The sequence below is a fragment of the Methanogenium sp. S4BF genome, assembly GCF_029633965.1.
Classification (GTDB): domain Archaea; phylum Halobacteriota; class Methanomicrobia; order Methanomicrobiales; family Methanomicrobiaceae; genus Methanogenium.
In genome coordinates this window covers 1,325,478-1,785,764 of the sequence record NZ_CP091277.1, presented here as the reverse complement: position 1 = coordinate 1,785,764, position 460,287 = coordinate 1,325,478, and the positions used below count along the sequence as shown (strand labels likewise).

At 54.9% G+C, this 460,287-nt stretch carries 440 protein-coding genes, 10 tRNA genes and 1 pseudogene (2 of these 451 running past the window's edge); 263 read left to right on the top strand and 188 right to left on the bottom strand.

The window, feature by feature from the left end; translation table 11 throughout:
* The 3 genes from L1S32_RS08615 to thsA form a co-directional block, all read right to left on the bottom strand.
* Window positions 1-837, bottom strand: partial view of a complex I subunit 1 family protein gene (locus L1S32_RS08615; protein WP_278154617.1) — the 5' portion only. 15 nt of this gene lie to the left of the window's left edge; 837 of the gene's 852 nt are visible here — the first part of the coding sequence; its start codon is at window positions 835-837; the stop codon falls past the left edge of the window.
* On the bottom strand, window positions 834-2,738 hold the full coding sequence (locus L1S32_RS08610) for a proton-conducting transporter membrane subunit (protein ID WP_278154616.1): 1,905 nt from the start codon (window positions 2,736-2,738) through the stop codon (window positions 834-836). Before L1S32_RS08610 ends, L1S32_RS08615 begins: the two co-directional genes overlap by 4 nt.
* A 290-nt stretch (window positions 2,739-3,028) precedes the next feature.
* Window positions 3,029-4,618, bottom strand: coding sequence for a thermosome subunit alpha (gene thsA / locus L1S32_RS08605; RefSeq protein ID WP_278154615.1), 1,590 nt, complete (start codon window positions 4,616-4,618; stop codon window positions 3,029-3,031).
* Between the two features lie 301 nt (window positions 4,619-4,919).
* Between thsA and L1S32_RS08600 the strand changes: the two genes are divergently transcribed.
* Together L1S32_RS08600 and L1S32_RS08595 are read left to right on the top strand one after the other, a co-directional pair.
* Window positions 4,920-5,801 (top strand): hypothetical protein, encoded by an 882-nt coding sequence (locus L1S32_RS08600; RefSeq protein ID WP_278154614.1) that lies wholly within the window; start codon window positions 4,920-4,922, stop codon window positions 5,799-5,801.
* A 333-nt stretch (window positions 5,802-6,134) separates the two neighbouring features.
* On the top strand, window positions 6,135-7,376 hold the full coding sequence (locus L1S32_RS08595) for a hypothetical protein (RefSeq protein WP_278154613.1): 1,242 nt from the start codon (window positions 6,135-6,137) through the stop codon (window positions 7,374-7,376).
* Window positions 7,377-7,391: 15 nt separating this feature from the next.
* On the opposite strand, the gene L1S32_RS08590 is transcribed toward L1S32_RS08595, so the two are convergent.
* From L1S32_RS08590 to L1S32_RS08580, 3 genes are read right to left on the bottom strand one after another with little or no spacing between them, the layout of a single operon-like run.
* On the bottom strand, window positions 7,392-8,012 hold the full coding sequence (locus L1S32_RS08590; RefSeq protein ID WP_278154612.1) for an orotate phosphoribosyltransferase-like protein: 621 nt from the start codon (window positions 8,010-8,012) through the stop codon (window positions 7,392-7,394).
* Between the two features lie 27 nt (window positions 8,013-8,039).
* Window positions 8,040-8,525 (bottom strand): nucleotide-binding protein, encoded by a 486-nt coding sequence (locus L1S32_RS08585; RefSeq protein ID WP_278154611.1) that lies wholly within the window; start codon window positions 8,523-8,525, stop codon window positions 8,040-8,042.
* Window positions 8,525-9,370 (bottom strand): ribose-phosphate diphosphokinase, encoded by an 846-nt coding sequence (locus tag L1S32_RS08580; protein WP_278154610.1) that lies wholly within the window; start codon window positions 9,368-9,370, stop codon window positions 8,525-8,527. Before L1S32_RS08580 ends, L1S32_RS08585 begins: the two co-directional genes overlap by 1 nt.
* Window positions 9,371-9,455: 85 nt before the next feature.
* Here L1S32_RS08580 and lonB point away from each other — a divergent pair, with 85 nt between their 5' ends.
* The 4 genes from lonB (at window position 9,456) to L1S32_RS08560 (ending at window position 14,469) form a co-directional block, all read left to right on the top strand.
* Window positions 9,456-11,492, top strand: coding sequence for an ATP-dependent protease LonB (lonB, locus tag L1S32_RS08575; protein WP_278154609.1), 2,037 nt, complete (start codon window positions 9,456-9,458; stop codon window positions 11,490-11,492).
* Window positions 11,493-11,583: 91 nt separating this feature from the next.
* On the top strand, window positions 11,584-12,918 hold the full coding sequence (locus L1S32_RS08570; RefSeq protein WP_278154608.1) for a TldD/PmbA family protein: 1,335 nt from the start codon (window positions 11,584-11,586) through the stop codon (window positions 12,916-12,918).
* Entirely contained in the window at window positions 12,911-14,212 is a 1,302-nt protein-coding gene (locus L1S32_RS08565) for a TldD/PmbA family protein (RefSeq protein ID WP_278154607.1), read from the top strand. Before L1S32_RS08570 ends, L1S32_RS08565 begins: the two co-directional genes overlap by 8 nt.
* 2 nt (window positions 14,213-14,214) lie before the next feature.
* Entirely contained in the window at window positions 14,215-14,469 is a 255-nt protein-coding gene (locus L1S32_RS08560) for a pro-sigmaK processing inhibitor BofA family protein (RefSeq protein WP_278154606.1), read from the top strand.
* A gap of 69 nt (window positions 14,470-14,538) precedes the next feature.
* Here the strand turns inward: L1S32_RS08560 and L1S32_RS08555 are convergent, their stop codons facing one another.
* Window positions 14,539-15,231, bottom strand: coding sequence for a KaiC domain-containing protein (locus L1S32_RS08555; protein WP_278154605.1), 693 nt, complete (start codon window positions 15,229-15,231; stop codon window positions 14,539-14,541).
* A gap of 4 nt (window positions 15,232-15,235) precedes the next feature.
* Window positions 15,236-16,072: an RAD55 family ATPase gene (locus L1S32_RS08550; RefSeq protein WP_278154604.1), complete on the bottom strand. Its 837-nt coding sequence runs from the start codon at window positions 16,070-16,072 to the stop codon at window positions 15,236-15,238.
* A gap of 152 nt (window positions 16,073-16,224) precedes the next feature.
* Here L1S32_RS08550 and L1S32_RS08545 point away from each other — a divergent pair, with 152 nt between their 5' ends.
* The 15 genes from L1S32_RS08545 (at window position 16,225) to L1S32_RS08475 (ending at window position 30,513) form a co-directional block, all read left to right on the top strand.
* The gene (locus tag L1S32_RS08545; RefSeq protein WP_278154603.1) at window positions 16,225-18,147 is read left to right on the top strand and encodes an ATPase, T2SS/T4P/T4SS family; all 1,923 of its coding nucleotides are present in this window, start codon (window positions 16,225-16,227) and stop codon (window positions 18,145-18,147) included.
* Complete coding sequence (locus L1S32_RS08540; RefSeq protein ID WP_278154602.1) at window positions 18,144-20,081, top strand: type II secretion system F family protein; 1,938 nt, start codon at window positions 18,144-18,146, stop codon at window positions 20,079-20,081. The genes L1S32_RS08545 and L1S32_RS08540 overlap by 4 nt, the downstream gene beginning before the upstream one ends.
* A gap of 11 nt (window positions 20,082-20,092) precedes the next feature.
* On the top strand, window positions 20,093-20,680 hold the full coding sequence (locus tag L1S32_RS08535; RefSeq protein ID WP_278154601.1) for a hypothetical protein: 588 nt from the start codon (window positions 20,093-20,095) through the stop codon (window positions 20,678-20,680).
* Between the two features lie 68 nt (window positions 20,681-20,748).
* On the top strand, window positions 20,749-20,901 hold the full coding sequence (locus tag L1S32_RS08530; RefSeq protein ID WP_278154600.1) for a hypothetical protein: 153 nt from the start codon (window positions 20,749-20,751) through the stop codon (window positions 20,899-20,901).
* Window positions 20,898-21,371: a hypothetical protein gene (locus L1S32_RS08525; RefSeq protein WP_278154599.1), complete on the top strand. Its 474-nt coding sequence runs from the start codon at window positions 20,898-20,900 to the stop codon at window positions 21,369-21,371. Before L1S32_RS08530 ends, L1S32_RS08525 begins: the two co-directional genes overlap by 4 nt.
* A 122-nt stretch (window positions 21,372-21,493) precedes the next feature.
* Window positions 21,494-21,985, top strand: a complete 492-nt coding sequence (locus tag L1S32_RS08520; protein ID WP_278154598.1) for a hypothetical protein — start codon at window positions 21,494-21,496, stop codon at window positions 21,983-21,985.
* A 237-nt stretch (window positions 21,986-22,222) separates the two neighbouring features.
* Window positions 22,223-22,546: an ATPase gene (locus L1S32_RS08515; protein ID WP_278154597.1), complete on the top strand. Its 324-nt coding sequence runs from the start codon at window positions 22,223-22,225 to the stop codon at window positions 22,544-22,546.
* On the top strand, window positions 22,539-24,515 hold the full coding sequence (locus tag L1S32_RS08510) for a V-type ATP synthase subunit I (RefSeq protein WP_278154596.1): 1,977 nt from the start codon (window positions 22,539-22,541) through the stop codon (window positions 24,513-24,515). Before L1S32_RS08515 ends, L1S32_RS08510 begins: the two co-directional genes overlap by 8 nt.
* Window positions 24,516-24,518: 3 nt before the next feature.
* Complete coding sequence (locus tag L1S32_RS08505; RefSeq protein WP_278154595.1) at window positions 24,519-24,776, top strand: ATPase; 258 nt, start codon at window positions 24,519-24,521, stop codon at window positions 24,774-24,776.
* Window positions 24,777-24,786: 10 nt separating this feature from the next.
* Window positions 24,787-25,365 carry a V-type ATP synthase subunit E family protein gene (locus L1S32_RS08500; protein WP_278154594.1) on the top strand — a complete coding sequence of 193 codons (579 nt, stop codon included), beginning with the start codon at window positions 24,787-24,789 and terminating at the stop codon, window positions 25,363-25,365.
* Window positions 25,366-25,382: 17 nt separating this feature from the next.
* Window positions 25,383-26,441, top strand: a complete 1,059-nt coding sequence (locus L1S32_RS08495) for a V-type ATP synthase subunit C (RefSeq protein WP_278154593.1) — start codon at window positions 25,383-25,385, stop codon at window positions 26,439-26,441.
* Window positions 26,442-26,447: 6 nt separating this feature from the next.
* The gene (locus L1S32_RS08490) at window positions 26,448-26,750 is read left to right on the top strand and encodes a V-type ATP synthase subunit F (protein WP_278154592.1); all 303 of its coding nucleotides are present in this window, start codon (window positions 26,448-26,450) and stop codon (window positions 26,748-26,750) included.
* Window positions 26,741-28,498 carry an ATP synthase subunit A gene (locus L1S32_RS08485; protein ID WP_278154591.1) on the top strand — a complete coding sequence of 586 codons (1,758 nt, stop codon included), beginning with the start codon at window positions 26,741-26,743 and terminating at the stop codon, window positions 28,496-28,498. The genes L1S32_RS08490 and L1S32_RS08485 overlap by 10 nt, the downstream gene beginning before the upstream one ends.
* Window positions 28,495-29,877: a V-type ATP synthase subunit B gene (locus L1S32_RS08480; RefSeq protein ID WP_278154590.1), complete on the top strand. Its 1,383-nt coding sequence runs from the start codon at window positions 28,495-28,497 to the stop codon at window positions 29,875-29,877. The genes L1S32_RS08485 and L1S32_RS08480 overlap by 4 nt, the downstream gene beginning before the upstream one ends.
* 6 nt (window positions 29,878-29,883) lie before the next feature.
* A complete protein-coding gene (locus L1S32_RS08475; protein WP_278154589.1) occupies window positions 29,884-30,513 on the top strand; it encodes a V-type ATP synthase subunit D in 630 nt (209 codons plus the stop codon).
* Between the two features lie 129 nt (window positions 30,514-30,642).
* On the opposite strand, the gene L1S32_RS08470 is transcribed toward L1S32_RS08475, so the two are convergent.
* On the bottom strand, window positions 30,643-31,917 hold the full coding sequence (locus L1S32_RS08470; RefSeq protein WP_278157075.1) for a serine/threonine-protein kinase: 1,275 nt from the start codon (window positions 31,915-31,917) through the stop codon (window positions 30,643-30,645).
* 97 nt (window positions 31,918-32,014) lie between these two features.
* Between L1S32_RS08470 and L1S32_RS08465 the strand changes: the two genes are divergently transcribed.
* Complete coding sequence (locus tag L1S32_RS08465) at window positions 32,015-32,200, top strand: hypothetical protein (RefSeq protein ID WP_278154588.1); 186 nt, start codon at window positions 32,015-32,017, stop codon at window positions 32,198-32,200.
* A 66-nt stretch (window positions 32,201-32,266) separates the two neighbouring features.
* Here L1S32_RS08465 and L1S32_RS08460 read toward each other — a convergent pair whose 3' ends face one another.
* From L1S32_RS08460 to L1S32_RS08445, 4 genes are all read right to left on the bottom strand, one after another.
* Window positions 32,267-32,935 carry a metal-dependent hydrolase gene (locus L1S32_RS08460; protein WP_278154587.1) on the bottom strand — a complete coding sequence of 223 codons (669 nt, stop codon included), beginning with the start codon at window positions 32,933-32,935 and terminating at the stop codon, window positions 32,267-32,269.
* Between the two features lie 181 nt (window positions 32,936-33,116).
* Window positions 33,117-35,666 (bottom strand): TIR domain-containing protein, encoded by a 2,550-nt coding sequence (locus L1S32_RS08455; protein ID WP_278154586.1) that lies wholly within the window; start codon window positions 35,664-35,666, stop codon window positions 33,117-33,119.
* A 185-nt stretch (window positions 35,667-35,851) separates the two neighbouring features.
* Window positions 35,852-37,624 carry a TerB N-terminal domain-containing protein gene (locus tag L1S32_RS08450; protein ID WP_278154585.1) on the bottom strand — a complete coding sequence of 591 codons (1,773 nt, stop codon included), beginning with the start codon at window positions 37,622-37,624 and terminating at the stop codon, window positions 35,852-35,854.
* 93 nt (window positions 37,625-37,717) lie between these two features.
* Window positions 37,718-37,879, bottom strand: coding sequence for a hypothetical protein (locus tag L1S32_RS08445; protein ID WP_278154584.1), 162 nt, complete (start codon window positions 37,877-37,879; stop codon window positions 37,718-37,720).
* A 330-nt stretch (window positions 37,880-38,209) separates the two neighbouring features.
* Here L1S32_RS08445 and L1S32_RS08440 point away from each other — a divergent pair, with 330 nt between their 5' ends.
* Entirely contained in the window at window positions 38,210-41,305 is a 3,096-nt protein-coding gene (locus L1S32_RS08440; protein ID WP_278154583.1) for a hypothetical protein, read from the top strand.
* A gap of 117 nt (window positions 41,306-41,422) precedes the next feature.
* On the opposite strand, the gene L1S32_RS08435 is transcribed toward L1S32_RS08440, so the two are convergent.
* The 4 genes from L1S32_RS08435 to L1S32_RS08420 all read right to left on the bottom strand — a co-directional run bounded on the left by L1S32_RS08435 (window position 41,423) and on the right by L1S32_RS08420 (window position 43,423).
* Complete coding sequence (locus tag L1S32_RS08435) at window positions 41,423-41,914, bottom strand: DUF6790 family protein (protein ID WP_278154582.1); 492 nt, start codon at window positions 41,912-41,914, stop codon at window positions 41,423-41,425.
* Between the two features lie 293 nt (window positions 41,915-42,207).
* On the bottom strand, window positions 42,208-42,435 hold the full coding sequence (locus L1S32_RS08430) for a hypothetical protein (protein ID WP_278154581.1): 228 nt from the start codon (window positions 42,433-42,435) through the stop codon (window positions 42,208-42,210).
* Window positions 42,436-42,616: 181 nt separating this feature from the next.
* Window positions 42,617-42,811 (bottom strand): hypothetical protein, encoded by a 195-nt coding sequence (locus L1S32_RS08425; RefSeq protein WP_278154580.1) that lies wholly within the window; start codon window positions 42,809-42,811, stop codon window positions 42,617-42,619.
* A gap of 195 nt (window positions 42,812-43,006) precedes the next feature.
* A complete protein-coding gene (locus tag L1S32_RS08420) occupies window positions 43,007-43,423 on the bottom strand; it encodes a PaaI family thioesterase (protein ID WP_278154579.1) in 417 nt (138 codons plus the stop codon).
* Between the two features lie 120 nt (window positions 43,424-43,543).
* Between L1S32_RS08420 and L1S32_RS08415 the strand changes: the two genes are divergently transcribed.
* From L1S32_RS08415 to L1S32_RS08400, 4 genes are all read left to right on the top strand, one after another.
* The gene (locus tag L1S32_RS08415) at window positions 43,544-44,323 is read left to right on the top strand and encodes a hypothetical protein (protein WP_278154578.1); all 780 of its coding nucleotides are present in this window, start codon (window positions 43,544-43,546) and stop codon (window positions 44,321-44,323) included.
* Between the two features lie 132 nt (window positions 44,324-44,455).
* Window positions 44,456-44,878 carry a hypothetical protein gene (locus L1S32_RS08410; RefSeq protein WP_278154577.1) on the top strand — a complete coding sequence of 141 codons (423 nt, stop codon included), beginning with the start codon at window positions 44,456-44,458 and terminating at the stop codon, window positions 44,876-44,878.
* The gene (locus L1S32_RS08405; protein ID WP_278154576.1) at window positions 44,879-45,085 is read left to right on the top strand and encodes a helix-turn-helix transcriptional regulator; all 207 of its coding nucleotides are present in this window, start codon (window positions 44,879-44,881) and stop codon (window positions 45,083-45,085) included.
* Between the two features lie 54 nt (window positions 45,086-45,139).
* The gene (locus L1S32_RS08400) at window positions 45,140-45,919 is read left to right on the top strand and encodes a hypothetical protein (RefSeq protein ID WP_278154575.1); all 780 of its coding nucleotides are present in this window, start codon (window positions 45,140-45,142) and stop codon (window positions 45,917-45,919) included.
* A gap of 740 nt (window positions 45,920-46,659) precedes the next feature.
* Here the strand turns inward: L1S32_RS08400 and L1S32_RS08395 are convergent.
* On the bottom strand, window positions 46,660-47,628 hold the full coding sequence (locus L1S32_RS08395) for an alpha/beta hydrolase (RefSeq protein WP_278154574.1): 969 nt from the start codon (window positions 47,626-47,628) through the stop codon (window positions 46,660-46,662).
* A 349-nt stretch (window positions 47,629-47,977) separates the two neighbouring features.
* Here L1S32_RS08395 and L1S32_RS08390 point away from each other — a divergent pair, with 349 nt between their 5' ends.
* Entirely contained in the window at window positions 47,978-48,619 is a 642-nt protein-coding gene (locus L1S32_RS08390; RefSeq protein ID WP_278154573.1) for a DUF2115 domain-containing protein, read from the top strand.
* Window positions 48,620-48,776: 157 nt separating this feature from the next.
* Here the strand turns inward: L1S32_RS08390 and L1S32_RS08385 are convergent, their stop codons facing one another.
* Entirely contained in the window at window positions 48,777-49,367 is a 591-nt protein-coding gene (locus tag L1S32_RS08385) for a hypothetical protein (protein WP_278154572.1), read from the bottom strand.
* Window positions 49,368-49,635: 268 nt separating this feature from the next.
* Window positions 49,636-50,589 (bottom strand): alpha/beta hydrolase, encoded by a 954-nt coding sequence (locus L1S32_RS08380; RefSeq protein ID WP_278154571.1) that lies wholly within the window; start codon window positions 50,587-50,589, stop codon window positions 49,636-49,638.
* A 328-nt stretch (window positions 50,590-50,917) separates the two neighbouring features.
* Here L1S32_RS08380 and L1S32_RS08375 point away from each other — a divergent pair, with 328 nt between their 5' ends.
* Window positions 50,918-51,631, top strand: coding sequence for a DNA alkylation repair protein (locus L1S32_RS08375; protein WP_278154570.1), 714 nt, complete (start codon window positions 50,918-50,920; stop codon window positions 51,629-51,631).
* Window positions 51,632-51,717: 86 nt separating this feature from the next.
* Here L1S32_RS08375 and L1S32_RS08370 read toward each other — a convergent pair whose 3' ends face one another.
* Window positions 51,718-52,326: a type 1 glutamine amidotransferase family protein gene (locus L1S32_RS08370; RefSeq protein WP_278154569.1), complete on the bottom strand. Its 609-nt coding sequence runs from the start codon at window positions 52,324-52,326 to the stop codon at window positions 51,718-51,720.
* Between the two features lie 319 nt (window positions 52,327-52,645).
* On the opposite strand from L1S32_RS08370, the gene L1S32_RS08365 reads away from it, so the two are divergent.
* The 3 genes from L1S32_RS08365 (at window position 52,646) to L1S32_RS08355 (ending at window position 54,861) form a co-directional block, all read left to right on the top strand.
* Window positions 52,646-53,464 carry a nitroreductase family protein gene (locus L1S32_RS08365; protein ID WP_278154568.1) on the top strand — a complete coding sequence of 273 codons (819 nt, stop codon included), beginning with the start codon at window positions 52,646-52,648 and terminating at the stop codon, window positions 53,462-53,464.
* Between the two features lie 191 nt (window positions 53,465-53,655).
* Window positions 53,656-54,156: a flavodoxin gene (locus L1S32_RS08360; RefSeq protein ID WP_278154567.1), complete on the top strand. Its 501-nt coding sequence runs from the start codon at window positions 53,656-53,658 to the stop codon at window positions 54,154-54,156.
* 126 nt (window positions 54,157-54,282) lie between these two features.
* Window positions 54,283-54,861 (top strand): GNAT family protein, encoded by a 579-nt coding sequence (locus L1S32_RS08355; protein WP_278154566.1) that lies wholly within the window; start codon window positions 54,283-54,285, stop codon window positions 54,859-54,861.
* Here the strand turns inward: L1S32_RS08355 and L1S32_RS08350 are convergent.
* On the bottom strand, window positions 54,858-55,448 hold the full coding sequence (locus tag L1S32_RS08350) for an acetate uptake transporter (protein ID WP_278154565.1): 591 nt from the start codon (window positions 55,446-55,448) through the stop codon (window positions 54,858-54,860). The two genes, L1S32_RS08355 and L1S32_RS08350, sit on opposite strands and share 4 nt — an antisense overlap.
* A 314-nt stretch (window positions 55,449-55,762) precedes the next feature.
* Between L1S32_RS08350 and L1S32_RS08345 the strand changes: the two genes are divergently transcribed.
* Window positions 55,763-56,275, top strand: coding sequence for a hypothetical protein (locus L1S32_RS08345; protein WP_278154564.1), 513 nt, complete (start codon window positions 55,763-55,765; stop codon window positions 56,273-56,275).
* A gap of 90 nt (window positions 56,276-56,365) precedes the next feature.
* On the opposite strand, the gene L1S32_RS08340 is transcribed toward L1S32_RS08345, so the two are convergent.
* The 3 genes from L1S32_RS08340 to L1S32_RS08330 form a co-directional block, all read right to left on the bottom strand.
* Window positions 56,366-57,031 (bottom strand): carbonic anhydrase, encoded by a 666-nt coding sequence (locus tag L1S32_RS08340; protein ID WP_278154563.1) that lies wholly within the window; start codon window positions 57,029-57,031, stop codon window positions 56,366-56,368.
* Window positions 57,028-57,186, bottom strand: a complete 159-nt coding sequence (locus L1S32_RS08335; protein WP_278154562.1) for a hypothetical protein — start codon at window positions 57,184-57,186, stop codon at window positions 57,028-57,030. Before L1S32_RS08335 ends, L1S32_RS08340 begins: the two co-directional genes overlap by 4 nt.
* 171 nt (window positions 57,187-57,357) lie before the next feature.
* Entirely contained in the window at window positions 57,358-58,257 is a 900-nt protein-coding gene (locus tag L1S32_RS08330; RefSeq protein ID WP_278154561.1) for a hypothetical protein, read from the bottom strand.
* 277 nt (window positions 58,258-58,534) lie between these two features.
* Between L1S32_RS08330 and L1S32_RS08325 the strand changes: the two genes are divergently transcribed.
* Window positions 58,535-59,233 (top strand): tetratricopeptide repeat protein, encoded by a 699-nt coding sequence (locus L1S32_RS08325; protein ID WP_278154560.1) that lies wholly within the window; start codon window positions 58,535-58,537, stop codon window positions 59,231-59,233.
* A gap of 307 nt (window positions 59,234-59,540) precedes the next feature.
* Here the strand turns inward: L1S32_RS08325 and L1S32_RS08320 are convergent, their stop codons facing one another.
* From L1S32_RS08320 to L1S32_RS08305, 4 genes are all read right to left on the bottom strand, one after another.
* Entirely contained in the window at window positions 59,541-63,146 is a 3,606-nt protein-coding gene (locus L1S32_RS08320; protein ID WP_278154559.1) for a PEGA domain-containing protein, read from the bottom strand.
* Window positions 63,147-63,398: 252 nt separating this feature from the next.
* Complete coding sequence (locus L1S32_RS08315; RefSeq protein WP_278154558.1) at window positions 63,399-64,763, bottom strand: PFL family protein; 1,365 nt, start codon at window positions 64,761-64,763, stop codon at window positions 63,399-63,401.
* 13 nt (window positions 64,764-64,776) lie between these two features.
* Window positions 64,777-65,049, bottom strand: coding sequence for an ACT domain-containing protein (locus L1S32_RS08310; RefSeq protein ID WP_278154557.1), 273 nt, complete (start codon window positions 65,047-65,049; stop codon window positions 64,777-64,779).
* 94 nt (window positions 65,050-65,143) lie between these two features.
* On the bottom strand, window positions 65,144-65,812 hold the full coding sequence (locus tag L1S32_RS08305) for an MBL fold metallo-hydrolase (protein ID WP_278154556.1): 669 nt from the start codon (window positions 65,810-65,812) through the stop codon (window positions 65,144-65,146).
* Between L1S32_RS08305 and L1S32_RS08300 the strand changes: the two genes are divergently transcribed.
* The 3 genes from L1S32_RS08300 (at window position 65,806) to L1S32_RS08290 (ending at window position 67,474) form a co-directional block, all read left to right on the top strand.
* Window positions 65,806-65,976, top strand: coding sequence for a hypothetical protein (locus L1S32_RS08300; RefSeq protein ID WP_278154555.1), 171 nt, complete (start codon window positions 65,806-65,808; stop codon window positions 65,974-65,976). The two genes, L1S32_RS08305 and L1S32_RS08300, sit on opposite strands and share 7 nt — an antisense overlap.
* Before the next feature lie 124 nt (window positions 65,977-66,100).
* Window positions 66,101-66,859, top strand: a complete 759-nt coding sequence (gene msrA, locus L1S32_RS08295; protein WP_278154554.1) for a peptide-methionine (S)-S-oxide reductase MsrA — start codon at window positions 66,101-66,103, stop codon at window positions 66,857-66,859.
* A gap of 96 nt (window positions 66,860-66,955) precedes the next feature.
* Window positions 66,956-67,474, top strand: coding sequence for a heme-binding protein (locus tag L1S32_RS08290; protein ID WP_278154553.1), 519 nt, complete (start codon window positions 66,956-66,958; stop codon window positions 67,472-67,474).
* A 131-nt stretch (window positions 67,475-67,605) separates the two neighbouring features.
* Here L1S32_RS08290 and L1S32_RS08285 read toward each other — a convergent pair whose 3' ends face one another.
* Together L1S32_RS08285 and L1S32_RS08280 are read right to left on the bottom strand one after the other, a co-directional pair.
* A complete protein-coding gene (locus tag L1S32_RS08285; RefSeq protein ID WP_278154552.1) occupies window positions 67,606-68,082 on the bottom strand; it encodes a pyridoxamine 5'-phosphate oxidase family protein in 477 nt (158 codons plus the stop codon).
* A gap of 77 nt (window positions 68,083-68,159) precedes the next feature.
* Window positions 68,160-68,327: a DUF1059 domain-containing protein gene (locus L1S32_RS08280; protein WP_278154551.1), complete on the bottom strand. Its 168-nt coding sequence runs from the start codon at window positions 68,325-68,327 to the stop codon at window positions 68,160-68,162.
* Between the two features lie 569 nt (window positions 68,328-68,896).
* On the opposite strand from L1S32_RS08280, the gene L1S32_RS08275 reads away from it, so the two are divergent.
* A complete protein-coding gene (locus tag L1S32_RS08275) occupies window positions 68,897-69,871 on the top strand; it encodes a tetratricopeptide repeat protein (protein WP_278154550.1) in 975 nt (324 codons plus the stop codon).
* A 336-nt stretch (window positions 69,872-70,207) separates the two neighbouring features.
* Here the strand turns inward: L1S32_RS08275 and L1S32_RS08270 are convergent, their stop codons facing one another.
* The 4 genes from L1S32_RS08270 to L1S32_RS08255 all read right to left on the bottom strand — a co-directional run bounded on the left by L1S32_RS08270 (window position 70,208) and on the right by L1S32_RS08255 (window position 74,573).
* Entirely contained in the window at window positions 70,208-71,416 is a 1,209-nt protein-coding gene (locus L1S32_RS08270) for a hypothetical protein (RefSeq protein ID WP_278154549.1), read from the bottom strand.
* Window positions 71,417-71,504: 88 nt separating this feature from the next.
* Window positions 71,505-72,248, bottom strand: a complete 744-nt coding sequence (locus L1S32_RS08265; RefSeq protein WP_278154548.1) for a flavodoxin family protein — start codon at window positions 72,246-72,248, stop codon at window positions 71,505-71,507.
* Between the two features lie 119 nt (window positions 72,249-72,367).
* Complete coding sequence (locus L1S32_RS08260; RefSeq protein WP_278154547.1) at window positions 72,368-73,639, bottom strand: acyl-CoA thioester hydrolase/BAAT C-terminal domain-containing protein; 1,272 nt, start codon at window positions 73,637-73,639, stop codon at window positions 72,368-72,370.
* 100 nt (window positions 73,640-73,739) lie between these two features.
* Window positions 73,740-74,573: a GyrI-like domain-containing protein gene (locus tag L1S32_RS08255; protein ID WP_278154546.1), complete on the bottom strand. Its 834-nt coding sequence runs from the start codon at window positions 74,571-74,573 to the stop codon at window positions 73,740-73,742.
* Between the two features lie 38 nt (window positions 74,574-74,611).
* On the opposite strand from L1S32_RS08255, the gene L1S32_RS08250 reads away from it, so the two are divergent.
* Window positions 74,612-74,788, top strand: a complete 177-nt coding sequence (locus L1S32_RS08250; RefSeq protein ID WP_278154545.1) for a hypothetical protein — start codon at window positions 74,612-74,614, stop codon at window positions 74,786-74,788.
* 14 nt (window positions 74,789-74,802) lie between these two features.
* Here the strand turns inward: L1S32_RS08250 and L1S32_RS08245 are convergent, their stop codons facing one another.
* The 5 genes from L1S32_RS08245 to L1S32_RS08225 all read right to left on the bottom strand — a co-directional run bounded on the left by L1S32_RS08245 (window position 74,803) and on the right by L1S32_RS08225 (window position 78,884).
* Window positions 74,803-75,483, bottom strand: coding sequence for a hypothetical protein (locus L1S32_RS08245; protein WP_278154544.1), 681 nt, complete (start codon window positions 75,481-75,483; stop codon window positions 74,803-74,805).
* Window positions 75,484-75,623: 140 nt separating this feature from the next.
* The gene (locus L1S32_RS08240) at window positions 75,624-76,175 is read right to left on the bottom strand and encodes a hypothetical protein (RefSeq protein ID WP_278154543.1); all 552 of its coding nucleotides are present in this window, start codon (window positions 76,173-76,175) and stop codon (window positions 75,624-75,626) included.
* Window positions 76,176-76,273: 98 nt separating this feature from the next.
* The gene (locus L1S32_RS08235; protein ID WP_278154542.1) at window positions 76,274-76,843 is read right to left on the bottom strand and encodes a hypothetical protein; all 570 of its coding nucleotides are present in this window, start codon (window positions 76,841-76,843) and stop codon (window positions 76,274-76,276) included.
* Between the two features lie 49 nt (window positions 76,844-76,892).
* Entirely contained in the window at window positions 76,893-78,128 is a 1,236-nt protein-coding gene (locus L1S32_RS08230; protein WP_278154541.1) for a 4Fe-4S binding protein, read from the bottom strand.
* A 213-nt stretch (window positions 78,129-78,341) separates the two neighbouring features.
* Window positions 78,342-78,884, bottom strand: coding sequence for a YqhA family protein (locus tag L1S32_RS08225; protein ID WP_278154540.1), 543 nt, complete (start codon window positions 78,882-78,884; stop codon window positions 78,342-78,344).
* Between the two features lie 22 nt (window positions 78,885-78,906).
* On the opposite strand from L1S32_RS08225, the gene L1S32_RS08220 reads away from it, so the two are divergent.
* The 8 genes from L1S32_RS08220 (at window position 78,907) to L1S32_RS08185 (ending at window position 84,711) form a co-directional block, all read left to right on the top strand.
* Entirely contained in the window at window positions 78,907-79,191 is a 285-nt protein-coding gene (locus tag L1S32_RS08220; RefSeq protein WP_278154539.1) for a hypothetical protein, read from the top strand.
* A 128-nt stretch (window positions 79,192-79,319) separates the two neighbouring features.
* Window positions 79,320-79,517, top strand: coding sequence for a CxxC-x17-CxxC domain-containing protein (locus tag L1S32_RS08215; RefSeq protein WP_278154538.1), 198 nt, complete (start codon window positions 79,320-79,322; stop codon window positions 79,515-79,517).
* Window positions 79,518-79,723: 206 nt separating this feature from the next.
* The gene (locus L1S32_RS08210; protein ID WP_278154537.1) at window positions 79,724-80,527 is read left to right on the top strand and encodes a 4Fe-4S binding protein; all 804 of its coding nucleotides are present in this window, start codon (window positions 79,724-79,726) and stop codon (window positions 80,525-80,527) included.
* Between the two features lie 118 nt (window positions 80,528-80,645).
* Window positions 80,646-81,857, top strand: a complete 1,212-nt coding sequence (locus L1S32_RS08205; RefSeq protein ID WP_278154536.1) for a phosphoglycerate kinase — start codon at window positions 80,646-80,648, stop codon at window positions 81,855-81,857.
* Window positions 81,858-81,915: 58 nt separating this feature from the next.
* Window positions 81,916-82,476, top strand: coding sequence for a redoxin domain-containing protein (locus tag L1S32_RS08200; protein WP_278154535.1), 561 nt, complete (start codon window positions 81,916-81,918; stop codon window positions 82,474-82,476).
* Complete coding sequence (locus tag L1S32_RS08195) at window positions 82,446-83,150, top strand: cytochrome c biogenesis protein CcdA (RefSeq protein WP_278154534.1); 705 nt, start codon at window positions 82,446-82,448, stop codon at window positions 83,148-83,150. Before L1S32_RS08200 ends, L1S32_RS08195 begins: the two co-directional genes overlap by 31 nt.
* 110 nt (window positions 83,151-83,260) lie before the next feature.
* Window positions 83,261-84,370, top strand: a complete 1,110-nt coding sequence (locus L1S32_RS08190; RefSeq protein WP_278154533.1) for an adenosylcobinamide amidohydrolase — start codon at window positions 83,261-83,263, stop codon at window positions 84,368-84,370.
* A gap of 119 nt (window positions 84,371-84,489) precedes the next feature.
* Complete coding sequence (locus L1S32_RS08185) at window positions 84,490-84,711, top strand: hypothetical protein (RefSeq protein WP_278154532.1); 222 nt, start codon at window positions 84,490-84,492, stop codon at window positions 84,709-84,711.
* A gap of 458 nt (window positions 84,712-85,169) precedes the next feature.
* Here the strand turns inward: L1S32_RS08185 and L1S32_RS08180 are convergent, their stop codons facing one another.
* From L1S32_RS08180 to L1S32_RS08170, 3 genes are all read right to left on the bottom strand, one after another.
* Window positions 85,170-85,817: a DUF4013 domain-containing protein gene (locus L1S32_RS08180; RefSeq protein ID WP_278154531.1), complete on the bottom strand. Its 648-nt coding sequence runs from the start codon at window positions 85,815-85,817 to the stop codon at window positions 85,170-85,172.
* 366 nt (window positions 85,818-86,183) lie between these two features.
* Complete coding sequence (locus L1S32_RS08175; RefSeq protein ID WP_278154530.1) at window positions 86,184-86,831, bottom strand: DUF4013 domain-containing protein; 648 nt, start codon at window positions 86,829-86,831, stop codon at window positions 86,184-86,186.
* A 202-nt stretch (window positions 86,832-87,033) separates the two neighbouring features.
* Window positions 87,034-90,228, bottom strand: a complete 3,195-nt coding sequence (locus L1S32_RS08170) for a tetratricopeptide repeat protein (protein WP_278154529.1) — start codon at window positions 90,226-90,228, stop codon at window positions 87,034-87,036.
* 713 nt (window positions 90,229-90,941) lie between these two features.
* Between L1S32_RS08170 and L1S32_RS08165 the strand changes: the two genes are divergently transcribed.
* From L1S32_RS08165 to L1S32_RS08150, 4 genes are all read left to right on the top strand, one after another.
* A complete protein-coding gene (locus L1S32_RS08165; RefSeq protein ID WP_278154528.1) occupies window positions 90,942-91,202 on the top strand; it encodes a hypothetical protein in 261 nt (86 codons plus the stop codon).
* Between the two features lie 219 nt (window positions 91,203-91,421).
* On the top strand, window positions 91,422-92,927 hold the full coding sequence (locus L1S32_RS08160; RefSeq protein WP_278157074.1) for a DUF2193 domain-containing protein: 1,506 nt from the start codon (window positions 91,422-91,424) through the stop codon (window positions 92,925-92,927).
* A gap of 62 nt (window positions 92,928-92,989) precedes the next feature.
* Window positions 92,990-93,202: a DUF2180 family protein gene (locus L1S32_RS08155; protein ID WP_278154527.1), complete on the top strand. Its 213-nt coding sequence runs from the start codon at window positions 92,990-92,992 to the stop codon at window positions 93,200-93,202.
* 1 nt (window position 93,203) lies between these two features.
* Window positions 93,204-93,944: an MIP/aquaporin family protein gene (locus L1S32_RS08150; protein ID WP_278154526.1), complete on the top strand. Its 741-nt coding sequence runs from the start codon at window positions 93,204-93,206 to the stop codon at window positions 93,942-93,944.
* Between the two features lie 24 nt (window positions 93,945-93,968).
* On the opposite strand, the gene L1S32_RS08145 is transcribed toward L1S32_RS08150, so the two are convergent.
* The 3 genes from L1S32_RS08145 to L1S32_RS08135 all read right to left on the bottom strand — a co-directional run bounded on the left by L1S32_RS08145 (window position 93,969) and on the right by L1S32_RS08135 (window position 97,129).
* Window positions 93,969-95,306 (bottom strand): NAD(P)/FAD-dependent oxidoreductase, encoded by a 1,338-nt coding sequence (locus tag L1S32_RS08145; RefSeq protein ID WP_278154525.1) that lies wholly within the window; start codon window positions 95,304-95,306, stop codon window positions 93,969-93,971.
* Window positions 95,307-95,330: 24 nt separating this feature from the next.
* Window positions 95,331-96,278, bottom strand: coding sequence for a hypothetical protein (locus L1S32_RS08140; protein ID WP_278154524.1), 948 nt, complete (start codon window positions 96,276-96,278; stop codon window positions 95,331-95,333).
* A gap of 71 nt (window positions 96,279-96,349) precedes the next feature.
* Window positions 96,350-97,129 carry a helix-turn-helix domain-containing protein gene (locus L1S32_RS08135; protein WP_278154523.1) on the bottom strand — a complete coding sequence of 260 codons (780 nt, stop codon included), beginning with the start codon at window positions 97,127-97,129 and terminating at the stop codon, window positions 96,350-96,352.
* Between the two features lie 64 nt (window positions 97,130-97,193).
* Here L1S32_RS08135 and L1S32_RS08130 point away from each other — a divergent pair, with 64 nt between their 5' ends.
* Entirely contained in the window at window positions 97,194-98,489 is a 1,296-nt protein-coding gene (locus tag L1S32_RS08130) for an S-layer protein (protein ID WP_278154522.1), read from the top strand.
* Window positions 98,489-99,184, top strand: a complete 696-nt coding sequence (locus tag L1S32_RS08125) for a glucose-6-phosphate isomerase family protein (RefSeq protein ID WP_278154521.1) — start codon at window positions 98,489-98,491, stop codon at window positions 99,182-99,184. The genes L1S32_RS08130 and L1S32_RS08125 overlap by 1 nt, the downstream gene beginning before the upstream one ends.
* A gap of 4 nt (window positions 99,185-99,188) precedes the next feature.
* Here the strand turns inward: L1S32_RS08125 and L1S32_RS08120 are convergent, their stop codons facing one another.
* From L1S32_RS08120 to L1S32_RS08110, 3 genes are read right to left on the bottom strand one after another with little or no spacing between them, the layout of a single operon-like run.
* Window positions 99,189-99,941, bottom strand: a complete 753-nt coding sequence (locus L1S32_RS08120; protein WP_278154520.1) for an NAD+ synthase — start codon at window positions 99,939-99,941, stop codon at window positions 99,189-99,191.
* Window position 99,942: 1 nt separating this feature from the next.
* Complete coding sequence (locus L1S32_RS08115; RefSeq protein ID WP_278154519.1) at window positions 99,943-101,670, bottom strand: NAD-binding protein; 1,728 nt, start codon at window positions 101,668-101,670, stop codon at window positions 99,943-99,945.
* The gene (locus L1S32_RS08110) at window positions 101,667-102,602 is read right to left on the bottom strand and encodes an ATP-binding protein (RefSeq protein ID WP_278154518.1); all 936 of its coding nucleotides are present in this window, start codon (window positions 102,600-102,602) and stop codon (window positions 101,667-101,669) included. Before L1S32_RS08110 ends, L1S32_RS08115 begins: the two co-directional genes overlap by 4 nt.
* A 20-nt stretch (window positions 102,603-102,622) precedes the next feature.
* Here L1S32_RS08110 and L1S32_RS08105 point away from each other — a divergent pair, with 20 nt between their 5' ends.
* The 3 genes from L1S32_RS08105 to thiL are packed head-to-tail and all read left to right on the top strand — an operon-like array spanning window position 102,623 to window position 106,270.
* Window positions 102,623-103,480 carry an RIO1 family regulatory kinase/ATPase gene (locus L1S32_RS08105; RefSeq protein ID WP_278154517.1) on the top strand — a complete coding sequence of 286 codons (858 nt, stop codon included), beginning with the start codon at window positions 102,623-102,625 and terminating at the stop codon, window positions 103,478-103,480.
* Window positions 103,477-105,414, top strand: a complete 1,938-nt coding sequence (locus L1S32_RS08100) for a DUF460 domain-containing protein (protein WP_278154516.1) — start codon at window positions 103,477-103,479, stop codon at window positions 105,412-105,414. The genes L1S32_RS08105 and L1S32_RS08100 overlap by 4 nt, the downstream gene beginning before the upstream one ends.
* Entirely contained in the window at window positions 105,407-106,270 is an 864-nt protein-coding gene (gene thiL / locus L1S32_RS08095) for a thiamine-phosphate kinase (RefSeq protein WP_278154515.1), read from the top strand. Before L1S32_RS08100 ends, thiL begins: the two co-directional genes overlap by 8 nt.
* A gap of 15 nt (window positions 106,271-106,285) precedes the next feature.
* Here the strand turns inward: thiL and L1S32_RS08090 are convergent, their stop codons facing one another.
* Entirely contained in the window at window positions 106,286-107,785 is a 1,500-nt protein-coding gene (locus tag L1S32_RS08090) for a PAS domain S-box protein (RefSeq protein WP_278154514.1), read from the bottom strand.
* Between the two features lie 914 nt (window positions 107,786-108,699).
* On the opposite strand from L1S32_RS08090, the gene L1S32_RS08085 reads away from it, so the two are divergent.
* From L1S32_RS08085 to L1S32_RS08065, 5 genes are all read left to right on the top strand, one after another.
* Window positions 108,700-109,176: a hypothetical protein gene (locus tag L1S32_RS08085; protein WP_278154513.1), complete on the top strand. Its 477-nt coding sequence runs from the start codon at window positions 108,700-108,702 to the stop codon at window positions 109,174-109,176.
* Between the two features lie 78 nt (window positions 109,177-109,254).
* The gene (locus tag L1S32_RS08080; RefSeq protein ID WP_278154512.1) at window positions 109,255-110,628 is read left to right on the top strand and encodes a hypothetical protein; all 1,374 of its coding nucleotides are present in this window, start codon (window positions 109,255-109,257) and stop codon (window positions 110,626-110,628) included.
* 3 nt (window positions 110,629-110,631) lie between these two features.
* Complete coding sequence (locus L1S32_RS08075) at window positions 110,632-111,138, top strand: fibronectin type III domain-containing protein (protein WP_278154511.1); 507 nt, start codon at window positions 110,632-110,634, stop codon at window positions 111,136-111,138.
* A 43-nt stretch (window positions 111,139-111,181) separates the two neighbouring features.
* Window positions 111,182-112,570: a hypothetical protein gene (locus tag L1S32_RS08070; protein WP_278154510.1), complete on the top strand. Its 1,389-nt coding sequence runs from the start codon at window positions 111,182-111,184 to the stop codon at window positions 112,568-112,570.
* Window positions 112,571-112,840: 270 nt separating this feature from the next.
* Window positions 112,841-114,310, top strand: a complete 1,470-nt coding sequence (locus tag L1S32_RS08065; protein ID WP_278154509.1) for a DHA2 family efflux MFS transporter permease subunit — start codon at window positions 112,841-112,843, stop codon at window positions 114,308-114,310.
* A 118-nt stretch (window positions 114,311-114,428) separates the two neighbouring features.
* Here L1S32_RS08065 and L1S32_RS08060 read toward each other — a convergent pair.
* The 5 genes from L1S32_RS08060 to L1S32_RS08040 all read right to left on the bottom strand — a co-directional run bounded on the left by L1S32_RS08060 (window position 114,429) and on the right by L1S32_RS08040 (window position 116,927).
* A tRNA-Ala gene (locus tag L1S32_RS08060) sits at window positions 114,429-114,500 on the bottom strand.
* 46 nt (window positions 114,501-114,546) lie between these two features.
* On the bottom strand, window positions 114,547-115,557 hold the full coding sequence (locus L1S32_RS08055) for a transcription initiation factor IIB (protein ID WP_278154508.1): 1,011 nt from the start codon (window positions 115,555-115,557) through the stop codon (window positions 114,547-114,549).
* Window positions 115,558-115,569: 12 nt separating this feature from the next.
* Window positions 115,570-115,794, bottom strand: a complete 225-nt coding sequence (locus tag L1S32_RS08050) for an RNA-binding protein (RefSeq protein WP_278154507.1) — start codon at window positions 115,792-115,794, stop codon at window positions 115,570-115,572.
* Window positions 115,795-116,009: 215 nt separating this feature from the next.
* Window positions 116,010-116,648 (bottom strand): histidinol phosphate phosphatase domain-containing protein, encoded by a 639-nt coding sequence (locus L1S32_RS08045; protein ID WP_278154506.1) that lies wholly within the window; start codon window positions 116,646-116,648, stop codon window positions 116,010-116,012.
* 15 nt (window positions 116,649-116,663) lie between these two features.
* A complete protein-coding gene (locus L1S32_RS08040) occupies window positions 116,664-116,927 on the bottom strand; it encodes a signal recognition particle subunit SRP19/SEC65 family protein (RefSeq protein ID WP_278154505.1) in 264 nt (87 codons plus the stop codon).
* Window positions 116,928-116,981: 54 nt separating this feature from the next.
* On the opposite strand from L1S32_RS08040, the gene hypB reads away from it, so the two are divergent.
* The 4 genes from hypB (at window position 116,982) to L1S32_RS08020 (ending at window position 119,069) form a co-directional block, all read left to right on the top strand.
* On the top strand, window positions 116,982-117,629 hold the full coding sequence (hypB, locus tag L1S32_RS08035; RefSeq protein WP_278154504.1) for a hydrogenase nickel incorporation protein HypB: 648 nt from the start codon (window positions 116,982-116,984) through the stop codon (window positions 117,627-117,629).
* Window positions 117,630-117,724: 95 nt separating this feature from the next.
* Window positions 117,725-118,099: a 30S ribosomal protein S8e gene (locus tag L1S32_RS08030; RefSeq protein ID WP_278154503.1), complete on the top strand. Its 375-nt coding sequence runs from the start codon at window positions 117,725-117,727 to the stop codon at window positions 118,097-118,099.
* A gap of 211 nt (window positions 118,100-118,310) precedes the next feature.
* Window positions 118,311-118,598: a hypothetical protein gene (locus L1S32_RS08025; protein WP_278154502.1), complete on the top strand. Its 288-nt coding sequence runs from the start codon at window positions 118,311-118,313 to the stop codon at window positions 118,596-118,598.
* Entirely contained in the window at window positions 118,599-119,069 is a 471-nt protein-coding gene (locus L1S32_RS08020; RefSeq protein WP_278154501.1) for a DUF2240 family protein, read from the top strand.
* Window positions 119,070-119,110: 41 nt separating this feature from the next.
* On the opposite strand, the gene L1S32_RS08015 is transcribed toward L1S32_RS08020, so the two are convergent.
* A complete protein-coding gene (locus L1S32_RS08015; protein WP_278154500.1) occupies window positions 119,111-119,512 on the bottom strand; it encodes a 30S ribosomal protein S6e in 402 nt (133 codons plus the stop codon).
* A 90-nt stretch (window positions 119,513-119,602) separates the two neighbouring features.
* Window positions 119,603-121,405: a translation initiation factor IF-2 gene (infB, locus tag L1S32_RS08010; protein ID WP_278154499.1), complete on the bottom strand. Its 1,803-nt coding sequence runs from the start codon at window positions 121,403-121,405 to the stop codon at window positions 119,603-119,605.
* A gap of 402 nt (window positions 121,406-121,807) precedes the next feature.
* Here infB and L1S32_RS08005 point away from each other — a divergent pair.
* The 3 genes from L1S32_RS08005 to L1S32_RS07995 all read left to right on the top strand — a co-directional run bounded on the left by L1S32_RS08005 (window position 121,808) and on the right by L1S32_RS07995 (window position 124,886).
* Window positions 121,808-121,879 (top strand) — tRNA-His (locus L1S32_RS08005).
* A gap of 119 nt (window positions 121,880-121,998) precedes the next feature.
* Entirely contained in the window at window positions 121,999-122,517 is a 519-nt protein-coding gene (locus tag L1S32_RS08000) for a DUF6141 family protein (protein ID WP_278154498.1), read from the top strand.
* Between the two features lie 185 nt (window positions 122,518-122,702).
* A complete protein-coding gene (locus L1S32_RS07995) occupies window positions 122,703-124,886 on the top strand; it encodes a PAS domain S-box protein (protein WP_278154497.1) in 2,184 nt (727 codons plus the stop codon).
* Window positions 124,887-124,915: 29 nt separating this feature from the next.
* Here the strand turns inward: L1S32_RS07995 and L1S32_RS07990 are convergent, their stop codons facing one another.
* On the bottom strand, window positions 124,916-126,310 hold the full coding sequence (locus L1S32_RS07990) for a PAS domain S-box protein (RefSeq protein WP_278154496.1): 1,395 nt from the start codon (window positions 126,308-126,310) through the stop codon (window positions 124,916-124,918).
* Window positions 126,311-126,516: 206 nt separating this feature from the next.
* On the opposite strand from L1S32_RS07990, the gene acs reads away from it, so the two are divergent.
* Entirely contained in the window at window positions 126,517-128,406 is a 1,890-nt protein-coding gene (acs, locus tag L1S32_RS07985; RefSeq protein ID WP_278154495.1) for an acetate--CoA ligase, read from the top strand.
* 197 nt (window positions 128,407-128,603) lie between these two features.
* Here acs and L1S32_RS07980 read toward each other — a convergent pair whose 3' ends face one another.
* The 8 genes from L1S32_RS07980 to L1S32_RS07945 all read right to left on the bottom strand — a co-directional run bounded on the left by L1S32_RS07980 (window position 128,604) and on the right by L1S32_RS07945 (window position 137,533).
* A complete protein-coding gene (locus L1S32_RS07980) occupies window positions 128,604-128,843 on the bottom strand; it encodes a hypothetical protein (RefSeq protein WP_278154494.1) in 240 nt (79 codons plus the stop codon).
* Between the two features lie 119 nt (window positions 128,844-128,962).
* Window positions 128,963-129,388, bottom strand: a complete 426-nt coding sequence (locus tag L1S32_RS07975; protein WP_278154493.1) for a DUF4377 domain-containing protein — start codon at window positions 129,386-129,388, stop codon at window positions 128,963-128,965.
* A gap of 117 nt (window positions 129,389-129,505) precedes the next feature.
* Window positions 129,506-130,348, bottom strand: a complete 843-nt coding sequence (locus L1S32_RS07970) for a PhzF family phenazine biosynthesis protein (RefSeq protein WP_278154492.1) — start codon at window positions 130,346-130,348, stop codon at window positions 129,506-129,508.
* A gap of 135 nt (window positions 130,349-130,483) precedes the next feature.
* Window positions 130,484-131,785: a methyl-coenzyme M reductase glutamine C-methyltransferase gene (locus L1S32_RS07965; protein WP_278154491.1), complete on the bottom strand. Its 1,302-nt coding sequence runs from the start codon at window positions 131,783-131,785 to the stop codon at window positions 130,484-130,486.
* A gap of 68 nt (window positions 131,786-131,853) precedes the next feature.
* Window positions 131,854-133,104 carry a PEGA domain-containing protein gene (locus L1S32_RS07960; protein WP_278154490.1) on the bottom strand — a complete coding sequence of 417 codons (1,251 nt, stop codon included), beginning with the start codon at window positions 133,102-133,104 and terminating at the stop codon, window positions 131,854-131,856.
* A 201-nt stretch (window positions 133,105-133,305) separates the two neighbouring features.
* Window positions 133,306-134,610: a PEGA domain-containing protein gene (locus L1S32_RS07955; RefSeq protein ID WP_278154489.1), complete on the bottom strand. Its 1,305-nt coding sequence runs from the start codon at window positions 134,608-134,610 to the stop codon at window positions 133,306-133,308.
* Window positions 134,611-134,665: 55 nt separating this feature from the next.
* Entirely contained in the window at window positions 134,666-135,742 is a 1,077-nt protein-coding gene (locus tag L1S32_RS07950; protein WP_278154488.1) for an ABC transporter permease, read from the bottom strand.
* Between the two features lie 3 nt (window positions 135,743-135,745).
* A complete protein-coding gene (locus L1S32_RS07945) occupies window positions 135,746-137,533 on the bottom strand; it encodes a PrsW family intramembrane metalloprotease (RefSeq protein WP_278154487.1) in 1,788 nt (595 codons plus the stop codon).
* A gap of 185 nt (window positions 137,534-137,718) precedes the next feature.
* Between L1S32_RS07945 and L1S32_RS07940 the strand changes: the two genes are divergently transcribed.
* Window positions 137,719-138,609 (top strand): ABC transporter ATP-binding protein, encoded by an 891-nt coding sequence (locus L1S32_RS07940; RefSeq protein ID WP_278157073.1) that lies wholly within the window; start codon window positions 137,719-137,721, stop codon window positions 138,607-138,609.
* A gap of 122 nt (window positions 138,610-138,731) precedes the next feature.
* Here L1S32_RS07940 and L1S32_RS07935 read toward each other — a convergent pair.
* Window positions 138,732-138,805, bottom strand: a tRNA-Lys gene (locus L1S32_RS07935).
* A 133-nt stretch (window positions 138,806-138,938) separates the two neighbouring features.
* On the opposite strand from L1S32_RS07935, the gene L1S32_RS07930 reads away from it, so the two are divergent.
* From L1S32_RS07930 to L1S32_RS07920, 3 genes are read left to right on the top strand one after another with little or no spacing between them, the layout of a single operon-like run.
* Entirely contained in the window at window positions 138,939-140,366 is a 1,428-nt protein-coding gene (locus L1S32_RS07930; protein ID WP_347403344.1) for a DHH family phosphoesterase, read from the top strand.
* On the top strand, window positions 140,356-140,976 hold the full coding sequence (locus L1S32_RS07925) for a 6-hydroxymethylpterin diphosphokinase MptE-like protein (protein WP_278154485.1): 621 nt from the start codon (window positions 140,356-140,358) through the stop codon (window positions 140,974-140,976). The genes L1S32_RS07930 and L1S32_RS07925 overlap by 11 nt, the downstream gene beginning before the upstream one ends.
* Window positions 140,966-142,621 (top strand): radical SAM protein, encoded by a 1,656-nt coding sequence (locus L1S32_RS07920; protein ID WP_278154484.1) that lies wholly within the window; start codon window positions 140,966-140,968, stop codon window positions 142,619-142,621. The genes L1S32_RS07925 and L1S32_RS07920 overlap by 11 nt, the downstream gene beginning before the upstream one ends.
* 2 nt (window positions 142,622-142,623) lie before the next feature.
* Here L1S32_RS07920 and L1S32_RS07915 read toward each other — a convergent pair whose 3' ends face one another.
* The gene (locus tag L1S32_RS07915) at window positions 142,624-143,802 is read right to left on the bottom strand and encodes a CBS domain-containing protein (protein ID WP_278154483.1); all 1,179 of its coding nucleotides are present in this window, start codon (window positions 143,800-143,802) and stop codon (window positions 142,624-142,626) included.
* Between the two features lie 52 nt (window positions 143,803-143,854).
* Here L1S32_RS07915 and L1S32_RS07910 point away from each other — a divergent pair, with 52 nt between their 5' ends.
* Together L1S32_RS07910 and L1S32_RS07905 are read left to right on the top strand one after the other, a co-directional pair.
* Complete coding sequence (locus tag L1S32_RS07910; protein ID WP_278154482.1) at window positions 143,855-144,118, top strand: PRC-barrel domain-containing protein; 264 nt, start codon at window positions 143,855-143,857, stop codon at window positions 144,116-144,118.
* A gap of 76 nt (window positions 144,119-144,194) precedes the next feature.
* Window positions 144,195-144,920 carry a tRNA(His) guanylyltransferase Thg1 family protein gene (locus L1S32_RS07905; protein ID WP_278154481.1) on the top strand — a complete coding sequence of 242 codons (726 nt, stop codon included), beginning with the start codon at window positions 144,195-144,197 and terminating at the stop codon, window positions 144,918-144,920.
* A gap of 107 nt (window positions 144,921-145,027) precedes the next feature.
* Here the strand turns inward: L1S32_RS07905 and ileS are convergent, their stop codons facing one another.
* Complete coding sequence (gene ileS, locus L1S32_RS07900; RefSeq protein ID WP_278154480.1) at window positions 145,028-148,198, bottom strand: isoleucine--tRNA ligase; 3,171 nt, start codon at window positions 148,196-148,198, stop codon at window positions 145,028-145,030.
* A gap of 100 nt (window positions 148,199-148,298) precedes the next feature.
* On the opposite strand from ileS, the gene L1S32_RS07895 reads away from it, so the two are divergent.
* From L1S32_RS07895 to L1S32_RS07835, 13 genes are all read left to right on the top strand, one after another.
* On the top strand, window positions 148,299-148,784 hold the full coding sequence (locus L1S32_RS07895; protein ID WP_278154479.1) for a TIGR00725 family protein: 486 nt from the start codon (window positions 148,299-148,301) through the stop codon (window positions 148,782-148,784).
* Window positions 148,781-150,112 (top strand): D-aminoacyl-tRNA deacylase, encoded by a 1,332-nt coding sequence (locus L1S32_RS07890; RefSeq protein WP_278154478.1) that lies wholly within the window; start codon window positions 148,781-148,783, stop codon window positions 150,110-150,112. Before L1S32_RS07895 ends, L1S32_RS07890 begins: the two co-directional genes overlap by 4 nt.
* Window positions 150,109-151,215: a cell division protein FtsZ gene (gene ftsZ / locus L1S32_RS07885; RefSeq protein WP_278154477.1), complete on the top strand. Its 1,107-nt coding sequence runs from the start codon at window positions 150,109-150,111 to the stop codon at window positions 151,213-151,215. Before L1S32_RS07890 ends, ftsZ begins: the two co-directional genes overlap by 4 nt.
* 6 nt (window positions 151,216-151,221) lie before the next feature.
* Window positions 151,222-151,404, top strand: a complete 183-nt coding sequence (locus tag L1S32_RS07880; protein ID WP_278154476.1) for a protein translocase SEC61 complex subunit gamma — start codon at window positions 151,222-151,224, stop codon at window positions 151,402-151,404.
* 5 nt (window positions 151,405-151,409) lie between these two features.
* On the top strand, window positions 151,410-151,883 hold the full coding sequence (locus L1S32_RS07875) for a transcription elongation factor Spt5 (protein WP_278154475.1): 474 nt from the start codon (window positions 151,410-151,412) through the stop codon (window positions 151,881-151,883).
* A gap of 116 nt (window positions 151,884-151,999) precedes the next feature.
* Window positions 152,000-152,476 carry a 50S ribosomal protein L11 gene (locus L1S32_RS07870; protein WP_278154474.1) on the top strand — a complete coding sequence of 159 codons (477 nt, stop codon included), beginning with the start codon at window positions 152,000-152,002 and terminating at the stop codon, window positions 152,474-152,476.
* 57 nt (window positions 152,477-152,533) lie between these two features.
* Window positions 152,534-153,178, top strand: coding sequence for a 50S ribosomal protein L1 (locus tag L1S32_RS07865; RefSeq protein ID WP_278154473.1), 645 nt, complete (start codon window positions 152,534-152,536; stop codon window positions 153,176-153,178).
* Window positions 153,178-154,026 carry a 50S ribosomal protein L10 gene (locus L1S32_RS07860; protein WP_278154472.1) on the top strand — a complete coding sequence of 283 codons (849 nt, stop codon included), beginning with the start codon at window positions 153,178-153,180 and terminating at the stop codon, window positions 154,024-154,026. The genes L1S32_RS07865 and L1S32_RS07860 overlap by 1 nt, the downstream gene beginning before the upstream one ends.
* Window positions 154,027-154,050: 24 nt before the next feature.
* On the top strand, window positions 154,051-154,353 hold the full coding sequence (gene rpl12p / locus L1S32_RS07855; RefSeq protein WP_278154471.1) for a 50S ribosomal protein P1: 303 nt from the start codon (window positions 154,051-154,053) through the stop codon (window positions 154,351-154,353).
* 123 nt (window positions 154,354-154,476) lie between these two features.
* Window positions 154,477-155,316 carry a DUF6159 family protein gene (locus L1S32_RS07850; RefSeq protein WP_278154470.1) on the top strand — a complete coding sequence of 280 codons (840 nt, stop codon included), beginning with the start codon at window positions 154,477-154,479 and terminating at the stop codon, window positions 155,314-155,316.
* A complete protein-coding gene (locus tag L1S32_RS07845) occupies window positions 155,313-155,684 on the top strand; it encodes a cupin domain-containing protein (RefSeq protein ID WP_278154469.1) in 372 nt (123 codons plus the stop codon). The genes L1S32_RS07850 and L1S32_RS07845 overlap by 4 nt, the downstream gene beginning before the upstream one ends.
* A gap of 59 nt (window positions 155,685-155,743) precedes the next feature.
* Window positions 155,744-156,982, top strand: coding sequence for a cytochrome c biogenesis protein CcdA (locus L1S32_RS07840; RefSeq protein WP_278154468.1), 1,239 nt, complete (start codon window positions 155,744-155,746; stop codon window positions 156,980-156,982).
* 251 nt (window positions 156,983-157,233) lie between these two features.
* Complete coding sequence (locus tag L1S32_RS07835; protein ID WP_278154467.1) at window positions 157,234-157,617, top strand: response regulator; 384 nt, start codon at window positions 157,234-157,236, stop codon at window positions 157,615-157,617.
* A 29-nt stretch (window positions 157,618-157,646) separates the two neighbouring features.
* Here the strand turns inward: L1S32_RS07835 and hypF are convergent, their stop codons facing one another.
* Window positions 157,647-159,863: a carbamoyltransferase HypF gene (gene hypF, locus L1S32_RS07830; RefSeq protein WP_278154466.1), complete on the bottom strand. Its 2,217-nt coding sequence runs from the start codon at window positions 159,861-159,863 to the stop codon at window positions 157,647-157,649.
* A gap of 59 nt (window positions 159,864-159,922) precedes the next feature.
* Between hypF and L1S32_RS07825 the strand changes: the two genes are divergently transcribed.
* From L1S32_RS07825 to L1S32_RS07770, 12 genes are all read left to right on the top strand, one after another.
* Complete coding sequence (locus tag L1S32_RS07825) at window positions 159,923-160,435, top strand: ArsR family transcriptional regulator (RefSeq protein ID WP_278154465.1); 513 nt, start codon at window positions 159,923-159,925, stop codon at window positions 160,433-160,435.
* A complete protein-coding gene (locus tag L1S32_RS07820; RefSeq protein WP_278154464.1) occupies window positions 160,419-161,228 on the top strand; it encodes a MarR family transcriptional regulator in 810 nt (269 codons plus the stop codon). The genes L1S32_RS07825 and L1S32_RS07820 overlap by 17 nt, the downstream gene beginning before the upstream one ends.
* Window positions 161,225-163,240: a DEAD/DEAH box helicase gene (locus tag L1S32_RS07815; RefSeq protein WP_278154463.1), complete on the top strand. Its 2,016-nt coding sequence runs from the start codon at window positions 161,225-161,227 to the stop codon at window positions 163,238-163,240. The genes L1S32_RS07820 and L1S32_RS07815 overlap by 4 nt, the downstream gene beginning before the upstream one ends.
* Before the next feature lie 154 nt (window positions 163,241-163,394).
* A complete protein-coding gene (locus L1S32_RS07810; RefSeq protein ID WP_278154462.1) occupies window positions 163,395-163,838 on the top strand; it encodes a nucleoside deaminase in 444 nt (147 codons plus the stop codon).
* A 209-nt stretch (window positions 163,839-164,047) separates the two neighbouring features.
* Complete coding sequence (locus L1S32_RS07805) at window positions 164,048-164,212, top strand: rubredoxin (RefSeq protein ID WP_278154461.1); 165 nt, start codon at window positions 164,048-164,050, stop codon at window positions 164,210-164,212.
* A gap of 3 nt (window positions 164,213-164,215) precedes the next feature.
* Window positions 164,216-165,400 (top strand): FprA family A-type flavoprotein, encoded by a 1,185-nt coding sequence (locus tag L1S32_RS07800; RefSeq protein WP_278154460.1) that lies wholly within the window; start codon window positions 164,216-164,218, stop codon window positions 165,398-165,400.
* Window positions 165,401-165,416: 16 nt separating this feature from the next.
* Window positions 165,417-165,818, top strand: a complete 402-nt coding sequence (locus L1S32_RS07795) for a desulfoferrodoxin family protein (RefSeq protein ID WP_278154459.1) — start codon at window positions 165,417-165,419, stop codon at window positions 165,816-165,818.
* A 124-nt stretch (window positions 165,819-165,942) separates the two neighbouring features.
* Window positions 165,943-167,412 (top strand): TrkH family potassium uptake protein, encoded by a 1,470-nt coding sequence (locus tag L1S32_RS07790; RefSeq protein WP_278154458.1) that lies wholly within the window; start codon window positions 165,943-165,945, stop codon window positions 167,410-167,412.
* Between the two features lie 83 nt (window positions 167,413-167,495).
* On the top strand, window positions 167,496-168,005 hold the full coding sequence (locus tag L1S32_RS07785; RefSeq protein WP_278154457.1) for a YqhA family protein: 510 nt from the start codon (window positions 167,496-167,498) through the stop codon (window positions 168,003-168,005).
* A gap of 51 nt (window positions 168,006-168,056) precedes the next feature.
* Complete coding sequence (gene cfbC / locus L1S32_RS07780; RefSeq protein ID WP_278154456.1) at window positions 168,057-168,875, top strand: Ni-sirohydrochlorin a,c-diamide reductive cyclase ATP-dependent reductase subunit; 819 nt, start codon at window positions 168,057-168,059, stop codon at window positions 168,873-168,875.
* Window positions 168,835-169,887 (top strand): nitrogenase component 1, encoded by a 1,053-nt coding sequence (locus tag L1S32_RS07775; RefSeq protein WP_278154455.1) that lies wholly within the window; start codon window positions 168,835-168,837, stop codon window positions 169,885-169,887. Before cfbC ends, L1S32_RS07775 begins: the two co-directional genes overlap by 41 nt.
* Window positions 169,880-170,998: a nitrogenase component 1 gene (locus L1S32_RS07770; protein ID WP_278154454.1), complete on the top strand. Its 1,119-nt coding sequence runs from the start codon at window positions 169,880-169,882 to the stop codon at window positions 170,996-170,998. The genes L1S32_RS07775 and L1S32_RS07770 overlap by 8 nt, the downstream gene beginning before the upstream one ends.
* Before the next feature lie 9 nt (window positions 170,999-171,007).
* On the opposite strand, the gene L1S32_RS07765 is transcribed toward L1S32_RS07770, so the two are convergent.
* On the bottom strand, window positions 171,008-171,862 hold the full coding sequence (locus tag L1S32_RS07765; RefSeq protein ID WP_278154453.1) for an ion transporter: 855 nt from the start codon (window positions 171,860-171,862) through the stop codon (window positions 171,008-171,010).
* Between the two features lie 151 nt (window positions 171,863-172,013).
* On the opposite strand from L1S32_RS07765, the gene L1S32_RS07760 reads away from it, so the two are divergent.
* From L1S32_RS07760 to L1S32_RS07745, 4 genes are all read left to right on the top strand, one after another.
* Window positions 172,014-172,562 carry a phosphatidate cytidylyltransferase gene (locus L1S32_RS07760; protein WP_278154452.1) on the top strand — a complete coding sequence of 183 codons (549 nt, stop codon included), beginning with the start codon at window positions 172,014-172,016 and terminating at the stop codon, window positions 172,560-172,562.
* Between the two features lie 72 nt (window positions 172,563-172,634).
* The gene (locus tag L1S32_RS07755; RefSeq protein WP_278154451.1) at window positions 172,635-173,978 is read left to right on the top strand and encodes a hypothetical protein; all 1,344 of its coding nucleotides are present in this window, start codon (window positions 172,635-172,637) and stop codon (window positions 173,976-173,978) included.
* Between the two features lie 206 nt (window positions 173,979-174,184).
* Entirely contained in the window at window positions 174,185-175,558 is a 1,374-nt protein-coding gene (locus tag L1S32_RS07750; protein WP_278154450.1) for an MATE family efflux transporter, read from the top strand.
* A 6-nt stretch (window positions 175,559-175,564) separates the two neighbouring features.
* Window positions 175,565-176,773 carry an HD domain-containing protein gene (locus L1S32_RS07745; RefSeq protein ID WP_278154449.1) on the top strand — a complete coding sequence of 403 codons (1,209 nt, stop codon included), beginning with the start codon at window positions 175,565-175,567 and terminating at the stop codon, window positions 176,771-176,773.
* Between the two features lie 20 nt (window positions 176,774-176,793).
* Here the strand turns inward: L1S32_RS07745 and rsgA are convergent, their stop codons facing one another.
* From rsgA to L1S32_RS07695, 10 genes are all read right to left on the bottom strand, one after another.
* Entirely contained in the window at window positions 176,794-177,915 is a 1,122-nt protein-coding gene (gene rsgA / locus L1S32_RS07740; RefSeq protein ID WP_278154448.1) for a ribosome small subunit-dependent GTPase A, read from the bottom strand.
* A 463-nt stretch (window positions 177,916-178,378) separates the two neighbouring features.
* The gene (locus L1S32_RS07735; RefSeq protein ID WP_278154447.1) at window positions 178,379-178,975 is read right to left on the bottom strand and encodes a CDP-alcohol phosphatidyltransferase family protein; all 597 of its coding nucleotides are present in this window, start codon (window positions 178,973-178,975) and stop codon (window positions 178,379-178,381) included.
* A complete protein-coding gene (locus L1S32_RS07730; protein WP_278154446.1) occupies window positions 178,972-179,484 on the bottom strand; it encodes an adenylate kinase family protein in 513 nt (170 codons plus the stop codon). Before L1S32_RS07730 ends, L1S32_RS07735 begins: the two co-directional genes overlap by 4 nt.
* Window positions 179,481-180,545 carry an aminotransferase class I/II-fold pyridoxal phosphate-dependent enzyme gene (locus tag L1S32_RS07725; protein ID WP_278154445.1) on the bottom strand — a complete coding sequence of 355 codons (1,065 nt, stop codon included), beginning with the start codon at window positions 180,543-180,545 and terminating at the stop codon, window positions 179,481-179,483. Before L1S32_RS07725 ends, L1S32_RS07730 begins: the two co-directional genes overlap by 4 nt.
* A complete protein-coding gene (locus tag L1S32_RS07720) occupies window positions 180,526-181,659 on the bottom strand; it encodes an acetylornithine/succinylornithine family transaminase (RefSeq protein WP_278154444.1) in 1,134 nt (377 codons plus the stop codon). The genes L1S32_RS07725 and L1S32_RS07720 overlap by 20 nt, the downstream gene beginning before the upstream one ends.
* Before the next feature lie 35 nt (window positions 181,660-181,694).
* Window positions 181,695-182,612 (bottom strand): glutamine-hydrolyzing GMP synthase, encoded by a 918-nt coding sequence (gene guaA / locus L1S32_RS07715; protein WP_278154443.1) that lies wholly within the window; start codon window positions 182,610-182,612, stop codon window positions 181,695-181,697.
* Between the two features lie 6 nt (window positions 182,613-182,618).
* Window positions 182,619-184,205: a CTP synthase gene (locus L1S32_RS07710; protein WP_278154442.1), complete on the bottom strand. Its 1,587-nt coding sequence runs from the start codon at window positions 184,203-184,205 to the stop codon at window positions 182,619-182,621.
* Window positions 184,206-184,425: 220 nt separating this feature from the next.
* A complete protein-coding gene (locus L1S32_RS07705; RefSeq protein ID WP_278154441.1) occupies window positions 184,426-185,535 on the bottom strand; it encodes an SPFH domain-containing protein in 1,110 nt (369 codons plus the stop codon).
* 5 nt (window positions 185,536-185,540) lie between these two features.
* Window positions 185,541-185,987 (bottom strand): NfeD family protein, encoded by a 447-nt coding sequence (locus L1S32_RS07700; RefSeq protein WP_278154440.1) that lies wholly within the window; start codon window positions 185,985-185,987, stop codon window positions 185,541-185,543.
* Between the two features lie 193 nt (window positions 185,988-186,180).
* A complete protein-coding gene (locus L1S32_RS07695; protein WP_278154439.1) occupies window positions 186,181-186,597 on the bottom strand; it encodes a PaaI family thioesterase in 417 nt (138 codons plus the stop codon).
* 96 nt (window positions 186,598-186,693) lie between these two features.
* Between L1S32_RS07695 and L1S32_RS07690 the strand changes: the two genes are divergently transcribed.
* From L1S32_RS07690 to L1S32_RS07680, 3 genes are read left to right on the top strand one after another with little or no spacing between them, the layout of a single operon-like run.
* On the top strand, window positions 186,694-187,218 hold the full coding sequence (locus L1S32_RS07690; RefSeq protein ID WP_278154438.1) for a DJ-1/PfpI family protein: 525 nt from the start codon (window positions 186,694-186,696) through the stop codon (window positions 187,216-187,218).
* On the top strand, window positions 187,215-187,922 hold the full coding sequence (locus tag L1S32_RS07685; protein WP_278154437.1) for a glycosyltransferase: 708 nt from the start codon (window positions 187,215-187,217) through the stop codon (window positions 187,920-187,922). Before L1S32_RS07690 ends, L1S32_RS07685 begins: the two co-directional genes overlap by 4 nt.
* 40 nt (window positions 187,923-187,962) lie before the next feature.
* Complete coding sequence (locus L1S32_RS07680; protein ID WP_278154436.1) at window positions 187,963-189,006, top strand: HD domain-containing protein; 1,044 nt, start codon at window positions 187,963-187,965, stop codon at window positions 189,004-189,006.
* A gap of 116 nt (window positions 189,007-189,122) precedes the next feature.
* Here L1S32_RS07680 and L1S32_RS07675 read toward each other — a convergent pair whose 3' ends face one another.
* Entirely contained in the window at window positions 189,123-191,405 is a 2,283-nt protein-coding gene (locus L1S32_RS07675; protein ID WP_278154435.1) for a hydrophobe/amphiphile efflux-3 (HAE3) family transporter, read from the bottom strand.
* A gap of 227 nt (window positions 191,406-191,632) precedes the next feature.
* Here L1S32_RS07675 and L1S32_RS07670 point away from each other — a divergent pair, with 227 nt between their 5' ends.
* From L1S32_RS07670 to L1S32_RS07615, 12 genes are all read left to right on the top strand, one after another.
* Complete coding sequence (locus L1S32_RS07670; protein ID WP_278154434.1) at window positions 191,633-192,931, top strand: LPXTG cell wall anchor domain-containing protein; 1,299 nt, start codon at window positions 191,633-191,635, stop codon at window positions 192,929-192,931.
* Complete coding sequence (locus L1S32_RS07665; RefSeq protein ID WP_278154433.1) at window positions 192,928-194,277, top strand: S-layer protein; 1,350 nt, start codon at window positions 192,928-192,930, stop codon at window positions 194,275-194,277. The genes L1S32_RS07670 and L1S32_RS07665 overlap by 4 nt, the downstream gene beginning before the upstream one ends.
* Window positions 194,278-194,588: 311 nt before the next feature.
* The gene (locus tag L1S32_RS07660) at window positions 194,589-195,293 is read left to right on the top strand and encodes a PHP domain-containing protein (protein ID WP_278154432.1); all 705 of its coding nucleotides are present in this window, start codon (window positions 194,589-194,591) and stop codon (window positions 195,291-195,293) included.
* Window positions 195,294-195,363: 70 nt separating this feature from the next.
* Window positions 195,364-195,591: an antitoxin VapB family protein gene (locus tag L1S32_RS07655; RefSeq protein ID WP_278154431.1), complete on the top strand. Its 228-nt coding sequence runs from the start codon at window positions 195,364-195,366 to the stop codon at window positions 195,589-195,591.
* An 84-nt stretch (window positions 195,592-195,675) separates the two neighbouring features.
* The gene (locus tag L1S32_RS07650; RefSeq protein ID WP_278154430.1) at window positions 195,676-195,885 is read left to right on the top strand and encodes a hypothetical protein; all 210 of its coding nucleotides are present in this window, start codon (window positions 195,676-195,678) and stop codon (window positions 195,883-195,885) included.
* Window positions 195,886-196,245: 360 nt separating this feature from the next.
* Window positions 196,246-197,100, top strand: coding sequence for a hypothetical protein (locus L1S32_RS07645; RefSeq protein WP_278154429.1), 855 nt, complete (start codon window positions 196,246-196,248; stop codon window positions 197,098-197,100).
* A gap of 213 nt (window positions 197,101-197,313) precedes the next feature.
* Entirely contained in the window at window positions 197,314-197,877 is a 564-nt protein-coding gene (locus L1S32_RS07640; protein WP_278154428.1) for a hypothetical protein, read from the top strand.
* 72 nt (window positions 197,878-197,949) lie between these two features.
* A complete protein-coding gene (locus tag L1S32_RS07635) occupies window positions 197,950-198,393 on the top strand; it encodes a DUF6508 domain-containing protein (RefSeq protein ID WP_278154427.1) in 444 nt (147 codons plus the stop codon).
* A 298-nt stretch (window positions 198,394-198,691) separates the two neighbouring features.
* The gene (locus L1S32_RS07630; RefSeq protein ID WP_278154426.1) at window positions 198,692-199,255 is read left to right on the top strand and encodes a hypothetical protein; all 564 of its coding nucleotides are present in this window, start codon (window positions 198,692-198,694) and stop codon (window positions 199,253-199,255) included.
* 141 nt (window positions 199,256-199,396) lie between these two features.
* Window positions 199,397-199,777, top strand: a complete 381-nt coding sequence (locus tag L1S32_RS07625; RefSeq protein WP_278154425.1) for a cupin domain-containing protein — start codon at window positions 199,397-199,399, stop codon at window positions 199,775-199,777.
* A gap of 324 nt (window positions 199,778-200,101) precedes the next feature.
* Window positions 200,102-201,379, top strand: coding sequence for a serine--tRNA ligase (gene serS, locus L1S32_RS07620; RefSeq protein ID WP_278154424.1), 1,278 nt, complete (start codon window positions 200,102-200,104; stop codon window positions 201,377-201,379).
* A gap of 246 nt (window positions 201,380-201,625) precedes the next feature.
* The gene (locus L1S32_RS07615; RefSeq protein WP_278154423.1) at window positions 201,626-202,471 is read left to right on the top strand and encodes a class I SAM-dependent methyltransferase; all 846 of its coding nucleotides are present in this window, start codon (window positions 201,626-201,628) and stop codon (window positions 202,469-202,471) included.
* Window positions 202,472-202,645: 174 nt separating this feature from the next.
* Here the strand turns inward: L1S32_RS07615 and L1S32_RS07610 are convergent, their stop codons facing one another.
* Both L1S32_RS07610 and L1S32_RS07605 read right to left on the bottom strand, forming a co-directional pair.
* Complete coding sequence (locus L1S32_RS07610; protein ID WP_278154422.1) at window positions 202,646-204,010, bottom strand: hypothetical protein; 1,365 nt, start codon at window positions 204,008-204,010, stop codon at window positions 202,646-202,648.
* Between the two features lie 34 nt (window positions 204,011-204,044).
* Window positions 204,045-204,773, bottom strand: coding sequence for an ABC transporter ATP-binding protein (locus L1S32_RS07605; protein ID WP_278154421.1), 729 nt, complete (start codon window positions 204,771-204,773; stop codon window positions 204,045-204,047).
* A gap of 264 nt (window positions 204,774-205,037) precedes the next feature.
* Between L1S32_RS07605 and L1S32_RS07600 the strand changes: the two genes are divergently transcribed.
* From L1S32_RS07600 to trpA, 7 genes are read left to right on the top strand one after another with little or no spacing between them, the layout of a single operon-like run.
* Window positions 205,038-206,510, top strand: a complete 1,473-nt coding sequence (locus L1S32_RS07600; protein WP_278154420.1) for a chorismate-binding protein — start codon at window positions 205,038-205,040, stop codon at window positions 206,508-206,510.
* Window positions 206,507-207,082 (top strand): aminodeoxychorismate/anthranilate synthase component II, encoded by a 576-nt coding sequence (locus tag L1S32_RS07595; RefSeq protein ID WP_278154419.1) that lies wholly within the window; start codon window positions 206,507-206,509, stop codon window positions 207,080-207,082. Before L1S32_RS07600 ends, L1S32_RS07595 begins: the two co-directional genes overlap by 4 nt.
* Complete coding sequence (trpD, locus tag L1S32_RS07590) at window positions 207,073-208,095, top strand: anthranilate phosphoribosyltransferase (protein WP_278154418.1); 1,023 nt, start codon at window positions 207,073-207,075, stop codon at window positions 208,093-208,095. The genes L1S32_RS07595 and trpD overlap by 10 nt, the downstream gene beginning before the upstream one ends.
* Window positions 208,092-208,838 (top strand): indole-3-glycerol-phosphate synthase, encoded by a 747-nt coding sequence (locus L1S32_RS07585; protein ID WP_278154417.1) that lies wholly within the window; start codon window positions 208,092-208,094, stop codon window positions 208,836-208,838. The genes trpD and L1S32_RS07585 overlap by 4 nt, the downstream gene beginning before the upstream one ends.
* A complete protein-coding gene (locus L1S32_RS07580; protein WP_278154416.1) occupies window positions 208,829-209,398 on the top strand; it encodes a phosphoribosylanthranilate isomerase in 570 nt (189 codons plus the stop codon). Before L1S32_RS07585 ends, L1S32_RS07580 begins: the two co-directional genes overlap by 10 nt.
* Complete coding sequence (gene trpB, locus L1S32_RS07575; protein WP_278154415.1) at window positions 209,395-210,561, top strand: tryptophan synthase subunit beta; 1,167 nt, start codon at window positions 209,395-209,397, stop codon at window positions 210,559-210,561. Before L1S32_RS07580 ends, trpB begins: the two co-directional genes overlap by 4 nt.
* On the top strand, window positions 210,548-211,348 hold the full coding sequence (gene trpA / locus L1S32_RS07570; protein WP_278154414.1) for a tryptophan synthase subunit alpha: 801 nt from the start codon (window positions 210,548-210,550) through the stop codon (window positions 211,346-211,348). The genes trpB and trpA overlap by 14 nt, the downstream gene beginning before the upstream one ends.
* A gap of 124 nt (window positions 211,349-211,472) precedes the next feature.
* Here trpA and L1S32_RS07565 read toward each other — a convergent pair whose 3' ends face one another.
* The gene (locus L1S32_RS07565; RefSeq protein ID WP_278154413.1) at window positions 211,473-212,894 is read right to left on the bottom strand and encodes a hypothetical protein; all 1,422 of its coding nucleotides are present in this window, start codon (window positions 212,892-212,894) and stop codon (window positions 211,473-211,475) included.
* A gap of 123 nt (window positions 212,895-213,017) precedes the next feature.
* On the opposite strand from L1S32_RS07565, the gene L1S32_RS07560 reads away from it, so the two are divergent.
* Window positions 213,018-213,422 (top strand): hypothetical protein, encoded by a 405-nt coding sequence (locus L1S32_RS07560; protein WP_278154412.1) that lies wholly within the window; start codon window positions 213,018-213,020, stop codon window positions 213,420-213,422.
* Here the strand turns inward: L1S32_RS07560 and L1S32_RS07555 are convergent.
* A complete protein-coding gene (locus L1S32_RS07555; RefSeq protein ID WP_278154411.1) occupies window positions 213,417-214,991 on the bottom strand; it encodes a hypothetical protein in 1,575 nt (524 codons plus the stop codon). The genes L1S32_RS07560 and L1S32_RS07555 overlap by 6 nt on opposite strands.
* Window positions 214,992-215,213: 222 nt before the next feature.
* On the opposite strand from L1S32_RS07555, the gene L1S32_RS07550 reads away from it, so the two are divergent.
* Window positions 215,214-216,575, top strand: a complete 1,362-nt coding sequence (locus tag L1S32_RS07550; protein WP_278154410.1) for a condensation protein — start codon at window positions 215,214-215,216, stop codon at window positions 216,573-216,575.
* Between the two features lie 191 nt (window positions 216,576-216,766).
* Here the strand turns inward: L1S32_RS07550 and L1S32_RS07545 are convergent, their stop codons facing one another.
* The 8 genes from L1S32_RS07545 to L1S32_RS07510 all read right to left on the bottom strand — a co-directional run bounded on the left by L1S32_RS07545 (window position 216,767) and on the right by L1S32_RS07510 (window position 221,823).
* Window positions 216,767-217,012 carry a histidinol dehydrogenase gene (locus L1S32_RS07545; protein WP_347403343.1) on the bottom strand — a complete coding sequence of 82 codons (246 nt, stop codon included), beginning with the start codon at window positions 217,010-217,012 and terminating at the stop codon, window positions 216,767-216,769.
* Between the two features lie 44 nt (window positions 217,013-217,056).
* The gene (locus tag L1S32_RS07540; RefSeq protein ID WP_278154409.1) at window positions 217,057-217,290 is read right to left on the bottom strand and encodes a type II toxin-antitoxin system HicA family toxin; all 234 of its coding nucleotides are present in this window, start codon (window positions 217,288-217,290) and stop codon (window positions 217,057-217,059) included.
* On the bottom strand, window positions 217,287-217,502 hold the full coding sequence (locus L1S32_RS07535; protein ID WP_278154408.1) for a type II toxin-antitoxin system HicB family antitoxin: 216 nt from the start codon (window positions 217,500-217,502) through the stop codon (window positions 217,287-217,289). The genes L1S32_RS07540 and L1S32_RS07535 overlap by 4 nt, the downstream gene beginning before the upstream one ends.
* A 163-nt stretch (window positions 217,503-217,665) precedes the next feature.
* Window positions 217,666-218,913 carry a histidinol dehydrogenase gene (hisD, locus tag L1S32_RS07530; protein WP_278154407.1) on the bottom strand — a complete coding sequence of 416 codons (1,248 nt, stop codon included), beginning with the start codon at window positions 218,911-218,913 and terminating at the stop codon, window positions 217,666-217,668.
* Between the two features lie 725 nt (window positions 218,914-219,638).
* The gene (locus L1S32_RS07525; protein ID WP_278154406.1) at window positions 219,639-220,823 is read right to left on the bottom strand and encodes a putative sulfate/molybdate transporter; all 1,185 of its coding nucleotides are present in this window, start codon (window positions 220,821-220,823) and stop codon (window positions 219,639-219,641) included.
* Window positions 220,824-220,928: 105 nt separating this feature from the next.
* A complete protein-coding gene (locus L1S32_RS07520; RefSeq protein WP_278154405.1) occupies window positions 220,929-221,291 on the bottom strand; it encodes a hypothetical protein in 363 nt (120 codons plus the stop codon).
* Between the two features lie 44 nt (window positions 221,292-221,335).
* Window positions 221,336-221,551: a hypothetical protein gene (locus L1S32_RS07515; protein ID WP_278154404.1), complete on the bottom strand. Its 216-nt coding sequence runs from the start codon at window positions 221,549-221,551 to the stop codon at window positions 221,336-221,338.
* Window positions 221,552-221,604: 53 nt separating this feature from the next.
* On the bottom strand, window positions 221,605-221,823 hold the full coding sequence (locus tag L1S32_RS07510) for a hypothetical protein (RefSeq protein WP_278154403.1): 219 nt from the start codon (window positions 221,821-221,823) through the stop codon (window positions 221,605-221,607).
* A 196-nt stretch (window positions 221,824-222,019) separates the two neighbouring features.
* On the opposite strand from L1S32_RS07510, the gene L1S32_RS07505 reads away from it, so the two are divergent.
* From L1S32_RS07505 to L1S32_RS07495, 3 genes are all read left to right on the top strand, one after another.
* Window positions 222,020-222,829: a uridylate kinase gene (locus L1S32_RS07505; protein ID WP_278154402.1), complete on the top strand. Its 810-nt coding sequence runs from the start codon at window positions 222,020-222,022 to the stop codon at window positions 222,827-222,829.
* Between the two features lie 191 nt (window positions 222,830-223,020).
* Entirely contained in the window at window positions 223,021-223,797 is a 777-nt protein-coding gene (locus L1S32_RS07500) for an MBL fold metallo-hydrolase (RefSeq protein ID WP_278157071.1), read from the top strand.
* 7 nt (window positions 223,798-223,804) lie between these two features.
* Window positions 223,805-225,445 (top strand): ATP-dependent DNA ligase, encoded by a 1,641-nt coding sequence (locus tag L1S32_RS07495; RefSeq protein ID WP_278157070.1) that lies wholly within the window; start codon window positions 223,805-223,807, stop codon window positions 225,443-225,445.
* On the opposite strand, the gene L1S32_RS07490 is transcribed toward L1S32_RS07495, so the two are convergent.
* The 8 genes from L1S32_RS07490 to serA all read right to left on the bottom strand — a co-directional run bounded on the left by L1S32_RS07490 (window position 225,438) and on the right by serA (window position 232,425).
* Window positions 225,438-226,199, bottom strand: coding sequence for a hypothetical protein (locus L1S32_RS07490; RefSeq protein WP_278154401.1), 762 nt, complete (start codon window positions 226,197-226,199; stop codon window positions 225,438-225,440). The genes L1S32_RS07495 and L1S32_RS07490 overlap by 8 nt on opposite strands.
* Window positions 226,200-226,244: 45 nt before the next feature.
* Window positions 226,245-227,408 carry a hypothetical protein gene (locus tag L1S32_RS07485; protein WP_278154400.1) on the bottom strand — a complete coding sequence of 388 codons (1,164 nt, stop codon included), beginning with the start codon at window positions 227,406-227,408 and terminating at the stop codon, window positions 226,245-226,247.
* Window positions 227,405-228,433, bottom strand: coding sequence for a DUF2117 domain-containing protein (locus L1S32_RS07480; RefSeq protein WP_278154399.1), 1,029 nt, complete (start codon window positions 228,431-228,433; stop codon window positions 227,405-227,407). The genes L1S32_RS07485 and L1S32_RS07480 overlap by 4 nt, the downstream gene beginning before the upstream one ends.
* 54 nt (window positions 228,434-228,487) lie before the next feature.
* Window positions 228,488-228,682 (bottom strand): hypothetical protein, encoded by a 195-nt coding sequence (locus tag L1S32_RS07475; RefSeq protein ID WP_278154398.1) that lies wholly within the window; start codon window positions 228,680-228,682, stop codon window positions 228,488-228,490.
* 55 nt (window positions 228,683-228,737) lie between these two features.
* Entirely contained in the window at window positions 228,738-229,421 is a 684-nt protein-coding gene (locus L1S32_RS07470) for a hypothetical protein (protein ID WP_278154397.1), read from the bottom strand.
* A 21-nt stretch (window positions 229,422-229,442) separates the two neighbouring features.
* A complete protein-coding gene (locus L1S32_RS07465) occupies window positions 229,443-230,600 on the bottom strand; it encodes a glycosyltransferase family protein (protein ID WP_278154396.1) in 1,158 nt (385 codons plus the stop codon).
* 59 nt (window positions 230,601-230,659) lie between these two features.
* Window positions 230,660-230,733: transfer RNA gene (locus L1S32_RS07460), tRNA-Val, on the bottom strand.
* Window positions 230,734-230,835: 102 nt separating this feature from the next.
* Window positions 230,836-232,425, bottom strand: a complete 1,590-nt coding sequence (serA, locus tag L1S32_RS07455) for a phosphoglycerate dehydrogenase (protein ID WP_278154395.1) — start codon at window positions 232,423-232,425, stop codon at window positions 230,836-230,838.
* Window positions 232,426-232,669: 244 nt separating this feature from the next.
* On the opposite strand from serA, the gene ppsA reads away from it, so the two are divergent.
* The 8 genes and pseudogenes from ppsA (at window position 232,670) to L1S32_RS07415 (ending at window position 242,126) form a co-directional block, all read left to right on the top strand.
* Window positions 232,670-234,937 carry a phosphoenolpyruvate synthase gene (gene ppsA, locus L1S32_RS07450; protein ID WP_278154394.1) on the top strand — a complete coding sequence of 756 codons (2,268 nt, stop codon included), beginning with the start codon at window positions 232,670-232,672 and terminating at the stop codon, window positions 234,935-234,937.
* Window positions 234,938-236,035, top strand: coding sequence for a tyrosine decarboxylase MfnA (mfnA, locus tag L1S32_RS07445; RefSeq protein ID WP_278154393.1), 1,098 nt, complete (start codon window positions 234,938-234,940; stop codon window positions 236,033-236,035).
* Window positions 236,028-236,578: pseudogene (gene hpt, locus L1S32_RS07440) on the top strand (hypoxanthine/guanine phosphoribosyltransferase). Before mfnA ends, hpt begins: the two are co-directional and overlap by 8 nt.
* Window positions 236,556-237,503, top strand: coding sequence for a diphthamide biosynthesis enzyme Dph2 (gene dph2, locus L1S32_RS07435; RefSeq protein WP_278154392.1), 948 nt, complete (start codon window positions 236,556-236,558; stop codon window positions 237,501-237,503). Before hpt ends, dph2 begins: the two are co-directional and overlap by 23 nt.
* Before the next feature lie 2 nt (window positions 237,504-237,505).
* Entirely contained in the window at window positions 237,506-238,126 is a 621-nt protein-coding gene (locus L1S32_RS07430; RefSeq protein WP_278154391.1) for an METTL5 family protein, read from the top strand.
* A complete protein-coding gene (locus L1S32_RS07425; protein WP_278154390.1) occupies window positions 238,123-239,325 on the top strand; it encodes an MFS transporter in 1,203 nt (400 codons plus the stop codon). The genes L1S32_RS07430 and L1S32_RS07425 overlap by 4 nt, the downstream gene beginning before the upstream one ends.
* Before the next feature lie 28 nt (window positions 239,326-239,353).
* Window positions 239,354-240,997, top strand: a complete 1,644-nt coding sequence (locus L1S32_RS07420) for an AarF/UbiB family protein (protein ID WP_278154389.1) — start codon at window positions 239,354-239,356, stop codon at window positions 240,995-240,997.
* A gap of 22 nt (window positions 240,998-241,019) precedes the next feature.
* Entirely contained in the window at window positions 241,020-242,126 is a 1,107-nt protein-coding gene (locus tag L1S32_RS07415; protein ID WP_278154388.1) for a PAS domain-containing protein, read from the top strand.
* Between the two features lie 241 nt (window positions 242,127-242,367).
* On the opposite strand, the gene L1S32_RS07410 is transcribed toward L1S32_RS07415, so the two are convergent.
* Genes L1S32_RS07410 through L1S32_RS07400 form a run of 3 tightly spaced genes read right to left on the bottom strand, consistent with a single transcriptional unit; the run spans window position 242,368 to window position 245,214 of the window.
* On the bottom strand, window positions 242,368-243,483 hold the full coding sequence (locus tag L1S32_RS07410; protein WP_278154387.1) for an isocitrate/isopropylmalate family dehydrogenase: 1,116 nt from the start codon (window positions 243,481-243,483) through the stop codon (window positions 242,368-242,370).
* Window positions 243,471-243,959: a 3-isopropylmalate dehydratase gene (locus tag L1S32_RS07405; protein WP_278154386.1), complete on the bottom strand. Its 489-nt coding sequence runs from the start codon at window positions 243,957-243,959 to the stop codon at window positions 243,471-243,473. The genes L1S32_RS07410 and L1S32_RS07405 overlap by 13 nt, the downstream gene beginning before the upstream one ends.
* A 1-nt stretch (window position 243,960) precedes the next feature.
* Entirely contained in the window at window positions 243,961-245,214 is a 1,254-nt protein-coding gene (locus L1S32_RS07400; protein ID WP_278154385.1) for a 3-isopropylmalate dehydratase large subunit, read from the bottom strand.
* A 307-nt stretch (window positions 245,215-245,521) separates the two neighbouring features.
* Between L1S32_RS07400 and L1S32_RS07395 the strand changes: the two genes are divergently transcribed.
* From L1S32_RS07395 to L1S32_RS07380, 4 genes are all read left to right on the top strand, one after another.
* Window positions 245,522-245,938, top strand: a complete 417-nt coding sequence (locus L1S32_RS07395) for a hypothetical protein (protein WP_278154384.1) — start codon at window positions 245,522-245,524, stop codon at window positions 245,936-245,938.
* Between the two features lie 138 nt (window positions 245,939-246,076).
* Window positions 246,077-246,149, top strand: a tRNA-Gln gene (locus L1S32_RS07390).
* 205 nt (window positions 246,150-246,354) lie between these two features.
* Window positions 246,355-247,191 (top strand): ion transporter, encoded by an 837-nt coding sequence (locus L1S32_RS07385; protein ID WP_278154383.1) that lies wholly within the window; start codon window positions 246,355-246,357, stop codon window positions 247,189-247,191.
* 125 nt (window positions 247,192-247,316) lie between these two features.
* Window positions 247,317-248,168, top strand: a complete 852-nt coding sequence (locus L1S32_RS07380; protein WP_278154382.1) for a 4Fe-4S binding protein — start codon at window positions 247,317-247,319, stop codon at window positions 248,166-248,168.
* 76 nt (window positions 248,169-248,244) lie between these two features.
* On the opposite strand, the gene L1S32_RS07375 is transcribed toward L1S32_RS07380, so the two are convergent.
* Entirely contained in the window at window positions 248,245-249,897 is a 1,653-nt protein-coding gene (locus tag L1S32_RS07375) for a sodium-dependent transporter (protein ID WP_278154381.1), read from the bottom strand.
* A 45-nt stretch (window positions 249,898-249,942) separates the two neighbouring features.
* Between L1S32_RS07375 and L1S32_RS07370 the strand changes: the two genes are divergently transcribed.
* Complete coding sequence (locus L1S32_RS07370; protein WP_278154380.1) at window positions 249,943-250,425, top strand: CBS domain-containing protein; 483 nt, start codon at window positions 249,943-249,945, stop codon at window positions 250,423-250,425.
* Between the two features lie 506 nt (window positions 250,426-250,931).
* On the opposite strand, the gene L1S32_RS07365 is transcribed toward L1S32_RS07370, so the two are convergent.
* The 4 genes from L1S32_RS07365 to L1S32_RS07350 form a co-directional block, all read right to left on the bottom strand.
* A complete protein-coding gene (locus tag L1S32_RS07365; RefSeq protein WP_278154379.1) occupies window positions 250,932-252,101 on the bottom strand; it encodes a cation:proton antiporter in 1,170 nt (389 codons plus the stop codon).
* A 172-nt stretch (window positions 252,102-252,273) separates the two neighbouring features.
* On the bottom strand, window positions 252,274-253,089 hold the full coding sequence (locus L1S32_RS07360; RefSeq protein WP_278154378.1) for a ZIP family metal transporter: 816 nt from the start codon (window positions 253,087-253,089) through the stop codon (window positions 252,274-252,276).
* Between the two features lie 154 nt (window positions 253,090-253,243).
* A complete protein-coding gene (dps, locus tag L1S32_RS07355) occupies window positions 253,244-253,795 on the bottom strand; it encodes a DNA protection during starvation protein (protein WP_278154377.1) in 552 nt (183 codons plus the stop codon).
* Between the two features lie 257 nt (window positions 253,796-254,052).
* The gene (locus L1S32_RS07350; protein ID WP_278154376.1) at window positions 254,053-256,278 is read right to left on the bottom strand and encodes a PAS domain S-box protein; all 2,226 of its coding nucleotides are present in this window, start codon (window positions 256,276-256,278) and stop codon (window positions 254,053-254,055) included.
* Window positions 256,279-256,462: 184 nt separating this feature from the next.
* On the opposite strand from L1S32_RS07350, the gene L1S32_RS07345 reads away from it, so the two are divergent.
* The gene (locus L1S32_RS07345; protein WP_278154375.1) at window positions 256,463-257,176 is read left to right on the top strand and encodes a DUF2202 domain-containing protein; all 714 of its coding nucleotides are present in this window, start codon (window positions 256,463-256,465) and stop codon (window positions 257,174-257,176) included.
* A 220-nt stretch (window positions 257,177-257,396) separates the two neighbouring features.
* Entirely contained in the window at window positions 257,397-257,636 is a 240-nt protein-coding gene (locus L1S32_RS07340) for a DUF5654 family protein (protein ID WP_278154374.1), read from the top strand.
* A gap of 204 nt (window positions 257,637-257,840) precedes the next feature.
* Here L1S32_RS07340 and L1S32_RS07335 read toward each other — a convergent pair whose 3' ends face one another.
* Window positions 257,841-258,053 (bottom strand): YwbE family protein, encoded by a 213-nt coding sequence (locus L1S32_RS07335; RefSeq protein WP_278154373.1) that lies wholly within the window; start codon window positions 258,051-258,053, stop codon window positions 257,841-257,843.
* Window positions 258,054-258,648: 595 nt separating this feature from the next.
* Between L1S32_RS07335 and L1S32_RS07330 the strand changes: the two genes are divergently transcribed.
* Both L1S32_RS07330 and L1S32_RS07325 read left to right on the top strand, forming a co-directional pair.
* Window positions 258,649-259,275 carry a response regulator gene (locus L1S32_RS07330; RefSeq protein WP_278154372.1) on the top strand — a complete coding sequence of 209 codons (627 nt, stop codon included), beginning with the start codon at window positions 258,649-258,651 and terminating at the stop codon, window positions 259,273-259,275.
* 52 nt (window positions 259,276-259,327) lie between these two features.
* The gene (locus tag L1S32_RS07325) at window positions 259,328-260,236 is read left to right on the top strand and encodes a DNA glycosylase (protein WP_278154371.1); all 909 of its coding nucleotides are present in this window, start codon (window positions 259,328-259,330) and stop codon (window positions 260,234-260,236) included.
* Between the two features lie 48 nt (window positions 260,237-260,284).
* On the opposite strand, the gene L1S32_RS07320 is transcribed toward L1S32_RS07325, so the two are convergent.
* Window positions 260,285-261,511 (bottom strand): adenosylhomocysteinase, encoded by a 1,227-nt coding sequence (locus L1S32_RS07320; RefSeq protein WP_278154370.1) that lies wholly within the window; start codon window positions 261,509-261,511, stop codon window positions 260,285-260,287.
* A gap of 230 nt (window positions 261,512-261,741) precedes the next feature.
* Between L1S32_RS07320 and hisF the strand changes: the two genes are divergently transcribed.
* Complete coding sequence (gene hisF, locus L1S32_RS07315; RefSeq protein ID WP_278154369.1) at window positions 261,742-262,548, top strand: imidazole glycerol phosphate synthase subunit HisF; 807 nt, start codon at window positions 261,742-261,744, stop codon at window positions 262,546-262,548.
* Here hisF and pheT read toward each other — a convergent pair.
* The 14 genes from pheT to fhcD all read right to left on the bottom strand — a co-directional run bounded on the left by pheT (window position 262,517) and on the right by fhcD (window position 278,464).
* Window positions 262,517-264,145, bottom strand: coding sequence for a phenylalanine--tRNA ligase subunit beta (pheT, locus tag L1S32_RS07310; RefSeq protein ID WP_278154368.1), 1,629 nt, complete (start codon window positions 264,143-264,145; stop codon window positions 262,517-262,519). The genes hisF and pheT overlap by 32 nt on opposite strands.
* Window positions 264,145-265,581, bottom strand: a complete 1,437-nt coding sequence (locus L1S32_RS07305) for a phenylalanine--tRNA ligase subunit alpha (protein WP_278154367.1) — start codon at window positions 265,579-265,581, stop codon at window positions 264,145-264,147. The genes pheT and L1S32_RS07305 overlap by 1 nt, the downstream gene beginning before the upstream one ends.
* A complete protein-coding gene (locus L1S32_RS07300; protein ID WP_278154366.1) occupies window positions 265,581-266,837 on the bottom strand; it encodes a tryptophan--tRNA ligase in 1,257 nt (418 codons plus the stop codon). Before L1S32_RS07300 ends, L1S32_RS07305 begins: the two co-directional genes overlap by 1 nt.
* Window positions 266,838-266,850: 13 nt before the next feature.
* On the bottom strand, window positions 266,851-267,846 hold the full coding sequence (gene endA, locus L1S32_RS07295) for a tRNA-intron lyase (RefSeq protein ID WP_278154365.1): 996 nt from the start codon (window positions 267,844-267,846) through the stop codon (window positions 266,851-266,853).
* A 105-nt stretch (window positions 267,847-267,951) separates the two neighbouring features.
* Window positions 267,952-268,797, bottom strand: a complete 846-nt coding sequence (locus L1S32_RS07290; protein ID WP_278154364.1) for a deoxyribonuclease IV — start codon at window positions 268,795-268,797, stop codon at window positions 267,952-267,954.
* 121 nt (window positions 268,798-268,918) lie between these two features.
* Complete coding sequence (locus L1S32_RS07285; protein WP_278154363.1) at window positions 268,919-269,890, bottom strand: isocitrate/isopropylmalate family dehydrogenase; 972 nt, start codon at window positions 269,888-269,890, stop codon at window positions 268,919-268,921.
* Window positions 269,887-270,732 carry a hypothetical protein gene (locus L1S32_RS07280; protein ID WP_278154362.1) on the bottom strand — a complete coding sequence of 282 codons (846 nt, stop codon included), beginning with the start codon at window positions 270,730-270,732 and terminating at the stop codon, window positions 269,887-269,889. The genes L1S32_RS07285 and L1S32_RS07280 overlap by 4 nt, the downstream gene beginning before the upstream one ends.
* Window positions 270,729-271,199 (bottom strand): 3-isopropylmalate dehydratase, encoded by a 471-nt coding sequence (locus tag L1S32_RS07275; RefSeq protein ID WP_278154361.1) that lies wholly within the window; start codon window positions 271,197-271,199, stop codon window positions 270,729-270,731. Before L1S32_RS07275 ends, L1S32_RS07280 begins: the two co-directional genes overlap by 4 nt.
* On the bottom strand, window positions 271,196-272,410 hold the full coding sequence (locus L1S32_RS07270; protein ID WP_278154360.1) for an aconitase/3-isopropylmalate dehydratase large subunit family protein: 1,215 nt from the start codon (window positions 272,408-272,410) through the stop codon (window positions 271,196-271,198). Before L1S32_RS07270 ends, L1S32_RS07275 begins: the two co-directional genes overlap by 4 nt.
* Window positions 272,407-273,537: a homocitrate synthase family protein gene (locus L1S32_RS07265; protein ID WP_278154359.1), complete on the bottom strand. Its 1,131-nt coding sequence runs from the start codon at window positions 273,535-273,537 to the stop codon at window positions 272,407-272,409. The genes L1S32_RS07270 and L1S32_RS07265 overlap by 4 nt, the downstream gene beginning before the upstream one ends.
* Window positions 273,518-275,677: a radical SAM protein gene (locus tag L1S32_RS12015; RefSeq protein ID WP_347403342.1), complete on the bottom strand. Its 2,160-nt coding sequence runs from the start codon at window positions 275,675-275,677 to the stop codon at window positions 273,518-273,520. The genes L1S32_RS07265 and L1S32_RS12015 overlap by 20 nt, the downstream gene beginning before the upstream one ends.
* Window positions 275,659-276,549, bottom strand: coding sequence for a methanogenesis marker protein 11 (gene mmp11, locus L1S32_RS07250; protein WP_278154358.1), 891 nt, complete (start codon window positions 276,547-276,549; stop codon window positions 275,659-275,661). Before mmp11 ends, L1S32_RS12015 begins: the two co-directional genes overlap by 19 nt.
* Window positions 276,533-277,489, bottom strand: coding sequence for a tRNA(Ile2) 2-agmatinylcytidine synthetase (locus L1S32_RS07245; protein ID WP_278154357.1), 957 nt, complete (start codon window positions 277,487-277,489; stop codon window positions 276,533-276,535). Before L1S32_RS07245 ends, mmp11 begins: the two co-directional genes overlap by 17 nt.
* A 93-nt stretch (window positions 277,490-277,582) precedes the next feature.
* The gene (fhcD, locus tag L1S32_RS07240; protein ID WP_278157065.1) at window positions 277,583-278,464 is read right to left on the bottom strand and encodes a formylmethanofuran--tetrahydromethanopterin N-formyltransferase; all 882 of its coding nucleotides are present in this window, start codon (window positions 278,462-278,464) and stop codon (window positions 277,583-277,585) included.
* A gap of 260 nt (window positions 278,465-278,724) precedes the next feature.
* Here fhcD and L1S32_RS07235 point away from each other — a divergent pair, with 260 nt between their 5' ends.
* Entirely contained in the window at window positions 278,725-279,120 is a 396-nt protein-coding gene (locus L1S32_RS07235) for a hypothetical protein (RefSeq protein ID WP_278154356.1), read from the top strand.
* Between the two features lie 22 nt (window positions 279,121-279,142).
* On the opposite strand, the gene L1S32_RS07230 is transcribed toward L1S32_RS07235, so the two are convergent.
* The 3 genes from L1S32_RS07230 to L1S32_RS07220 are packed head-to-tail and all read right to left on the bottom strand — an operon-like array spanning window position 279,143 to window position 282,389.
* Complete coding sequence (locus tag L1S32_RS07230; protein WP_278154355.1) at window positions 279,143-281,005, bottom strand: molybdopterin biosynthesis protein; 1,863 nt, start codon at window positions 281,003-281,005, stop codon at window positions 279,143-279,145.
* Between the two features lie 2 nt (window positions 281,006-281,007).
* A complete protein-coding gene (gene glp, locus L1S32_RS07225; protein WP_278154354.1) occupies window positions 281,008-282,210 on the bottom strand; it encodes a gephyrin-like molybdotransferase Glp in 1,203 nt (400 codons plus the stop codon).
* Window positions 282,207-282,389 (bottom strand): hypothetical protein, encoded by a 183-nt coding sequence (locus tag L1S32_RS07220; protein ID WP_278154353.1) that lies wholly within the window; start codon window positions 282,387-282,389, stop codon window positions 282,207-282,209. Before L1S32_RS07220 ends, glp begins: the two co-directional genes overlap by 4 nt.
* A 415-nt stretch (window positions 282,390-282,804) precedes the next feature.
* Between L1S32_RS07220 and L1S32_RS07215 the strand changes: the two genes are divergently transcribed.
* The 11 genes from L1S32_RS07215 (at window position 282,805) to L1S32_RS07165 (ending at window position 294,436) form a co-directional block, all read left to right on the top strand.
* Window positions 282,805-283,080, top strand: a complete 276-nt coding sequence (locus L1S32_RS07215) for a 4Fe-4S binding protein (RefSeq protein ID WP_278154352.1) — start codon at window positions 282,805-282,807, stop codon at window positions 283,078-283,080.
* A 9-nt stretch (window positions 283,081-283,089) separates the two neighbouring features.
* Window positions 283,090-284,253 carry a 4Fe-4S binding protein gene (locus L1S32_RS07210; RefSeq protein ID WP_278154351.1) on the top strand — a complete coding sequence of 388 codons (1,164 nt, stop codon included), beginning with the start codon at window positions 283,090-283,092 and terminating at the stop codon, window positions 284,251-284,253.
* 10 nt (window positions 284,254-284,263) lie between these two features.
* Window positions 284,264-284,848, top strand: a complete 585-nt coding sequence (gene hdrC / locus L1S32_RS07205) for a CoB--CoM heterodisulfide reductase subunit C (protein WP_278154350.1) — start codon at window positions 284,264-284,266, stop codon at window positions 284,846-284,848.
* Complete coding sequence (gene hdrB / locus L1S32_RS07200) at window positions 284,848-285,750, top strand: CoB--CoM heterodisulfide reductase subunit B (protein WP_278154349.1); 903 nt, start codon at window positions 284,848-284,850, stop codon at window positions 285,748-285,750. Before hdrC ends, hdrB begins: the two co-directional genes overlap by 1 nt.
* 12 nt (window positions 285,751-285,762) lie before the next feature.
* Window positions 285,763-287,787: a CoB--CoM heterodisulfide reductase iron-sulfur subunit A family protein gene (locus L1S32_RS07195; RefSeq protein ID WP_278154348.1), complete on the top strand. Its 2,025-nt coding sequence runs from the start codon at window positions 285,763-285,765 to the stop codon at window positions 287,785-287,787.
* Entirely contained in the window at window positions 287,787-288,212 is a 426-nt protein-coding gene (locus L1S32_RS07190) for a hydrogenase iron-sulfur subunit (protein WP_278154347.1), read from the top strand. Before L1S32_RS07195 ends, L1S32_RS07190 begins: the two co-directional genes overlap by 1 nt.
* Before the next feature lie 19 nt (window positions 288,213-288,231).
* Window positions 288,232-288,624, top strand: a complete 393-nt coding sequence (locus L1S32_RS07185; RefSeq protein ID WP_278154346.1) for a molybdopterin dinucleotide binding domain-containing protein — start codon at window positions 288,232-288,234, stop codon at window positions 288,622-288,624.
* A gap of 13 nt (window positions 288,625-288,637) precedes the next feature.
* Window positions 288,638-289,954 carry a formylmethanofuran dehydrogenase subunit B gene (locus tag L1S32_RS07180; RefSeq protein WP_278154345.1) on the top strand — a complete coding sequence of 439 codons (1,317 nt, stop codon included), beginning with the start codon at window positions 288,638-288,640 and terminating at the stop codon, window positions 289,952-289,954.
* A gap of 2 nt (window positions 289,955-289,956) precedes the next feature.
* Window positions 289,957-291,678 (top strand): formylmethanofuran dehydrogenase subunit A, encoded by a 1,722-nt coding sequence (locus L1S32_RS07175; protein WP_278154344.1) that lies wholly within the window; start codon window positions 289,957-289,959, stop codon window positions 291,676-291,678.
* A 12-nt stretch (window positions 291,679-291,690) separates the two neighbouring features.
* Window positions 291,691-292,491: a formylmethanofuran dehydrogenase subunit C gene (locus L1S32_RS07170; protein WP_278154343.1), complete on the top strand. Its 801-nt coding sequence runs from the start codon at window positions 291,691-291,693 to the stop codon at window positions 292,489-292,491.
* A 145-nt stretch (window positions 292,492-292,636) separates the two neighbouring features.
* Window positions 292,637-294,436, top strand: a complete 1,800-nt coding sequence (locus L1S32_RS07165) for a chloride channel protein (protein ID WP_278154342.1) — start codon at window positions 292,637-292,639, stop codon at window positions 294,434-294,436.
* A gap of 184 nt (window positions 294,437-294,620) precedes the next feature.
* On the opposite strand, the gene L1S32_RS07160 is transcribed toward L1S32_RS07165, so the two are convergent.
* The gene (locus L1S32_RS07160; protein ID WP_278154341.1) at window positions 294,621-295,859 is read right to left on the bottom strand and encodes a Coenzyme F420 hydrogenase/dehydrogenase, beta subunit C-terminal domain; all 1,239 of its coding nucleotides are present in this window, start codon (window positions 295,857-295,859) and stop codon (window positions 294,621-294,623) included.
* Window positions 295,860-295,861: 2 nt separating this feature from the next.
* A complete protein-coding gene (locus L1S32_RS07155) occupies window positions 295,862-297,442 on the bottom strand; it encodes a molybdopterin-dependent oxidoreductase (RefSeq protein ID WP_278154340.1) in 1,581 nt (526 codons plus the stop codon).
* 191 nt (window positions 297,443-297,633) lie between these two features.
* Between L1S32_RS07155 and L1S32_RS07150 the strand changes: the two genes are divergently transcribed.
* The 14 genes from L1S32_RS07150 to mtrH all read left to right on the top strand — a co-directional run bounded on the left by L1S32_RS07150 (window position 297,634) and on the right by mtrH (window position 309,692).
* Window positions 297,634-298,527 carry a 4Fe-4S binding protein gene (locus L1S32_RS07150; protein ID WP_278154339.1) on the top strand — a complete coding sequence of 298 codons (894 nt, stop codon included), beginning with the start codon at window positions 297,634-297,636 and terminating at the stop codon, window positions 298,525-298,527.
* Window positions 298,528-298,954: 427 nt separating this feature from the next.
* Entirely contained in the window at window positions 298,955-300,256 is a 1,302-nt protein-coding gene (gene mcrB, locus L1S32_RS07145; RefSeq protein ID WP_278154338.1) for a coenzyme-B sulfoethylthiotransferase subunit beta, read from the top strand.
* A 17-nt stretch (window positions 300,257-300,273) separates the two neighbouring features.
* The gene (gene mcrD / locus L1S32_RS07140; RefSeq protein ID WP_278154337.1) at window positions 300,274-300,750 is read left to right on the top strand and encodes a methyl-coenzyme M reductase operon protein D; all 477 of its coding nucleotides are present in this window, start codon (window positions 300,274-300,276) and stop codon (window positions 300,748-300,750) included.
* A 7-nt stretch (window positions 300,751-300,757) separates the two neighbouring features.
* On the top strand, window positions 300,758-301,384 hold the full coding sequence (gene mcrC / locus L1S32_RS07135) for a methyl-coenzyme M reductase I operon protein C (protein WP_278154336.1): 627 nt from the start codon (window positions 300,758-300,760) through the stop codon (window positions 301,382-301,384).
* A gap of 12 nt (window positions 301,385-301,396) precedes the next feature.
* Window positions 301,397-302,161 (top strand): coenzyme-B sulfoethylthiotransferase subunit gamma, encoded by a 765-nt coding sequence (gene mcrG, locus L1S32_RS07130; RefSeq protein WP_278154335.1) that lies wholly within the window; start codon window positions 301,397-301,399, stop codon window positions 302,159-302,161.
* A gap of 5 nt (window positions 302,162-302,166) precedes the next feature.
* Window positions 302,167-303,873 carry a coenzyme-B sulfoethylthiotransferase subunit alpha gene (gene mcrA, locus L1S32_RS07125; RefSeq protein ID WP_278154334.1) on the top strand — a complete coding sequence of 569 codons (1,707 nt, stop codon included), beginning with the start codon at window positions 302,167-302,169 and terminating at the stop codon, window positions 303,871-303,873.
* 200 nt (window positions 303,874-304,073) lie between these two features.
* Window positions 304,074-304,979, top strand: a complete 906-nt coding sequence (gene mtrE, locus L1S32_RS07120) for a tetrahydromethanopterin S-methyltransferase subunit E (RefSeq protein WP_278154333.1) — start codon at window positions 304,074-304,076, stop codon at window positions 304,977-304,979.
* A complete protein-coding gene (gene mtrD, locus L1S32_RS07115) occupies window positions 304,976-305,806 on the top strand; it encodes a tetrahydromethanopterin S-methyltransferase subunit D (protein ID WP_278154332.1) in 831 nt (276 codons plus the stop codon). The genes mtrE and mtrD overlap by 4 nt, the downstream gene beginning before the upstream one ends.
* Window positions 305,807-305,817: 11 nt before the next feature.
* Entirely contained in the window at window positions 305,818-306,681 is an 864-nt protein-coding gene (mtrC, locus tag L1S32_RS07110) for a tetrahydromethanopterin S-methyltransferase subunit C (RefSeq protein ID WP_278154331.1), read from the top strand.
* Complete coding sequence (gene mtrB / locus L1S32_RS07105; RefSeq protein WP_278154330.1) at window positions 306,681-306,965, top strand: tetrahydromethanopterin S-methyltransferase subunit B; 285 nt, start codon at window positions 306,681-306,683, stop codon at window positions 306,963-306,965. The genes mtrC and mtrB overlap by 1 nt, the downstream gene beginning before the upstream one ends.
* Before the next feature lie 11 nt (window positions 306,966-306,976).
* On the top strand, window positions 306,977-307,702 hold the full coding sequence (mtrA, locus tag L1S32_RS07100) for a tetrahydromethanopterin S-methyltransferase subunit A (RefSeq protein WP_278154329.1): 726 nt from the start codon (window positions 306,977-306,979) through the stop codon (window positions 307,700-307,702).
* A gap of 5 nt (window positions 307,703-307,707) precedes the next feature.
* The gene (locus L1S32_RS07095; protein WP_278154328.1) at window positions 307,708-307,914 is read left to right on the top strand and encodes a tetrahydromethanopterin S-methyltransferase subunit F; all 207 of its coding nucleotides are present in this window, start codon (window positions 307,708-307,710) and stop codon (window positions 307,912-307,914) included.
* A gap of 1 nt (window position 307,915) precedes the next feature.
* The gene (gene mtrA / locus L1S32_RS07090; RefSeq protein WP_278154327.1) at window positions 307,916-308,656 is read left to right on the top strand and encodes a tetrahydromethanopterin S-methyltransferase subunit A; all 741 of its coding nucleotides are present in this window, start codon (window positions 307,916-307,918) and stop codon (window positions 308,654-308,656) included.
* Between the two features lie 13 nt (window positions 308,657-308,669).
* The gene (gene mtrH, locus L1S32_RS07085; RefSeq protein ID WP_278154326.1) at window positions 308,670-309,692 is read left to right on the top strand and encodes a tetrahydromethanopterin S-methyltransferase subunit H; all 1,023 of its coding nucleotides are present in this window, start codon (window positions 308,670-308,672) and stop codon (window positions 309,690-309,692) included.
* Between the two features lie 237 nt (window positions 309,693-309,929).
* On the opposite strand, the gene nadC is transcribed toward mtrH, so the two are convergent.
* The 3 genes from nadC to nadX are packed head-to-tail and all read right to left on the bottom strand — an operon-like array spanning window position 309,930 to window position 312,460.
* The gene (gene nadC, locus L1S32_RS07080; protein ID WP_278154325.1) at window positions 309,930-310,784 is read right to left on the bottom strand and encodes a carboxylating nicotinate-nucleotide diphosphorylase; all 855 of its coding nucleotides are present in this window, start codon (window positions 310,782-310,784) and stop codon (window positions 309,930-309,932) included.
* Between the two features lie 7 nt (window positions 310,785-310,791).
* Entirely contained in the window at window positions 310,792-311,697 is a 906-nt protein-coding gene (gene nadA / locus L1S32_RS07075; protein ID WP_278154324.1) for a quinolinate synthase NadA, read from the bottom strand.
* Between the two features lie 4 nt (window positions 311,698-311,701).
* On the bottom strand, window positions 311,702-312,460 hold the full coding sequence (gene nadX, locus L1S32_RS07070; RefSeq protein WP_278154323.1) for an aspartate dehydrogenase: 759 nt from the start codon (window positions 312,458-312,460) through the stop codon (window positions 311,702-311,704).
* Window positions 312,461-312,781: 321 nt separating this feature from the next.
* Here nadX and L1S32_RS07065 point away from each other — a divergent pair, with 321 nt between their 5' ends.
* From L1S32_RS07065 to L1S32_RS06995, 15 genes are all read left to right on the top strand, one after another.
* Window positions 312,782-313,585, top strand: a complete 804-nt coding sequence (locus L1S32_RS07065; protein WP_278154322.1) for a 2-amino-3,7-dideoxy-D-threo-hept-6-ulosonate synthase — start codon at window positions 312,782-312,784, stop codon at window positions 313,583-313,585.
* Complete coding sequence (locus L1S32_RS07060) at window positions 313,582-314,367, top strand: 2-amino-3,7-dideoxy-D-threo-hept-6-ulosonate synthase (RefSeq protein ID WP_278154321.1); 786 nt, start codon at window positions 313,582-313,584, stop codon at window positions 314,365-314,367. Before L1S32_RS07065 ends, L1S32_RS07060 begins: the two co-directional genes overlap by 4 nt.
* Window positions 314,364-315,350 (top strand): 3-dehydroquinate synthase II, encoded by a 987-nt coding sequence (locus L1S32_RS07055; protein ID WP_278154320.1) that lies wholly within the window; start codon window positions 314,364-314,366, stop codon window positions 315,348-315,350. The genes L1S32_RS07060 and L1S32_RS07055 overlap by 4 nt, the downstream gene beginning before the upstream one ends.
* The gene (locus L1S32_RS07050) at window positions 315,340-316,179 is read left to right on the top strand and encodes a prephenate dehydrogenase/arogenate dehydrogenase family protein (protein WP_278154319.1); all 840 of its coding nucleotides are present in this window, start codon (window positions 315,340-315,342) and stop codon (window positions 316,177-316,179) included. The genes L1S32_RS07055 and L1S32_RS07050 overlap by 11 nt, the downstream gene beginning before the upstream one ends.
* On the top strand, window positions 316,176-316,970 hold the full coding sequence (locus L1S32_RS07045; RefSeq protein ID WP_278154318.1) for a prephenate dehydratase domain-containing protein: 795 nt from the start codon (window positions 316,176-316,178) through the stop codon (window positions 316,968-316,970). The genes L1S32_RS07050 and L1S32_RS07045 overlap by 4 nt, the downstream gene beginning before the upstream one ends.
* Entirely contained in the window at window positions 316,967-318,232 is a 1,266-nt protein-coding gene (gene aroA, locus L1S32_RS07040; protein WP_278154317.1) for a 3-phosphoshikimate 1-carboxyvinyltransferase, read from the top strand. Before L1S32_RS07045 ends, aroA begins: the two co-directional genes overlap by 4 nt.
* Window positions 318,229-319,611: a shikimate dehydrogenase gene (aroE, locus tag L1S32_RS07035; protein ID WP_278154316.1), complete on the top strand. Its 1,383-nt coding sequence runs from the start codon at window positions 318,229-318,231 to the stop codon at window positions 319,609-319,611. Before aroA ends, aroE begins: the two co-directional genes overlap by 4 nt.
* On the top strand, window positions 319,608-320,609 hold the full coding sequence (locus L1S32_RS07030) for a chorismate synthase (protein ID WP_278154315.1): 1,002 nt from the start codon (window positions 319,608-319,610) through the stop codon (window positions 320,607-320,609). Before aroE ends, L1S32_RS07030 begins: the two co-directional genes overlap by 4 nt.
* The gene (locus L1S32_RS07025) at window positions 320,581-321,120 is read left to right on the top strand and encodes an N-acetyltransferase (RefSeq protein ID WP_278154314.1); all 540 of its coding nucleotides are present in this window, start codon (window positions 320,581-320,583) and stop codon (window positions 321,118-321,120) included. Before L1S32_RS07030 ends, L1S32_RS07025 begins: the two co-directional genes overlap by 29 nt.
* A 29-nt stretch (window positions 321,121-321,149) precedes the next feature.
* Window positions 321,150-322,361 carry a tRNA (N(6)-L-threonylcarbamoyladenosine(37)-C(2))-methylthiotransferase gene (locus L1S32_RS07020; protein WP_278154313.1) on the top strand — a complete coding sequence of 404 codons (1,212 nt, stop codon included), beginning with the start codon at window positions 321,150-321,152 and terminating at the stop codon, window positions 322,359-322,361.
* Between the two features lie 96 nt (window positions 322,362-322,457).
* Window positions 322,458-323,018, top strand: coding sequence for a hypothetical protein (locus tag L1S32_RS07015; RefSeq protein ID WP_278154312.1), 561 nt, complete (start codon window positions 322,458-322,460; stop codon window positions 323,016-323,018).
* A 446-nt stretch (window positions 323,019-323,464) separates the two neighbouring features.
* Window positions 323,465-324,325, top strand: coding sequence for an FHA domain-containing protein (locus L1S32_RS07010; RefSeq protein ID WP_278154311.1), 861 nt, complete (start codon window positions 323,465-323,467; stop codon window positions 324,323-324,325).
* Window positions 324,322-325,848 carry a serine/threonine-protein kinase gene (locus tag L1S32_RS07005; protein ID WP_278154310.1) on the top strand — a complete coding sequence of 509 codons (1,527 nt, stop codon included), beginning with the start codon at window positions 324,322-324,324 and terminating at the stop codon, window positions 325,846-325,848. Before L1S32_RS07010 ends, L1S32_RS07005 begins: the two co-directional genes overlap by 4 nt.
* Before the next feature lie 199 nt (window positions 325,849-326,047).
* Window positions 326,048-326,509 carry a hypothetical protein gene (locus L1S32_RS07000; protein WP_278154309.1) on the top strand — a complete coding sequence of 154 codons (462 nt, stop codon included), beginning with the start codon at window positions 326,048-326,050 and terminating at the stop codon, window positions 326,507-326,509.
* 492 nt (window positions 326,510-327,001) lie between these two features.
* Window positions 327,002-327,469 carry a hypothetical protein gene (locus L1S32_RS06995; RefSeq protein ID WP_278154308.1) on the top strand — a complete coding sequence of 156 codons (468 nt, stop codon included), beginning with the start codon at window positions 327,002-327,004 and terminating at the stop codon, window positions 327,467-327,469.
* A gap of 175 nt (window positions 327,470-327,644) precedes the next feature.
* Here L1S32_RS06995 and L1S32_RS06990 read toward each other — a convergent pair whose 3' ends face one another.
* Together L1S32_RS06990 and L1S32_RS06985 are read right to left on the bottom strand one after the other, a co-directional pair.
* Entirely contained in the window at window positions 327,645-328,115 is a 471-nt protein-coding gene (locus L1S32_RS06990) for a hypothetical protein (RefSeq protein WP_278154307.1), read from the bottom strand.
* Window positions 328,116-328,195: 80 nt separating this feature from the next.
* Window positions 328,196-328,268: transfer RNA gene (locus L1S32_RS06985), tRNA-Ile, on the bottom strand.
* A gap of 149 nt (window positions 328,269-328,417) precedes the next feature.
* Here L1S32_RS06985 and iorA point away from each other — a divergent pair.
* The 3 genes from iorA (at window position 328,418) to L1S32_RS06970 (ending at window position 332,580) form a co-directional block, all read left to right on the top strand.
* A complete protein-coding gene (gene iorA / locus L1S32_RS06980; protein WP_278154306.1) occupies window positions 328,418-330,187 on the top strand; it encodes an indolepyruvate ferredoxin oxidoreductase subunit alpha in 1,770 nt (589 codons plus the stop codon).
* Window positions 330,184-330,765 (top strand): indolepyruvate ferredoxin oxidoreductase subunit beta, encoded by a 582-nt coding sequence (iorB, locus tag L1S32_RS06975; protein ID WP_278154305.1) that lies wholly within the window; start codon window positions 330,184-330,186, stop codon window positions 330,763-330,765. The genes iorA and iorB overlap by 4 nt, the downstream gene beginning before the upstream one ends.
* A 306-nt stretch (window positions 330,766-331,071) precedes the next feature.
* Window positions 331,072-332,580 carry an META domain-containing protein gene (locus tag L1S32_RS06970; RefSeq protein ID WP_278154304.1) on the top strand — a complete coding sequence of 503 codons (1,509 nt, stop codon included), beginning with the start codon at window positions 331,072-331,074 and terminating at the stop codon, window positions 332,578-332,580.
* Between the two features lie 85 nt (window positions 332,581-332,665).
* On the opposite strand, the gene L1S32_RS06965 is transcribed toward L1S32_RS06970, so the two are convergent.
* The 3 genes from L1S32_RS06965 to L1S32_RS06955 are packed head-to-tail and all read right to left on the bottom strand — an operon-like array spanning window position 332,666 to window position 335,150.
* Complete coding sequence (locus tag L1S32_RS06965; RefSeq protein WP_278154303.1) at window positions 332,666-333,487, bottom strand: metal ABC transporter permease; 822 nt, start codon at window positions 333,485-333,487, stop codon at window positions 332,666-332,668.
* Window positions 333,484-334,266 (bottom strand): ABC transporter ATP-binding protein, encoded by a 783-nt coding sequence (locus L1S32_RS06960; RefSeq protein ID WP_278154302.1) that lies wholly within the window; start codon window positions 334,264-334,266, stop codon window positions 333,484-333,486. Before L1S32_RS06960 ends, L1S32_RS06965 begins: the two co-directional genes overlap by 4 nt.
* A 2-nt stretch (window positions 334,267-334,268) precedes the next feature.
* On the bottom strand, window positions 334,269-335,150 hold the full coding sequence (locus L1S32_RS06955) for a zinc ABC transporter substrate-binding protein (protein ID WP_278154301.1): 882 nt from the start codon (window positions 335,148-335,150) through the stop codon (window positions 334,269-334,271).
* A 482-nt stretch (window positions 335,151-335,632) separates the two neighbouring features.
* Between L1S32_RS06955 and L1S32_RS06950 the strand changes: the two genes are divergently transcribed.
* Entirely contained in the window at window positions 335,633-336,856 is a 1,224-nt protein-coding gene (locus L1S32_RS06950; RefSeq protein WP_278154300.1) for an MFS transporter, read from the top strand.
* Between the two features lie 121 nt (window positions 336,857-336,977).
* On the opposite strand, the gene L1S32_RS06945 is transcribed toward L1S32_RS06950, so the two are convergent.
* The gene (locus L1S32_RS06945) at window positions 336,978-337,673 is read right to left on the bottom strand and encodes an NAD(P)/FAD-dependent oxidoreductase (protein WP_278154299.1); all 696 of its coding nucleotides are present in this window, start codon (window positions 337,671-337,673) and stop codon (window positions 336,978-336,980) included.
* Window positions 337,674-337,809: 136 nt separating this feature from the next.
* Complete coding sequence (locus L1S32_RS06940) at window positions 337,810-339,009, bottom strand: Xaa-Pro peptidase family protein (RefSeq protein WP_278154298.1); 1,200 nt, start codon at window positions 339,007-339,009, stop codon at window positions 337,810-337,812.
* 116 nt (window positions 339,010-339,125) lie between these two features.
* Between L1S32_RS06940 and L1S32_RS06935 the strand changes: the two genes are divergently transcribed.
* Both L1S32_RS06935 and L1S32_RS06930 read left to right on the top strand, forming a co-directional pair.
* The gene (locus L1S32_RS06935; protein ID WP_278154297.1) at window positions 339,126-339,287 is read left to right on the top strand and encodes a rubredoxin; all 162 of its coding nucleotides are present in this window, start codon (window positions 339,126-339,128) and stop codon (window positions 339,285-339,287) included.
* A 457-nt stretch (window positions 339,288-339,744) separates the two neighbouring features.
* Window positions 339,745-341,472, top strand: coding sequence for a PAS domain S-box protein (locus L1S32_RS06930; protein ID WP_278154296.1), 1,728 nt, complete (start codon window positions 339,745-339,747; stop codon window positions 341,470-341,472).
* 240 nt (window positions 341,473-341,712) lie between these two features.
* On the opposite strand, the gene L1S32_RS06925 is transcribed toward L1S32_RS06930, so the two are convergent.
* Together L1S32_RS06925 and L1S32_RS12010 are read right to left on the bottom strand one after the other, a co-directional pair.
* Window positions 341,713-341,798, bottom strand: a tRNA-Ser gene (locus L1S32_RS06925).
* 290 nt (window positions 341,799-342,088) lie between these two features.
* Window positions 342,089-343,945: an RNA-guided pseudouridylation complex pseudouridine synthase subunit Cbf5 gene (locus L1S32_RS12010; RefSeq protein ID WP_347403341.1), complete on the bottom strand. Its 1,857-nt coding sequence runs from the start codon at window positions 343,943-343,945 to the stop codon at window positions 342,089-342,091.
* 83 nt (window positions 343,946-344,028) lie between these two features.
* Here L1S32_RS12010 and L1S32_RS06910 point away from each other — a divergent pair, with 83 nt between their 5' ends.
* A complete protein-coding gene (locus L1S32_RS06910) occupies window positions 344,029-345,237 on the top strand; it encodes a tripartite tricarboxylate transporter permease (protein WP_278154295.1) in 1,209 nt (402 codons plus the stop codon).
* Between the two features lie 70 nt (window positions 345,238-345,307).
* Here L1S32_RS06910 and L1S32_RS06905 read toward each other — a convergent pair whose 3' ends face one another.
* Entirely contained in the window at window positions 345,308-346,237 is a 930-nt protein-coding gene (locus tag L1S32_RS06905; protein WP_278154294.1) for a calcium/sodium antiporter, read from the bottom strand.
* A gap of 109 nt (window positions 346,238-346,346) precedes the next feature.
* Between L1S32_RS06905 and L1S32_RS06900 the strand changes: the two genes are divergently transcribed.
* Genes L1S32_RS06900 through L1S32_RS06890 form a run of 3 tightly spaced genes read left to right on the top strand, consistent with a single transcriptional unit; the run spans window position 346,347 to window position 348,540 of the window.
* Window positions 346,347-347,207 (top strand): NOP5/NOP56 family protein, encoded by an 861-nt coding sequence (locus tag L1S32_RS06900; protein ID WP_278154293.1) that lies wholly within the window; start codon window positions 346,347-346,349, stop codon window positions 347,205-347,207.
* Entirely contained in the window at window positions 347,204-347,809 is a 606-nt protein-coding gene (locus L1S32_RS06895; RefSeq protein ID WP_278154292.1) for a fibrillarin-like rRNA/tRNA 2'-O-methyltransferase, read from the top strand. The genes L1S32_RS06900 and L1S32_RS06895 overlap by 4 nt, the downstream gene beginning before the upstream one ends.
* 20 nt (window positions 347,810-347,829) lie before the next feature.
* Window positions 347,830-348,540: a DUF1614 domain-containing protein gene (locus L1S32_RS06890; RefSeq protein ID WP_278154291.1), complete on the top strand. Its 711-nt coding sequence runs from the start codon at window positions 347,830-347,832 to the stop codon at window positions 348,538-348,540.
* A gap of 384 nt (window positions 348,541-348,924) precedes the next feature.
* On the opposite strand, the gene L1S32_RS06885 is transcribed toward L1S32_RS06890, so the two are convergent.
* A tRNA-Gln gene (locus L1S32_RS06885) sits at window positions 348,925-348,997 on the bottom strand.
* A 434-nt stretch (window positions 348,998-349,431) separates the two neighbouring features.
* Here L1S32_RS06885 and L1S32_RS06880 point away from each other — a divergent pair.
* The 7 genes from L1S32_RS06880 (at window position 349,432) to L1S32_RS06850 (ending at window position 370,083) form a co-directional block, all read left to right on the top strand.
* Window positions 349,432-351,957, top strand: a complete 2,526-nt coding sequence (locus L1S32_RS06880) for an MEMAR_RS02690 family S-layer glycoprotein (RefSeq protein WP_278154290.1) — start codon at window positions 349,432-349,434, stop codon at window positions 351,955-351,957.
* Between the two features lie 174 nt (window positions 351,958-352,131).
* Window positions 352,132-353,670, top strand: a complete 1,539-nt coding sequence (locus L1S32_RS06875; RefSeq protein ID WP_278154289.1) for an AMP phosphorylase — start codon at window positions 352,132-352,134, stop codon at window positions 353,668-353,670.
* 26 nt (window positions 353,671-353,696) lie between these two features.
* Window positions 353,697-355,085 (top strand): hypothetical protein, encoded by a 1,389-nt coding sequence (locus L1S32_RS06870; protein ID WP_278154288.1) that lies wholly within the window; start codon window positions 353,697-353,699, stop codon window positions 355,083-355,085.
* Between the two features lie 143 nt (window positions 355,086-355,228).
* The gene (locus tag L1S32_RS06865) at window positions 355,229-358,345 is read left to right on the top strand and encodes a VWA domain-containing protein (protein WP_278154287.1); all 3,117 of its coding nucleotides are present in this window, start codon (window positions 355,229-355,231) and stop codon (window positions 358,343-358,345) included.
* A 583-nt stretch (window positions 358,346-358,928) separates the two neighbouring features.
* Window positions 358,929-362,297 carry a hypothetical protein gene (locus tag L1S32_RS06860; protein WP_278154286.1) on the top strand — a complete coding sequence of 1,123 codons (3,369 nt, stop codon included), beginning with the start codon at window positions 358,929-358,931 and terminating at the stop codon, window positions 362,295-362,297.
* Between the two features lie 637 nt (window positions 362,298-362,934).
* Window positions 362,935-366,039 carry a VWA domain-containing protein gene (locus tag L1S32_RS06855; RefSeq protein WP_278154285.1) on the top strand — a complete coding sequence of 1,035 codons (3,105 nt, stop codon included), beginning with the start codon at window positions 362,935-362,937 and terminating at the stop codon, window positions 366,037-366,039.
* Between the two features lie 1,065 nt (window positions 366,040-367,104).
* A complete protein-coding gene (locus L1S32_RS06850) occupies window positions 367,105-370,083 on the top strand; it encodes a VWA domain-containing protein (RefSeq protein ID WP_278154284.1) in 2,979 nt (992 codons plus the stop codon).
* 32 nt (window positions 370,084-370,115) lie between these two features.
* Here L1S32_RS06850 and L1S32_RS06845 read toward each other — a convergent pair.
* A tRNA-Arg gene (locus tag L1S32_RS06845) sits at window positions 370,116-370,187 on the bottom strand.
* A 123-nt stretch (window positions 370,188-370,310) separates the two neighbouring features.
* Between L1S32_RS06845 and L1S32_RS06840 the strand changes: the two genes are divergently transcribed.
* Window positions 370,311-370,736: a dCTP deaminase gene (locus tag L1S32_RS06840; RefSeq protein ID WP_278157063.1), complete on the top strand. Its 426-nt coding sequence runs from the start codon at window positions 370,311-370,313 to the stop codon at window positions 370,734-370,736.
* A 1-nt stretch (window position 370,737) separates the two neighbouring features.
* On the opposite strand, the gene L1S32_RS06835 is transcribed toward L1S32_RS06840, so the two are convergent.
* Window positions 370,738-373,026 carry a tubulin/FtsZ family protein gene (locus L1S32_RS06835; RefSeq protein WP_278154283.1) on the bottom strand — a complete coding sequence of 763 codons (2,289 nt, stop codon included), beginning with the start codon at window positions 373,024-373,026 and terminating at the stop codon, window positions 370,738-370,740.
* Between the two features lie 279 nt (window positions 373,027-373,305).
* Between L1S32_RS06835 and L1S32_RS06830 the strand changes: the two genes are divergently transcribed.
* On the top strand, window positions 373,306-374,307 hold the full coding sequence (locus tag L1S32_RS06830) for a 5,10-methylenetetrahydromethanopterin reductase (RefSeq protein ID WP_278154282.1): 1,002 nt from the start codon (window positions 373,306-373,308) through the stop codon (window positions 374,305-374,307).
* Window positions 374,308-374,454: 147 nt separating this feature from the next.
* Complete coding sequence (locus L1S32_RS06825; RefSeq protein ID WP_278154281.1) at window positions 374,455-375,390, top strand: galactose-1-phosphate uridylyltransferase; 936 nt, start codon at window positions 374,455-374,457, stop codon at window positions 375,388-375,390.
* Window positions 375,391-375,711: 321 nt separating this feature from the next.
* On the opposite strand, the gene L1S32_RS06820 is transcribed toward L1S32_RS06825, so the two are convergent.
* Window positions 375,712-376,551, bottom strand: coding sequence for a F420-dependent methylenetetrahydromethanopterin dehydrogenase (locus tag L1S32_RS06820; protein WP_278154280.1), 840 nt, complete (start codon window positions 376,549-376,551; stop codon window positions 375,712-375,714).
* A 138-nt stretch (window positions 376,552-376,689) separates the two neighbouring features.
* Between L1S32_RS06820 and L1S32_RS06815 the strand changes: the two genes are divergently transcribed.
* The 29 genes from L1S32_RS06815 (at window position 376,690) to L1S32_RS06675 (ending at window position 392,884) form a co-directional block, all read left to right on the top strand.
* Complete coding sequence (locus tag L1S32_RS06815) at window positions 376,690-377,094, top strand: Tfx family DNA-binding protein (RefSeq protein ID WP_278154279.1); 405 nt, start codon at window positions 376,690-376,692, stop codon at window positions 377,092-377,094.
* A gap of 568 nt (window positions 377,095-377,662) precedes the next feature.
* Window positions 377,663-378,619, top strand: a complete 957-nt coding sequence (locus tag L1S32_RS06810; protein WP_278154278.1) for a 50S ribosomal protein L3 — start codon at window positions 377,663-377,665, stop codon at window positions 378,617-378,619.
* Window positions 378,620-378,624: 5 nt separating this feature from the next.
* Window positions 378,625-379,371, top strand: coding sequence for a 50S ribosomal protein L4 (gene rpl4p / locus L1S32_RS06805; RefSeq protein ID WP_278154277.1), 747 nt, complete (start codon window positions 378,625-378,627; stop codon window positions 379,369-379,371).
* Window position 379,372: 1 nt separating this feature from the next.
* Entirely contained in the window at window positions 379,373-379,621 is a 249-nt protein-coding gene (locus L1S32_RS06800) for a 50S ribosomal protein L23 (RefSeq protein WP_278154276.1), read from the top strand.
* Window positions 379,622-379,631: 10 nt separating this feature from the next.
* Window positions 379,632-380,345, top strand: coding sequence for a 50S ribosomal protein L2 (locus tag L1S32_RS06795; RefSeq protein ID WP_278154275.1), 714 nt, complete (start codon window positions 379,632-379,634; stop codon window positions 380,343-380,345).
* Between the two features lie 16 nt (window positions 380,346-380,361).
* A complete protein-coding gene (locus L1S32_RS06790) occupies window positions 380,362-380,775 on the top strand; it encodes a 30S ribosomal protein S19 (protein ID WP_278154274.1) in 414 nt (137 codons plus the stop codon).
* A gap of 5 nt (window positions 380,776-380,780) precedes the next feature.
* Window positions 380,781-381,236, top strand: a complete 456-nt coding sequence (locus L1S32_RS06785; RefSeq protein ID WP_278154273.1) for a 50S ribosomal protein L22 — start codon at window positions 380,781-380,783, stop codon at window positions 381,234-381,236.
* A 4-nt stretch (window positions 381,237-381,240) separates the two neighbouring features.
* The gene (locus tag L1S32_RS06780; RefSeq protein WP_278154272.1) at window positions 381,241-381,957 is read left to right on the top strand and encodes a 30S ribosomal protein S3; all 717 of its coding nucleotides are present in this window, start codon (window positions 381,241-381,243) and stop codon (window positions 381,955-381,957) included.
* A 2-nt stretch (window positions 381,958-381,959) separates the two neighbouring features.
* Complete coding sequence (rpmC, locus tag L1S32_RS06775) at window positions 381,960-382,163, top strand: 50S ribosomal protein L29 (RefSeq protein WP_062396591.1); 204 nt, start codon at window positions 381,960-381,962, stop codon at window positions 382,161-382,163.
* Between the two features lie 31 nt (window positions 382,164-382,194).
* Window positions 382,195-382,470, top strand: a complete 276-nt coding sequence (locus L1S32_RS06770; protein WP_278154271.1) for a ribonuclease P protein component 1 — start codon at window positions 382,195-382,197, stop codon at window positions 382,468-382,470.
* Between the two features lie 8 nt (window positions 382,471-382,478).
* Window positions 382,479-382,805, top strand: a complete 327-nt coding sequence (locus L1S32_RS06765; protein ID WP_278154270.1) for a 30S ribosomal protein S17 — start codon at window positions 382,479-382,481, stop codon at window positions 382,803-382,805.
* Complete coding sequence (locus tag L1S32_RS06760) at window positions 382,802-383,200, top strand: 50S ribosomal protein L14 (RefSeq protein ID WP_278154269.1); 399 nt, start codon at window positions 382,802-382,804, stop codon at window positions 383,198-383,200. Before L1S32_RS06765 ends, L1S32_RS06760 begins: the two co-directional genes overlap by 4 nt.
* 12 nt (window positions 383,201-383,212) lie before the next feature.
* A complete protein-coding gene (gene rplX / locus L1S32_RS06755; protein ID WP_278154268.1) occupies window positions 383,213-383,578 on the top strand; it encodes a 50S ribosomal protein L24 in 366 nt (121 codons plus the stop codon).
* Complete coding sequence (locus L1S32_RS06750; protein ID WP_278154267.1) at window positions 383,578-384,306, top strand: 30S ribosomal protein S4e; 729 nt, start codon at window positions 383,578-383,580, stop codon at window positions 384,304-384,306. Before rplX ends, L1S32_RS06750 begins: the two co-directional genes overlap by 1 nt.
* Entirely contained in the window at window positions 384,303-384,809 is a 507-nt protein-coding gene (locus L1S32_RS06745; protein WP_278154266.1) for a 50S ribosomal protein L5, read from the top strand. Before L1S32_RS06750 ends, L1S32_RS06745 begins: the two co-directional genes overlap by 4 nt.
* Window positions 384,809-384,982, top strand: a complete 174-nt coding sequence (locus tag L1S32_RS06740; protein WP_278154265.1) for a 30S ribosomal protein S14 — start codon at window positions 384,809-384,811, stop codon at window positions 384,980-384,982. Before L1S32_RS06745 ends, L1S32_RS06740 begins: the two co-directional genes overlap by 1 nt.
* A 13-nt stretch (window positions 384,983-384,995) precedes the next feature.
* On the top strand, window positions 384,996-385,388 hold the full coding sequence (locus tag L1S32_RS06735; protein ID WP_278154264.1) for a 30S ribosomal protein S8: 393 nt from the start codon (window positions 384,996-384,998) through the stop codon (window positions 385,386-385,388).
* An 11-nt stretch (window positions 385,389-385,399) separates the two neighbouring features.
* On the top strand, window positions 385,400-385,924 hold the full coding sequence (locus tag L1S32_RS06730; protein WP_278154263.1) for a 50S ribosomal protein L6: 525 nt from the start codon (window positions 385,400-385,402) through the stop codon (window positions 385,922-385,924).
* A gap of 5 nt (window positions 385,925-385,929) precedes the next feature.
* A complete protein-coding gene (locus L1S32_RS06725; protein ID WP_278154262.1) occupies window positions 385,930-386,376 on the top strand; it encodes a 50S ribosomal protein L32e in 447 nt (148 codons plus the stop codon).
* Window positions 386,369-386,821, top strand: coding sequence for a 50S ribosomal protein L19e (locus L1S32_RS06720; protein ID WP_278154261.1), 453 nt, complete (start codon window positions 386,369-386,371; stop codon window positions 386,819-386,821). Before L1S32_RS06725 ends, L1S32_RS06720 begins: the two co-directional genes overlap by 8 nt.
* On the top strand, window positions 386,821-387,348 hold the full coding sequence (locus L1S32_RS06715; protein WP_278154260.1) for a 50S ribosomal protein L18: 528 nt from the start codon (window positions 386,821-386,823) through the stop codon (window positions 387,346-387,348). The genes L1S32_RS06720 and L1S32_RS06715 overlap by 1 nt, the downstream gene beginning before the upstream one ends.
* Before the next feature lies 1 nt (window position 387,349).
* Window positions 387,350-387,967 carry a 30S ribosomal protein S5 gene (locus L1S32_RS06710; protein WP_278154259.1) on the top strand — a complete coding sequence of 206 codons (618 nt, stop codon included), beginning with the start codon at window positions 387,350-387,352 and terminating at the stop codon, window positions 387,965-387,967.
* Complete coding sequence (locus L1S32_RS06705; protein WP_278154258.1) at window positions 387,967-388,428, top strand: 50S ribosomal protein L30; 462 nt, start codon at window positions 387,967-387,969, stop codon at window positions 388,426-388,428. The genes L1S32_RS06710 and L1S32_RS06705 overlap by 1 nt, the downstream gene beginning before the upstream one ends.
* Window positions 388,429-388,433: 5 nt before the next feature.
* Window positions 388,434-388,859, top strand: a complete 426-nt coding sequence (locus L1S32_RS06700; RefSeq protein ID WP_278154257.1) for an uL15m family ribosomal protein — start codon at window positions 388,434-388,436, stop codon at window positions 388,857-388,859.
* 27 nt (window positions 388,860-388,886) lie between these two features.
* Complete coding sequence (secY, locus tag L1S32_RS06695; RefSeq protein ID WP_278154256.1) at window positions 388,887-390,320, top strand: preprotein translocase subunit SecY; 1,434 nt, start codon at window positions 388,887-388,889, stop codon at window positions 390,318-390,320.
* A gap of 8 nt (window positions 390,321-390,328) precedes the next feature.
* Complete coding sequence (locus L1S32_RS06690; RefSeq protein ID WP_278154255.1) at window positions 390,329-390,898, top strand: adenylate kinase; 570 nt, start codon at window positions 390,329-390,331, stop codon at window positions 390,896-390,898.
* Window positions 390,899-390,948: 50 nt separating this feature from the next.
* Entirely contained in the window at window positions 390,949-391,572 is a 624-nt protein-coding gene (locus L1S32_RS06685) for an EMC3/TMCO1 family protein (RefSeq protein ID WP_278154254.1), read from the top strand.
* Entirely contained in the window at window positions 391,572-392,099 is a 528-nt protein-coding gene (cmk, locus tag L1S32_RS06680) for a (d)CMP kinase (protein ID WP_278154253.1), read from the top strand. The genes L1S32_RS06685 and cmk overlap by 1 nt, the downstream gene beginning before the upstream one ends.
* A gap of 113 nt (window positions 392,100-392,212) precedes the next feature.
* Entirely contained in the window at window positions 392,213-392,884 is a 672-nt protein-coding gene (locus L1S32_RS06675; protein WP_278154252.1) for a DUF6198 family protein, read from the top strand.
* A gap of 309 nt (window positions 392,885-393,193) precedes the next feature.
* Here the strand turns inward: L1S32_RS06675 and L1S32_RS06670 are convergent, their stop codons facing one another.
* The gene (locus L1S32_RS06670; RefSeq protein WP_278154251.1) at window positions 393,194-393,961 is read right to left on the bottom strand and encodes a tetratricopeptide repeat protein; all 768 of its coding nucleotides are present in this window, start codon (window positions 393,959-393,961) and stop codon (window positions 393,194-393,196) included.
* Between the two features lie 486 nt (window positions 393,962-394,447).
* On the opposite strand from L1S32_RS06670, the gene L1S32_RS06665 reads away from it, so the two are divergent.
* Window positions 394,448-396,355 carry a PEGA domain-containing protein gene (locus tag L1S32_RS06665; RefSeq protein ID WP_278154250.1) on the top strand — a complete coding sequence of 636 codons (1,908 nt, stop codon included), beginning with the start codon at window positions 394,448-394,450 and terminating at the stop codon, window positions 396,353-396,355.
* A 193-nt stretch (window positions 396,356-396,548) separates the two neighbouring features.
* Here L1S32_RS06665 and L1S32_RS06660 read toward each other — a convergent pair whose 3' ends face one another.
* The 7 genes from L1S32_RS06660 to L1S32_RS06625 form a co-directional block, all read right to left on the bottom strand.
* On the bottom strand, window positions 396,549-396,956 hold the full coding sequence (locus tag L1S32_RS06660; protein WP_278154249.1) for a hypothetical protein: 408 nt from the start codon (window positions 396,954-396,956) through the stop codon (window positions 396,549-396,551).
* A gap of 154 nt (window positions 396,957-397,110) precedes the next feature.
* Window positions 397,111-397,896 (bottom strand): energy-coupling factor transporter transmembrane component T, encoded by a 786-nt coding sequence (locus tag L1S32_RS06655; protein ID WP_278154248.1) that lies wholly within the window; start codon window positions 397,894-397,896, stop codon window positions 397,111-397,113.
* Window positions 397,896-399,905 (bottom strand): energy-coupling factor transporter ATPase, encoded by a 2,010-nt coding sequence (locus L1S32_RS06650; RefSeq protein WP_347403340.1) that lies wholly within the window; start codon window positions 399,903-399,905, stop codon window positions 397,896-397,898. The genes L1S32_RS06655 and L1S32_RS06650 overlap by 1 nt, the downstream gene beginning before the upstream one ends.
* Before the next feature lie 278 nt (window positions 399,906-400,183).
* The gene (locus tag L1S32_RS06640; protein ID WP_278154247.1) at window positions 400,184-400,633 is read right to left on the bottom strand and encodes a universal stress protein; all 450 of its coding nucleotides are present in this window, start codon (window positions 400,631-400,633) and stop codon (window positions 400,184-400,186) included.
* A gap of 12 nt (window positions 400,634-400,645) precedes the next feature.
* The gene (locus L1S32_RS06635) at window positions 400,646-401,974 is read right to left on the bottom strand and encodes an ArsB/NhaD family transporter (protein WP_278154246.1); all 1,329 of its coding nucleotides are present in this window, start codon (window positions 401,972-401,974) and stop codon (window positions 400,646-400,648) included.
* Between the two features lie 11 nt (window positions 401,975-401,985).
* A complete protein-coding gene (locus L1S32_RS06630; protein WP_278154245.1) occupies window positions 401,986-402,531 on the bottom strand; it encodes a universal stress protein in 546 nt (181 codons plus the stop codon).
* A gap of 109 nt (window positions 402,532-402,640) precedes the next feature.
* Complete coding sequence (locus L1S32_RS06625; RefSeq protein ID WP_278154244.1) at window positions 402,641-403,183, bottom strand: archaemetzincin family Zn-dependent metalloprotease; 543 nt, start codon at window positions 403,181-403,183, stop codon at window positions 402,641-402,643.
* A 17-nt stretch (window positions 403,184-403,200) separates the two neighbouring features.
* Here L1S32_RS06625 and L1S32_RS06620 point away from each other — a divergent pair, with 17 nt between their 5' ends.
* A complete protein-coding gene (locus tag L1S32_RS06620) occupies window positions 403,201-403,602 on the top strand; it encodes a UPF0146 family protein (protein ID WP_278154243.1) in 402 nt (133 codons plus the stop codon).
* Here the strand turns inward: L1S32_RS06620 and L1S32_RS06615 are convergent.
* Together L1S32_RS06615 and L1S32_RS06610 are read right to left on the bottom strand one after the other, a co-directional pair.
* On the bottom strand, window positions 403,599-405,035 hold the full coding sequence (locus L1S32_RS06615) for a replication factor C large subunit (protein WP_278154242.1): 1,437 nt from the start codon (window positions 405,033-405,035) through the stop codon (window positions 403,599-403,601). The genes L1S32_RS06620 and L1S32_RS06615 overlap by 4 nt on opposite strands.
* A 47-nt stretch (window positions 405,036-405,082) precedes the next feature.
* The gene (locus L1S32_RS06610) at window positions 405,083-405,208 is read right to left on the bottom strand and encodes a hypothetical protein (protein WP_278154241.1); all 126 of its coding nucleotides are present in this window, start codon (window positions 405,206-405,208) and stop codon (window positions 405,083-405,085) included.
* Between the two features lie 24 nt (window positions 405,209-405,232).
* On the opposite strand from L1S32_RS06610, the gene L1S32_RS06605 reads away from it, so the two are divergent.
* From L1S32_RS06605 to L1S32_RS06595, 3 genes are all read left to right on the top strand, one after another.
* Window positions 405,233-406,249: a methanogenesis marker 2 protein gene (locus L1S32_RS06605; RefSeq protein WP_278154240.1), complete on the top strand. Its 1,017-nt coding sequence runs from the start codon at window positions 405,233-405,235 to the stop codon at window positions 406,247-406,249.
* Window positions 406,250-406,262: 13 nt separating this feature from the next.
* A complete protein-coding gene (mtxX, locus tag L1S32_RS06600; protein WP_278154239.1) occupies window positions 406,263-407,006 on the top strand; it encodes a methanogenesis marker protein Mmp4/MtxX in 744 nt (247 codons plus the stop codon).
* Window positions 407,007-407,201: 195 nt separating this feature from the next.
* A complete protein-coding gene (locus L1S32_RS06595; RefSeq protein WP_278154238.1) occupies window positions 407,202-407,417 on the top strand; it encodes a histone family protein in 216 nt (71 codons plus the stop codon).
* A 130-nt stretch (window positions 407,418-407,547) separates the two neighbouring features.
* On the opposite strand, the gene hisB is transcribed toward L1S32_RS06595, so the two are convergent.
* The 6 genes from hisB to L1S32_RS06565 all read right to left on the bottom strand — a co-directional run bounded on the left by hisB (window position 407,548) and on the right by L1S32_RS06565 (window position 415,422).
* Window positions 407,548-408,129: an imidazoleglycerol-phosphate dehydratase HisB gene (gene hisB, locus L1S32_RS06590; protein WP_278154237.1), complete on the bottom strand. Its 582-nt coding sequence runs from the start codon at window positions 408,127-408,129 to the stop codon at window positions 407,548-407,550.
* Window positions 408,126-408,839, bottom strand: a complete 714-nt coding sequence (gene hisA, locus L1S32_RS06585; protein WP_278154236.1) for a 1-(5-phosphoribosyl)-5-[(5-phosphoribosylamino)methylideneamino]imidazole-4-carboxamide isomerase — start codon at window positions 408,837-408,839, stop codon at window positions 408,126-408,128. The genes hisB and hisA overlap by 4 nt, the downstream gene beginning before the upstream one ends.
* A gap of 7 nt (window positions 408,840-408,846) precedes the next feature.
* A complete protein-coding gene (gene hisG / locus L1S32_RS06580; protein WP_278154235.1) occupies window positions 408,847-409,725 on the bottom strand; it encodes an ATP phosphoribosyltransferase in 879 nt (292 codons plus the stop codon).
* A 25-nt stretch (window positions 409,726-409,750) separates the two neighbouring features.
* On the bottom strand, window positions 409,751-410,959 hold the full coding sequence (locus L1S32_RS06575; RefSeq protein ID WP_278154234.1) for a methionine adenosyltransferase: 1,209 nt from the start codon (window positions 410,957-410,959) through the stop codon (window positions 409,751-409,753).
* Window positions 410,960-412,228: 1,269 nt separating this feature from the next.
* Window positions 412,229-413,422 carry a radical SAM protein gene (locus L1S32_RS06570; protein WP_278154233.1) on the bottom strand — a complete coding sequence of 398 codons (1,194 nt, stop codon included), beginning with the start codon at window positions 413,420-413,422 and terminating at the stop codon, window positions 412,229-412,231.
* Complete coding sequence (locus L1S32_RS06565) at window positions 413,419-415,422, bottom strand: radical SAM protein (RefSeq protein WP_278154232.1); 2,004 nt, start codon at window positions 415,420-415,422, stop codon at window positions 413,419-413,421. The genes L1S32_RS06570 and L1S32_RS06565 overlap by 4 nt, the downstream gene beginning before the upstream one ends.
* Window positions 415,423-415,789: 367 nt before the next feature.
* On the opposite strand from L1S32_RS06565, the gene L1S32_RS06560 reads away from it, so the two are divergent.
* Window positions 415,790-417,025, top strand: a complete 1,236-nt coding sequence (locus tag L1S32_RS06560; RefSeq protein ID WP_278154231.1) for a nucleotidyltransferase family protein — start codon at window positions 415,790-415,792, stop codon at window positions 417,023-417,025.
* 230 nt (window positions 417,026-417,255) lie between these two features.
* Here the strand turns inward: L1S32_RS06560 and L1S32_RS06555 are convergent, their stop codons facing one another.
* The 6 genes from L1S32_RS06555 to L1S32_RS06530 form a co-directional block, all read right to left on the bottom strand.
* On the bottom strand, window positions 417,256-418,419 hold the full coding sequence (locus tag L1S32_RS06555) for a radical SAM protein (protein WP_278154230.1): 1,164 nt from the start codon (window positions 418,417-418,419) through the stop codon (window positions 417,256-417,258).
* Window positions 418,420-419,439 carry a GNAT family N-acetyltransferase gene (locus L1S32_RS06550; protein WP_278154229.1) on the bottom strand — a complete coding sequence of 340 codons (1,020 nt, stop codon included), beginning with the start codon at window positions 419,437-419,439 and terminating at the stop codon, window positions 418,420-418,422.
* Window positions 419,429-419,731 (bottom strand): PqqD family protein, encoded by a 303-nt coding sequence (locus tag L1S32_RS06545; RefSeq protein ID WP_278154228.1) that lies wholly within the window; start codon window positions 419,729-419,731, stop codon window positions 419,429-419,431. The genes L1S32_RS06550 and L1S32_RS06545 overlap by 11 nt, the downstream gene beginning before the upstream one ends.
* 158 nt (window positions 419,732-419,889) lie before the next feature.
* Window positions 419,890-421,695, bottom strand: a complete 1,806-nt coding sequence (locus L1S32_RS06540) for an ABC transporter ATP-binding protein (protein ID WP_278154227.1) — start codon at window positions 421,693-421,695, stop codon at window positions 419,890-419,892.
* A gap of 49 nt (window positions 421,696-421,744) precedes the next feature.
* The gene (locus tag L1S32_RS06535) at window positions 421,745-422,107 is read right to left on the bottom strand and encodes a tetratricopeptide repeat protein (RefSeq protein WP_278154226.1); all 363 of its coding nucleotides are present in this window, start codon (window positions 422,105-422,107) and stop codon (window positions 421,745-421,747) included.
* Window positions 422,108-422,551: 444 nt separating this feature from the next.
* The gene (locus L1S32_RS06530) at window positions 422,552-422,704 is read right to left on the bottom strand and encodes a hypothetical protein (RefSeq protein WP_278154225.1); all 153 of its coding nucleotides are present in this window, start codon (window positions 422,702-422,704) and stop codon (window positions 422,552-422,554) included.
* Between the two features lie 1,775 nt (window positions 422,705-424,479).
* On the opposite strand from L1S32_RS06530, the gene L1S32_RS06525 reads away from it, so the two are divergent.
* A complete protein-coding gene (locus tag L1S32_RS06525; protein ID WP_278154224.1) occupies window positions 424,480-424,710 on the top strand; it encodes a hypothetical protein in 231 nt (76 codons plus the stop codon).
* Window positions 424,711-424,806: 96 nt separating this feature from the next.
* On the opposite strand, the gene L1S32_RS06520 is transcribed toward L1S32_RS06525, so the two are convergent.
* The 13 genes from L1S32_RS06520 to L1S32_RS06460 form a co-directional block, all read right to left on the bottom strand.
* Window positions 424,807-425,601: a diadenylate cyclase gene (locus L1S32_RS06520; protein ID WP_278154223.1), complete on the bottom strand. Its 795-nt coding sequence runs from the start codon at window positions 425,599-425,601 to the stop codon at window positions 424,807-424,809.
* Complete coding sequence (sucD, locus tag L1S32_RS06515) at window positions 425,598-426,464, bottom strand: succinate--CoA ligase subunit alpha (RefSeq protein WP_278154222.1); 867 nt, start codon at window positions 426,462-426,464, stop codon at window positions 425,598-425,600. Before sucD ends, L1S32_RS06520 begins: the two co-directional genes overlap by 4 nt.
* Window positions 426,461-427,549, bottom strand: a complete 1,089-nt coding sequence (locus L1S32_RS06510) for an ATP-grasp domain-containing protein (protein ID WP_278154221.1) — start codon at window positions 427,547-427,549, stop codon at window positions 426,461-426,463. Before L1S32_RS06510 ends, sucD begins: the two co-directional genes overlap by 4 nt.
* 17 nt (window positions 427,550-427,566) lie before the next feature.
* Complete coding sequence (locus tag L1S32_RS06505; protein WP_278154220.1) at window positions 427,567-428,094, bottom strand: 2-oxoacid:ferredoxin oxidoreductase subunit gamma; 528 nt, start codon at window positions 428,092-428,094, stop codon at window positions 427,567-427,569.
* Window positions 428,091-428,888 carry a thiamine pyrophosphate-dependent enzyme gene (locus tag L1S32_RS06500; protein ID WP_278154219.1) on the bottom strand — a complete coding sequence of 266 codons (798 nt, stop codon included), beginning with the start codon at window positions 428,886-428,888 and terminating at the stop codon, window positions 428,091-428,093. Before L1S32_RS06500 ends, L1S32_RS06505 begins: the two co-directional genes overlap by 4 nt.
* Window positions 428,885-429,988, bottom strand: coding sequence for a 2-oxoacid:acceptor oxidoreductase subunit alpha (locus L1S32_RS06495; RefSeq protein WP_278154218.1), 1,104 nt, complete (start codon window positions 429,986-429,988; stop codon window positions 428,885-428,887). The genes L1S32_RS06500 and L1S32_RS06495 overlap by 4 nt, the downstream gene beginning before the upstream one ends.
* Window positions 429,985-430,257, bottom strand: a complete 273-nt coding sequence (locus tag L1S32_RS06490; RefSeq protein WP_278154217.1) for a ferredoxin family protein — start codon at window positions 430,255-430,257, stop codon at window positions 429,985-429,987. Before L1S32_RS06490 ends, L1S32_RS06495 begins: the two co-directional genes overlap by 4 nt.
* An 83-nt stretch (window positions 430,258-430,340) precedes the next feature.
* On the bottom strand, window positions 430,341-430,877 hold the full coding sequence (locus tag L1S32_RS06485; protein ID WP_278154216.1) for a FumA C-terminus/TtdB family hydratase beta subunit: 537 nt from the start codon (window positions 430,875-430,877) through the stop codon (window positions 430,341-430,343).
* On the bottom strand, window positions 430,874-431,716 hold the full coding sequence (locus tag L1S32_RS06480; protein WP_278154215.1) for a fumarate hydratase: 843 nt from the start codon (window positions 431,714-431,716) through the stop codon (window positions 430,874-430,876). Before L1S32_RS06480 ends, L1S32_RS06485 begins: the two co-directional genes overlap by 4 nt.
* A gap of 79 nt (window positions 431,717-431,795) precedes the next feature.
* Window positions 431,796-432,302: a 50S ribosomal protein L16 gene (locus L1S32_RS06475; RefSeq protein WP_278154214.1), complete on the bottom strand. Its 507-nt coding sequence runs from the start codon at window positions 432,300-432,302 to the stop codon at window positions 431,796-431,798.
* Between the two features lie 61 nt (window positions 432,303-432,363).
* Entirely contained in the window at window positions 432,364-433,125 is a 762-nt protein-coding gene (locus tag L1S32_RS06470) for an ABC transporter ATP-binding protein (RefSeq protein ID WP_278154213.1), read from the bottom strand.
* A gap of 8 nt (window positions 433,126-433,133) precedes the next feature.
* Window positions 433,134-433,931 carry an ABC transporter permease gene (locus L1S32_RS06465; protein WP_278154212.1) on the bottom strand — a complete coding sequence of 266 codons (798 nt, stop codon included), beginning with the start codon at window positions 433,929-433,931 and terminating at the stop codon, window positions 433,134-433,136.
* 78 nt (window positions 433,932-434,009) lie between these two features.
* Window positions 434,010-435,008, bottom strand: coding sequence for an ABC transporter substrate-binding protein (locus L1S32_RS06460; RefSeq protein ID WP_278154211.1), 999 nt, complete (start codon window positions 435,006-435,008; stop codon window positions 434,010-434,012).
* Window positions 435,009-435,226: 218 nt separating this feature from the next.
* On the opposite strand from L1S32_RS06460, the gene argH reads away from it, so the two are divergent.
* From argH to L1S32_RS06405, 11 genes are all read left to right on the top strand, one after another.
* The gene (gene argH, locus L1S32_RS06455; protein WP_278154210.1) at window positions 435,227-436,711 is read left to right on the top strand and encodes an argininosuccinate lyase; all 1,485 of its coding nucleotides are present in this window, start codon (window positions 435,227-435,229) and stop codon (window positions 436,709-436,711) included.
* Window positions 436,711-437,943, top strand: a complete 1,233-nt coding sequence (gene gatD / locus L1S32_RS06450; RefSeq protein ID WP_278157059.1) for a Glu-tRNA(Gln) amidotransferase subunit GatD — start codon at window positions 436,711-436,713, stop codon at window positions 437,941-437,943. The genes argH and gatD overlap by 1 nt, the downstream gene beginning before the upstream one ends.
* Window positions 437,933-439,768: a Glu-tRNA(Gln) amidotransferase subunit GatE gene (gene gatE / locus L1S32_RS06445; protein ID WP_278154209.1), complete on the top strand. Its 1,836-nt coding sequence runs from the start codon at window positions 437,933-437,935 to the stop codon at window positions 439,766-439,768. Before gatD ends, gatE begins: the two co-directional genes overlap by 11 nt.
* A gap of 63 nt (window positions 439,769-439,831) precedes the next feature.
* Window positions 439,832-440,134, top strand: coding sequence for a DUF5350 domain-containing protein (locus L1S32_RS06440; protein ID WP_278154208.1), 303 nt, complete (start codon window positions 439,832-439,834; stop codon window positions 440,132-440,134).
* 70 nt (window positions 440,135-440,204) lie between these two features.
* On the top strand, window positions 440,205-440,561 hold the full coding sequence (locus L1S32_RS06435; protein WP_278154207.1) for a hypothetical protein: 357 nt from the start codon (window positions 440,205-440,207) through the stop codon (window positions 440,559-440,561).
* The gene (locus L1S32_RS06430) at window positions 440,548-441,075 is read left to right on the top strand and encodes a nitroreductase family protein (RefSeq protein WP_278154206.1); all 528 of its coding nucleotides are present in this window, start codon (window positions 440,548-440,550) and stop codon (window positions 441,073-441,075) included. Before L1S32_RS06435 ends, L1S32_RS06430 begins: the two co-directional genes overlap by 14 nt.
* 11 nt (window positions 441,076-441,086) lie before the next feature.
* Window positions 441,087-441,428: a DUF555 domain-containing protein gene (locus tag L1S32_RS06425; RefSeq protein ID WP_278154205.1), complete on the top strand. Its 342-nt coding sequence runs from the start codon at window positions 441,087-441,089 to the stop codon at window positions 441,426-441,428.
* Complete coding sequence (locus L1S32_RS06420) at window positions 441,425-442,318, top strand: carbohydrate kinase family protein (protein ID WP_278154204.1); 894 nt, start codon at window positions 441,425-441,427, stop codon at window positions 442,316-442,318. The genes L1S32_RS06425 and L1S32_RS06420 overlap by 4 nt, the downstream gene beginning before the upstream one ends.
* 57 nt (window positions 442,319-442,375) lie before the next feature.
* Window positions 442,376-444,130 carry a DUF2070 family protein gene (locus L1S32_RS06415; RefSeq protein WP_278154203.1) on the top strand — a complete coding sequence of 585 codons (1,755 nt, stop codon included), beginning with the start codon at window positions 442,376-442,378 and terminating at the stop codon, window positions 444,128-444,130.
* 263 nt (window positions 444,131-444,393) lie between these two features.
* Window positions 444,394-445,215: a HAMP domain-containing protein gene (locus L1S32_RS06410; protein ID WP_278154202.1), complete on the top strand. Its 822-nt coding sequence runs from the start codon at window positions 444,394-444,396 to the stop codon at window positions 445,213-445,215.
* 8 nt (window positions 445,216-445,223) lie between these two features.
* Window positions 445,224-445,454, top strand: a complete 231-nt coding sequence (locus L1S32_RS06405) for a hypothetical protein (RefSeq protein WP_278154201.1) — start codon at window positions 445,224-445,226, stop codon at window positions 445,452-445,454.
* Window positions 445,455-445,570: 116 nt separating this feature from the next.
* Here L1S32_RS06405 and L1S32_RS06400 read toward each other — a convergent pair whose 3' ends face one another.
* Window positions 445,571-446,317: a hypothetical protein gene (locus tag L1S32_RS06400; RefSeq protein WP_278154200.1), complete on the bottom strand. Its 747-nt coding sequence runs from the start codon at window positions 446,315-446,317 to the stop codon at window positions 445,571-445,573.
* A gap of 425 nt (window positions 446,318-446,742) precedes the next feature.
* On the opposite strand from L1S32_RS06400, the gene L1S32_RS06395 reads away from it, so the two are divergent.
* The 4 genes from L1S32_RS06395 (at window position 446,743) to L1S32_RS06380 (ending at window position 453,812) form a co-directional block, all read left to right on the top strand.
* On the top strand, window positions 446,743-447,261 hold the full coding sequence (locus L1S32_RS06395; protein WP_278154199.1) for an Hsp20/alpha crystallin family protein: 519 nt from the start codon (window positions 446,743-446,745) through the stop codon (window positions 447,259-447,261).
* 325 nt (window positions 447,262-447,586) lie between these two features.
* On the top strand, window positions 447,587-451,477 hold the full coding sequence (locus L1S32_RS06390) for a PAS domain S-box protein (protein WP_278154198.1): 3,891 nt from the start codon (window positions 447,587-447,589) through the stop codon (window positions 451,475-451,477).
* Complete coding sequence (locus L1S32_RS06385) at window positions 451,474-453,219, top strand: transporter substrate-binding domain-containing protein (protein ID WP_278154197.1); 1,746 nt, start codon at window positions 451,474-451,476, stop codon at window positions 453,217-453,219. Before L1S32_RS06390 ends, L1S32_RS06385 begins: the two co-directional genes overlap by 4 nt.
* Window positions 453,220-453,727: 508 nt before the next feature.
* A tRNA-Leu gene (locus tag L1S32_RS06380) sits at window positions 453,728-453,812 on the top strand.
* 149 nt (window positions 453,813-453,961) lie between these two features.
* Here the strand turns inward: L1S32_RS06380 and L1S32_RS06375 are convergent.
* The 3 genes from L1S32_RS06375 to L1S32_RS06365 form a co-directional block, all read right to left on the bottom strand.
* Complete coding sequence (locus tag L1S32_RS06375) at window positions 453,962-454,171, bottom strand: NYN domain-containing protein (RefSeq protein ID WP_278154196.1); 210 nt, start codon at window positions 454,169-454,171, stop codon at window positions 453,962-453,964.
* Between the two features lie 522 nt (window positions 454,172-454,693).
* The gene (locus L1S32_RS06370) at window positions 454,694-455,089 is read right to left on the bottom strand and encodes a nucleotidyltransferase domain-containing protein (RefSeq protein ID WP_278154195.1); all 396 of its coding nucleotides are present in this window, start codon (window positions 455,087-455,089) and stop codon (window positions 454,694-454,696) included.
* A 578-nt stretch (window positions 455,090-455,667) separates the two neighbouring features.
* Complete coding sequence (locus L1S32_RS06365; protein WP_278154194.1) at window positions 455,668-455,811, bottom strand: hypothetical protein; 144 nt, start codon at window positions 455,809-455,811, stop codon at window positions 455,668-455,670.
* Between the two features lie 503 nt (window positions 455,812-456,314).
* Between L1S32_RS06365 and L1S32_RS06360 the strand changes: the two genes are divergently transcribed.
* Window positions 456,315-457,229 (top strand): DNA adenine methylase, encoded by a 915-nt coding sequence (locus tag L1S32_RS06360; RefSeq protein ID WP_278154193.1) that lies wholly within the window; start codon window positions 456,315-456,317, stop codon window positions 457,227-457,229.
* Between the two features lie 9 nt (window positions 457,230-457,238).
* Window positions 457,239-458,543 carry a hypothetical protein gene (locus L1S32_RS06355; protein WP_278154192.1) on the top strand — a complete coding sequence of 435 codons (1,305 nt, stop codon included), beginning with the start codon at window positions 457,239-457,241 and terminating at the stop codon, window positions 458,541-458,543.
* Between the two features lie 93 nt (window positions 458,544-458,636).
* Here L1S32_RS06355 and L1S32_RS06350 read toward each other — a convergent pair whose 3' ends face one another.
* A protein-coding gene (locus tag L1S32_RS06350; protein WP_278154191.1) for a CARDB domain-containing protein crosses the window boundary here: on the bottom strand, window positions 458,637-460,287 show its 3' portion. It continues 2,027 nt past the right edge of the window; 1,651 of the gene's 3,678 nt are visible here — the last part of the coding sequence; its start codon lies beyond the right edge, outside the window; its stop codon occupies window positions 458,637-458,639.

Below are 460,287 nucleotides of genomic sequence, written 5' to 3'. Positions count from 1 at the left end.
AACCCCCAGGTTGATTGCACCGGCAACGAGTGCCACGAGCCATGCACTCCTGAGCATCACCTGCCACCGGACACGTGTGGTGGTATTGTCTACGAGTATCTCAAGGAAATACACAATGATGACGGCAAGAACACCGACCCAGGGCATGGAGGCAAAGAAGAGCCAGATGATGCCGAGGAAGAATACCGTCTCGTAGAGGTGCGCAATCTCGACCATACCGAGGGTGGGGCCGGCAAACTCTGTGGTAACCCCCTTCACCAGCTCCTGGTGGGCATGGTGGCTGGTTGCGAGGTCAAAGGGTGACTTGCGCAGCTTGATGGTGAGCACATAGACGATGCCCACAAAGATGAGCGGGATGGTCATGACGATGGGCTCAGGCCAGAGCGCGATGTCTTTGACGGCAAATGAGCCGGTGGCCATGTAGAATCCGGTTGCCGTAAGAATCAGCATTGGCTCGACTGCCATCAGCTGTAAGAGCTCACGTTCCGCTCCGACATGGCTGTATGGGGAGACTGCTGCATAGGCCCCCAGGATCAGGAAGGCATGGGCGAGTGTCAGTGCGAAGATGACCAGCAGGATGTCTCCGCCGGAGAAGAAGAGTGCTCCGGTGAATATGACGAACACCAGGTACGAGAAGATGTAGAAGTTCACCTCGTTTCTGACAACTGCCTTCTCCTTTTCGAAGAGCTTGAAGACGTCATAGAGCGGCTGAAGCACCGGCGGACCGACACGCCCCTGCATCCGTGCGGTCACCTTCCGGTCGATACCGCCGATGAGTGCACCGATGAAGGGTGCAAAGATGACAAAGCCGATGGCAAAGATTATTTCAGTGATCATATCGCCGCCCCCATGAGAAGCGTAACCGCAATCATGGCAATGAATGCGATGCACAGGCCGTTGCCGATATGTGAAAGGCGTTTTTCACCGAAGTAGTCCGCGAGATAGTAGTTGCCGAGCGCCACCGGGCGCTGCACACCGATGCTGCCCTTGAAATGCATGTCAGGGGTGGAGGGCCTGCCGCCTACATAATGCGACAGCACCTTGCGGTCTTTCCGGAAGTGGAACAGGGAAAGGGGCATTATGAGCACCATGAAGATCATCATCAGCATGATGGTGACGTTTGCCTGCCCGAGGGTTGCGGCCATCCCGTAGATGGCGAAGACGTAGGGCACCACCAGCTCTGAGGAGAGCAGGGGGAAGCCGATACAGACTGCGACCATCAGCACTGTGAGGGGCACGAGAGCACTGAATTCATAGGTGGATATCTTTACTTCCAGAGGTTCGGGTTTCCATGCGACCGCCACCAGTTTTCCCAGCCATTTGGTCCAGAAGAAGACCGTCACCGCACTGCCGAATGCCAGGAGGAGGATGAGGATGAAACCAAACTGTGCGTCGAGAAATGCCAGAAGGGCCGCCCACTTCGAGATGAGCATCCCGAAGGGGGCAAGGAACATGCCGGCGATACCGATGACCATCATCAACGCAATCCTCGGCATGCGGCTGATAAGTCCGCTCATGTCCTCGATGTCCCTGCTCCCGATCTTGTGCTCCACCGTTCCCACCGAGAGGAAGAGGAGCGACTTTGCGACTGCATGGAATACAATCAGAAGGATTGCCGCCCAGACTGCCGCATAGGTGCCGATACCGGCACAGGCCACGACAAGGCCAAGGTTTGCAATCGTTGAATAGGCAAGGACCTTCTTTGCATTGGACTGTGATATCGCGATGCCCGATGCCAGGAGGAACGTCACGCCGCCCACAAGGGAGATGATATAGCCGACCATGCTTGCGTCATAGACGGGGGCAAACCGGACGATGACATAGACACCGGCCTTTACCATCGTACTGGAGTGCAGGAGTGCCGATACCGGGGTGGGTGCAATCATTGCACCGACCAGCCATGAGGAGAACGGCATCTGTGCCGCCTTGGTGAGGCCGGCAAACCCGATGAGGGCCGCAGGTATCATGGCGACAGCAGGGCCTGCTGCGAGCAGGCTGTCCATCATAATCAGGCTCCCTGAGGGATCGGTCAGCCCGACCCAGACGAAGGTGAATGCAAATCCAAGACCGCCCACAAGGTTCAGGAGCAGTGCCCAGAATGCATTCTTCCTCGCCTGCTCATCCCAGCTGTATCCAATCAGAAGGAAGGAACAGAGGGTGGTCACTTCCCAGAAGAAGAAGAGCCAGAAGAGGTTGTTGGAGAATACGACACCGAACATTGCCGCCAGAAAGACAAAGAGCAGGGCAAAGAACCAGCGCCGTTTGTCCGGCATCTCCGCATGATGGGCGTGGTAGTCACGCATGTAGCCGACTGAATAGATACAGATCAGGCTGCCGATGATGCCTATGATCATCGCCATGATGACGGAGAACGGGTCAATGAACAGATTGTTCAGTGCTTCCGTCCCGTGCATAAGGGACTCGGCATAGAGCACCACTCCCAGCTGGACCACGACCAGCCCGGCAATGAGATACTGCCGGTATTTTGCGGCAAGATACAGGAGACCGGCGGATATAATGACTTCGAGTCCGGTCATGATCTGGGAGATCATGCCGCCGTCGATGTCAAAATACACCGTCCCGGCCCCTGCAAACAGTACAAAGAGATACAGGCTGGCTGCGATGATAATCGCAGATACCAGTACCACTATTGTATCCCTGAGGCGGCTGTTCGGCAGAACACCGAATAGTAATGCCGCCAGTGCAGGGAAAAGAATCAGGAATACCAAGAGTTCCACGCTATTACACCTATGGGTGAAGATTGAGAATTAATCATTATTTATCATTATCATTGTTCCAAACAGGCCGTATTTGCCTCAAATTCATCTGATTACAGTTAAAATGCTGTTTGTGCGTCGGAAACGCTCTTCTTTTCCTTTCCTGGCGGAAGGGTGCTGAGCGGTTTGGTATATTTACTCTCCGATCAGGTGCGCGGGAAAATATATAGATTATATATCGCGGCGTCCGGGAAAACGGTGCACGTACGGAAGAAAAAATAAAAAAAACGGGTACGATGGGTTAGGGGATCTTACATTCCCATCTGGGATGCACTCTTTGAGATCATCATGTCATCGACACGGATGATGAGTGCAGCGGTCTCGGTCGCTGACATAATTGCCTGCCGCTTGACACGGGCGGGCTCGATGACGCCTTCTGCATACATATCGATGATCTCGCCGGTGAAGACATTCAGGCCGGCGTGGTTTTCGCCGTTTGCGTGTGCCGCCTTGAGGGCGACCATCTTGTCAATCTGGTCAAAGCCTGAGTTCTCCGCGAGGGTGTAGGGGATAACCTCAAACATCCGGGCGAATGCTTCGATTGCCAGCTGGGTTCTGCCTTCCTGGGTTGCCGCAAACTCACTGATCTTCATCATCAGTTCGGTATCGATGGCGGCACCGCCGACGAGGTACTCCCCGTCTTCAAGTGCATCCATCACGACACGGGCTGCGTCGTAGACGCCGCGTTCGAGCTCGTCGATGAAGACCTGTGAGGTGCCTTTTAAGAGGATGCTCACGGTGTGAGGGTGCTTGCAGTCGGTGATCTTGGTGATGGTGATGTCCTTCATCTCTTCGATGAGGCCTGCCTCGCCAAGGGTCTCCTCTGTGAGATCCTCAGGCTTGCTCACGATGGTTGCGCCGACTGCACGGGAGAGTTTCTTCATGTCGGATTCAGGGACGTCCTGAATGGCGATGATATTCTCCTTTGCGAGGTAGTACTGGACGGCGTCTGCGATGCCCTTCTGGCAGAAGACGGTGTTTGCGCCGGAGGCTACAATCTCTTCTGCGATAGCACGGAGTGTCTCGTTCTCCTGCACGCTGAATGCCTCCATCTGTTCTGCGGAGGTGATCTTGATCTTGGACTTCACCTGGGTCTTTGTCACCTCAAGTGGCTGGGAGAGCATGGCAATCTTTGCATTCTCGAGCCGCTTTGGCATGGAGTGCTGGACACGGGTCTTGTCGAGGAGGAATCCCCTGAGCAGTTCCGCGTCTTCCATGTGGTCTCCGACCATCGTCTTGATCTGGACGTCATCCTCATCGACGGTGTACTTTCCGTCTTCATCCTTCCGGGCGACTGCAAGCACGGCATCGACGACAATGCCGGTGATCTTGTCTTTGACACCTTCAATGGACTTTCCGGTAACAGCGGTTGCTGCGACCTTGATGAGCATTTCACGGTCCTCTCCGTCGGCTTTGATGACCTGTTCATTGATGACCTCCATCGCCTTCTGCATACCAAGACGGTATCCGTTTGCGATGACTGTCGGGTGAACTTTCCGGTTGAGGAGGGCTTCCGCCTGCTCCATCAGACTGCCGATGAAGATCGTTGCGGTGGTGGTGCCGTCTCCGACTTCATTGTCCTGGGTCTCAGCAACCTCGACGACGAGTTTTGCCGTCGGGTGTTCCACTGACATCTCGTGGAGAATGGTCGCACCGTCGTTGGTGATGACCACATCTCCGGATGAGGAGACCATCATTTTGTCCATTCCCCGTGGGCCGAGGGTGGTGCGCACGGCTTCAGCGATTGCTTTGGCCGCCATAATATTGGATCTCTGGGCTTCGTTGCCGCCAATGCGGTCTACATTGTCCCGTAATATAATAATTGGCTGTCCCGCTAACATAATGCAGATACTCCTTAAAGCGTCATAAAATTGGATTTGAACTTCTATATATGCATTGTGTTTGAGCTCAGGGCAGATGCATCTTTGGGGGATCAGGATGAAGTATGGTGACGATATGCGACTGTTTTTTTCCAAAAATATACGGGTGCTGTTTGTGCCGTGCTAAATGACGACCGGCTGTGCTCCCGTGTGCAGACACGATTCCGAGAGTAATGCTCTTCGGCAATGTCAATATGTATTCATTTATTCAATCACAAAATCAGCCGATTATAATTAATATGTGTGCGTAAATGATCTGTCTATGTCACCATTTGTTGTGGAGGTGAATGATGCCCATGGCCGGCAGGGTGTGCTTGATGTGGGTGGCGCCAGTGTCAGGACTCCTGCCTATATACCGCCGGATGGGTTTTGTCGTGGGGTGACGAATGTTCCGGATGCCGGTGTCTGTGATCTCTGGTTCGGGCGGATGGATGGCGAGCGTCTCCGCCTGCACCCGGATGAGAGAGAGAGAATGGAGAATGCTGTCTGTGAGCGGATGAACCGGCTTCCCTCTCCCGTCAGACTGCTGCATTTCAACTTCTTCACCGATGTTGTGGGGCTGCGTCAGGAGAGCTTAACCGCTCTGCTCCTCCTCCAGCACCGGGCGGGTGCCGGTGTGGTTGAGATTCCCCGGGTATACTGTACTACAGGGATGTATGAACAGGCTGTTCTGGATGCACTGGCGTGGCAGCGGCATACCGGCTGTGGAGCCCCGCTGATGGGTATTGCCCGAACTGCTGATGATCTCATGATGCTGGAGCGGTATCTGCCGCATCTGGGTGGCATTGGCCTTGACTGCCGCCGTCTGGACAAACCACTTCTCTATCTGGTTCGCAGGAAGCTGAAGCACCAGGATGTCCGGGTGCATGCATTCTCGTTTCCCTGTTCATACTCTGGGATGCATGGTCGGGAGATGCCGGGGATGGTCATCCACTGGTTTGGAGTGGATACTGTCAGCAGCCTTACCCTGAGCGAGCATGTCAGGCAGCATTTCTCCACCACGCTTTCCGGCATCGGGGGTGGGAAAGGTCATGAAATTGTGAATGAGATCCGTCCCTGTCTATCTGGTGCTTCCTGCGCCTCCTCCGTGAGAGGACCGGAACGGCGCTCTGGTGAGCGGCGCCAGCGCTCAGCAGTAGTATGACCGGCCGTTCTGCCGGAAGCTTCTGCAGTACAATGGTGGTGATAGATCCCTGCACTGCCCTTTTGCTGCAGAGATGGGTGATGCGGTGTCTTTCGCCGCAGTCGCGAAGGTTGCCCCCCATATCTGACCGGACGGTGTCTCCTTGTACCTGATATTTGCCGATCCGTGGGGTGGATTGGATCGGTTTTTTCCTGTGCAGTCTTGTTTTCAAATTGAATGTCCTGATTTGTACATAATATTTATCTGTATCGCATTTTGTGGATAAAATGCGTGTTTTTGGTCAATTAATTATATATATGTTCGTTTCCATGTCATCACATGTTGTTGAATTAGATGTCATCATTTGTTGTTGAAGTGGATGACTTCAATGGCCGGCAGGGGGTGCTGGACATTGGGGGGGGCCATGTAATGACGCCGGCCTATGTGGCGTCAGATATTGGATGTCATGCGATGGGGGATGCACCGGTTGATCCCCGGTGCCGCACCAGTGTGGGTGAATATGATCTCTGGGTGCATCGATCAGATATTGAGCGAATGCGCCGGCACCCGGAGAAAAAAGAGGCGATGGAGGATGCCGTCTGTGAGCGGATGCGCCGGATAGAGTCCCCTGCCAAACTGCTGCATTACACCTTCTTTACCGACGTTGCGGGGCTCCCGAAAGAATCATTTGTCGACCTGCTTCGTCTCCAGTACCGGGCGGGTGCGAACGTAATTGAGATTCCGCGTCCATTCTGCGATACGCATGCCTATGAACGGGCGGTGCAGGCAGCACTGGAGTGGCAGCAGAATACGTGGAGTGAAACACCGCTGATGGGTATTGCCCGTACAGCATCTGATCTCGCGATGCTGGAGCGCTATCTCCCGCAGCTGGGAGGCATAGGCATCGACTGCCGCCGTCTGGACAAACCCCTGCTCTATCAGGTGCGTAAGAGGCTGAAGAAGCGGGACATCTGGGTGCATGCATTCTCTGCCCCTCTCCAGTATCATGAGGTGAAGAACCAGGGTACGCTGGGGATGCTTATCAACTGGTTTGGGGTGGATACCGTCAATACCATTGCCCTGAGTGATCATGTCCGGCAGTATTTCGCTGACCTTCTCTCCCGGATGGAAGGGGAGGAGAGGGCTAATCTGGTGAAGACTATCCGCTACTTTGCACCCTGTGACTACAGCACCTACACCTTTGAAAAAATGGAGGAGTACTATGGGGAGGGGCGTCCGCTCTCTGATTTCTGTGACTGCCCTGTCTGCCGGAATCTGACGGTTGGAGGTCCTGTGGATAACCTGCCGGAGTTCTACCGGATGAACCACATGCACCGTGCATTTGCATACTACACGGAGGCGGAGAAGTATCAGCGTGCCCTCATTAACAATGAGACCGGCCTGTTTATTGCGGGGAAACCGTATGCTGCAGAAATAATCCGTCGTGCTGTTGGATTCCACTCTCCGGAGGTGATCCTGCAGAAATCTCCGGGGGGAGGTATATCGGGTGGAGGGTCACCCCTGTCAGGGCGGCCCGCACCAGCGGAATCTGAAATTCCACAAAAGAAAGGGATGACGAATATACCTGTGCCCTGAATGCGGGTCAGGTTTTTAGTCTATCCGGGAGACCTGGAAGAGGCTGAATACCGGGACGCCGTCAATTTCCCGGATATTTCTTTTATTGAAGAGGACGCAGACTGCTTCCGGGACTGCCCCGTGGTTTCTGAGGTGGCTGATGATGTCCTTCATCGTGTTGCCGGAGGTGATGACGTCGTCAATGATCAGGCAGTGCCTGCCCTGCACCTGTGCGAAGTTTCCTGAGATGGATCCGACCGGATTCTCGCCCTGTGCATGCTTCTTCGGGTGGTACATGGTGAACTGCGCCCCCTCCTCGGCCGCAATGATCGTTGCAAGGGGAATGCCCGAGTGGGCGACTCCCACAACCAGCTCCGGTGCCGGGATATCGGTGAGGCTGCAGTCCCGTGCGTCCGCCTCGCCGTAGTAATACCGCTTGAGAAGGAGCAGTGCCGCGTCACGCAGCATATCCGCATTTCCGCCGACGACGGTCCAGTTGATGTGGATATCCTTCGGTGCCTCGGTATCCTTCTGCTGGGTCAGAAGCCAGGTTACGGTCTCCATCGAGAGGGAGAGTTCATCAGCGATCTGGCTGGGGCTGTGGCCCTCGGAATGCAGCAGTTTTGCCTTTCCTATAAGTTCATCGAGAGAAGACATCGTGATTACCTATTCGGTGAGAAGAGGCTAATACTTTTTTCCGGACTGCGCCCTCCGGATCTCGGCTCCGCAGACCTCGCATTCGCCGGGACCGGACCAGAACCGTCCGCAGCCGGTGCATCGGTATTTCCACTTCCGTTTCGCGGCCCGACGCTGGAGGATGGGAATGACGGGGATTTCCAGCCTCTGTGCGGTGTTCTGCACTGCAAAGTCGTCGGTCATGACGGCCGCCCCGAGTTCTGCTGCAAGGGCGAGGATGCCTGCATCGGTTTCTGAGAGAACGCTCAGATCACCGCTTCGCCGGGCGGCCTCAGATACCTTTGCCAGTGCGGCAGGGCCGGGTGCATGAACACGGAGACCCTGCTCTTCCAGAAGGGCGAGGCGCATCCGTGCTGACTGTGTCTTTATCTCGGTGAGGACAGCGGGGGTGGTGTAGAATTCACCTTCCACCGGCAGATCTGCAAAAAAGACGGATGCGTCAAGCACCACCCGTTTTTTGGTAATCTCTTCCATTATTTCCGCACTGCTGCAGCAATCATTTCTGCCGCGGAGTAGGCGGATGCCGCCGACTCGATGGTGTCGGAGGCTGCAACCGATGCAAGGCCTGCTGAGGCGAGGCGGGCAAACCCTCCGGAGGCAAAGACGCCGTGGACACAGGCGGCATGCACCGACCGGGCGCCTCCCTCTTTCAGCATCCCTGCTGCGGTCGCAAGGGTTCCGCCGGTGGAGATGATGTCGTCTGTTATGACAATGTCACGGCCGCCGGCATCCACCGTCGACGGCGCAATCCTGACCTCTTCCCCTGAGAGGCGGGTCTTTGAGAGATGATCGGTCTCCCATCCGCCGATTTTCGCAATATCTGCGGCAAACCGGGCGGCCCCCTTATCCGGTGCAAGGATGAGGGGTTCGTCACATCCGAGCCCCCGGATCCACGCTGCCATCTCCGGTGCCAGGGTGATGTCGGCCGCAGGCACCCGGAAGTGCGAGAGGACGGTTGACTCATGGATGTTCACCGTGATGACCCGCGAGACGCCTGCGGAGAGTGCCCGGGCGACCGCACGGCCGCTCACCGGCTCCCCGTCATTGAACCGTTTATCCTGCCGGGCATATCCCATGTAGGGCAAAACAAGGGTGATGTCACTTGCGTCGCATGCGTCGATCATGAGCAACAGCTGGACAAGGGATTCGTTGTCAGCGGTGCTTGATACCAGCAGGGTTTCTCCGTCCAGACTGCCTGTTTTCAGGTACAGTTCTCCATCCGGAAATGCTTTAAACTGCGAATAAACAAATGGTAAATCGAGCGCCTTTGCAACCTTTGAGCCCAGAACCTGGGATTTTTCTGTACATACTACCTTCATCCGGATTACCTGTATTAGAAAGTACTTAAAGTATCAGAATAGATTACTAAAGCACTACCGGTCTAAAGTGAGGTCCGGAAACTATATGACTGATTCACATATTTCAAAAGATACGATACCAGAGGACTCCGGCATTGCACCGGACACCGTCCCGTCCCCCGCTTCACCGGCACCGGAGGTCTTTGATTCCGGGGCAGAAGAGGCGGGCAGCGCAGGGTCAGAGGCACCTGCGTCCCCGGAAGGGGTTTCTGTTCCGCTCACGGAAGTGGCAAACTCCGGGGAGATCCCGGTACCGGACAGCCTGATTGATCAGGTTATTGGTCAGGAGCATGCCGTTGAGGTGATGCGCAAGGCAGCCATACAGCGCAGGCATGTCCTGATGATCGGAACGCCCGGAACCGGCAAATCGATGCTTGCCAAGGCAATGGCAGAGCTGCTCCCGAAAGAGGAGATGCAGGACATTCTCATCTACCCGAACTCAGAGGACCCGAATGAGCCGGTGGTCCGTACGGTTCCGTCCGGCAGAGGCAAGGAGATTGTGGGCGCCCACAAGCAGGAGGCCCGCAAACGCACGCAGACGAGAAGCACCCTCATCATGCTCCTCATCTTCGGCATCATGGGCTATGCCCTCATCTCCGGGCAGCTCCTGTTCGGCATCATCGCCGCCGCCTTCATCTTCATGGCGATGCAGTACTCACGGCCCAAAGAGGAGGCAATGGTCCCCAAACTCCTCGTCTCCACCAAGCCCGACTCCACGGCACCCTTCATCGACGGCACCGGCTCGCACGCCGGCGCCCTCTTAGGTGATGTCCGCCATGACCCGTTCCAGTCCGGCGGGCTGGAGACGCCTGCCCACGACCGTGTCGAGGCAGGTGCCATTCACAAGGCGCACAAGGGTGTGCTCTTCATCGATGAGATCAACACCCTCACCCCCCACTCCCAGCAGAGCCTCTTAACCGCCCTGCAGGAGGGGGAGTTCCCCATCACCGGCCAGAGCGAGCGCTCAAGCGGCGCCATGGTCCGCACCGAGGCGGTTCCGTGCCGGTTTGTGATGGTCGCGGCAGGCAACATGGACGGTGTGCAGGGGATGCACCCGGCACTCCGGTCCCGTATCCGCGGCTACGGATATGAGGTCTACATGCAGGAGACGATGCCCGACACCCCGGAGAACCGTGAGAAGTTCATCCGGTTCATTGCACAGGAAGTCAAAAACGATGGGAAGATCCCGCACTTTGACCAGGGTGCGATTGACGAGCTCCTGCTTGAGGGGCGCCGCCGGTCCAACCGGAAGGGGCACCTCACCCTCAAACTGCGTGACATGGGCGGTCTCATCCGTGTCGCAGGTGACCTTGCCCGGCAGGAAGGGGCAGAGATTGCCACCGCGAAGCATGTGCTGGACGCAAAGAGCATGGCCCGCTCCATCGAGGATCAGGTCTCGGATGAATACATCCGGCGGTCCCGTGAGTATGACCTTACCGTGGTCGAAGGCTCCCTCGTGGGCCGGGTGAACGGCCTTGCGGTGATGGGCAGTGACTCCGGGTCGGTGCTCCCGATCGTCGCCGAAGTGACCCCGACACAGGGTGCCACCGGACAGGTGATTGCCACCGGTCTTTTGAAGGAGATTGCACAGGAATCCATCAAGAACGTCAGTGCCATCATCAAGAACTTCACGGGAAAGGACATCCGGAACATGGATGTCCACGTCCAGTTCCTCGGCACCTACAGTGGCGTGGAGGGCGACTCTGCCTCGGTTACCGTGGCAACGGCTGTCATCAGCGCCATCGAAAACATCCCGGTCCGCCAGGATGTCGCCATGACCGGGTCCCTCTCGGTCCGCGGCCAGGTGCTGCCAATAGGCGGGGTGACCTACAAGATTGAGGCGGCGGCAAAGGCCGGCATCCGCACGGTCATCATTCCGCAGTCAAACCTCGATGACGTGGTCATAGAGGAGCAGTATGCAAAGATGGTGAAAATCATCCCGGTCACGACCATCGAGGAGGTCCTCGAACATGCCCTTGTGTTCGAGCGCAAAGAGGACTTCATGACAAAGATCAAAGAGATATCGGCCCGCCGGCTGCATGTCTTCTCTGAGACACGGGACGCAAAACCTGTCGGGGCATAATCCCCGCAGGTGGTTTCCGCCTTTTTTCCCGGTTTTTTCTCCCAAATCTTTTTTTGAATGCACAGAGTACATGCTCCAGCAGGTTTAGCGTATGGCAACAGAAGAACCACGATATTACGATCTCCGCCATCTGGTCGGGACATCCACCCATATCGATATTGAAAACGGGACCATTGAGGCCGCAGGACAGTCGTTTGCCGATACAGCGATTGTCCGTGCACTCGGTGCCGCCGGCTGGGGGATGGTCATCATCGACAACTTCTCCGAGGTCGGGGACAGCGGCCTGAAACGGGCGGTGGCAGATGCCCTCGCCCTCTCGCAGGCGACCGGGGAGCGGGTGGAGCTTGCTGATGTACAGACCGGTGTGCTGCCGGTTCCCGCCATCAAAGAGGACCCGCGTGAGGTGTCGCTGGAAGAGAAGACCGAACTGCTGGCATCCATTGAATCCGCCACCCGTCTGCCGGGCATCGTGAACACCCGTGCCCGCTATATCGAGTCTGAAGGGACGGTGCGGTTCATGGACTCCTCCGGCAATGAATACCACTATGAGTCGCTCCGTTCCGGCTACTCCATCCTTGCGGTGGCCGGAAGGGGCGGTGAGATGCAGATGGCACGGGAGAGCGAGCATGCGATCACCGGGCTGAATATGCGCCACAAAGAACAGAAGGGCAGGGAAGCGGCAGAACGTGCCCTCCTGCTTCTGGACGCTGCACCGGCACGGGGCGGCACGATGCATGCGATCCTTGATCCGGAACTCGCCGGTGTCTTTGCCCATGAGGCCATCGGCCATGCCAGTGAGGGTGATCTCGTCAAGGAAGGCGTCTCCGTCCTCAAAGGCATGACCGGGCAGCAGATCGCAAGTCCGGTGGTAACAGTCGTCGATGACCCCACCCTGCCCGAATTCGGGTTTATGCCGGTGGATGCAGAAGGATGTGCCGTGAAGCGGACCGAGATCATCCGGGACGGGGTGCTGAAAAATTACCTGCACAGCCGCGAGACGCTCGCTGCCGTGGGCAGCGGTGAGGCCGGGCATGCCCGTGCCGAGGGGAGTTCATCCCCCATCGTCCGGATGTCAAATACCTTCATTGAGAACGGGGATGCTACGATGGACGAACTGCTGGAAGGCTGCAAAACAGGCATTCTCCTGAAAGGCTCCCGCGGCGGGCAGGTGGACCCGGGCCGGGGCGTCTTCCAGTTCAATGCCGAATACGGATACCTGATCGAAGACGGTGAACAGCGGGGCATGGTGCGGGATGTTTCCCTCTCGGGAGACATTCTCTCGACGATGCACAATATCGCCCTCTGCGGGACGGACCGGAAGATGACGCCGGGGTACTGCGGCAAGGGCGGGCAGAGTGTGCCGGTCACCGACGGGTCGCCCCATCTTTTGCTGAAGAGGGCTGTGGTAGGTGGTCGCCATGCATAATGTGACCGACTATGCCGATCTGGTGGAGGCCGTGCTTGCGAAGGCCGCACGTGAGGCAGATGAGGCCGAGGTCTATCTCAGCGTTTCAGACCATGTCTCCCTCGAACTCCGCCGCAGTCAGGTGGGCGAGGCGGAGAAGGCGGTCGGCTGGGCACTGGGCATCCGGACGATCACCGACGGGCATATCGGCGCCTCGATGACGATGTCCCCTGCCCGCTGGGAGGACTGTCTTGCAGCAGCCCTCGCGTCCGGGCGCATCGCCGACCCGCAGGCATGGGGCGGCCTCCCGGAACCGGTGCAGTTCTCCCGCGAGACAGACGTCTTTGATTCGTCCCTGGTGCCGGACGCGGACACGGCCACCGACCTGATCACCGCTCTGTGCGGTGCAGCGGAGGGTGGCGAGGCGGAGATCGCCGGCGGCGGCGTCTCCCTCGGGAGGGGCTCGGCCCTGATTGCAAATACCCATGGTATCTTCTATACTCGTGAAGCGACTTCCGCCTCTGCCTCGCTTGAGGTCATAAACGGGACCTCGACCGGGTATGAGTTTGACCATGTCACCCACCTCGGGGACCTGAACACTGAGCGTGTGGCAGAAGAAGCCGTATTCCTGGCAGACTACTGGGCCGGCGCCGGTGATGTCGATTCCTGTACGGCTGACATCATCCTCACCCCGACGGCCCTCTCACAGCTTATTGGCGGCATCCTCATGCCTGCACTCTCGGGCAGAAATGTCCATGCCGGACGTTCCTATCTGGCGGACAAAAAGGGTGAGCCCTGCATGGACCCCTCCTTTGTGCTGTATGACGACCCGTATGTCGGGAACGGGGCGACCCGCTGGGATGCAGACGGGGTGGCCACCCGCAGGCTTGATTTCATCGGGGACGGCACGGTGCAGTCCTTCGCCTACGACCTCCGGACGGCATACCGCTACGGGCAGACGTCCACCGGCAGTGCGGTCAGGAGCGGTGCGGGCGGAGCCCCGGAAATTGGTGTCCACTGCCTGAAACTCGATGCACGCCGCGACGATGTCCGGCAGGAGAAGGCGATATCTGCCCACGGCCTGATCGGGGCCCACACGGCAAACACCATCACCGGGGACTTCTCGGTTGAACTCTCCAATGCCGCCTGGGTGGAGGACGGAGAGTATGGCGCACCCATCCGATCTGCGATGCTCTCCGGCAACCTCTTTGCGATGCTTGCCGATATCGCCGGTGCCGGGGAAGAGAAGCGGGAGATCGGGAGGATGACCCTGCCTGAAGTAAGGTTCAAGAACCTTCATGTCATTGGTAAATAGCAATGATCGAAACCATCCTCACGCTGGGCATTGCCATTGTGATAGCAGTGGCACTCTGGTATTTCCTGAAGAATGTCACCAAACTGATCATCAATTCAGTGGTGGGTATCGTTCTTCTGCTGGTATTCAATTTCTTCAATATCTTCGGGATGGGGGATATCCCCATCACCGTCGCATCCATTCTGATATGTGCACTGGGCGGGATACCGGGATTTGTCGTCCTGCTGCTGCTCAATGCCGTGGGCATTACGGTATAAGGTGGACCGGAGGGGGGTGCCGGGCCAGTGCCTGCATACCCCTCCCCCAAAAAAAAAGAAATTCCTTTTTTAAAAGACGCTTGCTTCGTTGTAGACGTTTACACGATCCTGCAGAATTTCATAGGGTTTGATTTCGCGGGAGTGGTTGCTCCGCCGCATCTTGACCACTTCAATTGAGGTGTGCACCTCGGTAAGATCCTTCGGGCGGATATAGCGGAGGACGACCACGGTGTCGGTGAGATATTCAATAAGGCCGTATTTGCTTGCGTAGGTGTCCGTGGTGCTGGTCTCACTGGTGAGAAGGAAATTGGCATCCAGATCACGGAGCATTTCGGTGAAATTAAACATCTCTCTGCGCCGCTCGGATGGATCGTCGAAGAGCCCTTCAAAGAGTGATATGGGGTCGATGACGATCCGGGTGGCGCCGATCTTTGTGATCAGTTCAGGCAGGTCCTTTTTGATGGAGTTGATGGAGAGATTGAAATCGTTCGGGTCAAGTTTTATCACAAAGAGCGATTCATCACGGTATTTGTCAATCCGAAACCGCCGGTCTGCCATCACATCGTAGATACGGTCCTCACGCTCCTCCAGACTAAAGTAGATGACCTTCTCCCCCTGCCGCAGCCCCTCATAGATGAACTGGAGGGCAAACGTTGTCTTCCCGGTCCCGTATGTGCCGATTAACGCACAGATGCTGTTTTTAATCAGCCCCCCGCCAAACATCTCGTCCAGGCCGGTAATGCCAAACTGTATCCGTTCCATTCTCCTATACCACCATCCTGATATTGCTGACTTCAAACCCTCCGTCTCCGGTGATTCTGACGGCAAACTTCACGAAGTCCTGCTCTTCAAGGGCAGGCATTACTATGCGGAACTTCTCTATAAACATGACCCGCTGACGACGTCTGCCGCCGGTCTCCTCCCACTCAAAGGATATCGATGCGTCACAGCAGTCTTTGATCTCCGCCATCCGTCGCGGTTCAAATATGGCGTCTGAGATGAGCAGATAATATGTCGTCTTCCAGTGCTTTGAGACCCGCTGGAGTCCCCGCAGGAAACTGATGAACTGATGCCATTCTGTCTCATTAAAGGCCTGCGTCGCGATGTCGGTAAGGGAATCGAAGACAATCAGGCTGCCTGCGGCAATCGTTCCCAGCTGCTTGGTGAGTTCACTGATAAGGCTCTCAGGGTCATAGCGCCGGGTCCGCAGGGTCTCTACAATGTCGGTCTTGCTGTACCACTCCCGCGGGACGACCGAGGCGTCAAAGTAGATCTTGGAGAGGTCGATGAACCGGACGGTCCCGTCAAAGGTCTCGCTGTCGGCCCGGAAGGAGAGTTCAATCTCGCGGCGGATGGAGGACGCCAGTTTGGTGAAGGTGAAGTAGACTATTTCCTCCGGGAAGCAAAGATTTTCAGATCCGGTCTGCTGACCTCCTTTTTTTGCCCGGGCATGGGAGAGGACTGAACTGTAGGCAAACTCCACATTGCCGCCGCCGGCCCCTCCGGAAAGAAGGATCACCGAACCGAGTGGAACACCCCCGTTGAGGACCGGGTCGAAGGAAGGTATGCCTGTTGGCATGTGCTTCATGCGAGAATCCTGCATACATCAGCTCTATCGCGAGACGCTTTAATATTATTCTTTAAATGCCCGTTATGTTCGCGCTGGGACATTTTTATAACACGGCAGGTCAATTGTCTTGATAGGAGCACCTGTCCTTTATTTCCGGCGTGACTGGCCGGGGGGATGAATACGATATGGCTGAAGAGGATACGATACTGGCAGAAGCTGCAGATGGGGAACAAAATCCCGTGGCGCCGGAGGCTCCGGAAGAGGGGCGTTCCCGGCAGCCGGAGGAGGGTGATGGTGCCGGTGAGGGCCGGGGACCGCCTGAGACAGCGGAGGAAAAGGAGCTGCCCGTAATCCCGGACCTTTCGGAGACGGTGAATCCATCTGAATCCGCATTTCCTGAGGGTCCTGAAATCCCTGAGGATGAGGGCACGTCTGAGACGGGGGTGGCAGGTGCACTGGCGGCAGCCACGCCAGATGCGGATGCGAAACCGTCCGCCGCTGCGGCGGCAGAACCACAGAAGAGAAAGAAGCGGACCGGACTTCTCGCCGGTCTGCTGCACCGGGGGGAGAAGACGGCTGCCCCCTATGATATGGCGACGCACGGGTCACTCGTGACAGCGGAGGTTATGGAGGGCCATACCCTCGTGGAGCGCTACTGGATTACGCCCGGCTGTTCTGAGGTGATGATCCTCAAAAACAACGTGACCCATCAGCATGAATATCATCTCTATGAACCGGAACTGACTGAATTTGAGTATGAAGTCGTAGAACGCCTGCACGCCGATCTGCGTGATGTGCTGATTCTCACCGATGATGAGGTGATGCAGGACCGTGAAGTGGTGCTCCGTTCAAAGACCATCGGTCTGCTGGACGACTATGGTGTCACCCTCACCCTGCCGTCCTATTACCGGGTCATGTACTACATGAACCGCAACTTCCTCGGCTGGGCCCGCCTCGAACCGCTGATGATTGACCCGAACCTTGAGGATATCTCCTGTGACGGCATCGGGATCCCGGTATTCCTCTACCACCGGACCTACCGGAATGTCCGGACGAATGTCACCTTCGATGAAGACTCCCTCAACTCGCTTGCCATCCGCCTCTCCCAGCGGTCGGGAAAGCACGTCTCGATCTCAAATCCGGTCTTAGATGCCACGCTCCCGGACGGGTCACGCCTGCAGCTCACCTACGGCAGTGAGGTAACGACCCGCGGAACGTCGTTTACCATACGTAAATTCCGTGAACAGCCCTTCTCCCCGATTGAACTGATGATGCGGGGCACGTTCCCGGCAGCCGCTCTTGCCTACTTCTGGATCGGCATCGAGAATAACAAAAACCTCCTCTTTGTGGGCGGGACGGCATCCGGAAAGACGACCTCCCTGAATGCGGTCTCCCTCTTTCTCCCGCAGCTCTCAAAGGTCGTCTCCATCGAAGATACCCGTGAGATTACGCTCTACCACGAGAACTGGATTGCATCGGTCACCCGGGATGCGATTACCGACTCATCATCGTCCAAGATCGATATGTTTGACCTGCTGAAGGCGGCGATGCGCCAGCGGCCGGAGTATATCATCGTGGGAGAGGTCCGTGGCAATGAGGCGCAGACGCTCTTCCAGGCGATGAATACCGGGCATACCACCTTCTCGACGATGCATGCGAATGATGTGGACTCCGCCATTCACCGGCTGGAAAATCAGCCCCTGAATGTACCGCGGAATATGGTGCAGGCGCTTGATATCGTGAGTATCCAGGCCCTTACCTACATCGGGCGGGAGCGGGTCCGGAGGGCAACCGAGATCGTCGAAATTGCCGGCATCGACCCGGGCACCGGCAACCTCCGGGTAAACACGGTCTTTTCGTATGACCCGGTGAAGGATGAATTCACCTTCAGCGGCCGTTCGGTGGTCTATGGAGCTATTATGGAACAGCGGGGCTGGACGTATGACGCCCTCATGCGAGAGGTAAACCGCCGCATTGCGGTCCTGAATGCCATGAAAGACCAGCAGTTGACGGACTATATTGTCGTTTCACGCATCCTCAGGGCCTATGATATTGATGCTGACGCGGTGATGGCCTCGATAGATGACCTGACACAGGCTCTGATATGATAATAGACAGGTATGCAAAATGGGCCATCGGGCGGCGCCCGGCAAAGTATCGGTCTGTCCGCCAGGACCTCCTCTCCGCACGGAGCGGGCTGACAATAGAGCAGTATCTCACGTACTGCGTGCTTATTTCCCTCACCTTTGGGGCCGTTCTCGGCATCATCGGCTATCTGATTGCGATGATGCTCTTCTTCCCTGAAGTCCACACCAGTATCGTCAATGTATTCGGGACGACGATACCTGATGTCACCCTCATCCAGCCCACCCTGCCGGAGATGGTGCAGCGCAGCCTCGTGGCCGTGCTCTTTTTCCTCGCGGCCGCGTGTATCATCTACCAGCTTCTGCTCCGCTACCCGGGGATGATGAAGGAGAACCGGGCTGTCCGGATTAATCTGACGCTGCACAATGCGGTCAGCTATATGTATGCGATGCGCCGGGGCGGGGCGGAAATCTTCCCGATATTCAAATCCCTCTCTGAGAATGCTGATATCTATGGGGAAGTGGCGTATGAGTGCCGGCAGGTGGTGCGGGACACCGAGTACTTCGGGGTTGATGTGGTCACCGCAATCCGTACGCTCTCTCTTACGACCCCCTCGGATAAACTGAAGGACTTTCTCGAGGACTTTATCTCTATTATCGAGTCCGGCGGAAATGTGGGGCATTTCCTCGGGTCCCGTGTACGCGTGTACCAGGATGATGCCCGGTTCCAGCAGAAGCAGTTTCTCTCTACGCTTCAGCTCGTGGCAGAGTCCTATGTGACCCTCTTTGTGGCGGGTCCGCTCTTTCTCATCATCATCATGGTGGTGGTAGGGCTGATGGGGCAGACCTCTGTCGTCCAGATGGCTGCGGTTATTTACGGGCTGATTCCCATCGGGTCTCTGATCTTCATCATCTTTGTGGATATGATCTCCCTGCACGTCGATGAAGTGCGGCGGGTGACCCGGCGGGTCGAACTCCGTGAATTCCGGGACGTGCGTGTGGTACAGCAGGAGGGCGAGGAGGGTCTCTTCTCCATCCTCTACCGCAATGACCGGTGGAGGACATTCCGGGAATTTGTCCGCCATCCCCTCGCCTGGTTTATGGTCGATTTGAACCGGACATTTATTGTCACGGTTCCCCTGATGCTCTGCTATCTCACCCTCGTGTACCTGGTGGTGCCGCAGTATCAGGACTTTGAACTCTACCTGAATGTGGTCGACGATCACCTGATCATCGCCCTTCTTATTGTGCTGGTGCCCTATGCCGTTCTCTATGAACTATGGAGGCGAAAGGTCCGCGGCATTGAAGAGAGCATTCCGGAATTTCTTTCCCGTCTCTCCGGCATCAACCGGGTGGGGCTGACACCGGCACGGGCCATTGCGGTGCTGGAAAAGACCAATCTGGGACTGATATCCTATGAAATCCACCGGATTAAACGGGATCTTGACTGGGGTGGCCTTTTCTCCGATGCCCTCGTCCGGTTTGAACACCGGGTGCAGACGGCGGCTATCGCCCGGAATGTGACACTCATTACCAAGGCAAGTGAGATGACGGGGGATATTGCAGAGATTCTCTCGATTGCCGCAAACGACGCGAGGATGTCTGAGACGCTGAAGCGGGAGCGCCTTGCTGACATGATCATCTACATCATCGTCATCTACCTCGCCTTTGGAGTTTTTCTCTTCGTTGTCGTCGTCCTTGACTGGAATTTCCTCTCCATTCTGCGGGACATGGGGACAGGCGGGAGTCTGGAGAATGTCCCCGCATCCATGATGTCTATCGCTCAGGGTGACACCCTGATTGTCATCTCACGTCTGCTCTTCCACGCCTGTCTGATCAGTGCCTTCTTCTCCGGTCTGATTGCAGGGCAGATGGGTGAGGGTTCGGTGAAGGCAGGGGTGAAGCATACGGTGATCATGCTCATCATCTCACTCGTCATATTTAATCTGGCGTTCTGACAGGCAAAACAATGAAACGGTGCAGAGGGACGGATGAAGACGGGATGATGGGCATTGAGGCGGCCATCATCCTGATAACGGCCATTGTGGCTGCATCAGTCCTTGCCATGGCCTTCCTGAACCTCGGGTATTTCTCGGCGGAAAAGACACGGTCGGTGGCAGAGGAGGGTCTTGGGCAGGTGGGAACGACGGTTGTCACGGTGGGTGACATTCACGGTGTGGAGCGGGGAGAGAGTCTGGGTGCGTTCCGGGTGACTTTTGCCATCCCTGCAGGGAGCGGGTTAATTGACTTCTCAGGGGTGCAGGTATCGGTGGCGACACCGGACACTATCCGGGTGATTCCGGCCGCAGACCCGCTTGCAGCCGCCTCACCTGCTGCAGGCACCTGGGCCATTATTCGCCGGATGCCTGCGGCGGCGGAGACCGATCTCATTCTGGAGGACAACGAACGGTTCACGGTGGAGGTTTCCCTGCCGGTGGGCGGGGAAGTGCCGGTGAAAGGGGAGTTTGTGCTCACGGTCACCCTCCCTGACGGTGGCGTCTGGCGGTTTGCCGGTGTCGCCCCGTCCAAGACCGATCCGCTGATGATCCTTCACTGAACGCTGTAAACGGGCGGAATCATCAGACTTATATCTGCTGATGCCGTAAGAGAATCTGGTGATACCAGATGTGTTCAACAGGCGGTCCCATGGACGTAGAATTCAATGAGGGACTCAAAGGAAAAAAATATCGCTGCAATGACTGCGGGGCAGTATTTGAGGCGGTCGGCCGCCACCCGGTCTGCCCGTCCTGCCAGTCAGAGAATGTGACGGAAGTATGAACGTTCCCCTCTCCTGCGGGTATCTTCTCATCCGGGGAGGTGCCTCTTTTTTTCTGATCGCACGGTCTCCGGATACCTTTGCCCTGCCTCTCGAGACAACTGACGGAGAGGTGTTCCAGGGTGTGCACCGCGGGGATCTGATTGTGGTGTCGGCACCGGAGGGGGGCGATCCCGAACAGGCCCGGATGCTCTGTGAACTGGTGCGTACCTACCGGCAGCCGCTGGTGGTGCTCCCGAAAGGGCATCCGGGTTCGGCACGTCTGCGGATGGTGCTCTCGGTCGCTTCCCGTATCATGCCGCGTACCGATATTGTCCGGGGCACCCATCCGGAACAGGATGTGATATGCTCGTCAGGGGAACTCGCCGGTCTGGGGATGGCGGCTGAAGGGAAGTATGTCCGCCTCTCGGGGTTCGATCCGGCCTGCATGGAGTTCTTTCTCTACCCGCCGGGGCCAATGCCTGCACCGTGAGCAGAAGAGAGGGCTCTGACGGGCTTTTTTTATGCGGGAATCCGGCGGGCCGGGGTGTGTTGCACTGAAGCTAACGATTAAACCACTCCGGCATCAACGCAGTTGACAGAAGAGGTGAACTGATGAATGTGAGCATTGCGGCTGTCTGTGCTGCCGCTGTCCTGTGTGTCTGCTGCCTGATATGCGGCTGTACGGATTCCGGGGAGGGGACCGAGATCACGCTGGTGGTTATGACCGCTGAACCGACGCCTGCCCCTGATATCGCAGATGTGGATGAGGGGTGGAATATCTGGCGGGAAGGCAGTGTGTCTATCGGAAGGCTGGGGGAGTTTCAGTCGTATAAACCGAACAAAAACGGGGAGTATTTCCGGAACCTGCGTGTTGAGGTGAAGGCAACGGGCCCCCTTACCCTGCTCTTTCTGATGCCTGATGAGCTGGTGAACTTCAAAAACAAGATGATGACGAACGCCGGGGATTATTATCCGGTTGCCCGGTATGATGATGTGACGTCCGGGACGTACACCCGGGTGGGTGACGATGATCTCACCATTGCCCTGTTAAATGAGGAAAACCGGCCGGTGACTGCCACGGTGAATATCTGGTATCATGACTGACATTCGGGGGTGTTCCCGCCTGAATGTGGCAGAGACAGGAAGTGCCTCTCTTTCCGGTACCAGGCACCTGTCAAAAAAATCCGGAGAAAATTTCCTGATTCTCTTTTTGTTTTCCGAAAAGACATCGCCTTACTGACTAACCGGAAACGCCGTCCGGCCCTGTTCTGCGCCGAAAATAACAACCATTAATACATTTCCTTTTCATGAGTTATTGTATTGCCGTGAGAGGAGGGATGGATGAAGACTGAGGTCTTACAGAGCATCAAAAAGACAGAAGAAGAAAGCAAATCCATGATTCGGGCTGCTCGCGAGCAGAAGGTCAAAATGCTGGCTGATGCGCGCACAGAGGCAGAGAATCTGATTGCCAAAGAGACTGAAGGTGCTGAAGAGTACAAAGCCAAGCGGATTTCTGATGCGCAGGCCGAAGCAAAGAAAAAGAGCGCTGTTATCATCGCAGACGGTGAGAAGCAGGCAGCTTCGGTGCGGGCAGATTCGAAAAAGAACCTTGAAGAAGCGGTTGACCAGCTCGTGAACCATTTCAAGGTGAAGCTCAATGTTTGAACCACAGACCATGAGCAAGCTGCTTATTGCAGCATCAAAGGACCAGCTTGAAGCCGTCGTACGTGAGTTGTACCGCCACAATCTCTTCCATATCGAAGATTTTGTAGAATCAGATGCACAGGGACTTGAGGGATGTAAGATAGGCATGCCTCTGCCCGGAGCGAGTGAATCTTCATCAGATCTCGTCCGTATCCGGTCAATCGAGAACACCTATGGTGTCTCAGCAAAGACCGTGGATGCAGACGGGAAGAAGGTGCCGACAGCCCAGGTCAGGCAGCGCATTGAGCGTGAGCTGCAGACCATTGAAGAGGAAGCGTCCGCACTCTCTGAGGAGAAGGTTATGCTCGAAACCAAAATTCGTGACTACGAGACACGGATTGCAGAACTGAAACCCTTTACCGTGTTTCCGGCAAATCTTGCCGACCTGAAGGGTTTTGAGAATTTTGTAGTCTTTGCAGGGCTTGCTCCTGCATCCGTGAGCCTCGGCGTTCCGAATGAGATGTTCTCCGCTGCATATGATAAGAGCAATCTGCTGATTGCCGTCGTTCCCCGTGACGCGGCAGAAGAGGCCGAAAAGGAACTCTTCGACGCAGGGTTCCAGCCGATTCCGGTTCCGGATGAGGATGGGACTGCAGGGGAGCGGACCGTATGGTATACTCATGAGATTACCCGCCTTGAAAAGGAACTTGAGGCGGCTTTCGGGCGTATAACCGCTCAGAAAGAGAAAAACGCAGCGTTTCTGGTGGCATGCGACGAGCTGCTCACGGCAGAAGTGGAGCGTGCGGAAGCACCGCTTCGGTTCGCCACCACAGAAGAGACGTTTGTAGCAGAAGGGTGGGTCCCTGCCGACATGGTAGCGGCGCTCACGTCAGATCTGCAGTCGGCAACCGGCGGCAAAATCTTCATCTCAGAGGTCGGATTTGACCCTGTTGAGGATGCAGTCCCGGTCGAGTATCATAACCCTGATTTCTCGAAGCCGACCGAAATGCTGATGGACATCTATTCGCGTCCGCAGTACAAAGAATTTGATCCGACCATTATGGTCTCTATCGTCTTCCCGATATTCTTTGGTTTCATCCTTGGTGATGTCGGATACGGTATTATTCTCCTGGCTCTCGGGTATTATCTCAGGAAATTCCTGAAGGATGATGCCGGAAAGAAGCTTCTTGATGTGTTTAGAAACGCAAGTATTTCGAGTATCATCTTTGGTCTGATATACAGTGAGTTCCTTGGGTTTGCCCTTCCGTGGTCGCCTATCGGAATTAATCGTCACCTGAATATCGGCAGTCATGCAAGCGGCCATGGGCCCGATGCAGTTTTGATGCTCGTTCTTACCGCCTGGATCGGTATTCTTCACATCACGTTAGGCAGAATGCTCCATATGTACAATGCAGCAAATATGATTCACCCCGGCAAACACCGGAGTAAAGTTATCTTCGGCCAGCTTGGCTGGATTCTTGTCATGTGGGGAATACTTCTGATGCTGTGGTCTCTGTTTGAGATGCCGCTGATGCCGGTGCTCGCCGGATACCCTGCAGTCTTTGCAGGAATCAACGGGTTTGGTATCGCCGGCGCTGTTCTTCTCGTTGTGGGAATTATCGGTATCGGACAGGATTCAGTGCTTGAACTTATGGAACTTCCGACGGTTATCAGCCACGTGCTGTCCTACACCCGTCTTGCAGCAGTTGGTCTGTCGTCTGTTGCGATTGCAATGGTTACAAACTACATCGCAATCGAGCTTATCATCGACCCGCAGCTGGCAAATCCGAGTGTCGTCGGAGTCATTATCATCTTGATTGGAATTGTGATATTCCTTATTGGCCACATTCTCAATACCGCACTGGGTATTATGGGTGGCGGTTTACACTCAATTCGTTTACACTATGTTGAATTCTTCACCAAGTTCTACAAGGGTGGAGGAAAAAAATACGAACCATTTGGCAAATTACGCAAATTTACGGAGGATTAAAATATGGCAGTAGAAACTATGACAGTAGAAGTAGTTGAAGCAGCAGCTGCAACAGCAGTCGGATTCAAAGCAATTGGTGCAGGTCTCGCAGTTGGTCTCGCCGGTATGGGTACCGGTCTCGCACAGCTCGGTATTGGTGGCGCAGCAGTCGGTGCAACCGCAGAGAACAAAGAGATGTTCGGTCTTGCACTGCTCTTCACGGTTATCCCGGAGACAGTCGTTATCTTTGGACTTGTTATCGCACTCCTGCTCTTATTCTGAGGACTGACGAATGGCATTGGATGCTGTAGTCGGTGAGATCAGGGACAAGGGCATCAGGGAGTCTGAGGCGATAAAGAGCGAAGCCAAGAAAGAGGTTGACGCAATTCTTGCAGAGGCGCAGGAGAAGGTCATCGCAATCAAGATGGCAGCAGAGGAGGAGGCAAACCGCCAGGAGGGCTATATCATCGCCCAGGAGGTTGCCGCCGCCAATCTGACCGTCAAGCGTGGCATTCTCAATGCACAGAAGGATGTTCTCGATGAGGTTTACAACCGCGTTGTCGCAGATATTGCGGCACTGCCGGACGAATTCCACAAAAAGGCCATCCGTGAACTCTGCAAGACAGCGGCAAAAGAGCTTGGTGAAGGTGTCTTCTACTGCAACGAACGGGACGTCCGTGCAGTCGAGGATGCGCTTTCGAGCCTGAAGACCCTGTCCGGATTCTCACTGGCAGGAACAAAAGACATCACCGGCGGTATCATCGCAGAGAGTGCTGACGGAGCGCTGCAGCTTGATTACAGCTACTCCACCTACGTCTCTGAGGTATGGGAATCCGGTTTAAAGGATGCATCTGATATCCTGTTCGGGTAGGTTTGGGGGATATATACATGAGTTCAGTTAGCACAACTGGCCCTGCTCCCTACATCTACTCGAGCACCCGCATGCGTGTTCGGAAGTCCAAACTGATCGGTCACGACGAATATATGCGGATGCTCAATATGAGCCTGCCCGAAATTACCCGGGCTATCGAGGAGACGGAGTATAAGGCAGAGATCGATGAGCTTGCCTCATCGTTCTCGGGTCTTGACCTCATTGAGGTCGCTCTCTCCTGGAATCTCGCAAAAGAGTTCCAGAATGTCCTCGGTATCATGCCCGGTGTGGTCAGGAAATTCACGGCAAGCTACCAGCAGCACTGGGATATCTATAATGTCCTCACGATTCTTCGCGGCAAGACCCAGAAGGTCCGTGCCGGGAAGATTAAAGAGGTCCTTATCCCGGCAGGCAGCCTTGACCGTGTCTTCCTTGACCGCCTCCTCGCAGAAGATTCTCCCGAGCGTATCGTGGAGGGGCTCTCTTCATGGTCCCTCTATCCGGTGCTCGAGCGGGAATTTCCTGCTGCAATGGAGAAGGGCACATTCGGCGATCTTGAAAATGAGCTCTTCAAGGCATACTACCGCTATGTGTTCAAGCAGACCGCAAGCGGTGTCCGGGGCGGCAAGCCGTTCCGCGACTACCTGAGGCTTGAGATCGACCTCATGAACATCAGGACCGTGATCCGCCTCTACAAGGGCGGTGTCCGGGAGGATGTCCGTAATCTGATGGTCGAAGGCGGCAGTTTCTCTCTGGATGAACTGGTGCGCCTGGCCTCATCAGAGAGCATAGAGGAGATTCTTGAAGGGATCAAGAAGCGGTATCCTGCAGGCCCCATCGGTGAGCTGATGGATGCGGCTGACAAGAGCATGCCGCTGCATGAGATGGAGAATGCACTCACGAGGGTGATGCTCGACCAGATGGACCGCATATCCAAGAGATATCCGTTCTCCATCTGCCCGACACTTGTCTACCTGAAGCGCAAGCGGTACGAGGTGGCAAACCTCCGGGCGATTGCCCGTGGCAAGGAATCCGGGCTTCCCGGAGAGAAGATTGCCGAGTTCCTGGTGGTGTGATTAGCAATGGAGATAGCAGTAGTCGGAAACAGCGACTTTATTCTCGGGTTCAGGCTTGCGGGTGTCGAAAAGACCGTGGCCGCCGAGGATGACGCTTCACTCACGGATGCCGTGACCAGGCTGATGGCGGATGAGACGGTGGCAATACTGGTCATTCGCGGCAGCGACATGGGCCGTCTCCCCGAGCGTCTGCAGGCAGAGCTTGGCGAGTCTGTCCGGCCGACCGTCGTTTCAATCGGCGGAGAGGTTGGCGGGTTATCAATGCGTGAGAAAATTAAGAGAGCAGTGGGTGTTGATTTGTGGAAGTGAAAGGAAATTCGAAAGGAATACTTAAGCGCATCTCCGGTCCGGTTGTTACCGCAGTCGGTCTTGAGGCACACATGTATGATGTGGTGCAGGTCGGAGATGAGGAGCTTATGGGCGAGGTCATCAGGATTGAGGGAGATAAAACCATCATCCAGGTCTACGAGAACACCTCTGGTATCAGACCAGGTGAACCCGTTGCCAACACCGGCCTCTCTCTTGCTGTTGAGCTCGGACCGGGCCTCCTGACAAGTATTTATGATGGTATCCAGCGGCCGCTGGAGGTTCTTGTTGACAAGATGGGCAACTTCATTGAGCGTGGTGTCAGTGCACCTGGTCTCTCACATGAGAAGCTCTGGGACTTTGTCCCGACCGTCAAGAAGGGCGACTCCGTCGGCCCCGGCGCTGTCATCGGTGAAGTGCAGGAGACGAACATTCTCACGAAGATCATGGTGCCCCCCAATTTCAAGGGCGGCGTGGTCACTGAGATTAAGTCCGGTGAATACACCATTGACGAAGTGGTCTGTACCCTCGACAATGGCGAAGCGATTAAGATGATGCAGGTCTGGCCTGTGCGTGTCCCGCGTCCGGTGACGGAAAAGAAGAACCCGGACATTCCGCTGGTCACCGGTCAGCGTATCCTCGACGGTCTCTTCCCCATTGCAAAGGGCGGTACCGCTGCCATTCCGGGTCCGTTTGGATCAGGAAAGACAGTTACCCAGCAGGCACTTGCAAAGTGGTCTGATGCACAGATTGTCGTCTACATCGGCTGCGGTGAGCGTGGCAATGAGATGACGGAAGTCCTGACCGAGTTCCCTGAACTCGAGGACCCGAAGTCCGGAAAGCCCCTGATGGAGCGGACCGTGCTTATCGCAAACACCTCCAACATGCCGGTCGCTGCCCGTGAGGCCAGTGTTTACACCGGTATCACAATAGCAGAGTACTTCCGTGACATGGGCTTCGATGTCTCCCTGATGGCAGACTCGACCTCCCGCTGGGCAGAAGCAATGCGTGAGATTTCCTCACGTCTTGAAGAGATGCCTGGTGAAGAGGGATATCCGGCATACCTTGCCGCCCGTCTCTCCGAGTTCTATGAGCGTGCCGGCCGTGTCGAGACCCTGAACCATGATTCAGGCTCAGTTACGGTTATCGGTGCGGTTTCACCGCCCGGCGGTGACTTCTCAGAACCGGTCACACAGAACACCCTGCGTATTGTGAAGTGTTTCTGGGCACTGGACGCAAAGCTGTCCCAGCGCCGTCACTTCCCTGCCATTAACTGGCTGAACTCATACTCACTCTACCTGGACACCCTGTCCGGATGGTATGACGTGAATGTGTCACCGGAATGGAACGGTCTGCGTGTCTGGGCGATGGAAGTCCTCCAGAAGGAAGCAGAACTGCAGGAGATTGTGCAGCTCGTCGGTTCAGACGCACTGCCTGATGAAGAGCAGGTCACCATTGAAGTAGCCCGTATGCTTCGTGAGATCTTCCTTCAGCAGAATGCGTTCGACCCTGTTGACACCTACTGTTCGACAGAGAAGCAGTACGACATCATGAAGTCCATTAAGATCTACGCAGATCTTGCATACGGCGCCCAGAGAATTGGCGTGCCGCCCGCAAAGGTCATCACGATCGCTGCGAAGAACGACCTTCCGCAGGTGAAGTTCATGAAGGAGTACAAGGACGAGATTGCCCGCATCAACAAGGCAATGGAAACCGAAGTCGGCAAACTCAAGGAGGCATACCAGAGATGAAAGAATACCGCACGATCAACAAGATCGCAGGCCCGCTCGTCTTTGTCGAAAAGACCGAGCCGGTCGGGTACGAAGAGCTCGTGAACATCGTCCTGTCAGATGGTACGGTGAAGCGTGGTCAGGTGCTCGATACGTCTGACGATTTCGTGGTTGTTCAGGTCTTCGAGTCAACTGCCGGTATCGGCAGGGACTCTGGTGTCCGCTTCACCGGCGAGACCATCAAGATGCCTGTGGGCCGTGATATGCTCGGACGTATCCTGTCCGGTGCAGGCAAGCCAAAGGACGGCGGCCCGGAGATTATTCCGGAGAAGCGCCTCGACATCGGCGGTGCGGCAATTAACCCGTACGCACGCCAGTCACCGGCGGATTTCATCCAGACCGGTATCTCAACGATTGACGCGACAAACACGCTTGTGCGTGGCCAGAAACTCCCGATCTTCTCGGGATCCGGTCTGCCCCACAACGAGATTGCGCTCCAGATCGCCCGTCAGGCACGTGTGCCCGGCTCCACTGAGGAGTTTGCGGTGGTCTTCGCTGCAATGGGTATCACCAAGGAAGAAGAGAACCAGTTCATGGCCGACTTCGAGCGCACCGGTGCTCTCGAACACGCTGTGGTGTTCCTGAACCTTGCAGATGACCCGGCAGTCGAGCGTATCATCACCCCGCGTCTGGCACTGACAACCGCAGAGTACCTGGCATTCGAGCTGGGCTACCATGTGCTTGTTATCCTCACCGATATGACCAATTATTGTGAGGCTCTCCGTCAGATCGGAGCGGCCCGTGAGGAAGTGCCCGGCCGTCGTGGATATCCGGGATACATGTACACTGACCTTGCATCGCTCTACGAGCGTGCCGGTCTGATCAAAGGCGAGAAGGGATCCGTGACCCAGCTGTCCATCCTGACGATGCCCGGTGACGATATCACACACCCGATTCCTGACCTGTCCGGTTACATTACCGAAGGCCAGATTGTGGTTAACCGTGAACTGCACCGCAAGGGTATCTACCCGCCCATCAACGTTCTTCCGTCCCTTTCACGACTGATGAACGCCGGTATCGGCGAGGGCAAGACCCGTGACGACCACAAGAAGGTCTCTGACCAGATGTATGCAGGCTATGCGGAAGGAAACGATCTGCGTGGACTTGTCGCAATTGTCGGTAAGGACGCACTTTCCGAGCGTGACCAGCGGCTTTTGGAGTTCGCTGATCTCTTTGAGGGCAAGTTTGTCCGCCAGGGACACGACGAGAACCGGACGATTGAGGACTCCCTCGACCTCGGCTGGGAACTTCTCGCGACACTCCCCGAAGAGCTTCTGGTCCGTATCGACCGTGGTCTGATACAGAAATACCACCCGAAGTACCGCAAGCAGGGGGCATAATCTCCCATGGCGCTGAAAGATGTGAAGCCAACCCGTTCCGAGCTTATCAACCTGAAGAAGAAGGTCAAGCTCTCGGAGCGTGGCTACAACATTCTTAAAATGAAGCGCGACGGGCTGATCCTTGAGTTCTTCAAGGTTTTGGAGGAGGCGAAGGGCAGCCGGGACGCAGTCGGCGAAAAGTACGACCATGCCCGGCAGATGATCGCCCTTGCAAACACCGTGGAGGGGGCAATCGGGGTCAAAGCGGCGGCAATGTCTGTCCGCGAGAAACCCCAGCTCACCTTAAAGCAGAAGAACATCATGGGCGTTGTCGTCCCTGAGATCGAAGCGACCAAGGTCAAAAAGAACCTTGCCGAGCGCGGCTATGGCGTGCTCGGCACCTCTGCGGTCATTGATGAGACCGCGAGCGCCTTTGAGGAACTGGTCGATGAGATCATCCGGGCCGCTGAGATCGAGACGACGATGAAGCGTCTCTTAAACGAGATCGAGAGCACGAAACGCCGTGTCAACGCACTTGAGTTCAAGGTTATCCCGGAGCTCAAGGAGGCCTCAGCATTCATTAAAATGCGGCTTGACGAAATGGAACGGGACGAACTCGTTCGCCTTAAGAAGATTAAGGCGAAGAGTAAGGCCTGATTTTCTTTTTTTTATTGTATTACTTTCACCCTGCGACGAAACTGAAGGTTGCATTTTATCAATCATGGGATATGGTCAAAAATTTGGAATTGGTAATGACTGTATAATAATTATTGTTCAATAAATTCATTATGAGTAAATATCTCTAATTATTTTCGGGATTTTACTCATGTCAAAATAGCCTTTAATCCAGTTAGCTAAGTGTCGATTTGATTCTAAGACTTCCTTAATAAGAAGTATTTCTGATATATCGGTAGTTTGCTGGACTATTTGTGCAAAAACTTTTCCCACATAAAATCGGTTATTTTCGTAGGCTAATGAAGGCAATCTTCTCAAAATAATTTGCCTAATGTCAAAAGACTGTGTCATGTGATATATCTTATTATAAAAATTAGCAACGGTGTCGCAATACTCAAAATTCTGGGAACCACTAACCGCCTTGTCATATATCTTTAAAATCCCAAGAAAAGCCTCCTTGTGGTTATTTATTATAAGGGTTAATTTCTGGTTTGGTATATTGGGAAAGGTTTGGAAAAGTAACTTCATATTACCTTGATTTTCTGTAATAAGAGTAATTAGTCTTTCAATATTTTCTCTGCTATTATCATTATTTGCAATTAGATCTTCAATATCCTCTATTGCTAAAAGTTCGACTTTCTGGAATTCTTTAGTATTGCTTGTTACAAGCTCAACATCAGAAATTATTTCTTCAACGCTTTGGTATCTATCTTTTGGATTACTGTTACAAGCTTTTTGGATAATGTATCTAAATTTTGGGGGAATTTTGTCATAATTAATATCCGGATATGGTATTTCACCTGTCAGAATTTCGTATAACAATTTTCCTAGGGAATAAATGTCCGATAAATGGTTTACAGATTGGGGATTTTGATATTGTTCTGGTGACATGTATTCATATGTACCTATAAGATCGCCTTTTACCGTAATATTCTGTGATTCTGTTGTTATATTGCGACCTAATCCAAAATCACATATCGCGAATTGATACTTGTCTCTCAAATGATCGTAAATATAAAGAATGTTTTCCGGTTTTAAATCGCGATGGATTATTCCCATGTTGTGAGCATATTTCAGACCCTCAGCAATTTGAAAAAAAATCCAAATATTGCTTTCAGATGACCCATATCTTTCCAAAAATGCTTTCAAGTTGCATTCTGCAAGGGGCATTACAAATTGAAATGGATCATTATCCACTGAGTGATCAATAATTTTGACTATATTGTCATGTTTGAGACTTGATTGGATAGCTACTTCTCTTTTAAATCTATGAACTGAGTCATCATCAATTATTGAAAGTTGTTTTATCGCAAAAGGCAGGCCATCAGCTAATCTTTTTGCTTCGTAAACATAGGCATAAGCCCCTTCGCCAATTTTTTTTTCAATTCGATATTTTTGCGTGTATTGATCTCTTTCGTTTGAAATGAAATAATTTACGAGTAATATTTTTTATTGTTCTATTAAACTCTAATAACACGATTGAATGAACTATACATTCTGCCGTGTTGGGATAATAATGGCAACAAAAATTGAATTTGGCCTCTTCTTGGAAGGAGATGATGCCCGTGCATTCCATGAATATATGGAGAATCCAAGTGATACTGAAGCTGGTCGTGAACTCATCAGGGAAGCATTGTGTTTGTCGAAAAGTGAGGCTGATTCCCTATGAAATGAGTATGAGTTTTATCCCGTCTGTTTCAGGCGTTCTGATGTTCTGAAATGGCAGATATGGGGGCTATTTGGTGATTTTCTTCACTCTGCAGATACCAAAAAATCCAAGCCAGGAAAGTATTATTGCAATGAGTGCCAAGACGGTCATGCTCGGGAGAGCAACATCATAGAACAACTGGACAGTCACCAATCCCACAAACAGCACTGCCAAATATGAGGCAAACTGGTCAGGTCTCTTTTCTTTTCGGTTGAATGTTGAAATCTCTCCCTTGAATGCTGTATGATATTTCGGATACATCGGAATCACACCGGAGCGTGTACAGCAGTCTTCCATCAGATGCAGAATGCCGCCGATAAATAAGCCGATGCCAATGAACCAGAAATTAAACTGAATATTAAGAATAAAAAATGCGATTCCCGTTATCGCGGTGAGGATTAGTGAAAATACGGCTACTCCAGCAACGGTATGCAATATGCCCCGGTGCCTTTTGTTTTCGTGAAATATCCGTAAGAGAAGGGGATAGATGAAAATTTCATTGATCTTGTCAAAGGCAAATAAAACCGAGTCTCCGTGTTTTGCGGTCCGATCGGATGCATCGGAATCCGGCAGAAGCGAGCCAAGGAAGACCCCCACGAGAAACAGGACAGAGGCTGTTGGATTCAGTAACAGGAACGGTGCCACAAGGACGAGACCTGTTGAGAGACTGATCTGGATGTGTTGTTGGCCTCTCATTTTTCCCCCTTTATTCTTCAATTATGCATTATCCACGATATATATAACTCCTAAAAAATTCATGTTTTCATTCAGAAAATATTCAGCATAAGCAAGTATTTATTCAGGATTATAAGGAATTGTAAAATTTTCATTCAGAGGATGTCTAAATGGTAGATTTTGGATGGGTATAATCAAATATTCAGTTCAGTTTGGATTGAGGAATTTCTAATATATTTTCTATTCGCTGTTTGTCTCGATAAGTCACCACATTTAATGAGCAATAATTTACTACCATCATTTTTGCAGATCTCTTTGCAATGTCAGAAAAATCATGCTTATTTATTCTTCGATTGAGGGGGTCAATCTGCAGGTTTTTTTCATAATTCATTAATATGCCATGCTTAACTAGGACGGTTGCTGGACTTTCAACCTGATCACAAACGTAATTGGATATTTCAATTAATTTTTCAGAACCCAATGAATGGACTATCTTGTTTATAATACCATGAACCATGAAGAAGTTGTAATTCCAGAATATTCTTTCTGCAAATTTCTTTCTGTTTTCTTCGTTTAATCTTTGATTGGGATCTTTCCCCTCATCTAGATGACTCAATCTTTTAGATATGTGCTCGACTATTTCTTCTCGTACAATTTCACTTTTTATCATGTCAATGAAAAATGATAATATACGTAAATGAACATTCATTCCATCCAAAAAAATGTTCTGAAGCTTGACTTTTTCTAATGAACCGGCACGGTTTCGAATAATACATCCCATGACTTCAACAGTTTTTATTGCCTTTCTGAAATCGTTAACGAACATATCTTCTTCACTAATATGCTCTTCCCTTGAATTGGTATCGCGAGATTGTTCTATCTCGTCTTCCATTTTTAATATACGATTTCTTTCCATTTCAGGTGTTACATTGGCATGTGGCAATGCTGCTTTTACGATGTTGTGCATTTCTCCATCAAAAAAATTCATTTCATCTTTTGTCAACGTTGCTGGTTTGAATTTGTCAAATAGAGATGATGAAATCTTTTCGATTTCTTCAAAAATGCGGATATTTTTTGAATGATGAATCAAAAAAACTGTGATATATGCATTTTCATCTGTCTGAAGATTATCTATTATTTTTTCAATCTTTTCCATTCCATCGGGTGTGTCTATATGTTCAGAGAGAGATTTGGCAACAAAATAATAATAAAAACAGGGATATTTAAATGAATAATTATTCAAACTATCTCTTGAAACGATGTCGTTTAAATTGGTAAGAAGGATATCGGGGTCAATTGGAAGGTGATATTTTTCTGAATATTCATTCATAAAAGTGGAAAAGTCATGATGATTCAATTCATTTAGTTTTGCATTATACAAATAAGAAGCGATTTCTCCTAAAAAGTTTGAGTAAATGTCAATCTCATCATTCTTCACACCTTTTTTTCTTAAGTAATAGAATATAAATGCCTGATAGCAATATCCCTGAGAAGTGATATCCTGATCGAGTGATATGGAAAATGTTTCATATGTAACCAAAGTAGATAATATGAAAAAAGGATATGATGGAACCAACCCCTTACCAATATTTCTTCCCAAAGTAATGTTTATCAATTCAACTTTTCTATCAATATCCTTATAGTCTGTTTCATTATATTTATCGCTTAAAGATAGCCATTTTTTAACTAATTCGACTCTTATTGAGGGCTTAAGTTCTTTCATTTTAAATGTTATGAATGATGAAGTGGACGTTTCGTCCTTTAAATTCAAACGAAAAATATCGTCAACAATAATTATGCAATAAGAATGATTGAGCAGAAATTTTATGTGATCTTCTCTACCTTTGGCATGATGGAAATCATCGACAATAGGGATAATTCGTTCAAAATCTATCAGCGTGTCGTCAAAATTGTTATATTGTTCATGAAGTGATTTTTTAATAATATTTTTTATCTTGCCTGGATGAACGGTCTCTGTATTTGATACATATACTGGTATGAAATTTGATCTTCGCAAATCGCAAAACATCCTCTTGCAAAGAGTTGTTTTACCAGATTGATCTTCTCCAGCAATGATGATTTTCCCTTCTGTAAAGAGATTGTCTAATAATTCAGCAGAATTTATCGTGGTTGTATTTTTTTTAGAACTATCAAATTTTTCCAACTCGGTATCTATATAGATGTCTTTTATCGACACACTCTCTTTTTTTGAGTGTGCTTTTGTTAACATTTCAGCATCAAACAAGAAGGATTTAAATTGCTCACTAATTGATAATTGTATTATTTTTTGTTCAATTTCAATTAATTTTTTCAAACCCTCATAAACTTCTTGCCATGCTTCATTTTTATCATTATATGTAGAAACTGGTTTTCCATCGGTGGGCAGAGCCAGTAACATTGAGATATCAGAATCATCCTTCCATCCACATGGAGACAAAATAATCGGAATTACCTTAACACCCTTCTTTTTACTTAATTCCAATGCTTTCTTTTTTTCAGCCATACACGCAGGTGAATCGAGAAAATATGCCGATATAAATAGACAAATAATATTTGCACACTCTAAATTGCACTCAATTTTCTCGTTAAAATCATCTCCGGGTATAATTTCGCGGTCATACCATTCTTCGATTAGACCTTTATTTTTTAAAGGAGCAAGATGCCTTTTAAACGCTTCAATATTTTGATTATCGTCTAAATTATCCTGATGTGAATAGCTAATAAAGACCCTTAATTTCATGTTTTGATCCAAATTATCCCCTCTTCAATTCTTTCATTCTATAATTAGCTATCTTATAGAAGTGGATGCATTGATTTATTCAATTGAAATATAAGTGAATTTCGAAACGTCATTGTTTGGTTTGTTAAAGCGTATATTTCTGTAAGAATTAGTGATTGAAGGATCTCTGGGTAGCAATATTAAAAATTGAATTTATTTCAAAGGATTATTTCTGGTTCTAATTTATCCCACGCATCCTGAACCCGCAATGGTAATTTTCTGGCATTTTCCACTCCTATATTGTGTTCGAAAAATATCTGTTTGATTTCTTCTTTTGAGAGGTTTAGGTCCTTATTGATTGTTTTGATATAATTGATAATGCCGGGAGCAATAAATGCAGATCCAGAATCTTTTGGATTAAATGGCGGGTATCTTTTCAATAATTCGGGATCGTGTTTTCCTATTGGAGAGTTGTTTGGGCCGTTCAAATCAAAATATAGCAATTCAAGGTAAAGAGTCAGAGCATTTTGCATGTCCCCTGATGCTTTTAATATATCAGCTTTATACAGGATTGTATTCCGGAATAATCCCATATTGAGGTTATTGTAATATTCTTCCCCACTATCCTCAACCATCAATAAGGCGACCTCTTTCTCAGAAGGCTCAATATTCAATTTCTTTTTTAGGTCCTTTTCTATGTGGAGATATTTTCTGTTCTTTGTGAAATTGGAACCCAATATTCTCTCAATCGTTTTATGCGTCCGAACCTCACGCACTTTCTCTTCAAACTCATCGATTTGATCCATTCTTAATAGTATCTTCTTTTTCTCAACCGGGTCGGTTCTTACAGTGATTTCTTCCTCGCAATGTGGACATTTACTTTTGCTCTTGGGCATTTTGTCTAATAATTTGTGACAATATGGACATTCCGGTTTGGGGCCGTCATCCACAATTTCATCAGATTTGGATTTAGGAGCTGTCCCTTTCTTCCTCATTTCTGCAAGGTATTGTTTCACATCGTTATGTGCTGTGGTTAAAATGGATTTTATTGAGGAAGAGAATTCAGGACTTTGCATCAGGTCAGGGAGGACAGGTGAACGCACATCTCTGTCCAATGAAATATTTGCAAATGACATGATGGGATTTGAAGGGAATTGCATATTTAATTCGTAAATTGGATAGGAATTTTTTCCAAATTTGTCCATAAGAATTGATTCAAGTGATTTTTTGAAGAGATCGGGGTATTCTTTGATATATCTCTTATTTGTGAAACCGACAGTTGAGCTAATAGAAATGATCTCGTCAATTGTCAAATCCATCTGCATCAGATACTTACCAAGTAGAACAAGACTGCTACAGTAACTTGTATCGTTGATATCTTCCAACACTCTGGATAGAGTTTCTTTATCCTTGTGTAAAATAGCAGATATTATGAGCGCATTTGCGGAATAGGAATGGAATGAGTTATTTTTGTGGTATTGACGCAGATTCAGGATTGTGTCTGTCGCGTCTGCATATTTTCCTGATATCAGATGACGTTCCAATCCATAGTAAAAAACGAAGACGTATCCGATATCAACAGGTTTTGTGATATCTTTGAGCCAATTTAAGTAAACAAATCTCTGTTGAGGATTGAGTCCTTCATAGGATGGGTAATACCCAAGTTCTTCGACCTTCTTAGGATTTGTTCTCAAATCAACGGGTAATTTGGTGGAAATCAAACTGGGTTCCGGAACCTCATAAAATGAAAATGTAATCCTGAACAATTCATTTTCGTAAAAAGTGCTCTGCTTACTCTTTTGATTGTAATTTTTTAATTTTCCATCGGCAAACCAGAGGAGTTGCTGGATATTTTCTGGTATTCGTATGTTTTCAACAATGGGAACAAGACCTTGAGAAGTTCCTAATATTTGATTCTCTTCTGTTTTGGAAATAGTCTGAACAGTTTTCTCCTTCACCTGATCCTTTTTTAGAAAATCGAAAAGTCCCATAATTGATCCCTGATTTTGGATGAGGGTACAATACTATAATATTATTTTTATTCGTTATTAATTCAAAATAATTGGTGTATGAGAGTTAGAATCTCAATCCTCCTCTTCTTCCTTATCCCCTTGGTATCGTTCATTGTTGGGGTTCAATTGGTCTGAACGATTATCCCTTGCAGCATCGTATGCAGGGTTGTTCGGATTCATTGAATCGGAACGGTCATCATTTGGGCTGCGTCCGCCGCCTCTGCCTTTTCCCATTGATTTTCACCTCCCGTGTGTTTGTGACCGAATATATCGGGAGGGTATATCAAGGTTCACCTGAAGAATTCGCGGAGTTAATAACTCTTACTCACTCTTTTATCGAAAGAATTGGAACTTCCCATCCCCGGTTAAGTCAGACTTATATTACCCGAAGTAATACGTTCATATGCCAGCCGCCACCGGGGAACCGGCTGACAGAAGGGCGTGCAAGCAAACATGCACGCAGGTTACAATACCATCACAGACTTCTCCCTGATGCCCCGCTGCTATCACACTCACACTGCGAATAGTGGACACTCTCTGTCTCGAACAGAGGAGATGAAAACCATGAACGAAACTGAAAACGAAATTAATTCAAAAAAATCAGAACCGGAATCCGGGCCGGAACCCGAAACCGGCAGCCCCACCACACGACCCTGCGCCACCATTGTGTCTGATGGAACTGAAACCGAAACCGGAACCGCCGCCGGGCCCGACCCGGCCACTTCCAACCTGCACACTTCCATCCCCCACACCCTCTCCCTCCTCTTCCCCGAAGGCTCCGTCGTCGAACTCCGTGCCCTGGGGGACGGCGGGGTGAAGAGCGGCTACTTCACGGACTTCGCCGCCCTTGCCGACCGTGCACGGGTGCTCGATGCATTCACTGATGTGACCGGGGTGTATGTCACCCTGAACGCGGTGGACCCGGCCCTCCTCTCCCGGCGGGCGAACCGGGTGAAGCACCGGCTCTCCCGGAGTGATGCGACGACTGCTGATGCGGACATCTGCCGCCGCCGGTGGCTCCCTGTCGACCTCGACCCGGTCCGTCCCTCGGGCGTCTCTGCGACGGATGCGGAACATGCGGCGGCCCTCAGGCGTGCGGAAGAGATTGCCGCCTGGCTCACGAAACACGGGTTCCCGGACCCCGTGCGGGCCGACTCCGGGAACGGGGCTCACCTCCTGTATGCCATCGATCTTCCGAACGACGATGACGCCACCCGGCTTGTCAAAGGCTGTCTCGGTGTCCTCGACGGGTTCTTCTCGGACGATGCCGTCCGCTGCGACACGGCGAACTTCAACGCCGGGAGAATATGGAAGCTCTATGGCACCACCGCCTGCAAAGGGGACAGCACGCCGGAGCGGCCTCACCGGCAGGCCCGCATTTTGTCTGTTCCGAAGCACCTTGAGGTTGTACCGGAGGGCGACCTTCGCCGCCTTGCTGGCCTCCTGCCCACGGCACCCCCCGCTGAGGACCGGGGCCGCAGGCGTGGCTCGTTTGACCTCCGGTGGTGGCTTGAATACCACGGCATTCCCGTCGCCGCCGAAAAACCGTGGCACGGGGGCACGCTCTTCTCGCTCGCCCAGTGCCCGTTCTCGTCGGCACACACCGACGGGGCGTTTGCCATCCAGTTTCCGAACGGTGCGGTCTTCGCCGGGTGCCATCACGACTTTTGCGGCGGCGGGACGCAGCGGTGGCCGGAACTCCGGGCGATGTATGAGGGAGAAAGAGAAACGGAGAGAGCGGGCGGGAAGCAGACCACCGGACGGCCGCAGGCAAAGACAGAGGTCGCCGCCGGGGAGGGCGGTATGCCGGCTGGCCCCTCCCCCGCACTGCCGGGAGCCACCCCGCCGGTCTCAACTCTCGCGGAGACGCCGGAAGAGGGACAGGCACACCGGAAACGGGCCCTCGAAATCCTCACGACAGGCGATCCCCTTGCCTTCCTCCTCGACGTCTTCCACCGCGAACACGTCGGCGACCGGACGGTGGCCGAATGCCTCATCATGTCCGTTGCCTCCCAGTCCGTCGAGAACACCTCCGGCCTGCACGTCGCCATCTCCGGGAACTCCGGCAAGGGAAAGACCCACGCCTGCAACACGATGGTCCGGCTGCTCCCGGAGGAATACCGCCTGACAGGCACGGTATCTGACAAGGCACTCTTCTATTACGATGACCTCCGGGCGGGGACCGTCCTCCTCTTCGATGATGTCACCCTCTCAGACGACATGCAGGAACTCCTGAAGTCTGCGACGGCCAACTTCCGGCAGCCCATCGTTCACCGGACCCTCTCCCGTGAACGCAGCCTGAAGGTCTGCACCATCCCTGAACGCTGTGTCTGGTGGCTCGCCAAGGTGGAGGCAATAGGCGACGACCAGGTGATGAACCGGATGCTCACCGTCTGGATTGATGATTCAGCCACACAGGACCTCGCGGTTCTTGAACACCTGAAGGAGTCTGAAACAGGCGTGTCCCCCTCTTTTGATGACGACCGTGACATCCCGGTCTGCCGGGCAATCTGGGAGGTCCTCAAGGGTGCGGTGCGCCGGGTAAAAATCCCCTATGCAAAACGGATCTGTTTCTCTGCGACACACAACCGGCGCAACCCGGCGATGCTCTTTGACCTCATCAAGTGCCACACCCTGATGCACTTCCTCCAGCGGGAGACGGACGGGGACGGGACACTCATCGCGACGGAAGAGGACTTTCGCTATGCCGAGCAGCTCTATGGCTTAATCAATGGGAGCGTCGGCGGACAGGAGACGAAGCTGACCAAAAACGAAGCGGCCGCACTTTCCTCTATCGCAGCGATGGATCTGGAGGTCTTCACAATCCGGACACTTCAGGACGCCCTTGGCTTCTCATATAAACAGGCATACCGCCTGCTCCATGGATACACCAACACAAAGGCAACCTATGCCGGTATCCTTGACAAGTGCCCCGCAATAAGCCTCATTTCCGCGTCGGTGGCTGAAGACCTCTATGGAATTGATATCCGTCGGCACAAACATTTCTTCTCCTTTGACCCTGTCATGTATCAGACGTGGGCGGCCCGGTCAGATGTCTGGCTAAAACCCGATGATGGGGATGACAGTGCAGATGACAACAGGCATACGGGAGGCGGCAGTGACCCGAAGAGTTCCACTCTTCCACCCGTGTTCCACCCAAATCCGCCAAAAAGTGGAACGCTAAATAATGCGCATATTGACAATTGTTTCGATAAAGAGGAGATGAATAGAGATATATGTACAGATAGTACAGGAGTCTTCCACTCATTTCCGGTATCATTCGACAGTCCGGTCTGCCGTATGGAGGGGGATGGGGGTATCTCTGATCCGGGAGAATGTGGTACTCAAACTGTTTCTACGCCTGTTCGTCCACGAAATTCAGGTTCATCACAGGATACGTCTCAAAACGAGTGGAAGACAAAGTGGAATACCGGGGAAACGTGTGGAAGACAGGGACCAAAAACCGTGGGCAGCACCCTCCCCCTCCCCGGCATCCTTGACTACCGGGACTTCCGCCGTTCGTCTGTCTCTCTCGGGCGATGCACCATCTGCGGCGAAGGACCTGCAGTCTACCAGTCAAAAGCACAGCGGGCGAGTATCTGTGAAACGTGCTATGCACGGGTTGTCCGGGAGTGGAACAGGGGAGAGGGGGTGCAATAAGAAATGATTTTTTCACCGGTTTATGTCAGGTCTGCTTGACATACAGCGAAATATCCCGGAGAGTGTAAAGTGCACTTGACATAGATGGGATCATCGCTTGTATCGGGAGGTTTGAGGTCACAGAATTCCCCGGTCTTCGGGTGGCTGGCCTCCATCCTCTCCTGCCTTTCTTTTCTTATGAAGCATGACAAGAAGCCCCGCGAGCACCAGCGGATAAAACAGATCGATATGCATCATCGCTCCCGCGTTGTTCGGGGCGAAGGTGCCGTTTGCGACCATCTCGTAGACGTGCCCGAGGCCCGCACCGATGAGAAAGATGCCGGTGCCGATGATGGTCGCGGTCCAGTAGCCCTCGCTTCGGAACTTCAGGCAGAGAAGGCCGACGATGCCCATCGCAACGTCCCACATGCCCACCTCGCGCTGGAACGGGCTCCCCGGGGGCCAGCCGATGGATTCTGCTACCTGGACCGGCCGGGCGGTGTCTCTGCAACCGATGGTGAACACGCGGCTGCCCTCCGGCGGGAAGTGGAAATGAAATGGCTCAATACTGGTGGAAAATGAAGTGGAAAGCAGGTGGAAAAGGGTGGGAATGGGGAACGAAACGGGCATTGAGACACCTACCCGTAAATTGTATCGTGGTGGTCAAAATCCAGAAGTCGGACAGCCTTTTCAGATTCAATTATCTCATAGATCAGAACAAATGATTTGTTTATATGAACTCTCCGCAATCCCTTCAGATCATGACGGAGTGGCTTGAAACGGTACGGATTGATCTGAATCTCGCGCACTTTCTTTGAAATAATGGTGAACGTATTCCGATCCGTCTTTCCGAGCCTGGTAAGTTTCGCTTCAAGTGTTTCTGATATAAACAGGCTATACAAGCAACTCCTCCCAAAAAGGTATCAAACGCTTTCTTCAAAGTGTTTTTCGAAATCAGAAACGGGTGTGAACCGCTCTTTTCGGATTTTTGCCAGCTTATCAAGATATTCTTCTCTTACAGCAAATTCTTCTTCCAGCTGGAACGTCATAAAATTCTCAATCTGTTTGCTCATGTTGAGGCCGAGACGCTTGCATTCTGCGGAATACTTCTCATAGACATCATCTGATATGCTGAAGCTTTTGACACCCATGGTATTTCTCCTGATTATGTAATCTTAAACAATCTTATTTAATTTTATGTAAGGTGTGGTATCATCAAAGTGAAGTCTGGTCTGTTTGGTTCATAGCTCTTCTTATCCTGATTTCTATCTGGAATTTCCGGCAGCTCGTTGATGGCATCTATTGACTTTTATTTGACAAAGATCCGGAAACTCACAATCGAGTCTCCGACAGAGGTAAGAAGTCATCTTCCTGCAGAGAAATGGCTACATCTTCCACAAGCAGGCGTTTCTTGCGTAGTTCGATCATCTCAGTAAGAAGATCATTGTATGTCTGGCCCGCTCCCCTCATCTCAGCAAGTTCCTTCCAGACCTCTTCGGTGACGGGTATTCGTTTTGACAGACGCATGGTAATGTTGTAACCATTGCAATTGTTAATATTATGCGAACGCTCTTGCCGATTTTCCTGTGCTGAATATTTCAAATCACTCCGTTTCATGTCAATTCCGGATGACGTGATGGTTATTCATGTCATTGAGGCTGGGCACAGGGGAGTGTGTACAGGAAGTTTTAGCATCTGAATTCCTGTATGTTCGTTCACCTCTCATCTCTCCCGTCTCGGTGTCTTCCGGTAGACCATCCCCTGGAAGATGGCTATTTTTCTGTCTTTGTCGTCCGTGATGACCACCGTGTAGGAGGCGAGCTTCGGGTTCGCGGTAAATTCCTCCGCCTCCGCCGTGAGGGTGCCGTCCCGTGCGGCAGTGAGATAGGAGATGGAGGCGTTGATGGCCGCCGCCGGTATCCCGTGGGAGTTTGAGGCAAGTGCGAATGCGATGTCTGCGAGGGTAAACAGTGCCCCGCCGTGCACCGTCCCGTGGCTGTTTCGGTGGTGATCGGTGACCTTCATTGAAACAGTGGCCCGGCCGGGTGAGGCCGCTACGAGTTCCATTCCGTTCTCCCGTGCGAAGGAATCGGCGGCGAAGAACTCCTTCGCGTTTTCGAGATCATCGGATGCTGACATATGGAGAGGTTATACCTGTGCATGAAATAGGTTTTCTGGTTGTGCTTTCAAAGAGATGTCTTCGCCCGTGCCCCGCTTCCAGAATAAAAATACAAATAGGTTTTTAGCAAACAGTTCCGGATGAGAAAAAATTTCAGCATCATCTCCGCTGCCCTCCTCGTTCTTCTTGTGGCGGCAGCAGTGATTTCGGCAGGGTGTACCGGGAATACCGATACAACCGGCCCCGAAACCGTTACCCCGACCCCGGAGGCCACCGCCGACGTGACACCTGCACCAACCGACGCAGCACCTTCCCGGACACCGGCAGAGAATGCCCTGCCCCTCTCCGGGAACGGCGATGTGAATACCACCGTGGCGCTTGCAAAGGGTGTCCATCTCCTGACGTTCACACAGGATACCCCTGAAAAGAGCACCGTCTCTCTCATGACCGAAACGGACGCCATCATGATCCCGAATGCCTACAATGCAACCGTTGCCGAACAGTCCATGAAGGACGGCGTATACTACTGGACCCAGGCATTTATGGTTCAGGAAGATGCAACCGCTGACGTTCAGGTCACGACCACCGGAAACTGGACCCTTGACTTCTCCTTCCCGCAGCAGATAAACGGCATCGTGCCGCAGACATTTACCGGAGCCGCGAACAAGGCAACGCCTTTCTTCCAGATCAATGAGGGAGAGTACAATTTCTCGATCAAAGCAGAGAATAACGACGTTATCGCCGTCCACCTGATGGATTTCTACGGAAATGACGTTCTGAAGAAGGACAGCCAGATGCCGCTTGCTTTCCACCGGGGCGCATATGATGGTGTGGTTACGGTGCAGATAAACGAGAGCAGCAATTATCTCTTCAATATCATGTGCGACGGAAACTGGACGGTTTCTGTTGCAGAAGCCTGATAAATCCTGATCCTATCATCTTTTTTTGCAGAATCGTGCTGTTCCTGTCATTGCCGGTCAGAATCGTATTCCCGTTTCTGTCCCCCTATGTGAAGCAAACTTCATATGAAATAAACTTCATATCAGAATACGATGAATACGAAATCTCTCCCTCTCATGTGGGGTATGATGATTCTTGGAATTGCCCTGATGGTTTTTTCCCAAACCGGCATAACAGACAGCAATCAGATTAATGGCATCTGTATTGGGTTTGGTGCGGCTCTGGCCGTTCTGGGAATCGGGAATCTTGCCGGAAAATATGTTGCCCGTGCTGTTGAAACACCTGATATTCAGAAGGCCTCCCTCCGGGAAGAGAATGATGAGCGAAATATTCGTGTTCGGGAAAGAGCAGGGTGGAATACCGCCCGTATCACAAACTATGTCCTGTGTTTCCTCGCACTTGCTTCAGCACTGATGAATCTGGAACTCTATATCACTCTCTCATTCGTATTCCTGATCATCATGGAGTTTTCACTGACGGCAGGTTCCCTGGTATATTACGAGAAGAGGATGTGAATGGATAATCGCATCCGGGAGCTGAGGAATGAGCGGGGACTGACCCAGCAGCAGCTTGCAGAGCTCGTGAATGTGTCCTCCCGCACCATCATTTCCCTTGAAAAAGGGCAGTACAACCCCTCGGTCCTCCTTGCCTATAAAATGGCATTCATATTTGAGTGTGCCATTGAGCAGGTCTTTGTATTCGGTGAAGAAGATACGCCCTGATTTTCTCCCTTTCCCATTCCTTTATACCTGAATCAGCTGAAAAAGAATCTATACATGACCCGTCCGGACATTGATGCATTTTTCCACCGTGAGGGGATAGAGGTTTTCGCCGAGGTTGCTCTTGCAGATATTCCCGCTCCCGACCGGGATTATATCCGTGAATTTTTCCCCGGAGCAGGCTCGGTTATTGTTTTTGCACAGGAAATTCCTGCTCCCGTCTACCGGATGCCGCCGAAGGAAAAGACCCGGGAGATGCTGAAGATTGCCGAGGCACTTGACCGGACTGCAGTCAGCCTGTCCCGCCTGTTAACGGAAGCAGGCATCCCTGCAAAGCCGGTTCCGCTCTATCTGCCCGTAACGATCACCGACGGAGCGGTCCGGGGACTCATCCGGTTAAAGCAGACTGCCGCCGCCGCAGGTCTGGGGGAGATCGGCAAAAGCGCCCTTCTCATCACCCCGCACTACGGCCCGCGGGTTTTTTTAAGCGGGGTGGTGACTGGCAGGGGAATTCCTGAAAACGGACCGAAGTATTGCTCCGTCCCGGCCGGAGCATCAGAGCCGGAATCACCCGCATCTCCCGTTCCCCCGCTCTGCACCGGCTGCGGGCTCTGCATCAAAAACTGCCCCGGAGACGCATTCGGGCCGGACGGGAGAGTGGATGCGTTCCGGTGCCTGACCATCCGCCCGTGGGTGCCTCCCGTGCTTGTGCCGGTTGTGAAGTGGCTGTTGGGACGGCCGATTATCCTCAGATGTGCGGCTCCCCTCGCCCCGTGCATCGCACGGTTTGCGACGATGCCGTGCAGTGAGTGTGTGACGGGATGCCCGCGGTTCTGACCTATTCTAAAAGGGATTCATTCCGATTCGTATACTCAGGGGTATGTGTGCCTGGATGGGTGATCGCGGGCCGGGTAAAGAAAGAACCCGCTTTCGCATACAAACTGTTCACTTGATTATTCGGGTATTTGTGCTGTGTATTGCCTGTGAAAATCCGGTGAAAATCAAGTGGAAACTGGATAAAAATAGTCAAAACTGATGAAGACCGGGCATGGCGATGCGGTTATTCGATGGAATCATGATCCATATCTGCAGGAGAAGGGAAACAGCACATCCGGTGGTCAAATTCTGAAGCCAACCATGGATTCCACTGGAGATGACCGGAAAACGGGATCAAGGAACCGACGGCAAATACGGGACGAAATTCCTGTTATGCACCACATATTTGCTAAAGTCATGTATTGGTAAAAATGTACCTGTTTCCCGTGACAAAAATAGTGCTATGCGGATTATTTGAGTAAAAATACTATTCAAATCTCCGGAAAAACAGGATTCCACTCGAAATAATAGCCTTTGCGGCTGACTTCCGGTGTCACATGGGATAGAGGGGCATGACCAGCATGACGGGTGGTATGTGGGTGGAACATGACCGGTACGGAAGTGAATGGCCGTGGTGCTGGTGCACATGCGTCGTTCCTGGCCCTGACGCCAGTTTCGACGTTGGGATTTTTCCCGGTCCCGCTCGCTGAATTCTGTGCGTCCCAAAATCCGCAGCAGTATGGTCCGTTCTTTCCGGATTTTCAATACTCCGTGCAATGCCTCTGCAAAAACCGGACAATCTCTTCCTGCACGTTGTGTGCACGGGGCGAGATCCACGCACCGAAATGCGACCCGCCGGGCACCCAGATATGCTCTGCACCGGGGATCGTGTCCCGTGCATGGACCGCCTGATAGAAGAGCAGGTTGTCGTGCGTCCCGTGGACGATCAAAGACGGGCATTGGATCGTTTCGATGGGCATGGGGGAGAGACGGGTGAACTGGTCGATATCGTTTTGAACACCGTCTTTGCGCTTCGCATAGTCAGACATCGAACGGATAATCCGCAAAAGCATCGCCATCTGGGCAGGGTCCTGCATCGCTGTTTCGACCTGCTCATCGATCTCTTCGGACGTCAGGACGGAGTTCGATTTTATCAGTTCATGCATCGTCTGCTTCGGGAAGTGCTTCGAGAAGAAGCTGAAGAGCGACTGGCCCGGGGCGCTGAGATACAGCGCTTCGGAGACGGCGTTGAAGTCGGCCGGCATCCGGCATGGCAGGACGATGGAGTCGATGGCGACCAGTGCCGATATCCGGTCCGGGTGCCGGATGGCAAACTCGTACCCCGGCGGGCCCCCGCCTGACATCGTCACGACCGCCACCTTCCCGATATCCAGCGTATCCAAAAGAGCGGCGAGGGCGTCCGCCATCTCCGGGTATGTCTTTCCGGTCGAAAGGGGAGTGCCGAGATAGCCGGGACGGCTCGGTGCAAGCAGGGTAAACCCGGCATCAGCAATCCAGTCGTAGCCGAAGAGCCCCTGATCATACCCGCCGGGCATCCCGTGAAGGCCCAGCACGGCCGGCCCCTCCCCGAGACTGGCATACTCCACGATGCCCTTTGCGGTTTCAGCGGTCTTTCTCATCGCGGCCAGTTCATCCTCGCGGGCGAACTCTTCCTTCAGCCAGTGGGTATAGTCTGCTCCAAAGGTATTTTCGGCGGGCTCCTGCGGCATAAAAAGACCATTGCAACCGGAATGGATAACGATTCCCATTTTTACGTGGGGAGTGACTGGTTGTACCGTATGACTGAAAAAGCTGCATTTGATCGTCAATCCGGAAACAGGCTCCATATGTGGCGTCAGCAGATCCGTTCCGGGAACGGTTATGCACCGGTAACAATTGATAAATACACTGCCTGCTGATTCACCTTGACGAATAACCGGCAGTGAAGCACCCGATGGCACACGAATGAAACCCACGTGCAGCCGGTCAGGCCGGAGACGCAAGCAGCTACGGAAAAGACCTGAAGCGGCAGGAATACCAGAACAATGAGACCATCAGACCCGGACCGGAGAATATGAGATGAGTATGGGAGAAGAGAACGTGAAAGACGACTGCAGCAGGCTTGCATCGCAGCAGACCCGCGGGGATCTCGGGAAGGAGATTGCCGCAATCGTGCTGCGCTACTCCCCGCGTGATCTGAAACAGATGCAATGGAATTTCTCAGGGAAAATCAGGAATATTGACCCTTTCTATCGGAAAAAGCTTGAGAAGCTCATCACCGGCCACCTGCATGCCACATGGGAGAATATCAGGCTCATGAACCAGCAGGGGTCATTTGCAGCAATGAAGGGGGGTCTGCCTGAAAATAACGGAGAATACTGGACGATGGTGGCGGCGCACTGTTCCGGCGGTGATGACGATAAGGATCGGCTCAGGTTCCTGAAATTCCTTCTGGCCGGCTTCTGTATGTTCGTCCAGAACATCCCTCCTCACCCCGTCGGCATGCCGTTTCCGGGCGGTGACACCGTGCAGTTCATCGACGGGGTCTATTACTGCCCGGTCCGGACAAAGGCGAATGATGTCGATGCAGCGCTCTGCCCGTTCTGCCCGGCCCGGCAGACACCGGATGTCGGCTACCTGAAGCCGCCGGTGAAAGGCAGCACGCACCGGAAACAGGAGTTCATACGGAACACGTATGAATTTCACCACTTCAATGGCTGATATTCATGGTCCATGCCGTTTTCCCGGGAAATAATCGCGATTTCCCTTTTTCCAGTTACTATACGCAATTTCGCTCCCGAAGATACTTCCTGCAGATGACGGAACGCAAACGGGCAGACTGAGGCTATAATCCTGAAAAAAATAGGGAAAACAGATATCACCGGCGTTTCGTCAGTGACAAAACCACTGCACCCATAATCAGGCTGAAAACCACGATTACCGGTGTTGCAAAGAGGGGGAATTCCGGAACGGATGTGGGAGGTGTCGTTGGAGTTTCCGTGGGTGTTTCCGTTGGTGTCGGGGTTGGTTCAACTCCGTCTTCCACATAGCAGAACTCAATGTGACTGATGGCGGGGAATTTGCCATTGCACGAATTGAGCGGCGGGTTGAGAATGGTGTCTGCTGTTACCGGGCTGCCGTATGAGGGGCCCGAGTAGTTATAGACATACGAATCCATGCCCTTTACAATGACCGCATTGATGAGAATCCCCGTTGCTGTGAAGTTAAAATGGGTCTCATTCACCATCTCAATCGTAATGGAGCCGATGCCGCCGACGGAGTGAGTACCCGGCCAGGGGAAGTCCGGTGGCGCCTCTATCTTAAAGGAACTCCCATCGAATCCCAGATCACAGCATTTGATGTTCCAGTCATACAATTCCGGCTCAACGAATTCACTGGCACACCCCGGCATAACGAGAAGGGCTGAGAGAATACAGATTATGAATGCAATAAGCATTTTTTTCATCATGAGATTCAAATGCATCACCTTTTTATGCCCCTTTTCCGTCTCATCTGTATATATGCCTGTGTCGGGCGCAAGTGCTGTGCATTGAGTGATTTTGCGCTCTCTTCCCTGAAATATTACGAATCAGCATAATCTGACATTTTTTTGGATGATTCGGGTAGAATCGGGGTATGGGCCGGCTATATGTGTCCTGAACGCCAAAAATGTCGACCGATATCGCTGTTATGGCAATCCGTTCGTAAAAAAAATGGCGGGATAAAAAAGAAAAAATTCACTTCGGCATATGGCGCTTCAGAAAGTCCAGTGCGTATCCCTGCGCCTCTTTTGACTTCTGGTTGATCCAGAAGCAGAGATGTGAGCCCTCTTCAATCCAGATCCGCTCCGCATTTGGAATGTGCTCATACGCATACACCCCGTCATAGAACTTCACATCGGCATCATGGGTGCCGTGAATGACCAGTGTCGGGCAGGTGATCTTCTCGACCGGCAGGTGGGTGAGCGTGCGGGTGATCACCATGTCGTTTTCCGTTCCCGCTTTCCGCGGCTTATACGGGTACATCGTATTCATAAAGGCGGTGACGAACATGTGTGCATATGGGTCGTTCAGGACAAAGTCAAGATGCTCCTGCATCTGCCGCTTCGTGTAGTATGCTTCGCTCTTGAAGATCTCCTTGATGAATGCATCCGGTTTTGCCTGCGTCAGCTTCTGGAGCAGTGCCTGGCCGGTGTCTGACAAAAAGAACATCTGCGTGAGTGCGCCGGCCTTCTCCGGCATATCGTAATACCCGCTCACGGAGTCTGCGGTGATAAGCGCCCAGATGCGGTCCGGGTGGCGGATGGCAAACGTGTAGGCAAAGGGGCCGCCTGCTGAGATGGAAAAGACCGCCACCTTCTCAATGCCCAGTTCGTCAAGGACAGCGGCGAAGAGATCTGCCTGTTCGTCAAGAGACTCCCCGCTCCCGAGTGGCGTTCCGAGATATCCGGGACGGGACAGTGAGAGCAGCCGGAAGTCATTCCCCGCAAAATCAATAGCCGCACGGCACTGGTCGATGCCGCCAAGACCGCCGTGGCTGCCCATCACGACCGGCCCGTCACTGTCGGTGATGTCGATCTCAACGTCCCCGTATTTTGTTGTGATGATCCTGGGAGAGATAAACACACCCTCCATGATCTCTTTTGCGCTATCCTCCGCACCCTCTGTCACGCCTGGTTCAATCCGTTTCATCGTCGTTTCGCCTCTTTACCTGTTCAATATCTGCCTTTTTGGAATCCTGCATTAATATTGGTATTCTTTTTTTCCGGCAGTGATATTTCATCCGGAACGGTTGTCTTTGATTCGGGGATTTGTTCTCATACATGGTGACTGCTTTGAAATCCTGGGTGTTTCGCAGGTATTCTGGAAACGGATGTGGCGATTTCCGCGCTGGATTCAATACAGGCGGAAAGGGGATGGGGCCGCATCCGTCCGGAAGCAGCACCGCCACAAATCCCTGACCCGCCTTTTCCCTCCGCACCCCAAATGCATTTAACTCTCGTCCTGCAAACCTCTCATCATGGACCCCCTCATTGTCCGGATACGGGCCGAACTTGAACAAAACGCCGACCCTGAACTGCAGCAGCGTTCACAGCGGTTCTTTAAAGAAGGCGTCCGGTGCTACGGCATGAAGACCAAAACCGCAAAAGCGATTGCCAAAAAATACCGGAAAGAGGTAATAAACCTGCCAAAACCGGAGATATATGCTCTCTGTGAAGTGCTGTTCAAATCCGGCTACATCGAGGAGTCCGCTATCGCCTCAGACTGGACCTATGCCCTGTCAGGCAGGTATGACCGTGACGATATCGCCATCTTCCGGCGCTGGATTGACACCTCCATCACCAACTGGGCAGCCTGTGATACCTTCTGCAACCACACGGTGGGGGATTTCATGGAGCAGTACCCGGAGTGCATCGCAGCACTAAAAGAGTGGACGCAGTCAGAGAACCGCTGGCTGCGGCGGGCTGCGGCAGTATCATTAATCGTCCCTGCCAAACACGGAACGTTTCCCGAAGAGGCAATGGCGATAGCCAGCCTCCTTTTGACCGACACCGATGATATGGTGCAGAAAGGCTACGGGTGGCTCTTAAAAGAGGCGAGCAGACAGCATACGGAGGAGATCTTTGCCTTTGTCATGGAGCATAAGAGGAGTATGCCCCGGACCGCACTCCGGTACGCGATTGAACTGATGCCAAAGGAACTGAAGGCAGAGGCGATGAAGAAGGACTGGTAGGTTTTATCTGTTCCGTATGCCCATGGGAAGGGCCCTCTTTCCCTCTCAAATTTCCCTCCTCACTCCTCCCCGGCTGCCTTCTCCTTTTAAAACTGATCCACATTCAGGTATCCGCTCTTCACCGCACCATACCATACCTCCAGAAACTCCGGCGGGAATACATCCAGCGTTTGTATGATATGGTAGGCGAAATCGACAAAACCGAGTGGGTTTGCCGTGATGATGCCACCATCGCTTACACTCGGTGCATGTTCATAGAGGTGTTCACCGCGGTAAGCCGGGGCGTGTTGTTTCAGCCACTCCTGCCCGCAGCTGGTGTGCCGGACCGTATCGAGAAATCCATGGTTTGCAAGAAAGAGTGTGGCGCCGCATATCGCTGCCACCGGGATATTCGTATCAACACAGGCCCGGATGAGCGGGACCAGCTGAGTGGGATCATCATGCTCGTACTGTGACGAACCGGGAAGAATGACCATCGCCGCTTTGGTGAGGTCGACGGAACGGACATCAGTATCTGGAAGGATGGTGACGCCGCCGGACGTGGTGACCGGCTCTCCTGTTAGCCCGAATGTGATTATACGGTAACTGATTGTCTTCGGGATGTCGGTATTGAGATTCGATATCATCGCTATAGCAAGGGATGCCTCCCAGTCAGCGAGGCCCGGGCATACATAGAGGTATACATTTTTATCCATTTTATCACCGGTTTGCCTGAGAACGTATGGCAGTCCTGATTGAAAAAGAATGGAGAAGTGCAAAGCCGCCAGCCGGGACGGTTCGCCTCGGCAGAGTGGTGCATCAGAGTACTCTGTCGGACTCCCCGTACGTCCGCACTGCCATCATTTCTCCTCTGACAAGCTCTGTCATTCCGGTGTATCTCCGGCAGTGCTCTCTCCCCCTCTCACCGACGGCTTATGATGCGACCCCCCCGACCTACGGGGAAGCTATAAAAGATTTATCAGCACAGAGGGAAACAGAGTGGAACCATACAGGTACTAAAAGGACGGTGAAAAAATGGCAACCATACTCGTGGATGAAGATCTCTGCACCCGGTGCGGCCTCTGCACTGTCGTCTGCCCGATGTCAATTGTCGACCCGGCAGATGAGAATACCCTTCCGGTGGTCCGGGATGAAAAAGCCGATATGTGTATCGGCTGCGGACATTGCGAAGTCATCTGCCCGACGCAGGCCCTCCTCCTGAATATCCTGCCGGACGGGAAGGAGGAGTGTCCGGCCGGTGCCGGAGAACTCGATGCCCGGGACCTCGGATATTATATGAAGAAACGCCGGTCCGTGCGCCATTTCACGGAGGAGCCGGTCTCAAAGGAGGACATCCTTCAGGTGCTCGATATCGTCCGGTACGCTCCCTCGGGGAGCAACGGGCAGCCGGTGGAGTGGACGGTGCTGCACAATCCCGAAGATGTCAGAACGGTTGCCGCGCTGACCATCGAATGGCTGAAGACCCTGATCAATATCGCCCATCCCCTGAATGTGTATGCACCGGTCCTGATCCGTGCCTGGGAGAACGGCCATGACGTCATCTGCCGCGACGCCCCCCACCTGCTGGTTGCCCATGTCCCGGAGAATACCCCGATTGCATCCGTAGACGGCATCATCGCCGTCACCCATTTCGATATCGCCGCCCCGGCGTTTGGCATCGGCACCTGCTGGGCGGGATTCATTGAAATGGCCGCCCTCTCCTGTGAACCGCTTAAAAAGGAGCTTGGGATCCCTGCGGGGCGGACGTGTGCCTTTGCGATGCTGTTCGGCCACCCGAAGTACACGACCTATGGCCTCCCGCGCAGGAACCCGGTCAAGGTGACGTGGCGGTAGGGCGGACCTCCCCCGGAGGATTTAATTCTCCCCGCAACAGATACCTCCGTTACCGAACGGCACCGTGCCGGAGCACTTCCGCTATACCGATACAGGAATCCTTCCTGAGGATATCGGCATATGCAGAAGAAGCCGGTGCATACCTCATTGGGAGGGGAGTCCGTGAGGGTACCGGGGGAGAGAAAGAAACCATGACACTAACAACCATTTTCTATTCCTATTCCGGGGTGACCCGGGGTGTAGCGAAGAAAATCCAGGAGAAATGCGGGGGTGACCTTGTCGAGGTGAAGGCGGTGAAGCCATACTCCACCATCACCGCGTATTCGCTGGGGTGCTACCGGGCAGCGAGGGGAGAGGCGGATGCCATCACACCGGCTGCAATCGATGTCTCTGCGTCCGATCTCATCGTTATCGGCACGCCGGTCTGGGCATTCAGGGCCGCTCCGGCAGTCAACGGGGCCGTTGCAGCCCTCTCCGGGTGCCAGGGAAAAACCGCCGTCCTCTTTGCGACCTGTGGTGCACAGGCAAAAGATACCCTTCCGCACCTGGCTGAAGCGCTCAAAGCAAAGGGCGTTGAGGTCGGAGGAGTGTTTGTGTTCGACAAAAAAGATGTGCAGGATGCAGAAAAGATCAATGCCCTCATAGATGCCGTGAAATCTGCCGGCGGTGCTGAAATAAAAATACCCGTCTGACAGAAAAGACGGTATCACTGACAGGCTTGGTTCAGGCACTTTTTCCCTCCTGACATACACGCACACATACAGGACCGGGATTATGAGGCCTGCCTACCTGGCGGTGGGCACATACAGGATAAATCCATGACAGAGCAGAATGAACCGGTGGCAGGGGAACGGATTACTACCGGGTGTCCGACCGTATTCCTCCGCTCATGGGACAGGAAAGACGCCGCCGGACTTGTGCAGCATGCAGACAACCCCCGTATCGCAGCCACTCTGCGGGATGGGTTTCCCTCCCCCTATACCCTGAATGACGCGAACCGGTTCATCGCGATGGCATCCCGGCCTGCATCAGGCCTCCTCTTAGCAATTGATCTGGATGGCGCTGCCGTCGGGGGCATCGGCATCACCCCGCTGAAGGATGTCTACAAAAAGACTGCTGAAATCGGCTACTGGCTGGCAGAACCCTTCTGGGGAAAGGGCATCGCTACCGGTGCGGTCACCGCCATGGTTCCGGTGGCGTTTGAGTACTTCGACATTATCCGGCTCCAGGCAGGGGTGTTTTCATCCAACGCAGCCTCAATGCGGGTGCTGGAGAAATGCGGGTTTGTCCGGGAAGCGGTGCACCAAAACGCCATCACGAAGAATGGCATCGTCATGGACGAAGTGGTCTACGTCCGCTTCCGGGAGAAAAAGGGATTGGTAAAAGGGATTGGTTAAACCGGGAGTACCCGGCTGCCATAGATCTCGTTGATGACTGCCCCGACGCCCATATAGAGCGCAAGAACACCGGCAGCGATACCGGTCACACCGGCAAGGGTATGGATCAGGTGGATGCCGGTCAGGTTTGCGGCCACCAGCAGCACCACCAGCAGGAGGACTGCTGCGAAGGTGACCTGCAGGATACGGTGCATCTTCAGGGTGCAGATAAAAAGCCCGAGGATTAAAAGACCCCAGACGGACAGGAATGCCGCGAGATCCTGGGCGGTTGGTGCTGCTGCAAGACCTGTCGCCGGCAGAATCATGATTGCCGCAAAGGATATCCAGAATAATCCAAAGCTCCCGAACGTGACCATCCCGAAGGTGTTGTTCTTCTTCCATTCCATAATGCCGACGATGAGCTGGGCAAGCCCGCCATAGAGGAGCGCCATCGCAACGATGGGACTCGTCAGCCCGGTTATTCCGGCATTGTGGAGACTGAGCAGAATCGTGGTCGTCCCGAATGCACAGAGGCCGAGTGGTGCAGGATTTGCCGTGTTGTCCATCAGGAAGAGATTGTTTCTGTTCTTTTCTTCGATTTGGTCCATAAAATATTCACGTGCTCCAAAAAACTGGTGCACCAGATCTCCTGATTGGTGATGGATGGTGGGGGCCGGTGCACCTGTGTACTAAGGTTGTGGTGCATAATATAAATTGATTGCACCAAGTTGGATCATTCTGGTGAATCCTGTGCCCTGACTCTGGAGATCCTGGTGCATGTGCGCACGGCGTCCGTCTGCCCCTCATCGTTCTGACCACCGGACCTGAAAAGATCCGGCCAGATTCTGTCTGACTGCCTGCCGGGAAATCACCCACAGGTATATGGGAGGCGGTGCACCAGCATTATTCGGGACGAGCGGGTATGGATGTTGTTGATGGCTTTCTTTTTCTGGTGATACTCTTGGAGATTATCGCCTGCCTTATGGGCGTCGTGCTGCTCTCTTTTGTCTATGCCGTCCTCAGCCGGACGAAAAACCGTATGATCCGCTTCGGACTCCCCGCTCTTGTCATGGCAGCGGGCTTTGTCCTTTTTATGCCGGGTGATGCCCCGATGCTTCTTGTCGGGGCACTGATATCCGTGGTGCCCATGGCCGTGCTCATCCCTCCCTTCGTTTTTTCCGGTTGGTTCGGTGAGGGCGTGCGGTTCACCCGCATTCTCATCTGCGGTATTCTGGTATCGGTTATCGGGGCTTTCCTCCCGTTTTTCCTTGTCTGGTCCGGCCTTTCGATGGTTCCGGCGATATACTGGCACACCCCTCTTTCCAATGGTCTTGTCTATCTATGCGTAATCGCACTGGATGTCGGTCTTGCAGCGATGGTATATCGTGGCCTGAAATGGGGAGGGATCAGATACCCCGGCCGGATATCTGAGTGACCGTATCATCCGGCAGATGATATTCCGGAAGGGAAGATGCCCCTCGTCTGATTTCTCATTGTTCAGGGATGGGGCTGGATACCCGCCGGTTCAGACCACCCGGGACAGGGTGCCTGTTGTAAGGTCATAGTACAGACCGTGCACCTCGATTCTTCCCTCATCGACGGCCTGCCGGACGGACGGGTAGGTCATCAGGTGCTCAATCTGGAGCCTGACATTTTCCAGCTCTATCTGGTGCGTGCGTTCCTTTAATTCCTCAGGAGACTCTGCTTTGGGAATCCGGGCATCGACCCGTGCCTTTGCCTCGCGGGCATCATTGAGCCAGAGCGGGATGTAGGGGTCCTGCAGATCCTTGTCCAGTGCCTTTACGGCACCGCAGTCGGAATGGCCGACAACAACGATCTCCTGCACTTTCAGGTGGCTGATGGAATATTCAACAACCGCCGAGAGGCTCCAGTCATGGGTGGGCACAATATTGCCGACATTCCGGGTGACAAACAGCTCACCGGGCGGGGCGCTGGTAATGCGCTCCGGGGCCGCCCGCGAATCAGAACACCCGATCCAGAGGACGCCGGGACTCTGTGCCACGGCCAGTTCCCGGTATCGCTCAGGATTGTCCCTGAACTCATTGTCCCTGAATGCCTGGTTCCCTTCGAGGAGCTGTTCAATGAGTGGGGTTTTGGCCCCGGTGCCGGTGGCAGAACCGGATTTGGTATCTTCAGTGGCCTGACCACCGGTTTCGGACGGATTCGTCACCGGCTTTTCCCCCCTGTGCTGCGTATGAAAGGCCGGGAATCTGAACGGAGTGGTGTTACCCCGTCTGCTGTTTCACCGTCGCCGACACCCCTGTCGGCCGGTCCCCCAAAACGCGTCTCCGGAATGTTTCTGACGCCAAAGACATTCGATCGCATACCCCCTAGGGGATACTGAAGACAGATATATATTCCGATCACCGGGAACAGTATGAAAACCGTTTGTCATCCGGTTCGGTGCCGGGGATACAAAAAGGGAACTGTCAGGTCCGATTGAAAGCCCCGGTGCTTCTGCATGGGGAAGATGGGTCTCCCTGCACCGCATGGCACTTATATAAACCGGAACGGACTGAAGGTCATTTTTTGATCCGTCATAATTTCGACTCTCTCCGGATGCAGCGAGACCACATTTACCGTGCGATTCTTTCCGGATGCAACCGGCCGTGTTTCTGAAGACTCCCGCACACCCTTTCTGCCATGGGATATCCCTTTCGATCGATCTCCGGTTTCAACGGAATGTGCAGAGGAAAAGAGGCTTTTTTTGAGATGAAATCCAACGCCCTTGAAGGCAAACGTCTGGGGCTCTTTTCCGGAATAGTGTATTGATCCATCCTTCACTGCTGAAAAATCGCCTGTTCCGGAAACACCGGCACTCTCCAGGAAAAAACGGATGTCATTATCGGTCGCAGCCTCCTGCCTGTTCAGAAAAGAGATGGAAAACCTGCGGGCTTTCAGGGTTTCATAAATAACAAAGCATTTGTCCGATTTCCTGCATAAACGGCTGATACTCTGATTATCCGTCACAACCCCGCCATGCAGGTAATCCAGCACTTCTGTTTTATAGATACTGTCAGACGTGACGTTGGTATAGGATATCCTGATTGAATCAAACCCGGAATACGTGGCGGCAATGCTGATGTTCAGCATCCCGGACAGCACCTTTGCGATCAGGTCATGGGTGGTAAAACCGATAGACGCCTTATCCCTGTCCTGATAGGAATCGGTAATGTCCCATTTTTGTTCATCTGTTCTGATATGGGGGAATGCCGCCTTTGGATTTTTTACGAATGATGTTACCGGCCCCAGTATCTCGGGGGGGCCGTTTTTATCTGTTGCTTTTGTCACGACCAGCGGGACATAGTCCCGGTCAGGAAGGATGAAACAGTATCCTTCATGCGCAAGCGTTCCAATCATGGCCGATCCTTTTATGCCAACAGGACTGTCTGACATTTTTTCCCCCCGTTATATGATTGAAATCAGGTCTTTCCAAGTATAATAATCCTCACTCCATCCGGAAAAGAAAAAATCCTGATGTGAACGTTCCATCCGGCACCCTTAGCTATCCCGTTCATACGCAGAATTTTTTCATTCACTTTCGGAGCGGGCCTCATCTGCGGTACGGAGCCTTGTCCGTCCGGTGATGTCAACCAAAGTGTTCACCGATTCGAAAAGAAAAGGGTATGAATTGCAGGAAATGAAATAATGATACCGAAAGGGAGGGAGCAACATGGAAAAATCCGAAACCCAATGCGCAGATGAATATTTTGCCGAAGGAAATGCGCTCACAGATCAGGAAAAATACGAGGAAGCGGTTGCGGCATATGATCAGGCGATAGCATGCAGTCCGGATTATGCCGCTGCATGGCATCAGAAAGGCTGTGCCCTTGCTGAACTGGAGCGATACGGTGAGGCGGCCCTGGCATACAGCCGCTCACTCGAATGTGACCCGGATGACGTCTCGTCGTGGGATTCCCTCGGCATTGCACTGATGAATCTGGAACAGTTTGAAGAGGCAGTTGATGCCTTCGATCTGGCTCTTGCCCTTGATTCTACGCTCGCTTCCGTCTGGTATCATAAAGGGTGCGCCCTTGATGAACTCGAAGATTACGAAGAGGCAGTCAGGGCCTATTGCCAGGCACTTGAATGCGATCCGGACGACACCTCTTCCTGGGTGAGCCTTGGCATCACCCTGAATTTCCTGGAACGGTTTGAAGAGGCGATTGATGCGGCTGATCTCTCTCTTGCCCTGGATCCGGATGACGCATATGCCTGGAACACCAAAGGGGACGCACTGATGGGTCTGAAGAACTATAAGGAGGCACTTCATGCCTACAACCGGGCGCTTGCGATAGACCCCGAACATTCCCATGCATGGTTCAGCAAGGGAGTGGCACTGAGCAGGCTGCGTCCGTGCGACAGCTGCTGAATTTTACATCACCCGTGCCTGCAAAAGAGACCGTTCTTTCATTTTTTATCCCCCCTGCAGGGATACGGCATGATGCTTACGGAGCAGTTCCCGGGTGTGAACCGGATCTAATACGGTGTATCACCGCCTGTATATCCGGGTCTCCCCGGGTCAGAAGATCAGCCAAAAAAAAGGATCCATGATGATCCAAAGTGGATTCGTTTTCATACCCGTTGCTATCATCAGCCATCTGCTCTTTTCAGATTCCGAAAGGGAGAGGGTGCCGTTTCAGAAAAATGGTGAGATAGGGATATGCTCCGTTGCCGGATTATTCCCGTCGTTTTTTCATGAGGCAGATCAGACCGGCTGCAAGGACGGCACACCCGTACGGCACCGGGCTCTGTGTCGGAGTCGGGCCGGCTGCGGCGGATGTGGGCGTCGCGGGTTTTGCAGTACCGGGTGCCTGCTCTGCAATGGCGGGTGCGGGTGCTGGTGCCAGGGTGGCCGCGGCACCGGTGCCATGCACCGCAGCGATTGCAAAGGTCGAGAACCCGGGCGTTGCCGCCGTGAAGAAACAGGATTGGGCGTCCTCACCGGTCAGGCGGACTGCGAGTTCCTCCCACACACCATCGTGAAGGCGGTAGAGGGTGACATCACCGGGACCAAAGTCATTCTCTGCGAGCCATGTCTTTGAGACCGTGAAGTTCAGGGTCTCATCTGCGATCCTGTCATCGGTGGTGTGGTAGAGGAGTATCTCGTCATACTCATAGATCTCCCCCGGCGGGGCGTCGGTGCCGGAGGGCAGGGTGGTTCTTCCCACGGTGATGAGGATGTCTGAGATCGGTTCCCCGGCGGTAATGTTTACTTCGCAAAACGCGGAGTTCTGCACCGCAAAGGAGACGGTGTCACCGGCAGAAAGACTGTTTGCCGCCCCTGCCGAGAGACCGGAGTTCCCGCCGCCCGAACCGTGATGGATTGGGGTGGGAATCCGTTCGGGAGTAAAGGAAACCGATGTCGTTGCGCCTGCGGTGATGGTCACGGTTCTGTTTTCAGGAGTGAGATAGCCATCGAGGGCGACGGTGACGTTATACTCCCCGGTGGGAAGTGGGTCTGCGAGGGTCGCGTTGGTCAGGGTATGGGTATCCGTGCCGTCGAGGAAGATATGCGCCCCTGCGGGGACGGATGTAACCTCGAGGAACCCGGTCTCGCGGACAAGGTCAAAGTTGACGGTAGTGGTGTCGCCTGTCGTAATGGTGACCACCTCTTCCGCGGGCGTGATGTACCCGTCCAGGGTGACGGTCACATTGTAATCTCCGGTGGGGAGTGGGTCTGCGAGGGTTGCATTGGTGCGAGTATTGGTATCCGTGCCGTCGAGAATAATCGCTGCCCCGTCCGGGACGGACGTGACTTCGAGGTACCCGGTCTCCCGCACGAGGTCGAAGTCGAGGGTGGTGGTGGTCCCGGCGGTGACGGTCACCGTCCTGTTGGCGGGGGTCACATACCCCCTGAGTGCGACTGTCATCTGGTGATCGCCGACCGGGAGATAGAGGGACGCATCCGTCGTGCGGGTGGTGTTCACCCCGTCCACATAGACAAAGGCGTCCTGCGGCGTCGAAGTGATTGCCACCGTGCCGCCATAGACGAGCGGGAAGAAATCGGTGCCATATTGGACGGATAGAGACTGGAAGGATAGAGACTGATCGCAGATGCCGTCGAAGTCGGCATCGGCCCCCCACTCGGAGATGTTCTGTGCGGGGTCGCGCAGCCAGACATTGCCGCCAAGGTACGGCCCGCCGATGATGTTTGTCGATTCTATGAGGTTCGGTTTGCTCAGGATCATTCCCTCTGAACTCACGGTGAGCAGGTTCTTATCGTTCTCAAAGAGGCAGTTCGTCACGGTGCTAAAAAAGGATGTATCGAAAAACGCCCCCCCTCCACCTGGTGCCGTATTGTTCGTGAATGTGGAGTTCTTCACGGTGACATCCGGGGACATATAGAACCATGCCCCCCCGCCAGATTCTTCTGCCGTATTGTTCGTGAATGTCGTGTTTGTCACGGTGGCAGAAAAAGAACGAATGAAATACGCCCCTCCGCCATAATGTGCCGTATTGTCCGCACATGTCGTGTTGGTGATGAGGGCGGCGTCGACGTAGCGGCACCCGATTGCGCCCCCGGAACTGTACGACCCGGTCGCAGGCGTATTGCCTGTCACTGCATTCCCGGAAAAGACACAGTCCGTCACGGTGAACCCCTGGAGATGGTTGTCCCACGACGGCCCCGCGACACATACCCCTGCGCCGTCCTCATTTTCCAGACGGTTATTTGAAATATCGAGGCCCCGGAGGGTGACGTTGTCCGCCGTGACCGTGACCGCGGGAGCAGTGTGCGAGGTATTGGTGATGAGCGGTCTTGCGGGTGACCCTTCCCAGCGGGTGATGAGGACATCCGGTGTGTCGATGGTGATGCCGCCCTCATACGTGTGCCCGTCCATGCCCCAGATACGGATGGTGTCCCCCTCGCCGATCTCCGGGATGAGGGACATATTGGAATAATTGCCATACCCCGCAACCGGCGAGACATTCCATGTCATGGGATGGACAATGGCGGTGAGGTGTATGTCGAGTGAGACTGTTGATTCCGCAACGACGGTAACCGTTGCATCACGGGGGATGTAGCCGTCCTTTTGGAGGGTGATGCAATGCTCCCCCACCCGGAGATAGAACGGGTCTTCTGCCGTCCGGGTGCTGTTCACGCCGTCCACATACACGAAGGCGTCCTGCGGTGTCGCGGAGAACGCTACGGTGCCGCCGCCGGAGATGAGCGGGAAGGAATCGGTGGCAAGATCTGGGGGAATTGTCAGGGACTGGTCACAGATGCCGTTGAAGTCGGCATCAGCACCCCACTCGGAGATGTTCTGTGCGGGGTCACGCAGCCAGACATTGCCGCCCCGGTACGGCCCGCCGATGATATTGGCCGATTCAATGAGGTTCGGTTCGCTCAGGGTCATTCCAACTGAACCGATGGTATGGAGGTTATTATCGTTCTCAAAGAGGCAGTTCGTCACGGTGCTAAAAAAGGATGTTGTGAAAAACGCCCCCCCTCCATCTGGTGCCGTATTGTTCGTGAATGTGGAGTTCTTCACGGTGACTTCCGTGGACATACAGAACCATGCCCCCCCGCCAAAATGGGCCGTATTGTTCGTGAATGTGGTGTTCGTCACGGTGGCATAATCGGAGCGATCGAAATATGCCCCCCCGCCAGATTCTTCTGCCGTATTGTTCGTGAATGTCGTGTTTGTCACGGTGTCAGAAAAAGAACGAATGAAATACGCCCCTCCGCCATAATGTGCCGTATTGTCCGCACATGTCGTGTTGGTGATGAGGGCGGCGTCGACGTAGCGGCACCCGATTGCGCCCCCGGAACTGTACGACCCGGTCGCAGGCGTATTGCCTGTCACTGCATTCCCGGAAAAGACACAGTCCGTCACTGTGAACCCCTGGAGATGGTTGTCCCACGACGTCCCCGCGACACATACCCCTGCGCCGTCCTCATTTTCCAGACGGTTATTTGAAATATCGAGGCCCCGGAGGGTGACGTTGTCCGCCGTGACCGTGACCGCGGGAGCAGTGTGCGAGGTATTGGTGATGAGCGGTCTTGCGGGTGACCCTTCCCAGCGGGTGATGAGGACATCCGGTGTGTCGATCGTAATGCCGCCTTCAAAGGTCTGTCCGTCCACGCCCCAGATGCGGATGGTGTCCCCGTCACTCAGGGCAGGGATGTCCAGAAGACTGGTGACGTTGGCATACTCCCCTCCCGCAACGGGGGAGACGTTCCAGGTGGTCGCGCCTGCACCGGCGGGGATGAGGAGGAACCCCGCAATCAGGCAGAATACGATGCACGGTGCTGTACATTCGTGTATATAATGGTTAATCATATTCGTCTCATCTCACAAGCAGATATTTTAAGGAAATCTCCTTCTTTTTCAAATAATATTTATTCAAAGATAATGATTTGTCCGAACGGGGAGATTCCCGGTTTATTGAATGAAATAACCATTTCAGCGACAGAACAGGGCCTGAATGTATTCAGATATGTATGCAGGACGGGGTTTTGTCGATAGACGGCACCCCGTACAGACAGGCTGAATGGACTATAAAAAAGGAATGAGTAACGGAGCTTCTTCGTATCAGTTCTTAAAACTGTGAATCGGTGCAGGAATCCTGCCGCCGCGGTTCACAAACGCCTCACAGCTGAAGGTATTGACCCGCTGGATGGGCGCATGCCCTAAAAGCCCGCCGAATTCCACGGTATCTCCGACATCTTTTCCGATAACAGGAATCAAACGGACGGCGGTTGTCTTCTGGTTAATCATGCCGATTGCCGCCTCATCGGCGATGATGCCGGAGATGGTGGCAGCAGATGTGGTTCCGGGGATGGCGATCATATCAAGGCCGACCGAGCAGACACAGGTCATCGCCTCCAGTTTTTCAATCGTGAGGGCGCCGCGGTTCACCGCATCGATCATCCCCTGATCCTCGCTGACGGGGATAAAGGCGCCACTGAGTCCGCCAACAAACGAACTTGCCATCACTCCTCCCTTCTTTACCTGATCATTTAACAGGGCAAGAGCGGCGGTGGTGCCCGGAGCGCCCACCGATGCAAGGCCCATCTCCTCTAAAATCTCCGCCACACTGTCCCCCACGGAAGGTGTCGGCGCAAGCGAGAGATCGACGATGCCAAACGGCACACCCAGCCGTTCAGAGGCTTCCTGCGCCACCAGCTGTCCGGCACGCGTGACCTTGAATGCCGTCTTTTTCACCGTCTCGCAGAGCACTTCAAAGTTCTCGCCCCGGACTCCCTCGAGGGCACGCTTCACCACACCCGGTCCGCTGACACCCACATGTATCACCATATCTGCTTCGGTTACGCCATGAAAGGCTCCGGCCATGAACGGGTTGTCGTCCGGGGCGTTGCAGAAGACGACCAGTTTTGCACAGCCCATTGAGCTGTTCTCTTTGGTGGACTCTGCCGTCTCCTTCACAATCTCCCCCATCAGTTTTACGGCGTCCATGTTGATGCCGGTCCGGGTGGAGCCGATATTGACCGAACTGCAGACCCGTTCGGTAGACGAGAGCGCCAGAGGAATGGAGCGGATGAGATGTTCATCCGCAGGGGTCATGCCCTTGGAGACGAGTGCGGAATAGCCTCCCAGAAAATTGACCCGCGTCGTTTCGGCCGCTCTTTCCAGCGTCTGTGCGATGGTGACAAAATCCTCAGGAGACGAGCAGGCCCGTCCTCCCACAAGTGCAATCGGGGTGACAGAGATGCGTTTGTTTACAATAGGAATGCCATATTCGCGTTCAATGTCCCTGCCGACGGCGACGAGATCCTTTGCTGCACAGGTGATCTTATCGTAGATATTCCGGTTTACGGTATCCAGATCCGAATCACAGCAGTCCAGGAGGCTGATGCCCATCGTAATCGTACGGACATCCAGCTTCTCCTGCTCGATCATCGCGTTCGTTTCATGGACCTCAAAGATATTGATCATATTGAAAATTCCCTCAGATCCGGTGCATCCGGGTAAAAATATCTTCATGCTGGCATCGGATCTTCAGACCGATCTCATCACCAATAGCCTCTAAATCCGTTACCATCTCACCAAACGGTTTGGAGGAGCTGCTGGTGTCAACGATCATCATCATGTTGAAGTAGCCCTGTATGATGGTCTGTGAAATGTCTTCGACATTGACGTCGTTTTCTGCGAGGTACGTGCATACCTTTGCGATAATGCCGACGGTGTCTTTTCCTACGACAGTGATGATGGTTTTCTTCATGGTCTGTCTCATCCCTGCCGTAGTATTGGGATGTTATGGGGATTAATACCGTCACAAACAGGCATCCGGATCGATGACGGGTCCGGTTGCCTCCTCACCTGATCGTGTCAATCTCCTCGCCCGAAAACGGCCCTCCGTGGCCTGTATAGATCTTCTGCGGCTGTTGTTCCCGGATGATCCCGATGCTTCGGTTTACTTCATCGGAGTCATCCGCCCAGAATGGCAGGCCGGGTTTTTCGGACGGGATGGACGGGAAGATCAGATCCCCGACAATCGCCTCATTGTCTCCAAGGATCACCGAGACCGAACCGGGGGTATGCCCCGGCGTTGGGATCACCGTGCCGTCAACCCCGTATGTGCGGAGATCGAGTGAATCGGTGATGAGAATGTCCGGCTCAAGCGGCGGGTAGTGTGCCTTTTTCTTTGCATTGAAGAAGAGTCCCAGGATTCTGCCCGTGATGCACCTCGCCCGCAGCCTTCCCTGGTTGCCGCTCCTGAGTTTTTCAGCATCATCCCGGTGAATGGCCACCTTCGCCCCGGTCATCGTCCGGAGGGAGGATGCTGAACCGGCATGGTCGGCATGCCCGTGGGTGAGCAGGATCAGCCGGATATCACCCGGTGCAATCCCCAGTTGCTTCGCCGCCTCAAGGATGGCATCCTCGCTTCCCGCGTCTCCCGTATCGACGAGAATGGTCCCCTCCTGCCTGACAAGGTAGGCATTTGCTATCCCGAGTCTGATCGGGTGCACCTCGATTGGTGTCATCGTTTATCTCCTGTGGTGTGAACGGTCGGCATGCACCAAAAATAGAGTGGTGCACCGGACCGGCGAACCGCTTCGCAATCGCCATCAGCCTGCCGGGAAAAAGTGGTTCGGCGATATTTGCCCGGCAACGAAGACCGCTGTTCCCGGACGATGCGATCATTTAATACGGGGTGTTCCCATTACAGACCATCGGAAGGAATCGAAGGGATCTGCTGCCCCCCCGGCATCCATACCCTGGTGCGTGTGCATATCCGTCACTTCCGGGATGACGAGAGAGGTTGAACAGGTATGGAGGAGAGAAGCCTGAAGAAGGCAACATTTGCCGGCGGCTGCTTCTGGTGCATGCAGCTGCCGTTTGAAGAGGTTGAGGGGGTCGTCTCGGCGGTGGCCGGGTATGCCGGCGGAACGAAGAAAAATCCGACATACGAGGAGGTCTCTTCCGGCACAACGGGGCATCTCGAAGCAGTGCAGGTCACCTATGATCCCGCACTGGTCTCGTACGAAAGACTGCTGGATGTGTTCTGGACGCAGATTGATCCAACCGATGATGCCGGTCAGTTCGCAGACAAGGGTTCCCAGTACCGGACCGCCGTTTTCTTCCACGATGAAGAGCAGAAACGGGCGGCAGAAGCCTCGAAGAAGGCTCTGGACGATTCCGGGAAGTTTGCGAAACCCGTTGCGACCGAAATTCTGGCATACTCTGCGTTTTACCCTGCCGAAGAATACCACCAGAATTATGCACAGAAAAATCCCCGGGAATACGGATTGTATAAGACCTATTCCGGCCGTGAGTCGTTTATTGAGAGAACGTGGCACACGAAAAATGTCATTGTCTACTCAACACCGCGGTGCATGACCTGTCATGCGGTAAAAGCGTTTCTCAGGGAGAAGAATGTGGCATTTGAGGACATTGATATCACCGCCAACAGCGAGGCGAGAGATATGCTCATCCAAAAGGCCGGGTTCATCGGGGCCCCTGTTGTCCAAATCGGCGACGAGTTTATCTTCGGGTTTGACCGGAAACAGATAGAGCGCCTGCTGCAGTAAGGTCAGCAGAGTCGTCAGCAAAGGAGACGGGATTTCTCCGGCGAACCACTCCTGAGGACGAAGGGGGAGTTGCCCCTATGGAGATGAAAAAGGACCATGACTGATACCATTCCCTATGAAATAACCGGTGAGGCGGGAGAAATTGAGTTCCGTAAGTATCCCGCCGTGGTGCTGGCGACAGTTGACAGTTCGGGTGATAACGCCGGTTTCAATCTGCTCTTTGCCTATATCACGGGTAAAAATACCGCCCGCAACAGCATATCAATGACTTCCCCGGTGATCACGTCCCAACAGATTGCGATGACGGCACCGGTCGTTTCCGATGCGGCATCGATGTCATTTGTCATGCCCCCGGGAAAAACCCGGGACGAGATCCCGGACCCGCTGGACAGCCGGGTACAGATTTCAACGCTGCCCGCCCGGGAGGTTGCCGTCATCCGTTTCCGGGGATATGCCCGAAAGGATGAGGTGGCGGCAGCAGAGGTCCGGCTGCGGGACGAACTCAGATCAGCCGGGATTGAACCGGTCGGAGCGCCATTTCTGATGCGGTATAATCCTCCCTGGACACCCGGTTTCCTGCGAAGAAACGAGGTGGGGCTGGAGATCAAACGGTGAAACAGAGGCGACCGGATGGAAAATCGTCCCCGAATTCATGGTGAATCGGTTCATAACCTGAACACCCCCTGATGGGTTCTCCTGAAAGATACGGGTACGAAATTGATTGAAAATATGGGATGAAGGGATATTCAGCCGTTTTTCAGGGCCACTATATCTTTGACCGCAACCAGTTTCCAGACCGCGGCACGCTCTCCGTTGATGATGATTTCCGGGGGGTCATCCGGACTGTATCCCAGTGCAGAGAGGACGCGTGGCGAGAGATTGTGCCGTTTCATCATCGCAACGAACTGTTCCCGCACGTCCTTTTTTTTGGCCGGTTCTGTGACTTCTTCGAGTTTCCCCTGCAGGCTTATAAAAGTAAACGAGGAGAGATCCGGCATGTACTCTTCAATCTCGACCGATACCTGCGGGTTTGCGGCAAAATATTGCATTTTTCTGCCGTATTTCGTGGAAAGGAAGTACAGGTACTCTTTGTCAAAGACGTACATGAAGGGTGCAATATACGGGTTCCCGGTGCCTGCAAAGGCAATCCGGGAGATGAACTGCCGTTCTATCAGGGCATCATACTCATCTTTGGTCATCCGGGGTATCTTCAGTGGGTCCATATGCCTATCCTCAAAATGTCCTATTGGCCGTAATGGGCATAAGGATAACGGGAAAAAGGGAGCTCCTTTTAAGGGAGTTACTTTTCTGCTTTGTGGATTTTCATCCACAGCTCCTTGTCCACCGGGTCGATTTGATGAACCTCGCGGGCATGTCGGGCGATTTTCTCGTCCAGTTCCTGCACATTGGCTGCGGTGGCCTCGAAATCGCAGTCCATGCCGATATCTTTGCATTTAAACGAAACCATGGTTTATCACCGCCGGACCTTGTGGTTTTCCGAATAGTTATAGATTTGCTTGGCAATTGACCAAATGACTCTTTTTTTCGTGGCATCAGATCTCACCATATTTTTCCGGAATGAGTGACCCCCCCACAAAATGGAGCGACCACGGGGGAGTGCCTGATCTATTCCGGCATTGAACGGTACCCGGAAGAAAAACGGCTTCAAAAGGGCAGGAAGGTGAGGTGAACCAGCACATAAAATACGGTGATCCGATGCAAAAACGGGAGTATGAGGACGCGGTTGCGGCATACAGCCGGTCACCTGCAGGTAATCCGGGTGACACCTGAGAATAGCGATATTTCAGCTTTTCCATCATCTGAATTCAATTTTGCCTGATCGGTGGCATTATCCGGATATTAATTCTCAAATCCGGATCTTTCAGCGAATCACAAAAACCGCACAAAGTTCTATCATGTCATCTGAAGAAAAGGAGTATCTGTAACGATTCCGCACGATGTACATATGCGTGTGGAAAAAGCGCATCCAAACCAGTGCTGTGTGTCAGCAGGAGCGGGGATAAGAATGGGGAAGAGGTGACGGGATTGAGACCATTTTTTAGTAGCAGGGCAGATGGCTGGGTTAAGGAAGGAAATGTGCTCAGATCCCAGGAGCGGTACGATGAGGCGATTGCAGTGTATGACCGGGCAATTGATTTTGACCGGTGTTTTGCGTCTGCCTGGTACAACAAAGGGTGTGCCCTGAATGCACTGCAGCGATACGAAGAGGCACGTGCATGTTTTGGACAGGCGGCACAGCTGGATCCATATGATGCCTCTGCCCGCTACAACAAGGGAATTGCACTCTACCAGCTGAAACGATATGAAGAGGCCGCAAAAGCCTTTGAGGAGGCTACCGATATCGATCCGTACAAGGCCTCTGCATGGTACAACAAAGGACTTGCTCTCTATGCAGAGACCCGGTATGAGGATGCCATAACGGCATTCGAAGAGGCCATTGTGTATGGAACGGGGGATGATGTATCATTGGCCTGGTACAGGAAAGGGTGTGCTCTCGAGTGCCTGCATCGGTATGAGGAGGCGCTTGCATCCTATGAACAGGCCCTTGCACGTTCTCCCTCGTGTGCCGATGCCCTGTATAACAAGGGAATGGTTCTCTCCTTCCTGCACCGCTATGAAGAGGAGATTGAGACACTGGATGCCTATACCCGGGCTTTTGATGAAGATCCCCTGAAGATGGCATCTGCATGGCACAACATCGGCTGTGCCCTGAACTCCCTCAAGCGATATGATGAGGCACTGGTGGTGTTTGAGCGGGCACTTGCGCTGGATTCGGAGTACACCACTGCCTGGTATCATAAAGGCAATGCACTCTTTTTGCTGCGCCGCTATGAAGAGGCGCTTGCTGCCTTTGACCGTGCAACTGTCCTTGACCCGGGGTTTGCCTCCGCCTGGTGCAATAAAGGGACTGCCCTCTTTCAGCTGCACCGGTATGAAGAGGCGATAAAAGCCCAACAGATCTGGCAATCGTTAAAACAGGCGTCTTCGTGATACGGTAAGAAGGGTGGTTCCGATGGACCCTGACGAAGACACGCCTGTCCGTGCCGTAATGCGGCATGTTCACGCATGCGGAGTGCTCATGCACCAGATCAGCACCGGTGGTCTGTGATGGTGTTTCCCAAAGGTTCTGAAAGCGGTAAAAAAGTGGAATTGTGCCGATATTGTCTTCAGAATAAGGGGGTCGTTCACTTCTCATTTTGTATGTTTTTGTCTCACTGCTTTTGCGTACCTGCATCGGATCAAACGGTATGTCACCACACCGAATGATACCGGATTATCCATCCTGCAGGGTACCGGATGGATTGTCTGATTTCGAGACAATCCCGCTTAAATGGTTATCTTCCTGCCCCATACAAGCGCCCCCGCACCTGCTGCAATCGCACACGCCGGGCCGATAAGAAGTCCTGCCCACACAACGAGCGCCACAATTCCCACGACAGCCATCAGCACCCCGTCCGTCTTTATTCCCCAGCCGGTGCTGTGCAGACCGGCCCGGAGAGCAACCGCTCCGAGGAGGACGGCGGCCGTAATATAGACTGCGGGAAGGATGGCCGCTGCGGTCATCCCGGCCTTTGAGAGTGCGATGAGCGTCTGTACAAGAAGCATCACCCCGGTCCCCAGAAAGAGGAGTCCCGCGGTTACCGTGAGCCACCCGAATGGCCCGTCGATGGGCATCCCTTCCCTGTTGTTCTGCCGGCCCCGGCGGAAAATCAGTCCGAACCCCGCCCCCATGACCACCGCCAGCGGCCCGAGGATGAGCATCCACGACTGCCCCTCCCACCGGTGGATCCCCAGAACCGAGAACGGGACGAGCAGCCACTCGGACAGGGTGAACTCCTCCCGGTAACCGACGGCAAGCCCGAAGTTGCCGCCCGATGCGGAGGTCTCCGGGGCATAGATTGCCACGTACCAGACACCCGGTTCGGCCACGTCATGGGAGTACCCCGCTGCCGGATAGAGGGCCGAGGGGGTGAACGGTTCAAACTCCGCTCCGGCGGGAACCGTCCCTTCGATGACTACCGCACCATAGGCTGCCGTTTCCCCGCCGGCATCGTCCATCGGCTCCCCGGTGAGGGGGTTCATATGGTCTTCATCATGGTGCCCGCCGTCGGGGTGCGGCATCTCCACAAACGGGGGAAGTGCCCCGGCGGAGGGGAGTCCCGGGCCCGTCACGACAATCCCCGGCACGAACGATGCCGCCCCCTCCGGCGTAAAGAGGCTCAGGCGCAGCTCGTCGCCCGCTTCCATATCCATCCGGTAATACCGGACGTCCCCGCCGCCGGAGAGTGCTCCGTAGACCACCCATGACTTCGTCGGGTCGGCGACGGGAAAGGCGTCATCGATGTGGGCATTGCCGCCGGAGGTGAGGGGGACATGGGCGGCGGCAGGGGTGATGAGCAGGAGGCTGAGGACGAGCATCCCCGCAAAAAAAAGCGTTACAACGCCACAGGGAGAGGTGCCTGCTGCATTGTTGTTTCTCCGGCAGCCAAACCGTCTGATACTCACGGTATCATTCGTGTTCGTGTTCCCCCTCATATACTGTGTTCCCCTCACCCGCAACGGTGCCCGATTTGCCGGAACCGGTCACACGGGGTCCGGCACTACGAAGAACAGATACCGTGGATCAGGCCCCCCTGACAAGCCGGGCCCCCATTTCATAGGCGGCCTCACAGTCCTGCGGGAAGACCTCTGCACGCCGCTTTGCCTTCGCGTCCGGGTCAAATATACTGCTCTCATAGAGGGCATAATCGCTGAACTGATAGGTGTCGCAGCAGAGCAGCGACTCCCCATCGCCGAACACCGCCCGCAGAAGGTATTCATTCAGATCGACCCTGCTCTGCAGGCCTATGTCGGCCAGCTGTTCCCTGTTCATGTTCATCGTGTAGATAAATCCTCCCCTGACATCCCTGGGAAAGATGTTTGGCCCGTCGCTGTACGTGATGTAGGGGAAGAAGAGCCGCTCCATCAGATTGCGCATCAGTCCGCTCTCTGCACCCAGATAGATCGGCGTCCCGAGGATGACTGCATCCGCCTCCTCCACCTCTGCAAGCAGGGGCGTCAGGTCGTCTTCGATGGCGCACCTCCCGTAACTGTTTCCCCCCAGCCGTTTGCAGGCATAACAGCTTGTGCATCCGGAGAAGTCCAGATCGATAAGATGGATGAGCCGCGCTTCGGCCCCTGCCGATGCCGCCCCCTCACATGCATGTTCAAGCAGCGTTGCCGTATTCCACCCTTTCCGCGGGCTTCCGTTAAAGGCCATCACCAGCATTGTCTCTTTTCTCCCCCCGTCCACCACGGGATTTGGTTGCTGATTGTCCGGTGTGGTATTGAGCCTTTCTGTGGCACCGGAGGAATCAGGAAGATGCACCCCGTACAGGGAGCCCCTCGCCGGTGCTCCGGGTCTGCCTTTCAGAAGTCAGACAGATGACGGAAACGGTATGGACCGGGCTGGTGTCCGTGGACGGGACGGTTTAAAAAAGGAAGGGATCAGAGGGTTTCTGTAAAGAATGCCACCATCTTCTGCCAGGCATCCTCCAGCGCACGGGAGGATTCGGAAGACGAACCGCCGAAAATCAGGGTGTCCATGATCTCCGGTGCAGGCAGTCCGGGAAGGGTGGTGAGGTGGCCTGCCCCGCGGTATTTCAGGTGGGTCACCGGCACGCCCGCAGCCTTCAGGGATGCCTCCACGGCATCTGCCATCCGGTCTGAGGGCCAGACCGCATCCTCGGTTCCGGAGACCAAAAAGACGGGACCATGAATATTTTCGACCGGAATCCGGGTTTTCTCCCTCTTCTCCGGGTGTTTTTGCATGCCCTGTTCATAGACCTCACGGAAGGCAATCGGGCGCCCGCTCATGAGCTTCAGCAGCTTCATCCCTGAGAAATGCATCGGCATGAAGGGAAGCGGCACCTTATCTGCGGTCCAGGAACTCTTTGGCGCCCCTGCCTTCGGGCTCTGCCAGACAACAGAGGACGGCGAGTATGCGGCCACCGCCCGCACCCGTTCGGTGCGGGACGCAAGAAGCAGCGCCAGTTCTCCGCCCTTGGAGTAGCCGTAGATGCCCATCCGTCTGGCATCCACGGCAGGGTATGCCTCAAGAAAGGCAACGGCACGGTCAAAAAACTCGAGCGGCACCTGGCAGAGCTCTTCGGTGAGTGGTTTTCTCCCGAAGTAGGCCACCGAGAATGTGGCGATGCCGTGGGATGCCAGCAGTGCCGGGCGGGGCTCGGTGAACCAGCCGTCCGAACCACCGAGACAGATGACCACCGGAAACGGCCCGTCCCCTGTCGGGCAGAAGAGGGTGCCCTGCAGGGGGCCGTCCCGGACCTCTTCCCTGACGGTCGTCGCATCGTTAAAGACATGGAGCCTCAGGCTGCCCCGTGCGGAATCACCGTTGGCTGCCCGGGCCCGGATCTCAATCAGCAGTGGATCGGTCGTTGTCTTTGCAAAGAGCGGTACCGGTTCGTCCGGCTCATCGACCGGGCGCATGGAGTCAAAAATCTCCCATGGGTCTATTTCGTCAAAACTCTCACCGTCAGATTCTGCAGAGGCAATCTCCAGACATCCCTGCGGGTTCAGGGTATATGGAACGACTCCCTGCCAGTGTCTGCCGTCGTCATCCATCGTCTCCGTGGTAACGGTCACTTTGGCGTGGGGTTTAAATCCCCGCAGCCGGATGTCTGCTTTTCTGTCAATCATCACGTTCCGGGAGGCGATCTCAATCCGTGGCCCCGGTGTCTCATGCGTTTCCTGATCCATCACTGTTCCTCTCTTTCGGGAGTCCCTGATCTGTCCTTGCAGGATAACGTAATAAAGGGATGGGGTGAACGGGATGCAAAAAAGATGTTTTTATCCTGTTTCAGCCCACCGGATACTGGATCTCGGTGAGGAGTTCCTCTTCCGGCGTTTCCGACGGATCATTCAGGTAGAGTTCACGGGGAGATCCGGTGCAGGTAAATTTGTTCTCCTCCAGATAGGCATACATCCGTGTGTGGGCCAGTCCGAGATTGCGGTAGGGCCCTTTGCAGATGACCGAGATCACCGTCACGGCGGGCAGGGTCTTTACCTCGACATCAGGGTCTGCAATGGTCAGTTTACCGGCGACCGGCAGTATCACTTCCACCAGACCGCCGGTCTCGTCACAGTCCTCCCCGACATAAACCGATCCGATGGGGCCCACGGCGCGGACCGAGTTCCTGGCGTTCTCGGGTGATGCCATCTCACGACAGATTCTGCCGATGAGTTCGGTGAGCAGTGCTTCATACGGCCCTTCTCCACGGATGGTCATCGCACGGATGGGAGGGATATCTTTTTTCGTCCAGTTGTTCAGTTCCATTTTAAACAGCTCCTCAAACGGGTCGTCTGCTGCGAGGACCCGCTCGACCATGGACAGCCGCTGCATCTCCACCCGTGTTTCCCGGAGGCGGTTTTTAAGAAGCGTCTGGACAACCGGACTGTTCCGGTCCTCTTCGGAGAGAATCCGGGCTGTCTCGTCCAGCGTGAACCCGAGGCTGCAGAGGCTTCCAATCCAGATGCCGCGTTCAATCTGACCGGGTGAATAATACCGGTATCCGCTGCAGATGTCCCGCTCCACCGGAACCAGGAGTCCCTTCTTTTCATAACAGTACAGTGCCTTCTTCGAGAGGCGTGTCACGTCCGAGAACGCTCCGATGGGGATCTTCTCTGCGGTCATGGTCACTCATATGATATTGTCGCTGCTGAAATATGGTCTTGCAGTCTGCCCCGGGGGAGGGTCTGATCAGCCGGTTGTCCTGCGGCAAGCATCAGTCCTCCGCAGGCGGTGACGGCAGGAATGATGTGGCACTGCTGCTGCGGGTAAAACGGAGTGCATTACCGGCCCTTTGGGAACAAACGCTTCGCTGTGAAATCCTGACCCTGCCGGACTGAGGAAAAAAAGAGGATTATTCCTTCCGGGAAAGGACAATTGCACCGAGTGCTGCCAGTCCGAAGACTCCTGCCAGGGGGAAGGGGCTCTGTGTGGGCTCGGTCACGGGTGCGGTCACCGGGATCATATCCAGCGTAGCGTCGAGCTCGACGATCTGGCCTTCTGCGGGATAATCCGTGATCCTGCCGTCATAGGTGGTGTACCCGGCCTTTTCTACCTTGTAGGTGGTGTACGGGGTGCCGGTGGTGTATACCTCAACGGTCAGAGTGCCGTCATTCCCGGTCAGACCTTTATAGTCGTTGTCGAGGTAGACGGATGCGCCCGCGACACCATTGGTAACAACCTTGTAGTAGCCCTTGTCGCCGCCGATCATCTGCTGTTCGAGGGTCGCGGAGAGCTGGATGATCTCGCCTGCCGACGGGTACTGGGTTATTTTGCCGGAGTAGGTCTCATATCCCTGCTTCTCCACGCTGTAGGTGGTGTACGGGGTGCCTGTTACATAGACATCGACAAGGAGTGAGCCGTCCGTGCCACCTGTCTCGCCCTTATAGTCATTATCGAAGTAAACAGATGCTCCGCTTATTCCTGCATTCACGTTATAATACCCGATATCGCCGCCGACGGTTCCTGTCATGGCAGAAGCCATGGAAACAAGAAATGCGGCTGAAAGGAGAACGGTAATTGTTTTCCGAATCATAGCGAAATTTTTCGCCTGCATAGTTTATTAGTCTTAGTGGTCCGGTGCGGTGTAACGGGGTCTGCTCCTGTGCCGCGGTTCCCGGGACTCCCCCGTCTCTGTTGCTGGTTTGTCCGGAAAAAACAGGGGCACCCCCCCTCTCATTCTCCTGCTTTATTGCCACGCTTCTCCTCCCGCCCCTGCCGAACCAGACAGGCGAAAATGAAGAACTCTGCCCCGAGAACGATATGAATGCCGCCCATGATACCAAAGGAGAAGAGGTACAGGATGGCAGGCGGGAACATGGGTGACCCCGCGCCCAGAAATGCGGTGATGTTCAGGGCCTGAATGAGTCCTCCGGTGGCTGCAGCACAGAAGAGTGCCGCAATCACCGTCATGATGCCTGCATAGGGTGTGTATTCCGGTCGTTCTGCGAGGATGAAGATCGGTGAAAGGATGATGAGCGGCCCGGCAACGGTGAGAAAAATTCCGCCAAAAATGGTTGCAGGCCCCATCCCGGTCACATTTCCCATCGCAGCAAAGATTACTGCTCCCGCGAAGGCGCATCCGAGAGCAGCACCTGCCTTCACCCATCCCCTGGCAGGCATCAGTGAGAGGGCTGCATAGAGGATGCCGCCGAGTACAGCTGTTGTCAGGCCCTGCATGAAGACCAGAAAGACCAGAATAAACGCAGGCGATGAGGCAGAGATCATTACAGGGTGGTCAGTGTGCCATCACTTCAGTCTTTTGGCATGTGCGCCCGCTCCTTTGAAATCCGCATTGCCTGCTCAGCCGGTGGAAGGGATTTCCCTTACCTCTCCGGCGCACGCCGGTCACAGTTCTCCTGCATCAGCGTGCGGACTTCACATGCACCAATAAAGAAGACCACAGCGATGGATGCGTCGACAATTCCGGTAAGAAGTGCATGAATAATCGCAAAATCAGTTCTGCCTGTCAGTAAAGACAGGGCGGTATATAATCCCAGTCCACCCAGCAGTGCGGTGATGCCGCCGGTAAAGAACAGGGCAGGAAATACCGTCTCCTTTCTCAGGCATGGGATATATCTGCTGAACCCGGATATGACGAGTGCACCTCCTGCAAAGAAGAGCGGATGAATCAGAAATCCGGTTGCTGTGGTGAGAAGGGGTATCGGAACAAACGGTGTGGGGGGCATCTGAAGATTGTACCAGACTGAGGCCGCACACCCGCAGAGAAATATCCCCGGCCCTGCCACCCGCCGGTCAACAGGGAGACAACCCGCGGCAAACACGGTGAGTGTCCCTGCGATGCCGAAGACGAGGCCGAATACCAGAAAGAGGAGAATATAGGAGGGGTCCACACGACAGATGTCTCGCCCTCCCGGTGCATAGTCCTTTCTCAAGGGGTGTGTGTGCCCGGTGTCTGTCTTTCATCCTGCCGGACGGGGGCGTTTATTCCTTTACATCCCGGGAGACGGGATCGGTGAAGGTGAGTGCCCCTTCAACGGGGCAGACATCAATACAGCGCCCGCAGAGATAGCATTCCGGCTTTCTTTCCCACGGCCCCGCCTCACCGGTCGGGCAGACCTTTTCACATTTTCTGCAGTTGATGCAAGCCTCGGTCCGGGTGACGCAGGTCTTTCCTGCCGCTGTGCAGGCCGAAAAGACCGCACCGAAGGGACAGAGGAATCGGCAGAGCGGACGGTAGACAACCACCGAAACGGCAAGGACTGCCGCAAAGACGAGGGCACCTGTTGTCAGGGCGAAGGAAAAGAATGCCTCCACCCCCGTGTATGCCGGAATATTCACAGAATACCGAATGCCAATGATGGCTCCGGCAAGCACCACCAGCCGTACTCCCTGCGGAACCGCACGGTTCTGTATCAGATATTTCCTCCCGGGCACGCGGGATGCGAGCTCCTGAATGGTCCCTACCGGGCAGATATGGGCGCAAAAGGTTCTTCCGGTGACAAAGGTCAGCATCACGAGGATGATGATGGCCGCCATGCCCGGTGCGATAACCCTGATGTCCCCCAGCGCTGCCGCAAGGCCGTAGAAATATACCGGCATGAGGGGGGCTGCGAAGACAAATCCGAATGCGGTCGTCACCGCGAGCAGGAGGAAAGCTGTCTTTTTGCTCATCAGGCCGCGTGACCAGACAACTGTGGCAAGGACGGTCCCTGCGAGCATATAGACGACAGCTCCCGAGGACCCGAGGGAGACGTCACCGGTCAGAAGGTACACAGCGATGCCGGATATGCCGAGGGATATAAGGGATGAAAGTGCGATGGTGCCTGCATTCAGTTCCCTTGAAATCCCTGCCCTCCCGGAGTGCATGAACCAGAGAATTCCGGCATTGAAGACCAGAAAGAGCATTGCCCAGAGAAGAACGGTGCTTCCCATGAGGATGTCTGCACCGCCTGCAAGGGCCTGGTCCGGTGAGACCGATGATGCGGTATCGATGGCTGTGCCGGTGGATGCAGAACCGTCCGGCGGCGTGGTGCCCCCGTCCGTCAGCGTAAAGTCGCAGAGCCTGTTGCCATCCGCATCCGTGAAGAGCATGCATCTGCCGGGGTAGGGACAGTTGCCGATGCCTTTCGGGCAGACGGCTGCGCAGACGGGGGCGGTTATCACGGCAGTTCCTGCAACTCCTGCCGGGAGGATTCTTCGGATTAGGGGGATATTCATCTCAGGCACCGGGTCGTATAAGGTCTGATCAGCATGGGAAACGGACGATTAAAAAAGAGTAGGATACCTCTGGTTGCACACAGATCAGATGTCGTTCCCATCATGCCCGTTTCTCTCTTTCTCTCTTGCGGGCAGGTGTCTGATTTCCGGATGCTGATGTGCTGAAACTTTCCATAGCATGAAAAAATCGGAACTGATTTTTGGAAAAATGAGTTAATGGCGTCCCAAAAAGTAGACGCCCACACAGATGACACAGATGGATATTGCCATGGCAAGCATGTCATAGGCGGTGGAAAATTCCATCGAGAGAATCCGCTGGAAGAAACTCACGATGAGGACCATGATGATGACCTTCACGATCTTGTTTTTGAGGTCATCGAGGTTTTTCACCTCAAGGATATTGCCGAACTCCCCTTCCTCATGGGCGATATCAATTTTGGAGATGAAGAGTTCATAGATGCCGAAGGTGAAGATCAACAGGACGAGGGCTATCAGGTAGAAGTCGATGGCGCCGATGATCGCTATGAGGATCTCTTCGTGGCCGACATGGGCGTTCGATTTGAAGATGAAATCGACGAGCGTCGAATAGATCTCAAGCGAGCCTGCCACAAAGAGTACGATGGCCGATAGCGCGCCGAAGAGGACACCCAGCAGTACAATATACCGGATGCTCCAGAGGCCTTTTTCAAATTTCTCTTCAATCGGGTTTATTTCCTTCCCGTTGGTCTGTTTTCGGGGACGATTTGTGTTATCCATTTCTTAAGCCTCGTTTCCGGAGGTGGCGGGGATTGCGGGCCTGCCCTCTGCCGTGCGGGTGCTGCAGACAGTTACCCTGCCCTGCTGTCGCATTGTACTTGGTCTGTTGGGTAAAAAATCCTCCCGGCCCGCAGTCATCCCTCCGGCCGCTGCCGGGGATGGCCTGCTGTTTTGGCAGTTCTGTTCTGTGCCGGGATGGACAGATTGTGCCACTGTGGCGCAGGTATGCGGCACCATCCGCCGCGCAGGTATCTGGTTGATTCCGGAAGAAAATTGTGTCTGCATGAACCCTGCGGTTATGGGGTGATTGTATCGTTTCAAACGATATCCTGTCATGTAATCTGAATATTGCCATACTTCTGCCGTTGCGCAAAAAATGGGTGTGATGCGAATATCTATTATCTCATACGACCTCTATTTATCTGAGTTTATCTCATGAACGACAGAAACAATTACCGGGGCGGAAGCCGTGGTCACGATGGCGGACAGCGCTCCTTTGGCGGGCCCCGCGAAATGCATAAGGCAACCTGCGCAGACTGCGGAAAGGAATGTGACGTTCCATTCAAGCCTACAGAGGGAAGACCTGTGTACTGCAACGATTGCTTCCCAAAGCACAGAAAACCCAGATACTAATACCTTATTAGTATCCTACTTTTACTATTTCGTTTCTTCCGGCAGGTTGTCCTGTCTGTTGTTTTCCCATTTGTTCCCTGAATGGTCAGTTTCGCTTTGATCTGTTTCGGCCGCATGACTCCTGCTGCCGCTCCTCCTGCATCTGCAGGTAAAAAAAGGGAGTCCTTTTCCCCTTGCACGCAAGAGAAGGAGACTGACTGGTTTTTATGACTGATGACCTGAAGCAGATGATACAGACAAAATGCCGCGGGATGGATATTCCTCTGTTGGGCATGGCCCATGTCTCCCGGTGGGAGGACCTGTCCCTCAATCCCGATATGCCGGAGGCATTCTATCCCCGTTCCGTATGGCCCGAAGCACAGTCCGTGCTGGTGATCGGTCTCCCGGTGCATCTTCCCGCCCTCGAGACGTCGCCCTCCATCTGGTACCGCGAGGAATATCGCACCATCAACAGTCTCCTTGACCAGTATACTTACCGGCTGGCGGAGTATCTCAATTCAGCAGGGTATCCGTCCGTCTCTGTCCCCCGGGACGGGTATGGGCATGTGAGTGTGCTGGTGGACACCCCGGTGGCCTTCTTTTCCCACCGGCATGCGGCATACCTTGCGGGGCTCGGCACCTTCGGCGTCAATAATATGCTCCTTACCCCGCAGTATGGGCCACGTGTCCGGTTTGGGTCGGTCCTTACGGCAGCTTCCCTTGCGTCCGACCCGGTGATGGAGGGCATGCTCTGCACCCGGTGCATGCAGTGTGTTGAACAGTGTCCTGTGCAGGCGCTCAGTGAAGAGGATTACCCGGACGGCCTGACGGATAAAGCCACCTGCGCCGGATACAGCCAGAGCCTTGCCAAACACTACCGCTCTCCCTGCGGCGTCTGTGTCAAGGTCTGCCCGGTGGGTGAGGACCGCGTGCTCTACTGCCGGGAGGATACCGGAATATACCGTGACCGTAGTGGTGCCGAAGCCTGCCACCGTGCCTGGGAGCATGTCCGCCGGTATGGGGTGAAGTGACCGTGCCTGCCCCTGCACCGTTTTCCCGAAGAAACCAATATTGCAAATCCGGTGCAAATGATAATCCATAGAGAGAAAACCGTCTGTTCTCTTTCGTGCCCCCCAGGTGTAATATAATATGAAATTCGCAACGCTCACTGAAACGGAAACTGCCGGTGAAACCGTACTCCTGCGTGTCGATTTTAACTCCCCGATAGATCCTGCCTCCAGTATCATCCTTGACGATAAACGGTTCCGGGAACATGCACCGACGGTGCAGGCGCTGGGTGATGCAAAGTGTGTGGTCATCACCCATCAGTCCCGTCCGCAGAAGAAGGATTTCACCACGCTGGAGGCTCATGCCGCCCGGCTGGAGCGCCTCATCGGCCGTCCGGTCACCTACATTGATGATATATTCGGGCGATGCGCCCGTGATGCGGTGGCGGAGATGGAGAACGGCGACGTCCTGATGCTCGAGAATGTCCGGTTCAATGCCGAAGAGAACCTGAAGATGTCAGGTGAAGATGCCCTCGGGACGCATCTGGTGCGCAATCTCGCCGCCATGGGGGATCTCTACGTGAACGATGCATTCGGCACCGCACACCGGTCGCAGCCGACCATCGTCGGCCTCCCGCGTGCGATGCCTGCGGTGGCGGGGCTTCTCATGGAAAAAGAGATTGCCACCCTCTCGCGGGTCCTTTCCGGGGCACCGGGGCCCGTCACTTTTGTCCTCGGCGGCACCAAGGTGGATGACTCCCTCGATGTGGCGGCAAATGTCCTCTCCGGCGGCATCGCAGACCGGGTCATCGCAGTCGGCGTGGTGGCAAATGTCTTCTTCAAGGCACAGGGCATAAGTATCGGATCGCCATCCGAAGATCTCATCCGCAAGCTCGGCTACCTCCCGGAGGTCGAGAAGGCACGTGATATTCTTGCCGGATACGGGGATAAGGTTGTTCTGCCGGAGACGGTCGCGGTCCGTACCGGTGACTCCCGCGATGAGTGTCCGGTCACGGCCATCCCTGACCTGCCGGTCCTTGACTGCGGCCTTGAATCCATCGGCCCCATAACGGATCTCATCCGTGAATCCGGCACGGTGGTCTTAAACGGGCCTGCCGGCGTCTTTGAAGACCCGCTCTTTGCGACCGGCACCAATGAAATCCTGCGGGCCGCTGCAGCCGCAGAATTCTCCGTGGTAGGCGGTGGACACACCGCGGCGGTCATCGAATCGATGGGCATTGACCAGATGTTCTCCCATATCTCCACCGGCGGCGGCGCCTGCATTGAATTTTTAACCGGGAAGACCCTCCCGGCAGTAGAGGCCCTTGCGGTGTCAAAAACCCGTTTCTGGTAAGAGACATTCGCCCTTTTTTCCCGGAGGTATTATATTCTCTTTCATGTCATGGTGACATATGGAGAAGAAAACTATTCTCGTTCTGCTCCTCATCGCTCTCGTCGGCATTGTGATTGTGGCGGCTTTGCTGTTTCCCGGCGATCCCGGGGCTGCGAGGCCGTATGACATCTCATCTGCGGGATGGCTCACGGTTCCGCTCACGGATGCCCTCACCGGGGAGACGGTCACGCTACAGGGCCTGCGGGACGGGGGGCAGACGGTCATCGTGCAGACATTCACCCTTTCCTGTCCCATCTGCACCGCCCAGCTTGGCGAACTTACCCGCCTGCAGGCTGACTATCCGCAGGATGTCGTTGTCGTCGGCCTCTCCCTGGATGCGTCGGTGTCGGCAGGGGCCCTGGAGGCTCATGCGGAGGATAACGGGCTTACGGTGATCATGGCTGCGTCCCCGGCTTCTCTTACTACAGGCCTTGTCGAAGGGTGGGGGAGGGATATGCTTGTACCCGCATATGCCCCGGTTGTTCTCTTCTGTCCGACGGGAAACACTGCTTATAAACTGAGAAACGGGCTGAAATCATCAGAAGAGGTGTGGCAGTCGGTATCCGACTCCTGTGCATGAGCGTTCCATTCCTCCTCTCATGGGCTCTCTCGTTTCTGGCAGGAGTGCTCACTCCCCTGGGTGCCGTCTGTGTCCTCCCGCTCTATCCCGGGTATCTGGCCTTTCTTGCCGGGCAGTGCGCTGCAGGGTCACGGGCCCGGCCCCTGTACCTCGGGCTTTGCGTCACCGGGGGAGTGCTTGCAGCAAGCCTGCTCTTTGGCTTTGTCGTCATTACCCTCTTTGGCCTCTCCGCCGATGAGGTGACGACCGTTCTCTCACCCCTGCTCTTCGGGTTCCTCGCTCTTTTGGGTGTGCTGATGATCGCAGGCATCGACCTTTCCCGGTTCCTGCCGCATGTCACCGCCCCCGGTGCCGCATCGCCCTATGCCGCCGCCGTTCTCTTCGGCCTCTTCTTCGGCCTCATCGCCCTCCCCTGCAACCCGGCGGGCATCGTCGTCCTCTTTTCCCTATCGTCAACGGCCCTCGCATTTCTGGACAATTTTATCAATTTCCTCTTCTTCGGGGTCGGGATGGCGCTGCCCCTTCTGCTGCTTTCCCTCCTCTCGGAGGAGCGCACCCGCCGAGTCACCGGGTTTCTCATCCGCCGGGCGGTCCCCATCCGCATCGGGTCCGGCCTCTTTCTGATCGCGGTTGCACTTTACTATCTCTTTGCTGTGTTCCATATTGGTGGGTAACGAATGCCGGATGAGGGTATTTTCCGGCAGGTAGGGCAAATCATCCGAATTTATCTGTTCTGCGTTCTGAATACTAACTATTCGTAAAATTTCGGTGGGTCATGACGGAAGTGAGTACTGGTGATGGAAACGTCGTTCTCTGTAAGACCGAAGGGGGGGAGACGGTGTACCGTGACGAAACAAGTATCGTGGCCGTACTCCCGCCGGGCCGGGCGGTGCTCTCCACCTCATGGCTGAACGGCGGCTACCGGGAAGGCATCCGGATGGTCTTCAACCACCATCTGTCGGAGGATGCCTGCCGGTCGGATGCACTCGAAGGGGGGAGCGTTGAGGGATACCTCCGCCTCACCGCCGCCCGCCTCGGCTTTGACCCTGATCTGTCGACGGGAATGCTCACAAAGGCGGATATGTGCAATGCCGCCACTGTCACGCATACCTTCCGTGACCTCACGGTGACCGCGGTCGTAACGGGCGGCATCGAGGCGAACGGTGGCCGGGCCGGCGACCCGGCCTCGTTTTACGAAGAGAACGGTGAATTTGGTGATGCTGGGGGGACAATCAACACCCTCCTTATCATCGGTGCTTCGCTTCCGCCGGAGACCATGGCCCGTACGGTGATGATGGCCGCGGAAGCGAAGGCGTCTGTGCTCCAGGAGCTGATGGCCCCGTCCTGCTACTCAGCAGGCATTGCCACCGGGTCCGGGACGGATATGATCACAATCGTAAGCAACCCTGCCCATCCACTCTATCTTACCAACGCGGGCAAGCACGCAAAACTGGGAGAACTCATCGGGCGGTGCGTCCGGGAGGCGACGCGGGACGCACTCGCCCGGCAGACCGGCCTCGGGCCTGCGAGTCAGCACAACATGCTGGTCCGGCTCGCACGCTTCGGCATCGGGGAAGAGGATTTTTGGGAGGCTGCCGCTGCCCTTCCCGGTGTGCAGGACCGGGTCTCCTTTCTGGCTGCCCTCCGGGTACGTGCCACGGATCCGGTGCTGGTGGCGGCCACTGCCGCTGTCCTCCACATTGCAGATGAGGTGGCATGGGGTCTTGTGCCTGACGAAGCCGGGAGGCAGGCTGTCTGTTCGATGATGACGGGAATCCCTGCTGCTATCGGGATAAAACGGCCTGTCCGTCCCGATGGTTTTTGCACCGGCAACGGGATGATACCTGAAGAATGGGTCCGTTTTGTGGTCTGGTGGATCGAATACGGGCCATAACAAACGAATTGTCCTTCAATATAAAATCTGCTCAGGAAATGCAAATATGGGCGAAAATTATTTATGCTGTTCGGCATATTATTCCTCACGCCATATAACCCGGGGGGGTATGAAGAGGTATGGGGCTCAGGATAATGATGGTGACAGGTTTTATACTTGTCCTGATGGTTGGATTTTGTATTGGAGGGGCGGTGACGGGTGAGGCTGAACTGCAGACAAAAACTCCGTTTACGGTGACGATGTACGAGTGTTTTTCTTCATTCATTGATCTGTTCACGGGAACAGACGGGAATGCCGCAGGAGGGTCTGCACCTGAGGGAGCAACCGAAAACTCTGAATAGGTTCAGGCTATCGATTTAACAGGGATTGCACTGCCTTTGGAGCAGATCATGCTGCCATTTAGATCGTCACATCCTTTCTATTCCATCAGGACGCAAGAGAACACAATGCCGTTGGCTGTTTCCCTGGAGGAGCCGGGGTTCTGTCGGCAAAGATATTCTCTTAATGTCTTTTTTCATCCTCTTTTCCCATTGTTTCGTGTAAGGGACGGCTGATCCCTGAATGTGTTGTGCCCCTGCTCTTTGAGGTATCGGGGTGTCTGCGGTTGAGCAGGCAGTCATATCGTTTGAGAAGAATACCCTGGACGCTGGACGGTCGTTTTCCATGGGGTTCCTGCTTTTTGTATCGGACAGCATTGTGGCATTCATATGCAGGAATATGCAGGAGAAGGCACTGCCTTCTCTTCCGTTTCCTGAATTAAAAAAATGAAAAGAGGGTGGTTTTGAGTATTTCAGGCTGTTTATGCACTGTCGTACAGGTTGCAGATGAACCGTGACGAGAAGATGGCAAGGAACGGAGCCAGAATGAACATCAGGAGCCATCCGATGATCGGGATGAGTGTCAGGACGAAGTAAACGACTCCAACCACAATACTCAGCACGATGAGTGCGATGATGTAGTTGACCCAGCCAATAGCTGCTATTTTGTCTTTAATTTCCCCGAAAGCAAATGCCTCCCCGAACTTCTCCATCCGTGCAAACCGGACAAGGCCGATGGTGGCAAACAGTCCGCAGAGGATGGCGATGATGAACGTGATCAGGAGGCCGAGGCCCATGCCTGCGATTGCCGCACCTGCCACAGCGGGGTCGGATGCCATTGCAACGCCGACGGACCCGCCGATGAGAATCACGGCAACAATGATCGCCGGAATCATCCATATGATCGAGATGATCACATACAACAGCCCGTCGATGAAGAGCTGCACGTAGTCTTCCAGCTCAGGTGCCGGTTTCGTTCCCCGGAGCACCCGGATGGTGTAGCCATACAGGATAAAGTTCACAATGGGGATGATGCTGATGATCATAAGCAGGATCCACCGAACCCATTTTCCGAACAGGGCTTCCTTTGTATACTCAAAGGATTCGCCAAGATTTTCTCCAATTGCCATAGTATTCACCTTGTTTCAGGGGTAAATAGCACTATCTCTTAAAAATATTTAATCTTATTCCGGAATGGAGATAATTTTTGTAAAAAGAGAAGAATAACCTGTCATTTGCTACGATAATGACTGATTGTTTCGTCATACCGGCTGCATTATTTCTCTGCAACTCCGGTATGCCATCCGGATGTCCGGCAGAGCGTGTCCACCCTGCATTCAGGGAAGTAATTTCCCGTAGTGGGCGGTCGTGAACGAAATGGCTCCCGGTTTCAGGGTATGAATAAATGGTCTGACTAATTTCTGTGAGCTGAATGCACTATCCCGGTAGTGCTGCAAAAAATGAAAAGGAGGGGTTTTATGTGTATTTCAGGCTGTTTATGCACTGTCATACAGGTTGCAGATGAACCGTGACGAGAAGATGGCAAGGAACGGGATCATAATGAACATGAGCAGCCATCCGATGATCGGGATGAGCGCAAGAACAAAGTAGATGACTCCAACCACGATACCCATCACGATGAGTGCGATGATATAGTTGACCCAGCCGATTTCACCGATCTTATCTTTGATTGCGCCGAACGCAAATGCCTCGCCGAACTTCTCCATCCGTGCAAACCGGACAATGCCGATGGTGGCAAACAGTCCGCAGAGGATGGCGACGATCATCGTGATCAGGAGGCCGAGGCCCATGCCTGCGATCGCCGCACCTGCCACAGCCGGGTCGGATGCCATTGCAACGCCGATGGATCCGCCGATGAGAATCACGGCAACAATGATTGCAGGAATCATCCATATGACTGAGATGATAAAATACAACAGTCCGTCGATGAAGAGCTGCACATAATCCTCAAGTTCGGGTGCCGGTTTTGTACCCCGGAGCACCCGGATGGTGTAACCATACAGAATAAAGTCTACTATCGGAATGATGCTGATGATGATAAGCAGAATCCACCGGACCCATTTTCCTACCAGTGCTTCCTTTGCATACTCAAAGGATTCGCCAAGATTATCTCCAATTCCCATAATTATCACCTTTTTCAGGGTGACTAGCACTATCTTTTAAAAATATATAATCCTATTGCAGAATTATGGTTGTTCTTCGTTAATTTGATAAATGAATGGTCATTTACTAGCGAAAATAACAATCGGCCCCGCATTATGATGAAATGGGTGTGATGCACGTCCAATCCCTTTTCGGCCGGAATGGTTGCGGGTAAAAAAAACGTCAGAATGTCTCTTCATCACCAGAAGAGAGCATATTCAGAGCCGCTGCGGCCTCTTTGAAGCGTCCGACAGCCATGTATGCGGCACCCAGGCGGGAGCGTGCGGCATCGTCTGAGGGGTTTGCCTTGACGGCCTCCTCAAAACAGGGAATGGCCTGTTCATACCGGCCGGTCTCTGCAAGGGCACGCCCTTTCCCGTACCATGCGGCAGCCGTCCCGCCCCCGAGGGCGGTGAGCTGGTCGAACGCCTTTCCTGCATCCTGGTATTTTCCTGCAGAGGTAAGCACGGCGCCGAGCACAGCCCAGTAGGTGCCGTTCTTCCGGTCCGCCTCAATCGCCGACTGGATGGCGGTGACTGCCTCGTCCATTCTCCCCATGCGTTCGTAGAGTGTGCCTGCGAAGAAGCGGGCATAGGCCATGTCCGGATTTGCGTCCCTGAACGCCTCTGCTGCCGCGAGTGCGCCTTTCAGGTCACCTGCGGCGAGGGCTGCCTCGCTGAGCAGATACTTCGGTTCTGCCCGGTCCGGTTCTGCCGCCGCCGCCTCCGAGAAGACCCGGGCCGCCCCGGCATAGTCCCCCGCATGCATCATCGTGCTCCCAAGCCGCATCTGCATCAGGGTACTCCTGCCGCCGGATGAGAACGCGGTCCGGTAGGCTTTGGCCGCCTCTTCGTACCGGCCGAGCCGCTCCAGGGCAGATGCCCGGTATTCCCATGCCTGACAGTTTTCGGGGTCAATGGCGGTGATTTTTTCGGTGACATCAGCGACCGCCGCATACTCGCCGGTGAAGAGCAGACAGGCGGCAAGGGAGAGCCAGCTGTCGGTATCATGCGGGTTGACGGCGAGCACCTCCCGGTATTCGGCTGCGGCGTCTGTGAACCGTCCTGCCTTCTCATAGGCACGGGCCCGGAGGCTGCGGGCGGTATTGTCAGCGGGGACGATCCGGAGATAGGCAGAGAACGCGTCCGCCGCTTCCGCTGCCCGTCCGGTCGCAAGAAGGGCTGCGGCCCGCTCGCGGAGTGCCGGTGCGTGGTCCGGCTTCAGGCTGAGGGTCCGGTCAAAGGATGCCAGCGCCTCACCGGTGTTTCCGAGGGCGAGCCCGATTCGCCCGGCTTCGTAATGCACCGCCGGATCGGAGGGCCGGGTCTTTGCGGCAGATATGAGACATTTTCGTGCGTCTTCCATGTCTCCTTTGCGCAGATATGTCTGCCCGAGGGCGATCCAGGCATCGGTATTCTCCTGATTGCGTTCAAGGGACCGCTGGAAGAAGAATATCGCCTCATCATACTTTCCGAGGGAGGCAAGGGACTCGCCGAGACGCAGCGATGCTCCCGCCCGGCCGGGTTCCGCCTCAACCACCTGAATATAGACTCCGGCTGCATCCTCGAGGTCCCCTGCCTTCTCTAAGAGGGCCGCCTTCTGGGCAAGCAGGCTGATATCTGCAGGTGCAATCGCACGGGCCTCTTCGATGACCTCCAGCGCCTCCCGGTATCTGCCTAAGTATTCCAGGGCAGAAGCCATCTGGCGCTTTACAACAAGATCCGTCCCTGCCTTTGCATCAACCGGTTCCAGTGCATCAAGGGCTGCTTCATACCGGCCCATCTCGAGAAGGGAGCTGCCCTTCAGGGCGAGAATGCCCGGATCGCCGGGGTGCTCTTCCAGGATGCGGTCAAACACGGCAAGGGCCTTTGCATGATCCCCGGACGTCTGATAGATGATTCCCAGTTTTCTGCGTGCATTCCGGTCTGTTATCCCGGCTTGGATCGCCGCGGCATAGTGTGCGGCAGCCTGTGCTGTGTTGCCGGTGTGCAGGCATGCATCGCCCAGCAGGATGACTGAGTTCCAGTCACCCGCTTCGGCAGCCGTTACATGGGTGAGGGCCTCAGTTGCCCGTGCATAGTCCCCGATATGCATGAGTGCTTCGCCTTTCCGGCGCCAGGCGCTGAGGTCGTTTCTGTCTGCGTCGATAAGACGCGAGTACAGGGTGATGGCTTCACGTTCCCGGCCGAGGTGCATGAGAGCATCTGCCTGCATCGCAGCAAGGGCATTCATCCGGACATCGATGTCCATGGACCGGACGCCTTTGTTTCGCTTGTCACTCGAGAAGAGGCTGAGTTCAGCCTCCGTGCTGATCCATGAGACCGCCCCGTCGTTATCCTCTTCGGTGACTTTCCTGAGGCTGGTATATGCCTCGTCATACTGGCCGAGGCCGGAGAGGCAGATGCCGCGGTGGTACCAGGCGAGACTGTTTGTCTGGTCCACACGGAGCATTGCATCAAAACAGTCGGCTGCCCGGCGGTAGTCGCCGGTGTGCTCCAAAGAGGCGCCCATCAGGTACCACGCCTGCATATCCTCCGGATTTTTCTTCACCACAATCTCGAGTGACTGTGCACATTCACGGAAGTCTCCCTTCCAGAAGAGGGAGGCTGCCCGGTAATATCCGGGCACCGGATTCTCCGGCATGGCCATTGCGGCCTTACGGTAGGCATCTGCCGCTTCGCCAAACCGTCCAAGGGATTCACAGAGTCCGGCAAACCGCATTGCAACAGCCACCGCATTCCCGTCTGTCTCCAGGACCCGTGCATAGACTTCGGCCGCCTCTTTTCGCCTCCCTGCCCGTTCCAGGGCATCACCGGTGAGCGTGAGCAGTTCGGTGTTGTCGGGGCAAAACTTCAGCACCTGGGTGAGGTAGGTGAGTGCGTCTCCCGTATTGCCGGCCCGCAGGTGGAGCCGTGCCGCCCGTTCGCGAAGTCTGCGGTCATCCGGGTCAATCCTGAGTGCCGCCTCGGCGGCCGCTGCTGCATCGGAGTAGCGGGCAAGGCGTTCAAGGCAGTCGGTCTTTCTGAGCCATCCGTTCAGGGCATCCGGCCGGTGTGCGGTGACGACGTCGTAGCATTTCACGGCCTCTGCATAACTGCCGGTCCGCATCAGAGCTTCACCGAATGACTCCCACCCGGCGATGTCCTCCGGATTTTTCTCCACACTGGCCCGGAATTCCCGGGCGGCCTGCATCGGTTCCCCAAGATAAAAGAATGCCTCTCCCCGCAGATAATGGATGGCGGGGTCGTCAGCGATATCAAGGGCCTTTCCCAGATCCCGGGCAGCCTCTTCATATCTGCCCTGGGTGAAGTGATTTTTCCCTTTTTCAATCCAGGGATTCTGGTCTCCCTGTCCGAATAAATTATCAAAAAGCGCCATGAACAGAAATCACCCGCTGTGGTTGAGTACACTATCCTGCTGTGAAGCAAAATGTGTTTCTCTTCAGGGAAATCAGAATCCGGGGAGGGCACTCCCATGCGGGATGAAAAGGGGTCCGGTGATGTACGGGGATGAGAATTACGCGGATAACAGCCAAAATCGCTTATTCATACAAATCGGCAGGGCAAAGGCTCCTCTGCACGGATTTTCTCAGAAAGAGGTATGGGTCTGAAGGAAGGTCAGTAATGCTGTCAATAGAGCAGTGAATAATCACTGCCTGTCCTATTTGGTGGCAGAGAAACATGCCCGGGTTCCCTTCAGACTTTGCCTGTCCCCCGGGTATATTCTCCTCTGTTTCATTTGGGGGGGTGTTGTTGAAGAGGTGAACAACGTTCTATACAGCCGTCCGCCATGTTGGGGGGGGTTTGGCGTCCGGCCGGAAATTACTGAATGTTGTCCTTATATGTGTTTGGATGGATCATCGACACCGATGGGACAATAATCATACCTCTTCCCTGCGTCATCTGGACATGACTCTGCCATCCTCTTTGTTGCTCTTCAAAGTAGTTTAACATTTCGTTGGTACGCTAGGCAATTCTGATATGCATTAGCGTCTTGCGGTAGTTATTTGATATTGAAATTGAGATTATTCTCTGTTATGCTGCTTTTAGAGGTAAATATCGCTTTTAGATCCGCTTTTCGGGGGTATGTGTATGGCAACCGGTGAGAATACGGGTATGGACCTTGAAGCGATCCTGCTTCTGACCGGAGAGATGGATCATATGAAGGAGCTTCTCCATCATTATGCACGCGATAAATCCGGAATAAGTCCTCAGGAAATGCTTGAATGCGTGATTCATCCCCTCCTTGATGAACTGGAGGATTATCTTAAATCCGAGGTGTCTGCTCCACAGGATGCAGAGTATCTGAAGGCTGTGGTGCACCGATGGATAGATGCCCGGTTGAATGGCTGAATATATATTTTGCTGTAAAAACCGCACATTTCTGCATGAATCGACGAATTGTGCCTGAAAACTGCCAAATTGCCTGATTTAAATCTATTCTTTATGTCACTCGGGAATATGGGGTTTATTTAATATATATTCTGCCCTGCGCGCGCCGTGTTCTGGCATAGGTTTATATTTGAGGTTGAGTCATAGGGAGTCGTGTGGTCGAACGACCTTGAGAAGGTGATGGAAGTGAAAAACATATATGAAAAGATGGTTGACGAGGCCATGGGCGCCCAGTGGGCCGACGTCAATGTTCTGAAAGAGAAGAGAGGAAAGGAATTCCATGTGACGGACGGAAAGGCGTACGTCGATGCAGTGAACAAGATGACGGTGGGCGAAGGTCAGTCGAAGGCCGTTATTGACCTGCACGTGAAGTCGGTGAATGCCCACTACGATACCCTGACGGGACTCACAAACTACGTAAAGCCTGAGGATGACCCCTTTGTCGAGCACTACCAGACACCGGTGATGCTTGAAATCCTCTGTGATCATGACGAAAAATTCCGCAAGAGTGTGGAGACGTTCATTGCAAAGATTGGCGATATGAATGCGATGATCGGCCTTGAATCCGCCCGCAGATATGCCGGATTCTACGGGCCGACCTGTGTGGTTGACTTTGCGATGATTCCCGGTTCCACCAGCAATGTAGTGAACCAGATCCTCAAAAAGACCGACATCCCTGCAGATCACAAAAAGACGCTCCTTGCAGCCAAATCCTGGGGTATGAACACCTCATATGGGGTGGGGGAGGTCTTTGCACAGTCTGTTGAAGGCGGTGACACCCTTGCTGCGGCCGTTGATAAGGAGATTGCCATGCTAAAGGGTATTTACGAAAACCCGGTCGAGGCACAGGCCAAACTGATGGACAGCCTTGGCATGGACTCGTTTGATCCACGGAAGTACATGGCGGAATACCGCAAAAAGATGGAGCCCGTCGTAAAAGCAGCGGTTGACGATGGCGTGCACTATGCCAATATCGTAACAATTCCTGCCTACTGTGTGGGTGACATCGCTCACCATATCGCACAGTCCACGTTCAACATGTGCAAGGATGACATGGTGATGGGCATCATCGAAGGCGTGACCCAGGTGGTGGACTCTTCCCTGCGTGCCGCGATTCCAAAGTTCAAGAACCCCGGTCAGGTGCTCGCTCTTGCCACCGGCAGTGGTGCCGCCGCAGCGGAGTGCCTGCTTGAAATGGACGGGTTCAACGGGCCGTCTGTCGTTGAATTCCTGACCCGCCGGTTCCACAACTATGTCCAGCTCTACCCGACACGCGGTGCTGCAGCCGAACTGCACAACTGCGACTTCATGGACATGGTCCACCGTGGCTGGGGTATCATTGACCGGGCACGCAAGATGAAGGCAGGGACCGGGGCTGACCTGAAACCGAATGTGAGCGGCCTCCCCATTGACCTCGGGCCGCTCATGGCCCATGATGTGATCAACAATCCGCAGCGGTATGTCTATCCGGCCTGTGCCATCACGGTCCGGTTTGCTGCAATGATGAGCCTTGCTGATTACCCGTGCCTGCTCACATCCGAACCGGTCACCGCGACGATGATGACCAATGTCATCGCCCTCGACAAGGCGACGCCGGCAGCACCGGTCCGTGCATGCAAGAACTGCGCCTCGGCCTCACTCGTCGACTTCAGGCACCAGTACTGTGAGTACCGTGAGGCGGTGTGAGGGGGCTCCCCCTCACGCCCGCTGTCCGGGAAGACGTCTGACCGGACGGGGTGGTATGTGAAATGAAGTGCTATGTATGCGCAAAAGAGGGCAGGGATACCGATGCTGTAGCCGTATGTATCGTCTGCGGGATGGGGCTCTGCATGGATCATGCAATCCGTGAGGAGAATGATGTCTGGGAAGGCGGGTATCCGTTCCCGGCAAAAAAGATAAAACAGCGTCTCCCGCGTATCCTCTGCCCCGAGTGTTCTCTTGCATTGAAAGGAGATGGGTGAAATGGCCTCCCTCATGAAACGTTCAGTGGCTGAACTGGTCGGTACCATGCTGCTGGTCTACTTCGGCTGTGGGGCAGCAGTGATCACCCTGACGACTGCCGCACGGGAGTCGGGTCCGCTCCAGTCTCTGACAATCGGTTCACTGGGGGGGCTCGGGGACTGGCTGGCTATTGGTCTTGCCTTCGGTATTGTGATAGCTGCTGTTATCTATGGTCTTGGCCGGGTATCGGGCGCTCACATTAATCCGGCGGTGACGATTGCCCTCTTTGCCTCCAGAAGGTTCCCTGTCACTGATACGGTGTCATATATCGTTGCGCAGCTGGTGGGTGGGCTTCTGGGGAGTATCTTCTTCTACCTCTCGGTAGGGATGGATGCTGTCACCATTGGCGGGCTTGGAGCGACCGCACCCGCACCGGGTATTACGTTCGGGATGGCGGTTCTTGCAGAAGTCATCGGCACCTTTGTCCTGATGATGGTCATCATGGGGGTGGCGGTCGATGAAAAAGCACCCCCGGGATTTGCCGGTCTGATCATCGGCCTTACGGTCGCAGGTATCATCACCACCATTGGTGGGGTGACCGGTTCTTCCCTGAACCCTGCCCGCAGTTTCGGTCCTGCGATGGGTGATCTTCTCCTGGGCGGACCTGATGTGATGGGAGCATTCCCCATCTATATTGTCGGCCCCATCATCGGAGCACTTGTTGCTGTATTCTTCTACGACTGGATCGTAAAAGAGGACTAATAATTCTTTTTTTTTTTTGGAAAATTATCTGTCTTCCCGCTGTTCTGCACAATATCGCATCAGCCATGCCACTCCTTCCGTCGAGGGGTGCACTTCGGTAAACATGTCCATCTCATCCACACTGAACTCCCTGTTTATCAGGTATGCCAGGTAGCCTGCGGCAGACGATGACTGTGGTGCCGCTTCATAAAATCCGGTCATCCTCCCGGTTGTGGTGTCTGTCATCAGAAGGGACCGGCCGGTATTGCGCTCGGGGACAAGCCAGAATGATCCCGGTCCTGCCGGAGAGGGGATTATGATGCCCTTTTCATCCGCATCCGGGTGAAGAGCGATGGAATGTTCATGGCGCAGCCTGATTGACTGCGGAATACAGGCGGGTGCGGGCTTCAGGGGCAGCCCGAGAATGGCGTCTGCTGCAGTGCGGCCTTCCCGCCGTGCCACGGGGGTGAGATACGGGGGGCCTGTTACATCGCCCGCCGCATACACGCCGGGAACACTCGTCTCCATCCGTTCGTTCACCCGGATTTCTCCGTTCGGTCCGAGCGCGATGCCGGAAATCCCGTCTGTCCGGGGAATAAGCCCTGCTGCAATCAGCACGGTGTCGCAGGGAATTAGCTCTTCGCTCCCTCCGGTCCTGACCCGGACACCGGTGGCGGCACCTGCGCCGGTGCCTTCAATGGCAATAGTCTCCGTCTCCTCGTGGATCCGGACCCCTTCAAGGTCCTTTTTGGCACCTTTCACCAGCGGGCCGGGAAATCCCCGGAGAAGGGTGCTTCGTGCCACGATCTCCACTTCTGCCCCTGCGGCATGGAAGATGTATGCATACTCGACCGCGATAACGCCGCTGCCGATGATGACCATCCGCCGGGGGGAACGCCTGAGGCGGGAGAGGGAATGGGCGGTATACACCTCTGAAAGGCCGGTTCCCGGAATGGCAGGGATGCGGGGAACCGATCCGGTGGCAATCAGGACTGCCTCCGCTGCATACTCTTTGCCGCCTGCATAGACCCGTTTTCCCTCCACGCGGGCGTCTTCACAGACGACGGTGACGCCTGCCTCCCTGGTTTCGGTGTCAAGAACGCCTGCTATTGTCTCCTGAATGCCTGCCATCTTCTCCTGCAGGCAGGCATAGTCAATCCGGGGTGCGGTGTCGGTGATCCCGAACCGGTGCAGTGTCCGTGTCTCCTCACAGGCGCGGGCCGCATCATTCTGGGCACAGATGACCATGCAGCCCTCGTGGAGGCACTGGCCGCCCAGCCCCTCCGGCCGTTTGTCAAAGAGGATGACCTCTTTTCCGTGTGCGGCAAGGCGCATCGCTGCAATCCGTCCCGCAGGCCCTCCGCCGATGACTGCCACTCCCATGCTTTCCCCTCCTCTCTTCTCTGTTCAGAGAACCTCTACTCCGTCGTCCATGGGCATCTCAAGGAGATCCCCGGTGAACGCGTTCACCTCAGCGATCCGGTTGCCGCGAATCTGCCAGACCGGCACATACACGATCTCAGAAGAGATATTGATATTCTGCGGGTCAGGGGAGAAATCCCGGTCTTCATAGAAGATAGTGTCTCCCTCGGTCTGGCTGATGCGTACGGTCTGGGAGAGCTCTTCGACGAGGGCTGTGAGCACCCGTTCTCTGATGTCGTTTTTGGTCAGTTTGGGCGGCAGGATGTCCGCATCGCCGGGCACTGCCTTTGTCTCGGTGATCTCTGCGGTGAAGTCTCCTTTCAGGCCGTTCACCGCACTCACAACACCGTTCTCCTCACGCTCAAAACTGATGATATGGCTCTTGTAGATCTTCTCCCCGTGACTCTCCGCCCGGTATGACCAGTAGGGGATGAACCGCAGGGTAGCGGTGCCCTTCACTCCGCAGATGGCCTGTGCCCGTGAGGCAGTGATCGCCACCGGCAGGTGCGGTATTTCGGGGCCGGGTTCAGGTTCGGGTTCCGCATATGTCTGCACCGCTCCACGGGGTGCGGTGGAGCCGGCAGATGGAGAGAGGGGCAGGCTTGCGGTCTCCCCCCGGATATAAGAGCCCGCGGCACGGGCAATGGTTTCGGTGAGCTCCTTCTCCCCCCAGACGGTGCAGGACTGCACCTGCACCGGCAGTGCGAACGAGATCAGGAGTTTTGTACAGAGCACCGGGCCTGATTCAAGGGTGACCCGATATTTCAGGCGGTCAAACTCCTGTATTTCAGTAGCATCTTCAGAACAGAGGATCACAACACACTCGTCACCGCGGAACGCAGAGAGGTCTATTGCCCCATCGCCGTCATCCACCTCGTAGGATGCAGCTTTGAATATCCATCGAACAACGTCTTGGGCTCTTCGGGGAATCATTAAAGGAGATTGTTGGATGTTGGATACAACAAACTTTCCGGTTTCATACCGGACTCAATAGCTTTTCGTTCTCAGGGGGTGGATACATGCCCTTTGACAAAACTCCAGTACCCGGCAAAGAGACTGAAAAACGCCGGTGACTCTGAATAGAGTGCGCTGAGGACATTGGCATCATCATGCACAAATGCCATCACCCGCCGGTGGTCGACGATGATGATGCAGGGCGGCTTCTTCTCCCCCGGAAAACTCTCGGGATGCGGGACCATTCCTATTACCAGTTCCCGTGCATTCGGGGGGATGTCATGCCTTTCCCGGCCGCCTGCGGTGGCAATCTCCACTGTTACCTCCGGGCCAAGAGCGCTGATCGCCTCCTGGATGGGCGCCGTCAGGATGGTGTTGCCGCTTAATATGGCCACTTCTGATTCTGCAGACCGTATCAGGTCAACCGCCCGGCTGCCGATATTCTCTGCGCCGTGGATGCTCCAGATCATCTCCTGCCGTTCTGCATGGTTCATGCTGACACGCTCATCATAGATGGCAGAAAGCTCCTTTTTGACTTCAGCAGAGTCCTGTGTGATGTGCGCGATAAGGCCGTCTATGGCTTCATCCGGGGGGGTGGCTGCAAAGCGTTTCGGGGAGGTGGTTGAGATATTGACCAGCTGTTTTTTGCTGAGTTTGTCAAGAACGGGATAGACGGATGCCCGCGGCACTCCGGAAATCTCGTGTATTTCGGTTGCTGTCGCGCCGTCGACCTGAAGGAGTGCGATATAGACGAGGCTCTCATATTTTGTCAGGCCGAGGGATTTCAGGTGTTCCTGTATCATTGAGGTGCTGGGGGCAGTCTTAGCCATTGGCATAGGAATATATAATGAGAATGCAGATAAATGTTGTTACAAATACAACAACAGTGATATTATGAATTTTTCACGTACTGCAATCATAGGAATTGTCCTCATTGTGTGCCTCTGCGCACCGGTGATGGCAGCAGAGAAAGTGATCTCCGGACCACCGGATCTGCGTGTCAGTATCGAGGGCAGCAATGAATACTATCCTGATACCATGGTAACGATCCCGGTGAAGGTGGAGAACATCGGGACCATTGACTTCTCCTCACAGAATCCGGCAAATGTGGCCCGTGAAGACCGGCCGAACACCGCAAAGAACGTGGTTGTCACCCTCGGCGAGGGGAATGCCCCGGTCTCCGTCAAGACTGATGCACAGCTGGTGGGCGACATTAAAGGCGGTGCACGCGTGCAGGCGCCATTTGAGGTCAGAATCAACGATGGTGCGCCAGCAGGAACCTACGTTTTGCCGGTCACCCTGGAATACACATACCTCTATCAGGCAAATGAGTTCAGCAATGACGCACTGAAGTATGAATACCGGACTAAAACAGATACCCTCTCCCTTGAAGTCGTCATCAAACCGGATGTGCAGGCCACCGTACTCTCGGCAGATGTCGTTGAACTCAATGCCGGCACGGAAGGCTATCTGACCGTTTCCGTAAAAAACAGCGGACAGGACACGGGACAGCAGGCGACACTCGTTCTCTCACCGGTCTCCGGAAGCCCGGTCACCCCGACCGACGGCAGTTTCTTTATCGGTGAGTTCGCCCCCGGCGAAACAGTAACAGCGCACTTCAAGGTAGCCGCATCAAAGGATGCCTCCGGCTCATCCTATCCGATGAATCTCGCTGTCACCTATGAGAACAGTGAAGGCGACAAAGTCACCTCAAAGCTGGTGACCATCGGTGTCCCGGTCGGAGAGGAGATAACTTTCGAGGTAGTCTCTGAGGCATTTACGATGTATCCGGCAGAGAAGGGCACGATTGAAGTGGTTTACAAAAACACCGGCGGTGCCACTGCCTATGATGCCACCTCCCGTATCAGTGCCGTTGACCCGTTCACGAGCAATGACGACACTGCATACCTCGGGGACCTGGCACCCGGTGAAACGGCAACAGCCTATTATCAGGTCAGCGTCTCTGATGATGCCACCATCAAGACCTATGGACTGGACACTGAGGTCCGGTACAAGGACTCCCTGAAAAACAGTGTCATCTCAGACCCGATGAAGGCTGAAGTGACCATCCAGAGCAGAAGCGGCCTTGGAACCATCTTCACGAACCCCATTTTCATCACGGTGCTGCTCTTCGTAATCCTTGGTGCCGGGTACTATCTATATCAACAGCGGAAACAGAAACAACAATAATGGAACTGTACCGGGACATCGATCTGCCCGAACCGCAGATACGAACAATAGGCCAGATGCGTCCGGTCCTTGCCGAGGCAGGGTGCAGTGCATCCGGCCCCCTCTATTTTATGTACCGGAACCTTGCCCGCACGGCAGAGGACCGGGACTGGCTGACCGCCAACAGGATACGGTTTGATTATACGGTCATTCCCCCGATGAGCGTATGCGGGGAATTTGCTAAGACCAAGGGCCATTATCACCCGGCAGCACCGGACGGCACCGGCTATCCCGAACTCTATCAGGTGCTCTCCGGCAGGGCTGAATACCTGCTTCAGACACGGGATGCAGCAGATGTGATTGTCGTACGGGCAGGGCCCGGCGATGCCGTCCTCGTTCCGCCGGGATACGGGCATGTCACCATCAATCCGGCAGATACTGAACTCTGCATGGTAAATCTGGTATCCGAAGAGTTTTCAAGTGAATATGCAGCGTATGAAGAACACCGGGGGGCGGCATACTACCACTGCACTGACGGGTGGATAAAGAATCCACGATATCCTGGTGCGGGTCCCCTTACCATACGGGATGCCCCGGAATTCCCTGAGGCGGGCATCGTCCACGGCAGGGAGATATACGATCTTATCGGCGGGGACGCCCTTGGCTACCTGAACGATCCCGGGAACTACGCGGCATTGTTTCGTACGTTAAAATAGATGATTATGAGATATCCATCAGGTTTGGCGGGCCCATGCGTTTGTGCATGGATGCCTGCACTTTCCCGAGGATAAGCTCTTCCTGTGCATTTGACGCCGTCCAGTTGTTCGCCTCAAGAGAGGCGAGTGCACGGTCAATCTCTGCATAGGTAAACCCGATATCCGCCTCATCACTCTGGCCCGGCCAGAGTCCTGCGGAGGGGGCTTTCTCGATGATGGGTGCCGGCACGCCGACCTCTTCGGCGAGTGCAAAGACCCTCGTCTTGTAGCAGTGCAGAATCGGCTGGATGTCGGCCGCATTGTCGCCGTATTTGGTGCAGTAGCCAAGCATGTATTCAGACCGGTTGGAGGTCCCGCAGACGAGATGATGCAGACGGTTTGCATGGTAATAGAGTGTCGTCATGCGGATGCGGGCCATCAGGTTGCCGTTCAGATACGGGGTCTTCTCAAACTCTTCCATGCCGGCAAAGGCATTGAGCATCGGTTCAATGGATATCGTTTTGAAGGGGATGTCAAACGCGGCGCAGAGGTCGGCACCGTCTTTCAGGTCGGCTTCAGGGGTGACCGGGGACGGAAGGGCGATGCCCACCACCCGTTCTCCGCCCACCGCCCGTGCACAGAGTGCTGCGGCGAGGGCCGAGTCCACTCCGCCGCTGATGCCCACGACAAATCCTTTGGCCCCGGAGGACCAGAGCGTGTGGCGTATCATCTGTTCAATTCGTTCGCATTCACAGCCTGTTTCACATGTTTGTTTCATTTCAGTTATCTCCTGGTGATGTTGCGCGGATGAATGCCTGCAGCTGGTCCCGGGTGCCGATAACGATCACTTCGTCACCTTCCATTAAAATCCGGTTTTTCTCCGGGTGTATCACATATTTATGGCGCCCGCGAAACCCGATGACCTGCACGCCCGTCCGTGCCTCAATACCCTCTACCGTAATGGGGAGTTTATTCATAATATGCTTGGCTGCAATCTTCTGCCCCTGGATGCCCGGCAGGTCAAGAATGAGGTGGATGAGGTCGGCAAGGACGATGTTTGCTGCGAGAATCGCCCCGTGGGTCGGGAGATCGACGACATAGTCAGCACCCGCCCGGTAGAGCTTCTCCACCGATTCCGGCTCGGTGGCAACCGAGAGCACCCGCATCTTCTGGTTGAGCGTCCGTGCCATCAGGGTGCTGAAGATGTTCACGTCGTCATCCGAGGTTGCGATAATGCATACCGAGGCATGGGTGATGCCCGCTGCAATGAGGTCAGCCTCTGACTCCCCGCTGCCGTGGATCCCGGGCACCTCGTCTGCCACCGGATCGATGACCGTGGCATGGATGCCGATCTCCTCCAGTTCCGTATACACGGTCCTCCCGATCCGGCCGAATCCGACAATAACCGCATAGGCATCGGTCGTCCCGGGGGTGAGGCTCTCATCGAGCGTGGCATGGACATCCGCCTCCGCCCCGTGGACAAAGAGGATCATCGACTTGTCGATGATCGCCATTTCATCCGGGTACATGATGAAGTCGTGTCCCTTCCAGTATGAGACGATCTCAATCGGGTGTTCGTCATTCCGGTTAATATCACCCACCGTGTGCCCCACGAAGCGGAATCCTTCGAGGACGGGAAGCATGAATATCTTCCGTTTTTCCCCGCCGTTTTCGGGTCCCTCCGTGGACTGGAGGGTGCAGTACGGGTTTTCATCATAGATGGTCTCGAAGAAGGGGCCGGGGACGGCATAGCGGGCAAGGCTCTTTCCGGCAACGCTTTTCGGGGAGAGGATATATTCAGACCCGGCGTAGCGGAGAAAGCGGTCCTTGGAGATGTCTTCTACAATGGTGATGATCTTCGCATCGGTCATACGTGTAATCCCGAGGATGATCTTTGCCGCAGTGTGCTCTTCTTCATTGATGATGACGTAGTCCGCCTTTGAGATCCAGGCATTCTTCCAGGTCTCCTCGTCATTGTATTTGCCCCATATGACCTGCGGTGCATCCCCTTTCATCCCGAGTGCCTTCTTTGCACGTTCTTCACTCTCCTCAACGAGGATGATGTCATTTTCAGCAATCGGGAGCATTTGAAGCAGTGATCGCGTGACCTCATTGAAGCCCGCCACAACGGTGTGGCCGTCCGGACGGATTGAAGTCCGGCGGGGAGGCCCTGTGCGGAAGGCCCGTTCGAGATACGGGGAGAGCAGGGCGGGGATGATGAAGAGGACCGTGGTCACCCCGGCGATGATGATGATGATGACGAGCACATGGGTGATGTCACTCTCCATCGGGAACGTGAGGCCATAGCCCACGGTCGAGATGGTCATGACCACAAAGTAGAGTGATTCTATCGGGGTGAGGGTATACCCTTCCAGTATGGGGATTAAAAGGTAGATGAGGAGGGCATAGATGATGATCTGGGCCGCAAGAGCAGTGACATAGAGGCGCAGACGCTTGGGCGGCGCCACACCCTGGATGATCCGTTTCAGACTCTTATGGGGTTTCATCGCCCTTCGCCCCGTCTCACCTCATCGAGGACTGCACAGGTCCGGCAGTTTCCGAATGCCGGTTCGCCGCATCTTGGGCAGATCTCCGGCGGTGCGGCAGGGCCGGCGCCCAGTCCCTGCAGGTCTTCTCCCAGGCCCCGTACCGCGTATTTGGTGGCCGGGTGCAGCCAGTTATACTCGTTTAAGAGCCTGCGCACATCCCCGCGGAGGGCATTGTGGGCATACGGGCACCCGTGGTCTGCAAGAGGCCCGACATGCAGATGGGCGTAGAGTGCGACCTCACGCTCAGGGATGGCGGCAAAGGGGCGTATCCGCGGTATCATCCCCGGATTCTCCCGCTGCGGCATGGTCAGGCGTTCGGTGTCTCCCCGGAGGACGTTCATCATCACGGACTGTGCCTCGTCGTCGAGATTAAATCCGAATGCAATTTTCGTGCACCCGGCCTCACGTGCAATGCGGTTCATCACCCGGCGGCGCAGCACCCCGCAGAATGAGCAGGAGCGCCGGTCGTCCCCCTGGCCTTCCACAATGCCGTCCAGGGTGATGCCATACTCCTCAGCAAAGGAAGCGGTATGCCAGGGCACCCCGTAGCGTTCGACAATTGCTTTCATCTCAGAGAGGTCACGATAGCCGGCGATGCCCTCATCGATTGTGATCGCATGGATGGTGATGTCCGGGCGATGGCCAAACGTTTTGATGAGAAAATGCAGGAGAGATGTGGAATCCTTCCCGCCCGAAAGGGCAACGCCTATCGTATCGCCGTGCTCCACCCACCGGTGTTTGCGTATCTCGCGTTTCACCCGGGACTCGACGCTCTCGGTGAAGTGCTCGCGGCAGAGGTGCATTCCTGAGTACCGCTGGTATATGATCGCCTCCCGGCGGCATTTTGAACAGTTCATGGGGGTGTCAATCAAAGATATATCATCTCTCATGTTAAATCCATACTACAATAATGTCCATCTGTGCTGACGATGTGCGTGGCCTTCACCGCTTCGAAATCAAGATCCTGCTCGCCCTGGAACGACTGATGAAACACTACCGCTGGGTCCCGGAGGATGTTCTCCGCCACCAGACGAAGCTCTCCGAGTCTGAACTGGCCTACCGCCTCGGACACCTGATGGAGCGCAACATGGTGAAGAGCAGTTCTGTGCCTTACAAAGGATACCAGATGGTCTTCACCGGATTTGACGCCCTCGCCCTGCAGGGTGCGGTGCGCAAAGGGTCGGTCACCTCCCTCGGGTGCCTCCTCGGCGTCGGGAAGGAGGCGACAGTCTATGAGGCGATGGGGATGGGGGTTGTTGCCCTGAAGTTTCACCGGGTCGGCCAGCAGTCGTTCCAGACCGTGCGCCGGTCGCGGACCTATATGCCGCAGTACAAGCATTTCCCGTGGATATTTGCCTCAACCTTCTCGGCCCGTCAGGAGTATGACGCCCTCACTGCCCTGCACGCAGAGGTTTCGGTGCCGGTGCCGGTAGACATCAACCGCAATCTCATTGTGATGACGTTTATCCACGGGGTGCCCATCGCACAGGCGACTCTGGAGAATCCGGATGATGTCTTTGCGGTCATTGTGGAGAATGTGGCCAAAGCCTATCAGCTCGGCTATATTCACGGCGATCTCTCGGAATTTAATGTCATGGTGGACGGGAAGGATGTCTGGCTGATTGACTGGCCGCAGTGGATCGATCCCGCACACCCGACAGCAGCAGAGATCCTGCTGCGCGACATCACCAATATCTGTACCTTCTTCTCCCGGAAGTACCGGGTCGATGCGCCGGTGGAAGAGACACTTGCGCAGGTGGTCGGGTGAAGGTCTTTGGGATCGATATTATCCATGGATCAGTACGTTCGCGGGGCGAGAGACCGCGTTTTGCCCTTGTAATCCGCGAGGACAGTCAGGAACAGGACACTGCCGAGGTTTCGGTATTCCGTCTGCTCCGCCGTATCGCGCGTGAAAAACCCGACATCCTCGCCGTCGACTCGGTGCAGGAGATTGCCCGTGATCAGCGGGCTCTTTTTTCGTTTCTGCAGTCCCTGCCCCCGCAGACTATGCTGGTGCAGTCCACCGGCGGGGAGAAGCAGCAGTCCCTCCCGCGGGTGGCCGCCCGGTACAATATGAAGTTCAACCGGTTGGATCCGTTTGCAGAGGCCCGCGCATCCGCGGTGGTCGCCGAACTCGGCGGCGGTGCGGAGGTGGTGGCCTTTGAGAATACGACTGATGTGTTCGTCTCGCGGGGCCGGTCGCTCGGGAAAGGGGGATGGAGCCAGAACCGCTACGCACGCAAGGTGCACGGGGCGGTGCGGCAGACGTCCCGCGATGTGGAGGCGACACTGCGGGAGCACGGCCTCTCGTATACGACAGAGGAGGTGAAGGCGTTCGGCGGCCTCGGCCGGGTGCATTTTACGGTCGCCTCCCCGCGGGAGGATGTGCCGGTCACCACTGTCCGGTCGGCAGATGTGCAGGTGAAGGTGGCGGGACGCCGGCTCGACCGTATCCGCTACCGGACGCGGGGCGGCGGACAGCGGTATCTCTTTGTGGGCATCGATCCGGGGACGACAGTGGGCATCGCCGCGGTCACGCTGGACGGCGAACCGGTGCTTGTCAGGAGCTCCCGGACGATGGCGATGCCGGATGTGATTGAAGCGCTCTACACCGCGGGGCGGCCGCTGGTGGTGGCCACCGATGTGCACCCGATGCCCGCCTCGGTCGAGCGCATCCGCCGGGCCTTCTCGGCGGTCGGCTATACGCCGAAGGCTGACCGGACGGTAGAGGAGAAGAAAACACTCTGCGGTGATATCCCCTACGGGAACGATCATGAGCGCGACTCCCTCTCGGCGGCGATGGACGCCTTCCGCGCCTACCAGCCGAAGTTCAGGAACGTCGCAAAACGGGTGCCGCCCGGCCATGACATGGATGACGTCCGGGCTGGTGTTGTCCGGGGCCTCTCTCTCGAGCAGATCCTGGGAAAGGGCGTGCCTGCCCCTGCACCGGAGGGGGAAGGGGAAGAAGAGGCTGTTCCTGCCCCCGGCCCGCGGGACGACCGCCTGCTCCAGCTCGACGGGATGGTGAAGTCCCTGCGGGGGCATGTCGCTGACCTGCAGGCGGAAGGGGAGGCAAAGGACCAAGAGATCGCCCGCCTGAACGCGCTTCTGGACCGGGAACGGACGACGGAGAGTCAGGCCCTGCGCAGGGATACCGAGGTTGCAAAGCTCGATACGATCATCGCAAACCAGAAGAAGAAGCTCCGGCGGGAGGAGCGACGGACAAAACAGCTGAGAAAGCAGGTGGACCGCCTCCGCCGCCTGTCGAGCAGCCAGGCGGGAGATGATCGCCTGCTTGTGAAGGCGGCCGAGTCCCTCTCCCGCGATGCAATCCGTCGGGTGGAAAGCGATTTCGGGATTGCAGAAGGCGACATCATCGCGGTGAAGACGACGGCCGGGTGGGGGACGACGGTGCTTGACACCCTTGCAGAACTCCGGATCCGGGCGCTTATCGGCGGCGGTGACGGCCGCCTCAAAGACGCCTGCCTCGAACGGGGGATTGTGCTCCTCGGCTCCAAAGAGACGGCCCTTGAGATCCGCGGCCCGGTCGGGAGTGCGGATGCCGCCCGTGTTGCGGCGGCAGAGGAGGCGTGGCAAAAAGAGATCGCCGCCTATGAGCAGGGGAAGAAGTCAGAGATGATTGAATCAATTTTCCGGGAGTACCGGACACAACGGGAGCGTGAGGTGAAGCGGGATGGATGACAGGGCACTGGTGAAGGCGATTCGTGCGATCATCGGGACTGCAGCGACGGATGACGACTGTGCGGTCATCGACGATGGCGGGAACTATCTGGTGATGTCGACTGATATGCTCCATGAGACGACCGATTTCCCGAAAGGAATGACGGATTATGAATGCGGCTGGATGGCAGCGGCCGTCACCCTCTCCGATGTGGCGTCGATGGGGGCGGCCCCCGTTGCCCTGCTTCTGGCAGCAGGGGTGAACCGTGCGGACCGCGTTGAGGCGATTATCCGCGGCGCAGACGATTGCTGCCGTGCCTATGGCTGCCGTTTAATGGGTGGCGATCTCGACGCCCATACGGAGTGCACGCTGGTCTCGACCGGCCTCGGGCGGGTTCCGTGTGACTGTCTGGTACGGCGGCGGGGTGCCCGGCCCGGCGATATTGTGGCGGTCACCGGGACTCCCGGGCAGGCGCAGGCGGGGCTGGACGGGTATCCGGCCCACTGGCAGGCACTGGTGACTCCCCGGCCGGGTGTATTCGAGGGGCAGGCCCTCGGGCGTGCCGGGGCGACTGCCATGATGGATGTCTCTGACGGGCTCTCGATATCCCTGCACGACCTTGCCGAGGCGTCCGGGGTGCGGCTGGATATAGTGGAGGCTGCCATCCCCCGGCCGGAGGGGGTGCCTGACGGGGATGCGGCCCGCTATGCCCTTTTTGGCGGCGGCGACTTCGGCCTCTTGTTCACCTGTCCTGAGGACGTGTTCCCGGTTGAAGGTGTGGATGGGACCTGTATTGGGCGGGTTTCTGAGGGAGAAGGGGTGTTTCTGGACGGGAAACCGCTTGAGAAGGCGGGGTATTCGCATTACTGGGAATAGATGGAAAAATGGGTTTTACGGTCTGGCACTGTCCATTGTTTGTGTTTGGATGGATGACACCTCTGATTGTCCCAGGAGTTTTCGAAGCTCGATGTCCTGTTCCTGAAACACCCTGACCGCCTTTTCAAGGCTTGTGATATCATAGAGGAGGTTGACGGCGCCGAATATTGTACCCTCATTGTCTCTGAGGGGGAAGAAGCGGATCTCGTACTCATTCTCTTCTCCGAATCGTTCAACGACGCGGAAGTCCTCCCCCTCCAGCGCCCGTGCCCAGAGTGTTTGGGCCTTCTCCAGATCATCCGGCAGGTGCGAGAGTATCTCTTCAATCCTCATGCCGGCTTCCGGGGGTCTTCCAAAGACCCGTTCAAACTCATTTTTATAGGCGGAGTTTGAAGTGATGAAGGCGAAGTTGGTGTCGATAGCGGCGACCATGCGGTCGCTTCCCTCGATGATGCCGTTCAGGAGGGTGTTTGTGAACTTCAGGGCAGCCTCCTTCTTTTTTTTGTCGGTCACATCGTTGATTAAAAGCAGCCAGCGCCGGTCATTATCGCCGGGGGTGTGCATGGGGGTGGATGTTATTTCTGCGTATACCATTGTCCCGTCTCTGCGAAACAGTTTGATCTCCCCTTCGTGGTCGCCGTTTTCTGTCAGGCGTGCCTGCGCCTCCCGGAGCATGCGGGTGCCTGCATCGTCCGTGAAGGTAAAGGCAGAGCGGCCCTGCATCTCACCGATGGCATAGCCAAGCATGGTGGCCATGGTCGGGTTGACGAAGGTGATGATGCCGTCGTTTGGGTCGAGGGCGAGAATCCCCTCACGGGCATGGTCGACGAGGGCATGGTAGCGCCGTTCACTCTTTTTAAGGGCTTTTAATGCCTCACCGTGTCCCTCGATCTCACGGTTCAGGTCGTCTGTGGTGGTGGCAAGCCTGATTCCGTCTGCATGAATCCGCTCCTCAAGCTGTGCCTGATATGCCTTCAGATCGGTGATGTCCTCCAGCATGATGCCTGCACCCTTCACTCCTCCCTCAAATGCAGTGGGAATGATCTTTGCCCGAAACCATTGCGGCCCTTCGTTGCCCGGCACAGCGTATTCGGTCATCATCTCCCTGCCGCCAATCGCCTGGAGGATGTAGTCTGCAAGGTCGGGGAACGGGAGGAGTGAGATGCCGAGGTGTGAGATGTCAGTGCCGATGACCTCCTGCCGCCGGAGCTGTTCGGTTTCAAGGAGATTGTCACTCACATAGGCCACCTCACGCCTGTTGTTGACGACGATGATGAAGTCAGACGAGAGATTCAGCATCGAAGTGACGGGAATCCGGTTAATGAGAAAGAAGACCTTTGCGTTGCCGATCTGTTTCATCCCTGTCCTGCCGGAGAGGGAGAGGACATCGAGATATTTTGCCACGCGGTTTCGGCCGATGCCGCTTTCTGCAGCGATTGAGGTGATCGTCATTCCATGCGGCTGTTCAGCAAGGAGCTGGCTTATCTCTCCGAGTTCGTCAGAATAGTCAAGCATGGAAGGCGTTCACCACAATAAAACCTGTTGTAATCAGTAAGATAAAATTAACCTCATATATGCGGCTCGTCCCTCCCTTCGTCGGGTGCCGGACGCTGATGGTTATGCTGTTTTTTCGCTGATGATGAGGGCGGTGCAGCAGTCGTATCAGGGAGGTGTGGGTCCCGTAAGGTAGTTTCTGCCAGAATTCTGAAGATTTTTTTTGTTTTTTTCCGTGGATTATTCTGGATTTGTTTTGTTACCTGATGCCATTTATCGCTTTAATTTCGCGCGCGCGTTCAATGTGGGTGGTTTTATGCTCACGGGAAGGCGCGGCACTGCATGCATGTGCGCCTTGATTTTGGTTTATATCTGGGCTATTTTCAAAAAAAAGTGCTATTCATCTTATTTCGGTGTTCGTAAAATGAGACCGGGACTTTGGATGAGGTATTATTTTCCTGGACGGAGTGGGGATTACCCCGATGGTGATGGATGTGAGATGCCGCAGGGGAATTGTGAAAGGGTGTATAAGAGTGCCGCACTCTCTTCTTCCTCATCCACCCGAATAAATCGCCTTTTCCCCATTCAAACATTCATATCATTTGTCTTCAGCCTCTGGTTGGGTGATGTATCGCCACTGTGTCCGTCATTGCGGAAACGATCTCAGGAATGTGGATTCTGGGAATGCATGCACTACTGCACGGAAATGTCTGTGCGCTCGCGAATGCGGTATCGGGGCCATATTTGGCCTTGCAATATGTTAATATTCTTTCAAAAATAGTGTTCAGTGTGTAAGGCTTCCGAAGAGGTGCTGCCTTCTCCCCAGGTTGATGGCGGCAGCACCCCGTGCTTCGAAAGCGGCAAGGGGGGAGTTCTTGCATGTCGAAATGGTGGGACCACAATTCCGGTCCCTGAGTTAAAGGAGAATTGAAAACATGAAAAAGTTTGTTATAGCAGCAGTGCTGCTTGTTGCTCTGGCGATGGTGCCGGGGGTTATGGCTGGAGACACAGTTCAAATTGATGCAGAGGTTCAGTCTTCTCTCTCAATTAGTGTTACTGAAGGCGCCGATATTGACTGGACATTTGCGAATGTTGGTACTCAGTCTACCAGTGTACCGAAAATTGAAGTAAGTTCAAATATTGACTGGGATTGCACGGCAACTGGCACTAATGATGGAAAAATGCTGAGTACGACATTAACGACCCCGGCTACCTTAATACAGGGGATTTATATTGGTGATAGCTCTTCCGTAAAAACACCGCTCGGAACAAGTTATTCTGTTGTATCTGGTGCGGCTCCAACAGGCCAGTACAGTAAAAATGTCTATTTTGAACAAACCACTGAGTACGGTGATAAACCTGATAAATACGGTATCACTATAACCTTTGCAGTTTCCGCAGACGTGGATTAGAGTTTCCATAAATGGGTTAATCATATTCACCCATTTATAGATTTATTTTAACGATGAGATTATAATGAGGTTTAAATTATGGAATCTGATACCGATAAAAAAAGAAATTTACGACTTATTTTTTGCTTATTGCTCCTTCTTGTCCTTTGTATAAATTCTGCTTCTGCTGGCCTTAAAGTTACAAATGTTAAATTCATTGCAGAGATGTCACCTGGTGATGCGGCCACTCATACCATGACACTGAGTCTAATTGATACCGAATCACCTGTGGATATTTCCATCGAAGTTCATGGGTTATCCAATATTATATCCGGTGAAACTGTGCGAATTGTTCCATCTGAAGACAACAGTCCATACTCCGCTCGTGAATACATTTCTCTGGATAAGGTATCAATACATTTGAATCCCGGTGAAACTCAAACTGTTCGAGCAAATATTGATTTGCCACGTGATGTTGGGACAGGAGGTAGATATGCAATGATTCATATTTACACACTACCTTCAGGTTCAGGATCTGTAGGATTCTCTACAGCTGTGGACATTCCTGTTTTGATAACAATTTCGGGTGAAGAGATTATTAAAACGGGAAAAATTTCTGAAATAACGATTGGAGATGTGACAGATAGTCAACCTCTAAAAATTTCAACGATGTTTGAAAACACTGGAAATTATTACTATGGCCATTTGATTAACCGTATTGAAATTTTCAACCAAAATGATGAATTATTCGAGGAAATTACTACTGATCCAACAGATACCATGCTTCTTCCCATGAGTATTCAGAAATTTGAACAACAATATGTTGGTCCGATCGACTTGGGCGTATATACAGTAAATTCAAAAATATTGTTTGAAGATGGTGCACTGATCGATGAAATGAGCACCTCATTTGAAGTCAGTGAAGAATATGTGCCGCCCTTTGCTAGATGTTCAGTCATCGTGAGCCCAGGGAGTCCAACAGAACTTGCCTCCTCCGATGGTAGATGTAGCATTAGCTTCCCTCAGGGAGCAGTATTCGGAGATACAGAAGTGTCGCTGAAAGCGGTCGAAAAGAGCGATCTTCCGAGTACTAACCCAGATGTGAAACTCGGCACGACCTGCTTCTGTGTGAACGGGCTCTCCGGTCTACTGAGTAAAGATGCAACATTGATTGTCAGATATTCTGAGGATGACCTCGCAGTGGCGGGAGGAAAACCTTCGCTTCTTAAACTTGGTTTCTTTAATGAGGCTGAGCATCAGTGGGAAGTCATGCCGACCAAGGTGAATGAAAATGAGATGACTCTCACAACAAGTACCAATCATTTTAGTATGTGGGCAGTTCTCGCGTCAAGTAGTGATGGAAATACAGGATCCACAACCGGCAGCCAGGAATCAACCCCGCTGTCTCCCATCCTGAGCCTTGCAGCCCTCCTTGTGGTCGCGGTCGGCCTGAAGATGCGGCGGGAGCGCTGAGAGATGAGGGGCAAAATCCTTCTCTTTCTTTTTGTGTGTATTGGCGTCGTGCTTGCCAGTACCGGAGGAGCCACAGGAGCCGCCCCATCTGATTCTGCGTCTGTTGTTATTACGGGGCACGTCCCGCTCTGGATCTATGATGTGCATGTCGTCGATGTAACCTGCGACGCGGTGGAGATTGTGTGGAAGACCAACGGGAAGTCTATCTCGCGGGTTGGGTATGATACTGAGTCCCGTCCCGTGTTTGAGGACTATTCCTTCCAGGCATCTGGTGACATATTCCAGCTGGTGTATGAGCATACGGTATTGATTGAAGACCTCACCCCGGACGAGACATACTATTTCCGTGTCCTGTCCGTGATGGATCGGGATGAAGCAGCTGTCTCGGACGAATACCAGTTTACTACCCCTGAGAAAGAAGATTCTGATAACAACTGCTGGCGCTGGAGATGGCGCCACTGTCGGGGATGGGCCTGGGACTGGGGCTGGGAAGGAGATTGTTCCAAATGAAAATTCCTGAAAATGTGGGGATCATTTTCCGGGAGGTGGGCAGATGCAGGCACTGAACGTTGTCATGCTTTCCCTGTTCTGCCTTGCGGCGGTGTGCTGCACTGCGGGGGCTGCTCTGAGCGTGAACATGACAAATGTCACGGTCGGTGCCGGTGAAGAAGAAGTGATTGTTGTGGCCCTTGATGCAGCGCCAGCGGGAATCAGCATCTACAATCTTACTCTCTCACTGGAGAATGGGTCTGTAGCTGAGTTTACCGGGGTTGAATTTCCTGAATGGGTCATATCTTCTGAGAACACTACCTTTCCCGCATCGCTGGTTGATCTGAAGGGAGTGGACGAATCCCAATCGTCTGAAGCAGTTCCCGTACCTGTGCTTCTTGCAACTCTGCGTGTGCGGGGCATTGGTGCGGGAGAATCTCCTGTGGCAATATCCGTTCATCAGTTCTATGATGGCAACGGCACGATGATGGATGTTGAGTGCATGGCCGGTGTGATTTCTGTCAACGAGAGTGTCGCCGTTCCACCAACGGACAACCCTCCTGCAGATGATCCTGTGGAAGATGGTGTGGATGTTCCGGGAGTACGTATACTCAATGTCACCGTGGAAACCGGCGCAGAAGAGGTTGTTAATGTAACCTCTGATGCAGTGACTCAGGGACTCTCTGTGTGCAATCTTACTCTCTCGATTGAAAATGCGTCCGTGGCAGAATGGGTTGGTGTAGAATTCCCCTCGTGGGTGACCCCCTTCGAAAATATTACCTTCCCCAATTCTTCGGTGAATCTGCAGGTGACGGGTGATTCTCAGATGGTGAATGAGAGCGTGGACACGACCCTGCTGGCATCAATGCATGTAAGGGGTATTACTCCGGGTGTGTCTCCCATAATAGTCACCATTCACCAAATGGATGATGAAAATGGCACTGTAATGGACATTGAGGGTATCTCTGGTTTTGTCTATGTTAACAGGAGCGTTGATGTTCCTGTCGTGGAAAACGAAACCGTGGAGCCATCTTCAGATGATGGGGGTGGAAGCGAAGAGTATTGGTACGTCTGCAATATCGTGGGTGATATTTCCTTTGGCACCTTGGAAGAGGGTCCCAATGAGGAATCCGTCACCTTTGATATTGAGACCAATGATCCGGATGTGACGGCGGTTGAGATTACGGTGTGTGATACGAATGAACTTCTGCCTGGCTTCCTTGCTTCAGACGGCTATACGCTTTCTCTTCCGCTTCAGGTGAAGGGTGGGGACGCCTTTGAGTATCAAAACCTGAATTGTTCGGAAGTCGTACTCACATTTCCCATCTGGGAAGACGATTCCGGTGGTCTCACCATTGAGCCGCTCATCCTGAACCAGCCGGTTCCCGATATTCATTCCTGCCTGGCCGGGGATTACCACGTCTCTCTCTCATTTGATTCGGTCTTTATCTGATGGAAACAGTGGACAGACAGGTGCATTGCCATTTCATGCACCTGCCACTCCTATTCTTCCGGCAGATTCTAATTTTTTAAGGGTATGAGAGGGTACTGCAGCGACCTTTGCTGATCAGGGTTTGGTTCTGACATATGGGCATCACCATTAGAAGTTGACTGTGATCGCTCATTTTTCCTTACTGCGCCTGAAAAATTTCCGGTCAATCCCAAAAGCAACCCTCAAATATCCTCCTGTTTAACCGTTTGATACTTACATCAGGAGCCCTCCATGGAAACACCCCCGGCACTAACAAACCAGAAACTCCTGCTTTTTGCGATATCCGTCGCCGCATTCATGAGCGCACTGGACAGTTCCATCGTCAATATTGCCCTGCCGACCATCTCGACATCCTTTGATGTTTCAACGGGACTCGTCTCCTGGGTTTCGACGATGTACCTGCTCGTTCTTACGAGCTGCCTGATGATCTTCGGGAAGCTCTCGGACCGAATCGGCTTTCGCCGGATCTTTCTTGCCGGGTTTCTTGTCTTTGCCGCCGGGTCGCTCTTCTGTGCCCTCTCTCCGTCATTTCTCATGCTGGTCGGCTCCCGTGCCATCCAGGCGGTGGGCGGGGCGATGCTCGGCGCCATCAGCACCGCGATGGTGACGGTCTTTCTGCCGCCTGAGTCACGGGCAAAGGCGATCGGGTTTGTGGTGACGATGGCCTCCCTCGGTGTCGCCGCAGGACCCTTTCTGGGCGGGATTCTCACCGGGATGCTCTCGTGGCACTGGATCTTTTTAATCAACGTCCCGGTGGGCATTCTCGCCTGTATCCTCGGTGCGGCCGTCATCCCCTCTCTGCCCGCCCGTGAAAAGACCGCGTCGTTCGACCGCCGGGGTGCCCTGTACCTCTTCATCACGCTTGCCGCCCTCATCTATGCCCTGAACATGGGCATCTCCCTCGGGTTCACCTCGGCCCCGATTCTCACGGCGGGTGTCATCTGTGCCGCAGGCGCTGTTCTCTTTGTCCGTCAGGAACGCTCAGCGCCTGATCCCCTGCTCGACCTGCAGCTCTACCGGCACCGGGATTTCCTCTTTGCAAACATCGGGGCGCTTTTGATGATGTTTGCCTATTGCGGGTCAAACTTCCTGCTGCCCTTCTTCCTCGAGTATGTGCAGGGAATGCCGACATCGGTCGCCGGCCTCTACCTGACCGTCCCCTCGGTGACCCTGATGGCTGCCGGGTATGCATCCGGTGCCCTGTATGGTCGTTTTGGGCCGCGTAAACTCTGCATCGGGGCGGCAGGCATCTACCTTCTCTCGTTTCTCCTGCTCTCCACGTTTGCGGTGGAGACATCGGCTGTTGTCATTATAACTGCCCTTGCCCTGCTGGGATTCGGCCTTGGCCTCTATTACTCACCGAACACCAGTGAAATCATGTGCCTCGCCCCACGGGAAAAGCAGGGCATGGTCTCCAGTCTTGCCACCGCAGAGCGCAATGCAGGGGCTACGGTGGGCATCGTGGTCTTTGAACTGGCCTTCATCCAGTCGCTCATCACCCTCAGCAGCCGGGAAGGGCTGACCGAAGGAGCGCTGGCCAGCCAGCCGCAGCTTGCGGGCTCTATCATGGCGTCTGCCTTTGACCTTGCATTCTTTGTGGGTGCGATTGTGGCGGTGGCGGTGCTCATCCTTGCCGTTTTCACCCCGGAACCGCCAAACGCGGCAGAATGTGCCGGTGAAGAGGCCGGAATGATGGTGTAAGAAAAAAGAACGGAAAAATCAGATATTCATTTTTAGCAGCTGTTCGTAATCCCTGTCTTCACCGGATGTTCCCGATTTTACAAAAAGTCCCTCTCCGGAGAGGTGGCGGGCAAAAGCATGGACCTGGCGGGATTTGAACCCGCGGCCTCTACGTTGCGAACGTAGCGATCTACCCCTGATCTACAGGCCCGTTGGAATATACTCCAAAATAGTATTGGTGGGGGGGATTATCAATCTTACAGGATGATCTCGATATCGAGCTTCTCTGCAAGTTCCTTGTAGCGGTTCCGGATAGTCACCTCAGTGACGCCCGCCACCTCTGCCACCTCACGCTGGGTCCGTCGTTCGCCGCCCAGGATGGAGGAGATGTAAATGGCTGCTGCGGCGACACCGGTCGGGCCCCGTCCGCTGGTCAGTTCACGCTCGCCTGCCTGCCGGAGAATTTCAACCGCACGCGACTGGACCTCTCCTTTCAGGTTCAGGCCGGAGCAGAACCGCGGGACATAGTCAATCGGTGAGGTGGGAAGCAGTTTTAACCCGAGTTCACGGGAGATGAACCGGTAGGTCCTGCCGATCTCCTTACGGGAGACACGGGACACTTCTGCAATCTCATCAAGGGTACGCGGGACATTGCACTGGCGGCATGCTGCGTAGAGTGCAGCTGCTGCCACTCCTTCAATGGACCGGCCACGGATGAGGTTCTTGTCGACTGCATCACGGTAGACGACTGCTGCGGTCTCACGGACGTTTCGCGGCAGACCAAGTGCTGAAGCCATCCGGTCCAGCTCTGAGAGTGCAAATGCAAGGTTTCTCTCGGTTGCGTTTGAGACACGGATACGGCGCTGCCACTTCCGCAGGCGGTAGAGCTGGGCACGATTCTTTGATGAGATCGCACGGCCGTATGAGTCACGGTTCCGCCAGTCAATCATCGTGGAGAGACCTTTGTCGTGAATGGTAAAGGTCATCGGTGCACCGACACGTGACCGCTTCATCCGCTGGTCATGATCGAAAGCACGCCATTCGGGGCCGCGGTCAATGACTTCGTCATCGAGAACCAGACCACAGTTCTGGCATACCAGTTCGGCACGTTCGTTGTCCTGGACAAGCTGGCGGCTGCCGCACTCCGGACAGACAGTCTTTGTTGTCTCTTCTGTCCGTGATGCAACTGCCTCCTGTGCTTCTGTGGTTCTTTTTCTGAGTGTCTCCCGCTGGGACTGGAGTTGTTTTAGTTTTTCAATTTCCTGCATAATTCATCATCCTTATTCGGTATACAGCTGGTCACCCACACTGCATTTGCACTGGCCTTTGCAGACAACAAGGGCATACGGTGTTTTGATATTGCCAAACACTTCTACCAGTTTTCCGACAGGTTTGCTTTGCCGGTCAACAACCTCACTGTGGAGGCGTGGCAGCTGTCCTGCGTCAATAGCGACGACAGCACAGTTTTTGCCTGAAATATTTCTGATTTGACCAACAACCTTCATGTAATAAAACCTTCCAAAAATCTGGAGCCCTGTGGGTTCGTAACTATTATATGTTGAATTTAAAGGTATTTAAATATTGACATAATTCTTATATATTGTATGCATTTTTGTGGTGGTAATGCATGCCCTATCGCATGCAAATGCCCGGTATATGCCTCTTGTGGTCGATGCGGGTACTCCTGCCCCCGGGCAGGAATTCCGTATGCGCGGCATCTCTAAAGGAAGGGAAGGTTCTTCCCGGAGAGAATTGCAACGCTCTCGACTTCGGTGAGGCCCGCGCCCCGTGCAACCTGCATCCGCTCCGCCATCCTCATCAGGTCAGAGGGTGCGTGGGTATCTGAATTAACTGCAAGCAGGCATTGCTCTTCCCGTGCCACACAGACCACGTGACCGTTGGTCCGGTTATGTCCGCCCCTTGCCGTGATCTCCAGTGCTACCTGATTTTCACGGGCTAAGCGGGCATCTGCGGGTGATATGAGGCCGGGATGGGCCAGTACATCAACATCTGCACAGGCACAGGCTGCGGCATTGGTTCCCGGCGCAACGGGCTCCATGGTTGTCTCTCCGTGTACGATGATGATGTCTGCTCCTTTATCGCGTGCTTCACGCGCAAGGACGGATATTTCCCCCGGGGGCACATGGGTTATTTCTACGCCGACAAGGAGGCGGATCCCGTATGTCCGGGCCGTCTCGCGCATCGGGTCGAGGGCGTGCACAAGCGAGGTGATGTTTGAGCGGTCGGCATGATCAGTGATGCCGATCGTCTGGTATCCCAGCACTGCCGCCCGGCGGATAAGCTCGGCCGGAAGCAGTTCCCCGTCAGAGAAGATCGTATGGGTGTGGAGATCATACATGGTGCTCTTTCCCGTTCAGAACTTCGTTGCGATTTTTTTCATCAGCTCTTCCTTGCTTCCCTTCCATTCGACGATGACCCTGCCATCCTTTTTTTGCCAGTGTGCAGGGTGGGCGGTTCCCTCGTCAATCCGTGCCGAGAGGCCGGCCCTCTTTGCGGCCTTGTGGATTGCCCTGATCTGGGGGGCTTCCCGTGCCATCTCCCGGGGTACGCGGCGGCCCTGTCTGCGGGTGAGGGCACTATCGAAGTAACACGGGTAGAGTGTCCGCTCAGGATTCATATATTTAATATGTCTTTGTGAAGGTATAAACGATACTTTGTCATACATTTACGTATGCACCACATCGACGTCAGTATCGAAAAGGACATCTTTGACGCAAACAACCGCCTTGCTGCAAAGAATCATGACATACTTGCTGCAGCAGGCATTCGTGCGTTTGACCTTCTCGGTGCCATCGGGTCCGGGAAGACCTCTCTTGTGGAACAGCTGGTGCCTCTGCTGAAAAAACGGGGGCTGAATGTAGGGGCCATCGCAGGCGATGTCTATGGGGATGACGACTTCCAGCGGATCGTTGCAACCGGCGCGCCGGCAGTGAATGCAAATACCGGCAAGGAATGCCATCTGGATGCCCACCTTGTGCACCATGCCATTGACCATCTCCCGCTGGATGAGATTGACATACTCTTTATTGAAAATGTAGGGAACATGGTCTGCCCGACTGACTTTGCCCTTGGTGCAGAGAAGCGCATTGTAGTGGTCTCCACCACTGAGGGTGACGATGTCGCAAACAAGCACCCGATGATGTTCCGTGAGAGTTCCATGGCTGTCATCAACAAGGTGGATCTGGCAGAATATGTTGGATGTAACGTGGACAGGCTGGAGTCTGATATTCACCGGTACAACCCTGAGATGCCGGTATTCCGGACTAATATGAAGACGGGTGACGGGATGGAAGCCCTTCTCGATGAGATACTCCGCTGATCAGTGGAATTAAATAGATACAGGGGCAATATTTATAGACTTCAGGGAAGGGCCTACTCCCTTCTGAATACATTTCATACAATTCAGGTGTTTAAATGCAGTGGCATGGCAGATCAGTTCGGAAAGAAACCGGTGGCAGAATCCGGTACGCACGGAGTAAGAGGAGAAGCGAGATCGGCAGCGCACCTGCTGATTCGCATATTGGCGAGGACCGCAGGAAAATTGTCCGCACACTGGGAGCAAACCAGAAGATCCGGGTGCTGCGTGCACAGTACGCAAATGTGGCCAACCCAAAGAACGGTGAAACCCGCCGTGTGGCGATTGAGACTGTTGACAAGAATGCTGCTAATCCAAACTACGTGCGGCGAAACCTTCTCACGAAGGGTGCCATTATCAAAACCGAAATCGGTGAGGCACGTATCGTAAGCAGACCTGGTCAGGACGGCGTTATCAACGCTGTGCTCATCTAATAATCCTTTTTTCCCTATCGTTTGTCAGCATCTAAGCGTATGCATTTATTATGCATATCATCTAAAGACTGGTGTAATGCGCAGAATATACCATCGTTTCCCGATGAGAAACGATCTGGTTTTTACAATACAGCGCCCGTTCATTGACGTGGTGTCCACAGTATGTGCCCTGCATGGGACGCATGAGACTGGGCGGACTCCCGGGGGGGAGATGGTACGGATTGATTTTAGTGCAGCGGTGGCAGAGAAGAAGATCACTTTTGTACCGGTGGACCGCATTCCTGAACTGCTTTATACGATAACGGAGGCGGTTGATTTTCAGATAGAACTCAAAGAGACGACACTCATGTCGGACAGGCGTATTCCCCGTTCCAAGAATGTCTTTCTTCTTCGTCTCGAGGAGGTGGGGATGGCCTGTGAGTGTATGGTGGTGAAGACCAGTACGATGACCGGTCTGGATGCACTGGACCTGAAGAATCTGCTTGAGGGTGCGGTATAGGTGGCTCTGCGGACGGCTGTCGCGGCGCCATTCCGGCATATGCACCGGGATCGGCTGCGCCGCCCTGAATTTATTTACTTCCTCGCCATCGACCGGCGCTGGATGAGTCGAGACCAGGCGGGGTCACTTATCGCCATTGCCCTTCGTGAAGGCCTTCTGCGTGAGGAGGGAGGGGTGCTGGTCCCTTCCTTTAACCCTGCAGAGGTGGAGATTCCGCTGGGATTCCGGCCTTCAGAAGATATCTTTCAGCAGAGTGAGAATTATTGTGAGACTCTGATGGTCCGCATCGCTGAGACGCGGGGGATCTCGCAGCAGAATGTGGCAGCAGAGATGCATGCCCTCATCAGCGACGGGTTTGACGGACGTCTCCTCCCGGAGGCGGGTGTGGTAATCCTTGCCCGGAAATACGGGGTGCCATTTGAGGACCTCGTTGAAAAACTGCGTGATTCACTCAGCGGTCCGGGCTGCTGAGTTAAAAATCAGCAAAAAAGTATTTTTTTAATTGTTCAGATTTACTCTGCCTGCTCTTCAGCAGCGGGTGCAAAGTAGTCCTTCAGGCTCTTTTCGCCGTACTCAACAACCTTTGCATTGATCTGGACAAAGTCTCCGTTGATCTCTGCGCCACGGATGCTCATTCTTCTGCGCTGACCTGGGTAGGTTGGGTGGAAGCCGACACCGTTTGCGAGGAGGAGTCTTCTCCGGGTAAGTCCGGGGAGGTCACGGCGTGCAGGGATGCCGGTCTTGTCGGTTGCCCCGGTGATTGCGATCTGGTATCCTGCAAATCCGAGTGCATCGCCCGGGATGATGTCGCCAACGCTCTTGCCAATGAGTGCACCTGCCATGCCGGCGGTTGCCTCAACCTTGTATGAAATGCCCTCCTGTGGATCTGAGAGAACTACTTTGAAGTCTGCCATATTGTAATGCTCCTTTCTGAAAGTGTCTATTATGTTTGTTTAGAAGTTATTAAAAATTGTGGGGTGTGGCCGCCTGCTGCTCCCGGCGTGTTACTTGCCCCAGAAAGGCCGTTCCTTTCGTCGGATTCGCGTATACTCCTCAAGAATGTCGATCATGCCGCCGGTGAGGTGGGTGGTCATCTCGCCCTCGAGGACCTTGACATGGTGTTCGGGTATCTCGACATAGAGGTCATCCCCCACGTCAATCTGGCGGCCGACCGTCGGACCTTCAATGGAGATTGCCACTTCCGCACCCTGGTTTGCCTCGCTGATATTCTCCTGCCCCATCTTCATCTGTTTAATCCGTCCGATTCTCTTCCCTGACGGGAGGACAAGGTTGACACCTGCCTGCAGTTTTCCGGCCACGACACGCACTCCCACCACTGCAGGATTGGACTGCCGGAAGACACAGTCGGGGAGGAGGGTGATCTTTGCCGGGAGGATGAGTTTCTCAAAACTCTCCTTATGCATGAGGCGTCGTGTCTCCTTTTCCCAGTCCATGTAGTCGTCGATGAGGTGGTAGATGACGTCTGACTCAAAGAGGTGCACATGGCCCATGGCGTGCTCGGCGAGAGTGTCAATGGCATCCGGGAGGATGGTGGTATTGAAGGCGAGGATTACGGAGTACAGGGGGTCTCTGATGGTCGAGACCTCCACGATGTCGTGCCGGGATACCGGGCCGACCTCTGCATGCATGATGGGGATCTCGTTCTCCTCCAGCTCCTTGGAGAGTGCCTCCAGGGCGCCGATGGTGTCTGCCTTGATGAATACTCCCTCCTCAGAGAGGGTCACCTGTATGTCCTCCATCTCGTGGGTGACGGCATCGATGATTTCATCACGGTTGCCCTGCACCACGCGGAGCGGTGAACCGGCGATGGCTCCCTCCAGTTTCGGAGCGGATACCTTGATACCGGATGCGGCGGTCACCTGCTTTACCCGCTCAAAGCGGTCTTCTGTGAGAATCTCCTGCATGGGGCGGGGTTTTAACAGGGACCGGATCTTGGTCTCGATAACGCCCCGTTCTCCGCCTACGACGATCTCGTCGCCTACGTTCAGCTGCCCGTCAATGAGGATGACATCAAGGGTGGTCCCGAGGCCGCGCTCCTCTTTCACCTCCAGAACCGTACCGTATCCGGGCCCCGTGGTGGAGAGGGTGAGGTTTTCCGTCAGGTACCGCTGTGCGAGGCCGACCATCACCATCAGGAGGTCGGGGAGGCCTTCGCCGGTGATGCCTGAGACCGGAACAATTGCGATATTGCGGGCAAAGTCCCTCACGCGGTCAAAGCGGTCGCAGTTGAACCCCATCTCCGATAGTTCACCGACCAGTTCGTAGGTCTTTGTCTCTATCATCCCCTGGACCCGTTCGTTCTGGGCCGCATAGGTCTTCATGAACGGTGCATTCTCCTGCACCCGCCAGCCGTGGATCCGGTCGATCTTTGTGGCGGCGATCACAAAGGGGGTCCGGTAGTTCCTGAGGATCTGGAGCGCCTCTTTGGTCTGCGGCTGGAACCCGTCGTTGATGTCCACTACGAGGATGGCCATGTCTGCCAGTGCCCCGCCCCGGGAGCGCAGCGTGGTGAAGGCGTGGTGGCCCGGCGTGTCGATAAACAGTAGTCCGGGTACGTCAAACTCCACTGCATCGCTGGTGCCGCTCATCTTGCGGATTGCATCCAGCGGCACAATCGTTGCCCCGATATGCTGGGTGATGGCTCCTGCCTCACGGTCCACCACTGAGGAGCCCCTGATGCGGTCCAGCAGTGATGTCTTTCCATGGTCCACATGCCCCAGTACACAAACCACTGGTGTACGAATGGATGATGGGGCCTCTGATCCTGTCTTCTTCTTTTTTGCCATGCCTTGCGCCCTCTGTCTCTGGTATTGGTATTTTAAAAAAAATTGTCAATTCTTCCGCCGCTCTCCTGAGTATGCACCGGTTTGCAGCGTTTTCATATAAATAGTTCACCTGACGTATTAATGGTGTCCGTGCCGTTGTCTGTCTGGTGGGTGATGTTTCTTTCATTTTGTGTTGCAGCGCTCGGCTGTTCTCAGGGGGCGTGCTGATCTGTGTCTGTTCGGGGTCAGCGATGGCGCTGGTCCTGCAGGAGGTGCGTCTGTCTTTCCGGTCTGGTGTCGGGTGTCCGGTGACTCCCGGTTCTTCTGGTGGTCTGTGGTTTTCTCCCTCGCTTTGGCAGAACAGATAAGATAGATTAATTACCGCTGCTGTCAAAATAAGAAAGGCATCTTAGTGAGGCATTTGCCGGGGTAGGGTAGTGGTTATCCTCAGGGATTGTGGCTCCCTGGACTCGGGTTCAAGTCTCGGCCCCGGCCTCTTTGTTTTTTTTCGTTCGTTTCTGGCGTATTCTACCGGTTAAACGCCGTCTCTGGTCTTTATTCATTTTTTCGGCGGGTCTATATGGGATGGGGTGGCATCCTGTATTTGTCGGGCGATGAAGGTAGATGATATGCGTGAGGGCGATATTTTTTCAGAAGTGCAGTGGTTTCGGACCGCCATGCTCGTGATGGTGGTCTGGGCTGCCGCGCTGCTCGTCTGGTACGGGTTTTACCTCCAGATTGTTGCAGGCATCCCTTTCGGGGGCAATCCCGGCCCGGACTGGCTGATGTGGGTGCTCCTTGCGGCCTTTGGCATCGGTATGCCGGTATTCTTTCTTCTCCTCCGGCTTGAGGTGAGGGTCGGGGGTGGCCGCCTCTCTTACCGCGTGTACCCGGTGCATCTGCAGTTCCGGGATGTTAACTGCCTCGGGATTGCAGCTGCTGAATCTGTGTCATACCGGCCGCTGCGGGATTATGGCGGCTGGGGCATCCGGTGGGGAAAGAGAGGGGCTGCGTATATGGTCTCCGGGAACCGTGGGGTCTGTGTCTCTCTTTCAGACGGCACGTCTTTTCTCATCGGGTCACAGCGGGCGGATGAGCTTGCTGCTGCGCTTTCCTGCTGTATTTCCGGATAAATATCCCTCCCTGGAGGGGGCGTCTCTTTTGGTGCAGGGCCGTTTTGGCGAAAGGCGGGTGTCCTCCATCCTCCGTGGGGTGATCGTGCTGCCCTTTCCGTTCCCGGCTGCGGTATGTGCCGAAATGCGAAAGGGTAAAAGTCGGAGATTGCAAATTTTAGGTGTTACATGGTTTTCCATTCCGGATGATGTACATGCGTATCCTCTATATTGACGATGATGAACAGTTCCTCCATGCGGCTGAACGATGCCTCTCTGACTCAGGGGGATTTTCTGTCGATTTCACATTGTCGTCTGCTGATGCGCTCCTGAAACTGCATGATGCCGGATATGATGCCATCATCTCGGAACTTGCACCTCCTGCCAAAGACGGAATGGATGTTTTAAGGGCCATCCGTCTGGCAGGTGACTGCACTCCCTTCATTGTTCTCACTGCTGCCGGCGGAGAGGCGACTGTCATTGAGGCCCTGAATGCGGGAGCGGATCAGTACTTCAGGAAAGGGGATGATCCTGAGGCGCAGATGGGGGCACTTGCGGGGGCTGTCCGCAGGCTGGTGGCGAAGAAAATGGCCTGCTGTCCTCCGGTGCCGCTCCAGTCTGAGCTGCGGATGGTTCTGGACTCATCGGATGATCCGACGGTCTTCACCGGGCTGGATCGTGTCATTGTCTGGGCGAACCGGTCTTTTTACATTGCTCACGGCGTGGATGAACATCATGCTGTCGGCAGGCACTGCTATGAGGTGCTCTGGGGAAGGGATGCGCCCTGCACCCGGTGCCGAATCCCGAAGGTCATCGCATCCGGCAGGGCTGTGTCTGCTGAAGTCACTCATCCGGACGGGGGGTCATATCTGGTCACGACCTCTCCTGTTACTGACGACCGGGGTGGGATATGCGGGTTTGTTGAGAGGGGTACGGATATCTCTGTGGTAAAGGCATCACAGGAGGCCGTCCGGCAGGAGAGGGAGAAATACAATCTGCTGTTTCAGTCGGCCAATGATATGATCTATCTGCATACCCTGGTGATGCCGGGGGGGATTCCCGGGCAGATTCTGGAGGCCAATGATGCTGCGTCCCGGAGGATGGGCTATTCGCGGGAAGAACTCCTGGGGATGATGGTTTCTGATCTCAATGATCCGGATATGGATGTGCATCTTGGTTCTCTCCTCTCTGAAATTGGCGGGAAGGGCCGTTTTATCTTTGAATGGCGGCACGTAACGAAGGAAGGGGAGATTCTGCCCGTTGAGGTGTCGGTGAATGTCTTTCAGATGAATGGGGTGCCTGTCGCCCTCTCAATTGTCCGGGATATCACAGAGCGTAAAGGGGCGGAGCGGGCTCTCCGGGTGCGTGAACAGGAATATCGGGATCTTGTTGAAAATATCAATGAGGTTATTTTCCGGCTGGATCTGAATGGTAATTTTACCTATGTCAGCCCGGCAATTAACAGGCTGGTCGGGGGGGCGGGCTATTGCCCCTCTGAGTTGATCGGCAGAAATTTCATAGAATTCATCCATCCTGAAGACCGGCACCGGCTGGAGGGGCATTTCCATGAGCGCCTCTCCGGGATTACAAAAAAGTCGACGTTCCGGCTGTTGACAGATGCCGGGTCTGTCCGGTGGGTGCTGGAATCCAGCAGGCCCCTCCGGGAAAACGGTGTGGTGGTGGGTATCCAGGGGGTGTTCCTTGATATCACTGATCTCAAAATGATGGATGCTGCCCTGAAGAAGGCAAACAAGAAACTGAATATTCTCTCCAGCATTACGCGCCATGACATTCTGAATCAGATTACTTCAATGAATCTGTATCTGGAGCTGATTGAGGGTGATGCTGCTGATTCTGAAAAACTGCGGGAATTTTTTGAAGCGGCGGAGGGGATTATGGCCAATCTGGAGCGGATCATCACCTTTACCCGTGATTATGAGGATCTCGGGGTGAATGAACCTGAATGGCAGGACATCGGTGCTGTCATCAGCCGTGAAGCAGAATCGTTTGCCGGTGTGATCACGGTCAATAATGGGGTGCGGGATCTTGCCGTCTATGCCGACCGCATGCTGGGGAAGGTCTTTGCCAATCTTATCGGAAATTCCGTGATGCACGGGGGCACGGTGCATGGGGTCACGGTCTCATTTGAGGGGCGCGGGAATGGGGGGTGCATTATCGTTGCCGATGATGGCGTGGGCGTCCCCGGGGATATGAAGGAGAGAATATTCTTAAAGGGTGTGGGGAAAAATACCGGATTCGGGCTTTTCCTGTCGCGGGAAATTCTTGATCTGACAGGGATGCTGATACGGGAATGTGGTGTGCCGGGCAGTGGGGCCTGCTTTGAGATACTGGTTCCGGAAGGTAAATTCAGGTCTCTCTCCACTGAGTGAAGGGGATTATCCGGCCGCTCCTGTCATGCTTATTTTGGGTCTCTCTCGATTTCCCGTGCAATTGAGCAGAAGTACATCTCATTGTCTGCCTTCACAAAGGTCCGGGAGAGGTCGACATCAAAGATGGTCCCGTCACGCCTGCGGTGAACGGATATTGTCCGCTCTTTTCTGCCGGGTTCCGGTTCGCTCCACATCCTGTCCCATGCCTCGCGGGTGAGGGATGGGTTGACGTCAAAGACGGTGCAGTCTGCGAGTTCTTCTCTCCGGTAGCCTAAAAGCTCCTCTGCGGTCCGGTTTGTCTGGCAGATGCTGCCGTCACGGCTGAAGAGGAGGATGGAGTCTGAGGCCTGATCAAAGGCCTGGCGGGTAAAAAGCAGTTCACGTTCCAGATCTTCTTTCTCCGCAAGGACGGCCATAAGTGCCTGGTTTGCCTGCTGCATCTCTGCGGTCCTCTTCTGGATATTTTCTTCGAGGTTCTGGTGATACTGCAGGATCTGCTCCTCGCAGTGCTTGAGTGCCGTGATATCATGTCCTGTGGCATGATAGCCGGTGATTGGGCCGCCAATTCCGCCGAGTGCCCGGATGGTCCATGTTTCCCAGCCGGGAGATCCGTCCCGGCGGATGGCGCGGATTTCTGCTGTCACCGGGCTGCCTCCGGGCAGAAGGGTGCCGATGAGGGAGTCGAGGTGGCGGCGTTCATCTGCCCTGAATGCCGGCAGAAACCTGATGCCTGCGATACGTTCGGCTGTGCGTCCTGCATGACGGCAGAATGCGGCGTTTGCGAAGTCAATGGTCATTGAAGGGGAGATGTGGACGATCCATTCGGTGAGGTCTTCGCTGAGTGCGGTGTAGCGTTCTTTCCAGGTATTCTGCTCTTCTGCGGTGGCGCTTTCGGTGATGTCGGTGAATGTGGCGGCACAGCCTGCGGCACCGCTCGCAAATACGATGGGGATGAGGTGGATTTCCAGGTCGGTCTGCTGCCGGTTTCGGGTGATGGTGGTGCGGTATTCTCCCGGCATGCCTGCTACTGCATCCCGGCATTTGGTAAGGAAGGATTCATCCCGGAAGAGAGGGGATGGGATATCAATATTGGGTGTGAATTCGGCCCCTTCCGGGATGTGGAAGAGGCTCATGGCTTCCTGCGTGGCCCCGGTCACCTCCAGGCGGGACGTCAGACAGAGGCGTGTGGGTGGGGTGGTGAGGGGGAGGGCACCCGCCGGCATCCGCCGTGCAGGAAAATATGCCTTTGCCGGTCCCATCCGTTTCCGGTCGATCTCTCCGGTAGCGACCAGCATGTCCAGGTACTTCGCCGTGGTGTTGCGGTGCATACCGAGGGTGGCGGAGATCTCGGTGATTGTCATCCCTGTGGGTGATTTCTCAAGCAACTCCCGGATCTGCTCTTTTTCTTTCCATTCGGTTGTCATTTCTCTCCCTCTCCCTGCTCTTGTGTCGATTCCTTATGCAGTGCATAACTGTTGTGCCTAAAGAATATTTATATGTGTGTGTGCCAATATTGGAGTGGCAATGCATTGCATTGGCAGGCGGGCCTCTTCTTTTTGGTATCTATACCGTGTGGGAAGGGGTCGGCGCGCAAAGAAATATACATGATTAATCATGTAGGTGGGACGCAATGTCAGGTTCATTTGATGTGAAACTCGAAGATACGGTGTACCTTCCTGACCCGTCGGTCCGTGAAGAGTCGTTGATCGGCGACTATGACACCGAGTATCAGCGCTTCCTCCGTGACCCGGACGGGTTCTGGGAGGGAGTCGCAGACGAACTCGAATGGTTCAGGAGATGGGACCACGTAAAGAAGTGGAACCCCCCGTACGCGGAGTGGTTCACAAACGCACAGCTCAATATTACCCACAACTGCCTTGACCGGCATGCGACCGGCGAGCGGCGCAACAAGGTGGCGCTCATCTGGCGTGGGGAGAAGGGGGAGGAGCGCGTGCTCACCTACCGGCAGCTCTACCGTCAGGTTATGCGGTTTGGCAGTGCCCTGACAAAGATGGGCATCACAAAGGGGGACACCGTCTGCCTCTATATGCCGCTTGTACCTGAGCACATCATCGCCCTCCTTGCCTGTGCACGAATCGGCGCTGTCCACAACATCGTCTATGGCGGGTTCGGGGCCTCGGCACTGAACGCCCGTATCCGTGACTCCGGGGCAAAACTTGTGATCACTTCAGACGTCGGATACCGCCGCGGCAAGCGCGTCGCACTGAAGGCCATCGTCGATGAAGCAGTTGTCAATGCGCCTACTGTGGAGAAAATCATCGTCCTCCGCCGGTCTGATCCCGGCCCGGAACTCTTCAGTGAGATGGAGGTGGACTTCTACGAGGTGCTCGAAAGCGGTGATGCCACCTGTGAGGCGGCCGTGATGGATGCAGAAGATCCGCTTTTTATCCTCTATACCAGCGGGACGACCGGTCAGCCAAAGGGCATTGTCCACACCTGCGGGGGGTACATGGTCGGTGTCTACTACACGACAAAATACGTCTTTGACATGAAGGAGAACGACGTCCACTGGTGCACGGCAGACCCCGGGTGGATCACCGGCCACAGCTACATCGTCTACGGGCCGCTCTCCGTGGGTGCGACGGTACTCATCACCGAGACGGTCCCGGACTATCCCGACCCCGGCATCTTCTGGCGCATCGTCGAGGACTTCGGGGTGACCATCTTCTACACCGCCCCGACGGCCATACGGATGTTCATGCGGGTCGGCGAGGAGTGGCCGAACAGATATAATCTCGATTCCCTGCGGCTCATCGGTTCGGTGGGCGAACCCCTCAACCCTGAGGCGTTTGAGTGGTACTACCGGGTCATCGGGAAGGGGCGCTGTCCACTCCTTGACACCTGGTGGCAGACGGAAACCGGGATGCATATGATCACGACCACGGTCGGCGAACCGATGAAACCGGGATTTGCCGGCAGAGCCATCCCCGGGGTGGTCGTGGATGTGGTTGATGCAAAGGGCAACCCGGTCGAGCCGGGCACCGGTGGCCTCCTGGTGATCAAAGAACCGTGGCCGGCACAGATGCGGGCCGTCAACAATGACGACGCCCGCTACCGGGCCTACTGGGAGACGATAAACGGCTTCTACACGGCAGGCGACCTTGCGGTCAGGGACGAAGACGGATACATCATGGTCCTCGGGAGGTCGGATGATATCATCATCGTCTCCGGCCATAATCTGGGCACGGCGGAGGTGGAGAGTGCGCTTGTTTCCCATGAGGCGGTGGCGGAGGCCGCTGTAATAGGCATCCCTGACCCGGTGAAAGGTCAGACGGTGAAGGCGTTTGTCATCCTCGTGGACGGGCACACACCGACAGAGAAGCTGAAGTCAGATCTCATCTACCATGTGCGGATGAGCATCGGCCCGATTGCGATGCCGTCTGCCATCGACTTCGTGGATTCACTCCCGAAGACCCGCAGCGGCAAGATCATGCGCCGGGTATTAAAGGCACAGGAACTCGGGATTGACCCGGGAGATATCTCGACACTGGAGGAGTAACCCCTCCTTCCTTTCTATAGGTGTATATGATCGGGATGGCAAACAGCCGGGCGGAGCGTATCACCCGGTGGTCCAGGTCACCGGCATGGATGCGGCACGGGGCAGAGTGAGGGGGGCTCCTTTTTCTGTCATACCGGGATTTCATCACCGGATACGGCAGAGGCTATGAACAAGCCGGAGAGACGCCGCGGCGAACCTTAATCGGACACTGCCCTTGTACGGTTATCCGTCGGTTCACAGACGATCGTCGGAGACGGCACGGGGATTTGGGTCGGCCGGACGGTCGGTTCAAAGGTGGGGGGCTGATATCCTCCTTCGTCTGTTCCGGAGGGAAAGGAGGTGCACCCGGAGATGCTGCAGAAGAGGATCAGGCAGATGGCGATGGCTGCAGTGAGGCTGAGGCGCAGAAAGAAAGACGGGGGCCCTGATGTCGCCATGGAGTATGATCGGGTTTAGGGCGGTGGAGCATTTATGGGTGTTGGTGGGTGGTGCCAAAAGATATTGCTATGGGAAATGGGGTGGATAATCCACATATTCCGGACTTTTTCCTTTTCCCTTATGCCACCGGCTTTTTCTCCACCACTTCAACAAGCTCGTAGCGCAAGGTTGATGCATCGGCTGGTGGGTTTTCGCTCCCTGTGATCTTCACACGCAGGGTCCACAGATATCCCTCCTCGTATGCGAACCCCTCTATCTGATCATAGAAAAGTCCCCAGCCTCCGTCTGCTGCAGGCGGCATCTCGCGGATGAGCATGCACTGGCGGGACCCGATGCCTGTGCGTTCCTCCAGGGTCGGTGCTACCTGAATGGTGATGGTGGTTTCCTCTCCTGCAGGATTCTCTCCGGTCGTATTCTGGTAACTCTGGTATGGATTTTCGGTTACCGTGTCCAGCATCATGGTACCGCCTATGACGAGCATTACTCCGACCATTCCGCCAATGATATATGGCCAGCCGCGTTTCTGCCAGAATTTACACCTCATATTTCTTCCCTCCCTCGTCTCTGCAGTGGCCGGTGGTCACCGGGTAATCCGCCGGCTGCAATGAGTAGATATCATCATTTCACAGTATATCAGCTTCCCGTTGGTGGCATACCGGATTCATGCGATAGTCCCTTTCATCACGGTTACTGCCTCTCCGGTGAGGAGCACCTGCCTTCCGGTGCCATCTTCATTGTCTTCTGTGACCTCAACCACCAGGTCACCGCCCCGGCGGGATGCCTGAAAGGCATGGAACCGGTTTCGGCCGGTGAGCCGCTGCCAGTACGGGCCGAGCACACAGTGGGCGGACCCTGTCACCGGGTCCTCGGGGATGCCGATCTTCGGTGCAAAGAACCGGGAGATGATGTCGTAGCGTCCGCCGTCGGCAGCACCGGTGAGGATGATGCCCCGTGGCGGCATGGCGGCAATCGCAGCCATATCCGGCACGGCGGCCTCCACCATCATTGCACCGCCGGTTCGCACCAGCCAGTCGAGGGGTGAGACGCAGAAGTCCTCCACCGGGACGCCGAGGGCTTTCTCCAGATCGTCCGGGACGGGTGCTGGTGATGCCGGGAGTGCCGGAAACACCAGGGTGACCGTGCCTGCAGGACTGCCTCTGCCTTCTCCTGATGATCCCGGCTCTGCAGTGGCTGTGAGCAGTCTGCCGTGGGAGTAAAACCGGATCTCTGCGCCCGCCTCCTCCTCCCTTTCCTGCACCAGCACGTGGGCAGCGGCACAGGTGGCATGTCCGCAGAGGGTGACTTCCACCAGTGGCGTGAACCACCGGATATCCCACCCCTCTTTCTGCCGGGAAAGAAACGCCGTCTCTGAGAGGTTCATCTCCCGGGCGACATCCTGCATCCACGCTTCTGTCACCGGATGGTCCGGGATGCAGACTCCCGCCGGGTTTCCGGCAAAGGGCCGGGAGGTATATGCATCCACGATGAAATATCTACCTGCCATATGGGCGTAGTATGGCATGATCGGGTAAATATGTGCCGCGGGAAAGGGAGTGCCTGCACCTGACCCGGATGCCCGGGAGATTTCATGCCGTGAAATAAAAAAAGACAGGGGGATTCCTTTTAGGACTGTGTTCTTTCAGGCATACTGACGGAGCAGATCCGTTACCTTTCTGACCATCTCCCCATCCTTTCTGACCTCTGCGAGGTAGGCGTTGAAGATCTGGTCTGTCACCACATGCAGGCCCGGTTTAAACAGATCGGCATGCATCCTGAGGTCAAACGACCGTGCCTCGGCCTCGGTAAGGTGCAGGGATTTGTATTCCCCTGTATGCGGGGCAAAGGCAGGATTCTCTGTATCAGGCGTCCGCAGGGACAGATCTGCAAGCGGTGTGCCGGGAATCGGTTCCGCAATCGAGATGAAGACATCATCAAGGGCATATTCTGCGATAAAGTCCTTGGTCTCCTCATATTCAGCAGCCGTCTCGGTGGGGTATCCGACAATAAAACTCCCTGCGACATGCAGGCCGTGGGCACGGCAGGCATCAATGGCCTCACCCGCCTGCGCAGCTGTTGCCCCCTTGCCCATCAGGCGCAGCACCCGGTCGCTGCCTGACTCCAGACCGAAGAAGACCCAGCCGATGGTATAGTCACGGATGGCGTCCAGGACGGTGTCAGAGATGCAGTCCACCCGGATATCGGGGGACGAGACGTTCTTTGGTCCCATGATCTCAGCCATCCCCCGGAGCAGGTCCGCAAAGGCCTCGTCATTGAGGTTCCCGTCGGTGTAGCCGTAGAGCGAACCGGTTCCGCCGGAGACCGAGAGCCGCCGTGCACCGGCATCCTTAAACGCCTGCACTTCTGCGAGAATCTCGTCTAAGGGGCGGGAACGCATCTCACGCCCGAAGAATCGCGGCACCTGGCAGAAGGTGCAGGCACCGATACAGCCCCGGTGCGTCTCGATATATGCCGATGCACCCCGGACATCCTGCATGCCGATCTCTTTCGGGATGAACGGCAGCGGACGGGAAACGGGGCAGGGCGGTGCCGGGCCGGAGAAGACTGCCCCATCCGGGCCCGTGTATGCGATCCCCGGTACATCGGGGGAAATCCCGTCCCGGAGCAGTGCAAGCGCCCCTGCCTCTCCCTCACCGCAGATGACAGCGTCGGGGCCCAGTTCACCGAGCACCATCCTCGGCACCGCCGAGACGGGTCCGCCGACATATACCCGGCCACCGGCATGCCGGTACGCGGAAATAAATGATTTGAGTGCATCGTCCATCAGGTTCTGCGTGGAATACAGGCTCAAAAACACTGTTTCTCCTGGAGGAGCCTCCAGTGTACGCGTGAGTGTCACTTCATGGCCTGCATCACGGACGATGCCTGCAATGACCATTGCACCATACGTGTACATTCCCGGGGAGATGACGAAGACCTTCATTACACTACTCTTGTTCTCTGAATGATATTAACGATACAGATTTTCGTACCGGGTAAAAAAAGATGGGATTATTCCTGTCTGCGTGCGGCAAGAATGACCGCACAGGCGCCCAGTGCACCTATAACCGCAGCCATGGGTGCCGGGCTCTGGGTGGCAGTGGGTGTCGGGGCAAGGCTTGCTGAGACATAGGATGTCGCGCCGCTGTTCACCTGTGCCACTTCAGACCAGGTGGAGTACCCGGAGAGCTGGAGGGTGACGGTGTAGCTGCCGGGGATAAGGTCACTGAGGGTCACCGGGGTGATGCCCTTGTTGACATTGTTCAGGTAGACCGTGGCACCGGTCGGTGATGAAGTGATGTCGATTGCTCCATTGCCTGATGAACCACCCGCAAGATTTGCGCTCACGGTTGTGGTCTGTCCGGAGTTGACGGTCACTGTTGAGACTGAGTCGTCATACCCTGAGAGGGTGACTTTCACGACGTGGCTGCCTGCTGCAATACTGTTTGCCATGAGGGCCTGACCAGGATTGGTGGTGCCATAATAAACGCCGTCAATGTAGACCGAGGCATATGACGGGTTTGACGTCACAGAGATCGATCCGGTGGTGGTCTGTGGGTCTGCGGCGAGGGTTGCCGTTACGTAACTCACCTGGTTTGAATGGATCTGGACTGTGTTTGTCCATTCCTGGTATCCAGGCATGGTTATTTCAAGGGTGTGTGCACCCTGGGAGAGACCGCCGATGGTCCGGGGTGTAGTGCCCTTGTATGAGCCGTCCAGGTAGATGTTTGCATTGGACGGACTGCTGGAGACCGAAAGTGTGCCATAGGTCGCTTGTGCCTGCAGGGAAGCATAGGTGCTCGTTGTCTGGCCGGCAATGATCTTGACTGTGTCCCGGTAGTCATTATACCCGGAATAGGTGAGTTTCAAATCATTGTTTCCTGCAGGGAGGTTTGAAACCGTATGCGGAGTTGTTCCATAGTAGACATTGTTCACATAGACCGCTGCACCGGACGGTGAAGAGCTGACCTGCAGGTTGCCGGTGGTGGGTGTCACCGGGTTTACGGTCAGGTAGACGGACTGGTGCTCTCCGGCAGAGGGTGTTGCAGGCAGGGACTGGGATGCAGACGTGAACCCGGACTTTGATGCGGTCACGGTGCTATATGGTGTTGCGGTGGAATACACCGCGACACTCAGAAGTCCGCCTGTTGTTGTTCCCTTGTATTCTCCGTCAAAGTAGATGGAACAGCCATCCACATTGGTATAGATGTCATACCATCCCTGGTCACCGCCAATGCCGGGACCCAGGGGGAGCTCAGCCATTGCAGCAGGGGCTGCAGCGGCGATTATGAACATGCTTATTATAAGCAAGTAGAATTTTCGTACCATGATGATCAATGGAACGGTTATTTTGTTGGATATAAATAATCTGCTGTTTTCAGCGGGGGTGAAAACGGAAATCCTGTCATTTATATCATAAAAATGCAGGTTTCAGGGAAATTAATCCCCTGAATGCAATTTACTTTATTGTTTTCTCCGGTTCTTCTGTTTCCCGAGGAAGGCCCCACCCAGAACCATCAGAACGCCAATGAGCAGGAGGGGGGACGGGGGTGACTGTGTGGGTGTCGGAGAGAGGCTTGCCGAAACATATGTGGTTGAACCCGGTTTCACCTCGCTCACCGATGTCCACTCCGTGTAACCGGAAAGCCGTATGGTCACGGTATAGGAACCCGGTGCCATGGTGTCTGAGGTGACAGGGGTGATGCCTGCCTTCACATTATTGACATATACCTCTGCACCGGTGGGGGATGAGGTGACGGAGAGTGACCCGTACCCGCCCTCTGCAGGGGAGAGCTCTGCACGTACGGTGGTTGTCTGACCGGAGTTGACGGTCACTGTCGATACGGAGTCATCGTAGCCGGAGAGGCGGACCATGACGGTATGGCTGCCTGCCATGACTTCACTGATCACAAACGGTATGCCGGGTGACGTCTGTCCTTCGTAGGTTCCGTCCAGATAGACAGCAGCATAGGCAGGGTTCGATGTGACTGAGAGGGCGCCTGTTGTCGGTGACTGCACGGGCACCAGTGTCGGGGATATGGAGGAGACCTGGCCCGCATATACCCGCACCGACCCGGTCCAGTCCTGGTATCCGGGCATGGTGAGTTCGACAAAGTAAGACCCTGCGGTGAGGCCGCCGATGGTCTGGGTGGTTGTGCCGCGGAAATTCCCGTTCAGATAGATGTTGGCCTTGGATGGTGAGCTGGAAACAGAGAGGGTGCCGTATGACGTGGACGGGACGAGGGACGCACTCACCCGGGTCGTCTGGCCACCGTAGACCCAGACCTGCTGGGTGTAGCTGTTATATCCGCTGCGCTCCAGCCGGAGTGTATACTGGTTGCCTGTGAGGCTGACCTGCTGCGGCGTGAGTCCGCGGTAGACATTATCCACATAGACCGATGCACCGGTAGGAGATGAGCTGACTGAGAGAGTGCCGTAGGACGGTGCGATGGACGTCAGGGTGAGGCTGACGGAGTAGATGCCGCCCGCTGAGGCCGTCGGCAGATTCGCATAGGCATTGCTGTATCCTGCACGGGTGGCTATCGCCTGAGTGTATGGTGCAGGTGTGTTGACCGTCACCTGAAGATACCCTGACGATGTCCTGCCCATGTATATGCCGTTAAAGTAGATCTCAGCCACATCCACATTGGTATAGATATCATAGTGGGCAGTGCCTGCAATCGGCTGCACCGGTGTCTGTGCCCCTGCCGGGATGACCGCACCTGCAGCAAGCATGCAGGCGATGAGAAGAAGGGTGAACCATTTCATCTGTATCAGACACCCCCTATTCAGAATATGGTATTTATATCTATGGCAGTGCTGTTCACTGCAGGGCGGTCTTCTCCACCAGATGCGTATACCGGTTGAGTGCAGCCATGCCAAGTGCAAGGGTGCCGGCCATCACTGCAAGGACCAGCCAGTGTTCACTTCCGGCAGCTCCGATGGAGAGAAGGACAATGAGGTTTGCCGGATTTGCCGGAAGGGAGAGGACGCCTATCAGCACTACCACGAGGGCTGTTGAAAAGATGAACTGGGCACTCGTCCGTTCCCGGTAGTGGAGGGCCACAAAGGCGGAGAGCAGGATCATGAGGAGCGATGCCACACTCACGTGCAGAAGAATTGGAACAATGCCTGCCACAGAGATGCCGTTTACCACCATCAGGGCAATCCAGACGGCTGCCTGCACCGGCACAATCACAAAACAGGCAGATACTTTGCCCCATATCATCTCGCTGAAGGTGACCGGTGTGGAGATGAGGGTCTCGATGGTGTCATGCTGGAACTCCTCAGTGATCATATCGATGATCAAAGCGGCGGAGATGATGGCAGGCATAAAGATGAGAAGCGGGATGAGGAGCCCGTACACAAACTCATAGAAGTTGGTGCCCGGCACCTCCGGCGGCAGATCCACCACGATGGGAACAGATGAGATACGGTCTCCCCGTATCGCACGCAGGCTCTCTTCGTATGTGACAAAGACATCTCTGAGCTTGCTGTTCACTACAGATGACTGGATATCGTTTTTGATGGTATACAGTGTTATTTTGACCGGCTCATCCGCGTCCGGAGGCGTATCCGGCACCCAGACTACCCCGCTGAGCTTTCGCTCCTCAAGTGCGGTGACCGCAGTTCCAAGATCCATCTCGTAGACAACAAAGTCGCCACTCTCCCGCAGCAGCTCCTCCAGCGGCGAGGGAGACCCGGTATAGGCTATGGGATACTTCTGCCGTGAGTAATCAGAGAGGGCGTCCGGGTCATACATCGCCGCGAGGCCGACGATAAGAAACGATGAGAACATCGCGATAAACAGCTGCAGGAGAATGGCGAGAATAATCGTTTTCTCGGCATTGATTGCCCCCAACTCCTTTTTCGTGATGATGTATACATGCCTGAAGTCCATGTGTCAGAAACCTCCCATGATAAAGAAGAGATTATACGCCCCGTGGACGAGCGATGCGACGACAAGGGCAAGGGGATAGGACCTCTTCCCGAAGATTTTGATCAGGGATATGGTAATGAATGCGCCGGTGAAATGCAGGGAAAGGGGCAGCCAGAGCACCTGCAGGCTGGTGAAGAGGGCAGCGCCGAAGACAGACTCGGAGATCTGGGCGAGGGTGGCAAAGAGGAGAAGTTTTTCGCCAAGGAAGAAACCGGCCATCACCGCAAGTGAGGCGAGGATGACATTTTTCCATGTGAGAAATGCGGGCCGCTCCACGGCAATTGCATAGATGCCGACTGACTTCGCCCACTCTTCAATGAACGCCGCCGCAAAGATCAGGACCAGAAGGGAGAGGGGCATCGGGAGGTTGAAGAGCAGGACAAGGAGCATCAGCTGTGCCATCAGAACAAAGGGGATGGAAAAGAGGGTTATTCCGAAGAGTGAGGCAAACGGGTGCTTCTCTGAGATTGCACTCCCGATATACTCCCGCACCTTGGCCCGCAGCGGGTGAAGGGTGAAGAGGCGCTCTTCGTTGAAGTTGACGATGCATATGGCGAAGAGAATCCCTGCTGTCACCCAGAAGAGGAAGGTGGAGTAGAAGTAATCGGCGAGGGTGAAGGGAGTGCCTTCAATGGCATAGATGATCAGGGTCAGGGGGGAGATGAGGGATATGACATGGATATTTGCAAAGATGCTCGGGAAGAAGAGGTAGGATGTCGCGATGGTCGAGAAGAAGATGGAGATAAAGGAGAGTTCCTTAAAGCTCCGTGCGGCCATCCCGATAAGAAGAGCTGCAGCAAGGAAGAAGAGAATGACCGGGAAGACCGCCGCTAGGACGACTGACGTCTCCCCGGTGGTGAGGGAGAGGACTGCGGTTACCGCGATCATCACGACCAGATAGGGCAGCATCTTTCCGATGATGATGGCTGAGGGCCGGAGGGGGCTTGAGAGGAGTATCTCCCCCCTGCGCTCGATGCGTTCGTTCATCACCGACATCATGTAAAACTGGGACGTGAAGTAGAGGGGGAAGATGAAGACAAAGACCAGCACGATGGCATCAAAAGGAAGAGGGGGGGTGAGCTGGGACGGGGTCTTGAAATCACCCAGTGCCCCCTCGCCTGCGACCACGTCTGTATAGCGGGCAACCGTGCGATCTTCGCCTTCTGATCCGACCAGCTCGGCCCTGAGCTCTTCCCTGGTATACCCGATATCCGCAGACGGTTCGGGAACGGTTCGCACCGGCCGGTCAGGGACCGGGTTTCTGAAGGGGTTGGGGGCGCCTGAGACGCCGGTGCCCGCCTCGGTGGCCGTGAAATCCAGTTCACTCCGGACATACTGCAGGTCTATCCAGAGAGGGTATGCGGCAAAGAGGTCATCTTCGCGGTTATATTGCACCGTCCGATAGCGGGTATAGTCTGTCTGGAAGGCCTTCAGTGCCGCACCCCCCCGGTCGGTATCCGCCGCCCGGACGTCCGGCGGGGCGATTGTCAGGTCGGTCCCCCCTGTCGTTCCCAGGTATACGGTGAACCGGGGGTCGCCAAGGATGATGGCGCCGGTATCTGATGAGTCCACCCCTGCTGTATACATCCGGTCCTGCAGGTGAATCCCGCTCTCCTGCGTATAGCCGGTCACCACGATGAGCAGGATGAAGAGCGCCACCGCTACCGGGAGGACCTCACGCGGCATGGTGGTTGCAGACCGGCGTACCTCCCATCTGCTGATGGTCAGTACCTGGCGCAGTGCTGAGAGCATTCCTATCCTGAGATGGCAGTCTATCCTATTTTAAGTACTGGCACCTGTCATGGGCACAAATGCCGTCTGATTCCCGATTGATGGTTCTGGGGGCGGTCTTACGGGAAAGCGTGGCCCATGGCAGGATACCCTGACCCGGGGGATTAAATCATATGACTGACAAGCACTACCTTAACGGTGAGCTTATGATTGAGGCACGGAAACTGGTAAAGGATTACGGCACCTTCCGGGCACTGGATGAGGTGAGTTTCTCCTTTGAGGACCCCGGCATCTTCGGGATCATCGGTCACAATGGTGCAGGAAAGACCACGCTTCTGAAATGCATGGCAGGGCTCATTCAGCCGACGGCAGGCGAGCTCATCATCGAAGGCATCGATGTCAGGCGCGAACCCGCTCGTGTGAAGGAGATGCTGGGGTACCTCCCGGAGGAGTCCCGCCTGTACGAGACGATGACCGTGGAGAGTTATCTCAGATTCTTCGGGGAAATATATGGTATTCCCGCAGATGAGTGCCGCATCCGGAGTGAGAAACTGCTCGCCTCACTCAAACTTGATCCGCAGGGGAAACGCATCGGTGAACTCTCCAAAGGGATGAGGCGCAAGGTAGCAATCGCCCGTTCCCTGCTGCATGAACCGTCCCTCCTTATTTATGATGAGCCGACGTCCGGCCTGGACCCGATGACCTCGCGCTACATCATCGGCTATCTCGCACACCTGCGTGACACATGGCAGAAGACCATCCTCCTCTCCGCGCATAACCTCTATCAGGTGGAGGAGATCTGTGATCGGGTGCTCATTCTGCGGCAGGGGAAGGTCGCCGCTTTCGGAACGATGGAGGAGCTCAGAGGGCAGTTTGGGTCCCTTTCTTATCATATCCGGTTTGTTACGGATGATACCGGCGCACTTCCTGCTTCGATCAGTTTTGAAGAGGAAAGCGGGGAGTATGTAGCTGTTGTCGAGAGCATGGATGCTCTCAATGCAGTGACTGCGGCAGTCGCTGCCGCCGGGGGTGCTGTACGGGGCATCGAGTCGCGCTACCCCAGTCTTGAGGAGATGCTTCTCATGATCGGCAAGTGAAAGTGCGTGCCGTCCCTTTTGCTGTGCGGTTATGCAACGCAGAATAAAATCAAAAGCAACTCAGAATGAACAAATATTGAAAATCTTCAATGGTCGGTTGAAATCTCAAAAAAAACAGTTAGCGGGCCTGAAGGGATTTGAACCCCTGGCCGCCGGATTAAGAGTCCGGCGCTCTTCCTGACTAAGCTACAGGCCCCTGTAAAGTGAACAACTAATGTTGTCATTGAATCGTAATATACTTTTCGGATGCCCTTAATATTCTCAGAAATACAGAAACTTGTGGTATCATGCCGGAGAATATTCCTAACGGATCTCAGTTGGCGTCATCGGTGGATTACCTCATACTCGGGTGTGGCAGTATTGGGTACAATGTGCTGTACGAACTTCTCAAGGAGACTGATGATATCATCATCATCGACCAGGACGAGAAGAAGGTGCAGGACCTCCGTGACCAGAAATATGAGGCGTTCTGCAGGGATATCAGCGATAAGGATATGCTGAAAGACATTCCGGTTCCGAAAGTAGCATTTGTTCTCTCCAGTGAACAGCGGGCAAATCTCTCCGCGGTGCGGACGATAAAAGAGTCAAATCCTGCTGCCTACGTCATTGCACGTGCAGTGGATGCCGGCGGAAAGGATATCTACCACGCGGTTGGCGCTGATGTGGTGCTTCACCCGCAGGAGGTTTTTGCCAAAAAAGCCGTGCACCATGCACGCAAACTGCAGTCCTCCCGTCAGGCGCACAAACTCTTTGAACTGCTCTCCTCATGGCGGGGGACGCTGGGCATCGTGACGCACACAAACCCGGACCCTGACACCATCTCCAGCGCCATGGCGCTCTGTGCTCTCGGAAAGGCTGCGTCCAAAGGGAATCTCACCTGTCAGATTCTCTACGACGGGAAGGTTGGCCATCAGGAGAACCGCGCCTTTGTGAATCTGCTGGATATCCAGATGGACCGTATCACCCCGGAAGCGCGTGCAGAATGCAATTATCTTGCGATTGTTGATTCTCCGGGTCCGGGAGTCAACAATGCACTTGCAAAAGATGACCGGGTCAATATTGTCATCGACCATCATCCGAACCATGATGGCAAAAACGGGTATGATTTCCTCGACCGTCGTCCGGATATGGGGGCGACAGCAAGCCTGATGACCCAGTATCTGCAGGAACTGGACATTCCGGTGGATAAAAACATTGCAACTGCTCTTTTTTACGGTATAATGGCCGATACACGCGGCTTCAGACGCAATACCTCTCCTCTTGACCTCACTCTTTCTGCCTTCCTTCTGCCTCTTACGGATAATGAGCTCCTCGGGAAGATCACCTCCCAGACGGTATCTCAGGAGACGCTTGAGGTGATGGGTGCGGCCATCCGGAACCGGAAAATCGTCTCCGGGTATCTCTTTTCCAGTGTCGGCTATGTGCGCAACCGTGATGCCATTCCGCAGGCAGCGGACATGCTCATTCAGCTGGAAGGGGTCAACACTGCGGTGGTCTACGGCATCACCGATCAGCTGATCTCGTTTTCTGCCCGCAACAAGGATTTGCGCCTCAATATCGGTCAGGCGATGGAGGAGGCCTTTGGTGAGATCGGCGAGGCAGGCGGCCATTCTGCCATGGGTGCCGCAAACATTCCGCTGGACGTCTTTTCGATGGCGCGCAACAAGGATGACCTGCTGGATCTCATCATCGATCCCATTCTTCACCGGTTCATGGAGATCGTCGGTGTTGAGGAAGAGGAATCCAATGAGGTTTGAGGACTGGGAACCTCACTACACCGCTATCTGCGAGACATTTGGCTTTGATCGTGCCGGGGATGAGGAAGCAGCACGCCTGCTTGCCACCCTGTCAAATGCAGATGACTCCGTGCTGCTTGCACAGCGCATCGGAGGGGCGGCCGTCACGATATGCGGCAACGCCCCCTCGCTCCCGAATGAAATCGATGCCATTGAGGGCACGGTCCTCGCGGCCGATGCGGCAGCAGATGTGCTCTTTAATGCAGGCATTCTGCCGGATGCAGTTTTTACCGATCTTGACGGGGCTGAAGACTCCTTTTTTGATATGAACCGGCAGGGATGTGTGATGGTGGTCCACGGCCATGGGGATAATATGGCGCTTCTCCGTCACTGGGTGCCGCGTTTTGAGGGGCCGCTTGTTCTTACCTGCCAGACCCGGCCCTTCGGGCATCTCCATAACTGGGGGGGGTTCACTGACGGTGACCGTGCCGCCTTTGCGGCAGATGCCCTTGGCGCCGCTGTGGTGCGGTTTGTTGGATTTGACCTTGACGACCGGTCAGTGCCGCCGATGAAGCAGGGAAAACTTCTCTGGGCACGGGATCTGCTTGCGCTTATCGGTTATGAACTCTGATGCACCCGAAGCCTGGGTTGTTGATGGCTATGTCGATGAACCGGCCTGTCTGGGGGTTTCCCCCTACATCTCCCCGAATATCCGGGCGGTGGCAGGTGTCTGCACGGAGGCGGGCTACCGTGTCCGCTATCTGACCATTGATCAGCTGAGGGCGGATTCGTCCCTCTTCGGCCCGCTGGACCGGTCGGCCCTTGTGGTGATGGTGGCAGGTGTCACGGTGCCGGGGACCTATTTTGCCGGCACTCCTGCCACCCTGACCGAGATCCGGCAGGTGGCCGCCACGCTCCGCGGCCCCATGACGGTCCTTGGGGGGCCGGTCACCTTTGGCTACAGCCCGGGTGGAGGCGAGGCCGCAGTCCGGCAGGCTATCTCCGGGTTTGACCACCGGCTCGAGGGTGATGTTCCGGCCGCACTCGCCAGCCTGCTTGCGGGAGGCCGCCCGGAAGGCACCCTCTCATACCCTGAATTTTCACGCCGGCTCATTGCCGGGAGCGGCATCATCACCGAACATCCCCGGTTTCCGTGGCTCATCTGTGAGATTGAGACGGCCCGCGGCTGTGCCCGTGCGGTGACCGGCGGCTGTTCGTTCTGCACTGAACCGTTCTACGGCCTGCCGCAGTACCGTTCGGCAGCAGACGTTCATGCTGAGATTGCCGCCCTTGCCGGCCACGGGGCGGTGCACTTCCGCCTCGGCCGCCAGCCTGACATTCTTGCCTACGGGACGAAGGGAAACGGAGAGTATCCTGCCCCTGATGCAGGGGCGCTTGAAGAGCTCTTCGCCGGTATCCGTGAGGCGGCGCCCCATCTCAAAACCCTGCACATCGACAATGTCAACCCCGGCACCATTGCCCGCAACCCGGACGCGGCCCGTGAGGCGCTTGCTGTCATCGTCCGCTATCATACCGCAGGTGACGTTGCCGCCTTTGGCATGGAGACCGCGGATCCGGCGGTGGTCGCTGCAAATAATCTCAAGGCCGATGCCGCGATGGTGATGGATGCGGTCCGCATCGTAAACGAAGTGGGCGGTGTCCGGGACCGGGGTGTCCCGCATCTCCTGCCGGGCCTGAACTTTGTCTGCGGCCTTGCCGGTGAAACCGATGAGACGTATGACAAAAACGAGGCATTCCTGAACGGTCTGCTTGCATCCGGCCTTCTGGTGCGCCGGGTCAATATCCGCCAGCTGATGCCCTTTGAAGGCACGAAGGCATGGGATGAGAATACCCTGGGCGAGCATGACGCCCGGTTCCGCGCCTTCCGTGAGCATGTGCGGGAGACGTTTGATGTCCCGATGCTGCAAAAGGTCTTTCCGGCGGGCACGCTGCTGCGCGATATCTATGTGGAGGAGTGCGGCAGGGTCTCATTCGGACGGCAGATGGGATCATATCCCATTCTGACAGGCATGCCCCTTGAGATCACAGAAGGGACAGTGCTTGATGCCGTCATCTGTGATCACGGGCGGCGATCGGTGACGGCCCTCCCGGTTCCGGTCAGGGTCAATACCCTTCCGGCAGCGGCCCTCCGGTATATTCCGGGCATCGGGAAGAAACGGGCGGTCTCCATCATCGCAAAACGGCCCTTCGCGTCTCTTGACGCATTCCGGGAGATTGCAGGCGAGACTGCGCTGGACCCGTATCTGATCCTCTGAGCCTATGGTCTGGGCGCACTGTGGACGGTTTTGGTGCCGCCCACCTCCCGGATCTCCATCAGCTTGAGAATATCTGTTCTGGTGACAATGCCTGTCACCTCCCCGTTCTCAACGACCGGTATGCGGCCGATGGTGTTGGGTGCAAGGATTTTAAGGGCATCGTAGAGGTCGCGGTCCGGTGTTATGGTAATTACCTCACGTGTCATGATATCACGCACCTGAAGGGCATCCCTGTCGATCCCAGAGGCACTCTGGATGTCATGCAGGGTGACCATCCCTGCAAGGCTCCCGCGATCCATCACGGGAAACCCGAGGTGGCGGGTCGAGTACATCAGGTCCATTGCCTCGGTGACCGGCATCTCCGGGGTCACGGTGGTCACCGGTGCTGACATCGCATCGCGGACCGTTACCCCTGCAAGCAGCTGGGTGTAGCGGATCATGGTCACCTCCTGCCCTGCGCCAAGATAGATGAAGACGGCGATCAGGATGAGGATGACATTGAAGGAGATCAGACCCACAATGCCGAAGATAATGGCAACCACTCTCCCGATTTCGGCTGCGATGCGTGTCGCCTTCTCAATCGGAAGCCAGATTGCAAGGAGGGCGCGGAGCACCCGCCCGCCGTCCATGGGGAATGCGGGCAGGAGGTTGAAGGCGAAGAGGATGATGTTAAGCAGGCCGAGGTAGCCGAAGATGTAGAAGAAGAGTCCTGCGACTGCGGGGTCAGAGATGGAGATGAGGCTTGCGTAGGCGATTCCCTCAGAGACGAGTCCGATAAAAAGGCTCATCAGGGGGCCCGCAATGGCCATCGGCAGTTCATCGCGTGGTCGGGGTGAGACCTCGTCTTCTATTTCCGAAGCGCCCCCGAGGATGAAGAGCGTGATGGAGCCGACTTTCATACCTTTATGCAACGCAACCACCGAATGGGCCATTTCGTGCAGAAATACCCCCACAAAGAGGAGGAATGAGACCAGCACGCCCAGGATATACGGCATGAACCCCTCGGTGATGAGGGATGCGTCGATCGGTCCGGGGAGGCCGAATACCTGTTCAACGAGACTTACCGTCAGTTCTATCTGGGTCCCGATGATGATGGCAAAGATCGGAATGATCAAAAAGAAGGTATAGTGAATCTTAATCGGAATGCCTGCTAATTTTCCGATCTCAAAGGAACCGTCCATAGGAATGGATTATATTTTTAATATTTAATGATTATACCTTCCAATGATTACGATGAAGAGCGCAATAACCGAGTTGTTCGGGATGAAGGTCTATACCGAAAACGCTGTCTATGTGGGTGACGTGGACGACGTTATCATCAATGTTGATACAAAAAAGTTGGAGTCACTTGCGTTGGGGAACGTGAACCGGGAAGTGCTTGAACTCACCAATTTCAAGGGGGTAAAGATTCCATACCGCATTATCCGGGCTGTTGGTGACATCGTCATTATCCGTCACCTTGCAGGGATGTCCCGGTCAGAGATCATAGAGGACTGATGCTTCCGGGCGGGCGGGTCTGGTCCCTGATGGCCCTGCGACTCCTTCGGTCCCGACATCCCCGGAGATGATCAGTATGCAGGAACGGGAAATATTCAGAAATCTCTCCATTTTTCCGCCCTTCATCGTTCGGCTTGACGGGCGGGCATTTCACCGGTTTACCCGGGATATGGGGTTTGAAAAACCCTATGACCGGAGGTTTTCGGATGCCATGGCGGCGGTGTCAGAGCAGCTGCTCTCCTCATCCGGCCTTGAACCGTCGTTTGCCTACACATTCTCAGACGAAATATCTCTCTTCTTTCCCCTTGCCCCCTTCAACGGGCGGGTGGAGAAGATAGACTCGGTCTGTGCCTCATATGCGGCAAGCGCCCTTACCCTTGCCCTTCACCTGACGGAGCCGGTGGCGTTTGACTCGCGCGTCATTGCAGCAGATGTCCCGGCAGCCGTTGCCTACATGGTCATGCGCCAGCGGGAAGCCTGGCGCAACCACATCAACGGCTACTGCCAGCAGGCACTCATCACGGAGGGAATGACGGCGACACAGGCGGCGCGTGCCCTCCGGGGGATGAAGGGGCCTGCAATGCATGAGATGATGTTTGAGCGGGGCATCAATCTGGCAAAGACTCCTGCCTGGGAGCGGCGCGGCATCGCCTGTTACCTGACGGAAGTGACAAAAGAGGGGTATAATCCGATCACCGACGAGAAGGTCACTGCGACGCGCCGGGTGGTCGTACCGGATGACGACCTCCCGCTCTTCAGTGAACCGGACGGTGAGGTCTGGCTGCGTTCCCATCTCGGCTGAGATGAGAACGGAAATCCATTTTTTAGTGATTTATTCGTAATTTATTGGTAATTATGATGGGAATCACGGGGTGATTACCCATCTGCGCCGGACCTGAAACCTTTGTTTCACGCCTGTGCTTTTTGGATGTGGATGGTCATCGAAACTCCCTCAACATCCCAGTCTGTGGTCAGGCCCTCGCCGTTCGTCTCCTCCGCTGCGGGGGTGATGGTAAGCGAGGTGGCCCTGACTTCTCCGGCGATCTCTTCTTCGTGGGTGCCTGCAAGAAGGGCCTGCACACGCATATCGGTGATGGCCACGTCTGCAATGATGAAGTCTTCCACCTTCAGGTCAAGCTGGCGCCGCATATCCTGAATTCTCCGCACCACTTCACGGGCAAATCCTTCCCCTTCCAGCGCCGGTGTGAGAGTGACGTCCACGCAGACGGTGGCTCCTGCCATCTCTGCTGCAAAGATGTTCTCCGGCATCTTCTCTGAGAAGGCGATGTGCTTCTCCGTGATCGTGAACCCGTCCACGGTCACTTCGCCGTCTCGTTCGATGGCCGCCTTCATGGCTGCAGCATCGGCCGCTTCGATTGCCGCCTTCACCTTCGGCCCGTCTTTGCCGAAGTCAGGCCCGATGCCCCGCATCACCGGTTCTGCAGACCAGCCCATCCGGTCCCATGCACCGCGGACAACGGTGACGGCCCTGCTGTTGGCGCGCTGGCAGGCAAGGTCATTCATCTGCGTGATGGCGGTTTCCACAGCATCACTGTCCGTGATCACATACGTATCGCTGATCGGCCAGCGGAGTTTGCGGCTGCCGTCCTGACGGGCGGTGGCCACAGCCTCGTCAAAGGAGCGGATAACATCCATCTCAGCTTCGAGGGTTGCATCGATGAGTGACTCATCGCCTGCAAACCACGGCAGCATGTGAATGCTCACCGGGTCAGCGCCAGTCCGGAGGTTCGTATAGATATTCTCGGTGATATGCGGTGCAAACGGTGCCAGGGCCGAACAGATCCGCCGCATGACGTAGTACATCGTCTCGTATGCCTCACGCTTTTCGCGTGCATCCTCTTCCAGCCACATCCGCGGCCGGACCAGCTGCACATACCAGCGGGAGACGTCTTCCAGGATGCAGGTGAGGCAGGCGCGGGTAGCCTTGTGGAGCATGCCGTTCTCCACGTCCACGCCGACCTGGGCGGCAAGGCTGTTGACGCGTGAGATGATCCAGCGGTCCTCTTCCGGCATCTCCGCGAGGTGTGCCCGGATATATTCTCCGTCCCATGTGCCGTCTGCGGCGGTCTCCGGTGCAAATGCATCGAGGATCATATACGGCAGCGGGAAGCGGTAGACATTCCAGAGGATATTGATCGTACGGTTGGTGGTCCTGACTCCTTCCCAGTTGAACTTCAGGTCGTCCCACGGGGCGCTTGCAGAGAGCACATAGAGCCGGAGCACGTCCACGCCGACCTTTGCCACCACTTCCTCGGGCGCGACCACATTGCCGAAGGATTTGCTCATCTTGCGGCCTTCTGCGTCCAGCGCAAAACCGTGCATGAGGACCTTCTCGTAGGGTGCCTGGTCAAAGGCGATGACCGAGGCGCCCAGCTGGGAGTAGAACCAGCCGCGTGTCTGGTCCTGCCCTTCGGTGATGAACGCCGCCGGCCAGAGGCGCTCGAACTCTTCTGTCTTCCGGGGGAACCCGAGGGTGGCCCATGAGGCCATCGCCGAGTCGAACCAGACATCAAAGATATCTTCGACCCGCCGCATCGTTTTGCCGCAGGTGCAGGGGATGGTTATCTCGTCCACATACGGGCGGTGGGGGTCGGTCAGGTTCGTCCCTGCGGCTTCATTGAGTTCTGCAACCGTCCCGAATACCTTCCGGGCATCGCAGGCATCACACTGCCAGACAGGAATCGGGATGCCCCAGTAGCGCTGGCGTGAGATGCACCAGTCGCGGGCGTCCGCGACAAAGTCATGGAACCGCGCTGAGCCTGCCCAGTCCGGCTGCCATTTCACCCGGGCAATCTCGGAGAGCATCTTGTCTTTTATTTTCGGAACCGCAAGGAACCACTGCTCGGTTGAGATCATGATGATGGGGGTCTTGCACCGCCAGCAGTGTCCGTAGCGGTGGACAATCTTCCTCTTTGCAAGGAGATGGTCCCCGAGGGCGTCCATCACGTCCTGGTCGGCATCCTTCACAAATTTACCGGCAAAGATACCGGCATCAGCGGTGTAGATGCCCGCGTTGTCGACCGGGCAGAGGGAGGCAAGCCCTTCCTTCTGGCCAACGATGGAGTCGTCCCACCCGTGGCCCGGCGCCATGTGCACAAGGCCGGTGTTCTCCATCGTGACAAAGTCGGCATAGACAACCCGGTGCTCGACGTCCTTCTGGACGGGCACCTGCTCCTCCAGGGGTGAGCGGTAGTGCATGCCGATAAGTGCATCACCGGTGACCGTCTCAAGGACGGTGAAGTCCTGATACCGGCCTTTCCGGAGCACATCATCCACCAGCGGTTCGCCGATCCAGAGGACCTCTTCGCTTCCGTCTTTGACTGCACGGACACGGGCATAGGTAAAGTCGTCGCGGACGGCGACAGCCACGTTGGCAGGCAGGGTCCACGGGGTGGTGGTCCAGATGACGAGGTATTCGTTCTCACGGTCCTTTACCGGGAACTTCACAAAGATGGACGGGTCCTCCTCGTCCCAGTATTCCACTTCAGAGTCGGCAATGGCGGTCTCACAGCGGGGACAGAGGTTGACGACCCGGTATCCGCGTTCAAGAAGGCCCTTCTCCTCCGCACGCTTCAGGGTCCACCATGCCGCCTCCACATAGTCGGGGGTGATCGTCTGGTAGGGGTTCGTGAAGTCCATCCAGACACCCAGGCTGCGGAACTGATCCGACATTATTTCCTTGTGGGTGATGGCAAAGTCCTTACATTTCTCGATGAAGAGGTCGATGCCATATGTCTCGATGTCCTTTTTGGAAGAGAAGCCGAGTTCGTGTTCCACTCTCACCTCGATGGGGAGGCCGTGCATGTCATAGCCTGCCCGGTCGATGACATCGTAGCCCTGCATGCGGCGGAACCGCAGTATCGAATCCTTGAGTATTTTATTCCATGCAGTGCCGAGATGGATGTGGCCGGTGGTGTAAGGGGGGCCGTCCACAAAAAACCAGGGGGGACTGCCCGCGTGCTGTGCCTTGACCTGTGCGTAAATATTGTCTGTATCCCAGAAGGAGCGGACTGCGGCCTCCACCTCCTCTGCGTTAAAACTGCTCGTGACCTCTCTCACAATAATTCCTCTGATTATATGTCCAGAGATTTTGTATCTGCAGAAAGATAGGTATTTGTGTGGGAGTACATGTGTACGAAACATTCAGGTGATGTGAGAGATGGATAAGATGCACCCCCTTCAGATTGCGGTCATCGGTGCTGCATCCTGCGATGCGAAGGAAGAATGTGTGGCAGAAGATGCAGGCAGGCTGATCGCCACAGCGGGCGCTGTCCTTATCTGCGGAGGCCGCGGCGGTGTGATGGAGGCTGCGTGCCGGGGCGCCGCGGGTGCCGGGGGTGTAGCAGTGGGTATTCTTCCGGGGGATGCTGCTGAGGCAAATCCGTTTTGTACGGTCACCATCCCCACCGGTCTGGGAATCGCCCGGAATGCCGTGGTGGTGTCAGCCGCGGGAGCTGTCATTGCGGTGGGCGGTGGATACGGCACGCTCTCGGAGATTGCAATGGCGCTGAAACTGAACCGGGCGGTCTATGGCATTCATAGCTGGGAGATTGCCGGTGTGGTGCCCTGCATGAGTGCAGCGGAGGCGGTTTCCCGGGCTCTCGGTGCGGAAAGGAACGGTGCAGACAGCGGAGGGTGCCGATGAAAATAGCCCTTATCCACTCAGCACTGGATCCGGCGGGGTGCAATATCGCAGCGCATCTCGCCCCCCGTGTCGGTGCAGAAGGGCGTGACGGTGAGGAGTGCCGCTGGGCGGGGCACACCCTCCGGTTTATGACCGCGCCGGGCCGTCTCATCTATGAAGAGCACCTGGACGAGCGGGCGAAAGCAGATCTCATCATCTTTCTCTCCCGCCACACCTCGCAAAACCCTGTCCCGGCCCTGACTGTCCATGTCACCGGCAATTACGGTGATGCGGCGCTTGGGGGAGAGGGCCGGACGCTCTCCCGCGCCGCCCCTGCATGGATGCATGCGGCATTATGTGCCCTTGCCCCCCGTGCCCCTGAGGGATTTCGTGTCTCCTATGAGGTGACGCACCACGGTCCGACCGGACTTCTTACCCCGTCGTTTTTTATTGAAATCGGGAGCACTGAGGCCGAGTGGACTGACCCTGCCTGCGGAGCTGCGGTTGCAGATGCCCTTGTCCATGTCCTCACGGAGGGGCCGGGTTCTGTCATCCCTCTCATCGGATTCGGGGGCAACCACTATGCAGCGCGTGAAACGGATATTGCGCTGGCGGGCCGGGCGGCATGGGGTCATATTGCGCATACGCGGGAGGTGGCGGGCATGGACGCCGCGATGGTCAGGCAGATGGCGGTGCAGACCGGTGCTGATGCGGCCTATATCGATCGAAAAGCCCTCTCGGGAGATGTTGTGGCGCAAATATCCGGCATAATTCGTGAATGCGGCATTCCACGTGTATCCGAGAGTGAACTGAGGATGATGGGGTCCCTCTCTCTCCCGCTCTATCTACGGATGCGGGAGATGGCGCATGCAGAAGCGCCGGGTGTATCGCTCAGGCTGATGGACCTTTCCGGGGAGGGTGAGCCTGTAATCGTCCGTATTCCCGACCAGCTATTCCAGGAAACACTGAAGCAGGATGAACAGGAATTCCGGCGTGCTGTAGAAAAAATGCCTGTCGCCGTGGCGGTATCGTCAGGGGGCGCACTCCTGCCGTTTTTCCTCACCTTTGGGGAGTACGAATTACAAATACTGCATCTTTTAATATCATCCTGCGTCAAAATCTTAACCAGCGATGGATCTGCCCACGCCGGTGATGATGTAATTATCATTCGAAAGGTGAGTTTCAACCCGGAAAAAGCATGCACTCTGGGGGTTCCGAAAGGACCGCTTTTCGGCAGGCTGGCGGCAGGACAGGAGATCGAGATTGCCGGCACAATAATTACGCCGGAGATGGTCTCTCTCGTGACCGAACGGGTGATCCACGTCCCGGGATTGGAGAACTACCTATGAGATCAATCGTAGAAGAGGCAATTAAACGGACAAATGAGGAGTCCGGATATATCGTTGACGCGTCCAACGAACGTGACCTGGAGCTTGAGGAGATCCTCAAAGAGCTTCAGACACGGATCGCGGTCATCGGGTGTGGCGGCGGCGGTTCGAACACGATGACACGGATGACCGAAGAGGGTATCCACGGTGCAAATCTTATTGCGCTGAATACTGATGCCCAGCACCTGATCCGAACAAAGGCTGACACGAGAATCCTCATTGGCCGTAAGCGCACCCGTGGTCTTGGTGCCGGTTCTGTCCCGCAGGTCGGAGAAGAGGCCGCCCTCGAGACTATTGAGGAGATCAACAAGTCTTTGGGTGACTGCGATATGGTCTTCATCACCGCAGGGCTTGGCGGCGGCACCGGCACCGGCTCTGCACCCGTGATTGCAAAAACTGCCCGGGAGACGGGTGCACTGACGATTGCTGTCGTGACGCTTCCCTTCACCGCAGAAGGGGCCATCCGGATGGAAAACGCTGAAGCGGGCCTTGAACGTCTCCGTGACGTTGCTGACACGGTTATTGTTGTGCCGAATGACCGCCTCCTTGAGGTCGTCCCGCGCCTCCCTCTGCACGCAGCCTTTAAGGTCTCTGACGAAGTCTTAATGCGTGCAGTAAAAGGCATCACCGAACTGATCACACAGCCCGGTCTGGTGAACCTCGACTTTGCCGATGTCCGAACCGTTATGGAACGCGGCGGTGTGGCGATGATTGGCATGGGCGAGAGTGACAGTGAAGACAAGGCTGCAGACTCCGTCAAAAAGGCCCTGCGTTCACCTCTGCTCGATGTTGACATCTCAGGTGCATCCGCTGCCCTCGTGAATGTGGTCGGCGGCCCTGATATGACGATGGCAGAGGCAGAAGGCGTGGTCCAGGAAGTCTACGAGCGCATCGATCCGGAGGCCCGGATTATATGGGGTGCGCAGATTGATCCCAATATGCAGGGCCGGATGCGCACGATGCTTGTCGTAACAGGCGTGAACTCCCCCCAGATATATGGACGCAATGAGATGTTCTCGTCAAAGAGATCCACTACGGAATTTGATATTGATTTCCTCAGGTGACAATGAATGGCTGATTTAAAAACAGTAAACGAAGAAATATTCAAGAAATACTGGCGTGTCCTGAAACTTGCCCGGACACCCACCCGTGACGAATTTAATAAAATCGCAATCGTTGCCGCAATGGGTATCCTGATCATCGGTATGATCGGGTTTATTGTATACGAACTGATGGCATTTGCTACCCTGTGATGACAATGAGCAGTGAGTTCGGAAACAAGATTTACGCGCTCAAGACGACGGCCAACAAAGAGCGGAAAGTAGTGGATGACATCGTCAAGGTCCTTGAGGAGCATGATGAGTTTGTCATCACCGCAATTATGGCCCCGGATGAGGTGCGTGGCTATGTCTTCATTGAAACACCGGATGAGTATGCCCGGATGGAGCAGCTGGTCCGCCTCATTCCTAATGCGCGTGCCGTGGTAAAGGGTGAGACCGAGTTCAGTGAAGTTGAGCATTTCCTTGAGCCGAAGCCCGCAGTAAGCGGTATTGAAGAGGGCACAATCGTCGAGCTTATTGCAGGTCCTTTCAAAGGCGAAAAAGCCGTTGTAAGGCGTGTAGACTCAGGAAAAGAGGAAGTTACTCTTGAACTGTATGAATCGATGGTGCCCATTCCTATTACTGTACGCGGGGATAATGTCCGCGTCATCGAGAAGGCACCTGAAGATTAGGTCCTTCTCATTTTTTCCCGGTTTGCCCGTAGTTTTAAGTGGTTGTATGCAGACCTGTACTGACCCACGCTGAGTGTTACCTGTCTACAGGTGCATCGAGGCCTGGTGATATTACAATGGGAGAAGTAGTCGAGGTATTGGTACCCGGCGGAAAGGCAACAGCAGGCCCTCCATTAGGACCTGCTCTGGGACCTCTCGGAATCAATGTGAAGGCGGTTGTTGATGAGATCAACGCCAAGACGTCTGAGTTTAACGGTATGCAGGTTCCTGTAACCGTTGCTGTCGACGACAAGAAGAACTTCACGGTTACCGTAGGTATCCCTCCAACCACTGCCCTCATCATGAAAGAGGTCGGTCTGGCAAAGGGTTCCGGTGAACCCAATCTCCAGAAGGTAGGAGACCTTCCGCTCGAGGCTGCTGTCCGCATTGCCCGTATGAAGGCTGATGACATGATCTCATACGACCTGAAAAACCGCGTGAAAGAGGTTATCGGGACGTGCGTGAGTGTCGGTGTCACGGTCGAGGGAATGGATCCAAAGGAGATATTCCCAAAGATCAATGCAGGCGAATACGACAGCATTCTCACGGAATAGACTATGAAAACCTATAGAAGATCCGGATTCCGGGTCGTTGAACTATGGAGAAAATGAATGGTTGATAGGGTCCAGATTCTGGATGCCGTGAAAGCGGCAATGGAGGCCGCGCCTGAACGTAAGTTCCAGGAGAGCATTGAAATTTCAGTGAATCTCCGGAATATCGACATGGCGCAGCCAAAAAACCGTATTGATGAGACGATGATTCTGCCAAATGGCACAGGTCAGCCCCAAAAGATCTGTGTGCTTGGAAAAGGAGATATCACCACTCAGGCGAAAGCTGCAGGTGTAGACCTCATCATCGGACCTGAAGAGATCGAGCGTCTGGGAGGGGAACCCCGTGAAGCCCGCATATTTGCGGACGAGTACAGGTTCTTCCTTGCAGAAACCGCTGTCATGCCACTTGTTGGCCGCTGGCTCGGTACGCGCCTCGGTCCCCGCGGTAAGATGCCCACCCCTGTTCCGCCAACGATGGATGTCGGCCCTATGGTCGAACGTCTGCGCAAATCTGTTAAGTTCCGTTCAAAGGACAAGACCACCTTCCACGTGAAGGTTGGCAGTGCTGATATGGACGCAGATGCGCTTGCAGAGAACATCGATGCGGTACTGCGCAGGGTTGAGGGATCGCTGGAAAGCGGTGCAATGAACATCCGGTCAGTGTATGTAAAGACATCCATGGGTCCGGCAGTGAGGATTATATAATGGCATTATATACGACGCACCTGCCACAGTGGAAACAGGATGAGGTTGATCAGATTATTTCGCTTGCCGGGGAATACTCCCTTACTGGTCTTGTAGACCTGCATGGGATCCCCGCAAAGCAGATGCAGGAGATGCGCCGTGACCTTCAGGGCAAGGCTGTCCTGCGTATGTCACGAAATACTCTTATCGAGCACGCCTTTACAGAAATGGGTGCGCCGATTGACGGCATCAACTCATACATTGACGGGCACAGTGCACTGATATACACGAACGACAATCCCTTCCAGCTCTACAGGAAGCTCCAGCAGACGATGACCAAGATGGTGGCCCGCCCCGGCGACGTTGCCCCTGAGGACATTGTTGTCGAGAAAGGCCCCACTGGCTTTAAGCCGGGCCCCATCGTCGGAACATTCCAGCAGGCAGGTCTTCCTGCCGCTATTGAAGGTGGAAAGGTTGTCATCCGCGAGAGGAAGGTCTTCGTCAAAGCAGGCGATGTAATCAATGCAAAGCAGGCTGATGTCCTGTCCAAGCTTGATATCCGCCCGATTGACGTCGGTCTGAGCCTTCAGGTAGCCTTCTACGATGGCGCATTCTATGAGCCGTCCACGCTGGCAATCGATGAGACTGAATATTACAACAATGTGGTTCTGGCAGCCCAGCAGGCATTCAATCTTGCTGTATTCGCAGCCTATCCGACTGCACAGACGATTGAGCCAATCATTGCAAAGGCTGCAGCCGAGGCCCGCAGTCTTGGTGTTGAGGCCGCAATATACACGAAAGACATTGTTGAACTGATTATCGGACGTGCATCACTTCAGGCAAAAGCCCTGAAAGGGATGACTGAATAATAACATATTTGAGGTAAATAAGAAATGGAATACATCTACGCAGCACTTGTTCTGCACAACGCAGGAAAAGACGTAACTGAGGAAGCAGTCAGCGCAGTTCTGGCAGCAGCAGGTATCGAAGTTGAGGACTCCCGTGTAAAGGCACTCATCGCAGCACTTGAGGGTGTCGACATTGAGGAGGCTGTCGCAAAGGCAGCAGCAGCACCAGTGGCAGTTGCAGCAGCACCTGCAGCAGCTGAGGCAGCACCTGTAGAGGAAGAAGTTGAGGAAGAGGAAGAAGAGGACGAAGAGGGCGGCATGGCCGGTCTCGGCGCTCTCTTCGGCTAAACCTTTTTTCTTTCTTTTCGGTATCATCCGTTTCAACTCTGTTTCTTCCCGTAAGGTTCTGTTCTTTGGCATAGCTCTGTACAAATCGTGATCCATTTATTCATTCACATCTGATGGATACTTATGTCACGTTTCAGCCGTGGGTTTCAGTTGTTCAAAGAGACCTTTGGCATTCTCAAAAAAGACCGGGAGCTGCTGCTCTTTCCGGTGCTCTCCGGGGTGGTCGCCCTGGTGGTGGTTGCGACGTTTGTCCTGCCGCTCTTTTTCTCAGGAGTTCTCTCCGGTGTGGGCACATCAGGCAGTTCGCCCCTCGCATATGTCCTGCTGTTTGCATTCTACCTCGTGAGCTACTTCATTGTTATTTACTTCAATACGGCCCTTGTCAGCTGTGCCCTGATCCGCCTGGATGGCAGGGATCCGACGTTCATGGATGGTATCCATGCAGCCTCCGGACGTATCGGGAAGATTCTTTCGTGGACGCTTATCGCTGCTACGGTAGGTCTTATTCTGCGGCTGATCCGCGGTGACGGGGACAACCTCCTTGCATCACTTGCCTCAGCTCTTCTGGGTGCGGCCTGGTCGCTTGCCACATTCTTTGTGATTCCGGTGATTGTGGTGGATGATCTGGGTGGTTTTGCGGCGATTGAACGGTCGTGGAAGCTCTTTAAATCGACCTGGGGGGAGACGGTTATCGGCTCGGTCTCTCTGGGGCTGGTTTTTATCCCTGCCGTCCTCCTGCTGCTCGTCGGGGTGCTCGCCATGGTGGTGGGTTCGTTTGAAGCGGGTCTCGTGATTATTGCAGTGGCTCTGCTCCTCTGGGTCGTCTCGGCGGTTCTCTATGGGGCACTCCAGGGCATCTTTGTCGCTATCATGTACCTGTATGCGACCACGGGCGAGGTGCCGGATGCAATTGATCGCTCCCTTGTTGAAGGTGCCTTTGTCCCGAAGGGGTCTCTCCGGTGATCATCAGGGATCTGGCGGCATGCCCTGTCTTTGATGCCCGGGATGGCACTCATCTCTGTGAGCTTTTGCATCCCTCTCATTTTTCCGGTGCGGTGGGCTGCCGGTTCAGTCTCGCCCATGCATCTCTTGAACCTGGGGAGACTTCCTATCCGCATCGTCTCACAGGATCTCATGAGGTGTATTACATTCTGGGGGGCACTGGCACGATGCATATCGGGGATGAGGCTGAGGAGGTCCGTGCGGGGCAGGTGGTCTATATTCCGGCTGGGGCGGTCCAGTATATTGCAAATACCGGTGACGGGCGCCTCACGTTTCTGGCAATCGTTGATCCGATGTGGACTGAATCGGATGATGAGCGGGTGGCCTGAATCGGCCTCATGCGGGCTCCATCGTCATGCTTATCTCCTGTATGGCACAACCGCATACTATGGAACAGGGCAGGTATTTTTCCGGGCGGGGTGGATATCCCATGCTGTTTCTCCCTGTTCTTCTGTTCTGTCTTCTCTCTGCAGTTCTTCTTCCGGGTGCCTGCAGTGCTCTTCCCGTGGGCGTCAATGCCTCTTCCGGGCCTCTCGGTCCTGATGGTGTCGGTTCTGACCCTTTCGGTGCAGAAAATCTGACTGCCGCGTTCTTTTACAGTGAGCACTGTATCGCCTGCACAAAGGCGCTCCCGATCATCGATGTTCTTGCAGCGGAGTATCCGTCGGTCACGTTTGTGCGGTATGCAGTCACGAACAGCACGGAGAATGAATCGCTGTTCTTCTCATATGGTGAGATATATGGCAATCCCTATCCGCGGTATCCGACTGTTTTTCTGAGTGATGGTTCGTACTTTGAGGGGTATGGTGCCATCTCGGAAGGGCTGCCTCTTCACCTTGTGTCGCTGAAGGGTGCGCCTGTTGAGCCTGCGGTGGATGCAGATGTGGTTCCCGCAGATTTGGTAGGTCCGGTCCCGATTCCTACGGTAAATGTCTCTGTGTCGTCTGCTCCCCACCCCCTCCCTCCGCTGGGCCTGGTCGTTGCGGCAGGTCTCATCGACGGCATCAATCCCTGTGCGATGGCGGTTCTCATCTTTCTCATTCTCACTCTGGCGGGTGCGGGGGGGAGGGTGCGGATGCTCCGTTTTGGGGCTGCCTATGTGGGGGGGATTTATCTGACCTACTTCATCTCCGGGTTCGGCCTTCTCACTGCGGTCCGTGTGGCCGGGCTTTCGTGGTATTTCTCCTGTGTCGCAGGGGTTATTGCCATTCTCCTCGGGGTGGTGATGGTGGTGGATTCGTTCCGGCAGGAGGGGGGGGTGCATTTACGGATTTCCGGCTCCGGTATTGATTTCGTCCGTCGGATGGCAGCGCGTGGGGGTGTCATATCTGCGCTCCTTGTCGGAATTGTGGTTGCGCTTATTGAACTGCCCTGCACCGGGGGTGTGTATCTCGCAATCCTCGCCATGCTCTCCGGTTCGGAGATGTGGGCGGCAGCAGGGCTTTTAGCGCTGTATAATCTGATGTTTGTTTTGCCGCTCCTTGTGATTATTGCCGCTGCCGCCGCAGGATTTCCACCGGAAAAGATGGCTGAAATACGGGTGGAATACCGGCAGCTTCTCCGGCGGGCTGGCGGCTGCGTGTTGATCCTTCTTGGTGCAGCGGTTGTTCTCTGGCTTTTTGCTTAGTTTGCAGGGTGTCTGTATCATCTTACGTTTGTTTTTTGGCTGATTTCCGGTGATTTTCTGTTGGGTGGGTCGGGTTTTGTCTGTCAGGTCAGGTCCGTCCGGGCGGCCAATTAAGGAAACATTTATCTGTTTGATATGCATATTTTGTGAACGAATTTGATATGCAATATGGCATGTCGAATCACCAGTGAGGTGCGGTATACCGATTCACGGAAAAAGGGCCGGCCATTACAGTGGGGGGAGACAGGAGCATGACAGAAAAACCCGGGAAGATTCTCATCATGGATGATGAGGATAATATCCGTACAATTACCTGTATTCTTCTTGAAAAGATGGGATACAACCCGATGGCAACTCCGGACGGCGAAACTGCTGTCGAGGAATATCGCAGGGCATTCTATGCAGGTAGTCCGTATGATGCAGTGATTATGGATATTACCGTCCCTGACGGGATGGGTGCAACGGAAGCTATCAAGAAACTGAAAGCAATTGATCCGGATGTCTGTGCCATCGTCACCAGTGGATTTGTCTCAGAGATGAATTACGATGATTTATATGAACAGGGATTTTCGGGCGTGCTGAAAAAACCGTATCGCTCGGCCAATCTCCGAGAGGTCCTCGAATCTGTACTTTAATCCTAAATTATCTCCCGGGCTCCGTTCCCTCATTTTTTGTTCTGTTTCAGGGCAGTGCCTGCCCAGACACATTGCCCGTATGAGATGCATCCGTCTCCGAGAGGGTAGTCTGTATTGAGGATGTACTCATGTCTGGATGAGATAATGGTTTTGCGGATGGCTGATTCTATCGCCTGATTGTATGCCACTCCGCCGCTCAGGGCAATCTTTTTATACCCTTTCTCTTCAGCTGCCGTGACTGCGATCTCTGCGATACCGGTTGCAAGTGTCAGCTGGAAGGATGCGGCGATATCTGCGGTCTGCTCTGTATGCATGCGGTAAAATGCCTCCCTGAGGAGGGCAGAGGTGGAGAGGATGGTCCGTCCGTTTTCACTGGTGAATTCGCGGTCCCAGAGGGTGGCAGTGCCCGGGACTGCGGTGGTTTCCAGCACCTGTGCCGGTTCTCCGTCAAAGGTGCGTTCCCGGCAGACGCCAAGGAGTGCTGCTGCGGCATCGAGGACACGGCCGGTGCTGGAGGTGGTGGTGACATTGAACCGCCGCTCTACCTGTTTCTCCAGTACGCCAAGGGTGGTCGCATCCCATCCCCGGGCTGTGAGCAGCGCCGCGGTCTCCTCTTCGGGGATGATGCCGTAGAGCATCCGCTCAGGGTACCGGGTGGCGAGGTCACCTCCCGGCATCATCACGGGTTCCAGGTGGCCGACACGGGTCAGGTCAGGGACTGCTCCGGCAAAGATCTCCCCTCCCCAGACGGTCCCGTCCTCGCCATAGCCGACCCCGTCGATTGCGATGCCGATGCACGGGTCGGTGGTGGCCGCAGCGATATGCGCCTTATGGTGCTGGACCGGCATGAGGGTGGCGCCTGTCTCCTCTGCGAGTTCACGGGCATAACGGGTGGAGAGGAACTGCGGGTGCAGGTCATGGGCGATGACATCGAACCCGGCGCCCAGGAAGTGTGCCGTCCGTTCCACCGTCTCCTTCAGATATGCAAGTGTCGCCGGATTGCGCACGTTGCCCACGTGGGGTGAGGTGATGCAGTAGCCGTCCCGGTAGATGGAGATGTTTGCATTGAGTTCCGGGCCGGTGCCGAGGATGCAGGCATTTCCCAGGTCCCTCCTCAGCCGTTTCGGGGCAAGCCCGCGGGAGAGGCGGAGTATTTTACCGTCACGCACCACGGAGTCATCGCACCGGTTCTGGATGACGCGGTTGTGGGTGAGGATGCAGTCCACGTGCCCGGTGAGTCTTTTGCATGCCTCACGGGTATCGGTGATCATCGGGTATCCCGGTGAGTTGGCGCTTGTCATCACGAGCATCGGGTGCGTGAGAGAGGCGAAGAGCAGGTGGTGGAGGGCGGTATAGGGGAGCATGCAGCCGATGGTGTGCAGTTTGGATATCTCTCTGAGGGCCTCCGGGTCCTTTTTTGTCAGAACGACGATGGGATGGGCGGGGCCGCTGAGGCACTTCCATTCTGCCGCTGACACGGTGGCTATTCGAGCGATCTCCTCTGCGGTGGCCATCACGGCGAGGGGCTGTTCAGGCCGGCCGAGGGTGCCTTTCAGGCGTCCTGCCGCCTCCGCAGTGCATGCGATATGGAATCCGCCCAGGCCGCGGATGGCGACGACGGCACCCTCATCCAGGAGTGCTGCTGCGGTCTGCAGGGGGTCGCCAGGCACAGCAGTGCCGTCCGTCCTCAGAAGGGAGAGTTCTGGCCCGCAGGCAGCGCAGGCAATCGTCTGTGCATGGTGGCGGCGGGATGCGGGGTCGGTATATTCTCCTTCGCATGCCCCGCACATGGGAAATATGTCCATTTGTGTCCGTTCCCGGTCGTAGGGCAGGCTGCAGATGATGCTGTAGCGGGGGCCGCAGTTCACACAGGAGGTGGCCCAGTAGCCTTCATACCTGCCGCCGGGGGTGAAGATATCCCGGATGCACTCGTCACAGGTAGCAACATCTGCCGGGATGAAGCCGGAAAGGGTGCCTGCTGCACTTTCGAGGATCACAAATCCTTCCGGTGCCGGATCATCCGAATCGGTTACGGTTACGCTGTCAATACGTGAGAGGGGGGTGCCGCGGGAGAGGCGGCGCACAAATTCGTCAAAATTGGTTCCTTCAGCGAGCACCAGCACCTCACTGCCAAGGTTGCGGACGGTGCCATGCATTCCGAGCTCCTGTGCGGTTTTATAGACAAAGGGGCGAAATCCGACTCCCTGGACAATGCCTTTTATTGATATCTGCCCTTTGACCTGCATATTTGGTGTCTGGAGAATCTTTATTGTTTTATACGTTTAATATTACATGGGTTTTTACTTTGACAGGGCATAATCGGATCGTAAATGATCCCCTCGAAATCGTTCCGCTCATTGTTACTTTTAACAACTCAAAATTCAAAAAAGCCTATGACCTCCTCTCAAAACAATGGATGACTGAAGAAGAAATTTGTGCTGAAATCGGCACGGAATGCGTGGCAGAATGCCTCGGACTTCTGAAGAAAGGCAACCTGATTGAGGAGCAGTGGCGGATGCCGCAACCGGGGGAGCGGCCCTCTAAAGAATATAAAACAACATACAGCAGATTCAGGGCAGGGTTCCAGTGTTCCATGGAGGACCTTGGTGATCTCCTTTACATTTCAACATCGACAGACGAAGAGCTCCGTGCCATGGTTGATAATCTTGAGCAGGACGTCCGTGGCGGAGTGACATCGTACAATGACCTCGCGCGCAAATACAAGGTGAGCCCGGTCTACATCAAGGGGCTTGCCAAACGGATGCCGAATCTTGATGTGAAGGGCCAGGGGCTGGTGCTGCTTGACGAGTCACAGTGATGACCCGTATCACACTGTGCTCAAGAGCAAACGTGAAGCAACACGCTTTCAGATCCTAGTGGAGATTGCCGCTCACCAGCCGTCTGTCAGACAGCAGGAGATTGCCGCAAAGATGGGCGTTACTCCGCAGGCCGTCAGCGAATACATTCGTGAGATGGTGGATGACGGATTTGTGAACTCAAACGGCAGAGGCCGGTACAATGTCACAAAGAAGGGTGTGGAGTGGGTAACAAACACTGCTGAAACACTTGAAACATATCTGAAATACGTGACAACCGATGTCATCCAGGAGGTTTCTGTATGGACTGCCATCGCAAAAGAGCCGCTTGCAAAGGGGGACATGGTAGGTGTCTTCATGCAGGGCGGTCTGTTGTATGCATCCAAAACCGGGCAGGCTGCCATGGGTGAGGTGACGTGCGGCGCAAAACCCGGAGAAGATGTCGGGGTGGCAAAGCTCTCCGGAATAATCGCACTCGAAGAGGGGACCATCCGTGTCTGCAAGGTGCCCCGTATTCAGCGGGGCGGGTCACGCAGTGTGTCTCCGGATCGCATCCTCGATGCATTGGAAGGTATGGACTATATCGGTGCGGTGGGCCTTGAAGCGAAGGTGCTCCTGAAGAGCGTCGGTGTCAGTGAGGATGCCTTCTTCGGTGCCCGGGAAGGGGTTGTGGAGGCCTCGTTCCATGGGATCAACTGTGCGATGGTCATCGTTGACGAGGAGTTCACCGGGTTTCTGAAACGGCTTGAGAGCGCTGGTCTCTCGTATGAGATCTGCGATTTGAGCATCTCATGAGCATTATTGTTAATCCACGGCGGGGACCATACCGCCTCTATTTTTATGACGGCCGGCGGGTTACGGGCAGCGGTGACCTGGAGCTGTCAAAGACCGGCAAGGGGTGCCGTCCGAAAGAGTTTCGGTACCGTGAGGCGGGCAGGAGTCACCCGCGGCATGTGCCGACAAAGGATCTGTTACGGGAATTCCGGCGGGAGAGGGTCTACCTCACCGGGGAGGATGAGCCGTTCCGGTCCATGTGCAGTGACCTGCAGGTCCCGGTGACGGTGATCCGGGTCTGCCGGACCTGTCTTCTTGTCGATCGGATCACTCCCCTGAAGCAGAAGAATGCGGTGAAGTACGGGCGTGAGGAGATCTGCATGCACTGCGCCAAAAATGAACTTCGCCGTGAGGCAGGCTATATGGGGGGAATGGGCATGAAGTCCATCGGTCATCTGGAGAATATGCTGGAGATGTACCAGGACCTCGACCGTGTCCTCGGGATGCTGCAGCCGGAGGCCTCCAAACCCGCACAGACGCTCTTTGACCGGCTTGAACCCCATGCAATACGGGAAACACAGCCCATTACGGCTCTTCCGCTTCCGAAAAAATTTATACAGGCATCCGGGGTGAAAAACCTGATGCCGGTCCAGCAGCTCTGTGTTGATGCAGGGCTTTTAAAGGGCAGGGATCAGCTGGTGGTGGCTGCCACTGCAAGCGGCAAGACCTTCATCGGTGAGATGGCCGGAGTGAAAAACCACAGTGAAGGCCGGGGGGGAATGCTCTTTCTGGTCCCCCTCGTTGCTCTTGCAAACCAGAAATATCGCCGTTTTACGGAACGGTATGGTGATTTCCTGAATGTTTCCCTTTTAACCGGTGTTTCCCGTATTCACATCCCGGAGACCAGGGTGAATGCCCGCCGGAGCATGAAGTCTGATATCATCGTCGGAACTTATGAGGGGGTGGACCACCACCTGCGGATGGGCCGCCGCCTTGCAAAGGTGGGAACGGTCGTCATCGATGAGGTGCAGATGCTGGAGGACGCGGACCGGGGGCACCGGCTCGATGGTCTGATTGCCCGCCTGCGCCATGTGGCCCCGCATGCCCAGTTCCTCTTTTTAAGTGCGACCATCGGATCCCCTTCCCTTCTGGCGAAGAAACTGCAGAGTGAACTGGTACGCTACGATGAACGCCCGGTGGGCCTTGAACGCCATCTCATCTTCACCGAACGCAAGGAGAAGATTGATCTCATCAAAAAGCTGGTGTTCGAGGAGTTCCGCAAGACCTCGTCCAAGGGATTCCGGGGTCAGACGATTGTCTTCACGAATTCACGGGCCCGGTGCCATACGGTGGCAGATGCCATCGGTAAAAAGGCGATGCCCTATCATGCCGGGCTTTCCGCAAAGGAGCGCCGTGATGTGGAGAGGATGTTTGAGAAGGGGGAAATAGCTGCGGTTGTCACGACCGCGGCTCTTGCGGCAGGCGTGGACTTCCCCGCATCCCAGGTCATCTTTGACGCCCTTGCGATGGGCATCTCGTGGCTGAAGGTGCAGGAGTTCTCCCAGATGATGGGCCGTGCGGGCCGGCCGGATTTCCACGACCTGGGCAAAGTGGTCATCCTCGCCGAACCGGGCGGGGTCTATTCACGTGAGTCCGGCGGCGGCACGGAAGAGGAGGTGGCGATACGCCTCCTCAAAGGGGAGATGGAGGAGGTCGCCCCGGTCTATGATATTGAAGGTTCATCCGAGGAGTATGTCGCCAATGCGGTGGTCTGCGGCGGGGACCGGGGATGCCTCATTGAGATATGCAGCACGATGGTCGGGGAGCTGGAGGATGTGTGGCCCCTCCTGAAACAGGAGGGTTACATCCGTGAACGGAACGGAAAGATTGTCCTCTCCCCTCTGGGGCAGGTGATGGCCGAGCATTTCATCGGTATTGAGCGTCTGTCACGGATCCTGAAGATGGTCCGAAAGACCGCAGACCCCCTTGCGATTGTCGCTGAACTCGACTGTGTCGAGGACCAGGATGCGTGAGGCGGGTGTATGTCCCGTCCTGATGCGGTTTGCATCATCTCTTTTTTTGGCTGCCTGCCTGTGCAGCGGAAGTCCGTCCGTCCAAAGCATCCCGCAGGAAGCGTAGTCTTTATCCGCCTGTGCCCTCTACACTGACGTAATTGGAGTGTTTTCCATGAACGATGATCTCACATTTATGCAGGCGGCGATTGACGAAGCAAAACAGGGTCAGAGCGAGGGCGGGATTCCCATCGGGGCAGTGCTGGTGCGGGACGGGGTTATCATCTCGCGGGGGCATAACCGGAGAATTCAGGACGATGACCCCCTGATGCATGCAGAGATTGACTGCCTCAGGAATGCCGGACGAATCGGGCGGTATGGTGATACGGTACTCTACTCCACCCTCATGCCCTGCTATCTCTGTGCCGGGGCGGTCGTCCAGTTCGGCATTCCGAAGGTGGTGGTGGGGGAGTCTGTGAACTTTGCCGGTGCAGAGGATTTGTTACGGGAGAAAGGGGTAGAGGTGGTGAACCTCGGTCTGCCCGGGGTGACGAAGATGATGGCGGAGTATATTGAAACCCATGCTGATATCTGGAATGAGGATATCGGGACGTTGTGACAGAAAAGCGATTGTGCTCCTGACAATTCCTTCGTTTTTGGTCCGCAAATGTTATTTTTAGTGTGCATGAGAGGGGTGAACAACAGGCCTGATGATGGATGACTGTTGGGATAATAATCCATTTAAAGAATGGTGCTGTACATTTCAGCAGAAGGTTCCGGCCAGACCCGCCGTTTGCAATGGCGCATTCCGGAACAGGAGATATATAAATGGACACAGAAACCCGGATGAAATGTTTGATCTGCGGACATATCTACGACCCGAAGAAAGGGGAGCAGGACATACCTGTCGGAACAGCATTCGTTGCTCTCCCTGACGACTGGTGCTGCCCGGTATGCGGCGCAGCGAAGAAACAGTTCACTGAGGTGAAGTGAGCGATGGTCGTGCGTGAAATTCTTCCCGGCATCGAGGCAGTGGGTGTGATTGACTGGCACCGGGTGGCATTCGATGACTTGATGGACCTCCCGGACGGGACGACATACAACGCCTATGTCGTCCGGGGGAGCGAGAAGACAGCCCTCATCGACACCGTGGAAGCAGAGTTTGATGAGGAGTATGTCACAAATCTCATCCGGGCGAAGGTCGATGCCGTGGACTACATCGTGGCAAATCATGCAGAACAGGACCACTCCGGTTCACTCCCCCTACTGCTTGAACTCTTTCCCATGGCAAAAGTCGTCACGACGGAGAAGGGAAAAGAGCTGCTCTGTTCGATGGTGTTAATCGATGAGGAACGCATTCTGGTCGTAGAAGACAGAGACTCAATCTCTCTTGGGGACAAGACCCTTGTCTTCTACCCGATGCCCTGGGTGCACTGGCCGGAGACGATGGTGACCTGGGTGCCGGAAGACCGCATCCTCTTCTCCTGTGACCTCTTTGGCGCCCACCTTGCCGCATCACCACTCTTCTCGGATAACTCATGCCGGCTGCATGAGGCTGCAATGCGCTACTATGCCATTATCATGCAGCCCTTCCGGTCAAAGATCCGTGAATATATCGATGCTGTGGAGTCACTCTCCCCGGCCATCATCGCACCAAGCCACGGGCCGGTGCACAACAATCCTTCCTGGATTCTCTCCCTGTACCGCGACTGGTCATCAGAGGAAGGAAAGAATCTCGTCGTCATCCCCTTCGTATCCATGCACGCCAGCACACGGTGGATGGTGGAACGGCTGGTGGATGCACTGATGCAGCGGGGCATTGAGGTGCGCCCCTATGACCTTGGCACCGCCTCACCGGGCACCATTGCAATGGACCTCATCGACGCCACGACCATTGTCATCGGCTCACCGACGGTCCATTTCGGGCCACACCCCAAGGCGGCACATATTGCGTTCCTCGCCAATATTCTCAAACCGAAGGCACGGTATCTGGGAGTCATCGGTTCATTTGGCTGGGGAGGAAAGACGGTGCAGTCTCTGGGTGACATGATGCCGAAACTCACCGCTGAGATGCTTGAACCGGTATATATCAAAGGAAAACCCGGTGAGCAGGAGCTCGTCGCGGTGATAAATCTTGCAGACGAAATCTATAAACACCATCAGGATAATCACCTCGTCTGAAAAGAGGTGAATTTTGATGGAGAAAAACCCTGTTTTTTTTAAGTGCCCCGGATGCAGCGGCACGGTCATGATAATGGATCCCGGCATGTGCAAGGCACCATCGGCAGATGCACTCTCGGTTAGCTGTTCGGGAAATGAGATGACAATGCTCTCTGAACAGACGGCAGACTTTGCCAAAGAGAAGCATGTGCCCATGGTTGAGAAGGTGGAAGGAGGTATCAAAGTCACGGTCGGTTCAACACCCCACCCGATGGCAGAAGAGCATTACATCATGTGGATTGGTGTACAGGCCGGTGATGATTTCATGGTCCATTACCTGAAACCCGGTGATGCACCGGAAGCCTTCTTCCCATGCCCGGATACGGATGTGAAGGCGTTTGAGTGCTGCAATGTCCATAACCTCTGGGTCAACCGCTGAATCTGACCTCATTCACCCAATTTTATCCCGTATTTTGGCCTGTATTCTGCGATAACGGCAGTATTGTGCTCTCCGTCCCGTAACAAAAGGATAATACCTGCCCTCCTGCAATGTGTACATGCGTATGGACCGCCTTCATCAGTACCTGACGCTGACAACGGATATCGGCACTATTCTCCGGTATATCAGCGCCGGTACCTGTATTCCGCTTGCAGTTGCCCTCATATTCAGGGAGTTTGATATGCTCCTCCCGATGGCATCCGTACCGGTGGTCCTTTTCTGTATCGGGACGGTTCTTATCCGTCTTCCGGCAACGGAGCGGGAGCCCCGTCTCTCCATGTCGCTCTTCTCCGTGGCCGCCATCTGGCTGATCTGTGCTCTTGTGGGGGCGCTTCCCTTTGTCTTTGGTGCAGGAATGCCCTACATTGACGGATTTTTTGAGGCAATGTCCGGGTGGACGGATACCGGGATGACGATGGCCCGTGATGTGGATGCCCTGCCCGAGACCCTTATTTTCTGGCGAACCCTGATGGAATGGTTCGGGGGCATCGGGATTGTGGCATTCACCGTTGCCCTCCTGAACCGCTCGTCCGTCTCCCGTCTCCGCCTCTACAGTTCCGAACGCATGGAGGGGCGCAGTGATGCCTTCATGCCGAGTGTGGTGGAGCAGGGAGCACAGATGTGGCTGATATATCTCTTCCTTACCCTTGCAGGGGTGCTCCTCATTCTCTGCTCCGGTGTGCCGCTCTGGGATGCCGTGAATATTGCGATGACCGCCATATCGACCGGAGGATTTTCCATCCACAGCGGGGGCATCCCATCCTATGACAACCGGCTCCTTGAACTGCTGATTATTCCGGTGATGATTGCGGGAGCGCTCCCCTTCAAGATATATTATCTGATGTACCGCAAACGGGAATTCCGCCTGTTTCATGATGAACAGGCAATCCTGCTCTTTTTGCTGATTCTTCTGGGATTTGTCATCATTACGGGCGATCTGATCGTTTTTAATGGTCTGGAACAATGGTCTGCCGTCATCAACGGTCTGTTTATGGCATCTGCGGCGGTCACATCCACCGGATTCCAGACCGTGGATCTGGTGGTATGGGAACCGGTATCTGTGCTCTTTCTCACCATGCTGGTCTTCATCGGCGGGTCGTCCGGCAGTACAGCGGGAGGAGTGAAACTTTCCCGCGTCATGATCGGGCTCAAAGGCATCAAGTATTGGTTCCGGCGGTCGTTTGTCAGTCCGAAGGCCATGATTCCCCTGCGATACAACGGCAAAACCTTTCAGCGGGCAGACGCAGAGTTTCTTGTTTCACGCAACATGCTCACCTTTATTCTCTTCCTGATTCCGATTCTCTTCGCCCTTGTCATCATCATGCACTTTGAACAGCCCGATATCGATACGACCCTTGTCATCTTCGATGTGGTCTCTGCAACCTGCAACAACGGCATCTCCACAGGCTTTGTAACACCTGACCTGACGGTCTGGTCAAAACTGGTGCTCATCATCCAGATGTGGCTGGGACGGCTGGAGGTGATGGCGGTGATGGTCTTCTTCATCGGCCTTATCCGTGGGTTTGACTGGTGATGTGAGGACCGGATGGACAATCATTAATACGGACGGGAGCAGACAGATGCCTCGTCCTGATAAAGCAAAGGGGGGTGGGGCGAATGGTCTGGCAGTATTTTACACGGGTCCGCTATCTGGTATTGATTGCGGCGGTCGCCTCCCTTTTCGGCTCGGCGCTGATGTTTTTTATCGGCGTCGGAAAAACAATATCAGCATTCTATTACTATTTCTTTGAGCGTCCGTTTTTTACCGGGGAAGCGCTCCCGGAATATCTTACGCCGGGTGATCTGGCAACGGTCTCGCTGGCACAGGCCATCGATGTCTTTCTCTTTGCGCTGGTAATGATGATCTTTGCCTATGGCATCCTGTATCTCTTTCTCGTTGAGGATGACAAAAAAGAACAGGCCGCCTTTCCCGGATGGCTGAGGATAACAAGTATCTTTCAGCTGAAGATGATCCTGGGTGAAGTCATTGTTTTTATCCTCTTTGTGCATTTCCTCGAGACAGCGACAAAGACGGGGTATGCCAACCTGACCCCTGAAAGTCTCATTCTGCCGGGAGCCATTCTTCTGCTCTCGCTCAGCCTGATGCTGCTCCGGCAGAATGAATGATCCGCTTTTCTTGCGGAGGAGTAAATATCATGCGCAACAAAACTTTAGTCAATGAAACAGATCGCCCTCTACGGGAAGGGTGGTATCGGCAAATCCACCACTTCGGCAAATCTCTCGGCAGCCCTCTCGGACTGCGGGCTGGATGTCATGCAGATCGGGTGTGACCCGAAACATGACAGCACCCGGATGCTGATGTGGGGGGAATGGATTCCGACCGTCCTTGATCTTGTCCGTGAACACGGTGATGCCAATATTGCGGTCTCTGATGCGGTGTTCACCGGGTATGGGGGTATCCGGTGTGTTGAGGCAGGCGGACCGGAACCGGGCATCGGGTGTGCGGGCCGCGGGATCATCGCCACATTTCAGCTGCTCCAGCGGCTGGAGGCCCTTTACGGTGATGTCATCGTCTATGATGTCCTTGGTGATGTGGTCTGCGGCGGGTTTGCGATGCCGATGCGTGACGGATATGCACAGGAGATATACCTCGTCACCTCCGGTGAGTTCATGTCGCTTTATGCGGCCAATAACATCTGCAAGGCGATAGCACGCCTTTCCCGGCGCACACGCAGTGTCTGCTCTCTGGCAGGTGTCATCTGCAACGCGAAGAATATTCCCGGCGAGGAGGCACTGGTGCGTGAATTTGCCGAACGGGTCAATTCACGGATGGTCGCCTATATTCCCCGTGCCAATATTGTCCAGATTGCTGAAGTGAACCAGCGTACGGTGATTGAGTATGCGCCGGAGTCAGAACAGGCAGAGGTGTACCGGCAGCTGGCCCGAACGATTATGGAAAATACCACGTTTACCATCCCCACCCCCCTCGAGATGCATGAACTCGAAGAACTTGCACGGTCGCACCTCACGGTTTGAGGGATGTACGGTCATGGGCGTCCTCTCGGTCAGTGCCTTTCTGACAGATGCAGTGACCCTGATCCACGGCCCGGACGGGTGCACCCATATCAATACCTCCCTCCTGCACACCACCCTTGCCGAACATGATATCTTCCGCATCCCGGAAATAGTCTCAACCGGTCTTGGCGAGGATGAGATCATATTCGGCGGCGAGGATGCGCTCCACGATGCCCTGACGGCTGTATGCGGTGAGGACCCGGCCGCGGTGGTCGTTGCAAGCACCTGTGTCTCCGAGACCATCGGGGATGATGTGGCAGGCATCTGCAGCCAGCCGTGGGACTGCCCGGTCATCTATGTGCCCAGCTCCGGCTTTCTTGGCGGCACCTTCACGGATGGGTATACCAGTACGCTTACTGCCCTCTCTTCTTTTATTCCGTCTCCCTCACCCGCGGGCCGGAACCGGGGCACGGTAAATATCATCGGTGAGAAAAACCTCGAGTTTGAGGCCGAGGATAATTTCCAGGAGGTCTCCCGTATCCTCGGCATGCTGGGACTTGAGGTGAACATCCGCTATGTGCGTGACATCACGGTGGCGGATATCGAAAGGTTCGGGGATGCGGGGCTGACTCTCTTCCGGGAGGACACCAGCGGCATTCTCGGGCGCCATTTTAATGCCTGCACCGGCATCCCCTCTCTTCCGGAGTTTCCGGTCGGTCTCACGGCAACCCTGCAGTTCATCCGTGATGCGGCCCGTCTCACCGGCCGTGACAGCACTGAAGCCGTCCATGCCGAAGAGGAGCGGCAGGCCGCACTCGCGGATGAATTTTCAGACCTCGCAGGTGAGTATGTGACCTTTGATTCATTCGGGTTCCAGTCGGCAGAGATGGATATGTTTGCCGAGGTGGCAGAGGCCGTGGGCATCAGGGTCGCTGAGGAGGGAACGGTCATTCCCATTCCCTTCTGTATGCCGGTAGGAACACTCGGCCTGCGGCGGATGCTCCGGCAGTGGCGGAGGTTTATCGATGGCTAAGCCATGCATCAATCCGATCTGGCCCTGTGCGATGATCGGCGCCGCTGCCGCAATGGCCGGACTGGACGGAGCCGGTGTTATCATCCACGGGGCGTCGGCGTGCTACTTCTACGCAGACTCGGTCATTCCCGACCCGGTGAACTGCACCTATCTGGTGGAGGACGAAATTATCTTCGGCACCGGTGACCGTCTGCAGGAGGTAACAGAAGGTCTTCTGCCCTTCAGCGAGAGGATTGTGGTCATCAACTCCTGTGTTCCTGCAACCATCGGTGAGGACCTCAGGACATACTGCGCCGGTTGTGACCCCATCATCATCGATGCCCCCGGCTACTGTGGTGACATGATGGATGGCTACCGGCTGGCGCTGGCAGCCCTCCCGGCAGAGACCGACCCGACACGGGGCGGGGTGAACATCGACGGACTGCTCTCGCCGGATCCCTTTGCCGTGGGCAACCGTATGGAGGCAGAGCGTCTGCTCGCCCGTGCGGGCATCCCGGTTGCGGCCCGGTACTGCAGCGATACTCTGGCCTCAGCCCTCAGGCCGGCAGAGATGACGGTGACAGCCCTCCCGGATGTGGCCTCCGGCATCGGGCGGCCGGCAGGGTCACTTCTCGGTCTGGATGCCATTGAGACGACCTTTTCTGTCCTCCAGGATGCGATGCCGGATGCGGACTGTGCTCCGGTCATGGACTGCTGTGAGGAGACGGAAGAACTGGTGGTGAAGGCATGTGACCGTTATCTCCGTGCGAACGATCCGCCGCGGGTCGCCCTCTTCGGCATCGCAGGCTACCTTGACATGGCAGCAGACCTGCTCACCACCTGTCTCGACGCGGAGATCTGCAGTGCAGGAGCCCGCAATCAACCACAGGAGGATTCGGTATGCACCTGGGCCCCGGACCTGGGAACCGTGAAGCGGATGATAGCAGCAGGTGAACCGGATCTGATCATCGGGTCCCGGTACGAAGCGACCCTTGCACCGGATGTACCCTTTGTGCAGATGACGATTCCCATTCGCAAACATTCCATGCTCTGCCACCGCCCGCTCATCGGGACAGAGGGTGTCCTCTGGCTTATTGAGTCTGTGGTGAATGCAGGGAAAAAAGGGTGCTGAAACACCGTTTCAGTCTTTTTTGTCTTCCGGGCGGATTTCACGTCCGCAGTGGGGGCATATTTCAAATTCCGGTGTAACTATACAGTAATTTTCCGCTTTTTTTCTCTTCTTTTTCTCCTCATCTTCTTTGATGACCTCGGAGAATCCTGATGCGAGAATACCGGCGGGAAGGGCAAAGAGGCCGATGCCCACCAGGGAGATGACAAAGCCCAGTACTTTTCCCTCGGGTGTTATTGGCACCATATCGCCGTATCCGATGGTTGCGATGGTGACGATTCCCCACCACATCGCTTCAGGAATGCTGGAGAAGACCTCCGGCTGGGCCGTATATTCAATCTGGTACATCAGGGAGGCGGCGATGATGAGGACAACCATGATGATGAAGACCGTGCCCAGCAGGGCTTCACTGTTCCGCTTCAGTACGCGGATCATGATCTGGAAAGAGCGCGAATATCTGCCCAGTTTAAAGAAGCGAAATACCCTGAGTGTCCGCAGGAATGTGACATTGACACCAGGTATCAGGAGGGTGAGATAATACGGGAGGATGGAGATCAGGTCAATGAGGACGAGCGGCGTAAGGGCATAGCGGATTCGCCCGGCAAGGGGTTTTTTGTAGCGTTCATCAGCGGTGCATGACCACATCCTGAGGATATATTCAATGGAGAATACGACTGCGGTGACGATCTCAACGATGACAAACAGCCAGAAATAGTGGTCCAGCATACCGGGAACGCTTGCGAGAACCAGTTCCGCCACGCTGAGCATGATGAGGCAGATGATGACCATGTCAAACAATAAACTGGTCCGGTCACCCTCTTTGGCCGAGGATACAATCTCAAATACGCGCTTTTTAATCCGACCCATCCTTCTGTCTTCCTGTGTTAGTATTTTTTATCCGGTTTATTCAGGGTTTTGGTCTGGTCATTTCCCCTGCTCTTCTCCGGTATTCCTGTTCTGTCACTGTTCGCGGGGTGATTCCGGCGCATTTATCCACGGGTATCACAAATAACGGGTAATGAATGAAGACTGCCGTCAGCTGGTGCATCTGGGGTTTGGTGTCGTTATCGCTCTTGCGATTGCCTTCCTTGGCAGGGAGTATGCCATCATGGTGCTTGCCCTTGGGCTCTTTGGCGGGTTTGTGCTCATTGACCTTGTTGACCGTGGATATCGTGTCCCGATTGCATCAGCGATGGTGGAGAATCTTGAACGCACCGGAAGGATGCCCGGTTATGGAGCGGTATGTTTTGTGCTCTCAGCGTTGTTCTGTTTGATCTTCTTCCCGGTAGACTATGTGGTGGCAGGAGTGCTCACCCTTGCCGTCCTTGATTCGGTCAGCACGATTGCGGGGCTGCATTTCGGGCGGCATCGTATCTTCAACGGGAAATCGTGGGAAGGCACGGCAGGCGGTATCGTTGCAGCGTTCATTCCTCTTGTATTTCTTCTCTCTCCGCTCACTGCGGCAGCAGCGGCAGTTGTGGCAGGCATCGCAGAACTGGTCTCACCTATTGAAGATAACCTGGTGATACCTCCGGTGATCTGCCTCCTCTGTCTTCTCCTTGCCTGAGGCAGTTCATCCTTTTTTATCAGGGTCGATACAAAGGCATATCATCCTGTAGCCCGGATTCGGTGAGTGAATATGAAAAGCTCCCGGGTCCGCCATGCCGGAATGCACCCGGCTTCGGCGTTTGATGTCGCAAATATCCATTTTTCAGCGATCTGTGATCCGACGCTCCACCTTGTGATGCAGGCGGATGGCGCCTTTGATTTGTCTGCCATGGAGAAAGCGGTGGAGGCGGCCGGCACGATGGCACCCATCCTTTCGTCGCACTACGGTGAGGCAGATGACCGGGGCTACTGGCAGTGCAGCATGGGTGAAAAACCCGCCTTCTCAGTGCACGACATCTCCCCGGGGATTGATCCGAATCACCTCCCGCTTGTCTCAATCGATCCGTTTGCCGGTCCCCAGATGGATGTGCGCCTCTGCCGGAGCGCTGAAGCAGGGGAAGGGCGCGGGGATGTTCTCATCATCTCCGCACACCACGGGGCGATGGATGCAAACGGTCTCTTTCAGGCAGCGGCCCTGTGTGCGGATGCCTACCGGCGGGTATGTGCAGGAAAACCTCCTGTCTTTCAGGGGCCGTCCTGGGAGCCCCGCGGCACGGATGCCATCAGTGCGCAGTTCACGGCAGAAGAACTTGATGCTGTTTATGAACGTGAATCTGCGTTTGTGGACAACTGGTCATTTCCCTGCCGTGATGGTCCGTGCGGCCCGCTTGTCTGGGATTCATGTATGACCGGAGCAGACGAGGTCACCGCCCTCCGGGTTGCCGGGAAGGCTGCCGGGGTGACCCTCAATGACCGGATTATGGCGGCCTGGTTCTGTGCGCTTGTGCAGGTCTGCGGGGACAGGTATGCAGCAGCGCCCCGCCTGGACATTTTCGGTGCCATGGACCTGCGCCGGTATCTCCCTGCTCCGCCATCCCGCAGCATCAGCAACCTCTCGGTCGCCTATGGCCTTTCCCTTTCCCCCTCCTGCTGTCAGGGGATGCGTACGGCCCTGCCTGCGGTATCCCGGGCAATGCGGGAGATGAAGGACGGGAACTTCGGCCTGGGGTCAATGGTGTTGTATGAGCGTCTCTATGCGGGTGGTGTTGGTGCGGTGAAGGCCTTTATGGCCGGTCTCGGAAAGGAATGTCGCCTCACCGGGGAGAAGAATCCCTTCCTGAGCAATGTGGGCGCCATCCCTTCACCGGCGGCAGCATTTCAGCATGGAGAGAATGGCACCCCCCTGCAGGTCACGAAGGCGTACCTCACCTCCCGGGAGGTATACCCGCCAGGTATCGGTGGCTATGTCTCCACCTACCGCGGGGAGATGACAGTCTCCATTCCTTCCTGCGCTGATGCCCATGACCCGCAGAAGATCCGTGCCCTTGCTGAAGCGATGCGGGTGTATCTCATAGAAGAGATCTCCCTCCGGTAACTTTTTTACATCATTTTTTCGCAGGACTCATCCTCTCCGGGGCAGGGTTATCATTTCCGCGGTTTAAGTAAAAGGCAGATGAATGGTATTCAGGGAGTTCGGACCTGTCTTTGGCCCGTGGTTTGTATCTGGTATGACATCAGGTGTATCCGCAATGGTTGTGATCTGTCCCTCTGCGTGCCGGAGGAGAATACATGAGGGGTCAGATGAAAGCAGGTGTCGAAACCCTTCTCGGCGACCCGAAACCGGCCATACGCAGCCTTGCCTGGCCCGTCATGGTCGGCATGGTCCTCCAGACGATCTATAACCTGACCGATGCATTCTGGGTGGCAGGCATCAGTGCCGACGCACTTGCGGCGGTCGGGTTCTTCTTCCCGTTCTTCTTTGCCGTATTCGGCTTTGCAAACGGCATGGGGGTCGGTGCGGGCGCTGCGGTATCCCGCCATATCGGCATGCGTGACCGGGAAGGCACAAACAGTGTCGCCACCCACACAGCTGTTCTGGTGGTCGTGTTCTCTGTCATTATTACCATCACGGGACTCATCGTAACAGATTACTTCGGCCTGATACTCGGGGACACGCCGGTCACCGTGATGGCCGCGGGGTATGCGGACATTATCTTCCTTGGCACATTTTTCATTCTCTTTCTTGCCATCGGCAGTGCAGTGCTCCGCGGTGAGGGGGATGCAAAACGGACGATGTATGTGATGCTTGTGAGCTCTCTTGTGAATATCATCCTTGACCCGGTCTTCATATACGGGCTGGGGATGGGGGTGGAGGGAGCAGCGTGGGCGACGGTTATTGCGTTCATCACTGCCTGCATTCCGATATTCTGGTGGATCTTTGTGAAACGGGATACACATGTCCAGATATCCTTTGCCGGTTTCTCCTTTTCCCGGCCGATCACCCGGGAGATCCTGAAGGTTGGCATTCCTGCATCTGTGCAGCATATTTCAATGGCTGCGACGACCTTCGCTCTCAACCTCATCATTCTCATGGTGGCAACAACAGATGGTATCGCCATCTATACCACCGGCTGGCGGGTGATCACCATCGGTGTCACCCCGCTTCTCGGCATCTCAACGGCGGTTGTATCGGTATGCGGGGCGGCCTACGGGGCAGGCATCATCCGGAAGGCGGAGGAGGGGCATCTTTATGCCATCCGTCTGGGGCTCGGCATCAGTCTTGCGGCAACAGCCGCCGTCTATCTCTTTGCCCCATATATTGCCCATGCCTTCACCTATAGTGATGATGCCGCCCACCTCTATCCCGGCCTCGTCATCTTTTTGCAGACGGTCTGCTTCTTCTTCCCTGCCATCGGCTTCGGCATGTTCTCTGCGTCTCTTCTCCAGGGATTCGGGCGGGGCATGGACGCTCTTACCGTGACGTTGATACGCACCATCTTCCTGACCATCGTCTCCTGTTATCTTCTTGCAGTCACCCTCGGGTGGGGTCTTGCGGGGGTCTGGTGGGGCCTTGTCATCGGGAACACCATCGGTGCGGGCGTTGGATTTGCCTGGGCACGTTTCTCTACACAGAAGCTGATCCGTGAGAGGGACCGGTCGGAAGAATCGGTTTAATGTGGTGTGGCAGGCAATCCTCATACCATGGAGATAGCGGGTGCACAGCTCGATGCGATTACCCGGAGGCTAAAGGAGAAGGCAGCGCTTCTCTCTTCCCATGCCTGCCGTGACGATGCGGCCATACGGAGGGACGGGGGGCTGCCGGAGGACCGGGTCATCCGGCCTCCCTTTTTCCGCGACATCGACCGGATTATTCACTCGCGGGCCTTTTCACGGTATATCGACAAGACACAGGTCTTTTACCTGCTGGACAACGAGCATATCACCCACCGTGCGATCCATATCCAGCTGGTGGCGAAGATCGGGAGGACCATCGGACGTGCCCTCTTCTTAAACGAGGACTTAATTGAGGCCATCGCCCTTGGGCATGACATCGGCCACCCGCCCTATGGGCACTTCGGGGAACAGTGTCTCTCTGAAATTTGTGAAACACAGAATATCGGCCGTTTCTGTCATAACGTGCAGAGTATACAGTTTCTTGATACAATTGAGGATACGAATCTCACCCTGCAGGTGTTGGACGGGATTCTCTGTCATGACGGGGAGGTGCATAATACCCGTCTTGCACCTGAACCGATCACGACTCCGGAAGGGCTTTCCCAAAAACGGGAGCTGATGCAGCAGAAGAAGGATCAGGTTCCCGGCACGCTTGAGGGGTGCGTGGTGCGCATCGCAGACACCATTGCCTATCTCGGGCGTGACCTGCAGGACGCAATCGAGATTGGCTGCCTCGCCCCCTCCCTCCCCGGTCTCCCGGAGGAGTGCCGGACACTGTTCTCCCTCGCGGGAGATTACCGCCGGTTCAACGCGTCCATCATCGACACGGTCTGCCGGGACGTGATTGCCTGCAGTTTTGACTGTGGGGAGGTCGGGTTTTCACCGGAAATATCAGCCTGCGTGAAGATGCTGAAACAGTACAACTATGCAAATATCTATGAAAATGCCGTCCTGCACGCCCAGGACCCGCTCATCAAAAATCTCTACGGGGTGCTCTTTGAACGGTTTCTCGGAGATGTCGAAGAAGAGCAGACAGACTCGCTTATCTACCAGGACCTCATCCGTGCGGAGTGGGTTTCATCCGCCTACCTGGATACGGCAACACCACCAGAACTCGTACGTGACTATCTGGCGGGGATGACGGACAAATACTTTGAGTCGGTTGCGCAGGAGCTTCTGATTCCGAAACGGCATTTTCGGAACCATGGACCGTGAGGAATGAAGGACAGATTTTTTTATCTGCCCTTCTCTTTATTTAGCTGCTTCGCGGCTTTTCCAATCCATTTATATTTCTTCTTTTCAAGCCGTTTAAGTCCGATGTCATCTTTTTCCGCCTGAAAATCGGCCTCCTTCACGAGTCGCTGGTAGGAGAGGAGACGTTCTTCAGGGATGAGCCCCGCATTTACTGCCTCCTGCACGGCACAGCCGGGCTCCCCGTCATGGCGGCAGTCACGGTACCGGCAGTCTGTGGCAAATTCAGCGATATCTGCGAAGGTCTCGGCCAGTCCTGCGGCGGCATTTCCCAGCTGGATTTCCCGGACCCCGGGGTTGTCGATGACCATCGCCCCGCAAGGGAGACTGAAGAGCTGACGGACCGTGGTAGTGTGCCGCCCCCGCTCATCATAGTCCCGCACGTCAAAGGTCTCCTGCACTGTGTCATCGAGGAGTGCGTTGATGAGGGTGGACTTTCCGACCCCGGACGAGCCGACGAGGGCGACGGTTGTTCCTGCCGAAAGGAACGGGCCAAGTGCTGCAAGCCCGCTCCCCTCACGGGCGCTGGTCAGCACAACGGGGGTATCCCCGGCGATGGCGGCAGTCTCTTCAACGAGTGCATCTGCATCCTCTGCCACGTCCGATTTGTTGATGACGATGACCGGCCGGGCACCGGACGCATGCACAACCGCAAGGTAGCGTTCCAGCCGCCGGAGATTGAAGTCCCGCCCTGCCGCGGTGACGATGAAGACCGTGTCGAGGTTTGCTGCAATCACCTGACAGGACCCGCCGTCACCCGGTGCACCCCGGGACAGTGTACTTCGCCGGGGAAGAATGTCGACAATCATCCTGGATCCGGTTTCGGGCTGGTCGAGGAGCACCACGAAGTCGCCGACTGCGGGGACTTTCCCGAGACGCCGGAGCGCACCGGATGTTCCCACCCGGACGGTTTCATCCGGAAGGAGTACATCGAAAACTGTCTTGTGCCGTGATGCGACCCTTCCGGGAATGTAGGGGCCTGTATAGCGGGAGAATGCATTTTCCTGTTTTTCGTCCCACCCGAGTTCATGGAGAGCTGTGGTAGTATCTGTCTGTTCTGGTTGGTTTGAAGATTCTTCCGGGATGGTCATGATTATCCTCTTCAATGTGATATTTGACGCCTGATGAATAAAAATTTGGCCGGAATATATGGTTTTTTGCTACCGCGGCTAACCGTCCCATCGCATGAACCGCCTCTCTCTCTCCGTGGGGAGAGGAGGAGCAGGCGTATGCCGGGCGGGAGAGAGGGGTATGTTGTTTTCTGAGTCTGTTCAAAACCTTTCTATCCCGGAATCCTGATGTGATGCCATCTTTCCCTTCATCAAAGTCAGGGATTTGGTCGCTCTTCGTTATTTTAGGCAGATAATTCCCTGCCCTGAATTGAAAAGGAAGGAAGGAAGGAAGGAAGGAAGGGGGAGCCCTCCTCCCTGCCTGGGCCAACTCCCATTTGCGATAGTAAAAAGAGGTCCGGGCAGGCATCCCTCCTGCTCCGGGTATGGCATATAATACGGCAAAAGATGGTGAAAATCAGAGTCAGGAAAAAATGTGATGAGCCGGAAAAAAAGATATTCAGAGCTGTTTCCAGGTCTCATGGAACCGCTGCAGGGCGGTGATATGTCCGAGGACACCGAATATTATGAGCATTCCGTCCATCACCGTGATGCCTGCATACACCGCGCCCGGAATGAATCCGGCGATGATCCCGAAGACGATGAGGAGGAGCAGGCGGTCGGCCCGGCCGAGGATGCCGCCGTAGACCCGGCCCACGCCCACCGCCTGTGCCTGTGTCCCCAGATATGAGGACATGAGGACACCTGTGAGGGCAAAGACGCCGATAAAAGGGGAGGCGAGGGGCCCTGCGAATATGCCGGTGATGATGAAGATGTCTGCATACCGGTCGATGACATGGTCGAGGAAGTCCCCCTTCATCCCGGCGCTGCCGGTGACACGGGCAATCGCCCCGTCCACCCCGTCAAAGAAGGCATTGAGGAGTACACAGATGACGCCTAAAAGGGCCGCCTCGTAATAGAATGCAGCACCTGCGGCAACCGCCGCCAGAAAGGAGATCACTGAACAGGCATTCGGCGTAAACCCGACCTTTGCCATACCTTTGGCTACCGGTTCAACGATCCACTGGACACGGGGGCGGTAATTGTCAACGGTCATACATCTCTTCCTAAAAATTCTGACCAGTCAGGTATAGTGAGGGTATGTGGCGCATCACCACGGATAAATGCCTCGATCTCATCTGCTGTCTCCTGCGCACTCTGAGTTGTGGTGTCAATCACCGTGATATGCTCCTCCGGGTGCACTTCGAGTGCTTCGATGAGAATCGCATCCAGTGCCTCTGCCTCCGCATTCTCCTGCACTTTCTCCTCGGCATATCCGCGTGCTCTCAGCCGTGCGGCGAGGATATCGGGGCGGCAGCGCAGCACAACCACCCGGTCTGCGGGCAGAAGATGGGTGAGGTGGCCTTCGATGATGCCCTCCACCGGGACAAAGGCGTCCACCCATGCATCCTCGTCGATGATGTCGGTGTCGCGTTCAGCGTCATGCTCGAGGAGGTAGGGTTCCATCGACTGCTTCTGCGACACAACCTGCATGCCGCGGGCATTGAGGATGGAGGCGATGGTTGTTTTTCCGGTACCGGGTGTCCCGGTAAGCGCGGTCATCATGGCTGGTATATCTCACCGATGGCAGTGATGAATGCTTCGTTCTCCCACGGTTCACCGATGGAGACACGGATGTAGTGGTCCGGAAGTCCGGGGAAACTGGCACAGGACCGGACAATGACCCCCTTTTGTGCGAGCTCTGTCACCACATCCTCGGCTGTGCGGGGCGCCACGTCCACCATCACAAAGTTCGCCCCGCCGGGTACGACCGGGAACGGGCATTCATCGATGAACCGCTGGCGCCATTCCTGGACGACCGATACGATTGTTTTCACATGCACGGTGTCTCTTAAGGCCGCTGCGCCGGCTGCCTGCGAGACCATGTTGAGGGTGAAGGGGGTTGCCGCCCGGTTGTAGAAGGGTTCGTACCATGCCGGCACAAAGGCGTATCCGACCCGCAGTCCGGCAAGCGAATAGGCCTTGGACATCGTCCTTCCGATGATGAGGTTGTCGAATTTCTTCATCAGGGGACGGTAGTCGGTTCCGTCAAACTCGATATAGGCACAGTCAAGGAAGAGAATCCCTTCATAGTTCTCACAGATCTGTGCGACGGTCTCCGTCGTCTCCGTTGTCCCGGTCGGATTATTCGGGGTGCAGAGGAAGGCAAGTTTTGTCCCTGCCGCATCCCTGCAGAACGACGCCGGGTCAACGGAGAAGTCCTCCTTCCGGGGTACAGATACGGTGGCGCCTCCCTGCGCCCGCACAGCAAGCCCGTAGTAGGAGTAGGTGGGTGTTGCCACCGCCACCGGGTCCCCGTCTGTGATAAAGGTGCGGATGACGGTGTCAATGATGCCGTCCATGCCGACGCTTGCTACAAACCGGTAGTCGCCGTGCCGCTTTTTCAGTGCGGCGATGAACTCACGGTTTGTCTCGTCCGGGTAGCGGTTTGCGTTGGGCAAGACGTCTGTTGCCGCCTTGACTGCCTTCGGTGACGGTGGAAACGGGTTTTCATTGCTCGCCAGACGTGCCGGGCGGGTGTGCCCCGCTTCACGGGCGATATCCGCTGCCCGTGTCGCAAAGACATACCCTTCTTCCAGAAATACTTCACGAATCAAGTGCTTCATTGATAACCCTGACCGCCTGGTCAATATCCTCGTCGGTGATAACGAGCGGCGGGATGAGGCGGAGGTTTCCGCTGGTGCAGTTGACGAGCACCCCGTGTTTCTCACAATACTCCTTCACCTGTGCACAGCGGTCACCGAGGGTGATGCCGATCATCAGGCCCCGCTGACGGGGGTTGCAGGCAGCGAGCCCGTCACGGAAGCGTTTCCCTCTGCGTTCGATGTCATCGATGATTTCCTCAAGGACATCAAGGGTGGCGTGTGCTGCTGCACAGGCAAGCGGGCCGCCGTTGAAGGTGCCGCCATGTTCGCCGGGGAGAAACTCCAGCCCCTCCCGTGCGACGATGCCGCCCATGGGGAACCCGGAGGCGATGCCCTTAGCCATCGTGATGATGTCAGGCTCGATGTCCGCATGCTGGAAGCCGAACCATTTCCCGGTCCGCCCGAATCCGGTCTGCACCTCGTCAATTATCAGGAGTGCGTCGTTTTCGGTACAGATGCTGCGTACTTCCTCCAGGAATCCGTCAGGTGCGGGGATGACACCTGCTTCACCCTGTACCGGTTCGGTGATGACAGCCGCTATTGTCCCGTCCATTACCGCCTTCAGGCCCTCGATGTCGCCGTATTCGATGAATTCGCATTCATACGGGAGAGGGCAGAAGGGGAGACGGTAGGCCTCCTTGTAGGTCAGGGAGAGTGCACCGCACGTCCGGCCGTGGAACCCGGATTTAAACGCGATGAACCGCTTCTTTCCGGTGCGGACACGGGCGAGTTTTATGGCCGCCTCAACAGCTTCTGTTCCGGAATTGGAGAAGAAGACACGTCCGCCTTTGATGCCCGCCTTCTCTGCAATCCGTTTGGCAAGTTCTGCCTGTCCGGGGACATAGAAGAGGTTTGAGATATGGATGAGCTCCTGTGCCTGGCGGCAGATGGCCTCTGATACTCTCGGGTGGCAGTGGCCGGTGGAACAGACAGCGATGCCTGCCACACAGTCGATGTATTCATTTCCCTCATCGTCCCATACCCGTGCCCCTTTGCCGCGTGTGATCAACAGATCACGGCTGAAGTTGCGCATCAGGTATGTCTCACACATATCACGGTATTCATTCTGTACCATTATTCTCGCTTCCTCTCTTCTGTCTTGCTTTCTTATCACTCGTATTCGATGGTTGCCGGGGGTTTGGGGGTGATGTCGTAGACCACCCGGGAGACGCCCGGAATTTCTGCGGTTATCCGCGATGCGATGCGGTGCAGGTTCTCCCACGGCACTTCAACCGGTTCTGCGGTCATTGCATCACGGGAATAGACTGCACGGACGGCAACAATCCACCCATGGAGGCGGATGTCCCCTTTCACCCCGGTACCGAGGCCGATGACTGCCGCAAGGCACTGCCACGGGCTGAACTGTTCGACCAGCTCCTCTTCTGCGATGGCGTTTGCCTCACGGACGATGGCAATCTTCTCCTCGGTCACCTCACCAACACAGCGGACGGCAAGGCCCGGCCCCGGGAAGGGCATCCGGTGCTGGATCTCGGTGGGCATTGCAAGTGCGCCTGCGACTTCCCTGACTTCATCTTTGTAGAGGTCAACGAGCGGTTCGATGACACCCTTGAAGTCGATGTCAACGGGCAGACCGCCGACATTGTGGTGGCTTTTAATACCGCCTTCGCTCTCGATGATATCGGGATAAATGGTGCCCTGCAGCAGGTAGGCGGCCTTTGTCTCGCGTGCCTCACGCTCAAAGACGCGGATGAACTTCTCGCCGATGATTTTACGCTTCTCTTCGGGGTCGGTGACACCTTTCAGGGCCGAGATGAACTCTTCTGACGCATCAACCATCTTCAGGTTAATGTCACTGAAGAGCTCGCGAATCCGGTCGCTCTCTCCTTTCCGCATCAGGCCTGTATCCACATAGATGGGAATGAGGCGGTCTCCGATTGCCCGCTTTGCAAGTTCTGCACAGACCGAGCTGTCTACACCGCCCGAGAGGGCCATGACCACATAGTCATCGCCGGCCTTCTGGCGGATGTCCGCGATTGCTTCTTCAATAAATTTTTCTGTTTTTACCATGATTGCCTACTCCATTTTCTGTAATTTCTGTTCGCGACATGCCTGGACAAAGCCGACATAGGGGGGTGACGGGTGGGTCGGGGTTGATTTGAATTCCGGGTGGAACTGGGTTGCGAGGAAGAATGTATCCTGATTCAGTTCGCAGGTCTCCATCCGCTGTCCGCAGGTGCCGGAGAAGACGAGTCCTGCCTCTTCTAACTGTCCGATATATTCAGGGTTTACCTCATAGCGGTGCCGGTGGCGTTCGGTGATGGTGTCAGTGCCATAGAGAGCATGCACCCGGGTACCTCTGCGGATATCTGCCGTGCAGTTTCCGAGACGCATCGTACCGCCCAAATCCTCCACATCTTCCTGTTCAGGAAGAATAGCGATGACGTGGGAGCCGGGCCCCATCTCTTCACTTGTTGCATCGGGAATGCCTGCAACATTGCGGGCATACTCGATAACTGCGAGCTGGAACCCGAGGCAGAGGCCGAGATAGGGTTTTTTGTGGGTTCGGGCGTATTCGATGGCCCTTATTTTCCCTTCAATGCCCCGGTTGCCAAATCCACCGGGTACGAGCACTCCGTCCACATCCGCGAGTTCATCGCTGGAGAATGTTTCTGCATCCAGCCACCGGATGTCCACTTCAGTTGCAAGAGCGAACCCGGCATGTTTCAGGGATTCCTTGATGGAGATATAGACATCCTCGATGCCGTATTTGCTCACGATGGCAATGGTCACACGGGCTGTGCTCTCCCGGTTGATGAGCGTGTACCAGCTGTTTTCCGGTTCCCGGGCCTTCAGGTGAAGCTGTTCGGCGATCACTTCTGCGAGTCCCTCCTTCTCCATCTCCATCGGCACCAGATAGATGTCGGGGGCGGTAATCGCGCTGATAACCGCCTTTGCTGACACATCCGTGAACGCGGAGATCTTTCTCTTTGTGGCAGCGCTCATGATGCAGTCGCTTCTGCCGACGATGACGTCCGGCTGCAGGCCCAGTTCCCGCAGGGCCTTCACCGAGTGCTGGGTCGGTTTGGTCTTGTGGTCACCCATATTGTCTGCGGGAACCAGAGTGACATGCACGAGGGCCATATCCTCTTTCGGGAGTTCGGCGCGCATCTCACGGACTGCCTCCAGGAATGGCATACTCTCGATATCACCGACCGTGCCGCCGACCTCAACCAGACAGATCTCCGGGGCTTCACCGGGGGAAACCTCTATTTTGGCTGCTTCTGCGATGAAATCCCTGATCTGGGCGGTAATATGCGGGATTATCTGGACCGTTGCGCCCAGATAGTCCCCACGACGCTCCTTCTCGATGACTTCCCGGTAGACCTTTCCCGTGGTGATGTTATGGGCGGATGTGAGTTCAATATCCAGAAACCGCTCATAATTGCCGAGGTCAAGGTCAACTTCTCCGCCGTCCGAGAGGACATATACCTCACCGTGCTGGCCCGGGTTCATCGTACCTGCGTCAATATTCAGGTACGGGTCAATTTTTACCGCGGTTACCGCATATCCACGGTTTTTTAGCAGACGGCCAATGGATGCGGTGGTGATGCCTTTTCCGAGGCCACTCATCACACCGCCTGTTACAACAATATATTTCACCTGATATCCCCTTCCCGACCGGAGTGTATAGAGCCGACTGGTACTCCTTGCCTATATTATAGCATGTACCCTCACTTTATCATTGAGGTTACCCCGTGGCGGCAGGGCATGCACAATGGTCTTTTGGCAGGGTCCGGAGGTCCAAATCTGCCGGTGCGGCGCGGGTGGATATGTCTGCCTGACGGGAGTGTGTCCTCCGGAAAATGGATGGAGAAATGGGTTATTCTTTGCCGGTGTCCGGAGTTTCCGGCGGTTTCAGGGATGATTCAAGATTCACCGGTGTGGTCGGGTCTTCCAGCGTCTGAATCTTCTTTTCGATCTCCTTCACATACTCTGCTGCGTCACTGATGTTCTCTTCTGCCGGAGACTTCCCGAGGATGGATTCGTCCAGCATAACATCCTTCCAGTCCTCGTCGATGAGCACCTCTGCCTCTTCGCCGAGGAACTTTGCACTCTGTTTGATGAGGCCTGAGAGTTCGAACGGGAAGATGATCTTCGTTGCCTGACCGTCGGACATCTGTTTGAGGGCATCCAGGGAGAGCACCGTGATTGCCTTCCGGTCCAGCGCCCGGGACCCGAGGGAGAGGATGCGCAAACCCTGCGCCTCACCCTGCGCCTGCAGTATCCGGGATTTCCGGTCACCTTCCGCCCGGAGAATCCTGCTCTGGCGGTCGCCTTCTGCTTCGAGGATCATCGACTGGCGTTTCCCTTCCGCGGTGAGAATGGCTGATCGCTTCTCACCGTCTGCGCGGAGGATTGCGGCACGGCGTTCACGCTCTGCCGCCGTCTGTTCGGTCATCGCCTGCTTGACCGCTCCGACCGGGTCGACCTCTTTTATTTCGACGCGCTCGACCTTTACGCCCCACTGGTCGGTCTCGCGGTCGAGAATGTCACGCAGGCGGGTGTTTATCAGGTCCCGGTTATAGAGAATCTCATCGAGTTCCATGTCGCCGATGATGCCACGCAGGCTGGTCTGGGCGAGGGCCACGGTGGCCATCCGGAAGTTGGATACCTCAAATGCAGACTTCTCCGGGTCAATCACCCGGACGTAGACGATGGCGTCCACGTTTGTGGGTGAGTTGTCCTTGGTGATGACCTCCTGACGCGGGACGTCCATCACCTGTGTTCTCAGGTCAATCTTGATGATGTCGGTGATAAAGGGGATCACCCACCGGAATCCCGGGTTCAGCGGGCCCCTGTACTGGCCCAGCCGTATTTCAAGCGCCTGCTGGTACGGCTGCACAATCACGACACCTTTTGCAAAGATGAGGATGATTGCGAGCACGAGAATGATGGTGAATATGGTGTCACCCAGTTCCAATAATGCCATGTCTGTTATATCTCCTCAACCACGACGTGTACCCCCACGGATTTCACGACGCGTACTTTTTTTCCGACAGCGATACTGCCGCCTGCGGACCGTGCACTCCAGTCCACATTGTCGATGACGACCTTTCCTTTGATGGTATCCTCCACCACGGCTGTTGTCACAATCCCGGTCTTTCCGGCAAGAGAGTCCTTGCTGATCGTGGACGGGGCCTTGTCCGGGGTTATCCGTGCATACAACCATACACTGCCGCCTGCGGCAATGAGGGCGGTTGCGATGCCTATCAGAATGATCCAGGTTGAACTGAAGATCTCCGGGAAGAGCAATGAGACGGCACCGATGATGATGAGCGTGGTGCCGGGGACTGCAAGGAAGAACCCCGGGTTGAAGGCCTCTATTAAGAGCAGTATGACTCCGATTGAGATCAGAATCCATCCAAGAGCGAATACTTCCATTATTACACTGCTAATTACAGGTTCGGATTGGATAAAGATTATTGAGAGATCGGTTTTTTGCAGGGGTGGTTCAGGGATGCGGCGGGAGTTTCCCTTGCAGGGACCGGTTCGGCTGTATATGCCCGGCAGACGGTGCTGAAAAGAATGAAAATGAGAAGACGGGAAAAACAGGAACTATCGTATTGGCGGATGACTACTGCTGTGCGATCACTGCAAAGGATGCAGAGGACTCAGCAAGGACCTCGCCTGTTTCTCCCGGCCGCCTGACCACGCCTTTGGTGAAGGCGACTTTTCTGCCTTTCCGGATAACGGTGCCCTCCGCAACAATGGTCCCGTCCTGCACTCCCCGGTAGAATGACGTGGACTCACTGATGGTCGCGGTGATCTCGCTTCCTTTCAGGACGGTGAAGAGGGCGAGAGCCATCGCCTCGTCTGCAAGGGCGGTATAGACGCCGCCCTGCAGCCATCCGTCGCCGTTCATCATGTCGGGCCGGACGTCCATCGTGAGGACTGCCTGTCCCTCACCGTAGGAAACGATATCAATCCCCATCATCCGGAAGAAGGGGTTTGCGTCCCGGCCTTTCAGGGAGATCTCTTCGAGGTAGCTCATTATTGGTATGTTTGCTGTCTTTCCCTTTATGAATTGGGCTTTATCTTCCGCATCGTCTGCGCAGGCTTAATGAACCTGTGGTACTGACCTAAGAGTATGAAACTGCTCATGGTCATCGCACACGAAAAGTTCAGGGATGAGGAATATCTTGTCCCTGCGCAGGCCTTTACCGAAGCAGGCATTGCCTTTGATGTAGCCACCGACAAGCCGGGATCCTGCATGGGTATGCTGGGAGAAACGGTTGAGGTGTCGCAGTCCATCAAAGAAAGCGATCCCGCTCTCTATGATGGTATTGTTATAGTCGGCGGCGCCGGCTCTGCCGAATACCTCTGGCCGAACACTGAACTGCGTGCCCTTGTCCGGACGATGTATGACGACGGAAAAGTGGTGGCGGCGATCTGCCTTGCACCGGTTGTCCTCGCCTATGCCGGCATTCTTGAGGGGCGGCAGGCGACCGTCTTTAAGACCCGGCTCTCTGAGAAGGCATTTGCCGAGAAGGGTGTGACCTTCACTGACATTCCGGTCGTGGTGGATGACCTGATCATTACCGCGAACGGCCCGCTTGCTGCGGCTGCATTTGCAGAAGAGGTCATTGAAGCCCTCTCCTCCTGCCCGGAATGACGGTCAGGGAAGAGGACTGCACCATTGTCATTCCGGCCTACAATGAAGCGGGCAGGATTGGGGGATTACTGGGTGGGCTTGCAGCATACCGGGGGCCGGTCATCGTCGTCAGCGACGGCGATGACGATACCGCAGGTATTGTTCGAGCCTTTGCACTGGCTCATCCGTCCTGCCGGCTGGAGTGCCGTGAATATCCTGAGCGTCTGGGCAAAGGCGGGGGAGTTGCGGCCGGTCTGATGCGTGCAGAAACACCGTATGCCGGGTTTATGGATGCCGACGGGTCGACCACCGTCATCGAGATGCGGCGGCTCTTCTCCGTGCTTGCGGATGTGGACGGGGCTATCGGTTCACGCTGGATCGAGGGCGCCTGTGTGCCGGTGCGCCAGAGCATGGGACGGCAGGTGCAGAGCCGGCTGTTCAATCTCTTTGTCCGGCTCATCTTTGCCCTGCCGTATCATGACACCCAGTGCGGGGCAAAGGTATTCCGGACACCGGCAGTGCAGGCAGTCCTGCCGTCTGTCCGGTCACAGGGGTTTGAGTTTGACGTTGAACTCCTGTGGCAGATGAAACGGCAGGGGTATATGGTCCGGGAAGTGCCCATCCGCTGGGAGGACCAGCCGGATTCACGGGTCGGCAGTACGACCGGTATTGCCATGCTGAAAGGGCTTGTGCAGATCCGGTTTGGCCGCCGGTCAAACGAATAGTATCGATACGGGAATCAGATACGACAGGGATTCAGAGATTATGGAGAAGAAGAAGAACACCATTCAGTCGGTCGGAGACCGGGATCTGATTGATGACCTCTTTGTCATCAGCAATGCTGAGATCCGGGAAGGCAAACGCGGGCAGTATATCACCTGCACACTCAGTGACGCGACCGGCACGATGGCATGCAAGATATGGGGCGTGAACGGGCTAAACGGGCAGGTGGCAGAGGCCTACCATGCCATCCGTGAGGGGATGGCTCACCGGATCGCCGGGCAGGCCTCTGTCTACAACGGCGAACTGCAGATGAGTGTGAACGAAGGCGTTGACCATCTGATCGGTGGTCCTGCAGATCATGCCCCGCTTGATGCCAATGACTTTGTCTTCTCGCCCGCTGACTGCACGAAGAACCGTGCCGGGCTTCTCCGGATGGCAGCAGGCATCACCCGTCCGGGGCTGCGTGAGCTGGTTGAGCGGGTCTTTGCCTCCCATGACGCCTTCTTTTTCGTTCCCGCTGCTCGCGCGAAGCACCATGCCTATCGCGGCGGGCTTGCCGAACACACGCTGGAGGTGGTCCGGTACACAGAGGCCTTCCTGACCGGTGCGGAAGGCATCTCTGCAGACCGGGATGTCGCAGTGGCAGGGGCGCTTCTCCATGATGTGGGAAAGGCCGTCTGTTTTGCAGAGCAGGGCTTCTCGTACTCCCAGCTTCCGATATACTCTCTCCTCGGGCATATCAGCCCGGGCATCTCCATCATTGAACAGGCGGCGGCTGAGACTGACGTGGACGGGCAGGACCTTAGCCACCTGCTTCATATTGTCCAGACCCACCACGGGCCCTACGGAGACCCGAAACCCCATACGGTTGAGGCATGGGCCGTCCACCAGGCCGACAATACGAGCGCCATTCTTCATGAAGTGGCCTCGGATGTGGAGGACACAGGGCCGGGAGAAAGCCGGTTTGGGGCACGGTCAAAGGCGCCGGTGTACCGGTATCCTGCGCCGGCGGGTACAGCTGAGTGCCAGCTTCCGGCATCCGAAGCAAAACCCACCGGGAGATCGGACCTCTCGCAGTGGTATTAACTCTCCTCCTGCCGGTGCGGGGGTTGTTCCATGGCTGTTCCGGGCAGATCTGCCATTTTGTCTGCATGGCACGCCTGCAGGAGATGGTCCCATAAAAAAGAGTGTCTTTCCGGGGATTACCGGGTGCCTGATGAGGTGCCCGTCATGCTGTCTGTCTTCTTGTTTCTGAGCCGCTTTTCCACCGCCACCATCAGGGTGAGGACGGCTGGCATAATGACGATTGCTCCTATCAGTGAGAATAAGACGGCAATCACGGTGGAAAGGCCGAAACTGGAGACGATGGGGAAGACCGAGAGCATGAGTGCGGAGAATCCGCCTGCCGTTACGAGGCCGGAGACGGTCACAGCGGATCCTATTTTCTGCACCGATGTCCGGATGGCTTCAGCGGGGTCCGCGGCAAGCTCCTTCTCCTCAGAGAACCGCTCCATCACAAGAATCGTATACTCTGCTGCAACCCCGATGGTCATTGAGCCGAGGCAGGCACTGATTGGGTTGTAGTGGAGGCCTATCAGGATCATGGCGACGGCGTTCCAGCCGACGATGCAGATGATGGGAACGACCGGCGTGATGGCATGGATTCTCCGGTATGCAAGAATTAAAAAGAGGAATATCAGGACAAACCCGAGATTTGTCATTGCCTCCTTGCTGGATGCGATCATATCCATCAGGTTGGTGTAGAGGTCAAAGTCACCGGTCGCATAGACTTCAAGGTGCGGCGGGGGTTCAGACCAGATGACATCTGCTTCGACCTGCTTTTTTAATTCGTTCTGTTCATCGATGGTGAGAATGAGGGTGGTAAATGAGATGACCGCTTCGTTGTCGCCCTCCAGGTACGGGTCTTTTTTGGATGCAGGAATTTCCGCAAGGACGGCATTCAGGGTGCCCTGGTCATCGGGTATTACCCCGTTGTTCTGCTTTCTGACGAGGGACGCAATACTGTCCGCTTTGGTGATCTCGTCATGTTCAGAGACAGCCCGTGTGCTGAATGCATCAATCCACTGTATTGCTTCAATGCTTTTGAGGTCATCCCCCCGGATATAAAGGGGGAAGGGTGTGACAGAACCCCGTACATCCTGCACCTTGTCGAGGGCAATCTGGGCCGGCAGGTCAGGCGGCGCCATCGACTTGGTGTCGGTGTCGATGGGAATGCCCGGGTCGAGCGAGATGCCCGCGAAGGCAATCACCACGGCAATGATGAGTACAGGAACCGCGGATGCAGATACCCGTCCGACCAGTCCTTCCAGCAGATGATTGTAGCGGTTCATGGCCCGCATCATCAGTGTCGGCTTCCCGTCTTTCGGGATATATCCGAGGAGTGCAGCAAAAGCGGGAAATCCGAGGAGTGCTGTGAAGTAACAGCAGGCGACCCCGATGATGGAGACGACGGCAAACGTCTTTATCATCGGCACCGGGGAGATGAACATGGCGAGAAATCCCATTGTGGTTGCAAGCATGGCAAGCAGCACGGCCGGCCCGGTATTCTTCAGGGTGTCCCGGGTGGCTGCCTCCATTGAGGCCCCTTCCCGCCGCTCTTCATCAAACCGTGCGTGAAACTGGACCGCATAATCAATACCCAGCCCGAGCAGAATGGGAAACGATGCGATAGCGCCGTTATTTATTTTCACTCCCAGAAGGCTCAACAGAGCGAAGGTGTATACAAGGCCGAATGCGAGGATAATGAGCGGGAGGAACCAGTGGCGCATGTTGGAGAAGAGGATGAAGAGCACGATTGCCATCAGGATGAGCGCACCCACGATGAGGACCACTCCTGACATGACCATGTCATCCTGCAGTTCAGCATTATAGGGGGTGGCGCCGGTTACATCGATAACGGTGCCGGGCGGGAGGTCTGCTTCATCTGTCAGTGTCTCCAGACTGGGGAGGATGGTCTGTGAGACGTCGGTTGATATGCCCTGTTTGATGGTGACATACAAGAGTCCCGTCTGGCTGTCGGGGATGAAGGTGTCTTTGATGTCTGCGGGCAGGAGTGAGAGTATTTCTGTTGTTATTTCCGGATTCTGCGGCATCATGCCACCATTCACTTCTGCCAGAACATCGCCGAGCGAATTTGTTTCGGTGACATATTCGAGGCGTCTGATCTCTTCTTCGAGTATCCGGAGGTCCTGCAGGAGGGTATAGTCTGCAGGGTCGGCCGTCTGGATGAGGAGGATATAGGTATCAGAGACAAACTGTTCGTTGTACTGGTCGTAGAGTATCCCCTCAGGGGTTGATTTGTCCAGGTACTGGTCTGACGATGATTCAAACTGGATGCCGGTTGCAGCAAAGAGTCCGGCAAAAAGGAGGATGGCCATGGCCGCAAGCACAGATCTGTGATGCCGGTATACGGTCCCTGCAAGACTGCTGTAGAGTGAAGGAATGCTGATTGTGATGGTGCGCACCGTCCCGTGGTTCCGGCAGATGCCTCCCGATATTGGATGGCATGATGATGTCTGTCGGCGTATTTAATCCCGAATAATAGTATGATTCTGATTTGCCCTTAAAATAATCCTCTGAATCTGACTATCCGTATGTAAAGACGTTTAAAGAGTACGTATAATATTGTTAGTACCGGGACTGCGGGTTTGTCCGAACAAAATGCGCTGTTCAGGTCAACGCTGGTGTATCTATGAAATCACGCTATCTCTTTGTGACTGCCGGTCTTCTCCTCCTGGTACTGGCAGTGTCACCGGGTCTTGCAGGGGAGAAATTTTTCACTGATGGCCCGGTCATCTCGGTCTCCGTATCCGGGAGCAATCAGTTCAGTCCGGACGAGGATGCAGAACTTCCCCTCCTTGTAGAAAACCGTGGGCTGATTGACATGAAACTGGTTCAGCTCCGGTATCTGACCCCGGATTATCTGCCGAATACGGCGCGGTCGGTGAAGGTGACCCTCCTGCCGGGAAACGCCCCCGTTACCGTGAAGTCCGATACGCAGGTGCTGGGCATCCTTCCGTCAGGGATCGTGGAAAAAGCATCCTTTGATATCCACATCCCGGCAGATGCCGCCGCCGGCACCTATGCCATGACAGCCCGGGTGGCGTATGAGTATATGCAGTCGTATGACCAGTCGGGGCAGGATGCCATCACATACCATTTTGCGACGGTCACCGAGGACCTTCCGGTGACCGTCGTCGTGACGCCATCTGTCATCCTTGCGATAACCGATGTGCAGTCCACTGACCTCAATGCCGGCGGCGAGGGGTATGTCACAATGGCGGTCACAAACACGGGCACCGATGATGCCGCCCATTTCGCCCTGTATATCGAGCCGGGCGGAAACGGGCCGCTTACTCCGGTCGAGGCCAACATCTATGTCGGTGAGTTCGCCGCCGGAGAGACGATCACCCCCCGCGTGAAGGTGTCGGTTTCACAGGATGCGGATGAGACGCAGCAGTATCCGCTGACCGTCTTTGGTCTGTATAAGGATTATGAAGGGATGGATGCGATGACGAGCCCGGTTCTTATCGGGGTGAATTTCCTGGGCAAAATCACGTTTGCTGCGGTGAGTGACCCTGCGGCGGCAAAGGCAGGGGAAGACAGCCTGATTCATGTGACCTACCGGAATACGGGTGCCGCGACTGCATACCAGGCACAGGGCAGAATCAGTGTCGTCGATCCCTTCTCCGGCACCGATTCCAATGTCTACCTCGGTGACCTGAAACCGGGTGAATCGGCAGAGGCGGTCTACCGTGTTCAGGTGGACAAGGCAGCGACCATCAAGAAATATTCGCTTGATTCTGAAATCCGCTACAACGACGCACTGAACAACAATTATGTCTCTGATACGGTGAAGGTCATCGTTGATGTTCAGCCAGCGGACAATACCACGATGTATCTCATGGCAGTCCTTGGTGTGCTGATTGTCGCATTCGGCGGGTTCTTTTTATACCGCCGGAAACAGCAGGGCGGAAGGCAGGAACCGTGAGGCGCACTCGTCTCCTGCCACCGTGCCGGGCGGGCGGGGCAACCAAAGGAATCCGGCGGCTTGTCCTGTGCGGTATCCTTGCCGGGCTGTTTCTCTGTGTCCTCACCGGTCCGGTGTGCGGTGCCGGAGAGGCGTTTGTCCGGAGCGAACCTTCGCTCTATGCAACGCTTTCAGGAACCGATGAGTTCGTTCCGGGGACCGATATCCGGCTGGACTTTGTCGTTGAAAACCAGGGTGTGGATACGGAAGTCCTCCGGGAGCTGGAATACACGGTCTTCACCCTCAACCCGACCACCGCACTGGGCACGGTCGCAGGTCTTGAAGTTGCGGGTGCGCCTCTCTCGGTACAGTCAGAGCCCTATCTCATCGGTGACATCCCGGCGGGGGAGAGCCGGTCTTTTACGGCCTATGCCCATGTGGATGAGAATGCTCCGGCAGGCACCTGTGTGCTCTCTGTCAGTGCTGATTATCATTATGCGGCAGCCCAGCATCTGCTCCCGTCCGGGGAGTGGCAGTATACCTATGAGGAGAAGACCGTCCGGCTGGAGGTCCCGGTGAGGATCAAAGGAGAAGTGAAGCCGGAGATTCTCTCGCTTCAGGCAGAAAATCTCTGTCCCGGACAGACGGGGACCATCACGGTCTCCCTGAAGAATGCGGGGTATGCGAAGGGCACCGTCGCTGCTGCTGAACTAACGAGCCTTTCCGGCGTCTTCCGGCTGGTGGACGGGGGTGTATTCATCGGTGAATTCGCACCGGGTGCGGTGACGGACGTGACCTTTACGGCATATGTGAGTGATGATGCCAGTGCAGGCCTCTACCCGGAAGAGGTGATGATTGTCTACACCGATGAGCATGGTGAGCCGCAACGGTCGGTCTCTGAGAGAACAGGCGTTCCCGTGGGTGCAGGGGCATCCTTTGCCATCGTCTCCGGGCCTGTTGAAATTGAGCCCGGTGAGACGAAGGCTATCCGGGTGATGTTCAGGAATACCGGTGATGCAACGGCATATGACGCACGGGCACGGATTGTGCCGGGCTCACCCCTGAGCGCCTCGGTTGATACGGCGCTCCTCGGTGACATGGCGCCCAATGAGACGAAGAGCGCCGACTTCACGGTCAAACTTGCATCCGGCTCGCTTGAAGTACCATACGGCCTGAATGCCGAGATCAAATACCGGGATGCACGCGACACCCTGATTCTCTCTGATCAGATTGTGCAGCAGGTGAACGGGGCGGCCGGCAATCCGGTGAAAGATCTACTGCTGAATCCGGTTTCTCTTGCCGTGATTGTGGGTATTGTGCTGCTTGCGGGTTATTATCTGGTGACCGGCAGGCGGAAGAGCCGGTAAAACCCGCTGTGGATTTCGGGTGTGGTGCGGCAAAGGGGGGTTCACCTCTCTCTGCCCGTTATGAAGCTGCAGAGGGCAGTTCTCACCTGTCTCCGTTCAAAAGAATGGTGTTCTCTTTTTTTTTGGATCTGCGAAAATGATGGGTGACATCGGTTAGTACGGTTGGGCCAGACATCCTCGTGGATATGTGTCTGGGCATAAGGCAGGTTTGATGGTGTGCCTCGTGCCGGCGAAAAGAATATGGATTTCATATTCTGAATATACTCTATGTCGACAAACCCTTTCTTAACAAGAAATAGTATATTCATGTAATGACTCCTCCGGAACACATCCGCCTGGATATGCACGTGCATTCATACTACTCGTCTGATGCCTCGAATAGTCCAAAGACAATTGCGGACGGCTGGAAAAAATATGGGATTCTTCCGATTGTCTGCGATCATAACAGCATCCTGGGTGCAGAGGAGACCTACCGCCTCATCAGGGAGCAGTCACCTGATGTGCCGGTCATCCTTGCTGAGGAAATTCTGACAAGCGAGGGAGAGATCATCGGCCTCTTTCTGAACGAGGAAGTCCCGGCCTATCTCACGGCAGCAGAGACCCTTGACATAATCCGGGATCAGGGGGCAATCTCGATTGTGCCCCATCCCTTCTGCACCTACCGGTCCACTGCCATCCGGCGTGATACGCTGATGGAGCTTGTCGGCCGCATCGATATTATTGAAGGATACAATGCACGCAATGTGACGCTGGAGGCAAATGTGCTCGCTCAGCGTCTCGCGGATGAATGGATGAAGCCTGTCTCGGTGGGTTCTGATGCCCATACACCGTTTGAGCTCTTCTCTTCCTATGTCGGGATTGAGCCGTTTGAAACGCCAGGTGAGCTCATCCTGAATCTATTGACAGCTGAAGTCAGGTACCGGAAGGTGCACTCTTCACTGCACGGGATATCCAGACTCATTAAGGCGGAGAGGCTGGCAGGTGGCTGGAATCCGGTTCCCGGCAGGGCTCAATAAAGAATGCCTTTCTCGGCGGGGATGCGATATTTTTCCTTTTTTAGGCCTCCAAAAAATGTTATCTTTGTCTATGTGCATATACACAATCACGGGGGCGAGAATCGTTGATATATCAGATGAAGCGTATGAACGGTTGTTCTGTCTGAAGGGCATACCAGACATGAGTATCCCGGAAGTGACGCTGAAATATACCTCTCCCCAAAAGGAGCTCTCAGAGATTCTCCGGGGGTCTGGCTTCAATGAGGAACGTGCGGATATGGCAGAGAAGCCATCCGGTGAAATTCGGCTGGGGGCATGAGCCATTACTACACAGAATAAATCCCAAAAGGCCGTCCGTGACCGCATCCCTGAGATTATTCGCTCTCAGGGAAGGCCATGTGAGGTGCTGCAATACACTGACCGGACGTTTCTCCGGCATCTGGAATACAGGCTCATCGAGGAGCTGGAGGAATATCTCGAATCAAAAGACCCCGAGGAGCTTGCCGACCTCCTTGAGGTCTGTTACCGGGTGGCTGAACTCAAGGGGCGTTTCAGCAGAGGAGCTGGAGCAGATCCGGCAGACAAAGGCTCTCGAGCGGGGCGGGTTTTTTGAATATTCGGTGCTGGTGTTTGTCGGGGATAGGAGGTGAAAGCCGTGGATGAGCACGGGGCAGCAGTGGCATCTGCACAGGCGAAACCTGAACGGAAGATGCTTCCTGTGTACCTGTGGACAGGGCGATCATTTTTGTGGGGATGAATGATGAATTCTTTCTTTCCCCCTTGTTTGTCTGGTCTGAATGGGCCTCCGATTCTCGCCATAAATAAACCATTCTTCCAGATGAATTTTGGATGTAATTATGCCCCATTTGATAAGCAGGCAGTGAATAGAATGCATGCATTCACAGCATTTTGGTTATTCTATACTGATGACGTTTCATTTTTCTCTATCCGAACCAATTAATCATTTGAATCTATGAAATCTAACAATAGTGATAAACAGAAGATAACCGGTTTCTTTGGATTTTTTGATATTTTAGGATTTAAAGAGATTATCGCAAAGAATGGTCTTGAATATTTATGCGACATTATTGGTCCTATCCTTGACACTCTGGATAATGAGGCAGTAACAATGGGTGGGGTTGATCCCTCACAGGATTTATGTATCCATCCTACCAGCACCTTTGTTTTTTCTGACACCATTATTCTCTATGAAAAAGTACCTCAATTACCAAATGGGCATATCCATAATTTCGGACCAACACTAATTGAAAAAGCAGCAATATTAACTCGATTAGCATTTGAAAAAGGAGTGCCGTTACGTGGTGCCATTAGTTTTGGTGAATATATTGTAACTGATCGGTATTTTTTTGGAAAACCAATTCTCGAAGCCTATATGGCTGAGAAAAAATGTAGCTGGAGTGGAGTTATTTTCTGTGACTCTGTAGTAGAAAAGATGCAACAACAGCCACCAACACAAATTGTAAACTGGCGTGGGATTGAAAATATTCGCGTTCGAAGCCATCCATTCAATCAGGAACTTATTGTATCGGATCACAGGATTCCTGATGGCAGAAATCGGCGAAATCCCGCACTAAGGTGGGATGATATATTAAGATTCAGACAAATTGTGCCCGGCCTTGAACATCTGAACAGCACAACAGATGTAGCCATCATTCAAAAAAGGGTTGTGGATGCCTTTTCTCAGCACAACAAGAGCATTGATGAGAAAAATATTGAAATTAAGATTAAGAACACTACTGATTTTCTTATTCATTGTGGAGGTATCCCGATTAAAGAATTGCGATTACAGTACACTCCTCCTTCATAAGAAAGTTACAAATTTTCGTGACTCCTCCATTGTCCTGAACGGAAGATGCTTCCTGTGAACCTGTGGACAGGGTGATCATTTTTGTGGGGATGAATGACCACATCCTCTCCCGGCAAAATAGGTATATTTTTCCTCTTTTAACCGAATCATGCCTTTCCTGTGGGCCATGTCATATGGTCAGTATTTATCCGATACCGTAATCCACATTTGTGAATGGATGATACCGGGGTGTCGGAGGTTATCGGGGGTATCCTTACGGTGTTTATTGTGGTGGCGCTTGTTGGCATTATCTTTGGCAATCTGATGCACCTTGGAGATGTCAGTTCCATGGATGGCTATCGTACCCGGTATGCAGTTGTTGATGGTGAAGCGGTCCCTGCACTCTCGGCACCTGGCACGTGGGATGCCGATTCAATCAAGATTCATTTTGTTTCCTGCAATACGCTGTATTTTGACTATGAGGAAGGGACTCATAGCGGCATTGAGGGCACCCGATTTGTTCTCATTGATCCGGATGGGGGGTCACATGAACTCATTTCATCAGTGACAATGACAGGGAAGACGGTATCTCAGGGTGCAGAATTGTACTGTTTTACCCTTTCTTCCGACATCAGTGGGCCGTACTACATCACAAATTCATATGCAAGAATCGCAGATGAGAGCATCCTCGGTGGGGCGTTGTCATACCCGAAATCTCTTGCGTCGGGGACCTGGCGGGTGCAGATCATTGATGATAGTCTTGGGGTTCTCATTGCCGACGAAGTGGTGACGATCTGAATTTGTTAATCTGCAGCAGTCGGGGTGAAGGCTTTCTGGTACGGACAGGATAGTATTGGTGAGATACATCTGATGACACAAACCATTGGCCCGACACTCAGACAGCGCCTCCACGGCCTTGCCGCATTCCTCCCGCTCTTTGAGCATCCCGACTTCAGCTTTGGGCATTGGAATGAATCAAAAGAGGCGTCTCCCGGCGTTATGACGATGCCGGATTTCTGTTTCTCCGGTAATGCCGAAGCGTTTATCCGGGCAGCTTATGACCTTGGCTGGGTCCGGACAGACTTCAACTGGCTCGACTGGGCACATACACCGGAAGCCGAAACGCTGCGTGACGACCCCGCATGCATGGGCCGTGCCACCCCGGACCAGCTGTCCCGGCTTCTTACGGTGGTCATCCGGCAGGAGCGGTTCTGTGAAGGGGCGATTGAATCTGCCTTTACATCCGGTCTTTTGACTGCAATCTGCCGGCGGGCCGCCCATCTCGAATCTGAAACGGATGATGGGGGAGTATGACGAGTGACTCATCCCTTTTTTTTGCCTGTAAGACCGGACGGCTGGATGGGCTGATGAGTGTGAGGTGAGGGAGCACCGGGGATGGGCCGGTCACACCGGGGTGCTCACATGGGTCATGGAAGATATCCCTGCCTGTGTGCCGGTGAATCTGCATCTGTTCTGCATCTGTTCTGAATCTGATCTCACCATGATCGTTCCGCTGGCTTTATTACTTAATTATCGTCCTATATTTCAATTCTTGCCTGAAATCCATAATCAATTAAAAATGTATATCCTGTGATGTACCAACAGAAATATAATGGATGATTCCGGAATTTCACAGAATATCGGAAATATTCTCATGATATTTCTCCTCGTGGCGTTTGCCGCTGTGATCTTTACCTATGTGATGCATGTTGAGGAAGACAGTTCAATTGGGGACTATACTCCCCAGTACGCCATCATGGATGCCACCGTTGTTCCGGCACTTTCGGCGCCTGCCACGTGGAATGCGGATGCGATAAAGATCCGGTTCACGTTCGGAAACGAGCTTGACCTCCGGTATGAGGAAGGGGTGTATGCGGGGACAGAAGGTATCAAATTCATGCTTATTGATCCAAACGGCGGTTCGCATGAGGCCATGCAGTCTGTCACCATGAAAGGGCAGAAGATCAATCCCGGGGCTGAATTCTGGTATTTCACCGTTTCACCCGGTATAAACGGTCAGTATTATATCACAAACGCCTACTCCCGCATCGGAGATGACAGCACCTGGGGAGCCAATTGGTCCTATCCGCAGCCCTTCGGAGATGGGACGTGGCGGGTTTTGATAAAGGATGATAATCTGGGTGTGATTATTGCGGACAAAGAGGCGGAGATGTAAAGAGGAGCACCATGCGGTGCAAACAGCAGAATATGCACTCGTGCATTTCCGTTTTTTGCGTGTATGCTCTCAGGCGTGTAGTTACACCCTCCCGGGATGGGCGTACCTTTTATTCCATGACTGCTGTCAATAGTTCCGTGTATGATCCTCAGACACGCAGATGATGTCCCGGCAGAAGAGATCAAAAAGCCGGGTTTTTCAAACATAATGGCCCGGTTTCTGTTGACCGCTGCCGATGACAGCCCGCAGTCCGCTCTCTGGCTTCTGGAATTTGGCCCGGGCGGGTCCACAAACTGGCACCGGCATCAGGAAGAGCAGATATTATACCTGCTGGAAGGGGAAGGGGTCGTTGTCGGTGATGACAAAACGGAGACGCCGGTCCGTGCAGGCGATGTCATCTATACCCTTCCCTGTGAAAATCACCTGTTCATGAATACGGGGAAGGGCACGCTGAAGATGCTCGGCGTTGTGCCCATCCTCTCGGGAATGACCGGGAAAAAAACCACGGCGTGCGATGAATAGATGAAAGGTACTTCTGCCGTGTTCGTCACCGCGGCACACACCTCCTCACGTGGCATGGGTTTTCGGGATGCCCTGTTCCGGCATCACAGAAGGGTTTCCCCGGAACAATGGCGCCTATTAAATGGCACCGCCCCCCCGGCTGTTGCCGGACTTTGGCAACTCCCGGTATTATTGTGAGCTATTATCAACGGTCTTTACCGGACACTGCCCTTACTGGCGCCCCCTCCTGTCGGAATACGATGGATAACTCCATCGCAGGATGGGTGTCAGAAACGAATGCTCGTAACAATAATCCCCTATGATGGGCATACATGACAAGAAGTTATGCTCGAATTAAAATTTATACGAAACAACCCGGACGTCGTCAGGGCGGATCTCACCAAGAGGGGCGATGCCGAAAAGCTTGCCTGGATCGACGATCTGCTGGAGAAGGATATCCGGTCGCGTGAGATGCAGATCGAGATCAATGTCATGCGAAACCGGCGCAATATCATCAGCCGGGAAATAAAGGAAGCAAAGAAGGCAAAACAGGATGTGACAGCGCTCCTTGAAGAGGCAAAATCCCTTCCTGCAAAGATTAAGGAAGATGAGGCGGCACTTGAGGAGATAAACCAGAAACTGCGCTTCTACCAGATGCGGATTCCCAACATCCTTCATGAGAGTGTTCCCGTGGGATGCGACGACTCGGAAAACGTCGAGGCGAAAACCTGGGGTGAACCTCTTGTTCCTTCTTTTGAGATGAAAAACCACGGTGAACTTGCGGTCGAAAAGGGCCTTGCAGAGTTTGAGCGGGCAGCCAAAATATCCGGCTCCGGCTTTTACATGCTGAAAGGCAATCTGGCGCTCATGGACCTGGCCCTCCAGCGCTTTGCCCTTGATCTCCTTTGCGAACGTGGCTATACCCCGGTCATCCCGCCCTATATGATGAACCGGGCCGCATATGAGGGTGTCACCGATCTCGCGGATTTTGAGAATGTGATGTATGCGATTGACGGCGAGGACGAGTTCCTGATTGCCACCAGCGAGCACCCGATGGCCGCGATGTACATGAACGAGATCTTCGAGGAGAAAGATCTCCCGCTCAAGTTTGCCGGGGTAAGCCCCTGCTTCCGGCGTGAAATCGGATCCCACGGGCTTGACACGCGGGGTCTCTTCCGGGTTCATCAGTTCAACAAGGTCGAGCAGTTCATCTACTGCAAACCCGAGGATTCATGGGGTCTGCTTGACGAACTCCTGAAAAACGCAGAGGATATCTTCCAGATGCTCGGCCTTCCGTACCGGGTGGTTGACATCTGCACCGGGGATATCGGAACCGTAGCTGCAAAGAAGTACGACATCGAGGTCTGGATGCCCCGCGAGAATACCTACCGCGAGCTTGTGTCCTGCTCCAACTGTACGGCATACCAGTCGGTGCGGCTCAATATCCGGGCACGGGACGCCCATGACTTCGAGACCAAAAACTTCGTCCATACCCTCAACAGCACCGCAGTTGCAACCACCCGCACCATCCGGGCGATTATGGAAAATTACCAGGAAGAGGACGGCACGGTTGTCATTCCTGAAGTGCTGCGCCCCTATATGAACGGCGCAGAAACCCTGTAATACTTTTTTTTGTGGCGCCGGTTCCCGAATATTTTTCAATAGTAACTTTCGCTCTGAGTTTCACCCTGGTCTCTCCTTTATTGCGATAGGAAGAGAAAATGCTGGGAATTACTGAGATTTCCCTCTGTTGAATCAATTTTTAATCCTTAATGAGAATACCAGTATGAATGACCTGTTTGCAGGAGTAAATCCGGAAATAAATATGAACGATAATTTGGACGTAATTGTGACAATCGGGGATTAAAAATGAATGTGGAAAACCTTCGCTCAATAACAAAAAGACCAATACTATACGAAAAAGGAAATGCCGTGATGTGGGATGATGAACACATCTCAAAATTCCTTCTTAAGACTCATTTAAGTCAGGAATCGGATCTTGCAAGCAGAAAGAGGCCTGCAATCACGAAAACTGTTAGCTGGATTTTAGAGCAGTTGGGAAAAGAGAATGCCGACATTCTGGATCTTGGATGCGGGCCAGGGTTATACTGTGAGATTTTCGCAGAAAAAGGGCACAGAGTTACCGGTGTTGATCTCTCAAAACGCTCGATTGAATATGCAAAAGAGAAAACTGCTGAGAATAATTCACATATTACATACATTTGCCAGAATTACCTTGATATCAGCTTTAAGGAGAAATTTGATCTTGTTGTAATGATCTTTTGTGACTTTGATGTGCTCCTTCCTGATGAAAGATCCCGGCTTCTTGAAAATGTGTATGCTGCATTAAAACCCGGAGGGGTTTTTATTTTTGATACCATGAACGCAAAGACTCCTGAGATAATGAACATCCATGCAAAGACCTGGGAAGTTACTGATTCCGGTTTCTGGAAAAACAGGCCGTACATGGCATTATCCGAATCATTTCATTATGAGTCGGAGAATGTGATTCTCAGCCAGACAGTTGTCTGTTCCGAACCGGATGAATATCAGGTCTATCGTTTCTGGACTCATTATTACACCTATTCTGATTTACTGCCCATATTGGAGGATAAGGGTTTTTCAGGCATAATCTGCCATGAAAACCTGTTGTCCCCTGAAGAATTCCAAAGCGGGGATGCAGTGACATTCTATACGGCATCCAAGGGTACGTGAGAACTTTTGGGGAGAGGTAATTCAATCTCTTTTTCCTCTTTTCTGTTCGATGCAACAGCATTGATTTTTACTGGCAGGTTTTTAGAATATCATTTCGGAGAATCCCTGTTCCCAGGCATGGTATTCTTCAGGAGTGTGTTCCCCGGACAGAACGAAAAATGCTGAAATGGTGGGTTAGAACCCTGTAAAGTCTGTATTGTCCCATTTCTGAAACCCGCTGTGCATGAGGTGCCATGCGGGAATCAGGAGAAGGATGCCTGCAAACGCAAAGAGCGGACTGATGAATGCAAGGGTAATGAGTACCAGTATCGGCGGGCCGATCAGAAGCAGGTAGGTCAGAAAGATCCTGACATTATAAATCAGGGTGGAAGGAGAGAGTCCACAGAACCGGACCATGACCGAGAGTGCAAAAAATGAGGTGGTAAGGGATAAAAGCAGCGCATGCGGGATGAATGCAGCAGTCCCGGAAGAAAGTGCAACGCAGATCAGAAATATGACGGGAAGTGCCTGCAGGACGGTAAATGACTCAATCTTTGCCTTTATCACCGACGATATCTGAAGGGGCAGGAACATGTACGACGCAATCGCATCAAATTCGGTCAGCCATGTATACATCGTCGAGGATATGACGCCTGTTACCACCGCAAAAATGAATAGCAGCTTTTCCTGCGGAAGAAATCCCCCCATGACCGAAAGAATAAGCCAGATCAGGCCCAGCGGCAGAAGAAATGAGAACAGGGTCTGGCCGATTCCGATACCGCTCCGGTAGAGATCGATGAAATCCTTTGCAACCAGATCATGTGCAGGCAGTCCGGCAAGATTTCGCGAGAGCGGGGTGTGCCGGTTTTTGTAGTGCTTCTCCGCACTCTGGTAATCGGAGGTGAAAAAGATCATCGAGAGGGCAAACAGCGTGAGAATTACTCCCACGGATACTGCAAGGGTTTCAGCCGAGAATGAATAAAAGACTGTGAGCGGTGGGAAAAGTGCAGTCACCCCTCCGTTAAACCCGAATACGAACAGAGCCGCCGATGCCGCCGTGATTGCAATGACAACTGCAAACGCTGCCTTGCTTCGGGAATATCCCGCCGATAGCAGAAACACTGCACACAGGCCGGTGAGAAACGAGAGGGTGAGTGTCAAAAGGGCGAGAAGCGGATAATGCAGACTCATCCCGAGAAGCGGTGCTGCCAGGATAAATCCTAAACAAAATGGCATCACCCAGAGGATGAAGTAATAGACGATGTCTTTGACAACGAAATTCAGAAACAATCGTTTTTCTGAGACCGGAAGGCTGCGTGCAGAATAAGCAATCAGGCTTGCCTGCCCGAACCGCCGGTTCATGATCTCTTTTCCCATCAGGCCGAATGAGCCGACCATGATCCCCAGAAGGGCAAAGTTTGCGTGCATCGCGATTACCAGTATGGACAGGTCCATCATGGTACCAATCAGGGGGATCAGGAATGCCCCCATAAAGGCGATTCCAAAGATGAGCACCGGAAAGAGGGCAAAATTCAGGCTGCCAAACAGCGTTGAATGCATCCTCCATTCTTCTTTGAACATGGTGGTAAAAAGTTCAAACATCCATGTGCCCTCGTTCGACAAGATCCATGAAAAAATCATCCAGATGAATGTGTTTGTCTGTAAGTTCCCTCACTGTTCCTGCATGCAGCAGGTTCCCTTTATGGAGAATGGCAAAGTCTGAACAGATATCTTCTGCAATTTCAAGGATATGGGTGGATAAAAAGATGGTTTTGCCGGAACGGACGTAATCTGTTAAAAAATGCTTCACCTTTCGCTGCATGACAGGATCGAGGTTAATCAGGGGTTCGTCAATCAGCGCAAGTTCAGGAGTATGAAGAAATGCCTGGGCAAACATCAGCTTCTGGCGTGTTCCCCGTGAGAGATCCTTGCACAGGACGTCTCGTTTGTCTCCGAAATCAAGGTAATCAAACCACCATTGTGATTTTTCTTCAATGTCCTCGATATTTCGTATCTTTCCGACAAAGGCCAGATATTCTTCTGAGGTGAGAAAACTGGGGGGCGTCTCCTGTTCCGGGATGATGCCGACCGCCTGTCTGACTGCAACAGGTGCGGTGGAAGGGTCGATGCCAAGCACCCTTGCTGTTCCGGAAGATGGCTTCATCTGCCCGGTGAGCATCTTAATCATCGTTGTCTTTCCCGAACCGTTCTGCCCCAGAAGCCCGAAGAGGCTGCCTTTTTCGACAGAGAGGCTGACCGAATCAACGGCCCTCAGGTCTCCAAAACATTTTGTTATGATATCGGTTGTGATGGCAGACGGCATGAAAAACTCCGATAATGGTAGTTTTCTGATTAAATGCAATATATATGTAGTGATAACCGCATTTGGGAAATGTTAAAATTGTATGCCGCATAATGCCGCATAATGCCGCATTTCGGGTGGTATTCTGGCAGAAGCATTGGTGGTGCTCTCTGCAAAACGTGCTCATTCCTTCTGAAGTGATGTATATGGTCTTCGCAGTGTTGTCTCCTGTACTGCATATTTATACAATGGTGTGCAAATATGTGCATAGGTGATGCCGGTGGAATGGAAACCGCAATAACACTGAACATATCATTGGAAAAATTTGAAACGATTGCAGAATACTGCACAAAGCCCGCGATAATCCCCCTCTGTACAATCCTGCCGGAAGGTTTCATTCCTGCGGGTGAATATGCATTTATTCTTGAATCCCTCGACAGGCAGAGGCGGGATGCACGGCACTCGGTGATGGGCATCGATCCCGTGCTGACCATATCCGTCGGAGAGGATGTCGGTCTGGCTGGCGACGAGCAGTATGTCGCCTCTGCACGGCGGGTGGCGGCCGGCAGAACACCGGTGGATATCGTCCGTTCCATTGTTGATGCCTTTACGGTATACGCAGAGAACACGCCGGAATTTACCGGGTGCTTTGCCGGATACTTTGCCTATGACCTCGTCTACTCACTGTACAGCCGGATTACTCCGTCTCATCCGGCAGATGCCGTGACGCCGCTGGCTGAGTTTATGCTCACCCGTGAAAGCATTGTCACCGACCATACTGAAAATATCAGCTACCTTTTCAGTTACCCGCTGATCACGGAAGATTCAGTTCCTGCAGAGGAATACCGGAATGCGGAACGGCGAATCAGGGAGCTGGTCCAGAAACCTGCAGGGCAGAAGAATAACACCGGGACGCCCGCTGAGATACGTCCCGCCCCGAACCTTACACAGGAGGCATTTGAAGAGCAGGTGGCGCAGGCACGGGAGTATGTCCATGCAGGTGAGATTCTCCAGGCCGTCATCTCGCGGAGGCTGACCTGTGACTTTACGGCGCCACCCATCGCCCTGTATTCAGCCCTCAGGGAAGTAAACCCGAGCAATTACATGTATTTCCTCGACTTCGGGAAGCGGCAGATTATCGGCTCCAGCCCGGAGATGCTGGTGCGGGTGGAGGGACGCACCGTCACAACCGTCCCCATCGCCGGCACCCGTCCACGGGGACGAAACGGTGAAGAGGACATTGAATTGGCGCAGGATCTCCTCGCTGACCGAAAGGAATGTGCGGAACATCTGATGCTTGTCGATCTGGCCAGAAATGATCTGGGCAGGGTCTGCACCTATGGCTCGGTTGCCCCGGAAACCTTCATGGCAGTCGAGAAGTTCTCCCATGTCCAGCATATTGTCTCACGGGTGAGCGGCGAACTCAGGGGGGACTGTGACCGGTTTGATGCCTTTATTTCCTGTTTTCCGGCAGGGACCGTCTCCGGTGCCCCGAAGATACGTGCCATGCAGATTATCGATGAGCTGGAGAACGAAAAACGAGGCATCTACGCAGGGGCGGCAGGCTACCTCGGGCTGAACGGGGACCTGAATCTTGCGATTGCCATCCGGACGGTTATCATTGAGGACGGGAAGGCCTCGGTCCAGTCGGGGGCCGGGATTGTTGCAGACTCAGTGCCGGAAACGGAATTTGCCGAGACCACCATAAAAGCCGGAGCCATGCTTGCGGCCATCAAAATGGCGGAGGAGCGATCATGAAGGTGCTTGTTATTGACTGCTACGACAGTTTCACCTACAACCTCTGCCAGATGATCGGCCGTCTCGGTGCAGAGCCGGTGGTCGTACAGAATGATGTATCGGCTGATACGCTTCGTCTCCGGGATGTCGAGCGGGTCATCCTCTCCCCCGGTCCCGGGCGTCCCGAGGAATCCGGGCTCTGTCTCCATGCGCTCACGACCTTCTCACGGGACATTCCGACACTTGGTGTCTGCCTTGGGCATCAGGCCATCTGCCAGAGTTTTGGGGGGGAAATCGTACGGGCACAGAATCTGATGCACGGGATGACATCTCTCATATCACATGACCGGGCCGGAATCTTCTCCGGGATTGAGAACCCGTTTACCGCGACCCGGTATCACTCGCTCATCGTGGACAAAGCGACCCTTCCCGATGAACTGGCAGTGACCGCGGTCAGCTGCGATGACGGCTATGTCATGGGAGTCCGCCACCGCGATTATCCGATAGAAGGCATCCAGTTTCACCCGGAGAGCATCCTCACAGAACATGGTCTCCATATGATGGAGAACTTCCTGGGGAGTGGATGCCGGTGATGCAGCTTGCAATTGCAAAGGCGACGGCTCATACCAATCTTACCACAGATGAGGCGGCCTCTGCCATGGATCTGATGATGACCGGTGATGCCACGGATGCGCAGATCGGGGCATTGTTGACCGCACTGAGCATGAAGGGAGAGACCACAGCTGAGATTGCCGCCTGTGCGGGCGTGCTCAGGGAGCATGCCGCATCCATCCGGCCGCAGGTGAAAGGCACGCTCGTTGACACCTGTGGGACCGGCGGGGACATGCGGGGCACGTTTAATATCAGCACGGCAGCCGCGTTTGTGGCCGCCGGTGCCGGTGTCCCGGTCGTCAAACACGGCAACAGGAGTGTGAGCAGCCGGTGCGGTTCGGCGGACCTGCTGGAGCGGGTCGGTGTCTGCCTTACCATACCGCCTGAGCGGACATGCCGCATCATCGAAGAGATTGGCATCGGATTTCTGTATGCACCCCTCCACCATCCGGCCATGAAAACGGTTGCCGGACCGAGAAGAGAGATCGGGACACGCAGCATCTTCAACATCCTTGGACCGCTCGCAAACCCGGCCGGGGCCCAGGCCCAGCTCGTTGGGGTCTATCGCCCCGAACTCACCGGAACGGTTGCCGAAGTACTGAATACCCTGGGCACAGAGCGGGCGATGGTCGTCCATGGCGACGGGCTGGATGAGATCACAACGACCGGGGTCACACGGATCTCTGAACTGAAGAACGGGACCACAGAATGCTATGAGATCCGGTGCCGTGACTTCGGCATTCCTGAGGCCAGCCCGGCTGCACTCAGGGGAGGCGATGCAGAGCGGAATGCAGAAATGCTCATGGATGTGCTCAGAGGCAGCGAGGGGCCGGCACGCGATATCGTGCTCATGAATGCCGGGGCTGCCATCTGCATCGGCGGAGAGGCGCATTCGCTGGAAGCAGGTATCCGCCGTGCGGAAGATGCGATTGACTCAGGGCGGGCCCTGGGAAAACTTGAGTCCCTGATTGGCATGACCGGAGAGGCGCAATGATACTGGATGACATTATCCGGGCGACTCAGCTTCGCATCAGGGAGCCCGAAGCGGCCACGGAGATGGACTGTCCGCTGAGCCTGAAGGAGGCCATTACCTCTGTGCAGGACAGGCGTGCGGTGATCGCAGAGATCAAGTTCTCCTCCCCTTCAGAGGGTATGATCCGGGAACGAACGGACCCGGGAGAAATCGCAGAAGCATACCGGAAGGGGGGCTGTGCAGCCCTTTCGGTCCTCACCGAACCCGCATTCTTTGGCGGTCGGCCGGAAGATATTGCAGCGGTAAAGAGCGCTGTCTCCCTCCCGGTGCTGAGAAAGGATTTCATCATCGATATCCGCCAGATTCAGGAAACCCGGGCCCTCGGAGCCGATGCCGTGCTTTTGATCGCCGGTCTTCTGAAAGGGCGCCTCGGTGAGTTTGTCTGTGCCGCGTATGCAGCGGGCCTCGAACCCCTTGTTGAGGTGCACACACCGGCTGAAGCAGCAATGGCGCTTGCATCCGGTGCGGAAATAATCGGAATAAACAATCGTGACCTCCGGACACTGGAGGTCATTCCGGGGACAACGGCTGCACTGGCAGGGCCCCTGCGGAATGCCGGCAGAATTGTTGTCTCGATGAGCGGGATTCGCGGGCCGGAGGATATCCGGCGGCTTGCCCCCCATGCTGACGCCTTCCTGACCGGGACGGCACTCATGTCAGCAAAAGACCCGAAGATGATGCTGGAGGAATTAGTATGCGCATAAAGATATGTGGGGTGACCTCGACTGAGGATGCCCGTCTGGCAGAAGATGCCGGAGCAGATGCGGTGGGCATCGTTGTTTTCAGCGACTCTCCGCGTTCAGTAGCCGTGGAGTGTGCAGGAGAGATTCTTGACGCGCTCGGCCCGTTTACCACCGGGGTCTGTGTGACCGCGACAGAGAATGCCGAGGAGATTGATGAGATACTTTCCCTCAGTCCTGCGGCGGTGCAGGTGGGAGCAGATGTCTCCCTCCCCCGCACCCGTGCAAGAGTTCTGCGCATGGTTGCTCCCGGTGAGAAGACGTCCCATCCCTGCGATGCACTCGTAATCGATGCAAGCAGGGGAAAAGGACGGCCGTTTGAGCGGGAGTTCGCCCGGCAGGTGCTGGAGAGCTCCTCTCTTCCGGTTGTCCTTGCCGGAGGCCTCTCCCCGGAGAATGTCGGGGCGGCCGCCGCCCTCGGCCCCTATGCCCTTGATGTGGCATCAGGCGTCGAGAGCCGGCCCGGGATAAAGGATCCCCGTCTGGTGCGTGCGTTTGTCAGTGCGTGCAGGAGGCATGCATGAGCAAAGGGCGGTTTGGCCCGTACGGCGGGCAGTTTGTGCCGGAAACCCTGATGGCTGCCGTAACGGCGCTTGAGGAGGGGTATGGCTCCGTCTGCTCGACGAGCGAGTTCAGGGATGAGCTTGCATTCTACCTGAAGGAGTATGCCGGGAGGGAGACTCCCCTGACCTTCTGCAGGAATGTCTCAGCAGATATGGGATGCAAAGTCTATCTCAAACGCGAAGACCTCCTTCACAGCGGGGCGCATAAACTCAACAATACCCTCGGACAGGCCCTTCTTGCCCGTCATATGGGCAAAAAACGGCTGATTGCCGAGACCGGAGCGGGCCAGCACGGTGTCGCGACAGCCATTGCGGGTGCCGTGCTTGACCTCCCGGTGGAGGTGTATATGGGAGAGACGGACTGCAGACGCCAGCAGCTCAATGTATTCCGGATGGAACTCTTAGGGGCGAAGGTCATTCCGGTTACGGGGGGGACGGCGACCCTGAAGGATGCGGTCAATGAGGCGATGCGGGAATGGGCGGCCAGCAGTGAGGATTCGGCCTATATCCTCGGGTCGGTCGTCGGCCCGCACCCGTACCCGGAGATGGTCCGGGATTTCCAGACGGTTATCGGAAAAGAGGCCCGTGCACAGGTGCTTGAACGGGAGGGCTGCCTCCCCGATGAGATTATCGCCTGCGTGGGCGGCGGATCCAATGCCATCGGCATGTTCCATCCCTTCCTGAAGGACAATGTGGCACTCACCGGTGTGGAAGCCGGTGGCAGAGGGAATGAACCCGGCGAACACGGCGCATCGCTTGAAGCGGGGCGGCCGGGGATTTTGCACGGCGCCCTCTCCTACCTGCTTCAGGATGATGACGGGCAGGTCATTGACACATACTCGGTTGCGGCGGGCCTTGACTACCCGGCAGTCGGGCCGGAGCACAGCATGCTCAAAGATACCGGCCGGGTGCGGTATGAGAGCGTTCGTGACGATGCTGTTCTGCGGGCTTTCCGCTACCTCTCACGCAGGGAGGGTATCGTGCCGGCCCTTGAGTCGTCGCATGCGGTGGCCTATCTCATGAGAGAGCAGGGCCGGTTCGAAAAAGACGATATTGTCATCGTCAACCTCTCGGGGAGGGGTGACAAGGATATCTCACGGGAGGTAGTGCATGAACAGATTTGAAGAAACCTTTAAACAGCCGGCGTTCATCGCCTTTGCGGTGGCAGGCGATCCTGACGTGGAAACCTCGCATGCGGTGGCAAAGACCCTCATCCGGGCCGGGGCAGACATCCTTGAGCTGGGTATCCCGTTCTCTGATCCGGTGGGTGACGGTCCGGTTATCCAGCGGGCCGATGAACGGGCGCTTGCTGCCGGTGCAACGACCGATGCGGCCTTTGCACTGGTGCGGGACGTCCGGAAGGAATCGGATGTGCCTGTTGTCCTGCTGGTCTACTGCAACACGGTCTGTTCCCGTGGGCCCGCACGCTTCTATCGGGAAGCAAAAGAGGCCGGCGTAGACGGGATTTTGATCGTTGATATGCCGGTGGAAGAGGCGGATCTGGTGATGGAGCATGCAAAAGAGACCGGGATTGCACCGATATTTACCGTGACGCCGACCACTCCCTCTGAGCGGGTGAAACGGATTGCAGATATGGCCGGCGGCTTTCTGTATCTGGTCTCCCTCTCGGGGGTGACCGGGAAACGGACCACGCTCTCGGATACCGCCCTTCCCCTGATACAGGGGGTCCGGGAAGAGACCACGATGCCGCTTGCCCTCGGCTTTGGTATCGCGACAGAAACGCACGCCCGGCAGGCAGTGGCGGCCGGGGTGGACGGGGTAATTGTCGGCAGCGCCATTGTGGAAATAATCGAGAGGCACGCCGGTGATGCTGAGGGGATGCAAGAGGCACTCTCGGACTACATCGCCCGCATGAAGGCAGCGGTGGTGGATGCCGGCCGTGTCCGGTAGCCCTCCTCCTCGCCCTCTCCCCGCTGTTTTTTTTTTGCCCCCTTACCGGACACCGGATACCCGCCGGGAATCAGGACCGTTCCTGCCCGGCATGGGGGCAATTATTCTCTGCAGGTACGGTTTTTCACGTGGTCTGCTCCCTCGGCAGAACCGGAGTTCTGTTGTCCGGATAGCAGGATATCATGGTGGTTCTGCCCGTCTCCCGGTCATGTACAAACACATCGGCATATCCGTTCTCATCGCCCTCCACCAGACTGGATGCCTCAGATACAAAGACCACATGGCGGCCGTCACGGGAGAGGTCAGGGGCATTTGAGTTCCCGTTCCCGGGTGACCCGTCAGAAGCGACCGATATAAGTGTTGTCTGTCCGGTCTTGGTGTCACAGACGAAGACATCCTCCATCCGGTTCGTGTCTCCCGCAGCCAGGGTTTCGGCAGCAGATTCAAATGCTGCATACCGCCCATCCCCGGAGAGCGGAGGTGAACGTGACCACCCCAGCTCAAAGGTGCCGGGTGTTGCATCCCTCACACGGGTGGTCTCGTTTGTGAGGCAGTCGTGCACAAAGACATCATCCACGCCGTTGGTGTCGCCCTCCGCCAGATTGGAGGCCCATGACCGGAATGAGACAAATCTGCCGTCTGTTGAAATATCCGGGCTGACAGAGGAGCCGTTTCCCTCCGTGCCGTCTGAAGAGACAGAAACACGGACGGTGACACCTGTCAGGCGGTTGTACGTGAAGATATCGGTCTCGCCATTGGTGTCGCCCTGCACCAGGTCAGATGCCGTGGACGCGAGGACAACCACACGTCCGTCGCCGGAGATGGAGGACGGGCCGGAAAGTCCGTCTCCTCCGGTGATGCAGGTGGTCTCTCCTGTCTGCCGGTCGTGAACGAAGACATCCGCGACGGCATTCGTATCATTCTCCACCAGATTGGTTGCCCATGAGGAGAAGGTGACATAGCGGCCGTCGTCTGAGATGACGGGGTGTTCCGACCGGGCATTTCCCTGGGTGCCGTCGGAGGCCACCGAGACACAGGCGGTTTCCCCGGTCTGTGCGTCGAAGACAAAGATCCCGTAGAGGCCGGTTTTTCCTGAGACGTAATCTGATTGTGAGATGCGGGATGCTGTTTCAAAGGCACAGTATCTGCCATCACCGGAGAGCGAGGGATAGGTGAATATGGCGTATTTCTCCGGGAGTGCCGCAGCCTCTTTGACGCTGATGAGTTGGCCTGTCTCCTGACTGCGTATTCGGATGTCTGCCGGATACTGCATGAACGGCCGCTCCGGGTCGTCGGCACCGGTGACAAAGGCGACCATACTTCCGTCGCCGGAGATGGACGGGTACTGCGACCAGCCGGAAAACTGTGTCCCGTTCACGGCATCTTTTGGCATCTGTGCCCCGCGGTCTTCTGTGATGCATCCGGCGCAGAATATCAATGAAAGAATAAGGCAGAATGCTGCGACGCCCTTCATCCGGTTGCGGATCAGTGCTCCCGCTTTCACAAAGATGGCGGACGTATCGCATCCCCGGATCCTGTGGCCCATAGACAGGGATTTTCCTGTCCGGTATGGTAAAGGTTGGGATGCATCGGAGAGACGGGTACTCCCGGCAAACCTTCATGGCGGAGAAGATGAAATCCCTCTCCCATGAGAGAGCGGTATGACCAGATGAGTCCTGAAAGAAAAAACGTTCTTCTGGTCCTCTACCTTCTCGGCTTTGCGATTCTCACCGCTGCACTGTATGTGTACCCGGTTCTCGCTGTCATTATGCTCTTCGGGTATCCCTCAGGAGCCATGCTGTTCGGGTATCTGACCGGTGATGCAATCCGGGCATTCCTTGCAGGCACTTTCTCATACGTGTTTTTGCTTCTCCTGATTCTTTTCTCTCCGGGCTTTGCAACGTATCCCATGGATATGGCATATCTGCTCAGGTTTTCAGGGTATCATCTGATCCTGCCTCTCTGTCTCGGGCTGATCGGATGGATGGCTTCAAAAAAGGAGAGCCTTCCGCGGATTCTGGCTCTGCCTCTTGCTGCCCTGTGGATTCTGCTGTTTCTCTCCGGGATCTCATGAGGGGGAGGAGACGGCGATGAGATATCCGCCGTCTGCTGTTCCGATGCCCCGGAGAGAGTAGGGATTCGCCTGTATGTCGTATTCCTCTGTCCAGATTACCTGTCCCCCCGTATCATATGCGGTGCCGGTGATGGTGGTCTCCCCGGTGTCAGGGGAGAGGTATCCTCCGGATGGTGACGGGATCACATCTCCGCCGGTATCCGGGACTTCCTGCAATCCGGTTACGGCTCCATCGTCACTCAGGCTGATGAGGTGACTGGTGTATGCCTGCACAACGTTGCCCCAGAGATCTTTTGGGAATGTGGTGGTACGATAGAGGATAGTATGTCCGTTTTCGTTCTGCCAGGTGCCCAAAACGGTGTCGGTGTTCCCGTTGCCGAAGGATTTTTCCCACTGAATGGTACCGTCTGCATCGAGGCGGACAGCAACCGGATAAACCGTATATTGATTATCGGCCTTGATGTGCTTCCCTTCCGTGCAGACCAGAACGCCGCCATTATCAGCCTCCGTAAGGACGGCGAAGGATGGTCCGCTCCCTATTGTGTCGGGGGATACATCCCAGAGGATGGTCCCGTTTGCATCCAGACAGGCGGTCCGGTTTGTCCACGCGGCAACGAAGGTGCCGTCATCACGGGCCAGAAGGGAGACAGGTCCCTGTCCCTGGCTTCCGGTTGAAAGTGGTCTCGTCCAGAGGACTTCTCCCGTGGTCGTGATGTGCATGATCTCCGGCGTTTCTGTTGCAAGGAGAAATCCGCCGTCCGGTGTGGGGACGATGGATGTGACCGGGCTAAATCCGGATTGGATAGCAGACAAACGGGTGTGGTTGCCATCCCCGTCCAGCCGGATCAGATGAATGGTGTTGTATTCCTGGCTGTATTCTGTTGCCGTCAGGAGATATCCGTCCGGAAATTCGGCGAGGGCATCTGGCCCGTCATAGGTGCTGATGTCCACCGTCTCCTCCCACTCCGGACTGCCGTCAGGGGAGAGTTTCAGTAACCGCAGGTCGGTCGATTGCCCCGGTGAACCGCCGGTATAGGGGGCCGGGGAGATGATGGCCGTATATACGCCTGCAGCGGCAAGAAGCGGCGGAAGGACGATCACTGCGATAATTGCAACTGCTACCGGAACCAGGGATGCAGTTTTTCCCTCCTCCTCCCTCCTGATAGCTGAGGCAACACATCCGCCGGAGGCGGAGACAAGCATTCCGCAGGCAAGGATTACGAACAGTTGCGGCATTGTTGAGAGAAGCGACGAGAGAATGTATACAGGCTTTCCGATGAACGGCAGGACGCGGGCCACGCCTGCTGCGATGATGCCGGTCAGGGCGGCATGCAGGATGATCGGTTGCCGGGCATCCGTATGAAGCACGAAGGGAATCATGCATCCGGCAAAGAAGAGCACCAGCAGAAGAGATGCATACATATGGATGATTCCCATCCCGAGGAGGGTCTGGTTATATGAGGAAAGGTGCATCCATCCTTCCGGGAAGAGATGGATGAGCCCGGTGATGACGATTCCGGCACCGATACCGATTGCGGCGTCCCTGAGGACGGGGCTTCTGTCAGTCATATTTCACCTGCAGAGTGCCGTTTCATACTGAGAGTACAGCGCAGTTCACGAAATAGTTACTCGTACGACGGATATTTTCGCATCATTCATCTTCGTTCACCGGGTCCGGTGCCCGAATCGGAACCGGTATCGATTTCGCTATCCGATTCCGGCTATCCCCTGATATAACGTGAAACCGCAGGTGAAAGCACATATCCCTTCAGGAGAAAAATATCCTCTGATATGACGCTTCCCCCCGGCCGTCCGGCACCCGCCTTTGACCTCTTCAATGTCTATTTTGAGCGCATCTATGACCCGACGATGCACCTTGTCTTTGCGTTTGACGGGCACCTCGACGAAACGGTTCTGCAGACAGCCACCATGCGCCTGCTTGAAGCGAACCCGTATCTCCGGTCACGGTTTGCGGAAGAAAACGGGATGCCCCGCTGGGAGGAGATTTCCGAAGGGGAGTGGGGGCGGGCCTTTGAATGTCCGCCGCCCGGAAACGGTGATGTCACTCCGATGCCTCCGGAGTGTCCTCCGGCACCTCTTGACGTCCGGAACGGGCCGCAGCTGCGGGTAAGCCTGTCACGTGAGATGGGGGGCGATCGGGTCACGGTCACCTGCCATCACGGCTTCTCTGACGCAGGCGGCCTCCGGGATCTGGCACGCCAGCTTTTCCGGGTATATGGCGAGCTCGAACAGGACCCGGACTTCCGGCCCGCCCCCGCCGGGTGGTATGACCGGACTACTGGTCCGGTTCTTGCCCGGTTCACCGCAGAGGAGATGCAGGCGGCCCGCGATAGCGAGGAGCCCTTTGTGGATCGGTGGCGGTTCCCCGCCGAACGAACGGGGAGGGGGACGCCCAGGATTTCGTCCCGGACCCTTTCACCTGAGCGTCTCGGGCGGGCCAAGGCATTCGGGAAACGGCACGGCGCGACAATAAACGACATCATGATCGGTGCCTTCTTCCTCGCATTCCAAAAAGTCCGGAACAACCCCGCTGACCCTGACCAGCCCCGGTCCCTTCTGACCTCAGCGGATCTTCGCCGCCCGCTTGCTCTGTCAGGTGCTGCAGGCTGTCCGGCCGCTGCATACGCCGCCGATGAAACCGGAGCCAGTCTGCCCATGAACCTCTCGGTCGCCTATGAGGTCACCGTCACCGCCGGAGAAGACGCACGGCTGGAGGATGCCATCTGTCAGGTGACGGCGGTGACGAAGAAACGGAAGGCGGAGGGCCTTGCAATGGGGCTTGGGTGCATCCTCTTCTACGAGGAGATCTGTGCGGGCGGGATGCCTGCGGTCCGGCAGTTTTTTGATGCGATGATGCAGGGATATGAAACGACCGGGCAGAAGAACCCGGTATTCTCAAATATTGGAATATTCAGGGAGGAGGACTTCCTCCCGCCTGAAGGAATCAACGGGCACCCCCTCCGTCTCCGGGATGTCTGCCTCCTCCCCTGTGTCTGCTGGCCATACGGATTTCTCATGGCCCTCTCCACCTTCCGTGATGCGATGACGATTGTCACGGCCTATGAAGAGGGGCCGTATTCACGGGAGACGGTTGAGGAGTTTCTGGCGTTGGTGGAGTGGTATTTGCCGTAAGACGACTGAATCGAATGGATTATTCCTGGCAGAATTACAGGAACTGAAGATTGGGATGGTCTGAATATTCGTGATAGAGTGGTATACTCCCTGGAAACGGCGCAAAACAAAGAATGTATATCGCTATTCGCTTTTCATACAGAGTCGGAGGATACCGGATGCTCTCCTGAGCAAAAATGAGTATCAGGATCTTATTTTCGCCAAACCCTGACCGACTCAGCATGTGCATGCAGTCCTTCCGCGTCGGCGAGCGTCTCGACAATATCGCCGATCGCTTCCAGCCCTTCCCGGTCAATCATCTGGATGGTCGACGTCTTGCAGAAGGGGTCCACAATGATCCCTGAGTACATCCGGGCATATCCTGCTGTGGTGAAGGGGCCGGCGAAGATGGAGCCTGCATTCTCGATTTTTGAAAGAATGGCAAAGCTGTCCGCCACCTGTCATATCCGGGATGGACGATTGAGCTCTCTTTAAGTTCCCGTTACTTCTTTCCTTTGAGCAGTTCGTTGAACGCTTCTACTGTAAGGCCCGCGTCTTTGATGAGTTCACGTTCAGTCCCTTTTGATATTGGATTGTGATCCGGGATGACAAGGATTTCATCGCCACGGCTCATGATGATATGACTGCCACGTTTGCGTTCAACCTGAAATCCGATTTTTGAAAAAACCCGAACCATATCTTTTCCGGATATCGGAAGAAGGCGCTTTGTATTCATACTGCGAGATCAACGAGGATTGAACCCGGCTGTGATGTTACCTGACGGGAGGCGAGATCATGGGCGACTTCAAGATACAGTTCTATAGCTTCCTGCATATTTTCCAGCGCTTCTTCCCGTGTCCTGCCCTGAGAATGGCATCCCTTGAGGGCCGGACAGTGGGCGGAGTACCCACCGTCTTCTTCCTTTTCAAGAACGATATCAAGTTTCATATATATTCGGTCCCTGTATTGGTAGTCTGGTATTGGTTGTGTATGTATTAGCTTTTTGTGAGGATGCCTTTGTATGGATTATTGGCAGTCGTTATGGGGGTTGGGTAATCCCGTTTTCATATTCTGAGATCACTCAACAGATTCCAAAAATAGGTTGATATTCTTATTTCCGCCGAACCCTGACCGATTCAGCATGGGCATGCAATCCTTCCGCATCGGCAAGCGTCTCGACAATATCGCCAATCGCTTCCAGCCCTTCCCGGTCAATCATCTGAATGGTCGACGTCTTGCAGAAGTGGTCCACGTTAAGTCCTGAGTACATCCGGGCATACCCGGCTGTCGGGAGGACATGGTTGGTGCCGGAGGCATAGTCCCCGCAGGCAACCGCAGTGAAGGGGCCTGCGAAGATGGAGCCTGCATTCTCGATTTTTGAAAGGACGGCAAAGGTGTCTGCCACCTGGATGGAGAGGTGCTCGGGCGCAATCCCGTTCATCATGCTGATGGCCTCGTCCAGTGTCTCTGCGATGATGTAGCCGGAGTTCGCCAGTGCCTTTTCGATAATCTCTTTTCGTGGGCTCTGTTCAAACATCCGGGCCACTTCCGCTGATGCCGCCTCGGCAATGGCGGGGTCGGTCGTGACAAGGATGCAGGCGGCCTTCGGGTCATGCTCGGCCTGTGCCATGATGTCTGCTGCGATATACTCAGGTATCGCGGTGCTGTCTGCGATGATGCCAATCTCCGAGGGGCCTGCGGGGAAGTCAATCTCCGCATGGTCGCGGAGCATCATCTTTGCCGCTGTCACAAAGATGTTCCCCGGACCGACGATCTTCTGCACCGGTGCGACTGTCTCCGTCCCGAGGGCCATTGCAGCGATGGCCTGCGCCCCGCCGAGACGGTAGATCTCAGACACGCCAGCAATATCGAGGGCGACAAGCGTCAGGGGGTGGATGGGGGGTGGTGTGCAGCAGCAGATCTCTTTAACGCCTGCCACGCGTGCGGGAACTGCAGTCATCAGGGCGGTGGACGGGTATGCGGCCCTCCCGCCGGGCACGTAGGCGCCGATACGGGAGAGCGGCGTCGTCTTTACCCCGAGGGTGATGCCGGGCTCTGTCTCCTGCAGCCACATGCCGGTGCGTTTCTGCAGCTCATGGAACTGGGTGATTCGCGCCTCTGCCTCGATAAGGCGCTCAGCAATTTCGGGGGAAATATCATCGTATGCCGCCTCTATCTCCTCTTCTGTGACACGGAAGTCCTCTATCTCGATTCCGTCAAACCGGGCCGTCAGGTCACGCAGGGCGGCGTCCTTCCCCTCCCGCACCTGGCGTATGATTGCCTCAACCGGCTCCCGTACATCATCAAGGTCAGACCGGCGTGACTGCACCCACGCCTCGACCTGCAGCGGTTTCAACATATGGAGATGCGTTCGTTTCAAAATGGCATAATGGTACGTCTGGCAGGCGTTCCTTTCTGATATACATCCGGCGGGAAGGGAAGGGCATGGTAAATAAATATTGTTGACATTTGAGCAAATGTAAAGAGTTATATTCAGAAAAACCCGATGCTCTGTGAGGATATCTGAACCGGATGCCGAATACCCTGCGGAAGGGACTTCGTGTGGCAGGTACGACGGCATAGCACCATACCTCATGATCTTTCGTACCTCCTGCAGACACCCGACAAATGTGACCTTCAAAGGAATTCTCGCCCAAAGCTCATTTCCGAGCATTCCCTCACTCTGCCTGGCCGTTTGTCTGGTCGTCCTCCTCCCTTCCGCCCTGCACGAACCTGTGATCCCCTGCACCCTTCAATCACTGTGGAATCATCAACCCCTCCCAAACGGGAGCAGAACCAATCTCATGGACCCGGGCTCACACCCAGTGGCCGTATCACATAGCCCGACCCTCGTACGCCTGCCCCTCACCGGAAGGAATACAAGGATCATATACCGCTCCAGTAACACCATGCTTCCCACAACCCTGTGAGCGGCCCTGACGGTTCGTGCACTCAGGCAGAATCTTCCTCTCAGTCTGAACCGGCACACGCATCCGGCACACTGTCCTTGGATGGGGGCCTTTCGTCGCACCGGGTGCATATGACATACTGCACCCACCCGGCGGAACGCTTTAGCCCTCTGTTTTATTCTTCGGATTGTTCTTGTGGAGTATTCGTCTCTCCGGCACCTGCTTTGCGCCCTTTGCGTTTCCGGTACCCGATTCGTCCCCATGCAAGAACCATGCCGACAATGAATGCAATCGTGATGGTGCCTGCGAGGGAGAGCACTGCCATGACGCCGGTCACCACGGGAGAGTCGGTTTTGGTCGCATGAATCCCCAGCTCGATTGCCACAAACAGCAGGAGGGCACCGAATATGCCGGTGGGAATGATGGAGAGCACGCCTGCTGAGGCGAAGAAAATGGCAAAGGCGAGCAGGATGATGCCTGCGATGATATTTGCCCCGCCGGTGCGTGCGCCGAAGCGGTACTGTCCCGCCATGCCACCTGCGCCGTGGCACATGGGAAATCCGCCGAAGGGAACCGAGACCAGGTTCATCACCCCGATGGTTGCAGAGAGGCGGTCCGGTTTTATTTCGTGGCGGAAGAGGTCAATGGTCAGAAGAGACGTGGCCAGAATGGCATTGGTGATGGTGAGCGGCACCTGCGGGAGGACAAGGTCGGTGAATGCCGGGACAAACACCCCCGGTGAGGGCAGAAAGAGGGTTGGAAGGGCAGGAAGGGCAAACTCCGGCATCCCGGAGATGAGTATCCCTGCTCCCACACCTCCGAAGACCACGATAAGGGCGGAGATATCCGGCAGCCGGGTATACTTCGCACCGACCCAGAAGAGTCCGATGACAAGGGTTGCCACGGCAAACGGAATGATGTCCCCCGTCGCAAATCCAAAGGCTGAACGGAGGAGCAGGAGTGCAAGGCCCGCCTGAACGCCCCGGATGACATTCTGCGGGATGTAGCGCTTCAGCGTCTCCATCCATCGCATCAGACCTGCCAGAAGAAAGAAGATCCCGACGATGATGCCGGATGCAGCAATGATATCCTGCGTCAGTGAACCGGCTATTACCACTGCCCCGATGGCCTTCATGGGCTCGATGGGTACCGGCAGGCGGTAGTAATACCCGGAAATGATGAACCAGACCGCGAAAAAAAAGAGAATATGGCTGATGTGCATGTCTGACACGAGGGCCACCCCGAAGACAATCGGCAGAATCGTTCCGAAATCACCCACCGATCCGGCAGCCTCCCGCAGGGTAAATGCGGGTTTCGGCAGGTCCTCTTTGTTATATGGATGTTCTGTCAGCAGGTCCATGTCATCTCTCCGGTTTATTCCGGTCAAATCAGGATAGTATCATTATTTCTGACGATAGGTATTGCTATTCCTCTCTCTTTCCGGTGTCCGGGAGTACTATTGAATTTATGGCGCAGATGCCGCAGAAGAATGCAGCGCTGCAAGTGCGGCAATGGTCCCCTCCCCTAAAAGAGCGGCTGCCTCATCGGGCATTGAACCCCGGATGACGTCCAGAAAGAGCATGGTGCCCGCACCTGTTGTGGATATCCCGACCCGTTCTTCCCGTCTGACCAGATGCTTCTCCTCCATCATGCTGAACACAGGGAGGACATAGTAATGGGGCACATCAAGATACCGGGCAAGGCGGCGGGTGGTGGGAAACCGTATTCTCGCTTCTCCTGCGGAATATTCAACTGAAATGCGCTGGTCTTCCCGGATAAGGATCTCAGCTGCTGCATGAAAGAGCGCAGGAATGTCAAGTGATGCCATAGAAGTATGCGGTATTGGGCAGGAAAGGAAAAAAAGGCTGGTGGTTAGGTTTTGCCTTTTCCTGATTCGGTCGCGGACGGTTCGAGCATCACGATCTCTGCACCGACATCGGCGGCAATCGTCTCCAGCTCCTTTTTCCGGAAATGGCCTGCTTCCATTTTCAGTTTCTCCTCACCCTTTCCGGTGACAGCAACAACCTTGAACATTGGCTGATGCGCCCCCTCTCCGACTTTCTGTCGCGGACGTACGTATATTTTCATGCTGTTCCCCTCTTTTCCGCTTTGCGGACAACCCAAAATCGGTGGTATAGTATTTAGTCCTTCTTACCGCCGGCACCAGTGCCGCCGGCCGGCTTCAGGTAGACCAGTGTAGCACCGGTATCCTCTGCAATCTGCTCAAGCTCGGATTTGCGGAGGTGCTTTGACTGGAATTTGATCTGCTCCGTTCTATCGCCGGTGGTGGCGACGACCTTGAACTGCGGCTGGTGGACGCCTTCGCCGACTTTTGTGCGTGGTCTTACATAGATCTTCATTTTGCTCACATCCTCCAGCTGCTATGCAGGTGCTATATCAGCTGATATATGCATACATGCCCGTTGGATGTATATATCTGTTTGTACTACGGCAACGGGGTTGGGGTGTTTTCGGGTGTGCCGGACATGACCTGCCAGGGTAACCGAAAACAGGAAACCTTTACTGGTATAAAATATATCTCTGGTCAGTGATTTGATGAAAACACGCCGGGAGATTAAAAACAAATTCCAGGGGGAGACCCTGGTACGCAGATCTCTGGAGTATGGAGAGCATCAGGACCGGACCGTACGCATTGCACCCAATCTGAACGTGGTTAAAATCGGCGGGCACGGGACGGTGGACTTTGGGTCTACGGTGCTTTTGCCCCTCCTTGATGAAATCCGTCTCTTAAAAGAACAGTATGAGATGCTTGTCGTGGTGGGCGGCGGTGTCCGTGTCCGTCATGTGATGGACGTGGGTATCGACCTCGGTATGCCGACCGGAATTCTCGCAGAACTCTCCGGTGACGTGAGTTCACAGAATGCAAAGATGGTTGCGGCCCTGCTCTCAGAAGACGGGGGCATCCGCATCCCGGCGGATGACATCATGGACATTCCCATGCTGGTACGGATGGGCCTTCTGCCGGTGATGGCAGGCACACCGCCATACAGCTACTTCGAAGAACCCTCGCCCGGATCCTACATCCCGCAGCACCGGACTGATACCGGTGCCTTCCTCGCAGCAGAGGTCATCGGGGCAAAGACCTGCACCCTGCTGAAGAATGTGGACGGTCTCTTCACGGAAAATCCGTTTGTCAATCCTGAGGCAGACCTCATCAAAGAGATCACAGCAGGAGAACTGCTCAGCCTTGATATGGACGATCTCGTGCTGGAGCGCAAGGTCGTTGAGCTCCTGATGCATGCAAAAAATATCCGGGAAATCCGTATCATAAACGGCCATGAGCGCGGCACCCTCGAGCGTGCCCTTAAAGGTGAAAACCCCGGCACGCTGATCACGGCGGATTAGGTCCCCGTTTCTCTTTTTCTCTCTCCGGGCCGTTTCAGGCGTCTGCCAGCGGATGGCGGGAACTTTTCAGCCCGCGTGCGCTTCATCCGGTGCTGGTCAACAGGATGCCCAAAAACAGACAACCGGATATGTGTGGCGGGATGTGTGCAGAGAGGTGACTTTTACCATCTGCGGAGGACAACATATTGGCAATGAAGGTAACCGTCCTTGCGAGCGGCAGCAAAGGGAACAGCATCTATATCGAAGGGAACGGGGGTGCCCTTCTGGTGGATGCGGGCATCAGCAGCCGGCGTATCCGCTCATCTGTTGCGGCCTGCGGGGGCGATATATCCCGGGTGGAAGGACTTTGCATCACCCACGAGCACTCTGACCATATCCGGGGCATTGATGTCTTTACCCGCCAGTGCCCGATGCCCGTCTTCGGCACCGGGGGGACGCTCGCCGGGGTGAAAGAGACCCTGAAATCTTCAGGAGCGGCTGCCCTGCACCGGGTTATGCCGGGAGAGGCGTTTGATACGGGTACGTTCTCGGTGACGCCGTTCTCCACATCCCACGATGCGGCGGACCCGACCGGATTCTGCATATCAGACGGCGAGGTGACGGTAGGTGTCTGCACCGATACCGGGATGGTTACCACCGCGATGATGGGATTTCTCGCCCGGTGTGACGGCCTCGTTCTTGAAAGCAATCACTGCCCGGTGATGCTGGAGAACGGGCCCTACCCCGTCTTTCTGAAACGGCGTATTGCAGACAAAAACCGGGGGCACCTCTCGAACCGGGCGGCGTCCAATGTGCTGAGTGAACTCTGTTCTGACCTCTCTGTCGCAGTCCTTGCCCATCTGTCCGAAGAGAACAATACGCAGGAAAAGGCGCTTGCGACCGCCAGGGAGACACTCGCGCTCTTCTCTCATGATGTGGAACTGGAAGTCGGCTTGCAGCACGTGGTGACCCGGACGATTGAGGTGTGAGATGCAGATGGATTTTCTTGCATTTTCCCGTATATGTGAGTCGCTGGAGAATACCAACGGCAGGCTGGATATGACTGCCATCGTCCGGGACGCCCTTTCGTCACTCGATGAAGCGGATCTCCCGCTTTTCATCCGCTACCTGATGGGGCGGACCTTCCCTGACTGGAGCCAGGAGAAGATCGGCATCGGCCCGAACAGTGTCTATGACGCGGTGGCCTATGTGGCAGGCAGGGACCGCCGGGCGGTCGTCAGCACCGTCAACCGCAGCGGGGACCCCGGCAGGGCGGTTGAGTCACTGCTCGCGAAAAAAGAGCAGATGTCGTTTTTCTCCGAGTCCCTGACACTCGGTGACATCGGGCATGACTTCACGCTCCTTGCCGCAACCGGGGGGAGCAAATCCCAGAAAGAGAAGGACCGGGTACTGCGACGGCTCTTTGGCAACGCCTCACCTCTTGAAGGCCGGTATCTGGCCCGTCTGCTTTTAGGGGAGCTCAGGATAGGCATCGGCGAAGGGACAATGCGGGATGCCATTGCAGGGGCCTTTTCGGTCAGCCCTGCCGCCGTGGAGCATGCCTATCAGGCGGCAAATGATCTGGGCGAGGTGGCCCTCATCGCACACCGGGGCGAGGATGCCCTGTATGCAGTTCATATCGAGCCGTTCAGGCCGGTAAAGATGATGCTTGCCAAACAGGGCACGGTGACCGAGATGCTCAGCGAGGCAGGCGTGCTTGCGGCAGAATACAAATACGACGGAACCCGGTTTCAGTTTCATAAGGCAGGGGGCATCTGCCGGATGTACTCCCGGAAGCTCGAGGAGGTGACCCATGCCATCCCCGATGTCGTGGAGATGCTCGATGCAGCCACACCGCATGACATCATCCTTGACGGCGAGGTCATCGCTGTCCGTGACGGCCGCCCCCTGCCCTTCCAGTATGTGCTCCGCCGGTTCCGGCGCAAGCATGACGTCGCTTCTCATATTGAGGAAATTACTCTCAGACCAAATGTCTTTGACATTCTCTGGATCGACGGTGAGACGCTCATTGACCTTCCCTTTGCACAGCGCAGGGAGCGTCTGGATGCGGCTGTTTCGGACGCATATGTGGCACCCCAGCTGGTAAGCGGGGATGAAGAAGAGATTGACCTCCTCTACCGCACTGCCCTTGACGACGGGCATGAGGGCATCATGATCAAGAACCCCCGCTCGCCCTATACGCCGGGTGTCCGCGGCAAACTCTGGGTGAAAATCAAGCCGGCGGTGGACACCATTGATCTGGTGATCACCGCTGCGGAGTGGGGGGAGGGGAAACGGGCGCATATCTTCGGGTCGTTCCTGCTCTCCTGTCTGGGTGATGACGGTTCGTTTATCCCGCTCTCCAAGGTGGCGACCGGTTTTTCGGATGAGGCGCTGCAGGAGATGTATGCCGCCCTCTCCGGGAATATCCTCTCAGAAGAAGGGAAGATGGTCCATGTTGAACCGGAGATTGTCGTGGAAGTGGGGTATGCAGAGATTCAGCGGAGTCCGAATTATACCGGCGGGTTTGCCCTCCGGTTCCCCCGGTTTATCCGTCTGCGGGAAGATAAAAGCCCGGAGGAGATTGAAACCCTCCGGATGATTGAAGAACGGTTTGCGGCACAGTCGGCTAGGTGAGGGTGATAAGGCGGTATTCCTGCCGCTCCCGGTCACCTTCGACATATGCATAGTAGTCATCTTCCCTGCCGCGGAGTTTGCCGAAGTCCACCTCTCCGGTGTAATCAGTATACTTGATCATCATCAGGGTGCCATCTTTCGTCTCCAGGCGGATTTTACCGTCTGAGAGGGGCTCTCCGGTGTCCCATTCTGAGACCTGGTATACAAGTTTGGTGTACTCCACTTTACCCGTGCTCACATCCGGGTCTACTTCAGAAGAGGCCTGGATATGATATTTCTCATCAGTTTTGGCTATTTTGACTGAATCCCGGACAAAGACCAGGATATAGAAGCCGACCAGATAGAGCAGAAGGCCTGCTGCACCGACGATGATGATGCCAAAGACCATTTCAGGGAAGTAATACTGGAATGTCTGGACAACATAGGTGAATGCATTTGTCGCCGCATATGGTTCGATGAGCACAATAAAATCAATGATCAGGAGAAATGTCCCGACAATAAGGTAGAGGATGGCAAGAATCATGGCCAGATTTTTGGTGACCGGGTTCACGTTTGTCCGGCGTGAGTGTTTCTTACCGATGATGTAGAATATGGCGATGAATACTGTTACCATGACAAGCGTTGCAATCATGATCTGCAGATACTGATTTGTACTGAGGCCTTCGTAGACATGCTGTGTATCTGCGGCCTGTACGGGAATCGCAAGTGCTGCCAACAGTCCGGAACATAGGGGTGCAGCCAGCCGTAAATTCATATGAATTATGCTTCTGGTTAGAGGTATTTAACCATCGTGGTTTCTTCAGAAGGAATCAAAAAGGGTTTTCTGAGCAGGTATCTCCCGGAGGAGGGTGCTGTGACGTACCCAGTCATCGGCTCCCAGGAGGGCGGTGGCATACCCCTGTGCCCCGGTGAGGTCTTCAAAGGAGACGGGCGGCTGTGCCATCGCCTGTCGTGCTGCCTCCCGGATGACCCAGGTCCCAAGGGGAGCCCAGTATGAATTGGCGATGCTCCGGATAACGATGGCCCGCGCTGATCTGCCGGTGGTGCGGAGATAGTCAAGGACGGCGAGGCGAGCGGAGTAGTAGGCCCCTGCAATGGGGGAGTACCCGGATTTTTGTTTCCTGCTCTCTTTGTCCGTCATAATGGCCCCGCCGGCACCTCCCCACATGCTGCCGGCCTGCCAGTGCTCGATCATCTCAAAGCGGAAATCACCGGGGGTGAGGATACAGACGATGGTGTTCCCGTGCAGGGTGGAAGCAAAGACGAGTACCTCATCCAGTGCGGTGTTGCGGGAGATGGCCGCCCTGCCCGCCTTTCCCAGCATGTCATCAACTGCGGTGATGCTCCACCGGGTCGGCACCACCTTCCGCTGCCGGCCAAGAAGGCCCGCACTCAGCAGCTGGGATACCTGATGGACACCCACTCCGTCCCGGTAGAGGTCCCAGACTGCATCGGCCGCCTTCAGGTCGGTGTCGCCCACTGCTTTTTCGACCGGGCGGGGTGTTTTGGCATTGTCCAGGACATCGATTCTTCTCATGTCGCCTGAGAGGCCGACCGGGGTAATCGTCCCGTCAAACCGGAGGTCAAATGCCACCGGCCGGGTGAAGGCGACCTCCACATCAAGAGGCACTGCTGAAAGGGCAATTTCCTGCATTGCATCCGCCCCGCGGGAGGCGGCAGCGGTGTTCCCCCGGATGGTCCGTGACCGGACGCCGACGATATCATCAATGGTGTATGCCTTCTCGACCCAGACCTCCGGGTTGTCGCTCTCACCGATGAGGAGCGGGCCGCCTGCCATCTTCGGGTAGCCGTGTGTCCCGACAAAGACCGACGGTGCCCCGCCCATATAGGAGTCGGAGGGCTTCACCCGGACGGAGGCATGAAACCGCTCCATCACGGGGCAGCGGGGCAGGCCGCACATCCCTTTGCCCTTGCACTGTGAGCAGAGCTGGCCGGGCTTCACCGGGCATCCCTCACGATGCGGATGTCGGTGCGGGTGCGGAGGGTGGCAGCTACCCACTGATCCCAGTGGCAGGGTGCGGCAGGGACTGTCTCTGCAATCTCCAGCCCTTTTTCATCATCCCTGCCCTCGGTCACCTCTACAATCACCGAGCCAGCACAGCAGGAGTGGTCAATCACGGTGTCTGCATCGCCGTCGGTCACCCCGAAGATGGGGATGCCCAGATGGGCACAGATATGCCCGCAGACAGCGGTGGTGTCATCACCGATGGAGACCACGCCGCAGGTGGTGATGTCCACCATGCTATAGATGTCGCAGGCGGCATGGTCGATGACGGCGATGCGTCCGGAGGGGGTGCGCCGGTCTGCCACCTGTGCGGTCTGTGAGCGGACCGGTCCTGACTTGCACCATGCCCGTGACAGGTCTACCGGCCCTCCCCTGAGCAGTTTCTCTGTGCCGTGGGGTTTGAGGGTGATGCCGGATACTGCCCGTACCCCTCCGTTCTCCGGTGCAATGATGGCTGTCTCTGCCGTGGCATGGCCAACGACGATGCCGTTTACAAAGACGGGCTCACCAGGGATGCACCCGCGAATTTCCCGGACGCAGGTGTCTGGTGCCCGTGTGTCTGCAGTCAGGAGTACTGTGGCATATCCGAGGCGGCGTGCTGCCTCTCCGGTGCGGCGGGGGTCTGCCCCGTTCCACCCGTAGATTGTCCGGCTGCTGCATTCAATATGGTATACCGGCCGGTCGCACCGTGATGCGACAATCCGTCCGAACTCCTCGCCGGAAGCGGGTGTTTTGCCCCGGTTTAAGAGCCACGCCTCTGTTCCTGAAGGGAGGTGTCGGAACACAAGCGACGGCGGGCGGGTATTGAACCGGCAGGGAAACCCGGACTCCTCTGCTGCGGTCCGGGCCATCACGCCTGCCACGACAATCTCCTTTGGAAGAAGTGCAGCGCTTACCGTATCAATGTCGCCTGCATCAAAGACCTCCGGCCCGTGGGCAACGATGGTGCATCCGTCAGGCATTGTGTTCTCTCCTTGTAGCATGTGCCGCTGTTACCGGTATTGCAGTCATGGGGGTCAGAGAAAGGGCTCCCGTGTCTTCATTCCGATATCAAACCGTGAATGGCACTCGGGGCAGATGTATATAATATCGTAGCCGGTGCCGTCAGCCGATCTCAGAAGCGCGGTATGGAAGGCATCGGTGTATCCGCAGACGGGGCAGATGCAGAATGCGTCCCCTGCCTCAACCCGCTGAATGTCTGTGCGGTTCATACACCAGCGTTGGTTGACGCAGAAAAAAATGGTTATGGTGCCGGCTGTTTTTTTTTCAGATGAGAGAATATTTGCCGATGGCGACAGTGAGCGTGCCGTCTGCTGTCTGCCACCCGCCACCATGAATGCCCCCTGCAAGGGTGAGGGTGTCTCTGAGATGGTTTCCGGAGAGGACGGGGTATCTCCAGGTGTTGGCGCCGTCCAGATGCACCGTGATACCCATTCCCTCCCCCTCGGGCATCTCATAGACGGCGTAGATGGGTGCGGTATAATATGTCACCCCGTCCTCCTCTCTCCTGTTTTCTTTCGGGCGCAGCAGACAGGTCTCTCCGGCAGGGTCTGCGGTATTAATGAGGCAGGAGGCGGATGTCACCGTCCCGAAGGTGATTGGGCCGCCGGCAAAGGAGAGGGATGGTGCGGTGATTTTCAGGAATACGGCATCTCCTGCCCCCACCTCCTCCACGGTCCAGTCGGCCGGGATTCGCTCTGCATGGCCGCTCACCATGGCATCTCCGACGGGCGAGTCCCCGCCTGCGGACGGCAGGGGGATCATGAGGGTCACATTCTCTGCGGTTCCCGTTCCGGTGAGGGTCACATCATACCGGTAAACACTCGTGATCTGAATACCTGCGAGGGCAAATCCGTCCGGATAATTCATCCCTGCCGCGAGAATCAGGCCATTGACGCCGATACAGAACACAAGAGTGATTGCAATGAGTGTCTTCCATCCCTTATCCATGATCTATTCCGTCTGTCTGTTTCACTGCGTATACCGTAAGGTTTCCTGAATCTCTTTCCAGAGATGCATCCTTCCGTTCTCCCGGGTGTAGTGTGCGGAGAGGTCAGGCACCGCAAGCCGGCGCGCCTCTTCAATGGCCGCCTCCAGCCGGTCTGTGTCTGCCTCGTCCCCCCGGATCATCACCCCTGCCCCCATCTCGGTGATCGCACGGGCATTGTTGCCCTGTTCGGGGTGGTGCGGGTCAATCACCATCACCACCGGTTTTTGGAAAAAGAGTGCCTCGTGCAGGGTGGTGAGCCCGCCGTGGAGGATGGCGACTTCGGCACAGCAGAGATGGGCCAGAAGGTCCGGCACATATCCGTGGGTTCGGAAGTTCTCTGTCGCATCCGGCAGACCCGGCACCTGGGCAAAGACCTCGAAAGCGAGGTCGCTGCGCCGTCCGGCAATCTCTGCCAGGTGCCGGTAGAGGGGTATCTTGAACGGTTCGCCGCCGAATGATGCAAAGATGGTCTTCTCTGCACAAGGGTACTGCTCCCGGGAGATGTCGATTAAGGGGCCGATGAACCGGTACTGGCTCTCACGTTCGGGTGGTATCTCGATATTATATCTGCTCACCGTCGCCGGCGGGGCGAAGTCGGGGATGATGACCTGGTCCGGCAGGGTGAGGTACCAGGATATCAGGCGGCCCAGAGCTGCCCACCCGTTCTCTCCGCCGCCCGCGAGGGTGGAGAAGCTGTTCTGGTTGGTGATAAAGAGCACCGGCACATCATCACGCCGGGCCGCCTCAACCGGTGCATACATCGTATCTGCGATGACGATGTCGGGCTGTATCTGTGCTATCAGGTCACGCGCCTGCCGGTATGACCGGGCGAGATCGCGGGGCACCCCTTTTGAGTTCCAGAGGGTCTTTCTGATGCAGAAAAGCCCCATGTTTCCTGCGAGGGTCACTTCCCGCGGGGTGGTGTGCAGGCGCGGCCATCCCGCTTTGGTCAGGAAGATGTGTGACTGTCCGTAGGCGGCGAGATGGCAGACTGCGCCCTGTGCCTCACAGTATTGCGCCGCCTTCAGGCAGCGTGAGGTGTGACCCAGCCCCTCGCCGCAGATGAAAAAGAGGATGACCGGGTAGCCGGATTTGCCGGCCGGGATTTGCAGATCATAAGGATGGGATATCTCTGCCATGCGCAACGCTTCGCTCCTGTATAAACAATGGACAAAGAAACACAAAAAGAAGAATGGTATGGGCCCGCTGAGATTCGAACTCAGGACCTCCGCCATGTCAAGGCGACGTCATAACCAGCTAGACCACGAGCCCCTGTGCCTACATACCTTAGCTGTGGGATTATAAAAATTATTTGTTTTGTTTCCGGTATTTGCGGGTATCCGGGGGCCGGATGCCGGAATTCTAAGCCATTCCTTATATCTGTGCGTAGCGCGCGGTGGAGACGCCGTCGATTTTGACGATCTCGTCCATCGCTTCCTGCGGGACTGCCGCATCCACGTTCAGGACCATAATGGCTTCCTGTCCGGGTTGGTTGCGGCCGACCTGCATGCCTGCGATATTGACATCATGCCGGCCGATGATGGTTGCAAACTGGCCGATGACACCGGGGACGTCACGGTGGCGTGAAATGACCACGTCGCCGCCGGGTGTCATGTCGGTCATGTACTCGCCGATGGCAACGATGCGAATCTTGTCTGCCGAAGAGACATTGCCGGAGACAGACTCTTCCATCGTATCGGTCTTCACCGTGATGGTCATGATGTTGGTGAATCCCTTTGACTCGGTGGTGATGCTCTCGCTCACACGGATGCCGCGTTCCGTTGCGGCAAACTCTGCATTCACGATGTTGACCGGCTCCTGCAGAATCGGGTCAAGCATGCCCTTGAGTGCAAGGCGGGTGATGTATTTGGTATTCCGGCCGAAATCTGCCGCCTTGCCGCCGTACTCGATTTCAATGGACTCTATTCTGCCGTCTGTCAGCTGAATCAGGAGTTTTCCCATCTTCTGTGCCAGCCGTGCATACGGCTCGATTCTCTCCTGCTGGTCAGCAGGCACCATCGGCGCGTTCACCACGAAGCGTCCTGAGCCGCCTTCAAGCACCTCAATGCACTGTTTTGCGACAGAAACCGCCACGTTCTGCTGTGCCTCGACTGTGGAAGCGCCGAGGTGCGGGGTGGTGATGACCTGCGGGAGCGTGATGATGCGCTGGCCCTCGGGTGGTTCGTTCTCGTAGACATCGAGCGCTGCGCCTGCAACCTTTCCCGCTTCGATGGCATCTGCGAGTGCTTCTTCATCAATGATGCCGCCACGGGCACAGTTGATGATGCGCACGCCGGTCTTCATCTGCGCGATCGTATCTGCGTTGATGAGGTGGCGCGTCTCTTTGACGAGCGGTGTGTGGACGGTGATGAAATCTGCCTGAGGGAAGAGTTCTTCCAGGGTGCAGACCTCAACACCGAGCTTTTTTGCCCGCTCACGGTTGATGTACGGGTCGTAGGCGAGACAGCGCATCTCAAGAGCATTTGCCCGTGTTGCCAGTTCCTGCCCGATTCTTCCGAATCCGACAATGCCAAGCACCTTGTTGTTGAGCTCGACACCCATGAACTGTGAGCGTTTCCACTCTCCTGCCTTGACCGATGCGGTCGCCTGCGGAATGTTGCGCGAGAGTGACATCATCATGGCAAGGGTGTGCTCACAGGCGGCAAGGGTATTGCCGGAAGGTGCGTTTGCGACGATGATGCCCTTCTCCGTTGCTGCATCAAGGTCAATATTGTCGACACCTGCACCGGCCCGTCCGATGAACTTCAGCCGGTGTGCTGCTGCAATCACGCTTGCGGTGACCTGCGTCCCGCTGCGCACGAGCAGTCCGTCATACGCCCCGATGATCTCAATCAGCTCTTCTTCGGTGAGGCCCGTCTTCACATCGACATTGCAATATTCACGAAGGATGTCGACGCCTTCGTCCGCCAGCGGGTCACTGACCAGTACTGTAAAATCTGTCACTATTGTTCCCTGGTACTTGTTATTCTCTGCTGATATTCATGGTTTGCCCGCATCCTCCCGGTGACCTGAGTGATAGGGTCTGTGATCTGCGTTACCCGGGGAAAACACGCAGTACTATTGTGCACATGCGGACCTTGTCAGGGACTCTAGTCGTTAACTTGAATATCTCTCCGGGGGGACACATATTCAATCATCGTGGTGGTTCTCCACAGTGGTAGAAAAAAGATTCAGGTGACCCATGAGCATGACAAAAGTCCCCAATATTCTGTGGCTTGCTGAAATTCAGAAAGAGGATATCCCTTCCGTCGGTGGAAAGGGCGCATCTCTTGGAGAAATGACCTCAGTTGGCCTGCCGGTCCCAAACGCATTTGTGGTGACCGCACAGGCATTCCGCCGCTATATCGAGAATGCAGAGATTGACAAAGAGATATTCTCACGCCTTTCAGGTCTTGACGTCGAGAACTCGGACCTCCTGGAAAAGACGGCAACAGAGGTAAAAGGCATCGTCATGAAGACACCGGTGCCGGACGAAATCAGGGAGGATATCATCCGTTCATACGTGCAGATGGGTGATGATGTCGTCGTTGCTGTCCGTTCCAGTGCAACCGCAGAGGATCTGCCTGACGCGAGCTTTGCCGGCCAGCAGGATACCTACCTGAACATTAAGGGTGTCGATGCACTCATTGAAGCGGTTCAGATGTGCTGGGCATCCCTCTATGGTGCACGCGCGATTTACTACCGTGCCAAACAGGGATTTGACGATTCCATCGTTGACATCGCTGTCGTTGTGCAGGAACTGGTTCGTTCAGAGAAGGCCGGTGTGCTCTTCTCGTCCCATCCGGTCACCGGTGAACCGACATCTATCATCGAAGGTTCATGGGGTCTGGGAGAAGCGGTCGTTTCAGGATCTGTCTCGCCTGACAACTATGTCTTTGACCAGCGGTCCGGGCGGGTTGTCGACCGCTATATTGCGACCAAGAAGATTGAAATCCTGCCGGACGGCGAGCACGGGACAAAGGAAGTGCCTGTCTCCCCGGAGCGGCAGAACGCCCCCGTCCTCTCGGATGCCGAGATCGCCGCTCTTGCAAAGTTCGGCAAGGTCTCTGAACTGCACTATGGTGTCCCGCAGGATGTGGAGTGGAGCATTGTCGGCGGCACCATCTATATTCTCCAGTCCCGGCCTATCACCACGATCGCCGGAAATGCCGGTGTTGCCAAGGGGATCGAAACCAGCAGTGGAAATATTATCCTCGAGGGGCAGGGTGCATCACCCGGGGTTGCAACAGGGCGTGTTGTCATTGTCAGTAGCGTAAAAGACCTGGGGCGGATCAATGACGGTGACATCATGGTCGCAAAGATGACCAATCCCGACATGGTGCCGGGCATGCGCAAGGTAAGTGCCATCATCACCGATGAAGGCGGCATGACCTGCCACGCGGCGATTGTCTCCCGTGAACTGGGCACCCCTGCTGTCGTCGGAACAAAGGAAGCCACCCGTGTCCTCAAAGAAGGGGACATTGTGACGGTGGACGGCGAGAAAGGGCTCGTGTATGAGGGCGCTGTCAAAACTGCAGAGGAGGCCGCCCCGGCCGTTGCCATGCCAGCATATGCTGCAGCGCCCATCATCACCGCGACCTCCATCAAGGTGAACGTCTCCCTTGCAGAGGCTGCCGCACGGGCTGCGGCTACCGGAGCAGATGGTGTGGGCCTGCTGAGAATTGAGCACATGATTCTCGGCCTCGGCAAAACACCCGGATGGTATATCCGCAACAATAAGGAAGAGGAGTTCATCACCGAGCTCTACGATGGCATCAAGGTCGTGCTGGACGCATTCCCCGGAAAGCCGGTCTGGGTCCGCACTCTGGATGCCCCGACAGACGAGTTCAGGAACATGCAGGGCGGAGAGGATGAGCCCGAAGAGCACAACCCGATGCTTGGATGGCGTGGCATCCGCCGTGACCTGCAGCAGACCGAACAGTTCCGCCTGCAGGTTGAGGTGTTCAAGCGCCTCTGGGCACAGGGCTACAGCAACATGGGCCTGATGTTCCCGCTTGTGGGTCACCCGGATGAGTTTATCCGTGCAAAGCAGATGCTTGCGGACTGGGGCGTGGATGTGAATAACACCACCCTCGGTATTATGATTGAGATTCCGTCCAGTGCACTGATGATTGACGAATTCATTGCTGCGGGCATCAACTTTGCCTCATTCGGCACCAATGATCTCATCCAGTACACGCTCGCAATCGACCGCAACAACCAGAATGTGGCGGACATGTACTTCCCGAAGCACCCCGCTGTCCTGAAACTCATTGAGTATGCCATCGGCAGGTGCCGTGAGGGCGGTGTCGAGTGCTCCATCTGTGGGCAGGCAGGATCTGACCCCGAGATGGTTGAATGGCTCATTAAAACCGGCATCACCAGTGTCTCTGCAAATATTGATGCAGTGCCGAAGATCCGCGAAACGGCTGCACGGACCGAGCAGCGGATGATCCTTGATATGGCGAGACGATAGATGCGCAGCAACGGTCTGGCAGAAGACGAACTCTTCTCTTTTCTTTTATCGGTCAAAGAGGATGACCGGGGGTACCGGCGTGTGCTCAGTTCGATGTGTACACTGCCCCACCCGGTGGCTGTGCGGGCCATGAACCTGTTTATCGAGTCGAATCTCGGTGACCCCGGGCTTTTTGAAGGGACGGCATCCCTTGAGGCGCTCCTTGTTGAACGGGTGGGCTCCCTCATGCATCTCCCGGAGGCCTGCGGGTATGCAACCTCGGGCGGCACAGAATCAAACCTGCAGGCACTCAGGATGGCACGCAGGAATGCAGATGTGCGCTCCCCCAATGTCGTTGTGCCGGAGTCTGCACACTTCTCATTTGAGAAGGCATGTGAAATTCTCTCCCTTGAGATGCGGGTTGCGCCATCGGACGGCAGGTACCGGATGGATGCAGATGCAGCGGCCGACCTTATGGACAAAAATACCATTGCTCTTGTCGGGGTGGCCGGGACCACGGAGTACGGTGTGGTCGATCCGATTGCAGCTCTGTCGGACATCGCGTTCGACCGGGATACCGCGTTTCATGTCGATGCCGCATTTGGCGGGCTGGTCCTGCCGTTTCTGCGGGATGCCCCTCTCTTTGACTTCCGGCTGGAGGGCGTCACCAGCATCTCGGTTGACCCCCATAAGATGGGGATGTCGACGATTCCGGTCGGCTGCCTTCTGACACGGGACCCCTCGATGCTCTGCTCACTGAACGTAGACACGCCGTACCTGACGGTAAAACAGGAGTTTACGCTTGCAGGCACCCGGTCCGGCGGGGCGGTGGCCGGTGCCCTCGCGGTCATTGAACATCTGGGGCATGACGGGTTTACCGCCGTTGTGGCGGAGTGCATGGCAAATCATCACCGTCTCATCGACGGGATGGCGGCGCTGGGGTATCCGGTCCTCGCCGAACCCGAGGTGAATGTCGCCTCGTTCGACTGCCCTGCGGCCCCGGCGGGATGGCAGGTGTCACGCACCCGTCATGGGCATATGAGAATCGTCTGTATGCCGCACATCACCACCACAATAATCGAAGAATTTCTGAAGGATTTTGGCGATATGCATGTTTAACAAACTGGTAACTTCCCTTGAATCATGTCCGATGGTACAGCGCGGCGACTACCACTACTTCATCCATCCGGTGAGCGACGGAGTCCCCCTTGTTGAACCGGCCCTCCTGCGGGAAATTGCCGTTGAGATGGTGCGGGTGCTGGACCTGACCGGGGTGAAAAAATCGTGGTGGCAGAGGCGATGGGCATCCACATCGGTGTGGCGCTCTCGCTTTTTACCGATCTCCCGCTCTGCATCGTCCGGAAACGGAATTATGATCTGCCGGGCGAGGTGGCCCTGCACCAGTCCACCGGCTACTCCAAAGGCGAACTCTATCTCAATGGCATTGAGGCAGGTGACCGGGTGGTCATCGTTGATGATGTCCTCTCCACCGGCGGAACGATGAAGGCCCTTCTCCAGGGTCTCGCGACGGCCGGTGCTGAGGTGCAGGACGTTCTTGTGGTCATTAAACGCGGCGAATGCGATGTTGGCCGGGCATATAAGGCACTCGTGGAAATCGAGGTTGATGAGTCAGGCGTGCATGTCAAAGATACTTACTTCTGAAACGTGGGAGAAGCTCCGTGCATCCGGTGCCCGGACGGTTGCCCTCCAGTTTCCGGAAGGACTGAAACGGCGGGCCCCGGAGACGGCCGCCGCCCTGAAGGAGGCGGGGTATACCGTCATTATCAGCGGAGACCCGTGCTATGGTGCCTGTGATCTCGCAACCGATGCGCTGGCCCTTGCTGATGTGCTCATTCATTTCGGCCATGCACCGGTGGATGACCGCCCCGGTGTCATCTATGAGCAGGTGACGTTTGACTTCGACCCGGAGATTGCAGAGAGAGCGATTTCCCTGTTGGATCAGGGCCGGCCGGTGGGGCTGGTCACCACCGTCCAGCATGCACATCTCACCGATGCAGTCGCAGCCGTCCTTGAAGCCCGCGGGTTTGCTGTGGTGGTGGGTGACGGCAATGCACGCACGCCCTGCCGCGGGCAGGTGCTCGGGTGCTCCTATGCATCAGCCCGCTCAGCAGGCACCAGCCAGTATCTCTATGTGGGAACGGGTGTCTTCCATGCGATTGGCGTCGGGCTTGCGACCGGGGCACGGGTGGTGGCCCTTGACCCGTATACCGGCAGGGCTGAAGAGGCGGATGCCTCCCGCCTCATGCGCCGCCGGTTTGTCCAGATTGAGAAGGCACGGCAGGCGAAGACGGTGGGCATCATACTCAGCACCAAGAGCGGCCAGCGAAGAGAGGACCTTGCCCGTCATCTGGCGTCTCTCTCGCCCGCAGCAGACATCATCTGCATGCGGGAGGTATCGCCCGATTCCCTCCTGAACCTCGGGTATGACTGTTATGTCAACACCGCCTGCCCGCGCCTTGCCTATGACGATCAGGTGCGGTTTCCGGTGCCGGTCCTCTCACCGCCGGAGTACGAGATCGTGCGGGGCATCCGTGACTGGGACGACTATATCATCGACGAGATCTGATCATGCGTATCCGTCACCTTGAGATGATGCTGGAGGACTGCGCCGGTTTTTCCAACCCGGACGCGAAGAGCGAACAATATGCCACACCTGCCGTGGTGGCCGCCCGTTTTTTGCATGAAGCCGACCATATGGGTGACATCAGGGGCATGCGGGTGATCGATCTCGGATGCGGGACCGGCATTCTTGCCTGCGGTGCGGCACTGCTTGGTGCCGGGGAGGTCATCGGGATCGACTGGGATGAGGCGGCCCTTGCGGTTGCACGGGAGAATGCGGCAGCGCTCGGTGTCACCGTCACCTTTATCGAAGCAGACATCTCCGTACCCGGTGCGAATATCCCACCTGCCGATACGGTCATCATGAACCCCCCGTTCGGTGCACAGCGGGCTCATGCGGACCGCCCGTTCATTGATGCCGGGCTTGCATCCGCAGATGTGGTGTGGGGCATCTTCAACAGCGGGTCCCGTCCGTTTCTGGAATCCTATGTCCGCCGCCGGGCGGTCATTGACACGGTGATTGAGGCAACATTTCCCATCCGCCGGACCTTTGCCCACCACACCCGAGACATAGTGTCAATTCCGGTTGATTTTATACGTCTGGTGCGTAATGGAGAGGAATACGTATGACGAATCTCCGGCCTATTCTGGGCCTCTCTGCAGCCCATGTGGTAACAGATATCTATTCTCCTGTGCTCTCTGCCATCCTGCCGCTTCTGATCCTTGAATATGGCTATTCCTATTTTCTCGCCGGACTGATCGTCACGATATGGAACCTGACCTCGTCCTTTACCCAGCCGGTCTTTGGCTGGATGAGTGACCGCCGGGGCTTCGGTGTACCGGTAAAGTACACCATTCTCATCTGTGCGTTTTTTATCTCCTGTATCGGGCTTATATCCAATTACTGGCTGACGCTCCTTTTCGCCGCCTGTGCGGCACTTGGGCATGCCCTCTTTCACCCGAGCGCCCTCTCACTGGTGTCCCGCCTTGCCTCCGGGCCGAAACGCGGTCGCCTGACCTCATTTTTCGTCGTGGGAGGCAACATCGGGTTTGCCATCGGGCCCTTAATTGCCGGAGTGCTCGTTACGCTGTGGGGGCTTCCCGGCCTTGTTTTGATGATCATTCCCGGTATCTGCATGGCAGTCATTCTGCATGTCATCATCCCGAAGGGAAGCTATGACCGGCAGGCAGGTTCTGCTTCTGCACCGACTCCTTCGTCTTCCTCCGCCGCTGCCCCGGTAAAGAGTGGTTTTGGGCAATACCATGGCATCTCGCTTCTCATTACCGGTTCAGCCCTGCGTGCGTGGGGTATCTTTGGATCCGTTGCTTTTCTCCCGGCATACCTCAGCATGATACGGGGGTTTGACCTTGCGACGGCGAACATCATCGTATCCGTGATGCTCATTGCCGGTGTGGCGGGACAGGTGATCATCGGTACCCTCTCTGACACCTATGGGAGAAAGGAGCTGGTACTGCTTTTTACCCTGCTTGCGATTCCGTTTTTCATCGCTGCCTTCACCCTGTCAGGCACGGTCTCTCTCGTCTGCCTGATTCTGTTCGGCTTCTGTCTCTGGTCCACCTTCTCCACCACGGTCGCCATGTCCCATGAGATGATGCCGGGCAATCCCGGCCTTGTCTCCGGCCTGATGCTGGGCCTTGCAGTGGGTGCGGGTGGTATGGGTGTTGCGGTGAGCGGATATATCGCTGATATGGCCGGGCTTGCAACTGCGATGCTTCTGATAACCGTCCCGGTGGCAGCCTCCCTTGTCTTCTTTGCGTTTGTTCCGTATCCGTGGAAGCGCACCTGGCGAAACCGGGACGTTGTTTAATTACATATCACCACCTATTTTCCGCTGGATGGTCACCAAGCTGCGACGCTACAGCCAGATCGCTGACGTGCTCATTACCTATGGTTTTGGGATTGCCCTGGAGCAGATGCACCCGGGCATTACCCCCCGGCGGTTTTTCCGGAAAAAAGCCCCGGTCATGCATCTCTCTGAGTATGAGCGTATCCGTCTGGCACTCGAAGAGCTTGGACCGACCTTTATTAAATTCGGCCAGATTGTAAGCACCCGCCGTGAAATGCTTCCGGAAGGGCTGATTGCAGAACTCCGGAAACTGACCGATGAGGTCCCTTCCCTGCCGTTTGCAGACGTCCGCCCCACGATTGAGATCTGTTGCGGTCCGATTGACGAAGTGTTTGAGTATCTGGAGGAAACGCCCATCGCAGCAGCTTCACTCTCACAGGTTCACCGGGGGATGCTCAGAGACGGCACCCTTGTGGCAGTCAAGGTCCGGCGCCCGGATATTGAAGCACTCATCGAAGTGGACCTCTCGATTCTGCAGTCGTTTGCAGAACGAATAGAGGTTCGGTATCCGGAGATGAAGATATACAATCCGACGGGGATGGTGACGGAATTTTCCGTCCAGATTCGGCGTGAACTGGATTTCTCCAATGACGGAAGGAATGCAGACCGCATGCGCCCGATTGTCTCAGAGGTGCCCCATGTCCGTGTCCCGGATATTTACTGGCAGTATTCCGGCAAAAAAGTCCTTGTGATGGAGTATATCTCCGGTGTCCGGGTCGATGACGTTGAGGCAATCCGTTGTATCGGCGCAAATCCCCATAATGTGGCAAACCGGGGCACACGATGCTACATCAAACAGATCCTGAAATACGGGTTCTTCCATGCTGACCCGCACGGAGGTAACCTGCTCGTAGATATGGAGGGTGATCTGGTTTTTCTTGACTTTGGCTCAGTGGCTGTGATACGGCCGGAACGAAAAGATGCGCTCGTCACCCTTCTTCTGGGCATACTTGAGGATGATGTGGATGAGATTGTGGACTCGTTCCTCCAGCTGGGAGTAAAAATCGATGACAAATCCATGGATCCGTTTAAGGACGATCTCTATGGTATATTGTCAGAATATTCCGGGCAGAGCATCGAGGATTTTGATCTCTCCGGCCTTATGAATCAGATCCCCGGTCTCCTCAACCGCTACCGCCTGCAGGTGCCGATGAATCTGATGCTGGTCATCAAGGCGATAGCGATGGTGCTGGATACCGGGAAGCATCTGGACCCGGATTTTCATTTTTCAACAGAGGTGGGGCCATATATCAAAGAGATGGAGATTGAGCGGATATTTTCACGCAATACTCTTCGGTACGTGGCAAAAGAGACCCTCGATATTGTGGATGATATCTTCTCTGTACCGAAATCACTCAACCGGGCGCTTACCAAGGCAACAGACGGCAGCATCAAAATCGATGTGGCAGCTGCCGATCTTATGCATATGGCCCGGTCGATTGACCGTGCCTCGAACAAGATGCTGGTAGGATTTATTGTCGGAGCAATTGTCATCGGTTCGTCGCTGATGCTCTACATCTCTCCGGAAGAGACTTCTGTGGCATATAATCTTGGAATCTTCGGTTATCTCTCCGCATTTGTCATTGGCGTGTATTCCATCTACCGGATCTGGAAGATCCCCGGCTTTGAGTGAACCTTAAGATATATCAGGATAAATGGAGACTTATCGGCATTCCACAACTGAAGAGGGAGGGAGTGCATTCAGTCCCGGGGGGGAAAAGATGCTGATTCAGAAATCTGAACGAAAAAAGAGCGTGAATGCGCTGGATGAGTGGCTCCCGCCGAACACATCTGTGCAGGGCCTGTGGGAACAGACTCAGGCTGTCATCGCAGAGCCTGCTTTAATTTTTAAAGCTGATGGTACTCTATTCTGGGCAAATCCTGCCTCACTTTCATTTTTTGGGGTGGATGCAGGGGAGCTGCTGGGCCGGCACTGCTATGAGATGGTGCGCAGGTTCGGGCTGCGCTTCTCTGACTGTCCATATGAACGGATACTCAAAAGCAGACGCCGGGAATCCGGGATGATGGAGTATAACGGCACCTGGCATACCAATCGTCTGGACCCGGTGGTGGGAGCGGATGGTGATCTTCAGGGCTTTGTCTCCCGGATTCTGGATGCCGGAGACAGTGCCCGTCTTCAGGAGGCGACAGAACAGTTAAACCACCTGATGACTGCCACGGATAATGCCGTAGTGATGACCGGGCCGGATCACCGGATTCTCCGATGGAATGCCGGGGTTGAACGTGTCTTTGGCTACCGGGCAGATGATCTGGAGGGAACGGTGATTCACGACCTTATCTCTCCCACATCCCGGAAGATGTTTGCGATGTATGCGGACCGTGTCATACACGGTGGAGGTATGCAGCAGTTCCTGATGGAGAGCCTTACAAAGAGCGGGGAGGTGGTGAGTGTGGCAGTCTCCATGGCGCCCCTTCATGACCCGGGTGGCGCTGTTTCAGGCATGGTAACTCTCTCCCGTGATGTCACCGGGGAGCATGCTGTTGACATGCGCCTTGTCCGGCACATGGCTGATACTGCGGTGAAGATTACCGGGCCGCTCTCTCACATGCGCTCAAATCTGGAGGACACGGTCACTGCCCTGCAGGATGGTCTTCTCACCACAGAGGAGCTGGTGATGATTATGACGGTCCTGATGAAATCAATAGGCCATATCGAAGAGAATCTCGGAGAGATGAACAGGATTGCGATTGACGGCATAGACGGAGTTCCGGATGCAATGCGGAAATATCTCTCCCGGTGAAAGCACCGGGATTTCTGTTGAATACTTGGATACATGGCCCGGACTCCCGGTGACAGACGGGGTCACGGGCTGTTTCCCCTAAGGTGCGTCAACGTTCACCGGGCCGGGCAATACCCGGGACAGATAAAAAATGAACGTCCGGGAGCACGGGTGCAGGGCCGGTACGTGGCTGCCATTTCCCGGCACCTGCATCCGGGGTGTGAAGATGTGATGGGTGTCTTTGCACCCTGATGGTGTCCTTTTATCCGTTTCGGACGGCGTCTGCAATCCAGGCACCTGCTTCACGTGTGCCAAGTGAGCCGCCGAGGTCGACGGTGGTCTGGTTTGCAGCAATGCTCTTTTCAATGGCTGCAAGAACGCCCGCTGCCGCCTCCGGTTCACCGAGGTCATCGAGGAGCAGGGAACCTGCCCAGATGGTCGCAATAGGGTTTGCCCGGTTCATCCCCTTGTATTTCGGTGCCGACCCGTGGATGGGCTCAAAGAGTGAGGTGCCCTGCGGGTTGATGTTGCCGCCGGGGGCAAGGCCCAGGCCGCCCTGGATCATCGCGCCAAGGTCGGTGATGATGTCGCCGAACATGTTGGGGGCAACGACCACGTCAAACCATTCAGGGTTTTTCACAAACCACATGGTGATGGCGTCAACGAAGGTGAACTCGGTCGCCACCTCCGGATAGCGGGCGGCAGTCTCTGAAAAGACATCGCGCCAGAGGCCGTAGACCTCTGTCAGCACATTTGCCTTGTCGACACTGGATACCTTCTGTTTTCGGTTCATTGCCGCATCAAAGGCATACTCCATGACCCGTGATGAGCCTTCGCGTGAGATGACGCCTATCTGGTAGGCGATCTCCTCGCTGTCAGACTCGACATCGAGGCCGAATTTGATGGAGTAGATGTCACGAACAACCTCAAGGTCGCGGTGCTCTTTTCCTTTGAATCGTGAACCAATGCCGACATAGAAGTCCTCGGTATTCTCACGGACGACGAGGAAGTTGATGTCATCCGGGCCTTTCCCCGCAAGGGGGGTCTGGGTGCCCGCGAGCATGCGCACCGGGCGGAGGTTCACATACTGGTCGAAATGGAACCTGAGGCCGAGGAGGATGCCCTTCTCCAGAATGCCTGGTTTAACCCGGTCGTCGCCGATGGACCCGAAATAGATGGATTTGAATTTTCCAAGCTCCTTCAGGTCGTCTTCGGTGAGCAGGTCGCCGGTTGCAAGGTAGCGGTCTGCCCCGATATCAAAGTCTTTCCAGTCGATGTCAAATCCGTAGCGTTCTCCTGCAGCATCGAGGACTCCCTTTCCGGCGTCCACGATCTCAGGGCCGATGCCGTCTCCGCCGATGGCGGCTACTTTGTACATAATTCCAGCTCCGTGATGGTTTTTGCATATTCGACAAGTCCGCCTGCATCGATGATCTTTCGCATAAACGCAGGCACGGGCTCGACAGCGAGGGTCCGCCCTCCCGCCGTAAGGTATCCCTCATCGGGGTGGAGGGTTATTTCTTCATCCTCGGTGATGGTCTCTGCCTCGGGGCATATGACCGGCAACACGCCGGTCGCAATGCAGTTGCGGTAGAAGATTCGTGCAAAGGAGACGGCGACGACCACCTGCACGCCGGCACCACGTATTGCGATGGGGGCGTGTTCGCGTGAGGAGCCGCACCCGAAGTTTCTGCCGGCAACGATGATGTCCCCCTCTGCTGCCTCCCGGGCGAATGCGTCCCGAGTGCCTTCGAAGGCATGGGCCGCGAGCTCCTTCGGGTCATAGAGGGTGAGGTACCGGCCCGGGATGATGGCGTCCGTGTCGATGTCATCGCCGAATTTCCAGGTGTGCATGTTATGCCACCTCCCGCGGGTCGGTGATTGCCCCTTTGACGGCACTCGCCGCGGCAGTGGCGGGTGAACAGAGGTAGACCTCTGCCTCAGTGCTCCCCTGCCTGCCGCGGAAGTTGCGGTTTGAGGTGGAAAGGGAGACTTCACCCGGTGCAAGGAGGCCGAACGCCCCGCCCATGCACGGGCCGCAGCAGGGTGCCATCACAAGGCCGCCTGCCTCAACAAAGATTGAGATGAGGCCTGACCGGAGTGCCTTCATGTATTCGGTCTTTGAGGCCGGCACAATGATGACGCGGACACCGGGGGCAAATTTCCGACCCCCGAGGACGTCTGCTGCCTCGGCGAGGTCTTCAAAGCGGCCGTTGGTGCATGACCCGATGAAGACCTGGTCAATTGGCGTGCCCTCGTACTTTGTTACATCCCTCACATTGTCCACATTGTGGGGGGCGGCAATCTGCGGAACGAGGTCTGCTGCATCATACTCACGCTCCAGCACATACGCCGCGTCCTCATCTGCGGCCAGGTCAAACCAGCTTCCGTCTGTGCGCCCGCCGCAGTAAGTGCGGGTCACCTCGTCCGGTGCAACGATGCCTGCCTTGCCGCCCATCTCAATGGCCATATTGCAGCAGGTCATCCGGCCGGGGACTGACATCCGGGATATGGTGTCGCCTGCGAACTCGACTGCCCGGTAGGTGGCGCCGTCCACCGTGAGGTCGCCGATCATCGAGAGAATGAGGTCTTTCGGGCCGACGCGGTGCTGGAAGGTGCCGTTTGTGGTGAGCTTCAGGCTCTCCGGGACGCGGAAGTGGAGGGCGCCGTACTTCATCGCAAAGCCCATGTCGGTTGACCCGATGCCGGTTGCAAAGGCGCCGATGGCCCCGTAGGTGCAGGTGTGGGAGTCTCCGCCGACGACGATGTCTCCCGGACGCACCCGGCCCTTCTCGACTGCCACCTGGTGGCAGACGCCCTCGTGAATGTCGTAGTTTACAATTCCCTGTTCGGCAGCAAAATCCCGCATGAACTTCTGGTTTTCTGCTGCAGGAATGGAGTCGGCCGGGACCTGGTGGTCAAAGAGCATAATAATCTTTGAAGGGTCAAAGACCGTTGTTCCGTCCATTTCGCGGAACTTCGTGATTGCAAGCGGGCCTGTGATGTCATGGATCATGGCCGCGTCTATAGGGGCCATCATAACGTCACCTGCTGAGATCTCTTTCCCGCATCTGCGGGAGAAGATCTTCTCTGTGATTGTTGCTGCCATTGGCTAATCGTTACTACGTCTGGTATTTGAAAGTAATCAACCCTCGGTGGCAAATCAGTCTTATTTAAATATCTGGTGCATGCCTGGCATATTCTGGTGCATGTTCCGCCGGGGTGCACGGATAACCCTGTGGACTCACGGTGTCGGAAATCTCGAGCGGCATCTGCCGGGAAACACCGTCTGATTGATGTGAGGGTAGATCCAATATCTGGATGTGACCGAATGATGCACACCACTGCGGATATGCCGGGGCAGTACGGGTGACTGACATTTGGCAGCACTGTTCATGACGGGGGGTCGTTTGAATATGGTACAGGAAAGAACGCATCAAAAGGCGGCGGGAAAGCATGCCGTCTGTCTGGGTATGCTGGTATGCATGGTGGTATGTGGTGTAATGGCCGCGGGGTGCTCCTCGCTTCCCACCAACGGCACCATACCATCGCTTGAAGAGGTCATCGTGATTACGGCGGGTTCCGGAAATGTCGGGGCAAATTTTGCGTCCTATCCGGTCACGGTTGAGAATGTCGCATTTTTTACCGTGAAGGATGTGCGCCTGCAGGCAGAGCTGCTGGATGTGGCAGGCGGGAAGGAGACCGTCATTGCCACACAGGAGATTGATGCCGGTTCGTTTGCCCCCGGAGAGGTCCGGACGGTGAATGTGGAGTTTAAACTCATCAAGCTCACCGGGAAGGATGTGGAGCTCAGGGTGACGCGGGTGGAGTGAGCGTCGATGAACGGGGCCTGTCCGGTCCCTTTTGGCCCCTCCATTCCCATCTGATTCCATCCGTTTCCGGGAAACACTAAAATTGTTGCAGATGAAATACGTTCAGGCACAGAATGCAGCGCTGCTGTGTCCGTATGTACCCCCGTGGTGTAGTGGTCAATCATACCAGCCTTTGGAGCTGGTTACGGCGGTTCGAATCCGCCCGGGGGTATCCGTTCTTGTTTGAATTATTTTTACGTTGCCGATACCGCTCCTTTTCAGACGTGGGAATTCGACAACAGGTGCAGATCGGCATCACATCTCACACCACGGTTTTCCTCCTGTTATTCTGTGCCGGGCCGGGAGGACTTATTCTCTCTCCCTCTCATACCATCATTAATGTATAATGACCCGAATCTCTCCTGGTGTGAATTTAAATGATACATATCAGGCGCAGAGATGAGCTGGACTTTGGCTATGAATTGTTCATCGCCGCGGTTTCGATACTTTCGGTTTTCAATATGGTCATCTCCTATATCCCGGGAGTTGTTCTGGATGCAATCAATGTTATCTTCATCATTAACACTGTGCTTACCCTGCTCTTCATCTATGACTTCTGTTTCAGATTCGCCACAGCCCCGTCCCGGCCACACTACTTCTTCCGCAATTATGGCTGGGCTGACCTGCTGGCTGTCATACCGATGTTCCGCATCTTCCGGCTGTTCCGGATCTACAAGGCGTACCGTGTCGTCCACAAATACGGAGCCAGGTATATCGTAACGTATCTTTCGAGGAACCGGGCCCAATCGGCATTCTATATCCTGGTTTTAATGGTTATCCTGATCATCGAATCAGGGGCGTTTTTGGTCCTGCAGGCGGAGCATGCGTCACCGGATGCGAATATCATCACCGCCAGTGATGCGATATGGTGGGCATATGTTTCCATCACCACGGTCGGCTACGGGGATCGGTTTCCCGTGACGCCGGCCGGCCGGATGGTGGGAATCCTTGTGCTGACCACAGGAGTGGCAGTCTTTGCGACGTTTGCCGGCTTAATATCAAGCAAACTGCTGGCACCCCCGGAAAAAGAGGATGAATCACCGGAACAACCCACGGTGGGTGAAGATCAGGCTGCCCGGTATCTTGTGGAAATGAAGCAGCTGATCACGGAACGGGAGATGCTCGAAAGGGAGATCACCAGCCGTGTTGCTAAGCTGGAACAGCTGCTGGAAAAGGGTCAGTATCAGTCTGGAGATGATGGTGAGGATGACTGAAGGTTCCGGTCGCTTCTATCGGGAAATGGTGCCTCTCCAACCGACACATCTGTTCTCACAAACCAGACACGGGTATTTAACCGATGCCATCCATCTGATTGCTATCCGTTGCGGGGAGTGAATATATGAAACGAAAAATAATCAGCATCGATGAAGACAAATGCACGGGGTGCGGCGAGTGCATCCCGGACTGTCCGGAAGGGGCTCTTTTGCTCATCGACGGAAAGGCACGGCTGGTAAGCGATCTCTTCTGTGACGGCCTCGGGGCCTGCATCGGCACCTGCCCGGAGGGGGCTATCTCTGTTGTCGAGCGGGAAGCAGAGGCATACGATGAGCAGGCCGTGATGGCGACCATTGTGAGGCAGGGGGAGGGTGTTATTCGGGCTCATCTGGAACATCTTGCCGGCCACGGACAGACGGAGCTGTATCATCAGGCAATCGCATACCTCAAAGAGCACACTATTTCTATCCCCGATCATAATGCGGCGGAATGCGCTCCGAAACCCGGACCGGGCGGCACACATTCGTTTGCCGGGTGTCCGGGGACAGCAGCACAGAGCATTGCACGGGATATGCCTGGCGGGAACCGTGCCCCTTCCGGTGATGCGCCGTCCGAGCTGCGGCAGTGGCCGGTGCAACTCACCCTCCTGAATCCGGGGGCACCGTATTTTGACAACGCCGACCTGCTGATCTCTGCGGACTGTGTCCCCTTTGCCTACGCCGGGTTTCATGCAGAGCTCCTGCGGGACCGGATTGTGATCATCTTCTGCCCGAAACTGGATGCTGATATTGACAGATACATCACAAAACTGGCGGAGATCTTCACTCTTCACACGATCAAATCCATAACCATTGCCCGTATGGAGGTGCCGTGCTGTGGCGGTGTGCGGTATGTCGTTGACCGTGCACTGGAAAAGTCGCGAACGACGATTCCGGTAACCGAGAAGACGATTACCATACAGGGGAAAGTGGTGTAGCTTTTTTTCCATCTGATTTCGACTCATCGTCTGTGAGCTGGTCCTACGGCGGAATTCAGGATGGTGAGACAGACTTTCATCTTCCCTTCCCATGCCTCCGGGGGAGTCTGCACCCCCACACCCGGCAGATAAGAAGGATATTAGCGAGGAGGAGGATGAGAATGACGGCAATGCCTGCCGCCTGAGCGGGCGTGCCGATGAACTCTGCTCCCGGAATGATGCGTGTCCCGGAGAAATCCACGCCCGAAAGCAGACGGAAGCCGGTGGTGATGACGAGGACTGCGGGGATGACGTATTGGCAGAGGAAAATGACAGCTACGGTCAGGCGTCCGCCTGCATTGATCTCCGATTCGAGGACGCTTCTCTTCAGGAACCAGGTGAATACCACCGACATCAGGAGGGCCGCAATGGGAATGCCGAGGGTGCCGACGGTTTCGTCGAGATAATCGAGCACCCGGACGCCGGTGAAGGTGAGGTTCGCTGCACTATAGCTGAGTGCCGAAGGGAGGCCGAGTGCGAGGATGCCGGCAGTGAGGAGGATGGTGGTCCGCCTTCGTGTCCATCCCAGCGCCTCCCGGAGGGCTGCAACGTTTACCTCCAGCATGGAGACGGCCGAGGTGACCGCCGCAAAGAAGAGCACAATGAAGAAGGCGACGGCAAAGAGCTGTCCGCCTGGCATCAGCGCAAATGCCTTCGGGAGCGTGGAGAAGGCGAGTTCTGACCCGATGGCAGGGGTAAATCCGAACGAATAGACGATGGGAAAGATGACGGTGCCTGCAAGGAGTGCAACCATGAGGTCGGCTACGGTGACGATGAGAGCGGACGGGGGAATCCGCACACCCGCAGGCGCGTATGCTCCATAGGTGAGGAGGATTCCCTGCCCGACGGAGAGGGAGAAGAATGCCTGACCGAAGGCTGCACTCCATATCAGCGGATTGGTGAGTACGGAGAAGTCCGGGGTGAGGAAATAGTGCATCCCGTCCGCAAATCCGGGGAGTGTCGTCCCGATGATGGCCATCACGAGAAGGATGATGATGCAGAACGGGACCATCACGAATGATATCTTCTCAATCCCCTTTCTGACACCGATGGATACCACAATACCTGTCACGAGGGTCGCGATGATGAAGAAGACTACGGGCTCGTAACTGGTGGTGAACCGGGCAAAGGTTGTTACCGTTCCTGTTGCGGAGAAGAGGGCATACGCCAGTGTCCAGCCGGTGATCACGAGGTAGTAGCTGAGGATGATGAAGAGGATGGCGCAGAGCAGCCAGCCAATCACGGAAAATCGCGGCCGCACGCTTCTGAAGGCGGAAACCACGGTCTGCCGGAAATGGCGGCCCATCGAGATCTCGAGGATCATCAGCGGCATGGCAAAGAGAAAGACCGCGATGAGATAGGGAATAAGATAGGCACCTCCGCCGTTCTGTCCGACCACGGCGGAAAACCGCCAGATATTGCCGATGCCGACCGCTGTGCCTATCGCTGCCAGCAGAAATCCGATTTTTGACGACCATTGCTCCACAGAGTCACCCCCTGAATGGAGGATGATGCCGTTTCGGGATATAGCTATGCCCGTCGTTTGGGGTATGGGATGGTATGGGATGTCAACACGGGGCAGCGCCACTCCCTGTTCCGGCCTCAGAATCTGTGATTGTTTCTTCACGCCACTTCTTCTGCATCCAATCCTGACCGGGATCTGTTCTCCCGGAGGTTTCTCCGGATACACCGCCGCTATTTATATCTCCTGCGGTGCAGATCACTCCCTATCCACATGACCGGGAAAGAAGAGATACGTGGGACGGACAAACCAGACCCTGAAAATACCCCGATAACAGAGATCATGGAGGTGAATTTTGCCCAGGTGCATCCGGAGACGCCGGTTGCCGATATCTACCGCTCATTTACTCAAAAGGGGTGTTTTGACATCATCGTGTGCGATGAGGAATGCCGGTTTCTGGGCATCATCACCCGCATGGACCTTCTCTCCGCAATAACACCGGGTATGGGTATCCGGAGCCGGCGGAAACTGGGATGTCTGGAGTGTCTCCACAAGAGTGCGGCCCTGCATGCCAGTGAACTGATGACCCGCAGTCATGTGACGGTGCCGGACACCGCCACCATCGCAGAGACGCTTCAGGCGATGGAGAAGAACCGCCATCCTGATGTGATTGTGGTGGATACGGACGGCATTGCCCTTGGTCTGGTGGAGATGTGTGATATTATTGCGTTTCTCGTCCGGGAAGGGGAGATCTGATCGAGAACCTCCGCAGGATGGTCCCAGCAATCCACCCGTAATATCCGGATAGAAAACGTGGTTCGTATGAAAATTCGTCTGGATGTATATCAGAACGGGTGCTCCGTCCTCACCCCCCTCATCTCGTGTATTTCCCGTGTTTTCACCCTCTCGGATCCCATTTGTTATGGAAATTGGGGCGTAAACCGGGCATATTTGCCGCTTGTTTTTACTGGTGGAGAAATTCGGCTGTAATGCCTTTTATTTGTTGAAAATACCGTTTAATGCAGACTATTGAACGCACATGTTTGTCTGATATTTTTTGGGGTATACGGGTATGTCTCAGGTTGAGATCGGCCCGCTCCGGGCATCTGTGAGGGTGTGGTTTTTCTGGCTAATCCGGGTTTATATTACGATTAAGATGGTATTTATGGCTTATTTTGGGCATGTGATCTCATTATCTCTTTTATCCGGCTTCAAGGATCTCAGATGATCTTTCCCGGGCCGTTTTGTTATTGATTATCCTTTCAGGATGTGTCCTTTTCCGCAATTTTTGCCCATACAAATCCCTGTTTCATCAGAAGAGGGGTGATGATGATGGTTGCTATCACCATCACGGTCACCGCCGAAAAAAGGGCACTGTTGATAATTCCTCCCACGAGTGCCACCTTGGCGACCACGAGGGCGATCTCTCCTCGTGGCGTCATCCCGAGTCCGACAAGGAGTGCCTCTGCTTTGGTGAGGAAGTGGAAGGAGCCGATGAATCCTCCGATGATCTTTCCGCCGATGGCCACTACAATGATGGGGATGATATAGGGGGAGAGGAAGGTCTCCCACGTGAAACTGAAAAGAAGACCGACGGATGCAAAGAAGAGCGTCACAAAAAATCCGAACCCGAAGTCCATCAGGCTGTCGAAGAGCATCCGGTCTTTTCGGATCTGGTCCCCGAGGATGAGGCCCGCGATGAATGCACCGATGGAATAGTGAAGTCCTGCTGTCTGGGAGAGGTAACCGCTGCCAAGGGCGAGGATGATGGCAACCGAATAGACCATCTCATGGGTTTCGGTCTTTCGTGCCAGACTGAAGAGCCAGGGCAGTGCCCGGGGCGCGATAATGACGAAGAGCACCAGAAACCCGATGGCGATGAGCATTCCGGCTGAAAGGGAGCCTCCTGCAAGGGTGGTGCCCTGCATCGCCACCGCAGAGAGGATGCCTAACAGGAAGATGCCGATGATGTCGTCAAGGACGGCGGCGCTGACGATGGCGGTCCCGAGGACGGTGTTTAACTGCTTGTAATCGACGAGAATGCGGACCGATACCCCGATGGAGGTGATGGAGAGGGCAATTGCAAGGAAGAGCGTCTCCGCCTGTGAGAAGTTCAGCAGGTATCCCAGCAGTATTCCGCCTGCAAAGGGGACGATGACGCCCGCAACCGCGGTGGTGACCGCGACATTTCGCCGTTCCAGAAATGATTTCAGGTTCATCTCCGCACCGCTGACAAAGAGCAGTGCGATGATGCCGATATCGGCAAAGACTTCGATCGTCTCGTTTGTGGTCACCCATCCCAGAAGGGAAGGGCCAAGGAGAACGCCTGCTGCAATCTCCCCGATGAGTGCCGGGTAGCCCGCCCGCTCCAGCAGCTCGCCAAAGAGCTTTGCACAGATAAGGAGGAGGAGGAGCTGCAGGATGACGTCCATTCAATGGACTATCCGTTGTATGGGATAAAAAAGTGAGCGGGTATGAGAGTATAAGAAATGACGCGGATGCCGTATGGGTGTTCCCCTCTACGGAGAATCGTCAGTTTACCGGCTCAGGGCTCAATAGGTGGTATCACCTGAATGGTAAACGATAGCTGATTTGTTATCTCCCTCACCCCAGCCCCACATCCAGCATCATCATCACCACAAAGCCGAGCATTGCCCCGAAGGTCGCTGCATCGGCATTCCCATTATGCTGGGACTCGGGGATGACCTCTTCGACGACCACAAAGATCATCGCCCCGGCGGCGAAGGCAAGGGCATAGGGGAGGACGGGACGGGCGATGATGACTGCCGCCGCTCCGATGACGGCTGCAACCGGTTCGACCAGGCCCGAGAGCTGCCCGTACCAGAAACTTCTCAGTGTTGAAAACCCCTCCCGCCTGAGCGGCATCGAGATGGCCATCCCCTCCGGGAAGTTCTGGATGCCGATGCCGACGGCAAGAGCGACGGCCGCAGCCAGCGCCTCTGCCGGATACCCGGCGGCAAGGGCGCCGAATGCCACACCAACGGCAAGGCCCTCGGGGATGTTGTGCATCGTTATCGCAAGGACAAGGAGTGTGCTCCGGGGCCATGATGTGGAAATCCCTTCTGCATCTTCCATGGGAAATCCGATATGGAGGTGGGGGAGGATCCGGTCAATGGAAGCAAGGGCCACGCCCCCCAGGATGAAGCCGATCGCAGCGGGAAGCCATTCGGGAATACCCAGCTCCGAGGACAGTTCTATTGCCGGCAGAAGCAGGGACCAGAAACTGGCGGCGATCATCACTCCGGCGGCAAACCCCAGCATCACATCGAGAAACTTCTGGTTCACTTCCCGTGTCAGAAATACCGTCGCCGCCCCGAGTGCTGTCATCCCCCAGGTGAAGATTCCTGCGGCAAGCGCCTGTGCCACGGGACTGAGTGTCAGGAACATCTCCCACATCATGGCTCACCCTGTCTGATATTGTGCTGCGTTTTGAAGATACCAATGGCCACAAACGGGATGTCCGGATGAAAAACGGGACGTGCGTAAATCCGGATTGCCTCAGGTTTTTGGGCGTGGTTCATAAAAATGGGATGATGGGGCCTGCTCTTTTTTCTCACCGCAGGAACTTTGAAACAAACGGTGATGTCTCCCCCCGCCTGAGGAAATGCCCGGACGGCCCCTCACCGAGGAACTCTGAGAACCATGACTCGTGTTCAATCTCTTCATGCAGAATAGAGAGTGCAAGGTCATAGGTCCGGTGATCCTTTCCTGCGGTCAGGTTGCAGATGTGGGTATACTGCCGCACCGCACACTGCTCTGCCTGCAGGAGCACTTTCAGGATTGCCATCACATCGGCCGGGTCCGCCGGAAGAGGCGCCGGCGGGCAGCCGGAGATGTTGTGGAACGCTACCATGTCATCCGGAAGTTTTCCTCCCAGTTCGTAAATCCGGGGAACCAGTGCCTCGAAATGGTTCCGGTCCTCGATACGTGCGGTTTCAGCAATCTCTTTGAGATTCTCCCCGTCAAGACCAACAAGGTTGACCCGGAGAATCGTATAGTAATAGAAGGTTGTCAGCTCTGCTGCCGCATTTTTCACCAGCAGATCAACAAGGTGATCGACATCGACACCGGCATCTTCAACCATTTTTCGTGTAACTGTTGCCATTACTGTTTCACCCCCATGAAACGATGGTTACTATCTCTCAGGACTGAAAAAGGTATGGGAGGCCTCGCAGTGCGTCCCGGATGATAGATCCGGGTCAACTGTTCTGTAAGGCATCATCCGGGATTACCGTTTGTGGTGCAGAAGAAATGAGACAGGAATGACAGGAGCAGACAGCCCGTTGGCTCTTCCCGGGTGTGAACTGATAGGTGATGTCCGGTGTTCAGCCATTTCGTATTTGTTTTGTCCTTCCCGGCTCTTCAGACAGTATTTTCCATGAAATGACGCCATCCACCGGCCGGCACGGTCAGTTCAAAACAGGCCCCCTCCCCCGGCACTCCCGTTTCCCGGATGGAGATCCCCGTCAGGTCGAGAATATCCCGGACCAGGAAGAGGCCGTGGCCATGCCTCCGGTTGTATTTCGGCTGCAATATTGCCTCCTTCTTCTCTTTGGGCACACCCGATCCGTCATCTGCGATGGCAATACAGAGTTCCCCTGCCGGTGTCTCACGGGTACCGACAGATATCTTCGTCATGCCTTTGGCATGCACAAGGGCATTTCTGAAAATATTTGAGACGGCAAGTGTCAGCAGTTGGTCGGCATATATTTCGAGAGGGGAGACATCAACTTCAACACGAATTTCCTTTGGGACGTTCATCTGCTGGCAGCCCTCATCAATGACCTGTCTGACCACCTGCCACTCCGGCGGTAAGTTCCCGAGTTCCTGATATTCCTGAGTGAATTCGACCTCGCGTTCAATGCGGGTAATAGCCTCCTCCACATAGGTGAGGCAGGGTGTCACGCTTGCGGGGTAATCCGCCTCATTGAGTTCAAGGTAGCCTTTTGCGGTTAACACATCGTTCAGGATGTCATGCCGGGTAATCCTTGATAACAGGCTGAGTTTGTGGTTGGCAAGCCTGAGAGCATCATCTGCCCGCCGGCGTATCGTGACATCCTCGACAATGCCCAGAACTCCGGTCACGTCGCCGTCATTAAATAGGGGTGCAATCCGGTAGCTCAGACAGGGATCGTTTCTCCATTTGCTTACATACTTCCGCTCGCCCTCAAAAGGCCGTTTTTCCATGATCGCCGTCTGGATATCATTGCTGATCCCCGCTTCCCGGAGAAGTGGGTGACTGAGCAGATTGATTTGCTCTGTTGCCTCTCTGGATGGTGATCCAAGGATCCCGATGATCTGCTGATTGATATAGGTGATATTACCGGCGGTATCGGCCTGGATGAGACCGATGGGGATATTTTCGACCAGGGTGCGGTATCGTGCCTCATTCTCCCGGAGTGCTCCTTCTGCCTGCTTTCGTGGTGTGATATCCCTGACGACCACGATGATGGTGACTCCATTCTCCCGGAGGTTCAGCGATGCTTCAAACCATCTTGTTTCATCACCGATTGCAAGTGAATATTCATAGGTCTGTGGCTCCCCGGTTGTTCGCAGGATTGTTGTTGCAGCGCTGTGCTTCTCGTAAATGTATTGCGGCAGCACATCCCTGCAGTGTCTGCCGATGAAATCCTGCGGGAGTACGTAAAGTTTCCCCTTATTGTAATGAATGCCGACAAACCGGTCATCCGCGTCAATGATAAGGATTGGGCTGCTCAGGGAATCGAGAAGGGTCCGGTAGTTCTCCTCCTGCTCCCTGAGAGCCTCTTCCATCTGTTTTCGTTCGGTGATGTCAATAACAGAAATCAGCCCTGCCGTCCTGCCCTGGTATTCTGTCGTACTCCCCATGAGATGAACCCAGACTTCCTCTCCCGTTTTTCTCAGGATCCTGAAATCATAGGCCTTTTCGGCATCCCCTCCCTCTGCTCTCAGTCGTCCCCGTCGCTTCACCATCTCCCGGAACTCCGGCGCAACAAATCCCCAGAACTCCATGGCACATATTTCAACAGCCGAATAGCCGCACATCTCCTCAGCCGCCGGGTTTGCATAAATCCACCGGTCGTCCTGGTACAGGAGGATGGCTACTGAGGTGGAATCTGCGAGATCTCTGAATTTTGCCTCGCTCTCCTCGAGGCGACGGTTCTGTTCCTCAAGTTTTTTAACGGCCTTCTTCATCTCTGCATAGGCTGTCCGGGCTTTCTCCTCGGCCCTTCTCTTCTCCACTGCATGAATGATTTTGGACTTCAGCTCGGCAAACTGGGACTTTGGGTCCCCTCCCTTCTGGAGATAAAAGTCAGCCCCCAGATTGAGCGCCTCAATGACAACCTCTTCGCGCCCTCTGCCGGTGAGGATAATAAATGGTATGGGAATCCCCCGTTCCCGGATTTGGGAGAGCAGTGAAAGGCCGTCCATCCCCGGCATCTGGTAATCAGAGACAATGGCGTCAAAAGAGTCCGCTTCCAGTAATTCGAGAGCTCTTTCTCCTGATTGTGCTGTTTCTATGGAGAAAAGTGCTTCCCGCTCCAGAAAGAGCATTGCGATATCGAGCAGGGCCGGCTCGTCATCCACCAGGAGGATCCGGATGGGCATATATGGGAATGGGAGTGAACAGATAATAGAACTGCCGTTTTTACCTTTCCTTTTGTGATCCCTTTATTCAATACGGGCAAAATCCGGTGAATTTATCCTCTGTTCGAATCTTTTTTGTGAAGAGCTCCATTTTGCTCTGCCTCCCCCAAAGGATTATTGGCCTTCTCATACACAACGCATATCTATGAAGATTACGGCAATCTGCGGTGCAACTGCTGCCATCTGTATCCTGGCACTGGTACTGGGGGCAGGGTGTACAACTGACCGGCAGCAGGAGATTGCGCAGCCGGGTGGAACGGCCGGTGAGAATTCCTATACAACGGTTCTGGATGCGGGAGCACTTGATGCACGGCTGGAACAATATCCGGTGTCTGCTCTCTCTGCAGCAGAGGCGTTGGATATCCTCTACATGCAGGAAGAGGAGAAACTCGCCCGTGATGTCTACCGTGTATTCTCTGATGCATGGGGTATGCAGATCTTCAACAACATCGGGGATGCTGAACAGACGCATCTGGACAGTGTAACCGTTCTTATCGACCGGTACGGACTCGATGGTGCGTCAGCAACTGCCGCACCCGGTGTGTTTGATCATGCCGAACTGCAGGCACTCTATGATGATCTGACAGAAACCGGCCAGCGGTCCCCCGAAGATGCCATTCGTGCCGCCGCTCTTGTTGAAGAGACAGATATTGTGGATCTCCGGGATGCGATGAGCCGGACGGACAAAGAGGATGTCCGCTATGTCTATGACAACCTGAAGCGGGGCTCGGAAAATCACCTCCGTGCCTTTGTGAGAATTCTCGAACAGCAGGGGGGATCTTATGCACCCGTGATTCTGACACCTGCTGAATATACCGAGATTATTACTACTGCTGTTCGTCCGGGTGGGTTTACCTGATTCTTGGGCAACAGGCCGGTGCGGGGCGTCACGCTGTCTGCCATTCACCCCCCCCATCCGTATTCAGGGAGGGCCGAACGAATTACCCGGCCGGCGGAATGATCCGCCCCGCATGAAATCACCCGGCACAGAATGCATGATTCCTGCCATTCTGCTCTTTTCCGTCACTCTGCCATACATGACACTATAATTATATATTATATCGTGCAATTGTCCCCCGATGGCATTAAAGGGGGAAGTCATTGAAAAAATTGCGGCACTATTGACCGTTGCCTTTGGTCTGGTTGCTGCTCTTGCATGGAACGGAGCAATTCAGGCAATCTTTAAAGCAGTATTTGGGGAGGCGGAAAACATTCCTGCAATGCTCGTATACGCGGTCATTGTAACCATCATCGCAGTGGTTGTGACAATCTGGATTGGGAGGCTGTCCGAAAAGGCCAAAGGTGAAGAAACCGCCTGAACCGCAGGTTTCACCAGTATTCTTTTCCCCCCTCTCTTTCTCTCATTTTTCTCGCATCTGTCCCGGAATGAATGAAGGGATAATCTGCGGCGGTCTTTCGTTTGTTGAATCTGTTCAGAAAAAAAATAGTTTTTCGGGTGCAAAGGATGGAGTATGCAGATGGCTGACGAAGGGGCGGATGCACTGACGGGCCGGTTCTGCGAATCACTCGGCGCCGCCAAACTCCTGCACCCGGCCGACCTGCCCGTCACTGAGGCGCACCTTGATGCCGTGCGGGTGTGACGATGAGTTTGTGAGAATATCCTTTACAATCCCGTCTGTCAGTTTTCCGGTCCTTTGGTCTTTTTTCAGGACAATCCTGACTGTATCTCCCGGGGCGATATTCCGCCTCTGCCTGCCGTCACGTTTTTTCTCCATCTTCGATGTCTCTCCGTGTAAGATATGGTACAATCCGTGCTTATTATTTGCAGTATAAAGGGAAAAGAGTTCAGGCAGATGCAGGTGCTGCATGTGTGCCCTCTTCTCAGGGAAGGGCTCTGGGGGATAGTGCGGCCTGTCTGGCGGGTTCGTTCACGCTGCGATGGGCTTTTTAGATGAATTTAAATAGTGCTGTCGTATTTTGATATATAAATTGTATCTTGGTCAATTGCATTGCTGGGCAAAGGTTTAATATCAATGTGGGTCTAGTATGTGTGTTGACTTCACTGCCTGTCCGGGGGGGATGGCAGGGAAGTCAGTTTATCTGTTCTGATTTTGTGCATCCGGTTTCTTTGCGCAGACAATGTCCTATTCCGGTTTTTCCCGCTCCGGTTGCCTCGTATGAATCCGGAACGGGGGGTGGATTGGTGCCACATTGTGATAGTCCGGACGGGTTCAATCCTGATTCCTTTCTGAAATGCCGTCCGTTCAACAAAATATTGGATAATACTGATTATTTGGCTGTTTCGTCCGGGTTAATTATGGTATTCCGGCAGATCAAAGTATTAATACTATCCCTTCCTTAGGACTGGTGATGAAATATGAGAGCTATCAGAGTTCTCTGACCGATGCGAAGATACTGATTGTAGAGGATGAAGTCATCATCGCAATGGCTCTCGAAGATTCAGTCCATGACTTCGGGTATCTGGTTGCCGGCCGGGCAACAACGGGACCGCGGGCAATCGAACTTGCCATGGAGACGCAGCCGGATCTGGCACTTGTTGATATCCGCCTGAATGGTGATATGGATGGTGTTGAAGCAGCAGAGACGATATCAGGACGGCTAAAGATTCCGGTGATATTTCTTACTGCCTACTCGGATGAGGAGACGCTCTCACGGGCGATAAAAACAAATCCGTATGGCTACCTGATAAAACCCATCCGCCCGCGGGAACTCTATACCACCATTGAGACGTCTATCTACAAGCATCGGGCAGTTGTGGCAGAGGAGGCCCGTGTTGCCTGTCTCTCTGCTGTCACCTCAAAACTGGAGAATCCGGTGGAGCAGGTCAAAGCCAGTCTCGAAGGTCTTGTGGGGAGCATACAGAAAGGTGAGATGGACCTGGACGATGTGGACATCATCCTGCAGGCACAGGTGGATGAACTTAATCGGGTCAGAACAGATCTTCGTGAACTCAATGATACCATATTCCGTGCCTGACACATCCCTTGTGCCATGCCGGTACCCTATCTATTTTGATGCACCACAGGGAATGGTACATATACAGGTCATGAAAAAAGGAAATGACATGGCAGTGCCTCCGGCCGGATTGTATGAGCCGGTATACCCGCTGAATCTGGACGCCACACTCTCCTGCGGTCAGCTCTTCCGGTGGAAGAAGGTGGGGGATACCTGGCAGGGGGTGGCGGACGGCAGGGTCATCACCATCCGGCAGGAGGGAAACCTCCTCTGGTACACCGGCTGTTCTGAGGCATTTCTTATTTCGTATCTTCACCTCGACAGTGACCATGATGCTATTGTATCCGGATTCTGCTGTGACTCCCATATCACGGCGGCAGTCTGCCGGACCGGCGGCCTGCGCATTGTCCGGCAGGACCCATGGGAATGTCTCATATCATATCTCTGTGCCCAGAACGCGAACATCCCGTTTATCACCCGGATGATCGAAAACCTCTGCCGGGCCGCGGGGGAACCGATTCCGGCGGCAGACGGGACCGTGTGGTATGCCTTTCCCACACCCGCAGCCCTCTCTGCCCTCACTCTGGAAGAGAAACGGGGGTGCACGCTGGGATACCGGGCCCCCTATATCCACAAAACCGCAGCAGCCATCGCGGCTGACCCCGGATGGGCGGACCGCATCCGGGAGATGCCCTTTGAAGAGGCGCGGCGGGCGTTAATGGCCTATCCCGGCATCGGCCCGAAGGTGGCAGACTGTGTGCTGCTCTTCGGGTTCCAGAAATACGAATCCTTCCCGGTGGATGTCTGGATGCGCATGATCATGCACCGCCTCTATGGCATTGGCAACCCGGATCTTTCTCTTACACCGGCAGAATACGAGCGTATCCGCCGGTTTGCACAGGAGCATTTCGGGCCGTATGCCGGGTATGCACAGGAATTTCTCTTTGCCGTCCGCGAAACCTATGCAGACGGGAAATTCTGAAGGCAAAATCTCTGAAAATGCCGGGGGTGCCTTAAAAAAAAAGAGTATTTACGTGCCTGCTGTCCAGGAATGCAGGTATGTCTTCTGTTCTTCTGAGAGTTCATCGATGGTGACGCCGAGGGATGCCAGTTTGAGATGTGCGACCGTTGCATCAATCTCGTAGGGCACTTCATAGACACCGCCCTTCAGGCTGCCCCCGTTTTTATACATGTACTCCGTGCAGAGCGCCTGAAGGGCAAAAGAGAGATCCATCACTTCCACAGGGTGCCCCATGCCCTTTGTGGTGGCGAGGTTAACCAGCCGCCCTTCTGCAAGCACACTGATGCGCTTTCCGTTCACCAGATAGGTGTCGATGCTGTCCCGTCTCTCTTTTCCTTCTGCATGCTCTTCCAGCCATGGGATCTCAATCTCCACGTTGAAGTGGCCGGCGTTTGCGAGAATCGCACCGTCCTGCATCAGCGGGAAGTGTTCGCCTGTGATGATGGAGGTGTTGCCGGTCGTGGTCACAAAGATCTCACCGGTGGCCGCGGCCTCTTTCATCGTCATCACGTGGTAGCCGTCCATGTGTGCTTCAAGGGCACGGCGGGGGTCCACTTCGGTGACAATGACCTTGGCACCGAGGCCGTGTGCCATCCGTGCGAGGCCCCGTCCACAATAGCCGTATCCTGCCACCACAAACCACTTGCCGCCGATGAGGGTGTTCGTGGTGATCATGATGGAGGAGAGGGCGCTCTCCCCGGTGCCGTGGATATTGTCAAAGGACCGTTTCATCGGGGTGTCATTCACCGCGATAACCGGAAATTCCAGGGCCCCTGCATCTGCCATCGCCCGCAGGCGCTGGATGCCGGTGGTCGTCTCCTCGCACCCGCCGATGATGGTATCGAGCAGATCACGGCGGAGTGTGTGAATCCGGTGGATAAGGTCCATGCCGTCATCAATGGTGATATTCGGGGATGCGTCGAGGACCCTGTCCATTGCCGCATAATACTCGTCCACGCCGCATCCGCGGGTTGCGTAGCAGTGCACGCCCGGCACCCTGCCGAGTGCCAGTGCAACATCGTCCTGGGTAGAGAGCGGGTTGCACCCGGTGATATGCACCTCGGCCCCGCCGGCGGCCATTGTCTCGACAAGGACGGCGGTCTTTGCCTCCACGTGGAGGGCCATCCCGACAGTTGCCCCTGCAAGCGGCTGTTCCTTCTCGAACCGTTTGCGGATCTCCGCGAGGACCGGCATATACTGCCGTGCCCATCCCATCTTCAGTTCTCCTGAGTCCATGGTCATATTCACTAGTCCTGTCAATATCGTAGGTTATGGCGGTTTAAGGGACTTTTTATTATACGTATGCCGGAGGGGGGGCGTGCCTGATGATCTATCGTCAGCGGGTGGAGGTGTGGCCGGTCAGCCGCACACCGCAGGGAACTTTCTCCCGCTCCCGTCTGCAGGTGTCTGTGTCGGCCGCCTGATACACAATTATCATATGCCCCCCGTACCCACGTTGTACTACGATGGCACTCACCAAACGTATCATTCCCTGTCTGGATTTAAAGGACGGCAGGGTTGTGAAAGGGGTAAATTTTCTTGGTCTGCGGGATGCCGGTGACCCGGTGGAGCTTGCCGCCCGGTATAATGAGCAGGGTGCCGATGAGGTGGTCTTTCTGGACATCACCGCATCAAAGGAAGCCCGCGGCATCATCATCGATGTAATCGAGCGTGCGGCAGATCAGCTCTTTTTGCCGCTCACGGTCGGCGGCGGCATCCGGTCGATTGCAGACATCCGGGAGATTCTCCGGGCAGGCGCGGACAAGGTCAGTATCAATACCAGTGCGGTGCAGCATCCTGAACTGATCTCAGAAGGGGCAGTGATGTTCGGGTCACAGTGCATTGTTGTCGCAATGGATGTGCGCAGGAACCCTGAGATGCGTGAGGGTGCAACACCTATCACCATGCCGGACGGGGCAGTTGTCTGGTATGAAGTGGTCATCTACGGCGGCAGCCACCCGACAGGCATCGACGCGGTGGAATGGGCACAGGAAGTCGAGCGCCGTGGTGCGGGTGAGATTCTTCTGACATCCATGGAAACAGACGGGGTAAAACAGGGATTCGATGTGGCGGTGACGGCGGCCATATCCGATGCCGTCGGCATTCCGGTGATTGCGAGCGGCGGCGTCGGGACCCTTGAACACTTCTATGACGGGTTTGCGGTAGGCCATGCCGACGCCTGCCTTGCCGCCAGTGTCTTCCACTTCGGTGAGATGACTGTAAAAGAGGTAAAAGAATACCTCAGAGACAGGGACGTCCCTGTACGCATCTGAGATCAAATTCCATTGCGCAGACGGGTGCGTCCAGTTCAAAGGCCCGGATGGCATCCGGGGTTAATTCCCCGAATACCCCTGCTTTTTTGCCGTTCACCATGATATCAGCCCGGCGTCCGGGGATGAATGCCGGATCGTCTGACTCATCGACCTCATAAGCGATATGCATCTCCCGCATCAGGGCGTCTGCACATGCATAAATCTCTGAGAAGTCTGCTTCCGTGTGGATACTCACTGCGGCCACCTTCTGGAAGGTCTCCTTTTCCTCCACACAGTCGCCGATGGCAAAGAGGCGCTGCGGCAGTTCACGGTGGTGGTTAATCTGGAGGGTCTCAACGAGCATCGGAAGAATATCGGTGCGCATGATGGTCTGCTCCTCTGAGATCGGGCGCTGCAGCCTCAGCACCCCGGGATTTACGTCACGCTGCATCGCGGTGTAGAGCACCCGTTCGTTTGTGAGCGTGAAGGGCATCATCTCCAAAAATCCGAGACCTGCAAGAATCTCACGCACCCCGTCCAGGAGCACCATCACCGGATGGGGTTTTCCTGTGGTGAATGACTCCGGCAGGGCGGCGTCGAAGTTCTCGAAGCCGTAGGAGATTGCCACATCCTCAAAGATGTCCCAGTCGTGCATGATGTCGGCCCGGTAGCAGGGCACGGTGACCCGCACCTCCTCTTCTCCCTCGGGCTCAGCCCCAAACCGCATGGTCCGGAGATGGGCGGCCATCTCCTCTGCAGTGAGGCTGATGCCTAAGAGACGGCAGCACTCGTCGACACTGACGGTGCGGACCGAGGGGGTGAGGGAGGGCATCGGTGCGCCGTCCACTTCAACGCTCTCGATAGTGGCACCGGCATCCGCAAGAGCGGTGCAGATATTGTTGACCGCGGTCATCACGGCCTTCATATCGGTACCCGTGCAGTCCAGCAGGATATTCTTCGTTGCCGTGGTCACCTTTGTGCGTTCGCCGTTGATGATGGGCGGGAAGGAGAGGACATTGTCCTCTGCGTCCGTGATGAGGGGGAACCGCTCATAGTCACGGACGAGGTGGGCATAGTCCACACCCTTCGGGTGGCGGTCGAGGATCTCCTCCATCGTCATCTCTTCATCGAAGTCGAGGGGCACAAAGGCGCGGTCACGCGGCGCTGCCTGGTAGTAAAACGGCGGGGTGACGGTGTCCAGATCGTGCACACCGATTGCCACCTTGCCGCGGCCCCTGCCGACTGCCCAGTGCAGGGCTTCCTGCAGGCCCATGAGGCTCTCGATGGCCTCCTCAGTCAGTGAGACATTGCGGATGACCGCTGAGCCCAGGAAGGGCCGGATCTCTGCCAGACCGGGGTCAACCCGGAAAGTGATGCCGGAGGGGGTCACCGGATATTCATTGATGCCCTCTTTGAGCCCCAGAAATCCCTGCATTGCCCGGGCGACACCTTCGGTGGAGAAGAGGTCCGGCCGATCCGGGAAGAACTCCACGTCGATATGGTCCTCTTCGATACGCTCAATGTCGGCGCCGATCATCGGCACCCGGTTGATGATGGTCTCACGGTCGGTGCCGGTCAGTGTCTCCAGGTACTCATACGGCAGTCTGATGATTGGCATTAGTCTCTCCCTCCCTGCATCATGGGTGTGTCCCGTATCCAGTCCACATCACTGCGGTAGAGCTGGCGCAGGTCACGCAGCCCCATCTTCAGCATGGCCACACGGGAAACGCCGAGTCCCCATGCAAGCACCGGGTATTTGACGCCCCATGGGTCGGTGACCTCCTCGCGGAAGATGCCTGCGCCGCCGAGTTCGACCCAGCCGAGGCCGTCCACATAAACCTCGGGTTCAACCGAGGGTTCGGTGTACGGGAAGTAGGCCGGACGGAAACGGACGTTCTCGAATCCCATCCTCCCGTAGAACTCCTTTAAAAATCCCATGAGGTGGCGGAAGGAAACTCCGTCGTCCATCACAATCCCCTCCAGCTGCTCGAACTCCGGGGTATGGGTGGGGTCGATCGCTTCACGCCGGTAGACTCTCCCGATGCAGAAGGCCTTCACCGGGTCAGCGGGATGGTCCTTCAGGTACTGGATGGAGAGGCCGGTGGTGTGCGTCCGCAGCACATTGGTCTGCGCCTTGGCAGGGTCCCAGGTGCCGCCCCATCCGGCAGACGAGGTGGCGCCGCCGAATTCATGCACGTCGCGGACCGCTTCCCAGTTCTTTGGGAGCGGTGTGGTGCCGTCCAGAAAGAAGGTGTCCTGCATCTCGCGTGCCGGGTGGTCCTGTGGCTGGAAGAGGGCGTCAAAGTTCCAGAACGAACTCTGCACCACACCACCGTACATCTCGGTGAATCCCATCTCAAGGAGCACACTGCGCATCTCATTGATGAGACGCTGGTACGGGTGAATCTTGCCGGGGATGATGCGTCTGGGCAGTTTGTCCACGCTGTAGCGCCGGAGGTTCAGGCTCTTCCAGTCCCCGGAGAGGATCTGTTCGCGCGTCAGGGTGCCTGTCTCCTCTCTCAGGTCAAGACCTGCCTCGACAAGGGCTTTTCCGGTTTCGGTGATGGAAACCATGTAGGAGATGGTCTCGGTCTCTTCTGCAAGGCCGCGTTTGACGAGCTCAAGGACGCCTTCCCTGCTTGCGGCAGGGTCACGGAGCGCCGCTTCATCTGTGCCTTCCGGTGCCTCGCCGGTCTTTATGACCTGTCCCTTCTCGATGGTGACCCATCCCTTCTTCTTCATCCAGCCGATGGCAATGCGGGCGAGCGGGTGTGCCTGCATGTCCTTCATGCTGATCTCATGCCGGAATGAGGCGTAGACCTGCCGTTCGGGCAGGCCAAGGGCGGCATACTGCTGTCCTTCCGTGGTGAGGGAGTAGCTGACCGTGATGGTCCGGTCAAGGGTGGCAATGCCCTTTTCTGCACAGAGGTGGGCAAACTGGACCACCGCTTCTGCGGTTGTGTTCAGTTCGCCGGCAATTACCTCTGGTGTGGCCTCTTTTACTGTGTTTAAAACCACCATCAGGCGTTTTTCATTATATGTCAGTTCCGCCATTATCTTTCATCCACCTTGTGTTCTGCTTCATCCATCCGTTCATTGAAGTCTGAAAGGAATTCCCTGACCCGTTCGTAGGTCGCCTTCTTGCAGGTGCCGCACATCAGTTCGCCCGCCCTGCACGCCCGGCAGATCTCGGTGAGTTCATCGTCATCCTCCACCATGTGGAAGAGGTTGAGGAGATAGACCGAGCACTTCTCCGGTTCACCGCCGAGCCGCTTCTGTTCTTCAAGGGTCATCCGGCCGCCGGTGAGGGCGCCCATCACCTTCTTTTTGACTGCCTTCTCCGTGTCGCAGAAGCCGATAAAGCTCTCCGGGACACTCGATGACATCTTGCCGCCCTGCAGGCCCTGCATGAAGTAGTGGTACGTGGAAGACGGGGTGAAAAACCCGTATCCCCCGAATTCAATCTCGATGGCCCGTACTGCCGCATCCACGTCAGCGAGGCTGCAGCCTTTGATGTCCACATGCCCCTCGTATTTTTTTGAGCCGGGGAATGCGGCATGCACAGCGGCGAGTGCTCCTTCGGGTGCGTTTTTGGAACGGACACTCACATACCCCTCCCGCATCTCGACCGTGAAGAAGCGCAGTTTGTAGGCGACGTCACGGGTGAGGCGGATGTGGGGGTCCTGATCAATGCCCACCGGGACGATGGTGGGTGCGGGTCCGGCGGCAACCTGGGGGAAGAGGATGTCTGCGACCTGCGTTGCGACACTCATTGCATGCGCAAGGGCGGTCTCCTGTCCGAACCCGTATATTGCCTGCATATCGGAGAAGTTCATCTTTATGGCCGCTTCAAAGGCGAGGTCCTTGAGACGGTTATTGGTGCTCTGGTAGTAGGTCTCTCCCTCATACCCCAGTGCATAGAGGCAGGTGAGGTATTCCCTGCCGTATTCATTGCATTTGTCCCATGAGATACTGCGCACGGCATGCGCTTCACGGTCAGCGACTGCCACATATCCGTTTCCTCCCTGCTGCACGTGCCAGACCACCTCCTTCATCACCATCAGGTGCCCGAGGTGGGGATGCCCGGACGGCATAAACCCGGTCAGCACATGAAAGGGGGTGCCATTGTTCATGGCATCCACGATGGGGCGGTAGTCACGGTGCCCGATTACAATGCCCCGGCGCAGAAATGCAGGGGGATTTTTTATTTCCGGGAGCACAGGCTCAATCGGTTCGATTCCAAACTCCGTGAAGAGTTTATCCGTGTCGATGGACTGGTTTGCAGACCATGGGTTGATCTCCGACTGCATAGAAACAGATCACTCACAATTTAATTCGTGCAAATTCAATGAATTCAATACCATTTTGTTCGGTACATGCAAAAAGCATCTTCTTCCGCACGCTGTGTGCAAGCCGCACCGAACGAGAGATCACGCTCATCGGGAGGGACGCATCAGCAGGAAGGGCGTGGACCAGGAGTTCTGAGTGCTTCTTCTCTCCGGAGTAGACACGGAAGTGATGGCCGAATTTATAGGCGGTACGGGGGGTGTGGCCGCGGGTGCGCAGGTATGCATAGACCTGGGACTTCTCTTTCCATTCCGCGTCCTCTACCGGTATGTCCTTTCGGATGGCAGCCCCGTTCTCTTCTCCTGAGATGGTGAGACACCCCTCGTCAAGCAGGTACAGGGTCTCCATCGGGGAGAGCATCAGGCGGGTATTGTCAAGTTTTGTCCCAAACCACGACTGGTCGGGGAATGCGGCGGTGTCCTGGGTGATGACGGAATTTCCTGCACGAATGGCATTTATCGGGGAAATCTCCGGTGCCGGGCCTGCTTCTTTCAGGGGTTCGGTCTTCACATCATAGTAGGTGAGTTCATCCTCGTCATCGACTGCGGCAAGCACAAACTGTTTGCGCATATGCGACGCTGAGGCCACCTCATCTGCGAGTTCACGGAAAGTAATGAGATCGCGCTCGGAGAGCACACGGATGAGATAATTTGTTCTCCCGGTTCCTGGTCTCTCTCCCCGCCGGAAGACCCGGAAGTCATGGGGGCCGGGCAGAATAACATACCCGCGCTCCCGCATGTCCCGGTAGACCAGAAACCGCCGCATAAATCCGGACAGGGATGAAAATTCCGTTATCAGTGACTCAAATGTCTCACCGGTGACGATGATCTTCGTCTTCAGCACCAGGTAGAGGGCCTCTTCCGGAGATAGAATGAGCCCGTCGTCTGTCTTCCGGCCATATCCGCTCTGGTCATACAGCATATGTCCGTCTATTCCGAGCACCACCGAGGTGCCGTCCCGTATCGCCTTCACTGCCACTAAAATTGGGGATGATATCTTAAATAGTTGGGCAGGGAGGCACACCCTGAGACCGGTGTCCGGCACATATGAGCGCCGGCCATCCTCCCCTCTCTCGTGCTATTCTCCCGCTATTTTCCGGACGCAGGCAATATTGCCGTAGTCGTCCCTGCGGTCGTCTACCGGTGTCTCACAGATGAACGGGAGGTCATGCAGCGCCGGATGAGTGACCACCGACCGGATGCCTTCCACACCGATTCTGCCGAGGCCGATATGCTCGTGGCGATCACGCCTTCCGTCAAGTTCGGATATGGTGTCATTGAGATGGATGACCTTCAGGCGGGAGAGGCCGATAACGGCATCCAAATGCTTCACGACGGCGTCTGTGGCTTCTGCGGTCCTGAGATCACAGCCTGCCGCAAATGCGTGGCAGGTGTCAAAACAGACGCCGACAGGTCCCTGTCGCCCGACTCCCTCCATGAGGGCGGCGATCTCTTCAAAGGTGGTGCCGATGCTGTTCTTTGTCCCGGCCGTATTCTCAAGGAGAATCATCACCTCTCCTTCAGAGGCATCCGCTCCCCTGCCGATCGCGGTGATGGCCCGTTCCCGTGCCGCAGCAGCGTCACTGCCGAGGCTGCTGCCCAGATGGGTGACCAGATAGGGGATGCCCAGCATCCGGCAGCGCTCCACTTCTCCTTCTATCGCTGCCACCGTCTTCTCCCGCACATCTGCCCGGGGAGTGGCGGGGTTGGGGAGGTAGGGCATGTGGGCGACAACAGGGGCGATGCCGCTCTCTGCTACGGCCAGCCGGAAGGCCGCGGCGTCCTCTTCTGTAAGTGGTTTTGTCTTCCAGCCGCGGGGGTTGGAGGTAAATATCTGGAAGGTGGTGCAGGTGCGCTCCTTTGCTCGGGACACGGCCTGTGCAAGCGACCCGGCGATGGAGACGTGACATCCGATCGTGATCATGGCTGTACGGAATGGATCTGTATCCGGCGGGCAAAAAGAGGTGGCATACCGGCCGGAAGAGATCCGCCGGAGGAAGGAGGCGCCGGAAGGATATTATGGTCAACAATGGTGCACTGGCGGACTATTCCATCAGCCGGGTAAGGGCGGCGATGATCGCGGCACCTGACTCTGCGGTGGTGGCCGTTCCGCCGCTATCCCGCGTCGTGATGCCGGCTTCAGCGGTCAGCCTGATGGCCTCTTCTATATGGGCTGCCCCGGCTGTATCTCCCCGATGGGATAGCAGCATCGCTGCTGACCGGACAGCGGCGACCGGGTTTGCGATGCCCTGTCCGGCAATATCAGGGGCACTCCCGTGGACGGGCTCAAAGAGTGCATGCCGGTCTCCGATATTTGCGCTGGGGAGCATCCCCAGTCCTCCCACCAGATATGCGGCCGCATCAGAGAGGATGTCACCGAAGATGTTCGTGGTGACGATGACATCATAGCGGTCCGGGTGTATGAGGACATCGAGGGTCAGGGCGTCGATGAAGGCGGTGGTGTACGGGACGCCCTCTTCCTCTGCTGTCCGGATGCATATGTCCCGGAAGAAGGCGTCTGATTTGATGACATTTGCCTTGTTCCCGATGGTCAACCGGTTCTTCCGCTCCCGTGCAATCCTGCAGGCGGCCCGGGCAATCCGTTCGCTCCCCTTCCGGGTGATGATCCGCAGGGTGCAGGCGCGGTCTTCCTCCTGCCATTCGACGCCGGAATAGAGTCCTTCAGTGTTCTCCCGCACGACCATGATGTCCACCCCGTTTCCCTGTACCGGGCGGAGGTTGGCATAGAGGTCCAGCTCTTTTCGTATCTGCAGGACGACACTGCGGTAATCGGACGCAGGCGGGGTGGTCACCGCTCCGAAGAGGATGGCGTCTGCATCACGCAGGAGGGCGATGTCATCTGCGGTGCATGCCTCTCCGGTCTTCATCCACTTTCCATAGCCAATCTCCACAGGATAGTATTCATACTCCGGGTGGAGCAGTGCAAGGACGTCCTGTGCCACCGGGATGACCTCCTGCCCGATGCCGTCGCCCTCGGCGACTGCAATCGCGGTCATTGATTCTGTGCCTCCGTTGTCGTATTCTCCATCTCCGTTCTTCTCTTTTCCCACCCCTCACAGACAGCAAAGACCGCCTCTGCGATGGTGCGGGGGGACGCCCCCCAGTGAACAATCGAACCGTAGCAGCCGTCATGGACACCGATGCCGGTCCGTTCCATCCGGCAGCACCGGGCGATGTAGGGCTCCTGTGCCACCCGGTTGGCCGGGCAGATGTCGGTGACTCTGAACGCCGCCTTCTCTCCATAGCATTCGGCAAGCACCTGCCTGCCGGTCAGGCATCCTGCCACCGTTTCATCGCCCCGCAGCCGGTCATTGTCAATCGTGCGTGAGAATCCTGCCGCCCGGCAGGGATAGACCTCTGATGCGGTATCCCTGATGTCTGCGATATGGTAGCAGAACTGCACGCCGCATTCCTCGAAGAGACCGGTTTCTTCAAGATCGCGGATGGTATGAGCCAGATTCGGGCGGGGGGGCTCTGCGTCATAGACATGAATGGTGATGAGGTGTTCGTCTGACGGTTCACAGATAATCGTCATGTGTTCATCGAGCCCGATGAAGACCGTGCAGAATTTCCCCGTCCCGCGTGCCCGGCGGATGAGATCCGGGCGGTTATGGAGGTTGACTTTTTCAGGGTACATGCAGACATCCGCCTCTCCGGCGAGCAGGTGCGATGATTTAATGTCCCTGAGTATGCTGGTGCCCTCTTCTGTCTCCACTTCCAGCACTTCGTACCCGGTCTTTGTCTGCCGTACGAGGTATTGTGAGAGGAAATAGACCTTATCTCCGGCGGGCCTCCCCTCGGCGTATCCGACAATTTTGCATGCTTCCGGGAAGATCATCGGTTTCTCCAGTATGGAACGAGTCCGCCTGCAGCAAGAATCTCCTGCATCCTGCCGGAAAGGGGGCGGATCGGGTGACGCACGCCGTTCGCTTCAACCCATCCCTCCTCCAGTGAGATGGTGACGGTGCTGCCTTCGCCGCAGACGAGGCTGTCGCACTCGATGACCGGGAGGCCCACGTTAATTGCATTCCTAAAGAAGATCCGGGCAAACGAGGGGGCGATGACTGCGATGGCACCAGCCTCCCGTATGGCGACCGGCGCCTGTTCGCGTGATGATCCGCACCCCATATTATTGCCTGCCACGATGACTGCGCCCTTTAGCCGGGGGGCAAGCGTCGGGTCGAGGTCTTCGAAGACATGCTCCGCCCAGACCGAGGTGTCTTTCGTCCGGAGGTACCGGCCGGCGATCACAAGGTCGGTGTCGATGTCTGCTCCGATACAGACAGCATGGCCGGAGAGCGTCATATGGCGCCCTCCGGTGAGGTGATTTCACCTTTCAGCGCACTCGCCGCCGCCGTTGCCACCGACCCGAGATAATATTCTGCCCCGATGCCCATCCGGTTTTTGAAGTTGCGGTTGGCAGTCGAGAGGGCGGTTTCCCCTTCCCCGAGAACACCCATATGCATCCCGAGGCAGGGGCCGCAGCCCGGCGGGCCGACTATGCATCCGGCAGCGATGATCTCTGCGAGGATGCCGGTCTCTGCTGCCTGCTGCATGATGGCACGGGATGCCGGGACGACGATCGTGCGGCACGCCACCTGCTGTCCGCGGACGATGCGGGCAAAGCGCTCCAGATCCTCATACCGGCCGTTCGTGCAGGTGCCGACAAAGACCTGATCGAGAGGGGTACCTGCATAATCTGTCACCGGTGCCACGGTATCCACCCGGTGCGGCACTGAGAGGACGGGTTCTGCGTCGGCAAGGTCGACGGAGAGTTCACGGCAGTAGGTGCCCTCTTCCGGCTCCTGCCGTTCCACGCTGTGGCCGTACCGGGCGAGGTATTCCTGTGTTGTTTTGTCCGCATAGAAGAGGCCTGCCTTTGCACCGCACTCCACTGCCATGTTGGAGAGCGTGAGCCGGCCTGCCATCGAAAGGGCATCGGCACCGTCGCCGGTGTATTCCAGCGCACGGTAGGTGCCGCCGTCCATGCCAATTGTGCCGGTGACCGTCAGGACGATGTCTTTTGGCTCGCACCATGCGGGCAGGCAGCCGGTGAGGTTGACAGATATCGTCTCCGGGACGCGGAACCAGGTGCTCCCCTCTGCCCAGATGGCTGCCATATCGGTTGCCCCCACGCCGGTGGAGAAGGCCCCGAAGGCACCCGTCGTGCAGGAGTGGGAGTCGGCCCCCACGACTACTTCACCGGGCAGCACCCGTCCTTCGCTCATCAGCTGGTGGCAGATGCCGCCGCCGACGTCGGTGAGGGCAAACCCTTTTTCCGCGGCAAATTCCCTGAGCTCATTCTGGAGGGTGGCCGTCTGTGAGGTGTTTGCGGGGGCGATGTGATCGTAGATGATGGAGACAGTCTCCGGGCGTGCCGGTTTCGGGTTCCCCATCTGGCGGTATGCCTCCATTGCAAGCACGCCGGTACCGTCGTGGGCAAACGCCCGGTCCACAGCCCGGTCCACATAGGTGCCGGCAGGGCCGCCAAGGATGCGTTCGGAGAGTGTGCTCATGCATCCCCCTGATCCTGTGCCTCACGCAGCAGTGCCATGAGGACATCGTCGGTGATTCTGCATTTCCCTTCAGAGATATCCTTTACCTGGCAGAGCACCCAGTGCACCTGTTCCTGAGAGAGGGCGCATCCCTTTGAGGCGATCACATGTTCGATAGCCTTTTTTCCGGTGTGTTTGCCGAGGATATACTGCCGCTGCCTGCCCACCGTCTCCGGACGGAGATATTCATATGTCTCCGGATCTTCGAGCATCGCTGCGATATGGATGCCGCTTTCGTGGGAGAAGGCATTCTTCCCCACCACCGGTTTCGTGTCCATCATCGTAATGCCGCTGTAGCGTTCCACCATCGAAGAGAGTTCGGGGATACGGGTGAGATCATAGCGCTCCACGCCTCCTTTCAGCCGGAGGAGGGCGAGCACCTCTTCGAGCCGGGCGTTGCCGGTCCGCTCTCCGATGCCGTTAACCGTAGTATGCAGCTGAAATGCGCCGTATTCTGCTGCTGTGATCGTATTTGCGGTGGCACAGCCGAGGTCGTTGTGGCAGTGGACCGCGAGCTTGTTCGATATTTTACTGCCGGTATGCTCCATAAACCGCATCATTTCAACCGGTGTCAGGCACCCGAGTGTATCGGCAAATCCTGAATACTCTGCACCACGCTCCGCTCCTGCCGCATACATCTTCCGCAGAAAGGCAGGGTCCGTGCGGGAGCCGTCCTCTGCTGCGAAACGGACGGCGATCCCATGGTCATGGGCATAATCGACCATTCCGAGGGCCCGCTCCAGCATCTCATCGGCTGAACAGCGGTATTTTATCCGCATATGCAGTTCGGATGTCGCAATAAAGATGCTCACCAGCTCCACCCCGCATTCGATGGCCGCATCGATATCGCCGGGGAGGGCACGTGCCAGACAGCAGATCCGGGCGTCCAGCCCCATTCTGCAGATCTCCTTTACGCACCGGTGCTCATTCTCTGATACCACCGGAAAACCGGCTTCAATTACCTCTACTCCGGTTTCATCCAGCAGTGAGGCGATTGCCATCTTCTCTTCACAGGTAAATGACACGCCGGGTGTCTGTTCACCATCACGGAGTGTCACATCACAGATCTCAACATTCCACGGTTTCATGTTCCTCTCCCCCGGGGCACCGGCCCCGGATAATCACGCATTTCAGCTTCTCTTCCCGCACCAGTGCGGCACGGACGGCCTCACGGTCAGCGGCATTCACAATCACCGGTGCCGCCCAGCTGATATAGGGCAGGATTTCCGGCGCTGCCTGTTTCCCGGTCATACCCAGAACGCCGTTTTCCACGATCACAACAAGAACGTCCAACTCTTTCTCCCGGATGTCTGCAAGGGCGCTCAGCCCGGAGTGCATCAGTGCATAGTCCCCCATCAGTGCCACGCCGGTACTCGTTGCCGCCACCGCAGGTGCTGAACCCAGCCCGTATCCGGCAGAGCCCACCTCCCATGGCGGGTTTTTGGCAAGGAGGCCGCAGCCGATGTCGAGCACCGGATGCAGTCCTTCATCCCGCATTACCTGCAGGAGGGGGATGTACGGGCAGTTTCTGCAGAAGGTGCGGGCAAACCCGCGTGACTGCATCGTCTCGGGGGCTCCTGCCGGAGGGGCAACTGTTGAACAGGACGGCACCGGTCCCTGGTGCGGGGGATAGACGAGGGCAGGGACGGGACGCTCCTGTGCCCACCGCACCATCTCGCTGTGCCGTATCTCTGCTGCCTCAGCCCGCCCCCGCATGGTGAGTGACGAATCTGCAATGGTTCCCTTGTGGTCGGCCCGTGCCGGCGGGGTGCCGGCCGCCGCTGCTGCAAGAACGGCCGGTGTCACCCGCACCAGTGCGATGCGGGAGAATTGTTCAGAGGCCTGAAATGCCGCCTCTGCCACCACGGCAAGGTCATCTGCCGCCGGGGCGAATGTCGGGGCTTCCGCCACCCTTCCGATACAGCGGGAGTCCTGTGCATTCTGTGACCCGGAAACCTCCGTGTCATCCCCCACGACGATGACAAGCCCCGCAGAGAGGCCCTGCACGGCGGCGTTCATCAGGGGGTCCATGCAGGCGTTCAGGCCGACATTCTTCAGAATTACGCAGGCCCGGCGGCCGGAGATGGCGTCCCCGAGTGCATACTCGAGGGCGACTTTCTCGTTTACCGTGCATACCGCTCCGCAGGCCTCCGCCAGGGTGGTCACGGGGTATCCCGGCACCGTGTAGAAACGGTCTGCTGCCGCCCGGAGGGCAGCGGCGAGGCATGCCTCCCCGTTTGCGTCGTGCCGCGGGGTGTGGTTCACAAGATCCTTCCCAGGCACGAGATCACATCCGCCGCACAGGGTGCACATCGTCTTCGCCTGTGTGGGGTCAAGGCCGGCTTTTTTCAGTTCTTCTGCGGCAAATTCCGCAATCTTGAGAATGCGCTCCGCAGATGGGCGGAGAAGTCCCGGGAGGTTCGGGGAGGGATTCAGGGGGCGGATGACAGGAATCACCCCGATGTCTGTGAGGCGGCAGATGCATGCCATCATCTCTGCATCGGTCTCTCCCAGCCCGAGGATCACATTGGAGAAGACCCGGTTTCTGCCGAATACGGAAACGGATTCTTCCAGTACTGACCAGGTGCCTTCATAGTCCAGTCCGGGGCACATCTCCCGGAAGAGGGCCGGTGTTGCCGCCTCAATATTGAACTTCACTTCACAGGCCCCGGCGTCTTTGAGTCGTCGGGGGGTGCCGGGCAGGGGATAGATGGAGACGCCCACCGGAATGCCGAACCCTGCCACCGCATGCACCATGGCAACGGCCCGTTCCTCGTCATCCTCAACGGAGCCGATGACTCCGCTCGTGAGGGATATTGCATCAATTTCATCTGCCGCTGCTGCAATCATGGCGGTGACCTCCTCTGCCGTCTTGATCCGTCCCGCGAGAGCGGGCACCGCACAGTAGCGGCAGGAGAAGATGCACCCCTCTGAGAGGGTGATGTATGCCTGCCGGGGGCAGTGGTATACGGGCTCCTCGATGTATCCGGCAACGTCAATTCCCGGTCCGGTAAGGCGGGCGGCGCCGTCTGCATCCGCGGTCAGGGTAAGGGGTGAATGTTCACTGATAGTGAGCCGGATACGGCCATGAGCAGTTGTAAAAAAGACGGAACCACTGCCGCCTGCCCCCGGGCCTGCGGTAGACTGTTCCGGACAGAACCGGTAGGCCCCGGTGGGCCGCACGGTTCCGTATGCGAGAATCCGGGCTTTCAGGGCTCCCCAGTGCATATGGACAGCGCCTCTTTGTACCGGGTTGCAAACGGGATGGCCGCTGCAGCACCGATGATGCCCCGCCCGTCAAGGCGGATTTCGATATGCTCACGAATCGCATTCAGGTCATCCCGGGTGACCTCTCCGCGTTTCACCTTCCACCCATATTCAGTGAGGGGTGCAGGGGAGAAGCCGCGGAATACAGCCATGCCCGTCTCATCCGAGAGGGTATATTTCCGGAGCATCTCCTCAAATGCAGTCACCAGCTGTTCGGGTTCGGTGGTGGCGAACTCACATGCCACACCAACGCAGTTTTTGGTCCGGTAGGGCACCGGAAAGAGCTGGACAATGGTATGGGAGATATAGCGTGTCTCCGGTGTCTGCACCGCCTCAGCGATGTTATGGGCAAGCGTCCAGGTGGCCCCCTCCTCAGGGGTATCGGTGTCATCCACGCCGATGATGACGCGCTCACGCCGGGGAAGCCAGATTTGGGCACCCGCTTCACGCCCGCCGCCGCAGGGGTCGCTTGTTGAGCGGATGACGCCTGCCGCCGCTGCCCGGCAGACCGTGGCCCCCACACCGCCGCCGCCCACGCCGCGGTAGGTGATGCCTATCTCATTTTCCGTGACATCCACCCCGGCAATGCCGGCCGGGAAGTAGGAGCCTTCCAGAGCGAGGTTTGTCTCTCCTGCAGAGAGCAGGAAGCGCTGGGTGTTGCCGACCATGCGGACCGACTGCACAAGAGGGCTCTTCCGGTAATTGTGGCCTGCCCACATCGCCCCGCCGACGCATGCAAACTCTTCGATCAGTTCAACGGTGGTGCCGTCACTATCCGCGACTGCGCAGATCTCCGGATACCGGATGGAATAGGGGTCAGAGATGTTCGCCATAGAGTCCGGCCGCTTCAATGCCTTTGTTTGCCCAGAGCACTGCGCCGAGTGCCCCGATTCGCCCCTTTCCTGCACAGGTGTCGATATAGGTGATCCCAAGCCGTGCCGCCTCTGCCTCGCATTCCTCCTGATTTAAGACCTCGGTCTTTACTTTCGTCTGGTAGGGTGACTCCTCCGGAAGGCCGATGCCGCGGTAGACTGCGATACCGGTGTCATTACTGACGGCGTGCATCTGGATGAAGTCCCGCACATAGGCAAGCAGCTCCTGTGTTTTATCCGGACGCACCGCAAAGTTCAGGGCCGAACCGACACAGTTGGTCGTTTTGTTCGGGACCTTTGGGTTCAGCTGGATGAGGCGCATATTCAGGTATTGTACGCCTTCTATCGGGCATGCCTCGGCGCACTGGCTTGCAAGCACCCATGTCGCCCCTTCCTCTTTGGTATCCGTATCATCGATGCCGATGGTGACCTTCTCATATCGGGGGGTGACAATGCGGGACCGGTTGATTCGGGCACCCCCTATCTTCAGGTCATCTGCGGAATCATATTCCGTCCGAATAACCCCGGGTGCCTGCGGGAGGCATGCCGCCACACCAACACCGGCGCCGGCGATGCCTGCCCAGGACGTGACAACCTCGTCCCCGCGTATCTCCACACCCTCGAGTGCCTGACCGCCCAGTTCCTGGTCAGCCGGGCCGAAACGGGCAGGATAATGGCCAATTTTTGCCTGCATGGTCATTGATGTGCCTTCAACCGTGATGCCGGTGACAGCACCGCCGGCACGTTTCCGGTTCATTACATCCCATTCAATGGAGCCGCGGCACCGGCATTCTTCAAGGATCTCTGCCCGTCCTGCCTCTTCATCCACCATCACCAGCAGGCGCTGGGAAAAAAGGCGCCCGAACCGTTTCTGTATCTCGTCAGGTGTGAATACTTCCATAACTATTTGTCACCGAAATTTTCGTTAACAGAATTATCGGCAACAAAGGTATTTAAGGAATGCGTAGTAGAACGGAGAATAAAAAAAGGGGTTTTAGAGAATTTCAGAGAGCGGGAACTTGTATGGGCCAAGGGTGCCGCCAAAGTTTCCGGAAGTGATGCGTTTGATGCCGGGCACGGTGACTGCTGCCTCAATGCCTGCCTTGGTGGCTGCTTTGATGGCTGCCTCATCGACACCGTCGATCACAATTTCATAGATGCAGGTGACGCCCTCGGGAACCTTGGTGTCAGGCACCTGATCGCGGATGCTTGGACAGTACTTCTCATTGGTGGTAGCCACCATGAACTTGTAGGCATTTGAGCCGACCTTTGAACCTGATGCGACAACCGGGAATGAGGTGATTGAGCCTGCACAGGTCTTGATGGCGTCAACTGCCTTCTCTGCGGCCTCGAGTGCGGCTTCAACGGACTCTCCCATGATAAAGAAGTTGCCGCCTGCAATGCCCTTCACGATACCGAACTCTTCCTCGCCGATGTATTCGCCGTTCATGATGGGGATTGCCCAGCACTGGCGTCCGCCGACTTCCACCTTGTGCTCAAATTTGTCGCCGAAGAAGTGGAGTTTGACATCGATGCGTTCCTCTGCCTCAGGCATGCCGTCAAAGACTGCTGCGGTGGGTGAGGTAAGGACACACTCTGCAAGGCGCTCAACAACCTGCTCTTTCAGCTTCTTCTTGCCGCCGGCAAAGAGCATGATAGCAACGCCGGGGCGTCCGTCCGGTGTCTCTTCCGGAGTGAGAATGCGCTCGATACCTGCTTCGCAGGGGCATCCGATTGCTGATGTTGCAAAGCCGGTTGCTTCTGTTGCTGCATTCACTGCCCATTTTTCGTTGATTGCTGTGATAATGACACGGCACGCCCAGTTGGGGAATGCCTCTGCATACTCATCTTCGATAAAAACGCCGTTTAATTCCATCATTAAACCTCTCGATACGAATGAAATATTTGGTGCACCTTCTTACTATAATCTTTCTTTTTCGTAGTTATTTTTGCCCGGAACAGGGGCTGCCGTGGAAGTGCAGACAGGATGGCAGATACTGCTTATTTCGTCATATTTTGGATAAATTCAATAAAATATGTGAATATGGCCTTTATTTCGGCAAAATTTCTGTCCAACAAATGAGATAGGTTTAAATTTAGTAAGATGAAATCTCATATTATAGAGGAGATTGGAACATGGGCGATTCCAAAGATGTAATGAATTCATATGTTACCCGTGACCTGAGGAAGATGTTCTCACCGGGTGAGGGATGGAATATTGACCGGGAACCTGAGTGCGGCGGAGCATCATTTGCATATGTCGTCTCACGGAAACGGTTCGGAAAAAGTGCATATTATCCGGTGGATGTCTGCATGGAAGCAGCTGTTTCTGCAGAGAAGGCAGGAATGATCCAGCAGCAGTGTGATAAAGCACGTGCAGCAGGAGTTGCGCTTGAACCAATGCTGCTCTTTGTACCGACTGGTGCAGATGTTACTGCAGTGCCTGCTGATATTATGATCAAATACCTGAAAGTGCTCAAGGTTGAGGATGGACAGGTTATCTGGTGGAAGAAGGTTCTTCCCGCAGAATAATTTTTTTGCAGAATTAAAATGTTCAGGGAATTCTTCTGATTATCCCTGTTTCTTCTGTTCGGTAACCGCCCAGGCGGTGCAGTGTATCTTTGAAACTATCTGAGGACACCTGATCGAAGAGCATACGCACTTCGGGCATGGCCTCCAGAGTCGCTGTCCGTGTCACCAGTTCATAGCGTTCTGTCCCGATGGGAGTGAACGCAAGGCCAAGGGCCTTTGCCGCACTGTATACGCCGATGCCTGCTTCCGCCTCCCCTGACCGGACGGCAAGGGCTACGGCAAGATGGGTGGTTGCCTCCCGTCCGTATCCTGTGATCTCTGTCGGGTCCACCCCTCTCTGTCTGAGGAGATGGTCAAAGAGAATGCGGGTCCCCGAACCCTTCTGGCGGTTGATGATCCGTTTGCCGATGAGTTCATCGAATGTGACCGGTTCGGGTGCGATGATGCCCTGCTCCCGTTCTGCCCCGCAGATGAGGGTGAGCGGTGTTTCCGGCATATACTTTTCAAGGTACCGGATATTGTAGGTGCCGTCCTCTGCAAGAAGGTGCATCGGCGCCACATGGCAGGTGTCCTGTTTCAGCGAAAGAACGCCTCCCATACTGCCGGCATGGGTGGGATGGAGGGTTACCGCATGTTCCCGGAGCATATCAGCAAGGTAGTCAATGCACGGGTCATGGCTGCCGGTGATGAGGAGGGATTCAGCAGCAGCAGACTGCGGAACCATCAGGGTCGCCTGCACCTCCTCGCCGTTCATCACTCCTTCTTTCCGTGCGGGAATTTTCATGTAGGCATTCGCACGGACTGCACTCATCTGTACGCCGGCCCCCCGTGACTGGGGAACAGCCACCCACCGGCCGCCGACTCTGCCCACGGAGAGCAGAACAAATTCGTCCGTGCCCCCTGCCGAATCAAGCCGGGTGGAGAGGACGGCAGGGACAGTCTCAGGCGACGGCGGCTGCAGGCCGTATGCACCCATCATCGGGCTGATGAATTCACGGATGATGGTGTATGCGGCAAGCGGGTATCCGGGTGTGCCGATGACGGGTTTGCCGTCAATGGCACCGATGATCACGGGGCGGGCCGGTTTGATGGCAACACCATGGATGAACACCCTGCCAAGATCTTCGATAATGGATGCCGTGTAATCGCGGGTGCCTTTGGAGGATCCGGCGGAGATGATCAGCATATCATTCTCCCGGATGCCGCGGATGACCGCCTCACGGATCTGTTCCGGCTCATCCGGCACGATGCCGTAATGGGTGGGCGTGGCGCCGAGGTCACGCAGGCATGCTGCCGCCATCTGCATATTGCTCTCGACAACCTGGCCTGCTTCCGGGCGGGTGCCGGGAGGCACCAGTTCACTGCCGGTGGCAATGAGTCCGACACGGACGGTCCGGACCGGGACTGTTGTCACGCCGTAGGCTGCCAGTGCGCCAATCTCATGAGGGCGGATACGGTGCGATGAGGGGACAATCATCTCAGATTCGCCGATATCTTCTCCCACCGGCCGTATATGCTGCCACGGGGCCGCGGCCCTGCGGATGATATACTGTCCTGTGTCCTCCTCCTCCACGTCCTCGATCATGATGACGGCGTCATACTCTGAGGGAACGACATTGCCGGTATTCACCCGCCGGAAGTGCTGCAGGGTCACCGGACGCTGTTCAGCGGCACCGATGGTGTCTTCGCTCCGGACGGCAATCCCGTCCATCGCGGAGAGGTGTACCGGGGGAACCGACTGCCGGGTAAATACCGGTGCCGCCGTCACCCGGCCCGCTGCCTCAGAGAGGGGGGTCTCTTCCACGATGGGAATGTACGGGAATGATGAGAGTGTTGTTTTGAGGGCCTCCTCCAGGGAAACCAGTTCGAGATATCGTCGTACCATGGTCACCACAGGATCACCTCAACCTCTGCTCCCTTCTCATATCCTTCCCTGCCGTCAGGGACGCGGAGCAGTCCGCTGCTTTCGATAAGCGTATTGGTGAGGCCGGATTTCCCGAAGAGCGGGTATGCGTCCCTCCCCTCCAGCCTGACACGCACATAGTCCTCCCGTCCCCGTACTGACGGTACCGGGGCGGCACAGCGGGCCGGCACGGTTATGCGTGCGACTTCGCCTTCCGTCATCGCGGCGATGAGTACATCGCCAAGCGCTACGAGGACCACATAGGCAGACGCCGGGTGGCCGGGAAGGCCCAGTACAGGGATGCCATCAATGGTGCCGATGATGGTCGGCTTGCCCGGCGCAAGTGCGATGCCGTGAACATGGACTGTGCCGAGGTCTGCTAGAATGGCAGCACACATGTCGCGTTCCCCTTTGGAGCTGCCGCCCGAGATGCATACCAGGTCGCATTCGCTGACTGCCAGCCTGATGGCCGCCTCGAGAGGTTCGCGTTCATCGGGTATGATGCCATAGATGCGTGGGATGGCACCCCGTTCCCGTGCGTATCCGTCGCAAAGATAGGTGTTTACATCCCTGATCTCTCCGGGTCCGGGTGTCCGGTCAGGGCTGATGAGTTCATTCCCGGTGCTGATGATCCCGAGTACCGGCCGCCTGCGGACCGGCACCGTGGTGATGCCCAGCGAACCCAGAACACCGAGGTCGCGGGGTGACAGGCGTCTGCCTGCCGGAAATACCAGATCCGATCTCCGGAAATCGTCCCCCCGGAGGGTGAGGTTCTCTCCCTGTGCGACCGCACGGTAGATGAGGACATCGTTTCCGGACTCTTCAGCGTATTCAATCATCACAGCGGCATCGGCACCATCCGGTATGACCGCACCTGTTGGTACATACCTGCATTCACCGGGTCCGACTGTGCCCGCATCTCCGTCTCCCATTCCGACACGGCCGGTGATGGTAAGCATAGCAGGCAGTGCCTCACCTGCACCGATGGTATCTGCCGCACGGACGGCATACCCGTCCACCACTGTGCGGGTGAAACCGGGAATATCTTCTGCTGCGGTGACGGGCCGGGAGAGGACTCTCCCGAATGCCTCGGTGAGGGGGATCTTTTCTTCCTCCATCTGCGGAGCAATTCCCTGCAGAATCCTCTCTGCTTCGGCGACCGGTATCAGTTCAAGAAAAATGCTCATTTGAAACAGCCCAGCTGGCAGCCCCTGATTTTGATCCGGGGATCCCGGCTGTTGCAGTAGCGGGCAATCTCTGTCTTTGATACGCCGTATTTCTCAGAGATCTCAAATGCCTGTGGACAGGTGATTTCATTCTCAATTCCGAACTCTTCGAATATTTTTGTCAGTTCATCTGTTGTCATGCTAACATATGGTGGTCTTTGATTGAAATTAGGTTTACTGTACGGAAATGTCAGCGTGCGGATATTATTATTTTTTTAACAGGAAGGAAAATCTCTGAATCCTTCATTTCTGTCCGCAGAATGATGAATAAATGGGGAACCGGCATTCAAAAATGTGGTTTTCCGGGTGGGGGGCGAACTGTCTTTTTTTTGCCGTTTGTGATAAAATTTCTCGGGATTTTTCTGGTGAGTATTGGTGGAGGGCTGGTCTTATAATTAATGTATTTCTGTTTATAATGGGTCTTTGTAAATGTATACTAGCAGAATCGGTGGGTTCTGCTCTGTTTTTTTGAAAACGCTGCACTTCAATACATTTATCTATTCTTTTCAACAACTTTTCCTGTAATCGATTTGATCGATACTGGTGCGTGAAACCATGGCATTTGCATTGCATATTAACATGGAGCGGTGTACCGGTTGTAACGCATGCGTTGTTGCATGCCCCGTCGATGCGCTGGAGCTATTTACGATAGATCCGGTCACTGATGAAAAGATCTACCAGGTGAAGAATGGCAAGGCCATTGTTCTCGATGTAGATCATGAACTCTGCGCCGGGTGTGGCGTATGTGTTGAGGCATGCCCGTTTAATGTGATACGGCTGGCAGGACCGTGGGGTTCGAAATCCAAATCCCTGGCAGAAGGTATGGAGTGAGGTTTAAACATGGATACATTCTTCCCGAAATTCTCCAAAAAGAGAAGTGGCGTTAACGTCATTATGGAGCAGAAGCTCCTCAAAAACGTTAACAACCTGATTCTGAACGGACAGACATGTACCGGATGCGGAATCTGTGCAGAAGCCTGCCCAGAGGAAGCAATCAGTCTTGGACTGGTAGGTGCCGTCCGTCGTGGTGTAGTTGACTATGCAGAGCCCATTAACATTGATGAAAAGAAGTGCTCATATTGTGGCGTCTGCGTTGTGATGTGCCCGTTCAATTCCCTGACACTCAAAATTGACGGCGAGGAAGCTCTTCCGATTGTTGAGCGTGAAGGGTTCCCTGAATATGATATGGCCACAACGATTGACCAGGACAAGTGCGTCCGCTGTACCATCTGTGAGGACGTCTGTCCCCGCGATGCAATCAGCCGTGAAGTCCCTGCATTTGAGGGAACTGTTGAAGGGGCACTTGAGAGGCAGACTGTGCTCGCAGCAAAGACCACTTTCACCGTCGATGACGAGAAGTGTACCCGCTGTGGCATCTGTTCAGAACTCTGTCCGGCAATTGATGTGAAGCGCAAACCATTCTCAGCAGAGTTCGGAGCAGTCGTGGGCGATGTTGTCTGGGACGAGAAGCTCTGTGACGGCTGTCAGGTTTGTGTCGAAGCATGCCCTGAAGAGGCAATTACCGTTGAGAGGGCAGTTGAATCAGCAAAGCTCACAGGCAAGGTCGAAATCCTTGAAGAGAACTGCTGCACCTGCCGCTGGTGTGACATCAACTGTCCAACCGAGGCAATCACGGTAGAGAAGATCTTTGAGGGTGACATTGAATTTAATGCAGACAAGTGCCCTGCCGGGTGCTCCACCTGTGTTGAGGTCTGTCCCGCAAATGCAATCTACCTCCCCACCCCGAAGGCTGCAAAAGACCTGAGAGGCGAGAACGAGCCTGTTATTGCTGTCAATAAGGACTTCTGTATTCTCTGTGGCGCCTGCGTAAACGCATGCCCCGGTGAGGATATCATCACACTGAGGCGTACCGGCATCCGTGTGAAGGGCAAGGAGACTGATCTCTTCCTGAAGATAAAGGACAAGCTCTGCACTCCGCGCACCTCAATGGTAAAAGAGGCTGCAAAGGACGAGGTTGAACTCAAGATGATGGAAACCGCGTGAGGATAAGCAAATGGCAAGAGTAAAAGATTACGGCAATGCCGAACTGGAAGAGAAACTCAGAGATACGTATTTCTATACTACTGATTCCAACCCTCAGTTTCTCGAAGATGTGAAGAAAATCAGCCGTACGGCTGCCAATATGTGCTATCAGTGCGGAACATGCACAGGTTCATGTCCGTCAGCACCCCGCAGTTCGTATCGGATTCGTCTCTTCATGCGCAAGGGAGTTCTCGGGCTCGAGCAGGAAGCGCTCAATGACCCTGACCTCTGGCTCTGTACCACCTGTTATTCATGTACAGACCGCTGCCCGCGTGACCTTGCACCGACAGATGTGATCATGGCGATGAGAAACCTTGCGTTCAAATATGATATTGTGCCACGCAACTTCCTCAAGACCGTGCAGCTCATCTACACAACCGGACATGGAGTGCCGAACAACGATGTCAACCGTGCAGCCCGTGTAAAGCTTGGTCTGCCTGCAGATCCACCAACGACACACAGCTACCCTGAGTTTATGCCGGCTATTCAGAAGATCATAGACCACTATAAGATGAAAGAAAATGCAGATCGGATTCTCGCTGAGGAGGGTCAATAATGTCTGGAGATATGCATCAGTACGCATTCTTCCTGGGTTGTATTGCGCCGAACCGGTACCCCGGATGTGAGGCTGCAGCAATAAAGACCAGTGAGAAAGTTGGTATTGAACTTCTTCCACTGAAAGGTGCAAGCTGCTGTCCTGCACCAGGTGCGTTCGGAGCAATTGACCTGAACGTCTGGTATGCACTTGCAGCACGCAACCTCGTGCTTGCAGAAGAGATGAAGATGGACATTGCACTCATCTGTAACGGATGTTACAAGTCCATCTGGGAAGTCAACCACATCCTGAAGCACAACGATGAACTCCGTGACCAGGTAAACGATGTGCTCGCTGAAGTCGACATGCAGTTCAAGGGCTCCATTGATGTCTGGCACCTTGCCGAACTCTACTATGACCCGAAGATCTGTGGTGTTGACAAACTTGCAGCATCCGTTACACGCCCCCTTACCGGGACCAAGATTGGTGTCCACTACGGATGCCACCTGATGAAGCCCGCGAAAGAGCGCCATTTCGGTGACACCGAAAATGCAATGTGGATCGATGAGCTTGTCGAGGCACTCGGTGCAGAGGCAGTCCAGTACCGCAACAAGATGCAGTGCTGTGGTGCCGGCGGCGGTGTCCGTGGATATGATATCGTACACTCACTGGATATCACCAATGAGAAACTGATCAACCTGGAAGAAGTCGGTGCCGATGCACTCACAGAAGTGTGTCCGTTCTGCCAGCTTCAGTATGACAGGGGTCAGATTGAGATTCAGGAGAAATTCGGCAAGACCTATAATCTGCCTGTTCTTCACTTCAATGAACTCCTCGGCCTTGCACAGGGCATGACTCCACAGGAGCTTGCACTTGACCTGCACGGTATTGACTGTAAACCATTCCTGGAGAAGATTCTTTGAGAGGTGAAATGAATGACTGAAACTAAAGAAGAATCAAGAATTGGTGTTTTTATCTGTCACTGCGGTACAAACATCGCAGGTTCCCTCTCCATTCAGGAGGTTATGGATTACGCAAAGACACTCGATGGTGTTGTTGTCGCAGATGAATACCAGTATATGTGTTCAACTCCGGGACAATCAAAGATCATCGACGCTATCAAAGAACACAACCTGAACGGCATTGTCGTTGCAGCATGTTCTCCGCGTCTCCACGAGCCAACGTTCCGTACAGCAACACAGGAAGGCGGACTGAACAAGTTCCGGTTTGAGATGGCAAACATCCGTGACCAGAACTCCTGGGTGCACATGCACGACTGGGAAGGCGCAACCGAGAAGGCAAAGGACCAGGTCCTCATTGCGGTCGCAAAGGCCCGGATGCTTGAAGACCTCCAGCCGAAGAGTGTGCCTGTAGAGCACTCCGCACTCGTCCTTGGTGGCGGTGTCGGTGGTATGCAGGCTGCACTCGATCTTGCAAGCGCAGGCATCAAGACCTATCTCATTGAGAAGGCTCCGACTGTCGGTGGACGTATGTCCCAGCTCGACAAGACCTTCCCGACACTTGACTGCTCACAGTGTATTCTGACCCCGAAGATGGTGGATGTCGGCCGACACCCCAACATTGAGCTCAGAACCTACACCGAAGTTGAGAATGTCGAAGGCTACATCGGCAACTTCACCATCACCCTCCGGAAGAAGGCACGTGGCGTCCTCGATCCCACCGAAGCACTGGAACGCGGCATCATCGGCGGCGGCTGTAATGGCTGTGGTGACTGTGCTGAAGTCTGTCCTGTCATCAAACCAAACCCATTCGAGTTTGGCATGGCACCACGGAAGGCAATCTACATCTATCACCCGCAGGTTATGCCCCTGCAGTACACCGTCGACTTCGACGCATGTGTGAAGTGTGGTCTCTGTGTTGAGGCATGTGGTGAAGAGAAGCGTGCAATTGACCTTGACATGGTGGACACCTTTGAGAAGGTCAGAGTCGGTACCTGTATCCTCGCTATCGGATACGACTTCATCCCGATTGAACAGAAGACAGAGTGGGGATACAAGCGGTTTGACAATGTCATCACCGGTCTTGAGTTCGAGCGCCTGATCTGTGCATCCGGACCTACCGGCGGAAAGCTGATTCGTCCGTCTGACGGGCAGATCCCGAAGAAGGTCGGATTCGTTCTCTGTGCAGGCTCCCGTGACAACACCGGCGGTGTTGCAAAGGCTTACTGCTCCCGCTTCTGCTGTATGTACTCCCTGAAGCACGCTCACCAGATCATGGAAAAGATCCCCGGTGCAGTGCCCTACCTCTTCTACATGGATATCCGTTCCTTTGGAAAGATGTACGAGGAGTTCTACTATCGTATCCAGAACGAGGGTGCAAAGTTCATCCGCGGCCGTGTGGCAAACATTCTGGAAGACCCGACCACAAAGAACCTCATTGTCCACACCGAAGACACCCTTCTCGGAAGGCCTGTTGCAATGGAGATGGACATGGTCGTCCTTGCAGCGGCAATCCAGCCGAAGCCTGAAGCTGAGCGCATCCGCCAGATGTTCGGTGTCTCCAAGTCACAGGACGGCTGGCTGCTTGAGGCACACCCGAAACTCAACCCGTGTGGCACCACCACAGCAGGTATCTACCTCGCTGGTGTCTGTCAGGGACCAAAGGATATTCCTGACACCGTCGCACAGGCAGAGGGTGCAGCATCCGCAGCATCGATTCCAATCCACACCGGAGAAGTGCAGCTCGAGCCGTACTTCGCACAGTGTATGGATGAAATCTGTGCAGGCTGTGGAATGTGTGTCCCGCAGTGCCCGTATGGTGCCCTTGCTCTTATTGACAAGGAAGGCCGTACCGTGATGGAAGTTACCGAGGCAAAGTGTAAAGGCTGTGGTACCTGCGGAGGATTCTGTCCTGGCGGTGCAATCAAGATGCAGCACTTCACATCACCACAGATCTGTGCTCAAATAGATGCATTCCTTCTCAAGGGAGGGGAGTACTAATGACAGATGAGAACTGGAAACCAAAAATTATTGCAATCATCTGTAACTGGTGTTCGTACGCAGGTGCAGACCTTGCCGGTGGTGCCCGTATTCAGTATCCGCCCGATATCCGTGCCATCCGTGTGATGTGTACCGGCCGTGTTGATCCGCTCTTCATCATGAAGGCGTTCCAGGATGGTGCAGATGGAATGCTGATCTCAGGGTGCCACTTTGGTGACTGCCACTACCTTGAGGGCAACTACAAGTGTGCAAAGCGCATGTTCCTCGTAAAGAACCTCCTGAAAAACATCGGTCTTGATGACAACCGTCTGAGAATGACCTTCGTCTCCGCATCCGAGGGTGCAAAGTGGGGTATGGTCATGGAAGATGTTGTCAAAACGGTCACAGAACTTGGCCCAAGCCCGATCAAGAAGTACGAGAGATAACTGAATCGGAGATGAAGGTGTGGCAGCTATTCAGATAAACCTGATTTCAGGTAGGACGATCCAGCAGGGCGTCTCGATGGAAAACGGCAAGGAGAAACTTGCCTATCGGGATGCCTGCGGGATCCTCGAGCTCGATGACGCTGAATTTAAGCGTCTCGGGTGCTTTAAGAACACGAATGTTCGTGTTTCCAGTGAATTTGGGACTGTTGTGGTCAAGGCAATTGGCGCAACCCAGGGCCCGCACCCCGGGCTTGGGTGGATCCCTATGGGACCGTGGGCCAATGCAATTGTTGACCCCAACACCTACTCTACCGGGATGCCAACATTCAAGGGAACTCCGGTGACCGTTGAGGTCGCTGAGGATGAGAAGGTCCTTGATGCCATTGCTCTGATTACAGAGGAGTGCTTATAAGGGTGTGTGAAAGATGGCGAAAATAGTAACAGATGTCGTCTGCCCGTTCTGCGGGACGCTCTGCGATGACCTTGAGGTCGCCCTCTCCGATGACGGAGAGGAGATCCTTGAGGTGTACAATGCCTGTGCCATTGGAGCAACGAAGTTTCTCCACTCCCAGGCAAAAGATCGCTTGACCCGCCCCCAGATGAAGCAGGAAGACGGCTCCTGGAAAGAAATAACGTATGATGAGGCAGCCGATTATACTGCAAAACTGCTCGTCGATGCCAAAAAGCCGTTAATGTACGGCTGGTCCTCGACAAGCTGTACTGCACAGGGCACCGGATCAGAGATCGGTGAGGAAGTCGGCGCATGCATGGACAACACTGCAACAGTCTGTCACGGTTCAACCCTGATTGCTGTGCAGGATGTCGGTGTACCCTCAGCAACCCTTGGTGAAATTGCAAACCGTGCAGACCGTGTGGTCTTCTGGGGATGCAACCCGGCACATGCTCACCCGCGTCACATGTCGCGGTACTCGATATTCCCCCGTGGTTTCTTCACCGGCAAGGGATCAAAGTCAAGGAAGATGGTCGTAGTCGACCCGCGCAAGACTGACACAGCGAAGATGGCAGATGTCCATCTCCAGCTTGAACAGGGCCGCGATTATGAACTCCTGAGCGCAATCCGGGTTGCCATCCGTGGCGAAGCACTTCCGGATGTTGTTGCAGGCATTCCCAAAGAGCAGATCTACGAAGTTGCGGAAACGCTCAAGTCAGGTCGGTTTACGGTTATCTTCTTCGGTATGGGTGTGACCCATTCACTCGGAAAGAACCATAATATCGATATTGCAATCATGGTCACCCGTGACCTGAATGACTACACGAAAGCAGCCATCGTAGCGATGCGGGGCCACTACAATGTGACCGGCTCCGGACAGGTCTGGGGATGGCAGTTCGGGTTCCCGTTCTGTCTTGACCTGACCCGCGGATTCGCCCGGTATAACCCAGGCGATTCGTCATCCAATGATCTGCTTATCCGTGACGAGGTTGACGCAGTGTTTGTACTTGGGTCTGACCCCGGTGCACACTTCCCGGTTGGTTCCGTGAAGAAGATTGCACAGCTTCCGTCCGTCTGTATCGACCCGCATATCACCCCGACATCTGCTGTCTCAAAGGTGCATGTCCCGGTGGCATTTGTGGGCGTTGAAGTCGGCGGATGTGCGTACCGTATGGACAATGTCCCTATTGAGACCAGAAAGGTCGTTGAACCCCCTGAGGGAATGCTCACCGATGAAGAGTTCCTTCAGATGGTTCTGACCCGTGTACGGGCACTGAAGGGGGCAGCATAATCATGACAGATTACCTGATCAAAAATGGTTTTGTCTTCGACCCCGTTCAGGGGATCAACGGAGACAAAGTGGATGTCGCAATCAAAGACGGCAAGATCGTCGATGCAGGCGATGTCACAAACCCGACCGTCATCGATGCAACCGGCATGACCGTGATGGCAGCAGCTGTTGACATACACGCTCACGTCGCAGGTCCAAAGGTGAATGTCGGCCGGAACTTCCGTCCGGAAGATAAGCTCTTCAATGGAAAGGCAGGCAGTGGTATCAAGCGTATGGAGGGAGGATTCTCCGTTCCTACCGTTCTCAGAACCGCATACCTGTATGCACGCATGGGATTCGGCTTCTCTATGGAGGCAGCAATGCCGCCTCTGTATGCACGCCATACCCATGAGGAGATTCGCGACACCCCGATCATCGACCAGGGAGCACTCCCGGTCTTTGGCAACAACTGGTTTGTCCTTGAATATCTCAAGGAGAACGAGATTGAGAACACTGCAGCATACATTGCATGGCTTCTCAACCAGACCAAGGGATTCGGCGTGAAGTGTGTGAACCCCGGCGGTACAGAGTCCTGGGGATGGGGAATGAACTGTGAGACCGTCGATGACGTGGTCCCGTACTTTGACGTGACCCCCCGGCAGATTGTCTCCGGCCTCATCGCAGCAAACGAGTACCTCGGGCTTCCGCACTGTATGCACGTGCACGGGAACAGTCTTGGTGAACCCGGCAACTACGAGATCACCCTTGACACCCTGAAGATCGCAGAGGGCTACAAGCCGCAGAATGAGTTCGGCCGTGACGTTGTGCTCCACAACACCCACCTGCAGTTCCACTGCTACGGCGGTGAAAGCTATGCGTCCAAGTCCTTTGAGTCCAAGTCAAAGGAAGTTATCGACTACATCAACTCAGTTGACAACATCAGCTACGACCTTGGTGTCGTAACCCTTGACGAGACCACCACGATGACGGCAGACGGTCCGTTCGAGCACCACCTCTCCCACATGAACAACCTCAAGTGGGCAAACACGGATGTGGAGCTTGAGACCGGATCCGGTATTGTTCCGTTCATCTACAACCCGAAGACATTCATCGCCGGCGCCCAGTGGGCAGTCGGTCTTGAGTGTGGTCTCTTCATCAAAGACCCGATGCGGGCATACATCACCACCGATGCACCCAATGCAGGGCCGCTCTCACGCTACCCCCGTGTCTACAAGTGGCTCATGAGTGCACAGGCACGTGAGGACATGCTCAACAACACGCTCAAATACGGTGACTCTATCCGTGAGCGCTGTTACATCGGTGAAATCGACCGTGAAATCTCGCTCTACGAACTTGCCATGATGACCCGTGCAGGACCGGCAAAGACCCTTGGTCTTTCCCACATGTTCGGTTCACTCAAGGTCGGTCTTGAGGGTGATGTCGCAGTCTATCCGTACAACCCTGAGACTGACACTGATGACCCTGAGAAGATTGAGTACGCATTCGGTAATGCAGCTTATCTCATTAAGGGCGGCAGAATGATCGTGAAGGAAGGCGAGATCGTTGACATGGGCAACAAGCGCACCTTCTGGGTCAATGCCAAAGTCAATGACAACCCGATGGTTGAGCGTGACATCTCAGAGAAGTTCCGCCGGTATTACACCGTGACGCAGAACAACTACACGGTTGAGGGACACCACTTTGTGCCGAATCCGTATGTCATCGAGGTCGATGCAACAAAGTGAGGTGACGGAGATATGGCAAAAGTAATTCTTACCCCAACCCAGACCCCCACACTCTTCCTTGAGGCAGAGAACATCACACCCGATGTCTTTGCAGGGAAGACTGCAGCGGAGATTGCAGCACTGCACGGATTTGTCGGCAAAACGACTGTCACCCTTGGTGACTACTTCAAGGTTGAAGGTGCAGGCGGGCAGACAGCAGCCGACACCACCATTGTTATCAATGGTGATGTCAGCCGTGTGAAGTACATCGGTATGAAGATGACCGCAGGTGAGATTGTCGTCAATGGCAGTGCAGACATGTATGTCGGCGGCTGGATGATCGGCGGCAAAATCACCGTTAACGGTAACATCGATGCATTTGCAGGGCTTGGCATGACCGGCGGCGAAATTATCGTCAACGGCAATGCAGGCAATTATCTCGGTGCAGCATACCGCGGCGACTGGCGTGGTATGCAGGGCGGAGTAATTCGCGTCAGCGGCAATGCCGGCAGTGATGTCGGTACATTCATGCGTGGCGGCACGATCATCGTCGGCGGCAACATCGACGTGCACGTCGGTACACACATGGAAGGCGGCACCATCATCGTCAAAGGCAACGCAAAGAGTCGCGTTGGCGGACAGATGGTGAAAGGAACGATTTACGTCTATGGTGACATTGACGTAATGATGCCAGGGTTCCAGTATCGCAATGATGTTGACCTTGAAGTCGATGGCCAGAGCGGCAAGTTTGCCCTGTATGAGGGAGACATGGGCGAACGTCACCCCAAGCAGAAGGGTGAGGTCATCTACGGTCAGCTTTATATGAAATACTAAATCCTTTTTTTTCGCGTATCCCTGTTCCACAGTTTCCCCGGATGCTGCACCGGAAAAACTGCATGTTTTATTGCGTATTCTCTCCATTTTTCCTGTACGAATTACCAGAATTTCGGATCCCGGCTCTTCTGGGCTGGTGAGGCAGGTGTGTGGACGAGGGATTTTTGTGTGGAAACTCTTCAGGTCAGAATATAACCGTGTTATTGCGATTGCTGTTGGTATTGGTGTAATCTCCGGTTTCAGCGCCCTTTTCTTCTTTGAGGCAATGCAGTTTGCCGCATCACTTCTTCTGGGGATGGTAGGCGGCATCACCCTTCCTGCCGCAGGCGCCACGGTTGGTGAGATCGGCGCATGGCAGCATCCTTCATCCCTGCTGATGCTCCTGCCGGTCATCTGTCTGGGTGCCTTTCTCTCTGCCATCATCGTATACCGGTTTGCGCCTGAGTGTGAAGGGGCCGGCACCGATGCCGCCATCGCTGCCTATCATGGGGATGGGAGAATCCGCTGGCGGGTGCCGCTGGTGAAGGCTGTCAGTTCCGTCCTTGTGATTGGTTCCGGCGGGAGTGCAGGGAGACTGGGGCCGATGGCACAGATATCTGCAGGATTTGGCTCGATTTTTGCAGATATCTTCCACCTTGATGAACGGGAACGCAGAATTGTGCTCGCAACCGGTATTGGTGCGGGGATTGCTACCATTTTCAAGGCTCCGCTGGGCGGTGCCATTCTCTGTGCAGAGATCATGTACCGCGGCGATTTTGAATCAGATGTCATTGTCCCCTCATTTCTCGCCTCTGTGGTCGGGTATGCAATATTCGGGTATTTTGAAGGGTATGACCCGGTCTTCAGTCTGGCATCCACGGCATGGACATATGCCCAGATTCCGCTCTTTCTTATTCTGGGAGTGGTGGCGGGTCTTTTTGGCCTGCTCTATATCTGGTCATACAAATCAGGAAGGAAGATGTTTTCCTCATTTTTTGCAGCACATGGTGCTCCCATTTACCTGAAACCGGTATGTGGTGCATTCGGGGTCGGCCTCTTTGCGATTCTCGTCTCACAGATCTCTCCCGATGCGATGCTGGTCGGGCTTGCAAGCCTCGGGACCGGCTATGGGGTGATGCAGGTGGCAATGTACGGGCTGCTTCCCTTCTCTGTGCTGCTCTTTATCCCGTTTGCAAAGATATTCACGACCTCCCTCACGGTGGGCTCCGGCGGCTCCGGCGGTCTCTTCGGGCCTGCGCTTGTCATCGGTGCCGGTGCAGGCGGCGCCCTCGGCACCGGGCTTCACATGCTCGTTCCGCAGCTGGTCCCGCTGGCATCAGTCCCCGCGTTTGTCGTTGTCGGGATGATCGCGCTCTTTGGGGGGATCTCAAATGCGCCGGTTTCCGTTCTGATTATGATCGTCGAGATGACCGGGAATTTCTCTCTCCTCGTGCCTGCCATGGGCGCTGTTGCGATCTCCTTTCTCATGACCTCCGGTGAGACCATTTTTGATGCGCAGGTGAAAAACCGTGCATACTCTCCTGCCCACAGGAGGGAATACCGGGTGGATATTCTGGAGGATATTCCGGTGAGTGATGCGATGGTGCCGCGGGATGAGGTGATAACCGTTGCACCTGACTGCACCATCTCCTCCCTGTATGATAAATTCCGCTCGACCCACCACACCGGCTTTCCGGTAGTGGAGAATGGGCGGCTCTGCGGTGTGATCACGATCACCGATGTCCGTGCCGCGGACGGTAATGCGGAAACGATGTATGTGAAAGACTTCATGACGACTGACCTGGTGACCGTGACCGGGCATACATCGCTGGAGCAGGCAGTGACGACCATGGCAGAGTCACACATCCGGCATATTCCGGTTGTCTATGAGGCAAAACATGATTCTCTTGCGGGGTTTCTGACTTCGGCTGATGTGATGCGCTTATATATGCAGCATCTGAAATAATCACCGTCCCCATTGCGGAGGATGAAAGCTTTATGGCTGTTTCGCGTGTCAAAAAAGGGATATTTTTGGATTTTTGAGAGTTTCCGCGGTGTTTTTCGGGAGATGTGGTGTTGTAGTTGAGGGGACGGGTTTCAGGGAGGGCTGGTACCTCTGCCTTATTGAGGTGGTCTCTGCATCCGGGTTATTACGCAAAGATATTGAAGATCTGATCGTCTCCGGTATCAGACAGGCGCTTTCGTTCTGCCGGTTCTTCAACAAGGGAGAGGATGGGCAGGTCCATATTGACACCGGGCACAAATCCGAACATCTTCTCCATCTCCACCTGCAGTGCATGCATGAAGAGTGAATTCGGGATGTCCATGGCACAGAGCTCTTCGCACTGCCCGCAGTTGATGCAGGAATCAGAGATGTGGCTGAACCGGATGAGGTGGAACATGAAGGGCGGGTTCACTTCACCGGGTGTGACCAGGTGCGGCTTTTTCGTGGAGCATTCCACACAGTAGCAGATCGGGCAGTTGTCGATGCACTGATAGCATTTAATGCAGCGTGATGTCTTATTGATGATAGATTTCAGGCGCTCCTCACTGTCACCGAGTTTTCCAAACTGTTCTGCACGGCATTTATCACCGAGTCTGAGCATGGCACTCTCCACCTTTCCGCGGATGGCAAGGCCCTGCGGGACAGGTGCACATGTGGCAAGCGCACCGCTCTTCGCGGCGGCATCGAGCAGGGCTGCGCCCTTCTCACTTCCCACCTCGACAAAGGTGGCTTTTCCTGCCCGCTCTCCGAGGACTCCCCAGTTTCCGCATGCAAGGTCGCATTGGCGGGGTATCTTTGTCTTGCAGCGCTGGCAGTTTGGCCGGCGCCCGTATCCCTCTTCTTCCAGATCATCGATTTTGATGCCCTTGTGTTCGTGATCTTCGGTGACAATGATGAACTGTCCCTTATCGATCTCTTCTTTGATGACCGTGTCAGGATCGGTCTCAAACTTCTCAGCGATCATCTTCCGTGCCTCTACCGGGCTCACGGAACCGCCGCAGTTGAGGCCGATCATGTAGATGTTATCGAGGTTTATCTGGTTGCGTTTGGCCAGTTCATACATCGCCTTTGCATCACAGCCCTTCAGGGTCACGGCAATCTTTGTGTCTTTTGCACCGCCGCAGTACTTTTTGATGAGTTTGGGGAGCAGCAGGGTGCCGCAGTGAAGCGATCCGGCCGTCTCATCGACCTCTGCCGGGTCAGTGATGAGTGCAGGAACTGCGTCATAGAGGTCGACACCCTTCTTTACGGCAAGCACGGCGTCAACCATCCCGCTCTCCAGTGCATATTTCAGCAGTGCTGACACCGCACCTCCGCACTCTCCTCTCTCTGCCATGCCGGCATCCGATGCCCATGCGTATACAAAATCTCCTTTTGCTGACATATTCAGTCCACCTCCTCAATACGGACTGCACAGTTTTTCCGTCCGCCGGTTACCGCACAGGCACAGATATCCCCCATGCGCATGGCAGGAATGACTGCGGTCCCTGCGGTGATGCCTTCCATGACTTTTACGGCCGCTGTCATCTCTCCGGTATCAGAGGTGATGGTGACATTCCTGCCGTCCGTTACCGCATATTTCTCTGCATCTTCGGAGCTGATTCCAATCCGGATGCCCGGAGATTCCCGCACCAGTGTCGGGCAGTTCTTTGAGAATGTACCTGCCGTGCCAAACCCATGCCAGATATCCGGGACCATCGAGAGCACAAGCGGAAACTCATCACTGGTTTTCACCGGCAGCGGCGGGAGCCCGACAGCGACAGAAGCCTTTCGGGGGGGAATGAGGCATCCGTCTTTTTCAAGTGCTTCATAGGTAAGACCATCATATCCCCTGATATTCGCGGTGAGGTCTGCAAAGATTGCCTCCGGTGTTTCATATCCGAGAGGTGTTCCGAGGGCCGCTGCGACGTCAGCCACAATTTTCCAGTGCGGCTTCGTGCCTCCGGCGGGCTCCTGTGCCTGATGAAGGCGCTGGACACGGCGTTCTGCATTGGTGGCCGTACCTTCGGTTTCTGCGAAGACTGCTGCCGGTAAAACGACATCTGCGTTCTGTGCGGTCACGGTGAGGAAGGCATCCTGAACGACGACAAAGTCTGCTGAAACGGGCCCCATCTCTTCTCCCATAATATAGCAGCATTTGATCTTTTCATCCGCGAGGACTGCTTTAACGGGTGTGGATGCGCCCATGTCAAGTGCACCACGGCCGTTGCTCTGTGCCGGGAATGCAAAGAATACGGCTTTTTTTTCTTCGGCAATGTTCAGTGCTGCTGCGGCGGCTGATGCCTCTGCGTCCCCTGCACTGACGCCGAAGAGGACGTATGCGTTCTCTCCTTCGATGCATTCGGCAGCTTTTGCAATCGCTTCAGACTCATTGCCCGGAACAGCCCGGATAAATATGTCAGCCAGTCTGGCGGTGGGGCTGAGGTAGGTGTCCACAACCGTTACCTTTGCCCCCCGGTCCTTTGCATTTGCAACCCTGCGTGCAGCAAGGGGGTGAGAAAGGGCGAGGTTTCCGACCACAACGACAGAGTCTGCATTGGCAATGTCAGAGATACTGCCTGCAGCGGCATCGATGCCCACCGCAGCGGGTGATGTGAAATTATCGGTTCCCAGGATTTCTGCAAGGCGTTTTAGCGCATAAATGTCCTCATTTGTAGCATGCGCCGATGCAATCACGGCAATCTCGGGGCCTGCATATTCTTTGCATTGTGTGGTGACACGGGCAAGTGCTTCTTCCCAGCTGCATTCTGTCAGTACACCATCCTTACGAATAAGAGGTGTGTAAATGCGTTCTGAACCGGTGGTCATCTCGTATGCATAATGCCCTTTCGGGCATGTCTTCCCGTCATTGACAGGAGAGCGGTGATAAGGGGCTCCAGCCACCACTGCCCCGTCCTGGACTGCCAGATTGAATGAACATCCTGTCGAGCAGAACGGACATAGTGTAGAAACATATCTGAATGACATAACTTTCAATTAATTTATTCAAAATGTCAACTATTTTAATTCTGTCCTGTGCGGAGACTCGGTTGATTATTTATGGTGGATAGAGGGCAGATAGTCAATTGAATTAACATAACTCTCTGTTCCGGACGCAAATGCATGCTGGTGCAAAAACTGTCTGCCCCGGGCGTGAAAACTAATATGCTGGAGGAAACATGGTACAGGTAATGAAGCAGTTGTTTGACCCTGACTCCCAGAGCGGGGTAATTGTGGAGGATGGGGTGGAGGCATATACTGTCCGGCTTCGTATCCCTGCAGGAATTGTAACCTCGGATCAGCTGCGGTGCATTGCCGAAGCTGCAGAGAAGTATGGTACGAAAAGCGTCCATCTTACGACACGCCAGACGATTGAAATTCCGCATGTTCCTGAAGAGAATCTGGAGGCACTCGGCGTGGCTCTTATGGAGAACGGGACACCGTTTGGTGCAGAACACCTGAATGTGGTCAATGTGACGGCATGCCCGGGGAATGAACGGTGCCGGCTTGCAAATATTGATTCCATTCCGTTTGCCCTCAATATTGACAAAAAGTACTTCGGGCGTGAGATGCCGGTCAAAACCCGTATCGGAATCTCTGCATGTCCAAATTCCTGTGTGAGCGAACGCCTCTGCGAAGTGGGGGTGACCGGGCATGTCAAACCTGTCCGTCATCCGGAACGGTGCACCGGGTGTGGTGCCTGCGTTGATTACTGCAAAGAAGATGCACTTGAGGTGAAAAACGGTGTTATTGTGCTGGATGATGAGCTCTGTATCCGCTGTGGTGCCTGTGTACATACCTGTCCATACGGGGTGATAACGGCAGAGGATCCGGTGTACGAGATCACCTTTGGCGGCAGACGCGGCCGTCACCCGAAGGTTGGCCGTCGTCTGGTGCTGGTAAATTCCCTGAAGGCAGCAGAGATGGCAGTTGATGAGGCAATGTACCGTATCTATCGTCAGGCGGTGGGCACCCACCTTCTGGCAGACCAGCTGGATGAGATTGGGTTTGACCTGATTGTGAAGTCTGTCCTGACCAAACTTCCGGAAGATTCCGTTGTAAAAAATCTGTGAGTACCGGTTTGGATGGGGGGGGTAATTCTGATTACTCTTCCATTCACTATATATTAAGTGTAGTTTAGGGCTAAATGCGCGTTTTTTTTTGAAAAAAAAGCTCAAAAGAAGCGCATCATACTAATGATAAAAAAATTCAATCTTTGTTGCATCTTGTGCTACGATCAGGTATGTTTCGTAATACCGTTTATGAATCTTAACTGATCTGAGGGTTGATTTGCCTATCTCTCACATTTTAGGTTTTATTTTTTTAAGATTATATTGTTTGGGATTAGGAATACTTATATTCTGACATTGTGTATATCTTCCTTGTCCCATGCGGGGACGTGCAGTAGTTACTATCATCGATTTCCGTCAGGATTTTTTATCCTGTCTTTGTTCAGAAAATGAAACGCATTGCACAAAAAGGGTAATTGGAGGAAAATAAATGGCAAAATATTCCGACACTATCGATCTCTATTCAGATGACGGAAAACTTCTGAAGAGTGGCGTTGCTCTCGACAAGATCAGCCCGCTCGTCAACCCGGCATCACGGAAGATCATCGACCTCACCAAGAGGTCAATCGCAGTCAACCTCGGCGGCATTCAGGGCGGCCTCAAAGCCGGTAAACTCGGCAAGGGTGTCATCCTCGGTCGTGAACTTGACCTGCCGATTATGGACAACAAAGACGCAATCATCGCAAAGATCAAAGAGATGGTTGACGTTGAGGGCGGCGACACAGTCGTTCACGAGTACAAGGGTGGAAACCTCCTTCTCGTCGAGGTCCCATCAGCACGCCTTGATGCAGCTGGAACCTATGATGCAGCTATCTCAGCTGTAGCAGCAGCAACCACCTACGCAATTGTTGACCAGTTCAACATTGATGCATTCAATGCATCCACCGTTAAGGCAGCAGCCTGGGGCGGATACCCCCACACAATGGACATGCCAGGCGCAGGCGTAAGCTCTGTTCTCAGCATTCCACAGAACAATGAGGGTATCGGCTTTGCACTTCGTAACATCGGTGTCAACCACTTCGTTATGATGACCGGACGGAATGCAATGCAGGGTGCAGCACTCGCTTCAACCCTCGAGACCGCAGGAGAGTTCGAGATGGGAGGCGCAATCGGCCCATTCGAGCGCCACATGCTTCTGCAGTACGCATACCAGGGCCTCAATGCAAACAACCTCGTCTACGACCTCACCAAAGAGAACGGCCAGACCGGTACCATCGGTACAGTTGTCCAGTCCCTTGTTGAGCGTGCAATCGAAGACAAGGTCATCGTTGCAGGCAAGAAGGGCAGCTACTTCCAGTTCTATGACACCAAAGACCCCATGATGTGGAACGCATATGCAGCAGCAGGTACCATGGCAGCAACCATGGTGAACTGTGGTGCAGGACGTTTCGCACAGGCAGTCTCCTCGACTCTCCTGTACTTCAACGATCTGCTTGAGCACGAGACCGGTCTCCCCGGCACCGACTTCGGTCGTGTAATGGGAACCGCTGTCGGTTTCTCATTCTTCAGCCACTCCATCTATGGTGGCGGTGGTCCTGGTATCTTTAACGGTAACCACGTCGTAACACGCCACGCAAATGGCTGTGCAATTCCGTGTGTCGTTGCAGCATGTGCACTTGATGCAGGTACACAGATGTTCACCCCAGAGGGCACTTCCGCTATCATGGGCGAGACATACGGCCAGATTGACGTGTTCAACAAACCGATCCAGAATATCGCAGACGGTGTCTGAACAGAGAACTGATTTGAATGACTGAAGCTGTCGTTGATTACCCCCAGTGCCGGATCACACCCCTCCGCATGCTCAAACCGGATTCCGCGGAGTTGCTGCTCAATGAGTTGGTGACTATCCCCGGAATACTCCGGATGATGATAAATGGTCCGAATCTCCCGCGTACGGTCCCCTACGGACCTGCACGGGGGAAACCCAACCCCAATACCAACCGAAGGGTCATCTCGGTTAAGGGGTCTGAATTTGAACTCCGTGTTCAGTTAGGGACTATTATCCTTGAGGTGCGGGATGACAGTGTAATTGAAGAAATCCGGGCACTATGTGACAGGTTTTTCACGAAATTTCCGTATCAGCTCCAGACCGGGAAGAAGTACATGAGAACCCAGGCAACGGTTGCAGACTATGCCAAATACGGTCCGAACGTTGATCCAAGCCTTTTAGGCCTCACGGATCCGCGCAACAAAGAAGGGCCGGTAATTATTCAGGGAAGATAAGGTTCACATGCCGATTGGTCGCATAACCCAGGTTGTTGACTGCCGCGAGTCCATGGGGATGGGGAAAGGCGGAGGCCTTGCCCAGCGGGGCACGATTTCAGAGTGCCGCCATCCTGATGTGATTGTCGTCGGTATGTCCCCGGGGAGGCGCCATGTGACGAAGCCGGTGTGCGATATCACGTCCGCCCTGAGGAGGGAGGGTGTGGAATTTTCCGTAAGCACCCTGGTGCTCAACGCCGGAAGCGGCGTTCCTTCCGATGCTCCGAAGATTGCCGGTTCTGTCCTGGGGGCATATTTCGGCCTTTCAGGAAAAGAGGTATCGCAGATTGAGCAGCATAAAGTGGCAGTTCTGCACCACGGGAATGTACGTTCCCATGTGGTGGAGAAGGTGCGTTTTATTCTCTCACAGGCAAATGTCCGCGCTGTTGTTGTCTCACAGGCACCAATAGACTATGAAGATCTCGCAAAAGTCGGTGTCAAAACCGCATTTGTCATGCCGCCACCGGAGCGCATCCGGACAAAGGGTGAGGTGGCTGCAATTGTCAGCGGTGTGACCAGAGGTCAGACCCCGCCGCGGGATAAATTGGCTGAAGTTGTTCAGGCAGTATTGAAAGAAATGAAAACTCCAACTTGAGGTGAAAATAATATGGCATACACACCACAGTATGGTCCGGGTACCTCTATCGTCGCCGAAAACAGGCGCCGTCAGATGAACCCGAACGTCGAACTTGACAAAGTTCGCGATGTAACTGATGAAGATGTTGTGCTGGTCCTCGGTCACCGTGCACCGGGTTCCGCATATCCAACTGCACACCCACCACTTGCAGAGCAGCAGGAACCTGACTGCCCAATCCGCAAGATTGTGGAACCAACCGAGGGTGCAAAGGCAGGAGACCGTGTCCGCTACATTCAGTTTGTTGACTCAATGTTCAACGGTCCTTCCCAGCCGTACCAGCGTACCTACGTTGAATCATACCGCTTCCGTGGCATCGACCCCGGTACACTCTCCGGTCGTCAGATCGTCGAGTGCCGTGAGCGTGACCTCGAAGCATACTCCAAGTGGCTCCTCGAGACCGAAATGTTCGAGCCCGCTCTCACCAGCATCCGTGGCGCAACTGTGCACGGACACTCACTCCGTCTTGCAGAAGACGGCCTGATGTTCGACATGCTCCAGAGGTGCGTCCTTGGTGACGATGGTGTCGTTATCTACGTGAAAGACCAGATCGGAGAACCCCTGGACCGTGCAGTCTCAGTCGGCAAGCCACTCGACGACGCATGGGTCAAGGCACACTCGACCATCTTCCACTCACTCGTCGGTACATCATACCGTGATGACGAGGAGTACATTGAATACATCGTCCGTGTCCACTCACTGAGAACCAAATACGGCTTCATGCCGGTTGAGGAGTGATTTTAATGGCAAAAATAGAGAGATCACAGAAGCTTTTCCTTGACGCACTCAAAGAGAAGTTCCAGGGCCAGGATCCTGAGTCCGTAAAGACCACGTTCTACAACTTCAACGGTGTCCGCCAGTCTCCCCGTAAGCGGGAATTCATGAAGGCTGCAAAGGGCATCGAGATGGAGCGCGGTATCTCCATGTATGATCCAGAGCACTGCCACCTTGGTGGTATGCCAATGGGTCAGAGACAGCTCATGACCTACGAAGTCTCCAACACCGGTGTCTTCGTAGAGGGTGATGACCTCCACTTCGTCAACAACGCTGCAATGCAGCAGATGTGGGATGACATCCGCCGTACTGTCGTTGTCGGCATGGATCTTGCACACGCAACCCTCCAGAAGCGTCTCGGTAAGGAAGTTACCCCTGAGACCATCAACGAATACCTCCACATCCTCAATCACGCAATGCCTGGTGCAGCAGTGGTTCAGGAACACATGGTCGAGACCCACCCGGGCCTTGTCGATGACTGTTACTGTAAGGTATTCACTGGCGACGACGCAATGGCAGATGACATTGAGCCACAGTTCCTGATCAACATCGAGAAGCTCTTCCCATCCGAACAGGCAGAAGTCCTGAAGGCACAGGTTGGCAAGTCGATGTACCAGGCAATCCACATCCCGACCATTGTCTCACGTACCTGTGATGGTGGAACCACCTCCAGATGGTCCGCTATGCAGATCGGTATGTCCTTCATCGCAGCATACAGAATGTGTGCAGGTGAAGCAGCAGTCGCTGACCTTTCATTCGCCGCAAAGCACGCCGGTGTCTCACAGATGGCATCCATCCTTCCGGCACGCCGTGCACGTGGTCCAAACGAGCCCGGTGGTATCAAATTCGGTGTCTTCTCCGATATTGTCCAGGCAAACCGGAAATACCCGAACGACCCCGCCCGTGCAGCTCTTGAGGTTGTCGGTGCAGGTACCATGCTCTTCGACCAGATCTGGCTCGGTTCCTACATGTCCGGTGGTGTCGGTTTCACACAGTATGCAACTGCAGCATACACCGACAACATCCTCGACGAGTACACCTACTACGGTATGGACTACCTGAAGGACAAGTACGGCTTCGACTACACCAACCCAGACCCCGCAGCAACCATCACTCCAACCCAGGAGATCGTCAACGATCTTACAACCGAGGTCAACCTCAACGGTATGGAGCAGTACGAGCAGTACCCAACCGCAATGGAAGACCACTTCGGTGGTTCACAGCGTGCTGGTGTCCTTGCAGCAGCTTGTGGTCTGACCTGTTCCATCGGTACCGGAAACTCCAATGCCGGTCTGAACGGATGGTACCTTTCCATGCTTATGCACAAGGAAGGCTGGTCACGTCTTGGTTTCTTCGGCTACGATCTTCAGGACCAGTGTGGTTCAGCAAACTCCCTTTCAATGGAGCCTGACCGCGGTCTGATGGGCGAACTCCGTGGACCAAACTATCCAAACTACGCAATGAATGTCGGTCACCAGGGAGAATACGCAGCTATCGTCGGTGGTGCGCACTACGGACGCGGCGACGCATTCTGCTTCGACCCACTGATCAAGATCTGTTTCGCAGATCCGTCACTCACATTCGACTTCTCCGAACCCCGCCGCGAATTCGCAAAGGGTGCAATCCGCGAGTTCAAGCCAGCAGGCGAGCGCTCACTGATCATACCGGCACGGTAAGATCAACCCAATTTTTTTTTCATTAACAAAAGCAAGCAGGTGCTAATTTTGCAACGTAGCCTGCATTCCGTTTCTATCGTAAAATAGTGATTCTCTTTTTTTCGAAACCTTTAATAAAATCCCTATCGAGGTTTAATTGAACCAAAAAGGGTTTGTGTAACGTGTTACTCTGGTGCTTTGGCACACAGGAGGATGCCTGAATGGAAGAAATACTATTTGGCATCGGTATCAGCGCTTTAGCCGGCGCTCTTGCTACTGTGGCTGGCGCTGCGGAGGACACTGAATCTGATATCGGATCACAGGGTGACCCGAACTCACAGGTTCAGCTGGCTCCGCAGATGGGGTATATTCACAGGATCTACAACAAAGCAGTATCCGGTGAACCCCCTGCGTACGGTCTATGGGTGGCATTAGCTGCTGGAATTGCCTGGGCGTTGATGGCGATTCAGTACAATGCGATTCTTGCTCTCATCATTGGTTCTGCGGTCGCAGTCTTTGTGCAGGGCGTGTACGCCACGACTGCATATCTCGGTCGTACGGCAAGTCTCGCAAAATTTGAACAGCCAGTTTATATCGATATATTAAAATCGGTTACAACTGTGACTATGGCCCACGCATTCGTTGCGGTCTTCACCACTGTTACTATGTGTTTCCTCATCATCGAGGCACTGGGACATCCGTTCCCCCTGCCATTGATGGGTATCGTATGGGGTATCGCACTGGGAGCAGCAGGGTCTGCAACTGGTAACCCGTTCTATGGAAAAGAACGTCAGTACCAGAAGTATGCCTTCGGAGCTGGGTTACCTATCTCCGCATCCGGTGACATTGTCCGGTATGCAGAGGCAGGACAGAGAAGTTCACTTGACAATGGATGGTTCACATCCAAGGGAGCAGGTCCCGCATCCGGTATCTGTTTCGGTCTTATTGTGTTCTTCGAATTATGGCGTACCATTCTCTTCGAGCCATTCGCAGCAGGCTGGGGAGCAGTGATCGCCGGTGCCGTAATCATCATCGTCTTCATGGTCATCGACCGCTTTGTCGAGACATGGGCACGCAAGACCTACGGCCCGTATACAACAGAAACTGAAGAGGAGGCAACAGCATGAGTGCATTAGGCGGCGGTTCAGCTGGCGGAGAGGGTATTAACCCGACTGCATCTGTAATCGCACTTGTAATCGTACTTGTATCAGTGGGCATCATCTATGCTCTCTATCCTGCAGCACTCATCCCTCTCATCGGCGTCATCATCGGCGGCGTGCTCATCTCCTTTGGTGTGCACTTTGTGCCGGTTGGTGGTGCACCAGCAGCAATGGGCCAGGCACCCGGTATCGCTACCGGTGTGGCAATGCTCGCTGCCGGTGGTGGCCTTGCAGGTCTCTTCGGAGGCGCATGGGCAGCTGAGCTGGGCATCTGGGTTGCACTCGGTGCAGGCGCAATGGGCGGCGGTCTCCTGATGGCAATTACCTGTCTGATGGTGAACGTTGTCTATGTCTATGCAATGGGTATCCCCGCTGCATCAGGTAAAATAGACAAAGACCCCATCACCGGTGACACCTTCCCTGCATACAAATCTCAGGGAACAGAGGGTCACGGACTGCCGTTCATCTCCTACGTTGGTGGTGTACTCGGTGGTATCTTCGGTGGTATGGGCGGTACGCTCATCTATCTCGAACTTCTCTCCGTCTATGAGGAAGCACTTCCGTCATTCCTTGGCATGACCCCTGAGGGCATGACCACACTTGCAGTATCCCTTGCAGGTATCTTTGCGGTTGGTATGTTCCTTGTAGCAGCAGTGCTTACCGCGTACAACATTACCGGTACAATCGAAGGTCCTCACGACCCGAAGTTCAAGAGATGGCCCCGTGCAGTAATCGGATCGTCTGCAGCATGTGCAGCATGCGGTCTTGTTGCTATTCTTCTGGTGGTAATCTGAGGTGTTAGAGAATGTCAGTTAAAATTGAAGCATCAGAAGGCGGAATGGACCACAATACCATGCTTGGTATCGGGCTCATTGGCGCACTGGTCTGTATCTATCTGGTCTACCTCAACACCCTGATGTCAACCGAAGTATTCGCCTTCTTTGGCGGACTTGCAGCTGTCATCGCACTCTGGTGGGGTACAGACTCAATTAAGAACCTCTGCAGCTATGGTCTTGGTACCGGTGTGCCATCCGCGGGTATGATCGCGCTTGGTTCCGGTGTCGTTGCCATGCTCTTTGCAACAAAACTCGCCGGAATCAGTCCACTTCTTGTGCCTGTCGGCTGTGTCATCGTTGCAGCAATCCTCGGAGCAATCCTCGGATTCATCTCAGACAAGGTTCTCAACATGAACATCCCGGTCATGACCCGCATGATTGCAGAGCTTACCGTTGTCGGTTCACTGACAATGCTCGGCTTCACCGCAATGGTTGCAGGTACGTTCTCCTTCGGAGACCTCATCACCGGTGCAACATCAGTCTTTGGTGTTGAAATTGCAAGCTACGCAGCATCTGTTATCGGTGGATGTGTGCTCGCAACAATCTTCATGCTCGGCGCAATTGCTATCCAGCACCCGTTCAATGCATGTCTCGGCCCCAACGAATCATGGGACCGCACACAGATGTGCGCACTTGAGTGCGGATTTTTGAGCATGATCGGCGTTTCAGTCATGTCACTCGCCTTCCTCTCACTTCCCGCAGTTGTCATCTCATTTGCTATCTCAATCATCCTCTGGGGATGGTCCTACAGTGAGTTGATTAAGCTCTCGAAGCGTGACGCATTTGCATGGCTTGACGCACAGCCTATCCGTGAAGTCGGAGGTGAACAGTAATGGGATATATCCAGGTACTGCCTGAGTATGGTCTCGTCGCTGACCCCATGATCGGTCTTGTGACCACTGCAGGGGCATCCCTCGGTCCGGTGGTTGAGCGTGTCGAGAAACTCGACAAGGTTGCTGATGACATCGTTAACATGCTCTCCGGAGAGGGTGACTTCCTTGCATCCTTCCCTGGCAGAGGTACAGCCCTGCTCTATGCAGGTGGTGTCACGGCAATGTGGTATGGATTTGCGGTCGGACTTTTCATCGCGGGGATAGTCGCGTTTGGATTCTTATGAGGTGATAGAATATGGCAAATAAGAAATCACCGGCCTCAGGCTGGCCAGTTATCCAGGGCGATTACCACTCCGGCAATGCAGAAAGCTGTGTTGCAGTCTGTACGTTCGGGTCTCACCTTGACGAACAGGGTATCTGCAATGCAGGCGCTGCCATCTGTGGTTCCTGTAAGACCGAGAACCTTGGTCTTGAGAAGCTGATTGCAAACACCATCTCGAATCCGAACATCCGTTTCGTCGTTTTCTGCGGAACCGAAGTAAAGGGTCACCTTTCGGCCCAGTCACTGAAGGCCCTGCACGAAAATGGTGTCGAGGGCGGTAAGATCGTCGGTTCCAAGGGTGCTATCGCATTCATCGAGAATCTTGACGCAGCCGCAATCGAGCGCTTCCAGCAGCAGGTCGAAATTATCGACATCATGGAAAGCGAAGACATGGGCGCGATCACCGCTAAGATCAACGAGTGTGCAGGGAAAGACCCCGGTGCATTCGACGCAGACCCGATGCTTGTCGAGGTCAGCGGTGATGAAGGCGGTGCAGGAGACGGTGCAGAAGGCGTCGAAGCTGAGATGTCCTCTGAACTTGCCCTGATCCACGCCCGGATGAAAATCATCCAGATGATGGTCACCGACATGGGATACCGCAACCGCTATGCAGCGGGTGTGTATTCCGGTAAAGTCGAGGGAGTAATGATCGGACTGATCATATCGTTTGTCCTTTTGGGCTTCCTTCTGATGGGGTGAAATAAGTGACAGATGAAAAACAACCCACAACAATCCGTACTGCAGCGATTGATGACATTATGTCAGAAATCACGTACAAAGGGCAGATTCTTGCACGTACCAACAAGCTTGACTCTGCAATTAGTGCCAGCGGTATCATGGGCTTTGCAGTCGGTCTGATTGTTTCCGTCGTCCTTGTGATGGTCCCTGTACTGCTGATGGGAGGTATCTGAAATGGCAGATAAGAAATCCCCGGCATCAGGCTGGCCAGTTATCCAGGGTGACTATCACTCCGGCAATGCAGAGAGCTGTGTTGCAGTCTGTACGTTCGGGTCTCACCTTGACGAACAGGGTATCTGTGACGCAGGCGCTGCGATCTGTGGTTCCTGTAAGACAGAGAACCTCGGGCTTGAGAAGCTGATTGCAAACACCATCTCGAATCCGAACATCCGTTTCGTCGTTTTCTGCGGAACCGAAGTGAAGGGTCACCTTTCGGCCCAGTCACTGAAGGCCCTGCACGAAAATGGTGTCGAGGGCGGTAAGATCGTCGGTTCCAAGGGTGCTATCGCATTCATCGAGAACCTTGACGCAGCCGCAATCGAGCGCTTCCAGCAGCAGGTCGAAATTATCGACATCATGGAAAGCGAAGACATGGGCGCGATCACCGCAAAGATCAACGAGTGCGCAGGGAAAGACCCCGGTGCATTCGGTGCAGACCCGATGATTGTCGAGGTCAGCGGTGATGAAGGCGGTGCCGGCGGTGCCGTCTCTGCAACAGCAAACCCACAGTTCCTTGAGATTGAGGCAAAACTCAATGCTATCGAGACGAAACTGGAGTTCGCAGATGCAGAACTTGCTCAGCGCTATGGCCGTAAGGTCGGCCGCGACATCGGCATTCTCTATGGCCTTGTCGCTGGTCTGATTGTATTCATGATGTTACTGGTATTACTCCCCAAGTTAGGCGGATTTATCTGAGGAGGGGGAAAAAATGTTCAAATTCGAGAAAGAACAGGCGGTATTCGATTTCAACGGTACCAAGATTGGCGGGCAGCCCGGAGAATATCCCCGGGTTCTCGGTGCGTCTATCTTCTATAACAAGCACGAGACTGTTATTGACGATGAAAAGGGCGTAATTGACAAGGATCGCGCAGAGGCGCTCTGGAACAGGTGTCAGGAACTTTCTGACCAGACTGGTGTAAAACACTTCATCCAGATCATCTCTGAATCAGGAGAGGCTTTTGAGAGCTACTTCTCATGGTTTGACTCCATTGACAACAAGACGGCATTCCTTATGGACTCGTCCATGCCTCCGGCACTTGCTCACGCATGTGAGTACGTAACCGAGGTCGGACTGGCAGACCGTGCCATCTACAACTCAATCAATGGTTCAATCCTTCCGGAGAACATTGAGGCACTCAAGAACAGTGACGTCAACGCAGCAATTGTGCTGGCATTCAACCCCGGCGACCCAACCGTAAAGGGCCGTGAGGCAGTGCTTTCCGAGGGTGGCGTCGCTGGTCAGGCAAAGTCCATGCTTGCAATCGCAGAAGAGTGCGGCATTACCCGGCCTATCCTCGACACCGCAGCAACACCGCTCGGTCTCGGGTCAGGCGGTTCATTCCGTGAGATTCTTGCATGCAAGGCAATCCATGGTCTCCCAACCGGTGGTGCATACCACAACATGACCGTCTCCTGGACATGGTTAAAGCGCTGGAGAAAGAGCGTTCTTGCAAGCCAGTACGAGGGCAAGGACCTTCTTCTTGAGCAGATGGCACATCACCACTTTGGTGGCATTGAAGGTATCCGGCAGGCCGCATGGTCCGCTCCTGATATCGGATGTAACATCATGGCAGCAACCCTTGGTGCAGACCTTATCATGTACGGACCTATCGAGAACTGTGAAGCAGCATCCACTGCAATCGCATTCACCGATATTGTCCTTGCTGAAGCAGCAAAAGAGCTTGGCGTGGATGTCGCAACAGAGGACCACCCGCTCTTCAAGCTGGTCTAACCCAATACTTTTTTTTGTTCGTTGTCGTGTGTGCCGTCCTGGACGATACAGCGGCGCAAAGCTTCTGACAATGCGTCTGTGAATCTTCATCTTCCGCTGTATGTGTTCTGTCGCCCGGCATCATGACCGGAGATTTGTGATCCGGGTCTGTTCAGCATCGGTATGAATACACCGCCCGACAGAGTCCCGGACGCTGAGTACATGTGAAAAACGGAAAAATGCAGGAAAAATAACGTTTTAGAAAATTCGGACCGTGTTCACGGCACCCTTTACTTCAAGAGAAAGATCAATGTTTTTTACCGTATGGGTAAGGCTTCCCATGCTGATGGTATCAATTCCGAGCACGGCATAGGACTCGAGGGTTTCCGGCGTGATGTTGCCGGAAACTTCGATAATCACCCGTTCGCGCAGGGTATGTTCGGTGAGGAGGTCAAGTGCGCCCTGCACCTCCCGCGGGAGCATATTGTCAAGGAGGATGATGTCTGCCCCTGACTGTGCGGCGATGAGTGCATCTTCTGCCGTCTCCACCTCCACCTCCACGTTGACATACCTGCTGTATGCCCGTGCCTTTCGGACTGCCTCTTTGAGGGGCACCAGTGCCAGGTGATTGTCCTTGATGAGGATCATGTCAGAGAGGCTCATGCGGTGCGGGTCAGCGCCGCCGGTAATTAACGCCTGCTTGTCGCAGAGGCGCAGGCCGGGTGCGGTCTTGCGGGTGCCTGCAATACGGATCGCAGGATTTGCCGCTGCTGCTGCCAGCACCGCCCGCCGGGTTGCCGTCGCAATTCCGCTCATCCTGCTCATCAGGTTGAGGATGGTGCGCTCCACCATCAGGACTGCTGATGCCGTCCCTTCGAGTTCGGCAATCACGGCACCCGGCTGAATCTCTGCACCTTCAGAAACCCTTCGGGTGAAGGTGATGCCGCAGTAGGTGCAGATGGCCTCTGCTTCGGCAAGGCCGGATATAACGGCGTTTTCTTTGCCGGTGATGCGGGCCATGCACCTGCGGTCCGGGATCACTGCCCGCGATGTGACGTCACCGTACGGAATATCTTCATTCAGGTATCTGAGGAGGTCTTCCCGAAGTGCCATGATTCTGTTATTTCCGCCGGAGTGCCATCATCCTTTCTATGGGGACGCGTGCCCGGTCCATCAGATCGGTGGGGAGCTGTACTGCATACTCACCGGTGATGAGGGAGCGCTCCAGCAAATCGAGGGTTATCTTTTTCATGTCGGCACAGACTGCGTCTTCCCGGACGAGGAATGTCTTCTCCGGGTAGAGTTTTTCAAGCCGGTATGCAATCCCTTTTTCGGTGAGCAGCATCCATGAATCTGCATTTTGTGCCATTTTCACCATGCCGCCGGTTGATGCCACCACATCGGCGCCTCTCCTGACCTCACGGCGGCACTCCGGGTGGCAGATCGTCATACAGCCCTGCTCTGCTGCTGCGATGACGTCATCACAGGTGAAAAGTGCATGGACATAGCAGTGTCCGCCTTTCGGCAGCGGTATGATCTCCTTCTCAGGCACCTGTGATGCGACATAATCTGCCAGATTTGAATCCGGGCCGAAGAGAATGGTCGTCTCTTTGAGTGAACGCACCACATCTACTGCGTTTGCTGAGGTGCAGACAATATCCGCCTCTGCCTTTGCTGCGGTGTCACTGTTTACGTAGAGAACGACTGCTGCCCCCGGGTGGGCGAGGCGCGCCTCCCGCACCATCTCCGGAGTGAGGAAGTCTGCAAGGGGACATCCTGCATCAGCTGCAGGGAGGATGACGGTCTTCTCCGGGTTGAGCACTTTTGCGGTCTCTGCCATAAACCGGACCCCGCAGAGGACGATGGTGTCCTCTGTGACTTCACGGGCCTTCACAGCCAGTTCCAGGCTGTCGCCGATGATATCCGCTGCATCCTGTATCTCCGGGGGCTGGTAGTTATGGGCAAGTATGATCGCGTTGTTTTCCTTTTTGAGTTGTTCAATACGTTTTAACTGGTCAGTGTACATGGTTCTAGGTCCCTATCTGAATGGGGTTGTCGAGGTTGCGTAACAATGACAGTATGGAAAGGGCGGCAAGATAACTGGTTGCCGGGTTCTCAGGACTGGGGCGATTGCTCACCGTGATGGTAATATCGCCGAATTCGCCCTCGACAAACAGTTCATGGGTATTGCGGTCAGTGTTGGGGTCTGCCCAGAGTTCAACCTCTGCTTCATGGCCTGAAGCAAGTTCAATGGCAACAGCGACATTGATATTCTTCGGATACCGGCGAATACAGTCGCGTGCGGTTCCCTTGAAGAGGAGCATCGGTTTGTCTGCCTCAATGCCCAGTGACCGGGGATTTTTTGTGGTCCGCAAAAGGATTTTACTTACCTCTGCAATCTGGCAGACCTTCAGGTTGTCAAGTCCGGTGATAGCACCGCTGGGGATGTATATTTTTTTGCCTGTCTTTGCTGCACATGCCTTCAGGTGGTCCCTGAACGGTTCATCCGTGAGGGCTCCGACGCTGAGGATTACCAGGTCCTTTCCTGCGAGAAGAATTGCTTCTGCATGGGCCTGAACCGCGGCGACGGATGCGGCCTCCACAACAATATCGATATCCTGTGCAAGGAATTCATCAAATGACTCATACGCCGGAGCCCCGCACAGATCCTGTACGGCAACTGCCCGGGCATAGACTGCGTCATGGAGGGCTGCAATAACAAATCCCTCATGTTTGTGTGCGATGATTTCGCCGACATTACCGCACCCCAGTAATCCAATCCTGCGCATCTGTACCCCAAAAATAGGTTTTAATTGTTTATCTTCTTTGCCGGGGATGGCGGTGGTGCAAATAAAGATTCTGATCCCTCTCTGCCTCTCACAAATCTTTATATCTGAGATGTGTCCAATATTCCCCCAATGTGTGGTGAATGCGTATTGCCCGTTATGGCTTCCGGCCTTAGCACTGGCTTTTTGCACTCCGCATATCGTTATTATCAGTTCTTTTGGCCCTACTGCGAAGTGAGCGCAATCTTTAACCGGTTTGCGTTTACTCTCTGAAGGTAGGTGCGTTTTATTCTGTTCGGCAGCAACTGCCGGGAGATACTTACCATGAGAGGAAAACAAATCCGACTGGAAAGAATTATGAACCGTGACACGGGCACGACGGTAATAGTCCCCATGGATCACGGGGTATCGAGCGGACCGATTGCAGGGGTTATCGATCTGGATGAAAGCGTAAATCTGGTGGCACAGGGAGGTGCCAATGCGGTCATCGGCCACATCGGACTCGCCCTGCATGGGCACCGGAAAGGCGGGCCTGATATCGGCCTGATTCTCCATCTCTCTGCAAGCACTGACATGGGTCCGGACCCGAATAACAAGGTCATCGTAAACACCGTTACCAATGCCCTGAAGATGGGGGCGGACGGTGTCTCGGTGCACTGCAATATCGGTGCCGACTCTGAGGCACGAATGCTTGAGGATCTCGGCAGAATCGCTGTCGAGTGTATGGAATGGGGGATGCCGCTTCTGGCGATGATGTACCCGCGTGGGCCGAATGTGCTCAATGAGAAGGGGGTCGATGAGGTCAAGCATGCGGCACGGGTGGCTTCAGAACTGGGAGCCGATATTGTGAAGACGCCCTACACGGGTGACCCGGACTCATTCCGTGAGGTCACTGCAGGCTGCCATGTCCCGGTGGTGGTCGCCGGCGGAGCACGCGGGGATGACTTTGCGACCCTGCAGATGATCGAAGGGGCGATGGAAGGCGGCGCAGCAGGGATTTCCATCGGCAGAAATGCATTCCAGCACCCGCACCCGGACCTCTTTGTCCGTGCGATGGCACAGGTGGTCCATGAACACCGCAGTGCAGAGGAGGCAGCAGAGATTCTCCGGGCAGGAAGGGGCATATGATTGGAAAGGCCATCCGTCTGGAGCGGATCATGAACCGGAATACCGGACGGTCGGTGATCATACCGATGGACCACGGCTTCTCGCTCGGGCAGATCTACGGGCTGCACGATATGCCGCAGGTCATCTCGGCGGTGAGTGAGGGCGGTGCGAATGCGATCGTACTCCACAAGGGCATGGTGCGCCACGGCCACCGGAAGGCGGGGCCTGACATCGGCCTCATCGTCCATCTCTCGGCGAGCACCTCCCTGAACCCTGACCCGAATGACAAGGTCTCGGTCTGTTCGGTGGAGGAGGCCATCTCTCTCGGTGCAGACTGCGTCTCCATTCACATCAATCTGGGGGCCCCCAATGAGTCAAAGATGATCGAGGAGGCAGGAGTCATCTCCCGGCAGTGCACCCGCTGGGGCATGCCGCTCCTTGTCATGATCTACCCCCGCGGTGAGGGCATCAACCCCACTGACCCGGCGGCAATCGGCCTTTGTGTGCGGGTGGCAGAAGAGCTTGGCGCTGATATCATCAAGACCAGCTACACCGGTGACCCGGAGAGTTTTGCGGCCATTACCGGTGCCTGTGCGGTGCCGGTGCTGGTTGCAGGCGGCGAGAAAGGCGGCGATCTGGAGACTCTCAGGATGATTCGGGAGGCAGTGGGCGCCGGTGCGGCGGGGGTCGCGATGGGACGAAATGCCTTCCAGCGTGACGACCCGGCCCGGTTCATCCGCGCCATCACGCATGTGGTTCACCAGGGCGTATCCCCTGAAGACGCACTGGAGAGCGGCGTATGAAGACATTCTGGGTGGATGTCCGCTCCTGCGGCAAGGACTGTGCGACGACTGCCATCGAGCAGGGGGCAGATGCGCTGGTGGCGACAGAGGCTGCCCCGCTGCATGCACTCGGGAGGGTGACGGTCATCGCACCGGACGGCGATCTGGTCCCGGGAACGGATGTGCATGAAGTCTGTATCGACGGCAAGGCCGGCGAGGAAGAGGCTCTCCGTCTGGCAGAGAAAGCGCCGGTGATTGTCACCACCACTGACTGGTCGGTGATCCCGCTGGAGAATCTGGTCTCGCAGTCCGGCCGCATCATTGCCGCCGTGCGCACCGCAGAAGAGGCACAGATGGCCCTGACCGTTCTTGAACGCGGCACGGCGGGCATCTGCCTCGTCACAGATGATCCGGCAGAGATCATCCGGACCGCTGCCTGCGTCCGTGCCATCACCCCCCACTATGATCTGGTGCCGTTTACGGTGACTGCCATATCTCCGGGCATTATGGGTGACCGGGTCTGTGTGGATACCTGCTCCCTGATGCAGGAAGGGGAAGGGATGCTCATCGGCAATACCTCGTCTGCCTTCCTTTTGGTGCAGGCCGAGACACTGGAGAACCCGTATGTCGCCCCCCGGCCCTTCCGGGTGAACGCAGGTGCGGTGCATGCCTACGTCCTGATGGCGGACGGAAAGACCAAATACCTCTCTGAAGTGACGGCAGGGGACCGGGTGCTGGTGGCCCGCGAGGACGGGTCCACCACGGTTGCTATGGTCGGCAGGGTGAAGACCGAACGGCGGCCGATGGTCCTTGTCGAAGTGGAGCATGCCGGGATGAAATCGTCCCTTGTGCTGCAGAACGCAGAGACCGTGCGTCTGGTGGGCGCCAAAGGCATCGCCATCTCGGTTGCCGCCCTCAGACCCGGTGACATTGTCCTCGGCCACCGGCAGCAGGGAGGCCGTCATTTCGGGGTAGCTGTTGAGGAGACGATACGTGAAACCTGACGACAATACCGTGGGCATCATCGGCGGCCGGGGTGAGATGGGGCGGTTCTTCCGGGATGTCTTCGAGAAAGAAGGCTACCGGGTAATTGTCTCGGGGCGCACCACTGCGCTGTCTGCCCGCGATCTTGCACAACAGGCACGGATCGTGGTGGTCTCGGTTCCAATCCGGGATACGGTGGCAGTTATTGATGATATTGCACCCTTTCTCTCGGGGGGACAGCTCCTCTGTGATCTCACTTCAATAAAGCAGGGCGCGATGGAGGCGATGCTTGCCACCCCTGCGCAGGTCCTTGGCCTGCACCCGATGTTCGGGCCGGGGGTGTCGTCCCTTGAGGGCCAGACGGTGATTGCGGTGCCTGCCCGGTGCATGCCTGCCACTGGCGATGAGATAATGGGTATCCTCTCCCGGCAGGGGGCACGGGTGACGGTTGCAACGGCAGCAGAGCATGACCGGATGATGGCAGTCATTCAGGGCCTGATGCATTTCTCCACGCTTGTTGTCGCAGAGACAATGCGGGAGGTCGGGGCTTCACCGGAAGCACTGCTCCGCTACCAGAGTCCGATTTATCAGATTGAGACCGGGATCATCGGGAGAATCCTCGGACAGGATGCGGCACTTTATGGGCCCATTCTGCAGGACAATCCTGCGGTGCGTGAGGTGGTGACGGCGTTCTCTGCCGCCGCAGCACGCCTGCAGGAGATTGTCTGCACCCGTGATACGGAGGGGTTTGCAGCGTTCTTTGAGGAGAATGCTGCATTCTTTGCACCGGTCATCCCCGCGTCCATGGAGACGACAAACCGCCTGATACAGGGGCTGGTGGAGAGATGACGCTCTGCTGTCTGGGCCCGGAGGGGACATTCAGCCATGAAATGGCGCGTGCCCTTACGGATGATGAAATCATTCTTCTTCCGACCGTTACTGATGTTTTCCGGGCGGTAACTGAAGAAAGGTGCGACGGCATCGTGCCGGTGGAGAACAGTGACGCCGGTGCGGTGGGGCCGGTGATGGACTGTCTCTCCCGTGCTCCGGTGGTGATCACCGGGGAGGCCTATCTCCCGGTTGCCCACCATTTTGCCGCCACTGTTCCGGCTGGAGAGATCACCGCTCTCTATGCCCACCCGCAGGCCCATGACCAGTGCCTGCGGTTTATTGATACTCTCGGTGTCCCGGTCATCCACACCGAGAGCAATAGTGCAAGCGCTCTGCAGGCCGCTTCCCATCCCGGCACCGGTGCCATCACAACAGAGGCCGCCGCAAGTATGGCCGGGTTGCCCCTGCAGCAGCGCAGTGTCCAGAACACGCAGAACAATACCACGCGGTTTCTTCGCATATCGGCGCAGCGTCCTGAAACACGGCCTGAAATGGGGAAGTGTTCTTTGATCATCGATCCCGATGCAGATCGTCCGGGGCTTCTGTATGATCTCCTGAGAGAATTTAACCGGGCCGGGCTGAACCTCACCCGTATCGAGTCACGCCCGTCCAAACGGGGCATGGGGAACTACATCTTCTTCCTGGATGTGGAGATTGCCCCCGGTCTCCCGGAGGCACTGGATGCGGTCGGGACACTGGCGACGGTCAAAGATCTCGGCTGGTATGGCCGGCTGGAGGGCAGGAGATGAGCCTCCGCCTGTCGGCCGTCTCCGGAATTGACGCCCGTATCAGAGCACCGGCCTCAAAGAGCTATACGCACCGGGCGCTCATCGCGGCCGCATGTGCAGATGGCAGGTCTGTTGTCCGCAGCCCCCTGCAGTCAGAGGATACCGGGGTGACCATCACCGCCCTCCGGCAGCTCGGGGCAGCGATTACGGACACCGGTGACCTGGTGGTGGGGGGTACGGGAGGGAACTTCTCCGCATCCCCGGGATGCACTATCGACTGCCGCAGCTCCGGGACGTCCATGCGGATGCTCGTGTCCCTTGCACTTCTGGCAGATGCACCGGTACGCCTGACGGGGAGTACCCGGATGCAGCAGCGGCCGGTTGCACCCCTGGTGGATGCGCTGAATACCATCGGGGGGAGGATCCGGTACCTGAAGGAGCCCGGGTTTCCACCGGTCTGCGTGGATGGGGTATTCCGGGGAGGAAAAATGGAGATTGATGCCTCCGCAAGCAGCCAGTTCCTCTCGTCTGCCCTGATGGCGGCGCCGTGCGGTGCCACAGAGTCTGTGATCACCACTCCTCTGGAACCGGCGTCACGGGCGTATCTTGATATCACCGCGGAGGTGATGGCCACCTTCGGGGCTCCGGTAAAGAGGGAGGGATACCGCTGTTTCTCCGTATCTCCGGACGGGTATGCACCCGCATCGTATACGGTGGAGGGAGACTACTCCTCTGCCTCGTACTTCTTTGCCATGGCGGCCGTCTGCACCGGAACGGTGGAGGTCACCCACCTGAATCCCGCTTCCTGCCAGGGTGACCGGGTGTTTCTCAGTCTGCTTGAACAGATGGGGTGCCGGGTCACATCAGGTGCCGACTCTGTCACGGTCACATCAGACGGCAGGCTCCGGGGCATCACGACCGCCATGGGTGACGCGCCGGACGTGGTCCTGACGCTTGCCGCCGTGGCACCCTTTGCAGACGGGCCGACCACCATCACCGGCATCCGGAATCTGCGTGTCAAGGAGAGTGACCGGCTTGCGGCTGTGGTGCGTATTGCGGCCCTCGGCGGTGCGGCAGCGAATGTGTCGGACAATGCCGTCACCATTACCCCCGGCAGGCTGCCGGGCGGCGGCATCATCGATCCGGAGGATGATCACCGGACTGCAATGAGTGCTGCGGTGGTTGCCCTGAAGCGGGGTGATGTGGGGATCCTGCATCCGGGATGTGTGCAGAAGTCCTACCCCGGATTCTGGGACGCACTCCGGGAAGGGGGCATCCTGTGAGAGTTGTTCTCATCGGCCCCCGGGGCAGCGGGAAGACGACCATCGGTGCCCTCCTCGCAGAGGCCATGGGCTATCGGTTCTGTGACACCGATGCGATGGTGGAGGCGGCAGAAGGGATGTCTATCCCCGCCATCTTTGCAGAGCGGGGTGAATCTGCATTCCGAACGGCAGAGACTGCGGCCATCCGATCACTGCCGCCGGACGGTGTGGTGGCTGCAACGGGCGGCGGTGCGGTCCTTTCGGGCGGCAATGTGCAGGCACTCCGCGCCGGGAGTCTCACCGTATTTCTGGATGCAGATGCAGCTGTCCTTGCGGCCCGGACATACAGAAGCACCCGTCCTCCGTTAACCGGTCTGTCCCACACCGAAGAGGTCATTGCTGTCAGGAACGCCCGGCTGCCGCTGTACCGGGGGGCGGCAGATTTCTGCATTGATACCGGTGCGCTCTCCCATGCTGAAGCCGTCAGCCGGATTCAGGCATTTGTGAAAGAGCGTGAGTCAGGTGCGGCGTGCAGGGCACTTGTCGCATTCCTGCAGCAGACGCGGATGGACAGGAATGAATGGGAGATGACCGGAGAGCGCCTCTGCAGAGTGGAGGGCATGCCCCTGCACGGTCTTTTTGCGGTTATCGGCAGCCCCTGTCTGCACAGCAGGAGCCCTGAGCTCTTCACCGCACTCTTTGCCGCCTGCGGGGTGGATGGTGTCTATACCCGTATTGACTGGCCCGACCTGGGTGCCATCATGGCGGCGGTCCGGGCGGCCGGAGTGAAAGGGCTTTCCGTGACCATTCCGTTCAAATCAGATGTTATGCAATACTGTGATGAGATCACAGCAGACGCCTGTGCGATCGGTGCGGTGAATACGATGGTGCGGTGCGGTGACGGGTGGACCGGCGCAAATACCGACTGGACCGGAATCCGCCAGCCGCTTGCAGGCACCCCGCCAGGTGATGCGGTGGTATTCGGCGCCGGGGGTGCCGCCCGTGCGGCAGTTTATGCCCTGCAGGACCTTGGGATGGCGGTCACTGTGCTGAACCGGTCGCCGGACCGGGCCCGCAGCATTGCCCGCTCTTTCGGGTGTGAATACGGTGCGCATGACGCGTATAACCCTGAGAGGACGGATGTGATTGTGAACGCAACGCCGGTGGGCATGGAGGGGCGCGGCGGCAGTCTGCTTGCGGCAGGTGATCTGCGGGCGCACCATACGGTCTTTGATCTGGTCTATACGCCGCCGGAGACCCTGCTGCTGAGGAATGCACGGGCCGTGGGCTGCCGGTGTATCCGTGGCACAGAGATGTTTGTGTATCAGGCACAGGAACAGATGCGCCTGTTTACCGGCATCGGCGCAGACGCTGATATGATACGGGAGATACTGGGATGAATACGTTTGGACGATATTTCCGCTGCACGATGTTTGGCGAGAGTCACGGGCCGGCGCTGGGCGTGGTTGTTGACGGGTGCCCCCCGCAGGTGCCCTTTGGCACTGAAGACCTGCAGCCACTGATGGAACGGCGGCGGCCGGGGCAAAGTCCCCTGACCTCGCCCCGGCAGGAGCCGGATGAGGTCGAGATCCTCTCGGGGGTCTTTGAAGGCGAGACGACGGGTATGCCGGTGGCGATGATCGTGCGCAACCGGGATGCACAGAGCAGTGCATATGACACCCTCCGTGATACGGCCCGGCCGGGGCATGCCGACCTTGCCTATCACCAGAAGTACGGGTGCAGGGATCACCGGGGCGGCGGCCGGAGTTCCGGCCGGGAGACCGTTGCACGGGTGATGGCCGGAGCGCTTGCGATGCAGGTGCTTCTCCGGCGGGGCATCTGCATCGAAAGCAGGATCTGTGAGATCGGCGGTGAGTCCTCACCGGACCGCTTTGAGGCGACCATCCTCCGTGCGAAAGAGGAGCATGACTCGGTGGGCGGGATTCTGGAAGTGACCGCCAGCGGGTGCCCGCCGGGGCTTGGTGCTCCTGCGGCCGGAAAACTGGATGCGGAGATTGCCCATGCTATGTTCTCCATCGGTGCGGTAAAGGGCGTAGAGATTGGCTCCGGGTTTGCCGCGGCCCGTATGCGGGGGTCGGCCCATAATGATGCCATAACCTCTGCCGGATATCTGTCCAACCATGCAGGCGGTATCCTCGGCGGGATCTCGACCGGTGCGCCGGTGGTTGTGCGGATTGCGGTGAAACCGACCCCTTCCATCGCACAACCGCAGCAGACGGTCACTCTTGATCTGAAGGACACTACCGTCACGGTGCAGGGCCGGCATGACCCCTGTATCGTTCCGCGGATAGGAGTTGTTGCAGAGAGCATGCTTGCTCTTGTTCTTGCAGACGCGCTCTGTGAACAGGATGTCATTCTGGCATCCCGGCCACAGTGAGGATGAGGATACGATGACAGAAGACTCCGGTATCATCATCCGGCGGTATACCGATGACGACTTTGCCGCCGCCTGCGCCCTGAACGGGATGGGGAGAAACGAACCCTATGCAGGTGCGGTATTTATCCGGCAGGCAGGGGCCCTGTACGGGTCAACGTTTCTCTGTGCCGTCTGTGAGGGTCAGGTATGCGGCTACACCATCGGTGCGCCTGTCACCGGCGGCAGTACGGCGGCATGGGTCCTTCGGCTCGGGGTGCTGCCCTCCCATCGCGGGCGGGGAGTGGGCCGCGCCCTGATGCAGGCCCTGCTTATGCGGGTTGAGGCGGCCGGTATCCCGGAACTGTTCCTCTCGGTACACCCGGAAAACCGGCCTGCCCGCTCCCTGTATGACTCCCTTGGTTTTATCGTCACAGAGACTGTTTGCGGGTATTTTGGGGAAGGGGAAGACCGTCTGATTATGAAAAAGATCCTGAATACTGCCCAAACCTCATCATTATCACCCTGCCGGTGAAACGGTATTTCTGCAAAAACGGAGCACTTATGGATACCCTGCGAGACAAGACCATCCACGTCGAATCATACGGCTGTACGTTCAATCATGCCGATACGGAGAAGATTATTGCTCTTGCGGAACGGCAGGGGTGTGTCAGGGTGCCTGCTGAGGAGGCGGAGTGCATCATCCTCAACACCTGCACGGTTGTCGGGGCAACCGAACGGGCGATGCTGCGCCGTATCCGGGCATATGCCGGAAAGGAGATTGTGGTCACCGGGTGCATGCCGGTGGTCCAGCGTGAAATACTTCTGGAAACATTCCCTGATCTGCACCTGATTCTGCCGGAGGAGATGTATATGACATGTCCTGAAGTGGGGGCGATGACGGATCCCCACACCGGTGTGGTCCAGACCGGCACCGGCTGTCTCGGTGCATGCAGCTACTGCATCACCCGTGCGGCCCGCGGCCCGCTGAAGAGTTTTTCAGCGGATGCAATCGTTGCTGAGGTAGAACGGCTCGCGGCCGGAGGCGCCTATGAAATTCAGCTCACCGGACAGGATGTAAGTGCCTGGGGGATGGATCTGGGAACAGACCTTGCCGATCTGCTGGAGCGGATTGCCGGTGCAAAGGGTGATTTCCGTCTCCGGGTCGGCATGATGAACCCGGCGACCGCCGGACGGATCATCGACCGTCTCGCACCTGCCTTTGCCCATGAAAAGATCTTCGGGTTTGTGCATCTGCCGGTGCAGTCGGGTTCAGATGCCGTCCTTGCCTCTATGAACCGCGGGTATACGGCAGCGGAGTTCGAAACGGTAGTGGCGGCGTTTCGTGCGGAAATTCCTGATGTGCGGGTTTCAACAGACATCATTGCAGGGTTTCCCACGGAAGGATGCCGTGAGTTTGATGAAACACTGGAGATGCTTGGCCGGGTGCGCCCGACCAAGGTAAATATCACCCGTTTTTCGGTCCGGGAGGGAACGCCGGCCGCTCAGTATCACGACCATCCCGACTGGGTCAAAAAGGAGCGGTCCCGTGCCCTTACCCATCTCACGGAACGCATCTATGATGAAGAGAACCTCCGCTGGATCGGACGGGAGCTTTCGGTGCTTGTCACCGAGCAGAAGAAGAACGGGACGGTCATCGCACGGGATGCCACCTACCAGAATATTGTCATACCACAGGAGATCCCGCTGGGCACCCGGCTTCGGGTGAAGGTTACCGGGCACCGCCGTCATTACCTGATGGCAGCACCTGTCTGAATTTCCTTCCCGCCTTATCTTTTGTCTTCTGCGTGACCTCGTACCGGTTCACTATTTGCGAAGGGTTAATACCTCTTTTTGTATAACGATCCACACATGCAGGGTTCATGCGATATAGAGAAGATTGAAGAGGGATTTCAGGCAGCAGTTGCCTGTGCAAAGAAGAGCACAGAAGGGGTGGATGCCCTCTCTCCTGAGATTCATGCGAAAGTTGAGAGCCTGATCTCGCGTCTTGCGGCAGATGCCGCGGCACTTGTCCCGAAAGCGGGCCTCTCGATGATGCTCAGGGGGAAGAAGGACGGAAAGGGCGAACTCTATGATACGGTGTATTTTGACCAGAAGATGCTGATTCTCGGCAAGACGGATCCGCTGCCCTACCGGCCGGATGACACCACAAAAAAGGTGGACAACCAGTATCTCGTACTGGATGCAGAAGGTGTATTCTCTGAACTGATGTACAGCAGTGACGGGTTTTTAATCGATGTGTATAAAAAAGACCTCTCTACGGAGGACGCGATTGCCCTGTACGGGTTTGAGCCGGCAGTGATGCTCTACAAGGCGATGCAGCAGTACGCAAAGGATGAATCCGGCCTGTATGAAGCAATGGGCAAGGTCCTTGAGTTCCTTCTTGCAGAAGAGAAAGACGCCGCGAACTGATGCTGGTTTAAGCATCGGTTATTCGCTGCTGGTATGAATGCGGGGCGGATGTATGGAACCATCCGGTTCCATACCAGAACTGTTCCCGCTGTATAGTTTTATTGGCCGTCCTGCCGTACTTCTTCTCATCTGCATCTTCCTATAGCGGTAGTCATGGAGGAGATGTCGGGGATATCGCCTGTGTCTCTGAATGTGCCTGCTGTGTCTGGTACATGCAGGCGAAAAACGACGGATGAATCCCGGTCGTATTCCTATCCGGAAACGGGGCCGGTGCTGAATTGGCGCCTGACACGGTGTTTTTGTCCTGTATATCAGGGTCAGATGCCGGGTGCACGGGAGGCGGCAGGGCACCCGGGAAGACCGTATACTGGAGGTATCAATGATGGATATTGTTACAGGTGCTGGTATACAGGTATATGACAGAGTCCGGGAAGTGAGGTGACGGAATGCAGAACAACGATCCGATGAACGAGACGGTGGTGGCGGCAGATGATCCGGAATACTATGCTGACCTGTCTGAATACCTGAATGCGCTCTCAAATCCCACGCGACTGAAGATTCTGAAGGTGCTGGAAGCAGGGCCGATGGAACTCAGGGAGATTGCCGGTCATATCCGGACAAGCTATGAAAATACGAAAAAGCACATGGTCAAACTCCTGAATACCGGTGTGGTACAGAAAAAGGCAGGCATCGGGCGGTGTACGTCCAAAGGTGCCCTTCCGGTCTGGAAATATTCGCTGGTCTCAGGCGGGATGGAATCAGTCATCAGAAACCTTGGCTTCTTCAGCAACATTGATGTGAGAATCACCGGCGGCGCCTTTGCTGAGAAGGCGGAGGAGACGCGCCGGATGGTGGCCGCTGAGTATGCGGGTGACTCCCCGGTCCTCGTGATGCCGGAAGAGACCGATGAGGCGGTTGTCTTTCCCCTTACTGATGTGAGAGTGCATATCGGCAGGGCCGATGCGTCGGGCAGCGGGGTTGCACCTGCAGACGGGCCGGATGCCCCTGCCCGGTATATTCCTGCCTCGCCTGCCCGCCCGGATGCAGAGATTGTTCTTTCCCGGCGTTATGAGGCAGTAACCCGTGTCTCCAGGCCCCACGGGGTCATCAGGAAAGGTGAATCCGGGTGGACGTATGAGGACTGCAGAAGCACCAGCGGTTCATATATCAATGATCTGCAGGTTCATCCGGGTGCAGCGCATCCGCTGAAAGACGGGGATGTACTTGAACTGGCACGGGGCATGAAGGGGGCACGGTTTCTCTTCATTCAGGGGGATGCATCAGGTGGAGAGGTAACTGAGAATTGATACTGTCTGAGAGGGGTAGTTTCCGGTTCTGGTTCATGCTGCTCTGTGCCGGCATACTTGCCGCCGCACTCTGCACGGGTGCCGGTGCTGCTGCGATGGGTGAGGCGCCTGATGGGCGGGGATATGATGCCGGGGAAAATCTGACGGCGATCAGCTCCGCACAGACCGGGGAAGTGGTGCTTCAGCCTGAGGCAACCCACCGTATGACGCCGGGTTCAAACAACCGGACATCTGATGCGGGTCCGATGGATGCAATGCGGCGCGGCCTTCTTTCCGGTAATGCTACGGAGGTTCTGCCGTATGACACAGACGATGTGCAGGGGTCCCTGCCTGTTCTGTTCCCGCCGGCTGAAACAACCCGGGCCGTCCAGACAAATCAGACGAACCTGACCGTTCGGGAGGACGGTGGGCCTGCACAGATGACTCAGGCACCTCAGGGGTCATCCCGTGCGAATGAAGGGGCCGGTCTGATTCAGTATCTGAACCGGTACGGGGTCGACCCGGTGCTGCTGTTCGTTGTTGTCGGCATTCTTGCAGCTGCCGGTGGTGCATTGCTGTACCGGCTTATTGCAGGGAAACGGCAGATGGCGGATGGCCCCCGGAATGAAGGGGCGGCCGGATCAGCTGATGAGACTGTTGCCGTGACATCGTCGTGGTCTTCCCGGTCCTTTTCCGATGAAGCAGCCGTGATGAACAGCTCACCGGGCTCAACGTATTTCCCGTTGCCGCTCAACGAACGCTACCAGAATGTCAGGTTTATCGGCAAAGGAGGTATTGCACGGGTTTTCAGTGCAAAACGGCGTTGTGACGGAGAGGAAGTGGCGGTGAAAGTTCCGATCAGTTTTGATGAGGTGACCGGGAAGATGTTTTTAAAAGAGATGCGCATCTGGGAACATCTCTCCCACACGAATATTGTGACCCTCTTCTCGGTGAACATCCTGCCGGTTCCCTTTGTCGAGATGGAGTATCTGCCGGGATCGCTTGCCGCCCGCCCCCTCCCGCTGGACCCTGCAGAGGCAGTGGCTGTTATCCGCGGCATTACGGAGGGCATCGCGTATGCGCATGCAAACGGCATCATCCACCGGGACATCAAACCGCAGAATATTCTTATCACCGCTGAGGGAATGGCGAAGATTACCGACTGGGGGCTGGGGACCGTGCTCACCGAAGGGCATGAAACAACTCCCCCTGGTTTCTCACTGAACTACGCGGCCCCGGAGCAGATTGCCCCTACCCGGTTCGGGTCGCCGGATAAACGGACCGACATCTACGGGGTGGGTGTGGTATTCTATGAATGTGTGACCGGTGTCCGCCCGTTCTCCGAAACCGGTGTGGGCGAGATGACGGCTGCCATCCTGGAGCATAAACCGCAGCCTCCCTCTTCCCATAATCCGTCCCTGAAGCCGCTGGATGCACTTATTCTGCGGTGCCTGGAGAAGAATCCCGCTGACCGTTTTCCGTCGGCAGATGAACTGCTGAAGGCACTGGATGCGGCAGGGACGGCATATCCGGCGGATGCCTGAGTTCTGTCCCGGCTCGTCTTCTCTCTATTTTTTTTTTGAAACGGCATGGCTGCATGTATGGAACTATCCGGTTCTGCGGTGGGAGTGTTCCTATTTTGTTCATTTATACCTGAGCAGAAGGGATGTATGTTCAGGGAGCGGGGGGCGCCTGAGGCTGTCTGTCCTGCACCTGTCAGATATTGAAATGGAAGTGATCAAAATGAAAATACGTTCAAAGACACTATTGGCAGGCCTTGTCGTGGGTCTCTGCCTCTGTGCATTCATCATCTCTCCGGTGAGTGCATCCGGGATGGGCAAAGGTGCCGGCAATGGCGCAGGCAATGGTTCTGCTGCAGAAAGCACAGGGATGTGTGCCGGTGACTGCGATAAGACGCGCGACCAGACCTGCACCCAGACCTGTGATCAGACCTGTAACCAGACCTGTAACCAGACATGTGACCGGATTATGGGTGGGCGGACTGCCATGCCGGATGCGGGGGGCATTGGGATGACCGAAATCCGTGCCGCCCTTGCATCGGGTGACATGGAAACGATTGGTGCCATGCTGGGAGAACTGCGTGGTGCGTGCATGCAGAATGGAATCCTGAACTGCTTTACAAATGGGTTCGGACCGGGTTATGGGTCCGGAGCCGAATCCTCAGGCATGGCTTCATCTGAGTGACCGATTCAAAATTAGGGTGTGTCCGCAGATCGGGGGAGTGATTCTCCCTTTTCTTCCCGGAAATGCCTTGTGAAAGTACCTGATGCATATACTGCACCTATCACAAACGAACCATACTATCCACCACAAAATGGGTATTCCCTGACCGCCAGAAATGGTTTGGTATGAGAATCAGCCCCGCCATCCATAATCGGGGAAACTCTTCCGTTCCTTTTTTGACACGTGTTCAGTCCTGACACAGATAATCCGTCTGAAAACGGATGGCTGATATATTTGCAGATAGTGGTTTGCCTTCAGGCATCTCTCCCGATTCACCAGTGGGAGGTATTCTTTCGGATTTGCAGGATACAACCGTCCGGTTCTGCTATGAAATCACGGCTATTTTGTTCATTTATCCCTGAACAGGGGGATCTATATTCAGGGACCGGGGTTCCGGAGATATATGCCCGGCCCCTTGAGCACCCGGCAATGAAAAAAAGGAAATGAATCCATATGATAACCCATTCAAAGATACTGCTGGCGGGTTTTGCAGTGACTCTCTGTCTCTTTGCACTTGTCATCTTCCCTGTGAGTGCGGACCCCGGCCGGCAGATGGTGGACAGTCCTGCTCTTCTTGAAGAGCAGGGCATTGATGTAACAGAAATCCGCGTCGCCTTTGAGTCAGGTGACATGGACACGGTTCATGCGCAGCCGGCAGAACTTCGTGATAAGGGACCTGTCAGTACCGATGAAGACCATGAGATACGGTCAGAAGGAGCTGAATGCGGCCGGGACCGGATTGGAGAGGTAAAGCGTGAAGATCAGATTGCAGGACATATTGCCACTATTGAAGAACAGGGCATCGATGTGACAGAAATCCGCACCGCCTTTGCATTGGGGGACATGGACATGGTTCATGCGCTGATAAAGAAGCTTTCTGAAGAGGGGCCTTCCGGTGATGGTGAAGAATTGAGCAGATGATCGGGAATCGCCTGACGGAACGAAACCTTCTGAATCCGTACAAAAAAGTGCTGAATAATTGATCCGGGAACGGGGCATGCTGCAGTGATGTATGCCCGTTCACTTCTCCTGAAGATACCCTGATGCTGGTGATATCTGCCGCGTCCGCCAGAATATCCCGGTATTGCCTGTTTGATCACTTTTTGATATCAAACATCGGAAACATGGGTTTGAGCAGGTCATCCTCTCCTTTACCCAGTGCCGAGATGGGGCTCTCATGGCTGAACGCATGGCCCTCGTGGTCTTTCCATGTGATGTATGCCTTTCCTTCACTGATCATACGTTCAACAGCGTACGTGTGTTCCATATCAGGAGAGACTTCTGCAACATCATATTCAATATCAAGAGGGACAACCGCGACATGAATCTGCACGGCGCTGGTGTTCCCTGAGTTTCTGATGATGATCTTCTTTGCGTCCGGACTGAGCCTTGCCGTCAGCTCAGGAACATTACTGAGTGTTTTCCCAAGCATGGTCATATAGGCGGTCATCCCGATTATCAGTAAGAGCATGACGACGATGCTTGCTGCAAACTGGCCGGTGATTGAGAGATATGCGAAGACGGCAATACCTGCGATGAAGACAGCTGCGACCTGTCGTGTGTCCATACAGTGTATTGTGGGCCTCTCCTTATTAAGGAAATGAAATGAAACGGATGACTCTCATCATCAGAAAAATATGAAAAGGATGGGCCCGGTGCGACTCGAACGCACGACCTCCCGGTTATCAGCCGGGTGCACCACCGACTATGCTACGGGCCCTGTCTTAGAATTACCTAATTAGATGGGATTGCCGGGTAATTAACAGTTTTGATTTTGTCCGGGGGTTTTGTTCCTGTGCGTCTGATGTGTTCGGCAGCGCAATGGATCAGAATAGTATAAACCCTTTTTTCTCATACCTTTTGTCAGGTATGAATACTCGATATATGCTGGGGAATGAGGTGATCGCCCATGCGTGCCTGGAAGCAGAGATTGACTTTGCGAGCGGGTACCCGGGGACTCCTTCATCAGAAGTGATTGATTACCTCCGCCACCAGAAAGACCGCGATTTCTACGTTGAATGGTCCGTTAATGAGAAGGTTGCCTTTGAAAATGCCCTTGCTGCGGCATGGACCGGCATCCGTTCTCTGGTGACCATGAAGCATGTGGGGCTCAATGTGGCAGCGGATCCGCTGCTTACCAGTGCCTACACCGGTGTCACCGGCGGGTTTGTGATTCTCTCTGCCGATGACCCGTATGCCCACAGTTCACAGAATGAACAGGACAGCAGGCGCTATGCCCTCTTTGCAAAGATCCCGTGCCTGGACCCTGCAAGTGTCCGTGAAGCGCATTCGATGATGAAGGCAGCCTTTGCAATCTCTGAAAAGGTGGGTCTGCCGGTGCTCTTCCGGCCGACAACGCGCATATGCCACTCTAAAAGTGACGCTGAGCCGGGCGAGCCCGGCACCGGGCACCGGAAGGGTGCATTTGTACGCAACCCTCAGCAGTATGTAGTCATCCCGAAACATACGCGGGTGCTGCACAAAATACTCAACGAAAAACAGCCGGGCCTTGCGAAGATGCTTGTTGATGAAGGGTTCAACACCGCAGAGGTGCGCGGGAAGACAGCCATCATCAGCGGCGGTATTGCCGCATCCTACGCCGAAGAGCTGATTTCAGGTGATGTCTCGTTTGCAAAGATTGGTGCCTACCCGATTGACGCCGCATGGCTCAAAGCGTTTGTTGACCAGCATGAGACGGTCCTTGTCATCGAAGAACTCTCGCCGGTTATCGAAGAGGCGGTTCGCATGGCCGCGACAACGACCGTCGTGCACGGGAAGATGGACGGTCATCTGCCGATGGAAGGTGAACTCTCCCCCGCTGCCGTGGCAGAGGCGATGCTCTCGGCCGGGTTCACTCCGACAAAGACCTACCCTGCCGTCGAGCCGGAGGCCGGCATCCCGGCCCGCCCGCCGCTTCTCTGTGCCGGATGCGGCCACCGTGCGGTCTTCTATGCGATGAAGAAGGTGTTTAAGGACGGCATCTTCCCGAGTGACATCGGCTGTTATACTCTGGGCATCCAGCTCGGCATGGTGGACACCACCATCTGTATGGGTGCGTCTGTCACGGTCGGAAGCGGCATTGCGCAGTCCGGTGAAACCCGGCCGGTGGTCTGCACCATCGGTGACTCGACCTTCCTGCACACCGGCATTCAGGGTCTTTTGAATGCGGTCTATAATGGCGCCAATATGACAGTGGTCATTCTCGATAACCGCATCACCGCGATGACCGGCCACCAGCCCAACCCGAATACCGGCGTGACTGCCGCCGGTGTCGCCTCTCCTCCTGTTTCCCTTGAGGCAATCTGCCGGTCATGCGGCGCGCCCTGGGTCGAGACGATCAGCTCCTATGATCTCACCGGTCTTCTTCAGGCACTGCAGACGGCAAAAGAGCGCGACGGCGTAAAGGTGATCGTGGCCCGGCAGCCATGTGTGATTGCGGCACGCCGTGAGGGCGTCCGCCGGAAACCGTATGTGGTGGACCCGGAGGTCTGCACCGGCTGCGGTCTCTGTGTGAAGTTCGGGTGCCCGGCAATCGAATTCCACAACGAAAAGGCGGTTATAACAAGCCTCTGCAGCGGCTGTTCGGTCTGTGCTGACATCTGTCCTGCGGGTGCAATTCATAAGGGAGGTTCGAAATGAGCCAATCCTTTGATGTGCTGATTGTCGGCGTCGGCGGACAGGGCACTATTCTCGCCTCAAACATTCTCGGCGAGGCATGCCTGATTGCGGGTCTGCCGGTCCGCGGTGCAGAGACCCACGGTATGGCACAACGGGGTGGGTCTGTGGAGACCCATATCAGGATTGGCGGAATCTACGGCCCTCTCATCTCGCCGGGTACCGCTGACATCATCATCTCGTTTGACCTGCTGGAAGCCCTCCGCTACCGCCACTTCCTCAAACCCGGCGGCAGCATCGTGACCAGTGATGCCGTCATTATCCCGACATCGGCCTTCACCGCCGGTGCGGAGGTGCCGACGCAGGCTGAGATTCTGGAGCGCCTCGCAGATATCTCCTGCACCGCGATTGACGCGGCAGGGCTTGCAACGGAGGCAGGCACCATTCTCGCGCAGAATGTGGTGATGCTGGGTGCGGCGTCACACGCACTGCCGCTGAGTGTTGAGGCGCTCAGGGAGGCCATCTCCCGGTCTGTGCCGCCGAAGACGGTGGAGACCAATCTCCGGGCCTTTGAACTGGGCCGGGCGTGCCTACAGAAATAATCCTGATTCCTCCCATTTTCCACGTTTTTATACTGATGCTGCCTGTTTCACCAGCCTCACCAGCCGGCCTTACCGCGAATCAGCGATGATGAGAAAAGGTGCCGCACGCATCTTTGGTGGCTTTGCGGTTTCATGCCCGTATAAACGCACCTTCCGCGCAGCATCCGGTATCATACATATCTCACGACACCTCTTCTCCGTTCTGCTGCTCCGTCTGTTCCTCAGAATGACGGGATGAGTGGGTTGGGTGGTGTGGTATCGTTTTCACCATCATTTATATATTGTTCCGGTGTTATTCAGGGACGTATGAGAAGAGGTGTATTGACCGTGGGGGCGTGTATCCTTGTCTTAGCCGTATCCTTCTGTTGTGGATGTACGGAGGAGCCGGAGGAGATTACAGGGGGGGAACTGACCGGTCCAGTCTGGTTGCTTGAGACATATGTGGGTGTGGATGGGGCAATGACCGCAGCGATTGCCGAAGCTCCCGTCACTGCAGAGTTTGTCGGGGGATCTGTCTCAGGTTTGTCCGGGTGCAACAGGTATCATGCGGCATATCTCACGGACGGGCAGTCACTTACCCTGGATCTCCCCGTGGTGACGCTGATGTACTGTGACAGGGCGGATGTCATGAATCAGGAAGCGCAGTACCTGGCCCTTCTTGGGACCGTTGCCGGGTACACGATATCCGGTGACCGGCTTACGTTCACAGATCCATCAGGACAGGCGATTCTCATCTTCCGGATGGTGGATCAGAATCTGGCAGGGACGAAATGGGAGCTTACCGGCTACAATAACGGAGCGGGAGGTTTTGTCTCAGTTGTCACCGGAAGTTCTGTCACGGCCATGTTCGGTGAAGACGGGCAGATGTCAGGAAATGCGGGATGCAACAGCTATTCCGGTTCATATGTCGTGAGCGGAAAAAGCATTTCCATCGGGCCTCTTGCCATGACTGAGATGTACTGCATGGACCCGGATGGCGTGATGGATCAGGAGAGTGCATATTTTGCAGCTGTGCAGGCTGCCGCCTCATACCGCGTCGGGGCAGGTGAATTGTCCCTCGTGAGTGCAGATGGCCGTCAGATGGCAGTGTTCGGACCCTATACTCCCAACCCACAAGGGGTGACCTGGGAACTGTCCGGATATAACAACGGGCAGGGCGGGGTGGTTTCACCACGGGCTGGCACTATCGTCACTGCGGTCTTTGGTGCAGACGGTCAGGTGACCGGCAGTGCCGGGTGCAACGATTATCTTGCGCCCTATACGGTGAGCGGGATGGAAATGACCATCGGGCCTGTCGGCTCAACAAGGATGTACTGCGATTCACCTGACGGGGTGATGGAGCAGGAAGCGCGGTATCTGGTCCTTCTTGGTGATGCAGGCATGATTGACCGGACACCGGACACGCTCACGGTGCGTGATGCAGACGGAATCACTCTTTTAACTTATACTCTCGAACGGGCGAATCCTCTGGCAGGTGACTGGCTGACGGTTTCATACCGGGATGCGGACGGGAATCTGGTATCCGTACTGGAGGGCACAGAGCTGACAGCGGTATTTGGGACTGACTGGCAGGTAACCGGGCGTGCAGGCTGCAATAGTTATTTTGGCTCATATACGACGGATGGACAGAAGTTTTCCGTTGGTCCGCTGGGTCTCTCCATGATGTACTGCAAATCCCCGGAAGGGGTGATGGAGCAGGAAAGCGGCTATCTGACAGCACTGGAGGATGCCGCCTCCTATAAGATCCGGGAAAATGACCTGACCTTATACGACAAAGAAAGCAACCCGTGCGTCCGGTATATGCCGGCACCCTGACCTCTCCCTCTTTCCCTGTTTTTTGTCTGTTTGCCTGTGAGGTTCCGCCGTTCTCTCTTAATGGAGCTTTACGGGAGTCCATTTTTCAGATTGATTTCCTGCGCCCCTGTATCCGCCGCTGCAGGGGGAGCGCTCCGAAATACACACATGCACTCACGATCACAATCGTCGCACCGGACGGGATGTCAAAGGCATAGGAGAGCCAGATGCCTGCAGTGGTGAAGACGATGCCGAGGAGCGATGCACCGACAATAAGCCCTTTCATGCTGCGGGAAAAGAGGCGGGCGGTTGCCGCAGGGAGTGTCAGGAGGGCAATCACCAGTATGATGCCCACGATCTGGATGAGCATCACCACGGTGAGGCCGGTCAGAAGCAGGAGGATGACCATGATTCGGTCGGGGTGGAGGTCCATCACCGAGGCATACTCCTCATCAAAGGTGACTGCCACAAGGCGGGGGTAGAGGATGGCCACAATGCCGCAGATGCCTGCAGTGAGAATGGCCATGGAATAGAGCGTGCCACGGGGGACCAGGAGAATATTTCCGAAGAGGTAGCTGAAAAGGTCAGGCGCAAATCCGGGAGTGATGTAGATAAAAAGGATGCCTGCCGCCATGCCGGTGGCCCACACCGCACCCACGAGTGTGTCGAGATGCTGGTGCGCCTTCATCCGTATCCATGCGGTGGCAGCAGAGGTGCCGAGGGCGACTGCCGCGGCGCCTGCAAGCGGGTCGATACCCAGAAAATACCCTAGGCCGATCCCCCCGAAGGCCGCATGGGAGATGCCGCCTGCGAGGGACGCCATGCGTTTGACGACCACGAAACTGCCGATGACGCCGCAGGCAATGCTTGCGAGGAGTCCCGCGATGAGTGCATTGCGGAAGAATTCAAACCCCAGCGCCTCGATCATTTCCTGCCCCCGAAGACCCGGTTCTCATGGTCGGGAATAACCCGGTGGGGGACGCCGTGAGCGATGAGATCCACCGGGCAGGGATAGGCGCCCTGGATCATATCATCGGTGATCTGATTGTCATGGTGCGTGAAGAGGCGGCGGTTGACACAGGAGATGTGGGTGACATCCGGTGAGAGGGCGCTGATGTCATGGGTGACAAGGACGATGGTCATCGATTCCCGCAGCCGGCTGAGAATATCATAGAAGCGCACTGCTGTCGGGCTGTCGACATAGACGGTTGGCTCATCGAGGAGCAGAACCGAAGGTCTTCCGGCGAGGGCACGGGCAATGATCGCCCGCTGACGCTCACCGCCCGAGATGTCATGGATGGGGCGGTCTTTCAGGTGGGTAATCTGCATCGTCTCCATCGCCTCGTCTGCCGCGTCCTCATCTTCACGGGTGAACCGCTGGAAGGGGCCTGCCAGATGGCCGAGGCGTCCGGATGCGACCATGTCCTGCACGGATATCGGGAACTGAAAGTCAAATGTACGGAACTGGGGCACATACCCGAGATGCACCCGCATCTCATGGGGAGTGCCGCCCAATACCCTGACTGTGCCTGAATCCGGCCGGATGAGGCCGAGGATCACTTTCAGGAGTGTGGTCTTTCCGCCGCCGTTGGGGCCGATGATGGCGTGAAATTCATGTTCCCGGACCGTGAGGCTGATATCCTCCAGCATCACCTGGCCGTTCTGGCCGAGGCTTACGTGCTCCACTTCGATCACCGGCGGTTTCATGCTCACACCGCCCATGTCCGGAAGGCCCCGGTGACCTGCATCAGGTTTTCGGTGTAGTTCTCTGCAAGGGGACTGATATAGACGACACTGCCGCCGATCTCATCTGCAATGGCCTGTGCATTGCGGGTCGGGGATTCCGGGGAGGCAAATATGACCGGGATGCCTTTCTCTTCTGCGGCGGTGATGATTGTTTTGAGTGTGGCCGGTGAGGGCTCTTTCCCGTCCGCTTCAACCGATGTCATGGAAAGCCCGTAGCGGTCGGCATAATATCCCCACGCGGGGTGATAGACAAGCACGGTTTTCTCTCCCGCATCGGCGAAGACTTCTGTAATCTCTTCGTCGAGGCGTGCGAGGTATGCATCATAGGCGGCATACCGTGCCTCAAAATATGCGGCATCGTCAGGTGATTCCGTGATATAGGCATCGGCAATGTTCCGTGCGATGATACGAACATTTACCGGCGATAGCCAGACATGGGGGTCATAGCGAATACTGCCATCCGTGATGGGGATGCCCCCGGCATCCGTGGATACCAGGGTAATGCCTGCCGATGTGTCCACGACCTGCATGCCGGGGTTCACCGAGGTCAGCCTCTTCATCCAGGCATCCTCAAATTCGATGCCGGTGCCCACTGCCAGATAGAGCGGTGTTTCTGAGAGTGCCTTCAGCTGTCCGGGTGTGGGTTCGTAGGTGTGCGGGCTGGCGCCGGGAGGCACCATAACCATGACCGTTACCCGGTCACCCCCGACGGCTTCGGCAAACTCCCGGTACGGCGGGATGGTGACTGCGACGGGGAGTGGTGCTGTGTGGTTCATCTCTCCGGATGAAGGCGCCACGGGTGTTATATCATTTATACATCCGCAGCCGAATACAGCAGATGCCATGACAATCACCATGGTGAGTATGGCTCTCTGGCGCAGGCCCTTTGGCCGGGCAGAATCTGCTGTTCGGTGTATATGTGGTTTCTGCGTGGGAATGCCCTCCCTGTCTTTCTATTCCCGGTTTTGATTCATAAATGGTTTGGTGGTGAGAATGGAGATTTTTCTCACATCGCTGAAATAACCGGCGATAAAACCCGGGAGGGTATCTGCCGCCGTTCCGGAGAGGATGGGGGCCGGATTGTGGCGGGATTGAGAGGCAAAAGCGCGCATGGTACAGGGAGTTGTTTGCCCGACACAGGGGCAATGCCGGGGTCTTATTCCGGTTTCACCGCATCCGGAAGGGATTGTTCTGTTGCCCGGACAAGGCTTGTTCTCACTCGATTTGTTCCCTGAAGATGAGCCTGATTGGAGGAATCAACAGTGAATTCGTCCGGATTTTGTGTCGTCCGGACAGTGTTGCTGTACGACCCATTGGTTGATTATCGATGGCGCAGGAACACTCATTCATGGAACCGGTCATCTCCCTCTCTGGCGGCAGCAGACGGAAGGCCTATGCCATTATCCTTCTCTTTGGCATTGTCTCCCTTTTCGGGGATATGATCTACGAAGGGGCACGGGGTGTGGCGGGCCCGTACATCTACCTCCTCGGCGGAAGTGCATTTGTGGTCGCATTTGTAGCCGGTTTTGGGGAGTTTGTCGGGTATGGCCTGCGCCTGGTGTCGGGATATGTCGCCGACTCCACCCGTCATTACTGGGCACTGACATTTATGGGGTACGGCATGCTCATTGCAGTCCCGTTTCTTGCTCTTGCCGGATCATGGGAGATTGCCGCCGTCCTCTATATCATTGAACGGATGGGGAAGGGCATCCGGGCACCGGCCAAGGATGCCATCCTCTCGAATGTGACGGCTCCTGTCGGAAGAGGGTGGGGATTTGCCATCCACGAGGCGATGGATCAGGTGGGGGCCATCGCGGGGCCGCTCATATTCTCTGCCGCATTTCTGGTGCAGGGTGACTACCGGGGCGGGTTTGTCCTGCTCCTCATTCCCTTTGTACTGATGATGGCCGCACTGTTCATCACCCGGATGAAGGCGCCGGTGCCGGAGGAGATGGAGGTGGCATCGGGCATCTCCGGGAAGAAGCTCTCAACGCGGGCACTGGTGCCCTATGGCGTGTTCACTGCGCTGACCATGGCAGGGTTTGCCGTATTTCCCCTCATCGCCTTTCACTATTCATCTGCCGGCATCGTCCCGTATGAGCAGATCCCGCTCTTCTATGCGATTGCAATGGGGGCAGATGCGGTGGTGGCACTGATCGCCGGGCGGCTGTACGACCGGCACGGACTCATCATTCTCGGTGCAGCACCGGTTATCAGCCTTGTGATTCCCTTCTTCGCATTTGCCGGTTCATATTCTTCAGCCCTTCCGGCAGCCCTGCTCTGGGGCTCTGTGATGGGCATACAGGAGACGATCCTCAGGGCAGCGGTCGCTGACTATACTGCCGTTTCCAAACGGGGACTGGCCTACGGCATCTTCAATACGGTGTACGGGGCGTCATGGTTCGGGGGGAGCCTGATTCTCGGATGGGCCTATGGCGTCTCCATCACGCTTGTTATCGGCTTTATGGCAGTGATGCAGTGCATCGCCCTTCCGGTCTTCTTCTATGCACGGTCTGTCATGGAGAAGGGTGAGGGAGGAGTGGCGGTATGATCTGCCGCCTCACACACCGGATGGTGCGGACACCGGTGGCTGAAGGCTTGTTTCCATATTGAGGAAGCCATTTACGCCTCGTTTTTGTGCCGGAAAAATGATGGGGACGTAGAATTTCTGTCTATTGCAGATTGAGACCCGCAAGAGGTATGTATGGTATTTTCGAGAGCAGATCGCTTTTGATGGTGTCCATGCCGACCCGTTCCACGAAACGGGCGGTCCTTTCACCGGGGTTTGCGGTATCCCGGTAATACACAAGGAGGCGTTTTACCAGGTCTTTTACCTCATCTGCCGAGAGTTCTTTTGCAATCACATCTCCGATGCGTGGCCGTCCGCCGGAATTGCCGCCGAAAATGACGGTCCAGCCTTTCCCGGTGCCCAGCACACCGATATCTCTCAGGTGACTCTCACCACAGCACCGTGGGCAGCCGGAGACGCCCATCTTCAGCTTTGCCGGCAGATGCATGTCCTGGTACATCTCTTCAAGTTCAAGTCCGAGACCAAGTGAATCCTGCAGCCCGTATTTGCAGACCACGGTGCCGGGGCATGCCTGCACATAATGCACACAGGGTGCGGTGGCTTCACCGACAGTCATGCCCAGTTCATTCCATATCTTCTCCACATCGTCTTCTTTGATGCCAACAAGCACCATCCGCTGTCCGGATGTTATTTTTATCACCGGGATCTCATAGCGCCGGACAACCTTGATGATATTCTCCAGATCTTCCGGGCTGACAATCCCTGCGGGTGTACGGGGGACGATTGCATAGGATTGTTTATCACGCTGGAGGATTGCTCCTCGGGGACCGTCTTCCATTTTTTATTACCTCAGTTCCGGCGCTCTTTGCTGCCGTAAATGATCCCGCAATACGGTGGCGGGGTATATAAATATGGCGGGCTGCCGGAGGCCGGGTCGGGGAAAAAGAATGGGTACGGACTATCCGGAAGGCCGGTTATCTGACCGGCACCGGCAGAAGTCCGGGGTGGGTGCCGGTGATGCACCGTCCCCCTGCAGGGGTGACGATAAAGGTGTTCTCGATTCCCACCATCCCGACACCGGGGATACCTTTCTTGGGTTCAAGGGCGAATGCCATCCCTTCTGTGACGGGTTCGTCAAAGCCACGGGCTATAACCGGCAGTTCATCGATGAGAAGACCCACGCCATGGCCGAGGAAGTTCACCCGCCGGTCACCGAACCCCATGAAATTCTCCAGAAATGCGGGGGAGAGGGAGTCTGTGATGGTCCGGTACATTTCTGAGGGGATAGCGCCGGGCCTGAGCATGGCAGCCATCCTGTCCTGGATTTCGACACACTGGCGGTGTGCGAGGATGGCTTCTGCCGGAAGGCCCTTCCCGAAGACATAGGTCATGGTCTTGTCGGTATGATAGCCCTCCACGCCGCAGCCGATGTCCACGAAGACCAGATCGCCGTCTTTGAGGGTCCGCTTCCTGCTCCCCAGGAGCGGGACTGCCGGACAGAGGCCAAGGCAGCCCCCCGGCCCGTTGAATGCGGTGGGGTAAAGGCTGCTCTCTCCGAATCCTATTTGTCCCATGACAATCTCGGTGTCAAACATGCCGAACCGGACGATGCCATGGTGCCCTTCCTCGATGAGGACCGGATAAAGGAGGGAGGCAAACTCCGCTTCACTCATACCTGTCCTGAGCAGTTCCGGGACCCGTTCTTCGAGCACTCTCTGGTGAATCCGGCCCGCCTCTTCCATCAGGCTGAGTTCATACGGGCTTTTCACCGCCCGGACAGCGGCAAGATGGGTGTCTGCCGCATAAATTGTTTTGACCGGGAAGTGTCTGCGGAAACGCTCAAGCAGGGCAAGCGGCACCACCTCAGTCTCCATGTGGACGGTGGCAGGCATGACCGGCAGATCACCTGCCGCATCACGGAAACTCCGCATTGGTGCAATCCGGGGGAATGCCGATTCGTGACAGGCCCGTTCATAGCTGCGTCTGACCCGGAAAATCGGTTCACCGCTGCGGGGGATGAGGAGCATGCCATCCTGCCGGGTGCCGGTGAAGTAGTAGAGGCTGATATTGCTGAATATCACCACACACTCCCAGTCCGGCTCTCTTGTATCCATTCGATCCCGGAATCGTCTCATTCTCTGCTGCAGTTCAGTGAGGGGGACGGGTGCAGTCATGGCTACAGGTATGCACTCCCCGGTGATAACGGGTGTGATGGTTTTGTATGCCGGATTTCTGCCGGAACTCAGCACGCCACCAAACAGATATATGCTCTGCCGGGAATGTCAGATTCATGAACCAGTATAGATGCAAAAAATGCGGCTATGTCTATCTTCCGGAGAGCGGTGACCACACGCAGGGCATCCCGGCGAACACCCCGTTTGAAGACCTGCCCGCCACCTGGGTCTGCCCGCGGTGCGGTGCGGAGAAGAAGAGTTTTGTGATGATTGTGTGATGAGGGGGCAGCCTCCTGCCCGCCACCCTCCCGGATGCCTGTTCTCTCATCCTCCTGTGAGGGAATGTGCCGGTTGCTATCCGGTGACCTTTCGGGTTTCATTATGGGCAGGCTTTCCTTTCCGTGGCGGATGTATGTCCGGATTTTCCCCCCTTCTCATTTGAACCCGGACAGTCGGCGCAGGTATATCTTGGGACGCGGTTTGGTATGCCGGCTTTATGACCGGCAACACTATTTCCATGTCGGCTTCAGGTGATATTCTTTGTTCTGCAGATGATCCGTTATTTCTCTATTATTCCGGCCTTTTATCTCCGAATATGAGGAAAACATTTTCATAATGGAAAACAGAGCCTTTTGTATTGCGTATGTGCCGGATGATGAGACCAGAGATCGATAGGCAGCGGGGTGTCTGGCTTTCAAAGAGGCAGCAGACCTCTGCAGGTTTTTGGTGGATGTGATGCCTGCAGTATCACCGCTCATTTTTGAAGCTCTCGTCGGTTTCTGTCTCGTTTCGGCACTTATCACCTATAGTCTGGGGATCTTTGTCTATGCGCAAAAACCCGGGTCAACGATTCATCGCCTCTTTTTGGCACTGATGCTCGCCGCGACGTACTGGGCCCTCGGGGAGTTTTTCATCTGGCAGGCTGCCGACTATGCCGGCTTCCTCTTCTGGCTGAAGGCGAGCTCTGTCTGGACCATCGTGTTCGCAATTTCTGTCCATTTTATCATTGCATTCACTGATGCCATCCCCTCAAAAGGCATGCAACGAGCATTTACCCTGGGTACGGGCCTCTATCTGCCTGCTGTCCTGTTCGCCCTGATAGGGATATCCACCGACTGGGTCTATGCCATTACCTACGAACCGGGTTTTGGCTATGTCTACCTGCCGGTGCTGACAAATCCCGTCTGCCAGATAATTACCTGCTATTACTTTCTTCTCATGGTCTGGGCATTCTACGCTATTTACCTCTCATGGCAGCGGGCACCCTCCGGGAGGATCCGGCATCAGAATCGCCTTGTCTGTGTCGGTGTTGCAACGGTCATCGTCTTTGGGTCCCTCTCGGGTGCGATTCTCCCGCTCTTTGGCATTCATACCCCGAATCTGGTCTTCATCGGGATTGTCATCTTCTCTGTGCTCATCGTTTATGCCATTCGGAAGTACGGCCTCTTTGTGCTGAGCCCGGAGACGGCGGTCGCCGAGATCCTCCGGACCATGCCTGATGGGATGGTCCTGACAGATTTGGATGGGCAGATCATCGCGGTGAACCAGTCCGCGACAGAGATCTTTTGTGCTACGGAGGCAGGTCTTATCAGCAGATCCGTCAGTTCGATCATCCCCGATGAGGCATATGGGGCCATCAGGCAGACGTTCCGAGGGGAGGTGAGGGTCTCGGACTTCGAGCTAATCCTCCCCCATGAGGTACCCCGTGTTGTCAGTATTGCGGGGTCGATGGTCATGGACCGGGACGGGAAGCCTGCCGGCATCGTCCTTATCATTCGTGATATCACGGAGAGGAAGGCATCGGAGACCGCTCTTCGGATTGCAAATGAAAAAATATCCCTGCTCTCGCAACTGACCCGGCACGACATCAGCAATCTTGTCACCGCTCTCTCCGGCTATCTGGCCATTCTTGAAGATGACCCTCATGGCGGGGAGAGCGGGCAGTATCTCTCACTTTCCGTTGGGATTGTCGATAAGATTATTCAGCACCTCCGTTTCTCCCGCGAGTATCAGGAGATCGGTTCGAAAACACCCGTATGGCAGGGGCTTGGAACAATGATTGAACATGCGGTACAGGGTCTCCCTCATGAGGGTGTTGACATACAGGTACGGATCATTCCGGTGGAGATGTTTGCTGACCCCCTTTCTGAAAAGGTGATGTATAATCTGCTCGAAAACGCGATTCGTCACGGCGAAACGGTAAAATGCGTTCGTATCACCACCGAAGAGCAGGCCGACGGCACACTGGTGCTTCTTTTCGAAGACGACGGCACGGGTGTAAGTGAGGATGAGAAGGAGAAGATATTCCGGTTCGGGTACGGAAAGAATACCGGGTTCGGACTGTCGTTCTCCCGTGAGATTCTCTCCGTTACCGATATTGGCATCTCTGAGACGGGAACCGAAGGAGAAGGGGCCCGTTTTGAGATCCGCATCCCTCCCCGGGCATGGAGATATCCGGAATAAATTCGGTTCTGTTTTTTTTTCAACAGAGGGGATGTCAGATGCCCGCTGGGTGGCAGAACCTCGTTTACGTGCGGGGAGAGATCATCTGATCTTCCTTCAGGTGCATGCAACATACTGAAAAGCACGTGATGCCGGACTGGTTCTGACATCGAAAGGGGCGATGATGATGGCGGTCAGTATTCACTGATGTGAATGAAATAGAGAACTGCAGCTGAATAGTGGCGACAAAAAAATAACAAGCGCTGAGGGGGAGATTTGAACTCCCGAGGGGCCAACGCCCCACAGGCTTTCCAGGCCTGCGCCCTACCAGACTAGACTACCTCAGCACAGCATGCTGCTGCCCTACTATATTCGGGACTGCATTTCTTAATGCTATGGGTTTTCGAATGACGGATTGCTGCCGAAACGGGCCGTCGAGACGGGTTCCCTGTGGCTCACCGGCCGGGTGCGCAGATAATTGCGGGATTATTGGTGCGGACGAGTATCTGCGGTGTACGTGAGATGCGTTTTTGGTGTGCGGTTGCATACGGCGGTAGCGGGTGGCGGGAATGCTGACCGGACCATGGAAGAAATCCGATGAACCGGCGCTAAAAAAAGAATGGGTGAATACCTGATCTCAGCGGTTTCCCTTCTTGCGCTGGATTGATTTGTTTCCGGCATATGTGGTCTGGCCCTTCCTCTCCCCTTTGGATTTGGATGGTTTCTCCCCCGTACCACGGCGTCTGCCGTTTTTGCTGGTGCTCAGGTATTTTTTACTGTCATCGGGACGTTTTTTTGGTCCGGGGCGCAGTGATTGCCGCTTGTCGGATGTGGTTCCCTTTTTCCCTGCCTTCTCTCCCCTCTCCTCTGTCCGGGGTGCGGGTTCAGGTTTTTTCTCCGGTCGTGGTGCAGGCGGCTTTGTCACCCAGCCTTTGGGATAGGTGCCTGCCTCCATAATCACCATCTTCGGCCGGATGACGATGCCCGGTGCGCCGGGTACAATTGCGTCGGAAGGGGCCAGCGCCGTGCCGATGCAGACCAGTTCGCCCTGTGCGGTCATCACCGCGACGTCCGTGTCCTTTTTGAAGGAATCTGCGGCGGTGATGCCAACGCCTGCAAGGGATGCGCCGTGGCAGAGTGCATCAACCGCGGTGTCACGGATAGTGACCGTAGGGATGCCCTCCAGCACCGATTCCGGCGGGCGGATGTATGAGAGCAGTTCTTCCCGGTCTCCTTCCTTTGCCCGCTCCACGGCATCCCGCAGGGTGTGCAGGGTGCAGCACATCGTTTCGTCATATCCTCCGGACCGTATCCGCCGGAGTTCGACCATCTGGCCGCCGGTCCCGATGGCAAACCCGATATGGCGGCAGAGGGACCGGATGTAGGTGCCTGCCTCACAGCGGACACGGAGAAGCACGTCCCGGCCGTCGATGCCGAGCACATCGATCTCGTACATCGTCCGGATACGGAGTGCCCGGGCGACCGCACTTCTGAGGGGCGGGCGCTGGTAGTTCTTTCCGATAAATTCCCATGCCGTTTCCCGGATCTGCTCTTCCGTCGCATCCCCGTGAAGCCGGAGCAGGGCAATGTACTCCTTTTCGTGACTGAGAATCACCGGCGCCAGCCGGGCGGCCCTGCCCACCATGACGAGGAGAACACCGGAGACATCGGGGTCCAGTGTCCCGCCGTGACCGCAGGGCATCCCCAGCATGTCACGGACCCATGCGGCCACCTCGTGGCTGGACGGTCCCCGGGGTTTGTCCACCGCAATGATGCCTCCGCGTGGCATATCAAGATTCAGTCCCGCAGCTGCGTCCCCGTTCTCTTCCAGGTAGTGGTTCAGTGCCGCAAGGGTTCCCATGAGGGTTCCGTTTCCAACAACAACCGGCTCTGTTCCGTCCGCTCTCATCCGCTCTGCGGTAATCTCACCGATTGCCATGGGGAGAAGTCCGTCTTTCCGGTATTGTGCATAGGTGTAGGAATTGGCGCTTGTGAAGAGGATTGCCTCCGCATCCCCTGTCTCAAGCAGGGTATTTGTCGGCTCCAGCGCATAGACCGGCACCTCACAGGCCTCTGCCCCGGCTTCTGCTATGGCCGCCATAAGCTCAGGGTTCGGGACATCTGCACGGGGGATGCCTATTTTCTTTCCCTGTATCCAGTCCCCGAGATAGGGTACAAAGTCACGGGAGTAATGGGACGGCAGGGTCTCTGCGGTGACGCCTCCCTCTTCCAGATATTCTGCTGTCTGCGGGCCTATTGCGATGATGCGTGCCGCAGTCTTCAGGAGTGGCCCGATGAGACGGGCGGGAAGGGCACTCGTGAAGAAGATGCAGTCATAGGTCTCCTCATTTGCGGCAGCGGCAAAGGCCTGCACGGCATCCTCGTAGACCTGTGCCTGCATCGGGGAGACAATACGGCATTCGTGGCCGAATTCCCGGCAGAGCGGCTGGTCGGAGCCTGCCTTTTCCGGAAGCCTGGTGATTGCAATCTTCATGTTACTGTATATATGCACCCTGAGGTATCATTGCTTTTTGCGTATCGGATGTTTTTTCCCTCACTGCATGCCACAGATTATTTGTGGCAGCGGAGATCATTGCAGGCATTCTCATCGGCACCATTCTCGGCACCATAAGCGGTCTTGTCCCCGGTATCCATGCCAATACGATGGCAGGCATGCTGGTGGCAGCCGAAAGCGGACTTCTCGCCATTCTTGGTGCGCCGGCGGTGGGAGTTGCCCTTTTTAGTGCCCTTGTTGTGCATACCTTCACCGACTGTGTCCCGAGCACCTTCTTCGGTGTCCCGGATGCGGATACTGCTATCACTGTGCTCCCGGCGCATGCCCTCTGCATGCAGGGCAGGGGCGAGGAGGCCGTCCGTCTCTCTGCGTTGGGGAGTGCAGTCTCGGTGGTGATGGTGATGCCGCTTTTTGCCGTCTTCATGCTCTTTCTGCCGGGTCTGCAGCCCTTTATCGACTGGTGGCTGGGCATCATTCTCATCCTTGTTGCCGGTCTTATGATCCTCGGTTCCGAATCGCCAGAATGGTCTGCTGTGGTCTTTCTTCTCTCAGGCATTCTGGGCGTCTTTGCCTTCCGCTATGCGTGGCTGATCTCCCATACATCAGGTGTCTCTTCTGTGCTGATGCCGCTTCTGACCGGACTCTTCGGCATCTCGGTCCTGCTCCGTGCCTCCGGCGGGAAGATGCCGGAGCAGGTGCGGGGTGGTATATCTGCCGCGGGCACAGGTATTGTCCGGCACGCGGGCATGGGCACCATAGCGGGTGCTGTCGTCGGGTGGCTGCCGGGCCTCTCCAATGCGACAGCCAACGCCCTTCTCTCGCCGCTCTTTCAGGCTGGCAGCGAGGGGAAAGGGTATATCATCGCCACCAGTGCGGCCAACACGGCGAATGCCTTCCTCGGTCTTGCCGCACTCGTTGCACTGGGGCGGATGCGAAACGGTGTGATGGTTGTCCTCGACACCATCGGCATGCCCTCACCCCTGCTGATATTGGCCGGCGGAGTGGCCGCTGCACTCTGCGGGTTTGTGATCACGCTTCTTTGCGGGCGGGGTGCCCGGTTTCTGGGGGGCATCCCGGTGCGGGCGATGAGCTATGCGGTGATAGGAGTGGTCACACTGCTGGCATTTCTGTTGACCGGGCTTTTTGGCTTGGTGATTCTCGTGTGTGCCACCCTTGTCGGGCTTATCCCGTCGCTTGTCAATGTCCGGCGGGTCACCTGTATGGGTGCGGTGATGGTGCCGGTGATTCTGTTCTCGCTTACTATTCTCTAAAAAGACGGAGGCGAACCGGACGGCGGTGAACTGGCATGCACGGAAAATGGGGTGTGTGATCCGGGTGTGCTCAGAACCCGATATAGAGGGCTGTCATATAGGCGAAGTATGCCACCACGAGAAGTGAGGCCCATGCCCTGATGATGCGGGGCTTCCCTTTGACAACCGGGATGACGGCAAGGGAGAAGAGCACGACAACAATGACATCGGTATATGCCGGAATGGGTATCGGACGAAGAAGTGCGCCGGTGCCGAGAACAAAGAGGAGGTTGAAGATGTTGCTTCCCATCAGGTTGCCTGCGGAGATGCCGAGGTCACCCCGCAGGATTGCAACGAGGGAGGTGGCAAGCTCCGGGAGCGAGGTGCCGACTGCGACGATGGTCATGCCGATGACAAACTCCGGGATGCCGAATGCCTCGGCGATGGTGATGGCGCCGTCAAGCACCAGCTGGGACCCGATGATAACGGCAATCAGGCCGCCTGCGGTCAGTACCCAGTCCATTCTGCCGTGTATTTCAATACGCTCCACCGGTTCGGCGCCGAGTTTCTTTACGGTGATGTAGAGGATGATGCAGAACACGATGAGCATCAGCACACCGGAAAGCCGGGTGAGTTCGCCGGTGATGGCCAGCACGGCAAAAAAGAGGGTGGCTGCGATCATCAGGATGGTCTCATTCTCCACCCGGCCCTTCCCGGACGGCCCGGCCATGAACATGGCGGGGCTGATGATTGCACACAGGGCGAGGACAAGGGCGATATTTGCGATATTGCTGCCCAGTGCATTGCCGAGCGCCACGCCGGAGTTGCCGGAGATGACAGCATTGACACTCACCACAAACTCCGGCAGTGAGGTGCCGAATGCGATTACCGTAAACCCGATGGTGGCTGAGGATACACCGTAGCGGGCAGCAAGGCCGCCGCCGCCTTTTACAAAATAGTCGGCCCCTTTGACAAGAAGCCCCATACCAAACACAAATAACAGTACTGCAGCAGCGATCATGGGTATTCTCTTGTGGAACACCATTTGCTCTTCTGCCTTAAGCTGGTTTGCGTCCTGAAATCCCCTTCTCCAACCACTTTATTAGTGCTGATATGCAATGGTAGGGTAGATGCGCAGTTACTGGTTCGGTGACATTGACGGCAGTGTTTGCACTCCTGCCCAGGGCGATGAAGACAGGATCCTGGAACGGTGCGAAACGATACGGGGGAAAGTGGATTCCGGATTTGTTCCGGTCTCCGTGGATGAGGCATGCGCCTGTGGTTTTTTTGCGGATCGTGCGGAGTATCTGGTACGGCTGCGCAATGTGACTATCCGGGATGCACGGCGTAAGATTACCGCAGCGTTCAGTGAAGGTGATGCTGAACTGATGCAGATGGTCCGGATGCTGGATGAGATTGATGAAGTGGTCAATCTTCTGACCGAGAAGGCCGTTGAGTGGTACCTGGTCAGGAATCCGGGATTCTCCCGCAAGTACAAGGCGATGAGTGCGAAACGGATGATTGGGGTGATGAAGAAGGAGAAGGGCCCTCTCGGGCGTATCTGTGCAGAGATTGATGCCCTCTCCGACCAGCGCACCACCCTGATGCGGGATATATCAACGCGGACGGATACGGTGATGCCCAACTGCAGTACTCTTGTGGGCGGTCTCGTGGCCGCCCGGCTGATGGAACGTGCCGGGGGTCTTGCAGTCCTTGCCGGTATGCCGGCATCGACTATTCAGGTGCTGGGTGCGGAAGGGGCACTCTTTACCCATCTCAGGGGTGGCAGTCCGCCGCCCAAGCATGGGATCATCTTCCAGCACCGCCGGGTGCACAATGCCCCCCGCGATGTGCGGGGGAAGGTGTCGCGTGCGGTTGCGGGAAAACTGGCGATTGCGGCAAAGATTGATTATTATCGCGGTGAGGCAGACCCGGGCTTCCTTGAACAGGCCCAGCAGAGGATTGATGCCGTGGGTGGTGAGAAGAAATGAAGGTCATTCGCGGGACGATTGTATCCGTCGGGGAAGGCGGTGTCTATGGCGAGCGGATGCTGAACGGGTGCCGGGTATGGGACCCGCACCGCAGCAAACTGCCTGCGGCCATTCTGAACGGTGCTCCGCTGGATCTGACACCGGATATGCGGGTGCTCTATCTGGGGGCGGCAAACGGTACGACGGTTTCCCACGTGGCAGATTACGTAGAGACAGTATATGCCGTTGAATTTGCTCCCCGTCCGATGCAGGACCTGATTGAGGTGGCACGCCGCAGACTGAATATTGTGCCCATCATGGCGGACGTAAACCGCCCAGAGGTTTATGGATGCTTTGTGGAGGCGGTGGATATGATCTACCAGGATGTGGCACAGCCAAATCAGGCTGACATCCTCAGAAAGAATCTGCCGTTCCTCAAAACCGGCGGAATCGCGGTCCTGATGCTGAAGGCACGGAGTGTGGATGTCCGCAAAAGCTCGGAGGAGATTGCAGAAGAGACCCGTACAGCACTGCGTGAGATGGGCCTCACCATCGTCTGGACCGGCACACTGAATCCGTATCACCGTGATCATACGGCGATGATCTGCACAAAGGGGGCATAAGGGCCGGGGGCATCAGGAGAATGAGGCAGTATTATTTCAATCCGTTCTCCTTTCTGCTCATATTAGTATTGATCGTGCTCCTTCTGGTCTTTCTTCCCCTGCTCTTCCTTGGAGTGATCGGCGGGGCATTCAGGAGCCTTGGATTCTCCGGCTGGGAGGTTTTCTTTTTAATTCTGGCATCGATTATCGGGAGTTTCATCAACATCCCCGTGACCCGGATTGAAGGTGCACGAAACCGTGCATATCAGTTCAGAGATCGGTTTGGCAGGGTGTATGCGGTGCATGAGGGTCCTGACACCACCGTTGCCGTGAATGTGGGCGGCGTTGTTGTCCCGCTTTTCGTCACGCTCTATCTGGTATACTATGTACTCTCTTCGCCTGCACTTTTCCCGGCACCATTGTCTGTTATTATGGGGGGCTGTGCGGGAATTCTTCTGGTGGCGGGTATAACGCACAGTGCGGCAAAGGTGGTTCCCGGCATGGGCATTGCGACCCCAATCTTTCTTCCGCCGCTCTGTGCGCTTATGTGCGGTATTCTCTTCTCGTTCGGAGATCCGCTGGCGGCTCCGCCGATTGCGTTTGCAGGCGGAACGATGGGGACATTAATCGGTGCTGATCTCTTAAACTGGCGTCATCTGGATAAAATCGGGGCCCCGATGGTAAGTATCGGCGGGGCAGGCACGTTTGACGGGATCTTCCTCAGCGGCATTCTGGCAGCATTTCTTGCCTGAACGGCCGGCAGGTGGGCCGGGACAATTTTTGAGCCGGGGACGGCCTGGAACGAAGGTGTCCGGGGTGATCTCCTGCTCCCCGGCGTACAGATGCCCGTCTGGCGGGGTGTGGTGCGTTGGGTGAGACTCTCTGTCGTGTCTGCGTTGTGCTGCCTGTGGTGATGTGGTTGGGTTTGGGTGTGTCCGGTATGGGGTGCGGCAGGGGGTGGGGCTTACTGATGCGTAAAGGGCGGGTCTGTTCTGTTCTGATTTTGGAAGAGATTTCAAATGGGTCTTAAAATCGGTATTGGCTCTGATTTGGCTCTTTAAGCTACTGTCTGTGCATTTCATCTGAAATGCTGTCTGCGCTGCTCATTGTTCAAAGAATGCTGAAAAGAAGGGTTATAGTCCGGAGCAGATTCGAACTGCTGTCGCAAGATCCAGAGTCTCACATGATTGACCGCTACACTACCGGACTGTGCAATGCAAAGTATTGCGCTACTATGTTATTGCTGGCAGGTAATTAATCTGACGATATGGTCCTCAGGTATGCGGCGGTCCGGTGGCTGGTCTTTATGCATGGTGTTTATCCTGTCTGCGGGGCGCGTATTCCCGACGGTTTTCGACCATCAATGACATCGGCCGTATCCGTCTCTCCCGATGTGTCGGGGGGTGGGTGCATTGTGCTTCCCTGCTTATTGGTAGTGAAATAACCCTGATATTCGAGTTTTGGCGGACTATTTCGCCGTCTCATCCGTCGATCAAAATCTGCTCAACCACAAAGGATATATTAAGTGTTTGTCAAATATTGTGGTATATTCCGTCGTTCGGAGTATGGAGCAAAGTGAATCGTTTTTCGTCATCTGACGAAATCTGGTAGCTGTTCCTCAACTTAATCGTATGGAGGCTAGAATGAAAGCAAAAATTAGCATTGCACTCCTTGCCCTTGTGGCAGTGGCATTTCTCGCAGTTGCACCAGCATCTGCAGATCTGACCGTTGTCCCTCTGGGTGGAGTAGTATTCGTTGGTGAGGAAGGCCTCACCTTTACAAGTGTTGCACCCACCCTTGAGTGGTTTGCAGCAGGTGACGACCCAACAACCGCTTCACCATCAGCAACCTATACCACACAGGGTGCTGGTAATGAAGTGATTGACCCCGCAACGTTCCAGACCCGCACAGGTAACTGGTACGAAGCTGGTGGTCTTGGTGTCGTAGCAATCAACGTCCAGATGCCATCAATTGATGTGAAGGTATACAACACCGTCACTGGCGAGGACATGACCAATGAGCGTGTCGTTAAGACCGGTACTACAATGGCTTTCCGTCTTGACAGCAACCTGTACCAGGTCGTTAACCAGCGCCCTGCCCTTGCGGGACAGAGCACTGCGATTAAGGTCGTAGTTGTTGACTCAGAAGGTACCACCTACACAGGACTTGTCGAGGATGCAGCAACAGGCTTTGTCAGTTCACTCACAGGTCTTGCTCCAACCAACTCACAGTACTATCTGCCCGACTCACTCGGCGCTAGTGGTATTGGTGTTCCTAACTGGGACCTTGAATCAAGCCAGTACAAGGCTGGTGTCTACACATTCTATGCAGAAGTCAACCTGAACAATGCAAAGGACAACGTAGGAACCGTCACTGGTGTCACCAAGTCCGCAGTTAAGACACTCGAAGTCGGCAAAGATGACGTAAAGATCGAAGCAAACAAGGACACTGTTGTCCGCAACAACGACTTTGCAGTCACCATTACCGGTCGGCCAAACGAACAGTATGTTCTCTGGGTAAAGGGCACAAGCAGCATCTCTGCACCTGACACAGTTCCATACATCAAAGACAACCAGAACAGTGTTTCCGTTAACAACGCTCTCGCTGGTGCATATGTATTCTCCGGCGTAGCTGGTGGAACAAATGTTCTTACCGATGTTTCCGGAAGTGCACCTGCATCCGGTGGATACTATGCAATGGTCACACTCTCCAGCTCAGGAACCCGTACTGTTGGTTTCGGCACTGACGACACCACAAAGGACCAGACATACACTCTCCGGACTGATTACTATCAGGCTGTTTTCCCATTCAGCCCAACCTATGACACTGTCAAGGTAAAGGTCGAGAAGGGAGCAGTCACAGTTACCGCATCCGGTGACAGTTCATACTACATCGGTGAGGAGATTGTTATCTCCGGAACAAACACAGACAGTGACGACACCTGGCTCTTCATCACAGGTCCAAACCTGAAGACCAAGGGAGCTCCAATCACCGATCCAAAGGATGGAGTTGTCACTGGCGGTACAACCGACAACAACCCAATAGCAGGATCCTGGGCACCAGTCACTGTTGAGACTGATGACACCTGGGAATACAAGTGGAGCACTGCAGGTGTTAACCTCGATGCAGGTACCTACACCATCTACTCAGTCACCACACCAACCAACAAGGACGACCTTGGTGCAAACAATGCAATCTATGCAACTGCATCAATCGTTATCAAGAAGCCATTCGTTACAGCAACCACTTCCTCAGCAACCGTTGCACGGGGAGATGACCTGTACATTACCGGTAATGCAGAGGGTGACCCCACACCTGGTGTCGCAATCTGGATTCTGGGTAAGAACTTCAATGACATCCAGACCGAGACTGTAGAAGATAACGGAGCATTCAGCTACAAGTTCACAGGCACTGACACCCTTGCAGCAGGCCAGTACTTTGTTGTTGTTCAGCACCCGATGTACAATGACCAGTTCGACCTTGCTACAAGAGCAAACTGCCCGGCCGCAGGCCAGACTTGTGTCGACCGCCCAATTCTTAACCCATTTGTGCCTGTCTTCATCATTGAGGGACCAGGCAGTCTCCAGGGATCAGATGCAGCAACCGCACTTGTCAATGCAATGGACAGCCCTGACATTGATGATACCTACTACAAGCTCACCTTCATGATTGAGGAACCCTGGATCATGATCGATGCAATCGGCGACAAGTATGTCGGCGAGACCTTCACCATCACCGGTACCACCAACCTCGCAGTTGGCGACAGCCTGATTGTTGAAGCAACCTCAGCCTCATTCAAGCCAACCGAGAAGACCCAGAGCGGTTCATTCTCCGGTGCATCCGGCACTGTCCTTGTTACCGCAGGTGACAAAGATGGCGTGAACGTTTGGGAATTCGCAGTTGACGCATCTTCATTCACTCCTGACGAGTACATCGTTACCGTTGAGGGAATCGAAGCACAGCAGACTGCAACCCAGACCTTCAATGTCCTGAAGGCAGAAGCAACTGCACAGCCAACCGCTACTGCAGTCCCAACTGCACAGCCAACCGCTACTGCAGTCCCAACTACAGCAGCAACCCCTGAGCCAACCGCAACACCTGGATTTGGTGTTCTTGTTGCACTCATTGGCCTTGGCGCTGTAGCAGCACTCATTGTCCGCAAGGACTAAATTAACCCAACTTTTTTTTTGGATCACATTCCATGTGGTCGTGTTTTTATCTGTTTCACAAACTGCATCCGGATTTCAGGATGGTTAAATCTCTGCTCTAATCAGGTAGCCTTATAGTCCTGTCCTCTCAATTCTCTGTATGTGGCAGAGAAGCTTTTCTGCCAGGTGAACTGTATGCAGCTTGTAGTACAACGTGTCGATATCGCTGGCCGTGGTGCGGTAATCCATCAGGAGGATGCACGCCGCCTCGGAGTCTTTGACGGTGACCGTCTCCGTGTTATCCATCAGGAAACCGGAAAATCTGCCCCCATAGTCGTTGACATTACGACCTCAATCCTGACTCCCGGAACCATTGCACTCTATAATGTGACATGCTCTGATCTGGGTCTCAGTGACGGGGATGCCGTTGAGGTGCATACGGCGATTCCCCCCGCATCGATTAAATTCATCCGCAAGAAGATGGACAAGGGCCATCTCACCGCTGAAGAGATGATGACGATTGTCCGTGATATGGTGAATGAGAACCTGTCCCTCAATGAGATCACCGCCTTTGTCACTGCAAGCTACATCAACGGGATGGACCTCGATGAGGTGGAGTGGCTCACCCGTGCAATGGTGGATACGGGGGAAAAGATTGAGTTCGGCAGCCATCCGGTGGTGGACAAACACTCCATCGGGGGTGTGCCGGGCAACAAGATCACTCTCATCGTGGTGCCCATAATCGCTGCTGCAGGTCTCACCATACCGAAGACCAGTTCCCGTGCCATTACCGGTGCGGGCGGAACAGCAGACCTGATGGAGGTCCTTGCCCCCGTCAATTTCACTGCAACCGAAGTGCAGACGATGACCGAGCGGACAGGCGGCGTGATTGTCTGGGGCGGGTCGACAAATATCGCACCGGCAGACGATCTCATCATCCGGGTGGAGTATCCCTTCAAGATAGACGAACGCGGCCAGATGATTGCCAGTGTCATGGCGAAGAAATTTGCCGTCGGTGCCGAGATGGTGGTGATTGACATCCCGGTCGGACCCACCACCAAGGTGCATACCATGCAGGATGCCCGCCGGCTGGCACAGGACTTCATCGAGATCGGAAGCAGGCTGGGGATGCAGGTGGAGTGCGCCGTCACCTACGGAGACTCGCCGGTAGGGCGTGCCATCGGGCCGAATCTTGAGGTTTCAGAGGCGCTTTCCGTTCTCGAAGGGGCGGAGAAGCCAAATTCACTGATTGAAAAGAGCGTGGCAATTGCAGGCATTCTGCTTGAGATGGCAGGCAAGGCGCAACGCGGCGGCGGGGAAGAGATGGCCCGCTCGCTTCTTGCCTCCGGTGCGGCGCTGGAGAAATTCCGTGAAATTATCGCGGTGCAGGGAGGTAAACCGGATGTCCGTTCATCAGATATTCTTCCGGGTGAATTTAAGGCGGCTATTCCGGCACCGGTATCCGGCTATGTGGTCAGCCTCAATAATACCGGTTTGATTACTGTTGCCCGTACTGCAGGTGCCCCGCACGATAAGGGGGCAGGCATTTACTGTAATGCGAAGATTGGCACGCAGGTGAGGAAAGGGGAGACCATCTATACGATTTATGCGGACCGCAAGGAGCATCTGGACCGGGCCCTTGAAGAAGCCCGCCGCCTGTATCCGGTAGTGGTGGAGGGGATGCTCCTCGACAGAATCCCCCAGGATTCCATTGAGCTGGACCGAATGGACTAAATTATAGTAATATAATATTTTCTTTTATGAACTGGTTCCGCACCGTTTCTGTATTAATTTTATTTGGTATACTCTGCGGTTGTGGGCAGGCTGTCGTTCTGACAGTTACCGCGGTTGATGATACCTCTGGCAGTCCGATATCCGGTGCCAGAATCTATATAAATGGTCTGTATGAGGGGGAGACAAATTCGGCCGGTCAGTATATCTATGAACATGGCCTCAGCGAATCATTCAGGCTTGGGCTGGAGAAGACGGGGTATGTGCCCTGGCAGTCCCTGCTCTCTGAAACGCAGAGCAGTATCCGTGCCGAGATGTCCCGGCAGTCGGCATCCCTTACGGTAACGGTCTATGATGCAGACTCTCTCGAGACTGTCCCCGGTGCACTGGTGAAAGTGACGGGGGAGGAGTATGTCAATACGGTCACCACAGGGAATGGGGGAGTGGCTCAATTCGCTGTCAGAGCAGGCTCTATCTACAATGTGGAAGTCCGTGCGACCAATTATGATCCCCTGTACAAGACGGTAGAGGTGGAGAATGCCGGCAAGGCGGTTGACTATCGCCTGATACGAAATGATGTATTCATCGTTGAAGTTGACGATAAAGAGACGGGTTTTCCTCTCTCCGGTGCAGATGTCTATATTGACGGTATCTTCTTTGGTGAAACGGGTGCGGAGGGAAAGGTCACCTCATTTGTGGAACGGGAACGGTCCCATACCATCCGCATCACCACAGGTGAATACCTTGCCTATTCAGATGAAGTGTATATTGCAAGTGATATGCTGGTATACCGTGCAGAGCTTTCAAAGACCCTCTACCCGGTGACGGTCTCTGTGTACGACGTCAAAAAGATGCCTGTGGGCAAAGCAACGGTTCTCATTGACGGTAAGAATACCAATACGACCAATGACTATGGCAGAACGGGCATTGTCTACCTTGAGGCCGGTCTGCATGAGGTGCAGGCAGCAAAAGACGGATTTACCACAGTCACAAAAAGCGTCACCGCCGATGACTCCCTGCAGGATGTCATCATTGAACTGGATTATGCAGATACTGCCGTTACCATCACCGTGCATGACCGCGACTATAAGGGGGTTGCCGGGGCGAGTGTTTCTGTCAATGATATATATTACGGTATAACAAAGGCGGATGGCACATATGCAGCAGCGTTGCAGAGCAATGTCGTATATCGTATTTCGGTCCGTAAAGATGGGTATACACCGGTAGACACCACCCGGGAGATACCTCTGGGTGCCACCGAAATGGCGGTTGATATTGAGATGAATACGGAATTCAACCCTATTTATTTCGTTATTATTGTGGCTGTTATCCTTGTTGGAGCAGTGTTTTACCTGAAACGGGGGATGATTTCTCTGAAACGGCGCGGCAAACGTCCCCCCAAATCCCGGCATCTCTGACTCCGGATTATCCCTTTTTTCAAAAGTACCAATTTCTCTATATTTAAATATGTCGGGCGATTAAAGATTAATTAGACCATGGGGCGGGCCGTTGATGTGCCCGCTTATTTTTGAAAAAAACAGTACAGTTGGGGGGATAACAGATGTGGAATTCATTACGGATTCTGCTGATCGTGGGGGTTATTGTTGGTGTACTTCCGTTCATCGTATCAGCAGATCCAATTAGCGATGCAGATCTATCCATCGATCTCATCATCAATGACGGCAATCCTGCAGATTTGCATGACAATAACGGGTGGCTTGTCGCAGGGAGCGGCATCACGTCGACGATTACCGTCGCCTATACCGGCAGCGGGTCGCCGGATATCCATTTTGTAAGGTTCACCTCGGTTGAGAAGGATACATATGGTGATATTTTGGGAGGCTATGTTACCGGTGCCCCCTACGGGGCCATCTTCTCTGCGTCAAAGAACCGGGCCGGAAATGCACCAATCCGGGTGGAGATCAATTACACCGCAGATGAGGTTGGGTATGACTATGAGACGATCGTCTATCAGCCGATTGACCACAATACTCCCATGAAGATCCAGGACATTGCATTTGAGAGTGAAGTCACGCTTGATGAAGTGACCGGGATCATGCTGACGATGGAGGATGCTTATGGCAATACGGTAACTTCCGTCTATGAGGATGCTACCGGGGGTACGCCGGAGGGTGTGACATTTGAAACCACCCGGTATGCCGGTTCGGGATTTTTTGATGGTGCCGGATATGATGGCGAATCGGTGGATGCAGCGGTCGATGCGGATGGGTCTGTCGGTGTGTCTTTCAGGGTCGGCACCGAGGCAGGTCCGAAGTACCTTATTCATGTCGTGCCGGATGCAGCCCTGACGGATAAATGGCTGACGATTGATGCCCTTGCAGATGGTGCACCGTATACGATAGCAGTCTCTGTGCATCCGAATGTGGGCACCCCGCCGTATATTCAGGCGGATGGTGAATCCAAATTTTATCTGACATACAACCTGTTTGACAAGTATGGCAATCCGTCCGGAAACCAGACTGTCTATTTCACGGATGATATCATAGGCGATGCGTTTACCCAGCGGACGAACAGTGACGGCCAGATCATGTTCACCTTCGGTCCCTTTGACTGGATGGGCACCTACACCATCCATGCGCATGCGGTGGAGAATGAGTCTGTGGCCGTTGAACAGGTGGTCCGTTTCACCAACACATCTCCTGCGGAGATACTTCTGACGGCAAATCCGCAGTCCATGCCGTCTGCTGATGTGATAACCGCAACAGGTGCGGATGTCATGGCAAAAGTAACCGATGAGAACGGAAACGGCGTTGCAGGAGAGGAGGTCACATTCTTCATCTTAGCCCCGCCTTCAGGATATTCTTCGGCACAGACCGCTGCCCCGTTCCTTCCCGAACCTGCAACAGCACTTACCGATGCGGATGGCATTGCCACGATCCATTTTACGCCCGGGGCTTTTACCACTGACATCAGTGATGTGAATTACAGTTCGACCGCTTCAGATTCATGTACGGTTGTGGCCATGTGGAGTACAAAGACACGGATGATTGATCTCGAATGGAAGAACTATCCCTATCTCCGGGTAGAGACTGAAGTAGACCCGGCAACCGTTGAGGTGGGGGATCCTGTGGATGTGACCATCCGGCTGGTTGGTGACGGTTGGGCACTCTACCCCGACCCGATAGATGTGATGCTCGCTGTGGACCGTTCCGGCAGTATGCTGAAAGATAATCCGGACCGGATGGTCTCCCTGATGGGTGCCCTCGAAATCTTTAACGGAGAGATGACCGAGGGCAGGGATGCGGTCGGGATGACGTCGTTTGGGGTCAAAGGCGCTGCAAATATTCTTACCTACTACTATGACTACTGGGCAGGCAGCGACAGTACGTCGTACGATGATAATTCCTATATCAGCACGCATTATACCGGCAACGGGAAATCCTATGCAGATTATGCCACGCTTGACCTCTCGCTCTCAACGAACCGTGATGCGGTGGAAAGCACTATTGCTGACCTGGTACCGATGTCCGGCACCCCGATGCGGGGCGGCCTGTATCTCGCATTGAAGCAGATCATTGAAAACGGCCGTGAGAATGCAGTTCAGGCTGTGATCCTGCTCTCAGACGGTGATTACAACTATTATGGCGATCCTCTTGCCCGTGGTTCCGGGTACTCCTACTATGACCCCGATGACTTTGGCACCGGGACATACAATTATTACCGGTTCAGCGACCTTTCAGAGCAGAACCTGGCGCTGTATGCCGCCAATAATAATGTCACCATCTACTCAATCGCGTTTGGAGACGGGCTCTCCAGTGGCGGGGTGACGACTCTCAGGACGCTTGCTGAAACGACGGGCGGAACCTACTATTATGCACCCACCGGCGATGACCTCGCAGGTATTTATTCAGACATCGCAGGTGATCTGAAGACCGAGGCCGGTGTCAATACAGAGATGGATGTGATGTTCAGTAATATTGAACTGAACAATGTATCACAGTTCAACGATCCCGATGATCCGATACTGGAATATGAATACGAATATGGTGCATCAACCCTTGTGAAGAGCTGGAATGCCACCGGTTCAGAAGCGTCCCCCAACATCATTGGCCCCCTGACTCTTGATCAGACTGATGACTGGGATGACAACCGGGGCCTGAGTTTTGACTCAGGTGAAATCGGCACCATCCGTCTGGGGCAGACCTGGCAGGCGGTGTTCCGCATGAATGTGTCGAAGCCGGGCAATATCAACATCTTCGGAGAGGGGTCTTCAATCTTCTTTAATGATGGCGCCGATGCTCTGGCCCTGCCTAAGACCTACATCACCGCTGTTGCCAACCTGACTGCTACCGGCATCAATTTCAGTGGTCTGCGGGTCTATGATCTGGTTTGTCCCGAGGCAGAGAATGGTGACGTGATCGAAAACTACCTGACGATGGACTGGAACCTGAATTACTCCGGGACCCAGACTGCTACGCAGTATCTGTATTACCAGAATGTGAATGACGGCATCTGGTCCACCTTTGGTGAACTGCCGGTGACAGGGCCGGTGGGTGCGCTTTCCCATACCCGCCAGCTCTATGTAGCCGATTTCCCGTCAGGTGAGTATAAACTCAGGGTGCGTGCCATCGCACCGGATGCGCCGGATTCCGTCATTGAGACGCCATATACCATAATTATCGGCCAGGGCGGGCAGTACTTCATCCGCCTTGAATAACTCTTTTTTTCATCGGACGAATCCGCCGGGAATTGCCTGAGCGCCTGGTTTCAGCTTACCGGGTGTGCGAAAAAAAATAGGTGGTGGGTCGGCAGATTCCGGTTTTTGTGACTGCTGTTTTTTGCCAATGACAGATTTACTATGCACTATCGTATGCATAAAGTGGAAGGCACATTTGCATTGCTTTTCCTGTGCACCTGGTTGCGGAATTCTGTTCCTGTAAAGGTGTTAATTTTGATATTATTTTTAATTAAATGCCCAATATTATGGAATTTAGTCTATTACAATGAAAAATACGAATGAATAAAGTTTATATGCTATTATCAATCGTTTTTCAGATGCAATTTTTCAGATTGTGAATCCTTTTTAGTCGTTAATCTGGGCTTTTTATCCTGAAATAATCGACAAATGCTCTTTATTCGATGTTGCTCATGCATATGTCGAATATTTTTTCCTTTGTTCCCGTTTGAATAAATTATATATAATCAAAAATTAACCTGTTTTATAATAGTTAGTGTGAATGATGTACGCAGTGTCTTTTGCACAACAATTTGCATGCCAATAGGGTGGCGGAGATTATCATATGAACAATTTATTACGGATTTTGATGGTGGCGGCTGTAATAACGGGTGTGTTTCCCATCATGGTGTCAGCAGCAGATCCAATTGCCGATGCGGATGTTGCCATCAGTTTCATCATCGATGATGGGAATCCTGCAGATCTGCATGATGAAAACGGCTGGCTTGTCGCAGGGAATGGCATCTCTTCGACGATCCATGTGGACTATACCGGCAGCATGTCGCCGGATATCCATTATGTGAGGTTTACCTCGGTTGAGAAGGATACATACGGTGATGTTTCAAAGGGTTATGTCGCCGCTGCGCCCTATGAAACCGTCTTCTCTGCATCAGAGAATGCGGCAGGGAATGCACCGATACTGGTGCAGATCAATTACACCGCAGATGGCGTTGGGTATGACTATTACCGGACTGTGTATCAGCCGATTGATCATAACGCCCCGATGAAGATCCGGGACCTTGCATTTGAAAGTGAAGTCTCTCTCGGAGAGGCAACAGACATCATCATGACGATGGAGGATGTATACGGCAATGCTATAACGAGTCTCTATGAGGATGCAACGGGGGGCACCCCTGAGTATGCGACCTTCTCCACCACATCGCATAGCAGGTCAGGATTGTATAATGGCACTTCGTATGATGCAGAATCAGTCACTATACCGGTCAGTGCAGACGGGCTGGTGAGTGCGACATTTAAGGTAGGCACCGAGGCGGGGCCGATGTACCTGATACATCTGATGCCGGGCATGGGCCTGGATGATAAATGGCTGACCATCACCGCTCTTGCAGATGGTGAACCGAATACGATTGTGGTCTCTGTCGTCCCGAATTTTGCCACCCCTCCCTGTCTGCCTGCCGATGGCGAATCCAGATTTTACCTGATATATCACCTGTTTGATCGATATGGCAATCCGTCCGGCAACCAGGCCCTGTCCTTTAGTGATGATGTCACCGGTGATGTATTCACCCGGTGGACAGACAGTGACGGCGACGTGAAGATCTCCTTCGGTCCCTTTGATTCCGCCGCCACATACACGATTCATGCCGAAGCGGTTGCAAATCCCTTTGTTTCTGTTGATCAGAAGCTCCGTTTCATCAGTACCGCTCCTGAAGGGATGTATCTGACGGCAAATCCCCAGTCTATGCCGTCTGCTGATGTGGCACCTGAAATGAATGCGCAGATTCTTGTGAAGGTGACGGATGAAAGCGGGAACGGGGTGCCGGGAGAGACTGTCCGGTTCTTTATCATCCCGCCGGGCCTGTGGCATGATGCGCATCTGTCAGATCCCTATCTTGACGATACCATCGGTGTTGCTGATGCAACGGTCACGACAAATGAGGGCGGTATTGCTATGGTAAACTTTACCCCTGGTGCCTTTGCGTGCAGTGGTGATGAAACTTACAGCGCGACTGCATCAGAATCATGTGATGTTCTGGCAATGTGGGACACGAAGTCGCAAACGATCGCTCTCACATGGAGAAACTATCCTTATCTCCGCGTGGAAACTGAGGTCAGTCCATCAATCGTTGAGGTGGGGGATACGGTTGATGCGACCATCCGGCTGACAGGAGATGGGTGGGGGCTCTATCCTGCTCCAATTGATGTGATGCTCTGTGCGGACCGTTCGGGAAGTATGCTCGAGGATAATCCTGACAGGATGGTTTCAGCGATGGATGCCATGAATGCTTTTAACGGGAAGATGGCAAAGGGCACGGACCGGGTCGGGCTGGCATCCTTTGGAGCAAAGGGCTGTGCAGATATCTATGATTACTGGGCTTATTACTGGCCGGGGGATGACAGCAAGGAGAATTATACGTATTATGTGCTGGATGAGTCAGAATATGGCCATGGTCATCATGGTCAGAGTTATGGCTACGGTTATGGCTATGGCTACACGTACGGCTACGGCTACGGCTACAACTATAGTTATGGGTATGGCCCGGGGTATGGTCCGGGTTATGAATATGATGCGTGTTATAATTCATCCGAAGATACTGCCTACATCAATGCCCATTACCCGGGCAACGGGAAATCCTATGCAGACTATGCCACACTGGATAGCGGCCTTACCGAAGAAATCGATACGGTGACCCGGATGGTTGGTCAGTTGGTTCCGATGGACGGCACACCGATGAGACACGGGCTGTACCTTGCGATAACCGAACTCATTGAAAATGGGGATTCAGATGCGGTTCAGGCGGTCATTCTCTTATCTGACGGGGATTACAACACGGGTGGTGATCCGCTTGCCCGTGGTCTCCTGTTTTCCGATGGTAATCGTTATCGCCATCGTAATGGCAATTGCAACGGTAACTGTTACGGGTGGTCGTGCGGCAGTGAATATCCATATGATTATTACTACTACGATGATCTTTCACCCGAACAGCAGAACCTGAGTGTGTATGCCAACGATCATGACATCGCCATCTACTCAATTGCGTTTGGGGATGGACTTACAGAAGATGGCATTGACACCCTCGAGACCCTTGCTGCAAGTACTGGTGGATTGTACTATCATGCACCCACGGGTGATAACCTCACGGCCATTTATCTCGCTATTGCAGGTGAACTGAGAATTGAGGCCGGTGTGAATACGACTATGGATCTGATGTTCACCGATATTGAACTGAACAATGTGACACAGGTGAATGGCCCGGATAATCGCATACTCGAGTATACATATGCGGAAAATTTATCGACCCTGATAAAAAGCTGGAGGACCGCGTTGTCTCCTCACTGGTCCGAAGATTCAGACAATGTGGTGCGTCCCCTGACGCTTATTGACCAGACTGGTGACTGGGTTGATGATAATCAGAAACTGACATTTGATGCCGCTGAAATCGGCACCATCCATCTGGGGCAGGTCTGGCAGACAAAATTCCGGCTGAATGTCTCGAAGCCGGGTAATATCAACATCTTCGGAGCAGGGTCACTTGTCACCTTCAACAATGGTGAAGAGACTCTGCCCCTTCCAAAGACATATGTCACTGCCGTGATGAATGCTACTGGTCTAAACTTCACCGGACTGCAGGTATCTGATCTTGTCTGTGTTGAGGCCCTGAATGGTGATGTGATCAGCAATTATCTGACTTTGGAATGGAACCTGAGTTATTCCGGTACAAATACGGTCACCCAGTATTTGTATTACCAGAATGTGGATGACGGCATATGGACGACATTTAATGAATTGACTGTGCCCGGGCCGGTGGCTGACAGTCTCCAGGCGGGTCAGCTCTATGTGGCTGATTTCCCGCCGGGCGAGTATAAAATCAGGGTGCGTGCTACGGCAGATGATGCGCCTGACTCGGTCAGTGAGACCACAGATGCCATTGTGATCGGCCAGGGTGGACATTACTTCATCCGCATTGGATAATTTTTCACCCTCTGTTTTTTTTATCGTGCACGGTTTTTAAGGGGAATCGAATCAGCATCCCGGGTTTTGAATGTGGGGATGTCATCTTTTCTGTATGCTCCACCCGTTTCACGGGATACATGGGGATTAATCATTCGGGGCCTCCCTTCTCCCGGATGTCATATGTGGTGGTATGCGATATTGTCCGGCAAAACCGGGGTGTATATATGGACAACTATTGCATGGCAATAGGGTGAACATTATTTCCATCCGGATATGTGGGGTGGGTGTCATGGTGCCTCACCCGTGGATAGCCATTTTGTGAAATGAGTATTTTGGGGTATTTTGGGATGAATTATGATGGATTCTGATATTTTCGTTTAATTTTGTGAGGGTATTTTTTCAGATTACTGTATTTTTCCGGAAAACAGTGCTCTGATTATCTGAAAAAAGGGGGGTCATTGATCGCAAGAATCCGGGATTCAAATCTTTGGTTCATCATTTTCTTTCCTATTGTCATATTGTAATAATAGTTAAATATTCCGTAGTGTTATAGACAAGTATAAATGGTATGATTGGCCGGTGTGCCTGGTGGTTTCTGTGAAAAATATACTGGGGGGTATAAATGTATTTGAGGAATTCTTTATGGATTCTGCTGGTGTTGGGGGTTGTGGGTGTGCTTCCCATCGCAGTATCGGCAGAATTGATTACAGATGCTGATGTCTCCATCGATTTCATCATTGACGACGGGGATCCTGCAGATTTGCATGATGAAAACGGGTGGCTCGTTGCAGGCAGCGGCGTCTCTTCAACGATCCGGGTGGACAATGTTGGCGAATATATCGGCGCGATGCCGCCGGATATCCATTTTGTGAGGGTTACCTCGCTTGATGAGGATACGTATGGCAAGGTTAAGGGGGGGGATGCCACCGGTCTGCCCTGCGAGATTGTCTTCCCTGCATCGAAGAAGACGGCCGGATATGCACCGATACAGGTGCATATCAATTACTCTGCAGATGGTGTCGGATATGACTATTACCGGACTGTGTATCAGCCGATTGACCATAATGTCCCGAAAAACATCCAGAACATCGTCTTTGAAAGTGAAGTCACTCTTGACAGGCTGGTGAATATCACAATGATGATGGAGGATGCGTATGGCAATACGGTAACAAGCCTCTATGAGGATGTAGCCGGCGGCGCACAGGAATGTGTAACATTCGAAACCACATCGTATGCGGGTTCCGGATTCTATGATGGCATAGGATATGACGCAGAGGTGGTGATCATACCGGTCAATGCAGAAGGTTCAGTGGTTGCGACCTTTAAGGCAGGCATCGAGGCAGGGCCGAATTACCTGATTCATATCAAACCGGATATGAATATCCATGACAAATGGCTGACTGTCACGGCCCTTGCAAATGGGGTGCCATATTTTATTGCGGTGTCTGTCGCTCCGAATGTGGACACTCCGCCCTACATTCCGGCAGATGGCGAATCCAAATTTTACCTGACGTACGATCTGACTGACAAGTATGGAAATCCGTCCGCAGATCAGATTGTGAATTTCACATATGATGATGCCATCGGGGATGTGTTCAGTCAACGGACGAACAGTGACGGCCAGATCATGTTCACCTTCGGCCCTTTTGATACTGCCACAACATTTACCATCAGTGCGGAAGCCGCGGAGAATGCCTCTGTTACTGTTGATCAGGTGGTGCGTTTCACCAATACCTCTCCTGAAGATATGATTCTGACAGCAAATCCTCAGTCGATGCCATCTGCTGATGTGCCAAACGCAGGGGGTGCGGATGTTCTTGCAAAGGTGATGGATGAGCATGGAAACGGGGTTCCGCTTGAAGTTGTCAGTTTTTTCGTTGTGTCTCCGGTTGGGGGGTATTGCGCAGAACAGAAAACGGATCCTTCCATCGTTGCTACAGCGCTTACTGATGTGGATGGTATTGCGAGGGCGCACTTTACGCCTGGATCTTTTATAACGAATGATACGGATGCAGATTACAATGCGACTGCAACAGAATCATGTACCGTACTGGCCACATGGGGTGCAAAGACACGGACGATCGATCTCGAGTGGAAAAATTATCCATATCTCCGGGTGGAGACTGATGTCAACCCGGAAACAGTTAAAGTCGGGGAGCCGGTTGATGTGACCATCCGGCTGATTGGGGATGGCTGGGCGCTTTATTCCGAACCGATTGATGTGATGATTTCAGCGGACCGGTCATGGAGTATGCTCTCTGATTATCCTGACCGGATGGTCTCACTGATGGATGCCCTCACAACCTTTAATGCACTGATGACAGATGGCTGGGACGGAGTCGGTCTGACGTCGTTTGGGAACAGCGGCAAAGCGGATCTTGATGTGTCTCCTTTATCGATAAAGTTCAATCCGGGTGTGGACGGTGATTCGACGGATTTCAGCAACTATATACTGGATCATTATCCTGGCAACAAGAGAACGTATTCAGACTATGCCACGCTGGACCTTTCCCTCTCCCGGAACAGGAGTGTGGTGGAAGATGCGATTGAACAGCTGGTCCCGTTTGGGTATACGCCGATGCGTCCCGGGTTGTATCTTGCGATAAAGGAGATCATTGAAAATGGGCGTGAAGATGCGGTGAAGGCAGTGATTCTTCTTTCGGATGGGGATTATAATTCTTTTGGAGACCCGCTTGCCCGTGGGGCTGAGTGTTATTCAGATCCGACGGACATGAGCTATTTTGGTTTTACCACTGAATACTACTACCCGATAGGCGATCTTTCGCCTGCAGAACAGAATCTGAGCGTGTATGCCAACAATAATAATATCACCATCTACTCAATTGCACTTGGTGACGGGCTTTCACTTAACGGAATCGGGACTCTTCGTACTCTTGCTGAGAGTACCGGGGGAACATTTTTCTATGCACCGACCGGCGATGACCTTGCGGGGATCTATATTGATATCGCAGGTGTGCTGAAGACAGAAGCCGGGGTCAACACAGAGATGGATGTACTATTTACTTCCACTGAAGTGAACAATGAAACACTGCCGAACGACCCCTTTGACCCGATACTGGAATATGAATATGAAGATGGCGTATCAACTCTTGTGAAGAGCTGGAATGCCTCGGGGTCAGAAGGGCTGCCCAATATCAGGGGTCCCCTTCCGCTTGACCAGCGTGATGACTGGGCGGCGAACCGGAGTCTGAATTTTGAGTCTGATGAAATCGGCACGATTCAGCTGGGACAGACCTGGCAGGCGGAATTCAGGCTGAATGTGTCGAAGCCGGGCAATATCAACATCTTCGGAGACAGTTCAATCATATTCTTCAACAATGGCACCGATTCTCTGACTCTTCCGAAGACCTATGTCACGGCAGTGCCGGACCTGAATGCCACCGGCATTAACTTCACCGGCCTGCAGGTCTATGGTCTGGTCTGTGCTGAGGCAGATGGTGTGATTGAAAATTACCTGACGATGGACTGGAATCTGGATTATTCCGGTAACCTAACAGCCACCCAGTGCCTGTATTACCAGCGGATAGATGATGGTGTCTGGTTCAACTTTGGTTATGTGCCGGTGACAGGGCCTGTGAGTGCTCTTGCCCATACCCGCCAGCTCTATGTTGCTGATTTCCCGCCGGGTGAGTATAGGCTCAGGGTGCGTGCGGTGGCTGATGATGCGCCGGACTCTGTGATTGAGACATCAGCGATAGTAATCGGCCAGGGTGGAAATTATTTCATCCGGCTTGAATAATCCCATTGAGATACAATAAGGTAAAATTGGACGGTTTCCGTGCGAATCGAACCCCCGTGGGTGCAGATCCCCTGGGAATGTCCTCTTTCCCCTCTGGGATTCCCCACCTCCCCACAATATCCTTCTCCCTACGACCCTCCTCCGTCCCCCTACAATGTCCTCTCTCCCTACGTATTCCTCCATCCTTCCGCTTCCCTCAATCTCTCTAGCAGTGAATCGCTGTTTTGGTGATACGAAAGGTACCTTTAATGTGATAGCCCTCATGGAGTCATCAAGGTGTGATGGAATTAAGCATGTGTGGCGGAAAACCCTGCTGGAAAAAAATAGTTTCAGATCATTGGCAGGATTTCCGTATACCGCAGTGAATCGCCCCTCATCGTTTGTCTTTTGACCTTGCGTTTATCAGATGCTTAACTCTTCAGTACGTGTGAAGGGTGCACATGTGCTGCCCATCCTGTGAACGGGCTGAACTCCTCGCTGATGGTGTGGCACTCCTTACATGTGGTGTTCATCATTTATCGGGCGTGGTGCGTTCATGGTAATGGGTTTGTGGTGCCTTTTTTCCGGGTGGGCGTTTCGGAATTAAATATATAACCTTTATGTTTTCCCAAAACGGGTTGGGGATGTGGATCCACTTTGCAGAACAAGGGGGGTGTATTATTTTCATTCGGACGGATGGTTCTGCGCATGTTTTTCTCATCCCTGAAATATATCTGTGAATATCTGGAATAAATGCATAATATCGGCTTAATGGAACTATAAATCCCAAATGTGAATTTACAATTTTTCGTGTCCTTCTTGCTGATGCGGAATTATGTCTGAAATAGGGCATGTTTTTCTGAGAACTGTTGAGCGAATAGTATCCAAAAATCTGATGTCTCACTATTTGATGTCTAAATTTTTGTTTTGAATCCCCTGGTACAAATTATTAAATATTTCGGATTGATATAGGGGCCTATAAATCTGATGACCGGCTGGGGGGCCGGTTGTCGTTTGTGAAACGGTATGTTGGGGGAATAATACATGAGGAATTCTTTATGGATTCTGTTCGTGTTGGGGGTACTGTTGGGTGTACTTCCGGGCACGGTATCGGCAGATCCAATTACGGATGATGATATCACAATCGATCTCATCATCAATGACGGCAATCCTGCAGATTTGCATGATGAAAACGGGTGGCTTATCGCAGGCAGCGGCGTCTCCTCTGTTATCCGGGTCGGTTATACCGGCAGCATCCCGCTGGATATCAGTTATGTACGGTTTGTCTCGGTTGAAAAGGATATATATGGCGATGTCGCGGGGGAGTATGCGACCAGTCTGCCCTGTGAGACGGTCTTCTCCGCATCGAAGAATCGTGCGGGGAATGCATCGATTCTGGTGCAGATCAATTACTCGGTAGACGGGACGGAGTACAGCTATAACCGGAAGGAGTATCAGCCGATTGACCATGCTACTCCCATGACTATGCAGAGCATCGTGTTTGAGAGTGAAGTCAGTATTGGCGAGGGGATGGACATCACCATGGTGATGGTGGATGCCTGTGGCAATACGGTAAACAGCCTATATGAGGATGCAACCGGTGATGGCATGCCAGAGACCGTAACATTCGAAACCACCCGGTATGCCGGTTCGGGCCTCTCAAATGTCACCGTATCCGGGGCACAATCGGTGCGGGTGCCGGTCGGTGCAGACGGCTCGGTGAATGCCGGATTTATGGTGGGCACCGATGCGGGCCCGAAGTACCTGATACATATCGTGCCGCCTGAAGCCGTGGATGATAAATGGCTGACCATCACCGCTCTTGCGGATGCTGAACCGTATGCGATACGGGTTTCTGTTGTTCCGGATGTGGGCACTCCGCCCTCCATCCCGGCAGATGGTGCATCAAAATTCCACCTGATGTATACTCTGTCTGACCGGTATGGGAATCCGTCCGGAAATCAGGCAATTAACTTCACGAGTAAACCCAGTGGTGATGATTTTACCTGGCGGACGAACAGTGACGGTCAGGTTAAGTTTACCTTCGGTCCTTTTGATGATGTTGCCACATTTAATATCAGTGCTACAGCGGTGGCGAATACCTCTGTTTCTATTAATCAGGAAATCCGTTTCGCAAGCACCTCTCCTGATGATATGCTTCTGACGGCAAGTCCTCAGTCCATGCCGTCTGCTGATGTGGCAAATGCAACGGGTGCGGATATCTATGCGAAGGTAACAGATGAGTGCGGAAATGGCGTCCCGGATGAAAAGGTAGAGTTCAGTATCTGTTATGTTTCATGGGATGGTGCGCATGTGAAGGATCCCATTCTTGACCCTGAATATGCACTTACTGATGAGGATGGGATTGCCACGGTGCACTTTACCCCTGGCGCCTTTGAAACGAATGTGAGTGATGTAGATTACTATGCGAATGCATCGGAGTCCTGTACGGTTGTGGCAAGGTGGGGCGCCCCAACCAAAAAGACGGGATCCATTGATCTCGAATGGAAGAACTATCCCTATCTCCGGGTGGAAACAGAGGTCGACCGGGAAACTGTCGAAGTGGGAGAGCCGGTGAATGTGACCGTTCGTCTGATTGGGGATGGCTGGAAGCTCTCCTCCAAGCCGATTGATGTGATGCTCTGTGCGGACCGATCCGGAAGTATGAACGAATCCGGGAAGATGGATAAACTAAAGGTTGCCCTGAATGCCTTTAATGAAAATATGACAGATGACACGAACAGGGTTGGGATGATCTCGTTTGGGAGCAATGCCACATGGGATCTAAATTTCACAACGGACAGGAATGAGGTGAAAAGCGCAATTGATAAACTTCATGCGGATGGATGGACGTCGATGCGACAAGGACTCTATCTGGCATTAGGGGAAAATATTAAACATGGTAGTGCTGGTGTGCTTCAGGCAGTAATTCTTCTCTCAGATGGGGATTATAACTATTATGGGGATCCCCTTGCCCGCGGAAACAAACATACTACCGATCCGGAAGGTTCTCCCTTTAATATTTATAATAAATTGACTGAAGACTATTACTGGTTTGACGGCCTTTCAGAAGGTGATGACGATAGTAATCAGAATCTGAGCTATTATGCCGCCACTAAAAATATTCCCGTCTATTCAATTGCGCTTGGAAATAAGCTAACGAAAGGGGGAAATGATACCCTCAAGAAACTTGCAAAATATACTGGTGGAACTTACTATTATGCACCAACCGGGGATCAGCTTGTGGGGATTTATACAAGTATCGCCGGTGAACTGAAGACTGCGGCGGGAGTCAACACAAAGATGGACTTGAATCTGTCGAACATTGAGTTAAACAATGTCTCACAGCCGAATAGCAAATCTGATCCGATACTGGAATATGAATATGTGGAAGGCGCATCCACTCTAATAAAGAGCTGGATCGGCTCAGAAGGCTCGCCCAATATTGGACCTGAACGGACGCTTAACCAGACTGACGGCTGGGATACGAAACGATGCCTGAATTTTGATTCAACTCAAATCGGCACCATTCAGCTGGGGCAGACCTGGCAGGCAGTATTCAGGCTGATTCCAATGAAGCCGGGCAATATCAACATTTTCGGTGAAGGATCATCCATTTTCTTCAACGATGGCGCGGATTCTCTGAACCTGCCGAAGACCTACATCACCGCAGAACCTGACCTCAATGCCACCGGCATCAACTTTGGCCGCCTTCGGGTCTATGATCTGGAGTGTGCTGAGGCAGGGAGTGGTGCCGTGATTGATACCTATCTGACGATGGACTGGAACCTGAATTATTCCGGTATCGACACGGTAACCCAGTGTCTGTATTATCAGAATGTAGACGACGGTTTCTGGACCAAATTCTGCATGTTTGATGTGGCCGGGCCATTGAGTGACATTCCCGATCCATCCTATACCAAAAAGCTCTACGTTGGCGACTTCCCGCCGGGTGAGTATAAACTCAGGGTCCATGCCATGGCTGCCGATGCGGCGGACTCAGTCGTTGAGACGCCCGCGATAGTAATTGGCATGGGTGTACGTAACTACATCCGCCTTGAATAAACCGGTCAGAATGACTCTCTCAAAAAAGTCCACGGATCCAGCGGGAATCGAACCCGCGTCCTTGGGTTCGAAGCCCAAGAGGATATCCTCTACCCTATGGATCCACCCATCTTATTCGCGATACAGGAAGATAATCATTCTGGATTAGGACCTTATCTCCCTGCTTTCCATTCCCTGTCCTTCACCGGCAACAGCAGTTTTCCCCTCTGAAAGATAACCTTCCTATGATGATTCTCTCAGAGTCAGATATCGGTGAAAAAATAGCGTCGGGCAGTCTGGTGATTACGCCATACAGCGAAGAATCGCAGCAGCCGGCGTCCTACGACCTGCGCTCCGCAGAAGAGTATCTCCTCCGGCGGGGGGAATGCACCCTTGTTGCCTCCCTCGAACGGGTGGAGCTCCCTGCTGACGTTGCAGCAACTCTCATGTGCCGTTCGTCATTCGGCAGGCGCGGCGTGCTCATCGGCGGCGGGTTCGTGGACCCCGGTTTCCGGGGACAGCTGACGCTCTGCCTCGTAAACACCGGCCCGGAGGATATCACCCTCTCTGCGGGTGAGCGGGTGGTCCAGATCATCATGCATGAAGTAAAAGCAGGAAAAAGGGAGTATGAAGGACGGTACCAGGACAGCAATGGCGCCGTTTCATGCCGGTAATTTATTTAATCCAGAAGAGGTCGTCACCCGTGTCGTCCTCTTCCGGCTCCGTCTTCTTCTCGTAGGCGCCTGAAATTGTCCCTTTTTTGTAAGAAGGCTCTTTTTCAGGCTCTTTTGCTGCTTCCTGTGTCCTGCTCATCCGGCGCTCCGCACGGGTCAGCAGGTCATCTTTGGGGGCAGGCGTCCGTGCAGACATCTTTACATCCCCGTTGAGAATCTCCTTTGTCCTGGGAGCGCCGCGGGACAGGCGCACGGAATCTCCGGTGAATGTACTATCATTGGGGCGTATGCCGGATGACCTGACCGAGATCGATTTTCCCATGAGCGCACTGTCATTCGCCTTTGGTGAAGAAGAGACCGAAACTGAACGCCCCATATAGGCCGAATCGTTCGGGCCTTTGACAAAGGAGACGCTGATCTCTTTCCCGCCAAATGAGGTGTCATTCGGGCGTTTATCCTGTTTGCCGATACTGATTGTCTCACCGACAAGTGCGGTATCGCGGGGCCCTTTGCTACTGGATGACGGGATGTCTTTGAGGCCGAATATGGTGTCTTTTGGCGCCTGGTTCTCTCCCCCGCTTGTCATACGCGTCATGTCGGCGACCGTTCGCTCCTGCCGGGCAGGCATGGGGACTTTCGTATCAATACCTTTTTTTTCCGACTTCATCCCAAGGGAGATCTGATCGTCCTTGCCCTGCCCTTTTCGTTTTTCACTGCGTGCGACACCACCAAGGGTGATCATTCCGTCATTCAGCACCTGTCTGCCGTCTTCTGCTGCCATGGTCATCTCCCGGCCTGTTTGCGCCTGCAGATACTCTCCTCTTTCAGAAGAGGGTTCTGATGGGTATTCCTCCTCCTCCTGCCAGGTGTGGGGCTGCTCTTCCTCCTGCCAGGCGGGGGTAGTATTGTCTTTCCATTCCGGTTCGGCTTCCCGGTCCCGGATGAATGTATGGTCGTCTGCCGTTTCATCCTCGAAGAGGTCGGTGATGTCGAGGTCCGTCTCCCCTTCATCTCCCGTACCGCCCTCGGGCTGAACGGGCACCGGGCTTAATGCAGCCTCTGCCTCTTTCCAGCTGGCGGTCTCTTTCTCCTGCAGGGTGAACTGCTCTTCCAGCTGCTTTTTGAAACGCTCTTCTTCAACAGCGTGCTCCTGATCATCCAGATATTCACGCCGGATTTCAATGAGTTCTGTCACCCGGGGGATATTGGTAATCCCGGCGAGGACGATAATGATACCCACAAACCGGGTATTCATCACCGGATAGTCGCCTGACCGCATCTCAAGACCCGAGATGCTCCGGTCAATCCATTTGCGCACCGTCTGAAACCCTTTCATCGAAAGCTCCTGTGACGGGCCTGCGATAAGGACGAGTGCCTTCTCTGCACTCGTGATATCACAGGGGATGGATATCTCCTCATAGACTGCACGCTTGGCGAGGGTGACGATTCGCGTCGCCCGTTTATGGGATGTCTCTGAGAAGTAGGTGTCTGATCGCCACTGGTTGAACCGGTCGATAAATGAATTCTGGAGAGGTTCTGTGGCATACCCGATTGCAACAAGGTCGTTCCCTTTCAGGGTGTTTAGGACCTCACCTGCATCAAGGACAATCTCTGCTGCCTCCACTCCCGTTTCGCTGAATTCACCCGCGCGGAGAAGAAGGCCCATCTGGCGTGCAATCTTCTCATTCAGGATGGCATAGATGTCACGTGGATTGTCCGGGAACGCCTTGCGCCGGTATCCGCTGATGCCGGTGGTGTCCCTGTCCACGCTATACTCGCTGTACTCGGCCTTCAGGCGTTCATGCCATGTCTCGTTATCAAAGAGAATTATTGCATCAAGGACGCTTTGTATCCGTTCAATGTCGTCAGCGGCTTTTGATGAGCGGCGTTTTCCTTCATTCCTCATCGGAAGCACACAGACGCCGAATATCGGTTCTATGTAGGACTTGCGCAGTTCTTCTGTGAGCTGAGGTATTGCATCAATTACACTCCCTCCCAGACCGGCAAAGATCATAATGGAGTCAATCTCAAAGTGATCCATCTTCTGGATGAGGGTGATCACCTCCTCGATATTGATGGTGGATGCTACATCAAAATGGATCTCGGGATCGATGGCAGGGAAGTGCATTCGCGCATTATCCGGGACATGAGAGAGCTGGCGCAGGCTGTTCCCGTCCATATCCACAGCAATCGCTGAAACGCATCCCACTCTGCTTTTCATGTCGTGGCTATAGAGCAGGTCGACAATCCGTGTACCTGCCCCCCCGAGCCCGATTGCAAGTATTCTCATTATTTCTCCATATTTTGTACCCGGACCGGACCTCTGTGGGTTATCGTGGAGGCCCACTGGTCTTTGTGTACACTCCTTTTGATGTATGATCCGTTCCTGTAAATAATAAAATCTCTTGATGATCTTTTCAAATAGGCCGGAATCCGGCGGTCAGGCTGAAATTTAAACCGATATTTCGGGTTTTGCCGGATGAATACCGGAAAATACCTGATATATTCCCAGTTAAATGATAACGTATATTAATCTCGGTGTGGTATATGAAGTTGAGGTGAAAGACCTATGAGTTATGGTATCGAATTTGTGCCAGGAAATATCACTGTGAAACAGGTGGTAAACTACTGTAAACTTGCAGAACAGAAAGATATTGACTTTGCCTGGATTACTAATCACTACAACAACCGTCACTGCTACCCAACCCTTGCCGCTATCGCAGAGGCAACGGACTCCATCAAGATGGGCCCGGGTATCATGAACACATTTACTGACACACCGGCAGCAATTGCTTCCTTCATGTGTACCTTAAATGAGATCTCTGAAGGCCGTGCAGTCCTTGGTATCGGACCTGGCGACCTTTCCACACTCCCAAAGCTTGCAATTGAGGCAACAAAGCCTGTTGCACGTCTTGCAGAGGGTGTCCAGCAGATTAAAGCTCTCTGTGCAGGAGAGGAAGTCAAGAAGACCGGCAACATGGAATTCTTCGACTACGACGGTGCAAAGCTTACCGGCGTTACCCTGCCTGCAAAGAAGAAGCAGATCCCAACCTACATTGGTGCACAGGGCCCCAAGATGCTCGCTCTTGCCGGTGAAATCGGTGAGGGTGCACTGATCAACGCATCCAACCCCAAGGACTTTGCAATTGCAATTCCACTGATTAAATCAGCATGTGATGCAGTTGACGAGAAGAAGTTCAAGAAGTTCGATGTTGGTGCATACACTGCTATGTCCATCGACCAGAACGAGAAGAAGGCACGCAACGCAGCAAAGATCGTTGCAGCATTCATCGCAGCAGGTTCACCGCCTGCACTTCTTGAGCGCCACGGCCTTGACCTCGCCAATGTCGGCAAGATCAAAGAAGCACTTGCCCGCTTTGACTTCGGTGCAGTCGGCGGTCTTGTCGGCGACGCAGAGATCGATGCATTCACCATTGCAGGTACCCCTGAAATGGTTAAGGAGAAGTGTGAAGACCTGACCGCATCTGGTGTTACCCAGATCATCTTCGGATCTCCACTTGGTCCAGACATGACCAACTCCATCCGCCTCCTCGGCAAATACATTATCTGAGGCTGCGGACCAATATCCAAAAATTTTTCTTTTCCTTTGACGTTCTATCGATTAATCCCTGATTAGCGGTGGCGGTGTCACATTTTGGTGTTCTGGTGATGAGTGTGCGCCCGAACGGCTGTCAGCAGGTGCTACAGGGTGGAGTAAATGAATGAATTATTTCTGGTTACGGAATGCGGCCCAAAAAACAGGCGGGTGCAGTACCGCAGGGATCACTTAACCGGTCTGCAGTGCCGGATTGCACCGGACAGGGTTCGCCGCAGTATTAATGTCGCGCACAGACCTGACGCTCCGGAGGATGAGGTTCCCTGTGTATTCTGTCCGGAACGGATTCATTCAGAAACGCCGGTGTTTCCCGACGGCAGGCGTATCGCTGTGGGGGAGAGTGTCACGTTCCCGAACCTCTATCCGTTTGCACAGCGGCATGTAGTGACGGTTATGACAGAGGCGCATAACCCGGCAGTGATTACGGCAGGTCAGATCGAAGATGCCCTGCGTGGGCAGATTGCTGCCTTTTGCACCGATGACGGCTATGTCTCCTGCAACTGGAACTATCTGCCGTCGGCCGGCGCCAGTATGCTCCATCCGCATATGCAGGGAGTCGCGGATGAGGCTCCGACATACTATGCCGGATTGGCGATTGACCAGTCGGCGGCCTTCTGCCGCAGGACCGGCAGAACGTATCGGGATTTTCTCATTGACCGGGAGATGGGGGGGCCGCGCCATCTCTTCGGTGATGAACTGCCGTTTTTTGCCCACGCGGTCCCGCTGGGGGAAAAAGAGGTGCGTGCCTATCTTCCGGTCCGGTGCATTGATGAGCTCGAACCCTGGTGCGGCCTTCTTGCAGAAGGCATTGAACGGGTTGAGTCTCTCTACCGGGGGGCCGGTCATTATGCGTATAATATGGCACTCGTCTGTGATGCGGCCGGGAAGCCTGATGGGGGGTTCCGTGCCTTCTGTTCTCTTATTGCCCGGATAAATCCCGGTGCCACGGGAATGAGCGACTCTGCGTTCATGGAGCGCATGCACCTTGAGCCGATTGTGCTGACGCTTCCCGAAGATCTCGCCGGTCTTTTGCCCTGACGTCCTGTCCGGCCGGGGGTTGGTGCTGACGGGCGCCGCGCACTTTTTTTGGTGTATTGACGACTATGTGGGTTCTGGCCGCTTATCTGCAGGAATCCCTGCCGTATGCAGAAGAGGTGTTGTGGTGCATGCAGTAAGTACGGTACTGGGTGCTGTATGTGCAAGGTCAGCTGCTTATAGTGACTGCACTTCGTCGATGGTTTTGAACCGGCCTGCTGCCCGAATATGCCCTGCGGAATACGCCTGACCGTATGCAGATGCTATCAAACTGAAAATTATTCACGAACTGTCGGGAACCGGGGAAAAAAAGGGTATTTGGGTTTACTCCGGCTTGGAGATGAGTGCGGTCTTGGAGACGATGGTGCCGTCATTCTTGTGTGGCATACGGACAACGCCATCACAGCCCTTCTCAATCTCACGTGCTTCTTCACAGAGGATCATTGCAGCGCGCATCATTTCGTGTGCGGATGCAACGATTGGGACGTAGTTCTCGAATCCCTTGGTCATGAAACAGCCCTTCACGTTGACCATTGCGACTGCTGCTGCAATCTCAAATGCTGCACGTGCCTTTGCATATGCGTATGGGTTGGTGAACTCGTCTTTGACTGCCTTGTCTGCGGTCATGACGATCTTTGGGAGTTCAAGATCTGCGCCGGACTTGCCTGCCTTGACCTGGTCGATGACTGCATCGAGAGCGATCTGCATCTTGCGGAATGCTCCGGTGACGGTGAGGACCTTTACCAGGTTGCCGTTGTAGTCGGACATCTCGGTTGGGTCGAGGAATTCACGGCGTGCACCAATCATGGAGTCAGCCTTCTGGATGATGTATCCGAAGTCGCTCTCCTTGAGGTCTGCCCATTCTTTCTTGGTGGTGACGTCGTCGGTGATGACGACAACAGGGATGCCTGCTGCTTTCAGTGCTTCACGTGCACCGGTGGGCCCTGGAAGGACGCCGTTTGGTGAGACAACAATTGCGAAGTCTGGCTTGTATGCGATCAGGTTGCTGACGACACGGTCGACATCCTCGACTTCGAGCTTTGTTCCGCTCGTTGCCATGAAGGTCTGCATGTCCTGACGGTCTGCACGCTCGTCGAGCAGAAGCTCGACCATAACGCCGCTTGCGATGTTGCCCAGTTTTGCAACTCCAACTTTAACTACCATAACTAAACCTCTCAAATTTGAGAACATTCTACTATCAGAATGGTCAGTAATAAACATTGTGAAATCCTTTGTCCGGATTGGTCTCTGATCGATTGTTAACGGAAAATGTTTAAATTATGGGATTATATATTGAAGTTAATGAAACAAGGTCTTCTCACCGGGCGTCAGAAGGAGGTGCTCAGGTACCGCAAACAGGGCCTGACTCAGCAGCAGATTGCCGATATCATCCGTACGTCCAAGGCGAATGTGTGTACCATTGAAAAAGCAGCATATGAGAATATTGACAAGGCAAAGGAAACGCTTGAATTTCTTTATACGCTTGATGCGACTCATTTGTGTACGATTAAGACCGGGACGGATCTGTTCGATGCTGTCGGTGAGATCTACGGGGAGGCAGAGAAACTGCGTATAAAAGTTCGCTATGATTCTATTAATCTTATCAACCGCCTGAAGGAGGCGAACCCCGGAAAGTTCAAGGGCCGGTTTGTGCGCGAGGACGTTGATGTTTATATCAACGACGACGGAGAGCTCTGTTTCGGGTAAATTCCTCGGTCCGGTTTTTTCATTTCTTCAATACTTTTATATCCCCTTCGCAGAAACATTTAGGAAACATATATGGTGGTTCTCCTGACTGGTCTGGCAGTTTGTCTGCTTCCTTTCCGGAGAACCACCACTATATGGTGACTTTCCCTGCGGCATGCTGCAGGGAAGGGTACCGGGATATGGTTGTGTTCATACACACCAGGGTGAAAGACGTAGGATCTGATGGAACCGTACGGGTGGACGTTTTGTGGAACGAGCCCATATCTGGCGCATAATTGGGTGCGCGCAGAAACGGAATCCGTCAGGATCAATTTGAGAGAATGAGTCTTTCCGGTCCACGCCGGAAGAATCTTTCAGATATGTGAAGGACCCGATGCCTGAGGCGTGCGATGAGGATTTTAAGGAATCCGTACTGCAGGTTCAGGCATGTTTTAATCGGTCCATCCGCCACAGCGTCAGCTCAGACCTGAGTTGAAGACCAATTCATTCTCGGAATGTGTTCTGTACCGGACTCTCCGGTGCAGGATGAAGCATCAACTGAAAATCAAGATTTAGGATTGATACATCAATGTCCGAGATACACAGACCTCGCAGAGGTTCACTTGCATACAGTCCCCGCAAGCGTGCAAAAAGCCAGGTGCCGAAATACCACTCCTGGCCACAGCACAACGGGGAGCCCGTGTTGCAGGGTTTTGCCGGTTACAAGGTGGGCATGACTCATATGGTCATGGTCGACGACCACAAGAAAAGCCCGTCAGAGGGCAAGGATATCATGGTCCCTGTCACCATCGTTGAGATTCCGGCGATGGTTGTAATTGGCATCCGCCTGTATAGAAAGGACACCTTCGGTAAGCGTGCATATGTTGAAGCCTGGTCAGAAGAAGGCCTCGCAGGGCTCACAGAAGCAGCAGCATCCGGTAAGGTGACCGATGTCTTTGCTATCACAAAGACTCAGCCCGCTGTACTCACTGGTGTGCCAAAGAAGTCCGGCGACATCATGGAGATGCGTGTTGCAGGTGGCAGCATTGAAGAGCGCGTTGCATATGCAGTATCACTTTTTGGCACCGAAATTGAGCTTGACTCTGTTCTCAAAACAGGCCAGTTCCTCGATGTAACTGCAATTACCACCGGAAAGGGAACAAATGGCCCGGTAAAGCGCTGGGGCATTCAGACCCGTAAGGGAAAACACTCCCGCGGCGGTAAGAAGCGTCATATCGGTAACCTTGGTCCATGGTTCCCTCACCACGTCAGGTGGCAGGTTCCACAGATGGGTCAGATGGGATACCAGCAGAGAACTGAGTTCAACAAGCGTCTCTTAAAGATCGGCGAATCCGGTGAGGAAATCAACCCCGCAGGCGGATTTACCAACTATGGTCTCGTCAGGGGCAGATATGTTGCAATTAAGGGCTCAGTCCCCGGTCCATGCAAGCGTCTTATCAGAATGCGGCCTGCAATCAGGCAGAGTGAACATGTTGAGCGCATACCGGCAATCCAGTACATTAGTGTTGCCAGCAAACAGGGGTGAACTGAATGAAGGCACAGATTTCAACAATTGACGGTGGTTCAGCAGGAGAGATTGAGCTCCCTGCAGTCTTTGGAGAGACCTACCGTCCGGACCTCATCAAAAACGCGGTTCTGGCACTTCAGAGTGAGCGTTACCAGCCGCACGGCACCGATCCACGGGCAGGGATGCGCACATCCGCTGTCTCCTGGGGCAGTGGCCGTGGTGTTGCACAGGTCCCGCGCCTGAAGAACGGATCACGTGTTGCACGTATCCCGCAGGCAGTTGGTGGACGCGCAGCACACCCTCCAAAAGTGGAGAAGAAGCTGGTCCGTAAGATCAATAAACAGGAGAAGCGCCTTGCCATTCGGTCTGCTATTGCAGCAACCATGAACGAGGAGCTGATCTCCGCACGCGGCCATCTCTTTGAAGGTACCGTCCCCGTCATCTTTGAAGATGCATTCGAGGGTCTGACCACCGCAAAGGATGTCGTAGCAGCACTCTCTGTCGCAGGCGTATACGCCGATGTAGAGCGCTCTGCAGCAAGCAAAAAGGTACGTGCAGGCCGTGGCAAGATGCGTGGCCGCCGGTACAAGCAGCGCAAGAGCCTGCTGATTGTCACCAGCGAAGCACCCCTGCGTGCAGCAGTCAACCTTGCAGGTGTGGATGCTGTCGCTGTGGGCGAACTGAACGCTGAACTGCTCGCACCAGGCACACAGGCCGGGCGCCTGACTGTCTGGACTGCAGGTGCACTGAAGAAACTGGAGATGATGTGAGATGATAATTAAGACTCCCTATGTCTCAGAAAAGGCATCCATGATGCTCGACACTGACGGCAAACTTCAGTTCATTGTCCGCCGTGACGCAGACAAAAACAAGATCGCACGTGCAGTCGAGGAGATGTTTGCTCACAAAGTAGCATCTGTTACGACTCTGATGACAATGAAAGGCCAGAAGAAAGCCATTGTCACATTTGAAGACAAGAAAGCTGGTGAAGAGATACTTTCACGGCTGGGAATCCTCTGAGGTGGTTTGAATGGGTAAACGCATTATATCCCAGAACCGTGGTCGTGGAGGCCCGACATACCGTGCACCTTCACACAAATACAAGGCTGAACTCAAGCACCCCGGTACGATCGGTGAGACCGTCAGCGGTGTTGTGATCGATATCGAGCACGACCCTGCCCGGCACACGCCCATTGCCAAGGTCGAGCTTGACGGCAGCAAAAAGAAGATGTTCATGCTCATTACCGAAGGTGTGGGCATTGGCGACAAGATCGTATGGGGCCCTGAAGCTCCGGTGAAGAACGGAAACACACTCACCCTTGCTGCAGTCCCTGTCGGTGCCTACGTCTGTAATGTCGAGGCACGGCCAAATGACGGCGGCAAGTTCATTCGTGCATCCGGTGTGCAGGCACAGGTTATCGGCAAGGACGAAGGCCGCGTCGGTATCAAGATGCCCTCCGGCAAGCACAAATGGTTCAACGCAGACTGTCGTGCCACCATCGGCATTGTCGCCGGTGGCGGACGCAGTGAGAAGCCGTTTGTCAAGGCAGGAAAGAAATTCCACAAGATGAAATCCCAGGCACAGAAATGGCCGCGTTCCAAGGCTGTCTGTATGAATGTCATTGACCACCCGTTCGGTGGCGGTGGACACCAGCATGTCGGCAGGCCAAAGAGCAGTGCCCGTGGCACATCACCTGGACGAAAAGTCGGACATATCGCCTCGAAGAGGACCGGAAGGAAATAGTCGGGAGTGATCAGATATGGCAAAAAAGACACAGAGAAGGTTGCCGAGGCGGAAAGAGGAATTCACCTACCACGGCTACAAAATTGAAGATCTGCAGCAGATGGGCATGAGCGAACTCCTGCCCATTATGCCTGCACGGATTCGCCGCCGGATCAACCGCGGCCTTTCCCCGGGACACGAGAGCCTGTTGCATGATATCAGAGGTGGCAAGGAACGTATCCGGACTCACCTCCGTGATATGATCATTCTCCCCGAGATGGTTGGACAAACTATTGAAATCCACAATGGCAAGAATTTCATGCCGGTGGAGATTCAGCCCGAGGCTGTCTTCCATTATCTGGGAGAGTTTGCGCCAACCCGCGGACGTGTGAACCACGGCAGTGCCGGTATCGGAGCAACCCGGTCGAGTAAATTCGTACCCCTGAAGTGATGGAAATGGCAAGAACAGCATATTCTATTAAACCAGAGGGCGAATCTGCCCGCGCAAAGGCAAACGAACTTCCGATTTCCCCGAAGCATTCAATTGAGATTGCCCGTGAAGTCAGAGGGATGAAGACCAAAGACGCAATTGAATACCTTGAGGATGTTGTTGCACTGAAGCGTGCAGTACCATTCCGCCGGTTCAACAGAGATGTTGCACACAAGCGTGGCCTGAAGGGCTGGGATGCCGGCCGGTACCCCGTCAAGGCATCCTCATACTTCATCAAACTGATCAGATCAGTTGAGAAGAACGCGGAATACATTGGTCTTGACACAGAAAACCTCGTAATTTATCAGATATCTGCAAACCGTGGCCGCAGAACACGGGGCATCTTCCCCCGTGCAATGGGACGCGCCACACCGAAATTCGCAGAGTCTGTCAACATCGAGATTGCAGTGAAGGAGGCCTGAAAATATGGGAATCGAGAAGAGATTTGTAGCGGATGGTGTCCGCGCAGCACGTGTCCAGAACTACCTTGAAAAGGAGCTGAAACGTGCAGGCTACGGCGGCATGGAGATTGTCCGGACCCCTCTCGGCACTCAGATCACCATCTTTGCCGAAAAGCCAGGTATTGTCATCGGAAAGGGCGGCAAGGTTGTCCGTCAGCTGACCACCGACCTCCAGAATGACTATGGTATCGAGTCCCCGCAGATTGAAGTCCAGCAGGTGGACGAGCCAAGTTTCAACGCCCAGATTATGGCAGAGAGACTTGCAAATTCACTCGAGCGCGGCTGGTATTTCCGCAAGGCAGGGAACAGTGTTCTCCGCCGTGTAATGGATTCCGGTGCACTCGGCTGTGAGGTCGTTCTTTCAGGGAAACTGACCGGCGCCCGTTCACGTGTCCAGAAGTTCACCGAGGGCTATGTAAAGCACTCCGGTGAGCCATCTGTGACCATCGTCGATCACGGGTTTGCCCTTGCAATCAAGAAGCTTGGAACCATCGGTGTTCAGGTCAAGATCATCCCGCCGGGAGCACGTCTGCCTGATACCTTTGAGGTGCTCGAGCCCCAGGCCGTCGCTCCTGAAGAGCCGGTATATGAGGCCGCAGACATCGAAGAAGACATCATTGGTGCAGAGATTGACGCTGAACTCGAAGCAGCTGAGGATGTTCCCGTACAGGAGGAATTCTGATTATGGCAATCTTTCGTGCAGCAGAAGTCGCTGATTTCAGTGATGTTGAACTCCAGGAGCAGCTTGCAAAGCTCAGGCTTGAACTGGTTGAGAATAACGGAAAAGTGAGTGCAGGAGGCGCACCGGAGAACCCCGGACGCATCCGTGAAATCCGGAGAACAATCGCCCGGATCAGCACTGAGCAGAACAAGCGCCGCAACGCCTGATTCTCTCTTCAGGCCATAAGGAAACACACACATGATCACCGCACAGAACGTCTGCCGGCATGAACTCATCGGGCTTCCGATACGGGTTCATGCTTCATCAAACCCCACCCAGACCGGTATTTCCGGTGTGGTCTGCGGCGAGTCCAGGCAGATGATTGAGATCTGTGCCGGTGACCGCACCCTCCGGGTTGCAAAGAAATGTGCGACCTTTGACCTGCACCTTCCCGATGATACCCACGTACGGGTTGATGGGTCGGTGCTGGTTATGCGGCCTGAAAGAAGAATCAGCATGCGAATCAGAAACTGAGGTAAATAATGGCTAAAAACACAGGATTGAACGTCCCCATTCCCGAAAAGGAATGTAATGACGTGAACTGTCCATTTCACGGCACTTTACCGGTGCGCGGCCAGGTGATTACCGGTAAGGTCGTGAGTGACCGGATGCAGGGATCAGTAGTAGTCTCCCGTGACTACCTGCATTATGTGAAGAAATACAAGCGTTATGAAAAACGCAGTTCACATATCCATGCCCATCACTCTCCCTGCATTGATCTCAGAGTAGGCGACATGGTAAAGATTGCCGAATGCCGCCCACTCTCAAAGACCAAGAAATTTGTCGTCGTTGAGGTGATGACAGAATGAAAGCAAAACAATCCCGTACACCCCGTGCACTCGCAACAGGCAGCCGCCTTGTCTGCGTTGACAACACCGGTGCACGCCAGGTAGAGATTGTTTCTGTAGACCGGTACCACGGCGTACGCCGCCGCCAGCCCAAACTGGGTCTGGGGGATATTGCAACGGTCACGGTCAAAAAAGGCACTCCCGACATGCGTAAGAAGCTCGTGAAGGCAGTCGTCATCAGGCAGAAGAAGGAGATCAGGAGAGTTTCCGGCCTTCGTCTGTCGTTTGAGGACAACGCAATGGTAGTAGTGAACGAACGCGGAGAACCCAAGGGAACCGAGATTAAAGGCCCTGTCGCACGTGAAGTGGCAGAGCGTTTCCCCAAGATCGGTTCAATGGCGACCATTATCGTCTGAGGTGAAGGAAATATGGTACGTATTGCAAGCACACAACCGCGCAAACAGCGCAAATACCGCTACAATGCACCCCTTCATGCCAGGGGTCGTTTCCTGAATGCTCCGCTTTCAAAGGAACTCCGGGAACAGTACAGCCGCAGAAATGTGCGTGTTGTAACCGGTGACACCGTCCGTGTCATTCGTGGAGACTTTGCCGGCGATGAAGGTATTGTTGACATGGTTGATCTCGAGACGTCGCGGATCATTGTCCACGGTGTTGCATCAACCCGTGCAGACGGAACTGAGGTTCCGCGCCCGGTAGATGCATCCAATGTATGCATCGTGAAACTGAATCTGAAAGACAAACGTCGTGAGGAGAAGCTGGAGGCGAAGAAGTAATGTCGAACCACTTAAAGAGGCTCAACAGCCCTGGTTCATGGCGTATTGCCAAGAAGACGAACACATTTGTGACAAAGACCGCACCCGGTCCTCACAATGCAAGCGCAATGCCAATGGCAGTGTGGCTGCGTGACCACATGGGAATCGCACTCACAATGAGCGAGGTCAAGCGTGTCCTCAAGAGCCGTGCAGTGCTTGTGAACGGTGCTGTCTGCACTGACCCAAAGATGGGTATCGGTGTATTTGACATCATCGCTCTTCCGTCTGTGGACAAGTACTTCCGTATTCTCCGTGCAAAGCGCGGCGATATTGTCTCCGTTCCCATCTCCGCAGAAGCAGCACAGAGCCGCCTCTGCAAGATTGCAGACAAGACAATCGTGAAGGGCGGAAAGATTCAGCTGAATCTCCGCTACGGTGCAAACATCATCGTCGACACACAGGACTACAAACCAAAAGACTCTGTTGTCGTCTCCATGAATCCGGAGAACAAATTCGAAGTCACTGACCACTTTGCCTTTAAAGAGGGCAACACAGCAATGGTCATTGGTGGACGCCACTCCGGAAAGATCGGCAAAATAACCCAGATTGACGTACTTCCCGGAAGTATTCCAAACCGTGTCATTCTTGCAGAGGACGGCACCGGTGAGGCATTCGAGACGATTGAGAACTACGTCTTTATGATCGGACGCGAGGAGTCTGTAATCAGCGAATGGGGGATTGAACAGTGAACCCAATGCAGGGACTCTATGTCGATAAAGTCATCGTGCACATGGGTGTCGGTGAAGCCGGTGACAAACTCGTCAAAGGAGAGAACATTATCACCGCTATTACCGGACAGACTCCAATTCGTGCCTATGCGAAGAGGACCCAGCCTGCATTCGGTATCCGGAAGGGACAGCCGCTTGGATGCCGCGTCACCCTCCGTGGTGCCCGTGCAGAGGAATTTGTGCGCACTGCCCTTGAAATTGTAGAAAATACACTTTCAGCTTCCCAGTTCGATGCAACCGGCAACTTCTCATTCGGTATTGAGGAACACACTGACTTCCCGGGCCAGAGCTACGATCCGATGATCGGTATCTATGGAATGGATGTCAACGTTGTTCTTGAGCGCAAGGGCATTCGCATTGTGCGCAGATCAATTCAGAAGAAAAAGCTCCCGACAAAACAGCGTGTCACCAAAGCAGACGCTGTGGCGTACATGAATGAAGCATTCAATGTAGAGGTAATCTAATGGCAGAACAGGGGAATAAATCCGGTGCATCACCGAAGAAATTCGGTCGTGGTGCAAATGAGTGCCAGATGTGCGGAAGAAAGCAGGGGCTTGTCCGCCGGCACAATATTATGCTCTGCCGTCAGTGCTTCCGGGACAATGCCGCTAAAATCGGCTTTAAGAAGATGAACTAGGAGGCAGAGGATAATGGCACGATTAAATCCGATTGCAGATGCAATGAGCACCATCAAGAACGCCTCCGATGTCGGCAAGACGAGCTGTATCGTTGAACCGGCAGGCAGGCTTCTCGGTTCAATGCTCGGCATCATGAAAGAGAAGGGCTATATTGCAGAATTTGAACTCATTGAAGATGGCCGTGGCGGTCAGTTCAATGTGAAACTGAACGGAAACATCAACAAATGCGGTGTTATCTCACCGCGGTACTCCGTGAAGTTGGCAGAGCTTGAAGAATGGGAGACACAGTACCTTCCGGCCAAGAATTTTGGTCTTCTGCTGATGTCCACGTCAAAGGGCGTGGTGTCACATGAGCAGGCCAGAAAAGCAGGCGTCGGCGGGGAACTGCTCGGGTATGTATACTAAAGGTGTGTTAAATGCTGAGTGAACGTACTGTTGAGATTCCCGCGGGTGTCACCGCAACGATGGATGGGACGACCCTCATCGTTGAGGGACCCAAAGGAAAACTCACACGGAATATGCGCTACCCGGGCATAGATGTCTCCTGCGATGGCACGGTTTTTACCGTTTCAACTGCATCGACACGGAAGAAAATTCTTGCAATGATCGGGACCTATGCAGCCCTTGCACGCAATATGTGCGCCGGGGTTACAGAAGGGTATGAATATAAGATGAAAGTGGTTTACAGTCACTTCCCTATCCAGCTCAAGAAGACTGAGACAGCTCTTGAGATTATCAATTTCCTCGGCGAGAAGCAGCCGCGGGTTGCACGGATTTCAGAGGGAGTGACCGTTTCAACCGGAAACGACGAACTCACTATCTCAGGCATCGATAAAGAACTCGTAGGCACCACAGCCGCCCGTATTGAGCGGGCTACGCATGTGCGCAACCGTGATCCCCGTGTGTTCCAGGATGGAATATACATCATTGAGAAGGCGTGATTAGGATGGCTGACGAAAAGATGAGACTTATCCGTGCACGCACCGGAAAGCGGGTAACATTTAAACGCCAGTGTCTTTCCCAAAAGAAGAAGCTGGATGATGTATGGAGACGCCCACGTGGTCTTCAGAGTAAGCAGCGCATGCATAAGCGTGCAAAGGGCAGACACCCAAAACCCGGGTTCGGAAGCCCTGTCGCTGTTCGTGGACTTCACCCCAGCGGATATGAAGAAATTCTCGTGTTCGCACCTGCAGACCTTGAAGGGCTCAGCCCCGAGATGCATGCAGTCCGTGTTGGAGGCACCGTAGGCAACCGGAAGCGCGAAGTCATTCAGGACAAGGCGCTTGCACTTGGTCTTAAGGTTATCAACCTGAAGGACGCATCCATGCAGGCTGCAGAAGAGCCTGAGGTTGTGGAAGAGGACGTTGAGGAAGAGGTGGCTTCTGATGAGTGATCTCAAAAATCAGCGTCGTATCGCAGCAGCTGTTCTGAAGTGCGGTGTCAACCGTGTCTGGCTGGACAGCGAGCGTGAAGATGAGATTGAAAATGCAATCTCACGTGAGGATATCCGCGGTCTTATTGAAGAGGGCGCAATCCGTGCAAAGCCGGTAAAAGGTGTCAGCCGTGGCCGTGCCCGTCTTCTCACCGCAAAGCGTGCATATGGCCACTGTAAGGGTCATGGACGCAGGAAAGGAGCCGCTAATGCACGGACACCGTCGAAGCGGGTCTGGATCAAGAAGATCCGTGCAATTCGGCGTGAACTCCGGATACTGCGTGACGACGGCAGCATTGATGCTACGCTGTACCGCAGAATATACCGGAAGGCAGCAGGCGGTCAGTACCGCAGTGTGGCACATATGAAAGCACAGCTTGAGCAGATTCAGGGGAGGATGAACTAATGGCAACCGGACCACGGTATTTTGTCCCGTTCAGAAGGAGACACGAGGGCAAGACCGATTATTACTCCCGGATGCGGCTTCTCCTCTCCGAGAAACCGCGTATGGTCGTACGCAAGACCAACCGGCAGATCATCATCCAGCTGGTAGAAGCTACCCTTGAGGGTGACCGGACACTTGTTGCGGCATACTCAAACGATTTGGAAGCATTCGGGTTTACCGGTGCTACCGGAAACACACCTGCAGCATATCTGACCGGCATGCTCTTTGCAGTCCGTGCACAGAATGCAGGCTATGAAGAAGCCATCCTCGACATTGGTCTGATTCGTTCAACCCCTGGCGGGAAGGTGTTTGGGGCACTGAAAGGCGCTGTAGATGGCGGCCTGAATGTCCCTCACGGTGAATCGATTCTTCCGGATGAGGACAGGCTGAAGGGCGCACACATTGCAGCATATGCACCTGAGCGTGCAGCAGATCTTGTTGCAAATGTGGAACAGGCAGCAGAAGCAATCATGAAGGAGCTGAAGTAATATGGCCTATGAACAGGAAGAATGGGTTCCTATCACAGGCCTCGGAAGACAGGTTGCTGCCGGCGAGTTTACAAGCCTGAAAGAAGTGCTTGACATCGGCAGACCTATTAAAGAGCCAGGTATTGTCGATTATTTCCTCCCTGACCTTGAGGATGAAGTACTTGACATCAACATGGTTCAGAGAATGACCGACAGTGGCCGGCGTGTCAAATTCCGTGCTGTCGTCGTTGTGGGAAACCGTGACGGCTACATCGGCTACGGACAGGCAAAGGACGCACAGGTCGGCAATGCCATCAAGAAGGCAATTGCAAATGCAAAAATCAATGTCATCTGCGTAAAGCGCGGATGCGGCAGCTGGGAATGTGGCTGCGGTGAAGGACACTCCATTCCAATGCGTGTCCAGGGGAAGGCAGGCAGTGTGACCATCACACTGATTCCGGCACCCCAGGGTATCGGTCTTGTGACCGGTGACATTGGAAAGAAGGTTCTTGTACTTGCAGGCGTCACCGATATCTGGACCTCCTCATTCGGACAGACCCGGACAACCATCAACTTTGCAAAGGCTACCTTTGATGCACTGAAGAATTCAAACCTCGTCAGAACAGGAGTGATGGAGTAATGTATGTGGTAGTACAGGTACGCGGTGTCGTAAACTGCAGCAGGGAGATTAAAGATACCCTGAAGATGCTCCGTCTTCACCACATCAACCACTGTGTCCTTATTCCGGACACCCCGGCATACCTCGGTATGATCCGGAAGGTTAAGGATTACGTCGCATACGGCGAGGCTGATCCTGAGATCCTCGGGACTGTCCTCTCCACCCGCGGCAGGCTGACCGGAAACATCCGCCTGACCGATGAGTATGTGAAGGAGAACTCAACGTTTGGGGACATCAATGCATTCGCAGCTGCACTCTGTGCAGGTGAAGCGTCAATGACTGATGTGCCTGAACTCAAGCCAGTACTCCGGCTCCACCCTCCGCGCAAGGGATTCAAGTCCATTAAGCGGACCTTCCAGCAGGGCGGTGCACTCGGAAACTACGGAAGTGAGATTAATTCACTTCTCTACAGGATGCGGTGAGTCAGATGCCAGTAAACAAACGCTCAAAATATCGCGGATCACGGACATGCGGCGGTGGAACGCACAAGAACCGTCGTGGCGCCGGAAACCGTGGTGGCAGAGGCCGTGCAGGTCACCGTGACCACCGGTTCTCCCATTTCCTCGTTAACAATGATGTCCACAACGGAAAGCACGGGTTTGTGAACAAGAACCCGTCTGCTGTTGACGCTGTTGACATCGGGGATATCGACCAGATGGCAGATGCCCTTGTGGCATCAGGAAACGCAGAGATGGATGGAGATACCATCGTCATTGATGCAGGCCAAATCGGTATTGATAAAATACTTGGAGGCGGACAAGTTACCAAGAAGATGAACATCTCTGCTGTGTCATTTACTGACAGAGCCCGACAAAAGATTGAAGAGAACGGTGGCCAGGCACTGGACGCCTGATTCTCTTTTTTTCTGGTGAATTGTACTATGGGAGCGATGCTGGATCGATTAGAACCGCTGCTGGCAGCAATGCCTGCAGTGAGAAGTCCGGAAGGGCATGTCCACTTTAAAAACAAGTTAATCTGGACTGCTGCTATTCTGATTTTGTATTTTGTACTGACCAATATTCCGGTTTTTGGGCTTGATCCGAGTTCACAGGATATTTTCTCGTTCTACCGTGCCCTCTTAGCCGGTGCGAGCGGCTCAATCGCCCATCTGGGTATCGGGCCGATTGTCACTGCATCCATCGTGCTTCAGCTCCTCAAGGGTGCTGATCTGTTGGATTTGGATACCAGTGATGCACGCGGACAGGTCATGTACATGGGCTTACAGAAGCTCCTGATCTTTGTCATGATCGTACTTGAGGCACTGCCGAACGTTATCGGTGGATTCCTGTCCCCTGACCCGGTCGTTGCAAATGCATTATTTGGCGGAAATCTCGGTGCTGTGACGTTTCTTATCTTCCTGCAGATCTGTATCGGTGGGGTACTGATCTTCTTCATGGATGAGGTCGTTACCAAATGGGGAGTCGGCTCCGGCGTCGGTCTCTTTATCATTGCTGGTGTTTCCCAGGGTCTTGTCAACGGGTTCCTTAACTGGAATGCGGTGCAGGACGCTTACCCTGTCGGGTTCTTCCCGCGGCTCTTTGCGGTCATCATGGATGGTGCGCCATTCCTTGAGTACTTCGGCACTGATATGCTCGCTTTGATTACGACTGTTGCGATATTCCTTGTGATTGTCTATGTGGAATCGACACGGATTGAAATTCCGCTTGCACATGCGTCTGTACGTGGTGCACGCGGGCGTTTCCCGGTGAAACTCATCTACGCCAGTGTGCTGCCGATGATTCTTGTCCGTGTCCTGCAGGCCAACATCCAGATGCTCGGCCTGTTCCTGAACAATCTTGGGATCACTATCCTGGGAACGTTCCAGGGCAACACACCGATAAACGGCATCATGTACTTCCTTGCACCTATCAACGGTCCGTCCGACTGGATGTGGTGGGCATATGATGTCGGTCACCCGATCTGGGAGATTATCATCAGAATGGGTCTCGACCTCTTCGTGATGGTGGTCGGCGGCGCAATCTTTGCACTCTTCTGGGTGAAGACAGCGGGCCTTGACTCGTCCCATGTCGCACGGCAGATCCAGATGAGCGGTATGTCGATCCCCGGGTACCGGAGATCAGAGCAGGTCCTTGTCAAATATCTGGACCGCTACATCCCGCGTGTCACCGTCATTGGTGGTGTCTTTGTGGGTCTCCTCAGTGTGGTTGCCAACTACTTTGGTGTCATCGGAATGGTTGGAGGAACGGGTCTCCTGCTGACAGTCAGTATTGTATACCGGCTGTATGAGGAGGTCGCAAGTGAACAGATCATGGAGATGTACCCGTTCATGCGCGGGTTCTTCGGCAAGGAGTGAAGTGGAGAATGGGTAAAAAAGTAGTAATTACCGGTGTACCGGGAGTCGGCAAGACAACCGTCATCAATCAGACAATTTCTGAACTCGCATCCGAGGGTGTCGAGTATCAGAATATTAATTTTGGATCGTGCATGTTCGATGTCGCATCCAATCAGGGCCTCGTGCAGAGCCGTGATGAGATGCGGAAACTCGAACAGGCAAAACAGCGTGAACTGCAGCGCAATGCAGCTCAGTTCATCGCTAAGACAGAAGGCAATGTCATCATCGATACGCACTGTACGGTGAAGACACCGAAGGGATATCTTGCAGGACTTCCCGAATGGGTGCTCAAAGAGCTGATGCCTGATATCGTTGTCCTTGTCGAGACCGATGAGGATCAGATCCTGATGCGGCGGATGGGCGATGAAACCCGTATCCGTGATGCAGAAGGCTACCGTGCTCTCTGTGAGCACCAGCAGTTTAACCGTGCAATGGCAGCCTCATATGCGATGCTGACCGGATGTACGGTGAAAGTTGTGGTCAATGCTGACAATCTGCTTGAGAAATCGGTGGAAGAGCTCAAAGAGATTCTGAGGTGAGGCATATCGCAACATCCGGCAAATCAGCAGGAAAAAGTGCCATGGGAGGCATGACATCATTTTTCATTGTCATGCTTATCGCGATGGGGGCATATTCCATACCCCCGGTTCGTGATGCTATCGGGTATGGTGCGAACTTTATCTTCGGGCCCATGGCAACGGTCATCGGTGTTACTGAAAATCCCAATCTCTGGGTTATTTTGATCCTCATTCTTGCATCGATTACCGGATGTTATTCATCCCTTCTCCAGAAGTATACGATAGACTATGAGAAGATGCAGGCAGTGCAGGCAAAGATGAAGGAATTCCAGAAGATTTACCGTGAAGCCCAGCTTGCAGGCGATGAGAAGAAACTCAAAAAGCTCAATGACAAGCGGGCACGGATGATGGAAGAACAGATGCAGATGTCTCAGGAGCAGTTCAAGCCGATGAAATGGATTCTGCTGGTGACGGTTCCCATCTTTATCTGGATGCTCTGGACGATTTCAAATGTTCAGGCTTCCTTTGATGCCGGAATCATCACGGAGATGCCGACCATTGTCTTCCCGTATCTGGGGGAGATCGGGATCAATGATGTCGCGTTCTTCCTCCCGGCATGGATTCTCTGGTATATGATCTGCTCCATCTGCCTCTCGCAGGTGATCCGTAAGGCACTGAATATCGGAGGCCTCTGATGCGGATCACGGTGAGCGGCCCGCCGGGAAGCGGAACAACGTCACTTGCCAAATATTTGGTGAATAAACATAATTTCAGTCTGATATCTGCAGGGGAGGTTTTCCGCGGCCTTGCTGCAGAACGTAATATGAATCTGGCCGACTTCGGACGGCTGGCAGAGGAAGATGAATCTGTGGACCTGATGATCGATGCCCGCCAGAAGGAGATTGGCGAGGCACGCGATAATATCATCATTGAGGGACGACTTGCAGGACACATGATTGATAACGCTGATATCCGCATCTGGGTGGCGGCGTCTGTTGAATGCCGATCTGTGCGCATCTCTGACAGGGAAGAGATCGACCCGCAGACAGCAGTTGAACTCACCATCGAACGTGAGGACTGCGAGGCTGGCAGATACCGGAAATACTACGATATTGATATCAATGATCTCACGCCCTACGACCTCGTTATAAATTCTGAGGTATGGGGGGTCGATGAGATTGGCGCCATTGTTGATGCGGCCATTGCGGGCATCAAAAAATAATTCTTCTTCTCTTTTTCTCTGATTTTGTATTTGGTGGTATCCGTTCCCCGTGTGCACTGATGGTCATTCTTATCCTCTGCAAAAGCCCACGGGTAGCAGTATCCTGAAAGAAAATGGTTGGCACTACAGCGATCAAAACTACCGTTACACGTTATGCAGTCCTGCTCACGGGATTATTTTTCATGGGCCTTGGAATAAGCCTGATCACCAAATCATACCTCGGGACATCTCCGATTTCAAGTGTCCCCTATGTTCTCTGTCTGGTATTTCCGGTTACCTTTGGAGAATTTGCATTTTTGCTGGGTGTTTTCTTTCTTTGTATAGAGATTCTGATACTGGGGAGAAATTTCCCCCGAATCCAGTATCTTCAGGTTTTTGTCGGCCTTATTCTTGGATTTTTTATTGATCTGGGTATGCTGCTGTTCGCTTCTGTGAATCCGGGTTTTTATGCCGCGGAAATCATCACGTTATTACTGGGCTGCATCCTGCTGGCTTTTGGGGTTTACCTGGAAGTTTCATCCAATACGTTTGTCTATCCCGGTGATGCCGTGGTAAAAATAATTGCAAACAAAGCCGGAAAAAAATTTGGAACGGTAAAGGTGGCATTTGATATGACACTCTGCTGTTCTGCAGGTATAATCTCGTTTTTCTCATTCGGGACGATAAAGGGTCTGGGAGAGGGGACCCTCATTTCCGCTTTGCTTGTAGGATATATTATAACGGCAATTAGCACGCTGTTTCTGTATTTTAATGTGGGAGGCAGTCTGTTCCATCCGGGGCGCTGATTCCGTCATCGAATGGGAAACCGGCGGGGGCGGCAGGTCCCGCATCCCTGTTTTGATTCTGCTGTTCCCGCCACCGGTGGCCCTGCTCTACATTCAGGGGTTCGGAATGTCAGGGTGAACGGCGCTGGTTTCGAACGCCAATCTCAGCCGGTAATTTCGTCATCTTCCGTTTGCACCGGTTTGGTACAACCCGTGTCTGTCCTGCAGTTTTCATGATGCGCATGTATTTCACAGGTGTACCGGATGACCCCGGCTGGTATTTTGAGAAGAGGAGATATGGTTAAGGAATACTCTGTGGATCACCCCTGCCTACATACTCTCCAGGATGTCCTGGTAACTGTTCACCGTCTTTTCATAACTGCCCATGATCTTGGCTGCAACTGCCGGATATACGAGAGGGTCAATTTCGACTGCCTTCTGGTATGCATCAACCGCCTTTCTGTGAGCCTCGAACGATGAGCTGGTCATCTTCTGCACGGATGAATCCCTCTCCGGGGGTGCTTTTCCCAGGTCAGCGTAGAGATCTGCTAACTGGCCCTGATCATAGAGGGATTGAAAGAGGTATGCATCCCCCAGACCAATCCATGCCGAGGCATCAGACGGGTTCATATCGACTGCCGACTGGTAGCAGGCGATGGCTTCGTCATATCGCTGGAGTTTAATGAGTATCGCCCCTTTTTCACAGGTGAGTCTCTGGTAACTGTCTGGTTCCCCCGATGCGGCTCCGCCTCCGGCGTATGGAGTATCATACATGAAGAGCACCGTCTCATAGGCATCCACACAGGATTCGATATTACCTGCCTTTGCGTTCAGTCCGGCAAGTTTGTTCCAGTCGTCCAGGGTCGCCCCGGCTCCCTTGTCTGTCACAACGGACTGCTGAATTGCTGCAGCCTCTTCATACTGTTCAAGGCTGGCCAGTGCATCAGCCTTTTTTTCCCGTGCCCCGATGTCGGACGGATTTGTCTCCAGAACCCATTCAGCCGATGCAACTGCCATGTCATACTTTTTTTGTTCAAGAAATACTTCAGAAAGGCCATTCCCGATGCCTGACCGTAATTCGGTGTTTTCTGATATCATGGGCGGAATTATCACACCGGCAATTGCTAGTATTAAAATTATGCCTAAGAGGGTCTTAATCTTCATTTGATATGCAATAGATCTAAGATTATCGATATTTAATCGTGTTTAATTTGGATTTGCCGAATCTATCCTTAACAAGGCTAAATGCCATGTTGCACTTCTTTAAAACACCAATGGCAAGCAACAAAAACGGGTTTTTTTTTTTATGTATCTGCTCGCTGTTGTCTCACTATTTTGGACTTACTACCCGCAGCTATTCAGAGCAGGAGGGTGCCCTCCGGTCTCTCATATACTCTCTCATATGCCCTGTCTCTCTCACACAGATGCCGGGCATTTTTGGATAAAACTGAGGTATTCTCTGATGTCAGGGACGAGCCTGATAATGAGTGTGGGGGCTTTCTTCCCAACCCATCCGCATTCCTGACCCATATCTCTTTTCCGAGACTATTAAACGCCAGTAATGGAAAACAATTAAGTATAATTATGAAAATTGGTGCATTACTTATATCTGTCCTCGTTGTTGCCATGCTGGTGATTCCCGCAGCAGCAGCCGGGGCTGAACCGGTTGCGACCGAAGAGCCGATCAGTGGCGGGGTGACTCTGACACCCACCCCGGTACCCACAACCGTAGCGACAACGGCAGCCACCCCGGTACCTACTACCGTACCCACAACCGTAGCGACAACGGCAGCCACTCCGGTACCAACAACCGTGCCCACAACCGTAGCGACAACGGCAGCCACTCCGGTACCAACAACCGTGCCCACAACCGTTGCGACAACAGTCCCCACCACGGTACCCGCAACAGAAAAACCGGTGCCGCAGGTTGGATGGCTGACGATTCTGTCCTCGCCTTCCGGAGCAGAGGTCACTATTGACGGGAAAGCGGCCGGAGTAACTCCCATCAACGGCAGGGAATTGGGATCCGGCTCTCACACCATTGTGGTCACGATGACAGGCTATGAGCGATACACTACCGAAAAGGATCTCCGTGCCGGTGAGCAGGCTGCCATCGATGCAACGCTGAAACTGATACCGGTAACGCCAGTACCGACCACCGTCCCGACCACGCCGGCAACAGCAGTGCCGACACCTGTGCCGACGACTCAGGCAACGCCGGTGCCCACGACTCATGCACCCGTCGGCTCTGAGAAGGGATGGCTGCGGGTGAACTGCAACGTGAACGGCGCTGCGGTTATCTTTGACACATCCATGCCGGGAGGCACCATTGTCCAGGGATTCTCCGATACCGGGGTCGTGACGACCGGCACGCCATACCAGACGTTTACCGTCCGGAAATCCGGCTACACGACCTTCACCGGGCCGGTGACGGCGTGGCCTGCAAACGGACAGACGGTGAACCTGTATGCAACCCTGAACCCGACCCCCTCACCGACGTATGGGTCCATAACGGTTGTCTCCCACCCCTCCGGCGCGATTGCCACCATTGACGGCAGCACATGGCAGCGTACGCCTGCCACCTTTACATCCGTGCGTGCGGGAACCAGCCATAACGTTCAGATTACGATGAACGGCTACCAGTCATACATGACGTCAGTGTATGTGACCGCTGGCCAGACCGTCACGGTGAATGCATACCTGACGCCCAATCCCCCGCAGACGGGCTCCCTGAATGTCAATACCGCACCCCAGGGGGCGGATATCTATGTGGACGGGAGCTTCATCGCCGAAAGCCCGAATGTCGTCACCAACCTTGCACCCGGTTTGCACACCCTCCGGCTGCACAAGGGAGGGTATAATGAGTACGTCACGACTGTCACCGTGAGTGCTGGGCAGCAGACGCCCGTCACCGTGACGTTCACCCCTCAGCATCCGACCCTGGGGTCTGTTGAAGTGGGGTCCACACCGGGTGGTTCAGCCGTATTCCTTGACGGGACCTATATGGGCCAGACCCCGGTCAACAGCTATTTCGACCTGACAAGTGTGTTGCAGGGCTCGCACACCATCCGTATTACGCATCCGGATTTCGAGGACTACAGCCAGACGATGTACGTAAAAGGCGGGTCTGTCATGACCGTGAATGCGCAGCTTACACCGAATGCGCCGTCGCCCACGCCTGACACGACCGGACAGCTCATCGTCTCCTCAACTCCGACCGGTGCGGAAGTGTACCTTGATAATGCGTTCCGGGGCATCACCCCGGTGACCCTCCCGGACATCCCCGCCGGCTCGCATACCGTGACCGTGAAACAGACCGGATATACCGATGCCTCCCAGACAGTGACTGTCACCGGCGGCCAGAGCACGCCGGTTGCGCTTGGTCTCGTGGCCGTTCCCCCGACCACTCAGGGCCCTGCACCTGTTCTCCCTGTAATGGCGGCCTTTGCCATTATCGGTGCGGTCCTTGCCCTCGTGGGCAGGAAAGAATAAAAAAATCTTTTTTTTAAGAGTTCACCCGGAACAAACCGTGTGTAGCAGGATTCGAATCTTCCTTTAATCGATATTTACGCAGAGCAAGGGGGGGGTGCCCCCCTCCCTGCAGACCCACCCCCCGTGTGTGATGGGTCATATACGGGAGGGACAGTCAGTTCGTATCTTCTGTTCTGCGTATTTTCGGGATATCTCAGGATGACGGCATCTTGCTGTCCTCCTTCCTCTCTCCGCCTGCCGCATCCCGGAGTGCATATCCCACCGTCACGGCCATAATGGGTATCACGAGGTATCTGAGCCCGATCTCCGCGAACCACGAGCTGGCCGGGGAGCCTGAGAGCGGCAAAAGGATGGCGATATCGAGTGCCCAGTTCATGATGAGCCAGAGGATGCCAACCGTTATACCCTCCCTGAGGTGGTTTTCATGCACTCCCCTGAACCAGAGAACAAGCAGGGCTGCCCCGACGGCTGCGCCCACGACAATCATGATGCTCTTGAAGAGGAAAATGTCGGTTTGGGAGTAGAGCGGGATGGAAATGGCAAAGGGGACAAGCCAGGTGAGGAGGCCGAATCCCAACAGTGTCGCCGTTCTGTTCTGCATATGATGATTCAGGGTTGATGAAAGGATAGTGCTTTTGGTTTCCGGTGCCTGTCTGAACAGAGATGCCGGTCTGCCACGTCAGTTTCTGTATGGCCTGATGCGGCGTAAGAATGGAATGAATGAAAAATGGAGTGATTGGAAATAATGGAAATATTCACCCCAGAATCATCGCAGCCCCGGCAATGACAAGAACCACAGTGAGCACCGCCAGCAGGTAATCCGGTGTGCCGAAGGGGCGGTCGAGGCCGGGTGTGCGGGACATCGTTCGCAGTCCCCGGAGGTCAATCGTGAGACCGAGGACATTGGCCTTGCCGAGGGCGTTTGAAACGAGCGGGATGATGATGGGGGTCAGCTCCTTTATTTTGCCTTTGACCCCTGCACCGGGGTTGTATGCCCGTGCCCGCTGTGCCTCCTGGATACGCTTGCCTTCCAGCTGCAGGCTCGGGATGAACCGGATGGCTATCAGGAGCATCAGCGAGTAGTCCACCGGGAGGTGCATCCTCTGCAGGGCGGTGATCAGGTCACGCGGCTGGGTGGAGATGATCATCAGCTGGAATGCAAAGAGCATCACAAAGAACCGCAGGGAGAGGATGGCGGCGAAGTTCAGCGCCCCGGTGGTGATGGGGATGTGGCCGCCGATGACCGGCACGGCGGTTGGAATCAGGTATCCGATCACTTCTCCGCTCTGCATGGTGAGCACAGTCAAAAGCAGAAGCCCCGCACTCAGGAAGATGAGCATCGGCACCTGTGCGAGCAGTTCACGGCCAAAGCGTCCGGCCACGGCAAGCATGAGTATCAGAAGGATGATACTGGCGAGCACCACCGGGTTGGTGGAGAGGATGGCAAGCACGATGACCACCAGCAAAAAGCAGATCTTCGTGAGTGCGTTCATCCGGTGGAATACCCCGTCAATTCGTTTATACTGAAGAATTTCTGCCATTATGCTGCACCTCCGCCGATGCGTGTGCTGTCTGATGTGATTGTTCCGCTGTCCATCCGGATGATGCGCTGTGCATGCCGTGCGACCATGGACATGTCGTGGCTGACCATCAGAACGGTGTGGCCCGCCTCAGAGAGCGACCGGAGAATGTGCATGATGCGGTCGGCTTCCTCCGGGTCAAGGCCGGTGGTCGGCTCGTCAAGGATGATGACGTCCGGTTTCATCGCGACCACACAGGCAATCGCGAGGCGCTGGCGCTCCCCTCTGCTCATCGCACGGGGGAACTGGGAGAGGCGGCCGCCCAGCCCCACCATCTTCAGTACTTCGGCGATGCGCTCCTGTGATGCGGCCGGGTCGATGCCGATGTTCTTCATCCCGAACTGCATCTCCTTTTCAACGGTGTCTTCAAAGAGCATGGTGTCGGGGTTCTGGAAGACCAGCCCCGCCTTCCCTGCGAGGCGGGTGACCCGCTCATCTGCCGCATTCATGCCGCAGACCGTCACCGTGCCGGATGTCGGGCGTAAAAGCCCGTTGAGGTGCTTGACAAGGGTCGTCTTCCCCGAGCCGTTCTCACCGATGATGGCCACCAGTTCGCCGGGGCAGATCTCCATGCTGACACCTGCGAGGGCCTTGTGCGTCCCGTAGGCGTGCACCAGATTGTGCACCGCAATCCGGGGTTCGCACGGCCGTGCGACAGATGCGGTATCCACCAGTTCCCCGCTGACCTGCTGTTCATCGGTATAGGTGGCGAAGAAGGCCTCTGCCGTCTCGTCTTTGGTGAGCCGGCCGCCTTCTATTGTAATGACCCGGTCGGCGATGGCGGCGAGTTCACGCGGTTTCTGCTCCACCACGATGATGGTCCTGCCCGCGTCCTTGAGTTTGGTGAGGATGGCGATGATGCTCTCTGTCGCAGCGGTGTCGAGCTCTGCTGTGGCTTCGTCCAGGATAATGCATTCCGTGCCGGACGCAAGGGTGGCTGCAAGGGCCACCCGCTGCTTCTGTCCGCCGGAGAGGGAATGGGGTTCGCGGTAGCGGAGGTCAGTGAGGCTGGTGAACGCCAGCATCTCCTCCAGACGGGTTTTGACCTCTTCTGATTCAAGGCCACGGTTCTCAAGGCCGGAAAGGACTTCCTCCTCAACGGTCGTGAATATCAGCTGTGCATCGGCATCGTCAAAGACGACACCCACTTTCCTGCCGATGTCGCCCATGTCCTCATAGCCCTGCACATCGCGTCCGAAAAGGGAGAGGGTGCCGACCGTCTTGCCTTCATATTCGTGGCAGAGGACGCCTGCTGCCGCCAGACAGAAGGTGGTTTTTCCCGCGCCGGTGGTGCCGTTCACCAGCACGCATTCTCCCCGCGGAATCGTGAGGTTCACATCCGTGAGAGCGGGGGCTGTCCCCTGCGGATAGGTGTAGGAGAAGCCGGTGAACCGGAATGCCGGTGTGGCCGGGTCGTCCGATTCGTCTTTCATCATCTCCGGGCGCACCTGCACGTCCTCTCCCTTTGCCCCCCGCATCAGGATCTTTGACGACGGGATGTAGAGCACCTGTGCGATGACGGCGTTTGCAATGGCCGTGAGAACGATGACGGGTGATACCGCGACGATGAAGGCGCCCACCGTAAACCCTTCACCGGGTGCGGATATGAAGCCCGATGCAATGACGATGATGCTGACCGTAATGAAGGAGAACCCGCTCACTAAGGTGGCGCCGAGGGTGGCCACCGTGGGTGCGACGGGGATGTGTTTTCGCGTCGCTGAATACAGGGCCATACAGACCAGCGCTCCCAGCGGCTCTGAGATGAGGTTTGCCGGCGGGAAGATGGAGTGGCTGATCAAAGCGGAGATGATGCCTGCCACAATGCCGATCCCGATGGTGTCCCGCACATTCGGGCGAATGAGGATGATTGCAAGACAGTAGAGTGCGATGATAGGGTTTGACACAATGGCTGTCGGAATAATATTGAGCAGGTACCGGAGAATGGCGCCGATGGCAAGCAGAATGCCCACGATGGCGATATCACGCGACTTTATGGCAATCTCCCCCCATATGCGCTCCGGCTGGTGTGGTGAATAAGGATGTGAGAATCATTAATGTATATATTTGTACATTGATGGTAATATATGTATTGGGGGTGGCCTATCCGATCAGACAGGTGATGCTCCTGTTTTTCATACGCCCGGCACCGTTCCGTGCCGAACGCATTATCTCAGGGGATGACGGTTGTGTGCCGGGATGGCGCCGGTGCACCCTCCGGCACCACGCGGAAAAACAGGCAAAAAAAAGGTCAGCGTGCCAGAAATATCGGCACCTGAAGCTGGCTTGTCAGTTTGGGGAAGAGTCTGCTTCCGCCGGACTTCGGGTTTCGTCCGTATCCGCCCATGACAATCAGGCCATACCCGTTGTCCTGCACTTCTTTGACTATTTCTTCTGCGGCGGTTCCCTCGACAATCTTTGATTCTGTCGGGATGCCTTCCCGGTTAAAGAAAAGGAGCACCTGCGCCATCTCATCATTGATGTTTTTGCGCAGGTCACGCCAGATCTGGGCCTCATAGTTCTCAATCCTGCTGCACATATTTGACTGGGTGCAGAAATTGAATGCCATCGACTTCGAATCCCGTTTGTCCAGCACCGAGAAGAGGACAACCTCTGCCTTCTTCTCCTTTGCAATCCGGAGTGCATAGAGCGCTCCCTTGTGGCTCCACATTGAGCCGTCCAGTAATACCATTATTTTCATATTTTTCATCTCCTAGAGCATTCCGAACATGGCATAGAGCATCGCAAGGCCGACCGCGACGGTGATAACCAGTGTGAGCATCCCTATCTTCAGGAACTGCATAAAGGTGATTGCAACTCCTTCCCGTTCTGCCACACCGAGCACCACCACGTTTGCTGATGCGGCAATGGCCGTGCCGTTTCCACCCATGCATGCACCGAGGGAGAGGGCCCACCAGAGCGGATAGACGTCCATGGTGCCACTCATATCATGAATGAGGGGTATCAGTGCCGCGGTGAGCGGGATGTTGTCCACGATTGCCGAGGCGAAGGCCGAGAACCAGGCGATGACAAACATTGCCTCAAACTGGTTTGAGACCATGCTGATCATGAACTGGGAGACCATCTCGATGATGCCGGTGTTCACCAGCGCTCCCACGATGACGAAGAGGCCGGCGAAGAAGAAGAGAGCGGTCCACTCAATCTTCTCAAAGATCTCCTCCGGCTGCACCCGGCTCCATATCAGGATGATGGCGGCACCGATGAGGGCGACTTCTGCCGGTTCAAGGGCAAGGGCGGGGTCGACAAACGGGAAGATGAAGTGCAGGTATCCCCCGATTGAACTGTGGATGAAGAAGAGGAATACCACGAGGAGAATGACCGTGACTGACTTGCGGAAGAGCTTCTGGTCAGTGACTGCCCCCTTTTCATCCAGGCTGTTTATGGTCCGGGTGATGACGTCCTTTTCTTCTTTTGTCACCTTCATTGACCGGCCGTAGACGGCGAGGAAGATGATGAGCACTATCACCATATCGACTGCGGCGATCGGCCCCATCGTGGTGATGAACTCATTGAAGGTGAGGCCTGCAGAGGAGGCGATCATGATGTTGGGGGGGTCACCGATGAGGGTGGCAGCGCCGCCCACATTGGATGAGATGATCTCCGCCAGAAGGAAGGGGATCGGATTTAAGTCCATCAGTTTGGTGATGTAGAGCAGCATCGGAGTCAGGAGCAGAACCGTTGTGACGTTGTCCAGAAAGGCACTGACAACAGCGGTTACCACCGAGAACAGGATGAGCACCATGATGGGGCTGCCTTTGGCCATCTTTGCGGTACGGATGGCGATATACTCAAAAAGGCCGCTCTGCCGGGCTACGTTGATGATGATCATCATGCCCATCAACAGGAATATGGTGCCGAAATCGACGTGCTCAAGCATCGATTCCCATGGGACAATCCCGAGGAAGACGACCACCGCGGCACCTGCCATCGCGGCAACCGCGCGGTGGATACGCTCATCGATGATGAGGATATACGTCGCAATGAAGACGACCAGTGCGAGGAGCTGTACGATTGTTAACATGGTAAATCACGTCAGAATACAATTACCGGCTTTGCCAGTGTCTGGGCCAGAATGATGGCTTCTCCCCCTACTTCACAGGAGTCGGGATGATTGCTTGCATAGCACTTCGGAAGGACGACCAGATCAAAGTCAGGTGCCAGTTTCAGGACATCCTGCTGTTTGTTCCCCAGAAGCATGCGCCGCCTGCAGGGAATGCTGCGTGAGGTGAGGCAGTTTTCATAGTCATCGAGCAGGTGATTGCCGTACTCCTCTTTTTTGCGGATGAACTCTCTGCCTGCCTCATCGTCGAGAGATTCCCTGATGATATCATGAATCTGTGCATCGGTGATAAAGATCAGGGTGACTGTCGCGTTTTCGTATACCGAAAGCAGTTCACAGACGGATTCTGACACGCCGGTGACCGAAAAGTCCAGCGGGAGCAGGATCTTTTTGACTTCGTGCGGCCGCATCTCCTCTTCCGTGAGAATATATTCACTGTATTCCCTCTGGATCGTCTCGTATTTTGAGCCGACCAGATCCTTGAATTTGCGTTTAATGAGGCCCTCGTAATATCGCATGAATTTTTTCCTCTGTTTATCAACTATGACGAACTGAAAGGTTATATTGGTAATTCTCTCCGTGAATTATTAAGTGTGTTGTTTCAATTGCAACAACACGTTGAAAAAATCAGAAATATTTCTTTGCAGCTTCCAGTCTCTTCTGGCATGCCGGGCAGAGGGTCTTGCGTTTCCGGTCCAGTTCATCGAGGGTTGTCGGGCAGAACATGATGCATTCGCTGTTTCTGCAGTGGTCAAGGCCCAGCATATGGCAGAACTCATGGGTGCCCTCCTTCACCACCCGGTCAATAGTATCGTAGAAGTCGCCCTTTCGCTGGTAATAGCGGTTGTCGAGGCGGACGGTCGAGACGATGCCTGCACGCACAGACGGGCGGGCCAGGCCGAATACGAAATCGCGCCCCGGAATAAAGAGGTCTTTTCCGGTGACAATAAGAATGTAGTCCCCGATGCCATGCTGGCGGGTATAGATGTCCTGCATGTCCGCAAGGATTTTTGATGCGTTATACTGGCCGCGAACTCCGTCAAAACCACGCAGCATGACCGGGTTTTCCCGCAGCTCAACGTTTGCACCCAGAATTGCCCCGATTGCCTGTGCCACAGGGATCTGAAGACCCTCCGGTGACGTTGAATCCCAAAAGATAAGGAAACTCATCCGAAATAACATTGTCAATGGGGAACTATAAGCATATTGAAGAACGCTTTTCCCGTTATATCATCGGGAATTACCATTCTGCCGCAGAAATCGGTGTCGGCAGAAATTTCACCGTTGCAGAGCTGGTGGCCCGTGCGGGTGTGGCGGTCCGGACCACCGATGTCTTCCCGCAGCAGCCGCCGGAGACTATTCCCTTTCTCCGGGATGATGTCTGTGCACCGGATACGGCATGGTACCGGGGCACCGAACTCATCTATGCGGTCCGGCCGGGGATTGAGATGGTGCCCTGCATCATCGCGCTTGCCCGGTCGGTGAACGCCGACTGCATCATCTACCATCTCGGCAATGAGATCTATGAACGGGGCGGCCGCATCATCGACTGCGGTGTGGTGCTCCACCAGTATCATACCCGGGTCTAAAAGCCGTCAAAGAGGGTCTTCTGGGACCGGTCGGGGATGGGTTCCGGCTCCGGGGCAGGCTCCGGTGTTCTCTGAACCGTTTGGGGCGCCTCAGGCGGGTCCTCCGGTTCAGGATGCGAACGCGGCATTTCTGCGGGTGGTTCCGCTGCGGCCTTCTGCCCTTTCTTCACCTTCTTCCGGGTATATCCCAGCTCTTCCTCGCGCCGCTCTTTTGCCAGGTCCTTGATAATGGCCGCTGCCTTTGTCTTGTCCCCGATAAAGAATTCCAGCTCGTCCTTATCGAGATACAGGGCACGGGCATACTCTTCCGGGTCGGCCTCGATGAGTTTTGTCAGGGGGGTGAAGAAGTCCTCGCGCAGCGCGTTGCCGGGGATATGGTAGTTCTCTCCGAGTTTTCCCATGATGCCGCTTCTCAGGGTCTTCTGTTTTCGTCCGGTGCCCATCCTGCGCCAGCGCCCCGGCGGCATGATGCGTGCATGGATGCCCTTTCCTCCGGCCGCCTCCGCAGGCCCCATGACCATCAGGGCGGATGCATATTTCCAGAGCGTGTAATACTGGCGGCGGTAGGTGCGGCCGATGAAGCGGTCTGCGGCGGCCAGCGTCCGGTAGGCATACGCCTTCTCCTCTGTGCCTTCGATCGAGGTCACCGACTCCTCGATCCACTGTTCGATGGTGTCCGGGGTATCGTCCACCTCCCGTGCATAGCGCAGCAGGGTGTCATCGTCTGCACCGTAATGGATGGCTTTGATGAGTTCGAATATCGAGGTGCGTTCATCCTTCTGTGAGGTGTGCACATCACCGCTTTTGACATGCGCCATGCCGATGGCAGCAGCGGAGAGGCTGTTGATTGCCGAGCGCATATCTCCTCCCGAATTCTCCGCAATCTGCTCGAGGGCCGCCGGGTCGCAGTCCACCCCCTCTGATTTGCAGATATAGCGCAGATGCGGGGCGATGCTCCGTGCCATGATGGCCTTGAAGAGGACCGCATCACAGAGGGACCGGATCGACTGGTCAAGGCCGTACAGGTCGTTTGCAATGAGGATGATGGGCTGGCGGGACGACCGGATGACCTCTGCTATTGCACGTGCGCCGCCCCGGTCGGCATTGCCGTGGATATTGTCCGCTTCATCAAAGATGATGAGGCGGCGCCCGCTGCCGGTCAGGCTGGCGGTCGTGCTGCCCGCACCGGCGATTCTCTCGATGATCCCCTTGGTGCGCTGGTCGCTTGCGTTGAGTTCGATGACGTCCCAGCCCATATCGCGGGCCAGGGCGTGGGCTGCGGTTGTCTTTCCGATGCCTGGCTTCCCGTAGAGGATGAGCGGCTTCATCCCGGTATGCCAGGACCTGCCCCACTCTGCGATCTGCCGGATCGCCTGGCCGTTGCCGACGATATCCTGCAGGCGCTGCGGCCGGTATTGTGCAGCCCAGTCCATGGGTATATTCTCTGTGGCTGAATGGTGAAAAATGCAGTGGTACCGGTCTACCGGCGCCTGAACCATTCGTCTGCGCTGCTCATCAGTCCTGCCCGTTTCAGGGAGGAATATGCACGGTCCGAAAGCGGGCGGCAGGGCTCGCCATCGCACCGGTATCCGGGAGGAATATGCATATCATTAACTAAACTGACGCTGATGTGTTTATCAAAGATGGTGTTATTGTGGTAGAATGTTCCACAGACGAGATTGCAGAAGCCGTACGCGATTATGATGGCGTAACCCGGAAACGTGCAATCGGAGAAATAATTAATTCACTCCGTCTTGTAACACCAAATGTGCCGGTCTCCTTCGGGGATGACGCGGCGCTTATACAGAACGGAGATACCGGCCTTCTTCTTGCAGCCGACGGCATCTGGAGTCGTCTTCTGGATGCGGATCCATACTGGGCAGGTTTCTGTGCAGTGCTTGTTAATGTGCATGATATCGCCGCCATGGGCGGCACACCGCTTGCCATGGTGGATATTCTCTCCGTCAGGGACGCAGCGGTCTGCCATGAGGTGCTGCGGGGGATGTATGAGGCATCCGCCAAGTTCTGTGTTCCGGTGGTGGGCGGCCATCTGCATCCCGATGCGGAGATGAATGTCATTGATGTCGCAATCCTTGGCACGGTGAAACCTGAAGACGCAATATTTTCCCATACCGCACAGGTGGGTGACCGGATTGTGGCAGCGATTGATCTCAACGGGCGGATTCATCCTTCCTGCGCCCTGAACTGGGATTCCGCCACCCTGAGGACGGCAGAAGAGGTGCGTGCGCAGGTGCGGGTGATGCGCACCCTCGGCGAAGGGCATCTGGTGACTGCCGGCAAGGATATCAGCAACCCCGGTGTCATCGGCACGCTCGGAATGCTGCTTGAGACCAGCAGGAAGGGTGCTGATGTCTGCCTTGACGACATCCCCCGGCCTGACCTTGACGCCCTCGGCATCACCTTTGACCACTGGGTGCGCATGTATCCCGGTATGGGATTCATCTGTTCCGTGCCTCCCGGTGCAGTGGACCAGGTTATCGACCTCTTTTCCGGTGTCGGGATGGCTGCCGCAGATATCGGTGTCGTGACGGATTCACGCAGACTGGTCATCTGTCATGGTGACGCAGAGTCCCTGGTGTTTGACCTGAAAGAGAAGGGGATCATGGGGATCCCCCTGAACGATTGAGGAGGGGCGGCCGGTGGTAATCGGGATTGGCGCCGGGACTGACCCGGCATCTGTCCGGGCGACCATGGAGCACCTCTCCGGAATAATTCCCCTCCGCTGTTTTACGCATCCTGATAACCGTGACTTCTTCTCCGGGTTCGATGCGGTGTACTCCCCCGTGCCGGAGGAGGCGCTGGTGCAGGCGCTCTTCTCCGGCGGGATTGATGCCGCCGTCCGTGGCAGTCTCCCGTCGAATTCTACCCTTTCTGCCCTGAAACGGGTCGCCGGTGTCCCCTGTCTGGAGCGTATAGCCTTTCTGGAAACCGCAGACGGCATCCGGTTTCTGCTGGCGCCCGTCGGCGTGGATGAGGGATGGACGGTCGATGAGAAAGTCTCCCTGATTGCACGGGCACAGAGGATGGCCCCTGCCTTCGGGGTGAGTGACCGTGCTGCCGTGCTCTCCGGCGGCCGCCTCGGAGATGTGGGGCGCCATCCGGTGGTGGACAGGACCATTACGGATGCAGAGGAAGTGGCGGCCCGCACCGGCGCCGATCATGCAGAGATCCTGATTGAGTCCGCTGTCTCTTCCCACGGGATTATCATCGCTCCGGATGGCATATCCGGAAACCTGATTTTTCGCACATTATGTCTCCTTGGAGGGGGGATTGCCCATGGTGCACCGGTGGCAAATATCGACAGAATTTATGTCGATACTTCGCGCGCCTCGTCAGATTATTCGAATTCAGTATTCATTGCCAATTCGTTGTTTAAAAAATAATGGGGGATTGTTGCACAATTAAATGACTGTTGTATCGATAATTTTTCGTTTTTTTCAATCGGAATCCGATTTACTTCAAGTGTTCAAAATATCCTGAATATACTCTTCATTGTTGATTTTACAAGGCATATTCCTCTGGATTTCCAGAAAGTTTTTATATTAATTTGCCGATTTTCTTTCTGAGGTGGAATAGAAATGGCGAATGATCTACCTATCGCTGCAGTCGTAAGGATTGCAAAGAACAACGGTGCTGAGAGAGTCGGCAGCGATGCCGCACAGGCAATCGCAGACGCTTCTCAGGAATACATTGCAGAGCTTACAAAAGAAGCAAGCAAGTATGCAAAGCACGCTGGCCGGAAGACTATCAAGAAAGAAGATGTAGACCTTGCGGTCAACGAACTGAACGCATAATACATCCTTTCTCTGCATTTGGAAAATGGTTCATCCACTTTTGGAATCCATTTTCATGAAACTGTGCCTGAAACATCTGTTTCATGCACATTTTAAAAAAAGTGTCTGAAATTTCAGACTGTTATCTCATTCAGATAATTCCTTTTGTACTCGGTATCTCGGTGCGTCCGGGAGTCACTGCCGCTGCCATGGAGAGTGCGACGCCGAATGTTTTGAAGAGCGCCTCACAGATGTGGTGGTCGTTTCTGCCCTCTGCCTTCATGTGTGCGGTGATGCCTGCACGGATGCAGAGCGTGTAGAAGAAGTGCTCAAAGATATCAGGTGGGATACACCCGAACCCGTTTGGTGAAAATGCCGCATCATACACGAGATAGCCGCGGCCCCCGAGGTCCAGTGTCACGACGGCGATGGCCTCATCCATGGGCACTGCCATGTGGGCAAACCGGCGGATGCCCCGCTTCTCTCCGAGCGCCTGTGCGAGCGCCTCCCCGAGGACGATGGCGGTGTCCTCGATGGTGTGGTGGCAGTCGATGTCAAGGTCCCCTGCTGCCGTGACGATCAGGCTGAACCTGCCGTGGCGTGCACAGGATGTGAGCATATGGTCAAAGAACGGGATGCCGGTATCGACGGCACTGTTTCCTTCCGTATCCAGGTCCAGCGTAACGGAGATTTCGGTCTCGGTTGTTTTCCGGGTGATTTCTGCCTGTCTCATCTCTCTGCCTCCTCGATTGCTTCTTTCAGGGTGATAGAGCCCCTGTACAGGGCTGATCCGAGTACGATGCCCTCTACTCCTATCTCACGCATCGTACGCACGTCCTGTGGCGTTGTAATGCCTCCTGACGCGATTATGGGAATGCTCACGGCCTCCCGCAGGCGGCGCACCGGCTCTTCTGCGATGCCGCTGCAGAGCCCCTCCACATCCACATTGGTGAAGAGCAGCGATCCCGCACCCCGTTCCTCGAAGAGACGGGCCATGGTGATCAGGTCGCCTGCGGTCTTTTCCCACCCGTGGACGACCACGGAGCCGCCCCGGGCGTCCACGCCTGCCATCACCGCCTCCCTGCCATACTCGGTGGCGATCTCCGTGATCGCCTCCGGGCGCTCGACTGCCAGTGTGCCGATGATGACCCGTGCGACACCGGCGTCCAGCCAGCCCGCTGCATCCGCTATGCTCCGGATGCCGCCACCGAGCTGTATCTCAGCGCCGGTGGAGCCGATGATCTCCTTAATGAGGCTGACATTCTTCTCAGCGGCACCGAAGGCTCCGTCGAGGTTGATGACGTGCAGGGCGTCTGCACCCTGCTCCAGCCAATCCTGTGCCCGGGAGACGGGGTCGCCATAGGTCACGGCGTTCTTCCGGTTGCCCTGCACCAGCTGCACACAGGTGCCGTCCAGGATGTCTACTGCGGGAAATACCTTCATCGTCTTCTCACCGGATGAGCCGGTCAATCGGCATCACGAGGATGTCGCGTGCCCCGGCATTGCGCAGGCGGGTGATCAGCTGGTAGACTCGTTCTTCATCGACCACGGCATGGACGGCGACGAGGCTGCCGTCGGATGCGACGTCCATCACGGTCGGGCCGCCGAGGCCGGGCAGCACCTCCTTCACTTCGCTGAGTGAGTCACGCTGCACATTCATCATCAGGTAGCACTTGCCGCGGGCTGAGATCACGCTCTCGAGAGCGAGGGTTATTTCATCTATTTTCCCCCGCCGCTCCTGCATCGCCGCATTGTTCCCGATGAGGACGGTCGTTGAACGGAGGATCTCCTCGATTACGATCAAATGATTGGTCTTCAGCGTCGTGCCGGAACTGCTCAAATCCACAATCGCATCCGCCACCCCGAGATAGGGCGTTGCCTCACAGGCGCCGCTGACCGGAAAGAGGCTTACGTCTATCCCGCGTTCCCGGAAATACTCCCCGGTCGTGTGCGGAAATTCGGTTGCGATGCGTTTGCCTGCCAGCTCTTCCGGGGCCCGGATGCCGGACTCCTCCGGCACGGCGAGCACCAGCGTGGCGCCGCCCATCTTCAAATCGAGGATCTCGGTGACCGATGCGCCGCGTTCCCGGACCATGTCGCGCCCGGTAATCCCCAGGTCTGCGGCGCCGTTTGCCACATATTCGGGAATGTCAATCGGCCGGGCAAAGAGCACTTCGACAGCCGGGTCACATGTCGGTGCGATGAGCTTACGGCTGGATGAACTATGGAGATGGAGTCCGCCTTTCTCCAGAAGCTCTATGATCGGGTCTGAAATGCGCCCCTTATTCGGAATTGCCAGCCGTAAGTGCTCTCGTGTCTCGTCTGTCATATATCTGTGCTCCGTTCGGTGGATTTTAGAAGGTCTTCATCTCTCCGCGGATGACCCGCTCGGTGATTGAGGTGATGTCGGCAAGGCCTGCGTCGATTATTTCCTCGATGCCGCGGCTGATAACAGCGGTATCCGCTCCCTCTGCTGCCACATACTGTGCGCCTGCGATGAGCGGCTGGTCAATCGGGCGTCCGATCTGGGAGAGGAGCCTGATGTAGAGGTCCTCGATGCCGTCGAGCTCCTGTGCACACTGCTGTGCCAGTTCGGTGGAGAGGAGGTTGTAGATCTTTCCGATATGGTTGATCGGGTTCTTTCCGCTGGTCGCCTCCATGCTCATCGGGCGGTGCGGGGTGATAAGCCCGTTTGCACGGTTGCCCCGGCCCACGGAGCCGTCGTCTCCCATCTCGGCGGAGGTGCCGTTCACCGTCAGGAAGATTGCCCCCTCTGCCTCGTAGTTGTCGCCGGTGTTGATGTCCACTGCCACACGGCGGTCAGTGATGCCGGATGCGACCCGCTGCACCTCTTCGCCGACACGGATGACTGCCTCTTTGTAGTCGTTCATGTCCGTGCAGAACCGGTCGATCATCGGCACGCAGAGGGTGAGGGTAATGTCCTCTTCCTGGCGCAGACCCATGATCTTGATATCGGTCCCGATGATCGGGTTTTTCGGCCGGTATACACCGTCGATGTGGTTGCTCACGGCAAGGATGACATTCTCAAGATCAGAGAACGGTGCATGCCCCACGCCGAAGGATGTGTCGTTTGCGTGCGGAAGGTGCTGTCCGTTGCAGGCACGGAATACATCACGAAGGTCAGACGAACCTGCCCCCATGCGGCAGTCAACGATGACATCCTTGTTCATGTTGAGGTATTCCAGCGTATTCGAGAGATAGTTGCGTGCAGCCTCGAGTGCAATCGCGTCGGTGGGAACAGTCACGCCGTCGAAGGTCTTTGTGGCACGCCCGGTAAGCAGCACATACATGGGCCGGGTGATGGTGCCGCCGCCGAACCGCGGGATGGACTCTCCTGCCACAATCTCGCCCTGGTCGGTGTTGTGGTGCAGCACAGCGCCGCATTCATCCAGGTATGCCCGCGAGAGGGCCTGTGAGACCGCTTCTGCGATACCGTCTGCAAGACTGTCCGGGTGGCCGATGCATTTGCGTTCTGCAAGTTCCAGTTTCTGTCTGTTGAGTGGTGTTTCGCTGAGTGTCTCAACTGCAATATTGCGTCCCATTGATGTTCACGAACTCCTTATAGATAATTAAAAAGTGGAGTCATTGCAACATAAGAATTTCCTTTGGGGTAGAAAATTACCTGTGGTAATATTTTATTAAATAAGGCGCATTTTCACTCGTCTGTGGACAAACGATCTCACGAAACTGTCGGATTATCGGCACAGCTGGTTTTCCGGACAGGAAGTGTATGCACCCGGTACCATTTCCCCCCGTTCGACTATCAGATACCACAAACAGGTATTCAAACCGACAGACTTTTTGCAGTGAGGCGAAAAAGGCCCCTTATGGGTAGTAAAAAGGAAACAGATATCGTGAAACAGACGTCATGGGAGTGCCCGGTGCTCCTGGTACATCAAAGAGATCACGCTCAGGAAGCAATTTTAGCCGGATGCAAAGGCGACAACACGGTTGTGTCCCCGGATGTAGGGCATAATAACTGCAACTTTAATACCGGACTGGAGTGTATTGCGTCTTGTCGAGACGTGACAACGAGCTGAAGATACACATAAACACTGGATACAGTTGTTCTTCATGAATTACATTCATGGTTTGTCGGCGAAGGCTTCTCAGTACAGCATGAACAACACGGATTGCTTTCTCAAAGCTTTCGCCGGTCGTTGCATGGATCACAATTTCGTCCAATTCCGGGAGAACTCAATTCCAATAAAACCAAGAAAGGGATTATTCAGCTGGCACATACGGGTTGAACATCGCATGATTCGGACCAGATTGTTGGGATTTCAAGGAATTGAACCTGTGCAATTCTCATTTGGATTGTTTTTGACGATTGCATGCGAATCCAGCGGTTGAAATCCAAAAATATATCCGTTCAGGTAATCAATCCGATGTAATAGAATCCCAGTCAACAAAACAACAGAATAAAAACACTGCCGGATGGCAGACACCAACATTGGCCGTACTCACCAGACATCAAAGTAAAGAGAGCGTTATCATGGGTTGCAAGACAGCGGGGGTAACAGGTTCCGGTAGCTATTATTTCGGGTGTCTGATCGAACAGTTCGGATATTGTGAACTCGATTGTTCCTCAACGATCTCAAGTTAACAATGGCCTCCGAAATTCTCACATTGTTACTGTAAGAACACACGTTGCCAGATAAAAAATCCCGAAAAAATGTTATGATATGGTATGAATGGCAGGAATTCAAACACCATCACACATTTATCAAATTCTTTTCCTGTCGAATCATAGAATCAGGTACTGCCTGACCACCTCCATGAGGTAGGGGGACAGACACACAGACAAATGTTTATTGGTGCTCTTCGTTCACAAACCGGTCAATCCTCTCCTGCCAGTCCTCTACCTCCCATGCCTTCTCATCCTCTTCAAGGAGGCCAAGATCATATGCCTGTGCATGGGCGACCCCGCAGAGATATTCCACCGGTGTATCGAGCGTCCCGTGCTCCATCCACGACTTTGCCGGGCACTGCTCGCAGAGGCCTTTGATGAAACATCGGGCGCATCGGGCAAGATATTCGGGATTCTCGGCCTCCATCTCGCGCAGTTTTGGGAAATAATTCGTCATTGAATCCTCAAGCGACCCGGAACGAAGGTCATACACACAGTCCGGATGCCTGAGCATCATGCAGGGCTGGTACATGCCGTACGCATCAACACACCCGCCATGTCCTGCCCCACAGGCGAGGAGTTTTTTGCCGGATGGCCGCATAAACTTTGAGCAAAACTCCCGCATGCTCTTCAGGTACCGCTCACGGTCCCGTGAAAGCACAGAAACACCATCCTCCGGCGAGAGTCTTAGTGTTGCTATCTGCCGGTTCTTCTCCGGAAAGTCCCTGCGGCACCGGAGGTCGAAAAACATTGAATAGGACGGGGACGTGTCCATCGCCGGAATTGTCGCAGCCCACGCCTCAAATTCATCTATCTCGTCCCGGTTCGGGGGAAGCAGGGCACCCTTTACGACAAACGGAATGCCTTTCTCCATGAGAAGCTGCATACCCCGCCGGAACTCATCGTACGAACCCGGCACACGAGCAACCGCCTCGTATGACTCCTTTGTCATTCCGTAGACCGTGATCTCTATCTTCTCAAGCGGAGGGACACGTGCAAGAAGGTCGGCAATTTCAGGAGTAATCAGGCGTCCGTTGGTAAAGAGCATGACCTTCATGCCGAGTTTCCGGGCGAAAAGGTACAGCTCCGTAAAATCATCCCGAATAAGGGGTTCCCCTCCGGTAAACCTGACCGACATCGCACCAAGGACTGCGGCTTCGGTAAGGATCCCCTTAATCTCGTCTGTTGACAGCTCACGCCTGCGGGCATCCTTGTCATCCTCGGGCAGGTTGATGCAGCAGTGTATGCAGTTGTTGTTGCACCGCTCGGTTAGCTCCATATCCAGCCTGCCAAGGAGTGGTATTTTATCCTTCCATAAGTGATGAGACGTTGCATCGACTGTTACGGCATAGGGGGAAGAGTGCTCTTCTGTCACAGAGCATCGTTCCTGATAAGCTCGCGAATCTCCGGCACAATCGCACCGCTCTTATCAAAATGCATGACATAGCAGGGGACCTCGGTAACAATCCTCTCAAGGATCTCCATCTCCCTGTCCCACCATTCGGCTGTTCCCATTGGTCTGATCAGGGTGTCAAAAAGTATCCTGAAACATTGTTTCTTATCCGTAAGCGGTTTTATCGCATTTTCTGTGTCCTGTTTCAGGAACAGTATCCCCCTAAGCGGTGCTGATGCCGGTGAGACATCGGGGACATCCCCATGACTCCATGTCCCGTGGACATACCAGCCGTCATCATGGCGCCTGACAATATTTCTGTCATCACAGAGGATTTCAACCTCAAACGGTGAACTGTTCAGGCTCTCCTCTGCTGCCTGCCTGAGAAGCGTCATCGTGGTAGACTTGCCTGCCTCGGAATGCCCGACAAACATCAGGCCCTGCCCGTCAAGAGAGACCGCACCGGAATGGATCAGGGCAGCATTCCGTTCAGCAAGAAGCGGGGCAACCCAGATCTGGTCCGTCGGGAAGAGGGAGAGCGACTGCCACCCTTCGGTCCGGATTCGTTCGCCATCTTCTGGAGGGCTGTAAATAGTTGCCTTTGTATAATCTCCGCTAAAGACTGCCACCCTGTGGATACCCTGGTCCTCAGGATTTGGTGAGATGCCCTGATAGAACCAGGTATCCCCTTTCCGGGAGATTGCCCACGGCGCCTTCCGGTAGAGTTCCCTGCCGAGATCCTTTCCTGCAAGGTCAGGCAGTTCAAAGTAATGCCGGATGGTGACATTGTCATCACCCGGACCATCGACCATGAAGGGCACCAGTTTCTCGGCAAAGCCTGTTTCATCAAAGTCAAGGTCACTCTCCAAACGGGCGGTGATGCCTGCAATTCTGAAATAGCGGCGGTGTTTCTTTTGCCATTCTTCCCTGAATTTCTTTGCTTCATCAGCGACTTCACAGAGATACGGGACTTTTGCAGAATACCTGCCGGTTTCCAGGTACCCATAGACCGGACACCACCGGCAGTCTGACCGTTTCTCACACGACCCGCAGTTCTCCCGGTATTCCTCTCCCCCTCTGACCGTATCTGCGAGGGAGGGGATGAACACCTCCCAGGCTTCCTCGAAACTGCCTGTTCGCAGGTCATATCTCATTGCGGGATCTTTGATGAAGCAGCAGAAGGACATCATCCCATACGGATCCACATGAAAGTCCCTCCTTTTCTCTATACACCGGGCAAAGAGACGGTCATCTGTTGGATTCGGACTGCAGGAATCCTCTGTTCTGTGCTCCTCTTCATACGAGATGTTTGGCGTATCCAGGGCTATCACATCTGCCGGGGAAAGTCGCTGGGCTGCGATCTCAGCGTTCTTCTCAGCCGAGCCGCATGCAGACAGGTACAGCCAGGGGGCACCTACTCTCCAGTGGGGGGTCAGAGACTGTGCCAGTTCAATCATTGCAGGATATTCATGATAACTGTCTTTCATCGGAATAAGCTGGACGGTGAAACCGGCTCCCGCCTCTTTCAGGAGTTCAAATCCCCGCATCGTGGCCTGAAATGAACCGGGACTCCGGGTGATCCGGTCATGAACCGCTTCTGTCGCACCGTAGAGCGCAATCATCTTGTTCCCTTTCCGCGTCATGAGTTGAGCGATCTCCGGGGTGATCATCGTGCCGTTCGTATTGATCGAGTATGAAGAGGCCCGGCTCGTTATGTAATCAAATATTTCGGCAAAATCCGGCCGGAGCATCGGTTCGCCCCCGGAGATGGACCAGTGCCGGCATCCCATAGCACGTGCGTCGTCGACGATATGGCAGATCTCATCAAAGGAGAGTTCCTGCTTTTTTTCCGGAGCACCCGGCGGAATTCTCAGCCAGCAGTGACAGCAGTTGTTGTTGCACCGATAGGTGAGATCGATGGAACCGGAGAGGGGAAGACGGGGCATCCGGTCGGTTTGTTTAATGGATAAGTAGTCGGTCATAAGGCATCCAAATGGTTTTGAATATCATTTACAGAGCAAAAATCACAGTATTTCATTCTATTTTCTGGTCATTTGGCTGTTTCAACCGGATGCCATTTCTGAGGGTAATTTCCATCCCAAAGGGACATCGGACTGATAATCTGTATCGATAATAAGGAAAAATGGGTGAGAATAGTTGATAATTATTGTTAAGGGAGATTTGGATTCTTTGGACCATCCGGCGGAAAAAAGGGTATGAATTTCAGCTGCATGAATGAGGTTTGTCTCCATTTTCCGGTGATATCGCTCCCTGTATGATGTCATCACTGAACAGCAGCCCCGTTTTCAATCAATGGACATATCTGGCAGGAGACCATATTTTTTTATTATGGCGTCACCCGCACCGGTTCAGAGTATTGGATTTAAACATTGTGCCGGACAAAAATCCATCCGGAACCTCCACACAATCGTTCCATTGGCGGGTGATCCCCCGAATGCGCTCCTTGCACTCCCGGATGATCTTCTGGAGTACCTTCTCTGTATCATACGAAACACCCCCGTCGTTCCCCCTGCCTGCTCCACAGAAGAGTGGGATGCCCTGCTGACACTCCTGCGTCCTCACGGAATCTTTCCCCTTCTGGCATTTCATCTGAAAGAATGGGATGAGGAATGCCTTCCGCCCAAAGAAATCATGGCATTTTTCTCGCGGATATTCATGGAAGGGTGTGCACGGAACCTTCGTCTGGGAAGACAGGTGCGGACCGTTACCACCGCACTGGAAGATGCCGGCATACCTGCCATTCTTCTCAAAGGCCATGCACTGGCACGCACGGTCTATCCCGACCCGGCACTGCGGCATTCTTCAGACATTGATATTCTCGTAAAACCGGATGATATCATCCGGTGTGAACCGATCTTTGAGAAACTTGGCTATTCCTGTCCGAATAAAACGTTCCACACATCCCGCTACTCTGCCCACCATCAGAATTATTATCTGCCGGGGAAGGGCATTCCCGTCGAATTGCACTGGGTTACCGATTCCGGCTATGGAATGTTCTCCCCGGACTGGCTTGACAATGCCTTTGATCGCAAAATACCCATCCATGCGGATGATCTCTCCTGTTATACGCTGGACCCTGCCAGTCATCTCACGTTTCTTGCCTATCATCATGTATTCCAGCACCAGTCTCTTCGCCTTGACTGGGTGTATGATATTGCCTCACTCATGAATTCTCTCCGTGTGCCGGAAGACTGGGAAACGCTCCGCTCCACATGTGTACAAAATCATATCCGGATTCCTCTTGAGATTGCACTGACTGCCGGTTCTCTCTGGGCAGGAGCTGCCATTCCGGAAGCATTTGCGGATTTTTCCGGTTGGGGGGCTGCATCTGACCGGGAGGAGCGATTGTGGAGGTATGCAAAAAACCGTGGAAGTTGTATCCACTCCGGAATGTATCTTACCCTGCAGGGCATGCCTTCCCATTATGAGCGAGTACGCTACTGTTACCGGTTCATTCTTCCCCATCGGGAATCGATGAATCACTACAAACAATCAGAATCCCCGCTTGATATCCCGTTTTCGCATATCCGGAGATGGATGAGTATCAGGAATTATAAACTTTAATTTTGCCGTTCCGGCAGAAGTTCGGGGGGATGATCCGTTCCTGACTGCGGGATGCTTCACCCTTGCAGTATAGTGCCGTCAGGTGCAGGATTGTTTTTGTGGTCTGACAGGAATGTGGTACGCCCAAAAATGGATGGCTGTCATGTTGAGCATGAATATGAGATGGAGCGTTCATGGTTCTTTCTTTCAGGTGAGCAAAGACCTGTCCGATAAAAAAAGGGGTTTGTATTTCAGGGTTCTGTTGTGGTAAAATTCGGTTTCGTTCCGGTATATCCGAGAGACCCTGCCCGTGCATGGGCGACACTACAGAAGTAGTCAACCGATCCGTCCAGAAGGCCGGTCTCGATATCGGCATGGGCCGGACACCAGAGGCAGAGATTGATGATTGGGCATTTCCGGCAGGTCTCCAGAAATGTTGTATCATCTGAATGCATATCCCTCACTTTCGGGATGAAATTGTACCAGGCGTCTGCAAGCGTCCCTGTTGTCAGGTCATAGATGCAATCGTGGTGGCAGAGAGACATACACAATCTCATCATCCCGTCAGGGCTGACGACGAAATCGCCGATGCCGGCACCGCAATGGAAGAGATGATTGCAGCTGATATTGCAGAATTCCGGAATGATCATCCTGTCGCAACCATTTGCAAGTGCCTCCCGCCGGTCAGGATCTGCTGCCTCCAGTGCAACAACCTCTTTGGGGGTAAGCCGCTCGTTCCTGATTTCTTCATTTCTTATCGGGTCATGATCCATTCTCAGGTGTAGCTGGGGATCGAATCGGTAGTAATCCTTGGTCCGTGCCCGGCAGAATTCAGCAATCTTGTCTGTTTCATGGAGGTTTGAGTGGATTGCCATGGACTTGAGCCGGATCTTCACACCCGCATCCTGCAGGAGGGTAAGGCCCTGCATGAACGCATCATATGAGCCGGGGATGCGGCTGACCGCTTCATAGGTCTCTTTTGTCACGCCATAGACGGTGATCTCGATGTCCCGCGGCGGATACCTGCGGAATAAGGCCACATGCTCTTCGTGAATCAGGGTCGCATTCGTCATGACCGATACGAGGAGTCCCTTCTTCTTCAGGCCGAGATAGATCTCCGTGAAGTCCGGCCTGAGCAGGGGTTCGCCGCCGGTAATATTGCACCAGATCGCTCCGAGAGCGATGGCCTGATCGGCAATATCCATGATCTGGTCGGCGTTCAGCTCCCGTTCCCGTGCGCCTGCATCATTCGGCGGGAGGTTGATGTAACAGTGTGTGCAGTTGTTGTTGCACCGTGCGGTCAGTTCAAGGGTGAAGGAGAAGCATGCCCGTTTTTCCTTCATTTCATCCCAGAGTTTGAAGTCCTGAATTTTTAGTTCGGTGATAAATTGTCCCGTCATGATACTATCCGTCATTTATGTTCTGCGTTCGCAGATCCTGTGCATTGCTATCCGCCGAATCCCGGTCGATGCATACTCATCGCTTATTTGCTGCTCCAGCTCCGGTTGTGTGAGTGGTTCGAACCCAAGCTTCCGGTAGAGCGATATGGCTGGTCTGTTCGTTTCCCCGACAATGAGAGACAATTCCGGTGCCCCCTCCTGTTCGGCCATCAGGATCACCTGTTCTGAGAGGTCTCTCCCAATGCCCATGCCGCGGTATGGTACCCTGACCATCAGGTCGATAAGCCAATATCCGGCGTAGGGATGATGGGATTCAGGGTGACGCATAAGCTGGACGAAGCCGACGATCTCTTTGCCGTCTTTTGCAACGAAATTCGTCACCAGCGGGTCGGGTCGGTATGGCGGCTGGTCAGGATGATAATTCCACCCGCTGTAGAAGTTGTTCATGTCCTGATCATCCGCTTCCGCGATGGATATCCGGGGTTTTAATGAGCCTGCCACCCGCCGGTATAATGCGAATTTCTGGGCTGTCTGTAGACCTGCTGCACCCGCTCCTTTGAAATGGCTGATAGTTCTGGTGATCTTACGGAGGTGACCCGTTCTGCTGAGCATGGCTATCGGTCTTCGCCCATACCTGATCCCTGCTACTGCTGCATCCCTTTCCTTATGCTCGACCCTGACGACGACTCCGATGAGGCTGGATGCAGGAATCGTCCCATCCGGCCCCTCAGTGTTGTCTCCCCGGATCAGGTAGCCGCGGTCGGTCTTTTCAACCACCCGGTGGACGATCAGGTTGCCGGTGCCGGGGTGGACAAATGCCACCACATCGCCGGTCTCCGGGCCGTTTTCAGGCAGGGGGGCGACGGTGATGATATCACCGTTCCTGATGAACGGGTACATGCTGAATCCGGGTGCACGGAAGCGGAAGAGTTTTCCCCGTTCTGTGACGGCCTTGAGGAGTTCAAGCCGTATTTTACTGGTATATACACTCCTGTCTTTCTCCGGTTCAATCGTGCTGGTCTGTTCAGACTTCAACAACCATTCTCCGCCGGAGCAGTTCGGCAGCGATCCCATGCACGTCGGTTTCAATTGCACCGGGGGGAGCGTCATATTCGGCTTCAAGGGCTTTGGCTATCTCACCAAGACTGGCCTTTCCGTCAAGCCTGTCCCAGACTGCCCGCCCCGTGTCGTTCATGGTGTAGATCTCGTCTTCCATATCGCCGATTCCGGAGGTGAGGGGGACGATGATAAGTTCGCCCATGACATCCCGTGATACGACATCTTCCGACGGTTTAATTACTGAATTGAGACTTATTTCTGTATTCATATAGATCAATCGTTTTTTTGTTGATATTTATATTTAAGGAATCTGATATGGAACTCTCTCCAGAGTTCGTCCGAACAATGCTTAAATGGCAGGATAGCGATTTTTCCACAAAAAAATTGCATGTACGTGTCTGCCACTATCATCCGGGAACTCCATTTTTATTTCATATAAACCGTCCCGTCCTTCACCACGTAAATGATGTCTGTAATCCTGAGGACCGAGGGGCGGTGGGATATCAGAATCGTTGTCCGGTCTGCAGAGAGTGCTTTCAGGAGAGGAATGAGGGCCTCTTCTGTCCGTTCATCCAGTGCAGATGTTGGCTCGTCCAGGATAAGAATCGGGGCGTCTTTTAGAAATGCACGGGCAATAGAAATCCGCTGCCGCTGCCCAACAGATAGCTGGGTGCCCCGTTCACCGACCACCGTATCATATCCGTGAGGTAGTGCCAGAATTTCATCGTGTATCTGTGCCCTGGTTGCTGCTGCAATGACGTCATCATCGGTCGCATCCGGCCTGCTGTAGAGGATGTTTTCCCTGATCGTTTTATTGAAAAGAAAGAGGTCTTGTGAAACAACTGAAATCTGCTCCCTGAGCCATGTACCGTTCAGGGTGGCAATATCTCTCCCGTCTAAAAGAATAGTTCCGGTATCCGGGCGGTAAAAAGACAGAATCAAACTTATAAGTGTCGTCTTTCCTGCACCTGTTTTCCCGGAAATACCATATATTTCCCCACGTTTCAGGGTGAGGGTGACATGGGACAGCACCGGTACATTCTCCTGATAGGAAAACGAGACATCTGAAAAGGTGATGGTCCCTTCCGTGGTTTCAGGTATGATGCCTTCATTCTCATCTGCCTCAGGCGTAAGCCTGAAGAGTTCCTGTATCCGTTCGGCCGAGGTAAATGCCGGCTGCAGGAGGATGGGAAAAGACAGCAGTGAATTCATCGCTCCGGCAAATGTGGCGATATAGGCGGTATATGCCACAAAATCCCCCACTGTCATACTGCCTGCAAGAACAGCATTACCCCCAAACCAGAGTACCGTGAGCATAATCAGGGACTGGGTGCCGAACCGCACCTGCTGGGAAAAACTGTTCAGCATCGTATTTCTGATGCGGGTGTCAATGGCTGCAGAGAGCGCTGATGAAAGCCGCTGGTATTCACGCCGCTCTGCGGTATGAACCTTGACACTCTCGATGCCGGTAATAATCTCTTGGAGATCCTTTGAGATGTCGGCCCGCCGCTCCCGCTCCTCGTACGTAACTGCCCGGATGTACCTGACAAAAAAGAAATTGCCGACCAGAAAGAGGGGGGCCAGCACAATCACGAGGGATGTCAGCCGGGTGTTGAGGGCAAATAAAATGCCGACTGACATGATGATATAGGTAATATTTGACAGCATCTGGGGGAGAAACTGCGAGAAGATATACTCCAGAACACTGACATCCTCTGTCAGGCGCGACATGATGTAGCCGGTCTGATGGGAACGGAAATACGCTATGGGAAACCGCAGCACATGACTGAAGAGATCGGTCTGGAGATGAAAGGTATAGGCTTCCCGGAAACAGACGGTTACATAACTGATGGAAACCTGAAGAACAACGGTGAGCACTCCGAGCAGGAGAACCGCGATAATGAGGGCTGTCAGGGAATAAAAGATCCATGAGATCTGTGTGACCATCCATGCCGGAAGAAGGGTGTTTAGCTCCTGAATGATGCCTGCAGGGTCATTGCCGAGAAAGATATTGTCAATAAGGATCTTTGTCGTCAGGGGGTAAAGCACCTTTACGCCACTGAGCAGGATATTGAAGAGAATACAGAGAACCGCAAGGTGCATCACCGGTCGCAGATATTTCAGAAAAAAAGTCAGATCGCGGGAGTTGAGGCGAATATGCTCCCGTTGGGGGATGACAAAGAGCCCCCTGACAAATCCGGATATGGCCCGGATTCTCTCCGGTACCTTCATCGAATTCCTCTGACCACCGGTGACACAAGTGCGTACGAAAGAACCTTCATCAAAATTTTCCTTCCCGTTTTGCGATATAGATGCCCAGTCCTCCGAATGCAAGAACCAGATATATCAATGTCAGATTCCTGAAAATGATGCTGACCGGCCATTTTTCTGTCCAGGGAACTGTATACCGTTCATCAAGTTCTTCTGCACGGGCAAAACACTCCGCAGCTTCCCGGTCTCTTCCCAGACCAGACAATGCCTTCCCTTTGTAATACCATGCCTGAGCATAGGTGCTGTCGGTTTCCAGTGCTTTATTTAAGTGCACGAGAGCCCGTTCATCGTCCCCCATCTCTGAGATCAGGTATCCGCAGATGTAATAGCTCCAGTTCGTATGCAGATAGGTTTCTGAAGCATTATCTATCATAAAGATGGCCTGCTCAGTTTTCCCATTCTCATGTGCATTCAGTGCCGATTGAAGTTGTGAAATAAAACGATCTGTCTCAATATCATCTGACGCATTCCCTATTCCGCTGCAGAGCATGAGAATAATGAGAAATCCTCCGATGAATCGGTGTATGGCTGCTTGTTTCATGAAGTGAATCCGATGATGATTCCTGTTCTCTGCTATGTTCAATCAGAATCGTCTGTTATATTAAAATTTGTATTTTGAAATAAATACCTGCCGCTATTTATTTAAGGTAAAATGGATTTTGGGGCGATTATTTCAAAATAGTGTGACAAAACAGGGCTTGATTAAAGGGAGCATCTGCGCTGTCATACCTTTCAGGACACGCAATGAAAACGTGATTCACATGCCATCATCCGGGTGATGTGTGTGATTGCCATGTTCACCGGTTAGTTCCCCCACTCAAATACCGGCTGCGAATTGTTCATCCCGCTCCTTCCCGTCCCCAATCTCCCACGCCCGTTCTCTCTCCTGCATGAGCCCGGGATCATACGTCCGGGCATGGGCAATCTCACACAGATACGCCACCGGGGTATCCAGCGTTCTATGCTCCATCTATACCTTTTTGGGCGATGTTCGCAGAGATCTTTGATAAAACACGGGTCGCTCCTTTCAGCAGGCTTTACGCTGTCGGGCGTCCGGGTGTGGGAATTGGTTTGTAAAAATTTGTGGGATCCGTCGACACTGGTTCCCCGCCACTCCCGGTATGCGGGAAGGGAACGTGCGGATGCAGGTTTTTTTCCGCCGGTGATGGTGATTCAACGGATGTGCGGTAATTACGGTATTTTCCGAAATTACATCGGTTATCGCGGATGCCTGATAGATTAGCTCGGACTTACCAAAGAGCACATTACCCCACATAGGGGGTTATTGTACCAGCATGTCATGTACGTTAATTCAGGGTTTCCTGCCTGATGTCCATCCTTGCATACAGAAAGGACTTTTTCATCGTTATTTCTGATGATAATCGTCATTTGCGGAGTCTTCCAGTGTTTTTTGTCGTGGTTCCGTGAGCTGTTGGTCATTGCTTAATACATCTCTTTATGTGAATATCTTAGTGAATGCGTTTAATTATTTTGGCCTGTGCCGCACGTTCAGGGATAATTTGCCAAAATTCCGTCCCCGGTTCATTCAGAAGTCTGCAATGACCTCACGATGTTTTTGTTCTGCATAGACAAAAGAGGATTCACGTGATGAGGTGACAGATACAATTGAGAAATGAGTTCTTTGATGTTTTGTCATTAAGAACAAAACAGTGCAGTTGTTCAGTATGCCTGACAATACTGCACCATGGACTTGCTTTCTGCCCTTTCCTTACCTGTGAGGGGTGCTGCTGTAAGGAATGTGCCCGCCGGCTTTATGAGCAGGGGGCCTTTTTTGAGAGGTTCTGGCGATACCTATCCCGCTGGTGCCGGTGGTTGTGGGACGGTCCGGATGGTCAGGTGATCAAAAAAGGAGTCGTCCGGGCGATACTGGATTTGGACGCATACTGTTTGCTGACAGGTGATGTGTGCAACGTGCGCCCATCGCGTTGATGTTGCATATCACATTGGTTACGTGCGGTGCCACGTATAGCCACGTATATTTAGCTCACTGAGATTATATCACACACTCCTCCACATTCGTTCTGAATATACCAGCAATTTCCATATACTGTATGGGAGGCCAGGCCCCTGTCCGCCCCTTTGCATGACCACAAAATTCGCTCCTCTTGTGTGTGCCTGACCATTATGTGCAAAATCGGTTTTTTCCATTGTGGCTGAGTCATTTTACTACCATTTACAAAATTATGGTATGAGATTACATCAGTTTCGGTTTTCGTTTTTAGTATGGATATCCGGGAGCCTGTCCAGTCAGTGCTAATTTGAGAGACAGCGATTATCAACAGAAACCTCCTTGCCACCAAACTAACTCCAAATGTTCAAAGCTGTGCAATTTGGAGATTTATACGCCAAATGTCCATGCATTAAAAGAAAAACAGAGATATTTTGGACAGAAATGTGTCGTCTGTAAACACCAACGTTTCTGTTGCATTACACATTTTTCGGCTGTTCTGATATGAAATCTTCTAATGGGAACATAAATTCTGTCATCCAGATTTGGCAGCATGAGCAGGCCACGGAGACAATGCCTGATCTGCAGGAGTTCGTGTGAAATTGCTTCAAATAATCGGACACAACACAATCAGGCATCGGTCCCAGCACCAGCGGGTTGCATTCGCAGCTGATGGGATCATCTTATACCGCCGTTTCATGGTAAAATTCGTGATACTGACGACGAAACGTTAGAAACTTCGCCCGGCGATATGATAGATTCACCAGGTGTTGGCTGTGTCTGACATGCAAGTTCACGAGAATAAGCGCTTCATCGGGCGGACAACCGCAGGATTTGCCTTCCCCAGCTACCGTCTGTATCCGACTCGCAGACTGCGTCCCTCAGATGGGAGTGTCCGCCGCCGTATGGATCGTGCCCGCCGGCATTCGAAAACCCGTGCAGGTTCTTCTCATCCCCGTGGTTCCGATGAACCACTTGAATTTACGAGCATGGGGCCTCAATCTTGAGACTCTGGCAGTACATATCCCTCCGGCGTCGCTGGTTGTGTGGTGGTCCGTCAGGTCAGGTGACCAAAAAGGAGGGTTATCGATACCAAAAAAAGATCAGTTTTTAATCCGGACATCAGACCGGACGGTGAGCCAGCACTCGCCGTTCCGGAACACCCGGACCATGCCGCCGCTCTCGGAGATGGTGACGCCTACTGCGGGGATGATGCGGGTGAGGGATGCGGTGGCCCGGTGTCTGCCGCCCATGCCGTGGGGGAGGCTCAGATCGTCCCCTTTGACATCGATATACCGGCCGGCTGACTGGATGGAGCCCGTGGTGTCGACCACAAAGACCCCGTCTAACTGGGCAAACTCCTTTACGCTCTCCCAGTTGTCCCGGTTGGTGATGTCACGCACCTCTTTCCGGTGCCCCTGGTAGGGGTTGATGATCGCCGAGTGGGAGTGGCTGTGAATCTCCTCGGTGTTGCCGATGATAAACGCGGTGCCGATGGAGCGGCCCTCCCGCCCTTCGACCGCGATCTCGAGGGCCAGCTGGAGGACGGCGGTCATGACGCCCCGCGGCACCAGATCGTCGAACTCCTTGACGCTGATGAACTCCTTGCCCTGGTTGATGTCATAGACTAAGATTGCATACGGAAAGACGCCGACGACCTTGCCCGATTCATACCTCTGGGAGATGTAGATCTGTACGGCGGCATCATGCAGGTGGCGCTCGGAGATCTCAAGGATGTCGTGCATCGTGAGGTCACGGAGGACATCGAGCTGCAGGTCCTGCACCCAGATAACAGGGATGTCACAGGTGAACTCCACCGGCTCGATAAAGGAGACGATTGCCTTTGCGCCGACCTCTTCTGCAAGTGCTGCGGCCGCCTTCAGCATCGTCTGGGTCATAGCAGCTCCCGCACCAGCCCCGGAATGTCGGATGGCTTTCCTGCAACCGGGAAGCCCAGCTGCCTGAGCCGTGCAATCTTTGAGACCGCATCGCCCTCGCCGCCCTCGATGATGGCGCCTGCATGGCCCATCCGCTTCTCCGGCGGTGCGGAGATGCCGGCGATATAGGTGACAAGCGGGAGGCTGGTTGAGGTCGCCCCCTCCTCCTCGAGGTTTCCGCCCACTTCGCCGATCAAAACGACGGCCTTTGTCTGCGGGTCGGCCTCAAAGCGCTCCAGCACCTCGGTGAAGGTCTGGCCGATCACGGGGTCGCCGCCGATGCCGACCACGGTGGACTGCCCGATGCCCGCCCGTGTGAGCTCGTTGATGACCTCATAGGTGAGGGTTCCGCTGCGGGAGATGATGCCCACGTGTCCGGGCATGGCAAGCTGCGGCGGCATGATGCCCAGCTTCAGTTCGCCGGGGGAGAGGATGCCGGGGCAGTTCGGTCCGATGACCGTGCAGCCCTCCATCCGTGCAAAGGCAAGGGCCCGCATGGTGTCGTGCACCGGGATGCCCTCGGTGATGGCGACGACCAGTTCAAGGCCCGCGCTTGCCGCCTCCATGATGGAGTCGCCTGCGGCAAATCCGGGCACAAAGAGAACGGATGTCGTTGCATCATGCTCCGCCATCGCCTCCCGTACACTGTCATAGACCGGAACGCCGTGCACCTTCTGGCCGCCTTTGCCGGGGGTGACGCCTGCCACCACACCGCGTCCGCCGGTCTCCTGTGCATACTGGTTCATGAGATTGATGTGGAATGCGCCCTGGTTGCCGGTCGCCCCCTGGACGATGACGCCTGTCGTATGGTCGCCGTATATCATGCTGCTGCCTCCTGTACTGCCTGTCTCACGACATCTTCCATGGTGTCGAGCATCTGGTAGCCGTTTTTCGCGAGCAGGGCCTTGCCTTCCTCTTCGTTCGTTCCTGCAAGACGGGTGATCACGTGCTGGTCAATGCCCGCTTCGATGATGCCTTTTGCCACCTCGTCACAGCGGGTGATGCCGCCGAGGAGGTTGACCACGATGACCTTCACATCCGGCATGCCGGCCACCAGACGGACGGCCTTCATGACCCGCTCCCGCCCGGCACCGCCGCCGACATCGAGGAAGTTTGCCGCTTTACCGTTGTAGTGGGCGATGAGGTCAAGCGTGGACATGGTCAGCCCGGCACCGTTGCCGATGACGCCAATCGAGCCGTCCAGCTCGACATAGGAGAACCCGTTCTCCTCTGCCTCCCGCTCCCGCGGGGTCAGGTCGCGGTTTGCGGTGATGCCCTGCCGTGCGAGGGCATTGTCGTCGACGATGAGCTTTGCGTCTGCGGCAAAGACGCCCCGCGAGGTGGTCACGAGGGGGTTTATTTCTGCCAGGAGGGCGTCTGAGGCGCAGAACGCCTTGTAGAGGTTATTGATGACCGGCCCGAGCTCTTTGGGGGCGCTGCCGAGGATCTGGCGCATCAGGAATCCCGGCACCCCGGTGAGGAGCGGTGAGAATCCCGCACGCCTGAGTGCTTCCGGCCGTGTCCGGGCGGTCTCCTCGATGTCGACGCCGCCCGTCTCTGCAAAGAGAATCATGGGCTGGCGTGTCGACCGGTCGATGGTGATGGACACATAGTATTCATGGTCTATCGGCAGCTTCTCCTCCACAAGAACCGCCTTCGGGATGAGGCCCTTGATGGGGAAGGAAAAGAGATGTTCGGCGGTGCTGACGGCCTCTGCCTTGTCGGTGATGATGATGCCGCCCGCCTTTCCCCGTCCGCCCACGTCAACCTGCGATTTGACCACGACTTCGTCCGTGAAGCCGTTGAGCTGGCGCCGGAGTTCGTCCGGGTTTCTGATTACCACACCGTTCGGGACCGGGATCCCGTATTCTTTGAAAATCTCTTTTGCTTCAAATTCAAGGAGTTTCATCCGTTACTTCCTCATTATTATTGTTTTCCAAGTTCAAATCCGCGGTGAAGGGCCTTCAGGTTCAGGTCCTCTGTCCCTTTCGGGACACTGTCGAGAACCGCTCGTTCAATGGCCTCCTCCGAGACCACACCGGTGGCGGTCACGAGGGCCCCGAGCATGATGATATTTGCGACGATGACCCGGCCGAGGGTGTCTTTTGCCTCCAGCGTGGCCGGGATTTCGATGCAGGCGCACTGCGGCCGCGAGAAGACCAGTTCTGAGTCGACCAGCATCGTGGCTTCAGGTGATGCGCCTGCCCCGTATTTCTCAAACCCCTGCTGTGACATAATGACATAGATATCAGGGGTGGTGACCTTCGGGTAGAGGATGGGTTCGTCGTCGATGACCACTGCGCTCATCGACGCACCGCCCCGCGCCTCCGGCCCGTAGACCTGCGTCTGGACGGCGTGTTTATTGCTGTAGAGGGCTGCCGCACGGCCGAGGATCACGGCCGAGAGGATGACTCCCTGCCCTCCGAAACCGGAGAAGAGGACTTCGTGCCTCATCGGCGCACCCCCATTGCCGGGCGGTGCCGGCGCACGAATTCACCGACGGCGAAGTGCTCTTCGGGAATGGGTTTGCCTTCCTGCTCCATCCGGCGGACCTTCTGGAGGAGCATGGCATGCGTCCGCATCCACTCCACCTGATCGGTCACCTGCCGGAGTTTGTTTCTCCTGCCGTAGGCGGTCGGGCACTGCACCATCGCCTCGATAAACGAGAGGCCCTCGGTGGAGAGGCCGGTGATGATGGCCTTGGTGAGTTCTGCCGTGTGGTAGGACGTCCATCTGGCCACATGGTTTGCACCGGCTGCGACCGCAAGTTCTGCGAGATCAAAGACCGGCTCTGCCGCCCCGTAGGGGGTGGTGGTCGAGATCTTCCCGACCGGGGTGCAGGGGCTCCCCTGTCCGCCGGTCATGCCGTAGATCATATTGTTCATGCAGATGACGGTCATGTCGATGTTGCGGCGGCATGCATGAATGAAATGGTTGCCGCCAATCGCCGAGAGGTCCCCGTCACCGGTGAAGACCACCACATGGAGGTCGGGGTTTGCCATCTTCACGCCGGTGGCAAACGCGAGCGCCCTGCCGTGGGTGGTGTGCAGGGAGTCGGTGGAGATGTATCCCGGCGCACGGGAGGAGCAGCCGATGCCGGAGACAAAGACGGTGTCGTCGATATTCCACTGCATCGCGTCCACTGCCTTGATGGAGCAGTTCATCACGGTGCCGTTGCCGCACCCGGTGCAGAAGATGTGCGGCAGCCGGTCTTCCCGGTACCACTTCTCAAAGACACGGGTGCTCATCGCTCTGCCTCCACTGCGGCATAGAGTTCTGCGGGCGTATGGATGAGGCCGCCAATCTTCGGCATGGAGAGGACCTTCTGGCCGCTCATGTGCCGGGCGACCTCGCGTGCCATCTGGCCGAGGTTCAGTTCCGGCACGATGAAGGTCTTTGCATTGGGGAAGAGCTTCAGGGTGTCCTCGGGGAACGGCCAGACGATGCGCAGGTTGAGGTGGCCTATTTCCTCGTCCGGGTGGTCGTGGAGGACCTGCCGGACGGTGCGGGCACAGGGGCCGTAGGTGACAAAGACGGTCTCCGCATCGGTGTTGACCGCATCATAGTCCGCAATCTCGTGGCGCTTTGACTCCACCTTGTTGTAGAGGCGCAGGACCAGCTTTTCATGGGTCTCCGGGTTGGTCGTGTCCGGGTATCCGCGTTCGTCGTGGGTAAGCCCGGTGACATGCACCCGGTGCCCGCTGCCGAACTTCGCAAATCCGGGGACGCCGTCCTCGCCTGCCTGGAAGGGAAGTTCTCCTTCGAGGAGGGGTTTCCGGGGGACGATATCGACCGAATCCGGGATGATGACCCGCTCCCGCATATGGCCGATGGTCTCGTCGGACATCACGAAGGTGGGGACACGGAACCGGTCGGCGAGATTGAACGCCTTTGCGGTGAGTTCATACATCTCCTGCACAGTCGAGGGGACGACTGCGATCGTTGCCATGTCGCCGTGTGAACCGAAGCGGCACTGCATCATGTCGCCCTGTGCAGACATCGTCGGCTGGCCGGTCGAAGGGCCGCCCCGCTGGATGTTGACGATGACACAGGGGGTTTCGGTCATCACCGCGTAGCCGATGTTCTCCATCATGAGGGAGAACCCCGGCCCGGATGTGGCCGTCATGGACCGTGCGCCGGTCCACGATGCACCGATGACAGAACCAATGCCCGCGATCTCGTCCTCCATCTGGATGAAGGTGCCTCCCGCCTTCGGGAGCCTCAGTGCCATCAGCTCGGCAATCTCGGTGGACGGGGTGATGGGATACCCGCCGAAGAAACTGCATCCGGCCGCAAGAGCTCCCTCACAGCATGCCGTATTGCCCTGCATGAATTCAATTTTGCTCAAAACTCGATCACCACGTTATTCTCGGAATAAGGTTCTTCTTCTTTCCAGCAGATGGCCTGGTCGGGGCAGATCATCTGGCATGCGCCGCAGAGCTGTCTGCCGTAGAGGTGGCGCAGGCGGCAGTTGGTGCACCGTTCCGGCCGGTCAAGGATGGGGACGATAATGCCCCGCTCATTGAGTTTTCTGCCTTCCTGAAATATGGTATATGGGCAGACGGTGGTGCAGAGGTTGCATCCCTTGCATCGCCGTTCATCGATTATTAGTTTCATCCGGCACGTCCTGCTTATATATTGTTCCATTCTTTACTAAAGGTATCGACAGTCCCAACTGATTGCCCGGAACTGGCGGATAATCAGAACATTTCGTCAAATATTTTCTCTGAAGCGAGGCGGACATCACGGAAGAGGTCACCCCCTTCGGCATCGATCGCAACGGTCAGGGGGAGTTCTCTGCATTCGATGGCCCATACTGCCTCAGGCATCCCGAGATCTTCATAGAAAACCCCTTTCAGGGTCATCCGTGACGCCGCAAGGGCCGCACACCCGCCGGTGAAGGCGAGATAGACGCCCCTGCCCCGCAGCTGCTCCCGCACGGTGTCGCCCATGCCGCCCTTGCCGATGAGTGCCCGGACGCCTGCGTCCAGAAGGAACCCGGAGAGTTCGTTCATCCGTGCACTGGTCGTGGGGCCGGCGGCGATGATGGTGCCGTCCTTCACCACCGGGCCGCAGTGGTAGACAGCCGCCCCTTCCGGGTCAAAGGGGATGCCTGCCTCCTGCATGCGAAGGTGTGCCTCGTCGCGGGCGGTGTAGATCATGCCGGAGAGGGTGACCCGGTCGCCTGCCCGGAGGGTGAGCACCTCATCGCCCAGCGGGGTGGAGAGGGCGTTCATGGATAGTTCACCTCAACGGTGGCCCGCCGGGCGGCCCAGCACTGGACATTGAGCGCAACAGGGAGCGAGGCGGTGTGGCAGCCTCCCTCACGTATCCGCACGCCGAGACAGGTCGTTTTGCCGCCCAGCCCCATCGGCCCGATGCCGAGGGCGTTTACCGCGTCATAGATCTCCTGTTCGAGCGGGTTCATCTCCCCGAGGGGGGTGAGCAGGGCCTCTTTGGCAAGGGCCGCCGCCCCGTCTGCGGTGGAGCCGATGCCGATCCCGAGGATGACCGGGGGGCAGGGTTTTCCGCCGGCACGCAGCACCGTCTCGGTGATGAACCGTTTGATTGCCCTGGTCTCCGAGGGCAGAAACATCCGCAGTGCGGAGACGTTCTCCGACCCCGCCCCCTTCGGCAGCACGGTGAGGGTGAACGCCTCGCCCGGCGTGCAGTGCACCGCAGGCATGCCCATCCCGCAGTTGGTGCCCGTGTTCTCCCGTGTGCACGGGGAGACGACGTTGGGGCGGAGCGGAATCTCTGCGGTCGCCTGCCGTACGCCGTCCTCCACCCCTTCCCGGATGGCGTCCGTGAACGGGACGTCCGGCGGGATGGTGATGTAGACGACAGGGACGCCGGTATCCTGGCAGAGGGGGACATTCCGGCTCTCCGCCATCCTGATGTTCTCCCGAATCGCCTCCAGTTCGCTTCTCGCGACCGGATTGTCTTCTGCGGCATATGCCCGCTCCAGCGCTTGTTTTACATCGTCCGGGAGGTGTATCTCCGCCTCCCTGAGTGCCTGCAGGGTTGCCTGTGCAACGGCGGTGCGCAGACTCTTTTGATCAGTTAATCCGGGCATGAATATCTTCCCAACTCTTCTGTTGAGGTGGGTAATGATGGTAAAAAAGTATATGCCCCCGATGGGGGAATATGCACTATTAGTTGGTTCTTTCGATGACGATTCTGCCGGGAGACGGAAGCTTCTGGATGCCGTGCTTCATGATCTCCTTCACCTTCTCAGCGTTTGCCTCGGTGGTGTAGCAGGTGAAGATCTTCTGGTTGACTTCAACACGTGCTGCTGTACCGACTGCCTTGCCGAATGCCATTCTCATACCTTCTGAGACACGGTCAGCACCGGCACCGGTTGCCTGCTTGTTCTCACGGAGAACATGGTGAGGGTAGGTGCGCAGCTTGAGGTGGAAATTCATTCTGCCGACATCTTTGATAAGCTTCCTGTTGACGTTAACACGGGCTGCTTCCAGTGCGGTGTGGCGAATCTGGCATTTCTCATCGACCTGGATTGAAACAGCAACCGGGAAATCAGCTCTCAGGTTGCCCATATCGAACTGCACAATCTTGCTTCCAGGGACGCCGCCCATATATTTTCGGCGTGTGTATGCCCTCTTTGTGACAGATCTATACATTACTGCTGGTTTTCGGACCATTGCTTAAGACTCCTCTATGAATAAATGCGCTATAAAAAATGGAAATGTATCCTTATAATACTTACCGAATGTGGGCACTCTCTTCCATGGTTTCCAGAATGTGTTTGCGCAATTCGGCAAATTCTGGTGCGGTCCGGTCACGCATGCGTGGCAGGTCAACAGAAATGACCTCCTCTATTTTACCGGGCCGGGGGCTCAGGATGACGATTTTATCCGCAAGAAACACCGCTTCGTCCACACTGTGGGTCACAAAGATGACGGTCTTCTGCGTCTCCTCCCAGATTTCCAGGAGTTCGCGCTGCATCACATTGCGGGTCTGTGCGTCCAGTGCGCCGAAGGGTTCGTCCATTAAAAGGACCTTCGGTTCGTTTGCGAGAGCACGTGCAATGGCGACCCGCTGGCGCATGCCCCCGGAGAGTTCGTGCGGGTAGGCATCCCTGAACTGTTCGAGATGGATGATTTTCAGGTATTTCTCCGCCTTCTCCCTTCGCTCCGTCTTTGGGATGCCCCGCATCTCAAGGCCGAATGCGATGTTGTCGATGACACTCTTCCACGGGAAGAGGGAATACTCCTGGAAGACCATGCCGCGGTCGGTATCCGTCCCTTCGACGGGCACCCCGTTGAGGAGGATTGTCCCTTCCGTGGTGGTCTCAAGGCCTGCGATGATGCGCAGGAGGGTGGTCTTTCCGCACCCGGACGCGCCGACGATGCAGATGAACTCCTTCTCTCCAATCTCCAGGTTCACGTCTTTGAGTGCGACGGTCGGTTCTCCTTCGTCGCGCGGAAACGTCTTGGTTACGTGCTGAACTGATACAACTGCCATCTGTCTCCTCACTCCATATTGTTCTGCCACCGGACGGTCTGTTTGTTTACGTAATGCCGGAAGAGGATGTCAATGACGATGCCGATGACACCCAGTACCAGCATGTAGACGACCACGCTGTCCATCTGGTGGAGGTTGTAATAGGTCCAGAGGTTCTTCCCCAGTCCGTATTTTCCGGTGCCCGCACCGAAGATCTCGGCGCCGACAAGACACATCCATCCGATGCCCATGGAGACACGGATGCCTGCGGTTATTTCGGGGATGGATGAAGGGAATCCAATCTTCCGGATAAGGGAGATGTCCTTTGTGCACCCGAGCACCTTTCCCGCCTCGATAAAGACCTTCGGGACATTGCGGAAGCCCGTATAGGTGTTGACGATGATGGGGAAGACTGCGCCGATGAAGATGATGAATCCCGCTGCGGCATGCGTGAGGCCGAACCAGATGATGGCAAACGGGATCCATGCCAGGGGCGGTATGGGCCGGATAATCTCGACGATCGGGTTCAGTGCCATGTCGATGTCGCGGAACCAGCCCATGCACACACCGGTCGGAATACCGACAAGAAGCGCTGCTGCCATGCCGATTGCAAAGTGATACAGGCTCACTGCGATATCTGTGGGGAGGGTGCCCCGCGGACCGAACATGTCCCTGATGAATGCGGCAACAACATCGGTGAAACTGGGCAGTTTAAACATGTTTCCGACTACGTAGACGGCAACGATCTGCCAGATAAGGATGACCACCGCTACTGAGGCGAGTGGTATCAGGATGTTCCGGTAGGTGTGTTTTTTCTGTTTACGCATTGGTGAATTCTCCACGGTGCGTACCCGGGGTGGTTCCCCGTCGGTTCTTCAGATCTGCGCAGGCAGGGGAAAAAAAGGTTAGGCTTCTGTAGCCTTCTGGTAGAAGGACAGATCAAATATTTCATCTTCGGTGAGCGGGCGGTCGATGTAGCCGAGGTCTGCCTGCACCTGGGTGTAATCAACAACGGATTCGACGATGATGGATGGGTCTGTTATCCAGCGTCCGTCCCATGTTTCAAACGAGTCCTTGATGACTGCGATGTCGACCTTGTTCATGTCGTAGTAGATCTGGGCTGCCTCGTCCTGATTTGCGATGGCATAGTCGGTTGCTTTGATGTGGGTCTTCACAATCTGCTCCACAATGTCAGGGTGGTTGCGGATGAGGTCGCCGGAGACGACAAGGGCACAGCAGGCATGGTCAGGCTGCATTACGCCGGAATGAACGGCGATGTATCCGTTGCCTTCCGCGACGATGGTGGCGGGTGCGGGGTGCGGCAGGAATACTGCGTCCACAGCGCCTTCTGAGATGGCTACCGTGGCGTCACCGGGGCCCATCGGGCGGATGTCTACGTCAGTGTCGGGGTTGATGCCGTTTGACTGGAGCCAGTCACGCAGGACGGTGTCCTGAATGGTGCCCGGCGGGAAGGTGGCGATGGTGAGGCCCTTCAGGTCTTCAGGGGCGGTGTAGTTGAATTCAGGCCGGATGACAAGGTCTGATCCCTGCACCTGCACTGCAGCGATGATTTTTGCGTCAAGGCCGGTGGCAAGTGCCGAGATGACCGGTGCTGCACCGACATATGCGACGTCGATGTCGCCGGAGAGCATGGACTGCATCTCAGGTGCGCCGGTCGGGAACTTGTGGTCTTCAATGGTGGTGATGCCTAAGGGTGCAAGGTCTGCTTCCCACCATCCCTTCTCCTTTGCCACCATGTATGCAATCTGGTGGGTTGACGGCTGGTAGCCGAAGGAGAGAGAGTCTTTCTCAGGTGTGGTCGTGCCGGTGTCTGTGCAGCCGGCCACGAGTATAACTGCGGCGATGGCGCAGACGGCCAGAATTAAGAGTCCTTTCGATTTCATATGATGATCTCCAGATGGATGAATTACCATAAGATGTTTTGCCCGGTGATTATTAATATGTCCCATTTTGAGCAAATCATTGCCCATATGTGTCTGATTTTAATGGCTGTTGGACAATTATTGCCCGCGGCTGAACAACAGGCGGCGGCGGATTTTTCCGAAAATGCATTGCTTTAACATTTTTCGTTTCATATACTACAGGCAGGAGTTTACGAAAAATGTCGAGCGATCCGGTGAGGAGGGGGCGGCTTACGGGCGGACGGCCCGCTGAAGTGGCTGCCTTCCTCTCGTCAATGGAAGCGGACCGGTGGATTGCCGATGCGGATGTCAGGGTTGATATTGCTCATCTCCTGATGCTGGACCGGCAGGGCATCATCGAACGGGACGCGTCATCAGCGGTCATGGCCGCACTGCTTGGGATGTATGAACACGGTGTGCCGGAGACGGTCTTTGACGACGAGTATGAGGATGTGCACGCCGGTATTGAGGCGTCCCTGATCGCTGCGTCCGGCATGGACAAGGGCGGCCGCCTGCACATGGGGCGGTCACGGAATGACGAGGTGGCGACCTGCATCCGTATCCGGCTCAGGAGTGAGCTTCTCGCCCATCTGGAGGGGCTCACCTCCCTGCGGGCGGCACTTCTGGAGCAGGCGGGCAATCATACGGAGACGGTGATGCCGGGGTTCACCCATCTCCAGCATGCCCAGCCCACCACCCTCGGGCACTATCTGCTGGCCTACGAACAGGCGCTCTCCCGCGACTTTGAGCGTCTGGTGGATGCCTATATCCGGGTGAACCGGTCGCCTCTTGGTGCGGCGGCGTTCGCCTCCACCGGCTACCCGATTGACCGGGAGATGACTGCCGGACTGCTGGGGTTCCCGGACCTCATGCTCAATACGATGGATGCGGTCTCCGCCCGTGACTTTGTCATCGAGACGGCTGCCGCCTGCACGATCCTCATGTCCACCCTTTCCCGGCTGGCAGAGGAGATTGTGCTCTGGAGCTCTGCCTTTGTCCGGTTTGTGACGCTCGACGATGCATACTGCTCGACCAGCTCGATTATGCCGCAGAAGAAGAACCCGGACACCGCAGAGATCATGCGGGGCAAGAGCGGTGCGGTCGCAGGCGCCTTCACGGCGGCCTTCACCGCGGTGAAGGGCCTTCCGATGAGCTACAACCGCGACCTGCAGGACGTGACCCCCTCCCTCTGGCGGGCGGTGGCAGAGTCCGGCGCCTGCATCGGCATCGCCACCGGCATCATCAGCACCGCCACCTTCCACCCGGAGCGGATGCGTGAGGAGGCGGGCCGGGGCTTTTCAACCGCAACCGAGCTGGCGGATGTTCTGGTGCGGGAATTCGGCCTCCCCTTCCGGGCGGCCCACAATATCATCGGCCGTGCGGTCCGGAGCGGGGAGATCACCCTTGCCGTTCTGGAAGCAGCGGCTCGTGACCTCTCCGGCATCTCTCTTGCGGAGCGCGGCCTCACGGAGGAGCGTATTGCAGAAGCCCTCGATGTGGACGTGAGCGTGCGGATGCGCAGCGCACCCGGCGGCCCGGCACCGGCAACGGTGACCGGCGCCCTCTCGATGCGGGACCTTGCCCTCGAAGAGGACCGGATCTGGGTCCGCTCCGAACAGAAACGCCTGCAGGATGCAGAAGATGCGATGATTAGAGACGCACGGAAACTGGTTGACGAATCATGATGGAATCAGGAACACAGGTGACCTGCCGGTATGCCGGGGCAGACCTCGAAGGTACATATATAACAGACCGCGACGGCATGGCGGTCATCAAACTGAACAGCGGATACAATATCGGGGTGGACCCCTCATGCCTGACGGTGGCCGCACCGCCGGAGGAGACGGTGGCGGCAGGGGCGATCAGTGTCAGACAGGATACTTCTCTCCCGCAGCTCTCCATCATCTCCACCGGCGGAACGATCGCAAGCCGCGTGGACTACCGGACGGGTGCGGTGACGAGCCAGTTCACCGCAGACGACATCATGCGGGCCATCCCCGGCCTTGCCGATATCGCACAGTTCCGTTCCGAGGTGCTCGCGACCATTCTCTCCGAGAATATGACGCCTGCCATCTGGCAGACGCTTGCACAGAGCATCTGTGCAGAGATTAAAAACGGTGCGGAGGGTGTCATCGTGACTCACGGCACCGATACGATGGCCTACTCGGCAGCGGCGGTCTCCTTTATGCTGGACACCCCGGTGCCGGTGGTCTTTGTCGGCTCCCAGCGGTCTGCGGACCGTCCGTCCAGTGACAATGTGATGAACGGGCTTGCAAGCGCTGCCGCCGCCACCTCCGATCTGGGTGAGGTGGCTGTGGTGATGCATGCGTCCACCAACGACGACACCTGCGCCATCCACCGGGGGACGCGGGTGCGCAAGATGCACACCTCGCGGCGTGACGCCTTCCAGAGCTTCGGGATGGGGCACATCGGGTCGGTGGCCTACCCCTCGCTTGACGTGACGCTCTCGGCGGATGCGGTGCGCAGGCGGCCGGACACCGAACCGGTGCTCGCAGCGAAACTGGAGGAGAAGGTCGGGCTTTCGACCTTCTATCCCGGCATGCACCCGGACGTGATTCATGCGTTTGACGGATACCGTGGTCTGGTGGTCTCCGGCACCGGTCTGGGCCACACCTCCGCCCCGGTGATTGATGCGATACGCTCGCTCACCGACGCGGGCACCGTGGTGGTCATGACCTCCCAGTGCCTCAACGGCCGCGTCTGCGACCGGGTCTATGACACCGGGCGTGACCTGCTGGCCGCCGGTGTGGTGGAAGGCGAGGAGATGCTGCCTGAAGTGGCCTGTGTCAAACTGATGTGGGTCCTCGGGCAGACGACAGATACCGAAGAGGCGGCCCGCCTGATGGCGACGCCGCTGCGTGGTGAATTTACGAGGTGTTCTGAGAATGGACTTTGATTATGCGGCACTGGGCCTGAAGGCAGGCATTGAGATTCACCAGCAGCTCGACACGCGGGAGAAGCTCTTCTGCCACTGCCCGACCGTCCTGCGGGATGTCGCGGAGCACAACGGCGAGTTCTTCCGCTATCTCCGGGCGACGGTCTCCGAGATGGGTGAGATTGACCGGGCGGCCCGCGAGGAGATGATGGTCATGCGCCCGTTCTCCTACTATGCGTATGACACCACCTGTCTGGTGGAGAACGACGAGGAGCCGCCGGCGCCCCTGAACCCCGAGGCGCTGGAGCTGGCACTGACCTTTGGACGGATGATGGGCATGACGCCGGTCGAACAGGTGCATGTGATGCGCAAACTGGTCATCGACGGCTCCAACACGAGCGGGTTCCAGCGGACGGCTCTGGTGGCGCTCAACGGCTCTCTCCCCATGGGGGCCCGGATTGAGTCCATCTGCCTCGAAGAGGAGGCGGCCCAGCGGGTGGAGGGCGACACCTTCTCCCTCGACCGTCTCGGTATCCCCCTCGCAGAGATAACGACCGCTCCCGACATGCACACGCCGGAGGCGGTGAAGGAGGTGGCCGCCTACATCGGGATGCTTTTGCGTTCGACGATGAAGGTGAAGCGCGGCATCGGCACTATCCGGCAGGATGTGAACATCTCCATCCGCGAGGGTGCCCGTGTCGAGATCAAAGGCGTCCAGGAACTCCGGCTCATCGAGGAAGTGGTCCGGCGTGAGGTGCAGCGGCAGGTGAATCTGGTTGCCATCCGCGAGGAACTCCTGTCACGGGGCGCCTCGGTGGATGAGCAGTCCCATGACGTGACCGCGCTCTTTAAAGAGACCGGCTCAGCCATCCTGAAACGGGCGAAGACGATTCATGCGGTCTGCCTCCGCGGGTATGCCGGCCTTGTCGGGTGCGAGATTCAGCCCGGCAGGCGTCTCGGGAGCGAGATGTCTGACTACGCGAAGAAATGCGGCGTGGGCGGGCTCTTCCATACCGATGAACTGCCTGCCTACGGGGTCACCGAAGCCGAGGTCGCCGCGCTGAAGGCAGCCGTCGGTGCGGGGCCGGATGACTGTGTCGTCCTCGTCGCCGATGCCAAAAAGAAGGTCGTCTGCGCCATCGAACAGGTGCGGCGGCGTGCGCAGATGGCGATGGACGGGGTGCCGGAGGAGACGCGCAAGATGCTTGAGGAGGGCAGCACGGCGTATATGCGGCCCCTGCCCGGTGCGGCCCGGATGTACCCGGAGACCGATGTGCTGCCGGTGACGGTCACCGACGTCTACTATAACGGGCTTGTGCTGCCGGAACTGCTCTCCGAGAAGGCGGACCGGTTTGCAGCGGAGATGGGGCTGGACCTGTCCCTTGCCCGCCAGATGGTCTATTCCCGCCGGTGCGCCCTCTTTGAAGAGGCGGTCAGCCGGGGCGTGAAGTCCACGCTTGCGGCACGCACCCTTCTGGGGACGTTAAAGGAGCTCTCCCGTGACGGAGCGGATGTCGCGGCCGTGCCGGATGAGGGGCTTTTGGACCTCCTTCTCCGGGTGGAGAACGGGGCGGTTGCAAAGGAGGCCATTCCGCCGGTCATCCGCGCCCTCTCGGAAGGGGCGGATATCGCAGCGGCCATCGAGGCGGTGGCGCCCTCCATCAGCCGGGAAGAGGTGCGTGCAGTCATCTGCGCCACCATTGCCGAGCGCGATGCATTTGTCCGTGAACAGGGCATGCGTGCCGTGGGCCCCCTGATGGGGGTTGTGATGAAAGAGCTTCGCGGACGGGCGGACGGAAAGGTCATCTCAGAACTGCTGAAAGAGGAACTGGCAAAGATCACCTGAGGGGGCGCTCCCTCTCGGTTACATTTATCAGTTTTCCTGTGTTAATTAGTAAGGAGTTGCTCTATGGGAAAAACAGGAACTACAAAGTGGACGCAGATTAAAAGCGTAACGGGTCAGGTCAGACTGGTCCCGGCAAAGGAAACCAACTATAAGAAGCCCGGTCCCAACCAGCGGTTTAAGACCGGTAACCAGCTGAAGAAGGCACTGCGTGCATCCCAGGATGACGGACGCAGAGGCGGACGCGGCGGTGCACGTGGCGGCGCTCGCGGCGGTGCACGCGGCGGCAGGGGCAGAGGCCCTGAAAACGACCCACGGTTCCGCAGGAGAATCCGTCGTTCCCCGGCATCCATCAAAGGATCCAAATAGATAATATAGATAGCGGGGTGAAGAGTATCGCCCCTCCCATTTTTATATGAGATAATCGGTAGGTTTTGTGATGAATGCAAAAGAAGCAGTTGCAGAGTATCAGTTTTCTGAGCGGTCCAAGTCGGAACTTATCGCCGCATCACAGATTGTTGCCACCCTGTATGATTACAAAGGAGCGGAGAAGACCGCTGCCAAGCGCGTGACGACGAACTTCCTGGAGCTCTTCCGGTCGAATCTGGTCCTCGGATTCAATATGACCAAGAATCTGAACTTCCAGAAGGCGGCAGAGCGTGTGAGCGAGGCCATCTCACGTATTGAGGCAGACGAGTTCGCTGACGCATCCCAGAAGCTGGGCGATGCGGTAAGCCTTGCCACGACTCCCGCACAGGAAGCATGGGAGTTCCTTTCTGAACATGGATTCCTCTGAATTTCAGGGATTCCTGCGGACACGTTCATCGGTCCGTGAGTATACTGCCGAGGACCTCACCTCCGAGGAAATCGCAGCGGTCGTGCGTGCGGCGGAGCGGGCCCCTTCGGCGGGCAACCGTGAGTCGTGGGATGTGGTCATCGTCACCGACGAGGGCATCCGTGAAGACCTCTCTGACGCGGCGTTTCAGCAGCAGCACCTGATGCAGGCGCCCTGCATCTTTGTGGTCTGTGCCAATTATGTCCGCTCGATGTCGCAGTACGGGGAGCGCGGCATTCTCTATGCCGTGCAGGACGCGACGATTGCCGCGACCTATATGATGCTCGGGGCCCATGCGGGCGGTCTGCAGACCTGCTGGACAGGCGCCTTCGATGAGGAGGCGGTCTCTGAAGTGCTGGGGCTCCCCGAACATATCCGTCCGCTGGTTCTGCTGGCGGCAGGCAAAGGTCATCTGCCCCCGTCCCATGCGGGCAGGATGCCCATTGGCGAGCACGTACACGAAAATATCTGGTAAGAGGCAAAAAAATGAGTGATTACCGCGTAACACTGGAATCCGGATGGGTTGTCCGCGATGTGGACACCCTCGACGATGCCATCGGCATTGCCATCGCTGAGGCCGGCAAACGGCTGAACCCGAAGGCGAAGTTTGTGGAGATTGAGATTGGGCAGGCAATATGCCCCTTCTGTGAACAGGAACTGAACAATGCCCTGATTGTGGCAAACATTGCACTGGTGGGTCTCTCCCTTGAGATGAAGGTCTTCAAGGCAGAATCCGAGGCACATGCCGAGCGGATCGCAAAGTCTGTTATCGGACAGTCCCTGCGTGACATTCCGCTGAAGGTCATCGAGGTTGAACTGATAAAATGATCTCGGTTGTGGGTCACACCACCACGGATCATCTCTTTACGGTTCCCGAACTGATTGCAAAGAATCATTCTACGTTTATTACCGCACACAAGGTCTTCTACGGCGGCGGTGCGGCAAATATTGCGGCAGGTATCGCCATGTTGGGCGGGACGGCCGAACTGGTGACGGCGGTTGGCGGCGATTTTGCCGGCAGCGAGTATGATCACTGGCTTGCAAAACTCGGCGTGCTGCGCCGGTTTATTGTGAAACCGGAGATGCATTCCTCGACCTGCTATCTCTTCAATGACGGGACCGACGACCAGATCACCTACTTTGAATGGGGTGCGTCCGAGGCGCTCAACGACGCAGAGGCGCCGGTCCTGGACCGCGTGCATCTGGCGCCGAGTGAGCCGGATTTCTGTGTGCGTGTGGCAGAGAAGGCCTCGTGGGTCTCGTTTGATCCGGGGCAGGACCTGGTGCGGTTCTCCCGTGACCAGATCTGCGGGATTTTGCAGCGCACCGACCTGCTCTTTGTGAACCGGCACGAGGCCGAACGCATCTGTGCAATCGGCGGGTTCTCCCGTGAGGAGCTGATTGCGATGGTGCCGCGGGTGATCATCACCATGTCTGCGGACGGCAGTCTGCTCTATCAGGACGAAGAAGAGGTGCATGTGCCCTCCGTTCCGGTGACGCTCGTCGACCCGACGGGTGCCGGGGATGCCTTCCGTGCGGGATTTCTGACGGCGGAGAAGCGGGGGTATGACCCGGTGACGGCCGTTGAAATCGGCACGACAGCCGCGTCCTTTGTGGTGGAGATGGCCGGGTGCCAGACGAACCTGCCGGACTGGGAACGGATGGCGGCACGCTACCGGACGCACTTTGGTGCACTGTCGCCGGTTCCTCTGCCCTGAAGGGATATCATATCCCATATATAGCACCCGATCAAACCTAGGATAATATCATCCGGGGTGAAGAATCTGACAGAAATTGGCGGAAATACTGCACTGGAAGACCTTTCCCGGTACATTTTTGCGGCACCCGCATGGCCGCGTTCGGTCGCTATAATGATCCTGCTGGGGCTGGTGATCGACGGGGCCGGATTTATCGGCGGACGCAATTACCTGCTGATATTCGGCTTTTTTGGTTATGTGATTCCCGCCCTCCTCGCCTTTATCCTGACCAAACCCTGTGTTGAGGTGGTCGGGGGGAAGATTACGTGGAACCGTTCGGCCCTGCTGGCGATGGCCTGCATGGTCTTTCAGGTGATCGTGAGTTTTCTGCTCCTCTTCCTGCCGTATCCGAACCTCTATCCCGTGCTCTTTGCCGTGGCGCTCGGCGTGGTCTTTGCCGTCCGGCTGATTGTGCTCGCGGGGATTGCCGACTACCGGATGAAGCGGATGGTGCCTGCCGCGGCCCTGCAGAGCATTGCGGCGGCAGTTGCGGGTGCGTTCTATTTCGGTATTGATTTCCTGTATTTTGTGCTCGCCCTGCACCTGCTCTTCGGCTGCGGGGTGCTGCTCTTTCTCTGGCTGGTGGAGCGCCCCCTCAAAAAGAACTTCCGCATCAGCGCCCTGCATTTCATCAATGCGTTCATCGCCCACAATACGGACGGCGACAAGGCGCTGGATGATTTCTTTATGGAGATTGGCGAGGACGTCTATGTCCAGCAGGCGTCGCTCTTCTTTTCCCGTGCAGGACGGGGGGATATCACGTTCACCGTGCCGAACCTGCACCCCGGCCCGATGGGGGAGATTGGCGGGGCGAATCTGCCAAAGGTGCTCCATGATATGCTGGGCAGGGACACCTTTGTCGCCCACGGCTGTGCGACGCATGACTTCAATCTCGTCTCCGAGAGTGAGGTGGTTCTGATGGCAGATGCGGTGAAGGCGTCCCGGAAGGATGCGGTCTTTTTCCCGAAGGCGACGCCTTCCCGCCGGTATACCTGCGGGACGGTGGACATCTGCGCCCAGGGGTTTGGCGACACCCTGCTTCTTGTTGCCACCCGGTCCCCGGAGAAGACGGAGGACCTCGAGTATGCCATCGGCCTTGCGGTGATGGCGGAGTGCCGGGGGCACTACCGGCACGTCGCGTTCGTGGATGCCCACAACTGCATGGTGGATGTAACCGAACCGGTCGTGGCCGGGTCGCTTTCCGCCTATGAATACTGGAAGGCGGCTGAGGCGGCGGCAAAAGGATGTGCGTCTCTGCCCTGTTCTGCCTTTGAGGCGGGGGCCGGCCACCGGGCGGTGCCGTTCTCCCGTGAGGAGGGTTTTGGCGACCTCGGGATTATGGCGCTTGCTGTCCGGGTGGCGGGGCAGACGACGGCCTACGTGCTCTTTGACGGCAATAATGTGGAGCACGGGGTCCGCGAGGTGCTGCGAAACCATCTGCTGACCGTGGTTGATGAGTGCGAGGTGATGACCACCGATTCCCATGTGGTGAATACCCTCTCCGGCAGGAATCCGGTGGGCTACCGGGTTTCGGCCGAGGCAATCATCCCCTATGCAGAGGACGCGGTCCGGGCGGCGATGGCCGACCTTGCACCCGCCGAGGCGGCAGGCGGCACCGGCTGGGTGGAGGGCGTGACCGTCTTCGGGTCAAACCGCATCTCCCAGCTCGCAAGCACGGTGAATGCGATGCTCACCTTCATCGCCCCGCTGGGCCTTGCGATTCTCCTGTTTGCGTTCCTGCTCTCGATTGTGGCATATCTGGTGCTGTTGTAGGGCAGTGTGCTGAACAGGGATGGTTAGGGCACACACCGTCTTCCATTCGTCCCGGAGGACATGTCATTTTTTATCTGAAGTGACCTGCGTACAGGAGGGTGCCTCTCTTCGCAGGAATAATGGTTTCGATAATTTTCCTCATTTCAGGCTATGTTTTAAATATTATTGCCAATTTCATCGCCAATTTCAATTTTGGTAGGTATTTATGCTTAAAATGTGATTGTACTGAAGAATATTGATCCCAATGGTGGATTGTGATACGTATGGTAAAATGGTATAACAGCATAATGACGAAGCTCACCGTCAGTTTTCTGATTCTGATCGTGGTCATCTCCGGGATGAGCTTTTTCTATACATATGGCGAGACCAAAGATGCGCTCAAAGAGACAACGCAGGATGAACTGACGGCACTGGCGAGCGTCATTGCCACCCAGGTGGACGGCGATGTGTTATCCACCCTGCAGGAAGGGGATGAAGCCACTCCTGAATTTATCGCAATGCGGGATCAGCTGTATACCATTCAGGAATCCAGCGATGAGATCCTCTACCTCTATACGATGCGCAAAGTCGGTGACGACGTCGCCTTTGTCGTGGATGCCGAATACGGAATCTCCGAGGGCACCGCAGGCATCAATGAAGTATACGATACCCCGACCGAGGAGATGTTCATCGGATTCGAACGGCCCGTCTCTGAAAAAGAGTTCACGGTTGATGAATGGGGTGTTGTCATCTCCGGCTATGCACCGGTTCTTAATTCTCAGGGAGAGACGGTGGGTATCGTCGGCATCGACATGAACAGCCAGAAGGTCATCGACCGGCAGGACTTCATCGGGAATATCGTCTATGTCATCATCCTGATCTCCGTTCTGATCGCCGGCGGATTTGTCGCCCTGTTTGCACGGTCGATGATCCGGGACATCCACAAACTGAACACTACGGCGAACGCGATCAGCATGGGTGATACGAGCGTGCAGGTTGATGTCAACCGGAATGATGAAATCGGTCAGCTTGCGGAGTCATTCGGCAGAATGGTCGCCAGCCTGAAGATTATGATGATGGACCACGACGATGAGGATACCCAATAGGTGGTCGTGTGTCGCTTATCTCAGACAGGGTGTTAAAAGAGGTCACGTTCTACCTCGGGCCCGCAGCAGAACGATTCCTTGAACGGCAGACCAAATCCCACCTGGATGGTCTGGCCTTTACCAGTCTGGAACGAAAACACCTGAAAGACCTCGCCTACTGGCTGCGGGTCTCCGGTGGGCTTGTGATCGGGAAGGATAAGGCCGAAGAGATGGCTTTGAAAGTCGAGAAGATGGGGTAATTCCCTCTCTTTTTTTAGATGCAGGGCCGGAGCATACCATTCTTTTTAACCGGCCATTTGAATGGTTCAGAGAAAATCTGATGGTTCATGGTGGTTTCTTTCGTCCGGGAATCGGTTTAGTGATGGCTTTGCTGAAGGGAATATTCTCCCGGAATCCGGGGAGGTTTGGCCGTCAGAAGGCTGTTTTTTTCCTCTGGCGAGAGGCACGAGATGAGGGAGGAGACGGAGGAGTGTGTGATGCCTGACGGGAACTGCCTTTCAGGAGTGTTTTGGGTGTATGCCTGTGCACCCGGATAGCCGTTTGCGATCTCGTGAAGCGGTGGTAGTATGGGTGTCTCGTCTGGATCAATCCATGGGAGGGGTTTTGTGTCGCATATGGGTTCAGCGATGAAGATGACCGTCACATCCCGAATCCCCCGCTGCCGGGCTGCCGCGTCGATGACGGCATAGATGTCGCCCCGTGTTCTTCGGGTGGTGTCTGCCTCTTCCCATATGCCGACGCAGATGGTGCCCAACAGGTCATATCCACAGGAGATGACCGGCCCGTCCGGGAAGGAATACGCCTGCATCTCCGGACGGGTATCGTCTACAATCCGGCCCATCCCGTACCGCCAGTCCCCCAGGGCCTTTTCATCGGGAAGGCCTTCGATGACGCCGGTCGTGAGAACCGTTCCGTTCCGGTGGTACACCGGCACGTTCCCGTATCCTTCGATGAGGTCATCGGTGTAACAGGCAGAAACCGCCTGATATGATCGCTCGCTCATCTGGTATCCGGCAGCCGCCCCGGACAGCAAGGCGATGAGCAGCACGGCTGCACAGAGTGCCTGTGCAGCGGACCCTTGTTTGATACTTCCTGTCATCATCGCTCCTGCTCACCCCGGATTTTTCGGTGCGGTTTCCTGCGCTAGTGTTCCCTTCGGCGGAGACGCTATATCGATTGTGGTCCGGCCGGGTGCGGGATATTCCGGTGCAAAGAGGGTACGGAAGGGGTGTTTGCGGGTCCGGGTGTCGGCATAAAGAGCTGCCTGTGTTCTGTTTTTCCCTTTTGATGTGGTTTTTTTCCGGTCTGTCTGAATTTCTGAAAAATGGCGAATTTTAGCATTTTTAACCAAAATACGGGTGCTGTGTGCTTTGATTTCGTCCTGATCAAACCCTTTAAATATTTTCACCGGCATGACTCGGGTATCCGTGCAATATCCGGGTGCGGGGTATGCTGTGTATGGCAGTATGCTGAGCAGTATGTGTATGTGCGCACGTGATGCCGGGTATGCAGGAGGTGAGTACAGAAATGATACGAAGACCCTACAGATGGTCATTCTATGACGAATTTGAGGATATGCGGCGGCAGATGGATCAGCTCATGAACCTGATGTCGTCGACGTCTTCCCTTTCTTCCTCCCTTGCCCTGCCTGAGGCAGAGCATGGGGCCGAGATGGTGCCCCTCTTCCGGGAAGGGGGAATCGGGGGGTTCCAGGTGGATGTGACCCAGGACGAGAATGAGGTCATTGTCGCTGCCGACATGATTCCGGGGATTGAAAAGGAGAATATCTCGATGGAGCTGCTCTCTCCCAAGGCGCTCCAGATCACCTGCGAACGCAAGGAGGAGCGGGAGGAGAAAAAAGGAGAGGAAGGCGAGGAGGGCAGGTATTATCTCCACGAGCGGAAGTATGGCTCCATCTCCCGTGTCGTGCCCCTGCCGCGGGCGGTGACCCCCGAAGGCGCCAAGGCCTCCTTCAGGAACGGGGTGCTTGAGGTCCGGCTGCCGGTGAGTGCGCTTGAGACGAAGCGGCGGATTGCGATTGAGTGAACGGGAGGAGGACTGATGCATGGCGTGAGGGAGATCACGCTATCGTCTGTTTCCGGGTATAGGGGGGCTCCTCCCCTCTTTTTTGTAATGTGCAGAATTACAGGATGTCGGTTTTGCATCCCGGTTCATTGAAAGACCGAACGTCAGGATTGCAGAATGGGTCTGTTGAAACGGAATGCCGGTATTCTGGCAGACAGAAATGAAGCATCCGGGCATTACCGCTCCGGTGATAAATGGAATGGATGATTAACCACATATATATACGTCCCGGAATAATTAGTTTCAAAAGGTTTTATTTTCTGGAAATGGGGCCTCAGGAAACGGGATGATGACAAAGAGGGATGCAGCAGAAGGACATGAACGCTCCTCAGCGATGGAAGCGCTGACGAAAGCTCATACCTGGCAGAGAGAGAGCGAAGACGAGTTCCGTCGCATCCTGAGTGAGATCCCCATGTCGCTGAGCATCATATCCCCCGAAGGCGAGGTTCTCCTCATAAACAAAAAAACCATTGAGATCTTTGACGGGGAAGATGAAGATCTCAGCAGCTTCAATGTCCTGGACATCTGGAGTGACCCTGAGCAGAGAACTGAATGGTTAATTGAGCTCAGTGCCCGTGGAATTGTTTCAGATTATGAAATAGAGGTAGTTACTTTCTCCGGGGAGCATAAAACCCTGCAATTATCCGGCCTGATGATCACATTCGAGGGGCGGCCATGCATTCTCTCGGTTCACCAGGATGTCACCGCGAAGAAGAAAGCTGAGGCCGACCTCAGGATCAGCCGGGAGAAATACCGTTCCCTTGTCGAGAATATGAATGAGATCCTCTTTGTTGTTGACACAACGGGAGTGATTACCTATCTCACCCCGAACATCAGTTCGATAATCGGGTATTCGGTATCTGAGCTTATCGGGAGGCAGTATACTGAATTTGTGCACCCCGATGACCGGGCAGAACGACTCAATGAGCTGGATCATCTGCTCTCAGGCAAAGAAAGGTCCTCGGAGTACCGTATTCTCAAAAAAGGCGGGGGCTGCATCTGGGTTCAGACCACCGGCCGTCCGGTGACTGAAGACGGGCAGGTGACAGGATTACAGGGAGTTCTTACCGACATCAGCAGCCTCAAGGCGATGGAGACAAAGCTCAGGGAGGCAAATGCCGGACTCTCCCACCATTCAAAGAAACTCTCTGTTCTCAATAATATCATCACAACGGCAAACGAGGCTGAAAATCCCGCCTCCCTCTTCAGGAATGTTCTTGATTCCATTCTCTCGCTCCTCGACTTTGAGGGCGGGGGAATTTATATCGTCGATCCGGATACCCGGAGCGCATCAATTGTCCATTCCGTCAATATCCCTGAGCCGCTGTTTGAGATCATCAAAACGGTGTCTGTGGATGAACCGCCCTTCTGTTCGCTCTTCCTCGAAGGAAAACCTATAATTTCCAACAATCTCGAAGTGTTCTCCCCTGAGGTTGCGGATATCACCGGCTTCTCCTCACTCATCAGTGTCCCTCTGGTTGCAAAGGGGAGAATCGTAGGGGCCCTGAATGCCGTAAGCGCCAGGCGGTATGACATATCCGAAGACGAAAAAGAGATTCTTTTGTCGGCCGGTGCAGAGCTGGGGAGCACATTCGAGAGATTTGCTGCCGAGGAGAAGGTGAAGAGAAATGCAAAGAATCTGGAGGTGCTCTTCAACTCACTCGGCGAGATGGTCTTCATCCTTGACCGGGAGGGGCGCATCGTAACGGTGAACGAGACGGTCATACGGCGGCTCGGCTATGATAAGGACGAACTGGTCGGAACGGCGTTCATTCTTCTGCACCCCGGGGAGAGACGGGGAGAGGTGCCCGGTAATTTCGGGGCGATGCGTGCAGGAGCACAGGACTCCTTTTCCGTTCCGGTAATGGCAAAGGATGGGAGCCTGATCGATGTCGAGACGAAGATCGCCCGCGGATGGTGGCACAACCGTGAAGTGTTCATCGGCGTCGCAAGAGATATTACCGGGAGAAAAGAGGCGGAAGAAGCGCTCCGGAGAAGTGAGGAGGAGTACCGGGCGATATATGACAACTCCCCGATTGCAATCGAACTCTATGACCGGGACGGCTCCCTGACACACGCAAATTCGGCCTGCCTTGAGCTGTTTGGCGTGGATGACCGGGAGGTGCTTTCCGGCTTCTCGCTCTTTGAAGATCCCAATATCAGTGATGAGAGAAAAAAACAGCTTGCCGAAGGAAAGACTCTCAGGTATGAAGTTAATTTTGATTTTGAGAAGGTCCGGGAACTGAACCTGTACTCCACATCCCGCCGTGGCTCCATCTGGCTGAATGTACTCATCACCCCGCTGAAAACCTCTGAAAATGTGATTTCCGGATACCTCGTGCAGATTCAGGATATCACCGACCGTGAACTGATGGCAGAAGAGCTCAGGAGATCGGAAGAGAAGTACCGTGATCTTGCAGACAATGCTCCCATCGGCATCCTGACCTGTGACCGGGCAGGACGAATCACCTATGTAAACAGAAAAGTGCCTGAGATGCTTGGCTTTCCGGAGACCGGGAATACAGGGGGGATCAATCTGCTGCAGACCAGGCATCTCATCAATGCCGGGTTTGCCGATGTCATGAATGATGTAATCGGGAACGGAGCGGAGTACCCCGAACTTGAACTGCAAAATCCCCTGCCTGATGGGAAGATGGTCTCTCTCAGGATTCATATTTCGCCGATATGGAGGGGCGATGCCCCGGACGGTGCACGGCTTATCATCGATGATATCACACGGAGGAAAGAGGCCGAATCTCTGCTGGAGAGGACAAAGTTCGCATTCGATCACTCTCCGGATGAGATTTATTTTACCAACCGGGACGGTCTGATTGTATATGCCAATGCGCATGCACGCTCGTCCTTCGGCATCGCATCCGATTCCCCGATACAAACAACAATCTTTGATATCAATCCGGGGATAAATCCGGAAGAATGGGAAATTCTTTGGGAGAGGCTTGAGGGGGAGGAGTATTTCCGTTTCGAATCCGTGCACCGGCACCCCGACGGGACCACATATCCGGTCGATCTCATCAAGTACCGCATCTCCTTTGAAGGCGGGGACTACTCCTGCACTATCGCCCGCGATATCACCGTGATGAAGCAGACTGAAGTGAGGCTCCGGAAGAGCGAAGGACGCCTGCGGACTCTCATCCAGACCATTCCCGACCTTATCTGGCTCAAGGATGAGAATGGTGTGTTTCTTGCATGCAATTCAAAATTCGAGGAATTGCTCGGTGCGAAAGAGGATGATATTGTCGGAAAAACCGATTATGATTTTGTTAACCGGGAGCTTGCCGACTTCTTCCGGGATAATGACCGGAAGGCTGCGAAAGCAGGAAAACCCAGCGTAAACGAGGAATGGATAACGTTCGCTGTCGATGGGAGGCGTGTCCTCCTTGAGACCATCAAGACGCCATTGTACAATCCGGAAGGGCGTGTGGCCGGTGTGCTGGGAATCGGCAGGGACATTACCGAACGCAAGAAGGCCGAAGAGGCAGTGCGGGAGGTCAACCGGAAGATAAATCTGCTGTCGAGCATCACCCGCCATGATATCCTCAACCAGATCACGGGTGCAGCAGGATATCTTGAGATGATTGAGCTTGAAAATGAGATCCCGCCCGGCACTAAGACGGAGGAGTATCTCAGGAAGATCACGGGAGCCGTCGAGACGATTGAGCGGCAGATCACGTTCACCGGGTATTATAAGGACCTCGGTGAACAGGCGCCCGACTGGTTCAATGTGGGCAGTGTGATCGGGAATGTGGAACGGACACCGTCATTCGGAACGATCCGGGTTCACAATGCGATAGAGGATATCGAGGTTTTTGCCGACCCGCTCTTTGAGAAGGTGATCTATAATCTCATCGATAATGCGGTCAAACACGGGGAAACCATCACCGGGATCTCGTTTTATACCAAAGAGAAGCCTGGAGAGCTCATCATTATCTGCGAGGACGACGGAGTAGGAATTCCTGCGGATGCGAAGGAGAAGATATTCCGGAGAGAGTATTTTAAGAACTCCGGGCTCGGGCTCTTTCTCTCGCGTGAGATCCTTTCCATCACCGGCATGACCATAACGGAGACCGGGACACCGGGTGCCGGGGCACGGTTCGAGATCCACGTGCCGGAAGGCATGTTCCGGGCCGCATCATCAAAAGGGGAGGCAGGTGAATGACGGGGAGAATCAGATCTGAACGGAGCCGGGCCCCCGCCGCCATGAACGGAGGAGGTACCCCTGTGTCCAATCCGGACTGCTGTCCGGGAACCGGCCTCAGGGACCGGATACCGGTCCTGATAATTATTCTCTTCCTCAGTGCCTGCATCGCACCGGCATCTGCCTCACACGTTGCTGATCATGTGATCATCGTCGGTGCCGACGAATATTTCCCCCCCTATGAGTACGTTGATCATAGCGGCCGGCCGGGCGGGTTTAATATCGATATCATGAATGCCGTGGCTGAGGAGATGTCCCTGAATATCAGTATCCGGCCGGGGCCGTGGCAGGACGTGAGAAGCGATCTCGAAAGCGGTAATATTGATCTCGTAAGCGGTATGTTCTACTCTGAGGGCCGTGACGCTGTTGTTAATTTTTCCCGGCCATACATCACGGTTTCGCATGCCGTTTTTGTTGGGGATGGCTCGGATATCAGTAATTCTGATGATCTGAAGGGAAAGGAGATTGCTGTTGAAGAGGGGGACATTATGCATGATTATGCCCTCGGCCTCGACCCTTCAAACACTATCATTCCGGTGAAAAATCAGTATGATGCGCTGATGCTCGTTTCTTCCGGGGCCTGTGATGCGGCCCTCATCTCGAAGCTCCACGGGGAATATCTCATCAATTCGTTTGGGATTACCGGTGTACACCCGACCGGCCACCCGCTGGAAATACGGGACTACTGCATTGCCGCATCGGCAAATGGAAGTGTTCTTCTTCCCACTATCGATGAAGGCCTTGCGATTATCAAGAAAAACGGAAGGTACGATCAGATATACAACAAATGGTTTGGGGTATATGAGGAACGGGAATTCTTTGCCACCCTGATGAAGATTGTTGTTTTCGTCCTTCTGCCTGCTATTATCCTTCTTGCAGGGGCGCTGTTATGGTCGGTTTCCCTGAGGAAGAGGCTGACGAAAACATCGGCAAAACTGGAGGATGAGCTCGCCGAGCAGAAGAAGGTGAAGGCACGTCTTCAGGAAAGCAAGGACAAGTACCAGGCATTGTTCAATTCACTGAATGAGGCGGTGTTCCTTTGTGATTATGATGCGAAAGAGTCAGCCGGCACGATCGTTGAGGTGAATGATGCGGCCAGCCGCAGTCTTGGCTACACCCATGATGAACTGATGGGAAGAAATACCGGGGATATCTGCCGGATGTCCCCCCCGGACCGTGAAATGATCATGGAAAAACTTGCCAATGGGATTGGGCAGGTTTCCTTTTATACGGAGCACATGAGAAAAGACGGTTCGGTATTTCCGGTTCAGGTCAAAATGCGTTTCCTGAACCATGAAGGTAAGGTGTATATCCTCCAGGTAGCACGTGATATCACAAAAGAGCGGGAATCACGCCGTATTGAGACGGATGCCCTGAAAAAGATCGAAGAGAACCTCACGCAGCTTGCAACCCTGAACGATGAAATAAGAAATCCCCTGATGGTCATCACCGGCGTGACGGACATGGATTTTGAAAATTCCAGGGAGATCATTTACGATCAGGTGACCATCATCGACGGGATCATCACGAGACTGGACCAGGGATGGATTGAATCCTCCAAAATCCGGGAATTCCTGCGCAAACATCTGGATTTCTATGGGGATGAGGAGGGGGATTCGGACAATGATTCAGACAAAGATTCAGATAATGGCTCAGATGTAGATTCCGGTACTGTTTCAGGTATTGTCTCAGATAAAGTATAAGATAATGTCTCAGATACTGTCCCAGATGCAGATTCTGATACGGATGAGAAATGAACAATTCCCGTTCCGACCGGTTGGTGTTCAGCCGGTGAGACCCTGATATATCCTGCCCCGGACAGAACAACCGGGCCCGCTTCATCTCTCCTCTTTCTCTCTCCGTTCACCTCCCCTCCACTCTCGTCTTCTCCGCACGTGCCTCCGGCCCCTGTCCTCCGCCCGGCTTCTGTCCCCCGCCCCCGGACCGTATCCGTTGCCCGCATGCCAATTCACTCCACCACATTTTTACCCCTGAACAGCAATGTATACTATCCAGTACTCCGGCACGGAGTGCATGGGAGGCATCGGGCGCTGATCGTTGAGCGCGTTGATGTACTGAACGCATTGAAAATCATTCTCCGGACGAAAGAGGCAGGTGCCGGTGTTTCTCAAAAAAGGAGCACGGTGTATTTGTCGGCGGCCCGGTTCCCGTATCCCGGTCTTCGTTTGGTCCCGGTTCGGGTTTTTCTGTGCGAGGGTAGCCAAGCCAGGCCAAAGGCGCTGGACTTAAGATCCAGTTACGCAGGTATTCGAGGGTTCGAATCCCTTCCCTCGCATTTTGGTATTTTTGATATGGATTATAGTTAATTGTGGAAAACGCCACAATTCCTGTAAATATCCAAAGAATTGTTAAAAACACTGGGAATTTAGTGCTATCATCTCTCCAAATCCAATGGATTGTATTATTGCTTCCAGAGAGTAGCGATTACCTCCTCACCGACTGGATGAACTCGTCATTCATTTCATATCGTTCATCGACAGCCTGTAATAGTTCGTCATGAATGGATTTCCTTGAATAATAGAGTGAAGTAATGACTCCTGCATCCTTTGCTGCTTCGACCGCAGGAACAAAATCGCTGTCCCCGGTGACAATAATGGCATGTCCGATCTGATGTGCCCAGCTCAGTCTTACCAATTCGACTGCAAGGAGGATGTCGACTCTTTTCTGTTCATAATCACCACTCTTGGATTTACTTAATTATCCAAACCGCATCTGAAACCGCGGCTGCTTCTCAATGGAATTTCTGAATTTGCAATACCGGGAATATCTGTCTTTTCGTCCTCTGTGGGAGGTTCGCTCTGATATGGCATACAGTCATAGAAATAGGTTCTCAGGCGTTCCTTGTCTCCGCAGGCTTTATCACAAAATTTCATGAAGTCCATGCGGACATCATTCGAGAGTACCTTGGAAACATATCCACTACCGATAAAAACAGCTACCCGATTATTCATTCAGATAATATTACGAAAAGTAAGAAGAAACTATCGTCCCGTTTTCACAGAACGATAGCGCGTATAACACTGAATTGTCGACCTTAAAATGGTATAAATGTATTCCCTTGTGAATGGCTCATAAAATTCAGATCGATACCACAAAGACCCTGGATGGACACAGCTCTTCTGATGCCATCATCAATTATAGCACGGACGTCTGGTTTCATCCGATCGCCCGTACCCCGAGATAGTCATCCAGGCGGTGTTTGAAGTCGTCATACTCCCGGATTGTCTCGTGTGCAGTATCATAGAGATACCGCTCATCCGGGCAGTAGAGCACCCGGCCCCGCAGAACCTCTTTTTGGACATAGAGCGGCAGGTTATCGAATATCCGGATGTCATACCGGTCGTCACACAACAGGGTCAGGGCCGCAAACCGGAACTGCTGTCCCTCATCAGGCGTCCCGGCGTAATAGATACAGAGGTCAATATCAGAGGTATCTGTCGCCCGTCCTTCTGCGACCGAGCCAAAGAGGATGATAAACCGTACGTTTTCAAATCCCGCAAGTGTCCTGAGCCGATTGAGTGCATGCCGGATATCCTCCTCTGTTGGTTTCATTTCCGTCCTCCGTGGTCATGGGTGGCATCTCTCCTGCATTAACGTTTGTGCGGGGGGAGTATCTGGTCGGGGCCGGGCGGGCATTTGGGTGATGTGGCCGTCGATGAAGGTGACCATGAAGATGGCGCCGTTGGAGCAGACGCCGTCTTCTTCAAACCGGAGAAGGGGACACTCTGCCCGCAGAAGACCCGGGCGTGAATATCATCCCGTCCAAGGTAGTAGGTCTCCTCCGTTACGATGACGGAAGAGGTCCTCCCCTCTCGCCCGGGCAAGCGTGCCGGGTTCAGGCTGCATCTATCTCACCTGCCTTTTCTGCTGTCTTCGCCTGCGCCCCGGATTTGATCAGGGTAATCGCGTAGGCGTGGTGTTTGGTCCGCCGGATGGTGATCCCGGAGATGTTCCCGCCGTGCTCATGGATCTCTGCAGAGATGGTCTGCGGGACGAGGTAAAGCGGGATGGGGCCCGCAGTGATGGGCGTGCCTGCAGTGTTCGCGGATTTTTATTTTCAGCCACCGATTGTTCATCGGCAGTTCCGGTAAGACCTATGTTGGGACATGGCTTCTTTGTGGGGCTGCCTTCTATCGGAACTGCCGGCTGCATGTCTGCATCTCCCCGTTCGGCAGGATAAGCCGGGCCTTTCCTTCTGCGATCCATTTCTCCCAGACGAGCTTTGCAATCGGGTCCGGGATGTTGTTGAGAACTTCCTGTTCGATTTCTTTCATGGAGATATTGCTCCTGTGCATGATCTGGTGTGCACAGAAGTTGATTGTGTGGATGGGGTGATATAGAAAAAGTCTGCGATGTGTATGTATAAAAAGAATAGAATTGATAGCAAGGGCAGGATGGAGATATAGGCGTCACATAAATTTATTCAAATTAATTTACTTCATTCACTTTCACGCTCTACACCGATTTTGCATATATACTCGTGTCTTAAATTATGGTGTGAAGAATTGATTTCCTTTGTCTCTTTGGTGACGTGGAAGAAAATCTGGGTATGCAATCTCTGTGCCTGGAGAGAGCAAATTGGATATTTAACTCTGCTTTGGATCAACAATGAGTTCGGAAAGAACGTTCTGTGTCAGTATGCAGATGAACGGGGATTAGAAACGGACTTGTTGAAAAGAATACATTTCTCATACCCATTTAGCTAATCCTAAATTCCATCAAATAAAATAAATTACACATAGAACAGTAGCTGAGTAATAAATAATGAGATCTCATAATGTCTGAAACTAATCCAAGACCTTTCCTAAAGTGGGCAGGCGGAAAAACTCAATTGCTTGAAGAATTCGCAAAACGGATACCAAAAGAACTAAAAAATGGTGAAATATCTACATTTGTGGAACCCTTCATTGGCGGAGGTGCCGTCTTCTTTCATTTCAATCATAAATTCTCATTTGAAGAATGTCATATTTATGATATAAATGAAGAGTTGATTCTTGCTTATAATGTCGTCAAAAGAGATGTTGATGATCTCATTGAATGCCTCTGCTGTCTCACTGAAACATTCCTATCTAAGGATGAAGAAGGGCGGAAAGAGTATTATTATTCAGTCCGCGATGAATTTAATCGGACAAAACAGAATATCAATTTTGAAAATTATAGTAAAGCATGGATACCAAGAGCATGCCAATTTATTTTCCTGAATAAGACCTGTTTTAATGGCTTATTCAGAGTAAATTCTCGTGGAGAATTCAATGTCCCCTTTGGACGACATAAAAACCCAAAAATTGTTCATTTAGATGTTTTGAGAGCAGATTCACAAATTTTGCAAAATACCAAAATACATCTTGGTGATTTTGAGAAGTCATCCCGTTATATCAACAAGAATTCATTCGTATATTTTGATCCCCCGTATCGACCCCTGAGCAACACTGCATCATTTACAGGGTATTCCAAGGATGGGTTTAGTGATGCTGAGCAAAAACGTCTCGCAAAGTTCTTTACGAAGTGCGATGTGAAGCAGGCGAAGTTGATGCTAAGTAATTCAGATCCTCAAAATATTTGTCCTGAAGACGATTTTTTTGACGTCTTATATGCGAAATATAAAATCGAACGTGTCTCTGCAAGGAGAATGATTAATTCTGATGCCAGTAAGCGGGGAGAAATCAATGAGATTATCGTCATGAACTACTAAAATGCAATTATGGACACAAAGATGGACGAGGCTTGGAATAAAGTCTTTCAATCCTTGGATCTCCTCAGTAAAATCGAATCCGATGGATTTGTCCAGATTTCAGCAACCACACTCAAAAAAGAAGGGGAAAGAGAAGCCCGCTTAATGGCGAAGCATGATACAATAAGTTCAAGGCCAACAATTTTTAAAAAGCACAATCTATCCATTCTTCCCATAAAAAATGGTGAATATGTAATTTACCGGGACAGTAAGAAAAAATCCTATTTTAAATATGATACAGAATTTGACAATGTCCTCAAAGAAATATATGACCCTTCTCCTGATTATGAGGCAATTGAAAGCCTAAATGGTAAAACGATAACCAGTGAATCTCAGGCTATTGATTATGCAAATCTTGTTTCTTTATTAAAAACATTCACCAATGAATCTCAATTACACCTCACAATAAGAGGGAGACTTCGCTCTGGAAACTTCTCTCTTAATTTACCGGACAATAATGTACAAATCGAAGTAAATGGTGTCCAAATAGAAGTTGATTCTGGCTACGAAGGAAAAAACGGAATATATCTGATTGAAGCAAAGATAGGCAAGCGCGACGATTTTCACATTCGACAGCTCTATTATCCCTGGAAAGAATGGTCACAAAAAACAGTCAAACCTGTCATTCCAATCTTTTTTTTCTATTCAAATGGCATATTTTATCTTACAAAGTTCCAATTCGGTGAAAATTTTGGTGATCTTAAGATTGTTGAATTACGATCCTTCTCGATTAATGAAGATCCCATTTTAATCGTTAATTATGAGGAACTGATTCGTTCAGTACCAATAGATGTATCGGAGCCTAATGTCCCATTTCCCCAGGCAAATGATCTCGATAAAATCATTGATATAATCACGTCCTTTGGTGAAGATTTGAAAACAAAAGATCAAATTTCTGAATATTTTGACTTTCATGGACGTCAGGGAGATTATTATGCGAATGCAGCAATTTATCTTGGTTTACTAAAAAGGGATACCAAAAATAGAGGTTCTTTCATCTTAACAGATTTGGGGGAAAAAATGAGGAGTTGTTCAAATAGAAGATGTCGTAATCGTCTAATATTTACTCAGCTGCTAAGACGACCTTCGTTTCGTTCAGCGATTATATTGTTAAAGGATTGCGACTTCAAGCCGGTTGATATCGATAAGGATGATGTGACACAGATAATTATGAAAAATGAGATGAGATGCAATCATACTACATGCAGAAGGAGGGCATCGACGGTAAAAAGCTGGATGAAATGGATTTGCGCGAATATTAAATTTAATAGCTGAATATGGGTGAAACGGACCGGAAAACCGCCGAAATGGCAGTTTAAAAAAAAGAGAGTTCAATTTTCAACCGTATTGTGTCCTTCCCGACAAATCTCACGGCCCGTTCTTCTTATTGGCATTCTGTTTTGGTGATGATTTCACAGTAACTGAATCCATACCACTAAAATACGTCCCGTCATTGAGTTGACCAAGCAGGGTGATTTCATGTTCTCCTTCAGATAAGGAATCAGCAATAATCTGTCTGTCGAATTTTACCATCAAATCCGGAATGTCATCTTCGTCGTAATCTCCGACATTGCGTGGTTCAATTGAAAGGAGATCAATGGATTGTCCATTGACTGTAGCAACACAAACGGAATCTTCGACAATAGCACTGGGATCAAATTCCTGGGGCAGTTCGATGAATGCAGTGACAAAATTGCCGTTACTTCCAAGGTTAATCACATCAGGGTTGATGTCCACAGACGCCACAAGTCCCGTCATGATCTCGGTCTTGTCGATGGTGTCATCGTTTCCGATGTCATATTCCACCTTGATGTAGGTGTTTGCGAGATCGTCCCAGCTTTCGGGTGTAATTACCATGCGAGAATTCGATTCAAGAGCAAGCGGATTGGATAATTCATTGGAACTGTAATCAGTGTCAACATTCTCAATTTTAATATTCAGTGTTTTTCCAGACCCAATGTTGCAGATTTCAATACTTTCATTATTTTCCGTGAAATCAACACTCAAACCTTCATTGGGCTCTATGTCATCAGATTGCACGGTGACAACTCGAACTTTTTCTGTTAATTCGTTTGTTAGTTCGATCTTAACTGAAGAAGTTCCTCCCTCTGAAACCCACTCAATCGAAGAACCATCTGGTGGCAAATTCAATAGATCATGGGTATTGGTAGTCATCATGGATTCAATTACCACTATGCTGTGCGGTTTTGTTATGATTACTTTCCCCATGCCATCTCCAGTCCCAAATATTTCTCGGTTAACTGGGATTTCAGGAATTGCATAAAAGACGGGTATGTCAGAATTGCTATCGCCCTTTAGAAAAATTGCCTTCGTATCTGGGATTTCATCCCTGAATTCGTTATCAACATAACCTAGATAGTTACCGTCGCTGTCAGAAGCAAGAAGTTTCCCTCCGGCAATAATTGCTTCAAAACTGGTTGGAAGGACTGGTTTTTTCTTTACAGCAGAGAGATCAGTAATCGACATCCGAATTAAGTCAAATCCACGATATCGTGCAGTTTTGTGATCGGCGTCGAAGGTGATATCAACCGGTGTCTGTTGAGAATTTGGATCATAAATTTCAATCGTATCTCCATTTACTTTAAAGGGAGCGACAGCATGACATTTTGTTACGAGTTTACCAGATTCAATTTCTTCCCAAACAATACTTAGCACGATTGGATTTTCTATCCAGGAAGAAGGATCATCTAAGCGAGATTTAATCTCATTATATGCATTTTCAAATCCATAGCGTTCATTCCATATACAAGAATTATCCAGTTGGATTATCTGGTAGTATTCGATCCAATCTTCGATATTTTGAAGAAAATCGGGATAATTTATGAAAACATTCCAATTCTCAGGAATTGGATCATCTCTAACAGAAATTCCAGTTCCCAGATATTTTGTACGTTCTTCGAGGAGATTGTTTTCCCATGCTGATTGGAACATTATTTGGCTACTTGTTGCCATGCCATAACAGGACCCGGGGTTCTGATTAGAATTATATGAATACCAC

What these genes read in the sequence shown, in the direction of transcription:
- nadC (WP_278154325.1), bottom strand. Translation starts at nt 310,784, where the DNA reads ATGGCACTTCGGGAAGACCTCCTCAGATACCTGAATGAAGATATTCCG.
- L1S32_RS07525 (WP_278154406.1), bottom strand. Translation starts at nt 220,823, where the DNA reads ATGGACCTGCTGACAGAACATCCATATAACAAAGAGGACCTGCCGAAA.
- L1S32_RS07835 (WP_278154467.1), top strand. Translation starts at nt 157,234, where the DNA reads ATGACAGAAAAACCCGGGAAGATTCTCATCATGGATGATGAGGATAAT.
- L1S32_RS06465 (WP_278154212.1), bottom strand. Translation starts at nt 433,931, where the DNA reads ATGCGTAAACAGAAAAAACACACCTACCGGAACATCCTGATACCACTC.
- L1S32_RS07960 (WP_278154490.1), bottom strand. Translation starts at nt 133,104, where the DNA reads ATGGCTGAGCTCCCCCTGGGTCCCGGCATTGGCGGTGACCAGGGATGG.
- L1S32_RS07645 (WP_278154429.1), top strand. Translation starts at nt 196,246, where the DNA reads ATGAAATCTAACAATAGTGATAAACAGAAGATAACCGGTTTCTTTGGA.
- L1S32_RS07405 (WP_278154386.1), bottom strand. Translation starts at nt 243,959, where the DNA reads ATGCACACCTGGAAATTCGGCGATGACATCGACACGGACGCCATCATC.
- L1S32_RS07610 (WP_278154422.1), bottom strand. Translation starts at nt 204,010, where the DNA reads ATGCATTCAACGCTGTTTGGCAGCCTGAATTTTGCCCTCTTTCCGGTG.
- L1S32_RS06490 (WP_278154217.1), bottom strand. Translation starts at nt 430,257, where the DNA reads ATGAAACTAATAATCGATGAACGGCGATGCAAGGGATGCAACCTCTGC.
- L1S32_RS08310 (WP_278154557.1), bottom strand. Translation starts at nt 65,049, where the DNA reads ATGAAGAAAACCATCATCACTGTCGTAGGAAAAGACACCGTCGGCATT.
- L1S32_RS07030 (WP_278154315.1), top strand. Translation starts at nt 319,608, where the DNA reads ATGAATACGTTTGGACGATATTTCCGCTGCACGATGTTTGGCGAGAGT.
- mtrE (WP_278154333.1), top strand. Translation starts at nt 304,074, where the DNA reads ATGGAAGAAATACTATTTGGCATCGGTATCAGCGCTTTAGCCGGCGCT.
- hisB (WP_278154237.1), bottom strand. Translation starts at nt 408,129, where the DNA reads ATGAGACAGGCAGAAATCACCCGGAAAACAACCGAGACCGAAATCTCC.
- L1S32_RS12015 (WP_347403342.1), bottom strand. Translation starts at nt 275,677, where the DNA reads ATGCACTGGGGAGCCCTGAAAGCCCGGATTCTCGCATACGGAACCGTG.
- gatE (WP_278154209.1), top strand. Translation starts at nt 437,933, where the DNA reads ATGGACTTTGATTATGCGGCACTGGGCCTGAAGGCAGGCATTGAGATT.
- L1S32_RS07155 (WP_278154340.1), bottom strand. Translation starts at nt 297,442, where the DNA reads ATGTCATTCAGATATGTTTCTACACTATGTCCGTTCTGCTCGACAGGA.
- L1S32_RS06890 (WP_278154291.1), top strand. Translation starts at nt 347,830, where the DNA reads ATGAGGCAGTATTATTTCAATCCGTTCTCCTTTCTGCTCATATTAGTA.
- L1S32_RS07045 (WP_278154318.1), top strand. Translation starts at nt 316,176, where the DNA reads ATGACGCTCTGCTGTCTGGGCCCGGAGGGGACATTCAGCCATGAAATG.
- L1S32_RS07635 (WP_278154427.1), top strand. Translation starts at nt 197,950, where the DNA reads ATGACACAAACCATTGGCCCGACACTCAGACAGCGCCTCCACGGCCTT.
- L1S32_RS07170 (WP_278154343.1), top strand. Translation starts at nt 291,691, where the DNA reads ATGGCAAAAGTAATTCTTACCCCAACCCAGACCCCCACACTCTTCCTT.
- rpl4p (WP_278154277.1), top strand. Translation starts at nt 378,625, where the DNA reads ATGAAGGCACAGATTTCAACAATTGACGGTGGTTCAGCAGGAGAGATT.
- L1S32_RS08330 (WP_278154561.1), bottom strand. Translation starts at nt 58,257, where the DNA reads ATGTCAGACAGTCCTGTTGGCATAAAAGGATCGGCCATGATTGGAACG.
- L1S32_RS07735 (WP_278154447.1), bottom strand. Translation starts at nt 178,975, where the DNA reads ATGACCGTTGACAATTACCGCCCCCGTGTCCAGTGGATCGTTGAACCG.
- L1S32_RS07025 (WP_278154314.1), top strand. Translation starts at nt 320,581, where the DNA reads ATGTCATTCTGGCATCCCGGCCACAGTGAGGATGAGGATACGATGACA.
- L1S32_RS07060 (WP_278154321.1), top strand. Translation starts at nt 313,582, where the DNA reads ATGATTGGAAAGGCCATCCGTCTGGAGCGGATCATGAACCGGAATACC.
- L1S32_RS12010 (WP_347403341.1), bottom strand. Translation starts at nt 343,945, where the DNA reads ATGAAGATTGCAATCACCAGGCTTCCGGAAAAGGCAGGCTCCGACCAG.
- L1S32_RS06575 (WP_278154234.1), bottom strand. Translation starts at nt 410,959, where the DNA reads ATGGGACGCAATATTGCAGTTGAGACACTCAGCGAAACACCACTCAAC.
- L1S32_RS07420 (WP_278154389.1), top strand. Translation starts at nt 239,354, where the DNA reads ATGGTCACCAAGCTGCGACGCTACAGCCAGATCGCTGACGTGCTCATT.
- L1S32_RS06970 (WP_278154304.1), top strand. Translation starts at nt 331,072, where the DNA reads ATGAGAAGAGGTGTATTGACCGTGGGGGCGTGTATCCTTGTCTTAGCC.
- L1S32_RS06505 (WP_278154220.1), bottom strand. Translation starts at nt 428,094, where the DNA reads ATGAGGCACGAAGTCCTCTTCTCCGGTTTCGGAGGGCAGGGAGTCATC.
- L1S32_RS07705 (WP_278154441.1), bottom strand. Translation starts at nt 185,535, where the DNA reads ATGGCATTATTGGAACTGGGTGACACCATATTCACCATCATTCTCGTG.
- hypB (WP_278154504.1), top strand. Translation starts at nt 116,982, where the DNA reads ATGCACCACATCGACGTCAGTATCGAAAAGGACATCTTTGACGCAAAC.
- L1S32_RS08305 (WP_278154556.1), bottom strand. Translation starts at nt 65,812, where the DNA reads ATGACACCAATCGAGGTGCACCCGATCAGACTCGGGATAGCAAATGCC.
- L1S32_RS07655 (WP_278154431.1), top strand. Translation starts at nt 195,364, where the DNA reads ATGTGCATATACACAATCACGGGGGCGAGAATCGTTGATATATCAGAT.
- ftsZ (WP_278154477.1), top strand. Translation starts at nt 150,109, where the DNA reads ATGAGATCAATCGTAGAAGAGGCAATTAAACGGACAAATGAGGAGTCC.
- L1S32_RS08085 (WP_278154513.1), top strand. Translation starts at nt 108,700, where the DNA reads ATGAAAAAGTTTGTTATAGCAGCAGTGCTGCTTGTTGCTCTGGCGATG.
- L1S32_RS07880 (WP_278154476.1), top strand. Translation starts at nt 151,222, where the DNA reads ATGGCTGATTTAAAAACAGTAAACGAAGAAATATTCAAGAAATACTGG.
- L1S32_RS06390 (WP_278154198.1), top strand. Translation starts at nt 447,587, where the DNA reads ATGATGACAAAGAGGGATGCAGCAGAAGGACATGAACGCTCCTCAGCG.
- L1S32_RS07065 (WP_278154322.1), top strand. Translation starts at nt 312,782, where the DNA reads ATGAGAGGAAAACAAATCCGACTGGAAAGAATTATGAACCGTGACACG.
- L1S32_RS07515 (WP_278154404.1), bottom strand. Translation starts at nt 221,551, where the DNA reads ATGAAAATATACGTACGTCCGCGACAGAAAGTCGGAGAGGGGGCGCAT.
- L1S32_RS07815 (WP_278154463.1), top strand. Translation starts at nt 161,225, where the DNA reads ATGAGCATTATTGTTAATCCACGGCGGGGACCATACCGCCTCTATTTT.
- L1S32_RS08495 (WP_278154593.1), top strand. Translation starts at nt 25,383, where the DNA reads ATGAGTTCAGTTAGCACAACTGGCCCTGCTCCCTACATCTACTCGAGC.
- L1S32_RS06370 (WP_278154195.1), bottom strand. Translation starts at nt 455,089, where the DNA reads ATGAAACCAACAGAGGAGGATATCCGGCATGCACTCAATCGGCTCAGG.
- L1S32_RS08090 (WP_278154514.1), bottom strand. Translation starts at nt 107,785, where the DNA reads ATGCTTGACTATTCTGACGAACTCGGAGAGATAAGCCAGCTCCTTGCT.
- L1S32_RS08600 (WP_278154614.1), top strand. Translation starts at nt 4,920, where the DNA reads ATGTCACCATTTGTTGTGGAGGTGAATGATGCCCATGGCCGGCAGGGT.
- L1S32_RS06625 (WP_278154244.1), bottom strand. Translation starts at nt 403,183, where the DNA reads ATGAGTTTCCTTATCTTTTGGGATTCAACGTCACCGGAGGGTCTTCAG.
- dph2 (WP_278154392.1), top strand. Translation starts at nt 236,556, where the DNA reads ATGTCAAAGATACTTACTTCTGAAACGTGGGAGAAGCTCCGTGCATCC.
- L1S32_RS08555 (WP_278154605.1), bottom strand. Translation starts at nt 15,231, where the DNA reads ATGGAACGGATACAGTTTGGCATTACCGGCCTGGACGAGATGTTTGGC.
- hisF (WP_278154369.1), top strand. Translation starts at nt 261,742, where the DNA reads ATGGCACTCACCAAACGTATCATTCCCTGTCTGGATTTAAAGGACGGC.
- rpl12p (WP_278154471.1), top strand. Translation starts at nt 154,051, where the DNA reads ATGGAATACATCTACGCAGCACTTGTTCTGCACAACGCAGGAAAAGAC.
- L1S32_RS07755 (WP_278154451.1), top strand. Translation starts at nt 172,635, where the DNA reads ATGAAAAGCTCCCGGGTCCGCCATGCCGGAATGCACCCGGCTTCGGCG.
- L1S32_RS06790 (WP_278154274.1), top strand. Translation starts at nt 380,362, where the DNA reads ATGGCAAAAAAGACACAGAGAAGGTTGCCGAGGCGGAAAGAGGAATTC.
- L1S32_RS07630 (WP_278154426.1), top strand. Translation starts at nt 198,692, where the DNA reads ATGGATGATTCCGGAATTTCACAGAATATCGGAAATATTCTCATGATA.
- L1S32_RS06840 (WP_278157063.1), top strand. Translation starts at nt 370,311, where the DNA reads ATGATTCTCTCAGAGTCAGATATCGGTGAAAAAATAGCGTCGGGCAGT.
- L1S32_RS06835 (WP_278154283.1), bottom strand. Translation starts at nt 373,026, where the DNA reads ATGAGAATACTTGCAATCGGGCTCGGGGGGGCAGGTACACGGATTGTC.
- L1S32_RS08360 (WP_278154567.1), top strand. Translation starts at nt 53,656, where the DNA reads ATGACACTAACAACCATTTTCTATTCCTATTCCGGGGTGACCCGGGGT.
- L1S32_RS08210 (WP_278154537.1), top strand. Translation starts at nt 79,724, where the DNA reads ATGACTGATGACCTGAAGCAGATGATACAGACAAAATGCCGCGGGATG.
- L1S32_RS08325 (WP_278154560.1), top strand. Translation starts at nt 58,535, where the DNA reads ATGGAAAAATCCGAAACCCAATGCGCAGATGAATATTTTGCCGAAGGA.
- L1S32_RS06990 (WP_278154307.1), bottom strand. Translation starts at nt 328,115, where the DNA reads ATGGACACACGACAGGTCGCAGCTGTCTTCATCGCAGGTATTGCCGTC.
- L1S32_RS07595 (WP_278154419.1), top strand. Translation starts at nt 206,507, where the DNA reads ATGAAGGTGCTTGTTATTGACTGCTACGACAGTTTCACCTACAACCTC.
- L1S32_RS08080 (WP_278154512.1), top strand. Translation starts at nt 109,255, where the DNA reads ATGGAATCTGATACCGATAAAAAAAGAAATTTACGACTTATTTTTTGC.
- L1S32_RS08135 (WP_278154523.1), bottom strand. Translation starts at nt 97,129, where the DNA reads ATGGCTAAGACTGCCCCCAGCACCTCAATGATACAGGAACACCTGAAA.
- msrA (WP_278154554.1), top strand. Translation starts at nt 66,101, where the DNA reads ATGGAGGAGAGAAGCCTGAAGAAGGCAACATTTGCCGGCGGCTGCTTC.
- L1S32_RS06930 (WP_278154296.1), top strand. Translation starts at nt 339,745, where the DNA reads ATGCCTGCAGTATCACCGCTCATTTTTGAAGCTCTCGTCGGTTTCTGT.
- L1S32_RS08015 (WP_278154500.1), bottom strand. Translation starts at nt 119,512, where the DNA reads ATGGCAGACTTCAAAGTAGTTCTCTCAGATCCACAGGAGGGCATTTCA.
- mcrD (WP_278154337.1), top strand. Translation starts at nt 300,274, where the DNA reads ATGACTGAAGCTGTCGTTGATTACCCCCAGTGCCGGATCACACCCCTC.
- L1S32_RS08430 (WP_278154581.1), bottom strand. Translation starts at nt 42,435, where the DNA reads ATGGGTGTCAAAAGCTTCAGCATATCAGATGATGTCTATGAGAAGTAT.
- L1S32_RS08370 (WP_278154569.1), bottom strand. Translation starts at nt 52,326, where the DNA reads ATGGATAAAAATGTATACCTCTATGTATGCCCGGGCCTCGCTGACTGG.
- hdrB (WP_278154349.1), top strand. Translation starts at nt 284,848, where the DNA reads ATGTCTGGAGATATGCATCAGTACGCATTCTTCCTGGGTTGTATTGCG.
- L1S32_RS07950 (WP_278154488.1), bottom strand. Translation starts at nt 135,742, where the DNA reads ATGGACTTCAGGCATGTATACATCATCACGAAAAAGGAGTTGGGGGCA.
- lonB (WP_278154609.1), top strand. Translation starts at nt 9,456, where the DNA reads ATGACTGATTCACATATTTCAAAAGATACGATACCAGAGGACTCCGGC.
- cmk (WP_278154253.1), top strand. Translation starts at nt 391,572, where the DNA reads ATGCGGATCACGGTGAGCGGCCCGCCGGGAAGCGGAACAACGTCACTT.
- L1S32_RS08225 (WP_278154540.1), bottom strand. Translation starts at nt 78,884, where the DNA reads ATGGATAACACAAATCGTCCCCGAAAACAGACCAACGGGAAGGAAATA.
- L1S32_RS07560 (WP_278154412.1), top strand. Translation starts at nt 213,018, where the DNA reads ATGAGTCCTGAAAGAAAAAACGTTCTTCTGGTCCTCTACCTTCTCGGC.
- L1S32_RS08375 (WP_278154570.1), top strand. Translation starts at nt 50,918, where the DNA reads ATGGACCCCCTCATTGTCCGGATACGGGCCGAACTTGAACAAAACGCC.
- L1S32_RS06950 (WP_278154300.1), top strand. Translation starts at nt 335,633, where the DNA reads ATGGCGCAGGAACACTCATTCATGGAACCGGTCATCTCCCTCTCTGGC.
- L1S32_RS06565 (WP_278154232.1), bottom strand. Translation starts at nt 415,422, where the DNA reads ATGACCGACTACTTATCCATTAAACAAACCGACCGGATGCCCCGTCTT.
- L1S32_RS06820 (WP_278154280.1), bottom strand. Translation starts at nt 376,551, where the DNA reads ATGGTAGTTAAAGTTGGAGTTGCAAAACTGGGCAACATCGCAAGCGGC.
- L1S32_RS06860 (WP_278154286.1), top strand. Translation starts at nt 358,929, where the DNA reads ATGAACAATTTATTACGGATTTTGATGGTGGCGGCTGTAATAACGGGT.
- L1S32_RS07540 (WP_278154409.1), bottom strand. Translation starts at nt 217,290, where the DNA reads ATGAATACAAAGCGCCTTCTTCCGATATCCGGAAAAGATATGGTTCGG.
- trpA (WP_278154414.1), top strand. Translation starts at nt 210,548, where the DNA reads ATGAACAGATTTGAAGAAACCTTTAAACAGCCGGCGTTCATCGCCTTT.
- L1S32_RS07535 (WP_278154408.1), bottom strand. Translation starts at nt 217,502, where the DNA reads ATGAAACTTGATATCGTTCTTGAAAAGGAAGAAGACGGTGGGTACTCC.
- L1S32_RS07925 (WP_278154485.1), top strand. Translation starts at nt 140,356, where the DNA reads ATGAGGTTTGAGGACTGGGAACCTCACTACACCGCTATCTGCGAGACA.
- L1S32_RS08445 (WP_278154584.1), bottom strand. Translation starts at nt 37,879, where the DNA reads ATGGGAAAAGGCAGAGGCGGCGGACGCAGCCCAAATGATGACCGTTCC.
- L1S32_RS07805 (WP_278154461.1), top strand. Translation starts at nt 164,048, where the DNA reads ATGGACACAGAAACCCGGATGAAATGTTTGATCTGCGGACATATCTAC.
- L1S32_RS07695 (WP_278154439.1), bottom strand. Translation starts at nt 186,597, where the DNA reads ATGAGCTACCTCGAAGAGATCTCCCTGAAAGGCCGGGACGCAAACCCC.
- L1S32_RS08105 (WP_278154517.1), top strand. Translation starts at nt 102,623, where the DNA reads ATGTCCATCTGTGCTGACGATGTGCGTGGCCTTCACCGCTTCGAAATC.
- L1S32_RS08540 (WP_278154602.1), top strand. Translation starts at nt 18,144, where the DNA reads ATGATAATAGACAGGTATGCAAAATGGGCCATCGGGCGGCGCCCGGCA.
- L1S32_RS06540 (WP_278154227.1), bottom strand. Translation starts at nt 421,695, where the DNA reads ATGAAGGTACCGGAGAGAATCCGGGCCATATCCGGATTTGTCAGGGGG.
- L1S32_RS06905 (WP_278154294.1), bottom strand. Translation starts at nt 346,237, where the DNA reads ATGATCGCTGCTGCAGTACTGTTATTTGTGTTTGGTATGGGGCTTCTT.
- L1S32_RS06535 (WP_278154226.1), bottom strand. Translation starts at nt 422,107, where the DNA reads ATGATAGATAATGCTTCAGAAACCTATCTGCATACGAACTGGAGCTAT.
- mcrC (WP_278154336.1), top strand. Translation starts at nt 300,758, where the DNA reads ATGCCGATTGGTCGCATAACCCAGGTTGTTGACTGCCGCGAGTCCATG.
- L1S32_RS07175 (WP_278154344.1), top strand. Translation starts at nt 289,957, where the DNA reads ATGACAGATTACCTGATCAAAAATGGTTTTGTCTTCGACCCCGTTCAG.
- L1S32_RS08255 (WP_278154546.1), bottom strand. Translation starts at nt 74,573, where the DNA reads ATGACCGCAGAGAAGATCCCCATCGGAGCGTTCTCGGACGTGACACGC.
- L1S32_RS07465 (WP_278154396.1), bottom strand. Translation starts at nt 230,600, where the DNA reads ATGGCAGAGATATCCCATCCTTATGATCTGCAAATCCCGGCCGGCAAA.
- L1S32_RS06865 (WP_278154287.1), top strand. Translation starts at nt 355,229, where the DNA reads ATGTGGAATTCATTACGGATTCTGCTGATCGTGGGGGTTATTGTTGGT.
- mtrA (WP_278154329.1), top strand. Translation starts at nt 306,977, where the DNA reads ATGGCAAATAAGAAATCACCGGCCTCAGGCTGGCCAGTTATCCAGGGC.
- L1S32_RS08405 (WP_278154576.1), top strand. Translation starts at nt 44,879, where the DNA reads ATGGATAATCGCATCCGGGAGCTGAGGAATGAGCGGGGACTGACCCAG.
- L1S32_RS06780 (WP_278154272.1), top strand. Translation starts at nt 381,241, where the DNA reads ATGGGAATCGAGAAGAGATTTGTAGCGGATGGTGTCCGCGCAGCACGT.
- L1S32_RS07020 (WP_278154313.1), top strand. Translation starts at nt 321,150, where the DNA reads ATGGATACCCTGCGAGACAAGACCATCCACGTCGAATCATACGGCTGT.
- L1S32_RS08525 (WP_278154599.1), top strand. Translation starts at nt 20,898, where the DNA reads ATGAACGTTCCCCTCTCCTGCGGGTATCTTCTCATCCGGGGAGGTGCC.
- L1S32_RS07300 (WP_278154366.1), bottom strand. Translation starts at nt 266,837, where the DNA reads ATGCAGTCGGAGATCAACCCATGGTCTGCAAACCAGTCCATCGACACG.
- L1S32_RS07230 (WP_278154355.1), bottom strand. Translation starts at nt 281,005, where the DNA reads ATGGTACGACGATATCTCGAACTGGTTTCCCTGGAGGAGGCCCTCAAA.
- L1S32_RS06640 (WP_278154247.1), bottom strand. Translation starts at nt 400,633, where the DNA reads ATGAAAATAATGGTATTACTGGACGGCTCAATGTGGAGCCACAAGGGA.
- L1S32_RS08490 (WP_278154592.1), top strand. Translation starts at nt 26,448, where the DNA reads ATGGAGATAGCAGTAGTCGGAAACAGCGACTTTATTCTCGGGTTCAGG.
- L1S32_RS06700 (WP_278154257.1), top strand. Translation starts at nt 388,434, where the DNA reads ATGCCAGTAAACAAACGCTCAAAATATCGCGGATCACGGACATGCGGC.
- L1S32_RS07680 (WP_278154436.1), top strand. Translation starts at nt 187,963, where the DNA reads ATGGAGAAGAAGAAGAACACCATTCAGTCGGTCGGAGACCGGGATCTG.
- L1S32_RS07395 (WP_278154384.1), top strand. Translation starts at nt 245,522, where the DNA reads ATGGTACAGGAAAGAACGCATCAAAAGGCGGCGGGAAAGCATGCCGTC.
- L1S32_RS07800 (WP_278154460.1), top strand. Translation starts at nt 164,216, where the DNA reads ATGGTCGTGCGTGAAATTCTTCCCGGCATCGAGGCAGTGGGTGTGATT.
- L1S32_RS07410 (WP_278154387.1), bottom strand. Translation starts at nt 243,483, where the DNA reads ATGTACAAAGTAGCCGCCATCGGCGGAGACGGCATCGGCCCTGAGATC.
- L1S32_RS07220 (WP_278154353.1), bottom strand. Translation starts at nt 282,389, where the DNA reads ATGACAACAGATGAACTGACAAAAATATTCGAAGAGTTCGGAATTGAG.
- L1S32_RS06385 (WP_278154197.1), top strand. Translation starts at nt 451,474, where the DNA reads ATGACGGGGAGAATCAGATCTGAACGGAGCCGGGCCCCCGCCGCCATG.
- L1S32_RS08205 (WP_278154536.1), top strand. Translation starts at nt 80,646, where the DNA reads ATGAAATTCGCAACGCTCACTGAAACGGAAACTGCCGGTGAAACCGTA.
- L1S32_RS08385 (WP_278154572.1), bottom strand. Translation starts at nt 49,367, where the DNA reads ATGATGAAAAAAATGCTTATTGCATTCATAATCTGTATTCTCTCAGCC.
- aroA (WP_278154317.1), top strand. Translation starts at nt 316,967, where the DNA reads ATGAGCCTCCGCCTGTCGGCCGTCTCCGGAATTGACGCCCGTATCAGA.
- L1S32_RS06555 (WP_278154230.1), bottom strand. Translation starts at nt 418,419, where the DNA reads ATGACGGATAGTATCATGACGGGACAATTTATCACCGAACTAAAAATT.
- L1S32_RS07550 (WP_278154410.1), top strand. Translation starts at nt 215,214, where the DNA reads ATGACGCTTCCCCCCGGCCGTCCGGCACCCGCCTTTGACCTCTTCAAT.
- L1S32_RS07625 (WP_278154425.1), top strand. Translation starts at nt 199,397, where the DNA reads ATGATCCTCAGACACGCAGATGATGTCCCGGCAGAAGAGATCAAAAAG.
- L1S32_RS06750 (WP_278154267.1), top strand. Translation starts at nt 383,578, where the DNA reads ATGTCGAACCACTTAAAGAGGCTCAACAGCCCTGGTTCATGGCGTATT.
- L1S32_RS08535 (WP_278154601.1), top strand. Translation starts at nt 20,093, where the DNA reads ATGAAACGGTGCAGAGGGACGGATGAAGACGGGATGATGGGCATTGAG.
- L1S32_RS06365 (WP_278154194.1), bottom strand. Translation starts at nt 455,811, where the DNA reads ATGAAAGAAATCGAACAGGAAGTTCTCAACAACATCCCGGACCCGATT.
- L1S32_RS08585 (WP_278154611.1), bottom strand. Translation starts at nt 8,525, where the DNA reads ATGGAAGAGATTACCAAAAAACGGGTGGTGCTTGACGCATCCGTCTTT.
- L1S32_RS08420 (WP_278154579.1), bottom strand. Translation starts at nt 43,423, where the DNA reads ATGTCAGCATCCGATGATCTCGAAAACGCGAAGGAGTTCTTCGCCGCC.
- L1S32_RS07990 (WP_278154496.1), bottom strand. Translation starts at nt 126,310, where the DNA reads ATGACAACCGAATGGAAAGAAAAAGAGCAGATCCGGGAGTTGCTTGAG.
- hdrC (WP_278154350.1), top strand. Translation starts at nt 284,264, where the DNA reads ATGGCAAGAGTAAAAGATTACGGCAATGCCGAACTGGAAGAGAAACTC.
- L1S32_RS07660 (WP_278154432.1), top strand. Translation starts at nt 194,589, where the DNA reads ATGACTCCTCCGGAACACATCCGCCTGGATATGCACGTGCATTCATAC.
- rplX (WP_278154268.1), top strand. Translation starts at nt 383,213, where the DNA reads ATGGTACGTATTGCAAGCACACAACCGCGCAAACAGCGCAAATACCGC.
- L1S32_RS07365 (WP_278154379.1), bottom strand. Translation starts at nt 252,101, where the DNA reads ATGGACGTCATCCTGCAGCTCCTCCTCCTCCTTATCTGTGCAAAGCTC.
- L1S32_RS08045 (WP_278154506.1), bottom strand. Translation starts at nt 116,648, where the DNA reads ATGTATGATCTCCACACCCATACGATCTTCTCTGACGGGGAACTGCTT.
- L1S32_RS08170 (WP_278154529.1), bottom strand. Translation starts at nt 90,228, where the DNA reads ATGGCGCTTTTTGATAATTTATTCGGACAGGGAGACCAGAATCCCTGG.
- L1S32_RS06795 (WP_278154275.1), top strand. Translation starts at nt 379,632, where the DNA reads ATGGGTAAACGCATTATATCCCAGAACCGTGGTCGTGGAGGCCCGACA.
- L1S32_RS07245 (WP_278154357.1), bottom strand. Translation starts at nt 277,489, where the DNA reads ATGGAAGTATTCACACCTGACGAGATACAGAAACGGTTCGGGCGCCTT.
- L1S32_RS06485 (WP_278154216.1), bottom strand. Translation starts at nt 430,877, where the DNA reads ATGAACGCCCTCTCCACCCCGCTGGGCGATGAGGTGCTCACCCTCCGG.
- L1S32_RS07910 (WP_278154482.1), top strand. Translation starts at nt 143,855, where the DNA reads ATGAAGAGCGCAATAACCGAGTTGTTCGGGATGAAGGTCTATACCGAA.
- L1S32_RS06880 (WP_278154290.1), top strand. Translation starts at nt 349,432, where the DNA reads ATGAAAGCAAAAATTAGCATTGCACTCCTTGCCCTTGTGGCAGTGGCA.
- L1S32_RS06690 (WP_278154255.1), top strand. Translation starts at nt 390,329, where the DNA reads ATGGGTAAAAAAGTAGTAATTACCGGTGTACCGGGAGTCGGCAAGACA.
- mcrA (WP_278154334.1), top strand. Translation starts at nt 302,167, where the DNA reads ATGGCAAAAATAGAGAGATCACAGAAGCTTTTCCTTGACGCACTCAAA.
- L1S32_RS06470 (WP_278154213.1), bottom strand. Translation starts at nt 433,125, where the DNA reads ATGGCAGTTGTATCAGTTCAGCACGTAACCAAGACGTTTCCGCGCGAC.
- L1S32_RS08435 (WP_278154582.1), bottom strand. Translation starts at nt 41,914, where the DNA reads ATGCCCGTTTCGTTCCCCATTCCCACCCTTTTCCACCTGCTTTCCACT.
- L1S32_RS06760 (WP_278154269.1), top strand. Translation starts at nt 382,802, where the DNA reads ATGAAAGCAAAACAATCCCGTACACCCCGTGCACTCGCAACAGGCAGC.
- L1S32_RS06530 (WP_278154225.1), bottom strand. Translation starts at nt 422,704, where the DNA reads ATGGAGCATAGAACGCTGGATACCCCGGTGGCGTATCTGTGTGAGATT.
- mmp11 (WP_278154358.1), bottom strand. Translation starts at nt 276,549, where the DNA reads ATGGCGAACATCTCTGACCCCTATTCCATCCGGTATCCGGAGATCTGC.
- L1S32_RS06635 (WP_278154246.1), bottom strand. Translation starts at nt 401,974, where the DNA reads ATGTTAACAATCGTACAGCTCCTCGCACTGGTCGTCTTCATTGCGACG.
- L1S32_RS06825 (WP_278154281.1), top strand. Translation starts at nt 374,455, where the DNA reads ATGAATGAATTATTTCTGGTTACGGAATGCGGCCCAAAAAACAGGCGG.
- L1S32_RS06740 (WP_278154265.1), top strand. Translation starts at nt 384,809, where the DNA reads ATGGCAGAACAGGGGAATAAATCCGGTGCATCACCGAAGAAATTCGGT.
- L1S32_RS07870 (WP_278154474.1), top strand. Translation starts at nt 152,000, where the DNA reads ATGGGAGAAGTAGTCGAGGTATTGGTACCCGGCGGAAAGGCAACAGCA.
- L1S32_RS07425 (WP_278154390.1), top strand. Translation starts at nt 238,123, where the DNA reads ATGACGAATCTCCGGCCTATTCTGGGCCTCTCTGCAGCCCATGTGGTA.
- L1S32_RS08515 (WP_278154597.1), top strand. Translation starts at nt 22,223, where the DNA reads ATGAAGACTGAGGTCTTACAGAGCATCAAAAAGACAGAAGAAGAAAGC.
- iorA (WP_278154306.1), top strand. Translation starts at nt 328,418, where the DNA reads ATGAATACTCGATATATGCTGGGGAATGAGGTGATCGCCCATGCGTGC.
- L1S32_RS06725 (WP_278154262.1), top strand. Translation starts at nt 385,930, where the DNA reads ATGGCTGACGAAAAGATGAGACTTATCCGTGCACGCACCGGAAAGCGG.
- L1S32_RS08025 (WP_278154502.1), top strand. Translation starts at nt 118,311, where the DNA reads ATGGTACGGATTGATTTTAGTGCAGCGGTGGCAGAGAAGAAGATCACT.
- L1S32_RS08040 (WP_278154505.1), bottom strand. Translation starts at nt 116,927, where the DNA reads ATGAATCCTGAGCGGACACTCTACCCGTGTTACTTCGATAGTGCCCTC.
- L1S32_RS06480 (WP_278154215.1), bottom strand. Translation starts at nt 431,716, where the DNA reads ATGCCCGGATTAACTGATCAAAAGAGTCTGCGCACCGCCGTTGCACAG.
- L1S32_RS07850 (WP_278154470.1), top strand. Translation starts at nt 154,477, where the DNA reads ATGTCACGTTTCAGCCGTGGGTTTCAGTTGTTCAAAGAGACCTTTGGC.
- L1S32_RS07840 (WP_278154468.1), top strand. Translation starts at nt 155,744, where the DNA reads ATGGAACAGGGCAGGTATTTTTCCGGGCGGGGTGGATATCCCATGCTG.
- L1S32_RS06615 (WP_278154242.1), bottom strand. Translation starts at nt 405,035, where the DNA reads ATGGACTGGGCTGCACAATACCGGCCGCAGCGCCTGCAGGATATCGTC.
- L1S32_RS06870 (WP_278154288.1), top strand. Translation starts at nt 353,697, where the DNA reads ATGAACTGGTTCCGCACCGTTTCTGTATTAATTTTATTTGGTATACTC.
- L1S32_RS07685 (WP_278154437.1), top strand. Translation starts at nt 187,215, where the DNA reads ATGACGGTCAGGGAAGAGGACTGCACCATTGTCATTCCGGCCTACAAT.
- L1S32_RS06895 (WP_278154292.1), top strand. Translation starts at nt 347,204, where the DNA reads ATGAAGGTCATTCGCGGGACGATTGTATCCGTCGGGGAAGGCGGTGTC.
- L1S32_RS07915 (WP_278154483.1), bottom strand. Translation starts at nt 143,802, where the DNA reads ATGGACGGTTCCTTTGAGATCGGAAAATTAGCAGGCATTCCGATTAAG.
- gatD (WP_278157059.1), top strand. Translation starts at nt 436,711, where the DNA reads ATGGAATCAGGAACACAGGTGACCTGCCGGTATGCCGGGGCAGACCTC.
- L1S32_RS06715 (WP_278154260.1), top strand. Translation starts at nt 386,821, where the DNA reads ATGGCAACCGGACCACGGTATTTTGTCCCGTTCAGAAGGAGACACGAG.
- L1S32_RS07510 (WP_278154403.1), bottom strand. Translation starts at nt 221,823, where the DNA reads ATGAAGATCTATGTAAGACCACGCACAAAAGTCGGCGAAGGCGTCCAC.
- L1S32_RS06730 (WP_278154263.1), top strand. Translation starts at nt 385,400, where the DNA reads ATGCTGAGTGAACGTACTGTTGAGATTCCCGCGGGTGTCACCGCAACG.
- L1S32_RS07285 (WP_278154363.1), bottom strand. Translation starts at nt 269,890, where the DNA reads ATGACCGCGATTGCAGTCGCCGAGGGCGACGGCATCGGGCAGGAGGTC.
- L1S32_RS06355 (WP_278154192.1), top strand. Translation starts at nt 457,239, where the DNA reads ATGGACACAAAGATGGACGAGGCTTGGAATAAAGTCTTTCAATCCTTG.
- L1S32_RS07975 (WP_278154493.1), bottom strand. Translation starts at nt 129,388, where the DNA reads ATGAGGTGTAAATTCTGGCAGAAACGCGGCTGGCCATATATCATTGGC.
- L1S32_RS07865 (WP_278154473.1), top strand. Translation starts at nt 152,534, where the DNA reads ATGGTTGATAGGGTCCAGATTCTGGATGCCGTGAAAGCGGCAATGGAG.
- L1S32_RS07670 (WP_278154434.1), top strand. Translation starts at nt 191,633, where the DNA reads ATGAAATCACGCTATCTCTTTGTGACTGCCGGTCTTCTCCTCCTGGTA.
- trpD (WP_278154418.1), top strand. Translation starts at nt 207,073, where the DNA reads ATGCCGGTGATGCAGCTTGCAATTGCAAAGGCGACGGCTCATACCAAT.
- L1S32_RS06520 (WP_278154223.1), bottom strand. Translation starts at nt 425,601, where the DNA reads ATGACCCAGACGATGCTGAAGGCGGCCGCAGCACTTGCAGAAGAGGTC.
- L1S32_RS08240 (WP_278154543.1), bottom strand. Translation starts at nt 76,175, where the DNA reads ATGATCTCTGCCTCATCGCCTGCGTTTATTCTGGTCTTTCTGGTCTTC.
- L1S32_RS08290 (WP_278154553.1), top strand. Translation starts at nt 66,956, where the DNA reads ATGACTGATACCATTCCCTATGAAATAACCGGTGAGGCGGGAGAAATT.
- L1S32_RS06510 (WP_278154221.1), bottom strand. Translation starts at nt 427,549, where the DNA reads ATGAAACTCCTTGAATTTGAAGCAAAAGAGATTTTCAAAGAATACGGG.
- L1S32_RS07215 (WP_278154352.1), top strand. Translation starts at nt 282,805, where the DNA reads ATGGCATTTGCATTGCATATTAACATGGAGCGGTGTACCGGTTGTAAC.
- L1S32_RS08350 (WP_278154565.1), bottom strand. Translation starts at nt 55,448, where the DNA reads ATGGACCAAATCGAAGAAAAGAACAGAAACAATCTCTTCCTGATGGAC.
- L1S32_RS06665 (WP_278154250.1), top strand. Translation starts at nt 394,448, where the DNA reads ATGAAAATTGGTGCATTACTTATATCTGTCCTCGTTGTTGCCATGCTG.
- L1S32_RS07690 (WP_278154438.1), top strand. Translation starts at nt 186,694, where the DNA reads ATGAAACTGCTCATGGTCATCGCACACGAAAAGTTCAGGGATGAGGAA.
- L1S32_RS07490 (WP_278154401.1), bottom strand. Translation starts at nt 226,199, where the DNA reads ATGAATTTACGGCTGGCTGCACCCCTATGTTCCGGACTGTTGGCAGCA.
- L1S32_RS08595 (WP_278154613.1), top strand. Translation starts at nt 6,135, where the DNA reads ATGTCATCATTTGTTGTTGAAGTGGATGACTTCAATGGCCGGCAGGGG.
- L1S32_RS08440 (WP_278154583.1), top strand. Translation starts at nt 38,210, where the DNA reads ATGAACGAAACTGAAAACGAAATTAATTCAAAAAAATCAGAACCGGAA.
- L1S32_RS07600 (WP_278154420.1), top strand. Translation starts at nt 205,038, where the DNA reads ATGGAAACCGCAATAACACTGAACATATCATTGGAAAAATTTGAAACG.
- L1S32_RS07385 (WP_278154383.1), top strand. Translation starts at nt 246,355, where the DNA reads ATGATACATATCAGGCGCAGAGATGAGCTGGACTTTGGCTATGAATTG.
- L1S32_RS08055 (WP_278154508.1), bottom strand. Translation starts at nt 115,557, where the DNA reads ATGCAGGAAATTGAAAAACTAAAACAACTCCAGTCCCAGCGGGAGACA.
- L1S32_RS08180 (WP_278154531.1), bottom strand. Translation starts at nt 85,817, where the DNA reads ATGGCAATTGGAGAAAATCTTGGCGAATCCTTTGAGTATACAAAGGAA.
- L1S32_RS06560 (WP_278154231.1), top strand. Translation starts at nt 415,790, where the DNA reads ATGGCGTCACCCGCACCGGTTCAGAGTATTGGATTTAAACATTGTGCC.
- serS (WP_278154424.1), top strand. Translation starts at nt 200,102, where the DNA reads ATGCTCGAATTAAAATTTATACGAAACAACCCGGACGTCGTCAGGGCG.
- L1S32_RS06360 (WP_278154193.1), top strand. Translation starts at nt 456,315, where the DNA reads ATGTCTGAAACTAATCCAAGACCTTTCCTAAAGTGGGCAGGCGGAAAA.
- L1S32_RS07495 (WP_278157070.1), top strand. Translation starts at nt 223,805, where the DNA reads ATGGATTTTCTTGCATTTTCCCGTATATGTGAGTCGCTGGAGAATACC.
- L1S32_RS07190 (WP_278154347.1), top strand. Translation starts at nt 287,787, where the DNA reads ATGACAGATGAGAACTGGAAACCAAAAATTATTGCAATCATCTGTAAC.
- L1S32_RS06765 (WP_278154270.1), top strand. Translation starts at nt 382,479, where the DNA reads ATGGCTAAAAACACAGGATTGAACGTCCCCATTCCCGAAAAGGAATGT.
- L1S32_RS07360 (WP_278154378.1), bottom strand. Translation starts at nt 253,089, where the DNA reads ATGATGTGGGAGATGTTCCTGACACTCAGTCCCGTGGCACAGGCGCTT.
- L1S32_RS06435 (WP_278154207.1), top strand. Translation starts at nt 440,205, where the DNA reads ATGAATGCAAAAGAAGCAGTTGCAGAGTATCAGTTTTCTGAGCGGTCC.
- L1S32_RS07605 (WP_278154421.1), bottom strand. Translation starts at nt 204,773, where the DNA reads ATGCCGTCTGCCATCACAACCGATATCATAACAAAATGTTTTGGAGAC.
- hisG (WP_278154235.1), bottom strand. Translation starts at nt 409,725, where the DNA reads ATGACAGACGAGACACGAGAGCACTTACGGCTGGCAATTCCGAATAAG.
- L1S32_RS07720 (WP_278154444.1), bottom strand. Translation starts at nt 181,659, where the DNA reads ATGGTACAGAATGAATACCGTGATATGTGTGAGACATACCTGATGCGC.
- L1S32_RS07520 (WP_278154405.1), bottom strand. Translation starts at nt 221,291, where the DNA reads ATGGCATCACTTGACATTCCTGCGCTCTTTCATGCAGCAGCTGAGATC.
- mfnA (WP_278154393.1), top strand. Translation starts at nt 234,938, where the DNA reads ATGCGCAGCAACGGTCTGGCAGAAGACGAACTCTTCTCTTTTCTTTTA.
- L1S32_RS06945 (WP_278154299.1), bottom strand. Translation starts at nt 337,673, where the DNA reads ATGGAAGACGGTCCCCGAGGAGCAATCCTCCAGCGTGATAAACAATCC.
- mtrA (WP_278154327.1), top strand. Translation starts at nt 307,916, where the DNA reads ATGGCAGATAAGAAATCCCCGGCATCAGGCTGGCCAGTTATCCAGGGT.
- L1S32_RS07180 (WP_278154345.1), top strand. Translation starts at nt 288,638, where the DNA reads ATGGCGAAAATAGTAACAGATGTCGTCTGCCCGTTCTGCGGGACGCTC.
- L1S32_RS07370 (WP_278154380.1), top strand. Translation starts at nt 249,943, where the DNA reads ATGACCGGGAAAGAAGAGATACGTGGGACGGACAAACCAGACCCTGAA.
- L1S32_RS06705 (WP_278154258.1), top strand. Translation starts at nt 387,967, where the DNA reads ATGTATGTGGTAGTACAGGTACGCGGTGTCGTAAACTGCAGCAGGGAG.
- L1S32_RS06630 (WP_278154245.1), bottom strand. Translation starts at nt 402,531, where the DNA reads ATGCGATATTACGAGGGCCTCATTAAACGCAAATTCAAGGATCTGGTC.
- L1S32_RS06830 (WP_278154282.1), top strand. Translation starts at nt 373,306, where the DNA reads ATGAGTTATGGTATCGAATTTGTGCCAGGAAATATCACTGTGAAACAG.
- L1S32_RS08120 (WP_278154520.1), bottom strand. Translation starts at nt 99,941, where the DNA reads ATGAAACAAACATGTGAAACAGGCTGTGAATGCGAACGAATTGAACAG.
- L1S32_RS08550 (WP_278154604.1), bottom strand. Translation starts at nt 16,072, where the DNA reads ATGCAGGATTCTCGCATGAAGCACATGCCAACAGGCATACCTTCCTTC.
- L1S32_RS08450 (WP_278154585.1), bottom strand. Translation starts at nt 37,624, where the DNA reads ATGGGACTTTTCGATTTTCTAAAAAAGGATCAGGTGAAGGAGAAAACT.
- L1S32_RS07350 (WP_278154376.1), bottom strand. Translation starts at nt 256,278, where the DNA reads ATGCCCATCCGGATCCTCCTGGTGGATGACGAGCCGGCCCTGCTCGAT.
- L1S32_RS07890 (WP_278154478.1), top strand. Translation starts at nt 148,781, where the DNA reads ATGAAAATAGCCCTTATCCACTCAGCACTGGATCCGGCGGGGTGCAAT.
- L1S32_RS06395 (WP_278154199.1), top strand. Translation starts at nt 446,743, where the DNA reads ATGATACGAAGACCCTACAGATGGTCATTCTATGACGAATTTGAGGAT.
- L1S32_RS07980 (WP_278154494.1), bottom strand. Translation starts at nt 128,843, where the DNA reads ATGGCGACATCAGGGCCCCCGTCTTTCTTTCTGCGCCTCAGCCTCACT.
- L1S32_RS07905 (WP_278154481.1), top strand. Translation starts at nt 144,195, where the DNA reads ATGCAGGAACGGGAAATATTCAGAAATCTCTCCATTTTTCCGCCCTTC.
- L1S32_RS08155 (WP_278154527.1), top strand. Translation starts at nt 92,990, where the DNA reads ATGAAGTGCTATGTATGCGCAAAAGAGGGCAGGGATACCGATGCTGTA.
- L1S32_RS07335 (WP_278154373.1), bottom strand. Translation starts at nt 258,053, where the DNA reads ATGGAGAAAAAACGTGACGGCAGGCAGAGGCGGAATATCGCCCCGGGA.
- L1S32_RS06875 (WP_278154289.1), top strand. Translation starts at nt 352,132, where the DNA reads ATGCAGCTTGTAGTACAACGTGTCGATATCGCTGGCCGTGGTGCGGTA.
- L1S32_RS07785 (WP_278154457.1), top strand. Translation starts at nt 167,496, where the DNA reads ATGGTCTGGCAGTATTTTACACGGGTCCGCTATCTGGTATTGATTGCG.
- L1S32_RS07580 (WP_278154416.1), top strand. Translation starts at nt 208,829, where the DNA reads ATGCGCATAAAGATATGTGGGGTGACCTCGACTGAGGATGCCCGTCTG.
- L1S32_RS07430 (WP_278154391.1), top strand. Translation starts at nt 237,506, where the DNA reads ATGCGTATCCGTCACCTTGAGATGATGCTGGAGGACTGCGCCGGTTTT.
- L1S32_RS06410 (WP_278154202.1), top strand. Translation starts at nt 444,394, where the DNA reads ATGGTAAAATGGTATAACAGCATAATGACGAAGCTCACCGTCAGTTTT.
- L1S32_RS06960 (WP_278154302.1), bottom strand. Translation starts at nt 334,266, where the DNA reads ATGAAACCGCCGGTGATCGAAGTGGAGCACGTAAGCCTCGGCCAGAAC.
- L1S32_RS06735 (WP_278154264.1), top strand. Translation starts at nt 384,996, where the DNA reads ATGGCACGATTAAATCCGATTGCAGATGCAATGAGCACCATCAAGAAC.
- L1S32_RS08475 (WP_278154589.1), top strand. Translation starts at nt 29,884, where the DNA reads ATGGCGCTGAAAGATGTGAAGCCAACCCGTTCCGAGCTTATCAACCTG.
- mtrH (WP_278154326.1), top strand. Translation starts at nt 308,670, where the DNA reads ATGTTCAAATTCGAGAAAGAACAGGCGGTATTCGATTTCAACGGTACC.
- L1S32_RS07750 (WP_278154450.1), top strand. Translation starts at nt 174,185, where the DNA reads ATGAAAGCAGGTGTCGAAACCCTTCTCGGCGACCCGAAACCGGCCATA.
- L1S32_RS06810 (WP_278154278.1), top strand. Translation starts at nt 377,663, where the DNA reads ATGTCCGAGATACACAGACCTCGCAGAGGTTCACTTGCATACAGTCCC.
- L1S32_RS08400 (WP_278154575.1), top strand. Translation starts at nt 45,140, where the DNA reads ATGACCCGTCCGGACATTGATGCATTTTTCCACCGTGAGGGGATAGAG.
- L1S32_RS07505 (WP_278154402.1), top strand. Translation starts at nt 222,020, where the DNA reads ATGAAAACACGCCGGGAGATTAAAAACAAATTCCAGGGGGAGACCCTG.
- L1S32_RS08280 (WP_278154551.1), bottom strand. Translation starts at nt 68,327, where the DNA reads ATGGTTTCGTTTAAATGCAAAGATATCGGCATGGACTGCGATTTCGAG.
- L1S32_RS08380 (WP_278154571.1), bottom strand. Translation starts at nt 50,589, where the DNA reads ATGAAACGGATTGAACCAGGCGTGACAGAGGGTGCGGAGGATAGCGCA.
- L1S32_RS07470 (WP_278154397.1), bottom strand. Translation starts at nt 229,421, where the DNA reads ATGGATAAGGGATGGAAGACACTCATTGCAATCACTCTTGTGTTCTGT.
- L1S32_RS08130 (WP_278154522.1), top strand. Translation starts at nt 97,194, where the DNA reads ATGAATTTTTCACGTACTGCAATCATAGGAATTGTCCTCATTGTGTGC.
- mcrG (WP_278154335.1), top strand. Translation starts at nt 301,397, where the DNA reads ATGGCATACACACCACAGTATGGTCCGGGTACCTCTATCGTCGCCGAA.
- L1S32_RS07585 (WP_278154417.1), top strand. Translation starts at nt 208,092, where the DNA reads ATGATACTGGATGACATTATCCGGGCGACTCAGCTTCGCATCAGGGAG.
- L1S32_RS07955 (WP_278154489.1), bottom strand. Translation starts at nt 134,610, where the DNA reads ATGAAATGGTTCACCCTTCTTCTCATCGCCTGCATGCTTGCTGCAGGT.
- L1S32_RS06965 (WP_278154303.1), bottom strand. Translation starts at nt 333,487, where the DNA reads ATGATCGAGGCGCTGGGGTTTGAATTCTTCCGCAATGCACTCATCGCG.
- mtrC (WP_278154331.1), top strand. Translation starts at nt 305,818, where the DNA reads ATGTCAGTTAAAATTGAAGCATCAGAAGGCGGAATGGACCACAATACC.
- L1S32_RS07640 (WP_278154428.1), top strand. Translation starts at nt 197,314, where the DNA reads ATGGATGATACCGGGGTGTCGGAGGTTATCGGGGGTATCCTTACGGTG.
- L1S32_RS07565 (WP_278154413.1), bottom strand. Translation starts at nt 212,894, where the DNA reads ATGGGCCACAGGATCCGGGGATGCGATACGTCCGCCATCTTTGTGAAA.
- fhcD (WP_278157065.1), bottom strand. Translation starts at nt 278,464, where the DNA reads ATGGAATTAAACGGCGTTTTTATCGAAGATGAGTATGCAGAGGCATTC.
- L1S32_RS06430 (WP_278154206.1), top strand. Translation starts at nt 440,548, where the DNA reads ATGGATTCCTCTGAATTTCAGGGATTCCTGCGGACACGTTCATCGGTC.
- hisD (WP_278154407.1), bottom strand. Translation starts at nt 218,913, where the DNA reads ATGTTGAAACCGCTGCAGGTCGAGGCGTGGGTGCAGTCACGCCGGTCT.
- L1S32_RS06620 (WP_278154243.1), top strand. Translation starts at nt 403,201, where the DNA reads ATGGGGAACTATAAGCATATTGAAGAACGCTTTTCCCGTTATATCATC.
- L1S32_RS07270 (WP_278154360.1), bottom strand. Translation starts at nt 272,410, where the DNA reads ATGAGCACACTCTCCGAACGCATCCTTGGCGGCCCTGCCGGCACCTAT.
- infB (WP_278154499.1), bottom strand. Translation starts at nt 121,405, where the DNA reads ATGGCAAAAAAGAAGAAGACAGGATCAGAGGCCCCATCATCCATTCGT.
- L1S32_RS08175 (WP_278154530.1), bottom strand. Translation starts at nt 86,831, where the DNA reads ATGGGAATTGGAGATAATCTTGGCGAATCCTTTGAGTATGCAAAGGAA.
- L1S32_RS08070 (WP_278154510.1), top strand. Translation starts at nt 111,182, where the DNA reads ATGCAGGCACTGAACGTTGTCATGCTTTCCCTGTTCTGCCTTGCGGCG.
- mcrB (WP_278154338.1), top strand. Translation starts at nt 298,955, where the DNA reads ATGGCAAAATATTCCGACACTATCGATCTCTATTCAGATGACGGAAAA.
- L1S32_RS07305 (WP_278154367.1), bottom strand. Translation starts at nt 265,581, where the DNA reads ATGGCGGAACTGACATATAATGAAAAACGCCTGATGGTGGTTTTAAAC.
- L1S32_RS07500 (WP_278157071.1), top strand. Translation starts at nt 223,021, where the DNA reads ATGAAGGTAACCGTCCTTGCGAGCGGCAGCAAAGGGAACAGCATCTAT.
- L1S32_RS07760 (WP_278154452.1), top strand. Translation starts at nt 172,014, where the DNA reads ATGAATGAAGACTGCCGTCAGCTGGTGCATCTGGGGTTTGGTGTCGTT.
- L1S32_RS08050 (WP_278154507.1), bottom strand. Translation starts at nt 115,794, where the DNA reads ATGAAGGTTGTTGGTCAAATCAGAAATATTTCAGGCAAAAACTGTGCT.
- L1S32_RS07775 (WP_278154455.1), top strand. Translation starts at nt 168,835, where the DNA reads ATGAACTCGAAGAACTTGCACGGTCGCACCTCACGGTTTGAGGGATGT.
- L1S32_RS08570 (WP_278154608.1), top strand. Translation starts at nt 11,584, where the DNA reads ATGGCAACAGAAGAACCACGATATTACGATCTCCGCCATCTGGTCGGG.
- L1S32_RS08520 (WP_278154598.1), top strand. Translation starts at nt 21,494, where the DNA reads ATGAATGTGAGCATTGCGGCTGTCTGTGCTGCCGCTGTCCTGTGTGTC.
- rpmC (WP_062396591.1), top strand. Translation starts at nt 381,960, where the DNA reads ATGGCAATCTTTCGTGCAGCAGAAGTCGCTGATTTCAGTGATGTTGAA.
- L1S32_RS07770 (WP_278154454.1), top strand. Translation starts at nt 169,880, where the DNA reads ATGGCTAAGCCATGCATCAATCCGATCTGGCCCTGTGCGATGATCGGC.
- mtrB (WP_278154330.1), top strand. Translation starts at nt 306,681, where the DNA reads ATGGGATATATCCAGGTACTGCCTGAGTATGGTCTCGTCGCTGACCCC.
- L1S32_RS06475 (WP_278154214.1), bottom strand. Translation starts at nt 432,302, where the DNA reads ATGGTCCGAAAACCAGCAGTAATGTATAGATCTGTCACAAAGAGGGCA.
- guaA (WP_278154443.1), bottom strand. Translation starts at nt 182,612, where the DNA reads ATGGTAAAAACAGAAAAATTTATTGAAGAAGCAATCGCGGACATCCGC.
- nadA (WP_278154324.1), bottom strand. Translation starts at nt 311,697, where the DNA reads ATGTACACTGACCAGTTAAAACGTATTGAACAACTCAAAAAGGAAAAC.
- L1S32_RS06935 (WP_278154297.1), top strand. Translation starts at nt 339,126, where the DNA reads ATGAACCAGTATAGATGCAAAAAATGCGGCTATGTCTATCTTCCGGAG.
- L1S32_RS06815 (WP_278154279.1), top strand. Translation starts at nt 376,690, where the DNA reads ATGAAACAAGGTCTTCTCACCGGGCGTCAGAAGGAGGTGCTCAGGTAC.
- L1S32_RS07055 (WP_278154320.1), top strand. Translation starts at nt 314,364, where the DNA reads ATGAAGACATTCTGGGTGGATGTCCGCTCCTGCGGCAAGGACTGTGCG.
- L1S32_RS07965 (WP_278154491.1), bottom strand. Translation starts at nt 131,785, where the DNA reads ATGAAGGTCTTCGTCATCTCCCCGGGAATGTACACGTATGGTGCAATG.
- hypF (WP_278154466.1), bottom strand. Translation starts at nt 159,863, where the DNA reads ATGCAGGTCAAAGGGCAGATATCAATAAAAGGCATTGTCCAGGGAGTC.
- L1S32_RS06595 (WP_278154238.1), top strand. Translation starts at nt 407,202, where the DNA reads ATGGCGAATGATCTACCTATCGCTGCAGTCGTAAGGATTGCAAAGAAC.
- L1S32_RS08030 (WP_278154503.1), top strand. Translation starts at nt 117,725, where the DNA reads ATGCAGTGGCATGGCAGATCAGTTCGGAAAGAAACCGGTGGCAGAATC.
- L1S32_RS08115 (WP_278154519.1), bottom strand. Translation starts at nt 101,670, where the DNA reads ATGAAACCCCATAAGAGTCTGAAACGGATCATCCAGGGTGTGGCGCCG.
- L1S32_RS07615 (WP_278154423.1), top strand. Translation starts at nt 201,626, where the DNA reads ATGAATGTGGAAAACCTTCGCTCAATAACAAAAAGACCAATACTATAC.
- L1S32_RS06710 (WP_278154259.1), top strand. Translation starts at nt 387,350, where the DNA reads ATGGCCTATGAACAGGAAGAATGGGTTCCTATCACAGGCCTCGGAAGA.
- L1S32_RS07235 (WP_278154356.1), top strand. Translation starts at nt 278,725, where the DNA reads ATGGGCGATTCCAAAGATGTAATGAATTCATATGTTACCCGTGACCTG.
- ppsA (WP_278154394.1), top strand. Translation starts at nt 232,670, where the DNA reads ATGACAAAAGTCCCCAATATTCTGTGGCTTGCTGAAATTCAGAAAGAG.
- L1S32_RS07010 (WP_278154311.1), top strand. Translation starts at nt 323,465, where the DNA reads ATGCAGAACAACGATCCGATGAACGAGACGGTGGTGGCGGCAGATGAT.
- L1S32_RS07280 (WP_278154362.1), bottom strand. Translation starts at nt 270,732, where the DNA reads ATGATCTTCCCGGAAGCATGCAAAATTGTCGGATACGCCGAGGGGAGG.
- L1S32_RS08270 (WP_278154549.1), bottom strand. Translation starts at nt 71,416, where the DNA reads ATGAGGGGGAACACGAACACGAATGATACCGTGAGTATCAGACGGTTT.
- glp (WP_278154354.1), bottom strand. Translation starts at nt 282,210, where the DNA reads ATGAGCATTTTTCTTGAACTGATACCGGTCGCCGAAGCAGAGAGGATT.
- L1S32_RS06425 (WP_278154205.1), top strand. Translation starts at nt 441,087, where the DNA reads ATGAGTGATTACCGCGTAACACTGGAATCCGGATGGGTTGTCCGCGAT.
- L1S32_RS08160 (WP_278157074.1), top strand. Translation starts at nt 91,422, where the DNA reads ATGGAAGTGAAAAACATATATGAAAAGATGGTTGACGAGGCCATGGGC.
- L1S32_RS06655 (WP_278154248.1), bottom strand. Translation starts at nt 397,896, where the DNA reads ATGGCAGAAATTCTTCAGTATAAACGAATTGACGGGGTATTCCACCGG.
- L1S32_RS08315 (WP_278154558.1), bottom strand. Translation starts at nt 64,763, where the DNA reads ATGATCAATATCTTTGAGGTCCATGAAACGAACGCGATGATCGAGCAG.
- L1S32_RS08245 (WP_278154544.1), bottom strand. Translation starts at nt 75,483, where the DNA reads ATGATTCGGAAAACAATTACCGTTCTCCTTTCAGCCGCATTTCTTGTT.
- L1S32_RS07730 (WP_278154446.1), bottom strand. Translation starts at nt 179,484, where the DNA reads ATGATGACCGCGCTTACCGGGACACCCGGTACCGGAAAAACAACCATC.
- L1S32_RS08185 (WP_278154532.1), top strand. Translation starts at nt 84,490, where the DNA reads ATGGGGCTCAGGATAATGATGGTGACAGGTTTTATACTTGTCCTGATG.
- L1S32_RS08410 (WP_278154577.1), top strand. Translation starts at nt 44,456, where the DNA reads ATGAATACGAAATCTCTCCCTCTCATGTGGGGTATGATGATTCTTGGA.
- L1S32_RS07325 (WP_278154371.1), top strand. Translation starts at nt 259,328, where the DNA reads ATGGTACATATACAGGTCATGAAAAAAGGAAATGACATGGCAGTGCCT.
- L1S32_RS07210 (WP_278154351.1), top strand. Translation starts at nt 283,090, where the DNA reads ATGGATACATTCTTCCCGAAATTCTCCAAAAAGAGAAGTGGCGTTAAC.
- L1S32_RS06500 (WP_278154219.1), bottom strand. Translation starts at nt 428,888, where the DNA reads ATGAGCACCCGTGTCTTTGAGAAGTGGTACCGGGAAGACCGGCTGCCG.
- L1S32_RS07275 (WP_278154361.1), bottom strand. Translation starts at nt 271,199, where the DNA reads ATGACGCTCTCCGGCCATGCTGTCTGTATCGGAGCAGACATCGACACC.
- acs (WP_278154495.1), top strand. Translation starts at nt 126,517, where the DNA reads ATGTCAGGTTCATTTGATGTGAAACTCGAAGATACGGTGTACCTTCCT.
- L1S32_RS08510 (WP_278154596.1), top strand. Translation starts at nt 22,539, where the DNA reads ATGTTTGAACCACAGACCATGAGCAAGCTGCTTATTGCAGCATCAAAG.
- L1S32_RS08260 (WP_278154547.1), bottom strand. Translation starts at nt 73,639, where the DNA reads ATGGATCAGGAAACGCATGAGACACCGGGGCCACGGATTGAGATCGCC.
- L1S32_RS07875 (WP_278154475.1), top strand. Translation starts at nt 151,410, where the DNA reads ATGAGCAGTGAGTTCGGAAACAAGATTTACGCGCTCAAGACGACGGCC.
- argH (WP_278154210.1), top strand. Translation starts at nt 435,227, where the DNA reads ATGTCGAGCGATCCGGTGAGGAGGGGGCGGCTTACGGGCGGACGGCCC.
- pheT (WP_278154368.1), bottom strand. Translation starts at nt 264,145, where the DNA reads ATGCCAATCATCAGACTGCCGTATGAGTACCTGGAGACACTGACCGGC.
- L1S32_RS06720 (WP_278154261.1), top strand. Translation starts at nt 386,369, where the DNA reads ATGAGTGATCTCAAAAATCAGCGTCGTATCGCAGCAGCTGTTCTGAAG.
- L1S32_RS08505 (WP_278154595.1), top strand. Translation starts at nt 24,519, where the DNA reads ATGGCAGTAGAAACTATGACAGTAGAAGTAGTTGAAGCAGCAGCTGCA.
- L1S32_RS08395 (WP_278154574.1), bottom strand. Translation starts at nt 47,628, where the DNA reads ATGCCGCAGGAGCCCGCCGAAAATACCTTTGGAGCAGACTATACCCAC.
- L1S32_RS07475 (WP_278154398.1), bottom strand. Translation starts at nt 228,682, where the DNA reads ATGAACCGCACAGACATTCAGCGGGTTGAGGCAGGGGACGCATTCTGC.
- L1S32_RS08150 (WP_278154526.1), top strand. Translation starts at nt 93,204, where the DNA reads ATGGCCTCCCTCATGAAACGTTCAGTGGCTGAACTGGTCGGTACCATG.
- L1S32_RS06675 (WP_278154252.1), top strand. Translation starts at nt 392,213, where the DNA reads ATGGTTGGCACTACAGCGATCAAAACTACCGTTACACGTTATGCAGTC.
- L1S32_RS07265 (WP_278154359.1), bottom strand. Translation starts at nt 273,537, where the DNA reads ATGAAACCGTGGAATGTTGAGATCTGTGATGTGACACTCCGTGATGGT.
- L1S32_RS07970 (WP_278154492.1), bottom strand. Translation starts at nt 130,348, where the DNA reads ATGGCAGGTAGATATTTCATCGTGGATGCATATACCTCCCGGCCCTTT.
- cfbC (WP_278154456.1), top strand. Translation starts at nt 168,057, where the DNA reads ATGAAACAGATCGCCCTCTACGGGAAGGGTGGTATCGGCAAATCCACC.
- L1S32_RS08230 (WP_278154541.1), bottom strand. Translation starts at nt 78,128, where the DNA reads ATGAATATCCCCCTAATCCGAAGAATCCTCCCGGCAGGAGTTGCAGGA.
- L1S32_RS08345 (WP_278154564.1), top strand. Translation starts at nt 55,763, where the DNA reads ATGGATGTTGTTGATGGCTTTCTTTTTCTGGTGATACTCTTGGAGATT.
- L1S32_RS07995 (WP_278154497.1), top strand. Translation starts at nt 122,703, where the DNA reads ATGATGTACATGCGTATCCTCTATATTGACGATGATGAACAGTTCCTC.
- L1S32_RS06800 (WP_278154276.1), top strand. Translation starts at nt 379,373, where the DNA reads ATGATAATTAAGACTCCCTATGTCTCAGAAAAGGCATCCATGATGCTC.
- L1S32_RS07380 (WP_278154382.1), top strand. Translation starts at nt 247,317, where the DNA reads ATGAAACGAAAAATAATCAGCATCGATGAAGACAAATGCACGGGGTGC.
- L1S32_RS06610 (WP_278154241.1), bottom strand. Translation starts at nt 405,208, where the DNA reads ATGCATATTCCTCCCGGATACCGGTGCGATGGCGAGCCCTGCCGCCCG.
- L1S32_RS06900 (WP_278154293.1), top strand. Translation starts at nt 346,347, where the DNA reads ATGCGCAGTTACTGGTTCGGTGACATTGACGGCAGTGTTTGCACTCCT.
- L1S32_RS07290 (WP_278154364.1), bottom strand. Translation starts at nt 268,797, where the DNA reads ATGATCACGATCGGATGTCACGTCTCCATCGCCGGGTCGCTTGCACAG.
- L1S32_RS07150 (WP_278154339.1), top strand. Translation starts at nt 297,634, where the DNA reads ATGGTACAGGTAATGAAGCAGTTGTTTGACCCTGACTCCCAGAGCGGG.
- sucD (WP_278154222.1), bottom strand. Translation starts at nt 426,464, where the DNA reads ATGATATACGGCGACCATACGACAGGCGTCATCGTCCAGGGGGCGACC.
- trpB (WP_278154415.1), top strand. Translation starts at nt 209,395, where the DNA reads ATGAGCAAAGGGCGGTTTGGCCCGTACGGCGGGCAGTTTGTGCCGGAA.
- L1S32_RS06660 (WP_278154249.1), bottom strand. Translation starts at nt 396,956, where the DNA reads ATGCAGAACAGAACGGCGACACTGTTGGGATTCGGCCTCCTCACCTGG.
- L1S32_RS08065 (WP_278154509.1), top strand. Translation starts at nt 112,841, where the DNA reads ATGGAAACACCCCCGGCACTAACAAACCAGAAACTCCTGCTTTTTGCG.
- L1S32_RS08335 (WP_278154562.1), bottom strand. Translation starts at nt 57,186, where the DNA reads ATGCGATCGAATGTCTTTGGCGTCAGAAACATTCCGGAGACGCGTTTT.
- L1S32_RS07725 (WP_278154445.1), bottom strand. Translation starts at nt 180,545, where the DNA reads ATGAAGCACTTGATTCGTGAAGTATTTCTGGAAGAAGGGTATGTCTTT.
- L1S32_RS06420 (WP_278154204.1), top strand. Translation starts at nt 441,425, where the DNA reads ATGATCTCGGTTGTGGGTCACACCACCACGGATCATCTCTTTACGGTT.
- L1S32_RS07795 (WP_278154459.1), top strand. Translation starts at nt 165,417, where the DNA reads ATGGAGAAAAACCCTGTTTTTTTTAAGTGCCCCGGATGCAGCGGCACG.
- L1S32_RS08215 (WP_278154538.1), top strand. Translation starts at nt 79,320, where the DNA reads ATGAACGACAGAAACAATTACCGGGGCGGAAGCCGTGGTCACGATGGC.
- thsA (WP_278154615.1), bottom strand. Translation starts at nt 4,618, where the DNA reads ATGTTAGCGGGACAGCCAATTATTATATTACGGGACAATGTAGACCGC.
- nadX (WP_278154323.1), bottom strand. Translation starts at nt 312,460, where the DNA reads ATGCGCAGGATTGGATTACTGGGGTGCGGTAATGTCGGCGAAATCATC.
- L1S32_RS06670 (WP_278154251.1), bottom strand. Translation starts at nt 393,961, where the DNA reads ATGATATCAGAAAACACCGAATTACGGTCAGGCATCGGGAATGGCCTT.
- L1S32_RS07555 (WP_278154411.1), bottom strand. Translation starts at nt 214,991, where the DNA reads ATGACTGACAGAAGCCCCGTCCTCAGGGACGCCGCAATCGGTATCGGT.
- L1S32_RS07940 (WP_278157073.1), top strand. Translation starts at nt 137,719, where the DNA reads ATGATTGAGGCACGGAAACTGGTAAAGGATTACGGCACCTTCCGGGCA.
- L1S32_RS07945 (WP_278154487.1), bottom strand. Translation starts at nt 137,533, where the DNA reads ATGCTCTCAGCACTGCGCCAGGTACTGACCATCAGCAGATGGGAGGTA.
- L1S32_RS07320 (WP_278154370.1), bottom strand. Translation starts at nt 261,511, where the DNA reads ATGGACTCAGGAGAACTGAAGATGGGATGGGCACGGCAGTATATGCCG.
- L1S32_RS07000 (WP_278154309.1), top strand. Translation starts at nt 326,048, where the DNA reads ATGAAAATACGTTCAAAGACACTATTGGCAGGCCTTGTCGTGGGTCTC.
- L1S32_RS06940 (WP_278154298.1), bottom strand. Translation starts at nt 339,009, where the DNA reads ATGACTGCACCCGTCCCCCTCACTGAACTGCAGCAGAGAATGAGACGA.
- L1S32_RS07860 (WP_278154472.1), top strand. Translation starts at nt 153,178, where the DNA reads ATGGCATTATATACGACGCACCTGCCACAGTGGAAACAGGATGAGGTT.
- L1S32_RS08425 (WP_278154580.1), bottom strand. Translation starts at nt 42,811, where the DNA reads ATGCGTCTGTCAAAACGAATACCCGTCACCGAAGAGGTCTGGAAGGAA.
- L1S32_RS08200 (WP_278154535.1), top strand. Translation starts at nt 81,916, where the DNA reads ATGGAGAAGAAAACTATTCTCGTTCTGCTCCTCATCGCTCTCGTCGGC.
- L1S32_RS07480 (WP_278154399.1), bottom strand. Translation starts at nt 228,433, where the DNA reads ATGCCTGACGGATGCACCATCGTTGCCCACGGGCCGGAGGTCTTTGAT.
- L1S32_RS07340 (WP_278154374.1), top strand. Translation starts at nt 257,397, where the DNA reads ATGGCATTAAAGGGGGAAGTCATTGAAAAAATTGCGGCACTATTGACC.
- L1S32_RS07700 (WP_278154440.1), bottom strand. Translation starts at nt 185,987, where the DNA reads ATGGAAGTATTCGCTCTTGGATGGATTCTGATCTCAATCGGAGTCATA.
- L1S32_RS07400 (WP_278154385.1), bottom strand. Translation starts at nt 245,214, where the DNA reads ATGGCAGCAACAATCACAGAGAAGATCTTCTCCCGCAGATGCGGGAAA.
- L1S32_RS07160 (WP_278154341.1), bottom strand. Translation starts at nt 295,859, where the DNA reads ATGTCAGCAAAAGGAGATTTTGTATACGCATGGGCATCGGATGCCGGC.
- L1S32_RS08355 (WP_278154566.1), top strand. Translation starts at nt 54,283, where the DNA reads ATGACAGAGCAGAATGAACCGGTGGCAGGGGAACGGATTACTACCGGG.
- L1S32_RS08580 (WP_278154610.1), bottom strand. Translation starts at nt 9,370, where the DNA reads ATGAAGGTAGTATGTACAGAAAAATCCCAGGTTCTGGGCTCAAAGGTT.
- L1S32_RS06770 (WP_278154271.1), top strand. Translation starts at nt 382,195, where the DNA reads ATGATCACCGCACAGAACGTCTGCCGGCATGAACTCATCGGGCTTCCG.
- L1S32_RS08545 (WP_278154603.1), top strand. Translation starts at nt 16,225, where the DNA reads ATGGCTGAAGAGGATACGATACTGGCAGAAGCTGCAGATGGGGAACAA.
- L1S32_RS07790 (WP_278154458.1), top strand. Translation starts at nt 165,943, where the DNA reads ATGGACCGCCTTCATCAGTACCTGACGCTGACAACGGATATCGGCACT.
- L1S32_RS07920 (WP_278154484.1), top strand. Translation starts at nt 140,966, where the DNA reads ATGAACTCTGATGCACCCGAAGCCTGGGTTGTTGATGGCTATGTCGAT.
- L1S32_RS07810 (WP_278154462.1), top strand. Translation starts at nt 163,395, where the DNA reads ATGAACGATGATCTCACATTTATGCAGGCGGCGATTGACGAAGCAAAA.
- L1S32_RS08465 (WP_278154588.1), top strand. Translation starts at nt 32,015, where the DNA reads ATGAACTATACATTCTGCCGTGTTGGGATAATAATGGCAACAAAAATT.
- L1S32_RS08530 (WP_278154600.1), top strand. Translation starts at nt 20,749, where the DNA reads ATGTGTTCAACAGGCGGTCCCATGGACGTAGAATTCAATGAGGGACTC.
- L1S32_RS08390 (WP_278154573.1), top strand. Translation starts at nt 47,978, where the DNA reads ATGAGTATGGGAGAAGAGAACGTGAAAGACGACTGCAGCAGGCTTGCA.
- L1S32_RS07195 (WP_278154348.1), top strand. Translation starts at nt 285,763, where the DNA reads ATGACTGAAACTAAAGAAGAATCAAGAATTGGTGTTTTTATCTGTCAC.
- L1S32_RS08075 (WP_278154511.1), top strand. Translation starts at nt 110,632, where the DNA reads ATGAGGGGCAAAATCCTTCTCTTTCTTTTTGTGTGTATTGGCGTCGTG.
- L1S32_RS08165 (WP_278154528.1), top strand. Translation starts at nt 90,942, where the DNA reads ATGGCAACCGGTGAGAATACGGGTATGGACCTTGAAGCGATCCTGCTT.
- L1S32_RS07345 (WP_278154375.1), top strand. Translation starts at nt 256,463, where the DNA reads ATGAAGATTACGGCAATCTGCGGTGCAACTGCTGCCATCTGTATCCTG.
- L1S32_RS08140 (WP_278154524.1), bottom strand. Translation starts at nt 96,278, where the DNA reads ATGATTCCCCGAAGAGCCCAAGACGTTGTTCGATGGATATTCAAAGCT.
- hisA (WP_278154236.1), bottom strand. Translation starts at nt 408,839, where the DNA reads ATGAAGGTATTTCCCGCAGTAGACATCCTGGACGGCACCTGTGTGCAG.
- L1S32_RS08320 (WP_278154559.1), bottom strand. Translation starts at nt 63,146, where the DNA reads ATGATTAACCATTATATACACGAATGTACAGCACCGTGCATCGTATTC.
- L1S32_RS06785 (WP_278154273.1), top strand. Translation starts at nt 380,781, where the DNA reads ATGGCAAGAACAGCATATTCTATTAAACCAGAGGGCGAATCTGCCCGC.
- L1S32_RS06440 (WP_278154208.1), top strand. Translation starts at nt 439,832, where the DNA reads ATGGGAAAAACAGGAACTACAAAGTGGACGCAGATTAAAAGCGTAACG.
- L1S32_RS08565 (WP_278154607.1), top strand. Translation starts at nt 12,911, where the DNA reads ATGCATAATGTGACCGACTATGCCGATCTGGTGGAGGCCGTGCTTGCG.
- L1S32_RS06460 (WP_278154211.1), bottom strand. Translation starts at nt 435,008, where the DNA reads ATGAAATCGAAAGGACTCTTAATTCTGGCCGTCTGCGCCATCGCCGCA.
- dps (WP_278154377.1), bottom strand. Translation starts at nt 253,795, where the DNA reads ATGGCAACAGTTACACGAAAAATGGTTGAAGATGCCGGTGTCGATGTC.
- L1S32_RS06685 (WP_278154254.1), top strand. Translation starts at nt 390,949, where the DNA reads ATGACATCATTTTTCATTGTCATGCTTATCGCGATGGGGGCATATTCC.
- L1S32_RS08125 (WP_278154521.1), top strand. Translation starts at nt 98,489, where the DNA reads ATGGAACTGTACCGGGACATCGATCTGCCCGAACCGCAGATACGAACA.
- iorB (WP_278154305.1), top strand. Translation starts at nt 330,184, where the DNA reads ATGAGCCAATCCTTTGATGTGCTGATTGTCGGCGTCGGCGGACAGGGC.
- L1S32_RS08110 (WP_278154518.1), bottom strand. Translation starts at nt 102,602, where the DNA reads ATGAGAGATGATATATCTTTGATTGACACCCCCATGAACTGTTCAAAA.
- L1S32_RS07765 (WP_278154453.1), bottom strand. Translation starts at nt 171,862, where the DNA reads ATGGGTCGGATTAAAAAGCGCGTATTTGAGATTGTATCCTCGGCCAAA.
- secY (WP_278154256.1), top strand. Translation starts at nt 388,887, where the DNA reads ATGGGAGCGATGCTGGATCGATTAGAACCGCTGCTGGCAGCAATGCCT.
- L1S32_RS08365 (WP_278154568.1), top strand. Translation starts at nt 52,646, where the DNA reads ATGGCAACCATACTCGTGGATGAAGATCTCTGCACCCGGTGCGGCCTC.
- L1S32_RS08500 (WP_278154594.1), top strand. Translation starts at nt 24,787, where the DNA reads ATGGCATTGGATGCTGTAGTCGGTGAGATCAGGGACAAGGGCATCAGG.
- L1S32_RS07895 (WP_278154479.1), top strand. Translation starts at nt 148,299, where the DNA reads ATGGATAAGATGCACCCCCTTCAGATTGCGGTCATCGGTGCTGCATCC.
- L1S32_RS06955 (WP_278154301.1), bottom strand. Translation starts at nt 335,150, where the DNA reads ATGGCATCTGCTGTATTCGGCTGCGGATGTATAAATGATATAACACCC.
- L1S32_RS06400 (WP_278154200.1), bottom strand. Translation starts at nt 446,317, where the DNA reads ATGATGACAGGAAGTATCAAACAAGGGTCCGCTGCACAGGCACTCTGT.
- L1S32_RS06995 (WP_278154308.1), top strand. Translation starts at nt 327,002, where the DNA reads ATGATAACCCATTCAAAGATACTGCTGGCGGGTTTTGCAGTGACTCTC.
- L1S32_RS08480 (WP_278154590.1), top strand. Translation starts at nt 28,495, where the DNA reads ATGAAAGAATACCGCACGATCAACAAGATCGCAGGCCCGCTCGTCTTT.
- L1S32_RS08145 (WP_278154525.1), bottom strand. Translation starts at nt 95,306, where the DNA reads ATGGGAGTGGCAGTCATCGGCGGAGGGCCTGCGGGACGGATTGCAGCG.
- L1S32_RS08560 (WP_278154606.1), top strand. Translation starts at nt 14,215, where the DNA reads ATGATCGAAACCATCCTCACGCTGGGCATTGCCATTGTGATAGCAGTG.
- L1S32_RS07015 (WP_278154312.1), top strand. Translation starts at nt 322,458, where the DNA reads ATGCAGGGTTCATGCGATATAGAGAAGATTGAAGAGGGATTTCAGGCA.
- mtrD (WP_278154332.1), top strand. Translation starts at nt 304,976, where the DNA reads ATGAGTGCATTAGGCGGCGGTTCAGCTGGCGGAGAGGGTATTAACCCG.
- L1S32_RS07330 (WP_278154372.1), top strand. Translation starts at nt 258,649, where the DNA reads ATGAAATATGAGAGCTATCAGAGTTCTCTGACCGATGCGAAGATACTG.
- L1S32_RS08285 (WP_278154552.1), bottom strand. Translation starts at nt 68,082, where the DNA reads ATGGACCCACTGAAGATACCCCGGATGACCAAAGATGAGTATGATGCC.
- L1S32_RS08590 (WP_278154612.1), bottom strand. Translation starts at nt 8,012, where the DNA reads ATGTCTTCTCTCGATGAACTTATAGGAAAGGCAAAACTGCTGCATTCC.
- L1S32_RS07415 (WP_278154388.1), top strand. Translation starts at nt 241,020, where the DNA reads ATGGAGACTTATCGGCATTCCACAACTGAAGAGGGAGGGAGTGCATTC.
- L1S32_RS08000 (WP_278154498.1), top strand. Translation starts at nt 121,999, where the DNA reads ATGAAGGTAGATGATATGCGTGAGGGCGATATTTTTTCAGAAGTGCAG.
- L1S32_RS08415 (WP_278154578.1), top strand. Translation starts at nt 43,544, where the DNA reads ATGAGAAAAAATTTCAGCATCATCTCCGCTGCCCTCCTCGTTCTTCTT.
- L1S32_RS08460 (WP_278154587.1), bottom strand. Translation starts at nt 32,935, where the DNA reads ATGAGAGGCCAACAACACATCCAGATCAGTCTCTCAACAGGTCTCGTC.
- L1S32_RS06545 (WP_278154228.1), bottom strand. Translation starts at nt 419,731, where the DNA reads ATGAATACAGAAATAAGTCTCAATTCAGTAATTAAACCGTCGGAAGAT.
- thiL (WP_278154515.1), top strand. Translation starts at nt 105,407, where the DNA reads ATGGATGACAGGGCACTGGTGAAGGCGATTCGTGCGATCATCGGGACT.